Origin of the sequence: Pseudomonas helleri, from assembly GCF_001043025.1 — a bacterium.
In the GTDB taxonomy this organism is placed as follows: Bacteria; Pseudomonadota; Gammaproteobacteria; order Pseudomonadales; family Pseudomonadaceae; genus Aquipseudomonas; species Aquipseudomonas helleri.
Map to the genome: position 1 here is coordinate 57,672 of NZ_JYLD01000002.1, position 461,373 is coordinate 519,044.

Consider the following 461,373-nt stretch of genomic DNA (forward strand, 5'->3'; position numbering starts at 1 on the left):
ACCCGGCGACGTTAAAATCGTGACGCGTTACGTAGTCTTCCTGATACAGGCTGTCTTTGCGCGACAAGGCGTAGCTGTACTTCAGACCGCCGATCAATACGTCCTCGATGCCCGCGCCGGTAGCGCTCTGGTTCCAGTAGTAGAAGTCGGAAATATGAATGTCGTTACGCTTGTAGTAACGCCGCCCGGCCCACACCGAGCCGCCATTGAGGCTCGGCAGGTTGGACCACTGCGCGTACAACTGCGGCAAGCGCGCCGAACCGTTATCGCCCTGGAACGTCAGCTGGCGGTTGTATTGGTTGTACAGCGAGGCCATACCGTCAACGCTGAGGACCGAACCGTCATCAAAGTTATAGACGTCCTGGCGCAACTCCAACTCAGCATACTGCTCGCATTCATTGCCCAACCGATACTTGGCCTCGGCGCCAGGCAGCTTGAAGCACGACTGCTTGCCGCCTTCCAGCGAATTGCCGATGCCGCTGCGCAAGTACCCGGCGAACTCCAGGGCGTTGGCCGAAAGCGGCGCCAGCAGGCACACGCAAGCGGTGAAAATACTGCGATTGAGGGTTGTGTTCATGAGTGGCCTTTTTATTTTTATTGTGATGAAACCGATAAAGCCTCTGTAGGAGCGAGCTTGCCTCGCGATCTTTTAAAAGATCAAAAGATCGCGAGACAAGCTCGCTCCTACAGGGTTATTGCGTTGTCAGATGCACGGCAAACGACTCGTAGGGGCGCAAGGTGATGCGCTGCGTGCGCGTCGACTGGTCGTCGTAGTTGCTGATCAACAGGCGTTGGGCCATGTCTTGGCTGATCACGCCGTCAGGCAAATCCACCACGCAATCGGTGCCGTAGAAGTTGTTGAGCACCAGCACGCTTTCGCCCTCGCCCTGGCGCAGATACGCCCAGACCTGCGGGTGCTCGGCCAGCAACTGGCGGTATTCGCCGTGTGACAGCAGCGGCTCTTCGCGACGCAACGCAATCAGCCGACGGTAGTGATGCAGCACCGAGTCCGGGTCATTCAATTGCGCATCGACGTTGATCTGCGCGGCGTTCGCAGGGATCCCGATCCACGGCTCTGCCGTGCTGAAACCGGCATTGGCCTGCTGGTTCCATTGCATCGGCGTGCGGCTGTTGTCCCGCGACTTTTGCAGGATCGCTGCCATGCAGTCTTCGTGGGACACCCCGGCTTCGCGCTTGAGGCGATAGATGTTCAGGGTTTCGACGTCGCGGTATTGCTCGATGCGCTCGAAACCCGGGTTGGTCATGCCGATTTCTTCACCCTGATACACATACGGCGTGCCTTGCAGGCAATGCAGGGCGGTGGCGAGCATCTTCGCCGAGACCACACGGAACTCACCGTCATCACCAAAGCGCGACACCGCACGGGGTTGGTCGTGGTTACACCAGAACAACGCGTTCCAGCCGCCACCGGCCTGCATGCCCACTTGCCAGTCCGACAAAATGCCTTTGAGCGCAAGGAAGTCGAAGTCGGCACGCACCCACTTCTGCATGTTTGGGTAGTCCACTTTCAAGTGATGAAAGTTGAAGGTCATCGACAGCTCTTTGCTCTCTGGCCGCGAGTAGCGGATGCAGTGTTCAAGGCTGGTAGAAGACATTTCACCAACGCTGACCAGATCGTGCCCGGCGAACACTTCGCGGTGCATCTCTTGCAAGTATTCGTGCACGTTGGGGCCGTCGGTGTAAAAGCGCCGACCATCGCTGTTGTCTTCCGGGAAGTGCGCAGGTTTGGAGATCAGGTTGATCACGTCCAGGCGGAAACCGCCCACGCCCTTGTCACGCCAGAAGCCCATGAGTTTGTAGACTTCGGCGCGCACCTTGGGGTTGTCCCAGTTCAAGTCGGCCTGGGTGTGGTCAAACAGGTGCAGATAGTACTGACCGGTTTGCGCCTCGTATTCCCAGGCCGAACCGCCGAACTTGGACTCCCAGTTGTTCGGCTGGTCACGCCAGATGTAGAAGTCGCGATACGGGTTGTCGAGGCTGCTGCGCGCTTGCTGGAACCACTCGTGTTCGATGGAGGTGTGGTTCACCACGATGTCGAGCATCAGCTTGATCCCACGGGCCTTGGCCTCGCTGATTAACAGCTCGCAATCGGCCATGCTGCCGTAGCTCGGGTCGATGGCGTAGTAGTCGCTGATGTCATAGCCGTTGTCGCGCTGCGGCGAGCGCAGAAACGGCGTCAGCCACAGGTAATCCACGCCCAGCCATTGCAGGTAGTCGAGCTTGTCGACCACGCCCAACAAGTCACCGGTGGCGTTGCCCGCGTGGCTGTGAAAACTTTTTGGGTAGATCTGATAGATCACCGAACGCTGCCAGTCTTGCATGAGAGGCTCCTTGCATAATCTTTGTAAAAGGGGCCGCTTCGCAGCCCATCGCAGCCTTCGGCAGCGACTACAGACGAGGGTCAGGCCACGCGGTAGCCGGGGCGGATGATTTTCAGGCTGAGTGCGCACGTCAAAACAAACGGCACGATGATCGCGACCAACATGCCGATGACGAACATCGGGATGTACTGCGGAATGATCGAGATAAATCCCGGCAAGCCGCCGACGCCAATCGCCGAGGCCTGGACCTTGTTCAGCGACAGGAAAATGCTGCCCAGCGCCGAGCCGATCAGGGCCGCGTAGAACGGAAATTTGTAACGCAGGTTGACCCCGAACATCGCCGGTTCAGTGATGCCGAAATACGCGGACACCGCCGAGGTAGACGCCATGCTGCGCTCGCGCACGTTGCGGCTCATGTAGAACACGCCAAGCGCCGCGCTGCCCTGGGCCAGGTTGGACATCACGATCATCGGCCAGATAAATGTGCCGCCCTGGGTCGAGATCAATTGCAGGTCAACTGCGAGGAACATGTGGTGCATGCCGGTGATCACCAGCGGTGCGTACAACAGGCCAAAAATCATGCCGCCGAGCACTGGCGCCAGGTCAAACAGCATGACCACGCCTTCGGTGATCAGGATACCCAGGTGACGGGTCACCGGGCCGATGATCGCTAGCGCCAGCACGCCGGTAATAACGATGGTGGTGATGGGCACGACCAGCAATTGAATGGCATTGGGCACCCGTGCGCGCAGCCATTTCTCGATCACGCTCATCACGTACGCGGCCAGCAGGATCGGCAGGATTTGCCCCTGGTAGCCGACCTTCTCGATCTGGAACACACCCAGAATGTTGAAGTACGGCAGGCTTTGACCGTCCAGCCCGGCCACGGCCTTGCCGTAGTTCCAGGCGTTGAGCAGGTCGGGGTGTACCAGCATCAGGCCGAGCACGATGCCGAGGATTTCACTGCCGCCAAAGCGCTTGGCCGCCGACCAGCCCACCAACGCGGGCAAGAACACGAACGAGGTGTTGGCCATCAGGTTGATCAGGCTCCACACCCCGTCCAGCGACGGGTAGGCATCGAGCAGGGTTTTGTCGGCAATGAACATGCCTTTGGCGCCGAGCAGGTTGTTCACCCCCATCAGCAGGCCGGCAATGATCAGCGCGGGCAGAATCGGCATGAACACATCAGAGAACACCCGCACCAGACGCTGCATGGCGTTGGCCTTGTCGGCGCCTTTTTGCTTGACGTCGGCAATGGTCGACGCAGCCAGGCCGGTTTGCTCGCGCAGGGCGGCATAGACCTTTTCGACGTCGCCGGGGCCGATGACCACTTGGTACAGGCCACCGGTAAAGAAGGAACCTTTGACCAGGTCAATCTGATTGAGGGTTGCGCTATCGACCAGGCTGGGGTCTTTCAGCGCGAGGCGCAGACGGGTGACGCAGTGCGCGGCTTGCTCCAGGTTGTCGACGCCACCTAGGCATTGCAGCAACTCACCGGCAATCTTCGAATAATCGTGGCTCATGCGTTGTCTTCCGCTTGAAATTTTTATTATGGAGCGTCGTTTTGGCAGCACGCCGAAGCGAAAAATACTCGTCTGTACGAGTTAAAGCAACAACTGGTACAGACGAGTTTGAAAAATAAGCCGTGGCCTCTGCTTTACTGTGCAGTAGTTGGCAATCAGCACTATCAGCCACCTCTGAAGAATGCGCCTGAATGTTCCTAAAACAGAGCCTTTACCGCAGAGCTTGCGCTGCTCCCCCCCTGCCCTTATGGTTCGGGCCTTGAACACCTTCGGCATAGAGCCATCGTTATGACTAAATACAGCCAGATCTACACCGATCTGCTTGCAAACATCACCACTGAGCGCCTGGCGCGCGGTGCGCGCTTGCCGTCCGAAACAGAATTGATGACCCGCTACGACGCCAGCCGCGGCACCGTGCGCAAGGCGATTGAGCAGCTTCAGGAACGCGGCTTTGCGCAGAAGATCCATGGCAAAGGGACGTTTGTATTGTCTTCCAGCCCCATTGAGTTCCAGCTGGGCGGGATTGTCAGCTTCCAGGAAACCTACCCGAGCCTGGGCAATGACGTCAGCACTGAAGTGGTTGAGTTTGAGCACTTCCCGCTGGAGGGCGCGCTGACAGACAAGATCGACGCCGAGCCAGGCAGCCTGATCACTCGCGTCAAACGCGTGCGGCGCATAGATGGCAAACGGGTGATTCTGGACATCAACTGCTTCGTCAGCGAGCTGATTCCGGGGCTGACGCCAGAAATAGCGCAGCACTCGATCTACGCGTATATCGAGCAAACCCTGAACCTGCAGATCAGCTTTGCCCAGCGCACCATCGAAGCGGTGCCGCGCAGCAAGGATGATCAACTGCACCTGGATCTGGATGGGCAAAGCCACGTGATTGTGGTGAGCAACCAGACGTTCTTGCAGGACGGCAGGCAGTTTGAGTACACCGAGTCGCGGCATACCTTGGACAAGTTTTACTTTTCGGACATTGCCCGGCGCTAAACGTGTAGGAGCGAGCTTGCCTCGCGATCTTTGAAAAGGTCAAAAGATCGCGAGGCAAGCTCGCTCCTACAGTTAGCCGTGCGCAGTGTTTAGTGCTTGAACATCACATGCCGAATGGTGGTGTAGTCCTCAAGGCCGTACATCGACATGTCCTTGCCATAGCCTGAGAGCTTGGCGCCGCCGTGGGGCATTTCGCTGACCAGCATGAAGTGCGTGTTGACCCAGGTGCAGCCGTATTGCAGGCGGGCCGCCAACCGATGGGCGCGGCCGACATCGTGAGTCCACACCGAAGACGCCAGGCCATAGTCGGAGTCGTTGGCAAACTGCAAAGCCTGCGTTTCGTCGTCGAATTCGGTGACAGACACCACCGGCCCGAAGATCTCATGGCGCACCACTTCATCGTCCTGACGCGCACCCGCCAAAACGGTCGGTTCAAAGAAGAACCCCGGCCCTGCCACGCGCTTGCCGCCCGTTACCACTTCAATGTGCGACTGCTCACGGGCACGCTGGACAAAGCCTTCAACCCGCTCCAGATGCTGCAAGGTGATCAAGGGCCCAAGTTCTGTCTCAGGGTCGTCCTGCAACCCATGGCGAATACTGGACACAGCCTCACCGAGCTTTCTTACAAACTCGTGGTACACGCCCTTCTGTACATAAATACGGCAGGCAGCGGTGCAGTCCTGGCCGGCGTTGTAGAAGCCGAAGGTACGGATACCTTCAACCGCCGCGTCGATATCGGCATCGTCAAACACGATCACCGGGGCCTTGCCGCCCAACTCCATGTGCATGCGTTTAACGCTGTCGGCCGTTCCGGCGATGATCCGGCTGCCGGTCGCGACCGAACCGGTCAGCGACACCATGCGCACTTTGGGGTGGCTGGTCAGCGGTTTGCCGACACTTGGGCCGCGGCCAAAGACCACGTTAATGACGCCAGCCGGGAATATCTCTGCCATCAACTGCGCCAGTTTCAACGTGCTCAACGGGGTCTGCTCAGACGGCTTGATCACCACGGTATTACCGGCCGCCAGCGCCGGGGCGAGCTTCCAGGCGGCCATCATCAACGGGTAGTTCCAGGGCGCAATGGACGCCACCACGCCCACCGGATCACGGCGGATCATCGAAGTGTGCCCCGCCAGGTATTCCCCTGCTGCACTGCCTTGCAGGCAACGGCTGGCGCCCGCGAAAAAGCGGAACACATCGGCAACGCCGGGCAGTTCGTCGTTGAGCGCGGCGATGTAGGGTTTGCCGCAGTTATTGGACTCCAGGCGCGCCAGTTCCGGAGCGTGGGCGTCGATGGCGTCGGCCAGTTTCAGCAGCAATTGCGAGCGGTCCTTGGGCGTGGTCTGCGACCAGGCCTCGAACGCCGCGTCGGCTGCGCACACTGCTGCATCGACCTGCGCCAGGCTGGCCTCGGGGATTTCTACCAATGTGGCGCCCAACGACGGGTTGAGCACCGGGAGTTTTTCGCCTTCACCGGCGATGAGTTGACCATTGATCAGCAGGCAAATTTGCATGGTTTCTCCTGTGGGCGGCGTGGGCCACCCCATCAAAAAGGCGCAACCTCCCCGCATGCGCCGCAATCAAGGCGCACGTGGGTAGTTGCAAGGGCTAAGGGGTCGGGTGCGTCAGAGCGCGGGTTCAGGCACGGCGGTGCTGAACAGGCGGGTACGAAAGGCCAGGTACACCAGCCCCAGCACGACCCAGCATGAGCCGAGGATCAGCGCGTCGGCGTCCAGGCTGATGAGCATCCAGCCCGAGGTAATGGCCCCGATCAGCGGGAACAACACCCCGCGCAGCACACCGGCTTTGTCGCCCAGCGCACGGTCGAAGGTCAGTTTCAGCGCGCACAGGTTGACGGCGGTAAAGGCCAGGAATGCGCCGAAGTTAACCAAGGACGTGGCGGTGGCGATGGTCAGGCCAAAGCCGACAAAACCAAAGGCGCCGCACAGCACGATGTTGAACACCGGAGTCTTGTAGCGCGGGTTGAGCACGCCAAACAGCTTTTGCGGCAGTTGGTTGTCACGGCCCAGGGCATACAGCAAGCGCCCGACACTGGCCTGGAACGACAGGCCAGCAGCAAAGTGGGCAATGATGATGCCGGTCAGAACCACCGCAAAAAACAGGTCGCCGCCGATGGTCTTGGCGATTTCAAACGCCGCGCCGTCGATGTTCTCGAACACGCCCACCGGATGCGCCAGGTACATGAAGTACGAGGAGCCGACATACAGGCTGCCGCCGATCAAAGCCACCAGCAAAATGGCCCGCGGGATGGTGCGTTCCGGCTCAACGGTTTCTTCGCTCAAGGTCGACAGGGCGTCGAAGCCAAGGAACGAATAAGCAGCAATGGCAGCACCGGCCATGGTCGCCGAGAACGGTACATCGGCATTGAAGAACGGTTTGACCGACAACAACCCGCCCGGACCATTGATCGCGCTGACGTAGTGCCAACACAGGGCGATGAACACGGTGATGATGGTGAGCTGGATCAGCATCAAGATGATGTTGAAACGGTTAGCCACCTGGATCCCGAGGATGTTGAGCAACGAGGTGGACACGATAAATCCGGTGATCCAGACCCACTGCGGTACATCCGGGAACGCCAGGCTCAGGTAGCTCGCCCCCAACAGCCAGATCAGCATCGGGATAAAGAAGTAATCGAGCAGCGCCGCCCAGCCGACCATAAAGCCGATGTTGGGATTAAGCATTTTACGGGTGTAGGTATAAGCCGAACCTGCTGTCGGAAACACCCGCACCAGTCGCCCGTAGCTCAACGCGGTAAAAATGACGCCGATGGACGCCACCACATAAGACAACGCCACGGTGTTTTGGCTGGCCTGGGCGATCACGCCGTAGGTACCAAAGACAATCAGTGGCGCAATAAAGGCCAGACCGAACAGCAACACAGACACCGGACCCAAGGTACGGCGCAGATGCGGAGTCGAAATCGATGCGCTCATGACGATGCCCTCAAGCTGAGTAGTGGTAGGCGGCACGAATCACATCGAGGTAGCTCTCGACGGTCATGTCTTTGATGTTGCTGGCATCGGAAATATTGCTCTTGGACTTCTGCGCGATGGCCGTGAAGTCTTCTTCGCGCACCCCGGCTACATCGGCAAAACGCGGGATTCCCAGCTCCCGGTTCATGCGAAACAGTTGATCGACGCCCGCTTGGGCCGCATCGACGGCGCTCAGGTTGGGGTCGATCCCCAGGGCGTACGCCACATCGGCGTGGCGGCGCAGGTCGGCGTCGCGGTTATGGCTGAACACAAACGGCAGGAAAATCGCGTTGCCGATGCCGTGCGGGGTGTCGTACATGCCGCCGATAGCTTCGGAAATACAGTGCACGCTGGCAATGTCGGCATTACCGAAGGCCATGCCGGCAATCAGGCTGGCAATCAGCATCTGTTCGCGGGCTTCGCGGTTGTCCGGTTCTTGCACGGCGGGCTTGAGGTGTTGCGCGATCAAACGGATCGCGTGCAGCGCCAGGCCATCACTGATCGGGTTGGCGGGTTTGCCGGTATAGGCCTCGATGGCGTGGGTCAGCGCGTCCATACCGGTGGCGGCAGCAATGTGCGGCGGCAACGTGGCGGTGATGTCTGAGTCGAGCAGCGCCAGCACCGGGCCAATGCGGTAGTCGAGCAGGCTCATTTTGAACTGGCGACGGGTGTCGGTGATTACCGAGAAGAAGGTCACTTCACTGCCGGTGCCTGCGGTGGTCGGGATCGCCACAATCGGCAGTACTGCGTTCTTGAGGGCAAACGCGCCTTCGTAGTCTTCAACGATGCCGTCATGGGTCAGCAAAACGCTGATGGCCTTGGCGGCGTCCATTGCACTGCCGCCGCCGACCGCCAGTACGCCGTCGATGCCTTTGCCGCGATACAGCTGCGCGGCACGGTTAACGTCTTCGCTGCGCGGGTTGGGTTTGACGTCGGCGATTTCGTCGTAGCGAATGCCGGCCTGTTCAAGGCTAGCGTAGATGCTGTCGAGCAAACCGGCATTCTTCACGCCCGGGTCGGTGACCAACAGCACGTGGCTCAAGCCCAGGCCGAGCAAGTGTTCGCCGGTACGCTGGCGCAGGCCAGGTTCCATGACGATTTTGGTGGGTAATAGAAACTGGAATTGCATGGGGACGTTCCTCTCGCTCTGTGGCGCTTTGCAATGTTGTAGTTATGGCAGACGAGTCAGGGAGCCGCCGGGGCGGCCACTATCGGTTTTTATTGTTGAAGGTGCCGCATGGCGGTATGGGTCGAAACACTAAGACACAGGTAGCGGATCAACAAATACTTAAAACTCAAGGGAGCATTCGATTAAATCGAATGCTCTGCGATCACCTGTAGTCGTTGACGAGGTACGAGGCTACGATCGGCTGCGCAGCAGTCGTAAATCGGTGAACGCGATGTCAGGGTTTGCGATCGCAGCCTCGTTCCTCGACAGCGACTACAGAGGCTGGGCGTGGCGCATACCCCGTAGTCGTTGACGAGCACCGCGAGGCTACGATCGATTGCGAAGCGATCGTAAATCCTGAAAAGCAGGTGTGGTATCGAGGATTACAAATGCTGGCCGTGGCGGGCCATGATGTGGCGCACCACGCTGTAGTCCTGAAGCGAATCGCTGGACAGGTCTTTGCCATAGCCCGAGCGCTTCAGGCCGCCGTGGGGCATTTCGCTGACCAGCATGAAGTGGCTGTTGATCCAGGTGCAGCCGTACTGCAAGCGCGCTGCCACTTGCATGGCCTTGTCGAGGTTTTGCGTCCAGATCGACGATGCCAGACCGTATTCGGAGTCGTTGGCCCAGTCCACGACCTGCGCCAGTTCATCAAAACGGGTGACGGTCACCACCGGCCCAAACACTTCGCGCTGGACGATTTCATCGCTTTGTTTGCAACCGGCCAGCAGCGTCGGCTGGTAATAGAAGCCCGGCCCCGGATGCGCAGCGCCCCCCGTCACACATTCAATGTGCGGCTGGCCCAGCGCCCGCTCGACAAAACTGGACACGCGATCACGCTGACGGGTGCTGATCAGCGGACCGATCTCGTTGTCGGCATCGCGCTTGCCGGCAAAGCGGATACGGCTCACGGAATCACCCAGCGCCGCCACCAACTTGTCGTAAATACCGGCCTGCGCATACACCCGGCACGCCGAGGTGCAATCCTGGCCCGCGTTGTAATAGCCATACGTGCGCACCCCTTCGACCACGGCCTCAAGGTCGGCATCATCGCAGACGATCACCGGCGCTTTTCCGCCCAGTTCAAGGTGGGTGCGCTTGAGGGTTTTGGCCGCGGTGGAGAGGATTTTCTGCCCGGTGACGATGTCGCCGGTCAATGACACCATGCGCACTTTCGGGTGGCTGACCAAATGGCTGCCGACGTTTTCACCGCCGCCACAAATGATGTTGAGCACGCCGCGCGGCAGGATCTCGGCCAGCATCGGCGCCAGGGCCAAAATCGACAGCGGTGTGTGCTCGGAAGGCTTGAACACCAACGTGTTGCCCGCCGCCAACGCCGGGGCGATTTTCCAGGCGGCCATCATGATCGGGTAGTTCCACGGCGCAATCGAGGCCACCACGCCGATCGGGTCACGGCGCACCATGCTGGTATAGCCGGGCAGGTATTCGCCACTGAGCTGGCCGGTCTGGCAACGCACGGCGCCCGCAAAAAAGCGGAACACGTCCACCGTGGCACTCAAGTCGTCTTTGCGCGCCAGATGCAGCGGCTTGCCGCAGTTCAGCGCTTCGAGACGCGCGAGGTAGTCGGCGTTTTTTTCAATCGCACTGGCGATTTCCAGCAGCAGGTTAGAGCGTTGCTGCGGCGTGGTCCGTGCCCAGCCGTCGAAGGCCCGGTGCGCGGCAAGGATCGCGGCCTCGGTCTGCTCGGCGCTGGCCTCGGCGATCGACGTCAGCACTTCACCCGTGGTCGGGTTGAGGATGGGTTCGACAATGCCCTGCCCGGCGACTGATTCACCGTCGATCAACAGTGCGGTGAACAATGGTGTCTGCGCGGCGGGCATGGTAGGGCTCTCTTGTGGTGTGCGGTCGTGGTGCGCCCCGCTCTGTGGACTGGACCGTTTTATAGAGGCTGCAAGATTAGTCTTGGCGCAGCATCAACGACAAACACTAAATCCAGATTAAATCGCCAGCTTGCGCCCGCCATGGGGTTGCTCGCGGGCGACGGTCAAAAACGGATCGACCAACGGCGGCCGCGCGGTCCCCCGGCGCCAGGCCAGGCCGACGTCGAGTGTCTGGTTAAGGTCGGCAATGGGCCGGGCCTCGATGATGTCGCCTTCCAGCGACCAGGGCCGGTAGGTCATGTCCGGCTGGATCGAGATCCCCAGCCCCGCCGCGACAAGGCTGCGCACCGCTTCGGTCGATGCCGTGCGCAAGGTAATGCTCGGCTGCAACCCCGCCTGCGCCCACAAGCGCTGGGCATTGCTGTCCATCTCATCGACGTTCAACTGGATCAACGACTCTTTGGCCACGTCGGCCAGGTTGATGCTGTCCAGCTCCAGTAGTGGATGCTGGGCCGGCAGCCAGACACGGTGCGGCGAATGGGTCAGCACCTCGGACTGCAAGGCGTGGCGATCTTCCAGGTTGGAGAGGATCAGCACGCCGACATCAATCTCTCCACTGACCAGCAAATGCTCGATGTACGGACGTTCGTCTTCCATCACGCGGATTTCGACGTTGGGGTAGGCGCGCTGAAAACGGGTGAGCAAATCCGCAAGGTAGTAACCCGCCACCAGGCTGGTCACGCCGACGATCAACTGCCCGGCCACCTGGTCGGTACTCTGCTGCAAGCTGCGTTTGGCGTTGTCCACCGTGGCCAGGATCAAATGCGCCTGGCGCAAAAATTGATGGCCCTGGTGGGTCAGGGTCATGCCCTTGGCGTGGCGATTGAACAGGCTGACGCCGATTTCCTGCTCCAGTTGCTGGATCGCCAGGGTCAAGGTCGATTGAGAGATGTACACCGCTTGGGCGGCAGCCGAGATGGAGCCCGTCTCGGCCACGGCGATGAAGTGACGGATCTGACGCAAAGTCATCATGAAAACACCCCTCCAGCGGACTGATTTTTTGTGAGGGGCGAGTGTATATCTTTTTTATCGATAGCCCGGCACAAACCTCAGCGCTGCTTTACTGACCGTTACCCTTATTCACATTTGCTTACGACAGTCGCAGGCAGGGATCGCAGTATCATCCTGACACCTCACCACCAAGAGCTTTAGCTATGCCCACTGCTGCCTCCAAACGCTGGCTGATCCTGATCGCCGTGATGCTGGCCTTTGTGCCCATCGTGATTGATATGACCATTCTGCATATTGCTGTGCCGTCGCTGACGCTGGCGTTGGGCGCGTCAGGGGCGCAGGTCTTGTGGATCATCGATATTTACCCGCTGCTGATGGCCGGTTTGCTGGTGCCCATGGGCACCCTCGCCGACCGGGTCGGTCATCGGCGCATTCTGCTGTACGGCCTGAGTGTGTTCTGGGTGGCTTCGTTGCTTGCCGCGTTCGCGCCGACGCCGGCCATGCTCATCGGCGCGCGGGTGCTGCTGGCGCTGGGCGGCGCGATGATCATGCCGTGTGTGCTGGGTATTATTCGCCGCACCTTCGAGGACGAAAAGGAACGCGCTCTGGCCCTCGGCCTGTGGGGCACCGTGGGCGCGGCGGGCGCCGCGGTGGGCCCGCTGATCGGTGGCGCGCTGCTTGAGCACTTCTGGTGGGGGTCGGTGTTTTTGATCAACGTCCCGATCATGGCGGTGGTGATCCCGGTGGTGTTTGTGCTGTTGCCACGCGTCGAGCACACCACGCCCGGTAAATGGGCCGTCGGCCAGGCGCTGGTGCTCATCGCCGGGATCATCGGCGTGGTTTATGGCATCAAGGCCAGTATCGGGGCCACACAATCGCTGCTGTTCGCCATGCTGGTGATGGCGGCCGGGCTTGCGCTGCTGGTGCTGTTCGCTCGCCAGCAACTGCGCTCTGCCACGCCGATGCTGGACCTGTCGCTGTTCGCCCACCCGGCGCTGCTGGGCGGCATGATCATGGCGCTGGTGACCATCGGCGCGCTGGCAGGCGTGGAGCTGACCCTGGCCATGGAGCTGCAATACGTGCTGGACAAAACGCCGTTGCAGGCGGGGATCTTCCTGATCCCGATCATGGCCGCCGCAGCGCTGGGCGGCCCGGTTGCCGGGTATCTGTCCAACCGCTTTGGCTTGCGCGGGGTCGCCAGCCTGTCATTGGCCACATCCGCCGGGGCGTTGGGGTTTCTCGCCTTTGCCGATTTCAATGCCGCCGGCATTGCGGTGCCGGCCATGTTGGCGGTGTTGGGGTTGGCGCTGAGTATCGGCCTGACCGCCTCCTCGATTGCCATCATGGGTTCGGTAGACGCCAGCAAGGGCGGCGCCGCCGGTTCACTGGAAGCCACCGCTTACGAGCTGGGCACCGGCTTGGGCATCACCGTGTTCGGGGTGTTCATGTCCAAAGTGTTTGGCAGCACCCTGTCGCTGCCCGCTGAACTGGCGCCAGCGCAGGCCGAACGGGCCGCCAGATCCATTGGCGACAGTTACGTGGTGGCCGGTGAGTTGCCTGCCGCCCAGGGCAATGCCTTGATTGAAGCGGCCAAGCTGGCGTTTTCGAGTACCCACTCTGTCCTGCTCACCACATCGGCCGTGGTTATCGCGCTGCTGGCGGTGGTGGTGTTTGTACTTTTTGGGCGGCAACGCCAGCAGATTTAGGGGGCATGGGCCTGGGTGGTTACAAAAAGGTGCGTACTTGTGGGAATGTCGAGGCGCCCATAGATTGCGCGCCTCACCCCCTGGAGCCCGATACCATGCGCACCCTGATCATTCTTGCCCACCCTACCCTCGATAAATCGGTGATAAACCACGCCTGGTTGAAAGCCCTGGCGGCCAGTGATCTGGAGGTCACTGTGCACCGCCTGTATGACGCCTACCCGAATGGCGGCCCCCTCGATGTAGACGCCGAACAGGCGCTGGTCCGCGCCCATGACTCGATTGTCTGGCAGTTCCCGTTCTACTGGTTCAGTACTCCGCCTCTGCTCAAGCAATGGCAAGACGAAGTACTGACCCATGACTTCGCTTACGGCCACGCAGAAGGGCAACGGCAGTTGGCCGGCAAGCGCATCGCCATGGCGATTTCTGCGGGCATCAAGCAAGAGGATTATCTGGACAGCGGGCGCTACCGCTACAGCCTCGACGAACTGCTACGACCGCTCCAAGTCACCATTCGCTACATCGATGCGCTGGCCGTAAAACCGTGGGTGTTTTATGGCGCCGAGCACGACATTGACCTGCCGCAACTGGAAGAAAACGCCCAAGGGTACGTGAACTACCTGCGCCAACTGACCCAACCGGCCTGAGTCAGGCCTCAGTGACCTGCGCTGCAGATTCAGCGGGCAGCGGATTGCCCGCGTGCAGCGCGCCCCACTGACACATCGCATCGATAATCGGCTGCAAGGTGCGACCCAGCTCGGTCACCCGGTAAACCACCTTGGGCACCTTGCCCGGGAACGCTTCACGGTCGATCAGGTGGTCGCTCTGCAACTCCTTGAGTTGCTCGGAGAGCACTTTCGATGACAAGGGCTGCATAAGGCGCAGCAACTCGCCTGTGCGTTTGGGGCCTTCCATCAGGTGACAAAGAATCGCGCACTTCCAGCGCCCACCGATGGCCTGAATCGTTGCATCGATAGGAAAGTTGAACACCCTGTTGGTCATCGCCAGCGTCTCCGGATAAGGCTCACAGCCCGTAATTAGACACAGTGTGGCCCACATAAGCAAAACACCAACTGCAGGAGCTGCCGCCCTGTCTACGACGCCGCGCTGTCGCGCAGCAAACAGGACAGCGAGTATCTTCAGCATCCCCCAATCGGTTCCCTCTCCTTCGGGAGAGGGCTAGGGTGAGGGGCTCTTGGATCAAGATCAAAAGATCGCGAGCAAGCTCGCTCCTACAGGGCCTTTAGAATCAATCCGTTATTTTCTGTTTGATACGAGCGAGCTTGCCTCGCGATCTTTTAAACATCGCGTCCCGACCGGCAACTCCCGCCTATGCCCTTCTAAACCACCCCATCGCGCAAATAGTTATACAAATTAATTGACTTGTACAACACGCTCCCTATTCTCTAAAAACCTGTACAAGATATTTTCTTTGTACAAGAAAAGGAGGGAGTCAGATGCTCGATGCCATAGACACCGCCCCACTCGGGATCAGCCGCTTAGCCCGGCACGGCGACCTATCGGGTTGCGGGAGGCACTGTGTCTGACTTCCTGCACGATTTCGCCCGCCGTTTTGCCGCACTGGATGCCAGCAATTTGCATACGCTCCATGAGCTGTACAGCGACGATATTCACTTTCGGGATCCGCTGCATGAGATCCACGGCCTGGCAGCGCTGCAAGCCTATTTTGCGCAACTCTACGCCAACGTCAGCGAGCTGGGTTTCACCTTTCACGGTTATGACCCGGTGCAGGACGGTAGCGGGTATCTGCGCTGGACCTTGCACTATCGGCACCCGCGTCTGAGCCGTGGCCAACGCATAGACGTGGCTGGTTGTTCGCACCTGCTGTGGCACGAGAAGGTCTACCAGCACCGCGACTATTTCGATGCAGGCGCCCTGCTCTATGAGCATCTGCCGCTGATGGGCCCCGCGATTGGCTGGTTGAAAGGGAGGCTGGCATGAAGCGCATCTGGCTCACCGGCGCCAGCAGCGGCATTGGCGCGGCTCTGGCAGAGATCCTGTTGAATCAGGGCCATTTGCTGGCCGTGAGTGCGCGCAATGCCCAAGCTCTGGAGACATTGCACGCGGCGTTCCCGCAACAGGTCCTGGCGCTACCCGGCGACCTGACGGATCCGCTCCAGGTTCGAGCCATCGGCGAACAAATCGGGCAGGTCTGGGGCTATCTGGATCAGGTCATCTTGAATGCCGGCACCTGCGAGTATCTGGACGCGGGCCACTTCGAGGCCAACATGATTGAGCGCGTGATGCGCGCCAATGTGTTTTCCGCGGCCTATTGCGTAGAAGCCGCGCTGCCGCTGTTGCGCAAGGCCAAGCGGCCGCATCTGGTGGCCGTGTGCAGCTCGGTGACCTACTTGCCGCTGCCCCGCGCCGAAGCGTATGGCGCCTCCAAAGCGGCGATGCGCTATCTGTTTCAGTCGTTACGCATCGACGTGGCCCACGAGGGTATCGACGTCACGGTGGTCAGCCCGGGCTTCGTCGATACGCCGCTGACCCAACACAATGACTTCCCGATGCCAATGCGCTGGCCAGTGAATAAAGCGGCCACTTACATCGCTACCCGCCTCGACAAACGACCTTTGGAAATCGCCTTTCCCGGCCCCTTTATCGCTGTCCTTCGCTTACTGGCGGCTTTGCCTAAACGCCTGCAATTGTCCCTGGGCAAACGCATGGCGCGTCCTGACACAGAAGAATCTTCATGAAAATAGCCATCATCGGTAGCGGTATTTCCGGCCTGACCTGCGCCTATCTGCTCAACCGCAAGCACGACATTACTGTGTTTGAGGCCAGTGACTGGGTGGGCGGCCACAGCCATACGGTTGATGTTGAAGTGAAGGGCGAACGTTTTGCCATCGACACCGGTTTTATCGTGTTCAACGACTGGACCTACCCCAACTTCATCCGCCTGCTGGATCAACTGGGCGTGGCCTCACAACCCACCGAGATGAGCTTCTCGGTTCGCGATCCGAAGACGGGCACCGAGTACAACGGCAACAACCTCAACAGCCTGTTTGCCCAGCGGCGCAACCTGCTGTCGCCGGGCTTCTGGGGCATGTTGCGTGACATTTTGCGCTTCAACCGCGAAGCCCTGCGCGACCTGCACGAACAGCGCATCGCCGCTGACACCACCCTCGGTGACTACTTGCAACAGAAGGGCTACGGGCAGCGCTTTATCGATCACTACATCGTCCCGATGGGATCGGCGATCTGGTCGATGTCACTGGCCGACATGCAGGGTTTTCCGCTGCAGTTCTTTGTGCGCTTTTTTAAAAATCACGGGCTGCTGTCGGCAACCAACCGCCCGCAGTGGCAGGTGATCAGCGGCGGTTCGCGCAGTTATGTCACGGCGTTGAGCGCCAGCTTTGCCGAACGCATCCGCCTGAACTGCCCGGTGCACCGGGTTGAGCGCGACATTGGCGGGGTAACCCTGCACAGCGCCGCGGGCACTGAACGTTTTGACAGCGTGGTGTTCGCCTGCCACAGCGATCAGGCCCTGAGCCTGCTGGCGGCGCCCAGCCAGGCCGAACGCAAAATACTCGGGGCGCTGCACTACGCCGATAACGATGTGGTGCTGCACAGCGACACCCGTGTGTTGCCGAACCGCCGTCTGGCCTGGGCAAGCTGGAACTACCGCCTCGGCGGCTCCACCCGGCAACCCGCCGCGCTCACTTACAACATGAACATCCTGCAAGGACTGCAAAGCGACACGACCTTTTGCGTCAGCCTCAATCAGAACGAGGCGATTGACCCGAGCACCGTCCTTGGCCGCTACCGCTACGCCCACCCGCAATACACCTTGGCAGGCGTAGAGGCGCAGGCACGCTGGGCAGAACTGCAAGGGGTGAAACACAGCTACTTCTGCGGTGCCTACTGGGCCAACGGTTTCCATGAAGACGGCGTAGTCAGCGGCTTGCGCGTGGCCGCAGCCTTCGGAGAACAGCTATGAACAGCGCGCTCTACCGCGGCTGGGTCAGCCACCGTCGGTTGCTGCCGCGCGCCCACGCATTTCGCTATCGCATGGGCATGCTTTATCTGGACCTTGCCGAGCAAGCGCAAGTGCTGGGCCTGTCGTGGCTGGCCGGGCGTTCGCGCTGGGGCGCTTTTACCTTCCGCGAAACAGACTACTTGCCCCACGCCACGCGCCAGGGCGTAACGCTCAGTGATGCCGTGCGTTCGGTTGTTGAGCAGGCCTTGGGCCACGCCCCGCAAGGGCGCATCTGCCTGCTCACGCAGCCGCGCAGTTGGGGCTTGTCGTTCAACCCCATCAGCCTGTTTTACTGCTTCGAAGCCGATGGCAGCCTGGCCGCCATCCTCTGCGAAGTCAGCAACACGCCGTGGCGGGAACGCTACCACTACGTGCTGCCGACCCACGCCAGCGGCGAGTCACGCCATCGGGTGGCCAAGAGTTTTCATGTCTCGCCCTTTCTGCCTCGCGATCTGGAGTACCGCATGCGTTTCTCTGCGCCGGAGCAACAACTGAACGTGACCATGCAGGACTGGCAGGGCGAGCAAAAAGTCTTTGAGGCGGGCATGGGCCTGGAGCGCATCGAACTGACGCGCCACAGCCTGCATCGCCACTTGCTGGAGTTCCCCTGGATCACCGGCAAAACCGTACTCGCTATTTATTGGCAGGCTCTGCGCCTGCTGCTTAAACGCACGCCCGTGTTTTCCCATGAAGCCGCCGACGGTGAACAGCGCACCGCCCATTTGGAGTCTCGCCATGACAAACCCTAGTCTGAACCCCACCAGTACCGGTGATTCTGCGGCCAGTGGACTAGGCGCACGTCTGCTCAAAAAAGGCGTTTTGCGCAAGCTGGCCCAACTGCGCCATGGGCATTTGCTGGTCACGGTCGACGGTGAGCCCCTGAGCTTTGGCCAGCCAGATGCCGAGTTGCACGGCACACTCGAAGTGCATGACGCGGCCTTCTGGCCCATGGTGGCTTTGAATGGCTCCATCGGTGCGGGCGAGGCTTATATCCATGGGTATTGGAGCAGCCCCGACCTGACGGCGGTGATCCGCATTTTCGTGGCCAACCTTGACGTGCTGGATGACATGGAGCGCGGCCTGGCATTGCTACGCCGCCCGGTGGCAAAAGCCCTGCACTGGCTCAACCGCAACACGCGCCAAGGCTCGCAACGCAACATTTCAGCGCACTACGACTTGGGCAACGCGCTGTTCGAAAAACTGCTCGACCCGACCATGATGTATTCCGCAGCCATGTTCCGCTCCGCCAGCGACACCCTCGAACAGGCCCAACTGAACAAGCTGGCCTGCATCTGCGAAAAGCTCGACCTCAAACCCACCGACCACCTGCTGGAAATCGGCACAGGCTGGGGCAGCATGGCCCTGTATGCAGCCACCCACTACGGCTGCAAAGTCACCACCACGACCCTGTCCCATGAGCAGTTTGCGTATACCCACAAACGGATTGCCGAACTGGGCCTACAAGACCGCGTCACCCTGCTGTTGCAGGACTACCGTGACCTGACGGGCACCTACGACAAGCTGGTTTCTATCGAGATGATCGAGGCCGTCGGCCACCGTTTCCTGCCTACCTATTTCAAACAGTGCGCCCACCTGCTCAACGATGACGGGCTGATGCTGTTGCAAGCCATCACCATTCGGGACCAGCGCTACGAGCAGGCGAAAAAAACCGTCGACTTTATCCAGCGCTACATTTTCCCCGGCGGCGCACTGCCTTCGGTGACAGCCATGCTTAGCACCATCAGCCGCGACACCGACCTGAACCTGCACCACATGGAAGACTTCGGGCTGGATTACGCACGTACGCTGCGCCTGTGGCACGACAACCTGCGCAGCAACCAGCACAGCCTGGAAGCGCTGGGCTATGACCAGACGTTTTATCGCCTGTGGGAGTTTTACCTGTGCTACTGCGAAGGCGGCTTTCTGGAGCGCAGCATCGGCACCGCGCATCTGCTGCTCGCCAAACCTGGGGCCAGGCCGCAGCCCTATGGGCTAAAAGCCTGAACGGGCGTGGCCGGCTGTTTCTGAATGCCGGGCTTTTCCAACTGGGATGGTTCGCGTGTGTGTGGGGCGCGCATCGCCCCTGGCTGTTGCTGGTTGCCATCGCCTGCCTGGCGCTGCAACTAGGGTGGGTGGCAAAGGCGTTTAATGAATGGCGCGGCGTGCTGCGGGTGGCAGCCTGCGGCTGGGTGCTGGACAGCGCGCTGATGCACCTCGGGTTGTTCACCTTTTCGGGGAACACCGTGATGCTGCCGTTATGGCTGGCGCTGCTTTGGCTGCTTTTCGCCAGCACTTTGAACTACAGCCTCAACTGGACAAAACATCCTTGGTGGCTGGGCAGCCTGCTGGGCGCTGTCGCGGGGCCGCTCTCCTATTGGGGCGGCGCGACGTTGGCAGGTGTGGGCCTGCCGTTGGGTGTTTGGCCGAGCCTTCTAGTGCTCGCACTCATTTGGGCGATGCTGATGCCCGCGCTGCACTGGGTCGCCGGGCACCCGGCACGTTGATTCAGGGCTGCTTGCGGAAGAACAAGGTGATCTGCCCCACCTCTACCCCGAACTTAGTCATGTACGAGCGATTGATCAGGGTGTCTTTGTCCATCATGTACATCCAGTCGTCCAACTGAACCTCATACTCCTTGCCGTCCACCGGCAGGTTCAGCACATAGTTCCAGCGCAGCGTGTTGCCCGCCACTTCGCCACGGGCCTCGCCCACCACGTCACCGGCAGTTCCGCGCCATTGGCCGGGGCCCGCCGGGGTCAGCGTCCAAACCCGTTTTTGCTTTGTACCATCGCTGTAGGTAAACGACTCGTCGAGGATCAGCTTGTCGCCTTCTGAGTGGCCGTTGACCTGCACATGGAAGCGCTTGACGACCTCACCTGAACGCTTTTGAAACATCCCCCAGGCCTCAACCCGCCCCTCAAAGAACTGGCGCACCTCAAACGTTGGCTTCTCTTGGCTGTAAGTCTGCACATCGACCCTGCTGCAACTGACAAGGCCTACGCATAGCAACATTACCCATAGCTTCAACATGTGCATTTCCTCGGTAGCGAAGGGGTCATTTCAGGGTTTGGCCTCTCCCAGCAATTGGGCACGCAGCTGTGGGTTGCGGGTTCGCGGGTCCAACCAAATCGCGAAAAAGGCTTTGGCAAACGCATCATCTTTCACCACGTGCTGCAGCGTGTCGCCGACGTAAAAACGCACGCCCTCGCCTGGTCTGTAAACGCCGGTGATGCGGTCACCGGGGCGTACATCGACAAACGCTTGCTGCATCTCCCGCTCCCAGCGTGCCGCCAGCTCAGGGCTCAGAGGGCCGGGCGCCAGGCGGCGGATTTCCTTGAGGCTGGCCTCGACCAGATCGTCGCGACTGATCGCACGGCTGTAGGTCAGCTCCAGCGCAAAAGGCGTGTCAGCACGCAACGGTTGGCGTGGGCTCCAGAAGCTCGCGTTGTAAATCGAGAAACCGAACATGCGCATCTCCCCGCTACCCAGCAAGTGAGCATCGGGTAAAGCTTCACGCCAATCCGCCAACAGTTCTGCGCTCTGGAGCAGCAAAGCAAGGCAGATCACGCAGCGGGTCAAGCGGTCCATCGGCATAGCCATGGGAGACCTCCACAACACTCAATGGACGTCTTGAAAACTTATACGAAATTATCGATTTGTACAGGTTATGTATGAAAGGAGGATAAAAGATCGGGAGACCAGAAAGTAAAAACCCGCAATTACGCGGGCTTCGACGTGGTTGCATCACGACGCGATTACTTTGCGGCGGCATCTTTAGCGGGAGCGCCAACGTTTTTGCGCTCACCGGTTGTAGACACTTCATACACGCTCGTAACCCAAGTGTCGGCGATCACGGTTTCTACCACGTAATTCTTCTTGGCCTGTGGCGTGAATTGCTGCGCAACGGGCTGTTCTTTGTCGAACGGTGTCGGCATGGGGATACCGTTGAAGGTGAACTGCTTGGCCTTGACCTGCCCTTCTACGTACAAGGTTTTGTCAGCCTCGACCAGCTTGCTGATGCTGTCAGTGCCACCGGCCATTCGCTTCAGATACGCCGGTATGCGCTTGAAGTAAGCCGTGTCATAAACCCGGTCACCCGCGCTATCAATACCAATATTGGTATACCCGTACATGTAACTGACAGGGTGATCGCCCTCACCGCCGATGGTGCGGAACGTCACGCTGGCTTGATGATCATTCATGACCAGTGGCACCACCGGCGCTGACGTAAGATCACCCGCCTTGCGGCTACTGCAACCGGTCATCGCAACAGCGAGTGCGATGGCTAACGGAAAGGCCAGATAAGTTTTCATTCGATCCTTGAACACGTTAAGAGAAGGACCGTATTGAACCATTTGCTGAAGGAAAGTTCCCTGTACGCTGTGGGAGCTTCACACCTTATCCGAGCCAAACCCTAAAGGATTAGCGCCATGAGCACGAAGTACCTGTTGCTGAGTTTTTGCGCTGTGTTACTGGTCGGCTGCACAGGCAGAGGCTTTCAACCGCCACCCGGAGCCTACACACAGTGGTACAAAAAGGGCGTCACCCAAGCGGGCGTCGACAACGCCATGCGTGCTTGCGGGTACACCAATCTTGATGGCGTGGGCGACACCTCGCCAATTGATGTTGTGCTGACGCGGTTCAACTGCATGAAGGACGCAGGGTTCAAGCGCAGGGACAACCTGGACCTGTGCAAGCAAGGCCGCATTGGCGAGTCACCGGTGTGTGAAGGTCGGCGGTAGCGCAATGGCAAAAGAGACGGCACGTTCCTTTACGGCTCAGCCGTTTGCCAGCGAGGAAAAATCACAAGCGAAGCAATGATCGCTAAAAGTGCACCACCGGTGCTGTAGAGCATCCGTAAAAATACCAAATCGAGCTCCGATCCTCCTGACTGGCCAATCTGCGCGACCAGAATGAAATGGGGAGTGAGGAACATTAAATAGCTGATGTGGCTCACAGAGCGCCCAGCCAGGGTGCCAATAGAGACAGGCAGTATCAGTGCAGCCAACAAAACCGGATCATGGATTACGTAACCAAGAACGGCAGCAATGGCTCCCCCCAAGAAGGTGCCACCGACGCGTTCCAGAGACATCTTCAACGTTGAAGACATGTAGGGCTGCATGATCAGAAACACCGTGAGGGTCATCCAGTAGCCGTAATGCAACGACCACAATTGAACCATCCAGACTGACAGGGCTCCCGACAGCGCTACGCGAAGACCATGCAGAAAGAGGTTAGATTTGGGTGTGAAATTTTCTCTGAGGGCCGACCATAAAACTGGCGGCTTAACAGCATCAGAATGATCGTTCTGACACCATTGGAACAGGAATGCGGAGCCTGTAGCCCATAAGCTGCCGTAGAGAAAGTAACGTGCATAATCCAGTCCCTGGGCAAAGTCCTTTGCCGGGAATGCAGTGGATACCGCAAATGCCGTCGCTGTCAGCAAAGCAGGAATGCTGATGCGCGCGCCGCAAACCTGGGCGTAAGCACCCGCAAACGCGAAGAGGGCCGACAGCACTATCGCCAGCGGCGGCCATTCCATCGTCCAGGCACCTAGCCCTGACGCCACGGCGCCGGTCATGCCGAAAACCAGCCCGACAATACAATCTTTTGGGGACTTATTGCTCGGAATCGACAGATAGCTCCAGAATGCGGCAATCGCTGACCAACAGAACAAAGGGTTGTGCAAGCGAGCCGCGAGGAGCGCCGGCACAGTACAGACAATCCCACCACACACTACGTAGCCAATGGGCACATTGCGTACCGCTTGCAACATCTTAACGGTCAGTGATTGCGACATGATCGAACCTTCACTACTCAACTGAAACCAGTGCGGTTCGATCGATCTTGTCAATCGAGGTCACCCCCGTGAGCGTCATTGCCACGCGCATTTCTTTCGAGAAGATATCCAGCATATTCTCGACCCCGCGCTGTCCGTCGGCGGCCAGAGCGTAAACCGTCGAACGCCCCAGCAGGCACGCCTTGGCGCCTAACGCGAGCATACGCACAACATCCAGCCCGGAACGAATGCCGGAGTCCACCAGCACCGTCAGGTCATCGCCCACCACGTCGGCAATGGGAGGCAAAGCCTTGGCGGTGGACAGCACACCGTCCAATTGGCGACCGCCGTGATTGGAGACCACGATGCCATCAGCGCCAAAACTGACTGCGTCCTTGGCGTCCTGTGGATCAAGGATGCCCTTGATAATCATCGGGCCCTTCCAAAACTCGCGGATCCACTCCAAATCCTTCCAACTGATGGAGGGGTCGAAGTTATTGCCTAACCAGCCAACATAATCTTCCAGGGTGGTGGCTTTGCCCATGTACTTGGAGATGTTGCCCAAATCATGCGGGCGACCGAGGATACCGACATTCAACGCCCAATCCGGCCGAGTAGTGGCTTGCAGGATGCGCCGTGTAGCTGCGAATGGACCGGACATGCCCGAGTGGGCATCACGGTAACGAGCGCCTGGTGTCGGCATGTCTACGGTGAACACCAGCGTGGTAACGCCAGCTGCTTGAGCGCGCTCCAAGGCATTACGCATGAACCCGCGATCCTTGAGCACATAGAGTTGAAACCAGATCGATTGCGGACTCTGGGAAGCAACCTCTTCAATCGAGCAGACCGATACTGTGGACAGGCAAAAGGGGATGCCTTTCGTGGCCGCAGCCTTGGCCGCTTGCACTTCACCACGACGGGCGTACATACCGGTCAGTCCAACGGGGCTGAGGATGATCGGCAGACTCTGTTCCATCCCGAATAGCGTCGTCTTGAGACTCAGGCTGTCAACATTTCTCAAGATGCGTTGACGCAAGCTGATGCTGGCAAGGTCAGAGCTATTGGCCCGCAGTGTGTGTTCGGCATAGGCGCCGCCGTCGATGTAGTCGAATAGAAATCGCGGCAACTTGCGTCTGGCAGCTTCGCGATAGTCGGACGCCGATGAAATAATCATTCTCTACAACTCCTATGTGTCTAGAAAATTTCAGCGACGCAGGAGGTTGCTGAATGGATTTCACGATAAGGGTTTGTTGATCATGATAAAAACAACTTTTCCTACTCAAAATAAGTCGCTATTGGAATACACATGAATCTCAGAACGCTGCGAGTGTTTGTAGAAGTGGTGCGCCAGGGAGGGTTCTCACAAGCCGCTGAGGTGGTGTCTTTGACTCAGTCTTCAGTCAGCAAGGCGGTCAGGACGCTCGAAGATGAACTGGGAACACCACTCTTGAACCGTATCGGCCATAAAAGCGAGTTGACGGCCGCCGGTGAGATTGCCTTTCGACGCGCACTGGTTTTACTCGCAGAGCGCAACGATCTGATCGCAGAGATCAATGATCTGCGGGATCTGAAGGGCGGTACGCTGCGGATCGGCTTGCCGCCTGTAGGCTGTGGGGTGTTGTTCGCTCAGATGTTTGCCACTTATCGCAGCCGTTATCCGAGGGTGAATATAGAACTGATAGAGCATGGGAGTAAGAAACTGCGTGAGTGCCTGGAGGCCGGAGAGGTGGACCTGGCTGCACTACTGATTCCGATCGATGAAACGTTCGCTTATCAGCAAGTGCGTAACGAGCCCTTAGTGGCTGTACTGCCTGGCGCCCATTCGCTTTCGCAACGCAAGCGGATCAACTTCAGTGATCTGGCGGATTCGCCATTCATCCTCTTTGAGGAGGGGTTTGCACTTAACTCATTAATAATGGCCGCATGTGATCGAAGAGCGATTGTGCCCCGAGTGACAGCCCGCAGCGGGCAAATTGATTTCATCGCCGACCTGGTAGCCGCTGGTTTGGGTGTAGCATTTTTACCGCGAATGCTTGCGCAAAAACATAAACATGCTGGCATCGCTCTGGTACCTCTTGAAGAGCCAGATACGGATTGGAACATCGCACTGGCTTGGCGTGCCGGTGCGCATTTGCCTCCGGCTGCAATAGCCTGGTTAGAGCTGGCCAAAGAGCTGAGATAGTCCAACAAGATCCAATACCGAAAAGCGAACGACCGCGATGGGCTTTTAAGAGCGCCATTGCGAAGGGGTCGACGCAATTTAAATTTTTTGTAAAAGATTCCCATTGGCAATTCGTCTTCTCTCTATGGATCACATAATGACCACTAGACAGGAGCCAATGGATGTCCGCTTGTACCTCTTCCCCGCCTTTCAGTCTGCGCAGTGTCGCGCTGGCATTTAGCCTTTCCGGCTCGCTATTGGCCACTAGCGGCGCGTGGGCCGAACCCGTCAGTTACATGATTTCGGCAGGATCTCTCACCAATGCGATCAACACGTTTTCCGCTGCAAGCGGGGTGACAGTGAGCTTTAGCAGCGAAGAAACGGCTGGCTTGAGCACGGCGGGGTTGCAGGGGCATTACGAGCCGGAGCAGGGCCTTGCCCTACTGCTGCAAGGCAGCGGTCTGAAGTTCCAGCAAGTGGGAGACAAGCGCTACGTACTGGCGCGATCTAACGCGTCGGATTCAATGGAGCTGGCGGCAACGACCGTCTCCGGTACGGGGTTGGGCGTCACGACCGAAGGGACAGGCAGTTATGCCACGGGCTCGGCAAGCACCGCGACCGGTCTGCGCCTGTCCGCACGCGAGACGCCGCAATCGATCAGCGTGGTGACACGTCAGTTGATTGAAGACTTGAACTTGAACGATGTGACCCAGGTACTTGAGCAGACCCCAGGCGTGGTGGTCGAGAGCATGGGGCCCGCCGGTAGCGACTCTAATCACATTTATGTGCGGGGCTTTGAAATCAGCAACATTCAGGTTGACGGGGTTAATCGGCCTGACACATTCGGGTTCAGTGATGACCTTTCTGACACTGTCACCTATGACCGGATCGAAGTGGTACGCGGCGCGACGGGGCTGATGTCGGGGACCGGGGACCCGGGCGCCACCGTCAACTTGATTCGCAAAAAACCGACGCTTGAAACCAAGCGCACGCTCACGCTTAAGGCAGGTTCTTGGGATGACTACCGTGCTGAGCTGGACATTTCCGGCAAATTGTCCGAAAGCGGCAATGTACGTGGACGTTTCGTCGCGTCGAGCAGTGATAGCCGCAGTTACATTGACCGCCAGACCCTGGAACGGCAGGTGGCATATGGAGTGCTGGAATGGGACGTCACCGATGACACGATGCTGACAGTCGGTGCGGAATATCAGGACATGGACAACAAAGGAGCCGGCAATCACGGTTTTCCAATGTTTACCTCCGATGGCGGTCACTTCAGCCCGTCCCGCTCGTTCAACTCGGGCGCAGACTGGGGCTATCACAAGCGTAGGACCAAGACGCTGTTCACCACCCTGGATCACGAACTGGATAACGGCTGGCATCTCAAGTTCAACGCCGAACACAGTCGCCGCAGCTATGACGACGCCTTCGCCACGGCCGCAAGCGGCACTGTGAAGCCAGATGGCAGTGGTATCAGTACGTGGACTGGGCGTTGGTCTGGTGAGCCTCGCCAAACCACATTCGACGTGTCGGCGACCGGCCCTTTTGAGCTGTTCACTCGCGAGCACCAACTGTATCTGGGGGCCAGCCACTCCAAGTCGTATTACCGAAATGATGGCTACCCACTGTGGTCGTTTCAAGACATCGACAACATCTACACATGGGATGGCTCACTGGCTATACCCGATGCCGTCTACACCAAATCTTCACGTGATGCACTGGATGAAAAACAGGATGGTTTAGTCGCTTCGGTTCGCTGGAGCCTGGCAGACGATCTGTCGTTGATCACTGGGGCACGGGTGATTGACTGGAGACGCGATGAAGCCGCCACCACCCTGTCGACCGGCACTGTCAAACGAACTTCGCGCACTGAAAACGGGATCGTGACGCCTTACTTGGGTTTGGTGTATGACATCGACGATAACTGGTCGGCCTATGCCAGCTACACCACGATTTTCCAACCGCAGAACTACAAAGACGTCAATGGCAGCTATTTGGACCCTAAAGAAGGCGTGAACTACGAGTTGGGCATCAAGAGCGAGTTCTGGGACAAGCGTTTGACCGCGGCACTGAGCGTCTTTGAGGTACACCAAGACAACCTTGCGGTGGCTGATGGCAACCAATTGGCGCCGGACGGCAATCAAGCTTACCGCGCCGAGTCCGGCACCAAAACCCGCGGCTTTGAGATGGAAATGGCGGGTGAAATTCTGCCCGATTGGCAGGTCTTGGCCAGCTATACCTATGCCGAGGTAAAAGACTCGGATGATAAGCGCCTCTTGACTGAAGTGCCTCGCGACACGGTGAAGCTGTTTACCAGCTATCGCCTTGGCTCACTCCCGCAATTGAAAGTGGGCGGAGGTGTGCGCTGGCAAGGCACCGAATACTACAAAGGTGCCGGGCCTAACAATGAGACGTTCTCACAGGGCGCTTACAGTGTGGTCGATTTGATGGCGCAATACGCCGTCACCCCGCAAACCAGCGTTTCGCTAAACCTCAACAACGTGCTGGACAAGAGCTACTACACCGCGATTGGCTCTCGTGGCTGGTATGGCGCCCCACGTAGCGCAACGGCCACCTTGGTCTACGCCTTCTAAACGTCAGAAGCCCCCTGATCAGCGCCCCACATGTAAGCGTGAGCTTGCTCGCGAGTTATTGATGGTGAGGGCGTGCCGAGCCACAGCGAGGCACCGAGTGGTTGGGGCGAAAACCGCTTGGTTACTTTGCGCTTTCAAAGTGACGCGCCGTACCAAGCCACACCAACACGGTGCTTGGCGATGCACAGAGCTGCCAGAATTTGCCAGACCCAAAAAGCCGAAAGCCCGCAATTACGCGGGCTTAAGGGTGTTTCTTGCTAATTGGTGCCAGTCAGTGCCGGACGCCCAATCACTCCCACTCAATCGTTGCCGGTGGCTTGCTCGATACGTCGTAGGTGACGCGCGAGATGCCTTCGATTTCGTTGATGATGCGACCGCTCACGGTTTCGAGCAGTTCGTAAGGCAGGTGAGCCCAACGCGCGGTCATGAAGTCGATGGTTTCGACGGCACGCAGGGCAACTACCCAGGCGTAACGACGGCCATCGCCTACAACGCCAACCGATTTAACCGGCTGGAACACAACGAAGGCTTGGCTGACTTTGTGGTACCAGTCGGCTTTGCGTAGTTCTTCGATGAAGATGTGGTCAGCACGACGCAGCAGGTCGGCGTATTCCTTTTTCACTTCACCCAAGATACGCACGCCCAGGCCCGGGCCCGGGAATGGGTGGCGGTAGACCATGTCGTACGGCAGGCCGAGTTCCAGGCCAAGACGGCGGACTTCGTCTTTGAACAGCTCACGCAGGGGTTCTACCAGCTTGAGGTTCATTTCTTCCGGCAAGCCACCTACGTTGTGGTGCGACTTGATGACGTGGGCTTTGCCGCTTTTAGCGCCAGCCGACTCGATCACGTCCGGGTAGATGGTGCCCTGCGCCAGGTACTTGATGTTGTCCAGTTTGTTGGACTCGGCATCGAATACGTCGATGAAGGTGCGACCGATGATTTTGCGCTTTTTCTCCGGGTCGTTTTCGCCAGCCAGGTTGTTCAGGAACTGGTCGGCAGCGTTGGCACGGATCACTTTAACGCCCATGTTCTCTGCGAACATGGCCATCACCTGGTCACCTTCGTGCAGGCGCAGCAGGCCGTTGTCGACGAAGACGCAGGTCAGTTGGTCGCCGATAGCCTTGTGCAGCAACGCTGCTACTACCGAGGAGTCAACACCGCCGGACAAGCCCAGCAGGACGTTGTCGGTGCCAACCTGGGCACGGATGGTGGCGATGGCGTCTTCCGCGATTTTCGACGGCGTCCACAGCGCATCACAGCCGCAGATGTCGAGGATGAAGCGCGACAGGATGCGACCGCCCTGCTTGGTGTGGGTCACTTCCGGGTGGAACTGCACGCCGTAGTAAGCACGCTCGTCGTTGAACATGCCGGCAATCGGGCAGCTCGGGGTGCTGGCCAGAACGTGGAAGTCGGATGGCATTTTGGTGACCTTGTCACCGTGGCTCATCCACACGTCCAGACCGAACAGGCCGTCAGCGTCGATGTGGTCTTCGATGCCGTCGAGCAGGCGGCTTTTGCCGACCACGTCTACGCGGGCATAACCGAATTCACGCAGCTCGGAACCTTCAACCTTGCCACCCAGCTGTTCAGCCATGGTCTGCATGCCGTAGCAGATACCGAAAACCGGCACGCCGAGGTCAAATACCGCTTGCGGTGCACGCGGGCTGTTGGCTTCGTGTACAGACTCCGGGCCACCGGCCAGGATGATGCCTTTAGGGGCAAATTCGCGGATCGCTGCGTCGTCCATGTCGAACGGGTGCAGTTCGCAGTAAACACCGATTTCACGAACGCGACGGGCGATCAACTGGGTGTACTGAGAACCGAAGTCCAGAATCAGGATGCGGTGAGCGTGAATGTCGAGGGACATAGGAGAAACTCTAAAAAGCAGTTGCAAGCTTCAAGCTGCAAGCTGCAAGTAATCGGGGCTGCGCGGTAGCTGTCATAAAACAGTACCGCTTGCAGCTTATAACTTGGGGCTTCTAGCTAGCGGCTTCAGCCGACTCGATAGTTAGGTGCTTCTTTGGTGATCTGCACGTCGTGGACGTGGGATTCAGCCATGCCAGCGCCGGTGATGCGTACAAACTCAGGCTTGGTACGCATTTGCTCGATGTCGGCGCTGCCGGTGTAACCCATCGAGGAACGCAGACCGCCCATCAGTTGGTGAATGATCGCGGTGAGCGACCCTTTGTACGGAACACGACCTTCGATGCCTTCCGGCACCAGCTTCTCGGCACCCGCGGAGGAGTCCTGGAAGTAACGGTCGGAAGAACCTTGGGACTGCGACATCGCACCCAGCGAACCCATGCCGCGGTAAGCCTTGTACGAACGGCCCTGGAACAATTCGATTTCGCCCGGAGCTTCTTCAGTACCGGCAAACATCGAGCCCATCATGACGCAGGAAGCACCGGCCACGATGGCCTTGGACAGGTCACCCGAGAAACGGATGCCGCCGTCGGCGATCAACGGTACGCCCGAGCCTTCAAGGGCTGCGGCCACGTTGGCAATCGCGCTGATTTGCGGAACGCCAACACCGGCTACGATACGGGTGGTGCAGATCGAGCCTGGGCCGATACCGACTTTAACGGCGTCAGCGCCAGCTTCTGCCAGAGCCAAAGCCGCAGCGCCAGTGGCGATGTTGCCGCCAATGACCTGTACCTCAGGGAAGTTCTGCTTGACCCAACGCACGCGGTCGATCACGCCTTTGGAGTGACCGTGAGCGGTGTCGACTACCACCACGTCAACGCCAGCAGCCACCAGGGCTGTAACGCGATCTTCGGTGTCTTTGCCAGTACCTACAGCAGCGCCTACGCGCAGACGACCTTGGTCATCCTTGCTGGCCAGCGGGTATGCCTTGGCTTTTTCGATGTCGTTGACGGTCATCATGCCTTTGAGGGCGAAGCTGTCGTCGACGATCAGCACGCGCTCGATGCGGTGCTTGTGCAGCAGTTCACGGGCTTCGTCCTTATCGGCGCCTTCCTTGACCGTGACCAGACGCTCTTTAGGCGTCATCACTTCACGAACGGTGGCTTCCAGACGGCTTTCGAAGCGCACGTCACGGGAGGTCACGATGCCGACCAGGTCGCCATTGTGCAGTACCGGAACGCCGGAGATATTGTGCTGGCGGGTCAATTCGAACAGTTCACGCACCGTGGCGTCAGCTTCGATAGTGATGGGTTCTTTAACCACACCGGCTTCGTAGCGTTTGACCTTGCGCACTTCGTGAGCTTGCTGCTCGATGGTCATGTTCTTGTGGATGATGCCGATGCCGCCTTCCTGAGCCATGGCGATTGCCAGACGGGCTTCAGTGACGGTGTCCATTGCGGCGGAGACCAGCGGAATATTCAGTTCAATGCCACGGGTCAAACGAGTCTTTAGACTGACTTCGTTCGGAAGAACCTCGGAATAACCGGGAACGAGAAGGATGTCATCGAAGGTGAGTGCTTCTTGGCTGATACGCAGCATCGCTGGGGCTCCCGAGCGGGAAAATGGAAGCGCGCCATTGTACTCAAAACACCTGTGGCTCTCAACGGAAACCTTTAGAGAGTTTTGCGCTAAAAGCCATGATTTATTGACCCGCGAGGCAGAAAAAGCCCTTACAACTCGACTTTGACCCACGCCACCGGCTGATCCAGCCAGTCGGCAAACTCGTCGAGGAAGCTTTGCTTGAACCCCGCCTCGGCCCAGTTATTGAAAATAAACCCCAGGTTGGAGAAGCCGCACGGCTGCAAAAACAGGAAGCCGTTGATGTCGTCTTCATGGCCACACAGAGGGCAAACAAAGTTGTCCGTGTGCCCTGGCATCCATTCTTCGAGGCTATCGAACAGCGCCTCGCCGACTTCCTTGCGGCACTCGGCGCATCCTGCTTCTTCCAGAAAACCTTTGACCGGCGTGTAGATGCAACGCTTGGTGATGATCTCCAAACCGTTGATCGGGTGGCCGAACGGCAGCGCTTCAGGGTGCAACACCACGCTGGCGGCACCCGGCGCGATGGCGTAGGCCATGGCGCTGCCATTGCGCCCGCAGGTGCTGAGCTCTTCTTCAATGATGTTTTTACGCACCAGCCAGCGCACGATCGCGCGGGCACGCGGCTCGTGGACCGGCAAGGTGGAGATTTTAGGAACGATGATGCTTTGCGAATTCATGGGTACGGCACATATAAGAAAAAAGAAATCTATCACCCGTGGGAGCGGGCTTGCTCGCGATGGAATCTGCGCGGTGGGTCTGGCTAACCGAGTTGCCTACATCGCGAGCAAGCCCGCTCCCACAAGGTGTCGGAAAGGATAATTCTGTGGTCAAGCACTCAAATAGCGCGCAATCAGCGCAACGCCGCTGGCCAGCACCAGCCAGGTCACCAGCCGGACAAACGCCTCGCGGGACAATTTGATCGCCAGTTTACGCCCTATCCACAGCCCCAGCGCCATGGCCGGTAACAGAAAGGCGGCCAACCATAACAACTCGCCGTCGGTGTACACGCCCGCGATCACGAACAAGCTCAAACGCACCACGGTGCTGCAACTGATCAACGCACTTTGCGTGGCCCGCGCTGCGTCCTTGGTCAGCCGCGCGTTCAGGTACAGCGCGTATAAAAAACCGCCGCTGCCAAATAGCGCACCGAATAACCCGCCTATGACCCCGGTCGGCACCGCCCACCCCGCCGCCACTTGGCTGGGCCGCACTTTTACCGCCAGGCTGTACACCGCATAAGCGCTGACAAACACGCCCATCAACAGCAGCAACAGGTCGGATTGCAGGTTGAGCAAAAACACCACGCCGATGATGCAACCGACGGCCATGCACGGTAGCAAGCGCAGCAACTCCGGACGAGCCACGTCACGACGGGCGGGCAACCAGTTACCAAAGGCGGCGACAAAATCCAGCAGCACCAGCAGCGGGATAATCTTCGACAGCGGCAGGCACAGGATCAAAATGGGCCCGGCCACCAGTGCCGTACCAAACCCCGCCACACCAAACACGATGTAAGCCAGCGCCACAGCCAGCTCAATCAATACCCACTCACCGCCGGTAAAAGGCAAATCCATTGCTGCGCTTCCTTATTTTTGGAGCGCGGACTTTAACCAGCAGGTGCAGTCAAAACAATCCGCCCTTATGATGGCCGGCATGATTAAAGATCCTTTTGCACGACTCAATCTCGACCGGGAAGTCCTGACCGTCAGCCAGCTCAACGGCCGCGCGCGGGTCTTGCTCGAAGACGTGTTCAGCAATATCTGGGTCGAGGGCGAAATCTCCAACCTCGCCCGCCCGGCGTCTGGGCACATTTACTTCACCCTTAAAGACAGCGGTGCCCAAGTGCGCTGCGCGTTGTTTCGCAACAACGCCGCACGGGTGCGCCAGGCGCTGAAAGACGGCCTGGCGGTCAAAGTACGCGGCAAGGTCTCGCTGTTTGAAGGGCGCGGCGATTACCAGTTAATCCTCGATACCGTCGAGCCCGCCGGTGATGGCGCATTGCGTCTGGCCTTTGATGCCCTTAAAGAGAAACTCAGCGCCGAAGGCTTGTTCAGTGCCGAACGCAAAGTCCCGCTGCCGGCTCACCCGCAGCGCATTGGCATCATCAGTTCGCCAACCGGGGCGGTGATCCGCGACATCATCAGCGTGTTCCGCCGCCGCGCACCGCAAGTAGAACTGACCTTGATCCCCACTGCCGTGCAGGGCCGCGAAGCCACCGCGCAAATTGTCCGGGCTTTAAAACTGGCCGATGCGCGGGGCTTTGACGCCTTGATTCTGGCCCGGGGCGGCGGATCGCTCGAAGACCTGTGGTGCTTTAACGAAGAAGCCGTTGCACGGGCGGTGGACGCCTGTGTGACGCCGATCGTCAGTGCCATCGGGCACGAAACCGATGTGTCGATCAGTGACTTTGTTGCCGACGTGCGGGCGCCGACGCCGTCTGCTGCGGCCGAATTACTGGCGCCGGATGCCAGCGACCTGCAACGCCGGGTCGACAGCCTGCAGCGCCGACTTATCATGCGTATCCGCGACCGCCTGATGCGCGATCGCCTGCGCCTCGATGGGCTGGCCCGGCGCCTGCGCCATCCGGGTGAACGACTGCGCCAGCAGGCACAGCGCCTCGACGATCTGGACATGCGCATGCGCCGCGCGTTTGAGCGCAGCCTCAATACCCGCCGTGAGCGCTTGATACGTCTAGAAACACGCCTGTCAGCGCAACATCCGGGTCGTCAGCTAACCTTGCTCCGCCAGCGCCTGGACAGCCTTGCTGAGCGCCTGCCACGGGCGATGCGCGAAGGTCTCAAGGCCCGTCGTCTGACGCTGCACAGCCAGATGCAAACCCTGCACGTGGTCAGCCCGCTGGCCACCTTGGGTCGCGGCTACAGCATTTTGCTCGATGAGCGCGGCAATGCCATTCGAAGCGCCGAACAGACCCACAATGGCCAGCGCCTGAAGGCACGACTGGGCGAAGGCGAATTGCAGGTGCGGGTTGAAGACAACCACCTGACACCCGTGACCCTTTCTTTACTGGATTGAGCTGATGCCACGCTTTTTAACTGCTGCTTTATTGCTGTGCCTTGCTTTCAATGCCTCGGCCGCCGACAGCTACATCACCCGACTGCTCAACAAGCCGGTACCGGGCGGCGTGGCAGTGATCGACCTGGGCACCGGCGCGCAACGCCCAGAGGCCAAATACGATGGCAAACCGGTGTTGGTAGTCAAAGAGCAAGACACCTGGCGCGCCATTGTCGGCATCCCGCTGACCGTCAAGCCGGGTACGCAAACCCTGAACGCCAACGGCCGAAACCTGAACTTCAGCGTGGGCAACAAGAAGTACCCCGAGCAGCACATCACCCTGAAAAACCAGCGCCAGGTCAACCCCAACCCGGACGACCTCAAACGCATCGACAACGAGCTGGCGGTGCAGATCAAGGCGTACCGCACCTTCAGCCCGAACACGCCCAGCAACTTGCTGCTGGACAAGCCCGTCAACGGCCCGCTGTCGAGCAAGTTTGGCGTGCGCCGCTTCTTCAATGGCGAAGAGCGCAACCCGCATGCGGGCCTGGACTTTGCCGTGCCCGCAGGTACACCGATCAAAACCCCGGCCGCCGGCAAAGTCATCCTGATCGGCAACTACTTTTTTAATGGCAACACCGTGTTTGTCGATCACGGGCAGGGCTTTATCAGCATGTTCTGCCACATGTCGAAAATCGACGCCAAGCTCGGCCAGCAACTGGCGCGTGGCGATGTGGTCGGCAAAGTCGGCTCAACCGGTCGCGCCACCGGGCCACATATGCACTGGAACGTCAGCCTGAACGACGCCCGGGTAGACCCGGCGATCTTTATCGGGGCCTTTCAGCCTTAGCGAAAACGCCGGGGTTTGGTCACTGCTCGTGAGCAAACCTCCCCGCACTAGTTATGTATGTCAGGCGCAGTCAAGCCGGGGCAGATACTCCTCACAACTTTCTCTGTGAGGTGTAACCCATGAGTGATGTATTTCATTTATCCCAAGACTTGAGCGCCGACCTGATTGCGGTCAGCGCCCAGGACGAGCAAGACCGTGTCAAAAAATGGGTGCAAATCGACACTCAGATCCAGACCCTGCTGGCTGAGCAACCCACCCTCCACTCATTTATACACAGCGAGCTGAAGGCGACGTTTACCCACGCCACGCAGACGCTTGATCCTGAGCAATTGCTGATCAGTGAAGAGGGTGATACGCAGCTCTCCAGTGTGCTGGATATCCTGCTACAGGCGCTGTGTGACGGCCATGCGCCGGAATTCAACCTGCTGAAGGCCACGCTTAAGGTTGTGGATGATTCATCGCCCGTCACTGTGAAAGTGGGCGACTTGCAGAGCTTTATATCCCGCGCGCGACGTTTTTTTGCCAGTGACTGCAAGACCCACACAGCGCAGTTTTGGCAGGATAAAAGCAGCCAAACCGGCACTCAATCGCGCAAATCCTGGCTGCTCGACAAGCTCAAAGACGTGCTCAAGGCTGAAACCGAACTGCTGTCCCACGATGCCACGCTGACACCGGGCCAGGTGCAACTGATCAATAATGTGGTGCGTTACCCGTCGCTGAGCACCCGAGCTGCGCTCCCGGTCAGTTCGCGCCCGGCGGTTTATGCCCTGATACTTAAGGACCTGTCAAAAGAGCCACCGATTGCCTTCGCGGGTGCCTGGGTCATGACCGCGCGCGACGGCTCCGCAACCCTTGACGCATCAGGCATGACTCGCCTTTCTGACAAAACGACAGAAGTTGAGATCAACGCCAAAGCCAATGCCGGTGAGGCTGTGTTGTACACCCCTTCAGGTGGTTTGCAGGGCTTTGCTTCGCTGCAGACATTAGAGGTCGAACTTAACCGCCGTCACACGGAAATCGCTGAATTCGAATCATTACTGGAGCTCTTGTCCCCCACTGATCTGATGCGGGTTCAGGCGCTGTCTGAAAAGGCTGAAACTTCTCTTGAATTCACGTTTAAGGAGATTCACGGCTCAGTGTTTGAGTATTGGCTCAAGGTGCATGACGATCAGCGTCAAGCCAATCTGGAACACGCGCTGTCGTTAGCCAAAACGGTTTCGCCCGCCCAATTGAGTGAACACCTGGAGTATGTGCTGGACTACGCTCCACGCTTCAAACAGGCGAGCGCCCTCAATGCACGTATCGCCAAGTTTTTAGGAAAAAAGACCCGCCAATGGCTGCTTAAAGCCAACGATGCTGACCGTCAGGCCTGGTTTGAGGCGGCTGCGCATTACCGAACCCTCAGTTTCATTGCCAACGACAATGGCGAGCCCTCAGCCCATCAATATGGCGACAGAGCGTTTTTGCTGCGCTACGCCCACGATCAGTTGCAGAACTACATCCAGGCAGAATATGGCCTGATCGTTGACCCGGACACCGTCTTTATCACCACAACGGTGGCCGAGCGCGGTTCAGGCCCCATTATCCCGATCAGTGCCTATGCCTCCTCGTCCTACACGGCGGTGAACAGCCTGTCGCGTACCGGCCCGTCCATCAAGCTGGTCAGTACGTCCCGAACACTGTCGCAACTGGCCCTGGAGAACGTCGGTAGCCTGGACATTGACTACGCATTAACCGCCACCGTCTCAACGGGCAGCGCCGATGGACCACGAATGGACGCGTTGAGCGCTGCACAAATCAAGCACATCGTTCGCACGGTGAATATTGGCGATAGCTATGAGGCCTTCTTGCGGGACCGGTTCATCGAGTCCCCCCAAGCCCTCTCTCGTCGCGATACTGCCGCTCAATTGCTGATCGCCCAGATGCGCGTTGATGCACTTGAAGCGAAGATTTCCGGTGACTTCTCGCCAGATCGCCTGGACCGCGGTTATCGCTGGGTTGAGGCCGTTCTGAACGAGGTTGATGCCCCTGAAATTCCCGCCATGGTTGAAGGGCATCGCCTGAAGGTTCATCAATTGCTGATCAGTGAGGCCACAGTACGCGGGGTGCTGATTATCCTGGCACCGCCTTCAGGGGCTTATGCGCCTGACCCTTTGGAATTGAACCTCATCACACCGCAACCGCTGTCGTCCGTCAGCGCCATGGTTGTCTATACCCCTGAAGCACCTGACGGCAAGCGGTTTCGCGAGTTTGAAAATCGCGCGCACATGGCGAATAAATTCCTCAATGCCCCTGAAATGGCCGGCTATCTGATTGGACGCGTCAGCGAAGGCGCTCAAGCCCGAGTCCAGCAACGGGTGACTGAAGGGCTCAGAGCAGCCGATGTTCGGGACACCGCGATTACCGGCGACTTCATTGAGAAAACCTGTTTGGCCGAGATCGAGCATGCCTTGGCCAGCGCAGATGCCTTGAGCCTGTCGACCACAGAAAGCAACCGTCTGGCCGTGTGGAGCGGCATAGAAACAGCGGTGGACATCGTCACGATTATCCTGCCATTTAAGGTCACGGCCATGATTGCCCTGGGACGCAGTTTGATCGAGATGTGGCATGGCTTTGATGCGCTGAAACGCGGCAATCAGAGTGAAGCGATTGGGCATTTTGTCGGCATGATTGAGCGCTGGGTGGATGCCGGGGTGGACATCGGGACCGCTCTCGCCAAATTACCCGCGAAAGGAACGTTGGCCTTGCATCCGAAATTGGCCTACAAACAGGGCGTCGAAGGGCTGACAAAGCGCACAGACGGCGCCTATGCAGGCATCTATGAAAGGACGCCGAAACACGGCGGTTTCTCCCAATACTTTATCCAGCAGCAAAAGCATTGGTTTCAGGTGGTGTATGACGCGGACCGCCTGACTTGGCGAGTAATGGATATGCGTCGCCCGCGCGCTTGGTACCGCTCTGCGATTCGTCAGGGCACGGATGGTCTGTGGCGTATCGGCACACCGGAGTTGAGCGTGCTGGGGGGCGGGACATATTCGCTGGCCACTTTCAAGGTACGTGAGGCTTTCCCACGCTTTACCCTGGATGAGGCCAAAAAGCTGCTCGACCAATACAACTTTCCTGCACCTCGCCGAGACAAGATGGAACTTTATCTGGCCGAGTTCCTGGTCGAGCATAGAGAGCTGCCCCGGTGGGCCCAGCACTACCTCAAGCCAGGGCTAGATGGTGCCCCAGCACAAGCCCTCACCCCTGAGCCCGGCACTTCGAGCGCCGTCCCGTTAAGCAACAAGCGCAAGCGGCCCATTGTGGATGATGAGCCGGTACAACCTAAACCGACTCAACCGGTTCCCTCCAGCGGCACTAACGCACCAGGCACTGTCAGCAGTAACGAGTGGCAAAACTGGGCCCGAACCGTTCCCGGCGAAACTTATACCTCGGTCAGCCTGAATCCGCCCATTTCTGAAATAGGCAGCGGCTCTAATCTTCGAGTGATTAAAAAAGACAGCAAGTGGTTCGACATTTTGCCTCAGGGCAACCTGCCACTGGATATACAGGTGTACTTGAAAAAGCCTGGTCAGGTGATCTCGACCTATGAGCAACTGGAAAAGCTGATCTTGAAAAACAAGTACTTGCAACCGCGCCTGGCCGAATTTGAGGGAGGAGCGTGGGCGATCAAGGAGCCGCTGCTGCAAAAGCCGATCTGGCAATACGTCCTCAAGTCTCTGCCGGGCCTGACGCCAGACTCTGCACAGGTAGTGGCCAAGCGTCTATTTATGTTGTCCGACAGCACCACTTGGTTGCTCACACAAACCCGTATGCGCACGTTGACCGAAACGTTGTATGGCTGGTTTTCCGGCCATCTGCCACATGGCTCGGGAGCATTGCGTGATCCCTTGGCCCTCTTGACGCCAGCCTTGGGCATTCGCCCTAAAACGTTACTGGTTCGAACACGCGCTTCACCGACCTGGTTTGACCGGATCGACTTTTCATTGAAAGCCGGCGATTTATTAAAACTGAGCAATGCCGCTGGACTCAATGAAGTCATGCGTAGCCTGCTTCAGCGGCTCGGCTACACCATTTATGCGGACATCCCCGGGGTCAGTGAGTTGGTGTTCAAGCGAACAGGCGCGCAAACCATCAACTTCATGCAGTTGCACAGAGCGGTCGGAGCGGAGCTGGCGCTTGTCATCGAGCTGGAGGATGCGGTCACCCTTATGATCAATAAGAACCCGTTGTCCCCCTTGTCCCTGGCGCTCACCAATGCACGGGCCGAGGGCAAACTCATGACCTTTGTGGGAGGCGTCCAGAACACACCGCCCTACGGCCTCACACAGGGCTTTATTTGCAGGACGTAGGGCAGTAACCGGCCAGTTCGTTAGCTGGCCGGGTTTCGGTAATCAGCGAAATACTTTTGCAGCACAAGATGAATGCCATACGCCTTATATGAACAATTTTGTTCACTGTTAATCCTAGAAGACGCCATATAAATTCGATTTTTTGCTTTAAACGCGCAATTCTCCTAATGTTTTTCAGGCCGCTTGCCAACGTCTTTCGCAATGGTTAGGGTTGAGCCTATGAAAACACCTCATACCCTCATTCAATTACGCCAGCACCGAAGCCTCTGCCTCGTCAGTGCACGACTGCAAAGCTGAAACGCGCTGCCTCGTCCCCCCTGCTTTGTATTTCTTCAGCGAGCCACTTGTCTCTATACGGCCCGCACATTAAAGGATTGCCTGATGACCATGCTCAAAGACCCCTCTTCCAAATATCGCGCCTTTCCGGTCATTGATTTACCTGACCGTACCTGGCCATCGAAAACCATCACCCAAGCGCCGATCTGGTGCAGCTCTGACCTGCGCGACGGCAACCAGTCGCTGATCGAGCCGATGGATGCAGTGAAAAAACTGCGCTTTTGGAAGACCCTGGTCAGCGTTGGCGTTAAAGAAATTGAGGCGTCGTTCCCGGCTGCTTCGCAGACCGACTTTGACTTCGTGCGTACGTTGATCGAAGACGGCCACATCCCGGACGACACCACTATTCAGGTGTTGACCCAAGGCCGTGAAGACCTGATCGCACGGACATTCGAATCGCTGCGCGGCGCGAAAAAAGCCATCGTGCACTTGTACAACGCGACCTCGCCGTCGTTCCGCCGCATCGTGTTCAACCAGGACAAGGACGGCATCAAAGAAATCGCCGTCAGCGCGGCCAAGCTGTTCGTCAAATACGCCGCTCAACAGCCAGAAACCCAGTGGACTTTTGAATACTCCCCAGAGACCTTCAGCGCCACTGAGCTGGAGTTCGCCAAGGAAGTGTGTGACGCGGTGATCGAGGTCTGGAACCCGACGCCTGAGCACAAAGTGATCCTCAACTTGCCTGCCACCGTTGAGTGCGCCACCCCGAACATCTATGCCGACCAGATTGAATGGTTCGGTCGCCACATCAACCGCCGTGACAGCGTGATCATCAGCCTGCACACCCACAACGACCGTGGCACCGGTGTTGCCGCCACTGAGTTGGGCTTGATGGCCGGTGCAGACCGCGTCGAAGGCTGCCTGTTCGGTAACGGCGAGCGCACCGGCAACGTTGACCTGGTGACCGTAGCCCTGAACATGTACACCCAAGGCCTCGACCCGCAGCTGGACTTCTCTGACATTGACGGCGTGCGTAAAGTCGTTGAAGAGTGCAACCAGATCCCGGTTCACCCTCGCCATCCGTATGTGGGCGACTTGGTCCACACTGCGTTCTCGGGCTCGCACCAGGACGCCATCCGCAAAGGTTTCGCCCAGCAGAAGCCCGACGCCCTGTGGGAAGTCCCGTACTTGCCGATCGACCCGGCAGACATTGGCCGTAGCTATGAGGCCGTGATTCGGGTGAACAGCCAGTCCGGTAAAGGCGGGATTGCTTACCTGCTGGAGCAGGAATACGGCATCAGCTTGCCACGCCGCATGCAGATCGAGTTCAGCCAGGTGGTTCAGCGTGAGACCGACCGTCTTGGCCTTGAAATGACCGCGCAGCAGATCCACAGCTTGTTGCACAGCGAGTATCTGCAAGCCAACACCCCGTACGCGCTGGTTAGTCATCGCCTGCAGGAAGAAAACGGCCACAGCGCGGTTGAGGTTGAAGTGTCGGCCAAAGGCGCTGGTGAGACCAACCTGCGTTGGAACGGCAAAGGCAATGGCGCCCTGGAAGCCCTGGTTGCCGGCCTGCCGGTCAAAGCTGAAATCATGGACTACAACGAGCATGCCATCGGTGCTGGCACCAACGCCAAAGCCGCTGCTTACATCGAGCTGCGGGTGAATGGTGAGCGTGCTGTGCATGGTGTGGGCATCGATGAAAACATCACCACCGCCAGCTTCAAGGCCCTGTTCAGCGCCCTGAACCGCTCACTGAGCGAAGCCGACGCTAAAGCTGCCTAAACGTCTGCTGAAACGCAAAAAGGCCCTGAGGTGCGAACCTCAGGGCCTTTTTTGTTGACGCTTTTGTAGGAGCGAGCTTGCCTCGCGATCTTTTGATCTTTCGCAGCCTTCGTACCTCGTCAGCGACTACAGCCGGACGTAGCCTCGCAAAGCTCGTCAACTGCTACGGGGAATGTCTGCGATGCATGATCCCCTGTAGGAGCTGCCGCAGGCTGCGATCTTTTGATCTTTCGCAGCCTTCGTGCCTCGTCAGCGACTACAGCCGGACGTAGCCTCGCAAGGCTCGTCAACTGCTACGGGCGTACGCAGCTCGCGATCTTTTAAAAGATCGCGAGGTGTATCAGTACTTCAGGTCGAAGTTGTCAGCATCCATGTACGCCGGGAAGCGTTCACGGTAGGCACCCAATTCGCTTGCGCTCAGGCTGACCTGGAACACGCCGTCGGCCTCGCCCGCGCTGAGCAAGGTTTCGCCCTGGAAGTCGAGGATCTGGCTGTCGCCGCTGTAGACCAACCCTTTGCCATCGGTCCCAACGCGGTTTACCGCGCCGACGTAGCAGAGGTTTTCAATCGCTCGGGCCGGTAACAGGCGGTTCCAGTGCAAACGGCGCGCACCCGGCCAGTTGGCCGTGTAGAGCAGCAAGTCTGTGTCATGGGGGTCGCTGCTCCACACCGGGAAGCGCAAGTCGTAGCAAATCAACGGGCGGATACGCCAGCCTTTGACCTCAAACTGAACCTGCCGCTCGCCCGGCGTAAAGTGCTCGTGCTCACCAGCCATCCGGAACAAATGGCGTTTGTCGTAGTGCAGCACTTCACCATCAGGCCGCGCCCACAGCAGGCGATTGCGGTGGCTGCCGTCTGCCGCCTGGACGATGACACTGCCAGTCACCACCGCATTGAGTTTTGCCGCCTGGGCTCGTAACCACTTTGTGGCCGGCCCGCCCTCTGGCTCGGCGAGGGTCTCGGACTCCATGCTGAAACCGGTGGTGAACATTTCTGGCAACACCACCAGGTCTGCGCCACGGGCCTGTTCAAGCAACTCCTCGAAGTGCTCGAAATTAGCCTGACGGTCGTGCCACGCCAAGGTGGTTTGCACCAGCGCCAGGGTTAAATCGGGTAAACCTCTTAGATCACGCATAGTTTCTCTGCTGCTTCGCGCAGCGTCTCCTCGCGTTTGGCAAAACACAGACGGACCAGCCGCTGCCCTTCGGGCGGGGTCTGGTAGAACACCGACACCGGAATGGTCGCCACACCGTGTTCACGGGTCAGCCATACGGCCATGTCGACGTCATTGAGGTCCGGACGAATGTGAGCGTAGTCGACCAACTGGAAGTACGTACCTGCTACCGGCGTGAAGGTAAAACGCGATGGCTTTAACAGATCACAGAACAGATCACGCTTGGCCTGGTAAAACCCGGGCAGTTCTTCAACGTGCTCGGGGCTGGCCGCCATATAGTCGGCCAATGCGTACTGCAACGGCGTCACACCGCAAAAACTCACGTATTGGTGCACCTTGCGCAACTCGGCGGTCAACGCGGGCGGCGCCACCACATAACCGGTTTTCCAACCTGTCACGTGGTAGGTCTTGCCGAACGAGCTGACAACGAAAGCACGATGGTACAGCTCGGGGTGTGACAAAACACTGACGTGAGGCACGCCGTCGTACACCAGATGCTCGTACACCTCATCGCTGATCAGGTAGATGTCGCGATCGGCAATCAAGGCCGCCAACTGGTCCAGTTCTGCACGGCTGATCAACGCGCCGCTCGGGTTGTGCGGGGTGTTGAGGATGATCATGCGGGTGCGCGGCGTCAGCGCGTCGGTGAGTTTTTGCCAGTCGATAGAGAAGTCGTCGAGCCCCAACTGCACATGCACGCAACGACCGCCGGCCAACTCTACCGAAGGTTCATAGCTGTCGTAGCACGGGTCGAACACGATAACTTCGTCGCCGGCGTGAATCACCGCCTGGATGGCACAGAAGATGGCTTGGGTAGCGCCCGGAGTGATGGTCACCTCGGTATCGGCATCCACGTGCACGCCATAACTGCGGGCAATTTTGGCCGCCACTTGTGTACGCAAGGCAGGTAAGCCGGTCATGGGCGAATATTGGTTGTGACCACTGGCGATGTGTCGGCCGACGGCATCGCGCAACGCTTGCGGGCCATCAAAGTCAGGAAAACCCTGAGACAAGTTGAGCGCGCCGGTTTCAGCCGCGAGTTGCGACATGCGCGTGAAGATGGTGGTGCCGACATTCGGCAACTTGCTGATAATCATGGCCGTTCCCTGATGAGTTCCCGGCTCTGACTACGGCACAGGACCTAGCGAGAATAGCCCAAACGCCAGACACGAAAAAGGGCTCCTAAAGGTGTGATGCCCGTCAGTGCAGCCACCTGCAATCTGAACGGTAGCAGCGAGCTCGTCTCGCGATCTTTCAAACGTTCAAAAGATCGCGAGACAAGCTCGCTCCTACAAGCAGCATTCTCCCAAAGGAACCCTCTTCAGCGCGTTAGCGCTTGTCTCTACGCTTTTTGTCGGCTTTTTTGTGGTGCGACATCATGCGGCGCTTCTTGTTGACCTGGCGGTCGGTCAAGGAGTTCTTGTTGGCTTCGTACGGGTTCTCGCCACCTTTGAACTCGATGCGGATCGGTGTACCGACCAGCTTCAAGACACGACGGTAGGTGTTTTCGAGGTAACGCACGTAAGACTTCGGAACCTTCTCAACCTGGTTACCGTGGATCACGATGATCGGCGGGTTGGCACCACCCAAGTGGGCGTAACGCAGCTTGATCCGGCGGCTGTTAACCATCGGTGGCGCGTGCTCGCTGACCGCGTCTTCAAGGATCTGGGTCAGACGGTTGGTCGGCCAGCGCGTAACAGCCGACTTGAAGGAGTTCTGCACCGATTGGTACAAGTTACCCACGCCAGTGCCGTGCAGTGCCGAAATGAAGTGGATGTCGGCGAAGTCAACGAAGAACAGGCGACGGGTCAGTTCGACCTTCACGAACTCGCGTTCGCTTGGGGTCATGCCGTCCCACTTGTTGACTGCGATCACCAGTGCACGACCGGCTTCCAGGGCAAAGCCCAGCAGGTTCAGGTCGTGGTCTACCACGCCTTCACGGGCGTCCATCACAAAGATCACCACGTTGGCGTCTTTGATCGCTTGCAGGGTTTTGACCACGGAGAATTTTTCAACTTCTTCGTGGATCTTGCCGCGCTTGCGCACACCGGCGGTGTCGATCAGCGTGTACTTCTCGTCATTACGCTCAAACGGGATGTAGATACTGTCGCGAGTGGTGCCGGGCTGGTCATAAACGATAACGCGGTCTTCACCGAGCATGCGGTTAACCAGCGTCGATTTACCGACGTTAGGGCGACCGATGATTGCGATTTTGATACCGTCTTTTTCGCTTGGGCCAGGAATGCGCTTGGCTTCCTCACCTTCGAGAACGACTTCTTCTTCGCCTTCTTCTGGCTCTTCAGAGTCACGCGGGAAATCACCCAGGGCAATTTCCAGCAACTGCGAGATGCCACGACCATGTGCGCCAGCGATCGGGATCGCGTCGCCCATGCCCAAGGGTGCGAACTCGGCACGCGCCATGTCCGGGTCGATGTTGTCGACCTTGTTGGCGACGACATAAGAGCGCTTGTTACGTTTGCGAAGGTGCTCGCCGATCATCTGGTCAGCGGCAGTGAAACCCGCTTTGGCATCTACCAGGAACAGAACGACATCAGCTTCTTCGATGGCCAGCAGCGACTGCTCGGCCATTTTTTCGTCCATACCGTGCTCGTCACCGGAGATACCGCCGGTGTCGACCAAAATGTAGGAACGCCCTTGCCACTTGGCCTCACCGTATTGGCGATCACGGGTTAGACCGGACAAGTCGCCGACGATGGCGTCACGAGTCCTGGTCAGGCGGTTGAACAAGGTGGACTTGCCGACATTGGGTCGGCCCACCAGGGCGATTACGGGAACCATGCGGCTCTCCACTTCGTTATTTCAGAAAATACAAAAGCCGCTGCAAGGCAGCGGCCAGAGTTCGGAACAGCACAAATGTGCCGCAAACCTTGCAAGAGCAAGGCTGCTTGAGACTCTAGAGTCTCAAGCATAGACGCCTTAGCGAATGGTCAGGGCTTCCAGTTTGCCGCTGTTACCAAACACGTAAATCATGTCACCGACCACCAGCGGACGCGCCCGAAGACCGTCGCTGTCAATGCGGGTACGGCCAACAAAGCGGCCATCAACCTGGCTCAACAGGTGCAGATAGCCTTCGAAGTCACCAACGGCGACATAGCTGGAGAAGACTTCTGGTGCCGACAATTGACGGCGGGCCAGTGCATCGTTGCTCCACAGGACGGTGGTCGAACGTTCGTCAACGCCTTCTACGGTGCCGGAAGCCATGCTGATGTAGACGTTGCCAAAACCTTGGGCGACACCCGCGTAGCTGGAAGCATCACGCTGCCACAGCACACGGCCGCTTTCCAGTTCCAGTGCCGCCATGCGGCCCTGATAGCTGGCGACGTACAAGGTGCCACCGGACAACAGCAGACCACCGTCAATATCGACGATGCGCTCCAGTTCCGAACGGCCTTGTGGTACAGCCACACGGCTTTCCCATACCGGCACGCCGTTTTGGGTATCCAGAGCAACGACTTTACCGGTCGAAAGACCTGCAATTGCCAGATGATTGGTCACCAGCGGTGCGCCCGTACCACGCAGGGTCAGAACACCCGGCGTGCTGTCGTAGATCCAGCGCTGATTGCCGGTGGACGCATCCAGGCCAATCAGGTGGTCGTCCTGGGTCTGAACCACCACAACGTCACCGTTGTTGGCAGGCGGTGCAAGCACTTCGCTGTTAACGCGAGCGCGCCACTTTTCTTCGCCGGTGCTGGCGTCGAGGGCAATCACATCACCCTGCAGAGTGCCGAGCATGAGCAGGCCATAGCCAACACCCACTGCGCCGGAAACAGGCAGCTCGAGGTCTTTCTTCCACTGAACGTCGCCGTTCATGCGGTCGAGCGACATCACGATACCGTTCACGTCAGCGGCGTAGATGGTATTACCTTCAACCGCTGGCGTCAGCATGTTGTAGGTTTTACCCTGGCCGTCACCGATCGAACGGTCCCACTGCTTTTGCAGAACGACTTCTTCTTTGAAGTCCGTCAGCTCAGCTGGCGGAAGTTCTTTTTTGCTGTTGCTGCTGCAACCCGCGGCCAAAACGACCAGAGCCAGCAATGCCGCATGTTTCCAACGCATCACTTCACGCATCCCCTTTGGCCAGGTCATCGAGCTTGATTTGTAAGCCACCTACCGCTGCCTCATCAGACAGTGCAGCCTTGGCTTTTTCGTAGGCAGCGCGTGCGTCATCGGTACGGCCTTGCTGTACCAGCAGGTCGCCTTTGAGTTCTTCACGGCTGGCCAGGAATGCTTTGTCCGAGTCGCCGTCCAGCAGTTTCAAGGCCTCGTCTGCCTTGCCTTGTGCTGCCAACACCTGAGCCAGACGCTGACGCGCCACTTCAGCCAGGGTCGGGTTTGCCGGTTTGTCGACAATGGCCTTGAGTTCGGTGGCCGCGTCATCCAGCTTGCCGGTGTCTACGGCCACTTTGGCCACAAACAGACCGCCAAACTGTGCGTAGGCAGAACCGCCGTACTCGCTGTTCAACTTGTTGGCCAACTCGGCCACACGACCCGCATCTGGCTGCCCGGTAGGCGTCAGTGCGGTTTCAAGCAATTGTTGGTAGAGAATCGACGCACCCTGCGACTGGTTCGTCTGATATTTGTGCCAAGCCTGCCAGCCGAACACCACCACCAGCGCCAGCAAGCCGCCAGTGACCAGGGGTTTGCCGTTGCGCTGCCACCAGTCTTTCAACTCGCCCAGCTGATCATCATCGTTACTCGACACCCCAACACTCCTTATTCGATAAATCGGCTGTTAACCAGCTTCAACCCTGCACGATGCAGGTGGCCAAGTGCTCGGAAAGAGCATCCCAGGCAATAGTTTGTTGTTCGCCCTGGCCACGCAGGGGTTTGACACCTACCACCTGATGGGCCAATTCGTCTTCACCCAGAATCAGTGCAAACAGCGCACCGCTCTTGTCAGCCTTTTTGAACTGGCTCTTGAAGCTGCCAGCACCGGCATTGATTTGCAGGCGCAGGTTTGGCAACTGGTCACGAACGCGTTCGCTCAAGGCCAAGGCAGCCAGTTCAGCGGCCTCACCGAAAGCGCACAGGTAAACATCCACCTGACGCGCAATTTCTTCAGGGATTTGTTCCAGGGTTTCGAGCAGTAGAATCAGACGCTCGATACCCATGGCGAAGCCAACACCCGGTGTTGGCTTGCCACCCATTTGTTCAACCAGACCGTCATAGCGACCGCCGGCACACACCGTGCCCTGGGCACCGAGCTTGTCGGTGACCCACTCAAACACGGTTTTGCTGTAGTAATCGAGGCCACGCACAAGCTTGGGATTGATCACGTACGGAATACCGGCAGCATCCAGGCGAGCCTTGAGGCCCTCAAAGTGCACACGGGATTCTTCGTCGAGGTAATCGACCAGTTTCGGCGCGTCGACCAGCACCGCTTGGGTGTCGGCGTTTTTGGTGTCGAGCACCCGCAGCGGGTTGGTTTTCAGACGGCGCTGGCTGTCTTCGTCAAGCTCGCTCAGGCGCGAGGACAAGTAATCAACCAGTGCGGCACGGTAGCGCCCACGGGCTTCGCTGGTGCCCAGGCTGTTGAGCTCAAGCTTGACCGCATCACGGATCCCCAGCTCGCCCCACAGGCGCCAGGTCAGCACGATCAGCTCGGCGTCGATGTCTGGACCATCCAGGTTGAACACTTCAACCCCAATCTGATGGAACTGGCGATAACGGCCTTTTTGTGGACGCTCGTGGCGGAACATCGGGCCGATGTACCAGAGTTTTTGCACTTGACCGCCGCCGGTGATGCCGTGCTCAAGCACAGCACGTACGCAGGCAGCCGTCCCTTCGGGGCGCAAGGTCAGCGAATCGCCGTTGCGGTCTTCGAAGGTGTACATCTCTTTTTCGACGATGTCAGTGACTTCACCAATCGAGCGCTTGAACAGCTCGGTGAACTCGACGATCGGCATACGGATTTGCTTGTAACCGTAGTTATCCAGCAAACGCGCAACCGTGCCTTCGAAGTAGCGCCACAGCGGCGTCTGCTCGGGCAGGATGTCATTCATGCCACGAATGGCTTGCAGAGACTTGCTCACAAAAAATCCTTAATCCGTTTGGTTAGCCGCGCGCGATAACGGCTGCGTCAGCTTCGACCTTGTCGGCCGCCTTCTGCCGGATCAGCTTTTCAAGCTGGTCCACCAGGTTTTCATTCGTCAATTTTTGCGACGGCTTGCCGTCGATGTAAATCAGGTTGGGCGTACCGCCGGTCAACCCTACGTGAGCCTCTTTGGCTTCGCCGGGACCGTTGACCACACAACCGATCACCGCCACATCCAGCGGCACCAGCAAGTCTTCAAGCCGTACTTCCAGTTCGTTCATGGTTTTCACCACGTCGAAATTCTGCCGGGAACAGCTTGGGCACGCGATGAAATTTATGCCACGTGAACGTAAATGCAGGGACTTGAGGATGTCGTAGCCGACTTTTACTTCCTCGACCGGGTCTGCTGCCAACGAGATGCGAATAGTATCGCCAATCCCCTCGGCGAGCAGCATACCTAGGCCCACGGCAGATTTCACTGTGCCCGAGCGTAAACCACCGGCTTCGGTGATGCCCAAGTGCAGTGGCTGGACGATTTCTTTGGCCAGCAGGCGGTAGGCTTCAACGGCCATGAACACGTCGGAGGCCTTTACGCTGACCTTGAAGTCCTTGAAATTCAGGCGTTCCAGATGCTCTACGTGACGCAGGGCCGACTCAACCAATGCGGCCGGTGTCGGCTCGCCATATTTTTTTTGCAGGTCTTTTTCGAGCGAGCCGGCGTTAACGCCAATACGGATCGGAATACCACGATCGCGGGCGGCATCGACCACCGCACGCACGCGGTCTTCGCGACCGATGTTGCCCGGATTGATCCGCAGGCAATCCACGCCCAGCTCCGCCACGCGCAGTGCGATGCGATAGTCGAAGTGAATATCGGCGACCAACGGCACTTTGACCAACTGCTTGATACGGCCAAACGCTTCAGCGGCGTCCATGTCCGGCACAGAAACCCGGACGATATCGACGCCCGCAGCTTCCAGGCGGTTAATTTGCGCCACTGTTGCAGCCACATCATTGGTGTCGCTGTTGGTCATGCTCTGTACAGCAATAGGGGCATCGCCGCCTACCGGTACCGAGCCAACCCAGATTTTGCGCGATTCGCGACGTTTAATTGGTGATTCGCCGTGCATGACTTATTGACCTAACTTCAGGCGAGCGGTCTCGCCACTGGTGAAAGGAGCCACATCCACAACCTGACCGTTGTAGGTCACCTGCGCGCCGCGGGCATAGCCCAGGCGGACGCTGAAAGGCGGCTTGCCGGTCACATCAAGCGTGTCGCCCTTGCGTTTAAGACCACTGAACAGCACTTTGCCGTTGCCATCAGTGACTTGAGACCAGCAATCAGCGACATAGTTGATATTGACCTTACCGGCACCCGCAACGGGCGCGGTGCTGGCGGCTTGTGGGGTAGCGGGTACGGCAGCCGGAGCAACGGGCGTGGCAGCGGCTGGAGCCGCTGGCTGCACAGGGGCCACTGAAGTGGCTGGCGCTGCTGGCGTTGAAGCAGCCCCGGTAGCAGGCAATGGCAGGTCAGTGCTGGCAGCTTGCTCTGCCGACGGTTGCGGCGCGGCTTCGCCTTCTACATTGGCTTGTGCCACCGCCTGGTCTTCCGGCTCATCGAGCGGGTGGATCTGGGTGGTGCCATCGGCGCCTTCAACTTCTACGTGCTCGGGAGCCAGACCAATCAGGTCCTTGGCGCGCATGGACGTTTGATCCTGCCACCAGAAAAAACCACCGCCCAGGACGGCAATGAGCAGTAACAAACTAATGATGCGCAAAATGGTATGTGACACGCGCACGGGCTCTTCAATACGCCCCAGGCTGTGCACATTGCTGCCATTGGCATCGGTGCCGGTGTACACGTCGAACTCATGCACCAGGCTGGCCTGATCCATACCAAGCAATTTGGCATAGGCGCGGATGTAACCGCGGGCAAAGGTATGGCCCGGCAGTTTGTCGAACGCTCCCGTCTCAAGGTTGCTCAAGGAACTGGCCGTGAGATTGAGTTTCAGGGCGACTTCAGCCAGGGTCCATCCATTGTTTTCACGGGCCAGACGCAAGGTCTCACCGGGATTGACACGAGTCGCTGCTAGAACTTCGGGTTGCGCCGCTTTCATCATTGCTCCGACAGGTATTGCTGATATTCCGGCGTGCCGGGATAGAGTCGTTGTAGTTGCTGGCCATAGTTGGCTGTGGAGGTGCGCTCATCGAAAACACTCGCCAGTCGCGCACCGAGCAATAGACTACGTGCATTTTGCCCGCTAAGCAGGCTAAAACGATCGTAATAGTCACGTGCTGGCACATAATGCCTGTCTTCGTAAGACATCTCAGCCATTTCGAGCAGTGCACGGGGTTGCTGACGGTTCAGGCGCAAGGCTTTTTCAAGCTGCTGGCGCCCCACATCACGCTGCCCCAGCATGAGCGAAGTGACCCCAAGGTTCTCGTAAACACGCGAACGCTCAGGGTACAGGCTGTCTGCCGAGGCTTTTAGAAACTGGCTGTAAGCGTCCTGATAGCGCTGTTGCTCAAACAGGAAGCTGCCGTAGTTGTTGATGATTCGCGTGTCAGTCGGCCGTCCGCTTAACGCGGTCTGGAACGCTCGCTCTGCAAGCGCAGGCTCCATTTCGTACTGAAACACCAAGGCCAGTGCGGCGTTGGTGTCCGGGTCCGTCTTGTTGAGTTCGAGGGCTTTGCTGAGGGGGACTTTGGCTTGTTCGGCCATCCCCTGCTGGAGATAACCAAGCCCTAGCTGAACATAGGCCTGACGCGCTTCTTCACGCCCCTTGTCGCTACTCAACGGGTTTGAATCACCCGATGAGACACAGCCAGCCAAGAGGCCGACCATGAGGACAGGGAGCGCAGCGCGCAAGATCATAGGTTTCCTCTCTCAGGGCTGAGCCGCAGCGTTTTGCGCCAGATCAGTCTCAGCATTGAGTTCGCGAGCGGCGATCAGGCGCGAGCTACGGCGGGTGCGGTCATTGACCTGACCCACCAACTGCCCGCAAGCCGCATCGATATCTTCACCACGGGTGGTGCGCACGGTCACGTTGTAACCCGCTTGCTGGAGCAGTTCCTGGAAACGACGAATGGCGTTGTTGCTTGGACGCTCATAGCCCGAATGCGGGAACGGGTTAAACGGGATCAGGTTGATCTTGCACGGCGTGTCCTTGAGCAGTTCGATCATTTGCACCGCATGATCGACGTGGTCATTGACGCCTTTGAGCAGGGTGTATTCAACGGTCAGAACACGCTTTTCGCCCAGGCTCGACATGTAGTTGCGGCAGGACTCAAGCAGCATTTTGAGCGGGTATTTCTTGTTGATCGGCACCAACTGACTGCGCAGTTCGTCGTTTGGTGCGTGCAGCGACAACGCCAGGGACACGTCGATGTGCTTGGACAGCTCATCGATCATGGGCACCACGCCCGAGGTGGACAGGGTCACCCGGCGCTTGGAGATGCCATAGCCCAGGTCATCCATCATCAGATGCATGGCGGCGATCACGTTGTCGAAGTTCAGCAGCGGCTCACCCATGCCCATCATCACCACGTTGGTGATGGCACGGTCGATGGTTGCCGGGACGCTGCCAAAAGATTTGTTGGCAATCCACACCTGACCAATCACTTCGGCCACGGTGAGGTTGCTATTGAAACCTTGCTTGCCGGTGGAGCAGAAACTGCAATCCAGGGCACAGCCTGCCTGGGACGAAACGCACAACGTGCCGCGTTTGCCCTGGGGAATATAAACGGTCTCGACGCAGCTGCCGGACTCAACGCGCACCACCCACTTACGGGTGCCATCGCTGGAGATGTCCTCGCTGACGACTTCAGGTCCACGAACCTCAGCAATAGCCTTGAGCTTGTCGCGCAAGGCTTTGCTGACGTTAGTCATGGCGTCGAAATCATCGACGCCAAAGTGGTGAATCCACTTCATGACCTGACCGGCACGGAAACGCTTCTCCCCGATTGAGTCGAAGAATTTCTCCATTTCCGGCTGAGTCAGACCCAACAGGTTAGTTTTGCCAGTCGTTGCAATCATGTCTTCACCCTCACTCACAAGCCAATGCTTAGCGAGTGGTTACTTCAGTAGCTGCGAAAAAGTAAGCGATTTCGCGTGCAGCGGCTGCTTCCGAGTCGGAACCGTGAACAGCGTTAGCGTCGATGGATTCAGCGAAGTCAGCACGGATGGTGCCAGCAGCGGCTTCTTTAGGGTTGGTAGCGCCCATCAGCTCACGGTTCAGAGCGATAGCGTTTTCGCCTTCCAGAACCTGAACAACAACTGGACCGGAGATCATGAAAGCAACCAGGTCGGCGAAGAAGCCGCGCTCGCTGTGCTCAGCGTAGAAGCCTTCAGCTTCTGCTTTGGACAGTTGCTTCAGTTTGGAAGCTACAACCTTCAGGCCAGCGTCTTCGAAACGGGTAACGATCTTGCCGATAACGTTTTTAGCAACGGCGTCAGGCTTGATGATGGAGAAAGTACGTTGAACAGCCATGGTGTAACTCCAGAAACAGTGATTTAAGCGAAAAATTAAACCCGCGAATTATACGCGGGTTCTTGGGTATTGCATAATTACGAACGTTGCGGGCTTAGTCAGCCTCTTCGATCCACAAACCCTGAATGGCTTCGAGGACTTTCTCCCCGCCGCGATCCGGGATGTCGTCAAAGTCAGGCAACGCCATAACCAGGTTACGCAGCTTGACGAAGTTCACCGTCAGCGGATTAACATCCGGGTGAGCCTCAGCCAGCTGTATAGCAATTTCTTGTACATCAACCCATTTCAGACTCATGACAATTCCTTTAAGCAATTGGCGAGGCCATGTATCGGCGAGTTTCGCCCGATCGCAGCCTCGTGCCTCGTCAGCGACTACAGACGTGCAGCGCTATCAGTGCGGCGCTTCGGCAGCATGGTTGAGTGAGTATTTCGGGATTTCGACGGTCAGGTCTTCTTCACCGACAAGCGCCTGGCACGCCAGACGCGAGTGCGCTTCCAGACCCCAGGCTTTGTCCAGATAGTCTTCTTCGAGCTCATCGGCTTCTTCGAGCGAGTCGAAACCTTCGCGAATGATGCAATGACACGTGGTGCAGGCACAGACGCCGCCACAGGCGCTTTCCATCTCGATGTGGTGCTCATGCGCCAACTCAAGGATCGAAGTGCCGGGCTCAGCCTCTACAACCAGGCCATCCGGACAGAACTTCTCATGGGGCAGAAAAATGACCTGCGGCATTGTTATTCCTCAATCTCATTCAGGTTGCGCCCCGCCAGAGCGGCTTTGACGGTCAAATCCATACGGCGGGCAGCAAAAGCATCGGTCACTTGCGACAGACGCTTGGTCTGTTGCTCGATAGCATAGCCATCGGTGCCTTCTAATAATTCGGATAATTCCTGCATTTGCAGTTCGATGACCATGCGTTCTTCGGCATCCAGCAAACGCTCGCCGTCGACCTCAAGGGCAGCTTGCACGGCTTCGATCAGGCGCCGGGCATCGACTTGCTGCTCGCGCAGGACACGGGCGACCTTGTCGTCACCGGCGTACTGGAACGAATCTTTGAGCATTTTGGCGATTTCGCCATCGGTCAGCCCGTACGACGGCTTGACCTGAATGCTGGCCTCAACACCCGAGCCCAATTCACGGGCCGAGACACTGAGCAAGCCATCAGCGTCGACCTGGAAGGTCACGCGGATTTTCGCAGCACCCGCCACCATCGGCGGAATACCGCGCAGTTCAAAGCGCGCCAGTGAGCGGCAATCGCTGATCAGCTCGCGCTCGCCTTGCAGCACATGCACCATCATGGCCGTCTGGCCATCTTTGTAGGTAGTGAAGTCTTGCGCGCGGGCCACCGGGATCGTGGTGTTACGCGGAATGACTTTTTCCATCAGGCCGCCCATGGTCTCCAGACCCAGCGACAAGGGAATCACGTCAAGCAGCAGCAACTCGCCACCATCGCGTTTGTTGCCCGCCAGGGTATCTGCCTGAATCGCAGCACCAATGGCAACCACTTGGTCCGGATCGATGTCCGTCAGCGGCTCACGACCAAACATCTCAGCCACAGCCTCGCGAACACGCGGCACGCGGGTCGAACCCCCGACCATCACCACCGCCTGAACATCTTCAAGCTCAATATTGGCGTCACGCACGGCACGGCGGCAGGCTTTGAGGCTGCGCGCAACCATCGGCTCGATCAGCGCATTGAAGGCATCACGGGTCAGCACTGCCTGCCAATCGCCATAGCTGACAGGCACCGAGGACGCATCGGTCAGCGCCTCTTTGGCCGCACAGGCCATTTGCAACAACTGGCGCTGAGCCCCCGGATCAAGGTCCGCCGACAAACCGGCCTGCTCGACGATCCAGCTCGCAATGGCGTGGTCAAAGTCGTCGCCGCCCAGGGCGCTGTCGCCCCCCGTGGCCAAGACTTCAAAAACACCACCGGTCAAACGCAGGATCGAGATATCGAACGTACCGCCACCCAGGTCATAGATCGCAACAACGCCCTCTGCCTGCTGGTCCAGACCGTAAGCCACTGCCGCAGCCGTCGGCTCGTTGAGCAGGCGCAACACATTCAGCCCGGCCAGACGCGCAGCATCTTTGGTGGCCTGACGTTGAGCATCGTCAAAATAGGCAGGAACGGTAATCACCGCCCCGACCAATTCACCGCCCAAGGTCTTTTCAGCACGCTCGCGCAACACCTTCAAGATATCCGCAGACACCTCTACCGGGCTTTTCGGGCCTTGTACGGTGTCAATGAACGGCATGTGCGACTCACCGCCGACAAAGCGGTAAGGCAGCTGCTCGCCCAATTGCTTGACGTCGGACAGACCACGACCCATCAAACGCTTGACTGACAACACGGTGTTGTAAGGGTCACTGGAGGCCGCCAGGCGTGCGGATTCACCTACCTCGACGCGGTCTGCGTGATAACGCACCGCAGAAGGCAGGATGATTCGACCTTCGGCATCAGCCAGCGGCTCGGAAAGACCACTGCGCAATGCAGCGACCAGCGAATTGGTAGTACCCAAGTCGATACCCACAGCCAGGCGACGCTGGTGCGGTTGAGGACTTTGGCCGGGTTCGGCGATCTGCAGTAGGGCCATTGTGATCAGGACTTATCTGTATATCAGGCGTGCAACCGTGGCGGCACTGGGTTAATCGTCGAGGCGCTCTTCTAACTGGCGCACTTCGTAGGTGAGCTTGTCGAGGAACTGCATGCGGCGCATCAGGCGTTCAGCCTGTTCACGCTGTGCAGCATCATCCCAACAGGCAGCGAAGCTTTCGTTCAATTGGTTCTGAGCGGCTTTAAGACGACGCTTGAATGCGGCAACACCCGCTACATCGGCATCGTCTTGAAGGTCTTCAAGCTCTTCGCGCCATTGCATCTGCTGCATCAGAAACTCGGGGTCATGCACCGTGACTTCAAGGGGCATGTCGCCACCACTCATCGCGAGCAAGTAACGCGCACGTTTAGAGGGGCTTTTGAGTGTCTGATACGCCTCATTGAGGCTGGCGGATTGCTCCAGCGCCAGTCGCTGCTCACGCTCGGAAGCATCAGCAAAGCGGTCCGGGTGCACACCACGCGCCAACTCACGGTAACGCGTGGCCAACTGATCGAGGTCCAGATTGAAGCTCGGCTGCAGTTCAAACAAAGCAAAATGACAAGGAGTACCCACGACTGGCCTCAGATGTTGAAGCTCTCGCCGCAGCCACATTCGCCGCGCACGTTGGGGTTATTGAACTTGAAGCCTTCGTTGAGGCCTTCCTTGACGAAATCCAGCTCGGTGCCGTCAAGGTAGGTCAGGCTTTTAGGATCAATGATCACTTTTTCGCCATGGGTTTCGAAGACTTGATCGTCTGCGCCCACTTCATCGACAAACTCCAGCACATAGGCAAGACCGGAACAGCCCGTGGTGCGAACACCCAGACGAATCCCCTCACCTTTGCCGCGCCCATCAAGGGAGCGGCGAATATGCTTGGCCGCCGCCTCTGTCATGCTGATAGCCATCGTGACTCCTTACCTCTCGCCAGTATCATCACCGGCCCTTGCCCTTTCAGGCACAGGCCATTCGGGTCAGATCAAACCTTTCTTCTGCTTGTAGTCGCGAACGGCGGCCTTGATGGCGTCTTCAGCGAGTACCGAGCAGTGAATTTTTACAGGTGGCAAGGCCAGTTCTTCAGCCAGCTGAGTGTTCTTGATGGTCTCTGCTTCATCCAGAGTTTTGCCCTTCATCCACTCGGTTGCCAGGGAGCTGGAAGCAATTGCCGAACCGCAACCATAGGTCTTGAACTTGGCATCTTCAATGATGCCCTGCTCGTTCACCTTGATCTGCAGACGCATAACGTCGCCGCAGGCCGGTGCACCCACCATGCCGGTACCGACATCTGGGTCTTCCGCGTCCATCTTGCCGACGTTGCGCGGGTTTTCGTAGTGGTCAATGACCTTTTCGCTGTAAGCCATGGTACTAATCCTCACTCATCAGAGTCGCTCTTCAGACGCTGTAAAACTGCTATTCGCTGCGCTCTGCAGCGTCTGCTTGCGGCGACTTAAGTTATTAGTGCGCCGCCCATTCGATTTTCGAAATGTCGATGCCGTCTTTGTACATGTCCCACAGCGGCGACAGGGCGCGCAGCTTGGTAACAGCCTCGCAAACCTTCTGCGCGGCGTAGTCGATTTCTTCTTCAGTGGTGAAACGACCGAAGGTGAAACGGATCGAGCTGTGTGCCAGTTCGTCGTTGCGGCCCAGGGCACGCAATACATAGGACGGCTCAAGGGAAGCAGAGGTGCACGCCGAACCGGACGATACCGCCAGATCCTTGAGCGCCATGATCAGCGACTCGCCTTCAACGTAGTTGAAGCTCAGGTTCAGGTTGTGCGGTACGCGGGCGGTCATGCTGCCGTTAACGTACAGCTCTTCAAGGTGTTCAACCTGCTTGAAGAAACGGTCGCTCAAGGCTTTGATACGGACGTTTTCGGCGGCCATTTCTTCTTTGGCGATCTGGAACGCTTCACCCATGCCCACGATCTGGTGGGTGGCCAAGGTGCCCGAACGCATGCCGCGCTCGTGACCGCCGCCGTGCATGGCAGCTTCGATACGCACGCGAGGCTTGCGGCTTACGTACAGTGCGCCGATGCCTTTAGGGCCGTAGGTTTTGTGAGCCGAGAAGGACATCAGGTCCACTTTCAGCTTGGCCAGGTCGATTTCAACCTTGCCGGTCGACTGGGCAGCGTCCACATGGAACAACACGCCGCGCGAGCGAGTCAGCTCGCCAATGGCTGCGATGTCGTTGATGGTGCCGATTTCGTTGTTGACGTGCATGATCGACACCAGAATGGTGTCTTCACGCAGTGCGGCTTCAACCATGGCCGGGGTGACCAGACCATCTTCACCTGGCTCGATGTAAGTCACTTCAAAGCCTTCACGCTCCAGCTGACGCATGGTGTCGAGAACGGCTTTGTGTTCAATTTTGTCGGTGATCAGGTGCTTGCCCTTGGAGGCATAGAAGTGTGCTGCACCTTTGATTGCCAGGTTGTTCGCTTCGGTCGCACCGGAGGTCCAGACAATTTCACGCGGGTCTGCGTTAACCAGATCAGCAACCTGACGGCGAGCGTTTTCTACCGCTTCTTCAGCTTTCCAGCCAAAGACGTGAGAGCGCGAAGCCGGGTTACCGAAGTTCCCGTCAACCAGCAGGCAGTCGCTCATTTTTTGAGCAACGCGCGGATCAACCGGGGTGGTGGCTGAGTAATCAAGGTAAATCGGCAATTTCATGGACTATCTCCTAAATCAGGCTGGCTGGCGCACCGTCGTTTTTATGCAATCACTCGACGGCGGACGCTTCGATCTTATCCAGGTGCGGCGCTTTGCCATTACAGCGGCGCTGATCCTGACGCTGGGCTACTTCTTGTACCTCACGGCGAGTAACAAGATCAGCCAAGCTGATACCACTGAGAAATTCGTGGATTTGCAGGCTCAAATCGCACCACAGGTGGTGGGTCAGGCACGTGTCGCCGGCATGGCAATCGCCAAGGCCCTGGCAGCGCGTGGCGTCGACCGATTCGTTCACTGCATCAATCACCTGGGCAACCTGAATACCTTGCATATCGCGCGACAGCTGATAGCCGCCGCCAGGGCCACGAACGCTGGAGACCAGGCTGCTGCGGCGCAATTTGGCGAACAGTTGCTCAAGGTAGGAAAGAGAGATGCCCTGGCGCTCGGAAATATCAGCCAGGGACACCGGCCCGTGCTGTGCGTGCAACGCTAAATCGAGCATTGCAGTTACGGCGTAGCGGCCTTTTGTAGTCAGTCTCATGGACAGGTACCACGGAATTCGGAATGGAGGCGAGTATGCTATTCCCGACTGTTTAAGTCAACTATTAGACCTAGTACTTTAGTCGGGATTACCCGCAAAGAGCGGCGGCATTGTAGCAGGGTCTGCGGCGTAATGGCACATGAAGCAGATCCAACGGCCACACACAATCAATGTGGGAGCGGGCTTGCCCGCGATGGCTTCGACGCAGCACTTCAGGCAAACCGCGTAAAGGCTATCGCGAGCAAGCCCGCTCCCACCGGCCAATTACAGCGCTTTGCTTTCGTCCTTGCCCTGGACGCAGGCGAAGTCTTCTTCGCGCAGTTCTGGCAGTTCTTTGGCGCAATAAGGGCTGCCCAAGTCTTTCAAGGCCCCGCACATGCCGTCCAGCTTGCCGTCAACCGCCTGCAAGTGGTCCAGCAACTGGGCAATGGCGCGCGCCACAGGGTCTGGCATGTCTTCGCTTACGCCATAGGCATCAAAACCGATTTTCTCGGCCATGGCTTTGCGCTTCGCCTCGGCCTCATCATCACTTTTGACGATGATCCGACCCGGAATGCCGACCACGGTCGCGCCCGCAGGCACCGCCTTGGTCACCACCGCATTGGAGCCTACTTTAGCCCCCGCACCGACGGTAAACGGGCCCAGTACCTTGGCGCCCGCGCCTACCACGACACCGCTTTCCAGTGTCGGGTGGCGCTTGCCTTTGTTCCAACTGGTGCCGCCCAGGGTTACGCCCTGGTACAAGGTCACGTCATCACCGATTTCAGCGGTCTCACCGATCACAATGCCCATGCCGTGGTCGATAAAGAAACGACGACCAACCTTGGCACCCGGATGAATTTCAATCCCGGTCAGCCAGCGGCCAAAGTTCGACACCAGGCGCGCAAGCCACTTCCAGCCCGCGCCCCACAACATGCCCGAGAGGCGATGGATCCAGATCGCATGCATGCCCGGGTAGCACGTCAACACTTCGAAAGCATTGCGCGCCGCCGGGTCACGATGGAAAACGCTTTGAATATCTTCACGCAGACGCTCGAACATCATTAATCCTTGCGCTTTAGCAGCTCGCCACGGGCCGCTTTTTGGGTTTCGGTGAGAATGCCACGCAAAATGTTCATCTCTGCACGACTGACCGAGCTGCGCCCGTACAGTCTGCGCAGGCGCGCCATCAGATGACGCGGTTTTTCCGGGTCGAGAAATTCGATAGCCACCAACGTCTGCTCCAGGTGCTCGTAAAAGCGCTCCAGCTCATCCATGGTCGCCAGCTCCGTGCTTTTAGTGGAGGCGACTTCTTCTTTTTCAATCTTGCTCGGCTGACCTTGCGCGGCCAGCCAGGCCATGCGGATCTCGTAGCTCAACACCTGCACCGCTGCACCCAGGTTCAGGGAGCTGAACTCAGGGTCGGACGGGATGTGCACATGGTAATGACAACGCTGCAGCTCTTCGTTGGTCAGGCCGGAGTCCTCACGACCGAACACCAACGCGATTTCAGCGCCCTGCCCCGCCTCTTCGACGACTTTTTGCCCACATTCGCGTGGATCCAGCAGCGGCCAAGGGATACGGCGGTCACGAGCACTGGTGCCCAACACCAGATTGCAGCCCACCAGCGCATCTTCCAGCGAGGCGACGACTTGCGCATTTTCAAGAATATCGCCCGCGCCGGACGCCCGGGCATCGGCCTCGTGATGCGGAAAGACCCTTGGCTCGACCAGCACCAAACGCGACAACCCCATGTTTTTCATGGCTCGCGCAGCACCGCCGATGTTGCCGGGATGGCTGGTATTGACCAGAACGACACGAATATTAGACAGCAATGGGAGCGCTCACAGACCGGTAAAAGGGAGCAAATCTTACCTAAGCCCATCACCTTAAGCTACGTAAGCAAACGCAAACCTTCATCTGCCAAAATTTTCTGTTAGAATGTCCGGCTTTCTTTAACGACCTAGGTGAAACGTCCATGCAGCCCATGCTGAATATCGCGCTGCGCGCCGCCCGCAGCGCCAGTGAATTGATTTTCCGCTCCATCGAGCGCCTGGATACCATCAAGGTTGACGAAAAAGACGCCAAGGATTACGTCTCTGAAGTCGATCGTGCTGCTGAACAGAAAATCATCGACGCCTTGCGCAAGGCTTACCCGACGCACGGCATCCTCGGTGAAGAAACCGGCCTGCACGCAGGCAGCGGCGAAGGTGCAGACTACCTCTGGATCATCGACCCACTGGATGGCACCACCAACTTCCTGCGCGGCGTTCCTCATTTCGCTGTCAGCATCGCCTGCAAATACCGTGGCCGCCTTGAGCACGCCGTTGTTCTCGACCCGGTTCGCCAAGAAGAATTCACTGCCAGCCGTGGCCGTGGCGCCCAACTGAACGGTCGCCGTCTGCGCGTAAGCGGTCGCACCAGCCTTGAAGGCGCCCTGCTGGGTACCGGCTTCCCGTTCCGCGACAACCAAATGGACAACCTGGACAACTACCTGGGCATGTTCCGCAGCCTGGTCGGCCAAACTGCAGGCATCCGCCGCGCAGGCGCTGCCAGCCTGGACCTGGCCTACGTGGCCGCTGGTCGTTTTGACGCGTTCTGGGAGTCGGGCCTGTCCGAGTGGGACATGGCAGCAGGCGCACTGCTGATCCAGGAAGCTGGCGGCCTCGTCAGCGACTTCACCGGCAGCCACGATTTCCTTGAAAAAGGCCACATCGTTGCCGGCAACACCAAGTGCTTCAAAGCTGTGCTGACTGCAATCCAGCCACACCTGCCGGCTTCGCTGAAACGCTAAGCGAACCTCGCGCACAAAAAAAGCACCTTTCGAGGTGCTTTTTTTGGTCTGCTTTAACTGTAGGAGGGGCCGGTCGACGCTCGATTGCCTCGCGATCTGTTAAACGATCAAAAGATCGCGAGGCAAGCTCGCTCCTACAGTTTTCAGCGCATCAATTCAGAATCAAGTTGCCCTGCTTATCCACGGCAATTTCATTGCCCGGCTCGTGATCCATACGCACTTTGCCTTCCTTGCCATTGAGCGTGTATCGCACGTCATAACCGACCACCTTTTCACTGATGTCGTTGACGGTGTTACAGCGCGTCTGCGTCGTGGTGTACGTGTCACGCTCCTGCATTCCTTCCTGCACCCGGTTACCGGCGTAACCACCGCCCAAGGCACCCGCCACAGTGGCAATTTTCTTGCCGCTGCCGCCGCCGACCTGATTACCCAACAGGCCACCCGCCACCGCACCAATCACACTGCCGACGATTTGGTGCTCATCCTTGACCGGCGCACGGCGTGTGACAGTCACGTCTTTACACACCTCACGCGGGGTTTTAATTTGCTGCGAGACCGGCTGAACAGCCAACACCTGAGCAGACTCAGGGCCTTTAACCAAGCTGTAAGTGGCAAAAGCGCCACCGGCAGTGACACCGACAGCCCCCAACACCGCACCTACCAGCAAAGACTTGTTCACGTGAACCTCCAGACCATCACACGTGGGAATATTCCCACATCCATCACTCCCAGCCTTGGAGCATAAAAAAAGGCGCGAGTTCAATACTCGCGCCTTTTAGGTGACCACCGGGATTAACAGAACGTTATGGACGGTCGTCGATTTCCTTCTCGCTCGCCGCTGGAGGAATCAAATCCTCGGCGCTGAGCTTGAGCCAGATCAACACTACGTTGGCGATGTAGATCGACGAGTAAGTACCCGCCATCACACCCACGAACAGGGCAATCGAGAAGCCCCACAGGTTGTCGCCACCAAAGATCAACAGAGCGGCAATGGCCAGCAAGGTCGACACCGAGGTCGCCACGGTACGCAGCAGGGTTTGCGTGGTCGAAATGTTGATGTTCTCAACCAGCGTCGCCTTGCGCAGCACCCGGAAGTTCTCACGAACCCGGTCGAATACCACGATGGTGTCGTTGAGCGAGTAACCAATAATCGCCAGCACCGCCGCCAGCACCGTCAGGTCGAAGGTGATCTGGAAGAACGACAGCACGCCCATGGTCACGATCACGTCGTGCACCAGAGAAACGATTGCACCGACCGCGAACTTCCACTGAAAGCGGAAGGCCAGGTACAGCATGATGCCGCCCAGCGCCATCAGCATGCCGAGGCCGCCCTGGTCGCGCAGCTCTTCACCGACCTGCGGGCCGACGAACTCAACGCGCTTGATGACCGCAGGGTTGGCCGAGTCGGCCTCGCCCAGCGCCGCCGCTACCTTGTTGCCCAGCAGCGGGTCATCGCCCGGCATCCGCACCAGCAGGTCGGTTGTCGCACCAAAGCTCTGTACCACGGCGTCGTGGAAGCCGGCCGTAGCCAGCTCATCACGCACCTTGGTCAGATCAGCCGGCTTCTCGTAGGTCAGCTCGATGAGCGTACCGCCGGTGAAGTCCAGACCGTAGTTCATGCCCTTGTGGAACATGCTGAACAGCGCCAGCACGGTAAGCAGCACAGTGACGCCGAACGCAACGTTGCGCACGCCCATGAAGTTGATAGTACGTAACATGGCAGCCCCTTAAATCCACAACTTCTTGAAGTCCCGACCGCCGTAGATCAGGTTGACCAATGCTCGGGTCACCATAATGGCCGTGAACATAGAGGTGAAGATACCGAGCGACATGGTGACCGCAAAGCCTTTAACCGGCCCGGTACCCATGGCGAACAGAATCCCGCCGACCAACAGGGTTGTCAGGTTGGAGTCGACAATCGCCGTGAATGCACGATTGAAGCCCTCATTGATCGCCCGCTGCGGTGTCATGCCTGTGGCCAGTTCTTCACGAATACGCGAGAAGATCAGTACGTTGGCGTCGACCGCCATACCCATAGTCAGAACGATACCGGCAATACCCGGCAGGGTCAGGGTTGCACCCAGAATCGACATCAGGGCCAGCAGCAAGACCATGTTGCCCGCCAATGCCACCGTCGCGATCACACCGAAGAAACGGTAGATGGCGATGATGAAGATCGACACAAACAGCATGCCCCACAGCGAAGCATCAACACCTTTGGCGATGTTGTCCGCACCCAGGCTCGGGCCAATGGTGCGTTCTTCAGCGAAGTACATCGGTGCAGCCAGACCACCGGCACGCAACAGCAGTGCAAGTTCCGACGCCTCACCCTGACCATTCAGACCGGTGATCCGGAACTGACTGCCCAGCGGCGACTGAATGGTCGCCAGGCTGATGATCTTTTTGTCTTCTTTGAACGATTGAACCGGTACGTCCTTCTCAACACCGTCAACCACTTGCTTGGTGTACGTCGTCACCGGGCGTTGCTCGATGAAGATAACCGCCATGCTGCGACCGACGTTGCTGCGCGTCGAACGGCTCATCAGCTCGCCACCATGACCATCAAGCTTGATGTTCACCTGTGGACGGCCGTGCTCGTCAAAGCCCGCCTGAGCGTCAGTCACCTGGTCACCCGTGATGATCAAGCTGCGCTCGATCTGGGCGGCAGGACGATTGCCCTCGCGGAATTCGAAAGTCTCGGAAGTGGCTTTCGATGCGCCCGGCTCAGCGGCCAGACGGAACTCAAGGTTGGCCGTCTTGCCCAGAATACGCTTGGCTTCGGCGGTGTCTTGTACGCCCGGCAGTTCAACCACGATGCGGTTGGCACCCTGACGCTGAACCAGAGGCTCGGCAACACCCAACTCGTTAACCCGGTTACGGACGGTTGTCAGGTTTTGCTTGATGGAGTATTCACGGATTTCCGCCAGCTTGGCCGGGGTCATCGCCAGACGCAGAACCGGCTGGCCATTGAGGTCCGCTGCCGTTACGTCGAAGTCATTGAAGTTTTTGCGGATCAGGCCGCGCGCTTGCTCACGGGTTGCTTCATCGCTGAAACCCAGCTGAATGGCACCGTTGAGTTGCGGCAGGCTGCGGTAACGCACTTTCTCTTTACGCAGCAGGCTTTTGACATCGCCTTCGTACACTTTCATGCGCGCATCAACGGCTTTGTCCATGTCCACTTCCAGCAAGAAGTGCACACCACCCGACAAGTCCAGACCCAATTTCATTGGGTGAGCACCCAGGCTACGCAGCCACTGAGGCGTTGTCTGCGCCAGGTTGAGCGCAACGACGAAGTCGTCACCCAACGCTTTACGCACAACATCCTTGGCTGGCAACTGGTCGTCTTTCTTGGCCAGACGCAGCAAACCGGTTTTGCCGTTCTGAGCCAGGGAAGCACCTTTGACAACGATACCGTCGTCGGTCAGCGCCTTGCTTGCGCGGTCCAGATCAGCTTCAGTCACCTGCAATGCCGTGCTCGCACCCGACACCTGAATGGCCGGGTCATCCGGGTACAGATTGGGAGCGGAATAAATAAAACCGATCGCCAGCACTGCCAGGATCAGTATGTATTTCCACAGAGGGTATTTGTTCAGCATCAATCACGCCGCCCGCTTAAAACGCGGGGCGCCTTGCGCGCCCCGTCGATTGTTAAAAGTTGAAACTTAGATCGCTTTCAGCGTGCCTTTAGGCAGCGTGGCTGCAACCGAGCCCTTCTGAATTTTCAGCTCTACAGTGTCAGACACTTCGATGACAACAAAAGCGTCGGAAACTTTAGTGATTTTGCCGGCGATACCGCCAGTGGTCACAATCTCATCACCTTTTTGCAGGTTACCCAACAGGGCCTTCTGCTCTTTGGCGCGCTTGGCTTGTGGACGCCAGATCATCAGATAGAAGATGACCAGGAAGCCGACCAGGAAAATCCATTCAAAGCCGCCGCCCATTGGGGCAGCAGCGGCAGGTGCTGCACCGTCCGCGAAAGCGGAAGAGATGAAAAAGCTCATTAAGCACTCCAGTTGCAATGTTGGTTCTTAGAGGTACGAAACTTAGTCCAAAGGCGGCACAGGAAGCCCGCGCTTGGCATAGAAGGCATCGACAAAGGTGGCCAATGTACCCTGTTGAATAGCCTCGCGCAAACCAGCCATCAGCACCTGATAGTGCCGCAAATTGTGGATGGTATTGAGCATGCTACCCAGCATTTCGCCGCACTTGTCCAGATGATGCAGATAAGCGCGAGAGAAGTTCTGGCAGGTATAGCAATCGCAGGTCGGATCCAGCGGCGAATCATCATGGCGATGGAACGCATTGCGGATCTTCAAAACACCCGTGTCGATAAACAGATGCCCATTGCGGGCATTGCGGGTTGGCATCACGCAATCGAACATGTCCACACCGCGGCGCACACCCTCCACCAGATCTTCTGGCTTGCCAACCCCCATAAGGTAACGAGGTTTGTCAGCAGGCATCATTGCGGGCAGGTAATCCAGCACCTTGATCATTTCGTGCTTGGGCTCGCCCACCGACAGACCGCCGATGGCCAGGCCGTCAAAGCCGATTTTGTTCAGGCCTTCGAGCGAACGCTCACGCAGGTTCTGATGCATGCCGCCCTGAACGATGCCGAACAAAGCTGCGGTGTTGTCGCCATGGGCGATTTTCGAGCGCTGCGCCCAACGTAGCGACAGCTCCATGGACACACGAGCCACGTCTTCATCGGCGGGGTACGGGGTGCATTCGTCGAAAATCATCACTACGTCAGAGCCCAGGTCACGCTGAACCTGCATCGACTCTTCCGGCCCCATGAACACCTTGGCGCCGTCAACCGGGGACGCAAAGGTCACGCCCTCTTCTTTGATCTTGCGCATGGCGCCCAGGCTGAACACCTGGAAACCACCGGAGTCAGTCAGGATCGGCCCTTGCCACTTCATGAAATCGTGCAAGTCGCCGTGCTTTTTGATCACCTCAGTGCCCGGGCGCAGCCACAGGTGGAAGGTGTTACCCAGAATCATCTGCGCGCCGATGGCTTCAATATCACGCGGCAGCATGCCCTTGACCGTGCCATAGGTGCCCACAGGCATGAAAGCCGGGGTTTCAACCACACCACGGGGGAAGGTCAGGCGACCACGACGAGCTTTGCCATCAGTGGCCAGCAGCTCGAAGGACATACGACAGTTGCTCATGCTTGATCCTCTGGGGCCGGGGCTGGAGCCGTCGGCGCGGGATTGCGGGTGATGAACATCGCATCACCGTAACTAAAGAAGCGGTACCCATGCTCAACCGCAGCCTTATAGGCCGCCATGGTTTCGGGATAACCGGCGAACGCCGAAACCAGCATCAACAGCGTGGATTCCGGCAAATGGAAGTTGGTCACCAGGGCGTCGACCACATGAAACGGGCGGCCCGGGAAGATGAAAATGTCAGTGTCGCCACTGAACGGCTTAAGCACACCGTCACGCGCCGCGCTTTCCAGCGAGCGCACACTGGTGGTGCCCACCGCAATTACCCGCCCGCCACGCGCACGGCACGCCGCCACGGCGTCAACTACATCCTGGCCGACTTCGAGCCATTCAGTGTGCATGTGATGGTCTTCAAGGCGCTCGACGCGCACCGGCTGGAACGTACCCGCGCCCACGTGCAGCGTGACAAACGCCGTTTCAACGCCCTTGGCAGCGATGGCCTGCATCAGCGGCTCATCAAAGTGCAGCCCCGCGGTCGGCGCCGCCACAGCACCCAGGCGCTGAGCGTAGACCGTTTGATAACGCTCGCGGTCGGCACCTTCGTCCGGGCGGTCGATATACGGCGGCAACGGCATATGCCCGACGCGATCAAGCAGCGGCAACACCTCATCGGTAAAGCCCAACTCAAACAACGCATCGTGGCGGGCCAGCATCTCAGCTTCGCCGCCGCCATCAATGAGGATTTTTGAGCCTGGTTTTGGCGACTTGCTGGAGCGCACATGCGCCAGCACCCGATGACTGTCGAGCACCCGCTCAACCAGAATTTCCAGCTTGCCGCCCGACGCCTTTTGGCCGAACAAACGGGCTGGAATCACCCGGGTATTGTTAAACACCATCAAATCGCCTGGGCGCAAATGCTCAAGCAAATCAGTGAATTGACGATGTGCCAGTGCGCCACTCTCCCCATCCAGGGTCAGCAGACGACTGTTACGGCGCTCCGCCAAAGGATGGCGTGCGATGAGTGAATCAGGGAGCTCGAAAGTAAAGTCAGCAACGCGCATGATAGGTTTCGTCTAGCAGGGCCGGGGAGTTTAACGGACTTAGTAAAAATAGACCAATAAGTTGTTGACCGACCTAAATGTCATCTCTATACTTCGCCGCCATTGAGCCCTGATGGCGGAATTGGTAGACGCGGCGGATTCAAAATCCGTTTTCGCAAGAAGTGGGAGTTCGAGTCTCCCTCGGGGCACCATCTTAAGAAAGACCTTGATTATCAAGGTCTTTTTTTTCGCCTGTAGAAAAGATCAAAAGATCGCGAGCAAGCTCGCTCCTACAAATTGCGGGCACCCCTCCCCCTGTAGTCGTTGACGAGCACCGCGAGGCTACGTCCGGCTGCGAAGCAGTCGTAGTTATTTCGCAGCCACGCATCCTGTAGTCGCTGCCGAGGCACGAAGGCTGCGAGCGGCTCTCCAAGATCAAAAGCTCGCGAGGCAAGCTCGCTCCTACAGATGGCACGTGCCCCACGTTTGCCCTTTTCAACCGGGAGGGTTACTCTCGCTCCGTCGCTGCCCATTCAGCGACCGGACGTCGCGGTCCGAGCATATACAGGCGCACAGGCGCCACCATTTCAATAGCTGGCGCTTTTTTGTGCCCGCTAGTCTGTTATGGCGGCTGTGTGTGGGAGACCTTCGGGTCTGCCGGGGTTCCTGTATGCCCGGTCCGCGAACCCGCACATGGCTGCCACCCTTATTCGTTTCGCGGCGAACTGTGGCAGCTCCTCACATACAGGAGTTACGCCCAATGACACGCCCTGCTTCCCCTTTAATCCATACCACCGGCGCTGCCACGTTTGGCACGTGCAATGCTCAGAATCAACGCTTGTTCAGCGTCAACCCCGGTATTTCGGGCGTTGAGGCGATGGAGCATGCTTCTCTGCTGATGAACTGCGTCAACACACTCTCGTTTCTCGGCGCCATGGACGATGGCAACGAAGCCATGCGCTGGGCTTCGCACTATCTCAGCGAGATGGCCAAGGCGGTCATTGATGATCTGACGATAGGGCTTCAGCAAGCCCAAGCAGGGGATGAGTAAGTAAGCCCGTAAGGCAGGAAGGTTTAAGCCTGCAACTCGCTTGCAGGCTTAAATAACGAGAAGAATTCAACCTGAAACTCACTGCCGGGTTGGGTGTGCTGTACAGGCAACGATGACGTATAAACAACATTTGAAGTAAACAACCCGACACCCAGGCAGCGCGTGCATGCCTGGATTGCCGTGCACCTCCCTCTGCTCTTTACAGGCTGAACCCTTTTAAGGCTTCAAACGCAATATTGTCGTCCAGCTGACCTCCAGGCGCCCCGCCTACACCAATAGCCCCCACGATGGCGTCGTTATGTTTAATCAATACACCGCCGCGCAGAAAAATAATATTGTCCTGGCCATTACTTAGCGTCGAAAGTACAAACTTATTCATATAAGTTGGATCACCTTTATGAATAGTGGCGATAAGATCACTTGTGTTCTCTTTAGCAGCGAAAGCGGTAAAAGCTTTTTTAAAGGAGGTCTTGGGAGTGTGCGGTAACGCTTGGTCAGCACGCACGGTGGCCAAAATAACGCCGTTGGCATCGACTACTGTTACCGCCACGTTATAGCCCTGTTTCAAACCAATACTCACTGCACTTTGCGCCAAAGAGGTTGCCTGAGTCGACGTGATTGCCTTGTCAGCGGCAAAAGCCTGCCCAGACAACGTCAGAAACAAAAGAGTTGTAACTCCGATTTTCTTAAACATAGGTTTATATCTCTCTTGGGTAGTGTTGCGTTTAGAAAACAGGTCGGCAGAGAGAATTGCTATATTTACGAACCGTTAGCAAACCGGAAGTATTACAGAACTTATCATTACTTATTGACTTTGCGAAACCAACGATTCCAGCGATGGCAACCTGACTAATAAGTTGCGTATCAATCAACTACTTATAAAAAACATCCCATCAACAGCGATATAACATTTAGCCACAACTTCCCGACAATTCACGTTCAGTCAATACTTGCCTCTCCCGGCCCCATTGGAAAAACAGGCCGGGTTCTCTTATGATCGTCGCCGCCCTGGAACACTCAAACGCTGATCAAGGACCCCGCCCCATGGAACGCCCGCTGGAGACCGTCGCCCTTTTCTCGCTCAAACTCGCCTACGAAGCTGAGGGCCAAAGCCCGATTCTGCGCGACGACATGGTCATGGGTGACTATCAGCGCGACGTCTTTGCCTTTCTGGTGCGCAAGGGCGACCTGGAAGCAATCAAGGCCAAAATCGATGAGTGCATCGACCTGGCCATGGACGCCATCGGTGGTGCGGACTCGCCCATGGGTCGCGAATTGCAGAAGCTGGCGCTTGGGGTCCAACAGGCGCACAGCCTTGAGCAACTGAACGCGCCGCTGCTGACCCTCAAGGATTATTTGCAAGACATCCTGTGATTACTGGTCTTTGAAGGTTTCGATATAGGCCAGCAGGTTGGCGATTTTCTCCGGGTCGCTGATGCCCCAGAAAATCATGCGCGTGCCCTTCACCACTTTTTTCGGGGCTTCGATGTACGCCGCGAGTGTCTGGGGGGTCCAGACCACGCCTGAATTTTTCATCGCTTCCGAAAACTGGTAACCCGGCAAACTCCCGGCCTGGCGCCCGATCACACCATTTAAATGCGGCCCAAAACCGCTGCGGGCGTTTTCCCCGATGCTGTGGCACCCGCCGCAGGTCTTGGTGAATAACTTGCCACCCGCCTCTGCATCGCCCGCCGCCGCAGCCCCCAGGCTAAACAGTCCGGCATTCAGGGTCACAAGCAAGGTCAGCAAGGCTCGGTACGTCATCGATAACTCCACATCAGGTCGAGGTGTTCAGGCTGGCGCCACTATAGCCCAGGCCTAAAACCCGTCACGAGACCCAGATCATATGTTTCGCTCGGCGGTGATTGCAGTTGCCATCATATCGCCGCTAGACTTGAGAACGATTCGCACTCACCTTCTGGAAAACCGACCGGTGCAACCTCTCTCGACTCGCAAACTGGGCTTTTTTTTCAGCGATCATCACCGTTGGTTGCTGCAGCATATTCGTCGGCGCGTGCGTAACCCTGCGGATGCCGAAGACACGGCAGCCGACACGTTTTGCCAAATGCTCGCCGCACGGGTCGACCCGGACAGCATCGAGCAGCCGCGGGCTTATTTATCGACGATTGCGCGACGTTTGATTTTCGATCGGCACCGGCGCGGCAAACTGGAAAGTGCCTATCTGGAACGCCTGGCCTTGCTCCCGGAAACCGTGGTGCCCTCCCCCGAAGAACAGTTGCAGTTGATTGAGGCGCTGGTGGCCATCGACCGGGCCATCGATGGCTTACCGCTGGTGGTCAAGGCCACCTTTTTGTACAGCCAGCTGGACGGCCTGAGCTATGTGGCGATTGCGCAAAAACTCGGCTTGTCGGAACGCACCGTCAGCCGCTACATGAAACAGGCATTGCGCCAGTGTTATCTGTGCGAGGCAGCCCTATGAGCGAGTTACGCCTGGACCCGGTCAGCGAACAGAGCATTGACTGGATGGTGAAGCTGCGCGCTGACACTCCCGACGCCGCCCTGCTGGAGCGTTTCAACGCATGGCTAGCCGCAGACCCGGCACATGTGCACGCGTGGGACACCCTGCAAAAACGCCTCGGTGGCTCGTTCAATACCGTTCGCGCGCTGGACCGGCGCCTGCCCGGCCAGGCGGGTGAGGCACGGTTAGTGCTGCTGCAACCGAGCACCACTCGGCGGGACGCTTTGCGCACGCTGGCCGGTTTGGGCTTGCTCGGCGGTGGGTTGTGGTTGGGTGCCAGTAGCCCGTTGGGTGAGTCGTTGCTGGCCGACCTGTCGACCGGAGTGGGTGAGCGTAATGACTTTAACCTGGCCGATGGCAGCCGCCTTAGCCTCAATGCCAACAGCGCGGTTGACCTGCATTTCAACAGCCAGCAACGGCTGGTGATTTTACGCCGTGGCGAGTTAGTGATTCAGGTAGCGCCCGATGCGCGTCGTCCGCTTCGCGTGCGCACCGCCGAGGGCGAGATTCAGGCCTTGGGCACGCGTTTTCTGGTCTCGCAAGAATCAGCGGCCAGCCGCGTCGTGGTCCTTGAGCATGCGGTTGAAACCCGGTTGTTCAACGGCACCACCCTGGCCCTGCAAGAAGGTCAGTCTGCCCTGCTCTACCCCCGGCAGATCGTTCCGCAAGCGGGCGACCAGCATTACCGCGCCGAGTGGTTGAACGGTCGGCTGAACGTGCTGGATGACTCCCTGGCGCAGGTGGTCGATGCGCTGCGCCCTTACACCCGCGGGCTGGTGCGTGTCGCCCCTGAAGTGCGCGGCCTGCGTGTACAAGGCGTGTACCCGCTGAATGACCCCGACCGGGCCTACACCGCTTTGGCCGAAACCTTGCCCATTCGCGTGGACCGCTATAGCCCGTGGCTGACGTTGATCCGGCCGGCCTGAGCCACGGCGCAAAAAATATTTTTGATAATTGCTCGCATCCGTGTCCGGTTTTTAATTCTCAGCCCACCTATCTCCTGAGACTTCCACACGATCAGGAGAATGCTGTGCTCAACCCGTGGCCCCACACCCGTTACGCCGCTGTAGCCCTTGCCGCCCTGGCCAACCCTGCCTGGGTGCAAGCCCAAGAGGTCAATTTCAATGTGCCTGCCGGTCCGCTGGCCACGACGTTGAACGCCATCGCCAGCCAAAGCGGGCACATCGTTTCGCTGGAGCCGGGGCTGGTACAGGGCAAACAGGCACCTGCGGTGATCGGCCAGATGTCGCCAGAGCACGCCATGGAAGTAGCCCTGCGCGGCAGCGGCCTGCAATTGCGCATCACCGCGCAAGGCAGCTTCAGCGTCGAACCGGCACCACACGATGCGCAGGCATTGCAACTGGGCGTCACCAGCATTACCGAGCGCAGCCTGGATGCCACCACTGAAGGTTCAGGCTCCTACAGCGCGCGTGCCGTGACCATCGGCAAGGGCGCGCACAGCCTCAAGGAAACCCCGCAGTCCATCACCGTCATGACCCGCAAAATGCTCGATGACCAGAACCTCAACACTATCGAGCAGGTGATGGAAAAAACCCCGGGCATCACCGTGTACGACTCGCCCATGAGCGGCAAGTACTTCTACTCCCGTGGCTTTCGCATGACCGGCCAATACCAGTACGACGGCGTGCCGTTGGACATTGGCAGCAGCTACGTGCAGGCCGACAGCTTCAACAGCGACATGGCGATCTACGACCGGGTAGAAGTGCTGCGCGGCGCCGCCGGGATGATGAAAGGCGCGGGCGGCACCTCGGGCGGGGTGAACTTTGTGCGCAAGCGCGGCGAATACACCCCGCACACCCAACTGTCGCTGTCAGCCGGAACATGGGACAACTACCGCGGGCAGATCGACACGGGCGGCCCGCTGAACGACACCGGCAGCGTGCGCGGCCGGGCGGTGATCACCGAGCAAACGCGCCAGTACTTTTACGACGTCGGGCAGCGCAAAGACCAAATCTACTACGGTGCGCTGGATGTCGACCTGAGCCCCGACACCACGCTGGGCATCGGCCTGGCTTATGAAGACGTCGACGCCACCCCCTGCTGGGGCGGCTTGCCGCGCTATGCCGATGGCAGTGACCTGAAGCTCAAGCGCTCCACGTGCCTGAATCCGGCGTGGAACCATCAGCGCAGCAAACGCACCACCTGGTTTGGCGATTTAAAGCATCAACTCAATGACGATTGGGCCGTGAAGGTTGCCGGGGTCTACTCCAAAAACACCCAGGACATGGAATACGCCTTCCCCAGCGGCTCGGTACCGGTGGGTGCCACCCAATCGAACACACTGGTCATTGGCAGCACCTATGACTATGACCAGGTCGACTACGGTTTTGATGCCTACCTTAATGGCACCTTCGATGCCTTTGGCCAGCAGCACGAACTCACGGTCGGGGCCAATGCCAGTCGCTCCCGAAAGGATGACTTCTTCGCCGTGGCGGTGCTCCCGGATCGGCAAGATGTGTTCAACCCCAACCACCACCTACCGCAGCCCGACGACAGCTACTACCTGGCCAATGCCACCCGTGGCGGCCCGATGGACATGCGCATCAAGCAGTACGGCGCCTACTCCATCGCCCGCCTGAAACTGGCCGAACCGCTGACATTAGTATTGGGCAGCCGGGTGAGCTGGTATTCCTCCAACAGCGACTCCGTGTCGTACTGGCGCGGTGAAGGCACCCCGGTGCATACCCAAGCCAAAGAAACCGGGCAAGTCACCCCGTTTGCCGCCGTGTTGTTCGACCTCAATGACAACCTGACCGCCTACGCCAGCTACACCGACATTTTCACCCCGCAAGGCAACTACAGAACCCTGAGCGGCGCCACGCTCAAGCCACTGGTTGGCCAGAGTTACGAAGTGGGCATCAAGGGCGAATGGTTTGACGGGCGTCTGAACAGTGCCTTTAACCTGTTCCGTACGATTCAAAAAGATGCCGCCCAAGATGATCCGCTGTGCCCCGACAGCAGTTGCTCGCAAAACTCCGGCAAAGTGCGTGCTCAAGGCTTTGAAGCCGAAGTGAGCGGCGAAGTCATTGATCGCCTGCAACTGCTGGCCGGCTACACCTACACCCAGACCAAAGTGCTGGAGGACGCCGACGCTGCGCAAAATGGCGTGCCCTATAACTCTTACGTGCCGCGCCACTTGCTGCGGGTGTGGGCCGACTACGGCCTGAGCGGCGCGCTGGACCGCGTCAGCGTAGGCGCCGGGGTCAATGCCCAGAGCAGCAACTATCGCGTCTCGCCCATCAGCGGCAATGACATGACCCAGTCAGGCTACGCCGTGTGGAACGGCCGCGTGAGCTACCGCATCGACGACACCTGGTCGTTGGCACTGAACGGCAACAACCTGTTCGACAAGCGTTACTACGTGACTGTCGGCACCGAAGGCTTCGGCAACTTCTATGGCGAACCGCGCAATTTCGTCATGTCACTCAAAGCTGATTTCTGATCTCTGTAGGAGCGAGCTTGCCTCGCGATCTTTTGATCTTTCAAAAAGATCGCGAGACACGCGCACATCGCGTCAGCCAGCAAAACCACCCGCGGCGAGGAACGTGCGTTCCTCCTCGGTCGAGACACGCCCCAAGGCATCATTGCGATGGGGAAAACGCCCGAAGCGCTCAATGATATCGGCGTGTTCCTTGGCCCAACGGATGTATTGGGGGTTGAGTTTTTCATGCAGTTCCAATGACAGGCGCTGGTCATCGGCGTCTTCGGAATGCTCAAACGGCAAGTAACAGAACCCGCGCAACGCCGTTTCGATCTGTTGATCCAGCTGCGCCTCAATCACCTTGCGGGCATAAAAACGCGCCAGCGGGTCGGTGGCGAACATGTGCGCGGTGCCACGGAAGGCATTGCGCGGATATTGGTCCAGCAACAGCAGCAACGCCAGCGCGCCTTCTGGCTGTGCGGCCCAAGCCTCAAGCTCGCGCCTGGCGGCCTGAAAATGCGCGGTGTAGAAGGTCTCACGAAAGCGCTTGTCGAAGGCCTCGTCCTTGGCAAACCAATGCGTGGGGCCGGCCTGCTTCCAGAATTCAACCACCGCGTGCGGTGTGGTGTCAGTCGTCACGTTGCGTTCCTCCCTAAGGTTGTTGAAGGAGCTTAGACGCTTTTAATGCAGCACTTGCTCAGCCAGCAACACCACGGCAATCACGATCATGATCGCGCCCGACACCCGGCTGACGTTTTGCGCCGCGCTGGGGCGGGTCTGCAACACGGCTTTGGCACCGAAGCCGACCATCAGGTACACCACGCCACAGCTGAACGCGTGCAGTGCGCCCAAGGCGACAATTTGCGCCGGGATCGGCCACACGGACAGTGGGTCGGTGAATTGCGGCAACAACGCTAAAAACAGCAGAAACACCTTGGGGTTCAAGCCGCTGACACACAGCCCCTTCCAGGCCCAGCGCAACCCGGAATCAGCCACTTGCACGCTGCCTGACTCGGGCGTCGAGGGGTGACGAATCATGCTGATCCCCAACCAGAGCAGATACCCGGAACCGGCAATGGTCATGGCCCGCAAGATCATCGGGTGACTCGCCACCAACCCGCCAACCCCGGCCGCGACCACCACCGTCGCCAGCAAATGCCCCGAGAGCAAACCCGCCACCGCAGGGGTCACCAGACGCCCGCGCATACCCGCAGAAATCGCGTACGCCCAATCTGCGCCGGGGGTAATGATGAACAGAAAAGACACCGCCCAAAAAGCGGCCAATACGCTGAGAGTCACAGGGTTCTACCTTCTACAGTGAGCCGGAGGGGTGTGCACCACGCGGTTTTGAAGCGTGGGCAGCCCGTAGAAGAATAGGGAAATGCTGATAGGATTATCTTTCGTTTATCCCCCTAGAGCGCTATCAACCTAGAAGGTTCTTCCACGTGGATCGAATTGACCGCAAGATTCTCGCTGAGCTGCACGCCGATGGCCGCTTGTCCCTCACTGAACTCGCAGAACGCGTGGGCCTCAGCCTTTCGCCGTGCCATCGACGGGTGCGGGCGTTGGAGGAATCAGGGGTGATCCTGGGCTATCGCGCTCTGCTGGCGCCCAAGGAACTGGGCTTGAGCTTTTCTGCGATCGTGTTCGTGACCCTGCGCGAAGTCACTCGCCAGGCGATTGCCGACTTTGAGGCGGCGTTGCCACAGATCCCGCAGATCATCGAAGCGCAGCGCCTGTTTGGCGACCCGGACTACCTGCTGCAAGTCATCACCAAAGACTTGCCGGCCTTTCAACGCCTTTACGACGAGCACCTCACCTCGCTGCCCAACGTGCAGCGGCTGGTGTCGACGCTGGTGATGAAGAACGTCATCAATGACCGGGTGCTACCGCTGTAAGCCGGGCATCAAGCCCTGCGCCAGCGCATCCAGCAGCACCTTGATCTTGGGTAGCGCGTCACGGTTTTTGGGCCACACCAGATGTATCGCCAGCCCCTCGCTCGCCAAGTGCGGAAGCACTTCGACCAGGCTGCCCTCGGCCAGTTGTTGCTTGATCAGCCAGGTGGGCAACTGCGCGATCCCGCAACCGGCCATGACCGTGATGACCTGCGCCTCGCCATCACCGACGATGTACTGCGCTGACATCACCCGGCGCTCCATGGCGGCGCCCTGCTTGCCCACAAAGCGCCAAGGGCTGACGGTGCCGTCTGCGCGACCGTAAGCCACGCACACGTGATGCTCCAGATCGCGCTCGGTCACGGGCTCGCCGTGTTGTTTGAGGTAAGCAGGCGAAGCGCAGAACACATGCCGCTCGCTGCCCAGATAACGGTGCCCCCACGCCGCCGGCCAGATGTCCGGGCCGCCTACGCGCACGACCACGTCGACGTCTTCTTCCACCGGGTCAATAAACCGGTCAGAAAACGACAGGTGTGGCTGCAACTGCGGGTACTGCTGCACACACGCCAACACCACCGGCAACGCCTGCAAGCGCCCAAAAGCGGCGGGCAGGTCAATGCGAATACGCCCGCGCGGCTGCGCTGAGTCGGCGTGCAGCGTCAGTTCGGCTTCTTCCAGATCCGCCAGCACGGCCGTGCACGTGCGATAAAACGCCGTGCCCGCATCGGTCAGGGCCAGGCGCCGGGTGGTGCGATTGAACAGCCGCACCTGCAAGCGGCTTTCCAGCCGTGCGATGCCTTTGCTGACCGCAGACGCGGTGAGGTTCATGCGCTCGGCCGCCGCCTTGAAACTGCCCGAGTCAGTGACGCAGACAAACACATCGATACCCTTCAAGCGCTCGGAAGAAAACATGACGGCCTCTTATTGATGAACTCAGTTCACTTAATTCGGTAAAAGGTATCGTAAATACGTCCCCATTTCCCCAGTAAGCTCAGCGCCACGACTTTACTCACCCCACAGGCGCTTTTATGACCTCGCAAAAACCCACCATTTTAATCACCGGCGCCACGGGCCAGATCGGCGGTGACACGCTGCGCCTGTTGCAGGACGACGACAGCATCACCTTGGTCGCGGCAGTGCGCTCAACCGCCAAAGCCCAACCGTTCGAGGCGCAAGGCATCCGCAGCGTGATCATGGACTTCGATAAAGAAGAAACCCTGGCGCCCGCCTTACAGGGCATCGACCGGGTCTTGCTGGTGACCGGCTACACCGTCGACATGCTGCGCCAGAGCAAAGTGTTTGTGGACCAGGCGAAAAAAGCCGGGGTGCAGCACATCGTGCATTTGGGCGCCTGCGGCCGTGACGACGCCAGCATCGGGCATTGGGCCTGGCACCAGTTGGTGGAGCGGTACATTGAGTGGTCGGGCTGTTCGTTCACCCACTTGCGCCCTGAGTGCTTTATGCAAAACCTGCTGAGCTATGACGGGACTCAAGCGGTGAAATCCGGGGTGATTGAGCAGTACACCGGCGATACGCCGTTCAGTTGGGTCGATGGCGAAGACGTTGCCCGCGTGGCCGCACAAGCGCTGTTGCACCCGGACACACACGCTGGCCAAACCTATCGCTTGGGTTACGACGTGCAATCGTACGGTGACGTGGCCAACATCATGACGCGGGTATTGGGCCAGCCGTTTCGCTACGACGCTCAGCCACCCGAAGTGTTCCTGGAAAACATGCGCGCAGCCGGTGCCGAAATGGCGTACATGAGTTGCGTGTATGACAACTTTAAACGCATGGCCGCCAACAGCATCCCGGGTGCCCAGGACACGTTTGACAACTTCACGGCCATTACCGGCCGCCAGCCGGTGCGCTGGGAAGAATTTGTGCAAAAGCACCGCAGTGCTTTTGCGTATTGATCCTGTACGGCACAAAAACTGCTCAAGGGTGGGAGCGGGCTTGCTCGCGATGGGCTTCAGAACGCCCCGTCTGTTCGGCAAATACGCGTCATCGTTAACGACCATCGCGAGCAAGCCCGCTCCCACAGAGTGAACTGTATTGTGTGTAGGAGCAGGGTTATGTCAGCTCAGCTGTTGACGCATCGCCAGTTCAACACCGCGTATTTCCGCCAGCCCTTTGAGGCGGCCGATCAAGGAGTAACCGGGGTTGCTCTTGCGGTGCTGGTCGTCCAGTAGCTGGTGGCCGTGGTCCGGGCGCAGTGGCAGGCGCGGGCCGCCGTCGCGCTCACGGCGCAGTTCTTCTTCAACCAGCGCGCCGATCACGCCAACCATGTCGACGTCGCCGCCCAAATGGTGGGCTTCGTGGAAGCTGCGCGGGTCAGCCTCGCGGCGGGTTGAGCGCAGGTGGGTGAAGTAAATGAACGGCGCAAATTGCTTGGCCATGGCCACCAGGTCGTTGTCTTCGCGCACACCATAAGAGCCGGTGCAGAAGGTCAACCCATTGGCCGGGCTTGGCGCCGCGTCGAGCAACCATTGCGCGTCCTGGGCCGTCGAGAGAATGCGCGGCAAGCCGAGCAGCGCCCGCGGTGGATCGTCCGGGTGGATGGCCATGCGCACGCCCACTTCTTCAGCCACCGGGATCACTGCCCGCAAGAAGTGCCCCAAATGCTCGCGCAGTTTGGCTTCATCGATGTCGTCATAGGTGCGCAGCAACGCTCGAAAACTGTCCAGCGTGTAGTGCTCTTCTGCCCCCGGCAGCCCGGCGATCAGGGTGTTGACCAAGGCCTCGCTGCGCGCCGGTGTCAGCGCGTCGAAGTAGGCTTTGGCCTGTTGAATATCGTCGGCGCTGTACTCGGCCTGCGCGTCCGGACGCTGAAGAATGAACAGGTCGAAAGCGGCAAAGGCGGTCTGATCAAAACGCAGCGCCCAACCGCCGTCTTCCAGCTCCCAGGCCAGGTCTGTGCGGGTCCAGTCCAATACCGGCATAAAGTTGTAGCAGACGATATCGATGCCGCAGGCCGCCAGGTTGCGCACGCTTTGCTGGTAGTTGGCGATGTATTCGTCACGGCGCCCGCAACCGCGCTTGATGTCTTCGTGCACCGGAATGCTCTCGACCACCGACCAGGTTAAACCGGCGTCTTCGATCATTTTTTTACGCGCTGCAATGGCTTCCACCGGCCACACTTGGCCGTTAGGAATTTCATGCAGGGCGGTGACAATGCCGGTCGCACCGGTCTGTCGCACATCGGCCAGTGAGATAGGGTCTTTGGGGCCGAACCAACGCCATGTCTGTTCCATGTGTGTCTCCCTTGTTATTCGTTGTGTGCTGCAAAAGTTTTTAAATGGTTAGGCATACCGGTGTGTTCCAGGGCGTTGTAAGCCCGCTGTACGGTCTCGCGAAAAGCGCCTCGCGAAGACAGCTCGACCGGGAAGACTTGCTCCAGATCGAGAAAAGCATCGACCCGCGCCGCGCCGTCAAAACGCCCGGCCAGATCGGCGAACGTGGCGCTCAACGGGTCGTCAACACTGTGCATCACGCCGCCCGCCACAGGCTGCGTGCAGTAGTGAATCCAGGCCGCGACGCCGAGGGCGATGCAGTCGATGGGCTGCCCTGCATCGAGCAACTGCCGGGCGCCTTGCAACCACCGTTGCGGCAGCTTTTGCGAACCGTCCATGGCGATCTGCCGCAGGCGATGTTGCAGGCTGTCGTTGGCAAAGCGTGCGCACAAATCGCGGGCATAACCCGACACATCAATGCCGATGGGCATGTCCAGAGTCGGCGCCGCTTCTTCATTCATGTAACGGCGGATAAAGCGCAGCAGATCCGGGTCACTGATGGCCTCGAACACCGACTCATGCCCCGCCAGCAGCCCGATGTAAGCCATCAACGAATGGCTGCCGTTGAGCATGCGCAGCTTCATGGTTTCGAAAGGCCGCACGTCGGCCACCATTTGCACGCCCTCGACCTCCCAGTCCGGGCGCCCTTGGGGGAAGTGATCCTCGACCACCCACTGGCTGAAGCGTTCACACACCACTGCCGCCGGGTCATGGCAATCCAGTTCTTGCGCCAACCGGGTGAAGGCCTGGGCGTCCATGGCGGGCACGATGCGATCGACCATGCAGCCCGGAAACGCCACCTGCTGATCAATCCACTGCGCCAGCTCACGGTTGTGTGCAGCCGCCAGACCGCTCACGGCCTGGCGGGTGCGCTGGCCGTTGTCGGGCATGTTGTCGCAACACAATACGGTGAATGCCGGGACGCCTGCTTCGTACCGTCGGCGCAGGGCTTCGAGCACAATCCCCGGCGCAGTGCGCGGCGTTTGCGGATGTTCAAGGTCATGAATAATCGCAGGATTTTGCAACTGCAACTGCCCGCTGGCCGGGCTCAGGTAATAGCCCTTTTCGGTCACGGTGAGCGTGACGATCCGGGTGTTCGGATCGGCCATGCGCTGCAACAGTTGCTCCAGTTCCTGCCCGCCATCCCCGACAAACAGCGCCTCACGCACCACCGTGATGTCGCGCAAGGTCACCTGTTCGCGGTCTTGATACTCCGCCACCGCATAGCGGTTGTGCTGCTCGCTCAATTGTTCAACCAGCGCCCGGTTGGAACGCAGGTTGGCACTGCACACGCCCCAGTCGCTGTGACCGTGGCGATTGAGATGACGCTGCACATACACCGCCTGATGAGCGCGGTGAAACGCTCCCAGGCCCAAATGCACAATCCCGACTTCGGCCTCGGCCGCGACCGAAGGCACATGCTGAACAACAGGCATCGCGACTCTCCTCGGGGTTCAGGGCTGCGACAGCGCCGGGCGCGGCACAACCGTGTCTGTTGGCGGCGCGGCAGCGTCGGATACGGGCAGCGGGCGGACATAACGCGCCACACACACCGCACCGATGATGGTCAGCAGCCCCGCCAGCAAGAAGGCACTGGTGAACGAGCCAGTGAACTGCACCAGAAAGCCGGTCAGGGTCGGGCCGATGATGCCCGAGGTGTTGGCCAGAAAATGCATGAAGCCACTGACCCCGCCTACCCGTGCGGCGGGCACGGTGTCCTGGATGATCGCCCAGTAAATGGCGCCGGTGAGGTACAGGAAGAACACCGCCAGGGCCACCAGCGCGACCGCCGGGTACAAGGTTTTGACGATACCGGCGAAACCGATGCACACCGCACAGGCCAGCAGGCACGTGACCAGCACCACTTTGCGCGAGAACATCATGCGCCCGGTCTTTTTGAACACGAAGTCGGAGATAAACCCGCCCAGCGCCAGCCCGAGGAAGCCCAGCACCCAGGGAATGACCGTGGCGATGCTCATCTCTTTAACGTTGAGGCCGTGGGCCATCGTCAGGTAGCTGGGGAACCAGGTCAGGAAGAAAAACAGCGTGTAGTTGTACGAGAAGAACGCCAGCGAGGTGAACAGCACCGTCGGTTGCTTGAGGTAGTAACGCAGAGGATGCACCGGCAGCGCCGCCATGTCGCTCTGGCCTTCACCTTCAGCAATCTCTTGCGCAACCTTGCCGGTAGGTTTGTCCTTGACGAACTTGTACCAGACCGCCGCCCACACCAGGCCGATCAACATAATGATGATGAACGAGACCTTCCAGCCGTAGCTGATGGCAATAAAACCCACCACCGGCCCGGAAATCGCGCCCCCCAACGGGGTGCCCGACATGGAGGAACCCAGCGCCCGCGCCCGTTGCTTGGGCGTGTACCAGTTGTTGACCATTTTGCTGGTGGTCACGCTCAGCGGGCCTTCACCCATGCCGAACAGAATGCGGATAAACACCAGCGACATGAAGCCGACCGTGAGCACGGTCAAGCCGCTGAACAGCGACCACAGCACCATTGCCAGCAGCAGCGTGGTTTTGGCGCCATAGCGGTCGGCCGCCCAGCCGCCGATAAAGTTGAAGGCGGCATAGCCGACAAAAAAACTACTGAAAATCATGCCCATTTCACCCGTGGTCAGACCGTAGTCTTTTTGGATGAATGGGGCTGCCACGGACAATGCCGAGCGATCCAGGTAGTTAATGACGCCTGCCAGGAACAGCATGATGATGATTAACGTACGACCTTGACCAAACATTGGAACCTCCCGCTTTTTATGTTTATTCGGTGAGGGTGCCCAGCAGTGGGCACATGGAGCTAAGGTGTTCAGGAATGAGCGGTGTTGAGCTGCACCAGCACTTTGCGGGTCTGCTCGGGGTGGTTTTCGATCAGGGCGATCGCCTCGGGCATGTCATCAAAGCCGACGCGGTGGCTGATCATTTCCTGAACCTGCAACTTGCCGCTGGCGATCAGTTCGATCACCCGTGGGAACTTGCGGTTGTTGAGGCGCGAACCCACCAGGGTGAGTTCCTTTTTGATCATTTCCAGCTGCACCAGGTCGGTGGGCGTGGCGTTGAAACCCAGCAGGCCAATCCGCCCCGCCGGCGAAGCCAGGCGCACCATTTGCGGCATCAATGCCGGGATGCAGGCGGCATCGACAATCAGCGGCACGCCCTGGCCCTCGGTCAGTTCCCGCATGGTCGCTTCAACGTCGACATCCTTGCCGTTGAGGGTTCGGGTAGCACCCAGCGAGCGCGCGGTTTCAAGGCGCTCATCAATGACGTCGGTCACCGTAATGTCGGTCAGCCCCAACGCCCGGGCCATTTGCACCAAGGTCAGGCCGATCACTCCGGCGCCGTAAATCAGCAGGCTGTCGCCGGGGTGCGGCTGCATGCGGTCCAGCACGTTGAGGGCGATGGAGTAAGGTTCGACCAGGGCGGCGTGGCTGAGGGACATCGAGTCTGGCAGACGATGGACATTGCTCGCCGGCACGCTGACTTGCTCGCTGAAACCGCCGTCGCGGTGCACGCCGATCACTTGCAACTGGGTGCACACGTTGGGCCGGTTGATGCGGCACGGGTAGCAGGTGCCGCAACTGACGACCGGGTCGATGCACACGCGGTCACCGACCTTTATGTTCTCTACGCCGTCGCCCACTTCGCGCACCACGCCCGAAAACTCATGGCCGGTGACGCGGGGAAAGCGCACAAAGGCGTTCTGCCCGTGAATGATGTGCAGATCCGAACCGCAGATACCGGCGTAGGCCACATCGACCTTCACTTCATTACGGGCGACCTGCGGGACTTCAACCTGAGCCAGGCCAAACTCAAAAGGTGCTCTCACTTGAAACGCTTTCATCGGATAACTCCTGCCAAGGCATGACGCCCAATTTTTTATAGTTATTAAACAGTCGCGCAAAAAGCTTTAAACGGAGTGTTACCAGTGCCAGAGCGTGCCGTCTTCGAGGCGGTTAACCGGCAGGCTGGCCCGCTTGTAGGGATATTGGGCGGCCAGTGTTTCGTCGATATCCACGCCATGACCCGGGGTGTCGCCGGGGGTGAAATGGCCGTCTTCAAAGCGGTAGGCGTGGGGGAACACGGCCTCGGTCAGCGGGTCGTGGGGCATGTGTTCCTGGATGCCAAAGTTGGGCACCCACGTGTCGAAATGCAGCGCCGCGCCCATGGTGACCGGCGACAAATCAGTGGCGCCGTGGAACCCGGTGCGCACCTGGTAGAGCGCGGCAAAGTCCGCGATCCGCCGCACATGGCTGATGCCACCGGCATGCACCAGCGTGGCGCGAATGTAGTCGATCAACTGCTCTTGAATCAGCTCGCGGCAGTCGTGAATCGAGTTGAACACCTCGCCTACCGCCAACGGTGTGGTGGTGTGCTGACGGATCAGGCGGAACGCCTCCTGGTTCTCGGCCGGGGTGCAGTCCTCAAGCCAGAACAGGTTGAACGGCTCGACGGCCTTACCCAGACGCCCGGCTTCAATGGGCGTCAACCGATGATGGACGTCATGCAGAATGTGCAGGTCATCGCCAAAACGCTCGCGCACGGCGGCGAACAGCTTGGGCACATGATTGAGGTATTTGGCGGTGTCCCACACATGCTCGGCGGGCAGGTCGCTGTCGGCCGGTTCATAGCGCTCGCCGCTGCGCTTGGCCACGCCATACGTGGTGGCAATGCCCGGAATCCCGCACTGCACGCGCACGGCTTTGTAGCCCAGCTCAACATGGCGGGCGACCTCGGCCAGGCAGCCCTCGATGTCCTTGCCCGTGGCATGCCCATACACCATGACCCGCTCGCGGCTCTTGCCACCCAGCAACTGGTACAACGGCATGTTGGCGGCCTTGGCCTTGATGTCCCACAACGCCACGTCGACGGCGGCAATCGCAGTCATGGTCACCGGGCCACGGCGCCAGTAGGCCCCGCGATACAGGTACTGCCAGATGTCTTCGATACGCTGCGCATCGCGGCCGATCAAAGCAGGCAAAACGTGCTCTTCAAGGTATGCCACCACGGCCATTTCGCGGCCGTTCAAGGTCGCGTCGCCGATGCCATACAGGCCGGAGTCGGTGACAATTTTCAGGGTGATCAGGTTGCGCCCAGGGCAAGTGACGATCACCCGCGCTTCAACAATTTTCATACGCTCAAGCCTCAGCCACAGAAGACAATGCGGGCATGCTCAGTGTCGGCATGGCCGCGCGCGGGATCAGCGCCCCGGGGTGTTGCACCACTTGCGCGGCCAGCCGATGGCCCCAGCGCGCCGCCAGTGCGGGCTCGCCACCTTGCAAACGGCAAGCAAGGTACGCCGCGCTAAACGAGTCGCCCGCCGCGGTGGTGTCAACGATGTGCTGTACATGTTCGGCGGGCACTTCAAAGTGCCCCGCCGCGCACTGAATCAAGCACGAGGCCGCGCCACGTTTAAGCGCGACTTCGCCCACGCCGAAGGCTTTATAGGCGCGAAACAGTTCTGTGTGATCGGCATAACCGAACAGCGCAGCGTCGTCTTCCCAGGTGATCAGGGCCAGGTCAGTCAGGCGCAGCATGTCGCTGTAGGCCTGGCGTGCGGCGTGCACGTCGGGCCATAAATGGGGGCGGTAATTGTTGTCGAAGACGATGCGGGTTCCGGCCGCTCGGGCCAGGCTCAGGGCTTGCATCAAGCGTTCGCGGCCACCGGGCGTGAGGATCGCCAGGCTGATGCCGCTGACATACACATAGTCATAATCGGCCAACGCACTGAGCAAGGCATCGGCTTGCGGCCCGTCGAACACCCGGCGGGCGGCGGCTTCGCCACGCCAGTAGGCAAAACGGCGTTCGCCCTGGTCGTCGGTCTGGATAAAGTACAGCCCCGGCAGTGCATCGGGGATCACCCGAACGTGCTGGTCACCCACGCCTTCATCGCGCCACATCTGGCGCATGGCAACGCTGAAAGCGTCTGCACCGACAGCCGTTATGTAGTCGACGACCATCGCGCTGCCCTGGCTGACACGGGCCAGGTAGACCGCCGCATTCAGCGTGTCGCCGCCAAAGGTCTGGCTGAACGTCGCGCCCGGCTCACCGCGCATCTCAATCATGCACTCGCCAATCAACGCCACCTTGAGGGGGCGAGATCGTTCGGCCTGTGGGCAATGCCCGAGCATTACTGTCATCACTGCGCGCCTTGTGTTTTGCGTCAACGCAGACCCGTAAGGGAGGGTCTTGTGCAGCGCTATTATTGTTTTCGAAACGGCGTTTCATTTTTTAGCTTGTGGCCGATTCTAATCTTAATTCCGGCACCGTCAAGCAAAATGGAACAGCGTTTCGATTCGCCAGGGTATATCCTTGTTTTTTTTAATTGTGTTGGAGCCTCCATGGACAACAGCACCACCCAAAACAATGAACTGGTGTCGGCCGTAGGGCGGACCATGGCTGTGCTTGAAACCCTGGCCGAACACCCTGAAGAAAGCGGCGTGTCAGAAATCGCGCAAAAGCTGGACATGTCAAAAAGCACGGTTTACCGCTTTTTGCAGTCGCTCAAAGCCCGCGGCTATGTGGTCCAGGATGCCGAGGACCGCTACCGCCTCAGCGTTCGCCTGTTCGAACTGGGCGCTCAGGCCCTGCCCCACCTGGACATCGTGCGCGAAGCCGAACCGGGCATGCGGCGCATCAATGAGCTGACCGGCGAGACCGTGCACTTGGGCATCCTCGACGAGGGCAGCATCGTTTACGTGCACAAGATCGACTCCAAGTACAACCTGCGCATGTACTCGCGCATCGGCCGCCGCGCCCCGTTGTACTGCACCGGGATTGGCAAAGTGCTGATGGCCTGGCTGGAAGAAGACGAGTTGCTTGCGCACCTGCGCGAAGAAAGTTTTGAACGTCGAACCGCCAATACCCTCACCAGCATTGATGAGTACCTGCACGAACTGGCGTTGGTGCGCGAGCAAGGCTATGGCGAAGACCATGAGGAATTCGAAGACAACATGCGCTGCCTGGCGGCGCCGATCAGGGACCGCTTTGGCCATGTGATCGGTGGCATGAGCGTGTCCTTTCCGTGCTTTCGCTTTCGCGAAGAACTGAAACAGGACTACGTCAAACAACTGATGGAAGCCTCGCAACAAATCTCCAGCCAATTGGGCTGGCGCCCATAGAGGTGATGTGGGTGTCGCAGTCGACACCCACAACAAGTAATCCTGAAATTTAGGAAGCGTCCTACAGACCTTGATGCTAGTTACTGCTAGTTTTGCCGAGGTAATTAGATGACGCATTTTTAAATCACACGGGACTTAAACATGACCACGTTCAAGACATTAGTAACGATCCAACTTGCCTTGAACTTTGGTTATATCTCACTCGAAGTCCCTTGACGTTAATCCCTATATTCAGCCCCCATACAAACCCCATGCTTACTGTTGCAACGCCAACTTTATTAAGTGCCTCTGCGTGAGGCATTAACAGGTCAGAAGTGTTGGAGATAACGCCATGAGGCTCTCTTGCGTTCCGCCAGTTGCTGCATCACTGATTGCCACTACCGAAAACATCTTACATATCGCGCCGGTGTCCAGTGGCTGGAAAGCCGATGCGCCCAGTAATGTCATCTTTCTGCCCCCGACATTAACCAAACAAACACTGCTGATACAGATCGCACTGCTGCGCCCGTCAACCCTCGTTGTCGGGGATCAAAGCATTGATGCCGAGGTCATTGACCTGTGGCGAACGTGCCACCCATTCGGCGATCTTGTGCTGATTCGCAGAGGCTCGAGCCTGGATAAAGTGCGGCTGGACCTGTGCGCGCCCAACCATGTTCGGGTGATCAATACGCCGGGGGTCAACGCGCCGCATGTAGCGGCCTATATCGCCCATTGGCTGACATTTGCCGATGGAGGCACAGCACAGGCTGTTAGCGTGCTGGGCTACGGCAATGTCGGCAAAGCCCTGGTTAATCTGTTGCTTGAGCAAAACCCGGACATCCGGGTCAAGGTGTTAGTGCGCCCCGGCCAAACGCCAGCGCCGGTTAACCGGGTCTCATTTGTCGTTGACTGGCTTGAAGCACTGCAAGGGGCGCACGCTGTTGCGATCTGTTTGTCGCTGAATGAGGACTCCACCCAGCGCATTGACCGTGCCCTCATTGAGAGCCTGAACCCTCAGGCCCGGGTGGTCTGTGTCGCCAAACCGGAGGTGTTCAGCGATGCGGCGTTGCAGGCTCTGGCAAAGGCTCAAGGCATCCAGTTGATCGTCGACTACGGGCCCGCAACACTGGATGCCTTTCGTCTGCGCACCCTGGCGCTCGGTTGTAGCACCTCAACGTGGTGCAAGCCGGCGACGCTGACGACGCAGGCGGCAACCACTGAAGCCTGCCATCGCGACCTTGACTATGCCGTCTGCGTGCAACTGAGCCTCACCGCCTTGCGCGGCCTTGTCAGGCGTCAATGTGCCCACTCTCTGATGATCCCGACCAAGCCGGTAGAGGCCGGTGCGCCCAGCGTGTCGATTATTGGCAGAGGCATCAATGGTTTGCTCCAGGCGGTGATGTGCCGCTTGGCGAATTATCAGGTCACAGTCTACGGCGGGGATCAGGAGAGCGATGGCGCCAGTCACAAGAACGTCAATATGCGCCATCTGTCTGCAACGGAGACGGCGGCAAAGCCGCTGCATAACGACTACCTGCTCCCCGCCAACCAACACTTGGCCATTGCGTGCAACCGCGCAGGCATCGAGCTGTTTGAAAAGCTCCTGGCTGACAACCCGTCACTGCGCCCCTTCGCCAAGGCGGGGATTGTGCGCGCCTATCGGGAAGGTGACGAAGGCGTAGACGCGGCCATTGGCGAGCAACGCGCGATTGAACGCTCACCCTGGCCGAGTGGCAGGCCGGGTGGCGAGTTGCTGGAGATCAGCCAGCAGCAATTTGAGGCCAGGTATGCAATGCCCGGGATCAGTCGCGCCATTGAGGTATCGGGCTACGACCTGGCGTTTGTCGAGGTGATGGCCGAGTTGGTGACGCTTTTGCAGCGCGCCGGGGTTCAGTTCCGGCCCCAGCGTCTGAGCCGGGGGCAAATTACCGACCTGAGCAGAGAGCACTTCGTCATCACCGCCATGGGCGTTGAGCAACCAGACGTCTTACCGATCACTGGCTGGTTTTTCAAATTGATCGCTATCGGCAACGAAGGCGCCGATCTGCGCGGGGTCAAGTTGCACTACGCGTTGCCAATCGGCGTCATGAATTGCCGCCTGGACGCAGACCACATTCTTGTCTCCGGCGGCCAGGTACCACCCGATGCAAGCCCGGCGGATAAACAACAGATACTCGCCGCCTGCCTGGCCGCTGTTGCCCGGCACTTCCCAAACGCCTATGCCAAGGCGATCGAAAGTGACAACTTACAGATCATTGAATGCACACGGCCCGGTACTCAAGATGGCCTGTCGATTGTGCATTGGTGTGCATTTAATCGTGTTGCCGCCGGGGCAACTTATGCCGGAGGCACAACACAAGGTTTAGTGTGGGCCTCTTTGGTTCAAGAACTTATTCAAGCAAGGGCACTGACGCTCTCTGGCGTACCTGTGAATAAAAAACACTATTAAAGGCTGTTTATAAAAAACGCTCTTGGCTAGCCCATTTAAACCTTCATTGACTTAGTGCCGCACATTTAATGAGGCTGGCACTTACTTCGCTCAACACTTATTTGAACGCGAAGACACTCAAGCATCCGATAACAACAATGAAACATCACTTGAGGCATTGGAATGAATAGATTGAAACTTGCTGGGCTCACACTCGCCGCCACGTCCCTGATGGGTCTTGCCAGTGGCGCCTCGGCGGGCGCCACACTGGACGCCATCCAGAAGAAAGGGTTTATCCAATGCGGTGTCTCCGATGGTTTACCGGGCTTCTCGGTACCGGATGCCCACGGCAAGATCCTGGGGATCGACGCTGACGTCTGCCGCGCGGTGGCTGCCGCCGTGTTTGGTGACGCCAGCAAGGTCAAATTCAGCCAGTTAAATGCCAAGGAGCGTTTCACTGCCCTGCAATCGGGCGAAATCGACATCTTGTCGCGCAACACCACCATGACCAGCTCCCGCGATGCAGGAATGGGCATGAAATTCCCGGGGTTTATCGCCTACTACGACGGCGTTGGTTTTTTGGTCAACAAAAAGCTCGGTGTAAAAAGTGCCAAGGAGCTGGACGGAGCAACCCTGTGCATCCTCGCCGGGACCACTACCGAGCTGAACGTGTCCGACTACTTTCGCGCTAATAAGCTGAAGTACAGCCCGATCACCTTCGACACCTCCGATGAAAGCGCCAAGTCGCTGGAGTCCGGCCGCTGTGACGTACTGAGTTCCGACAAGTCCCAACTCTACGCACAGCGCAGCAAACTGGCCCACCCTGACGATTACGTCGTCCTGCCAGAAACCATTTCCAAAGAACCGCTGGGCCCTATCGTGCGCAACGGTGACGACGACTGGCTGGCCATCGTGCGCTGGGTGGGTTACGCCATGCTCAACGCTGAAGAAGCGGGCATTACGTCGAAGAACGTGGAAGCTCAAGCCAAGACCAGCAAGAACCCCGACGTAGCCCGCCTGCTGGGTGCCGACGGCGAATACGGCAAAGACCTGAAGTTGCGCAAGGACTGGGTGGTGCAGATCGTCAAACAAGTCGGCAACTACGGCGAAGTCTTTGAGAGAAACCTGGGCAAAGGCAGCCCTCTGCAAATTGACCGCGGGCTAAACGCACTGTGGAACAACGGCGGCATTCAATACGCACCGCCTGTGCGCTGATCGTTGAATGCGTTGTCGCCCGGCGGTTGATCGCCGGGCGACGTTCTGTTGCTTTTTTCCGGGGCATTACATGCAAAACCTAATCGACGCACCCAAGCAGAAGCTGCGCTTCAGCGATCCCAAAGTGCGTGAGTGGCTGTTTCAGATCATTACGATTGTGGCGGTCGTTTCACTGGGCTGGTACCTGTTCAATAACACCCAGACCAACCTGCAACACCGAGGGATCACCTCGGGTTTCGAGTTTCTTGAGCGCAGTGCCGGTTTCGGTATCGCGCAGCATTTAATCGATTACAAAGAATCGGACAGCTATGCCAGAGTCTTTGTCATCGGCTTGCTCAACACCTTGCTGGTGACGGTGATTGGCGTGGTGCTGGCCACCCTCCTCGGCTTCATCATCGGCGTGGCGCGTTTGTCCCCCAACTGGATGATCAACAAGCTGGCGACGGTGTATGTGGAAGTGTTCCGTAACATTCCGCCGCTGCTGCAAATCCTGTTCTGGTACTTCGCGGTGTTCCTGAGCATGCCAGGACCGCGCAATAGCCATAACTTCAATGACACCTTCTTTGTCAGCAGCCGGGGTCTGAACATGCCCGCGGCGCTGGCCGCTGACGGCTTTTGGCCATTTGCATGCAGCGTGCTGCTTGCCCTCGTTACTGTCGGCTTGATGGTGCGCCGGGCCAACCAACACTTTGAAGCCACCGGCCAACCGTTTCATAAGTTCTGGGCCGGGCTGGGCTTGCTGCTGGTGATTCCCGGGGCATGCGCGCTGATTTTTGGCGCGCCGCTGCAGTGGGAAATGCCCGAGCTCAAGGGTTTCAACTTTGTCGGTGGCTGGGTGCTGATCCCGGAGCTGCTGGCGCTTACCCTGGCCCTGACGGTGTACACCGCAGCGTTTATCGCCGAGATCGTGCGCTCGGGCATCACCTCGGTCAGCCACGGCCAGACCGAAGCCGCACGCTCCCTGGGCCTGCGCCCCGGGCCGACGCTGCGCAAGGTGATCATCCCGCAAGCCCTGCGGGTGATCATTCCGCCGCTGACCAGCCAATACCTCAACCTGGCAAAAAACTCGTCTTTGGCGGCCGGGATCGGCTATCCGGAAATGGTTTCGTTGTTTGCCGGAACGGTGCTCAACCAGACCGGCCAGGCCATTGAAGTCATTGCGATCACCATGAGCGTGTACCTGGCGATCAGCATCAGCATTTCTTTGCTGATGAACGTTTACAACAAACGCATCGCGCTGATCGAACGCTAAGGAGACGGCCATGACGACTCATCATTTCAAACCCGACCTGCCGCCCCCGAACAAGGTGTTCGGCCCCATCGCATGGATGCGTACCCACTTGTTCAGCGGTGCTTTCAACACCCTGCTGACGTTGCTGGCGTTCTACCTGCTGTACCTGACAGTGCCGCCGCTGGTGCAGTGGACGATCCTTGACGCGAACTGGACAGGCAGCACCCGCGCCGACTGCACCCGGTCAGGCGCCTGCTGGGTGTTCATTCAGCAGCGCTTCGGGCAGTTCATGTATGGCTACTACCCCGCTGACCTGCGCTGGCGCGTCGACCTGACCGTGTGGCTGGCCGTCATCGGCGCGGCGCCGTTGTTTATCTCTCGCTTTACGCACAAGGCCATTTACGGCGTGGGCTTTCTGGTGGTGTACCCGGTTCTGGCCTTCACCCTGCTGCATGGCGGTTATTGGGGCCTGACCAGCGTGTCGACCAGCCAGTGGGGCGGCCTGATGCTGACACTGGTGATCGCCACCGTCGGCATTGCAGGCGCGTTGCCTTTAGGCATCGTGCTGGCATTGGGGCGCCGTTCGAACATGCCGGCGATTCGCGTGGTGTGCGTGACCTTCATCGAGTTCTGGCGCGGCGTGCCATTGATCACGGTGCTGTTTATGTCGTCGGTGATGCTGCCGTTGTTCCTGCCCGAAGGCATGAACTTCGACAAGCTGCTGCGGGCGCTGATTGGCGTGATTCTGTTCCAGTCGGCCTACGTGGCTGAAGTGGTGCGCGGCGGTCTGCAAGCCATCCCCAAAGGCCAGTACGAAGCAGCCGCAGCGATGGGCCTGGGTTACTGGCGCAGCATGGGTCTGGTGATTTTGCCGCAAGCCTTGAAGCTGGTGATTCCGGGCATCGTGAACACCTTTATTGCGCTGTTCAAGGACACGAGCCTTGTGATCATCATCGGTCTGTTTGACCTGCTCAACAGCGTCAAGCAAGCCGCCGCCGACCCTAAATGGCTGGGCATGGCCACTGAAGGCTATGTGTTTGCCGCCCTGGTGTTCTGGATGTTCTGTTTTGGCATGTCGCGCTACTCCATGCATTTGGAACGCAAGCTCGACACCGGTCATAAGCGTTAGGAGTTCTGCGATGAATGAAGCAATCAAACACCCTGTCAGCCCTGCCGGGATTATCCAGATGCAGGACGTCAACAAGTGGTACAGCCAGTTCCACGTGTTGAAAGACATCAACCTGAACGTCAACCAGGGCGAGCGAATTGTGCTGTGCGGCCCGTCGGGTTCGGGTAAATCCACCACCATCCGCTGCCTTAATCGCCTTGAAGAGCACCAGCAAGGCCGCATCGTGGTCGATGGCGTGGAACTGACCAACGACCTCAAACAGATCGAAGCGATTCGCCGTGAAGTGGGCATGGTGTTCCAGCACTTCAACCTCTTCCCGCACCTGACCATTTTGCAAAACTGCACGCTGGCGCCGATGTGGGTACGCAAGATGCCCAAGCGCCAGGCCGAAGAAATCGCCATGCATTATCTGGAGCGCGTGCGTATTCCGGAGCAGGCCCACAAGTACCCCGGCCAGTTGTCTGGCGGCCAACAGCAGCGCGTGGCCATCGCCCGCGCCTTGTGCATGAAGCCCAAAATCATGCTGTTCGATGAGCCAACGTCAGCACTGGACCCGGAAATGGTCAAAGAGGTTCTGGACACCATGATTGGTTTGGCCGAAGACGGCATGACCATGCTCTGTGTGACCCATGAAATGGGCTTTGCCCGCACCGTGGCTGACCGGGTGATCTTCATGGACAAAGGTGGAATCGTCGAGCAGGCCGCGCCTGATGCCTTCTTCGATAACCCGCAAAATGAACGGACCCGGCTGTTCTTGAGCCAGATATTGCATTGATGCCATAGGTTGTATTCCCCTGTAGGAGCGAGCTTGTCTCGCGATCTTTTAAGATCAAAAGATCGCGAGACAAGCTCGCTCCTACAGACGTTTATGGGCTGAACAGCCGATAGCACAGTGCTACTTTTCGCATCACTGCCGCATAATCCTGCCCGATTTTGAGTCACGCCCTGATTTAAAAAATCGTGTCAGGGCGCAAAAAAGTGCGCCCGTTTATACAGGAGCGACAAAGGATTAATACAGTGCGCCAATCTGCCGTACACGCCCAATAGAGGGCGCACATCCTGCAACAGGATAAATCGCTAAACCTCTAATAACTCCAAGGAAGACGTTGTGATCAAACCCCTCGCACTCGCTGTCAGCGTTGCCGGCGCCCTGCTGTCAACTCAAGGCCATGCCTATAACTACGGCGAACATGCTGCAACTACCCTCGATAAGCTGATTAACGACTACCCCGGCCGCTACCGGGGCACGGCCAACTTTGCCGGTGCCGCCGACTGGATGCAAAGCCAGATGGGCGATGCGTACAGCATCAGCCGCCAGGATTTTTCCTGGGGGGCCGGTAACAGTCGCAGCTCGCAAAACGTAGTGGCCTACGCGGCGGGCACTAAACCGCAATACGTGGTGGTCGGTGCGCATTTCGACACGTACTTTGGCCGCCCGACCCTGCAAGGTCTGGATGACAACGGTTCTGGCGCCAGCGTGCTCACCGAAATCGCTCGTAACCTCAACGGCGTACCGCTCGAATACGGCCTGCAAGTGATTGGTTTTGGTGCTGAAGAAGAAGGCTTGCAAGGCTCCAAAGCCTTCGTCAACAGTTTGAGCGCCAGCCAGCGCGAGAACATGCTGGCCATGATTAACCTCGACAGCCTGATTACCGGCGACATGATGTACGCCCACTCGGGTAAAAACAGCGTCAGCAATCCGGGCCTGGCCTCATTGCGTGAGCACGCGTTCAAGCTCGCCAAAGAACTCAACATCAACCTGTTCAGCAACCCTGGCCTCGATGCCGCCTACCCGGCTGGCACCGGCTGCTGCAGTGATGGCGAATCGTTTGAAAAGCTGAATATCCCGGTGCTCTACGTCGAAGCCACCAACTGGGAACTGGGGGATCTGGACGGCTACACCCAGACCGATAACCCGGCCATTCCTGGCGGCTCGACCTGGCATGACCCGAAGAAAGATAACGAAGCCGTGCTCACCAACGCCTTCGGCCAGGAACGCATCGACCAGCGCCTGCGCGACTATTCGCGACTGCTCAGCCGACTGGTGCTGGAGTTGACCAACGCTGACTTGATGGCTTCCACCGCTTCGGGCGGCGCGGTCGCACGCGCTCAGCAAGACAACCTGCAACGCCAGCATCAGGCCCAGGTCAATCTGCTGGATCGCCGCTGGCTGACGCTGCAAGCGGCCAGCCGCGACGTCGGCAGTTTTGATGGCGAAATCGGTATCGATGGCCAGTACAGCGCAGACAGCGGGCCGTTCAACGAAGGTCGCCGTCTTGGTTTGCATGCGTTGGGCGACTACCAACTGACTTCCAGCCTGAGCGTAGGCGCCAGCCTGAGCTACCTGAACGGGCGCGACAAACTGGAACGCGGCGGCAAACTCGACAGCGAAAGCTGGCAGGCAGCGGTCTACGCCTTGCTCAACGATGGCGGCCCACTCTGGCTGGCCGGTGACTTGAGCGCTGGCACTACCCAGTTCGACAGCAAACGTAATCTGGTGATTCAGGCCAACGGCGGCCCTGTGCTGCTGAGCCAGAAACTGACCGGCAAGACGGACGCACTCAGCCTGGGTGCCCGCGTGATCGGCGGCTATGACTTTGATTTCGGCGCGCTCAAAAGCGGCCCGTTTGCAGGCCTGGATTACAGCCACTACCGCATCGACACGTTCCACGAGAAACAAGACCTGCGCACCGCCCTGAGCTACGAAGAGCAGAGCTTCGACTCTGTGCAAGCCAGCCTCGGTTGGCGTGCACGCGGCACGTTCGACCTGCCGGCCGGTATGAGCCTGCAACCTTACGGCGACATCGCCTGGGTCAAGGAAATGGGCGACGGGCGTCTGGATGACATCCTCCTCACCAGCCGCGCCGACGGCCAGGCACGCGGCGCGCACCTGGGCAGCGTCGACAAGAGCTATGCCCGCGCCCAGCTCGGCAGCCAACTCGCCATCACCCCGCAACTGGGCCTGTATGCCGAGATCAATGGCCGCCTGGGCAACGATGAAGGCAGCCAAACCGGCTACTCCATCGGCGCCCAATGGTTGTTCTGATCCATTGCGGTTAACCGGGGGCGCTCAGGCGCCTCCGGCTTGCAGGCCCGCGTTCGACCTCAAACGACGATGGCGCCACGCCCCAACAAATACGAATAGATCTCATGTGCATGAAGCATCCTGACTGCGATAGACTGCGGCCCGCTAAACGTCGACAAACACTCGACCGGGCCTGTCTCTCGCACAAGGATCGTCATGTTCAAACGCGCATTCCCCCTCACGCTTGCTGGCCTGCTGCTGGCGGGCTGCCAGTCCACTGCCACGGATACCAGCGCGACTACGCTCACTCCCACGCAGGAAAATGAACAGGCCCGGCAACGCGCACTGTACGAAGTGCTGATGACCAGGGTGCTGCGCCCTGCAGGCAATCTGGCCAATACCGAGGGCCGCACTGGCAGTTTTAATCTGAAAATCACCCTGGATGAACATAATCGGGTGATCGGTTGCGACACCCAGATCAACCGCAAATTCGACCCGAAACTCTACCCTTACAACGCAAAACTGGCCAAAGACCTGCTGCCAATCTGCTGGACGGCCGTACTCCCCGAGTTGCCATCGTCATTAATCAACCCAAAGAAGCGCACGGCAACAGTGGTTGCGCCGATAGCGGTTGGCCCACTGACCGGGATGAGCGACGAGCAACGCCTCAAACGCGACGAGGCCGTGCAAGCCAAGGCGCAAGACGATTTTCTGTACCGGCAACTGTTCGCACCGCTGCCTGTCGACAGCATCGGTGTTGCAACGCTGATCGTCATGACCGACAACAGTGGCCATGTACAGGAATGCGCGGCCAGCCTTGCCCCTCATGTACTGCGCCGGGCCGAGTTCAAACAGGACGATGTTTTACTCCGCGCACTGATCGCCCGCTGCAAACAGACCGACATGAGCGCCATGCCGGGCTTCAAGGCCACGGGTTTGACCAGCCTGGTGCGCCGAATTGAATACACGCCCTGGAAGGCGGGCTTGAAAGCTGACACAAACCCTGTCGCGCACTAACACGCTAAAGCCATGGTCAGTGGCGCGTAGTGAGTCATCCGCTGCTGAACACCGCAGTGTCGCCTCGGTGGCTCGTTACCAAGAGCCATAAGGCACCCCGTATTTTTCGATGTAGGCTTTTGTTTCTGGCTCTAACGGCAAGGCATATTTGCCATTAGTCTGGCCGCCTGAAGGCCCTTCCTTAACGACTTCGCCCTGAACCCTGGTCACTTCGATTGGGCTGACGCAAGGGCCTGAAATCCACACTTTGGCAATACCGCCGGGGGCCAATCCTACGGTCACGCCATTGCGGTAACCGGTGATCCATTTGGCATCGGCGGCACAAAAAGCTTTTTCAGGCTTGACCATGGCCTGCTGAATGGCTTCGGGGATCACGATATAAGCCTCGTAGGTTTGCGGCTCCACCAGTGATTGCCAGCGCACATAGATCAGGCGTGGTACCGCAGCTCCGTAAACATACTTACCTTTGCCCCAGCCCGGATAGCTGGGCCAGCCACGAGGATTACCATTGAGGTTTTTAGGTGTATTGATAGCGGCTATTCCGCTCATAGCTCGCCTGAATTCACGGTCCCGCACATCAACCGCATCTGCGGTTTCGATCCATACTTCCATGTAATCGGGGGCTCCCAGCCCTAAGCGCCATGCGTCATAGGGCAACCCATTGCTGCCCTTGGCACAGCCCACCATCAACCCAAACACACCCCATACCCATAGCAGCTTGAATGTAGTCATTGGGATGCTCCGCACGTGTGCGGCGGCCCTTTACCAAGAGCCATAAGGCACCCCGTATTTTTCGATGTAGGCTTTTGTTTCTGGCTCTAACGGCAAGGCATATTTGCCATTAGTCTGGCCGCCAGAAGGCCCTTCCTTAACGACTTCGCCCTGAACCCTGGCCACTTCGATTGGGCTGACGCAAGGGCCTGAAATCCACACTTTGGCAATACCGCCGGGGGCCAACCCTACCGTCACCCCTTTACGGTAACCGGTGATCCATTTGGCATCGGCGGCACAAAAAGCTTTTTCAGGCTTGACCATGGACTGCTGAATAGCTTCGGGGATCACGATATAAACCTCGTAGGTTTGTGGCTCCACCAATGATTGCCAGCGCACATAGATGAGGCGTGGTACCGCAGCCCCGTAAACATACTTGCCGGCCCCCCAACCGGGGTAGCTAGGCCAACCACGAGGATTACCTTTAAGGTTTTTAGGAGTCTGAATTGCGGCCACTCCGCTCATGGCACGCCTGAAGACACGGTCTCGCACATCCACCGCATCTGCGGTTTCGATCCACACTTCCATATAGTTGGGAGCAAACAGTCCAAGCCGCCAGCCATCATAGGGCAGCCCATGACTGCCCTTGGCACAGCCCACCATCAACCCAAACACAGCGCACACCCATAGCAGCTTGAATTTACTCATTGGGATGCACCGCCCGTTTACCGCCCGTAGCCGGCCGATTAATAAAGAGCACCTCAATGTCGCTGTTGTTCTTGCCGCTGGCAGCATTCCAATTGCCTGACAAGTGGATGTATTTGCGCTGTAGTAAAGCCACCTCTTCATGGGTCAGTCCGGGAAAGCTGTCGCCAACGGCGTACGCCTGAAGCTTTACAGCGATAGTGTGCAGGTCTGCCGGCAAGGCAAATGCCGGGGTCTCGGGAACGCCCTTGAAAGGAACCCCGTTTCGTATACCCAGCTCGCGCATGGCCCGCAAGTAAATCAGTGACAACTGCCCATGCACTTGCCGCTCACTGCGAAGGGCGGCATACACGCGCTTCTCGGCAAACATGTCACGGCGTTTGTTGTAAGGCAGAACCACCGCCCATGTGTCGATACTCCAGCGCTGCAGATAGGGCTCCATGTCCGGCAGCATTACCCCCATGAGCTGTCGGGCTCGGTCATAAGCGACCGTGGAGGTTTCTGGCATGTCGACAGGCACCTGACTGCTCTGGGGTTTACTCAGCAGCACTTTTTCGGTAGCCAGAGGCAAATAACCGCCACCAAGATCGGAGTGGACACCGGGCAGCTCGATGTCATTGTCGGTACGAACCAGTGAGAAGTTATGACGATATTCATGGCGCGCCACAAATTGCACCACATGGCGTGCAATGCCGGGCGCAAGGTACAGGTCAAGGCCCGGGTTACTGGCGTTGTGCGGGCTAAAGTCGCCGCTTAAAGGTGCAACCACCCCAGGTACCGTATCAAACAGGCCGATAAAGTTGAGGTTGAAATCTGTTCGGTGGCGCCATTTGAAGCTGGCCACTAGCAAGGGTGACCCGGCGGGCAAGGCTTTGGCCAACAAACTGTCAGCCCCCTTCACCAGATCATTGGCGCAATGCCGTGCGGCAGCAGCCCCGCGACTGAAGCCAAACAGGTCGATAACGATTCGCCAAATGGTCAGGCCGGGATTGTTGTCTTGCAGCCTTCGAATCTGCTCCAAAATCAGGGCAGGTGCTTGCTCAACTCGCGCCACAATACCAGTGCTGCCTTGACCGCTGGCCTGGCCATAGACCGAGTCAGCTTGCCCGGTGACTGTACCGATGCCTTCGAGGTAGACCTTTAAAAAAGCCTCTTCCGCTTCCTGCGGCAATTGCATATCCGCATGATCCGGATACAAGTCATAAAGCCGCGCCACATTGGTGACATCGTTGGTATAGCTGTTATCCGGCGAGTTTCCTTTACCGTCAAAGCCAAAGCTCGCGCAATGCTGACGTATATCCGCGCCTTCCTGTTCACCTATACCCAAGCTAATGGCCAGGCAACCTCGCGCCGCCTCGCTGTTGCCCTGGTTATTCCCGGTGCCATCGAAGAACAAGCCTACATGCAAGGTGATGCCGGATTCCAGTTCCTCTTCTTCGTCCTCTTCTTCCAGCTCGGGATTGGCACTGGCGGGGGCTGTTTTTTTAGGTGCCGGCGATTCGGGCCACTGAGCCAAATACTCCATGTAACTCTGCTGTGGCCCTCTGGCATCTCCCAGCACTTGGCCTCTGATGTATTGGTCAGGGATCAGTCGCGGCGCAGGGCGGCACAGGCACTGGCACAAATCCCCTTCCAGCGCGGCTTGCCGCCCTCCCAGCAATTCGTCATGGCGCGGACCACACAGTACGATAACGCCTGTGCTGCCACACACCGGGCACTCGATGCTGTCACCTTCGCGGGCCAGTATCTGGTCATTGATTGTCATCAGTTCCCAGCCGGTCACCACCACGCCACCCACCGTGGTCCTGGACCCGACGGTGATATTCATGCGCTTCATACGCAGGCACCGGGCAAGGCGTGAGCGTTGTTGTGTAATAGGGGCATGTCGGCATCCTGGTGGTGGAAGGTTGAGTGCCCGCTAACTGTCAAATTGCCAGTTAGCGGCGCCCAGCCAGTATGCCGAGGGGGTGCGGAACTACCCTGTCAGAAGGATCCGTTTGGTTTGTAGTACGCGTAGCTTTCCGAAGATTTCCCCCCAGCCATATGCCTGCATCCATGACTGATGGGTTTTCAACCGCCATAAAAAAACCCCGCGCTTCTTCCGAAGGCGGGGTTTTTTAAGCCTGGTGGCTTAGTGCGCGTAAGTCAGCAGCAACTCGGTCGGCACTTTGAAGTCCAGGGACATCATGACGCTCAGGGCGGTGATGGTGAAGATCGAGAACACGAACAGCTTGCGTGCCCAGACCTTGTCGTCGACGGCTTTGTAGCCGGTCCACGCCATGTACAGCCAGTACATGCCCATCGCGGCTGCCACGGCCATGTAGCTCATGCCGGCGTAACCGCCGAGGGTGAGCATCAGGGTCGCGATCAGGAACGCGAGGATATAAAGCAGGATGTGCTTCTTGGCCACTTTGATCCCGCGCTTCACTGGCAACACCGGAATCGATGCGGCCAGGTAATCATTGAAGCGGAAGATCGCGATAGCGTACGAATGCGGCATCTGCCACAGGCTGAACATCACCAGCAAAGTCAGTGCGGCCATGTCGAAGTGATTGCTCACGGCGACGTAACCAATAACCGGTGGCATTGCACCCGACAGGCTGCCGATAAGCGTGCCGTGTACCGACTTGCGCTTAAAGTACAGGCTGTACAAACCGACGTAGATCACGAAGCCAATCGCGGCGAACAAGGCCGCCAGCGGGTTGGCCACGCGATACAGCAGCACAAGCCCTGCAACCCCCAGCAAGGTGGCGTAAAGCAACGCCACCTTGGCCGAGATCAGGCCTTGCACCAGTACGCGGTTTTTGGTGCGGTCCATCTTGATGTCGATGTCACGGTCGATGCAGTTGTTAAACACGCAACCGGACGCCACCACCAAGGAGGTGCCAATCACCGCAGCCAGGAACAGGGCAAGATCAAAATGCCCCTTCGAGGCCAGGAAGAACCCACCTGCCACAGAAAGCACGTTACCGAAAATGATCCCCGGTTTGGTGATTTGGATAAAGTGCTTAAAGGACATCGGGTTTACCTCACTTCGCCATCATTTCAGCGTGGATGCTGAACATAATCCACAGGGACAAGCCCACCAGCAGAACAATAACCAGCGCCGAGAAGACCAGCGCTGCAACGCTGTTGCGTTGCTCCGGGGAACGGTCCATGTGCAGGAAGTACACCAGGTGAACAACAACCTGGATCACTGCGGTCAACAGAACGATCGCCAGAGTGGTCGATTTGGCGAGGATCGGGTTCATCACCAGCCAAAACGGAATTGCGGTCAGGATCACCGACAAGATGAAGCCAGTTGCGTAGGACTTCACGCTGCCGTGGTTCGCGCCGTCAGAATGTGCGTTAGCCATTTACAGAGTCCCCATCAGGTAAACAACGGTGAATACGCAGATCCACACCACGTCCAGGAAGTGCCAGAACAAGCTCAGGCAGCTCAGACGCGTTTTGTTGGTCGAAGTCAGGCCGTGTTGGTTGACCTGATACATCATGATCGCCATCCAGATCAGACCGCAGGTCACGTGCAGACCGTGGGTACCAACCAGGGTGAAGAACGCCGACAAGAAGCCGCTACGGTGCGGACCGTAACCTTCGGAGATCAACAGGTGGAATTCGTTGATTTCCATGCCGATGAAGCCGGCACCCAGCAGGAAGGTAATGGCCAACCAGCCCAGAACGCCGCCTTTGTTGCCTTTGTAGAACGCGAGCATGGCAAAGCCATACGTGATCGAACTGAACAACAGCAGTGCGGTTTCACCCAGCACGTACGGCAGTTCAAAGATGTCGTGGCCCGACGGGCCACCCGCTACGTTACCTACCAGTACTGCGTATACCGCGAAGAGCGATGCAAAGATGATGCAGTCGGTCATCAGGTAGAGCCAGAAACCGAATACGGTAGTCTCGCCCGCGTCGTGATGGTGGTCATCGTGCCCATGGTCATGGGCGTGTCCAGCATTGGTCGCTATGTTCGACATGGTTTATGCCTGCCCCAACTTGGTTTCAACACGGTCGGCCGGAATTACTTTGGCGGCCAACAGACGCTTGTGCTGCTCGGCTTCGATGCGCTCGATGGTTTCCACCGGCACCATGTAGCCTTGGTCATCACGGGCAGCGTGTATCACGAAGTACACAACGGTGCCAGCGAGGCTCGCGATAGCCAGCCACCAGATGTGCCAGATCATTGCGAAACCGAACACGGTCAGCAGTGCGCCCATTACCACACCGGTAGCGGTGTTGTTAGGCATGTGGATCGGCGAGTACTTGGCCGGAGCCTTGTAAGCAGTACCGTCTTCTTTGGCTTCGGTGAATGCGTCAATACCGTGAACGGTTGGCACAACAGCGAAGTTGTAGAACGGAGGTGGCGACGAAGTCGACCATTCCAGGGTGTGGCCATTCCATGGATCGCCGAATTCGCAGGCGTTCTCTGGTTTGTTACGGTCACGAACCGAGACGTACAGCTGGATCAACTGGCAAGCGATACCCACAGCAATCAGGGCAGCACCAACCGCAGCAACGTACAGGTAAGGCACCCACTCAGGGTTGGTCGTGGCGTTCAGACGACGGGTCATGCCCATGAAGCCCAGTGCATAGAGCGGCATGAAGGCGATGAAGAAGCCGATGATCCAGAACCAGAATGCAGCCTTGCCCCACTTCTCGTTCAGTTTGAAGCCGAACGCTTTAGGGAAGTAGAAGCTGAAACCAGCGATGTAGCCGAATACAGCGCCACCGATGATTACGTTGTGGAAGTGAGCAATTACAAACAGGCTGTTGTGCAGAACGAAGTCAGCACCCGGGATGGCCAGCAGTACGCCGGTCATACCACCGATAGCGAAGGTCACCATGAAGCCCAAGGTCCACATGACCTGGCTGGTGAACTGCAGACGGCCGCGGTAGATGGTGAATAGCCAGTTAAATAGCTTCACACCCGTCGGGATGGAAATCAGCATCGTCGCCAGACCGAAGAAGGCGTTGACGCTGGCACCCGAACCCATGGTGAAGAAGTGGTGCAGCCAAACCATGAAGCCCAGTACCGAGATCGCACCGGAGGCGTAAACCATCGAGTGGTGACCGAACAGACGCTTGCCAGTGAAGGTCGAGATGACTTCAGAGAAGATCCCGAACGCCGGCAGAATGAGGATGTATACCTCAGGGTGACCCCACGCCCAGAACAGGTTCACGTACATCATTGGATTGCCACCAAGTTCGTTGGTGAAAATGTGGAAATCCAGGTAACGGTCAAGCGTCAGCAGTGCCAGGGTAGCGGTCAGGATCGGGAACGAAGCCACGATCAGAACGTTTGCCCAGGTGCAGGTCCAGGTGAAGATCGGCATGTCCATCAGTTTCATGCCTGGAGCGCGCATTTTCAGCACGGTCGCCAGGAAGTTCACCCCGGTTAACGTCGTACCTAGCCCTGATAACTGTAGCGCCCAGATGTAGTAGTCCACACCCACGCCAGGGCTGTACTGCAGGCCCGACAGAGGCGGGTAAGCAACCCAACCGGTTTTGGCGAATTCGCCGACGCCCAGCGACAGGTTGACCAGTACCACACCGGATACCAGCAGCCAGAAGCTCAGGGAGTTCAGGAATGGGTAGGCAACGTCACGCGCGCCGATCTGCAGCGGCACTGCAAGGTTCATCAGGCCGGTGAAGAATGGCATCGCCATGAAGATGATCATGATCACACCGTGAGCGGTGAAGATCTGGTCATAGTGTTCAGGCGGCAAGTAGCCAGGTGAACCCTCGGTGGCCATGGCCAACTGGGTACGCATCATGACGGCGTCGGCAAAGCCGCGCAGAAGCATGATCATGGCAACGATGATGTACATCACGCCAATTTTCTTGTGGTCGACTGACGTTAGCCATTCAGACCACAGGTAGTTCCACTTTTTGAAATACGTGATTGCAGCGACGAGCGCCAATCCGCCGAGCAGAATCATAGCGACGGTAACCATCACTATCGGCTCGTGGAACGGTATGGCGTCCAGACTTAATTTACCAAACATCGTTTACTCCTCTGCCCCGGCAGCTGAATTCGAGGTGTTGTCCAAACCTTGGGTCCCGGACTCTTCTTTCTTCTCGTGCTTCACGAACTTGCCTGGGTTCATCCCTTCATACTTGTCGATGATGAGCTGGAACAGGTTCGGAGTAACGGTGGAGTAGAGCTCTACAGGGTTGTTCTCGCTTGGTTTTTCCAACGCCGCGTACTCAGCGTTATCAAGCTGTTTAGGTGATGCTTTGACTTCAGCTACCCAGGCGTTGAAATCTTCCTCGGAAGTCGCGATCGCCTTGAATTTCATGCCAGTGAAGCCAGCGCCGCTGTAGTTGGCCGAAATGCCATCCATCTCTGCGTTTTTGTTGGCAATCAAGTGCAGCTTAGTCGTCATACCCGCCATGGCGTAGATCTGACCACCCAGACCTGGAATGAAGAACGAGTTCATCACAGAGTCAGAGGTAATGCGGAAGTTAACAGGCGTGTTGGCTGGGAACACGATCTTGTTAACGGTAGCGATACCTTGCTCCGGGTAGATGAATACCCATTTCCAGTCCAGTGCTACCACTTCAATGGTGACCGGCTTGACGTCGGACTCAAGCGGACGGTAAGGGTCCAGCGCGTGGGTCGACTTATACGTAATCACGCCCAGGGCGATGATGATGAGAATTGGCACAGTCCAGATCACGACTTCGATCTTGGTGGAGTGCGACCATTTTGGAGCGTATGTGGCGTTTTTGTTCGACGCGCGATACTTCCACGCGAAGATCAGGGTCATCAAGATGACCGGGACCACGACCAGAAGCATCAGCAATGTTGCAGTGATGATCAGATTCCGCTCTTCGATCCCTACCTGCCCCACCGGATCGAGCAATGTCCAATTGCAGCCTCCCAGCAGCAACGTGCCGAAAAGTGGCAATAAGCCAAGGAGTCTGGGGTACCTTTTTTTAGTCATCTCACGACCTCTAAAACAGCTTGCACAATGCAGTTGGTTTTTTTCGCCAACACTTCACCCTACCAAGGGTTGGCTCTTTTCCGGGCTTGAATAAATGCCTGCTCATCACCTTCAGGTGAATACGCAATCCCGGGTTAGCAGTGATTTCTTATTCGATACGTGGTCAATCGCCTTACTACAGACAATTCCATTTGTGGCGGAACTTAGAAGGGTTGCCAGTACCTGGGAGTCGCATGTGACGCCTGTTGTGAACTGCCCAGACGACCGCCGACTACCCGCTTGGGCTCGGAGGTGAGCAGGCTGGACGTTCAGTGGAGGCGATTGTAGTTAGGAAGCTCTCTACAAACCATGTCTCATCCAGAAATAATTCTTCTCGACTCCAGTAACAATCCCTCACTATTGTTGCCCATTACACAGGCATATGCCTCCTTAAAATGCATGTAGCACGTCAAAAGCCCACAGCTGATATGCCCCTTTTTGGCGCACGCACAGGGCTGGTGAATCCCCCCAAACGCCCAAGTGAAGAGGCTTACAGCCGATTCCCATGGAGACGCCCAAGGGCAATTTCAATCATCTGATCCGCAAAAAAAACGATCAGGAGATAAATCGCCCTGAACGTAATTCGTGCTCACCTGTCCTACAGGAATCGCTCTCTGCGACACTTTTAGCGTGACAATATGTCGCACAAGTCAGCTATCACTTTAGTGTGCCGATTCACATCCTGTTGACATTTTTGCGCGGACAAAAAAACGCCCCGCATTCTCAGGAAAAGTGCGGGGCGGATCAATCCAAACGTGGCGTTTTAGCCGTGTTTTTTGCGGTTCCGGTAGATTCCCAACGGCACCAGCACGCTGGTCAGCACAAAGGCCACCAGCGCCCATTGCGCCAGCGACAGGCCGAACACCGGCGGGTATGGCGTAGAGCAGAAGCCCTCAACCTGAAAGCCCAGCGGGAACACCGTCGCCAGCGGCAGGCCGTCAACGATCGGTTGCAGCACGTCAATGCCGCAGCTCACCGCAGGGTTGGCCAGGATAAACACGTGCCGCCCGGCCGCGATCACCCCGCCTATGGCGCTGAGCACCACCAGCACTTCAAAAATGGTCAGGCTGCGCCGTGTCGGCATCGCCGCGCCGATAAAGGCAAAGATCGCGATCAACAGCAAAGCGTAGCGTTGCAGGATGCACAGAGGGCAAGGCGCCTCACCGAGCACGATTTGCATGTATAACGCGCCACCAATCAGCGCCAGACAGATAACCCCGAGCAAGACCAAAAAGCGCTTCTCGCGGCTCAGTCGTATCATTTCATCCGTCATCCTGCTTCCCTTTGCCAGGTTATTTTGGAGTTAAGCCGCAGCCACTAAGGCGCGCAGTTTACACCCAGAACATCGACCTGAATGTAGGAGAACTGTGTAGGCAAGGTGTCGCAGAAGGATTAATAGATGATTAAGTCGTCGTACACAAACCCGTAGTCGCTGCCGAAGGCTGCGAAGGGTTGCGGAGCAAGCCGTTATCTCAAAGACCCCGCAACCCTCTTTATCGCCGGCAACGATGTATTCAACCCCGTCGCTTACTCCAGCGCCGCAGCCGGCCCAAAGAACTCATAACGGCTTTGTTGCTCAGGTACGCCCAGCGCCTTCAAATGACGCTTAACGGCGCTCATAAAGCCTTTTGGGCCCAGGAAATACGCATCGACATCGCGCTCCTCGCCCAGCCATTCGCCCAGCACCTCTTTTGTCAGCAGCCCCACATGGTCAGCCAAAGGGTCTGCCTGCTCATAGCAATAGAAGCGCTGCAATTGCGGATGCTGCGCGGCCAGCTCTTCGATCCAGCCCCGGAAGGCATGCACCTGTGCATTTCGCGCACAGTGAATAAAGCGGATCGGCCGTTTAGTGGCCAGCGCCGCCTCCAGCATCGACAACGTAGGCGTGATACCCACCCCACCACTGATCAACACCAGCGGTTTTTCGCTGGCAGCCAAGGTGAACTCACCGGCAGGCGGAAACAGCTCAACGATGTCACCCACTTGCAGGCGGTCATGCAGGTAGTTCGACACCACACCGCCCGGCTCGCGCTTGACGCTGATCCGGTAGCGGCCCACTTTGGCCAATGCTGACAGCGAATAGTTGCGACGCACTTCCTGGCCGTCGATGTTGAGCTTGATGCCGATGTACTGGCCGGGCTCAAACTCAAGGATCGGCTGCTCATCCACCGGGCGGAAGTAAAACGAGGTGACTTCTGCGCTTTCTTCTAGCTTGGCGGCCAGCTTGAATGCCCGGCCACCGCGCCAGCCACCCGGTGCAGCGGCTTTTTCGTCGTAAATGGCCGCTTCTGCGCCAATCAAAATATCTGCCAACTGGTTGTAAGCTGCGCCCCAGGCGGCCAGCACCTGCGGGGTCGCAATGTCGCTGCCCAGCACTTCTTCAATGGCCCGCAGCAGGCAACTGCCGACAATCGGGTAGTGCTCCGGGAGGATTTGCAGCGCAACGTGTTTGTTGATGATTCGCGCCACCAAGTCGCCCAACTGATCCAGTTGGTCAATGTGCCGGGCGTACATCAAGACGCCATTGGCCAAAGCACGTGGCTGGTCGCCGCTGGCCTGATTAGCCTGATTGAACAGCGGACGCACTTGCGGGTATTCGGTGAGCATCATGTTATAGAAGTGTGTCATCAACGCCTCACCACCACTTTCGAGCAGCGGCACAGTGGACTTAACGATGGCACGGTCTTGAGCAGTAAGCATAAAGTTGACTCCTGAACACGTAGGGAAAAATGGATTACCGTTTAACAATCAGTTTTCGTGCCAACCTTTAAACCCTTTAAAATCAATAGGTTAAAAACAAAGTAGTCACTATGACACGCCTTGATCTATAGTCACTTCGACTACACGAGGTCAAAATGACTGCAAAATTGCTTCTCACTGCCCTGCTCCCGCTGGTAGCGGACTTGTCCCGCGACCTGCCCGAAAGCGAACGTTACCGGCGCTTACTGCAATCCATGCGCGCCGTACTGCCGTGCGATGCCGCGGCCCTGCTGCGCCTTGACGGCGAATGGCTGGTGCCGCTGGCGGTAGACGGCCTGAGCCTGGATACGCTGGGGCGGCGCTTTAAAATCAGCGAGCACCCGCGCTTTGAAATCCTGCTCAGCAGCCCCGGCCCCACGCGCTTTCCCAACAACTGCGAATTGCCCGACCCATATGACGGACTGGTCGACGGGCTGGCCGAGCACCTGGAAATTCACGACTGCATGGGCTGCCCGCTGTTCGTCGACGAGCGCCCCTGGGGCCTGCTGACCCTCGATGCGCTGGACCCAAAACGCTTCGAACCCATTGAACTGGATGCCCTGCAAGCCTTTGCCAGCCTGGCCGCCGCCACGGTCAATGTGGCCCAGCGTATCGAGCGCCTGGCCCTGAGGGTGGCCGCTGAGCAGCAAAAAGCCGAGCTGTATCGTCAGGCTCATCCTTTGCCCAATAAAGAGCTGATTGGCCAAAGCGCCGCCCATAAACACCTGCTCGAAGAAATTGCCTTGGTCGGCAACAGCGACCTGACGGTGTTGATCACCGGCGAAACCGGGGTCGGCAAAGAGCTGGTCGCCCAAGCCATTCATGCCGCCTCGCCGCGCGCCGACAAACCGATGATCAGCCTGAACTGCGCCGCCCTGCCCGACACCCTGGTCGAAAGCGAACTGTTCGGCCATGTGCGCGGCGCCTTTACCGGCGCCACCAGCGACCGTCGTGGCAAGTTTGAACTGGCCAATGGCGGCACGTTGTTTCTGGACGAAGTGGGCGAGCTGTCACTGACGGTGCAAGCCAAGCTGCTGCGCGTGCTGCAAAGCGGGCAATTGCAGCGCTTGGGCTCAGATCAGGAACACCGCGTCGATGTGCGCCTGATTGCCGCGACCAATCGCGACCTGGCAGAAGAAGTGCGCAGCGGTCGCTACCGCGCCGACTTCTATCACCGTTTGAGCGTCTACCCGCTCAACGTGCCCGCCCTGCGCGAGCGCGGGCGCGATGTGTTGCTACTGAGCGGCTTCTTTCTCGAGCAAAACCGCTCGCGCATGGGCCTGGGCAGCTTGCGCCTGAGCCCGGATGCCCAGGCCGCGCTGCTGCATTACTCATGGCCGGGCAATGTGCGCGAACTCGAACACTTGATCGGCCGCAGCACCCTCAAGGCATTGGGCAACTGCAAAACCCGGCCGCGCATCTTGACCCTGACCGCCGCAGACCTGGACTTGCCGACGCCGCAGGACGGCCCTGCAGTGGCAGAGCAAGAGCCGCTACCGCCGGTCATTGGTGACTTGCGCCAGGCCACGGAGAACTATCAGCGCCAGTTGATCAGCGCCTGTCTTGAGCGCCATCAGCACAACTGGGCCAGCGCCGCCCGCGAACTGTGCCTGGACCGGGCGAACCTGGGCCGAATGGCCAAGCGTTTGGGGTTGAAATAAAACCCCTGTAGCCGCTGCCCAGGTACGAGGCTGCGATGCGGGCCGCAGGACCGCCGCCTGGGGTCGCTGCGCAACCCATCGCAGCCTCGTGCTTCGACAACGGCTACAGGTTCACCGGCTCTTGTAGTCGCTGACGAGGGACGAGGCTGCGATGCGGGCCGCAGGACCGCCGCCTGGGGTCGCTGCGCAACCCATCGCAGCCTCGTGCTTCGACAACGGCTACAGGTTCACCGGCTCTTGTAGCCGCTGACGAGGGACGAGGCTGCGATGCGGGCCGCAGGACCGCCGCCTGGGGTCGCTACGCAACCCATCGCAGCCTCATGCTTCGACAGCGGCTACAGGTGGAGATCGCCTACAGGATTCGCCGCTCGGGTCGATAACCCGGTATTGCTGCTCTTTTCTCAGAAGGTATATATGTCATCCACCCACGCCCGCGCCGACTCGATGTCTTTGCTGCTGTTCACGTTGCGCAGCGGCAAGCTGATGGCGATTAATCTGTTGAAGGTCAGCGAAATCATTCCGTGCCCGCCGCTGACCAAAATGCCCGAGTCGCATCCCCATGTGAAAGGCATTGCGGTGCTGCGCGGGGCCTCGCTGTCGGTCATTGACCTGAGCCGCGCCATTGGCGAGCAACCGTTGCTCGATCCCGACGGCGGCTGCCTGATCGTGACCGATGTCAGTCGTTCCAAGCAGGGCTTGCACGTGCAGGCAGTGAGCAAAATCGTGCATTGCCTGAGCACCGATATCCGCCCGCCGCCCTACGGTTCAGGCAAGCGCTCGTACATCACCGGCGTCACGCAAGTGGACGGCGCGCTGGTGCAGGTGCTGGACATTGAGAAAGTGATTCATGGCATCACGCCCGCCCGGATTGAGCCGAACACTGAAGCCCTCAGCCGTGAAGACGCGCAATTGCTGGGCAAGGCGCGAATTCTGGTGGTTGATGACAGCCAGGTGGCGCTGCAACAGTCGGTGATCACCCTGCGCAACCTCGGCCTGCATTGCCACACGGCCCGCAGCGCGAAAGAAGCCATTGAGCGCTTGCTGGAACTGCACGGCACGCCTGAACAAATCAATGTGCTGGTGTCTGACATCGAAATGTCCGAGATGGACGGCTACGCCTTCACCCGCACCGTGCGCGAGACGCCAGATTTTGCGCATTTGTACGTGCTGCTGCACACCTCGCTCGACAGTGCGATGAACAGCGAAAAAGCCCGTCTGGCCGGGGCCAATGCGGTGCTGACCAAATTCTCCTCGCCGGAACTCACGCAATGTCTGATCCTTGCCGCCCGTACCGTGGCCGAGCAAGGCGTCTGAGTTCAATGAGTGACCACTGTTTGCTGCTGCGCAAAGACCTGCGCCAGCCTCTGACACCCGTGCCGTGGCCGCAGGGCATTGCGCTGAGCGCCCTCACCTCGGCGCTGCTGCCCCACGTGCACGCCCTGCTGGAACAAGGCTACAGCGCAGGTCAGGGTGATCTGCAACCGCTGGAGCGCTGGCAGCACGACCTGCTGCATGACGCTGAATACGACCCGCAGCTGTGTTTTGTCAGCCTGCTCGACGGCCAGGTGGTCGGCGTGGCCCTGGCCTGGACCAGCGCTTACCTCAAGGACCTGGTGGTACACCCGCGCCTGCAAGGGCGGGGCTTGGGCGGCGCACTGCTCAATCAGGTATTCAGTGCGTTCCAGCAGCGCGGTGAAGCCTGTGTCGACCTCAAGGTGATGGAACACAATCACCCCGCCCGCCAGCTTTACGCCAAATTCGGCATGCAACTCATCCGGCGCGAAGCGCTGTAAGCGCTAACGCCGGGTCTGCCAGAATTCTTGCGCCAATGAACGCAGGCTGACAGCCAGCTCGGCCACATCACCGGAGCTGCGATGGCTGTGCTGCCCGGCAAGCACAGTGACATCCCCGGCACTGCGAATACCCGCGATGTTGCGATTGATGTCTTCGCTGACCACGCTTTGCTCTTCCACCGCCAAGGCGATTTGTACGCTCATCTGGGTGATTTTTTTCACCTGTTGAGTGATCTCGTCCAGTGCACTGCTGGCCAACTGCGCCTGGCTGACACTGTTTTCAGCATGCTGGCTGCTTTGCTGCATCACCTGCACGGCGGCCCGAGCGCCGTCTTGCAAGGTGAGGATCATCTGCTGGATTTCGTTGGTTGAGTGCTGCGTGCGCTGCGCCAGGCTGCGCACTTCGTCGGCCACCACGGCAAAACCACGCCCCTGATCGCCCGCCCGGGCGGCTTCAATCGCCGCATTCAGCGCCAGCAGATTGGTTTGCTCAGCGATGCTGCGAATGACCTCAAGCACCGATGAGATGTCGCTGCTGTGGCCTTCCAGGTGGTGGATGACCTCGGTTGCCCGAACCAGCTCGCCTGCCAGGTGCTGCACCGAACTGCGGCTCTGCATCACCAACTCATGCCCTTCACGGGTTTCGTTTTCGACCCGGTCAGCCGCTTGCGAGGCTTGCTGGGCATTGTTCGCGACTTGCGCCACGCTGGCGCTCATTTCATGAATCGCCGTGGCCACCTGATCGGTTTCATGTTGCTGACTAAGGGTGCTGGAGTGGCTGCTTTCGAGGTGCTGGACCAGCTCACTGGCATGCCCGGCCAGGCGTTGCGACGCATCACCGATACGTCCCACCATTGCGCCGGTCTGCGCTTCGAGCATCTGCAGGGCAAATGCGATCTGCCCCATCTCATCTCGCCGCCCGGTATAGATGTGCTGGCTTAGCGGGTTATGGCCGACGTCTTGGGCGCGGCGGGTCAAGGCGTTAAGTGGGCGCAGCAGCCAGGCAATCGCCACCGAGCTCAACAGGCTGCCGGTCAACCAAATGACCACGCCGGCCTGCCAGTCGATAGACGGCAGCAAAACAGTGCCCAACGTCGTCGCCCCGGCAAACACGGCGCTGACAAACAGCGCCAGCTTGCCCGCCAGCCTGACCCGCGGCAGACGCTGCCATAGCGGCGTGCGCCCCGAGCGCAATTCGGCGTAATCGGCCTCAGCCAGTTGTACACACTCGGGGCTTGGGCAGGTACGCACCGATTGATACTCAACGATTTCGCCGTTTTTCATCACCGGCGTGACATAAGCGCTGACCCAATAATGGTCACCATTTTTGCAGCGGTTTTTCACCATGCCCATCCATGAGCGCCCGGCCTTGAGGGTCTGCCACATGTGACTGAAGGCTGCAGACGGCATATCGGGGTGGCGCAGCAGGCTATGCGGGTTGCCGAGCAACTCGCTCAGCGAATAACCGCTGACCTTGATGAAGTCATCGTTGGCGTAGGTGATGGCACTGTTCAGGTCAGTGGTAGAAAGGATGTTGGCGTCGGGTGCGAAATCAACAGCTCGGCCGGTAATCGGTAGATTGATTTTCATGACAGCACGCTCAGTTATTAGGGAGTAAGAGTCGGCGGGGCGTCGACTTTATGCTCCCCAATTAACCAAATACTGATCTAGCGCATATCAAAAGGCATTAATACGGCCTATCCGACCAATAGTGGCACAAAGCCACTTTTTGTATCATCAATCAGCGTTTGCCCATGGAGCGACGGGTACCGGGAGGGGCTGCGCCAGGGGTTTTGGTGTGGCCGTGGCCTTCACCTTTTTTGTAATGGGTCTGGCCTTTGGAATTGGCTTTGTTCTTGGCAAATTCAGCAGGCTTGAACGGAAACGTGAACGCAGGGATCACCGGCTTTTGCGCGGTATCCACAGTTGCTTCGTTTTCAGTGGGTTCGGCGCTCACGGCATCAGGAGCAGCCGGTTGTGCAGGAGTTGTCATGAAAGCTCCGGATTACGGGGGAGTGATCGGCCAGTTGGCGCAAGACGCGCAGTATACCTGCCCGATCAACCCGCCGAGCAGTCACCGGTAGGAAATAGTCAGCACGCCGCGCTTGCTGGCCGAGACGTTATCACTGGCTAGTGGCTCGTTTTTAAGCGCTTCAAAGGCCGTGGAAAAGAGCGGCTCAGTGCCATCGGCGCTACGGGCAGCCATGTTAACGGCGATGACAACACCGGGCTCGACCTCAATCAACTTTATGGATTTACTCACGCTAGCCGCGCTGGCCATGGAGAGCTCGTAGGTCGACTCCACGATAGAGCCCTCGAAGTGGATCACCCCGCTAGAGGTTGGCTGAGCATACCCCTCGTTAGAAATCAGGAAAATTGTGCAAGCAGTAAAGCCTAGCGCCAGATTCTTCATCATTCCGCCCCTCTAAATAGGCGCGCAGTGCGCACCCTCTAAAGGAGTATCGACGCTGTTGAATTTTTATTTAGGCTTATCACACTATTTTTATGTTCCTGTCCGTAATGTCAGTTTGCAGTCACTCTGCTGACCGGATTCAACCGCTATAACCCTGACTCTCCCCTTTCCACGCACACGGCCTGGCATGCGCATTCAAATTAAACAAATAGTCCTCGGCACGCTGGTGATTGTTCTGCTCGGCGTAGGCCTCTGGCTGCTCAAACGCCCGGCCTCGCACACCGCTGTCGCGGCTACCGCCGTGCCGGTGCGGGTCATTCAAGTAGTGCAGCAAGACGTGCCGCGCACGGTCAGCGGGATTGGCGCCGTGCTGTCGCTCCACAGTGTGGTCATTCGCCCACAGATTGACGGCATCCTCACCCAGTTGCTGGTCAAAGAAGGGCAAACGGTCCAGGCCGGTGATTTGCTCGCAACCCTGGATGACCGCTCAATCAAGGCCAGCCTGGACCAGGCCAAAGCCCAACTGCAGCAAAATCAGGCGCAGTTGCAAGGCGCGCTGATCGACCTCAAGCGCTACCAGTTGTTGAGCGTCGACAACGGCGTGTCCAAGCAAACCCTCGACCAGCAACAGGCGCTGGTCAATCAACTCAAAGCCACGGCAGTAGGCAATCAGGCGGCAATTGAAGCGGCGCAGGTGCAACTGTCGTACACGCAAATTCACTCGCCGGTCACTGGCCGTGTGGGGATCCGCGCCGTGGATCCGGGCAACTTCCTGCGGGTGAGCGATACCCAGGGGTTATTTTCCGTGACCCAACTTGATCCGATCGCCGTCGAGTTTTCCCTGCCCCAACAGTTATTGCCCACCTTGCATGAACTGCTCAACGCCAAGGATCCGGCCCTGGTCAAAGCCTTTATTGGCAACGCGGACCACAGCGGCACGCCGTTGGGCGAAGGCCGCTTGAGCCTGATCGACAATCAGGTGTCTGCCACCACCGGCACCATCAAGGTCAAGGCGCAGTTCGATAACCCCACCCATGCGCTCTGGCCGGGGCAACTGGTGAATGTCGAGATTCAAACCGGGCTTGATCAAAATGCCCTGGTCGTCCCCCCGCCCGTTGTGCAACGCGGGCTGGACACTTACTTCGTATACCGGGTCAACGGCGACCACGTCGAAACCGTGCCCGTGCAGGTCCTCTATCAGGACACGGAGTTGAACATCGTCAGCGGCGTCAAACCGGGCGATAAGCTGGTCAGCGACGGCCAGTCGCGGCTCAAACCCGGCTCAAAAATCGAAACCCTGAGCGAGCCCGCCCTGGCTAACACCGAACACGCCCAGCCGGTGCAACCATGACCCGCAGCCGCTCACTCTCGGCCTGGTGCGTCGATCACCCGATTGCCACGGTGCTGCTGACCTTTGCGTTAGTGCTGTTGGGCCTGATTGCCTTTCCACGCCTGCCCGTTGCGCCGCTGCCCGAGGCGGAGTTCCCGACCATACAAGTGTCGGCGCAACTGCCCGGTGCCAGCCCGGACACCATGGCCTCATCGGTCGCAACGCCCTTGGAGGTGCAGTTCAGCGCCATCCCCGGCGTCACCCAAATGACCTCCAGCAGTGCACTGGGGTCAACCACCCTGACCCTGCAATTTACCCTCGATAAAAGCATCGATACCGCCGCCCAGGAAGTCCAGGCGGCGATCAACACCGCGTCCGGGAAGTTGCCCAAAGACATGCCCACGCTGCCCACCTGGCGCAAGGTCAACCCGGCGGACAGCCCGGTGCTGATCCTCAGTATCAGTTCGTTGCAAATGCCCGGCACTGAACTCAGCGATTACGTCGAAACCCTGCTCGCCCGGCAAATCAGCCAGATCGACGGCGTGGGGCAGATCAATATCACCGGCCAACAACGCCCGGCGATCCGGGTCCAGGCCAGCGCTGACAAATTGGCCGCCATCGGCCTGACCCTCGCCGATATCCGTCTGGCGTTGCAGCAAACTAGCCTCAATCTGGCCAAGGGCGCGCTGTACGGCCCATCGAGCATCTCGACCCTGGCGACTAACGACCAACTGTTCGATGCCGACGAGTACGGCCAGTTGATCGTGTCATACAAAGACGGTGCCCCCGTGCAGTTGCGCGACGTGGCGCGTGTCATCAACGGCTCCGAGAATGACTATGTGCAAGCCTGGTCGGGCCACCGGCCGGGGGTCAACCTGGTGATTTCACGCCAGCCGGGGGCCAATATTGTGGAAACCGTCGACCGCATCCAGGCCGCCCTGCCCGGCCTGCAAGCCATGCTCCCGGCCTCGGTCGAGGTCACGGTGCTGAGCGACCGCACCCAGACCATCCGCGCCTCGTTGCATGAAGTGGAAATCACCCTGCTGATCGCGGTGCTGCTGGTGGTCGCCGTCATGGCGCTGTTCCTGCGCCAATGGTCTGCCACGTTGATTGTGTCTGCCGTGCTGGGGGTGTCGCTGATTGCCAGCTTTGCCTTGATGTACGTGCTCGGGTTCAGCCTGAATAACCTGACGCTGGTGGCGATTGTGGTGGCCGTAGGCTTTGTGGTCGACGATGCGATTGTGGTGGTGGAGAACATCCACCGCCATCTCGAACCAGGCGAAAGCATGCGCGATGCGGCGATCAAGGGCTCCAGCGAGATTGGTTTCACCGTGGTATCGATCAGCTTCTCTCTGGTGGCGGCGTTTATTCCGTTGCTGTTTATGGGCGGTGTAGTCGGGCGACTGTTTAAAGAGTTCGCCCTGACCGCCACCTCAACTATCGTTATTTCCGTGCTGGTGTCACTGACCCTCGCCCCCACCCTTGCCGCGCTGTTTATGCGCGCGCCGGTGCACCACGCCGACGCCAAACCCGGCTTTGGCGAGCGGTTGCTGGCCCTGTATGACGCCGGCCTGAAACGCGCACTGGCCCACCAGCGGCTGATGCTGGGCGTGTTTGGCGTGACGTTGGCGATGGCCATTGCCGGCTATGTGCTGATCCCCAAGGGCTTCTTCCCGGTGCAAGACACCGGCTTTGTGCTGGGCACCAGCGAAGCCGCCTCGGATATCTCGTTTTCGGACATGACCCAGAAGCATTTGGCGCTGGCCAGGATCGTCGGCGCCGACCCAGCGGTGCAGGCGTTTTCGCACTCAGTGGGCGTGACCGGCAGCAACCAGACCATCGCCAACGGGCGCTTCTGGATTGCCCTCAAAGACCGCGGCGAGCGCGATGTGTCGGCTAGCGAATTTATCGACCGTATCCGCCCGCAACTGGCCAAGGTGCCGGGCATCGTGTTGTACCTGCGCGCCGGGCAAGACATCAACCTCAGCTCCGGGCCTAGCCGCAGCCAGTACCAGTACGTGCTCAAAAGCAACGACGGGCCGACGCTCAATACCTGGACTCAGCGCCTGACCGAAAAACTGCGCACCCTCCCGGCTTTTCGCGACCTGTCCAATGATCTGCAACTGGGCGGCAGCATCACCCACATCAGCATCGACCGCAAAGCCGCCGCACGCTTCGGCCTCACCGCCACCGATGTCGACGAAGCCCTCTACGACGCGTTTGGTCAGCGCCAGATCAATGAGTTCCAGACTGAAACCAATCAGTACAACGTGATCCTGGAGGTCGACAGCAAGCAGCGTGGCAAGGCCGAAAGCCTCAACTACTTCTACCTGCGCTCGCCCTTGACCGGCGAAATGGTCCCGCTTTCGGCGGTGGCCAGGGTCGATGCACCCACCAGCGGCCCGCTGTCGATCAGCCATGACGGCATGTTCCCGGCCGCTAACCTGTCCTTTAACCTCGCCCCCGGCGTGGCCTTGGGTGACGCGGTGCTGATGCTCAATCAGGCGAAAAACGAGATTGGCATGCCAAGCACCATCAGCGGCAATTTCCAGGGTGCCGCGCAAGCCTTCCAAAGCTCGCTGGCCAGCCAGCCGTGGCTGATTCTCGCGGCGCTGGTGGCGGTGTACATCATTCTGGGGGTGCTGTACGAAAGCTTCGTGCACCCGCTGACGATCATCTCGACGCTGCCCTCGGCAGGGCTGGGCGCGCTGTTGATGCTGTGGATATGTGGCCAGGACTTTTCGATCATGGCGTTGATCGGGCTGGTGCTGCTGATCGGGATCGTCAAGAAAAACGGTATTCTGATGATCGACTTTGCCCTTGATGCCCAGCGCACCCGCGGGCTGAGCCCTGAAGAGGCAATCTACGAAGCCTGCCTGACGCGTTTCCGGCCAATCATCATGACCACCCTCGCCGCCCTGCTGGGGGCCTTGCCGCTGATGCTCGGCTACGGCACCGGTGCTGAATTGCGCCAGCCGCTGGGGATTGCCGTGGTCGGCGGCCTGCTGGTGAGTCAGGCGCTGACGTTGTTTACTACGCCCGTCATATACTTGTGGCTCGAACGGATGTTCCATCGATCCCAACCCGCCCGCTCACTGGCGACGGATCACTGAGGCAGGTTATGCGCGTTCTAATTATTGAAGACGAAGAAAAAACCGCTGACTACCTGCATCGCGGGCTGACAGAGCAAGGCTACACGGTGGATGTCGCACGCGATGGCGTCGAGGGTTTGCACCTGGCGCTGGAAAGCGATTACGCGGTGATTGTGCTCGACGTGATGCTCCCGGAACTCGACGGCTTTGGCGTGTTGCGCGCCTTACGTGCGCGCAAGCAAACACCGGTGATCATGCTGACCGCGCGCGAGCGGGTTGAAGACCGGGTGCGCGGCCTGCGCGAAGGCGCTGATGATTATCTGGGCAAACCGTTTTCGTTTCTGGAACTGGTCGCCCGGCTGCAAGCCTTGACCCGACGTAGCGGCGGCCATGAACCGGTGCAGGTGACGGTCGATGACTTGTGGATCGACCTGATCAGCCGCAAGGCAAGCCGCGCCGGAAGTCGACTGGACCTGACGGCCAAAGAATTTGCGCTGCTCAGCGTGCTGGCCCGGCGCCAGGGTGAAATCCTCTCTAAAACGGCGATTGCCGAGATGGTCTGGGACATCAACTTCGACAGCGACGCGAACGTCGTAGAAGTCGCAATCAAGCGCCTGCGGGCCAAGCTGGACGGGCCTTTCGAGCACAAGTTGCTGCACACCATTCGCGGCATGGGCTATGTACTGGAGCGTCGCGGTGTTTAACCGCCTGAACTCCATCGCGATGCGCCTGAGCGTATTGTTCACGCTCGTGGCCTTGCTGGTGTTTGTGTTGATCGGCGGGGCGCTGTATCAGCAAGTCGACAAGGGCATCAGCATGCTGCCCGAAGCCGAACTGGACGCACGGTTCAGCGTGTTGGAATCGTCGATCAATCGCTTCGGCAACCCCGATCACTGGGCCAAGATCACCTCCAAATTCACTTTGCTTAGTGAAGAAGACAAACGCATCCGCTTTTGGGCCATCAGCAATGACCCCCACTACGAATATGGCTCGCCTGACGCGCAAATACGCGCGTTCGCCCAAGGCCCGACGGGCGTGCGCGACCTGCAATTGCCCGGCGAGGCGTACCCGTTCAAGGTGTTGATCAGCCAGATCCCGGCCAAGGAACAACGCCCGGCGCTGCGGTTTCTGATCGGCATCGATACCGAGACCTTTCGCCAAACCCAGCACCACCTGCTGATGGCACTGATCAGCCTGGCGATCATAGGCGTTTTGCTGGCGTCTGCCTTGGGTTATTGGGTGGCGCGCATCGGGCTGAAACCGCTGATCACCCTGTCAGAAAAAGCCCAAAAACTTGAGCCGCCGCGTTTGTCCGGGCGCTTGCACCTGTCGCCGCTTCCACCTGAGCTGGATCACTTGGTCAATGGCTTCAACTCAACCCTGGACCGGGTTGAACAGGCGTATACCCGCCTTGAGTCGTTCAATGCCGACGTGGCGCATGAACTGCGTTCACCGCTGACCAACCTGATTGGCCAGACCCAGGTGGCGCTGACCCGCGGGCGGTCGGCGGAGCATTACTTTGAAGTGTTGCAATCCAACCTCGAAGAACTGGAGCGTCTGCGCAGCATCATCAATGACATGTTGTTTTTGGCCAGTGCCGACCAAGGCAGCAAAGCCAGCAAACTGACCCGCGCCTCGCTGGCAGATGAAGTGGCCACCACGCTGGACTATCTGGAGTTCATTCTCGAAGACGCCCACGTTGCAGTGCGGGTCAGCGGCGATGCCCAGGTCAACATCGAAAAAGCCCATCTGCGCCGGGCGCTGATCAACTTGCTGAGCAACGCCGTGCAACACACCGCACCAGGACTGCAGATTGATGTACAGATCGAGCAAACTGCGCATCAGGCAAGCATCAGCATCAGCAACCCGGGCGACCCCATTGCCGCCGAGCATTTGCCGCGCCTGTTCGAGCGCTTCTATCGCGTGGATGCTTCACGCCACAACAGCGTTGCCAACCACGGCCTGGGCCTGGCCATCGTCAAAGCCATTGCGCAGATGCATGGCGGCGAAGTGTTTGTGCGCACTGGCGAAGGGCGCAATACCTTTGGGCTGCATTTGCCAACATGATGAAACTTAAAATATGCGTTGTCCGGATGACTGAACGTTTCGGCACAGTCAAATAAGGAAGTTTTCCAGCGGCTCTTATTTATCAGCAGTAAAACAATGACTTAGATATTCACTTAACGTTTCCCATGCTTTTAGCGCGGGTGCCGCCGTATGAATTTACATTCAAAGCACACCTACTAACATCACGAAAACCAAACTACAAACATTACCAGATCGGAAAAAAGCTTCAATACCTAACAGAAGTACCAGTAGAAAAAACCTATTCCTGCCGATAGGCTTTTAATTCGCCCCACGCATTAAGAGCTATTATCATCATGAAAAAAACATTAAATGAAATACCTGATTATAATTTATCCACTTGGATGACTGATCTCGGCATCAAACTTGATAAATTAAAACCGCACCAACTCACCCTCCCCTCAACACATAATGCCGGGATGGATAAAAAAGGGATAGGAGGTCCTGTAGAGGGCTGGATAGCTTGTCAAAATGATACCTTTCCTTTCCAGATCGTGCAGGGTGCGCGCGTGTTCGATTTGCGTGTCAATGCAAGGGTCTATAACGGCACGTTATCTGGCTTTGATTTTTTTCACGGCCCCTTCTCATCTAACCGATCTGTACTGGGGCTCATTAAGGACTGCAATGCATTTTTCAAAAACGACTACAAATCAAAAAAACACGAACTCATTATTTTACAGTTCCAAGAATTTAAAAATTTTCGACCCAGCGACTATGAGCGTTTGCTTACACAACTGACTCAAGGGTTTTCAGGCACTGGCAGCTCAACAAAAATAGTGCCCAGGGCAGCCTCCGACTTAACGATTGGGGATATTCGCAGCCAGTACGCAGGCCACAACATTATCATCGCATCGGATAAATTCGGATCAAACTCCGACGTCTGGAATGACATTACGCACGAATGGATAGGCCATGACATTCCCTCAGAACAAGAACTTGATATCTTCATTGATCAGAAAACTCGGGAGACCAACCAATCCAAACTTTGGTCACTGCAAGTCGTCAGGTACAAAATACTCTATGGCGCCATGGATATCTCCGACTACATCGACAAAAAATTTGAACCTGATGCCCAAGCATTAATTAACAGCAATATTATTAATGTGGATTTTATTGAAAACTCTTCCATCGTCCCTTACTGCATTAGAGCCAGTCTGTATAAAGCTGGTCAACTGATCGATAAAGACCCCCCGTCTCAGCCCACCGTACATGATGAACTCTGGCATAGAGGGTGGAGCACCTATTTCATAACTTTCAATGCCTCCATTGACAACTTTGGTGTCGACCACTACCTCTATTCAATCAATGGTGGTGAGAAAATCAAAGTAAACAGTCAAAACACTCCGCGTCAACAGCTGGAGTTCGAGGTTCGTGAAGGACAAGAGTACGAATTAAAACTGTATGCCGTCGACGTGGCCGGTAACTGTTCAACACCGTTGGTCAAAGCCCTTAAAGGGATTGATCCACCAACAGGGAGTGATAAACCTTTACCCCCTGACATTGTTTATTCCAAGCGTGACGGCAAGTATGCGTGCTCAATGCTTATCAAGCATTCCATCTATAACGCCGACCACTATATTTTTGAGATTTATGCAGAGAAGGACATCGTAGACGGCAAGCCCGTAGGTGAGCCTATTCTATGGAATATTGCCTCTCGCTGGGCATTAGGCGTTATGTTTACCAACCTCCCCAGCTATGACGCCTACCTGATAACCGCGCATGCTGTAAACAGTTTCGGTCGGACTAGCGATTACGCCATCAAACGCATTGACGCCTATCGCCCCAGTGTGACGCCTCCTTCTCCGCCGTCCAATCTAAGCACCTCATACAATTCGGTCACCCAGCAATTAACGATTAATTTTGACGGTGGCGGTCTGAACCGCACCCACACACTGACCATTAAGACGGACACCGAAAAAACCTACGAATCTTTCTATAGCGGTAACGCTATATCCGTAAGCCTTTCGCTGGACTTTACCCTGACGCTGTTCGCCGTAAACCAAGATGGCAACCAGTCCACTTCAATCACCTATACCGGCAGTACAAAAGAAACCAGCAGCCACGCAGCAACACCTATCAATGGGCAAACAGTGCTTCGCCAGGAACTCACTACAGGCGTTACTACCTGGAAGGGTGGTCACAACATCGTCAAATACAAAATCCATCTTTACGACACCCAGGATGTTCAAGGGGGTGAAAGTGGTGTAGACGGCAAGATTATCGGACAACCGCTTCGAGAAGAGTTTTACTCAGGTAGCGATCTCACCTATACGTTTAACAACTTAATCCCTCTCAAAAATTACCATGTGTTCGTGTGGGGCATAAATGCCTACGGAACCGTGGGAGAAAGAGCCTACAATTCCAACTATACCTATCTGCATGGCGATCCTGCCTGGGATCAGGAATACCCAACCGTGCCTTCTAACCTGTTGGGCCGCTATCGCTACCGGGAAGGTGTACTCAACGTTTTTTGGAACGCCTCTTCGGACAATCGTGGAATATCACACTACGAAGTCACCATTAACAACCAACTCTACAAGGTACTGGATCCTCCCGTCCTGGGCGCTTTTCAATTAACTGTCTCACTGGCTAAAGATATCAACTATCAAGTACATGTTTATGCTGTTGATACCAGTGGCAACCGATCCAGAACAGCCGCGTACTACGGAGACACCTCCAACAAGGACACGCTTTCTTATAGCCCGACCAAAGAGTCAATTGGGTTTATCTACGCGCAACTCGGTATTGCAACGTTTACCTGGGAGTTCATACATACCTCAGAGATCATAAATTTAATCATTGGGGAGCCGGGCGCAACCACCAAGCAACATGTACGAGTGAGCGGCACAGCCACCAAAGCTTCGGTCCCGAATCTCGTGCCTCGCAAGGAGTACATCATCGAGCTATATGGCACAAACAGCTATGGTGTGGCGGGCGAATCCACCACCAAACAATTCTTTATGCCGACCACTTAACACCATGAAGTCTTGAGGCAGCCGGGTGTTGCCCGGCTGTCAATTCACGCCGGTTTGTTACTTAAATCGCAACAGTCCTTGTACGGAATGACGCTGTTTCAATCCCCGTCGGCACTATAGATTTAGCCCATCACACAACACTTGCTCTGCAAGAAGGTCCTGAAATGTCCACCAGTATGGGTATGGCTAGCGTTTTCGTTTTGTCTTCTATGATGTTGTCGCCTCTGGCCATGGCAGAAGAATCCCCTGCGTTCATCGCCAAAAACGAGGCCCGCGCAGCGGCCTTTGAACAGCGTCAAACCGAGCTCGCAGCCAGCCATCAAAATGATGTCAAATCCCAGCAAACACAGGTCAAAGTCAGCCCGGCAGATGAACCAAAAGACAGCTGATTTCACGTGCAAATATTTCCCGACCCAGTCAGTCTGATGACACGTATGTGACTGATTGTTTCAAAAGCCGCTATGATAGCGGCTTTTTTTTGTTTTAAAAAAAGGCGCATAGACCGTGAAGCGCCTACAAATAAGAACTGAATTTTCAAAGAAAATAAAAACTGCCGTCACTTTAAAGGAGCAACCGACTGATGAAACAAGCGCTAAAGCTCAGTCCTCTATTCATCGCACTGACTGCAACGATCCCTCTGATTGCACAGGCAGATGACGACACCTCAAAAGAGGGGTTCATCGACGGCTCGACCCTCGACTTGCATCTACGCAACTACTACATGAACCACGACATCCACAGCCCGGACACCCATGACGGCAAGGAGTGGGGCCAAGGCTTTATTGCCAAGTTTGCTTCAGGTTATACCCCTGGCGTGGTCGGTTTTGGTCTGGATGCGTACGCCATGCTCGGCCTCAAGCTCGATGGCGGTGGTGGTACCAGCGGCAGCAGTATCCTGCCGATTGGTGGCGGCAACGGTAATGCGCCCACCGACTTCTCGTCGGGCGGTGCAGCGCTGAAAATTCGTGCGTTTGATACCGAACTGAAAGCCGGTGACCTGTTCATCACCAACCCGGTGATCGCAGGCGGTGAAACCCGCATGTTGCCGCAGACGTTCCAGGGCATCAGCCTGACCAACCACAGCTTTGCGGGCTGGATGCTGGAAGGCGGTCAAGTCACATACGACAAGCCCTACAACCAGAGCGGCATGCGCCGCCTGACCACCACCTACGGCAATCTGAATGACCAGACCACCAAGCACCTGACTTGGGCTGGCGTAGCGTTCAGCGGCATCCCGGGAGTTACCAGTAACCTGTATGCCTCGCAGTTGCAAAACGTCTGGAACCAGTACTACTACGACCTGGACTACACCCATTCGCTGAGCAACGGCATCACCCTGAACCCTGGCTTCCACTACTACCACACGCAGGACACAGGCAACGCGCTGCTGGGTGCTATCAACAACAACACCTTCAGCCTGCACTTTGCAGTGGGGATGGACGGGCACAAAGTCACCGCGGTGTACCAACGCGTCAACGGCAACACGCCGTTTGACTACATCAACCAGGGCGACAGTATTTACCTGGATAACTCGCAGCAGTATTCGGACTTCAACGGCCCGAACGAACGCTCGTGGAAACTGCAATACGAGTATGACTTTGCTGGCCTCGGTATCCCTGGCCTGACCACCAGCGCCTCGTACTCACGTGGTGAAGTGGACCTGACCAAGGCTGATCCGAACAGCATCGGTTACAGCAACTGGTACAACCCCAATGGCAAAGACGCCTTCCACTGGGAGCGTGACCTGAGCGCCAAATACGTGGTTCAGGAAGGCAAGGCCAAAGACTTGGGCTTTACCCTACGCTGGGCAACCAACCGTGGCAACGCGGCCTATGAAACAGTCGATCACAATGTCGATGAATACCGCGTGATTGTTGACTATCCTCTGAACATCTTCTAAATCGTGACCTTAAGGCCAGCTTTTTAGCTGGCCTTAAACCTCAAGGGCTGTACCTTAGGAGCAGGCACGATTTATAGCCTTGAGGGTAAAGCCATTAAGTATTCCGCGCGCACTCCTGTCATTACCCGCCGCACACTGATCGGGGCAACGACATTTTCAGCCTTGGTCATTCTCGGTATCGTCAGCTATTTGCTGGTGCGCGAATATCGCAACACCGAAGCAGATGCTAGGCGTTCCGCCCTGAACATCGTGCAACTGATCAATCGAGATATTCGCAACACCTTCTCTATTTATGATTCAGCACTGATCAACCTCATTGACCTGCTGCACACCCAGGCCTTGGCGACGCTGCCAGCCCAGACCCGGCAATCCTTGCTCTTCGACAGAACCAACGAAGCGCCCTCTTCTTTCGGTTTTTTTGTACTGGATGCTCAGGGCAAACTGATTGCCCGCTCAAAACCAGTCGTCAGCGTACCCCCGAACGCCACCCAACAGCCGTGGTTCAGCGTGCAGCAAAACAGTACCCGCGATGAACTGTTCATCAGCCACCCCTATCTCGCCAGTTCAGACAGCCCCGAATGGATCATCTATCTCAGTCGCAGACTGGTGGCTGAGGACGGGACTTTTGCCGGTGTGGCTGTCGGAAAACTGAAAATATCGTATTTCCAAAACCTGTTCCGGGGCCTGGACATTGGCCCCAGCGGCAATATCAGCCTGCTCGACACGGATGGCACGCTGATGTTGCAGTACCCGCCGACCAGTAAAATCTCAATCGGCCAGGACCTCAGCCAGGCGCCCAACTTCCGGCGGTTCTTAAATGAGCGCTTTGGCAGTTTTATTGCCATGTCCGGCATTTATCACCACGAGCGCCTGTACACCTTCGCTCAGGTGCACGACCTGCCCATTATCGTGGTGGTGGCGATAGCGGCCTCGAGCATTTTCAGTAATTGGCAGCACACGGCATTAGTGATCGGCAGCGTCACGCTGCTGTTATGCCTGGGCCTGCTGTGGCTGACCTGGTTGCTGATTCGCGAATTGAATTTGCGCCTGCATGCCGAGCGTGATCTAGCCGCCTTGGCGTCAACCGACCCGCTGACCGGGCTGGCCAACCGCCGCACACTGGATCGGGCCCTGGATCTGGAATGGCGCCGGGCGCAACGCACGGGCTGCCCGCTGTCGCTGGTGATGATTGATATCGACCACTTCAAGGCTTTCAATGATCTCTACGGCCATCAGGCAGGTGATGAAGCCATCCGTCAGGTCGCCGCCGTGATCAAGACCCATGTTCGCCGCCCTTCGGACTTGGCAGCCCGTTACGGGGGCGAAGAGTTTGCGGTGGTACTGACCGAAACAGAGGCCGCCAATACGCGCCTGCTGTGCGAAAAAATCCGCCTCGCCGTCGAGCAAATGCCCCCGGTGTTGCCGGAGCATAAAAAGCTGACCATCAGCCTGGGCTCGTGCACCCGTTATGCCAAGCCGGGTGAAACCCAGGACGCGTTGTTGAGCGCCGCTGACAAGGCGCTGTATCAAGCCAAGAAAGCCGGGCGTAACCGGGTCGTGAACATCAATGAGACGGGGTTGAATGCGGTGAAGCCGCCGTTGGTATGACCTTTGTATACGGCAGTTGCGATCTTTAAGATCAAAAGATCGCGAGACAAGCTCGCTCCTACAGATGTGCACCGCCCGTAGCAGTTGACGAGCTTTGCGAGGCTACGTCCGGCTTGTAACCGCTGCCGAGGCACGAAGGCTGCGATGGGTGGCGAAGCTGTCCCACCCAAGATCAAAAGATCGCTCCTACAAATGTGCACCGCCCGTAGCAGTTGACGAGCTTTGCGAGGCTACGTCCGGCGTAGTCGCAGACGAGGCACGAAGGCTGCGATGGGTGGCGAAGCTGCCCCACCCAAGATCAAAAGATCGCGAGACAAGCTCGCTCCTACAAATGTGCACCGCCCGTAGCAGTTGACGAGCTTTGCGAGGCTACGTCCGGCGTAGTCGCTGCCGAGGCACGAAGGCTGCGATGGGTAGCGAAGCTGCCCCAGCCAAGATCAAAAGATCGCGAGCAAGCTCGCTCCTACAAATGTGCACCGCCCGTAGCAGTTGACGAGCTTTGCGAGGCTTCGTCCGGCGTAGTCGCTGCCGAGGCACGAAGGCTGCGATGGATGGCGAAGCTGCCCCAGCCAAGATCAAAAGATCGCGAGACAAGCTCGCTCCTACAAATGTGCACCGCCCTGCGAGGCTACGTCCGATTTGTAGTCGCTGCCGAGGCACGAAGGCTGCGATGGGTAGCGAAGCTGCCCCAGCCAAGATCAAAAGATCGCGAGCAAGCTCGCTCCTACAGATTTACGTTAAACATCGGGTAAAAAAAAAGACCACCCGAGGGTGGCCTTCAAAAACTAGAGAATGAAGTTTTACTTAAACTGCCGCAACCGGACGCATGTACGAGATCGGTGCAGTGCTGGCGTCTTCAAAGGTCACGACTTCCCATGCATCGGTCTGTTCAATCAGCTTGCGAAGCAGCTGGTTGTTCAGGGCATGGCCAGACTTGAAGCCCTTGAACTCACCAATCAGGCTATTGCCCAACAGGTAGAGATCGCCAATGGCGTCGAGGATTTTGTGCTTCACGAATTCGTCTTCGTAGCGAAGGCCGTCTTCGTTCAGTACACCATCGGAATCGACTACGATCGCGTTTTCCACGCTGCCGCCGAGTGCGAGGTTGTGCTTGCGCAGGTACTCGATGTCACTCATGAAACCAAAGGTACGCGCGCGGCTGACTTCTTTTACAAACGAAGTGCTTGAGAAATCCACGCTTGCACTTTGGGTGCGGTTACGGAAAACCGGGTGATCGAAATCGATCTCGAAGCTCACCTTGAAGCCTTCGAAAGGGACGAAAGTAGCGCGCTTGTCGCCATCTTCCACTGTCACTTCACGCAGGATACGGATGAACTTCTTCGGCGCGTCCTGTTCTTCCAGGCCGGCAGATTGAATCAAAAACACGAAAGGTCCGGCGCTACCGTCCATAATCGGGACTTCAGACGCGGAGAGTTCGACGTAGGCGTTATCGATCCCAAGGCCAGCCATGGCCGAGAGCAAATGCTCTACCGTGTCTACTTTTACATCGCCGTTGACCAACGTGGTCGACATCGTCGTCTCGCCGACGTTTTCCGCGCGAGCAGGAATCTGCACCACAGGGTCAAGGTCTGCACGACAAAACACGATGCCGGTGTCCACAGGCGCAGGCTTGAGGGTCAGGTAGACCTTCTCACCGGAGTGCAGGCCGACACCTGTGGCACGGATAATATTTTTCAGGGTGCGTTGTTTAATCATGGCATTGGCCGCTTCAGCGCAAATTGCGAACTGGTATCAACAAAGGCTGGCGATAATAGCAGACCGAGCCTTTGCTGAACACCAATCACCTGAATCCCCCTGATTGATTTCATTAATCAGCCTGACGACGCAGGAATGCCGGGATGTCCAGGTAGTCCAGATCATCTTGCGGATTCAGCTTGGCAGCGGCTGTTGCGCCGTGCTGAGCCTGATTACGCATCACGGTTGGGCGGTCTAGGTCACGGTAGTTAACCGCTGGCAGCTCCTGACGCTCGACACGCGGTTCTTGACGCGAAGGCGCTGGCTGGGCCGAAGCCGTTGCGTACGATGCCTGAACGGTGTTGTCGATAACCTTGACCGGCTTCTCGATTTTCGCGCCCAGACCGGTAGCAACCACGGTCACGTGCAGTTCGTCGCGCATGTCCGGATCGATAACAGTACCGACCTTGACCATTGCGTGCTCCGAAGCGAACGCTTCGATGATGCTGCCCACGTCGGAGTATTCACCCAGAGACAGGTCAGGACCGGCTGTGATGTTTACCAGGATGCCGCGAGCACCTTCCAGGTTCACGTCTTCGAGCAGCGGGTTGCGGATGGCCGCTTCGGTCGCTTCACGTGCACGGTTAGGACCGCTGGCGCAGCCAGTGCCCATCATTGCCATGCCCATTTCGCTCATCACGGTGCGCACGTCGGCAAAGTCGACGTTGATCATGCCCGGACGCTTGATGATGTCGGAGATACCGCGAACGGCACCGGCCAGTACGTCATCGGCCTTGGCGAAAGCCGACAGCAGGCTGGCGTCTTTACCGAGGATGGTCAGCAGTTTTTCGTTCGGAATCGTAATCAACGAGTCAACGCTTTCGGACAGCAGACGAATACCTTCGTCAGCGATCTGCATGCGCTTGCGACCTTCAAACGGGAACGGACGTGTCACCACCGCAACGGTGAGGATGCCCATTTCCTTGGCCACTTCGGCAATGATCGGCGCAGCACCGGTACCGGTACCACCGCCCATGCCCGTGGTGATGAACACCATGTTGGTGCCCTGCAACACTTCAGCGATGCGCTCGCGGTCTTCCAGAGCGGCCTGACGACCGACCTCAGGATTGGCGCCAGCACCCAGGCCTTTGGTCACACCGGTGCCCAATTGCAGGATGGTACGCGCGCCAATGTTCTTCAGCGCTTGTGCGTCAGTGTTGGCGCAGATGAATTCCACACCTTCGATGTTGCTCTTAACCATGTGGTTAACAGCATTGCCACCGCCACCACCAACACCGATAACTTTGATTACCGGGCTCTGCGGGATGTTGTCTACGAGTTCGAACATGGTCCCTCTCCTTACATTCTCTAGTTATTTCGCCTACTTCTACTGCTTTTGAATCTTTTACTGCTCAAGCTTTAAAAGTTGCCCTGAACCCAGCGCTTGAGGCGCTCGAACACAGGGGCTTTTTGTTCTTCACTGCTGTAGCTGTCGCGGTTGCTGATACCCGATATGGAAATACCGTCTGACTGCTTTTGCAGCCCGTACAGCAACAAGCCCACAGCGGTGGAGTAAATCGGGTTGCGCACAACGTCGGACAAGCCTTTGAAGCTGTGCGGTACGCCCAGACGAACCGGCATGTGGAAGATCTCCTCTGCCAGCTCGACAGCGCCTTCCATTTTCGAAGTGCCACCGGTCAGCACGATGCCGGCCGGGATCAGATCTTCGTAGCCGCTGCGACGCAGCTCCGCCTGGATCAATGTGAACAATTCGTCGTAACGCGGCTCAACCACTTCGGCCAGGGCCTGGCGGGACAGCTCGCGCGGAGGACGGTCGCCCACGCTCGGTACTTTGATGGTTTCACCCGCGCTGGCCAGTTTGGCCAGTGCGCAGGCGTAACGGATTTTGATTTCTTCGGCGTATTGTGTCGGGGTACGCAACGCCATCGCGATGTCGTTGGTGACCTGATCACCCGCAATCGGGATCACCGCGGTGTGACGAATGGCGCCTTCAGTGAAGATCGCGATATCCGTGGTGCCACCGCCGATGTCGACCAGGCATACGCCCAGCTCTTTCTCGTCATCGGTCAATACCGAGTAAGCCGACGCCAGTTGCTCGAGGATGATGTCATCCACCTCAAGGCCACAGCGACGCACGCATTTCTCAATGTTCTGCGCAGCATTTACCGCGCAAGTCACCACGTGCACTTTGGCTTCCAGACGTACGCCCGACATGCCCAGCGGCTCACGAACGCCCTCCTGGTTGTCGATCACGTAGTCCTGCGCCAGGGTGTGCAACACACGCTGGTCTGCCGGAATGGCCACTGCCTGGGCAGCGTCAAGCACGCGCTCAAGGTCAGCCGTGCTCACTTCACGATCACGGATGGCAACGATGCCGTGGGAGTTCAGGCTGCGGATATGGTTGCCCGCAACACCGACGAACGCCGAGTGGATCCGGCAACCGGCCATCAGCTGCGCTTCTTCAATCGCGCGCTGGATCGACTGCACGGTGGACTCGATGTTGACCACCACGCCCTTCTTCAGGCCCCGGGACGGATGCGTGCCAATACCGACGATTTCGATCGTGCCGTCTTCACCAACCTCGCCTACCAGCGCCACCACCTTGGAGGTACCGATATCGAGACCAACGATCATTTTGCCGCTTTGCACATTTGCCATGGGTCCTGCCTCTTCTTAATTCTTCGCGACAGCGGGTTGGGCTATCGTGGGTGCCACAGGTTCCCGCCAGCCGACGGCCAATCCGTTGGCATAACGCAAATCAATGCGCGCAATGTTTGTAATCTGTTCTTTCAGCGTTTTTTCATAGATGGCTATGAAGCGACGCATTTTTTCTACCAAGTGATCGCGCCCCAACAGCAGCTCGATCCCAGGCCCTGCACTGCCGGCTCCGGTGGTCAGGAACCAGCTACCGCGCTCACGCAATTCCAGCCGGGCAATGGAAAAGCCCATCGGACGCAGCATCTGGCTCAACACCTGATACTGCTGCATCACTTGCTGCTGGGCCCGTTGTGGGCCAAACAGCTGCGGCAAATGTTCGTAGTTGGCCAGCTCACGCGGGGTGAATGCCTGGCCCTGGTTGTTCAGCAGTGCTTCATCGCCCCAACGCGCAACCGGCAGTTGCTCTTCAAGGCGAATCACCACTTGGTCCGGCCACACCCGACGGACTTCGGCGTGAGCAATCCATGGCATTTGTTCCAGCTCAGTGCGCATGCCTTCCAGATCGACCGTAAAGAAACTCGCGGCCACATAAGGAGCAATACGCTGTTGCACGGCCTGCTGACTGATGTAGGTCAAGTCACCCTGCACATTGATGTTGGTGATCGGGCGGTCCGCGTACGGCATCAGGCGTTGTGCGCCTTCGTACGTACCGAACCCCAGGGCCACCAGCAACACAGGCCAAAACAGCACTTTCAAAAAGCCGAAATTGGCTTTTGGCACACGCACCGACATCGGCTCTTTAGCCACCATCCGGCTGGCACCCCGTGGCACCGGCTTGCGGCCGGGGACAGGTTGCTGATGACGAAGCGATGCGCCTGGCATGGTCTTAACCTCGTGGCTCAACACTGGCGGCCAGAATCGACAGCACCAGTTGTTGGAAATCCAGACCCGCCGCCTTGGCTGCCATCGGCACCAGGCTATGGTCCGTCATGCCCGGCGCGGTGTTGACCTCAAGCAACCAGAACTGACCATCGACGTCTTGCATCACGTCCAGACGGCCCCAACCGGCAATCCCGATGGCCTCACAGGCTTTGGCCGTGAGCTCCATCAGCTCTTGCTCTTTGTCGCTATCAAGGCCGCACGGAATCCGGTACTGAGTATCCTCAGACACGTATTTGGCGTCGTAGTCGTAGAACGTATGCGGCGTGCCCAGTGCGATAGGTGGCAACACTTGGTCACGCAGGGTGGCGATGGTGAACTCCGGACCGTGGATCCATTGCTCAACCAGCACTTGCGAGTCGTACTTACTGGCCTCGGTCCAGGCGACGATCAATTCGTCTGCACTGTTCACTTTGGCCATACCGATACTTGAACCTTCATGGGCCGGTTTGACGATCAAAGGGAAGCTCAGTTCCTTCGCCGCAGAAATACAATCGGCTTCGCTGCTCAACACGGCGTGACGCGGGGTTGGAATCCCCAGGCTGTGCCACACCTGCTTGGTGCGCAGCTTGTCCATGGCCAACGCCGACGCCAGAATGCCGCTGCCGGTGTAAGGGATGCCCAGGCATTCCAGCAGGCCTTGCATGCTGCCGTCTTCACCGCCACGGCCGTGGAGGATGATAAAGGCGCGGTCGATTTTTTCAGCGGTGATACGGCTGATGAAGTCATCGCCCACATCAATACCGAAGGCATTCACACCCGCGTCCAGCAGTGCCTTGAGAACGGCATTACCCGATTTCAGGGACACTTCACGTTCAGCACTTTTGCCGCCAAAGAGCACCGCCACCCGGCCGAAATCGGCAGGGGCGATGGTCGAAAACAGCGTGGCGTAGGCAGCAGTCATTTCAGTTTCCCCTCGTTGGCGGCGATCACAGCACCGGCGAACAACGGACTTTTAATCAGTTGCGGTGCCAGACGGCCGATATCGCCCGCCCCTTGGCACAGCAGAATGTCGCCTGCACGCAGCAGCGGCTTGACGATCGGCGCCAGCTCAACGCCGCGCTCGATGTAGATCGGGTCCAGCTGGCCGCGCTGACGGATGCTGTGGCACAGCTGACGGCTGTCCGCGCCCGGAATCGGCTCTTCGCCCGCCGGGTAGACTTCCATCAACAGCAACACGTTGGCGTCGGCCAGCACTTGCACGAAATCGTCGTACAGGTCGCGGGTACGGCTAAAGCGGTGCGGCTGGTAGACCATGACCAAGCGGCGCTCAGGCCAACCACCGCGCACGGCTTTAATCACTGCAGCAACTTCGGTCGGGTGGTGACCGTAGTCGTCCACCAGCATCACGCTGCCGCCGTCGACCGGCAGTTCGCCGTAGACCTGGAAGCGTCGACCCACGCCCTGGAAGCCCGATAGGCCCTGAACGATGGCTTCATCGCTGATGCCTTCATCGGAGGCGATGCAGATGGTGGCCAAGGCGTTCAGTACGTTGTGGTTGCCCGGCATGTTGACCGACACATCCAGCGGCTCGCGGTCTGGGCGCAGCACGGTAAAGAAGGTTTGCATGCCCTGCTGGCGCACATTGATTGCGCGCACGTCAGCGGCTTCGCTGAAGCCGTAGGTCACGGTCGGGCGTTTGACCAGCGGCAGGATTTCACGCACCACTGGATCGTCCAAGCACAACACAGCCAAGCCGTAGAACGGCAGGTTGTGGAGGAACTCGACGAAGGTTTTCTTCAGTTTGTTGAAGTCACCTTCGTAGGTCGCCATGTGGTCGGCGTCGATGTTGGTGACGACCGCAACCAGCGGTTGCAGGTGCAGGAAGCTGGCATCGCTCTCGTCAGCTTCAGCAATCAGGTAACGGCTGGTGCCTAGCTGGGCATTGGTGCCTGCTGCATTCAAACGGCCACCGATCACGAACGTCGGGTCCAGGCCACCGGCCGCGAACACCGAAGCCAACAGGCTGGTGGTGGTGGTTTTACCGTGCGTGCCGGCAACGGCGATGCCGTGGCGATAGCGCATCAATTCAGCCAGCATTTCAGCCCGTGGCACCACCGGAATGCGGCGCTCAAGCGCACTGGCAACTTCCGGGTTGGAGGTATTAACAGCGCTGGACACCACCAGTACATCGGCGTTGGCAGCGTTCTCGGCGCGGTGGCCGATAAAGATGTGCGCGCCAAACGACTCAAGGCGTTCGGTAACAGCCGATGCATTGAGGTCAGAGCCCGACACCTGATAGCCCAGGTTCAGCAATACCTCTGCGATCCCGCACATGCCCACGCCGCCGATACCGACGAAGTGGATACGACGGATGCGGCGCATTTCCGGTTGCGGCATGGCTTTTTGATTCTCAACCATTGGCCACCTCCAGGCAGATGTCGACAACGTTACGGGTGGCATCAGGTTTGGCCAGGCGACGCGCGTTGGCCGCCATGCTGTTGAGTCGTTCCGGTTGCATCAATACCTCTGTCAGGCGAGCCGCCAGTTCGGCCGCGCCAGTTGTCGCTTGCGGCATCAGGAAGGCCGCGCCCTCCCGTGCCAAAAAGTCAGCATTACGGCTCTGATGGTCGTCAATCGCGTGGGGCAACGGCACCAGCAGCGAGGGCAGACCGGCCGCAGCCAGTTCACTGACGGTCAGCGCGCCTGCGCGACAAACCACCAGGTCGGCCCAGCCATAGGCGTGGGCCATGTCTTTGATGAAGGGCTGAACATCTGCCTCGACACCGGCCGCGGTGTAACGCTGGGCGGTGATTTCATCGTGTTTTTTGCCCGCCTGATGAAACACTTCAGGGCGCAGCTCAGCCGCTACGTTGGCCAAGGCTTCAGGCAGTAATTTGTTCAGGGGCTCGGCGCCCAGGCTGCCGCCCAGCACCAGCAAGCGCGCCTTGCGCCCTTCGAGTGCAGCGCGGGGCGCCAGGGTGAACAGTTCAGGGCGCACCGGGTTGCCAGTGGTGCGCAGCTTGTCCGAAGCAGCAAACGTCTGCGGGAAGGCTTCACACACACGGCTCGTCATCGGCACCAACAAACGGTTGGCGGTACCGGCCACGGCGTTCTGCTCGTGAATGATCACCGGCACGCCGCAGGTTTTGGCCGCCAGACCGCCAGGCCCGGTCACATAGCCGCCAAACCCGAGCACGCACACGGGCTTGAGTTGGCGGATGATTGCGCGTGCCTGGAACAAGGCCTTAAGCAACACAAACGGCGCCTTGAGCAGCGACAGTTTGCCTTTGCCACGCAGGCCCGTGACGTTGATCCGGTGCAGGGTAAAGCCTGCCGGTTCAACCAGTTCGTTTTCGATGCCTCGCGGTGTTCCGAGCCAGTGCACGGTGTAGCCACGCGCTTCAAACTCACGCGCGCAAGCCAGCGCCGGGAACACATGCCCGCCGGTGCCGCCCGCCATGATCAGCACATTAGCGCCCATGGTTCGGCTCCTCTGCGAAGTCGCTTTCTTTGAAGTCGGTCTCTTCGCTGCCCAGGTGGGTTCGACTCTCCCACTCGATGCGCAGCAACAAACCCATACACACACAGCAAATCACCAACGAACTGCCGCCATAACTGAGGAATGGCAAGGTCAGACCTTTGGTAGGCAGCAAACCGACGTTTACCCCGATGTTGATCAGGAACTGGCCGATCCACAGGAACGACAATCCGTACGCCATGTAAGCCGAGAAGTATTGTTTGGCGCGCTCTGCCCACATGCCGATGTACATGCCGCGCACACAGACGAACACGAACAGCGCCACGGTCAGCAACGAACCGACCACACCGAGTTCTTCAGCCAATACCGAGAACACGAAGTCGGTGTGCGCTTCGGGCAGGTAGAACTGCTTTTGTACGCTGTTGCCCAAGCCCACCCCGAACCACTCGCCGCGACCGAACGCGATCAGTGCCTGGGTGAGTTGGTAGCCCGAACCAAACTGGTCGGACCATGGGTCGGTAAAGGTAATCAGACGCGCCATCCGGTACGGCTGTGCTTGAACCAGCACGAACACCGCACCCACCGCCAACGCCACCATCAGCGCGAAGCGGAACAGGCCCACACCGCCGAGGAACAACATGGCCGCCGCTGCGCCCATCATTACGACGGTGGCGCCGAAGTCAGGCTCCATCAGCAACAGACCGGCCATGGGCAGCAACACGATGAAGGGCTTGAAGAAGCCCATCCAGCTGTCGCGCACTTCCTTCTGCTGACGCACCAGGTAGCCGGCGAGGTAAATCACCACAAACACTTTGGCGATTTCCGAAGGCTGCACGTTAAAGAAGCTGAAACCGATCCAGCGCATCGAACCGTTGACCTCTCGGCCAATGCCCGGCAGCAACACCATGACCAGCAAGCCGAACGCACCGATCAGCAGCATGAAGCCCATACGCTGCCAGGTCGCAATCGGCACCATCATGGTCATCACGCACGCACCCAGACCGAGCACGATGTAAAACAGGTGCCGGATCATGTGGTACAGCGTGTTACCCGACTGCAATGCCGCCACTTCGGACGATGCCGAGGTGATCATCACCAGCCCCAGGCCCAGCAGCGCCAGGCAACCGGCCAGCAGCGGGAAGTCGAGGTCTATGCCACGGCCCGTGATCAAGGGCGAAGGATAAGGTTTGAGGAAGCCGAAGATCATGCCAATGCCTCCACTGCGCGAGCAAAGAGGTGGCCGCGTTCTTCGTAATTTTTGAACATGTCAAAGCTGGCGCACGCGGGCGACAGCAGTACCGCGTCACCTGGGCGAGCCTGTGCGCGGCTTTGCGCGATGGCGTCGTCCAGCGAAGTGGCCCGAATTTGCGGAACCGCATCACCCAGCGCATCGGCGATCAGACCACTATCGCGGCCCATCAACACCACGGCGCGGCAGTGTTTGGCGACGGAATCGCGCAGGCCGCTGAAATCAGCGCCCTTGCCATCACCGCCGGCGATCAGGATCAGCTTGCCGTCCATGTCCGAGCCCAAGCCTTCAATGGCGGCCAGGGCAGCACCGACGTTGGTGGCTTTGGAGTCGTTGTAATAGCTCACGCCGTCCAGTTCGCGGACCCATTGGCAGCGGTGCTCAAGACCGGCAAAGGTGCGCAGGCTCGACAGCATGGCGTCGAACGGCAAGCCCACGGCATGCCCCAGCGCCAGCGCAGCCAAAGCATTGGCCTGGTTGTGCGCGCCACGGATTTTTAGTTCACGCACGGGCACCAGGTTCTGGAATTCGAAGGCCAGGTATTTTTCGCCCTGCTCTTCGCGCAGACCGAACGCCTTGAAATCGGGAACGCTCAAGCCGAACGACCAGCACGGCAGGCCTTCGCCCATCAGCGGACGGGTCAGAGCGTCCTGACGGTTGAACACCACCTGGCGAGCGCCACGGAAAATCCGGTGCTTGGCCAAGTGGTACGCCGGCAGGCCGCTGTAGCGGTCCATGTGGTCTTCGCTGATGTTAAGCACGGTGGCGACTTCAGCACCGAGGTCGTTGGTGGTTTCGAGCTGGAAGCTCGAGAGCTCCATCACGTACAGCTCGATGTCATCGCTGAGCAGGTCCAGCGCCGGGGTGCCCAGGTTGCCACCCACGGCCACACGCTTGCCGGCCGCCGCGGCCATTTCACCCACCAGCGTGGTCACGGTGCTTTTCGCGTTGGAACCACTGATTGCCACGATGGGCGCTTTCGCGTTACGCGCGAACAGGTCGATGTCGCCCGACAGCTTCACCCCACGGGCAGCGGCCGCTTGCAGCGCAGGCGTCGCCAGGGCCAGGCCGGGGCTCACGTAGAGCTCATCGGCGCGGCACAGGAACTCGACGTCCAGCTCGCCACAACGCACGTCCACCTGCGGATAGTCACGGCGCAGCGTGGCCAGCTCCGGTGGATTTTCCCGCGTGTCCGCTACGGCAAACGACACACCCCGGCTCGCCAGAAAGCGCACCAGGGACATGCCGCTCTTGCCGAGGCCGACAACGATGCGGAAGTGGTCAGAAGCGATCAGAGACACAGGTTCTACCTCAGCTTCAGCGTGGCAAGGCCGATCAACACGAGGATCACGGTGATAATCCAGAAACGGACGATCACGCGTGGCTCAGGCCAGCCCTTGAGTTCAAAGTGGTGGTGGATCGGCGCCATGCGGAACACCCGCTTGCCGGTCAGCTTGAACGACGCGACCTGGATGACCACCGACAGGGTTTCCATCACGAACACACCGCCCATGATGAACAGCACGATTTCTTGGCGCACGATGACCGCGATGGTGCCCAGCGCAGCACCCAGTGCCAGTGCGCCGACGTCGCCCATGAACACTTGTGCCGGGTAGGTGTTGAACCACAAGAAACCAAGCCCCGCGCCAATCAGTGCGCCGCAGAATACAATCAGCTCACCGGCGCCCGGGACATACGGGATCAGCAGGTAGTCAGCGAATTTCAGGTTGCCCGACAGGTAGCAGAAGATACCCAGCGCGCCGCCGACCATCACGGTTGGCATGATCGCCAGGCCGTCGAGGCCGTCAGTCAGGTTGACCGCGTTGCTCGAACCGACGATCACAAAATAGGTCAGCACGACAAAGCCGATGCCCAGTGGAATGCTGGCATCTTTAAGAATTGGCAGGATCAAGGTGGTTTCGACGGCGCTTGGCGCGGTCACGTACAGGAAGATCGCCGCAGCCAGGCCGAACACCGATTGCCAGAAGTACTTCCAGCGGCTTGGCAGCCCGCGCGAGTTCTTTTCGATGACCTTGCGGTAGTCGTCAACCCAGCCAATGGCGCCAAACAGCAGGGTCACCAGCAACACGACCCACACATAACGGTTGCTCAGGTCTGCCCACAGCAAGGTGCTGATGGTAATGGCCGACAAGATCAACGCACCGCCCATGGTCGGGGTGCCGGATTTGGACAGGTGTGATTGCGGACCATCGTTACGCACCGATTGGCCGATCTGACGGTTTTGCAAGGTGCGGATCATCCACGGGCCCAGGCACAACGACAACGACAGCGCGGTCAGTACGCCCAGAATCCCGCGCAGGGACAGGTACTGGAAGACTGCGAAGCCCTTGTAGAACTGTTGTAGATACTCCGCTAGAAGCAGCAGCATTAATGTTTCTCCCCGCAGGAACCGCACAGTGCCGCAACGACGTTCTCCATCGCTGCGCTGCGCGAGCCCTTGATCAAAATAGTGGTGTTTTTTTCGTGCTCAGTGCGAAGTGCCGTGATCAGGTCAGCCTGATTGGCAAAGTGACGAGCCTGGTGTCCAAATGCAGCGACGGCATGAGCCATCAGCGGTCCCACCGCATAGAGCGCTGAAACCTTGTCGGCGGCATAAGCGCCTACTTCACGATGTCCTTGCTCCGCCCACTCACCCAACTCGCCTATATCTCCGAGCACCAGGACGGTACGACCGGAAAAGGCGGCGAGTATATCAACGGCAGCGCACATTGAGGTGGGGTTTGCGTTGTAAGTGTCATCAATAATTCGCAGGCCTGTGCTAGTCACTTGCGCGACCGCACGCCCTTTGACTGGCTGCACGGCCTCAAGGCCGGTTTTGATGCCGAACAACGACACACCCAGCGCATGGGCGGCAGCCGCGGCGGCCAAGGCATTGGCCACGTTATGCGTGCCCAGCAGGTTGATTTGAACCGGCTCGATACCTTGCGGGCTGTGCAGGGTAAAACGTGGGCAACCCCGCGCATCCAGGCTCATATCACTGGCGTAGAAATCTGCTTCAGGGTTTTTCAGCGAGAAGCTGAGCACCTGGCGACCGGCTGCGCGGGCGTGCCAGATGGCAAAAGCCTTGTCATCGAGGTTGAGCACGGCGATGCCGTCTGCCTCCAGGCCTTCAATAATTTCACCTTTGGCCTCGACGATTTTGTCAGGGCCGCCGAACTCACCCACGTGGGCGGTACCGGCGTTGTTCAGTACCGCAACGTGGGGCTTGGTCATGGCCACGGTGTAGGCGATTTCGCCGATGCGCGAAGCACCCAGTTCGATGACCGCCGAGGTGTGTTCCCGGGTCAGTTCGAGCAGGGTCAGCGGCACACCCAAGTCGTTATTCAAGTTGCCTTTGGTCGCCAGCACCGGGCCGCGCGTGCGCAGGATGCAGGCGAGCATTTCCTTGACCGTGGTTTTGCCGCTGGAGCCGGTGATGGCCGCAACCGGCTTGTCGTAGCCAGCACGGTTCAGCGCGCCCAATTGGCCCAACGCGACACGGGTATCCGCGACCACCAGTTGAGGCAAGGCCGACTCAGGCACTTCGCGCTCAACAAGGGCTGCGACGGCGCCTTTTGCAGCGACGTCATTCAAATAGTCATGGCCATCAAAGCGCGGGCCGGTCAGGGCAATAAACAACTGGCCCTGACCAATGGCGCGGCTGTCGATGCTGACACCGCTGAAAGACGCGTCTGCACCGACCACACGGCCGTTCAGGGTGGCTGCCACTTCGCTCAACAACAAAGGCTTAAGCATGCGCAGCCTCCCAGGCGTTGAGGGCTTTTTCAGCTTCGACCAGGTCAGAGAAATCGTGGCGTTCGCCGTTGATTTCCTGATAGTCCTCGTGGCCTTTACCGGCCAGCACGATGACGTCTTCGGCGTCGGCATTGGCGATGATCTGGGCAATGGCAGCACTGCGACCGGCGACAAAGGTCACCTTGTCAGCGCTGGCAAAGCCTGCACGGATATCGCTGAAGATCTGCGCCGGGTCTTCGCTGCGCGGGTTGTCGTCTGTCACCAGTACGGCGTCAGCCAACCGCTCGACCACTTCGGCCATGATCGGGCGCTTGCCGCGATCACGGTCGCCGCCGCAGCCGAACAGGCATTGCAACTGACCTTTGGCGTGAGGACGCAGGGCCGCCAGTACTTTTTCCAGCGCGTCCGGGGTGTGGGCATAATCGACCACGACCAGCGGCTTGCTGCCGCCGCCCAGGCGCTGCATGCGACCCACCGGGCCTTCCAGCGTGGGCAAGACCTTGAGAATTTCATCGAGTGCATAGTCGAGACCGAGCAGCGCACCCACCGCCGCCAGGACGTTGCTCAGGTTGAAGCGACCGAGCAAAGTGCTGCGCAACAGGTGCTCGCCTTGCGGGGTTACCAGCGTGGCGCGCACACCATCGTCATCGAACACCGCGTCACGGCAATACAGGTAAGCGCTGCTGTCTTCGAGGCTGTAACTGATCAGTTTCGAGGGGTGCTTTTCGCTCGCCAGTTGACGGCCGAACTCGTCATCCAGGTTCACTACCCGGCTGCTCAGATCAGGCCAGGCAAACAGCTTGGCCTTGGCGGCTGCATAAGCTTCCATGGTGCCGTGATAGTCCAGATGATCGCGGGACAAGTTGGTCATCACGGCCACGTCGAACGCCAACGCACTGACCCGACCTTGATCCAGCCCGTGGGACGACACTTCCATGGCAACGGCTTTGGCCCCGGCCTTTTTCAGGTCGGCCAACATGGCTTGCACGGCAATCGGGTCCGGCGTGGTGTTGCGCCCGCTTTGCAGCGCACCGTAAAAACCGGTACCCAGCGTGCCAATGATGCCGCAGTGTTGGCCCAGGTGATCAAGCGCTTGCGCGACCAGTTGCGTCACGCTGGTTTTGCCATTGGTGCCGGTCACGCCCACCAGGTTCAAGACGCGGCTTGGCTCACCGTAAAAGCGCCCGGCCAGGTCCGACAGTTGAGCGATCAAACCTTTGACAGGGATCAGCGGTACATCGGTAATCGGCAACACTGAAGCGCCTTCGACTTCATAGGCCACGGCGGCTGCGCCACGCTGCAAGGCATCGGCGATGTGTTCACGACCATCGAGCTTGGCGCCCGGTACCGCGAGAAACAAATCACCGGCACGCACACTGCGGCTGTCGAGGGTCAACTCACGGATCATCACGTCGTGACCCGCGTTAGGGAAAATCTTTATCAGGTTCAGGGACATTAGCCGCGCCCTCCTTTGGCTGCTGCAGCGGTCGCAGCTTGTTGCTCTGCTGCCGTCGGCAGGTTGTCCGGGGTCACGTTCATCAGGCGCAACGTTCCGGACATCACTTTGCTGAAGACCGGCGCCGAAACCAGACCACCGAAGTAGCCCGCTTTGCTCGGCTCATCGATCACGACCACGATCGCGTAGCGCGGATCGCTCATCGGGCCAAAACCGGCAAACAGGGAACGGTAAGAGTTGACCGCGTAGCCTTTAACGCCGCCGGACGAGGTTTTACGCGCCGTACCCGACTTGCCGCCGACGTGATACGCCGGCACCTTGGCACGCCAGACACCACGCGGGTTTTCGATCACTTCCTGGAGCATGCCCTGCAAGGTCTTGGCGACCTGCTCCGGCATGACTTGCGTGGCTTGTACGGGCTTGTCCTTGTCGGCCTTGAGCAAGGTCAGCGGTGCTAGCTTGCCGTTGTTGGCCAATGCCGAGAACGCGTGAACCAACTGGATGGCCGTCACGGAAACACCGTAGCCGTAAGACAGGGTCGCGGTTTCGGCTTTGCGCCACTCACGGTAGTTAGGCAGGTTACCCACACGCTCGCCGGGGAAGCCCAAGCCGGTGTCCTGGCCCAGGCCCATTTTCGCCATCTGACGGAAAATTGCTTCGCCACCGATATCGAAGGCGACCTTACTCATGCCCACGTTACTGGAGTTGATCAGGATGCCGGTCAGGTCCAGCACCGGGCCTTCAGTACGCGATACGTCACGAATGGTGTATTTGCCCAACTGCAAGGTACCCGGGTACACCTCAACCTTGTCGGTTGGTTTCCAGCGACCGGTTTCCAGCGCCGCACTCATCGAAATCGGCTTAACCGTTGAACCTGGCTCGAACACGTCGATCATGGCGCGGTTACGCATCATCGCCGGTTGCAGGTTGCGACGGTTGTTCGGGTTGTAAGTCGGTTGGTTGACCATGGCGAGGATTTCGCCGGTCTTTACGTCCATGATCACCAGGCTGCCCGCCTTGGCACCGTTTTCGACCAGCGCATTGCGCAGTTCGCGGTTGGCCAGGTATTGCAGGCGCAGGTCAATCGACAACGCCAAGGTCTTCCCTGCCTTGGCGTTTTTAGTGACTTGAATGTCTTTGATCAGACGACCGCGTCGGTCCTTGATGACCTGTCGCTTGCCCGGTACACCGGCCAGCCATTCGTCATAGGCCAGTTCGACACCCTCACGGCCTTTGTCGTCGATATCGGTAAAGCCCACCATGTGCGCGGTAACTTCACCGGCCGGGTAGAAGCGGCGGAACTCTTCAATGCCGTAAACGCCCGGAACCTTGAGGTCGAGCACGACTTGCCCCTGCTCGGGCGTCAGGCCACGAACGAGGTAAATGAATTCTTTGTTGGCTTGCTGCTCAAGGCGCGCGGTCAGCACTTTAGGGTCTTGCCCAAGCGCGCGCGCCAATGCCGGCCAGTGATCCTTACCCGCCTGCATTTCTTTTGGGTTGGCCCACAGCGTGGTCACGGGCGTACTGACCGCCAGAGGCTCGCCATTACGGTCGGTAATCAAGCCGCGGTGTGCCGGGATAGTGATGTGCCGCAAGCTGCGGGCATCACCCTGACCTTTCAAGAAATCGTGGTCGATCACTTGCAGGTAGATAATCTGGCAGGCGATCGCGCCTACCAGCAGCGCCAGTAAACCCAGCACCACGCGAAAACGCCACGGATAGAGCGCGCCTTCGAGTTTGATCATGGCGTCACCATCCGAACTTCTGCTGCACCGGGGATGTGCATCTTCAGTTGTTCGCTGGCCAGGGTTTCGATACGGCTATGGGCAGTCCAGGTGCTCTGCTCAAGGATCAAGCGGCCCCACTCTGCCTGGGCCTTGTCGCGCACGCTCAGCTCCCCGTACAGGGTGTTGAGCAATTGGCGGTTCCAGTGCGCGCTATAGGAAACGCCCACGGCTGAAACCAGCACGGCAACAAACAGCAGCAGCATGAAGAAGCTTCCGCCGGGGAGTGGTTTGGCGTAAAGCTTGTTCAACGAAGCTTCTCCGCAACGCGCATGACAGCGCTGCGCGAGCGCGGATTGGCTTTGAGTTCAGCTTCAGAAGCGAACTGCGCCTTGCCATGAATTTTGATCTTGGGCTCAAAGGCTTTGTGCTGGACAGGCAAGCCACGCGGCAGGTTGTCCGGTTCACCTTTGACCAAATCGCGCATGAACAGCTTGACGATGCGGTCCTCGAGGGAGTGGAAGCTGATAACAACCAGACGGCCGCCGACTTCCAGCGACTCCAGCGCCGCTTCAAGACCGGCTTTCAGGTCTCCGAGTTCGTTGTTAACGTGAATGCGCAGGCCCTGGAACGTACGGGTCGCAGGGTGCTTGCCCTTTTCCCAGGCCGGATTGGCAACTTTGAGTACTTCAGCCAGATCGCCAGTACGCTCGAACGGCGTAATTTCACGGCGCTCGACCACGGCACGGGCCATGCGACCGGCGTAGCGCTCTTCGCCGTATTCCTTGAACACACGGGTGATTTCTTCGTGGGAGGCGGTGTTGACGAACTCCGCCGCGCTGATGCCCGCATTCGGGTTCATGCGCATGTCCAGCGGGCCGTCATTCATGAAGCTGAAGCCACGCTCCGGGTCGTCAAGCTGTGGCGACGACACGCCCAGGTCGAGCAGAACGCCGCTGACCTTGCCCGCCAGGCCCCGCTCGGCCACTTCGGATCCCATTTCAGCAAAGCTGCGCTGCACAATGACAAAGCGGCCGTCTTCGGCCGCTAGCGCTTGCCCGGTCGCAATCGCTTGTGGATCTTTATCAAACCCGAGGAGACGCCCCTGGGGGCCAAGATGCTGGAGTATCAGGCGGCTATGTCCGCCGCGACCAAAGGTGCCATCCAGATAGCATCCATCAGGACGTACGGCGAGAGCCTCTACGGCTTCATCGAGCAGTACGGTGATGTGGTTGAAGTCGCTATCAATAGTCACAGAATTAAATCACGCAGTTCATCAGGCATCGCGCCCGGTTGTTGAATGGCTGCAAGGTCAGCGGCAGAAACGGCTTCCCAGGCATCCTCGTCCCACAGTTGAAACTTGTTCAACTGGCCCACCAACATCGCGCGCTTGTCCAACTTGGCATACTCACGCAAACGCGGCGGCACCAGAAAACGACCACTGCCGTCGAGCTCAAGATCGACGGCATTACCAATCAACAAGCGTTGTAAACGTCGGTTTTCTTCACGTAACGACGGCAACGCCCGCAGCTTGGTTTCAATCAATTCCCACTCATCGAGCGGGTACACACATAAGCAGGGATCCACCGCATCAATGGTCACGATCAGTTGCCCGGAGCTTCTCGAATTCAGCTCGTCACGGTACCGGCTCGGCATTGCGAGACGGCCCTTGGCATCGAGACTGATTGCGTTAGCTCCGCGAAACACGAGGCGGCACTCCAAATATTAGCGTTTTACGTCTGGAAAACCCACTTTATGCCACTTTTCGCCACTTGCGCACACTATAGGAATGCCCCTACCACACCGTCAAGGCGCGGCCCGAAGGAAAATCCTTACATTACGGAGATTTAGGTGGGTAAATAGACGTACAGCAATAAGCGAAAGGTTTTTTCGAGGAGCGATCCGCAGCTAATTCAATGCGCAGGACTTCAAACTTAAAGTGGTTTCTTAAGAGTGAGGTTTTTTTGACATTAAGATGAGCGGTTCTTCATGCAACTAAAGCGAGGGGGTGAAGCGAGCATTTCTACATGCCTATCTGCTTGCGAAACAAGCAGGGAGAAAAAGGTGGAGAGTCGATCTGTAAGCCGGGTTCTGTCTTGAACAGTCATTCGTCTACGATGGCCATCACTGGACATCTTTAGCAACCTACCCGGTCCCAGCGCGGGCCACGCCTTGGGACCCTATTTGGTCTTGCTCCAAGTGGGGTTTACCTAGCCACGAACTGTTGCCAGACGTGCGGTGCGCTCTTACCGCACCTTTTCACCCTTACCGGCGCCGAAGCGCTTAGGCGGTTATTTTCTGTGGCACTTTCCGTAGGCTCACGCCTCCCAGGCATTACCTGGCACTTCGCCCTATGGAGCCCGGACTTTCCTCCCCCCCCTAATTTTCATAGAGGGCAGCGACTGTCCAATCGACTCTCCGGCGCGAAGGTTAACTGTACGCAGCGTATAGAACAAGCTTTAAAGCGTGTAATCGCGCCCGGCAATCAAACTTCAGCGGCTCTATTTAAAGCCCGACTGTTAAATCAAGGCTAAATGCCACTACTCGTTACTCTGCTTTCTGCTTATCAAGCGCAACTTGGTACAACACGTTCTTGCGCTCACCGGTTATTTCAGCGGCCAATGCAGCAGCACGTTTGAGCGGCATCTCTTTAAGCAACAAATCAAGAATGCGCATAGCTTCACTGCTGACAACTTGATCTGTCTCGGGAGCTGTCCAACCAGCAACCAGCACCACGCATTCGCCACGCTGTTGATTGCTGTCCGCCTCAACAAAAGCGCGCAGCTCGGACAAAGGCAAACCCTTGAGAGTTTCAAAGGTCTTGGTCAGCTCCCGCGCCAACAATGCCGGGCGATCAGCACCAAACACCGACTCCATGTCTTGCAGGCACTCCAGAATACGGTGCGGCGCCTCATAGAAAATCAGCGTACGTGGTTCTTCCTTTACTGCCTCCAGACGCGAGCGACGGCCCACAGCCTTGGCCGGCAAGAAGCCTTCGAAGATAAAGCGGTCAGAGGGCAAGCCCGCGGCCGACAAAGCGGCAATCAAGGCGCACGCACCCGGCACCGGCACCACTTTGACCCCGGCCGCACGTGCCTGGCGCACCAGGTGGTAGCCCGGATCAGAGATCAGCGGGGTCCCCGCGTCGGAGATCAACGCCACGTCCTCACCGGCGAGCAAGCGCTGGATGAAGCGATTACCTTCATCCCGCTCGTTATGCTCGTGACAGGCACCCAGCGGCGTCGCGATACCAAAATGCTGCATCAGGCGCAGCGAGTGGCGCGTATCCTCGGCCGCGATCAGCGATACCTCGCGCAACACTTTGAGCGCTCGCGCACTGATGTCGTCCAGGTTACCGATGGGCGTGGCCACCACATAAAGTGAGCCAACAACGGAATTCAAAGCACCTGGAGCAGTCAAAACGCGCACCTCATGAGAGTTAAAGGCGCCATTGTAACGCGTAGAGCCTGGCTGGACGCACCCTTAAAGGAGCGACCAAAAGTCTCAACCGGCAAAACACTGCCCATCGCAGTGGCCAGAACTCATCTAAAGTGAAGCTTTATCACCAGTAAGATCGCGTCCCGGCCAGCGCTTGGGTACACTTCGCCACTCTTTTGTTCGAGTATCAGGAACACTACATGATCGCTTGCCTGCGGCTGTTCACTGCCCTCTGCCTCGCTGCCTTGCTGGCGGCCTGCGCCAGCTCGCCCTCGTCCAGCCTTGGCGAACTCCCACGTACGCCCGATGCCAGCCTTGAACAGCTGCTGCAAGAGGCCTCTGCGAGCAAGGACCCGGAAAAAGCAGCGCTGCTGCGCCTGTCCGCGACCGACCTTGCCATACGCCAACACAACAACCAGCGCGCTGCGCAAATTCTGGCGCAAGTGCCGCTGGATCAGCTCAAGCCTGCACAACAAGTGTTTGCCAGCACCCTGGCTGCTGAACTGGCGATGAGCCGCAATCAGCCCAAAGACGCGCTGGTCGCCCTGAACCACCCAAGCGTCTCGCGCCTCAACGAGATGCCGGCCGACCTGCAAATGCGCACCCACAAGGTTCGCGCCCAGGCACTGGAGGCTGACGGTCAAACCCTGGCCGCCGCGCGCGAGCGTGTTGCCATGAGCCAAAGCCTGACCGGCGAGGCCGCCAACAGCAACAACGAGGCCATCTGGGCACTGGTTGCCGCCTTGCCGGCTGACCAGTTGCGCACGCCCGAGCCTGGCGTACTGGGCGGCTGGATGTCTTTGGCGCTAGCGATCAAGAGCGCCAGCAGCCTGCAAGACCAGCAAAACGCCATCGATCAATGGCGCGCACAAAACCCGGCGCACCCGGCAGCCATTCAACTGCCAGCCACGCTGATCAAGCTCAAGGAACTGGCCAGCCAACCGCTGACCAAGATCGCCCTGCTGCTGCCTCAAGACGGCCAACTGGCCTCTGTCAGCAAGGCACTGCGCGACGGCTTCATGGCGGCCTACTATCAGGCACAGCAAGCCGGTCAAAACCCGCCGAGCGTTCAGTTCTATGACAGCTCGCGCCTGACCTCGCTGGATGACTTCTATCGCAAGGCCCAGGCCGATGGCGTGCAACTGGTGGTCGGCCCGCTGGAGAAATCCCTGGTCAAGCAACTGAACATGCACCAGCAACTGCCGATTACCACCCTGGCCCTGAACTACAGCGAAGGCGGCCAAGGCCCGGCGCAACTGTTCCAGTTTGGTCTGGCGGCTGAAGACGAAGCCCGTGAAGTGGCTCGCCGTGCCCATGCCGACGGCCTGACCCGCGCAGGGGCCATGGTGCCGCAAGGCGAATGGGGCGACCGCGTACTCAAAGCCTTCCGTCAGGAATGGGAAGCCAACGGCGGCACTATTGTCGGTGTCGAACACATCGACAAGCCGGTTGCCCTGGCACAACAGGTTGCCGACCTGGTGCAACTGCGTAACGCTGGCGGCTCTGGCCAGCCATCGCGCCGTCAGGACATGGAGTTCATCTTCCTGGCCGCAACACCGCAGCAAGCCCAACAGATCAAACCGACCCTGAACTACCAGTACGCCGGTGATATCCCGGTTTACGCCACCTCGCACGTCTTCAGTGCCAGCGGCGACCAGAACCAGTACAACGACATGAACGGCATCCGCTTTTGCGAAACCCCTTGGCTGCTCGACACCGCCAACCCACTGCGCCAGCAAGTAGCAGCGCAATGGCCACAAGCCGGTGGTAGCCTGGGCCGTCTGTATGCCATGGGCGTAGACGCTTTCGAACTGTCGTCGCGCCTGGGCCAGCTCAAGGCACTGCCTGAAAACCGTGTTGACGGCTTGTCCGGCAGCCTCAGCATGGACTCCAGCCAACACATTCAGCGTCAGTTGCCATGGGCCGAGTTCGCCAACGGGCAGATTCATCGCCTGCCTGACACACCCAACTGATGCCCGATCGCTCAAGCCAGCAAACAGGCAAAGATGCCGAGCGCACTGCGCTGCGGCATCTTGAGCGACACGGTTTACGCTTGCTGGCGCAAAATTGGCTATGCAAGCGCGGCGAGCTGGATCTGGTCATGCTTGACGGCGATACAGTAGTATTCGTCGAAGTTCGTTACCGACAACATGCGCAATGGGGTGGCGCACTCGCCAGCGTTGATGCTCGCAAGCGTCAGAAGCTGATTATGGCCGCCCAGTACTTCTTGCAACGCGAATCACGCTGGGCCAACTACCCGTGCCGATTCGACGTGGTAGCCATGGATAGCGCAACACCTCACTTGAACTGGCTACGGAACGCCTTTGACAGCTAAAACGCTGCAGGGCCGATTTCAGCACCCTTTTTAAAACGATTTTGCTTTGCTTTGCGGGCTGCACATTTTTGTGCCGGGAAGTCACTCAGGAACACCTGGATCACGCCCGACCAGCCGCCCTAATTAAGGTCACATAGATGGACATGCAATCCCGGATTCGCCAGCTTTTTCAGGCCAGTATCGACACCAAGCAGCAGGCGATGGCGGTACTTGCTCCGCACATCGAGCTTGCCAGCCAAGTGATGGTCAACGCCCTGCTCAACGAAGGCAAAATGCTCTCGTGCGGCAACGGCGGCTCAGCCGGTGACGCCCAGCACTTCTCGTCCGAGCTGCTCAACCGCTTTGAGCGCGAGCGCCCAAGCTTGCCTGCCATTGCATTGACCACTGACAGCTCGACGATTACCTCGATCGCCAACGACTACACCTTCAACGAGGTTTTTTCCAAGCAGATCCGCGCCCTCGGCCAACCCGGGGATGTGCTGCTGGCAATCTCCACGAGCGGCAACTCGGCCAACATCATTCAGGCCATTCAAGCGGCGCATGATCGCGAAATGATCGTGGTCGCCCTGACCGGTCGTGACGGCGGCGGCATGGCCTCGCTGTTGCTGCCTGAGGACGTGGAAATCCGCGTTCCATCCACTGTCACTGCACGTATTCAAGAAGTCCACCTGCTGGCGATCCACTGCCTGTGCGATTTGATCGACAGCCAACTGTTTGGGAGTGAAGAATGACTTTTAAGCGCCTTAGCCTCGTGGCATTGACGCTGTGCCTCGGCCTGACCGCAGGTTGCAGTTCAGTACTGACCGCTACCCGTGACACACCGATTGAAGACGACCGTGGCACCCGCACGTTCGGCAGCAAAATCGATGATTCGCTGATTGAAACCAAAGTGGCCGTCAACGTCGCCAAGGCCAACCCGGACCTGGATAACGGCTCGCACATCGTGGTCACCAGCTACAACGGTATCGTGCTGCTGGCCGGCCAGACCCCACGCGCCGACCTCAAGGCCCAGGCTGAACAAGCCGCTGCGGCTGTGCAGCGGGTCAAAAAGGTCAACAACGAACTGCAAGTCATGGCGCCCTCCTCGATCCTGGCGCGCAACAACGATGCCTGGTTGACCACCAAAATCAAAACCCAAATGCTGACTGACAACGCCATTCCGGGCTCGCGCATCAAAGTCGTGACCGAGAACGGCATTGTTTACATGCTCGGCCTGGTCACCCAGCAAGAAGCCGCTCGCGCTACCAACCTGGTGCAAGGCGTGTCCGGCGTGCAGAAGATCGTCAAACTCTTTGAGTACATCGACTGATTGGGTGTGTAGGAGCGAGCTTGCCTCGCGATCTTTTGATCCTGAAAGATCGCGAGGCGAGCTCGCTCCTACAGGATGGGACAGCGACCCATAAAAAAGGCGACCTCTGCAGGTCGCCTTTTTTGTTACTTCACCACTTTGAGGCTTGGCCGTCCGCTAGGGCGCGGCGGCTCGGGGTCTGGCGGCGAGCAGTCGTCGTCCGGCTCAATCTCGTCATCCTCGTCAAACGCCTCTTCAAGATCAAACATCATGCCCTGGCCGTTTTCCCGGGCGTAAATGCCCAGAATGGCAGCTGCCGGCACGTACAACGTGTGTGGCACACCTCCAAAACGCCCGTCAAAGCTGACCGCTTCGTTGTCCATGTGCAGGTTACGCACGGCGCTCGGGGATACGTTCAGGACAATCTGTCCGTCACTGGCAAAACCCTGCGGCACTTGCACCTTCGGGTAGTCCGATTTAACCAGCAAGTGCGGAGTGCAATCGTTGTCCACAATCCACTCATAGAGCGCACGCACCAGATAAGGTCGACTTGAATTCATCAAGGGCTCCTAAAGCCTTAGCGCATGTCGCGTTCGACACCAGACAAGCTTGCCTGGAAAGCCTCACGCGCAAACTGGCGCTCCATATAGTCAAGCAGCGGCTTGGCAGGCCGCGGCAACTCAATACCCAAAACAGGCAGGCGCCAGAGTATCGGTAATAGACAGCAGTCGACCAGACTTTGCTCGTCACTGAGGAAAAAAGGTTTGTCTGCAAATAATGCCGACACACCTGTCAGGCTCTCGCGCAATTCTTTGCGCGCCTGTACACGCGCCGGTTCTATGGTGCGCGAATCGAGGATCAAGTCGACCAGGTTGCACCAGTCACGCTGGATCCGGTGCATCAGCAGACGGCTGTTGGCCCGAGCTACCGGGTACACCGGCAACAACGGCGGATGCGGGTAACGCTCATCCAGGTATTCCATTACGACAGTCGATTCCCACAACGCCAGGTCGCGGTCGACCAGGGTTGGCAGGCTGCCATACGGGTTCACTTCGATCAGTTTTGGCGGATGACGACCCGCCACCACACTGATGATCTCGGCGCTGACACCTTTCTCGGCGAGCACAATGCGTACTCGGTGGGAATAGTGGTCGGCGGGGTCGGAGTAACAGGCCAACCGATTGGTCACGCCCATGGCGGTCCTCCTCGCTTGTTGAAATTATCAGAAGCGGAAAAACGAACGCGCCCAAGAGGTGCCTCCCATAACAGCAGAACCGCGAAAGCGGGCCATGGTGGCCCCGCTTTCGCCGTGTCCTGCACTGTTACCTTTTTAGAGACACCCTTGGGCGCGCACGATTAACAGCAATGCATGTAACGGTATCAGTGCACATCCTTCCAGTATTCGCGCTTGAGCAAATAAGCGAAGACGAAGAAGAAGGCCAGATAGAGCAGTACGTACGTACCGATGCGCTGATGCTCCAGCTTCACCGGGTTAGCCGAATAGGCCAGGAAGGTCACAAGGTTCTTGATCTTCTCGTCGAACTGCTCTTCAGTCAGCGTGCCGGTCTTGGGCAACACTGTCAGCTGGTCGCACGCTTCATGTGTCAAAGGCGTGCCGGTGAGCGGATCATACTGCTTCTTGCCGTCTTCGACGATCTGTACTTGCTTGCAACCGATAACTTGACGCCCTTGCAGCGGTGCAAGCACGTTCGGCATGCCCACATTCGGGAAGACCGTATTGTTCACACCCCAAGGGCGCGACGGGTCTTCATAGAACGAACGCAGGTAGCTGTAGAGCCAGTCTGTACCACGCACGCGAGCCACCAGGGTCAAGTCGGGCGGAGCCGCGCCAAACCACGCCTTGGCGTCTTCTGGCTGCATGCCGATGTTCATGTGGTCGCCAATTTTGGCACCGGTGAACACCAGATTCTTGAGCATGACATCGTGGGGGATCCCCAGATCGTCAGCCACCCGCTCGTAACGCTGAAACTTGGCGCTGTGACAGCCCATGCAATAGTTGGCAAAGGTACGCGCGCCATCTTGCAACGCGGCCTTGTCAGAAACATCGATGTCGACCTTGTCCAGCTGCACGCCCTGTTCGGACGCAAAGGACAGCACCGGCATCATCGCGAGCATTAATACGGCAAATAACTTTTTCATCAGCCAGTCACCCTTTCCGGAACCGGTTTGGTCTTCTCAAGCCGGGTGTAGAACGGCATCAAAATGAAGTAGGCGAAGTACAGGAACGTACACACCTGCGACAACAACGTGCGCTCCGGGGTCGGCGACAACACACCCAACACGCCCAGAATCACGAACGAGATGCAGAACACCCACAGCCAGATCTTGCTCATCCAGCCTTTGTAGCGCATGGATTTAACAGGGCTGCGGTCCAGCCAGGGCAACACAAACAGCACCGCAATCGCAGCGCCCATGGCGATCACGCCCATGAGCTTGTCCGGGATTGCCCGCAAGATCGCGTAGAACGGCGTGAAGTACCACACAGGGGCAATATGCTCCGGTGTCTTGAAGGCGTTAGCTTGCTCAAAGTTCGGTTTTTCGAGGAAGTAGCCGCCCATTTCAGGGAAGAAGAACACTATCGAACAGAAGATAAACAAGAACACCACAACGCCTACAATGTCTTTCACGGTGTAGTACGGATGGAATGGTATGCCGTCCAGCGGGATGCCGTTCTCGTCCTTGTACTTCTTGATATCAATGCCGTCAGGGTTGTTCGAACCCACTTCATGCAGCGCCAGAATGTGCAGCACCACCAGCCCCAAAATCACGATGGGCAGCGCGACAACGTGCAGCGCGAAGAAGCGGTTCAGGGTAATGCCGGAGATCAGGTAGTCACCGCGGATCCATTGCGTCAGGTCATTACCGATCACCGGGATCGCCCCAAACAGCGAGATGATCACCTGGGCGCCCCAGTAGGACATTTGCCCCCATGGCAGCAAATAGCCCATGAACGCTTCTGCCATCAGGGCCAGATAAATCATCATGCCGAACAGCCAGACCAGTTCGCGCGGCTTCTGATAAGAGCCGTAGAGCAAGCCACGGAACATGTGCAGATACACCACAATAAAGAACGCCGACGCACCGGTGGAGTGCAACAGGCGCAGAATCGAGCCGTATTCGACGTCACGCATGATGTATTCGACTGAGGCAAACGCGTCCTCTGCCGTTGGCGTGTAACTCATGGTCAGCCACACGCCCGTGACGATCTGGTTGACCAGCACCAGCAAGGCGAGGGAGCCAAAGAAGTAGAGGAAGTTGAAGTTCTTCGGTGCGTAGTACTTGCTGAGGTGGTCTTCCCACATTTTGGTGGCCGGGAAGCGAGCATCAATCCAATCCATGAACTTGCTCATTACGCGGTCTCCCCATCAAGGCCAACGACAATAATGTTGTCCGACTCATAGTAATAAGGCGGCACAGGCAGGTTTAGCGGGGCAGGCTGAGCCTTGTAGACGCGACCCGCCAGGTCATAGTGCGAACCGTGACACGGGCAGAAATACCCTCCCACCCAATCCTTGCCAAGGTCGGCAGGGGCCACTTCAGGACGGAAAGTAGGCGAGCAACCCAAGTGGGTGCAGATGCCGATCAGCAGCAGAATTTCGGGCTTGATCGAGCGTAATTCGGGGTTTACGTAGGTCGGTTGATCTGACTGTTTGGAGTCTGGATCCGCAAGCCGATCATCGATTTTCTTCAGATTGGCCAGGATTTCTTCTGTTCGGCGGACGATGAACACTGGCTGACCACGCCATTCTGCAACCATTTGCTGGCCCGGTTCGACCTTGGCGATATTGACCTTTACCGGCGCACCAGCGGCCTTGGCCTTGGCACTGGGGAACCACGACCCCACGAACGGGACCGCCGCCCCCACCGCTCCTGCAGCACCCACCACGGATGTGGCTGCCACGAGGAAGCGACGCCGACCGACATTAACGTCGACTTTGCTCATTCCGTCCTCTCCCATCAGCTTTGCGGCCTGTTAAATCAGGCATCTAGTAAGTAGCAAACTAATCTTTATAAAAATTTTGCCGAATGGTAATGAAAAGACCCCACTAAAACAAGGTAATTACCGGGAGCGACAGGCTGCAGCCCTTGCAGCGCAGGCAGTTGGCGGATGTGGCACGTTGTCACAGCAACTTTTTGGCGCCCATAAAAAAAGCCCAGCTCCGTGAGGAGGCTGGGCTTTTTTGAACGAAGCTGCGAATTAACGCTTCGAGTACTGCGGACGCTTACGCGCTTTACGCAGACCGACTTTCTTACGTTCAACTTCACGAGCATCGCGAGTTACGTAGCCTGCTTTACGCAGAGCGCTACGCAGAGTCTCGTCGTAGTCCATCAGAGCGCGAGTGATACCGTGGCGGATTGCGCCAGCTTGACCACTTACACCGCCACCGAGAACGGTAACGTAGATGTCGAATTTCTCAACAGTCTCGGTCAGTTCCAGCGGCTGACGAACTACCATGCGGGCAGTTTCGCGGCCGAAGAAGTTTTCCAGGGAGCGGTTGTTGATGGAGATGTTGCCAGTACCCGGACGCAGGAAAACGCGTGCGGTTGCAGTCTTACGACGGCCAGTGCCGTAGTTTTGAGTCGCCGACATAATGAACTATTCCGTTAAAACTTCAGTTCTTGGGGCTGCTGAGCAGTATGAGGGTGAGCAGCGCCCGCATAGACTTTCAGCTTACGGTACATGTCGCGACCCAGTGGGTTTTTAGGCAGCATGCCTTTAACCGCGGTCTCGATCACGCGCTCAGGAGCTTTGGCGATCAGCTTTTCGAAGTTGATCGACTTAATCCCGCCCGGGAAACCGGAGTGAGAGTAGTACATCTTGTCAGAGGTCTTAGCACCAGTAACACGAATCTGCTCGGCATTGATAACAACGATGTAGTCACCGGTGTCAACGTGCGGAGTGAATTCAGGCTTGTGCTTACCACGCAGACGGCTCGCGATCTCGGTGGCCAGACGACCCAGGGTCTGACCAGCAGCGTCGACGACAAACCAGTCGCGCTTTACTGTTTCTGGTTTAGCAGTAAAAGTTTTCATTCTTTATAGCCTCAGGGGCCGCCCTGTAAATTAGACGGCGGATCTTACTGAATAGTGCGTACTTTGACAAGTCAAAGGCAGCCGGGTACAGACGCTATCGGGGGCTCGGGTCAGCGCGTCCGTTCAACGGCAAGATTCTTCGGCAGGCGGCGCATCACTTCCACTGCAGAAAGAGGTCGACGATTATCCAGATTGCGCAAAAAATTACAACCTGCTTTTATGATTCTTTCCCCGAAGGAGTGACCGATGGACTACCGCCAGCTAGGCCGCAGCAACCTCAACGTGAGTGCCATTGCCCTCGGCACCATGACCTGGGGTGAGCAAAACACCCAAGATGAAGCCTTTGAGCAAATCGAGTACGCGAAAAACGCCGGCATCAACTTCCTCGACACCGCCGAGATGTACCCGGTCCCGCCCAAAGCCGAGACCTACGCCACCACCGAGCGCTACATCGGCAACTGGTTCAAGGCTCGTGGCGACCGTGCCGACTGGGTACTGGCCAGCAAAATTGCCGGGCCGGGCAACACCATCGACTACATCCGTGACGGCAACCTGAAACACAACCGCGCCCACATCGTGCAAGCGCTGGACGCCAGCCTCAAGCGCCTGCAAACCGACTGGATCGACCTGTACCAGTTGCACTGGCCAGAGCGCAGCACCAACTTCTTCGGCCAACTGGGCTACACGCACAAGGCCGACGAAGACTTCACCCCGCTAGAAGACACCCTCGAAGCCCTCGACGAACAAGTCAAAGCCGGCAAAATCCGTCATATCGGCCTGTCCAACGAAACCCCATGGGCGACCATGAAGTTTCTGCAATTGGCCGAGAGCCGTGGCTGGCCACGCGCGGTGTCGATCCAGAATCCCTACAACCTGCTCAACCGCAGCTTTGAAGTGGGCCTCGCGGAAATCGCCATCCGCGAACAGTGCGGGCTGCTCGCCTACTCGCCGCTGGCGTTTGGCATGCTGACCGGCAAGTACAACGGCGGCGCCCGCCCGGCAAAAGGCCGCCTGAGCCTTTACAGCCGCTTCTCGCGCTATTCCAACCCGCAATCGGTTGCCGCCAGCGAGCGCTACGTCGCACTGGCTCGCGAACACGGGCTGGATCCGGCACAAATGGCCTTGGCGTACGTCACCCAACAACCGTTCGTGACCAGCAACATCATTGGCGCCACCACCATGGAGCAACTGAAAAGCAACATTGCCAGCGCCGATCTGAAGCTCTCGGATGAAGTGCTCGCAGGCATTGAGGCCATTCACAAAGAGCAGCCAAACCCGGCGCCTTGACCCTACCCCCCTGTAGGAGCGAGCTTGTCTCGCGATCTTTTAAATGATCAAAAGATCGCGAGACAAGCTCGCTCCTACACAGCGGTTTAACTCCCCCTCCCCTAGACACACAGGAAAAAACATAAGACGATCCAGCCGTAAGTTGACCAATTTCACCTATAAGAATAATCAAACCATGTCTACTCAACTCTCCACGCCCTTGCGGCGCGTCAGCGTTTTGGCCACGGATCAGGTGTTCGCTTCTACCCTGATGCAAGCCAAGGATTTCTTTCACCTGGCCAGCCTGCGCCACGGCAAACAATTGGGCCAAGGCTTCAACGCCAGCTTCGAAACCCGTCTCGTCAGCCCAGACAGCCTGCCCGTAGGCAGTTTCAGCAATGTGTTGCTGCCCGTCGATGGCGGCCTGGATGACGCCGATATCATCATCCTCCCCGCCTTCTGGGGCGACTTTGACACCTTGTGCCAGCGCTACCCGCAGGTCATGCCATGGCTGCGCGAGCAACATGCACGCGGCGCCGTGTTGTGCGCAGCGGCCACCGGCGTATTCTGGCTGGCAGAAGCCGGCTTGCTCGACGGTAAAGAAGCCACGACGTACTGGCGTTTTTTCAACACCTTTGCCGAACGCTTCCCACAGGTGCACCTCAATCAGGACAAGCACCTCACCGACGCCGACAACCTGTATTGCGCGGGCGGCCCTACTTCGGCCTGTGACCTGTACATCTATTTGATTGAGCGTTTCTGCGGCGCAAATATCGCCCAGGCCGTGGCCCGCGACATTCTGTATGAAGTGCAACGCAACTACTCACCGGGGCGCATTGGCTTCGGCGGGCAAAAGCTGCATCAAGACGTGATTATTTTGCAGATTCAGCACTGGCTCGAAGAGCACTTTGCCGACAAGTTTCGTTTCGAAGACGTTGCCCGTGAACACGGCATGAGCATCCGCAATTTCATGCGCCGCTTCCAGATCGCAACGGGGGACAAACCCCTGCATTACCTGCAGCGTTTGCGCATCGAAACCGCCAAGGGTTTGCTGTCTGCCACCCGCAAAAGCATCAAGACCATCAGCTACGACGTGGGCTACGACGACGCCAGCTTCTTTGCGAGGCTGTTTCGCCAGCACACTGAACTGTCGCCCAACCAATACCGGCAGCAGTTTCAGCAAGCGGCGTAATTTGGGCAGACAATCTGTAGGAGCGAGCTTGCTCGCGATCTTTTGATTTTTTAAAAGACCAAAAGATCGCGAAACAGCGCTCGACTAAGGCTTGTGGGCGCGTGTCAGGTATTCGTGGGACTGCATCTCAAGCAAGCGGCTCAAGGTACGCTGGAACTCGAAGCTCAAACGACCACCGGTGTAGAGATCTTTTAGCTCGACTTCAGCCGAGATGATCAGCTTGACGCCACGGTCGTAGAACTCGTCGACCATGTTGATAAAACGACGCGCGATGTCGTCGGTTTTAACGTCCATTTGCTCAACACCGCTGAGGATCACGGCATTGAAGATCTTGCCCAGCTCAATGTAGTCGTTCTGGCTACGCGGGCCATCGCACAACTCGCGGAAATCAAACCAGGCCACATCATCACAGGTACGCAACGCACGAATGGTGCGGTTCTCGATGACCAGGTCATCATTCTCGACCGCCCGAGTTGAGTTGTGCGTCAACGCTTTGAAGCTATCGCGCAGGCACGCTTCTGAGGCGTCATTGAGCGGGAAGTGATACAGCTCGGCTTGCTCAAGATGGCGCAAGCGGTAATCGACACCGCTGTCGACGTTGACGATATCGGTGTTCTGTTTGATCAGCGCAATGGCCGGCAAGAAGCGGGCACGCTGCAGGCCGTCCTTGTACAGACCGTCCGGGACGATGTTGGAGGTCGCCACCAGGGTCACGCCGTTCTTGAACAGCTCTTCCATCAGGGTGCCGAGAATCATGGCGTCGGTAATGTCCGACACAAAGAACTCGTCGAAACAGATCACCCGCGCTTCATCGGCAAAGCGCTTGGCAATGATGGTCAGCGGGTTTTTCTCGCCATTGAGAGTGCGCATTTCTTCGTGCACACGCTTCATGAAGCGGTGAAAGTGCGTACGCACCTTCTGCTTGAACGGCAGGGCATCAAAGAACGTATCGACCAGGTAAGTCTTGCCCCGGCCCACACCGCCCCAAAAATACAGGCCTTTGACCGGCGTGATTTCTTTTTTGCCAAACAGCTTGCCCAGCAGGCCAGACTTGCTCTGCGAAGACGCGACCAAGTCGTCATAGAGACGCTGCAGGTGACGCACAGCGTTTTCCTGCGCGGCATCGTGGAAGAAGTCCGGGCGTTTCAGATCAGCTTGATATCGTTCTAGAGGCGTCATAATTCGCTAGCTGGGCAACAAAAACGGGCCGACACTTTAGCGACGGCCCGGGGGAATGGCAATCAAACCTGGGACGAAACGTCGCAGTTTGTCAGTCTTGCGCAGGCACCAAGGCCAAGCGCAACGCTTCGATTGCCGCATCACGTGCTGCGTCATCGGCAAATGCCGGGCTGTCAGCAACACTCGCACCGTCCAGCCAAACGCTGAAACTCAAACCGTCAGCGCGTACATCCAGCGCTTCACCCGATTGCAATTGCTTGGTCACCTGCCCCGCCGTTTTACCATCGGCGAAGCTGCGCGACAGCAGCAATTGCTCGCCATCAGCGCTCAACAGACGGAAACGGAAGCTGCCGTCTTCATCGCGGAAGCTGACAAAGCGCGGGCCTTTGGCGGCCTTCTTTTTGCTTGCCGCCGTGGTTTGCGCAGCGTTCTCAAACGAACGCAGGCCCACGGCTTCGCGCAGCTCATCCAAAAACGGCGTCGCGATGGCACGGGCTTTTTGCGCGCCGGTCTTAAGAATGTCTTCCATGTCTGCGGGGCGCGACATCAGGTCGTGATAACGCTCGCGTGCTTCGCCCAATTCAGCGTCCAGCAGCTTGAACAGACGGTCTTTCGCCTCACCCCAGCCCAAGCCCTGCAACAGCTCGCTACGGAACTCAGCCGACTGCTCAGGCGTCGAGAACGCCTGGTACAAGGTGAACAAGTGCGAGTTGTCCGGATCTTTGGCTTCGCCCGGCGCACGGGAGTCGGTCACGATCCGCGAGATCGCGCTTTTCATGTCTTTGGCGCTGGTGAACAACGGAATGGTGTTGTCGTAGCTTTTCGACATCTTGCGACCGTCAAGTCCAGGCAAGGTCGCCACGCTTTCTTCAATCAATGCCTCAGGCATGGCGAAGAACTCTTTGCCATTGCCGAACAAGTGGTTGAAGCGCTGACCGATATCACGGGCCATTTCAACGTGCTGGATCTGGTCACGACCCACCGGCACCTTGTGCGCGTTAAACATCAAGATGTCTGCGGCCATCAGAACCGGGTAGCTGTACAAGCCCATGGTGATGCCCGCATCCGGGTCTTCACCGTTTTCCAGGTTCTTGTCTACCGACGCCTTGTACGCATGCGCACGGTTGAGCAGGCCTTTGGCCGCCACGCAGGTCAGAAACCACGCCAGTTGCGGGATTTCCGGGATATCAGACTGGCGATAGAACGTCACACGCTCAACATCCAGACCGCCCGCCAGCCAGGTGGCTGCGATTTCCTGACGCGAACGCTGAATGCGCTGCGGGTCATCACATTTGATCAGGGCGTGATAGTCGGCCAAAAAGTAAAACGAGTCGGCGTTGCTGTCACGGCTGGCAAGGATTGCCGGGCGGATAGCACCGGCATAATTGCCCAGGTGCGGCGTGCCGGTGGTAGTGATACCGGTGAGGATACGAGTACGAGTGGTCATGGGTAATCGCTTATCAGGCTGTATCAATTCAAAAGGCGTGGCGCTACCAACTCTTTGAGTTCGGGCAGCTTGCCGTGAAAAAAGTGTCCGCATTCTGCCACTTTCAGCAGCTCATGGGGGCGTGAGAGGTCTTTTGACCAGTCATAAACCAGTTGCGGATCAATCACTTCGTCGGTTTCAGGCTGGATAACCGTGATCGGGCAGGTCTGTGGCAGCGCATCTTCATCACGCAAACGCATCACCGCAGGCGCGACCATAAACAGGCGTGCGAGCTTCACACCCTGCGCCTCCAGTCGTCCGCCCAGGCTGGCGGCGACAAAACCGCCGAATGAAAACCCCAGCAGGGTCAGCGGCAGATCCGGGTATTGAGCACGCAACCAACGGGCAGCCGCCAACGCATCGTCGACTTCGCCAGTGCCCATGTCGTGGCTGCCGCCACTGGCCCCTGTGCCACGGTAATTAAATCGCAACGTAACAAGACCCGCATCGCGCGCAGTGCGCTGCAGGGTCGAGACCACTTTATTCATCATCGTCCCACCCTGCACCGGGTTGGGATGGCACAGCAGCGCGAGGCCGCGCGGCTCAGCAGAATCGAGGTATAAAGCTTCCAATTGGCCAACCGGGCCATCAATCACTACGGGGGTTTCGCGGGTAAGCAAGAAGGAACTCCGTGACCTCAAAGTGGGTCGACACGTCTAGCTGATAGATTCTGTCTGGCATATTTGCGAGTGCATCGCGGTATACAGCGCAGGTCCGAGCCGTTAACGTAAAGCAAAGCCGTTTATAGAGGAAGGACTCGTGGAAAGCTCGCTCTTAATTTGGTTGTTGCCGACCCTGGCTCTGGTTGCCGGTGTCGTCATTGGTTTTCTGGTCGCTCGTCTGCTGCCGAACGCCGCGCCTAATCGCACGCAGCGTCAGCTGGACGATATCCAGGAACGTTTTGATAACTATCAGGGTGAGGTCGTTACCCACTTCAACACCACTGCCAATCTGGTGAAGAAACTCACCCAGAGCTACCAGGAAGTACAAGATCACCTCGCCGAGGGCGCCAACAGCTTGGCCCTGGACGAGCAAACACGCCAACGTCTGCTGGCTGCCCTGCACTCTGAAGCCCCACAACCGCACCGCGAGCGCCTCACCCCGCCGCACAGTTCCGAGCCGCCGAAGGACTACGCGCCAAAAAGCCCGAACGCCCCCGGCATGCTCGATGAGCACTACGGTCTGAAGAAGTAATTCACCCGGCCAGACGCTCAACAAAAAGCCCCGCGATCAGCAATGATCGCGGGGCTTTTTTAGTGGGCGCTGGAGTCACTACCCAGGGTTGTGACTCCACCTGCCACGTTACGGGTACTGTTGAACCTGACCCTGCTGCTGGTAGTTCATGCCCGGAATCGGCATCAGCGTAATTTGAACACGGCGGTTCTGAGCACGACCGTCCGGGGTGGCGTTGCTGGCAATCGGATCTGCCGGGCCTTTACCGATCACCGACAGGTACTGACCGCTCACGCCCTGCGACGTCAAATACGTTGCAACGCTTTGCGCACGCTGTTGCGACAACTGCTGGTTGAAAGCGTTGTTACCGGTGCTGTCGGTGTAGCCCACGATCTGGATCTGCTGCTGGTTGTTCAACTGCTTCAGCGAATTGGCGAGGCTGTTAAGCGGCTGATAGAAGCTTGGCGCAATGTTCGCAGAGCTGGTGGCAAACGTGATGTTGCCCGGCATCACCAGGGTAATGTTGTCGCCTTGGCGCTGCACTTCAACGCCGGTGTTGGCCATGCTGGCGCGCAGTGCGGCTTCTTGCTTGTCAGCGTAATAGCCGTAGCCCGCAGCCCCCAGGCCCGCGACCGCAGCGCCAATCAGCGCACCCTTGCCACGGTTGTTGTGGTCAATGGCAGCACCGGCAACAGCACCGGCCAAGGCACCCAGACCACCGTACTTGGCGGTATTGCTCATGCCCGACGAGGCCTGGCCCTGGTTGTCATAAGGGTTAGGAGAGGCGCAGCCGGCCAACAAGGCAATCGCACTTGCAGCAACAATCAAACGACGCGAAATAAACATGGTGAAGCTCCTACTTAATCTTTCTGGGTCAAAGGCCGCTGGCAGTAGACCTCTGTGGAACGTTGGAACACGACCAACGGTAAAAATTCCATTACATCTTGTTTAAGCGCGAACAAACGGGTTCTCACGCATTTCGTCGCCAAGGCGAGTATCCGGACCATGCCCGGTGACCACGGTGGCATCCTCATCCAGCGTATACAGCCGCTGCTTGATCGAACGCACGATAGTGGCCTGATCACCGCCCCATAAATCCGTGCGCCCGACGCCGCGACGAAACAGCGTATCGCCCGCGATCAACAGCTTAGACTCAGAAAACCAAAAACTCATGGACCCAGGCGTATGCCCCGGCGTGTGCAGCGCAACACCGCAGCCACAGGCCAGCTCTTCGTCATCGGCCAACCAGCGATCGGGGGGCGGCACCGGCGTATACGGCACGCCAAACAAACCGCATTGCATCTCCAGGTTGTCCCACAAAAACTGGTCTTCCTTGTGCAAATGCAGCGTCGCCCCGGTTTTCTCCTTGAGCTGACCCGACGCCAAAAAGTGATCCAGATGCGCATGCGTATGGATGATGCTCACCACCTGCAAACCCAGCTTCTCCAGCCGCGCCAGAATCAACTCATGGTCACCGCCCGGATCCACCACAATGGCTTTTTTAGTGACCGGATCACCGATGATCGTGCAGTTGCACTGCAACGGACCGACGGGGAAGGTTTCGCGGATGAGGGTGGGTTTTGCTGGATTCATCAGTGTTCCTGTAAAAGCTTGATCTAAAAATAGAGGTGATAAGAATTGCAAAATCGGGCATTTCTCGTGCGGATGCTCAAAATGCTTGAAGCACACGGCCACTGTTAACAAACCATTTCATATCGTAGCCGAACCAGATCAGCCAGCAGCTCTTTGCTAAGCCCCCAATCCAACTGCTTAAACCCTTGTAAAAAGGCAATCGCGTAATGGCTTACAACAGACCCTGGAAGTCCTTCTCAGATCAACTTCAGCAGTTGAAAGATCGCGGCATGGTTGTGACCGATGATGTCGCCGCACTCAACTACCTGGAGCGTATCGGATATTACCGCCTGACCGCTTACTGGTATTCCTTCAGGCAGTTTCAGGTGGCGCAAGACCCCGTCACTAAACAACTCAGCACGGTGCGTACCGATCAATTTGAAACCAAGACTCAGTTTGTAGATGCCGTGGAGCTGTACCTCTTCGATAAAAAACTGCGCCTTCTGGTAATGGACGCTCTGGAGCGCATTGAGATTGATCTTCGCGTCGATATCGCTTACCTGTTAGGTCAACGCAATACCTTCGCACACCTGGATGCGACAGCATTACACCCCACATTTGCCGGCAAGGTAGACAAACGCAGTGGCAAAACCACTTTCGACATCTGGCAGGATAAATACAAAGGGTTGCTGGATCGCTCCAAGGAAGATTTCGTCAAACATTACCGCGAAAAACACGGCCCACATTTACCTCTGTGGGTCGCCGTAGAGATATGGGACTTTGGCGCCATTTCACAGTTACTGGCCATGATGAAAGTCGCGGATCAGCAGCAGATTGCCAGCAAATATGGGGTCAACGATTGGAAGGTCTTCAAAAGCTGGGTTCGCTCTCTCAGCTACCTGCGCAACCTGTCCGCCCACCATAGCCGTTTGTGGAACCGCAACATGACGGATCAACCCCGCCTCCCAACCCACAAAGGAGACATTGACTGGTGCGATGACTTCATCGGTAAAGCTGACCTTATCGCCAGGCCTTTCTTGCTGCTCAGCATTGCCAGACACATGATCAAAGTGGTTTGTCCGCGTACTGAATGGCACCTGCGTGTGCAGCAACATTTACAGCAATTTCCGCTGCAACATTCAAATCGCAAGCTGTCCATTGCGGACATGGGGCCCCCGGCCGGGTGGGAAGGGTGGTGGATCAAATAGATCCAGGCCGAAAAATAAAAAACCCCCGCGTAAGCTCAATTAAGCGCAAAGAGGCGGGGGCCGTGTTGGGGCCAATACTAGAGGCCATGTTCGAATTGATCAAGCACTTGCTAAACCGCAGGCGCGCTCAAAACTTCAGCCCCACGCTCAACGCCACAAAATCGCGGTCGCTGAGGTTGTTGTAACGCCCGCCAAAGAAGTTGGTATACGACAGGCTGCTCAAGTAGGTGTTTTCGTATTCGGCATCGATGCCCAGGCTGATGGCCTTGCGGCCTTCGTTGAAGGTGTTGTCCGGCCCCGGCGAGTAGCCGCTGACGTCATGGGACCAGCCCAGGTTGGGTTTCAGGTCGAGGCCGGGCAAGACTTTGTTGTAGTCCCACACCGCACGGGCACGATAGCCCCAGGCATTGGCCGTGGTGAAGCCGTCATGGCCGTCAGAACCAAACACCGGGTCACGCCCGTAACGCGCCTGTGCGCTGTTTTCCAGCCCGGCGACGTGGATCACTCCGACCTCGCCGGTCAGCGTCAGTCGATCAGCGCCCATGGCGTTGTCGAAGATGTGCCGCAACGAGGTCTGGAACTGGGTGATTTCTTTGCGCCGATATCCCTGGTTATCAGCACCCGGCGTCACGCTCAGTGGGGACGCATCGGCAAGGCCGGGCAACAGGGTCACGTTGGCGTACAGCAGGTCGTTACTGTTGAGTTGTACCGGCGCGTTGGGGCGGTAGCTCAGCTCGCCTTTCCAGACCGTGCCTGTGGATAACGTGGTGTTGAAGCTCAATCCATACAGGCGAATGTCTTCGGGGTATTCAACGTAGTAGCTGGCGTTGCCGGCCACTATCATTGGCGCCAGGCCGCCCGTACCAGAGGCAGTGTTGTACACCGATTGCGACGCCGCACGACCACTGAGGATCGGGTCACGGCTGTGGTAGTTCATAAAGAACGCACCAAAATCGGTGTCCAGCGGCTCAAACACGTAGTGCAGGGCCAGGCCAAATTGCCCGCTGTTGCGCGCATCACGATCAGCCCCGCGACGCACCAGCACGCCCTCCTCGTTCACCTCGACTCCCGCCGAGGTCAGCGCGGCAAGGTCGGCGACATTCAGTGCAGAGCGCTTGCTCATCACCCGGTAATTGCCGCTGCAGCCATCGGCCATCACGTCAGATTGCGAGAAGAACGTCCCGCAGTTATCGGCTTCGGACTGTTCCCAGTCGAGCTGGTAAAAGGCTTGGGCAGACAGGTTGTCGGTCAGGTTTTGCGAAACGTAGAACAGGTTGACCGGGACCAGGCCATCTTTGAAAGCGCTGCCGGGGCGTCGATAAGCGGAAACGTCCGTGGGGTTAATCGCATTGATCCCACCGCCGATAAACTCACCTTCGCCCCAACTGACCACTTGTTTGCCTACACGCACCGACCCCGGCTGATCGCCAATCGCGTAGTTGTGATAGACGTAGGCATCCAGCAGTTGCGTGCCGGCCGACTGCGCCGACGCCCGGCGACCGCTGTCACTGATGGGTTTGAAGGGGCGACTGTCGTCTTGCAGCTCAAAGTCGTACCAGTACTTGCCGCGCACATAGAGGCCGCTGTCGCCGACCTTCAGTTCCAGGCCGTGAATGCCGGTGAAAATTTTCGAAAAGGTTTCGCCGCGTTTGAAATTGAGACGGCCATCGTCAGAGATTTCAGAGTGACCTTTACCGCCATTGTTGGCGCCGATGAATTTGCTGTCGGCCTTGGCGGTGGACCAACTGGCGCCGATGGACAGTTCGGAGTCCAACTGGCCTTCGACTTCGCCAATGTTAAAGCTCACGCCCCAAGCGGGCCCGGCGAGCACCGAGGCGAGGCTGACTGCCATGGGCAGTTTGGCTCGGCACCAGAACCGGCTGACTGAGGGCATTGATACTTCTCCGTGCGCACGCTGCAATAAGCCCGCAAGGATGAAGGAAAACCAGAATTTGACAAGATCATCTACCAACCAACCCTCTGTAGGAGCAGCCGGTCGACGCTCGATTGCCTCGCGATCTTTTGATAGCTGAAAAGATCGCGAGGCAAGCTCGCTCCTACAGACGGTGGTGCGGTCAATGCATCTCGGTGAAGGCCAGTTTCACGCCCAATGCGACCAGTACCGCGCCCATGGTGCGGTCAAACCAGTGGCCCATACGGGCAAAACCGGTACGCACGCGCTGATGGCTGAACAACATCGCCACCATGCAGAACCACACGCCCGTCGCCACCGCCAGGTACACGCCGTAACCGGCCTGGATCGCCAGCGGTGTGTGCGGGTTGATCACAACGGTGAACAGCGACAGAAAAAACAACGTCGCCTTGGGGTTCAGCCCGTTAGTCACAAAGCCCGAAGTAAAGGCGCCGCGCGCGGTGCGCTCGCCCACCGGCAATGCCGCAGCAACAGCGGCAGGGTCCGCAGGCTTGGCGCGCAGGGCCTTGAAGCCGATGTACAGCAAGTACGCTGCGGCCAACCACTTGAGCGCGTTAAACAGCACAATCGACTGCGACACAATGATCCCGATACCCAGCAACGAATACCCCACATGCAGGAAAATCGCCGAACCCACGCCCAGCGCGGTAAACATCCCCGCACGTCGACCGTGGGTCACGCTTTCACGCACGACCACAGCAAAATCCGGCCCCGGGCTGGCCACAGCCAACAAGTGAATCAAGGCGACAGTCAAAAATTCTGTCCAATACATGCACGGCTCCATTACAAATTGTTTCTTCTGTTAGGCTCGACACCTTACGCCTTCACTCGACAGCACAAAAGGTACAGTTGATGACGAATACTCACCGCGCAGTCTTCCTTGATCACCCGTCTCTTGACCTCGGCGATCTTGACCTTAGCCCCCTGCGCAATGCGTTCAGCGAGCTGCAGTTGTACACAGACACCACGCCAGACAACATCATCGAGCGCTTGCAGGGCGCCAGCGTCGTCATCAGCAATAAAATCCTGCTCAACGCCACCACCCTCGCCGCCTGCCCGGACCTCAAGCTGATTTTGGTCGCTGCCACCGGCACCAATAACGTAGATCTTGAAGCTGCGCGCGAGCACGGCATCACCGTTGCCAACTGCCAGGGCTACGGCACGCCATCGGTGGCGCAACACACCCTCGGCCTGCTGCTGGCGCTGGCCACACGGCTGGTCGATTACAACAAGGCCGTGGCCGACGGCAAATGGCAGCAGGCCAAGCAGTTCTGCCTGCTGGACTTTCCAATTGTTGAGCTGGAAGGCAAAACCCTTGGCCTGTTTGGCCATGGCGAGCTGGGCAGTGCAGTGGCCAAACTGGCCGAAGCTTTCGGCATGAACGTGCTGATCGGGCAGATTCCCGGCCGCCCGGCCCGCGCCGACCGCCTGACGGTGGACGAATTGCTGCCACAGGTCGACGCCCTGACCTTTCACTGCCCGCTCAACGAACACACGCGCCACTTTATCGGTGCCCGCGAACTGGCGCTGCTCAAGCCCGGCGCGTTTGTGGTGAACACCGCGCGTGGCGGCATGATTGATGAACAGGCGCTGGCTGATGCCCTGCGCAGCGGCCACTTGGGCGGCGCGGCCACCGACGTGTTGAGCGTCGAACCGCCACGCGACGGCAACCCGCTGCTGGCCGATGACATTCCGCGCCTGATCATTACCCCGCACAGCGCCTGGGGCAGCCGTGAGGCGCGGCAGAGAATCGTCAACCAACTCACGCAAAACGCCGAAGCCTTCTTCAGCGGTACAGCGCTACGCGTCGTCAGTTGATAAACTGCGCTCCTTTTTTGAGGAGCACAGTATGGATCCGCGCAGTGAAGTACTGCTTCGTCAGCCTGATTACTTTCAGGGTTCGGTACTGTTAGTCGGTTTACCGGCTGACGAATTGCTCAACGCGCTGCCCAACGCCCACGGCTGGTGCTGGCACGCGGGCGATCAGGCGGCACTCGATGCGCGCTTTGCCGGGCGCGTGCACTTTGGCGTCGAAGCCCCGGAGCGGGCCTTCGACACCGCTGTGGTGTTCTTGCCCAAGTCCAAGGAATTGAGCGATTACGTGCTCAAGGCCGTGGCCGCTCGCCTGCCCGGCGCCGATGTATTTTTGGTCGGCGAAAAGAAAGGCGGCATTGAGGGCGCGTCCAAGCAACTCATCCCTTTCGGCAAGCCGCGCAAGCTCGACAGCGCGCGGCATTGCCAACTCTGGCAAGTCACCGTCGACAACGCCCCGGCAGCGCCCGTGCTTGAGCAATTGGCACAGCATTACGAGCTGGAACTGGCCGAAGGCCCGTTGAAAGTCGTCAGCTTGCCGGGAGTTTTCAGCCATGGCCGCCTGGATCGCGGCAGCGCCTTGCTGCTTGAACACCTGGACAAACTGCCCAGCGGTCACTTGCTGGACTTTGGCTGCGGCGCGGGTGTGCTCGGTGCAGCGGTCAAGCGTCGTTATCCTCATAACAGCGTCACCCTGCTCGATGTCGACGCCTTCGCCACCGCCAGCAGCCGTCTGACATTGGCTGCCAATGGTCTGGAAGCTGAGGTTATTACCGGTGACGGAATCGACGCTGCGCCGATGGGTTTGAATGCCATTTTGAGCAACCCGCCGTTCCATGTCGGCGTACACACCGATTATCACGCGACCGAAAACTTGCTGAAAAAAGCGGTCAAACATCTGAAAACAGGTGGCGAACTCCGACTTGTGGCCAATAGCTTCCTGCGCTATCAACCGCTGATCGAAGAGCAATTCGGGCACTGCGCCGTCAAGGCTGAAGGGCAGGGTTTTCGGATCTACAGTGCAAAGCGTCGCTGACAGCTTTTGAAAATCAGGGCTTGCCGGATCGGATTTGCCTAGGCAGAATCCGCTCCGTCCTAGGGGAGTAGTCTCCCACGAGCAACACGCTCGTCCGGCATGCGTCAACATACTTGGTCAACAGACCATGGCGCATGCGACCCAGGCGTCCGCACAGACGGACCAGGGTTTGACAAGACCTATGACACGAACACCTTACCCGGGGCGGGAAGGCTGTACGTGTCATAGCCGTGTCGACCCGCCCCTGGAAAATTACCTGATGATGCTCGACTCCTTACTCATTCCAACTGCAATCGTTGCCTTGGCCGAAATTGGTGACAAGACGCAATTGCTCGCCCTCATTCTGGCCGCGCGCTTTCGCAAGCCCTGGCCCATCATCGCCGGCATCATCGTCGCAACCCTTGCCAACCATGCTGCAGCCGGTGCCGTTGGCGCCTGGTTCAGTACATTCTTCACCGATGTGATGCTGCACTGGATCCTCGCCGCAAGCTTTACCGCGACGGCACTGTGGACCCTGGTGCCCGACAAAATGGACGACGACGAAGCCAGCACCGCGCGCAAATACGGCCCGTTTGTCACGACGCTGATCACGTTCTTCATTGCCGAAATCGGCGACAAAACCCAGGTCGCAACCGTGATGCTGGCGGCGCAATACCCGGATTTGTGGCTGGTGATTATCGGCACCACCCTGGGCATGTTGATTGCCAACGTGCCGGTGGTCTTGGCCGGTAACTTTGCCGCCGACAAACTGCCCCTGACCCTGATCCGCCGACTGGCAGCGACCGCGTTCTTCGTGCTGGCTCTGGTGGCTGTGTACAAGGCAATGGTGACGAGCGGCTGGGTGTAGCCGGCCCCTGATTACCGTGGGAGCGGGCTTGCTCGCGATGGCATCACCGCGATCAATGACTCAGACCGCGCCTGCCGTATCGCGAGCAAGCCCGCTCCCACACAAGGCCTGCACGCCTCAGGTTTTCGGGGCCTGTTGATAAAGCGGCATCACCTTGGGAATCGCCGCTTCCAGCGAGGCGATCCGGCTGCTGGAGGCCGGGTGGGTACTCATGAATTCAGGCGGAGAGCTTTGCGAAGCCTGGCCCATTTTCTGCCACAGGGTAATCGCGGCGTTCGGGTTATAACCCGCACGCGCCGCGAGCTCCAGGCCAATCAGGTCTGCTTCGTTTTCATTGCTGCGACTGTTGGGCAACGTCAGGCTGTAATTGACCACGGTATCGGCCAATTGCATGCTGTCCTGACCCAAGCCGAGCAAGGCGCCCGCGCCCTGTTTGGCGATCTCGACGCCGTACGCCTTGGACATGGACTCACGCCCGTGTTCGCGCAAGGCGTGGGCAATTTCATGGCCCATGACCGCCGCAATTTCGTCGTCACTCAGGTTGAGCTGTTCGATGATCCCGCTGTAGAAAATGATCTTGCCGCCAGGGCCGCAGTTGGCGTTGAGTTCGTCGCTCTTGATCAGATTGACCTCCCAGTTCCATTGCGCGGCATCCGGGCGAAACACCGGCGCCTGGGCAATCAGCCGATTGGCAATGGCCTGCAGGCGTTTGGCGTTGGCACTGGTTTTGTCCAGCACCCCTTTGGCGTTGGCCGTGCTGACGGTTTCCTGGTACGACTGCGCGTACATTTGGTCAACTTGCTGGCTCGACAGCATGCTGAACATGTACTGCTTGCGCTCAACCCCCACCGCGCCGCCCTGGGTGGTATTCACCGCCTGGCAGCCACTGAGCAACACCCCTGCGCCCAGCGCGCACATTACCGCTAACTTACCCATCGAGGCTCTCCATAAAGACGGTCCATAAAGGTGGCGCGCATCGTATCTCAACCCGGCGTCAAGCACTCGGGCGCATTGAGTTTGGGGTCGTTGACCAGATTGGCCAAGGGCCGCTCGCGCAACGCGGCTTGCGGGCTGGCGAGCAGTGCTTGCAAGGCCGGCAGCGGCGTCTCGGGATCAAGCCAGGCTTGCTGCCCGGCTTCATCGAGGATCAAAGGACGACGCTGAGTAGCCGCCGCCTGGGTCACCACGGCCGTGCTCAGCCACACATGCCCTTCGACCGGATACGCTTCCCAAATCCCGGCAAAAAACAGCGAGGACCCCACGCCCGGCGTCAGCCAATAAGGCCGCTTGCGCGCAGTGCCACGCCATTCATAAAAGCCGTTGGCCGGAATCAGGCAGCGCCGCTGGCGAAAAGCCTCGCGAAACATCGGCTGTTCCGCCAGGGTTTCTGCACGGGCATGGGCAGGCGTACGCGACAGGTCGGTCATCCACGACGGCGTCAGCCCCCAACGCGCCCGCGCCAGCTCTCGCTGCCCGGGCTCCTGGCCTGCGCGCAGGATCAACACCGAGTCGTTGGGTGAAATGTTCCATTGGGCCTGCTGGTCCGCCGGGAACCCGGGCAAGGCTGCAAAGGCAGGGCTCCAACGAAACAAGGCAAAACGTCCACACATGGGGCTGCACAACTCTTCTATATAGATACAGTGAAAAAAGGCTGCTCAGCAGTCCAGTACACCCGCAAAGCTTTCAGGCTCATCACCCGCCAGCGGCGAGGCGCCATTGTACGCATCGATCAACTCGCGCGCCTGTAACGCTTGCTCATTGGCGACCGCCAACCCCAGCAAGCCCAAAGCTGGCAACTCGCCCGTACCGCCCACCAGATCACGCCCCTGCAAGCACGCAACGATGCCTTCACTGGCAAGCATGCCCAGTAAAAGTTCAGCTTCCATCAAATTTTCTGGCTCGTAGATTCGCTGCATATCACCTGCCTGCTACTCGTTTTCACTGTGTACATCGAGCATCCACTCCTGGCCGTCGGTCTGGAGCGTAAACACAATCGGCCGGCAACACACCGCGCAATCTTCGATGTACTGCTGATCGCCCCCCGTCAGATCAAGCACAGCTTCGCCTGGCTCGCCACAATACGGGCAATCATAGCTCTCAGTTTCAAGCATCGCGGTCTCCAGAGTGACTTGTGCGTATAATCGCCGGTCTATTAGCAGGGCCCTATTTTTGTCCTGCCCTGTGTATTAATCCTAGCCGCTTCCAACAAGAGAACATGATGGGCGAATTCGATACCATCCGACCTTACAGTGACACTGAAGTCCCGGCTGTTCTGGCGCGACTGCTCAGTGACAAGGCTTTTCTAGATATCCTCACCCACTTTCGCTTTCCACGCCTGGCGGGTGCATTCGGCTGGCTGTTAAAACCCCTTATAGCGCATCGCCTGCGCAAAGAGTTTGCGAACGTGACATCGGTCGCGAGCTTGCAAGACAAGGTCGAGGTGTACGTCGACCGCACCATCGAGCATGCCACAGACGGCGTGACCTATACCGGCGTCGAGCAATTGAAGTCGGGCACCGCCTACCTGTTTCTGGCCAACCACCGCGACATCGTGATGGACCCGGCCTTCGTCAACTACGCCGTATACCACGCAGGCTTGCCAACCCCGCGCATCGCGATTGGCGACAACCTGCTGCAAAAGCCTTTTGTCAGCGACCTGATGCGCCTGAACAAAAGCTTTATCGTGCACCGTTCAATCACCGGGCGCCGCGAAAAACTGGCGGCGTACCAATTACTGTCGGCGTACATCAACCACTCGATTCGCAACGACGGCCAGTCCATCTGGATCGCCCAGGCGGAAGGTCGCGCCAAAGACGGTGATGACCGCACCGACTCGGCGATCTTGAAGATGTTTCACATGAGCCGTAAAAACGAGCCTTTCGCCGAGGTCATTCAGTCACTGAACCTGACCCCGGTGTCGATCAGCTACGAATACGACCCGTGCGATCAGGCCAAGGCTCGCGAGTTGTACATCCGCGCAACCACGGGCACTTACAGCAAAGCCCCCGGCGAAGACGACACCAGCATTGCCAACGGCATCACCGGCTATAAAGGCCGTGTGCACGTAAACTTTGCGGCGCCGATCAGTGAAGCGTTCGAGGACAGCAAACTGCTGGCCACTGAAATGGACCGCCACATCCTCACCGGCTACCGCCTGTTCCCGGCACACTACCTGGCGTATGCCCAGTGGGCCGATGCAGACCCGCTATTGCAGGTGCCGAGCGCAGCCGAAGTCTTCCCGGAGCAAGAACTGGCCAAGGCCCAGCAAGAATGGCAACGCCGCCTGGACGCCTGCCCTGCCGAGCATCGCCCGTATCTGGTGCTGCAATACGCAATGCCGGTGCGTAACCAGTACCGCGTCAAAGCCGGCCTGCCACTGTAGGAGCGAGCTTGCCTCGCGATCTTTTGATCTTTAAAGGGTCGCCAGGCACGCCAGCCTCTGGCAAAACATGACAACCGGCCTAAATTGCCCTGTCACCGTATCGTCATGAAGAGAGGCCACTCTATGGCCCCTCGACACTGACACGGAGCTTGTCATGCTGCACGCTGAAAACCAGGACCGCCTCTATCTGATCGCCCCGAGTGATGAACAACAGGCATTGATCGAGAGCTTTTCCTTTAACGTCCAGGATCGTCACTGGCTGGTCTATTGCGCGCTCAGCGGTCACACCCATGCCGACCTGCCCGAGCTGGACCTGCTCACCGGCATCAGCCGCCTTGAGCCCTACGCCGAGGCCGCATGAACCTGGCAGACACAAAAAAGCCCGAACTCAAACCGTTCGGGCTTTTTTGTGGGTCGATGTTTACTCGCCGAGCAAACGACCGACCGACGGGTCTTCAAACACGCGCGTCAGGGCATCGCTCAACACGTCGCTGACCAGCTTGGTGTTGGTTTCCTGATTCGGCGCCATGCCGAAACGCTGATCCAGCGAGGCGCTGTAGCGACCACTGTACGAACGACCCCCATTGCGCACGTCAGAGCGGAAGGCCGCACCGATGGTCGCTTCAGTCACGTACATGGTGTCTTTAGGCGACTGATACTTGAGTTCAGACAAGGTAACGGTCAATTGCGGTGCGTTCCCGCCATTGGCTGTCGGGGTGTAACCCAGCAAGCGCACAGCGGCTTCAGCTTGAGCTTGCAGCTTGGGGATCACATCGGCGCTGCTGACGTTGATCGAGCTGGTTTCCGGGTACATGCCACCGCGAGTGCCCAGGGTTGGCGAAGGACGACCATCCACCACGCGCACGACCACAGGCTGACCACGGCCGACAGGCGCGATTTGCTTGGTCAGTTTAGGCTGCGGACTGAGTTGTTGCGGGCTGTGGGCGCAGCCGACCAGAGTCAAACTGGTCACAGTGATCAAACCGAACAACAGGCGTTGCAACATGCTCATCTCTCCAGGACTGGATAAAACCGGACGCCAGTATAGCGGTGCTGTACCTGCGGTCACCAGCCGCTTGCTGTCACCACCTTGTCATGGCCGATACATCGTCATGTCACGACCCACCGGTAATGTTTGACCTACTGACTCAACAGGTGCTCCCCATGAACAGGTCATGGTCGTTATTCTCGTTTCTGCAACCTCATCGCTGCTACGCACGGCTGGACTCGATGGGCCGCTGCCAGGCCTTTAAACAGTGCAAACAACCGCCGGTCGGCGACAATTGGGTCGAGATCGAAGAAATTCGCCTCAACTGGTTGCACCAGGTACTACCTGCCAGCGCCCGTATGCCTGCGCGAGCAACGCGTTCAGCGGTGCTACCCGCACTCGGCCTCTGACGGACGCACCAATAAAAGTCATTTAACAGGATCAATTGCCCACGTTTCTTCGCTACAATCTCCCCCCGATTATAAGGACGTCTCCTGATCGGGCCTCGCAGCATCGCTAATGTGCTTTTATTAGCTCCTTCGTACCGCCCACAGAGAGCCGCCCACACAGATCATGTGAAGCTGGCAGCTTGCTGTTTCCAACACCAATCTGCGCCTTTGCCCGATCTGCCAGAGCTGCCATGTTGCTCGGCCTGTGCATGCATACGCGCGCGCCAGTAGCGGTAGCCCTTTTTTGAGGTTCACGTCTTCAAGAGAGCGTGAAAAAAACGGGTTTTCACAACTTCACAAGAGTGTGGCGAGCAAATGAAAAGTTTTGCGTCTGAACAAGCACCATTAGCGTCTGCAACATCCTCACCCAGCAGGAACTTGATCGGCTCCAGAGCACGGGACTGAAAGCCTGTCCGCTTACGGATTTGGTTGCACAAACGGACGCTCTTGACCTTAAGTCGAATTGCCTCCCGAGCACTGAAATGCGTTCATATGAACCTTGAAGGCCCGGTTGGCGGCGTCCGCTGAAGCTGCAAGAAATTGCGATGAATCGGACATGGCGATCCTTGTCATGAGTGACCAGAGCCCCTATCTAAAAAAGGCCTTGGTACACCTGGCAGCTATGCCGTCAATTAGGTGCCGTAGATTTTGGAGACGCGTTAATGGCGCATAACGAAGCAGTCGACGTAGTACTGGTTGGAGCGGGCATCATGAGTGCCACCTTGGCCGTGCTGCTCAAAGAGCTCGACCCTGGTATTACGCTGGAAGTTGTTGAGCAGATGGATTCGGGTGCTGCAGAGAGTTCCAACCCGTGGAACAACGCAGGCACCGGCCACGCTGGCTTGTGCGAATTGAACTACACGCCGCAAGCGGCTGATGGCTCGATCGACATCAAAAAAGCGGTGCACATCAATGCCCAGTTCGAAGTGTCCAAGCAGTTTTGGGCCCACCTGGCCCAACAAGGGACCTTCGGTTCGTGCAAGTCCTTCATTAGCCCAGTGCCTCATCTGAGCTATGTCGAAGGCGAAAAAGGTGTGGCCTTTCTGAAAAAACGCTTTGATGTGCTGAGCAAGCACCATGCGTTTGCCGACATGGAATACACCGAAGACAAAGCCAAAATGGCTGAGTGGATGCCGCTGATGATGCCGGGCCGCCCTGCGGACCAAGTGATCTCGGCCACCCGCGTGCAGAACGGGACTGACGTTAACTTCGGCGCTTTGACCCAGCAATTGCTCAAGCACTTGGCCAGCGCTGAAGGCACGCAGATCAAGTACAGCAAAAGAGTCACTGGTCTCAAGCGCAACGGCAGCGGCTGGACTGTCAGCATCAAAGACATCAACAGCGGCAGCACTCGCCACGTCGATGCCAAGTTCGTGTTCTTGGGTGCAGGCGGCGCGGCCTTGCCATTGCTGCAAGCCTCGGGCATTGAAGAAAGCAAAGGTTACGGCGGCTTCCCGGTCAGCGGTCAGTGGCTGCGTTGCGACAACCCGGATGTGGTCAAACACCACCAGGCCAAGGTATACAGCCAGGCAGCCGTGGGTTCGCCACCGATGTCGGTTCCGCACCTGGACACCCGTGTGGTTGACGGCAAAAAATCGCTGCTGTTCGGCCCTTATGCCGGCTTCACCACCAAGTTCCTCAAGCACGGCTCGTTCCTTGACCTGCCAATGTCGATCCGCCTGGGTAACATCGGCCCGATGCTGGCCGTTGCCCGCGACAACATGGACCTGACCAAGTACTTGATCAGCGAAGTGCGCCAGTCGATGGAAGAACGCCTGGAATCCCTGCGTCGCTTCTATCCACAGGCCAAGGCTGAAGACTGGCGCCTGGAAGTGGCTGGCCAACGGGTTCAGATCATCAAGAAAGACCCGAAAAAAGGCGGCGTGTTGCAGTTCGGTACCGAACTGGTTGCCGCCAAAGACGGTTCGCTGGCCGCCCTGCTGGGTGCGTCCCCTGGCGCATCGGTGACCGTGTCGATCATGCTGGACCTGATTGAGCGCTGCTTTGCGCAAAAGGCCACCGGCGAGTGGGCTGCGCGCCTCAAGGAAATTTTCCCGGCACGGGAAAAGACTCTGGAGACCGACGCCGAGCTGTATCGCGAAATCAGTACCCGCAACTCCGAGTTGCTGGAACTGGTAGAGCCAAAAAAGGTTGATACTCAACTCGCGTAACCCAATGCTGGCGCATTGATTGGCCACCCAAAGCCCCTGCCCTTGCGGGTCAGGGGCTTTTTGTTGGCTTAAGGTCTAGCCCATCGTGAACAGCACCCGTGTGCCGCCATTGCGTATAAATTCGTCATCGTCCGGCACGGCAATAAGCTCAGCCGCACAGGTGGCTGCAACCGTCCCCGTTGATTTGGCCTGAGCCCAGCGATTGGGGTTTGCCTCACCCGGCGTGAGGTGACCAAAACCGAAGTGACAGGCCTGCTCGCCCTGGCGATAGGTAAATGCCTCTGCGCCTCTGGCGACGGGCAGGTAATACATCAGCTCCTGGCTGGACTTGGGGGCTACTACAAAGTCATGCCCGGCGTTGTCCGGGTCTTCCAGCCATGAAAAATCATTTCCTGGCGTGATGGCATGGCCGCTGGCATTAAACACCTCCACCTCCAGCACCTCATCGGCCGCCAGGGCAGCCGAGCCCAAAGCGATCAGTCCTACTCCAAAGACCAGTGTTTTTATCACATCGTTAAGGCGAGTCATGGTTCGATTCCCTTCAAGTTAAAAGACAGCCCAAAGTCCTTTTGGGCACCCTTGAGTATTGTTCGCCCACACAAAAACACCCCGTCGCAAAAAGCGCAGGTTGTGTAGGAAGGGTCTTTGTTGGTGCCTATATAACGGTGTAGGAGCGAGCTTGCCTCGCGATCTTTTGATCGTCTAAAAGATCGCGAGGCAAGCTCGCTCCTACAGCTGGATCAGCCGCGTGCCGCCTCGATGAGTTCGATGTACTCGGCAGCATTGCGCTGGTCTTTGATGAGGTCGACAAAGGTCTGGCCGTGCTCATCCTTGCCGTCCAGATCGTAGCCGGCCTCTTTGAAAAAGGTCAGGAAGCGTTCGAAGTCGTCGATACGCAGACCGCGATAACCTTTGATCAATTTGTGCAGTGAAGGGGACGTCGCGTCCACAGGTTCAAAGTCCAGGAACAACTTGATCTGCTCATCGCCAATCTCATCACCAATCAACTGCTTCTTATCTTTACGCATGTCCGACTCCAGCCTGCTGATACTTCACGAGGGCCGCAGTTTACCCAAGGCTCAACGCGCACGCACGCTGCCGGTGTGCAAGTCAGCCCAAATATGGCCATTGGCATAGGTCAAAAACTGGCAATAGACGATGTCGTTGCGCAACAAATCCATCACCACGCGGTATTGGGACAGCGGATAAGACAACGTCAGGGTTTTGCTCTCACTGTCAAAAGCCGGCTTTTTCAGGCTCTTGCTTTCACCGTCGAACGAAATCAGCACTTCGCGCACGGTCGCGCCCTGGCTCAACGGTTTGCCCTTCAAGCGCACCAACAACGACGCCGTGACCGGAATCGGCTGCTGATTGGAGGGGCGCTGGCTACCTACCACCACCGAATACGACGTCACCTGCATCAGTTGCTGTTGCTCAGGCTTCTCGCTGCGCAACTGCAAATCATCGGCGGGCAAAAACTGTGCATGGGCAGGCGAAGAAACCGCGGGCGCTGCGGCCAAGGGCAAGCTGACGGTCAACAAAAGAGGGGCAACACAGCGAAATAAGCGGTTCATGACCTGCTCCGAAAGGCGAGGCAGGCACTCTAGCACGCACACGTAACAAGCCATGACCGGTTATCACACCGCTCAGGCCGGTTACGCGCCTTCACTGCGTCGGCCCATTACTGGGCCATTAAATGGCCCGACTCAATCCGCACATGCCGTGGATGAAAACGCGCCAGGCTGCTGCGGTGCCCCACGCTGACAATGCTCAGGCCCGGCAGTTGATCGATAAGCGCCTGATACAACCGCGCCTCGTCCTCTTCATCCATCGCTGACGTCGCTTCGTCCATGTATAGCCATTGCGGGCGATACAACAGTGCCCGGGCAAACGCCAGTCGCTGCTGCTCACCGCCCGACAACACTCGCTGCCAGTGATTGGCCTCGTCAAGCTTGGGGATCAGATGCTCCAGGCGGCAGGTGCGCAGCACTTCTTCATAGCGCTCAGACGGGTATGTGTCGCCGCTCTGTGGATAACTCAGCGCCTCGCGCAAGGTGCCAATCGGCAGGTAAGGTTTTTGCGGCAGGAATAACGCCCGCTCATGGGGCATTCGAATCGCCCCGCCGCCTTGCGGCCAAAGCCCGCCCATGGCGCGCAGCAAGGTACTTTTACCGCTGCCGGAGCGACCGCTGAGCATTAACCGGTCACCGGGCGCAACGTTCAGGCTTGCCCCGTGCAACAAAGGTCGGCCATCGGCCAGGTCCAGGCTCAGGTCATTGACGCTTAATGCCCCACCCTGGGCCTGTACATCAATCGCCGGTTGGCGCTGTTCGTTGTCGGTCATGGCCTGACGGAAGCTCAGCAGACGATCACAGGTGGCGCGCCACGCCGCCAAGGTCACGTAGGCGTCGATAAACCAGCTGAAGTTCTCTTGCACATTGCCGAAAGCGGAGTTGATTTGCATCAGCTCACCCAACTCGATCTTGCCTGCGAAGTAGCGCGGCGCTGCCACGATAAAGGGGAAGATAATCGCAATTTGCGAATAACCGGCCGTGAAAAACGTCAGGCGCTTGGTCACCTTCATTTGCGTCCAGAAGTTGTGCCAGACCTTGCTGAAGCGGCTGCTCAGGCGCTCAAGCTCGTTGGGTTCGCCGTTGTACAAGGCGATGCTCTCGGCGTTTTCACGCACCCGCACCATCGAAAAACGCAGATCCGCTTCGTAGCGTTGTTGTTGGTTGCTCAGGCCAATCAGGCGACGACCGATCAAATGCGCCAGCCAACTGCCAACCAAGGCATATAACAGTGCGCACCAAAACATATAGCCGGGAATGGTGATACCGAAGACTTCGATGCTGCCCGACACGCCCCACAAAATAATCGAGAACGACACCAGACTGACCACATTGCGGATCAAGCCCAGGCCGAGGGAGAGCGTACTGTCGGTGAAGGAGTTGAGGTCTTCACTGATGCGCTGGTCAGGGTTATCGGTGTAACCGCCCTGCTCCAGCTGGTAATAGTTTTTGTGGGCGAGCCAGCGCGCGAAGTGCTGCTCGGTCAGCCAGCGCCGCCAGCGGATAGTCAGCATCTGCGTGAGATAAAGCCGGTACACCGCGCCCACAATACCGGCGGCGGCAATCAGCCCGAAGTAGCCGATCAGGTGCCAGAAGGCTGCGCTGTCTTTGTTTTCCAGCGCGTTATAGAAGTCTTTGTACCAATGGTTGATCCATACCGATATGCCGACGCTGACCAGTGACAAGGCAATCACCGCGATCAACAGCAGCCAGGCCCTGGCGCGCTCCTCACTGCGCCAGTAAGGCGTTATCAGCCCCCAGACGCGAGGAATAAAATCTCCACGCACAGCATCATTTACGACAGAAGGCTCAGCGTTCTGATTCATCGTTCGGGCTCGTTGGGAGTAAAGAGCAACCTGCGAGCCGATCAGGGCGACCGGCGCATTAGCACGTTGTAAAACAGACTAGGGCCGCTCGCAGTTTCGTTGCAAATTGAAACGAAACTGCGACAGCTTCTGTTCAGCGTCGGACCGGACGCTTCTGCAGTTTGCGCTGCAAGGTACGTCGATGCATGCCCAGCGCACGGGCAGTTGCCGAGATGTTGCCTTCATGTTCGCCCAATACGCGCTGAATGTGCTCCCATTGCAGGCGATCGACCGACATCGGGTTATCCGGCACCAGCGAGTCGAGGTCGGCATGCTGGCTTAGCAGGGCCGCCATCACATCATCCGCATCGGCCGGCTTGCACAGGTAGTTGCAGGCGCCGCGCTTGATCGCCTCCACCGCCGTGGCGATGCTCGAATAACCGGTCAGGATCACCACGCGCATTTCTGGATCAAGCTCCAGCAACTTGGGCAGCAGCACCAGGCCCGAATCACCTTCCATCTTCAGGTCCAGCGTGGCGAAATCAGGCACGTCCTGCTGAGCCAGGAGCAGCCCTTCTTCAGCGGAGCCTGCGGTGCTGACGCGAAATCCGCGTCGGGCCATGGCGCGGGCCATGACGCGGGTAAATGTCGCGTCGTCATCCACTAACAACAAATGTGGCAGCTCTTCGCCTTCGACCTGAATCTCTTCACTCATTTTCGTTTCCTCGGGAGACACGTGGCAGGCGTAGCTCGGTGAGCGTGCCGCCATCCTCATGACTGTAGAGTTTTACCGAGCCGCCAGCGCGTGTCACGCTGGCTTTGCTCAAGAATAGGCCCAGGCCGAAACCTTTGCCTTTGGTTGTAAAAAACGGTTTGCCGATTTGTTCGGCAATGGCCAACGGTACACCCGCACCGTGGTCACGAATACTGATGGTTAAATCAACGGCGTCCCAATCCACGGTCACTTCGAGCCCTTCCGGACAGGCGTCGGCGGCGTTGTTGAGCAAGTTGAGCAGCGCCTGGGTGAGGTCTGGCGGTGGCGCCAGGCGCGGCACCGGCGCGTGCCCCAGGCACTGAAAGCGATAGGTCGCTTCCGGGCGCATCAGGTGCCAGCGATTCAACGCCTCATCGAGCCACTCGGTAACGTCCTGAACCTCAATGGCCAGACGACGATTGGCTTCAGCGGCCCGAACCAGCTGCTGCAAGGTCTCTTTGCACAACTTGACCTGATCCTGCAGCACGCTTAAATCGTCCTGCAATTCAGGGTCCGGGTGATCGCGACGAATCTCCTTGAGCAGCACGCTCATGGTCGACAACGGCGTGCCCAATTCATGTGCCGCACCGGCAGCCTGGGTCGCAACCGCCAGCAATTGCTGGTCACGCAGACCTTCTTCACGGCGCAAGGCGCGCAGTTCTTCTTGGCGGCGCAGCTCTTCGCCCATTCGGGCGGCAAAAAAGGTAATCACCGCCGCCGACAGGGCAAAGCTGAGCCACATGCCGTAAATCTGCAGTTTCTCGCGGAAGAACGGCGCCGCTTCCACGGGGTAAAACTGCATCAGTAGCAACGTGTACAGCGCCAGCGCGATACCGGTCAAAATCAGCGAGTAGCGCCAGGGCAGCGTCACCGCCGCAATGGTCAGCGGCACCAGGTAATACGACACAAACGGGTTGGCCGAGCCTCCGGAGAAGTACAGCAAGGCGCTGTGGATAAACAGATCACAGGCCAGTTGCAGCGCGTACTCAAGCTCGGTAACCGGCCACGTGGTGCGCAGGCGAATCGCGGTAAACGCGCACAGCAACGCCGAAAAACCGAGGGTCAGACACAGCTGAAACCAGGGCAGCGGCAGCAGATGAAACCAGTAGGCGATGCCCACCGACCCCGCCTGTGCGACCAGCACCAGCATGCGGATAAACGTGAGACGCCAGAGGTTCTGGCGAGTTGCAGACAAAATTTGAACGGGGGCGAGCATGAGCTCTCCTGATGAGTGCTCCAGGCGACCGCACGGAGTATAACCAAGCTGGCGGCCTGACAGGCAAACGTGCGGCAATGGGCCACAGTGTATTTTTTGGAAAAACCGCTAATAGCCCCTGACTATCCTGTGGGAGCCGGGCGTGCCCGCGATTGGATCGACCCGATACAACAGACACCCAGGCGGTGCCTGCATCGCGAGCAAGCCCGCTCCCACAGATTTATGGCCCACCCATTTTTGCGCCCCCGCCCTTTTCTGAAGTTGTATCGAAAATGTAAGTAGGCGAACTGAATGCCGCCCACTACAGTCTTATAGGTCTTGCTGACCTCACCCAAGGAGCTTTTATGTTTACTGTTCAGCGCACTGCCGCCCTTTTGACCTTGAGCCTTGGCGCTTTCGCCAGCTTGCCGGCCCTGGCTGAAGGACTTAACTACAATCAGGTCTCGTTGCGTGCAGAAGCCAGTCAGGAAGTGCCGCGCGATCTGATGATCGTGACGCTGTACACCGAGGCGCAAAACACCGACTCAGCCAAGCTCGCCGCTGAAATCACCACCGCGATGAATAAAGCCATCGGCCAGGCCAAACAGGTCAAAGACGTGACCATGCGCCAGGGCAACCGCAACAGCTACCCGATCTATGACAACAAGACCCAAAAAATCACCGGCTGGCGTGAGCGCGCTGAACTGCGCCTGGAAAGCACCGATTTCGCCACCTTGTCCAAGTTGACCGGCGAATTGATGCAAACCCTGAAAATGGGCAACATGCAATTCACCGTGGCCAACGCCACGCGTAAAACCAGCGAAGATGCATTGCTCAAAGATGCGGTCAATGCCTTCAAGGCCCGCGCTCAACTGGCCACCGATGCCCTGGGCGGTAAGGGCTACAAAATCGTTAACCTGAACCTCAACAGCAACGGTTACCCGCAGCCCTACATGCGCAGCGCCATGATGATGAAAGCCGCTGGCGCAGCCATGGATTCGGCACCGACACCTGAAGTCGAAGCCGGCACCAGCGAAGTCAGCATGAGCGCCGACGGCGTGATTGAAGTTCAAATGCAATAAGCACTTTGCCACACCCCAAGCCCTTGCAGCCTTCACGCTGCAAGGGCTTTTTTGTGCCCGCAATATCAAATAGCCCACGCACAAAAAGGAGTTTTCCTACGAACAAACAAACATGCGCCGACATATTTTCCCGCCAAGAGCCTAGATAAGTAACACCCCATCTGGATCGAACGGCAGCTGCACGTGAACGGTCTATGGTTAACCCAGAGCCGCGATGCGTCTGTTGCACCGGCCAGGATGGGGTAAGTATCGAGAGGCTGACTCACCGGGTCGCCCTCACACTAAAAATGACAAAAAGAGGTCTCCATGTTCAAACACGCGGTCATTCCTTTATTAGTAGGTGCCAGCCTGCTGGCAAGCGCACCTTTCGTCCAGGCAGCCACCAACCTGGTGTATTGCTCTGAAGGCAGCCCGGCCGGCTTTGATCCCGGCCAATACACCACCGGCACAGACTTCGACGCCTCGGCCGAAACGATCTACAACCGCCTCAGCGAGTTCGAACGCGGCAGCACCAACGTCATTCCAGGGCTGGCCACGAGCTGGGACATTTCGCCGGACAACCTGACCTACACCTTCCATTTGCGGGACGGCGTCAAGTTCCACACCACGCCGTACTTCACCCCCACTCGCAACTTCAATGCCGACGACGTGCTCTTCACCTTCAACCGCATGCTCGATAAAGACATGCCGTTCCGTAAGGCCTATCCCACCGAATTCCCCTACTTCACCGACATGGGAATGGACAAAAACATCAAGACAGTCGAAAAAATCGACGACCACACCGTCAAGTTCACTCTGAACACAGTCGACGCTGCCTTTATCCAGAACATGGCCATGCACTTTGCCTCCATCGAATCGGCCGAGTACGCCGACAAGCTGCTCAAGGCCGGCAACCCGTCCGACATCAACCAGAAAGCTATCGGCACCGGCCCGTTCGTGTTCAAGAGCTACCAAAAAGACTCGAACATCCGTTACACCGGCAACAAAGACTACTGGAAGCCTGAAGACGTCAAAATCGACAACCTGATTTTCGCCATCACCACCGACCCGTCGGTGCGCATGCAAAAGCTGAAAAAGAACGAATGCCAGATCACCATTTACCCGCGCCCCGCAGACCTGCAGTCCCTTAAAGAAGACCCCAACCTGAAAATGCCCAGCCAGGCAGGCTTCAACACGGGTTACATCGCCTACAACGTGATGGACAAGATCAAAGGCAGCGACGAGCCCAACCCGATGGCCCAGCTCAAGGTTCGTCAGGCGCTGGACATGGCCGTAAACAAACAGCAAATCATTGATTCGGTGTATCAGGGCGCAGGCCAGTTGGCGACCAACGTCTTGCCGCCGACCCAATGGTCGTACGACGAGTCGATCAAAGACGCGCCTTACGACCCTGAAAAAGCCAAGCAACTGCTCAAGGAAGCAGGCATTAAGGAAGGCACCGAAATCACCTTGTGGGCCATGCCGGTTCAACGCCCGTACAACCCGAACGCCAAGCTGATGGCTGAGATGCTGCAATCGGACTGGGGCAAGATCGGCATCAAGGCCAAGATCATGACCTACGAATGGGGCGAGTACATCAAGCGCTCCAAAGGCGGTGAAAACGGCGCGATGCTGATTGGCTGGAGCGGCGACAACGGTGACCCGGACAACTGGCTCGGCACCCTGTTCGGCTGCGACGCGATCAATGGCAACAACTTCTCCAAGTGGTGCAACCCCGAGTTCGACAAACTGATCACGGCCGCCAAAAACACCACCGACAAAGAGGAACGCACCAAGCTCTACAAAGAGGCCCAACAGTTGCTCAAGGAACAAGTCCCGCTCACACCGATCGCCCACTCAACGGTGTATCAACCGATGCGCAAAAACGTTGAAGGTTTCAAGATCAGCCCCTTGGGCTTGATGTCCTTCTACGGCGTCAGCGTTGACAAATAAGTAACCCGTGAATGCGGCGACAACGCCGCATTCACTCGCTCTACAAGCAACTCAGAATTTCCCTTCATCTTTAAGCTACCCCGTACTACAGCAGAGGCTATAGGACTCACGGAAACGTCCTACAGCATTGTCAGCTCCTACGCATTTACTCACATACCTCGCGCCCTCTAACGTCTAGCCACAGCCGGCCCATAACGCCGGATGGCTGATGCGCTGAACCCATACGCCGCTCACAAGGCGCGTAGTCAGCGCTCATAAAACAACAAAAAGGATGGGGATCGTGATGCATAAACCTATGGTTTTGTCTGTATTGATCAGCGCCGGCGCAGTGGCCGGTAGCCCGCTCGCGTACGCGGCCAATAGCCTGGTGTTTTGTTCCGAAGGCAGCCCTGCCGGTTTTGATACCGCGCAATACACCACCGCCACCGATAACGATGCAGCCGAACCGCTGTACAACCGGCTGGCCGAGTTTGAAAGGGGCGGCACCGCCGCTGTCCCGGCCCTGGCAACTCACTGGGAGGTGTCTGAAGACGGCCTGACCTACACCTTCCATCTGCGCGACGGGGTCAAGTTTCATACCACGCCATGGTTTACCCCGACCCGAGACTTCAACGCTGATGATGTGCTGTTCACCTTCAATCGCATGATCCACCCAGACCATCCGTTTCGCCTCGCCTACTCCACCGAGTTCCCTTATTTCAGCGGCATGAGCCTTAACAAAAACATCGCCAGCGTCGAAAAAACCGGCCCGCTGACCGTGGTCATGACGCTCAACGCTGTAGACGCCGCCTTTATTCAAAACCTGGCCATGAGCTTTGCTTCGATTGTCTCGGCCGAATATGCCGAGCAACTGCTCGCCACCGGCAAACCTGGCGACATCAACCAAAAACCGGTCGGCACCGGGCCCTACATGTTCCAGCGCTATCAAAAAGACTCGAACATCCGCTATGCCGCCCACAAGGGCTATTGGGATCCCAGACAGGTCAAACTCGACAGCCTGATTTTCTCGATCAACGTCGACGCCTCGGCACGCATGCAAAAGCTGCGCAAAAACGAGTGCCAGATCTCGCTGAACCCACGCCCTGCCGACCTGACCGGTCTCAAGGCCGACCCGGCCTTGCAGGTTATTGAAAAGCCCGGTTTCAACCTCGGGTACATCACCTACAACGTCCAGCACAAACCGCTGGACCAACTGCCCGTGCGCCAGGCGCTGGACATGGCCATCAACAAGGACGCCATTCTCAAGGCGGTGTATCAAGGCGCGGGGCAAAAGGCCGTCAACGCCATGCCGCCCACGCAATGGTCCTATGACGACACCATCAAGGACGCGCCCTACAACCCGGAAAAAGCCAAAGCACTGCTCAAGGCCGCCGGGGTGAAAGAAGGCACAGAAATCACTTTGTGGGCCATGCCGGTGCAACGCCCCTACAACCCGAACGCCAAACTGATGGCGCAAATGCTGCAATCCGACTGGGCCAAAATCGGGCTCAAGATCAACATCGTCAGTTATGAGTGGGGCGAATACATCAAACGCACCAAACAAGGCGAGCATGACATCAGCCTCATTGGCTGGACCGGTGACAACGGCGACCCCGACAACTGGCTCGGCACCCTTTACAGCTGTGACGCCATAGGTGCCAACAACTACTCCAGGTGGTGCGACAGCACCTACGAAGCACTGATCAAAAAAGCCAGAACCCTCACTGACCGCGAACAACGAACCGTCTTGTACAAACAGGCCCAACAGTTGCTCAAGCAACAAGTCCCGATCACCCCGATTGCCCACTCAACGGTCAGTCAACCCTTGAGCGTCAAGGTCAAGGGTTTTGAGGTCAGCCCCTTTGGGCGCAATACCTTCTCGGGCGTCAGCCTCGACGACTGAATAACCCTTTAACCCACCCACGTTTGCGCAGGCCACCCCACGGTGGTCCGCCAAGGCTTTGCCCGAACAAATGTTCCAACGCTCTAAACGGAGCCACACAGCTGTAACGCATAACAAAAACGACAATAAAAAAGCACAGGAGCCTCAACCATGAAACTTACAAGTACCGCGCTGTTAGCCATGGCCATCAGCAGCCTCAGTACAACCGCTCACGCCGATGAATTTATCGGCACCCAGCTTAAATCCGAAGCCAGCGAGCAAAGTACAGCTGAGGGTTTTGTCGAAGGCAGCAGCCTGAGCGGCACCACGCGCAACTGGTATGCGAACGAGCTTAAACGTCGGGGTGGCCAGTTCACCTACAACGATCATGGCACCCGCAAAACCACGCCGCGCCGGATCAACTGGACCCAAGGCACCATCCTTGATTTCAGCTCGGGTTTCACCCAGGGCACCGTGGGTTTCAGCACCCAAGTAGCGGCGTACAACGCCATCGCCCTGGATCGCGACATCAATCACATCGCCGGCAATAACAACCGTACCCTCAGCCGCAGCGACGGCGATGCGGTTGGCCAGTGGAGCAAGCTGGGCCTGGCGAACATCAAGGCGCGTGTCTCCAACACCACACTGACCGTAGGCCGACAGAACTTCAGCAGCCCCACTATCGATGTGATCGGTAACCGTGCACTGCCTTCAAGCTTTCAAGGGGTGGGCTTGCGCAGCGAAGAGTTCAACAACCTGATTGTCGACGCGGGCTCCTTTGACCGCGTCTCGCCGCGTACTGAACAAAGCTTGAGCAAGTTCCGCAGTGAATATGGCGCCCTCGGGGTCGAAACAGATCGCGCCAGCGTCGCAGGCTTCAGCTATCAGCCGTTCAGCAGCTTGAAAACCTCGTTGTTTGCTACCCACGTCGAAGACTTCTGGAACCAGTACTACGTCGGTGCCGTGCATGACTGGGGCGACAATGCCGTGTTGGGCCTGAACACCAACTTCAACTATTACAAGACCCTCGACACCGGCAAAAAAGCCATGGGCGAGATCAATAACGACACTTACAGCCTGGCCTTCGGCCTGACCCATCAAGCCCACACCGTGAGCCTGTCGTACCAACAAGTGGTCGGCGACGAGTACTTCGACTACCTGCACGAAACCAACGGCATTTACCTGGCCAACTCGCTGCTGTCGGACTTCAACGGCCCGAACGAAAAGTCACTGCAACTGGCGTACAGCATCAACATGGCGCAGTACGGTATTCCCGGCCTGAAATTCAACGCCTACCACGCCCGCGGGTGGGACATCGACGGCACCCACTACAAGGGCACCGCCTATGATGTACGCAACATGGACGGTGAAAAGCATTCGGAGTACAGCGTTGGCACATCCTATGCAATTCAAAGCGGTCCATTGAAAGCTACGGCCATCCGCGCGACCTACACCACGCACCGTGCCAGTAAAAACCAGTCTGACGGCAGCATCAATGAGTTCCGCGTGGTCACGACCATACCGTTCAATATTCTGTAAACGTCTTATAGCGCTCGACAGAACAGCGGCGGGCTCAAACAGCCCGCGCCGTTCTTGGCAGGCTCAATTAATCAGGAGAGGGTTGCCATGAAAAAATACCTACTGCGCACCGCCCTTGCCGCCGCACTGCTCAGTGCCGCCGTGAGTGTTAACGCCAAAACCCTGGTGGTGTGCACCGAAGCCAGCCCCGAAGGGTTCGATGTCGTTCAATACAGCACGGCGGTGACCGCTGACGCCTCGGCAGAAACCATCCTTGACCGGCTGGTCGACTTCAAACCGGGCACTACCGATGTTGAGCCGGCCCTGGCAGAGCGCTGGGACATCAGCCCGGACGGGCTGGAATACACCTTTTACCTGCGCCCCGGGGTGAAGTTTCAAACCACCGACTACTTCACACCGACCCGCACCCTGAACGCCGACGACGTGATCTGGAGTTTTCAGCGCCAGCTCGACCCCAATCACCCATGGCACGCGCTGTCGCTGGTGGGCTACCCCTACTTCGAAAGCATGGGCTTTAAAGACCTGCTCAAAAGCGTCGAAAAAGTGGACGACATGACGGTCAAGATCACCCTCAACCATGCCGAGTCGCCGTTTCTGCGCGACGTGGCCATGCCGTTCACCTCGATCTATTCCGCCGAATACGCCGACCAATTGCTCAAGTCCGGTAAAACCGCAGACCTCAACAGCAAACCCGTCGGCACCGGGCCGTTTATCTTCGTGCGCTACAACAAAGACGCCCAAGTGCGCTTCAAGGCCAACCCGGACTACTTCCGTGGCAAGCCACCCAGCGACAACCTGATTTTCGCCGTGACCACCGACAGCAACGTGCGCCTGCAAAAGCTCAAGGCCAACGAATGCCAGATTGCGCTCTACCCCAAGCCCGACGAAGTTAAAAATATCCGCCAGGACCCTAACCTCAAGGTCGACGAACTGGCAGCGCTGATGACCAGCTACATCGCCATGAACACCAGCCACAAATACCTCAGCGATGTGCGGGTACGACAGGCCATCGACATGGCGTTCGACAAGCAAACCTACCTCAATAGCGTCCACGGTGCAGGCAACGCCCTGCTGGCCATCAACCCGTACCCGCCGACCATGCTGGGGTTCAACACCACCCTGCAAAGCCCGCCTCGCGACCTGGACAAAGCCCGCGCCCTGCTCAAGGAAGCCGGCGTACCTGAAGGCACCACCTTCACCCTGTTCACCCGCAATGGTGGCGGCCCGACCAACCCCAACCCGATGCTCGGCGCCCAGTTGCTGCAGTCAGACCTGGCCAAAGTCGGCATCAAACTCGACATCCGGGTCATGGAATGGGGCGAAATGCTCAAGCGTGCCAAAGCGGGCGAACACGACCTGGTTTCAACCGGCTGGGGCGGTGACAACGGCGACCCAGACAACTTCCTCACCCCGCTGCTGAGCTGTGAAGCCGCTAAAAATGGCGAAAACTACTCACGCTGGTGCAATAAAACCTTCGAGGACCTGATCACCAAAGCCCGCAACAGCAGTGAACCCGCAGAGCGGGCGGCACTCTATGAACAAGCACAGGTGGTATTTCATCAAGAACAACCCTGGATCAACGTCGCCCACCCTATGCTGTTTACAGCCATGCGTAAAAACGTCGAGGGCTACACTTTAAGCCCACTGACCCATAATAATTTCGCCACAACCCAGGTGAAGTAGAACAATAAAATACCCGCCAGCGTCCACCCCGACACTGGCGGAAATGCCTGACCGGCTGATGAGGAACACCACACGATGTTTAGTTTTATTGCCCGCCGAATAGGGCTGTTGATCCCTACGTTTTTCGGCGTCACCTTGCTCACCTTCGCCCTGATTCGCATGATCCCCGGCGATCCGGTTGAAGTCATGATGGGCGAGCGTCGCGTCGACCCCGAAATGCACGCTCAGGCCATGGAACGTCTGGGTCTGAACAAACCGCTCTATGAGCAATATTTTGATTACGTCGGCAAACTCGCCCACGGCGACCTCGGCGAATCCTTGCGCACCCGTGAAAGCGTGTGGACCGAATTCACCGCTCTGTTCCCCGCCACCCTTGAGCTGGCGGGTGCAGCGCTATTGTTCGCGGGCATTTTCGGTTTGCTGGCCGGTGTCATTGCGGCCCTCAAGCGCGGCTCACTGTTTGACCACGGGGTGATGGGCATTTCCCTCGCGGGGTATTCGATGCCGATCTTCTGGTGGGGCCTGATCCTGATCATGTTCTTCTCCGTGGGCCTGGGCTGGACCCCGGTTTCCGGGCGCATCGACCTGCTCTATGACATCGAGCCGAAAACCGGCTTCATGCTCATCGACACCTTGCTTAGCGACGAACCCGAAGCGTTCTGGGATGCGCTGCACCACATCATCCTGCCCGCCATCGTGCTGGGCACCATCCCCCTGGCGGTGATTGCGCGCATGACCCGTTCTTCGATGCTCGAAGTGCTGCGCGAAGACTACATCCGCACCGCCCGCGCCAAAGGCCTGTCGCCTGCCCGGGTGGTGTTCGTGCACGGCCTGCGCAACGCGCTGATCCCGGTGCTGACCGTGGTCGGCCTGCAAGTCGGCACCCTGCTGGCCGGTGCCGTGCTCACCGAAACCATTTTCTCGTGGCCCGGTATCGGTAAATGGCTGATCGAAGCCATTGGCGCCCGGGACTATCCCGTGGTGCAAAACGGCATTCTGCTAATCGCCTGCCTGGTGATTCTGGTCAACTTCGTGGTGGACATCCTCTACGGCTTTGCCAACCCACGCATCCGTCACCAGCGCTGAGATCCTGACCATGAGTACCTCGACCAATAGCACTGAAGTGGATCAAAGCCTGCTTTATCCCTCCCCGTACAAAGAGTTCTGGCACGCCTTCGCGAAAAATAAAGGCGCGGTGGCAGGCTTGATGTTCATGAGCCTCATCGTGTTCTGCGCGGTATTTGCCCCGTGGGTCGCCCCGCACAACCCGAGCGAGCAATACCGCGACTTCCTGCTCACCCCGCCGGTGTGGCTGGAAGGCGGCAACTGGCAATTTTTGCTGGGCACCGACGAACTGGGCCGGGACATGCTCTCGCGCCTGATCGCAGGTTCGCGCCTGTCCCTGTTGATCGGCTTGTCATCGGTGGTGATTTCGCTGATTCCGGGGGTGATCCTGGGCCTGTTCGCCGGGTTCTTCCCGCGCCTGCTGGGCCCCAGCATCATGCGTTTAATGGACATCATGCTGGCCTTGCCGTCGTTGCTGCTGGCAGTAGCGATTGTCGCCATCCTCGGCCCTGGCCTGATCAACACCGTGATCGCGATTGCCGTGGTCTCGCTGCCGTCCTACGTGCGCCTGACCCGCGCCGCCGTGATGGGCGAGCTGAACCGTGACTACGTCACCGCTGCACGCCTGGCCGGGGCCAGCTTGCCGCGCCTGATGTTTATCACCGTGCTGCCCAACTGCATGGCGCCGCTGATCGTACAGGCAACCTTGAGCTTCTCGTCGGCGATCCTCGACGCCGCGGCCCTGGGTTTTCTGGGGTTGGGTGTGCAACCGCCAACGCCTGAGTGGGGGACCATGCTCGCCTCGGCCCGTGACTACATCGAACGTGCCTGGTGGGTAGTAACTCTGCCCGGCCTGGCCATTTTGCTCAGCGTGCTGGCAATCAACTTGATGGGCGACGGTCTGCGCGATGCGCTGGACCCGAAACTCAAAAACGCCGCCTGAGGAGATTCCCATGTCACTGCTAGAAATCAAGAATCTCAACGTTCGTTTTGGCGACGCCAACGCCGTGCCGGTTGTCGATGGTTTGAGCCTGTCTGTGGATAAAGGCGAAGTACTGGCCATCGTCGGTGAATCAGGGTCGGGCAAGTCCGTGACCATGATGGCGCTGATGGGCCTGATCGACGCCCCCGGCATTGTCACCGCCGACGCCCTGACCTTCGACGGCAAAAACATGCTGACCCTCAGCCCGCGTCAACGCCGGCAAGTGGTCGGCAAAGACATGGCGATGGTCTTTCAAGACCCGATGACCGCCTTAAACCCCAGCTACACCGTGGGTTTCCAGATTGAAGAAGTGCTGCGCCTGCACCTCAAGATGTCGAAAAAAGACGCCCGTAAACGCGCCATCGAACTGCTCGAAAAAGTCGAAATCCCCGCAGCGGCCAGCCGCATGCAGGCTTATCCGCACCAGTTGTCGGGGGGCATGAGCCAGCGTGTTGCGATCGCCATGGCCATCGCCGCCGAACCCAAACTGCTGATCGCTGACGAACCGACCACCGCGCTCGACGTGACCATTCAGGCGCAGATCATGGACTTGCTGCTCAACCTGCAGCGCGAGCAAGACATGGCCCTGGTGCTGATTACCCACGACCTCGCCGTGGTCGCTGAAACCGCACAGCGCGTGTGCGTGATGTACGCAGGCCAAGCGGTCGAAGTCGGCAACGTGCCGGGGCTGTTTGACGTCCCGGCGCACCCGTACAGCGAAGCATTGCTGGCGGCCATCCCGGAACACAGCATGGGCGCTGCGCGGTTGGCGACCTTGCCCGGCATCGTCCCCGGCCGTTATGACCGCCCACAGGGCTGCCTGTTGTCACCACGCTGCCCGTACGTGCAAGACACCTGCCGCCAGCAACGCCCGGCCCTTGAACCCAAAGCTCACAGCCAGGTGCGCTGCTTCTTCCCCTTGAACCAGGAGGTGGCGTAATGACTGTTGTTCTGACTGCCCGTGATCTGACCCGCCATTACGAAGTGTCCCGCGGCCTGTTCAAAGGCCATGCCGTGGTCCGTGCACTCAACGGTGTGTCTTTTGAACTTGAAGCCGGAAAAACCCTGGCCGTGGTCGGTGAATCCGGCTGCGGCAAATCAACCCTCGCCCGCGCCCTGACCTTGATCGAAGAGCCCTCTTCGGGCTCATTGAAAATAGCCGGGCAAGAAGTGGCAGGCGCCAACAAGGCCGAACGCAAACAACTGCGCAAAGACGTGCAGATGGTCTTCCAAAGCCCCTATGCCTCACTCAACCCACGGCAAAAGGTCGGTGACCAACTGGCCGAGCCGCTGCTGATCAACACCGCCCTGAGCGCCAGTGAACGCCGCGAAAAAGTCCAGGCCATGATGAAACAGGTCGGCTTGCGCCCTGAGCATTACCACCGCTACCCGCACATGTTCTCGGGTGGCCAGCGCCAGCGCATCGCCCTGGCACGGGCGATGATGCTGCAACCCAAAGTGCTGGTGGCCGATGAGCCGACCTCGGCGCTCGACGTGTCGATTCAGGCCCAGGTGCTCAACCTGTTCATGGACTTGCAACAAGAGTTCAACACCGCTTACGTCTTCATCTCGCACAACCTGGCGGTGGTGCGGCATGTGGCCGATGAAGTGCTGGTGATGTACCTGGGCCGCCCGGTAGAAATGGGCCCCAAAGAAGAAATCTACACCCGGCCGCTGCACCCTTACACCCAGGCGCTATTGTCGGCGACCCCGACCATCCACCCGGACCCGCTCAAGCCGAAAATCAAAATCGCCGGAGAACTGCCCAACCCGCTCAACCCGCCCTCTGGTTGCGCCTTCCACAAGCGCTGCGCGTACGCGACCGAGTTTTGCAGCACTCATGAGCCGTCATTGCGTGTGCTGGATAACCGCCAAGTGGCTTGCCATCATGCGGAGCTGTTTTTGCAGGCGTAGCGCAAAACCCTGGCTGTAGGCGCCAATGCAATTCACTTAAAAAGGGTGGGAGCGGGCTTGCTCGCGATGGCCTTTAGAGCGCCTCATTTATTCGGCAAAACGCGTCATCGTTAACGACTATCGCGAGCAAGCCCGCTCCCACAGAGTTAAGTGACCAGTCAGGGTTTATGTCTGGCTGTCGCCATCGTCGGCATCGCTGCTGTCATCGCCAGAGCTGCCGTCCTGGCCGTCAGCAACACCAACACCACTTAAAGCGGGCGATAGACCTGTTTGGAATAGCCAGGCATAAAAAAAGCGAAGCCCGAAGGCTTCGCTTTTTTAACCCGTAAACGCCGGAGCGCTTAGTGGTGCTCACGCGTTGCGCGGAAGCTGATTTCTGGCCAACGCTCTTCCATCAACGCCAGGTTGACGCGGGTCGGGGCCAGGTAAGTCAGGTGTCCGCCGCCATCGACGGCCAGGTTTTCAACGGCCTTGTTGCTGAACTCTTCCATCTTCTTTTTATCGCTGCTGTCGATCCAGCGCGCGGAGTACACAGTGATTGGCTCGTAGGAGCATTCCACTTTGTATTCTTCTTTCAGGCGGCTCGCGACCACGTCGAACTGCAGCACACCGACGGCGCCCAGAATGATGTCGTTACTGCGCTCCGGGAAGAACACCTGGGTGGCGCCCTCTTCGGCCAGCTGCTGCAAGCCTTGGCGCAACTGCTTGGACTTGAGCGGATCGCGCAGACGCACGCGACGGAACAGTTCCGGGGCGAAGTGCGGGATACCGGTGAAGCTGAGGTTTTCACCCTCGGTGAAGGTGTCACCGATCTGGATGGTGCCGTGGTTGTGCAAACCGATGATGTCGCCCGCGTAGGCTTCTTCGAGCTGTTCACGCTCGGAGGAGAAGAACGTGAGTGCATCGCCGATGCGCACGTCTTTGCCAGTACGCGCGTGGCGCATCTTCATGCCCTTTTCGTACTTGCCCGAGCAAATGCGCATAAAGGCGATACGGTCGCGGTGTTTAGGGTCCATGTTCGCCTGGATCTTGAACACGAAGCCGCTGAATTTTTCTTCAACCGGCTCAACCACACGCTCGTTGGCCACACGGGCCAGCGGCATCGGAGCCCAGTCAACCACCGCGTCCAGCACGTGGTCGACACCGAAGTTGCCCAACGCCGTACCGAAGAACACCGGGGTCAATTGACCGTCTAGGAACTCCTGCTGGTTGAACTCGTGGCAGGCGCCCTGCACCAGCTCAAGCTGTTCGACAAAACGATCGTACTCGTCACCCAAATGGGCGCGGGCTTCGTCGGAGTCAAGCTTTTCGATGATCTTGGTTTCGGTACGTTCATGACCGTGCCCGGCGGTGTAGACGATGATGTAGTCGTCTGCCAGGTGGTAAACACCCTTGAAGTCGCGGTAGCAACCAATCGGCCAGGTGATCGGCGCTGCCTTGATTTTGAGGACGGCTTCGATCTCGTCGAGCAATTCGATCGGGTCACGAATGTCACGGTCGAGTTTATTGATAAAGCTGACGATCGGCGTGTCACGCAGGCGGCAAACGTCCATCAGGGCGATGGTCCGCGGCTCAACACCTTTACCGCCATCGAGCACCATCAGCGCCGAGTCGACCGCCGTCAATGTGCGGTAGGTGTCTTCCGAGAAGTCTTCGTGGCCCGGGGTGTCGAGCAGGTTGATCATGTGGTCGCGATACGGGAACTGCATGACCGACGTGGTAATCGAAATACCCCGTTGCTTTTCCATTTCCATCCAGTCGGAGGTGGCATGGCGGTCGGACTTTCGCGATTTCACCGTACCGGCGACCGCAATCGCCTTGCCCATCAGCAAGAGCTTCTCGGTGATGGTGGTTTTACCCGCATCGGGGTGGGAAATAATGGCGAAAGTGCGGCGTTTCGCGACTTCGGCGGCCTGATGGGTCATGGGAAATCGCCTGACGATTGATTCAAAAAAGGGCGCGGATTATAGCTCAAATCAGGGCCGTGCAGCCACCGTTCGCGCCCTTGCTCGTCGGACAAGGGTGGCAATGTGCCGTAAAAAATGTGAACCTTTTAAACAGTGGAGGCGTCCATTCCTTTGATACGACAACGTGTCAGGGGCTGAATTATCAGCAAGTTAGTCTGACGAGGCTGCGCTAATGACAGGCAATTGGGGTGTATTTCGCCCCACCTGTTGCTCTTCGCGAACGCATTGCCGGCAGCCATAAATGGCCTTGCCACACGGGAATGTGTCCGCCGACTGAAAAAAAAGGAGTCCGCCTATGGCTAATCGCTATGGTAAAGGGCTTATAGGATGCGCGGTTGTGATCGCGGTCCTGGCCCTGTTGGTCCACTGGATCGGCATAAGCACTATCGAACACTATCAAGATGATCTGTTGTTCTACCTGCAAGCCCACCTGTACCTCGTACTCGCTTCAATGTTTATCGCCCTCCTTGTAGGGATACCCGCTGGCATTGCGTTAAGCCGACCGAACATGGTCGGGCATGCCGAACGTTTCATGCAGGTCTTCAACATCGGTAACACCGTTCCACCGCTTGCAGTACTGGCCATTGCCCTGGGTTTTCTGGGGATCGGCAGTGGGCCTGCTATCTTCGCGCTGTTTCTCGCCTCGTTGCTGCCCATTGTGCGCAACACCTACGAAGGCCTGAAAAACGTTCCTGCCTCACTCAAAGAAGCCGCTGTCGGTATCGGCATGACCCCGCGCCAAGTGCTGTGGCGCGTCGAATTGCCCAATGCCGTGCCCATCATCATGGGCGGCGTGCGGGTTGCACTGGCGATTAACGTCGGTACTGCGCCGCTGGCCTTCCTGATTGGCGCCAACAGCCTGGGCAGTCTGATTTTCCCTGGCATTGCCCTCAACAATCAGCCGCAATTGATCCTTGGCGCAGCGTGTACCGCGCTGTTGGCATTGCTGCTCGACGGCCTGGTGATACTCATCAGCCGCCGCTGGTTGGAACGCGGTCTGCGACCTTCATAGGTCGGGCTGAGGAAAGGAATAATCATGAAGAAAATTAGCTTGATATTAGGCTGCATCCTGCTGTTCGCAGGAATTGTTCAGGCCGCAGAAAAACCCACCATCCGTATTGGTGCGCGGGTGTTTACCGAGCAAACCCTGCTCGCAGAAATCACCGCCCAGTACCTCAACAGCAAGGGCTATAACGCCCAGGTAACCGGCGGTCTGGGCAGCAGCCTGGCACGCAGCGCCCATGAAACCGGGCAACTGGACATGGTGTGGGAATACACCGGTGTGTCGCTGGTGGCCTACAACCACATCACCGAGAAGCTCGACAAAGATCACGCCTACGACCGCGTGAAAGAAGTCGATGCGAAAAAGGGCCTGATCTGGCTGCACCCGTCCAAGTTCAGCAACACCTATGCGCTGGCGTTGCCACAAAACGTGGCTGAAAAGTTCCCGGACATCAACACCATCAGCGATCTGGACAAAGCGCTGCGTGACCCGGAAAACAAAAACGCCCTGGTGGCACTTGATACCGAGTTCGCCAACCGCTCCGACGGTTTGCAAGGCATGGTCAAGCTGTACGACATGGACCTGACGCGCAAAAACATTCGCCAGATGGACGCAGGCCTGGTCTACACCGCCCTTAAAAACGGCCAGGTGTTTGCAGGGCTGGTGTACACCACTGACGGTCGCTTGAGCGCCTTCAACCTCAAGTTGCTCGACGACGACCTGCATTACTTCCCGGACTACACCGCCGCGCCGGTGGTGCGTAAAGCCTTCCTGGATGCGCACCCGGACCTCGAAGCGCAACTCAAGCCGCTGGCTGACCTGCTGGACGACGAAACCATGCGCCAGCTCAACGCCCGGGTCGACGTTGACCACGAAAGCCCGTCCAAAGTCGCCGCAGACTTTCTGCGCCAACATCCACTCAACTGAGGAGAAGACATGGAATTTCTAAACGCCTTTTCCCACATGGACTGGTCGCTGGTCGCACACCTGACATGGCAGCACATCACTCTGGTCGGTATTGCCGTCACCCTGGCCATTGTGGTCGGCGTGCCCTTGGGCGTGCTGATGACCCGCTTCCCGTCGCTGGCAGGCCCCATGCAAGCCAGCGCCACAGTGATGCTGACCATTCCGTCGATTGCGCTGTTTGGTCTGTTGCTGCCGTTTTACTCGAAGTTCGGCCAGGGCCTGGGCCCGATGCCCGCTATTACCGCCGTGTTCCTGTATTCGCTGCTGCCGATCATGCGCAACACCTACCTCGCCCTCACCGGCGTTGAGCCAGGTATTCGTGAAGCAGCACGCGGCATCGGCATGACCTTCGGCCAGCGCCTGCGCATGGTTGAACTGCCCATCGCTGTACCGGTGATTCTGGCCGGTGTGCGCACCGCCGTGGTGATGAACATCGGTGTCATGACCATCGCCGCCACCATCGGTGCTGGCGGTCTGGGTGTACTTATTCTGGCTGCAATCAGCCGCAGCGACATGTCGATGCTGATCGTCGGCGCGGTCCTGGTCAGTGTTCTGGCCATCGTCGCTGACCTGCTTCTGCAATGGCTGCAACGCTCGTTGACTCCAAAAGGATTACTGAAATGATCGAACTTCAAAACCTCAGCAAGACCTTCCAAAGCAACGGCAAAGACGTCAAGGCCGTGGACTCGGTAAGCCTGACCGTCAACGAAGGCGAAATCTGCGTATTCCTCGGCCCATCGGGTTGCGGCAAAAGCACCACGTTGAAAATGATCAACCGCCTGATCAAACCGACCTCCGGCAAGATTTTGATCAACGGCGAAGACACCACCGACCTCGACGCAGTGACGCTGCGCCGCAACATTGGTTACGTGATTCAGCAGATCGGTCTGTTCCCGAACATGACCATCGAAGAAAACATCACCGTGGTGCCGCGCCTGCTGGGCTGGGACAAACAAAAGTGCCATGACCGTGCCCGCGAACTGATGAGCATGATCAAGCTGGAACCCAAGCAGTACCTGCACCGCTACCCGCGTGAACTGTCGGGTGGTCAGCAACAGCGTATCGGCGTGATCCGCGCCCTCGCGGCCGACGCACCGCTGCTGTTGATGGACGAGCCGTTCGGTGCGGTCGACCCGATCAACCGCGAAATGATCCAGAACGAATTCTTCGAGATGCAGCGCGCGCTGAACAAGACCGTGATCATGGTCAGCCACGACATCGACGAAGCCATCAAGCTGGGCGACAAGATCGCCATCTTCCGAGGCGGCAAGCTGCTGCAGATGGACCACCCGGACACCCTGCTCGCGCACCCGGCCGACGACTTTGTCAGCAACTTTGTCGGCCAGGACAGCACGCTCAAGCGCTTGCTGCTGGTCAAGGCCGAAGATGCGGCTGACAACGCACCGTCGGTGAGCCCGGAAACGCCAGTGGCCGAAGCACTGGACCTGATGGACGAACTCGACCGCCGCTATGTCGTCGTCACCGACGCCGACAACAAGGCACTGGGTTATGTCCGTCGTCGCGACCTGCACCGTCAGACCGGCACCTGCGGCCAATTCCTGCGTGAATTCAACGCCACCGCGGCCTACGACGAACACTTGCGCATCCTGCTGTCGCGCATGTACGAGTTCAACCGCTCATGGTTGCCGGTGATGGATGCCGAGCGTGTGTTCCTCGGTGAAGTGACCCAGGAATCGATCGCCGCCTACCTGAGCTCGGGCCGTTCACGCGGGGCCAAAACCAGCATCGTTTCACCGGCTGAAATAGCCTCCGCTTAACCCCTGCCATTTGTCCCCCCTCACAGCGCTGCCACAGCACTGTGGGGGGCGGTCCTGCGACCCGCATCACAGCCTCGTTGCGCGTTAGCGGCTACAACCAGCTCGACGTTTCAGCGTTATTTGACATCGCCGCTATTAAAACTAAGCCGACCATAATAAATCAATATCAAAACTGTTATTTCTAACAGTAGTAATTATTTTAAAACCCTATTAACTCGAACGCGCACACAACAAGACCATCACATAAAAATAAACAATGCGTTGAGAGGGGCAAAACATCATGAGTATTTCATCTCTAATTAAAGCCGATAATTCTGGCGCTGCGGATACACACTTTGGCAAAGAAGGCATTGCCGTTATTAATTCCTCGCACCTGACAACCGGCACTTCAAGTTGCGTGGTGGCCACACCGGACAACAGGTTTCTGGCGACATGGGCAGCAAATACTCCAGACAACAGTACTGTCATGGGCATTGCGCGCCTGACAAACGATGGCGCGATGGATCGCACATTTGGTGTCGAAGGCCTGGTTGAGTGCGTGTTTAAGCAAGGCCACCGTAACGTAGCCTCCGGGCTCGCGTTGATGTCTGATAATCGCACGCTGTTATGGGGGCACTTTTTGATAAATTCCGTCAAACCAGTGCCTGCACTGATCTGTGTGAAGAAGGATGGTGCTGTTGACAAGACATTTGCTGAACAAGGGGTCTTTGCAGTACCTGAGCCGCTTGAAAATGAATCCTATATGTTCAACTCTGCCTGTGTTTCTCCAGACAAAAGTATCTTCATGGTGTATGGCAAAAGTTTAAATGGCCTCTGGACAACTTACATAACAAAGTTAATGCCTAACGGCACACTGGATGAGCGCTTTGCCGAACGCGGCGTGCGTAAATTTCAACATCATGGACAATCGACATCGCCCGGAGGCGTGCTGATGCTGAAGAACGGTCGCCTCGTTGTTTTCAGCAGCGTACTGAATAACGATGTGTTTATTGCCTGCTTTGATAGCCAGGGCGTTTTGGTGCCCGATTTTGCAGACCAAGGCGTTCTCACACTGGCGTATGAAGACAAAACGTACTTGCAGTTCAGTCTTGTCGAAACACCCACCGGCCTGGTCAGTATCGGTAGCACAAGCTTGAGGACTGACCCGAATATCAGTCACGGCATGATGGTCGGGATAACCTTCAAGGGGCAGCTGGATACAGCGTTCAATCAGGCAAAACCCGTGATTATCACTTTCCCGGCAATATCCCCTCTTCAGTGTCATCAGATCGTTTGCCAGCCCGATGCAAAGTTGGTCATCGCGGGCTATAGAGCCGCGTCAGATCCTGCGCCGCAGGGGATGATTGGCCGCTATCTGTCAGACGGTACCCCGGACAACAGCTTTGGCCAGAAGGGTCTGGCATCCACCGGTACGTTCGTCCATACCTCATCAAAGCAAGGTATGGCGCTCTCGCCCAAGAGGCGCATCGTATGTGCGGGTCGCCATGACAAGCACGGTGTCCTGGCAGGTTTTCTAGGCTGAGTACCGGGCCATTGAAGGTGCATGGCCCGTCCTGATGATGGCTCGCATGCCTTTCGCTGCGAGCCTGACCCATGACCCGGGCCATAAACTCACCGTTGGGTGTGCAGGCTCGGCGCTTGGTCTTCGGGAATAAATCGGAAAGTCGCTGGATCCGCGTCATTGGCCGGCAAGCTAATGAGAATGATCGGAACCAGAATGCCCGTCTCCTTCAAAAAATCCTGTTGGTCATATTGCGCGCCAGCCTTGCCTGAACTGTTCAGATAAAAGAACGCTTGAAGCGGTAATACATCACCTATGTCCTGATCCCACTTGGCGATTCTCAGTTCGTTGTAACTATCAATTAGAGGGTTGAATATCAAACGCTGAGCTTTGAGCCCTTCGGCAAATGCAATCGTTGCATTTTCACCTAATGCTTCACGCACATTAAACCCGCACATGTCGCCATAACTGCCATATTGATTGTAATGCTCGACCCATCGTTCAGCCGTATTAATACCTTGTTCCTGGCACTCCCGGCTGGTTGGCCGATTGGGGCTTTGACCGCATCCCTGATCCTCCCTTACAACCGTCGCTCCATCCCGAGGGAAGAAACACAAAATGGACACACTGACTTTACCTTCAGGTGCAAGCAGGCGCGGATAAAAGATAAAACCATTCTTATAAATATAGAAATCTGTAATTATTATGTCTTTGCGCAAATACGAGAACGATACCCCGGTACCGCTGGGGTTGGGGTTCCAGGCATGATATTGGGTCGAAGGCGACGTCCCCCTGATGATGACACCTGAACATTCAAATGCGGCGGAGGGATTATGCGGCCGACATGCACTGACCGGGTTGTTGTAACGTTCGGTCAATGCCACTGCGGTTTCTTCACCTAAACGATTCAAGTGTTGAGTTGTCGCAGCAAACGTCGACGTATTAACACCCTCATGGCTGGCGCACGCTGTCAATAAAACGGTTAAAACTACCAGCAATAGTCTTGTCATTATCAGCACCTTAAGGTAATTAAATGCAAACACGCTAAATTGCGCGAAGAACAACGTGCGACAGCTTGGCGGCTTTAACCAATACAAACACCTGTAAGAACTGACAGTTATTTATAATTAAAGTGAATATGATTTTAACTTATCTGCCTTTGCAGTTCTTTCAGCGATCCAGACGCCGCACTAAAGGGCGGTGAGGTAAAGCGCAAGTCGTTGGTTGAAGTGACACAAAAATCAATTAGCCCCTAGCCGTTTCAAAACAGCTCACGCGCCACAACAATTTTTTGCATCCAACACGAATCATGATCTGAGCCATCACTGCCTGGCCATTGATGGTGCACTGCCCGTCCTTATGATGGCTCGCATGCCTTTCGCTGCGAGCCTGCCCCATGACCCACGCCAAAACCCTCTATGACAAGCACATCGATGCGCACACCGTGTGCGCGCTCGATGACCAAGGGCATGTTTTGCTCTACATCGACCGTCAGGTCATTAACGAATACACCAGCCCGCAAGCCTTCAGCGGTTTGCGCGAGGCCGGGCGTGATGTGTGGCGCCCGCAAACCGCACTGGCGGTGGTTGACCATGTGAACCCGACCGCGCCGTTGCGCGTTGCCGCCATGGCCGATGCCGGCGGCGCGTTGCAGGTGTCGTACCTGCAACAGAACTGCGAAAAGTTCGCCATCGAGCTGTTTGATGTGCTCGACAAGCGCCAGGGCATCGAACACGTCATCGCCCCGGAACAAGGGTTTATCTTGCCCGGCATGGTGATCGCCGCCGGTGACAGCCACACCACCACCTACGGCGCATTGGGGGCGTTTGGATTCGGCATCGGCACCTCGGAAATCGAGCACCTGCTGGCCACCCAGACCCTGGTGTATAAACGCCTGAAAAGCATGCGTGTCACTGTTGAGGGCGAACTGGGTACAGGGCTGACCTCCAAAGACGTGATCATGGCCCTGATTGGCAAGATCGGTGCCTCCGGCGCCAGCGGTTATGCCATTGAGTTTGCCGGTTCGACCATTGAGGCGCTGAGCGTCGAAGCGCGCATGACCATCTGCAACATGGCCGTCGAAGCCGGTGCTCGCGGCGCCTTTATGGCCCCCGATGACAAAGTGTTCGCCTACCTGCAACTCAAGCCGCGTGCCCCGCAAGGCGAACAATGGGAACGCGCCGTGGCCCGCTGGCGCTTGCTGTACAGCGACCCCGGCGCACAGTTCGATCAAGAAGTGCACCTGGACGCCACTGAGTTGCAGCCCATGGTCACCTGGGGCACCAGCCCCGACCAGGCCGCCACCATTGGCAGCACCGTGCCTGACCCGCAGGGCGTCAGCGATCTGATTTTGCGCCAGGACATGCGTCGCGCCTTGAGCTACATGGGCCTGGAGCCCGGCATGGCGCTGAACGAGGTGGTCATCAGCCACGCCTTTATCGGTTCCTGCACCAACGCCCGGATTGAAGATTTACGCGACGCGGCCCACGTGGTGCGCGGCCACAAGGTCGCAGCCCATGTACGCGCCATGATTGTTCCTGGCTCCACCCAAGTACGCGATCAGGCAGAAGCGGAAGGCTTGGCGGCGATCTTTATCGAGGCTGGATTTGAGTGGCGCCAGTCCGGCTGCTCGATGTGCCTGGCGATGAATGATGACGTGCTCGCCCCCGGCGACCGCTGCGCCTCCAGCACCAACCGTAACTTCGAAGGCCGCCAGGGCGCCGGGGCACGCACCCACCTGATGAGCCCGGCCATGGTCGCGGCCGCCGCCATTACCGGCCACCTCACAGACGTTCGCCAACTTGCCGGGAGACTCTGAGCATGCAACCTTTCACCACCGTCAGCGGCAAGGCCGCGCCCCTGCTCGCCGCCAATATCGACACCGACGTGATCATGCCCAAGCAGTTTCTTAAAGGTATTGATCGCAACGGGCTGGATCGCGGCGTGTTTTTCGACCTGCGCTTTCTGCCCTCGGGCGCGCCAAACCCTGAGTTCATCCTCAACCAGCCCGCGTGGCAAGACGCGCGTTTTCTGGTCACCGGGCCGAACTTCGGCTGTGGTTCCAGCCGCGAGCATGCGGTCTGGGGCTTGAAACAGTTGGGTATCCGCGCACTGATTGGCAGCAGCTTCGCCGGGATTTTCTATGACAACTGCCAGCGCAACGGCGTGCTGGTGATCACCCTGGAAGACGTACTGGTGCAGGCGCTGGGCCGACTCATCAGCCAGCCCGAAACGGCTGAAATCACGATAGACCTGATCACGCAAAGCATCCGCCTGGCGGAGGGTTCAGTGATTGAATTCAAGATCGACGACCTGCGCAAAACCGCACTGTTAAAGGGGCTGGATGCGATAGGCAGCACCTTGCAGCGCAGTGCACAGATTCGTGAATTTGAGCAACGGCATTTGCAGGCTAATCCCTGGTTGCGCTGAAAAGCGCCCTCACCCCAGCCCCCTGTAGGAGCGAGCTTGTCTCGCGATCTTTTAAAGATCAAAAGATCGCGAGGCAAGCTCGCTCTTATCAAACATAAAATAAGTAATTGATTTTAAAGGCTTTGTAGGAGCGAGCTTGCTCGCGATCTTTTGATCTAGATCTTGCTTTTGATCTTGATCTAAAAGGCCCCATTAAACCACGCTGGCCGAACGCAGGTTTTGCGCAGTGGGTAACCCGGCAGGACGCCGGGTTAGCCGCGACACGGCCATGGATGGCCGATCGCGGCGGGCCTACGGAGCAAGGCCTGTGGTGAGGGCATGCCGAGCCAAAGCGAGGCACCGAGGGGTAGGGGCAAAAGCGTTTTGGTTACTTTGCCGCTTTTGCAAAGTGACGCGGCGTAAGGCCGGAACCCTAAGTGGCCGTTGCCGCAGCAACGGATATGTACTCAAGTCAAGAGCCCCCTCACCCTAGCCCTCTCCCGAAGGAGAGGGAACCGATTGGGGGATGCTGAAGATACTCGGCGGCCTGTTTGCTGCGCGACAGCGCGGCGTCGAAGACGGGGCGGCCCCTCCTACGAGGTGGAGAGTTGTCGCAGGTGCGCCTGCAAAAACTCCACACACACCCGCAACTTGCCGGAGTTGGCCAACCGCGTCGGGTACACCGCCCATACGTCGGCGCTTTGCCGGTAGTCGGCCAGCACTTGCACCAGACGCCCTTGGTCCAGCAGCGGCTTTACATCCCACATCGAGCGCAGCAACACACCGCGCCCGTCCAGCGCCCACTGCAATACGATTTCGCCGCTGTTGGAAGACAGCGGCCCGCTGACCCTCACGCTGGCTTCACCTTCCGGGCCTTGCAGTTGCCAGATACCAAATGCGTTGTCGCGCTCTTTAAGCACCAGGCAATCGTGCTGCTGCAAATCTTGCAGCGACTCAGGCACGCCCCGGCGCTTGAGGTAGTCGGGCGAGGCGCACAGTACGCGGTTGTTGGTGACCAGACGACGGCCGATGTGTTGACCGGCAATGTCATCGCCCACATGGATTTCCAGGTCGAACCCTTCATGCACAATGTCCACCACGCGATCAAACACATCGAGGCGGATTTCCAGTTCCGGGTATTGCTCGGCCAGTAACGAAATGGCCGGCGCGACATGGTTGCGGCCAAAGCCAAAGCTGCTGCACAGGTGCAGACGGCCACGGGGCTCTGTATGCGCTTCGGACAGTTCGTCCTGCAACTGCTGAACATCGTCGAGGATGCGCACCGCCCAGCGCTGCACCCGCTCACCATCGTCTGTCAGGGCGACACGTCGACTGGTGCGGTGCAGCAAGCGGCTGCCAAGGGTGGTTTCAAGGATCTGGATACGTTTGCTGACATAGGCCGGGGACAATCCCAGCTCTTCTGCCGCCGCGGCAAAGCCACCCTTGCGCACAACCGTAAGGAACACCCGCAGGTCTTCAGGCAACGGCGCAGTGTCTTTTTTGGGCGGCATGGTCATGAACGCGTGGCGACAAGAATGCAGAGAATAGCTCAGCGCAAAAAAGGCAGCACGTGCTCAAGCAGCAATTGGGGGACTTCCTCGCCAATGTAGTGCCCGCACGGTAACGCCTGGCCACGCACATCGGTTGCGACTTTCTGCCATTCGGCCAGCGGGTCGAAACAGCGTCCGACCGTCCCTTGCGCGCCCCACAGCACCAACACCGGCAGGTTCAGGTGCCGACCGGCGTCGATGTCTTCGCGGTCATGCTCAAGGTCAATGCTGGCGCTGGCGCGGTAGTCCTCGCAGATCCCCCGCGCCGTACCCGGCAATTGAATGCAGCGCACGTATTCGGCCAGCGCAGGCGCCGTAAACGGCTGCAAGCCGGCGCTGCGACTGCCCATCACGCTCAACAGGTATTGCTCGGGGTCGGCTTCGATCAGGCGCTCCGGCAGCGGTGCCGGGCGAATCAAAAAGAACCAGTGCCAGTAAGCCCGGGCAAAGGCTTCGTCGGTTTGCGCATACATTGCCAGCGTCGGCGCGATGTCGAGCATCACCAAACGGCTGACGGCCTGCGGGTGATCCAGCGCCAGACGATGGGCCACACGGGCACCGCGATCATGGGCCAGCACCGAGAACTGCTCGAACCCCAGGCTGTGCATCAACGCCAGCGAATCGCGGGCCATTTCACGCTTGCTGTAGTTGCTGTGATCGGCCACCGCTGCGGGCTTTTCGCTGTCGCCGTAACCGCGCAAGTCGGCCGCGACCACTGTGAAGTGCTCCGCCAATTGCTCAGCGACTTTGTGCCAGATGACATGCGTTTGCGGGTGACCATGGATCAACAACAACCCCGGCCCGCTGCCGCCGATACGGTAGGCAATGTGAACGCCGTTGACCTGGCGCTGAGCTGTTTGAAATCCCGCGAACATGAGGCTGCTCCTTCTAATGGTCAGCCCATGCTAGGGCCCTCAAATTTTGCTGCAAGGGCCAAACCGTGGCGGCTCGGTTCATGAAGTGTGAAACATCGCACCACCCCCTTACTAAGCGGGCAAGAACACACAGGCGCTCAAACCGCCACCTTCACGATTGCTCAGCGTCAGGCTGCCCTTATGGCTGACAGCAATGCGCTTGGCGATACTCAGGCCCAAACCAAAACCGCCGGACTGATCGTTGCGCGAGTGATCGGCGCGCACAAACGGGTCGGTGATCGACTGCAACACCGCTGGCGCGATGCCCGGCCCGCGATCGTTGATGCGCAACGTCACGCCGCTAGACGAGCGATCGACCTCAAGGGTGATGTCGCGGGCATAGGCTTGTGCGTTTACCAGCAAGTTCTGCAAGCAACGGTGCAACAGCACGCCGTTGGCGTAGATCATCCCGCCCCGGCCGCTGACCGGCAACGGCTCGGCGGGGGTCGACAACTCTGCGCACAGAGTGCGCAACACGCTGTCGACATCAATGAACTGGCACGTGTGCTGGTTGGCGCTCTGCAAATAGACGAGTACCTGGGTAATCATCTTGTCCATTTGGTAGATGTTCTGCTTCAAGCGCTCACGCTGATCAACATCGCTCAACCGCTCGATGCGCAAGCGCATGCGGGTCAATGGCGTGCGCAGGTCGTGGGACACCGCCGCGAGAAAAAAGCTCTGGTCATTGACCATCGCAACAATCTGTTTTTGCATGGCGTTAAAGGTCTGGGCGGCCTGGCGAACCTCCAGCGGCCCTTCAACCGCCAACGGCTTCTGATCCAGGTTATCGCCCAGCGCATTGGCGGCATCACTCAGCCGTTTAAGCGGGCGCAGGCACAGCCGCACCGCCAGCCAGCACATCCCGATCACGCCGATAATGCGCACCACATAGACCCGCAGAATGTAGTCGGCAATCAACGCCCACGCCGACTCGCCGCTCCAGCCCTGCAACTCGTGCCCCTCGATGCTCAACCAGTGACCGTCGGCCAGCGGCACCGCGAAGTCGATATGCGCCGTGGCCGTTTGCAGGCCAAACAGGCTGCGCCAGACCAGCGGTTGGCCCTCGGCATCGGTAAGGTCGACCTCGATCATTTCAACCGTGGGCTCATGCCCCAATTCATACGCCAGCGCCTGTTTCAACAGCAGCGCTGTGCGTCGGGCAGCACGGTCGTTCTCAGGTTGGCTATCGGGTTTCGCGGTCAGGCACCTGACCGTGTAATTGGCCGGGGCTGTCTGCGGCTGACCCGGCAAACAACCGGGCTGGTCTATCAGTGGTGCGGTGCGGCTGGCCATTAACCGGACCGGGGCTTCGAGCACCTGTGCATAACGCACGTCGAACCAGATGCTGCTCGACAACAATTGAATGGCCAGCGTGCCGCTGACCAGAATCAGCGTCAGTTGGCCAAACAAGGTTTTCGGCCACAGGCGCCTCAACCCCTTCAGCAGCAGGTCGCGCACCGGGCTAAACCGCCGCTTCAGGGCTGGAAACGCTCAACAGATAGCCTTCATTGCGCACGGTCACGATCTGCACGGGCCCGTCCTTGAAATGCTGGCGCAGGCGGCTGATGCACATGTCGATCGAGCGGTCATCGGGCGCGTATTCACGGCCCATTGCACTCAGTGTTAATTGATCGCGGGACAGCACCTGCTCACGGGCCTGGAGCAAATCACGCAACACCCTGAAATCGGAGCGCGGCAAGGTCAGGGTCTGGCCATCCGGGGTGTGCAGCAGGCGCTTTACATCATCGAGCCGATAACCGGCGAACTCGCGGTGGGTCGTGACCGGGCGATCCACAACGGGCTCGGCCCGTGTTTGGCGGCGCATCACCGCCTTGATTCTGGCCACCAACTCACGGGGCTCGAAAGGCTTGGTCAGGTAATCATCGGCGCCCACCTCCAGGCCAATGATGCGATCCAGCGCTGAGCCTTTGGCCGACAGCATGATGACGCTCAGGCCGGGCCGCGACTGCAACTGGCGGCACAGGCTGAGGCCGTCTTCGCCCGGCAGCATGACGTCCAGCACCACCAGGTCGACCGCCTGGCGCTCAAGGTGTGACCACATCTCCACGCCATCGGCGGCGGCCAGCACCTGATCGCCGTTCTCACTCAGGTAGTCGCAGAGCAACTCGCGGATTTCATCGTCGTCATCCACCACCAACAGCGTCTTGGCGGCCGCGAGGAATTTGGGGGTGGGCAAAACGTACTGCTCATTACATTCCATTACATACCCACACATATCCGTAATAGTGCCTGACGGCGCGATACCTAAAATGCTACCAAACATTATCTGCAAATACGAAGTATTACCAATGACAACGCAGGGCATGATGACGGATCTCTCAGCACGACCTTTGATGTTAAGCACCCCTTCTCGCCTTCCAGCTCCCCGCAGCCCTGTCGCAATCATGGTCGCCATGGGCCTCAGTGCAATGCTCGGCATGGCCAGCCAACAGGCTGGCGCCGCGCCGCTGGAACTCGACACTCTGAATGTTCAGGGCACGCAGCCCTCCGCCGATGAAAGCAGCGGCCAACTGGGTTACACCGTCAAGAGCACCACCAGCTCGACGGGCATGAAACTCACCCCGCGCCAGACGCCACAGTCGGTCACCACCATCACTCAGGAACAAATGGCCGACCGCCAGATCACCAATATCGAGCAAGCGCTGGACAGCGCACCCGGCATCACCATGAGCAAGTCGGAAGTGGGCGGGCGCACCGAGTACCGGGCACGCGGCTATCCGATCACCAACTGGAAAACCGACGGCCTGCAGTTCCCGGGCGGCTCGGACTTCAGCGGCGCTGGCAATTCGCTGAACATGGACATGTACGAACGTATCGACATCGTTCGCGGCGCCAATGGCCTGTTGGGCGGCACCGGCGACCCGTCGGCCACCGTCAACCTGATGCGCAAACGCCCCGGTTTCGAGTTTGGCGGCCGTGCTTACGCCACCTATGGTAGCTGGGATAAACGGCGCCTGGGCGCTGACCTCAACGTGCCCTTGTCAGAAGATGGCCGCTTGCGCTCGCGCCTGGTCATGACCCAAGAAGACTCCAACTCTTTCCGCGACCATCAGTCCGACCGTTCGCGGGCCGCGCTGGCCAACTTTGAATTTGACCTGACCGACGCCACAACCCTGGGCGCCGGCTATCAATACGAGTACTACAAGAACGTCGGCGGCGGTTGGGGCGCGAACATCCCGATCTGGTACGGCGATGGCAGTAAAACCCACTTACCGCGCAGCACCAACGTGGTGCCGAGCTGGAGTTTTGGCGAATACACCACGCGTACGGCGTTCGGCTCGCTGGAGCATCGTTTTGACAATGACTGGACGCTCAACGTCAAAGCCTCTCAAAGCACCACTGAAGCGTTGAACCACCGTGGGCTGGCCAAGGTCAACTCCAAAGGCGGCGGCGCATTCGGCGGCTACTGGAACCAGGATGGCACCGGCGCCGTACTCAACGGCCTACACAGCTCCACCGACACCACCCAGCAATCGGCACAAGTCGACGTGACCGGCCCATTCAGCCTGTTCGGCCGTACCCATCAAGCCATGTTCGGCTATAACGACAGCCGCACCGTCGCCTGGTCGCCTCAGTACCGTTGCAACATGGTCAGCGATGACCGCACCAGCGCCAGCGCGCTGGGGTGCCAGTTCCGCGCCAACAATGGCTTCCCGATTACCGACTGGCACAACGGGGTGGACAGCGACTACCGGATCAACGCCTACAAGACCGGCCTGCACACCAAAACCACCACCCGCCTGCAAGGCATGTATGCAGCCACCCGCCTGAGCATTACCGACCCGTTGTCGGTGATCCTCGGCGCGCGCATCAGCGACTACAGCAGCACCACGTTGTCGACCAACGGTGCACGTAGCAATCAACAGCAAAACGGTATCGTCACGCCTTACCTGGGCGCGGTGTATGACCTCAACGACACCTACTCGCTGTACGCCAGCTACACCGACATCTTCAGCCCGCAAAGCGAAGAGAACGCCAACGGCAACAAGATCGAGCCGATTCGCGGTCAGAGCTACGAAACCGGTATTAAAGGTGAATGGTTCGACGGCCAGGTCAATGCGCAAGCGGCCTACTTCCTGACCCGTCAGGAAAACAAGGCGGTGACCGATGGCGCCAATACCACGCCCGCCGGTAACCAGGCCTACACCACGGGCACCGGCGTAGAGACCGAAGGTATCGACCTCGAAGTCTCCGGTGCCTTGACGCCCAACTGGAATGTCTACGGTGGCTACACCTACCTGCACTTCCGCCGCCTCAACGCCGATGGCCAAAGTGACCCGTCGCACCTGTTCAAGGCCTCGACCACCTACCGCCTGTCGGGCGCTCTAGATCGCCTGACCGTGGGCACCGGCGTCACCGCGCAAACCAGCATTCGCGCCACATCCACCCCGGCGGGCATACCCACCAACGGTGTGAGCCGCGGCCCCACCGACGTGACGTGGGCGGGTTATGCCATCTGGAGCGCAATGGCCAAATACGACCTCACCGATGACACGGCCGTGACCCTGAATGCCAATAACCTGTTCGACAAAACCTATTACACCCGATACGGCTTCTATGCAGGCGCCATTTATGGTGATCCGCGCAGCCTGTCGTTGACCCTGAGTACTGCATTTTGAGGCCCGGCCCGATCCTTCCCCCCAGGTAAGCCACGCTTCAATGTGCAACTACCGAAGCCCGCCCTATGGCGGGCTTCGTCTATTGGGCAACGGGCAAAAAAGCCACGGTGGGAACATCACACCGTCATCAAGGTCGGTTACTTAAATAGCTCACTTTGGCGACCCGACGAAGGCTTATAAAAATGCGACATTTTTAGTTGATCTAAGCGCAGTCACGCCCTAAAGTTCGCGCCGAACATCCATGCTGGAAACGATCCATCCGGCTCAAGTACTGACGACGAGAGAGCAAGCTTTCGGCGGACATGCCTTGGGAAGTAGGCGAACCAAAGTGGGGATACGGAGGATGTTCATTTGCACCCATTGATTTATGACGTTTGCCACTAGGAGTCCCTACGTATGTCGATTCAGGTCGAAGAATATTTCGCGCGCGAAACCTTCCAAAAAATGAAGGCGTTCGCTGACACCCAAGAAACCCCGTTCGTGGTGATCGACACCGCCATGATCAGCCAGGCTTACGACGACCTGCGTGCAGGTTTCGAATTCGCCAAGGTGTACTACGCGGTCAAGGCCAACCCGGCCGTTGAAATCATCAACCTGTTGCGCGACAAAGGCTCGAGCTTCGACATCGCTTCGATTTACGAGCTGGACAAAGTGATGGCCCAGGGCGTGACCCCGGATCGCATCAGCTACGGCAATACCATCAAAAAATCCAAAGACATTCGCTACTTCTACGAAAAAGGCGTGCGCCTGTTTTCGACCGACTCCGAAGCCGACCTGCGCAACATTGCCAAGGCCGCACCGGGCTCCAAAGTCTACGTGCGCATCCTCACTGAAGGCTCGACCACGGCTGACTGGCCGCTGTCGCGCAAGTTCGGCTGCCAGACCGACATGGCCATGGACCTGCTGATCCTGGCCCGCGACCTGGGCCTGGTGCCTTACGGTATTTCGTTCCACGTGGGTTCGCAGCAGCGCGACATCAGCGTCTGGGACGCGGCCATCGCCAAAGTCAAAGTGATCTTCGAGCGCCTCAAAGAAGAAGACGGCATCGTGCTCAAACTGATCAACATGGGTGGCGGCTTCCCGGCCAACTACATCACCCGTACCAACAGCCTGGAAACTTACGCCGAAGAAATCATCCGCTTCCTGAAAGAAGACTTTGGTGACGACCTGCCAGAAATCATTCTGGAGCCGGGCCGTTCGTTGATCGCCAACGCCGGGATTCTGGTCAGTGAAGTGGTCCTGGTCGCCCGCAAGTCGCGCACCGCTGTTGAGCGTTGGGTATACACCGATGTCGGCAAATTCTCTGGTTTGATCGAAACCATGGACGAAGCCATCAAGTTCCCGATCTGGACTGAAAAGAAAGGCGAAATGGAAGAAGTGGTCATTGCCGGTCCTACCTGCGACAGCGCCGACATCATGTACGAAAACTACAAATACGGCCTGCCACTCAACCTGGCCATCGGTGATCGCCTGTACTGGTTGTCGACCGGCGCCTACACCACCAGTTACAGCGCTGTTGAGTTCAATGGCTTCCCGCCGCTGAAGTCGTTCTACCTGTAAGCCTTACAGAAAAACCTCCCCGGATTGGCCTCCGGGGAGATTTTTTATGGCCTGAAGGTGCCGCCGATGGGTGTCACACCGCCTGCTGCAAGGTGTTGATTCGCGCTTGATACACCTCACCCATCGCCCGAATGGCCGGCTCTTTGGCCTCAAGCAACGCGACGCGGCTGACCCGCAAAAACTTCAGGTTGCCGATGGCCTGGGCACGCTCCAGCCAGACCAGTGCACCCTCTACATCACCGCGCTCGGCCAGCACGGCGGCGTGGCTGAACTGCCCGCGAAAATCACCGGCATGGGCGGAGCGTTCATACCATTGGCGCGCGGCCTGCGGGTCTGCCGGGCAATAACGACCGTCTTCAAGGTAGCGCCCCAGCAAGTTCATCGACTTGGCGTGGCCCAAATGCGCGGCTTCGCGGTACAGCGCAAACGCTGCGTACTGGTCTTGCGCCACACCGCGCCCGGTCGCCAGCAAGTTGGCGTAGTTGTACAGCCCCCAATCAAGCCCGCCCTGAGCAGCCAGGCGGTAATGGCTGGCGGCCGCGCGCTCATCCAGCTCGCACCCCCAGCCATGTTCAAGGCAGCGCCCGAGCATGTTGCGCGCCATCAAGTGTCCGCCGTTGGCGGCAATGGCGAACCAGCGAAAGGCCAGCGGCACATCGCGCTCAATGCCCTGCCCTTCCAGCAGGATCTGGCCGAGCAGCGCTTGCCCTTCAAGGATGCCTTGCTTGGCAGCCATCAAAATGGCTTGTGCGGCACGGGCCGGGTTCTCAGCGAGCATGCTTTGCAGTTGCTCGCCGCTGAGCAGTTCTTCGCGGCGTAATTGAAAGCTCATGGCTTACACCTCAACCCAGCGGCGCAACAGGTTGTGGTAGGTGCCGGTGAGTTGAATCAGTGACGGGTGATCGGGCACATCGCGGGTCAATTGCTGAATGGCGTTGTCCATCTCGAACAGCAAGGTGCGCTGGCTGTCTTCACGGACCAGGCTTTGGGTCCAGAAAAACGAGGCAAAACGGGCGCCGCGGGTCACCGCGTTGACCTTGTGCAAACTGGTGCCGGGGTACAGCACCATATCCCCCGCCGGGAACTTGACCTGCTGCACACCGTAGGTGTCCTGGATCACCAGCTCCCCGCCGTCGTAGTCCTGCGGGTCACTGAAAAACAGGGTAGCCGACAGGTCCGTGCGCACCCGCTCCGGGCTGCCCTTGGGCTGGCGCACCGCGTTGTCGATATGAAAGTCGAAACTTCCGCCCCCGGTGTAGCAGTTGATCAGCGGCGGGAACACTTTGTGCGGCAAGGCCGCCGACATGAACAACGGGTTTTGCCACAAGCGCTCAATCATCGCCGCGCCGATTTCCTTGGCCAGCGGGTGACCTTCGGGCAATTGCAAGTTGTGCTTGGCTTTGGCGGACTGATACCCGGCGGTGATTTTGCCGTCGGCCCACTCTGTCGCTATCAACGCCTCACGGATGCGCTGGACTTCTTCACGGGAGAACAAGCCGGGAATGTGCAGCAGCATGGCGCGATACCTGAACAAGAGAAGGGTGCCAATGGTATTGATTCTTATTGATCGTGTAAAACTTTGTTAAAAAGTCGGGAGACGAATAGCCTTGCAAAACCCGTAACGGCAAATTGTAAAGAATGTAAATTTAGCGCGAATAGTAATCCCTCTCAATTGTTAGGAGGAATTGTTTGCACTATATTCCGCCCTCAAATTCCGGGGGGAGGGATCTTCACATGTCACGCCAACGTATAAAAATACCTGCCAATTCACCGCGTTTATTGGCTTCGGCCATTGGTGTAGCGCTCACGGCAACCTCTGCCAACCAGATGGCCCAGGCCGCTGAAAGCACCGAAAAGCCAGCGCAGGGCAACAGTATTTCTTTGGGTGCAACCACCGTTACCGGTGAGCAGACCCAGCAGTCGTACCAGACAGAAAAAGCCAGCTCCCAGAAGTACACCGCGCCGCTGGTCGACACGCCGCGCTCGGTCACCGTCATTCCGCAGCAAGTGCTGCAAGACACCGCCGCCACCTCGCTGCAAGACGCCCTGCGCACCGTACCGGGTGTGACATTTGGCGCCGGCGAAGGCGGCAACCCACAAGGCGACCGTCCTTTTATTCGTGGCTTTGACGCCCAGGGCGATACCTACCTGGATGGCGTGCGCGACGCAGGCGGGCAAACCCGCGAAATTTTTGACATCGAATCCATCGAAGTCAGCAAAGGCCCGAACTCGTCTTTCGGTGGCCGCGGCTCGGCGGGCGGTAGCTTGAACCTGGTGAGCAAGACCCCAAAACTGGGCGACTTCCTCAACGGTGGCTTCACCTACGGCTCAGACCAGACCCGCCGCTACACCGTCGACATCAACCGTCAGTTCCTCGACACCGCCGCGTTCCGTCTGAACCTGATGAGCCACGAGCAAAACGTCGCGGGCCGTGATTCGGTCAACTACGACCGCTGGGGCATCGCTCCCTCGCTGACCTTCGGCCTGGGCACCGACACCCGTCTGAACCTCAGCTACTACCACCTCAAAAGCGACGACCTGCCAGATTCGGGCATTCCTTACGGCTACGGCAGCGCGTCTAAAACCGCCGCGCACGTACACGACAAACCGGACGACGGCGGCAACAGCAATAACTTCTACGGCCTCAAAGACCGCGATTTCCGCAAGACCCGTGTCGACATCAGCACCATCACGTTCGAACACGACTTCAACGATTCGATGACCGTGAAGAACACCTTCCGTCACGGCAACACCGGCCAGGACTACATCCTGACCCAGCCGGACGACAGCCAGCACAACGTGAACCAGTACGGTACCGTTTGGCGTCGCGCCAACACCCGCGTGTCGACAACCCAGACCACCACCAACCAGACTGACCTGTACGGTAACTTCAACCTGGCGGGCTTCAAGAACACCTACTCCACCGGTGTTGAGTTCACTCGCGAAGAAACCCGCGCCAGCGGCTACACCGTGACGCCGAACAGCAACCCTAATTGCACCCCGGACAAAGTCGGCAACAGCGGCGGCCAGTGCACCTCGCTGTCCAACCCGAACCCGAGTGACGAGTGGACCGGCACCGAAGCGCGCAACTACTACGGCACCAACACCGTGGGCGTGACCAAAGCTGCCTACGTGTTTGACACCATCGAACTCGATCCGCAATGGCTGCTGAACGCTGGCCTGCGCTACGACCAGTTTGATACCACGGCGAACACCAACGCCGCGGCGGGCCGTACCAAAGCCAAAAACGACAGCAACTTCTTCAACTGGCAGACTGGTCTGGTCTGGAAACCACTGGATAACGGCAGCGTTTACCTGTCCTATGCCACGTCGGCCACACCGCCAGGCGGCATCGTCGGTGAAGGCGTCGAAGGTAATGGCCTGGTCACGCCGGGCAGCATCATCACCAGCGACCTGAAGCCTGAAGAAACCGTTAACTACGAACTGGGCACCAAGTGGGATGTGTTCCAGGACCGTCTGTCCCTGACCGCTGCGGTGTTCCGTACCGAGAAGAAAAACACCCGTGTTCTGACCGATTCGTACACGTATGAAAACGCCGGTAAATCCCGGGTAGACGGTATCGAACTGTCGGCCAGCGGCAAAATCACAGACAAGTGGCAAGTGTTTGCAGGCTACAGCTACCTGAAAAGCGAGCTGGTTGATCCAGGCATGAAAGCCAACCGTAACGGCAGCGTGAACACAGCGGCAGTGTCGGATAAAGGCAACGAAATGCCGAACACGCCGAAAAACAGCTTCAGCCTGTGGACCACCTATGAAGTCATGCCGAAGCTGACCATTGGCGGCGGTGCGTTCTATGTCGACGCGGTCTATGGCGACACGGCGAACACCGTTTATGTGCCGTCCTACACTCGCTACGATGCGATGGCCAGCTACAAGCTGACCAAAAACATCGACCTGCAACTGAACGTGCAAAACCTGACGGACAAAACGTACTACGACAAAGCGTATGCGGCACACTTCGCCAATCAGGCGGCAGGCCGTACAGCCTTGTTGACTACCAGCTTCCACTTCTAAGCGCGCAAGCCACTGTGGGCCAGCCCACAGCGATAACCAGTGCCCCGACCCAACCATGGCCGGGGCATTTGCGTGTAAACAACGCGGTCACGGCATAATGCGCGGTGACGCAATTCATTGAGCGAGCAAGGCGGCCGTCGTGTTTAAGAAAACCCTGTTCCAGTTGCACTGGTTTTTTGGAATAACCGCAGGGCTGGTCCTGGCCCTGATGGGCATCACAGGCGCGACCGTGTCGTTTCAGGACGAGATACTGGACTGGCTCAATCCGACCGTGCTCAAGGTCCAGAAGCTCGACGGCGGCGTGCTGCCGCCTGCCGAACTGGTCCGCAAAGTCGAGGCCACCGAAGGCAAACAAGTGGCCATGATTTGGGGCGGCATCGACACCGACAGCGCCGCGCGTATCTTTTTCACCCCGCCGCCGGGCGAACGCCGTGGCCAGGTGCGCTATGTCGACCCGTACACCGGCGACTACCAGGGCGACGTCTCGGGCCTGGGCTTTTTCAACCTGATGCTGCAACTGCACCGTTTTCTGGCCATCGGTGACACCGGCCGCCAGATCACCGGGGCCTGCACCTTGATGCTGCTGTTTTTCTGCCTGTCGGGCCTGTACCTGCGCTGGCCGCGCAAGGCATTGAACTGGCGTGCCTGGCTGACCCTGGACTGGGCGAAAAAAGGCCGCAGTTTCAATTGGGACCTGCACGCGGTGGCCGGCACCTGGTGCTTGATCTTTTACCTGTTGGCCGCCCTGACCGGTTTGTCCTGGTCCTACGAGTGGTACAACAAAGGCCTGCAAAAACTCTTCTCCGACAGCCCCAACAGCGAACAACGCAAAGGCGGGCGCGGTGGGCCGCCGAGTGCCGGTGGCGCGCCGTTGGTGGCTGACTATGACGCGATGTGGGCCAGTATCCAGAAAGCCGCCGGGCCTGACCTGAGCCAGTTCAACATCCGTATGCCCCCTGCTGGCGGCATGCCTGCGACAGTCTATTACCTGTTGAAAACCTCGCCCCATGAACGCGCCCTCAACCAGATCACCCTCGACCCGGCCACCGGCGTGGTGAAGCGCGTCGATCGCTATGACGATAAAAGCTACAAGGCGCAACTGCTGACCAGCATCTACGCCCTGCACACCGGCAGCTACTGGGGCATCACCGGGCGCGTGCTGGTCACCGTTGCGTCCCTGACCATGCCGCTGTTCTTTATTACCGGCTGGTTGCTGTACCTGGACCGTCGGCGCAAAAAGCGTCAGGTCAAACAGGCGCGACAGGGCTTTAGCGACACCCAGAGCGATGCGCCGTCCTGGCTGATCGGCTTTGCCAGCCAAAGCGGTTTTGCCGAGCAACTGGCCTGGCAAACTGCCGGGCAATTGCAGGCGGCGGGCTTGCCGGTGCGCGTCCAGCCATTGGCCGCCGTCAGCGAAAAAGACCTCCAGCAGGCCAGCAACGCCTTGTTTGTGGTCAGCACTTTTGGCGATGGCGAAGCCCCGGACAGCGCGCGCGGTTTTGAACGTAAAGTCCTCGGCCAACCGCTGGGCCTCAGCGCCCTCAAGTACTCGGTACTGGCCTTGGGTGATCGCCAGTACCCGCACTTCTGCGGCTTTGCCACCCGTATCCAGCAATGGCTGGCCGAGCGTGGTGCACAGTCGCTGTTCAGCCCGGTGCAGGTCGACAGTGGCGACCCCGAAGCCTTGCACCACTGGCAAGTGCACCTCAGCCAACTGACAGGCGCTGTGCCCGGCGCCAACTGGCAAGCGCCGAGCTACAACAACTGGACCCTTGAACAGCGGCAACTGCTTAACCCTGACAGCAGCGGTTCCGGGGTTTACCTGCTGGGCCTCAGCGCGCCTGACGCCAGCTTCACCTGGCAAGCAGGTGACCTGGTTGAAGTAATGCCAAGGCAATCGACCTGGGCGGTTGAACACCTGCTCGACGGGTTGGGCTTGTCGGCACACACACCGGTGCACCTGGACGGCCTGCAAGAAACCCTCGCTCAAGCGTTGGCCAGCCGCCAATTGCCAGAGAATCGCGGGCACTTGGTCGGCCTCCACGCCCAGGCGCTGGTCGACGCCCTGATCCCGTTGAACATGCGCGAATACTCGATTGCCTCCATTCCCCAGGACGGCGTGCTGCAACTGATCGTGCGCCAGGAGCGTCATCCCGATGGCAGCTTGGGCCTGGGTTCAGGCTGGCTGACCGAACACGCACCACTGGGCGCGGCGATCAGCCTGCGGCTGCGGCGCAACAGCGGCTTCCACCTGCCTGCCGAACCTTGCCCGCTGATTTTGCTGGGTAACGGCACCGGGCTTGCCGGGCTGCGCAGTTTGCTCAAGGCCCGAATCGCCCAGGGTCAGCAGCCAAACTGGTTAGTGTTTGGCGAACGCAATGCTGCGCACGACTTCTACTGCCGCGACGAACTGCAAGGATGGTTGGCCAGTGGCGAGTTGTCCCGACTGGACCTGGCCTTCTCACGGGACCAGGCGCACAAGGTGTATGTGCAAGACCGGCTGCGCGAGGCCGCCGATGAACTGGGTCGTTGGCTGGCGGACGGTGCGGCCATTTACATCTGCGGCAGCCTGAACGGCATGGCAGCGGGCGTGGATCAAACGCTGATCGACCTGCTCGGGGCTGATGCGGTGCAACAGCTGATCGAACAAGGGCGTTATCGCCGGGATGTGTATTAATCGATAAACACCGCCCTGATTAGTATCAGGACGGTGTTTGTGAACCGAATCCTTTTTATTTACTGCCTGATTTTTTTAAAGACAAACACTGCGGCCTGGAGCAACCGTTTGTGTTTTGACACGCCAGGGTACAACTGTAGCCAGGGAGTTGTTTATTGTTTGCATCAATCAAGATGCAAGTATCCGAAGTTCCTCCCTCAACTCTGCCATTGGCATTTTTATCCACACCGATAAACAGACACAACGCCGAGCCGCCGCCAATCGGTAACATGTCACACGTCACCCCGCCCAGCAGCGCCGGGCCGCCATTGCACAGCGCTGCGCCATACGCGGGGGCTACAGCGCCCAGCAGAATAAATAACGCGCCGACGATAGAGTTGATAGCAGATCTTTTTAAACTGCTTCTACCTGCATAACTACTCATAACTGGTTCCTTTAAGTAAAACAGGCATTAAAAAACGCCTGTTTTACAAGACTAGGCAAATAACCAATCAATGATGCAATCGAAGGATATTAAAGAAATTTCTTACGGAAAATACTGTTCATTCTGTAGGAGCGAGCTTGCCTCGCGATCTTTTGATCTTTTAAAAGATCGCGAGACAAGCTCGCTCCTACAGCGCTCGAATTGAACCTCTGCCTTAAGCCTTGGCCGTTTCCAGCGCCATGTCCACGGGCTCCGGGCGTTTGATCAGGGCGTAGACCACTGCGGTCACCAGGCTGCCGGCCACAATCGCCAGCAAGTACAGCAACGCGTGGTTGATGGCATTCGGGATCAACAGCACGAACAACCCGCCGTGCGGCGCCATCAGTTTGCAGCCGAAGTACATCGACAACGCCCCCGTCAGCGCACCGCCCACGACGCTGGCCGGGATCACCCGCAGCGGGTCTTTGGCCGCAAACGGGATCGCGCCTTCCGAGATAAAGCACAGCCCCAGCACCATCGCCGCCTTGCCCGCTTCGCGCTCGGTCTGGGCGAATTTGCGACGTGCAATCAGGGTCGCGATGCCCAACCCAATCGGTGGCACCATGCCCGCCGCCATGGTCGCAGCCATCGGTGCATAACTTTGCGAGGCCAGCAAACCGACCGAAAACGCATAAGCCGCCTTGTTGATCGGCCCGCCCAGGTCGACACACATCATGCCGCCCAGCAACACGCCCAACAGGATCGCGTTGGTGGTGCCCATGCTGTCGAGGAAATGCGTCAGACCTTCGAGCATGCCGGCCACCGGCTTGCCGACCACGTAGATCATCACCAGGCCGGTGAACAGGCTGGCAAACAACGGGATGATCAAAATCGGCTTCAGCGCTTCAAGGCTTTGCGGCAACCGCGCATAACGGCTGATCGCCTTGGCGCAGTAACCGGCAATAAAACCGGCAATGATCCCGCCAATAAAACCAGCCCCCAAGGTGCTCGCCAACAAGCCGCCAATCATCCCCGGCGCCAGGCCCGGACGGTCAGCAATCGAGTAGGCGATGTAACCCGCCAGCAACGGCACCATCAATTTGAAGGCCGCATCGCCACCGATTTGCATCAGCGCTGCAGCCAGGGTGCCCTGCTCTTTATAAGCGTTAATGCCGAACACAAAGGACAACGCGATCAGCAAGCCGCCCGCCACCACCATCGGCAGCATGAACGACACGCCAGTGAGCAGGTGTTTGTAGACGCCGGTTTTTTCTTGCTTAGCCGGTGCCGCACCGCCCGTTGCCGCGCTCTCTTGCCGACCTTCGGCCAGGGCTTTTTTCAGCGTGGCTTCGGCCTGTTTAAGCGCAATGCCGGTGCCGCAACGGTAGATTTTCTTGCCCGCAAAACGCTCAGTCGGGACTTCAATATCAGCCGCCAACAGCACCACATCCGCGTCGCTGATGGCTTGGGCACTCAACGGGTTGCGGGCGCCAACCGAGCCTTGGGTCTCGACCTGCAAGTCGTAGCCCAAACGCTTGGCTGCCTGCTGCAGTGCTTCTGCTGCCATAAAGGTGTGCGCAACGCCCGTCGGGCAGGCAGTCACGGCGACAATTTTAGGCGCGTGGGCCTGCTCGGTAACCTCAGCCTCAACGCTGGGGGCGGTGTACACCTGGGCTTCGTTGACGCCACGCAGCAACACGGCTTCAACATCTTGCAGAGCCTGGGCCGGGCTGCTCTGGAAAACCCGTTTGCCAATAAAACGCTGCATGTCCAACGGCGTGCTGCTGACCACCAGCACCCACTCGGCTTCGTCGATTGTCGCCTTGGACAACTGACGTTCCGGGTGCTTGGGGTCATGCACTTCTACGCTGGTGCTCCAGCCCTGACGCTGCGCGGCGGCATCGAGCAAGCGGGCACACAGCACGCTGGTCACCATGCCGTTGGGGCAGCCCGTCACAATGGCTAATTTCATGTGTATCCCTCTTATTCTTGTGCCAGGGCGCGGACGTTGACGCCGCTTTCGAGCGTCACTAACTGCAGCGCATCGCTGATTCCAAAACCGATCTGGGTGACCGCCATTGCCGCAATCGCGGTTGCGCTGCGCAGGGTCTGTTCCGGGCTGTGGCCGCTGATCAGGCCGTGCACCATGCCCGCCAGCAGCGAATCACCCGCACCGACCGTACTTGCCACACGCACTTTGGGTGGCAGCGCCTGCAAGGGTTGAGTCCCGCGGCTGAACCAGTTCACGCCGTCAGCCCCATGAGAAATCACCACATGGGAAATCCCCAAGGTCTGTAACTCGGTGGCAGCTGCGACTTGCGATGCCACGCTGCTGACCGGGTGGCCCAGCGCTTCACTGAGTTCTTCGGCATTCGGTTTGACCAGCCACGGGCCTGCACGCAAGCCTTCTTTCAAGGCTTCACCACTGGTGTCCAGAATCACTTTGCAGCCCAAGGCTTTGAGGCGCAGCACCAATTCGCGCAACCACTGCGCGCTGACGCCACGTGGCAAGCTGCCCGCCACCACCACCGCATCATGGCTGGCGGCAATGTGGTCGAGTTTGTCGAGCAAGGCGTGTTGCGCCAGATCGTTAACGTGCGGGCCGGGGCCATTGATGTCCGTGACGCGGCCATTGTCTTCGGCAAGCTTGATGTTGCTGCGGGTTTCGCCCGGCACGCGGATAAACGCGTCGGCAAAACCACGGCGCGCAAACAGCGCGTTGAAGGCTTGCTGATTGTCTTCACCCAGAAACCCGCTGACGGTCAGCGAGTGGCCAAGGTCGGCCAGCACTTGCGCTACGTTGAGGCCCTTGCCCGCCGCATGGCTGAGCAAGGCCTGGCTGCGATTGACTTCACCGGGCTCCAGGTGCGGCACGCGCACGGTCAAGTCCAGCGCCGGGTTAAGGGTGATGGTGAGAATTTTGGCCATTACAGGGCCTCTACCAATGCGCGGACTTCGTCCGGGCTGCCGACGCTCAGGGCCTGTTCGGCCAGTGTTTTAAGACGTTCCATGTTCAACTCACGTACTCGTGCTTTAACTTCAGGGATGCTGCGGGCCGAGACGCTGAGTTCATCCACACCCATGCCCACCAGCACTGGCACCGCCAATGGGTCGGCCGCCAATTCACCGCACACACCCACCCATTTGCCGTGGGCATGGGCGGCGCGAACGGTGATGTCGATCAGTTGCAGCACTGCCGGGTGCAAGCCGTCGGCTTGTGCCGACAAGGTCGGGTGACCACGGTCGATGGCTAGCGTGTATTGCGTCAGGTCGTTGGTGCCGACACTGAAAAAGTCGACTTCCTTGGCCAGCACCGGCGCCAGCAAGGCGGCAGAAGGCACTTCGACCATGATCCCCAACTGCAAGTCAGCCACCGGGATTTCCAGACGCAGACGCTCAGTCATGTCCCGCGCCGCACGCCATTCAGCCACGCTGCCGACCATCGGGAACATGATGCGCAGCGGGCGGTTGTCAGCCGAGCGCAACAGCGCGCGCAATTGGCTTTCCATAATCTGCGGGCGCTGCAACGTCAGACGAATGCCGCGCACCCCCAAAAACGGGTTTTCTTCTTTCTCGATAGGCCAGTATGGCAGGGGTTTGTCGCCACCCACGTCCAACGTGCGCACTACCAAAGGTCGCCCATGCAGGTCGTCCAGCACACGGCGGTACTCGGCTTCCTGGGTCGCTTCGTCCGGCGCCTGCGGGTGGGCCATAAAAATCAGCTCGGTGCGCAACAGGCCAATGCCTTCAGCGCCCTGCTCAACCGCGGTGGCCACACCTTTGCTCTCACCGATGTTGGCGAACACTTCAACTGCGTGCCCGTCCAGGGTGACGGCCGGTTGATGACGCAACTCCGAGGCGGCCAGCAAGCGCTGCTCACGGCTGTCACGCTCATCGAGGGCGCGTTGCAGGGCATCCGCATCGGGGGCCACGTGCAAGCGGCCACGCTGGCCGTCGATCAACAATTGCGTGCCCGGTGCCAGCAACAACACGGCGTCACCGGCCCCCACCAAGGCAGGAATGCCCAAGGCGCGCGCAACAATGGCGCTGTGTGCGGTCGCCCCGCCGCGAGCGGTCAAAATGCCCGCGACCCGCGCCGGGTCGAGACGCGCCACGTCAGAAGGCCCGACTTCGTCCATCACCAACACGTAGGGCTGATCGGGTTCGGCCAGAGTTTCGACACCACACAACTGCGCCAGTACGCGGCGACCAATGTCGCGCAAGTCCGCCGCACGCTCGGCCAGCAGCGCGTCCTGCAAGGACTCCTGCTGACGGGCCGCCGCTTCGATCACCGCCATCCAGGCGGCTTCGGCGCTTTCGCCCTGTTTGAGCCGCGAACCGACTTCATCAGTCAGTTCCGGGTCGTCGAGCATTTCCTGGTGGGTGATGAAAATCTCGCGAATGGCCTTGGACTGGCTGCGCTGGATCAACGTTTCGATGTCTTGGCGCACCGCACTGATAGCACTGTGCAGACGCTCACGCTCAACGGCGGACGACTCGCCACGCAGCGGGTAATCGAAGGTTTGCAGCACCTGAATATGTGCCGGGCCGATGGCAATGCCCGGCGACGCCGCCACGGCATGGATCACGCTGCCGGCAGCCGGGGCCAGCACCACCTCAGCAATCTCGGCCAAGGCTGGCGCGTGTTCCGCTTGCGGTGCCAGTGGCTCAACTTCTTCGCCAAGGCCCTCTTCAACCGCCGCCAAAATGGCTGGCAAGGCGTCATTGGCGATGGTCGGTTCTGCGATAAATTCCAGCACCTGGCCACGACGGGCGCCGAGGCTGAGCAGTTTGCTCAAGCTCTTGGCAGACACGGCGCTGCCCTCTTGGCCATCGAGGATGCGCACACGAATATCGCCCTCAAAGCCCTTGGCCAATTGCGCGAGCACTTTGGCCGGGCGCGCATGCAAACCGTGGGCATTGGCCAGGGTGATACGAGCACTCGGCCAATCAGCCGGCAGCTCGCCGCCTAGGGCTTCGAGCACCGCACGGCGACTGGTGGCGCGGCCCAACTCTTGACCTCGCCCTTCAATCAGCAAGGCACACAGGCGCTCAAGCAGGGCCTGATGCGCCTCGCCCAAACTGGCCAGGCAGAACAGGCCGCTGAGCGGCTGGCCAAGGTAGCGAATGGGTTTATCTGGGGTGACAAACGCCAGCCCCGGGCGTTTGACCGTTTGTTCGCTGTGCAGCCACCACAGGCCATCGCCCAGCGGCAGTGCTTCTGCTTGTTGCAGGACGGCGGCAAAACCATTGCTCACGCAATCGGCCTGGCGCAGTAAACGCGCACCGCGCCAAACCAGTTCTTCAAAGTCATCGGCAGACACGCCAAGGCCGATCATCTGAGCGTCCAGCGCCAGCTCTTGCGGTGCGCCCTGGAGCAACTTGAGCAGCGCCTCTGGTGTGCTGGCGCGGCGCAGGGCTTCGCCCAGATCGGTTTCACCCAGCGCCCGGGTCAGCAGTTGCAAGAGGCGCAGGTGTTCATCGGACTTGGCCGCAATCCCGATTGCCAAGTACACAATCTGCCCGTCGCCCCAGTCCACGCCCTGTGGAAACTGCAATAAACGCACGCCGGTGGTGTGCACCAAGTCGCGGGTTTCAGGGGTGCCATGGGGGATCGCAATACCTTGCCCCAAAAAGGTTGAGCCTTGAGCCTCACGCGCCTGCAAGCCATTCAGATAACCTTCGGCCACCAAACCATCGGCGACCAGTTTATCGGCGAGTAAGTGCAGCGCCGCAGACTTGTCCACAGCCGTTTGGCCCATGGAAATCTGCTCTATGGTGAGCTCGAGCATGCGTTCTCCTTTTCCGACGCTCAATGGCGCACGGTATTGTTTTGAATTATGTCAGCTTAGGTCGCTCTCCCCGGAGTGTGTCAGCAGATGTGTGGCAAGCACCCTGCTGTCGTAGGAAAACACCTTAAATCACGTAGGCTGAATCGTTTAATCAAGAAAGAACGGCACGTTACTGCATAATCGCTCGCGCTTGAAGCCCAACCTGTCGGTTTGATCGATGTCAACCGAGCGATGTTGCAAAAAAATACAGTGACCACAAGGCAGACGATGATCGACTGCCGTAATCGGTTAGGATTGACCACAATGTCGACACGTACTACAAAAAATAAGGAATTTTCGGCGTGAAGCTCAGTGATATTGCACACCTGGCAGGGGTTTCGGTGACTACCGCCAGCTATGTCATCAATGGCAAGGCCGAGCAGCAGCGCATCAGCAGCAGCACGGTCGAGCGCGTACGCGCAGTCGTCGAGGCGCATGGGTTTACCCCCAACCCGCAAGCCGCAGGCCTGCGCAGCCGACACACGCGCACACTGGGTTTTATTCTTCCGGACCTCGAAAACCCGAGTTATGCACGTATCGCCAAGCAACTGGAGCAAGGTGCCCGTGCGCGCGGCTATCAACTGCTGATCGCCAGCTCCGACGACGCCCCCGACAGCGAGCGGCAGTTGCTCAAGCTGTTTCGTGCCCGCCGTTGCGACGCCTTGTTTGTGGCCAGTTGCCTGCCACCTGAAGATGACAGCTACCGTCAACTGCAAGACCTCGGCATGCCGATCATTGCGATTGACCGGACCCTGGACCCGGCGCGCTTCTGCTCCGTGATCAGCGATGACTGCGAAGCCAGCCTGCAACTGACCCGTAGCCTGCTCAACCCCCTGCCGCAGCAAATCGCCCTGATCGGCGCACGCCCCGAACTGAGCATCAGCCAGGCGCGGGCGGCGGGCTTCAAACAGGCACTGGAAGGCTTTGAAGGTGAAATCCTGATCGAACACGGCGCAGCCTTCAGCCGCGACTGTGGCCGGCGCATCATCGATGAGCTGCTGGAGCGTTTGGGGCATTTTCCTGAAGCGCTGGTTACAACCTCCTACGTGCTGCTGCAAGGCATGTTCGATGCGTTGCTGGAGCACCCTGATCACACGCCGCCTCTGCGCCTGGCCACGTTTGGTGATACACAGTTGCTGGACTTCCTGCCGCTGCCGGTCAATGCCATGGGCCAACAGCACCCGCTGATCGCTGAGAAAGCCCTGGAACTGGCCTTGGCGGCCATTGAAGATCGGCGCTACGAGCCTGGCATCCGGGCCATTGCGCGCACCTTTAAACAGCGCATTCAGTAGGTTGGCTGCATGCACCTGATCGACACCCACACCCACCTCGATTTCCCGGACTTTGACCCCGACCGCGCGTGTTTACTGGCGCGCAGCCGGGCGCTGGGGGTCAGGCAAATGGTCGTGTTGGGGGTGTATCAGGACAATTGGCAGCGCCTGTGGGACGGGGTCCAAACCGACCCTCAGCTCTACGCCGCCTTTGGCTTGCATCCGGTGTACCTGGAACAGCACCGGCCCGAGCATGTTCGCGAGCTTGGGCAATGGCTGGAGCGTCTGGCCGGGCACCCGCAGTTGTGCGCGGTCGGTGAGATCGGTCTCGACTACTTTTTGCCGGAGCTGGATCGCGACGCACAGCAGGCGTTATTTGAAGCGCAGTTATCGTTGGCGGCAGGCGCCTCACTCCCGGCCTTGCTGCACGTGCGCCGCAGCCATGCGCCAGTGATTGCGACCTTGAAGCGTTTTAGGCTTAAGCGCGGCGGGATCATTCATGCGTTTGCAGGCAGCCGGGAAGAAGCCCGCGAATACATCAAGCTGGGGTTCAAGTTGGGCTTGGGTGGCGCCGCGACCTGGCCGCAGGCATTGCGCCTGCGCAAAGTCATCGCCGACTTGCCGCTGGAATCCATCGTGCTGGAAACCGACTCGCCGGACATGGCGCCGTTCATGTACCCCAACCAACGCAACAGCCCGGAGCACTTGCCGGCTATTTGCGAGGCGCTGGCGGGAGTCATGGGGATCAGTGCCGAGGTGTTGGCCGAGGCCAGCACGGCGAATGCGTGTGAGGTGTTTGGCTGGGAAGCTAACTAAAACTCTGTAGGAGCGAGCTTGCCTCGCGATCTTTTAAACCAGCAAAAGATCGCGAGGCAAGCTCGCTCCTACAGGCAGTTGGCTTAGAGCAACAACGTCCACACCGCAAAGCCGGTGTACCACAGCACCGCCGCCCGCAGTAGCAAGGCCCACAACGTATCGAGGCTGGCGACGCCTTCCGGGCCGACTTGCGGTGCCGGGATTTCAGCCGCGGCACAACCGGCTTTGTTGATCAGTTGTTCTGCGCTGATGTCCCAGCTCAGCAGTTCGTGCAACATCACCCGGGTGACCGCGGCAAAGTTGCCCACCAACGCAAAACTCGCCGCCAGCAAACGTACCGGCAACCAGTCAAAGGCATGCCGCAGTTGCCGGGCACGCTCAACCAGCTCAGGGTTTTTACTGTGCTCGGCCGCCAGCGCCAGCAAGCGATAGCTCAAGGCCGCCACCGGGCCCAGCAGGAAGTACCAAAAAATCACCGCAAAAAAGCTCTGATACGCCTGCCACAGCAAATGGCTCTGCACTTTCTCAAGCAACTGCTCGCCGCTGTCTGCACGCACGCCAATGTCGCGCTCGGCCACATGTGCACTGGCTTGCAGATCTCCGCGTCGCCAGGCATCGCGAACCGGCCCCAGCCCCGCGAGCAGGTCACCCCGGCCCAAGCTGTAAATGAGCACCAACAGGTGCACCGGCAGCACCAGCAAGCCATACGCCACCGGCTCCAGCACCCACAACAGCAGACCCAGGACCAGCACCGGGAACAGAATCAGAATGGCCAGCACCCACAACGGCCTGTTCACCAGTTTGGGGCTGGACTCCAGTTTGTGCAGTTCGCGCAACCAGCCGCTATCACACTGCAAACGCTGGCGCAGCGCCGAGAACTTCTCGACCAGAATCGCCAGCAGTAACACCACAAAACTCATTGCTTATCTCCTGTGTGGCGCAACGCGTCACGAAAGCGCATCCATTCAAAAGCCGGGCCCGGGTCCGTTTTGCGCCCCGGTGCGATGTCACTGTGACCGCATATGCGCTGCGCCGTGATCGCCGGGTAGGCGGCTTGCAATTGCCGGGTCAAGGCTAGCAGTGACTCGTACTGCGCGTCGGTGAATGGCAGGTCATCGGTGCCTTCCAGCTCGACGCCCAAAGAAAAATCATTGCAGCCCTCACGCCCGTCGAAACATGAAATACCCGCGTGCCAGGCGCGATCAAGACACGAGACAAACTGAGTGATTTTGCCGTCACGTTCAATCAGAAAATGCGCACTGACCGTGAGCTTCTGGATGCCTTCAAAGTAGGGATGTTCAGTGAAGTCGAGTTGATTCTGGAAAAACTCCTGCACTTTCCCCGTACCGAACTGACCCGGCGGCAAGCTGATGTTGTGGATAACCAGCAGGGAGATCTCGCCCTCAGGGCGCGCATTGAAGTTGGGTGACGGGCAATGGCGCACGCATTTGCACCAACCGCTTGCGGGGTCCAGCTGCATACAGGCTCCTCAACGACGCTAACGAAAGGCCCAGTATGCCGCGATGAACGCGGCGATGGGGAGCAATCTGCCTGCTGTGGATCAATGAGCGCTGTATTGCCCCAGGCTGCCAATCATCGATGCCAGGGCGCGGTCGAACAACGGGCGGTCATCCAGTAACGAAATCGTCCCGCTGCGCAGTTGGCCGATCAAGTCGCTGCGGCTCTTTTCCACCACTTTCACACCACTGCGATTGACAAAAATGTGCCGACCTTCGGGCTCCATAATCGCAATCAGTTTGCAGCGCTGGCGGCAGGTCGAGTTGGTTTGCAGCTCGATCCAGGTGCCAATACGTAACTGGCTGACCAGCAGCAAGCCCAGGTGATCCTGCTCATCCAGCGCCGACGGCAGGCCAGCCTCCAACGGGCGCAACCGGCGTGCCTGCAACTGCTCGTGGGCACGGGTACGATGCTCAAGCTGCTCGACCAGCCCGCGTTCGGCGTGAGTAAAGCGCAAAAAGTCATGCAACAACTCTTCCAGCAACTCGGGCGTGTCAACGCAGGGGCAACGCGCCAGTTGCTTCAACAGCTGTTCGATTTCGCGGTACAGCGGCTCGTTGCGCACGCCAACGCTGTCATCCCAGCCAACCGCCGCATCGGCCATCACGTTCAACAGGCTACGGGCCGGATGGCTGTCGCTGCTGAAGAAGTGCGGATCGAGCTGTGCGATCTTGAGCATGGGCTCTTGCAACTGGCCCATGAGCTTTTTCAACGGCGGCGCGAGGTTGCGGTCCCTGCTTATATAGTCAAACAGCTTGCCGACCAACTGGTTCACGTCTTCGCCCGCCACAACCGACTCGTGCTGGTGCCCGGCCTTGCTTGAGCTGCAGCAGGCGATCCCGGTCGAGATCTCGGGCAGCACGCCCGTGGCCACCAGCAATTGGTTGGCATCGGCGTACAGGCGTGAGGTCTGGCTGAGCAGGTACTTTTCGAAGAGCTGCAACATGATCAGTTTGACCTTGAGATCAACGCCCTGGTCGCGTTCAGCCTGCAAGAAGTACTCGCAGAGCATCGCTGGCCCCAACGGGTTGGTGTGCTCATTGAGCGTCACCCAGCTCAAGGTGTTGAGGCGCGTGGTCAAGTGGCACAGATCGAACTGATCCCGGGCCAGCACTTGAGTAACCATCGCATTGATCGCTTGATCACGCTCGCTATCGACAATGACCAATGAAAAGGCGCTCTGTGTCGGCACAGGGTCATGCAAGGCGCTTTCGCTGGTCTCTGGCTGGGTCAATTTGAGGAAGGCGAAAAACAGTCGTTCAAGAAAGCCGCGCTCGATGTTTTTACGCTTGAGCCGCACGTCGCGCATGGCTTCAAAATACAGGCTTTGCTCGGCGTCACTGCGGGCCTTGTCGGCCATTGCAAACAGGGTTTCGTCGGCATTGTCGAACAGCACTTGCAGCTCGTATCTCAGTTGCTGCGCGGCCTTGTCATGCACCTGCAACAGGATCACAGGCAGGCGGGTAAGCGGCGAATGCATCGCCAACTCCGTAGAGGTCCTGTAGCCAGGCCCCACTTTCCCGTCATTTTGCATCCTGCCCTCCAGTAATGGTTTCTACGCTGCCCCGTGAACTGCACGTGACTCATGGGTCACGCCTGACGCTCACAGACAGTTACCGGCAAGTGTTTGCACACTCGCCGGCAGGTCGAAATCAGAACATCACTTAGTGCGTCAAAGCTATGACGCCAAATAGAAGGCGGATTATCGGTAAAAGAACTCGCTTGTACCAGTCACACTCGGCATTTCAATGAGCGAGCGGGCAAATTAATCCTGAAACTGCCAAAAGCCGCACAGTTAGGCATGTTATTCCTGCGCTGCATGCGCCTTGGGTTCCGCAGCGGCATAGTCATATAATCGACGCACTTTGTTTGTGGAGCGCGTTATGCCGAATTTACATCTGGCCGACCTCACTGCCGAAATCGAAGCCAACGTGCGTCGTGCGTTAGCCGAAGACCTGGGCAGCGGCGACATCACTGCACGACTGATACCCGCCGAACGTCTGGCCAAAGCGACGATCATTACCCGCGAAGCAGCCGTGATCAGTGGCACCGCCTGGGTCGACACTGTGTTTCGCCAGCTTGACCCGCGCGTGGCCGTGCACTGGCAAGTGGTCGACGGCGAGCGCGTGAGCCCCAACCAAGTGTTGTTTCATCTCGAAGGCCCTGCCCGCTCGTTGCTCAGCGGTGAACGCAGCGCCCTGAACTTTCTGCAAATGTTGTCGGGCGTTGCGACCCACGCGCAGTCATTGGCCGATAAAGTCGCTGACACTCAAGTCAAGCTGCTCGACACCCGCAAAACCTTGCCGGGCCTGCGTCTGGCGCAAAAGTATGCAGTGACCTGTGGCGGCTGCCATAACCACCGCATTGGCTTGTACGACGCCTTCCTGATCAAGGAAAACCACATTGCGGCCTGTGGCGGCATTGCCGAAGCCATCAATGCCGCGCACAAAATCGCGCCTGGCAAGCCGGTGGAAATCGAAGTCGAAAGCTTGAGCGAACTCAAGGAAGCGCTGGCGGCGGGCGCCGACATCATCATGCTTGACGAACTGAGCCTGGACGACATGCGCGAAGCCGTGCGCATCAACGCGGGCCAGGCCAAGCTTGAAGCCAGCGGCGGGATCAACGACGCCACCTTGCGCCCGATTGCCGAAACCGGCGTGGACTACATCTCGATCGGCGCCATGACCAAAGATGTCAAAGCGGTGGACCTGTCGATGCGTTTGAGCATCTAACCACCCTCTCCTGTAGGAGCAAGCTTGTCTCGCGATCTTTTAAACATTCAAAAGATCGCGAGGCAAGCTCGCTCCTACAGTCATTACGCCAGCGAAAAACCCTGGCTGCGTTCTTCATGCTCAAGCAGCCATTGCTTGGCCGCCAACCCGCCGCCAAAGCCAGTCAGGGTGCCGTTGCTGCCGATCACCCGATGGCACGGGATGATGATCGGAATCGGGTTACGCCCATTGGCAGCACCCACCGCCCGTGAGGCTTTGGGTCGCTGGATCTGCCGGGAAATCTCCCCGTAGCTGGTGGTCTTGGCGTACGCAATGCTCGTCAAGGCTTGCCACACCGACTGCTGAAACGCCGTCCCCTGCGGTTTGAGGGGCAGGTCGAAGATCAACCGCTCACCCGCGAAATATTCGTCCAGTTGGCGGCGCACTTCGGCCAGTTTGTGCGGCGCGTGTTCCCAGCCGTCCAGCGGCGTGTGCGGGCGGCGGTCCAGTTCAAAGCGGACTTCGCGAAGGCCGTCATCGTCCGCCACCAAAAACAGCGGGCCAATCGGTGAAGGCATTTGGTCGTAATACACCTGGGTCATGTTGGCTCCTTGCGCGCCGCAGCCGAATCGGTGGCTGCACGCCATAAATACATCACTGAGTAGGCACGCCATGGGCGCCAGCTTTCGGCCAGGGTTTGCAACGCTTTGGTGCTCACCGGCTCGCCCAGCGGGTTGGCCTCACGGCGCAGGATCAAGTCCGCGGCCGGGAACGCATCGGGGTGTTTAAGCACGCGCATGGCGATGTAGTGCGCGGTCCATTCGCCAATGCCCGGTAGCTGCACCCAGCGGTTGATAAAGTGCTGCAACGGTTGTTCGAGGGCAAAATCGACTCGCCCGTCAAGCAAGGCGCGGGCAATGCCTTGAATGGTATTGATACGGGCCTGGGTAATGCCCATTTGGCCCATGTCGGCGTCCGCCAATTGCTCGGGGCCGGGGAACAGCCGGTTCAAATCAGCCCCTGCAACCGGCTCAATCGCAATGCCGTAGCGCTGCACGATGCGACTGGCGAGTGTGCGCGCCGCATCCACGCTGACCTGCTGCCCCAACACAGCGCGTACCGCCACCTCAAAACCGTCCCAACCACCCGGCAAACGCAAGCCGGGGTAGCGCTCAATGACCGGCGCCAGCAGCGGGCTGGCACTCAAGGTTCGGGCGATAGCCAGCGGGTCGGCATCGAGATCAAACATGCGGCGAATCCGCGTGACCACGCTGAGCATCTGGCTCGGCGGCACATTCAGTAGCTCCAGTTGCAACGCATGCTGTTCGCCGGGCCAGGCGCTGACCCGCAGCCAGCCAGGCGCCGCCGGATCGCCCACTACTCGCTGATAACTCTGTGCATCCACCTGCTCGATGCCCGGCAAAGCCCGGGTCTGCAAAAAGCCCAGCAACGCTTGAAAATCGTACGGCGGGCGAAAGCCCAGGCGCAGCACCAAGGCCTTGTCAGCACGGGGTTTAGGGCTGCGCCTGAACGCCCTTGGCTCGGCATGGTTGGCTTCGGCAAACGCCGAATTGAAACGGCGCAGGCTGCGAAAACCCGATGCCATGGCCACTTCGGTAATGGACAGGTCGGTCTCGGTCAGCAGTTGCTTGGCGAACAGCAACCGCTGGGTGGCATGCACCGCCATCGGCGGCGCGCCCAAATGCTGGACGAACAAACGGCGCAATTGCCGGGCGCCAATGTGCATGCGCTCGGCCAGCGTCTCCAGCGAGTGGTCGGCCAGATAGCCTTCATTAATGAGCTTGAGTGCCCGCGCCACCAAATGCTCGCCGTGCAGCCACAACTGGTTACCCGGCGCCAGCTCCGGCCGACAGCGCAAGCACGGGCGAAAACCTTGGGCCTGGGCAGCGGCAGCGCTGGGGTAATACACCACATTCTCGGCCTTGGGCGGCCGCGCCGGGCACACCGGGCGGCAATAGATGCGCGTGCTGAGAACCGCAGTAAAAAATACCCCGTCAAACCGCGCATCGCGGCTTAAACGGGCAATTTCACAGACGGCGGTGCTGGGTGCGGGAAGGCTGTCTTGTGTGTTCATGAACCGCAGAATAGCACCGGGTTTTTAGCGGTTCTCGCCATTTTCGGACGTCAATGTCCGGGCTGCCCCACAGAATTACCCGCTACTTGCACGCTCCCTTCTCCAGGCATGTACCGCTTTGGCTCCACACCAGTGTGCCACCCGAGCTGCTCAGCGATGGGGTCATGACGCTGGTCCAGCCACCCGCTGCTTCGGTGCCGGTCATGGTGATCACGCCGTCAATCACGGTCATGCCAGCTGCCAGGTTGTCCGTCGGATCGGCCGGGCCTGGAATGCCATGGCTGCCCGCGTCGCAAACGCTCAAGTCATTGCTCTCGCTGTAGCACAGGGCAACTGCCGTCTTGTACGTATTGCTGATGGCGTTCAGTTCAGCGAAGCGGGCCTTCATGGTGTGCTCGTGGTAAGCCGGTAACGCGAACGAGGCGATCAAGCCGATGATCGCAACCACGATCATCATTTCGATCAGGGTGATGCCGAGTTGTTGTTGTTTCACAAAAAATCTCCAAACGTGGGACGCGGCCCAGCGGCCAAACGCCATAACCGTGCCAGCCTGCAAAAAAGTGCGCACAGGCTATCAAGGTTAGCGGGCGGATGCTCCCTCACTGCATGGCAGACACCTTTGGACACGCTCCAGTGAGTTGCTCAGCGCCCGGCGCATCTAGCCTTCAGACTCACAGCCCAACAGGGCGAGCCACTCTTCAAGGATCAACGCATGGCAACACAGCCAGTTAAAACCGGGGTGTACCGCTGGGAAGGCACCGACCTCAAGGGCACCCCTGTGAGCGGCGAAACCAGCGCCCAAAGCCTGGCCATGATCCGCGTTCAGCTACGCCGCCAAGGTATTACCGCAGGTAAAATCCGCCGTCACAACGACCGCGAGCCGCGCAGGGGCAAATCGATCACCGCACTGGAAATCTCATTGTTTACCCGCCAACTGGCCACGCTGATCAAAGCGGGCATCCCGCTGCTGCAAGCCCTTGAGGTCATCGCCAAAGGCTTCGAGCACATGACCATGCGCCAATTGGTCGGCGAGCTGAAGCAGGACATCAGCGCGGGCATCAACCTGGCCACGGCGCTGCGCAAAAAACCGGCGCATTTCGATGCGCTGTTTTGCAATCTTGTCGACGCAGGCGAGCAGGCCGGTGCTCTGGATGTCGTGCTGCAACGGGTGGCGGCCTACAAAGAAAAAACCGAAGCCCTGAAAAAGAAGATCAAAAAGGCCATGACCTACCCCATCGCCGTGGTGCTGGTGGCACTGGTGGTCAGTGCCATTTTGTTGATAAAGGTGGTACCGCAGTTTCAAGGCGTGTTCAGTTCTTTTGATGCCCAATTGCCCGCCTTCACCCTGGCGGTGATCGCTGTGTCCGAGATGCTGACGCAACACGGCGCTTGGCTGTTTGGCGGTGGCTGCCTGATTTTTTTCGCGCTTGGCCATCGCTATAAACGCTCTGAGGCCCTGCGCCAGCGGGTTGATCGATGGCTGCTGAAACTGCCGGTTATCGGCAGCTTGCTGCGGTTGTCAGCCATCGCCCGCTTTGCCCGCACCTTGGCCACCACCCTGGCGGCCGGTGTTCCGCTGCTCGAGGCGTTGCGCGCCGTCGCTGGTGCAACGGGCAACCACGTGTACAAAGAGGCGGTGCTCAGGCTCCAGCAGCACGTGGCAACCGGTAGCCAAATTCATGTGGCCATGGGCGCGACGGGCGTGTTTCCGGGCATGGCGATTCAGATGACAGCAATTGGCGAAGAATCCGGCACATTGGATGACATGCTTAATCACGTCGCCACCTATTATGAGAGCGAGGTCGACAGTGTGGTCGACAACCTGACAACGTTGATGGAACCGCTGATCATGACGGTTCTCGGCGTTTTGGTGGGCGGGCTGGTGATCGCCATGTATTTACCGATTTTCAAACTGGGCCATGTCATTTGAGCACGATCGATGTTTTCACCCTGTCTCCCGGCGCCTTTATCGCCTGCGCCCTGGTGCTTGGCCTGCTGGTGGGCAGCTTTATCAATGTGCTGGCGTGGCGATTGCCCAAAATGCTTGAGCAGGACTGGCAGACGCAGGCCCGCGAACTGCTTGGCCTGCCCGCCCCGGCCAAAGGCCCTGTGTATAACTTGATGCTGCCGCGCTCGCATTGCCCGCACTGCCAGCACCCTTTGCGCGCCTTGGAGAACATTCCGCTGCTGAGTTACCTGGTGCTGCGCGGCAAATGCTCGCAGTGCAAAACCGCCATCAGCCTGCGTTACCCACTCACCGAGCTGACCTGCGCGGTCTTGTCGGGCGTGGTCGCATGGCACTTCGGAGTAAGCCCGCAGGCTGGTTGGATGCTGCTATTGACCTGGGGCCTGCTGGGTATTTGCCTGATCGATCTCAAGCATCAAATTGTCCCGGACGTGCTGGTGTTGCCCCTGATGTGGCTGGGTTTGCTACTTAACACCTTCGAGACCTTTACCGGCCTGACCCAAGCCGTTTGGGGCGCAGCGCTGGGGTATCTGAGCCTGTGGTCGATTTTTTGGCTGTTCAAGCTGCTCACCGGCAAGGACGGCATGGGCTATGGCGACTTCAAGTTGCTGGCGCTGTTCGGGGCTTGGGGCGGCATGGCGATTGTGCCGTTGACGATTGTGCTGTCATCGCTGCTGGGCGCGATGGTGGGGCTGACGCTGCTGGCTTTGCGCCGGGCGCAGGCCTCAACGCCCATCCCGTTTGCACCGTATCTGGCAATTGCCGGCTGGATTGCATTGCTCTGGGGTGGTCAAATGGCCGACTTCTATTGGCAGATTTCGGTTTGAAATGAATACCCCCTCTTCCAAACCCTGGATTCTCGGCCTCACCGGCGGCATCGGCAGCGGCAAAAGTGCCGCCGCCGAGCACTTTGCCTCGTTGGGCGTGCACGTAGTCGACGCCGATCATGCGGCGCGCTGGGTGGTCGAACCCGGACGCCCGGCACTGGCGCAAATCGCCAAGCACTTTGGCGATGACGTGCTGCAGGCCGACGGACAGCTCAATCGCAGCGCGCTGCGTAGCCTGATTTTCAGCGACCCGCAGGAGCGCCAGTGGCTCGAAGCCCTGCTGCACCCGCTGGTGCGTGAAGAGATCGCGCAAAACCTGGCCCAGGCTCAATCGCCCTACGCCATTTTGGTGTCGCCACTGTTGATTGAGGCCGGGCAACACAAGACCACCCAACGCGTACTGGTGATCGACACCCCGCAAGCCCTGCAAATTCAGCGCACGTTGTTGCGCGACAACACCAGTGAAGAGCAAGTGCAGGCTATCCTCAAGGCCCAAGCCAGCCGCGAAGAGCGCCTGCGCCATGCTGATGACGTGTTGGTCAACGACACTGACCTCAACGCGCTCAAGTCCGAAGTTGAGCGCTTGCATCACTTTTATTTAACTCTGCATGGAGGCCAACCATGACCAAACCCCCAATGACCGTAGACTGCCCGACGTGTGGCGTCGCAGTGCAATGGACAACCACCAATGCCTTCCGGCCGTTCTGTTCGGACCGTTGCAAACTCATCGACCTGGGCGCCTGGGCCAGCGAAGAACACAAGATCCCGGTAGCCCCGGACGCTGAAGACGAGTTGTTTTCAGAAGACTTGCCAACACGTCTGCATTAATCGTGAAGCCTGTGGGGGTGCAATTGAACGTTCCACCCCCACACTTTCAGTTACACCTGTTTCAAGGCTAAGCTGCGTGCATGGACGACTCTGATTACTTGCGCCTGCTTACGAGTCAGGCCGAACAAGCCAATGCCTTTTTATCCAATGCCCGCAAATGGGAGCGTGAGCGTTGGGTATGCCAACGGCTGCTTCAGGGCTTGAATATTGCCTACCACACCGAGGACTTCACTCAAGCCAGCCAGGAACCGCCCGACGTATTGTTTGGTGAGGCGCGTTTTGAGGTGTTCTTTGTGCTCGATGAAGGCCGTCGTCTCAACGATGAATGGCGCGAAGAACTCCAGCGCCGTCGCAGCGCTTACTCCTTGAGCCAACTGGTGCGCCGCGAAGCGCGGCCCAAGCGGATCCCGGCCAGCAAGCTGTTGCAACGTCTGGGCCCCACGCTGCACAAAAAAGCCAAGAACTACCAAGAGCGCGACATCGACTTGGGCCAATTGGATATCGTCGCTTTTTCCAGCCTCAAACGTGAGGTGCTGGACCTGAACAGTCATTTCCCGCCGCCCACCGAGTATTTGCGCCAGGGCTGGCGCTCGCTTTCACTGGTGGGACCGACCTTTGCCCGAGTATTGTTCGCCCAACCGGATGCGCCAGATTTTCTGCGCAACAATCTGGGCCGCAGCATTATTTTCGATGTCGGGATCAGTTTGTGAGCCCAAAGCGGTTAATTGAAAACACCCTCGTTCGTCTACACGACAAACTGAGAGTCGAGCCGTTGAGCTGCAACCGTTATGCTGGCTTTGATCCTGATGGCGCTAATGCTGTAGCTTTGTCACACCCTGCAACGTCTATCTGACGGGGCACTCTTTATGCCTGGTCCCATAACCCAGATGACCCGTTGCACACCGAATTCCAGGTTGTCCCGCGCTTTGAGCTGCTTTGCGCTCGCCCGGATAACCCGCGCACCGATTTTTTTAAGCCTTGTGAGTGATACCTATGACCCATCGTATTGTTATCGTCGGCGGCGGCGCTGGCGGTCTGGAGTTGGCGACCCGCCTGGGCAAGAGCCTGGGCAAGCGCGGCAAAGCCAGCGTCACGCTGGTGGACGCCAACCTGACCCATATCTGGAAACCGCTGCTGCATGAAGTCGCTGCTGGCTCGCTGAACTCATCAGAAGACGAACTCAACTATGTGGCCCAAGCCAAATGGAATCACTTCGAATTCCAGCTGGGGCGCATGAGCGGGTTGGACCGTGAGCTGAAAAAGATCTCATTGTCGGCGACCCTCGACGAAAACGGGCAAGAACTGGTGCCTGCGCGCGAGTTGAGCTACGACACGCTGGTGATTGCCGTGGGCAGTACCACCAACGATTTCGGCACCAAGGGCGCGGCTGAACATTGCTTGTTTCTGGATACCCGCAAGCAGGCCGAGCGCTTCCATCAGCAATTGCTCAACCACTATCTGCGCGCCCATGCCGGACAAACAGATGCGGTCGAAACCATCAGCGTGGCCATTGTCGGTGCCGGTGCGACCGGGGTCGAACTGGCCGCCGAACTGCATAACGCGGCGCACGAACTGGCGGCATACGGCCTGGACCGCATCAAACCTGAAAACATGCACATCACCCTGATCGAAGCCGGGCCACGGGTGTTGCCTGCATTGCCTGAGCGCATTGGCGGACCTGTGCATAAAACCCTGGAAAAACTTGGGGTTAAAGTGCTGACCAACTCGGCCGTCAGCGAAGTGACCGCAGACAGTCTGGTGACCGCCGATGGGCAAGTGATTCCCGCGAGCCTGAAAGTCTGGGCAGCCGGTATTCGTGCGCCGGGCTTTCTCAAGGATTTGGCGGGGCTTGAGACCAACCGCATCAACCAATTGGTGGTGCTGCCGACCCTGCAAACCACTCGCGACGAGAACATTTTCGCCTTTGGTGATTGCGCGGCCTGCCCGCAACCGGGCAGCGACAAGATGGTGCCACCGCGCGCGCAAGCGGCTCACCAACAGGCTTCATTGCTGGCCAAATCGTTGAAGCTGCGCCTGGAAGGTAAAACGCAATTGCCGGACTACCACTACCGCGATTACGGCTCGTTGATCTCGCTGTCGAGTTTTTCGGCAGTGGGTAACTTGATGGGCAGCCTGATGGGCACGGTGATGCTGGAGGGCTGGTTGGCGCGGATGTTCTACATTTCGCTGTACCGCATGCACCAGATGGCGCTGTATGGCACGTTCCGTACGTTGATGCTGATGCTGGGCAGCAGAATCGGACGCGGCACCGAACCGCGCCTGAAACTGCATTAACCGCAGCCGCTGTCCAAGCACGAGGCGCGGCCTCATGCCTGGACAGCGACCACAGGTTTCAACGCCCTGCGTGGTTCCCTGCTTCCGCCTCACGGCCTTTAAAGCCGTGGGGTTTGTGGTCTTCAAAAAACTTCACGTTGCGCGCAAAGTCTTCCAGCAGCAGCTTGGCCATGTCGATCGACAGGCCTTGTCTGACCAGAATCCGCTGCACCACGACGTCTTCAACATTCGCCGGTAGGCTGTACGCGGGCACCAGCCAGCCACGAATACGCAACCGGTCAGCCAGGTCATACAGGGTGTAATTGGTGTCGGCGCCCGGCTTCAAACGCCAGGTCAGTGCCGGGATCCCGAGCTTGGGGTCGCCACTGAAGAGCATTTCAAACGGCCCGATCTTGACCAGTTCACGTGCCAGGTACTGCGCCGTGGCATAGCATTCCGAGTGAATACGCTCGTAGCCCTCACGCCCCAGACGCAAGAAGTTGTAGTACTGGGAAATAATCTGCCCGGCCGGGCGCGAGAAGTTCAGGGCGAAAGTCGGCATGTCGCCGCCCAGGTAGTTCACGTGGAAGATCAACCCTTCTGGCAGGTCCTGCGCATCGCGCCAGACCACCCAGCCCGCCCCCAATGGCGCCAGGCCGAATTTGTGGCCGGAGGTGCTGATGGATTTGACCCGGGCAACACGGAAATCCCACAGCACTTCAGGCGCACAGAACGGGGCCAAGAATGCACCGCTGGCGCCGTCGACGTGAATATCCACGCTCAGGCCGGTGCGTTTTTCCAGCTCATCGAGGGCATCTGACAGCGGCTGGACCGTCTCGTACAAGCCGGTAAAGGTTTGGCCAAACGTCGGCACCACTACGATGGTGTTCTCATCGACCCGGCCGTCGAGGTCTTCCGGGGTCATGAACCAGTGGCCTTCGGACATCGGCACTTCGCGGATTTCTACGTCCCAATAACGGGCGAACTTATGCCAGCACACCTGCACCGGCCCGCAGACCATGTTCGGGGTGGCAGTCGATTTGCCAGCGGCTTTACGTGCAGCACGCCAGCGCCACAGCGCAGCCAGACCGCCGAGCATGCAAGCTTCGCTGGAACCCACGGTGGAGGTGCCCAAGGTGCTCGCCGCATCAGGGGAATGCCATAAGTCGGCCAGCATATGGATGCAACGGCTCTCAAGCTCCGCCGATTGCGGGTACTCGTCTTTGTCGATCATGTTTTTGTCGATCGACAAGTCCATCAGCCGGTGCACTTCATCTTCTGCCCAGGTTTGGCAGAAAGTGGCGAGGTTCTGTCGGGAGTTACCGTCCAGATACAACTCGTCGTGGACCAACTGGAAAACCTCGCTTGCGACCTGCTCCGACTCCGGGAAGCGCTTGATCGCGGCGGCATGATCCAGAGTCGATGAACCAAAAATAGGGTCAGTCGCAGAGTGACGCTTGACGCGGTGCAGTGCCATGAAAACTCTCCTTGAGTAATAAGCAACACAACTGAACCTACCGCTTGCCACCGGCTCAGCATCGACCCATGCAGCTTAGCCAAGCATTTGAAGTTTGCTGTTCGATTTACGATCAACGCTTTTTTTCCGATCTATAGTCTTCGTTCCTGTACTGAACTCACGGAGCGAGCGTAATGAAGCGAAAAGTCACGACTGCCGACGCCACCGTTACACAGGCCCTGGAGGAAGCCTTGAAACGCTTCGCCAGCAATCACCACGGTAAAAACGCCAGTTACATTCCCTATCTGGCGTCTGTCCCTTCGCAGTTGTTCGGCATCAGCATCATGTTCTGCGACGGCACCCACGCCGAGGTCGGAGACACCGATTACGAGTTCGCCATCGAGTCGATTTCCAAAGTCTTCACCCTCGCCCATGTGCTCGACGAATACAGCCCGCAAACGTTGCGCAGCAAGATTGGCTGTGACCCGACCGGCGAGCCTTTCAACTCGGTGGTCGCCCTGGAATTGCACAAAGGCCGACCGCTCAACCCGTTTGTAAACGCCGGCGCCATGGCCACCGTCAGCTTGATCAAGGCCGAAAACCCGCAAGTGCGCTGGGAGAAAATCCAGGCCACTTACAACGCCTTTGCCGGGCGCGAATTAAGCGTCAACGAAGAGGTGTACAAGTCCGAAGCTGCCAGCAATCAGCACAATCGCGGCATTGCCTGGTTGCTGCAAAGTTATGGCTACATGTACGCAGACCCGATGGAAGTTTGCGCCGTGTATACCCGCCAATGTTCGGTGTCGATCACCTGCCAGGACCTGGTCACGATGGGCGTGACCCTGGCCAACGGCGGGGTCAATCCGCTCACCGGAAAACGCGTGGTAGAGGCCAAAAACGTAGCGCCGATACTGTCCGAAATGACCTTGAATGGCCTTTATGACACCACCGGTGACTGGTACTACAAAGTCGGTTTACCCGGCAAAAGCGGTGTTGGCGGCGGGATTCTGGCCGTTGTACCCGGGGTGTGCGCCATCGCCGCCTTTGCCCCGCCACTGGATGTAGCAGGCAACAGCGTTCGCGGCCAATTGGCCGCTGAATATCTCAGCCGCACGCTCAATCTGAGCTTGCTGCACTGATCAGGAAGATTAAGGGAGGCGCAAATGGCTACGACCAGCAAAGCAAAAACTTACATGTCATGGCTCACCATCTGTTTCATGATGGTGGCCGCTGTTGCCAGTATCCGTTCACTACCGACCATGGCCGTTTATGGCCTGGGCTCTATTTTTCTATATGTGATTCCAGCCCTATTGTTCTTCATCCCCGTGTCACTGGTGGCCTCTGAACTGGGCACCGGCTGGAATGGCGGGATTTACGGCTGGGTGAGGCAGGCGTACGGCGACCGTCCGGGCTTTTTTATCATGTGGTTCATGTGGGTACAGGTGGTGGTGTGGTACCCCATCGTGCTCGGATTTGCGGCCAGTACCATGGCCTACTTGATCAACCCGGACCTGGCCAAAAGCGGGGTGTTCACGGCGGCGGTGATCATCGTGTTGTATTGGTTATCAACGTTTGTCGCGCTTAACGGCCTGGGTGCGCTGTCCAAGCTGACGTCCTGGTTCATGTTGCTGGGCACGGCCCTGCCTGCTGCCGTGCTGGTATTGCTGGGCGTGGCCTGGCTGGTACTGGGGCACAAGTCTGCGGCGCCATTAACCCTGGACGCGCTGATCCCGGCCATTTTCGACACTTCCACCACGGTTAAGGCAGGCCCGCACAACCTGCACTCGGACTTGTGGCGCGAATTCACCGGGGTGATTACCGGCCTGGTGTTGATTGTGAGTAACTTTTTGGCGTTTGCCGGTATCGAAATGAACGCCATCCACGCCCGCGAATTGCGCAATCCGCAAAAAGAAATGCCGCGTGCGATTCTTTTGGCGTTCTTTATGATCCTGCTGGTGTTCATCCCGCCGACCGTGGCGATTTCGCTGGTGGTACCGGCTGACTCAACCAGCCTCACAGCCGGTGTGATTCAGGCCTATGCCGCCTTCTTTGCAGGTTTCGACATGCCGTGGGCAACGCCGATCATGGCAATTTTGCTGATTATCGGGGCGTTGGGCGGGGTATTGGCCTGGACGGCGGGGCCTTCGACGGGTCTGTTGTTTGTGGGCAAGGCCGGGATGCTCCCGCCTGTGCTGCAAGAAGTGAATAAAAAAGGCGTGCAGAAAAATATTTTGTACCTGCAGGCCGTGATCGTCACGTTGCTCTCAACGATTTACATCTTTATCGACAACGTGTCCGATGCGTTCTGGATGATCAGTGCGATGGCGGCGCTGATGTACCTGATTATTTATGTGTTTATGTTCCTCTCCGCCATGAAGCTGCGTAAAACACAGCCCAACGTTAAACGCGGCTATGTCCTTAAAGGACTGCATGGCTGGTGCTACCTGGGGCTGTTCTCGACGTGCGTGGCGTTGGTGTTCGGTTTTATTCCGCCGAATAACTTCAGCAGCATGCCGTTTTTCGAGTACGCAGGGGTCTTGTTGATCGGGTTGGTGATTGCTGGCGTGCCGCCGTTCATCTTCTATGCGGTGCGCAAACCGTCATGGCAGATGGTGCCAAAAGCCGAAGCCGATCAATATTCAGCGGCATTGCAAGATCTGCAGGACGCCGACGCCAAGGCTGCGAAGGCTTGATGGGCCTGTAGTCGCTGCCGAAGGCTGCGATGGACCGCATCGCGGTCCTGCTTAAAACCGAAGGCCCTTCGGGCCTTATCGCAGCCTGCGGCAGCGACTACAAGGTCGCGGGGAACCGGGTTTTCTACAGGCATAAAAAAAGCGTCCCGAAGGACGCTTTTTTTATGGCCTCTGATGCGATTGGCATCAGTGCCTGATTTTTCACACCCATTACTGCCGGGCAGAAAATGGTCGGGGTAAGGGGATTCGAACTCCTGACATCCTGCTCCCAAAGCAGGCGCGCTACCGGACTGCGCTATACCCCGGTAAAAAAAAGGCACCTTCAAGAGGCGCCTTCTGCGATCAGCGCTTTTGGCCTCTGATCTTAAGATCTAGCTCCAGCGAACTGGAGCCAAAAATGGTGGGTCGTGTGGGATTCGAACCTACGACCAATTGGTTAAAAGCCAACTGCTCTACCAACTGAGCTAACGACCCAAAAATGGTCGGGGTAAGGGGATTCGAACTCCTGACATCCTGCTCCCAAAGCAGGCGCGCTACCGGACTGCGCTATACCCCGGCTTGAAACTGGCTCCACGACCTGGACTCGAACCAGGGACCCAATGATTAACAGTCATTTGCTCTACCAACTGAGCTATCGCGGAACTATTTGTTTCAACTTACAACGTTACTGCTTTACATCTTTGCAGCTCTCTTTGACTTCATCGCATCGCTGCGTTGGCGTCTCTGAGGCGGGCCATTTTACAACCTTTCAAACCCTTGTCAACCCTTTTTTTTCCTTAGAAGACAATGATTTAGGTCTTCTAATGGGCTTCTTGGTTTGGGCCAAGTTGCCGTTGCGGGTGACTTACTGCGGGGCGCATCTTACAAGCGTTTTCCTTACAGATCAACACCCTAAGTAAAAAAAGGCCTCACTGAGTGAGGCCTTCCTTAAAACACGGGTCTTGAGCCTTATGCGAAGACGATTTCGTCGTCTTTCACACTGGCCACTACCGTGGTGCCTGGCAAGAACTGACCCGAAAGAATCAGTTGTGCCAGAGGGTTTTCGATCCAGCGTTGAATCGCACGTTTGAGTGGCCGTGCGCCATACACCGGGTCGTAACCCACAGCGATCAACTTGTCCAACGCATCCTGGTTCAGTTCCAGCGTCAGGTCACGCTCAGCCAGACGGCTGCGCAGACGACCCAGCTGGATCTCGGCAATGCCTGCGATCTGATCACGTGCCAGAGGCTCGAAGATCACCACTTCGTCGATCCGGTTCACAAACTCCGGACGGAAGTGCGTACTCACCGCATCCATCACCGCAGCGCGTTGTGCTTCACGATCACCGACCAGTTCCTGGATCTGTGCAGAGCCCAGGTTGGAGGTCATCACGATCACCGTGTTGCGGAAATCCACCGTACGGCCATGGCTGTCAGTCAGGCGACCGTCTTCAAGCACTTGCAGCAGCACGTTGAACACATCCGGGTGCGCCTTCTCGACTTCGTCCAGCAGCACCACCGAGTAAGGCTTGCGCCGTACTGCTTCGGTCAGGTAACCGCCTTCTTCGTAACCCACATACCCTGGTGGCGCACCGATCAGTCGAGCCACGGAATGTTTCTCCATGAACTCGGACATGTCGATCCGTACCATTGCCTCTTCAGTATCAAAGAGGAACTCGGCCAGCGCCTTGCACAACTCGGTTTTACCGACACCGGTTGGGCCCAGGAACATGAACGAGCCGCTTGGACGGTTCGGGTCACTCAAGCCAGCCCGCGAACGACGTACCGCGTTCGCCACGGCCACCACGGCCTCGTCCTGACCAATCACGCGCTCATGCAACAGGTTTTCCATGTTCATGAGTTTTTCGCGTTCGCCTTCGAGCATTTTCGACACGGGGATACCGGTCCACTTCGAGACGACTTCAGCGATTTCTTCTTCGGTCACTTTGCTGCGCAACAACTGGTTCTCAGTCTGGTTGCTGTGCTCGTCGACCATCTGCAGGCTGCGCTCCAGGTCGGGAATGACCCCGTACTGCAACTCGGCCATGCGGTTAAGGTTGCCACCGCGGCGTGCCACTTCCAGCTCTTGGCGAGCCTGCTCGATTTTCTGCTGGATCTGGGCAGAACCCTGCACTTCGGCTTTTTCCGAGGTCCAGATTTCTTCCAGGTCAGAATACTCACGCTCATGGCGCTCGATTTCTTCCTGCAGTTTCTCGAGACGTTTTTTCGCCGCCTCATCTTCTTCTTTCTTCAGCGCCTGGGCTTCAACCTTCAGTTGAATCAAGCGGCGCTCAAGACGGTCCAGCACTTCAGGCTTGGAGTCGATCTCCATGCGGATGCGGCTGGCCGCTTCGTCCATCAGGTCGATTGCCTTGTCAGGCAACTGCCGGTCAGTGATGTAGCGATGGCTGAGTTTGACCGCCGCAATGATCGCACCGTCGGTGATCGCCACCTTGTGGTGCACTTCATAGCGCTCTTTCAGCCCCCGCAGAATCGCGATGGTGTCTTCTTCACTTGGCTCATCGACCAATACTTTCTGGAAGCGACGCTCAAGCGCTGCGTCCTTCTCTATATATTGGCGGTACTCGTTGAGCGTGGTCGCACCGACGCAATGCAGCTCGCCCCGGGCCAACGCTGGCTTGAGCATGTTGCCCGCATCCATGGCGCCCTCGCCTTTACCGGCACCGACCATGACGTGCAGTTCGTCGATAAACAGGATGACTTGCCCTTCCTGTTTAGACAGCTCGTTGAGCACTGCTTTCAGACGCTCTTCGAATTCGCCACGGAACTTGGCACCGGCAATCAGTGCGCCGATGTCCAGCGACAGCAGGCGCTTGCCTTTAAGACCATCCGGCACTTCGCCATTGATGATCCGCTGCGCCAAACCTTCAGCAATCGCGGTTTTACCCACGCCAGGCTCACCGATCAGTACCGGGTTGTTTTTGGTCCGGCGTTGCAAGACCTGAATGGTGCGACGAATCTCATCGTCACGGCCAATCACCGGGTCGAGCTTGCCGTCTTCGGCACGCTTGGTCAGGTCGATGGTGTATTTATCCAGCGCCTGACGCGACTCTTCAGCGTTTGGATCGTTGACCGCTTCGCCGCCACGCAGGTTGTTAATGGCGTTTTCCAGGGCTTTTTTGGTTACGCCCTGGCTCAACAACAATTTACCCAACTTGTTGTTGTCGTCCATCGCGGCCAGCACGACCAGCTCGCTGGTGATGTACTGATCGCCTTTTTGCTGCGCCAGACGATCTGCCTGATTCAACAGACGCGCCAAGTCCTGCGACATATTCACGTCGCCGGTTGGATTCTGAATTTTTGGCAGTTGGTCGAGCTCTTTGGTCAGCTCTTTGCGCAGGCTGTTTACATCAAAACCGACTTGCATCAGCAGCGGCTTGATCGAACCGCCCTGCTGTTCCAACAATGCTTGCATCAAGTGCACAGGCTCAATAGCCGGATGGTCATGACCAACGGCCAATGACTGGGCATCGGACAACGCCAATTGCAACTTGCTGGTTAATCTATCTATACGCATTCGTCACCTTCCTTATGAGCAGGCCGGAGGGATGGAAACTCCTGAATGAAGAAACCTGCCAGATACCTTAGTAGATGCGGGCGGTTTCGAGAGTTTCAAGCGTATAGAAAATGATGTACGTCAACTGGCAGGCGTTTCGATCCAGACCAGCGAGGCGAAACGACCGGTGCGAGGGCTGCGCCGGTAGGAGAAAAAACGCGGGTCGGTGACGGTGCAAAAACCGCCGCCATACACCGCCGTAATGCCGCAGCGGGCCAGACGCAGGCGCGCCAGCTCATAGATGTCGGCCATGTAGCGGCCTTCATTGACGCTCGGAACAAAAGCCGCAGCGGCGTCGGGCAGGTCTTTTATAAAGACATCACGCACTTCGCCGCCGACTTCAAAGGCCTTGGGGCCGATGGCCGGGCCGAGCCAGACCAGTATGTCTTGTGGCTCAACATTGAGGCTTTGCGCTGTCGCTTCAAGCACACCGGCCGCCAGCCCGCGCCAACCGGCATGGGCCGCAGCGACGCGCGTGCCCGCGCGATCACAGAACAAGGCAGGCAAACAGTCAGCCGTCATTACCGTACAGGCAATGCCGGGGGTGGCTGTCCAGCTGGCATCGGCCTCTGCGATCTGGCCGGGGGTGGCAGGCGCAACGACAACCCCGTGAACCTGGCTAAGCCAGGCGGGCTGTACGTCAAAAATATGGGTCAAGCGTTGGCGGTTATGGGTAACGGCGACGGGGTCGTCGCCCACATGGTCGCCCAGATTGAAGCTGTCGAACGGCGCCACACTGACGCCGCCCGCACGGGTGGTCACACAGGCCCTGACGCCTGCCGGCGCGGGCCAGTCAGGAATCAGGAAGGTGTTCATCCGATAAAAGCCTCACGGTCTTGCTTAAGCAGGGTCAGCAACCAGGTAAAGTCGTCCGGCAATGGCGATTCCCAGCTCATGCGTACACCGCTCGTCGGATGATCCAACTCGAGGAAACGCGCATGCAGGGCTTGGCGCGGGAAGTTTTTAAGCGATTCGACCATGTTCACATTCGCTGCCGGCGGGATACGGAAGCGACCGCCGTAGGCAGGGTCTCCGACCAACGGGAAGTTAATGTGTGCCATGTGGACGCGGATCTGGTGCGTGCGACCGGTTTCGAGCTTGACCCGAACATGGGTGTGGGAACGGAAACGCTCAAGCACACGGTAATGACTCACCGCCTGCTTGCCGCCTTCCATGACCGCCATGCGCTGGCGTTGCTGGCCGTGACGACCGATGGGCGCGTTGATCTTGCCCCCGGCGGTGACGACACCGATCACGATGCACTCATAAATACGGCTGACACTGCGGCTCTGCAACTGTGCAACCAGTTGTGTCTGCGCCTGGATGGTCTTGGCGACCACCATCAGACCGGTGGTGTCTTTGTCGAGGCGATGCACGATCCCCGCACGCGGCACATTCACAATGTCCGGCACGTGGTGCAGCAAGGCGTTGAGCAACGTACCGTCGGCGTGACCGGCAGCCGGGTGCACCACCAGGCCCGCAGGCTTGTTGATCACCAGAATGTCATCGTCTTCGTAAACGATATCCAGAGGGATGTCTTGGGCGACCCATTCACCCTGTGCTTCCTGCTCGGCAGTCAGCTCCAGGATGGCACCCCCGTGGACGATATCACGAGGGCGTATGACGGCTCCGTCCACTGTAAGGCGGCCGTCTTTGATCCAGGCGGAAAGGCGCGAGCGCGAGTGCTCAGCGAATAATTGTGCGGCGACTTGATCGAGGCGTTGGCCACCCAGTTCGGACGGCACCTCTTCGCGAAGTTGAATTTTCTCGGACATGCTCATCAGGACCGCGCCAAGCCTTTGGTTTCGGCTGCGCGCTTGTGGTTAAATACGGCGTCTTTTGCCCCGAGGCTTTTCACGGGGCGCTCATCATAACAGGACGGACCCGCCCAAGACAGCGGCCGTCATAGGGACGCAAGCCGCCATGCAAGTGAAACACCTGCTGCTGATCGCCATCCTCGCACTGACCGCCGCTTGCTCGTCGACAAAAGAAGTCGTTGACGAAAACTTGAGCGAAGTCGAGTTGTACCAGCAGGCGCAGGCCGACCTGGACAACAACAGCTATACCAGTGCCACCGCCAAGCTGAAGGCTTTAGAGTCGCGCTACCCGTTCGGCCGTTATGCCGACCAGGCACAGCTCGAACTGATCTACGCCTACTATAAAAACTCCGAACCGGAAGCGGCCAAGTCCGCCGCCGAGCGTTTTATTCGCCTGCATCCGCAGCATCCAAACGTCGACTATGCCTACTACCTCAAGGGCCTGACCTCGTTTGACCAGGACGTTGGCCTGCTGGCGCGCTTCCTGCCGCTGGACATGACCAAGCGTGACCCGGGCGCTGCACGCGACTCCTACAACGAGTTCGCCCAGCTCACCAGCCGTTTCCCGAACAGCCGTTATGCTCCTGACGCCAAGCAACGCATGATTTACCTGCGTAACCTGCTGGCGGCATACGAAATCCACGTGGCCGACTACTACCTGACCCGTCAGGCTTATGTCGCAGCTGCCAACCGTGGCCGCTATGTGGTTGAGAACTTCCAGGAAACCCCTTCGGTCGGTGACGGCCTGGCGGTGATGGTTGAGTCTTATCAGCGCATGCACCTCGACCAACTGGCTGCCACCAGCCTTGAAGTGCTCAAGGACAACTACCCGAACCACCCAAGCCTGGTGAACGGTGAGTTTGTGCCGCAGGTTTCCGAGTCTGACAACCGTTCGTGGCTGAGCAAGGCCACCTTGGGCCTGATCGAGTCGTCGACACCGCTGCCACCGGGTGAAACCCGCGCCAACCTCGACATCCAGAAGCAATACCAGGATGCCAAGGACGCCATTCCGTCGGAGCTCAAAGCCAAAGACGCTGATGGCAACATCATCGAAGACCCGGAAGACACCAGCAAAAGCCGCTCGTGGTTCAGCTACATGACCTTTGGTCTGTTCGACTGATTGTTCGGCAATTAAAAAAGAGCTCTTCGGGGCTCTTTTTTTGGTCTGTGATTTGCTGCTGTGCGCCCGCCAAGTCCTTGGCTAAACTGGCTGACCTTTTCTCGAATAGCGGATAACCATGCTTCGTTTACTGATCTGGGCTGCTCTGATTGCGGCTGGCGTGTGGTTCTGGCGCAAATACAAAGCCAGCCTCCAGGCGCCTAAAAAACCGGCCGACCCTGGCGCACAACCGATGGTGCGTTGCGCCCACTGCGGCGTGCACCTGCCACGCGATCGCGCCCTGAGCAAGCAGCAGCAATGGTTCTGCTCACAAGAGCACCTGCAGCAAGGCCCACAAGCCCCCCGCTAAAGCCAAAAGCTCGCTCCAACACTGGTCACGCCTTGTAGGAGCGAGCTTGCCTCGCGATCTTTTGATCTTGCTTTTACGACTGCTGCGCAGCCGAACGTAGCCTCGCAAGGCTCGTCAACGGCTACGGGTTGGTGTGCTTTAAATCCGCCCGGTCGGCGCATACGGCGTCGGGTCGATAATCGGCTCACGGCCCAGCAACAGGTCGGCAAACAACTGACACGACGCTGGCGCCAGCACCAGGCCGTTACGGTAGTGCCCGCAGTTAAGCCACAACCCGTCAAACCCAGACATCCGGCCAATGTACGGGATGCCCTCAGGCGAGCCCGGTCGCAGGCCAGCCCAATGCCCCACCAGTTCGGCATCCGCCAGCGCAGGGATCAACTCAACGGCCGAAGCCTTAAGGCTTTCAAGCGCTACGTCGGTCGGCGTTTTATCAAAGCCTTCGTGCTCCAGCGTACTGCCGATCAGGATATGCCCATCCCGGCGCGGGATCGCATAACGGCCTTTTGCCAAGACCATGCTCGACAGCAGATCAGGCGCGCACTTGTACAAGATCATCTGCCCTTTTACCGGCTCCACTGGCAGCTCCAGGCCCAAAAGGCCCAGCAACTCGCCGCTCCAGGCACCCGCCGACAACACCACCTGATCGCCGCGAATCTCACCCTGCGCGGTGTTCACACCGGCAATGGTGCTGCCCTCACGGATAAACCCCTGCACTTCACAGTGTTCATGGACCGTCACATTCGCCATGGCGTGCAGCGCCGCTTTCAGTGATTTAACCAGCCGCGGGTTACGCACGTTTGCCACATCCGCCATGTAAATCGCCCGCGAGTAGCCACCACCCAGCACCGGTACGGCCTGTTCTACTGCCGGGATCTCAACGGCACTTAAAGGGCGACCTTCACGCTGCGCCCACGCCAGCGCTTGCTCTTGGTCTTCAAGGTCCATCCAGTACAGGCCGGTGGTGTGGACTTCTGGATCAACACCGGTGGTGGTGAACAGACGGTCGGCCAGTTGTGGGTAAAAGTCCTGGGACCAATGCGCCAACGCCGTGACGGCCGGGTTGTAGCGCCAAGGGTACAGGGGCGAGACAATCCCGCCGCCCGCCCATGAAGACTCTTGCCCGACGCCACTGCGATCCAGCAAAACCACGTGTTCAACCTCCGCCGCCAGGTTAAACGCCGTCAGAAGCCCGATCACGCCACCGCCTACAATCACCACTCGTTGCTGCTTAGCCATCTATCCACTCAGCTCAAAAAATGCACATTAATCGTCAGCGCCCCCAACACTGTTGCCTTGTCAGGTCCGGGGCGGCGTTTGTATTGGCTGCCAGGCCCACGTGGTTCAACGTGTAGTCACCACAGGCGTCTCCCGCCATGGGCGAGTCTGCTCGACGTGTCGCCGTCAACAGGTAGGTGTGATCGGCGAGCTCATAGGTCATCAGGTAGTGCTGATTACCCGGGCTGACATTTTCCGCCCCACTGTATAAACCTTTTTTCGTATAAAAACGCTCAAGACTTTGGGATTGCTCTGACAACAGCAATACAAGTTGAGCGCGATAGCCGCGCTTCACTGAGTCGCTGTAAAGCGGATACGCGAACGCGCCAAGGATGCCGATGATCGCCACCACGATCATCAACTCCATCAACGTGAACCCTGCTCCATACCTTTTCATACCGTTGCCCTTACTGGATTTGCCGCCACATGATGCGTCGAAACTGCTGACGTACGGGTTCGCCCGCCTCGCTGTCTGTTGGCTGATAACGCGCATAAACGCTCTCCAGCACCGTACGTGAAGGGCCGCGCGCCCCAACGGCGGTCACACGGTAAAAGTGCGCTGAAGCAATACCCGGCAAGTGTGCAGGCGTTACGCCCACACCCAGGCTTTGAATACCGAACACGCCATCAGGCGCCTTAAGCCACAGCACACCGGACTGCGGGTCCAGGCCGGGCAAGACCTGCGTGCGGGCCGACAAAGGCGGCACGCATTGAGCCGGCGCGCTGCATACCAGCAGCTCACGCCACTGCGTCTGCACCTGCGCCTCGCCCATGCGCAGCCCCGTTTCCGCGGCCTGCAACGAGTGATTGGCAAACCACACACTGCCCGCCATTTTTTCTTGCTGCACGGCGCTCTGTAAGGAGGTAAGCCCCAGCACACTGAGCAACAGCAACAATGTGAGGCAAACCAACAGGACCATGCCCGACTGTTTACGCGGGTAATCACGCATAACTCCCCCTAACCCAGCCGATTACGCAGGGCCACCACCAGGTGGTAGGTCTGATCCTTTACCCGTGCCTTGGGATCGCGCAGTGTCAGGGCTATTTTCAGGCTGCGGATACTGGCCAAACTACTTGGGCTTTGTTCATAGCGCTGAACCGATGCCCCCGCTGCCGAACTGGCGACACCAAACGTCACCTCAAACGCCGCCACGTTATCCAGCAGCACCGCTTTACCCGGGCCAGTCTTGAGCTGCCCGTTCTCAAACCAGTAAACAACGTTACGTAATGCAAAGGCGGTTTCACCGGGTTCAAGCGGCCCAGGCTGCCCGGCATAGGCCTGTGCATAACGTTTACAGTCCGACACCACCGTCCAGTCCGGCCGGGTGCCTTGCAGGCCGACATCACCACTGACGAACCGCCACGACCTGGAACCCGCTGCGCCCTGCCATGAAACAGGCGTCTGGAACACGGCAGGCGCATTGATGATGCTGTCGGCCGACAGGCAGCCGAACATGCCAATCATGCGAATTTCCTGCGCGATTTTGCTCAGGACAAAACGGGCGTCTTCTTGGGCGATGGCGGCGGCATACTGCGCTAGGTAAGTCTCACGGGCACTCAAAAATACCTGGGTGGCACCCGACATCAGCAGCACGCCCAGCCCTAGGGCGATCAGCAGCTCTATCAGGCCAAACCCGGCATTGCGACGTGTCATGAGGCGCCCATCGCAAACCCGGATGCGATCTGGCTGGTCAGGCTGAATGTTTGCCACTGGCCCCCGGCACGCGTGTCGTCCCATTGCAGAGTGATGGCCACCTGACGCTCGTTGATCGCAATGCTGCCCTTGGCACTTGCCCCGCCGAATTGGCGAACATTGCGCTTGAAGTCACTCAAATCCTGGCCCAGCACACTGTGCAACCCCGCTCCGGCAGTCGCCCCGGCGTAATCAGCCGCAGGGTTGGCGCGAATACGATCCAGCATGTCGTAGGCAATAAAACTGGCTTGGGTAGTCATTAACGCGCTGTCGGTGTGTTTCAGCGCATTCAGCTGTACGGCGGCCGCCCCCAGCAACCCGCCCGCCAAAATAACTGTCGCCACCAGCACCTCAATCAAGGTGACCCCGCTTTGCCGGCGTTTATCCGATCGATTCATGTGCGCCACCCTGGCCATCACTCGCCGACACGTCCTGTGTCGACCTGCCAAAAGCCTAGCCCTGTACACAGGCCATGTTTGTAGGATCTGGCTGGTAAAGCGCCGGGACTAATCGTCCATTCAGGTAAGCTACCTAACGCTGATAACGCTTTAAACATGCTGAAATCGTTGCGTGAGCGGCACACGTCATGGCTGAGCTATACCGATACAAGCGCAAGGAAGCGCGAGGGCATGTCCAGGGAGGACAACGTGTATCAACACGGCATGAGCATGATCCAACTGTTGTTCACGCTGGCGATTGTCGCGATTACCGCGCAATTCGCCGGCCCGGCCTACGGCGTTCTGGTTGAACAGCAACGCCGTCAGGTCGCGGCCGAACAATTGGCCAGCGGTTTGCGTAACGCGCGCACCGAGGCGCTGGTTCGCCACCACTATGTAGTGGTGCACGCACTGCAAGACGATTGGAGCAAAGGCTGGAGGATTATTCTGGATCAGAGCGGCCGGGGGCATCTGGATGAGAGCAACCCGGTCCTTGCGTACAAGCAAGGCAACGCGCAAATACCGATTGCCGGCAATACGCCGGTCAAACATTACGTGCGGTTCAACCCGCTGGGCGAACCGTTATTAAGTGGCGGGGCATTTCAGGCGGGGACGTTACATATCTGTCAGGCCGACACCGCTCTGAGCCACTACCAAGTGGTACTCGCCAAGAGCGGTCGGATCAGCCTGCGCAGCGATCAAGCAACGCAGGCATTGTGTGCCACGGCTTAAATCAGGGAGCGAACGCGCAGTTCTTTAGGCATCGAGAAGGTGATGTTCTCTTCGCGGCCAGCCAGTTCGTCTGCCCCCGTTGCGCCCCAGGCATGCAACTGCTGAATCACACCGCGCACCAGCACCTCAGGCGCCGACGCCCCTGCGGTAATACCAATGCGCTGCACACCTTCAAACCAGCTTTGTTGCAGGTCTTCGGCACCATCAATCAGGTAAGCCGGGGTGGCCATGCGTTCAGCCAGTTCGCGCAAACGGTTGGAGTTTGAGCTGTTCGGGCTGCCCACCACCAAGACCACGTCGCACTCGTCGGCCAGTTGCTTGACCGCATCCTGACGGTTTTGCGTGGCGTAGCAGATGTCGTCCTTGCGCGGGCCGCCAATGGCCGGGAAGCGCGAACGCAGCGCGTCGATCACACGGCTGGTGTCGTCCATCGACAAGGTGGTCTGGGTCACAAACGCGAGTTTTTCGGGGTTGTTGACGTGCAGGTTGGCGACATCTTTTTCGTCTTCAACCAGATAAATCGCGCCGCCATTGCTCGCGTCGTACTGCCCCATGGTGCCTTCGACTTCCGGGTGCCCGGCGTGGCCGATCAGGATGCACTCACGGCCATCGCGGCTGTAGCGTGCCACTTCGATATGCACCTTGGTCACCAGCGGGCAGGTGGCATCGAACACTTTGAGGCCACGGCCTGCCGCTTCGGTACGCACGGCCTGGGAAACGCCGTGGGCACTGAAAATCACGATGACGTCATCCGGCACCTGGTCCAGCTCTTCAACAAAGATCGCGCCACGGGAGCGCAGGTCTTCGACCACAAATTTGTTGTGCACCACTTCGTGGCGAACATAAATAGGCGGACCGAAAACTTCGAGAGCGCGATTGACGATTTCAATCGCTCGGTCCACCCCAGCGCAGAAGCCACGGGGGTTGGCGAGTTTGATGTGCATGCTGAGCCTCGTGGGTCGCGCAGAAAAATAATGCCAATCAGGCCCGGCACACGCCGGGCTCTGAATTACAGCGCTTTAACGTCTTTGATTTCCACGTCGAAGGTCAGGGTTTTGCCTGACAACGGGTGGTTGAAATCAATGGTCACTTGCTCGTCGTCAAAGGCTTTGACCACACCCGGCAGCTCGGTGTTGGCCGCGTCATTGAAGATCACCAGCAAACCTTCAGACAGGTCCATGTCCTTGAACTGCGAACGTGGAATGATCTGTACGTTTTGCGGGTTAGGCTGGCCGAACGCGTTTTCCGGGAGGATTTGCAGGGTGCGTTTGTCGCCCGCCTTGAAACCGAACAAGGCGGCTTCAAAACCTGGCAACAGGCTGCCATCACCCACCTTGAAGGTCGCAGGGGACTTGTCGAATGTACTGTCGACGGTGTCGCCATTCTCCAGGCGCAATGCGAAATGCAGCGTGACTTCCGTGTTCTGGCCAATACGTTGCTCAGTCATGAGCCGGTTCTCCAGACTTTTTACTTTTGAACATATCCAGTGCCAGCATCACCGCGCCCACGCAAATCGCACTGTCGGCGAAGTTGAAGGCCGGGAAATACCAGCGGTTTTGCCAATGCACCAGAATGAAATCGACCACATGACCGTACACAATCCGGTCATACAGGTTGCCCAGCGCGCCGCCCAAAATCAGCGCCAGCGCAATCGCCAACCAGGTGTCATTGCGCCCAAGGCGCTTGAGCCAGACGATCAGCACGGCGCTGACCACAATGGCGATCAGGGCAAACAGCCAACGCTGCCAGCCAGCACTGTCAGCCAAAAAGCTGAAGGCTGCGCCGGTGTTGTAGGCCAGCGTCCAGCTGAACAGGTCCGGGATGACCACGATTTGCTGGTACATCTGCAAGGCGTTGTCGAAATAGACCTTGCTGGTCAGGTCAATGACCAGGACCAGCACAGTCAACCAGAGCCAGCCCAGGCGCCCGAAGCGCCCGGCAGTGCTGGTGTTAGGCATAGTGACGTACCTCGCCGGTGCCGCTGATGTTGTCAACGCAACGGCCGCAGATTTCCGGATGCTCCGGGTTCACGCCCACGTCTTCACGGCAATGCCAGCAGCGCGCGCACTTGGCGTGTGCCGACTTGACCACTTTGAGCTTGAGGCCCGGTACTTCGGTGACCACAGCGTCAGCCGGTGCCAGCGCAAAAGGCGCAACACTGGCGGTGGAGGTGATCAGCACGAAGCGCAGTTCGTTGCTCAGCTTGGACAGGTCAGCGGCCAGTTCAGCTTCGGCGAACAAGGTCACTTCTGCCTGCAAGTTGCCGCCAATGGCCTTGGCTGCGCGCAGGTTTTCCATTTCCTTGTTGACCGCAACCTTGACCGCCATGATCCGCTCCCAGTAGTCGCGGTCCAGCTCGGTGCCTTCCGGCAGTTCGCTCAGGCCGTCATACCAAGTGTTGAGCATGACCGATTCGTTGCGCTCGCCCGGCAGGTATTGCCACAGTTCGTCGGCGGTGAAAGCCAGGATCGGAGCGATCCAGCGCACCAGCGCTTCAGAGATGTGGAACAGCGCGGTCTGGCACGAACGACGGGCCTTGCTGTTGGCGCCCGTGGTGTACTGGCGGTCCTTGATGATGTCGAGGTAGAAACCACCGAGTTCCTGGACGCAGAAGTTGTGCACTTTGGAGTACACGTTCCAGAAACGGTATTCGCCGTAGTGCAGCTCCAGCTCACGTTGCAGCAACAGGGCGCGGTCTACTGCCCAACGGTCCAGCGCGAGCATTTCTTCAGCAGGCAGCAGGTCGGTGGCCGGGTTGAAGCCGGTCAGGTTGGAAAGCAGGAAGCGCGCGGTGTTACGGATACGCCGGTAGGCGTCCGCACTGCGCTGCAGGATCTGGTCAGACACTGCGATTTCGCCCGAGTAGTCGGTCGAGGCCACCCACAGACGCATGATGTCAGCGCCCAAGGTATCGTTGACCTTCTGCGGTGCAATCACGTTGCCCAGCGACTTGGACATCTTGCGGCCCGCTTCGTCCACGGTGAAACCGTGAGTCAGCAGTTCGCGGTACGGCGCGTGGTTGTCGATGGCGCAGCCGGTCAGCAACGACGAATGGAACCAGCCACGGTGCTGGTCGGAACCCTCAAGGTACAGATCGGCACGCGGGCCGGTCTCGTGGCCCATCGGGTGCGAACCGCGCAGCACGTGCCAATGGGTAGTACCCGAATCGAACCATACGTCCAGGGTATCGCTGATTTTGTCGTACAGCGGCGCTTCGTCGCCCAACAGCTCGGCCGGGTCCAGCTTGAACCAGGCTTCGATGCCTTCGACTTCAACGCGCTTGGCCACTTCTTCCATCATTTCGACGGTGCGTGGGTGCAGTTCACCGCTTTCCTTGTTCAGGAAGAACGGGATCGGCACGCCCCAGTTGCGTTGACGCGAGATGCACCAGTCTGGACGGTTGGCGATCATCGAATGCAGGCGCGCCTGGCCCCAGGCCGGTACGAACTGGGTGTCTTCGATGGCTTGCAGTGCGCGGGTACGCAGGGTCTCGCCCGCTACTGGCTCTTTGTCCATACCGATAAACCACTGCGCGGTTGCGCGGTAGATCAGCGGGGTTTTGTGACGCCAGCAGTGCATGTAGCTGTGGCTGATGGTTTCGGTGAACATCAACGCGTCGACTTCGGTCAGCTTGTCGATGATGTTCTGGTTGGCTTTCCAGATGAACTGGCCACCGAAGAACTCCAGCGACGGCACGTACACGCCATTGCTTTGAACCGGGTTGATGATGTCGTCGTTGACCATGCCATAGGCTTTGCAGGTCACGAAGTCGTCTACGCCGTAAGCCGGTGCGGAGTGAACCACGCCGGTGCCAGCGCCCAGTTCAACGTACTCAGCCAGGTAAACCGGCGACAGGCGGTCGTAGAACGGGTGACGGAAGTTGATCAGTTCCAGTGCCGAACCGGTGGTGGTGGCGATCACAGACCCTTGCAGGTTGTAACGCACCAGGCTCGATTCAACCAGTTCTTCAGCGAGCACCAACAGTTTGTCGCCCACGTCGACCAGCGCGTAGGTGAACTCCGGGTGCACGTTCAGCGCCTGGTTGGCCGGGATGGTCCACGGGGTGGTGGTCCAGATCACGATCGCCGCCGGCTTGCTCAAGGTTGCCAGGCCAAAGGCCTCGGCTAGCTTGGCGTCATCGGCAACCGGGAAGGCAACGTCGATGGCCGACGACTTTTTGTCCTGGTATTCGACTTCTGCTTCAGCCAGGGCCGAGCCGCAATCGAAGCACCAGTTCACTGGCTTCAGACCTTTGAAGACGAAACCGCCTTTGACGATTTCGGCCAAGGCACGGATTTCACCGGCCTCGTTTTTGAAGTCCATGGTTTTGTACGGGTTGGCGAAGTCACCCAGCACACCCAGACGGATGAACTCGGACTTTTGGCCTTCGATCTGCTCGGTCGCGTAGGCACGGCACAGTTCGCGAGTTTTATCCGCGGACAGGTTTTTACCGTGAGTCACTTCGACCTTGTGCTCAATAGGCAGACCGTGACAGTCCCAGCCCGGTACGTACGGCGCATCGAAACCGGCGAGGGTTTTCGAACGCACGATCATGTCTTTCAGAATCTTGTTCAGCGCATGACCGATGTGAATCGTACCGTTGGCGTACGGAGGACCGTCATGAAGTACGAACTTCGGACGATCCTTACTAATCTCGCGCAACTTCCCGTACAGGCCAATGCTGTCCCAGCGCTGCAAAATTTGCGGTTCGCGCTGTGGCAGGCCGGCCTTCATTGGGAAGGCTGTGTCCGGAAGGTTTAACGTGGATTTGTAGTCGGTCATTTCAGGCTCTTTTTAAGCGGTTGACCCAGCCAAAAGGCTCGGGCGGCGGCGACGTCCGCATTGATCGCCGTCTTGAGCGCCTCCAGGGAGGCAAAACGCTGCTCATCACGCAGCTTGTGGTGGAATGCCACGGTCAATCGCTGGCCATACAAATCGCCAGCGAAATCCAATAGATGTACTTCAAGATGGGCGTTGCCATCCCCTGCTACGGTAGGTCTGACGCCGATATTAGCGACGCCGGGCCAGGTTTTACCGTCGATCTCGACGCTCACCAGATACACCCCGGTCAACGGAACACGACGACGCTTGAGCTGGATATTGGCGGTTGGCGTGCCCAATTGGCGCGCCAGCTTTTGCCCGTGCAACACCGTGCCGGCAATCTGGAACGGGCGGCCCAGCAAGCGCTCTGCCTGGGCGAAATCGCTCTTGGCCAGCGCATCACGCACTTGGGTGCTGCTGATGCGCACGCCGTCCAGCTCAACGGTTTGCGCGGCTTCGACGGTAAAGTTCTGCATGACGCCTGCTTGTTGCAGGAAGTCAAAATCACCGATCCGGTCGCAGCCAAAGCGGAAGTCGTCACCGACCTCAAGGTGCTGCACACCCAGGCCATCGACCAGGATCGTGTCGACAAACTCGGCAGCGCTGAGCTTGCACAGGCGTTGATTGAACGCCAGGCACAGCACCCGATCAACCCCGGCGTCAGCCAACAGCTGCAATTTGTCGCGCAGGCGGGCCAGACGCGCCGGAGCGGTTTCAGGGGCAAAGAATTCGCGCGGCTGGGGCTCAAAAATCACCACGCAGCTGGGCACGCCCAACTCCAGTGCACGTTCACGCAGCCGCTCCAGGATAGCCTGGTGACCACGGTGTACACCGTCAAAGTTGCCAATAGTGGCGACACAGCCCCGATCTTGGGGCCGCAGATTGTGAAGGCCTCGAACCAGCTGCATAACGCGCTTCTTGCTCATAAAGTGGCCGATTATAACCACACCCGGCCCGTGACGACAGGCGACAGCGCAAGGCAAATCAGGTCAAACCGACAAAATAGACGTTTGACCGTAATTTTCCTTACATCAGAGACTTGCGGGCGAAATCCTTCAAACGCAAGCCCAACAGCAACAACATACCGAAATAAGCCAGTATGCCCGCAGCCACCAAGCCGCCAAGGCGCATAAAGCGCTCGAGCATATGGCCTTGATCCCAGGCGGGCATAACGTGCATCAAGCCCATCAGCACAGCCGACATCACCGCTACCGCCAGCACCAGCTTGAACAGGTACAACGACCAGCCCGGCTGGGCGATAAACAGCTTTTGCTTGCGCAACTGCCAGAACAACAGCCCGGCGTTGATGCACGCGCCCACGCTAATGGCCAAGGCAAGCCCGGCGTGCTGCAGCGGCACGATAAACACCAGGTTGAGCAATTGCGTGACCACCAAGGTGAACACGGCAATTTTTACCGGGGTGCGGATGTTTTGTTGCGCATAGAAGCCGGGCGCCAGCACTTTGATCAGAATCAGCCCGAGTAGACCGACCGAATACGCCATCAGGGCGCGCTGGGTCATGGCCGCATCCAGGGCACTGAACTCACCGTACTGAAACAGCGAGACGGTCAGCGGTTCCGCCAGGATCGCCAAGGCCAGTGCACACGGCAACACCAGCAAAAAGCACAGACGCAGCCCCCAATCGAGAATTCGCGAGTACTCCTGACGGTCTTTATTGGCGTAGGTCTTGGACAGCGTTGGCAGCAGGATTGTGCCCAATGCCACCCCGAGCACACCGGACGGCAATTCCATCAAGCGGTCTGCGTAGTACATCCAGGACACCGACCCGGCCACCAGAAAGGAGGCAAAAATCGTGTTGATGATCAGCGAAATCTGACTGACCGACACCCCCAGAATGGCCGGCACCATCTGTTTCATCACACGCCATACACCGGTATCGCGCAAATTGAGGCGCGGCAGCACCAGCATGCCGATTTTTTTCAGGTGCGGGAGCTGGAACAGCAACTGCGCAAGGCCACCGGCCAGCACCGCCCAGCCCAGCGCCATCACCGGCGGGTCAAAGTACGGGGTCAGGAACAGGGCAAAGATGATCATGCTGACATTGAGCAGCGTCGGCACAAACGCCGGCACCGAGAAGCGGTTCCAGGTATTGAGGATCGCCCCGGCCAGCGATGACAACGAGATCAGCAATATATAAGGAAAGGTCACCCGCAACATGTTGGAGGTGAGTTCAAACTTCTCGGGCGTGCTGGCAAACCCTGGCGCCGTGGCCCAGATCACCCAGGGCGCAGCCAGTATGCCCAGCAAGGTGACGATGGCCAGCACCAGCGTCAGCAGCCCGGCGACATAGGCCACAAAGGTGCGCGCGGCCTCCTCGCCCTGCTGATTTTTGTATTCGGCCAAAATCGGCACAAACGCTTGCGAAAAAGCGCCTTCGGCGAAAATCCGGCGCAGCAGATTGGGCAGCTTAAAGGCAATAAAGAACGCATCTGTTGCCATACCCGCGCCAAACATGCGCGCCACGATGGTGTCCCGGACAAAGCCCAGAACCCTTGAAATCATGGTGATGGAGCTAACAGCAGCCAACGACTTGAGCAAATTCATTGAAAGAGTTTTTGCCTTTAGAGAAAGAGCAGGCGAACAAAGCGTTCACTTATGCGATACTGCGCGCCGCAACAGCACAGAGCCAAGCTCGCGAGTTTACAGGTCAAGCGCCGGAAATAAATCTCCCGTCTCCCTCGATCAACCACTCAGCGGCTCGAATCAATCGCCCTTGACAAGAGTTGTCGTCATCGGCATGATTCGCGGCCTATTTTGTTTGTTAATTCCAAAAGTCTTTCGAGGAGCTCGACGGTGGCCAACACACCTTCCGCCAAAAAACGTGCAAAACAGGCTGAGAAGCGTCGCAGCCACAACGCCAGCCTGCGTTCCATGGTTCGTACCTACATCAAGAATGTAGTTAAAGCCATCGACGCAAAAGACGCTGTTAAAGCGCAAGCTGCTTATGTTCTGGCTGTCCCTGTTATCGACCGTATGGCCGATAAAGGCATCATCCACAAGAACAAAGCTGCTCGCCATAAGAGCCGCCTGAATGGCCACGTCAAGGCGTTGAACCTTGCGACTGCTGCTTAAGCGATAAGCTTTTAAAAAAACCGACCCTAGGGTCGGTTTTTTATTGCCTGCGATTTAGCAAACCCTTGTAGGAGCGAGCTTGCCTCGCGATCTTTTGAGGTTAAAAGATCAAAAGATCGCAGCCTTCGGCAGCTCCTACACAGTCACTTAGCGCTTTTATTACCGCTGCGGCCACGGCAAGATCGGGATCGCAGTCACCGCGTTCTGCGGGCTGCCTTCGATCAGGCGGTCGCTGTACACCAGATACACCAGCGTGTTGCGCTTCTTGTCGAGAAAGCGCACCACTTGCATGGTCTTGAAGACCAGCGAAGTGCGCTCTTTGAACACCTCTTCGCCATCTTTCAAATCACCCTTAAAGCTGATCGGACCGGTCTGACGACAGGCCAATGACGCTTCAGCGCGATCTTCCGCCAGGCCCAGACCACCTTTCATGCCGCCAGTCTTGGCCCGCGACAGGTAGCAGGTCACGCCATCCACCTTCGGGTCATCGAATGCCTCGACCACAATGCGGTCGTTCGGCCCAACAAATTTGAACACGGTCGACACCGTGCCAATTTCCTCAGCCGATGCCAACAAAGGCACCGCCAAGATCAAACCCAACAGACCGCTAAGCAAGCGCATTCAACACCTCAATTCACACCAGGATCAGGTTATCGCGGTGAACCAACTCTGGTTCAGCCATGTAACCCAACAAGCTGACAATCGCCTCAGACGACTGCCCAATAATTTTTTGCGCTTCAGCCGCACTGTAGTTGGCCAGGCCACGGGCAATTTCTCGTCCATCAGGCGCCACACACACAACCATTTCGCCACGACGGAACCCGCCCTGCACGGCTTTGACGCCCACCGGCAGCAAGCTTTTATGCCCTTCGGACAATGCCGCCACAGCACCGGCATCCAGCACCAGGGTGCCGCGCGTTTGCAGATGCCCGGCCAGCCACTGCTTGCGCGCCGCCAGCATGCCACGCTCAGGCGACAACAATGTACCCAGGCGCTCGCCTGCCTTCAGACGGTCCAGCACACGCTCCAGGCGACCACCCACAATGATGGTATGCGCCCCGGAACGCGCCGCCAGACGCGCCGCACGCAGCTTGGTCTGCATGCCGCCGCGCCCCAGCGCACCGCCGGTGCCGCCCGCCACTGCATCCAGCGCAGGATCATCGGCACGCGCCTCATAGATGAGATTGGCGTCCGGATTGTTACGCGGATCGGCATCGAACATGCCGTCACGGTCGGTCAGGATCACCAGCAGGTCAGCCTCGACCAGGTTGGCCACCAGCGCCGCCAAGGTGTCGTTGTCACCAAAACGGATTTCGTCCGTGACTACGGTGTCGTTTTCGTTGATCACCGGGATCACACCCAACTCAACCAGGGCGCGCAAGGTGCTGCGGGCGTTCAGGTAGCGCTTGCGATCAGACAGATCGTCATGGGTCAGCAGAATTTGCGCAGTGTGCCGCGAATGCTCGGCAAAGCTCGACTCCCACGCCTGCACCAAGCCCATCTGGCCAATCGCGGCGGCCGCCTGCAGCTCGTGCATTGCACTGGGTCGGACCGTCCAGCCCAAGCGGCTCATGCCGGCCGCCACCGCGCCCGAAGACACCAGCACCAACTCTACGCCCGCCTCATGCAAGGCCACCATCTGCTCGACCCACACGCCCATCGCGGCGCGATCCAGGCCCTTGCCATCTGCTGTCAGCAATGCGCTGCCGATTTTCACGACCCAACGCTGCGCACCTGTCACCTTGCTCCGCATCATCATCCAACCTATGCCTGAGAGCAGCGCGACCGAGCGCCACCCATGGATTTATTCTTGATTACAGTTTCACAGATACCAAAACGCCGCTCAATTGAGCGGCGCTGTAGTTTACTGCAACGAATCAGTCGCGGACGTAAATGATTTCTGGACCATCTTCGTCATCAACATCTTCTTCGTCCCAGTCATCATCACCCATGTCATGGACGCTCTTCACGCCGCTGCGACGCAGGGCACGCTTGTCATCCAGGGCTTGAAGCTGCGCACGCGCTTCGTCTTCGATGCGCTGATCAAGATCGGCCAGCTCTTCCTTGTACACCGGATCATTGGCCAGACGGTCAGCACGGTCTTCAAGATAGCGCATGATGTCGTGGCACAGCTTGTCGGTACCGATTTTGGCAATCGCCGAAATCACGTACACAGGACCGGTCCACTCCAGGCGATCAACCACTTCTTTAACGCGCGCATCGTGCTCGTCTTCCGGCAGCGAGTCGCACTTGTTCAGCACCAACCAACGGTCACGCTCAGCCAGCGACGGGCTGAACTTGATCAGCTCGTTAACGATCACTTCAGCGGTATCAGCCGCGCTGTCAGTGCCTTCAACCGGTGCCATGTCGACGAGGTGCAACAACAGACGGGTACGCGCCAAGTGCTTGAGGAAGCGAATCCCCAGGCCCGCGCCATCCGAAGCACCTTCGATCAAGCCCGGAATGTCGGCAATCACGAAGCTCTTCCAGCGATCAACGCTCACTACACCCAGGTTTGGCACCAGAGTGGTGAACGGGTAATCAGCCACTTTAGGCTTGGCCGCAGACACCGAACGAATAAAGGTACTTTTGCCCGCATTCGGCAAGCCCAGCAGACCGACGTCAGCCAGTACTTTCAATTCCAGCTTGAGGTCACGCTGCTCACCCGGCTTACCCGGTGTGGTTTGGCGTGGCGCACGGTTGGTACTGGATTTGAAACGGGTGTTGCCCAGGCCGTGCCAGCCGCCGTGTACAACCAGCAAACGCTGACCCGCAACCGTCAGGTCACCAATGATTTCCTGAGTACCAGCGTCAATCACGGTAGTGCCCACCGGCACACGCAGTACCAGGTCTTCGCCCTTGCGGCCGGTGCAATCGGTGCTGCCACCGTTAGAGCCACGCTGCGCGTCAAAGTGACGGGTGTAGCGGTAGTCAACCAGGGTGTTCAGGTTCTCGTCAGCGACCATGTAGATCGAGCCGCCGTCACCACCATCACCACCGTTAGGACCACCGTTTTCGATGAACTTCTCACGACGGAAACTCATGCAACCGTTACCACCGTCGCCTGCTTTTACTTTGATCGATACTTCATCTACAAACTTCATAACAAAACACGCCTCTCGTCATCAGGACGAGCCGATAAAAACCAAGACATAAGACTCTTGCAAAAATGAGCGCAGCGACCCAATCAACAGCCGTTAAATCCAGCGCCTAAGCCCATACAAACAGTTTTGCAAGAGACTCACCCCACAAACGAAAAAGCCCCGTCGCAAGACAGGGCTCTTCCAGCTACCAAGCTATTACGCTGCGACGACTTCAGTCTTCGGAACGATGCTTACGTAGCGGCGACCGAAGGCGCCTTTAACCTGGAACTTGATCACGCCTTCCACTTTCGCGAACAGAGTGTGATCTTTGCCCATACCAACGCCGTAGCCAGCGTGGAATTGGGTGCCGCGCTGACGCACGATGATGTTGCCCGGAACGATAGCCTGGCCGCCATACATCTTCACGCCAAGGCGTTTGGCTTCTGAGTCGCGACCGTTACGGGTACTACCACCAGCTTTTTTGTGTGCCATGAGTCAATTCTCCTAGTGAGGAATTAGGCTGAAATTAAGCCTGAATACCGGTGATTTTGATCTCGGTGTACCACTGGCGGTGGCCCATACGCTTCATGTGGTGCTTACGACGACGGAACTTGATGATGCGTACTTTATCGTGACGACCTTGGGAGATCACTTCAGCAACAACAGTGGCGCCAGCAACAACTGGAGCGCCGATATTTACGTCGTCGCCATTGGCGACCAACAGAACGCGATCAAAAGTGACGGATTCGCCAGTAGCGACTTCCAGTTTCTCGATCTTCAGGTATTCACCCGGTGCTACTTTGTATTGCTTGCCACCAGTAACGATTACTGCGTACGACATGGTATTTCTCCGATAATCCTGCTCACCCAGCGCTTTATAGGTAAAGGTATTGGCTGGCATGGCTGCATGGGGCTGGAACGGCCCAAGTGCAATTGCGTAAGGCAGGTGCTGCCCAGGAAGTTCAGGGTGCGCGATTGTACGCAAGGCACGCGGGTGTTGCAAGGGGCCGTCCATCGCGCCTTGACAGGCCCAGCCCCCCGACCTAGCATGCCGCGCAACCCTTCTGGAGCACCTGTCGCTGATGCAACCCCAAGCTTTCTACCGCGCGGTGGCGGACGATTTTAGCGCCGTCGACGGCATCATCAAGAAGCAGCTGACTTCACGCGTACCGCTGGTCTCAAAAATTGGCGACTACATCACTTCGGCCGGCGGCAAACGCCTTCGTCCTTTATTAGTGTTGTTGTGCGGCAAGGCCCTGGGCCGTGAAGGCGATGACCTGCGCTTGCTGGCTGCCACCATTGAGTTCCTGCACACCGCGACCCTGCTGCATGACGACGTGGTCGACATGTCCGGCATGCGCCGTGGCCGCAAGACCGCCAACGCCACCTGGGGCAACGCCCCGAGCGTGCTGGTGGGCGACTTCCTGTACTCGCGCTCCTTCGAAATGATGGTCGAGCTGGGCTCGATGCCGGTGATGAAGATTCTTTCACAAGCCACCCGCATCATTGCCGAAGGCGAAGTGTTGCAGCTGTCCAAGGTCCGCGACGCCAGCACCACCGAAGAAACCTACATGGAAGTCATCCGCGGCAAGACCGCCATGCTCTTTGAAGCATCGACCCACAGCGCCGCCGCGCTGGCCGGTGCAACCCCTGAGCAACGCGAAGCCTTGCGCACGTTTGGTGACCACCTGGGCGTGGCTTTCCAACTGGTCGACGATCTGCTCGACTACCGTGGTGACGCCGAAACCCTGGGCAAGAACGTCGGTGATGACCTGGCAGAAGGCAAACCAACCTTGCCGCTGATTTACACCATGCGTGAAGGCACACCCGAGCAGGCTGCTCTGGTGCGTACGGCCATTCAAAAAGGCGGTATTGAAGACCTCGAAAGCATTCGTGCTGCCGTGCAAGCTTCGGGCTCGCTGGAATACACCGCACAATTGGCTCGCGACTTCGTTGCCCGCGCCATTGCCTGCCTTGAAGCCCTGCCGCCAAGCGAATACCGCGATGCGCTGGTTGAGCTGAGTGAGTTCGCGGTAGCCCGCACGCACTGATGGCGATCAAAGCAGCACTACGCGCAGGCGTGGTGCTGCTGCTTTTTCAACGACCCAAGATCAAAAGATCGCGAGACAAGCTCGCTCCTACCGCCCCATCGGCACGTACCACCCCTTGTAGCAGTTGACGAGCCTGCGAGGCTACGTCCGGCTGCGCAGCAGTCGTAAAACCATCCAACCAAGATCAAAAGATCGCGAGACAAGCTCGCTCCTACCGGTAAAAAACCTGTAGCCCCCCATCGGCACAAAAACCCTATATAATGCGCGCCTTTTAGCCATCCTGACTTTTAAGGAGCTTTAGTGAGCACGTTGCCACCCTGCCCAAAATGCAATTCCGAATACACCTACGAAGACGGCGCACAGCTGATCTGCCCGGAATGCGCCCATGAGTGGTCCGCCAACGGCGATGCTGACGAAGCCAGCGATGTAAAAGTCTACAAAGACTCCGCAGGCACAGTGCTGAACGACGGCGACACCATCACCGTGATCAAGGACCTGAAAATCAAGGGCACGTCCCTGGTGGTCAAAGTGGGCACCAAGGTTAAAAACATCCGCCTGTGCGATGGCGACCACGATATCGACTGCAAAATCGACGGCATCGGCCCGATGAAGCTCAAGTCCGAGTTCGTGCGCAAAGTCTGATCCTGTGGCTGACCTTCCTGCGCCTGCGCAGGAAGGGGTCATTCCCCGCAACACTCTCCCCGCCCTACCCTAAAGCCAGCTACGTTGACCCACGGCAGTTTTTACAAAGAAAAAAAAGAAATCCGCCAATAGGCACTTGCTATTAACTGAATAAGAATTATTCTCATTGTCATTCATCTAGGAGATGACAACGATGACTTATTTAATTGATGCATGGCTGGACCGCCCACACCCTTACCTGCGAATCCTGCACCGGGAAACCGGCGAAGTCTGCGCGGTACTGGAAGAAGAAGCGCTGAATGAACTGCAAGACCAGGGTGACCTGGACTTCAACGGCCTCAACTCAAGCGAGCCGCTGGTGCTCAAAGAGCTGGTGCGTAACCTGTTCCTGTTTTGCTATGCCCGGGCATTGCGCCCCATCGGCACCGCAGTCCATCACGAACACCACGCCAAAATAGAAATATGACTATGACCGCACAATGCTAAACGGCCCTGTAGGAGCGAGCTTGTCTCGCGATCTTTTTAAAAGATCACAAACTCGCTCCTACAGCTAGCTATAGCACTGTGTTCTTACAGAACGTCCAGCAGCTCAACGTCGAATACCAGGACGCTGTGCGGAGCAATGCTGCCAACGCCTTGCGCGCCGTAAGCCAGTTCGCTCGGCACGTAGATGCGCCATTTGCTGCCGGCGTTCATCAGTTGCAGGGCTTCGGTCCAGCCAGCGATCACGCCGCCAACCGGGAACTCAGCAGGCTGGCCGCGCTCGTAAGAGCTGTCGAACACAGTGCCGTCGATCAGGGTGCCGTGGTAGTGAACACGTACGGTGTCTTCGCGGGTTGGCTTGGCGCCTTCGCCAGCGGTCACAACTTCAAATTGCAGACCGGAAGCCAGCGTGGTGATGCCGTCTTTCTTGGCGTTTTCAGCCAGGAAAGCCTTGCCTTCGCCTGCTGCCGCTTCTGCCTTGGCAGCCGCTTCAGCTTGCATGATCTCGCGGATCACTTTGAAGCTGGCCGACATTTCTTCCTGGCCAACACGGCTTTCTTTGCCCGCGAAAGCGTCGGTCAGGCCCGCCAGGATGGCGTCCAGGCTAACGCCCGGTGGCGGGTTGTCGCGCAGTTGGTCACCCAACTGACGGCCAATGCCGTAGCTAACGCGCGTTTCGTCGGTCGACAGATTTACTTCGGACATAACACTGCTCCGCTATAGAGCGACTCAAAAAAGCCGTTTTTCAACCGCTTTCTCCCAGCCGCCCAAAACCAAAAAAGGGCGAGCAGACTACCACAGCCCCCAAAGCCTTCGCAGCCCGGGTTCGTGTGCTGCCCGTCACGACAACCGCATCAGTGCTTGGTCAGCTTGTCGAGGTAGCCCATGGCGAACGCCGACACCACAAACGTCATGTGGATAATCACGTACCACATCAGGTATTGGGTTTCGATGTTGCGCGCATCCATGAACACCCGCAGCAGGTGGATCGAGGAGATGGCCACAATCGACGCTGCGACTTTCATCTTCAGCGAGGTAGAGTCCATCGTGCCTAGCCAGCTAAGCTTCTCTTTGTTGGTGTCGATGTCCAGTTGCGAGACGAAGTTCTCGTAGCCCGAGATCATCACCATCACCAACAGGCCGCCCACCAGCGCCATGTCGATCAGCGACAGAATGACCAGGATCAAGTCCGATTCAGTTAGCGCGAACACGTTTGGGATAACGTGAAACACTTCCTGGAAGAATTTCAACGCCAACGCCAGTAAACCCAGGGATAACCCGAAGTAAATCGGCGCCAAAATCCAGCGTGAGGCGTACATTGCATTTTCGATAAAGCGTTCCATTGAATCTCGCAGGCTGTAAAAAAAATGGGCGCGAGTATATCAGCCACAAATGGGCAGAGATAAAGCGGTAGACACAGTCAGTAAAAACATTTTCTGCTAGTGTCGACCTCATCAGCATCGTTTACGGACAGGAAAACTGAACAATGTATCTGCGATTCCCCTTGGTCTGTCTCGGGCTTTCCACCGCTTTGCTCATGACGGGCGGCTGCTCGCCTGGCGATAAACACCCGCAGGCCAGCCTGGAAGAAAGAACCGCAGCGTTCGAAAAGAGCCTCGATGCCATCAAGGACCCGCAGCTTAAAGACGCCGTGGCCGACCTCGGCGGCTCATTGCTGCTGCTGGAACGCGCCCGCATCAAGCTGGACGGCAAACCGGTCGAAACCGAATATGGCACCGATGAACTCGCGCAACTCAAGCACTACCCCAACAGCCAGGCCCTGAGCGACACCTACATCAACGGCATGTTTGTGGTGCGCAAAAACTCCAGTTCCGACTACCTGACCGACCTGGAGCCGATCTTCCCGTTCAGCCAGAACAACGAATCCGATTTCCCGTTCCCGCATGCGCTGGAATGGCAGTCCGTGACGCTGAGCAACAAGCAAGTGGTGCCGTTCCAGGCGGAATGGTCAGAAACCGATTCAGGGATCCAGCTCAGCCCCTCCAGCGCCAACCTGAGCAACCCTGACGACCTGACCATCACCTACCCCTACATCGACGGCGTCGAAACCTCGAACATCCAGCAGCCTCAGCCCGTCACACTGCATGGCGAAGCCGAAGTCATCGCCCCCGGTAAAGTGGTCAACCTCACACTCACCAGCAAAGACGTGGGTAAAACCCGCACTGAGGGCAACATCAGCGTCACCCTGCTGGCACTGGGTAAAAACTTTGCGGAAGTCGACATCAACAACAGCGCCCCGCTCGCCGAAGCCGTACGCGATACCGAACTCAACCCGCTGATCATCCAGGCCCGCGACGCGACCGGGCAGTACCTGGCCCGCGCTGGCTCCATCGACGAAAACGCCGAACAACTGGCGTTCTATCAACAGCAACTGGCCGAAATGATCAAGCAAACGGCCTGGAGCGATGAGTTCAGCAAAAAGCTTGACGACGAACAAAAAGCCTTTGATAGCCAACACCCGCATCACTACAGCAAGGTGTATTTCAACGGTCCGATTGAAAACGTCGACATCAGCGTGCTCGACTTCTCGACCGCCAACGTCACCCGCAAAACCCTCGACCTGCCGGTGGTGCGGCTCGACAAAAACGTTGTAGGTAAAGACATCCAGACGCTGCCGCTGTCGGTGGTGGTGTATGACGATCAAGCCGTCAACTACCTCAAGGACGCCACCCTGGACCCTGAGCACCTGAAAAAAAGCGTGGTTATCAGTCAGTCGGTAGATGACGCCAGCGCCGCCACCCTGGAGTTCAGCCACCCGCCGACCTTCAATGACGAACTGCTGGGCGAACTGCCTGACTCGGCCGACACCCCGGTAACCTTCTTTGCTGAAGACCAGAACGGTAAACGCGGTGAACCGCTGGAACTGCCGGCTGAAGCCTTCGACGCAGACCCAAAAACCGGTGTCATCACCTACGACCTCAACCTGTTCCCGGAAACCCCGGCCTACGCCATCGGCTCAATGCCGCTGTATGTGGCCGATATTGCCAAACACACCCTGGACGTCGCCCACCTGCCCAAAGGGCTGGAGCTAAAAGGCAACGCGCTGGTGGTCGATCAGGCGCTGTTCCCGTCCGATGCCTGGCGCTTTTACGCCAAGGACGATACCGGCAACTATCTCAAGGAAGTCCTGGCTGTTAGCCACAGCGAAGAACCCAATGGCCCGACCATCTTCGACGTGCACTACTTCTATGGCCACCCGACCCAGATCGAGAGCTACGCACGCACCGCTCTGGAGCCCGTGGAGTACGGCTTCGAGGCCAAGCTGGAGAAAGTCCCCGAGGTCACGCCACCGCGCTGACAGACGCCTCAGCGCGAAGCCGGGCGGCGCTCACCATTGATCTGACGCAACTGGGCCTGCACATGCAGGCACCAGATTTGCGGCGTATCGGCTAACCGATAGCCGTGCAGCGTCAGGCTTTCAACAATGGATTGCAGAATGGTTTCGGCCACAAACGGGCCGCGAAACGGGCCCTGAGATTTGATCGTGGTTGGCTGCTCGCCCGACAAACCTGCCGCGAACAGCAAGGCCCACAGGCCGGTATTGCCTGCCAAAGGGCGAATACTGCACTCAATGCGGGTTTCCAGCCCCAGACATTGGCGGGTAAGGCAAAGGTTGCGCGACATGGCGGCGCCCCTCGTAGAGCCTGCTTCAGACGACACTTACCTGAGCATAGAAGCAAAACCCCGCCCGCAGAGGGCGCCAAGACCAACGGCTTAACACCTGCCCGCAACGGCTCTTTTAGCCGCTGACGAGGAACGAAGGCTGCGATGCGGGCCGCAGGACCGCCGTCTGACGGTCGTTTGGCACATCTCGCAGCCTCATGCTTCGGCAGCGACTACAGACCCAGGGATCAAGCCGGCTTTTTCGCCGCCAGGGCTTCGGCCAGCAGTTCTTTCTCGGCTTCCTTGAGGTCGTCGTCGTTGACCATTTCGGCAATCACCCGCAAACGCTCAACCACCCGGGCGTTGACGCTGCCTTCCGGGAACTGGCCTTCTTCATCCGGCTCACCGGCAGGCTCGCCCACCAGCAGGCTCAAGGCTTCGTCCGCCTGACGCACGGCGTACACGTGGAACTTGCCTTCACGCACGGCCTTGAGCACCTTCTCATCAAGCATCAAAGTCGCAACGTTAGCTTGCGGAATAATGGCCCCCTGCTCCCCGGTCAGGCCGCGGGCTTCGCAAAGCCGGAAGAAGCCTTCGATCTTCTCGTTCACCCCGCCAACCGCCTGCACTTCACCAAACTGGTTGATCGAGCCGGTAATCGCAAAGCACTGCTTGAGCGGCGTTTTGGAGAGTGCCGAAATCAACGTGCAGGCTTCACCCAACGAAGCACTGTCGCCATCGACGTAGCCGTACGACTGTTCCAGGGCAATGCTCGCCGAAATCGCCAGCGGGAACTCCTGGGCATAGCGGCTACCCAGGTAGCCGGTCAAAATCATCACCCCTTTGGAGTGAATCGGCTGCCCGAGGTTAACCTCGCGCTCAATGTCGACAATGCCGCTGCCCCCCGGATACACCGTGGCCGAAATACGCGCCGGCACACCGAATGCCGAGTCACCGACTTCCAGCACGGTCAGCCCGTTGCACTTGCCGACCGCCGCACCGTCGGTGTCGATCAGAATGATCCCCGCCAGCATGTCGTCCAGAATGCGCGCCGACACGCGTCCGGTACGGGTCGCTTTGGCTTTGAGCGCACGCTCGATGTGGCCCGCATCGGTCATTTCATCGTTGGCCAGATGGCGGATAAAGTCCGCTTCGCTGACCAGTTGGAACAGGTCACCAATGCGCGCCGACAAGCGCCCCTGATGCTCGGCCAGACGCGCGCTGTAGGTCGCCAGACGCGCCACCGCACCTGCCGTCAGCGGCGCCATGCCTTCTTCTGACGTGCGGGTGGTGAGCAACTGGGCGAACTGCTCCAGGCTTTCATCGACCATCGGGATGTCTTCGTCGAAGTCCACCAGCACCCGGAACATCTCCTGGAAGTCCGGGTCCAGGTCTTGCAGCGTGTAGTACAGCTGGCGGGCACCGATGATGATGACCTTGACCTGCAGCGGGATCACCTGCGGGCTCAGGGTCACGGTGGCCATGCGCCCCAGTTCGCCCAGCGGCGATTCCATTTTCAATTTGCGCGATTGCAACGCACGCTTCAGCGCATCCCAGACAAACGGCTCGCTGAGCATCTTCTCGGCTTCAAGGATCAAAAAGCCGCCGTTGGCACGGTGCAAGGCACCCGGGCGCAATTGCCGGTAGGTGGTGTACAGCGCGCCTTGGTCGGTGCTGTATTCGATGCGGCCAAAGAGGTTGTCGTAGGTCGGGTGCGGCTCGAACACCACCGGCGCGCCGCCGCTCATCGGCTGGCCCACCACCAGGCTCGGCAGGTACTGCTCTTCCAGCAACTTGCGCGCCTGGGCGTCAGTTTTGCTGTCGTCGACCAGTTGCTCCACCACCGTTTTGAGCAGGTACACCTGCATGGCCTGCAAGTAACCGCACACCGCGCCATTTTCGGCGTACTTCTGCGATAACGGCGACAACAGGGGCTGCAAGGCCAGGGTGATGGTTTCTTCGTTCAGTTGGCGCAGCTGGTTGTTCGACTCACGTTTCCACTGCGGCAGGCTCGCCAGTTCTTCGTTGAGGCGCTCTTCAAGCCCGGAAATGTCCTCGTGAAAACGCTCACGTTCTTCTTCGGGCAACTGCGAAAACTCGGCCTCGTCCAGCGCCTTGCCGTCACTCATCGGGGTGAAGGCCACGTTGCTGCTGTCGCGGTACAGGGCCACGCCCTTTTCCAGCGCCAGGCGCTCGATCACATCCAGCGCACGGTCGTAGCGCTGGTTGAAACCACGGTCGATGGCGCTTTTGCGCTGCTGGTAGGTCGGGTGTTCAAACACCGCCGGGAACGTCGCCAGCAGGTTGTCGATCAGCCCGTTAACGTCCGCGATAAAAGCACCCGCCGTGCTCGCGGGTAGCTCCAGCGCGCGCGGCTCACGGGGCTCATCAAAGTTATTGACGTACACCCAGTCGCTGGGCGACTTGAGGCGTTTGCCTTCTGCCTTGAGGTAGCGCTTCACAAACGAGAAGCGCCCCGTACCCGGCTCGCCCATCACAAATACGTTGTAACCCGGACGCGGCATGGCCACGCCAAACTGCAAGGCTTCGACCGCGCGCTCCTGGCCGAGAATGCCGCGAAAGGGTTCTAAATCATTGGTGGTCGAGAAGCTGAACTGTTCAGCGGAAAAAGGACGGGTTAGCGCGTCAGGCGCTAGACGCAGGCTGGCAGCAACAGAATCAGGCATCGGGCTTCCTTACATCAGGCAGGGCAGATGGCAGCATTCTGGCGCTGGCTGTACGCCACTGGCAAGGCGCGTTACACCTGAATTATCGGGGCCCAATGTTTGCGGGCGAAAAAACCTCCCGCCCAACGATTGTTTTACAAAAAACCACGGAACCTGCTGATCGTGCCTAGACTCCTAAGTGTTGCGAGGCTGGATTGATAACCGGCCCGTTCTGGCTAATGACGGCCAGATACCCTTGTCCATTGGTTGCACGCATAGAGAACAATGATATGAAACGGATTCTTCTCGGCACTCTCTTTACAGTGGTTTCCCTCAACGCCATGGCGCAAGCACCCGGCGGCCCGAACTGCGGTTGGGGCAACATGCTGTTTGAAGGTCAGCGCGGCACCCCCGCCCACTTCCTGGCCTCCACCACCAACGGCACCTCCGGTAACGCGACCTTCGGCATGACCTCAGGTACCAACGGCTGTACCACCAAAGACGCCCTGACTTACGGCGGCAAATCGTGGATTGCCATGAATGGCATGATGAACGAGCTGTCCGAAGACATGGCCAAAGGCAACGGCGAAGCACTGACCACCTACGCGGTGGTACTGGGTGTGGCCCCTGAAGACCGCGAGCATTTTGCCGCAGTCACCCACGAGCACTTCCAGCAAATCTTCAGCAAGGCTGACGTGACCGCTGACGATGTGCATAACAACACACTGGCTGTTCTCAAAGGCGATGCCCGCCTGTCCAAGTACGCAACCGTTGCGTCGTAACTGAGACTTGCCCGCTCCTTCGGGAGCGGGTACTTCTGTTTCAATTCCATTCGCCTGACAACAGTTGCTCACCATGCTCAAACGCCTTGCCTATCTGGCGCTCTGTGCCTGCGCCCCGCTGTACGCCGCGCCTCAAATCGACAATCAACGTTTGCAGCAACTCGCCAACGACCCGTTCTGGATTTCTTTAGGCCATTACGAAGCCCGCAAACTGGGCGGCTGGCGCAGCTATGTCAGCGACGACAAATTCTTTCTGGCCGCCGACGGCGCCCACCACCCCGACGCCGAACTGCGCGCCACCGTAGAGGCGTTGTATGCCCCGGTGAGCCTGGGCGACAAACACCCGCAATGCGTATACCCGGCCCGTACCCGCTGGCTCAAGGCGCAACTGAACCTCAACGACCTGCCCAAGGTTGAATGCGCAGAGTTCACCCAGTGGTTCACCGACGTCGCGCCGCACAGCACGGTGATGATCTTCCCGGCGGCGTACCTCAACAGCCCGTCGTCCATGTTCGGCCACACCTTGCTGCGCATTGACCAGGCCGATGTACAAAGCAACAAAACCGCGCTGCTCAGCTACGCGATCAACTTTGGCGCCTACATCGAAGGCTCCGACAACAGCATTCTGTATGCCTGGAAAGGCTTGGCCGGTGGTTACCCCGGCCTGTTTGCCCTGGTCCCCTACCAGGAAAAACTCTCGGAATACCGCAGCCTGGAAAACCGCGACCTGTGGGAATACCGGCTCAACCTGACCCCCGAAGAAACCCAACGCATGGTTGAACATGTGTGGGAACTGAAGCAAATCCAGTTCGATTACTTTTTCTTCGATGAAAACTGCTCCTACCGCCTGCTTGAACTGCTGCAAGTGGCACGCCCCGGCTTGCAATTGACCACCCAGTTCCCGCTGACAGCGATTCCCACCGACACGGTTAAAGCGGTCAAGGAAGCCGGCCTGGTAGAAAGCATCGAATACCGCCCGTCCCGCGAACGCGAGCTGCTGGACCGGGCCAAAGTGCTCGACCCCGAAGAACAGCAATGGGTGCTGCAGGTCAGCGCCGATCAGACGCAATTGCAGAACCCGACCTTCATGGCGTTGCCCAAAGCGCGTCAGGCGCTGATTATCGACGCGGCCTATCGTCTTGAACGCTACCGGGCCAATGGCCTTGAGCGCGACACCGGGCGCTCGCAACGTAGCTATGAACTGCTGCGCGCCATCAACCAGAACCCGGCGCCAGAGCTGCAAGTCGAGCGCCCCGAGCTTCCCGAAAACGGCCACGAATCACGTACCTGGCAACTGGGCGCGGGCAGCCGCGATGACAAAGCGTTCGCCGAATACGGCCTGCGCATGGCCTACCACGACCTGAACGACAACGCACCGGGCTTCCCGCTGGGCGCGCAGATTGAAATCCTCCAGCTCAAGCTGCGCCAATACGAGGGCAATAAATGGCAAGTCCAGCAGCTGGACCTGGCCAACATTCGCTCCCTGACCCCGCGCAACGCCCTGCTGCAACCCTGGTCATGGCAAGTCGGCGGCGGCCTTGAGAGGGTGCTCGGCAAACATGGCAGTGAACGTTTGGTCACCCACGTCAACGGCGGTGCAGGCGGTACCTGGCAGTTAAGCGACAACCTGCTTGGCTTTGCCCTGGGCACCGTGCGGGTCGAGCACAACAACGACTTCGCCGCGTTTGTTTCACCGGCGGCGGGCTACAACACCGGCGTGTTGTGGCGTAACCCGGTGGGCAACCTGAGCCTGGAAACCAAGGCCGATTACTTCACCAACGGCGAAGTGCGCCGTAGCCTGAGCCTGAATCAGCAATGGGAAATCTCCCGAAATCTCGGCCTGCGGTTGACCGCACAGCGTGAGTTCAGCCACCTTGCCTCACCGGTCAACGAAGTGATGCTCGAACTCAAGTGGTATCACTACTGATGCCACCCACACTGCAGGGCTAACTGTTAACAAAGGGACTGCCATTATGAGCCGTGCATTTGTAAACGAAGACAGCGCCGCCAATCAGGCCGATACGCCGGTTGAGCGTCAGGTCAGCGAACAGCCGAACTACGTTACCGCTCAAGGCCTTGAGCAATTGCAAGCCAAGGTCGCCGAGTTGCAACGCCTGCACAGCCAGGAGGCCGCCCGCAAAGACTTGCCCGATAAACAGCACCTGGCCGACATGGAACGCGACCTGCGCTACTTCAATCAACGCCTGCACAGCGCACACGTGGTCGCCCCGGCGACGTCAACGCACAAGGTGCAGATTGGCAGCTGGGTGACGTACGTCGATGAACACGGCACGCAAAAGCGCGTGCAACTGGTCGGGGAAGATCAGGCCGATGCAGCGCAGGGCCTGATTAACTGGGGCTCACCGCTGGGCCGGGCGCTGTTGGGCGCGCGGCTGGGTGATGAAGTGCTGTGGATCCGGCCTGCAGGCGATCTGCAGGTCGAGATCCTCGCGATCGAACCGGCTTACACCACGCCCTGAGCCAGCATGGCGTCAGCCACTTTGACGAAGCCCGCGATGTTCGCGCCTTTGACGTAGTTGATACGGCCGTTTTCTTCGCCGTAGTGTACGCATGCATGGTGGATGGACTGCATGATGTTGTGCAGCTTGTTGTCCACTTCACCGGCCGTCCACAACAGGCGCATGGCGTTTTGCGACATTTCCAGCCCGCTCACGGCCACGCCGCCTGCGTTTGAGGCTTTGCCCGGCGCAAACAGAATGCCCGCCTCGATAAACAGATCAACCGCCTCAAGGGTGGTCGGCATGTTCGCGCCTTCGGCCACGCACAGGCAGCCATTGCTCAGCAGCGTACGGGCCGCGTCGGCGTCCAGCTCGTTTTGCGTGGCGCATGGCAGGGCGATATCGCACGCCAGGTTCCACGGGTGCTGACCGGCCAGGAACTCCAGGCCAAACTGGCTGGCCAACTCGCTGATGCGGCCACGCTTGACGTTTTTGAGGTCCATCAGCGCGTCCCACTGCTCATCGTTCAGACCCGCTTCGCAGTACAGGGTGCCTTCGGAGTCCGACAGCGAAATCACTTTGCCGCCCAGGTCCATGACCTTGCGTGCCGCGTACTGCGCCACGTTGCCGGAACCGGAGATCGCCACGCGCTTGCCATCAATGCGCTGACCGCTGCGCTTGAGCATTTCCTGGGCGAAGTACACGCAACCAAAACCAGTGGCTTCCGGGCGAATCAGGCTGCCGCCGTAGCTCATGCCCTTGCCGGTCAGTACCGAGGTGAACTGGTTGCTCAGGCGTTTGTATTGACCAAACATAAAGCCGATTTCCCGCGCCCCCACGCCGATATCGCCCGCCGGTACGTCAACGTCAGAACCAATGTGGCGGTACAACTCGCTCATAAAGGCCTGGCAGAAACGCATCACTTCAGCGTCGCTCTTGCCCTTGGGGTTGAAGTCCGAACCGCCTTTACCGCCGCCCATAGGCAACGAAGTCAGGGAGTTTTTGAAGGTCTGTTCAAACGCCAGGAACTTCAGCACGCCAAGGTTCACCGACGGGTGGAAGCGCAAGCCGCCCTTGTACGGGCCAATCGCGCTGTTCATCTGGATGCGGAAACCACGGTTAACGCGGACTTTGCCTTCGTCGTCGACCCATGACACGCGAAACACAATGGCACGCTCTGGTTCGCAGATGCGTTCAAGAATGCCTGAAGTCAGATAATGCGGATTGGCTTCAAGAAACGGCCACAGACTGCGCAGGACTTCTTCCACTGCCTGGTGGAATTCTGGCTGGTCCGGGTCACGTTTTTTCAGACGGGAAAGGAAGTGGTCGACGGATTCGATCATGGGAAAAGTCTCGGCAAATTTGTTGTCGTTAAACGGAGATTGGCCAGAACTTTAACAAGTCATGCCGCACCGCGACAGCGCAAAATGTCGCAGTTATGAATTTAAATGGTGCTTTTATATAAATAGCCCAGGTTTTATGCGGTTTTTGCGCACCAAAAAAGTGATTTATGTACCCAGTTTTGCACCAATAAAAACACGCAATTCTGTAGGAGCGAGCTTGCCTCGCGATCTTTTTAAACGATCAAAAGATCGCGAGGCAAGCTCGCTCCTACAGGATCCCCCAAAAAAAACGGAGCCCCGAGGGGCTCCGTTTTTCTTGCAAACCGGCCTTACTGGGCCAGTTTTTTGTGACGCACGCGGTGCGGCTGGGCAGCCGCTTCGCCGAGGCGCTTTTTACGGTCTGCTTCGTACTCGGTGTAGTTGCCTTCAAAGAAGACCGCTTGCGAGTCGTCTTCGTACGCCAGGATGTGAGTCGCGACGCGGTCAAGGAACCACCGATCGTGAGAGATCACAATGGCAGCGCCCGGGAAGTCCAGCAGCGCTTCTTCGAGCGAACGCAAGGTCTCAACGTCAAGGTCGTTGGACGGTTCGTCGAGCAGCAGCACGTTGGCGCCCTCTTTCAAGGTCAGGGCCAGGTGCAAGCGACCACGCTCACCACCGGACAGGTCCTTGACGAACTTCTGCTGATCGCCACCTTTAAAGTTGAAACGGCCCACGTAGGTACGCGACGGGATTTCGTAGTTGCCGATGCGGATCACATCGGAACCATCCGAAATCGCCTGGAACACCGACTTGCTGCCATCCAGGTCGTCACGGCTCTGGTCAACACAGGCCAGTTGCACGGTTTCGCCCACTTCGATGCTGCCCGAATCCGGCTGCTCTTTGCCCATCAGCATGCGGAACAGGGTCGACTTACCGGCACCGTTACCACCGATCACGCCGACAATGGCGCCTTTAGGCATCACGAACGACAGGTTGTCGATCAACACGCGATCGCCGTAACCCTTGGACACGTTCTTGAACTCGATCACCTTGTCACCCAGGCGCGGACCGGCCGGGATGTAGATTTCGTTGGTTTCGCTGCGCTTCTGGAATTCCTGCGATTGCAGTTCTTCGAAGCGTTGCAGACGCGCCTTGGACTTGGACTGACGCGCCTTGGCGCCTTTACGGACCCATTCCAGCTCGTCTTTCATGGCCTTTTCATGGGCCGACTGCTGCTTGGATTCCTGGGCCAGACGGTCGGACTTGGCTTCAAGCCAACCCGAGTAGTTGCCCTCGTAAGGAATACCGGCGCCGCGGTCGAGTTCCAGAATCCAGCCGGCGACGTTGTCCAGGAAGTAACGGTCGTGCGTAATCGCAACCACGGTACCCGGGAAGTCGTGCAGGAAGTGCTCAAGCCAGGCCACCGAGTCGGCGTCCAGGTGGTTGGTTGGTTCGTCGAGCAGCAGCATGTCCGGGGCCGACAGCAGCAGGCGGCACAGGGCCACACGGCGCTTCTCACCACCCGACAGGTGTTCAATTTTGGCGTCCCAGGCGGGCAGGCGCAGGGCATCGGCTGCCACTTCGAGCTGGCGCTCAAGGTTGTGGCCGTCACCGGCTTGCAGGATCGCTTCGAGCTTGGCCTGTTCAGCGGCCAGCTTGTCGAAGTCGGCATCCGGCTCGGCGTATTCAGCGTAAACCTGATCCAGGCGCGCTTGCGCATCCTTGATCACGCTCACTGCTTCTTCGACCACTTCACGCACGGTTTTGCTGGCGTCCAGTTGCGGCTCTTGCGGCAGGTAGCCGACATTGAGCTCTGGCATTGGACGGGCTTCACCGTCGAACTCGGTGTCGACGCCAGCCATGATTTTCAACAGAGTAGATTTACCCGAACCGTTCAGGCCCAGTACGCCGATTTTGGCGCCAGGGAAGAACGACAAGGAGATGTTTTTCAGGATTTCCCGCTTCGGCGGAACAACCTTACTCAGCCGATGCATGGTGAAAACGTATTGAGCCATGGATAACCTAGCGTCAGTGACTGATGAATAAGGCGCGAGCGATGCCCTGATCAGGCCATAGCACAAAGACAGAAATTGAACGGATCAATGCCTGCTCGCAGAAAAAGCCTGAGTGTAGGAGCTAAAATGCCCTCGCGTAACCGGCAAAGCTACCTGAATGCGCGGGACAGGGCAAACCAGCGCGAGCCACGGCACTGGCACTTTGCCACGACCCAAGGCATGCTAGCCGTCCCGTACGCGTCCAGCTAATAATACGTGTTGCACCTTAGTCGCCAAACCGCAGGATCGCAGCTTGCCTAATGTAGCTCCGCCAACACTCACCCATGTGCCAGGCCAAACCCTTGGCCCACCCGTGCGCGGGACGTTAAAGGGTGCCTTGGCAGCGCTGGTGCTGTTTTTGCTGGGGATCCTGATTTGGTTATTAATTGAACAGTTCCAGGAAACCCTCGAACAAGAGCACTTGGCCAGCGTCCATTACAGCGCAGACCTGGCTGACCACATCAGTTTGAGCCTGGCGCTCAAGGCCGAAACCGCCCTCAACCAGCTCCCGCTCTACGAACTCCCCCGCACCCCAAGCCAGCAGCAAGCTGTGGTCAACCAACTGCGTGCAGTGGTGCCGAATGTGCAAAGCCTGGCCTTGCTCAGCCCAACTGGCGATATTGTGCTCGACAGCAGTAGCGCCAGCCCTGACGCGGCTTTTTTGAAAGAGTGGGTACGCAGTAACCCGCCGCAAGGCCGGGGCGACGTTTATTACTACGGCAATAACCATGATGCCAGCGTCATTTACCTGCGCTTGCGCCCGCCTAACGACACCTTCAACGGGTATTGGCTGCTGCGCCTGAGCACCGGCATGCTGCACTCGCTGACGCGCCGAACCGCCGAGAACAACCGCCCGCAATGGCTGATCGAAAACGGCCAGACCGACACCGTGCTCAGCCGTATGGCAACCGCCTCCAGCGCCAGCACTGTCACCCCGGGCGACGAAGCCTCGACGGTGCTGCTGGTGCCTTTGAGCCACAGCGACTGGGAACTGCGCGGCCTGTTCGATCGCAGCGAGGCCAAGGCGCATCTGCTGCCCGGCCTGATCGGCAAATGCCTGCTGGGCCTGATGTTCTCGTCGTTGCCGCTGCTGGCGCTGCTCAACATGCGCCGGCGCCAGCGGCAACTGCATGAAGGTCGACGACGCTACCACGACATTTTCGAAGGCACCGGCGTGGCCTTGTGCGTGCTGGATCTGGCCGGTTTGCCGGGCCTGCTGGAGCGCGAAAAACTCCACGACCGCGAGGCGCTCAAGCAATGGCTGCAAGACAACCCCGAACGGCGGCGCCTGTTATTTGAGCAACTGCGCATCACTGAAGTGAACCAGGTGGCGTTGCAACTGCTGGGCATCAGCTCGGGCCATGAAGCCTGGATAAAACTGATCAACGGCTGCCCGGCCAACCCCTCAGCCATTGGTTATCAGTTGGCTGAAGCGGTGCTTGAACAGCAGCACCAGCTTGAACTGGAAATAACCCTCACCGATGCCCAAGGCCATGACCAGCATTTATGGCTGGTGCTGCGCCTGCCCGAAGACCGACAGGACTACCACGCGGTCATCTTAAGCATCAGTGACATCACCAGCCGCAAGCTGATTGAGCTGTCGCTGCAAGAGCGGGAAAGCTTCTGGTCGGACGTAGTGCGCACCGTGCCTGACCACCTGTACGTGCAGAACGTGATCAGCCAGCGAATGATCTTCAGCAACCACCATTTGGGCCAAACCCTGGGCTACAGCAGCGTTGAGTTGCAACAAATGGGGCCGTACTTCTGGGAGTTGTTGCTGCACCCCGAAGACGCCGAGCATTACAGCCAGCTGCGCCAGCAACAACGCGACGGCGGCTATGCCCAGCAACTCGATTGCCAACTGCGCTTTCGCCATCACAGCGGGGTGTGGCGCCGCTTTGATATTCGCGAGCAAGCCCTGGCCCGCGGCACAGGCGACCAAGTGACACGCATTGTCGGGGTCGCCAAAGACATTACCGACCAAATCGAAGCCAGCGAATCGTTGCGCGACAGCGAGCATCGTTACCGGATGCTGGCCGAGAGCATCAGCGACGTGATTTTCTCTACCAACAACAGTCTGCAACTCAACTACGTCAGCCCCTCGATAGAAACCGTATTGGGCCATGACGCCGACTGGGTGCTCAAGCACGGCTGGCAAGCCACCATCGCCAAACCACAGCAACTGACAGGGCTGTACAGCCTGATCGAACGGATCAAGAGCGCGCTCGACAAACCGGCGCAACTGGCGGCCCTGCGCACCCAACTACAGACCCAACTGTTCCTGCTCGACTGTGTGCGTGCTGACGGGCGCAAAATACCGGTGGAACTGCGTCTGATTCTGGTGTGGGATGAGCACGACAAGTTCGAAGGCCTGCTCGGCGTTGCCCGTGATATCAGCCAGCAGCGCAGCGCCGAAAAAGACCTGCGCATGGCTGCCACGGTCTTTGAGCATTCCACCTCGGCCATCCTGATCACCGACCCGGCGGGCTACATCGTGCAAGCCAACGAAGCCTTTAGCCGGGTGAGCGGCTACTCCGTTGAGCAGGTACTCGACCAACTGCCGAACCTGCTGACCGTTGATGAACAGCAGCAAGCGCACTTGCAGTACGTGATCAAACAACTGAACCAGCACAACACCTGGGAAGGCGAAGTGTGGCTCAAGCGGCGCAATGGCGAACATTACCCGGCGTGGGTCGGGATAACGGCGGTTTTCGACGACGAAGGCGACCTGGCCAGCTATGTGTGCTTCTTCAGCGACATCAGCGAGCGCAAGGCCAGCGAACAACGCATCCACCGGCTGGCCTACTACGACGCCCTGACCCACCTGCCCAACCGCACGCTGTTCCAGGACCGCCTGCACACCGCCTTGCAGCAGGCCGAACGGAACAAGTCGTGGGTGGTGTTGATGTTCCTCGACCTCGACCGCTTCAAACCGATCAACGACTCACTGGGCCACGCCGCGGGCGACCGCATGCTCAAAGACATGGCCACGCGCCTGTTGGCCTGCGTGGATGACGACGACACCGTTGCGCGCATGGGCGGCGATGAGTTCACCCTGCTCTTGCAACCCCGCGCCACCCGCGTCATGGCGCTCAACCGGGCGGTCGGGGTGGCTGAGCAAATCCTCGCCAGCCTGGTGCAACCGTTCGTTCTTGAGAGCCGCGAATTTTTCGTCACCGCCAGTATCGGCATCGCCTTAAGCCCGCAGGACGGCAACGAACTCAGCCAGTTGATGAAAAACGCCGACACCGCGATGTATCACGCCAAAGAGCGCGGCAAGAACAACTTCCAGTTCTACCAGGCCGACATGAACGCCAGCGCCCTGGAACGCCTGGAGCTGGAAAGCGACCTGCGCCATGCGCTGGAACAGCAAGAATTTATCCTCTATTACCAGCCGCAATTCAGTGGCGACGGCAAGCGCCTGACCGGGGTTGAGGCGCTGCTGCGCTGGAACCACCCACGGCGTGGCCTGGTGCCGCCGGGCGACTTTATCCCGGTGCTGGAAGAGTTGGGGCTGGTGGTGGATGTCGGTGACTGGGTGCTGGCCGAATCGTGCCGCCAGCTTAAGCGCTGGCACCAGGAGAAAGTGCGCGTGCCTAAAGTCTCGGTCAACATCTCGGCACGGCAATTCTCGGACGGCCAGCTTGGCACGCGGATCGCCAGCATACTCAAGGAAACCGGGCTCTCCCCGGCGTGCCTTGAGCTGGAACTGACCGAAAGCATCTTGATGCGCGAAGTCAGCGAAGCGCTGCAAATTCTCGCCAGCCTGAAAAACCTCGGCCTGAGCATTGCCGTTGACGACTTCGGCACGGGTTATTCGTCGCTCAACTACCTCAAACAGTTCCCGATCGACGTGCTCAAGATCGACCGCACGTTCGTCGACGGCCTGCCGTCAGGCGAGCAGGATGCGCAAATTGTCCGCGCCATTATTGCGATGGCCCACAGCCTCAACCTGGCGGTGATCGCCGAAGGCGTCGAGACCCACGAGCAGCTCGAGTTCCTGCGCGAGCACGGTTGCGACGAAATTCAGGGCTACCTGTTTGGCCGCCCCATGCCCGCGCACCTGCTGGTCAAGCAATTGCAGGCCTATGGTTTCAAGCTTGCAACGTGATCACGCACGCCGTGAATCGCTTTCATATGCCAGTTAATACCCATTGGGTTAGAATGCCCTCCTTTTCTGCCCCCCGATCCTTGAGGACCGCCATGTTCAGCCGTGATTTGACACTTGCCAAGTTCGACGCCGACCTTTTTGCCGCCATGGAGCAAGAAGCTCAGCGCCAGGAAGAACACATCGAGCTGATCGCTTCGGAAAACTACACCAGCCCAGCGGTGATGGAAGCTCAAGGCTCGGTCTTGACCAACAAATACGCGGAAGGCTACCCAGGCAAGCGTTACTACGGCGGCTGCGAATACGTCGACGTGGTTGAGCAACTGGCCATCGACCGTGCAAAAGAACTGTTCGGCGCCGATTACGCCAACGTTCAGCCGCACGCTGGCTCCCAGGCCAACAGCGCTGTTTACCTGGCCCTGCTGTCGGCCGGTGACACCATCCTGGGCATGAGCCTGGCTCACGGTGGTCACCTGACCCACGGCGCCAGCGTTTCGTCCTCGGGCAAGCTGTACAACGCTGTTCAATACGGCATCGACGCCAACGGCCTGATCGACTACGACGAAGTTGAGCGCCTGGCGGTTGAGCACAAGCCAAAAATGATCGTGGCCGGTTTCTCTGCCTACTCGCAGATCCTGGACTTCCCGCGTTTCCGTGCGATCGCTGACAAAGTTGGCGCGTACCTGTTCGTTGACATGGCTCACGTAGCCGGTCTGGTGGCTGCTGGCGTTTACCCGAACCCGGTTCCATTTGCTGACGTCGTAACCACCACCACGCACAAAACCCTGCGCGGCCCACGTGGCGGCCTGATCCTGGCCAAAGCTAACCCTGAAATCGAGAAAAAGCTGAACTCGGCTGTATTCCCGGGCGGTCAAGGTGGCCCACTGGAGCACGTTATCGCCGGTAAGGCCGTGTGCTTCAAAGAAGCTCTGCAGCCTGAGTTCAAGGTGTACCAACAACAAGTGGTGAAAAACGCCCAGGCCATGGCCTCGGTGTTCATCGAGCGCGGCTACGACATCGTGTCGGGCGGTACTGAAAACCACCTGTTCCTGCTGTCGCTGATCAAGCAAGACATCTCCGGTAAAGACGCTGACGCCGCGTTGGGCAAAGCTTTCATCACCGTGAACAAAAACTCCGTGCCTAACGACCCACGCTCCCCGTTCGTCACCTCGGGCCTACGTTTCGGTACCCCGGCTGTGACCACTCGCGGCTTCAAAGTTGAAGAGTGTAAAGAGCTGGCGGGCTGGATCTGCGACATCCTGGACGACATCAACAACGAAGCCGTGATTGATGCAGTTCGCGAAAAAGTAAAAGCTATCTGCAAAAAGCTGCCTGTTTACGGCAACTGAGTGTAATTAGCTGAAAAAAAAGCCCGGCTCTTGAGCCGGGCTTTTTTGTGCCCGCCCTGTAGAAGCGAGCTTGCCTCGCGATCTTTTAAAGATCAAAAGATCGCGAGGCAAGCTCGCTCCTACAGTAAAACGACAGCCGGAGTTCTCTGGAGTGCGAAGCCGTGTAGACTTGCCATCTGTCTCCGCACGGATACACTCATAACAATGAATTACATCATCCAGCAAACGAAATCCTTTGCGTTATGGCATTCAACACTGCGCGATATGCGCGCAAAAATCGCTATTGCACGCCGCATTGAGAGAGCCTCGGCGGGCAACCTTGGCGATGCCAAAACAGTCGGTGGCGGCGTGTCTGAGATGCGCGTGGATGTCGGAGCCGGGTATCGGCTTTATTTCACACTGCGCGAAGGTGTGATGATTGTCTTGCTGGTGGGCGGTGACAAATCTACACAGGCTGCTGACATCAAGCAGGCAAAAATGATGGCTAAGGAGGTCTGAGATGCCTAACACCCCTATTGCGTTCGACATGGCGGCGCTGCTCGATAGTGATGAAGCCATCAGCGAGTACCTCTCCCAGGTACTTGCCGACGGCGATACCGATGAACTGATTCGTGCCGTTGGTTACGTGGCCAAAGCCCGAGGTATGGCGCAAATCGCCAAAGACTCAGGCCTCGGTCGTGCCAGCTTGTACAAGGCCTTCGCCCCTGGGGCCAAGCCTCGCTTCGACACCGTGGTGAAAGTCATGCGTGCAATGGGCGTGGAGCTTCACGCGCAGCCAGCACACCCATAAGTGGCCGGGTCAGGTCGGCTGTAAGCGCCAGCCCAAGACGTTGAGCAGGTCGCAGCCGTCGCGCAGCAAGATCATGGCGGTGGTGGCGAGTTGTTTGAGGTCGATGGCGTCGGCGTCCTGGACGTCGCGGCTAGAGAAGGTTTCCATCAGTTGGGTCACCGCCAGTACGCGGGCGGTGACGTTGGCGTGCAAGACGTCAAGCGGGGCGTTACGGTCGATCAGCAAGGCGGGGATGGTGCAGTCGATGGCAGTCAGCGGGATGTACGGTGAATTAGTCATGGATGAATCTCATAAAGGTCGGCTGTAAACCACCCACTTCGTCGCCAAACGAAACTGGGTGGCCGCTGTACGCGGGTTGGCGAACCGGTCGACCTCAACTCCGGCAGATCCGAAGATCTCCCACGCACAGCTGCCATAAAGCACAGCGAGCAAAAATACACGCTCGGCCATATATAGCAATTACGCATTTCATTGAGAACGTTCCAGGTCGCCAAACCCGGTCACCCATTTGGGCGAGCGCTGACTATAGGCGCCGTCCTGCTGCCTCAGCAATTGGCAAAGCTGTGCGAAACATCCCGCAATTTCGTGGGCGTACACACCCTCTGTAGGAGCGAGCTTGTCTCGCGATCTTTTGATCTTAAAAGCTCGCGAGGCAAGCTCGCTCCTACAGAGATTCGCGGTGAATCAGGCGCTCAAATCACGCACATCATCCCCCCCAATTCAACATCCCGCAGAGGCTTTAGCTCGCTGAGCCTCACTCAACCGGTAAGACCGGTCAGCCAATTTTATTAAAATTCACTTGATTATCCCGAAATGCGACTCCTACACTGCTCGCGAACTGGACATACCGGTAAGACCACAATAATTAAGTTCTGAAGCCCATTCGCTCAGCGACCTGCTGTCAGGACACTACCAGGACTCCTCCCATGATCAGATGGTGCTCGCGTTCAATTTTCTTTCAAGTCGTTCTTGGTCTCCTCCTCGGTGCCGCTTGCGGCCTTGTTTTGCCCGAATACTCTTCCCACCTCAAACCCTTGGGCGACGCTTTTATCAAGCTGATCAAGATGCTGATCGGCCTGATTGTGTTCTGCGTAGTGGTCAGTGGCATCAGCGGTGCGGGCGACTTGAAGAAGGTCGGAAGGATCGGCCTGAAGTCGGTTATTTATTTTGAAATTCTGACCACGGTTGCACTGGTTGTGGGCTTGGCGTTTGCCTTCAGCACGGGGATCGGCACAGGGGCGAATATCCATCTGGATCAATTGGCCAGCGCCGGGGCAAGTGACATCACCCAGCGCAGTGAGCATATGCAAACCACGGCGCAGTTCTTGATGGACCTTATCCCCACCTCGGTGGTGGGCGCTTTCGCTGATAACAACATTCTGCAAGTGCTGCTGTTTTCCGTCCTGTTCGGCAGCGCGCTCAATCTGGTCGGTGAGGCGGCGTCGGGGATATCGCGACTGATTAACGAGCTAAGCCATATCATCTTCCGCATCATGGGCATGATTGTTCGTTTGGCGCCCATCGGCGTGTTTGGCGCCATAGCCTTTACCACCAGCACGTATGGCCTGGATTCGCTGCAACACTTGGGTAGCCTGGTCGGTTTGTTTTATCTGACCTGTGCCGCGTTTGTTTCTGTAATTCTTGGCGTGGTGATGCGGGCTTCTGGCCTGCGTCTTTGGCCTCTGCTCAAGTACCTGCGCGAAGAGCTGACGATTGTACTGGGCACCGCGTCGTCCGATGCCGTGCTGCCACAAATCATGCGCAAGCTGGAGCACTTGGGCATTGGTACCTCGACGGTAGGGCTGGTTATTCCAACCGGATACTCCTTTAATCTGGATGGTTTCTCGATTTACCTGACGCTGGCCATCGTGTTTATCGCCAACGCCACCGGCACGCCCTTGGCCATGACCGACTTGCTGACCATTTTGCTGGTCTCGTTGATCACGTCAAAAGGGGCTCACGGCATTCCCGGTTCGGCATTAGTCATTCTTGCTGCTACCTTGACCGCGATCCCGGCCATACCGGTGGCAGGTCTGGTATTGGTGTTGGCGGTAGACTGGTTTATGGGTATTGGCCGCGCCCTGACTAACCTGATCGGTAACTGTGTGGCGACTGTCGCGATTGCCCAGTGGGAAAAAGACATCGACGTGCAACGTGCCAACAAAGTACTCGCCGGGCAACCGGGCTACACCTTTCGCCCGCTCAAACCTGAAGTCGCTGTCGGCCCGCAGGATTTTTAAAATCTTCTAACCCCTTTTGTTGCTCATGGAGCGAAAAGTGATCACCTCGTCAACGGTTGTAAATTCGGTAGTAGCCAAACTCAGGGCGGCCTTGGCCAGCGGGGAATGGCGCAGCGGAGAGATGCTGCCCGGGCAACGGGAGTTGGCTGAAAAGCTCGGCATCAGCCGCCCCAGCCTGAGGGAAGCCATCATCGTGCTGGAGACACTGGGGCTAGTCCGTACCCTGCCGAGCAAAGGCGTGGTGGTGCTGCAAGCCAACGCCAGCGAATCTCCCCAGCAGGAGAACGCGGTGGCGCAAGCCAGCATGGAAGATGTACTGCAACTGCGTTACACCCTTGAGCCGTTTATCGTCGGGCTGGTCGCGCAGTCCATTCGCAGCAAAGAGGTCGGCCAGTTACGGCTAACGCTAATGGACATGCGCGAAGCCCTGGAAGCCAACGACAGCGAGGCCGGGGTCAATGCGTACATCGCCTTTCATGAAGAGCTGTTTAACCTGACGTCTAATCCCATCTTCCAGAGCGTTGTTCAACAAACCAGCAACGCCCTCAAACAAAGTGCACAAGTGCTGCGCAACTCACCTGAGCACATGGCAGAAAGACTGGAAGAAAATGAGGCCGTGGTGCGCGCCATTCGTGCCAAAAACAGTGCGTTGGCGGGCGCCGAAATGCGTCGCCATATTCTGCGCGAAGGTCAGCGCGTGGGCATTGAACTGAACATACCTGACGAAAACCCCGGCAGTTAACACGTTTCAGACAGGAGTCTGGCCATGAGTGCTTATGCTTTGTTGCCGTCCAATGCGTCACTACCCGATTCACGCCCCTTGCAGTCAGCGCCGTGTACCGATGACGTGTACGCCCGTGTGCTGGACGCCATTGTTGACCAACGTCTACCCCCCGACAGCCGGTTGAATGAAGAGCGGTTGGGCCGGGAGTTCGGCGTGAGCCGCTTGCAGATTCGTCATGCCCTTTCGCTACTGACGTATCAGCACGTCATTACGTTGCAGGCTAAAGTGGGCGCACGTATCGCCTCACCGTCTGACGAGCAGATCTGCCAAGCCCTGCATGCCCGGCGTTTGACTGAAACGGCCTTGATACCCATGGCCTGTCAACGGGCACAAAGGCCCGACATCGATCATTTGCATCATTTGATCGAGCGCCAGCGCCAGGCCTGCGCGGACAATCAGCGGGGCCGGGCCATACGCTTGGCGGGTGCATTTCATCTGCATTTGGGACACATGGCCGGGAACGCACCCTTGGCGTACTTCCTGGCCAACTTGATACCCATGACATCACTGGCCATTGCGCGCCGTTCAGACGGGCCCGAGGCTTGGCAGCAGCAGATCGCAATGGCCAACGCGGTGGAAAACAAAGATGAAGCCACCGCGTTGGCATTGTTGAATCATTATCTGGGTGAGCTGGTTCCAGGGTGATCGCAGGGGCCGAGCTAAAGGGTCAGTTGCGCAAACCCTTCGCGAATCTTGGCTTCGGGCAGGTCATCTGCAATAAACACCATCACGCTTTCACGGGCCTCGCCTTCGGCCCATTCGGTGTCCCAGTCAAAGCCGTAGAGCTTGAGCACGCCCTGGAACACCAGCCGGCGCTCTTCGCCTGCGATGTTGAGCACGCCTTTGTAGCGCAGTAATTGTTTACCGTGGCTTTCGAGCAGGTCGTTCATAAACGTGCTGAGGCTGTCGATATCCAGCGGTGTGTCGGTACGCAGTACCAGGCTGGAGATACGGTCAACCGAGGCCGCCGGCTGCACCGGGCGCAAGCTCAAGCCGCCGCCCAGGTCGGCGTTCAAGTTAAACCCGCGCACATCGAGCAGTTCTGCCAGGTCGATTTTGCCGTGCTCAACCACGCGAATCGGGGCACGCCGGTTGATCCGCGTCAGGCGCTCGCACAGCCCATCAAACGTGGCGTCGTCAACCAGGTCGCGCTTGCTCACCAGCAAACGGTCGGCAAAGCCGATCTGTGCCTGGGCGATGGTTTGGCTCAGGTGCACGTCGGCATGGGCGGCATCGACCAAGGTAATGATGCCGTCGAGCAAGTAGCGCTCACGCAGCTCTTCATCAATGAAGAAGGTTTGCGCCACCGGGGCCGGGTCGGCCAGGCCGGTGCATTCAATCACTAAACGGTCAAAGGCAATTTCGCCGCTGTCCAGCCGCTCGAGCAGCAGGTAGAGGGCTTTGGTCAGGTCGGTGTGGATGGTGCAACACACGCAACCATTGGCCAGGGTCATGACTTGCACCGGCTCGTCGCCCAGCAATTGGGTGTCGATACCGGCATCGCTGAATTCGTTTTCGATCACGGCAATTTTCAGCCCGTGTTCGGCTTTAAGCAGGTAACGCAACAACGTGGTTTTACCGGCACCCAGAAACCCGCTAAGGATGGTGACGGGGATGGGAGATGACATGCTCAGGTCTCCTTGAAAGAGGGAGCGCAAAAACAACTGTAGGAGCGAGCTCGCCTCGCGATCTTTTCAAGGTTCAAAAGATCGCGAGACAAGCTCGCTGCTACAGAGGTCTAGCTATTTAACAGCACTTGGGCCCGCTCTTGCCGCCGTAACGGGCTTCCTGGCGCTCGCGGAAGAACGCCTCGTAGCTCATCACCGGCTTGTCCGGGTGATTGGTTTGCATATGCTCGACGTAGTTGTCGTAGTCGGGCATGCCGACCATCAGGCGCGCGGCCTGACCGAGGTATTTACCGAGGCGACTCAGGTCATTGAACATGGCTGCATTCCTCTATCGTGCATCGGGCATCGCCTTGAAGGGCGTTTCTTTGTCCGTCCGCTCTTTGTTGCCCCAAGCGGCAACGCCGACTTTGAGCGCGTAGAACAGGATGCTGAACACCACGAACAGGAACAGGACGGTCAGCCCCGCGTTGGTGTACGCGTTGATGATGACGTGCTGCATCTGGTCGATGTTTTTCGCCGGGGCAATCACTTGGCCTGCGTCCAGCGCCGTGCTGTATTTTTTCGCCAGCGACAAGAAGCCGACCGCCGGGTTAGCGTCGAACAGCTTGATGAAGCCTGCGGTGGTGGTGCAGATCAGCAGCCAGACCGCTGGCAGCATGGTGACCCAGATGTAGCGTTGACGCTTCATTTTGATCAGCACAACCGTCGCCAGCATCAGCGCGATACCCGCCAGCATCTGGTTAGAGATACCGAACAGCGGCCACAAGGTGTTGATGCCGCCCAGCGGGTCGATCACGCCTTGGTAAAGCAAGTACCCCCACATCGCCACGCAGCCTGCGGTCGCAATGAGGTTGGCCGGCCAGGATTCGGTGCGCTTGAGCGCTGGCACGAAGCTGCCCAACAGGTCTTGCAGCATGAAGCGACCGGCACGGGTACCGGCGTCGACAGCGGTCAAAATAAACAAGGCTTCAAACAGAATGGCGAAGTGGTACCAGAACGCCATGGTGTTTTCGCCCGGCAACACATGGTGCAGGATCTGCGCGATACCCACGGCCAGTGTCGGAGCGCCGCCCGCACGGGCCAGTACGGTGGTTTCACCGATGTCTTTGGCCAGGGCAGTCAACGCATCCGGGGTAATGGCAAAGCCCCAGCTGGTCACGGTTTGCGCCACAGTCACCACGTCACCGCCCACAATGGCAGGCGGGCTGTTCATGGCGAAGTACACACCCGGCTCGATCACCGAAGCGGCAACCATTGCCATGATGGCCACGAAGGACTCCATCAGCATGCCGCCGTAGCCGATGTAACGGGCGTTGGCTTCGTTATCCAGCAGTTTAGGGGTAGTACCCGAGGAGATCAGTGCGTGGAAACCCGACACCGCGCCGCAGGCAATGGTGATGAACAGGAACGGGAACAGACCGCCTTTCCAGACCGGGCCATTGCCGTCGATGAACTGAGTCACGGCCGGCATTTTCAGCTCGGGCATGGTGATCAGAATGCCGATGGCCAGCGCGATGATGGTGCCGATTTTGAGGAAGGTCGACAGGTAGTCACGCGGTGCCAGTACCAGCCACACCGGCAATACCGCAGCCACAAAGCCATAACCGATCAGCATCCAGGTGATTTGCACACCGGTGAAGGTGAACACGTGGGCCCACTCCGGGCTCGCGGCAATTTGCCCGCCCAGCCAGATCGAACCGAGCAACAGCAGCACACCGATGATCGAGATTTCACCGATGCGACCCGGGCGTATGTAGCGCATGTACACGCCCATAAACATCGCAATCGGGATGGTTGCCATCACCGTGAACATGCCCCATGGGCTCTCGGCCAAGGCTTTAACCACGATCAGCGCCAGCACCGCGAGGATGATGATCATGATCAGGAAGCAGCCAAACAGCGCGATGGTGCCAGGCACCTTGCCCATTTCTTCGCGCACCATGTCACCCAAAGAGCGACCGTTGCGACGTGTGGACATGAACAAGACCATGAAGTCTTGAACCGCGCCCGCCAGTACCACACCGGCAATCAGCCACAGTGTGCCGGGCAGGTAGCCCATTTGCGCAGCCAGTACGGGGCCGACCAAGGGGCCAGCGCCGGCGATGGCGGCAAAGTGGTGTCCGAAAAGGATGTGTTTGTTGGTCGGCACGTAGTCCAGACCATCGTTATTGAGCACCGCAGGCGTTGCCCGGTTGGGATCCAGTTGCATCACGCGAGTGGCAATGAACAGACTGTAATAACGGTACGCGACCAGGTAGATAGCCACCGCTGCAACTACAATCCACAGCGCGTTGATCGCCTCTCCCCGGCGTAATGCCACCACGCCAAGGGCGCAGGCTCCTACAATTGCCAGCACCAGCCACGGGATGTGGCGTAGCAGGCTATTTTTATTATTCATTTTTATATTCCGGCCAGTTGGACAAGAAGTACCGCTCTCGGAGTGTAGCGCTCCTGACTCTAAAGACCACCCCCTTACCTTGGTCTAGAGCCTTCTTTTGCAGATTTATGCTGGGCGTACGCTTAAATAAAGCGTCGATGCAGATCAGGGAAAACCAGTTGCGCGAACCACACTGGAAATCCTGGATAGATCAGCCGTGATTTTGGCGACGGGCTGTCTACCACGCCCAACTGCACAAGCTTCTTTAATTGATTGATCGCGGTTCGCTCACCCAGCCCCATGAACACTTTGAAGTCATTACGCGCTACAGCCCCCTGAGTTATCAGGATATGCAAGGCGCGGGCAATTTCCGGCTTGATCTCTGCGGCCATAAATCGCTCATCGAAAGCGACCGCCCGTTCAAGTCGCGCGCGTAATGCATCACGGTCCAGCGCCTCCAGCATGTAACTCATCTGGTCGATACAGGTGCGCAGCATAAAACGCACGAAAGCCTGTAAGGCTTTTAAAGACAATTGCCCTCGCCCGTCCAGATCGCCCTGGCGATGCTGATCCGCCTGGGCCAGGTGCTGGTAATACGCTTCGTGCTCGCGGGCCAGCCCACGGGACAGCGACCACAAGGGTGAGGCCAGCCCCAACTTCAAGAGCTGTAAATGCGTGACCATGCGCACCACCCGACCATTGCCATCGGGGAAGGGATGCACCCACGCCAGGCGGTGGTGATAAGCCAATGTGGCAATCAACCGATAGCGGGGATCGGCCAACCGCCCATACACAACCTGCATGCGCTCAAGCATCGGGCGCACCGCCTGATAAGCCGGCGCCTCATGCTGACCGACGGACACATTGAGCCCGGCCATGTCTCGGAGTTGTCCGGGCACCATCGGCGCCTTTAACCCATCAATGTGCAGTTCTTGCTCACTGGCATCACGAAACAGGCCGCGATGGATGAGGGAGACAAAACTCACGGCAAAAAGATCTGCCCAGCCAGTCCCTACATCCCGATCAATGATGCGTTCAAATGCGCGTTGAACGTGAACGTGTGACGTCGCGATTTCAGTTAACTGCTTGGCCGAGCGTTTGATCTGCGCTTTTTGCTCGATCACCTTGGGCTCGGTGTACTGCCCTTCAATCAGGTTTGAATAAAAGCTGTTGGTCAGTTGCAAAAGCCGACCAATACGCTCACGGGTCTCTGCCGGGTAAAGCCCTTCGAGCCGTCCTTTAAGGGTCAGCATTTGATCTGCCATCTCAACCATATCCACGGGGACAGGTTCGAACAGCAACGGCTCAAGCCAGCTAATGGAGGTGTACAGGTCGGTCATGGCCGGTCTCTTTTGCAGATTTTTTTGCACATATTATTTATAGACTACAGCCTATAAATACGGGCTAAAACCGACGTTAACAGACAAACCACAACGCGCCTATTGCAGATTTTTTTACACATTTAAAACGCTATTCAAACAACGCATCCAGCGCTTGTTCCAGGCGGGTCACCGCAATGATAGTGAGACCCGGCGGGGATTCTTTGGGGGCGTTGCCTTTGGGCACGATGGCGCGTTTAAAGCCGTGTTTGGCGGCTTCTTTCAAACGCTCTTGGCCGCTCGGCACCGGGCGTACTTCACCTGACAGGCCGACTTCGCCAAACACCAGCAAGTCGTGGGGCAGCGGGCGGTTGCGCAAACTGGACATGACGGCGGCCATCAAGGCCAGGTCTGACGCGGTTTCCAGCACTTTGACCCCGCCCACCACGTTGAGGAACACGTCCTGGTCGTGGGTCGGGATGCCGCCATGGCGGTGCAGCACCGCCAGCAACATGGCCAGCCGGTTTTGATCGAGGCCCAAGGTCACGCGGCGCGGGTTGGACATGTGGCTGTCGTCCACCAGCGCTTGTACTTCAACCAGCATCGGCCGTGTCCCTTCCCACGTGGCCATTACCACGCTGCCCGGGACTTCTTCTTGTGCCCGTGTCAGGAAGATCGCAGACGGGTTGGAGACTTCTTTCAGGCCTTTGTCGGTCATGCCGAACACGCCCAGTTCGTTGACCGCGCCGAAACGGTTTTTAACCGCCCGCAACAGACGTAACCGCCCGTCGGATTCACCTTCGAAATACAACACGGTGTCGACCATGTGCTCCAGCACGCGGGGGCCAGCGAGGGCGCCCTCTTTGGTCACGTGACCGACCAGAAAGATCGCCGTGCCGCTGGATTTGGCGTACCGCACCAGCAACGCCGCGCTCTCGCGCACTTGCGACACGCCGCCCGGTGCAGATTGCAGTTGCTCAGTGAAGATGGTCTGGATCGAGTCGATCACCATGACCTTGGGCTTTTCGAGCTTGGCCGTGGCGATGATGTTTTCGATGCAGGTTTCGGTCATGACCTTGAGCTGGTCCTGCGGCAAGCCCAGACGCCGGGCGCGCATGGCCACTTGCTGCTGGGATTCTTCGCCGGTGACGTACAGCGCGGGCATGCGCGTGGCCATCTGACACAAGGTTTGCAGGAGGATGGTTGACTTGCCGATGCCGGGATCACCGCCGATCAGCACCACAGAGCCGTCGACCAGACCGCCACCGAGCACCCGGTCGAGCTCGCCGGAGGCGGTCGAAAAGCGCGGGATTTCTTCGATGCTGACTTCGGCCAGGGTTTTGATTTGCGCCTGTTGCCCGGTCCAGCCGGTGCGGCCACTGGGAGGCGCAGCAGCGCCGCTTTCAACAACGGTTTCTACCAGGGTGTTCCAGACGCCGCATTCTGCGCACTGCCCGGCCCACTTGGGGAAAGTTGCACCGCACTCGGTACAGCCGTAAATGCGCTTAGGCTTGGCCATCGGAACTCCGCACAAAAACCGCGATGATAGCCCACAAGGCGGCGATCAGTGCGACTCGGGCATGCGGATTTCACCCTTGATCAGCTGAGCGGCGGTATTGCCCTGGGCATCCTTGGCATTCAGGTCGGCGCCTTTTTGCGATAAATCGTTGAGCAGTTCGACGCGCTTGAACAACCCGGCAAACATGGCCGCGGTCTGCCCAGCACCGTTGCGCTGGTCGGGGTTGCAGTCGGTGTTCATCAGCCGCCGGGCGATTTTGAATTCGCCTTTGAAAATGGCGCCCATCAGCGCGGTGTTGCCGCGCAGGTCTTGCGCACAGGCATTGGCGCCCGCCTTGAGCAAGTGCTCGACCGCCTCGTCATGGCCGTTATAGGCCGCAAGAATCAAGGCGGTGTAGCCTTTGCTGTCCTGGGCATCGAGGTCAAAGTGCGAGTCGATGAAAGTGTCGAGCATGACCACGTCGCCACGCCGGGCGGCGTCGAAATAGTAGCCCTTGAGTTGGGTCTGGGTGTCGGGCTGGTCGGCAACTGCCCACCCACTCAACAGCAGCATCGTAGCTAAAGCAAAAATTCGCATGTGTACGCTACCTATAAAGGTCACAGATCCATGTAGGAGCGAGCTTGCTCGCGATCTTTTGATCGTTTTCAAGATCGCGAGGCGAGCTCGCTCCTACAACGACCGGCGAAGGTTAATCCACCAGCTTGGCCGCCAGTGCCTTGACCCGTGCCAGGTCGCCTTTGGCCACTTTGGTCACGCCGGTGCCGTACTCCGGGTCTGCCTTATAAAGGAACGACAGGATGATGTGCTTGCTGACGTCATCGGTGGTGGCCAACGAGCCGCCGAAGTTTTCAATCAGATCCTGACGCTCTTTCTTGCTGTATGAACGGTAAAGATCGCCTGCCTGTTTGAAGTTCTGCTCACGCTGGATCTTCGCCTGCTGGGTCGTGCCCGACAGCGGCATTTGGCTGTAACGCGCGGTTTGCGGCTCTTCACGCGGCTCCAGTCGGCTTGGCTGGTAGTTCACGCCCGAGGTGCTATGACCGGTGTTCATCGCGCCGTCCTGATTGCCGTTGTTGACCGTCACCCGTGGGGCGTTGATCGGCAATTGCAGGGCGTTGGCGCCCAAACGGTACATCTGCGTGTCGGCGTAGGAGAACACCCGACCTTGCAGCAAACGGTCTTCAGACGGTTCGATGCCTGGCACCAGGTTGGCCGGCGCCATGGCCACTTGCTCGGTCTCCTGGAAGACGTTGGCCGGGTTACGGTTCAGTACCATCTGGCCGACTTTGCGCTCTGGCACGTTCGGCCAGATTTTGGTCGCATCCAGCGGGTCAAAGTCGAACGACTTCAAGTCTTCAGGCGTGAGCACTTGCACGTACAGATCCCACTTGGGGAAGTCGCCCTGGTTGATGTGCGTGACCAGGTCGTGGGTCATGTGGCTGTAGTCACGGCCCTGCACCTGGGTGACTTCTTTAGGGTCGAGGTTGTGAATGCCTTGCAGGCTCTTCCAGTGGAACTTCACGTAGTGCACTTCGCCCTTGGCATTCACCAGTTTGTAGGCGTGCACACCATTGCCGTCCATTTCGCGGTAGCTGGCCGGGGTGCCCGAGTCGGAGTACAGCTCGGTCAGGGTGCGCGTGGCTTCAGGCACATGAGAGAAGAAATCAAAGCGCCGCGAGTCATCGTCAAGGTTAGTGCGCGGGTCGGGCTTAAACGCGTGCACCATGTCCGGGAACTTGATCGCATCACGAATAAAGAACGTCGGGAAGTTGTTGCCCACCAGGTCCCAGTTGCCGTCTGCGGTATAGAACTTGGTGGCAAAGCCACGCGGGTCACGCAGGGTTTCCGGAGAGTGGTTGCCATGAACCACCGCCGAGAAGCGCACAAACACAGGCGTGGTTTCGCCGGCCGCAAACACCCGGGCTTTGGTCAGGTCACTGAGGTCGTTGGTCACGGTGAAGCTGCCGTGGGCGCCGGTGCCGCGGGCATGCACCACGCGCTCGGGAATACGCTCGCGGTCAAAGCGCTGCAGCTTTTGCAGCAGTTGTACGTCTTGCAGCAACACGGGGCCATTGGCGCCGGCCGTTTGTGAGTTTTGGTTATCACCGACCGCCGCGCCGTTATCGCGGGTCAAGGTAGCGGCGTGAACGGAAACCGATAGCAGGCTGATGCTCAACGCACTAAGCAGGCGTCGTTGGGTACGGGGCCCAAGGCCGAAAGGGGTGGTCATGCACGTGTCCTCTGGTTATTAGCTACGTAGTCACTACGTTGCGCAAAGGTTAGAGGCGCGGGTGGGGTTCTCTAAATTGAAAGGTCTGAACCGCCCCATTAAGAAAAAAGGCTGGCTTGAAGACGCTAAAGGCGTTAAGCGCTGAAACGTTTAAACTTATACGCCGCTTGCGGGTCAACCCATGAGATTGCAAGTGGCCTGGCAGGCGAGATGCGCAAGGCTGATTTACACTGCATCTACCAACCTCATCTGTAACAAGGAATAACCAATGAGCGTCTTAAGTGAGTTCAAGGCCTTCGCGGTCAAAGGGAACGTGGTCGATATGGCCGTGGGCATCATCATCGGCGCTGCGTTCGGCAAAATCGTTTCATCCTTCGTCGGCGATGTGGTCATGCCGCCTTTGGGGCTGTTGATTGGCGGCGTGGACTTCTCGGACCTGGCCATTACGCTCAAAGCGGCGGCCGGTGACGCCCCTGCGGTGGTATTGGCTTATGGCAAGTTCATTCAGACCGTCATCGACTTTGTGATTGTGGCGTTTGCCATCTTTTTGGGTGTTAAGGCGATCAACCGCCTGCGCCGTCAAGAAGAAGTCGCCCCAAGCACCCCGCCACTGCCTTCTAAAGAAGAAGAACTGCTGGGTGAGATCCGCGACCTGCTCAAAGAACAAAAGAACCGGCCATAGAGGCCCGGGCTTAAACAACGGCGCTTAGAGGCGCCGTTGTTTATTAAAGACCTTGTTTAGTTGACCTACCAATAGTTCTCTACCGCAACTTGCCCGGGACGACGCGAAAGGCTTAGTTGCAGATTGCGTGCTTTCAACAAGTTGCGCGTATCATCAATCATTTGTGGATTACCGCACAACATGACCCGCGAGTGCTCGGGTGTTAGTTCAATGCCCGCCGCACGCTCAAGCTCACCGTTTTCAATCAGCGTTGTTATACGCCCGTTTAACGCACCCGCCGTTTGTTCACGGGTCACTATCGGTATATAGGTCAGTTTGTGTGCGTATTCGACGAGATAATCACGCTTTCCCAGTTCAGCGATTAAATCCTGATACGCCAGTTCACGTGCTTCCCGCGCGCTGTAAACCAATACGATGCGTTCAAATTTTTCCCATACTTCAAAGTCTTGCAGGATCGAGATGAACGGTGCGATGCCGGTTCCTGTTGCCAACAACCACAGGTCCCGCCCGTCGACAAAACGGTCCAGAGTCAGGTAACCAAAGGCCTGGCGCTCTACCAGCAAGGTATCGCCCACCTGTAAGCGGCTCAGCTCACTGGTGAACTCCCCCCCCGGCACCACGATTGAAAAGAAATCCAAAAACTCGTCATACGGGGAAGACACCATGGAATAGGCGCGCCACACCGTACTGCCGTCGGCCTTGGTCACGCCCAGCCTTGCAAACTGCCCTGCGCGAAAGCGAAACCCTTGGTCGCGGGTGGTGCGCAAGGTAAACAGGTTGGGGGTCAGGGGTTTAACATCGAGCAGCGTCTGGCGGGTGAATTTTTCTGCGCTGGCGGTCATGGTGCGCTCCATTGGGCTGATGGCCCTAGTGTCGCGCAAACACGCAGGGAGGAACACCGACGGTTTGTGATGGCTTTGAATTCATAGGAGAAACAGGGAGGGCTTCGCACTCGTACAGAAATGTGTAACGAGTTGTTAATTATGTTTAGCGCCATCAACTTTAAACATTGCTTTCAACACTAAGCCTCAACCAAAAAATGGCGCCAAAAAAACAAATCGATAACAAGCGTGAAAAAAACGTTAAATCCTCAGAGACTTAAAACACTAGAGCAATTACTCTTAAAACAGATCGAGAAAATTCCTACATATTCTTGAGAATTATGAACTACTATTAAATTCCACATTGGATCCACCTTCTGGGAGCCCCACGCATTATGGGCACTGCCAATCGTTTTTATACAAAACAAGAACTTACCCAAAAGGGTGAATCCACTTTACTCACTTATGCACGCAATCGAATTGAACTATGCGGATTTGATAGCTTTTTGTTCAGAATGGCCCCACAACAAAGAAGCCTTCAAATAGATAGAAAAATACTGACTAATCACCCAACCGAATTTATAGATACTTTTGACGCGTGCTGTATTACCCATAAAAACCCAATTGAAAACCATTTCAAAAAGTCCATTGATCCACTGGTATGGGACCAGCAGTTATTCAGTGAAACACCTGAACTCAAGGACGTATCGCAGTCATATGGGCTCAATTATGGTTGGTCGCTGTCGGCTCACGACGCCAAAGGGACGGTGAGCATCCTGAGCCTGACCCGACGGCACTCGCCTGTTTCAACCCAGGAGTTCGATGAAAAAGTGGGCGACTTGCTATGGCTATGCCACCAGTTGCACACCGCGATGTACGAAAAATTCTTTCTGAACATGCGCCTAAATGATCCCGGCAATCATCTGTCTACGCGTGAGTCAGAGATCCTGAAATGGACCGCCCAAGGCAAAACGGCGTCTGACATTGCCATGATCCTGAATCTGACGCCGCGAACCGTAAATTTTCACATCAGCAGCGCGATGCGAAAAATGGGCGCCACCAACAAGACGTCTGCCGTGGTGATCGCGGCCAAATGCGGTCTTCTTTGATGCACCGTCACACCTGAGCAACCGGCACCCCGACCAAAAGCGTCGGGCAATCTCCGGTAAAAAAACGTAAAATCGCCAGCACCTGAAAATGCCACGGCCTCCATGGCTGCTTGAATGCCTTTGAGCTCAATTCAAGCCGTTGTCGATGCCCCAGAGTTTGTATAGATGCCTGCGCTCGAAAGTCCTTTCGCCCAACTCCACTTGATCCGTCAGCCTGAACAACAGAATGAGCCACTTCAGGCCTTCGATGCTGCGGATGAGTATTTGCTCAACCACGTGGCCGAATTGGCGATGCCGGCCAACAGCCGGATATTGGTGCTCAACGACAGTTTTGGGGCCTTGGCCGTCAGCCTGGTCAGTACGATGCACGTCACCAGCAGCAGTGACTCGTTCCTGGCCATTCAAGGCCTGGAAAAGAATCTGGTGCGCAACGGCCATGCATTTGATGCGGCTTCGATTATTCCCGCCAGCCAGCCACTGGCAGGCCCATTCGACTGCGTACTGGTGCGGGTGCCAAAAACCCTGGCGTTGCTGGAAGAGCAACTGATTCGCCTGCAAGGGCAATTGGCTCCGGGCGCACAGGTGATTGCCGGTGCGATGATCAAACACTTGCCACGTGCGGCAGGGGATCTGCTGGAGCGCTATATCGGCCCGGTGCAAGCCTCGCTGGCGGTCAAAAAAGCCCGCTTGCTGGTGGCGACGGCACAGGGCCTTGGGCCGTTTACCTCGCCCTACCCTTCACGTTACGCGCTGGACAAGCCTGCTATCGAGCTGCTCAACCACGCCAACGTGTTCTGCCGTGAAGGGCTGGATATCGGCACGCGGGCGTTTTTGCCACACCTGCCGACCAACCTGGGCTCGGCCCGCGTGGCCGACTTGGGCTGCGGGAATGGTGTACTGGCCATCGCCAGCGCCCTGAACAACCCACAGGCGCACTACACGCTGGTCGATGAATCGTTTATGGCGGTGCAATCGGCACAGGAGAACTGGCAGGCCGCGCTGGGCGATCGCGACGTGACGGTACGTGCAGGCGATGGCCTGGCGGGGCAGGCGCCGAACTCATTGGACGTGGTGTTGTGCAATCCGCCGTTTCACCAGCAACAAGTGGTGGGCGACTTTTTGGCCTGGCGCATGTTCCAGCAAGCCCGTGAAGCGCTGGTGGTCGGCGGCGCGCTGTACATCGTGGGCAATCGCCACTTGGGCTATCACAGCAAGCTGGCCAAGTTGTTTCGAGGGGTTGAGCAAGTGGCTGCCACGCCTAAATTCGTCATCCTCAAGGCGCGCAAATAACTGTAAAAACCCTGTAGGAGCGAGCTTGCCTCGCGATCTTTTAACCACTCAAAAGATCGCGAGGCAAGCTCGCTCCTACCGTAGTTGTTTAGTGGCTTTTCATGCCCGCTGCGGTCATGAACAGGCGGATCAACATGGCAAATACGGCCAAGCTGGCCACGCTGGCGGTCCAGATCAACACCAACCAACCAATGCGTTGCCACAGCGGCTTTTTCTCACACGCTTGCACGTCGTTTAAATAATCTTTGCCAGCCATGTTCAGGCACTCCTCTGAGAAAAGGCTGCGCCCGGTGGGGCGCAGCGGCACTTGCAACTAGTGGTAACCGTCTTCGTGGGTGACTTTGCCGCGGAACACGTAGTAGCTCCAGTAGGTGTAACCCAGGATAAACGGCAGGATGAACAAGGTGCCCACCAGCATAAAGCCCTGGCTTTGTGGCGGTGCAGCGGCCTCCCAGATCGAAATCGACGGCGGGATGATGTTCGGCCACAAGCTGATGCCCAAACCGCTGTAACCCAGAAAAATCAGCAGCAGGGTCAGCAGGAACGGCGTGTAGTGGGCATTGCGCGCAATCGCCTTGAACAGCCCGTACATGGTCACCAGCACCAGAATCGGCACCGGCAGGAACCAGAACAGGTTCGGCAAGGTGAACCAGCGTGCGGCAATGTCTGTGTGCGCCAGCGGCGTCCACAAGCTGACAACGCCCATCACCACCAGCAGGGCAATTGCCAATGGCCGCCCCAGGTTGTGCATGCGCTCTTGCAGCGGGCCTTCGGTTTTCATGATCAACCAGGTGCAACCGAGCAAGGCGTAGGCCACGATCAAGCCGAGGCCGCAGAACAGGCTGAACGGTGACAACCAGTCCAGCCCGCCACCGGCGTATTCACGGTTGACCACCGGTATCCCTTCAATAAAGGCCCCCAGCGCCACGCCCTGAAAGAAAGTGGCGATGATCGAACCCCAAATGAACGCTTTGTCCCAGATGTGACGCTTGTCGGCCTTGGCCTTGAAGCGAAACTCAAAGGCCACACCGCGGAAGATCAAGCCGACCAGCATCAGGATCAGCGGCAGGTACAGCGCCGACAGCACAACCGAGTAAGCCAGCGGGAAGGCGCCAAACAGCGCCGCACCGCCCAGTACCAGCCAGGTTTCGTTACCGTCCCAGACGGGGGCAACGGTGTTCATCATCACATCGCGGTCTTTCTCGCCTTTGATGAAGGGGAAGAGGATGCCGATCCCGAGATCGAAGCCATCCATGACCACGTACATCATGACGCCAAAGATGATGATGATTGCCCAGATAAGTGGCAGATCAATACCCATGACTCAGTTCCCCTTCTTCAGGCTGTCGCTGTAACCTTCTTCGGTGCCTTCAACGGCAGCCGACAAAGGACGGGCAGGCGTGCGTTGCTGACCTGGGCCACCTGAAGGCTGACCATCACCCTCGTGGGCAATCGGGCCTTTACGCACCAGACGCATCATGTAGCCAATACCGACGCCGAACAGCGAGAAGTACACCAGCACAAACATGATCAGGGTGATGCTCATTTGCGTCACGCTGTGGTTGGACGACGCATCGGCGGTGCGCATCAACCCGTAGACCACCCACGGCTGACGGCCGACTTCGGTGGTGAACCAACCTGCCAGGATGGCGATCAGACCCGACGGCCCCATCCACAGCACCAGCTTCAAGAACCAGCGGTTTTCATACAGCGTGCCGCGTTTGCGCAGCCACACGCTCCACAGGCCGATGACGATCATCAGCATGCCCAGCGCCACCATGATGCGGAACGTGAAGAACACGATGGTGGAGTTAGGACGGTCCGCCGCCGGGTAGTCCTTCATCGCCGGGATCTGTTTGTCCAGGCTGTGGGTCAGGATCAAACTGCCCAGGTACGGCACTTCGATCTTGTAGTCGGTGGTTTCGGTTTTCATGTTCGGGATGCCGAACAGGATCAACGGGGTAGGCTCACCGGGCTTGTTTTCCCAGTGCCCTTCGATCGCAGCGATTTTTACCGGCTGATATTTCAGCGTGTTCAACCCGTGGGCATCACCGATAAACGCCTGAATGGGGGCAACCACCAGGGCCATCCACATCGCCATCGAGAACATGCGGCGAATGGCCGGCGTATTACGCCCACGCAACAGATGCCAGGCAGCCGAAGCGCCGACAAAGAAGGCGGTGGCCACAAAGGCGGCCGTGGCCATGTGCGCCAGGCGGTAAGGGAACGACGGGTTGAAGATCACCGCCAGCCAATCCACCGGGATCACCCGGCCATCAATGATTTCGAAACCCTGCGGGGTTTGCATCCAGCTGTTGGAGGCCAGGATCCAGAAGGTCGAAATCAGCGTGCCGACCGCCACCATGATGGTGGAGAAGAAGTGCATGCCGCGACCCACGCGGTTCCAGCCAAACAGCATGACGCCCAGAAAACCGGCCTCAAGGAAGAAGGCGGTGAGCACTTCATAGGTCAGCAAAGGCCCGGTGACAGCCCCTGCGAAGTCCGAGAACCGCGACCAGTTGGTCCCGAACTGGTACGCCATGACCAGGCCAGACACTACGCCCATGCCAAAGTTGACTGCAAAAATCTTCGACCAAAAGTGGTACAGGTCGCGGTACGTATCGTCACGGGTTTTCAGCCACATGCCTTCGAGCACCATGAGATAACTGGCGAGACCGATGGTGATGGCGGGAAATAGAATGTGGAACGATACGGTGAACGCGAACTGAATTCGGGCGAGATCGAGAGCCTCCAAACCGAACATAAGTCTTCCTCTATCAGGTATCAGGTTGTCAGGGCACCGACAGGACGCCGGTGTCCAACAGCCCCACGAGCAATGGCCTTTGCGAATCTGCGCTCGCACTGCTGGCCACCACGCAAGGGAATCAGGCCGTCTGGCCACTCCAGTAAAACCCTTGCGGGCTTTGACCTGGATCAAACATTGCTGAAAGAGTAGTCCATTCTTGGCGTGTGGCTAATGTGGCTGGTTGTCGCGTGACAGGTTGTCCCAGGCCCTGAAATAGACAGTTGCAGGAAGTGCGTGTAATAGCCGCACGCGATTTTTCGCACGACCGTTGGGCGGTTTTCTCAATGCATCAGCGCGAGTCATTATTTGTTACAGAAAAATGATAATCTCGACGTCCCCTGCCCTTTGCCACGACCCTTCAATGACCAGCCAGCCGCTTCTGTTACGTCATCATCGGCCTTTTGTGGCCTTTTGGTTTGCCCGCATCTTCACCGCCAGCGCCTTCCAGATGCTGACGGTGGCCATTGGCTGGAACCTCTACCAGTTGACCGGCAACGTGATGGACCTGGGCTGGGTGGGGCTGATCGAGTTCGCGCCTCGCGTGCTGTTTATGTTGCACACCGGGCATGTGGCCGACCGCTATGACCGCCGCCGGGTGGCCGCGCTGTGCCAGTCGCTGCAAGCGATGATTGCCCTGACCCTGGCGATCAGCAGCCTGAGCGGCAGCATCACCCGTGAAATGATCTTTATCCTGGCGTTTTTACTCGGCGCCGCCCGCTCATTTGAACTGCCCACCACCCAGGCTTTGCTGCCCTCCATTGTGCCTGTGGCGTTGTTCCCCCGCGCCGTGGCCGCAGCGCAGGCCGCCCAGCAGTCGGCGACCATCGTGGCCCCGGCGTTTGGTGGCTTGCTCTATGCGTTCGGCAGCGTGTGGGTGTATGGCCCCAGCGTGGTGCTGTACCTGATTGCCGCACTGTTAATGAGCAACCTGCCGGCCCGCCAGGTGGCGCTAAACAAAGGCAAGGCGACGATGGACTCGCTGCTGGCCGGGATTCGCTTTATCCGTAGCCGCCCGGACATCCTCGGGGCCATCTCGCTGGACCTGTTCGCCGTGTTGCTGGGCGGTGCGACTGCGCTGTTGCCGGTGTTTGCCAAAGACATTCTGCTGACAGGCCCGTGGGGCCTGGGCATGCTGCGTTCGGCCCCGGCGGTGGGCGCGTTGTTAATGTCATTGTGGCTGGCGCGCTTCCCGTTTGAGCGCAAGGTAGGGCGCACGATGTTCACCGCCGTGGGGGTATTCGGGGTTGCGACCATCGCTTTCGGGCTGTCGACCTCGTTCTGGTTCTCGATGGCGGTGCTGGTGGTACTGGGCGCGGCCGACATGATCAGCATGGTTATCCGTGCCTCGTTTGTGCAACTGGAAACCCCGGATGAAATGCGTGGCCGGGTCAGCGCGGTCAACGGCCTGTTTATTGGCGCGTCCAACCAGCTTGGCGAGTTTGAGTCCGGCGCCACCGCCCACTGGCTGGGCACCGTGCCGGCCGTGGTGCTGGGCGGCGTGGGCACGCTGTTTATCGCCGGGCTGTGGATAAAACTGTTCCCGGGCTTGGCCAAGCGTGACCGGTTGGTTGAGGATTAAAGCGGATACACCGCAAAACCAGTGCGTAGCAGTTGACGAGCTCCGCGAGGCTACGTCCGATTGCGAAGCGATCGTAAGCGCTAACAACCCAAGCGCCTGACTTTACGGCGGCTATGCCTGCGGACGTAGCCTCGTACTACTCGTCAACTGCTACGGGGGCTTGGGTTAGCGAATATACAGCTGCGTTTGCAGGCGCTTGAACGGCGCCACCAGCGACGTGTTACTGAACTGGAACCAGCCGCCCTGGTTGTTACTCAAATCGAAGGTGTAGACGTAACCCACGGTGGTGCCCGCACCGTCGCAGGTCACCAAACCCTCGCCTTTATTGCACACCGGGGTGCGCACGCCATCGATAATCTGGCCGTCAAACGTCACCGTGGGCTGGCCGCCGTAGCCGCGTTCCAGCACATACACTTTGATGTGCGGCCCACGGTGCTGCATTTTGGTCTGCTCGCGACCATCCGACACATCCTCCACAGCCCCCGAATTAGACGCCACCTTGAGAATTTCGACGGTACTCAACGGCATCGCCGGTGCCGCGCTCGCTCCGGCGCTGATAAACAGGCATAAACCGGCAATTAAAGCGTTGATGGTGTGCTTCATGGATCCCCCCGATAACTGGCACGCAGTATGCCTGTGCACTCGACGTTACAAAACATCGCGCCGTTGAGTCAGCAAAGCAGCCAGACGCCTGTGCTGCTGGTATGATGCGCGGCTTTTTCCGACAGACAGAAAAACCTCAGGCCTCAGGCGTCTGTGCTTTGCTGTTGAAAACGATTTAATCACGGCGCCGGTGGCGCCACGGGGACTGGCATGCTGGAAAGGCTGTTTCAACTCAAAGCACACAACACCACTGTGCGAACCGAGATTCTTGCGGGTATCACCACCTTCCTGGCGATGGCCTACATCCTCTTCGTGAACCCGAGCATCCTCGGCGAAACCGGGATGGACAAAGGCGCGGTGTTTGTCGCGACCTGCCTGGCAGCCGCCATCGGCTCGGCAATCATGGGCATCATCGCCAACTACCCGATCGCCCTGGCGCCGGGCATGGGCCTGAATGCCTTCTTCACTTACACCGTGGTCTTGCACATGGGCCACACCTGGCAAGTGGCGCTGGGCGCGGTGTTTATTTCAGCGGTGCTGTTCTTCCTGCTGTCGATCTTCCGCATCCGCGAATGGATCATCAACAGCATCCCGCTGCCGCTGCGCTCGGCCATTGCCGCCGGTATCGGCCTGTTCCTGGCGCTGATCGCCCTGGGTAACGCCGGTATCGTGGTTGCCAACAAGGCCACCTTGGTCGGCATGGGCGACCTGTCTCAGCCAAAAGTGATCCTGGCCTCCCTGGGCTTTGCCCTGATCGTGGCTCTGGAAGCCCTGCGCGTACGCGGTGCGGTGCTGATCGGCATTCTGGCGGTGACCGTTGCGTCCATCGCCCTGGGCGTGACCGACTTCGGTGGCGTGATGTCGATGCCGCCGTCGCTGGCCCCGACCTTCCTGCAACTGGACATTAAAGGCGCACTGGACATCGGTCTGGTCAGCGTGATTTTCGCCTTCCTGTTCGTTGACCTGTTCGACAACTCCGGCACCCTGATCGGTGTGGCCAAGCGCGCTGGCCTGATGGGCAAAGACGGCCACATGCCGAAAATGGGCCGCGCCCTGATCGCTGACAGCACCGCGGCCATGGCCGGTTCGTTGCTGGGTACCTCAACCACCACCAGCTACATCGAGTCGGCAGCGGGCGTGAGCGCCGGTGGCCGTACCGGCCTGACCGCCATCGTGGTCGGCATCATGTTCTTGCTGGCGTTGTTCTTCTCGCCACTGGCGGCCAGCGTTCCGGCGTTCGCCACCGCGCCTGCGCTGATGTTCGTGGCCGTGCTGATGATGAGCGGCCTGGCCGAAATCGACTGGGAAGACGTGACCGTTGCTGCACCGGTGGTGATCACCGCGCTGGCAATGCCGTTTACCTACTCCATCGCCAGCGGCATCGCCTTCGGCTTTATTTCCTGGACCGTGATCAAGCTGCTGTCGGGTCGCGCCCGCGAGCTGAATGCGCCGCTGATCATTCTGTCGATTCTGTTTGTGGTCAAGCTGGGTTGGTTTAACGCATGAGTGCTTTGCCGTTTGATTCTGCTACCTACGCCCTGGAACTTGAGGCCAAGGCCCAACGGCTGCGCGATTTGCTGGCGCCGTTCGACGCGCCTGAGCCGCAGGTGTTTGACTCGCCGTTGAAGCACTTTCGCCTGCGCGCCGAGTTCCGCCTGTGGCGCGAAGGTGGCGAGCGCCATTACGCGATGTTCGCCCAGGATGACAAGCGCACGCCGATCCTGATCGAAGACTTCCCGATTGCCAGCCTGCGCATCAACCAGTTGATGCCGCAGCTCAAGGCCGCGTGGCAAGCCAGCTCGGCGCTGAGCCACAAGCTGTTCCAGGTGGAGTTCCAGACCACCTTGGCCGGTGATGCCATGGTTACCTTGTGCTATCACCGCCCGCTGGACGAGCACTGGCAAAACGCTGCCGAGCAGTTGGCCAAAGACCTCGACATCAGCGTGATTGGCCGCTCCAAGGGCAAGCGCGTCGTGATTGGGCGTGATTACGTGGTCGAGAAACTCGACATTGCGGGCCGCACCTTCACTTATCAACAACCCGAAGGCGCGTTCACCCAGCCAAACGGCACGGTTAACCAGAAAATGCTCAATTGGGCATACGAAGCGTTGGGCGAGCGTTCCGACGACCTGCTCGAACTGTACTGCGGCAACGGCAACTTCACCCTGCCGCTGGCGACCCGCGTACGCAACGTGCTGGCCACTGAGATCAGCAAGACCTCGGTCAACGCCGCCTTGAACAACCTCAGCGACAACGCTGTGGATAACGTCAAGCTGGTGCGTTTGTCGGCAGAAGAATTGACCGAAGCCCTGAATGAAGTCCGCCCGTTCCGCCGCTTGCAGGGCATTGACCTGAAAAGCTACGAATTCGGCAGCGTCTTCGTCGACCCGCCGCGCGCGGGCATGGACCCGGACACCTGCGAACTGACCCGCCGCTTCGACAACATCCTGTACATCTCGTGCAACCCGCTGACATTGGCCGAGAACATCGCCCAACTGCACGACACGCACCGTATCGAGCGTTGCGCCGTGTTTGACCAGTTCCCGTGGACTCACCACATGGAATCGGGCGTGTTGCTGGTTCGTCGCTAAAGCCTGATCGCGAGCAAGCCCGCTCCCACAAGTTGAACCCCTGTGGGAGCGGGCTTGCCCGCGATGGGCGCGCTACGGTTTCTGAACGTGAAAATACCCCGCCACCTGTAACAAATCCGCGTCATTCAATAAGCCCGCGTAGTACTTGAGTTGCACCCGCGCCAGTAAATACGCGTACTTAGCCTCGGCCAAATCCCGCTTGGCGCTATACAGTTGCTGCTCGGCATCCAGTACATCCAGATTGACCCGCTCCCCGCCACTCACGCTTTTGCGCGTTGCATCGACCAACGCACTGGCTGACTGCACGGCCATTTCGTAGGCCCGCACCTTGGCCGCCGCACTGCTGTTGAGGTTGTACTGCTTGCGCAAGTCCACCAACGTCGCGGCTGTTTGCGCGTCCAGTTCGTACTGCGCCTGCGACAGTTGCCGCGCCGCCTGGCGTGTCGATGCCGACACCGAGCCCCCGGCAAACAACGGCACGCTGAGCTGGATGCCGACGCTGTTGGTGTCGTACTTCTGGTGGTAGGTGCTTTCAGAGTCCGAACTGGTTTGCCGACTGCTCGCGTACACACTGAGCTTGGGCAAATGCCCGGCCCGCTTGCGTTCCACTTCGTACTCGGCCGACGTCAGGGCGTGCTGTTGCGACGCCAGGTCCGGGTTATTGGCCAGGGCCAGTTCGCGCCAGCTTTCAAAGCGCTGCGGCTCCAGCGGCTGAATGCTGAAATGCGGCAATAACGGGTCAAGCTGCTCCACCTGCAACGGTTCACCGAGCATGGCCTCCAGCTCGTGCAAGGCGGCATCCAGCGTGTCTTGGGCTTCGATTTCCTGGGCGACCGCCAGGCTCAGGCGCGCCTGGGTTTCAAGCACATCGGTTCGAGTGCCCTCTCCGCCTTTTAACAGCCGTTGATTGAGTTGCAGGCGTTCGCTGTACGCCCGTTTCTGTGCCCGGCTCAGCTCAATCCGCTCCTGCGCCAACAAGGCCTGGCTATAGGCACTTAAAACCCGCACCGCCAAATACTGGCTTTTACTGCGAAAACGCTCGTCGGCCAGCAAGGCCTGCGCCGCGCCTTGTTTAAAGCGTGCATAGGCCTCGTAGTCCAATAGCGGTTGCTGCAGGGTCAACGTCGCCGCATAGCTGCGGTAATCGCGGTCGGTCTTTGTGTGCGATTGCGTGACTTCAGACTCATTGCGCGAGTTGCTGTAATTCCAGGCCAGCGTCGGCAACAGGGCTGAACGCCCGAGCGCTCGGTTTTCCTGGCCCGCAGCGCGCTCTTCTATCGCCGCCTGAAAGGTCGGATCGTTGCGCACCGCCAAGTCATAGGCTTCAAGCAAACCCAATGCCTGTACCGGGCTGGCCAACACCGCGCCCAGCATCAACACCCCGCGGCACAATCGACGCACACTCATTCCTCCACCAACGCCATGTGCGTGCGGTCCAGTAAGGGTTTAAACAGGTAATTAAGCATCGAGCGCTCGCCGGTGCGCACAAAGGCCTCGACCGGCATGCCGGGGCGAATCTGCAAACCGGCCAGTTGCGCCATGCCCTCGGCGCTGACCTGCGCCCGCAGCGTGTAATAGGGCTCATCGGTGCGTTCATCGACCTGACGGTCTGCCGACACCAGCGTCACCTCGCCCGCCACCCGTGGCGTGGTGCTTTGGCTAAAGGCCGAGAACATCAGTTGCACCGGCAACCCGGCGTGAACCTTGTCGGCCAATTCCACCGGCACCCGCGCCTCGACCAGTAACGGCTCGCCCTGCGGGACGATTTCCATCAGGGCCTGGCCAGGCCGGATCACCCCGCCTTCGGTAAACACATCGAGCCCGACCACAATCCCCGCCACCGGCGCGCGTAACTGGCTGTTGGCCAGTTCAAACTCCGCTGACGCCAATCGGTTGCGTAAGTCTTCGCTGCGTATGCGGGTGTCCGCCAATTGCGTACGGACTTCTTTCTGATACTCCTCGCTCAGTTGACGAATTTTCAGGCGCATCTCCTGCACCTGACGCTGCAATTGCCCGATACGACCATAGTCTTCGCTGATCGAGCCCAGCACTTGGGCGTACACACGCTCGCTGTCCAGCAGGCGATTACGCGGGATGTAGCCCTCGCGGGCCAATTCGCGCAGGCCTTGCAGTTGCTCGTCCAATGCCGTGCGTTGCAGCACTTTATTGGCTTGCGAGTCACGCACCCCGCGCAATTGTGCCTCGGCTCCGGCGATGCTTTCGCCGATGCCTTGCTGATCGAGCAGCAACGCCTGACGCCGGCTGGCGAACAACTGACGTTGCAACGCCAGGTTCGACGCCACTTCAGGCTCGTGATGCAGCGCCATCAGCTCAGCAGGAAAACTCACACTCGCAGCGCCCTCAACCTCGGCATTGAGCCGGGCCTCGCTGGCCAACGAGCCATAAAACTGGCTGCGCAGTGACTGCGCCTGGCCCAGCAATGGCGTTTCCTTGAGCCGGATCAGTACTTGCCCCGCTTGCACACGGTCGCCATCACGCACGTCGATGCGCTCAACAATCCCGCCACTGGGATGCTGCACCACTTTGCGATTGCCTGACACCATGACCTTGCCCGACACCGCGACGCCTTTGTCCAGCGGCGCCAAAGCAGCCCAGGCGAGAAACCCGAGAAACCCGCCGAGCATCAACAGCCAACCCAGACGCGCATGGCGACGGTCGTCCAGTTGCAGCACGTTACCCTCATAGGGCGGTTTGGCGTTTGCGGCATTCATGCTTTGTTCGCCTCTACGGTGCCCAGTCGGTAGCTCACATTCATGGCCGGTTTGGCCGCCGCGGGCTTGGGCGCGGCGAGCACCTTGGCGGTGGGGCCAAAGGCTTGTAACTGACCTTCGCGCAGGATCAACAGCTGATCCGTGAGGGTCAGTACGTTGGGTTTGTGGGTGATCAGGATCAGCGTGCGCTTGAGCTGTTTGAGTTGGGCAATGGCCTGTAGCAAGGCTTGCTCCCCGGCTTCATCAAGGTTGGCGTTGGGCTCATCGAGCACGATCAGCGCGGGCAAGCCGTACAAAGCACGGGCCAGGCCGATGCGCTGCTTCTGCCCGCCCGACAACCCGGCGCCGCCGTCGCCCAGGCGGGTGTCGTAGCCTTCGGGCATTTGCAAAATCAGTGAATGCACACCTGCCATCTGCGCCGCCGCCAACACCTTGTCGGCATCAACTTGAGCAAAGCGGGCGATGTTTTGCGCGATGGTCCCGGCAAACAACTGAATGTCCTGAGGCAAATACCCCAGATGCGGGCCGAGTTGCTGTTTGTCCCATTGCGACAGTTGCGCGCCATCCAGCCGAACCTTGCCAGCCAGCGGCTGCCAAACCCCAATCAGCAAGCGGGCCAAGGTCGACTTGCCGCAGCCTGACGGCCCGATCACACCGAGCACCTGCCCGGCAGGCAGGGTAAAACTCAGGTTGCTCAACGTGGCACGCCGCGTTCCGGGTGCGCTGGCGCTGAGTTGCTCAACCGCCAGTTCGCCCCGTGGAACGGGCAGCGCCATGCGCGGCGGACGGGCCGGATGCGCCTGCAAGAGTGATTCGAGGCGTTGATAGGCCAGCCGCGCTGAAGTCCATTGCTTCCACACGCCAATCAACTGATCGATAGGGCTCAGCACCCGGCCCATCAAAATGGACCCGGCGATCATCATCCCGGCGGTGATTTGCCCTTGCACCGCCAGCAATGCGCCCAGCCCCAGCACCAGTGATTGCAGGGCCAGACGTACGCCTTTGGACCAGGCACCGACACTGGCGGTTTTTTCACTGGCCAGGTTCTGCTGCGCCAAAAATGCCGTGTGCTGCGCCAGCCAATGGCCGCGCAAGGTCGCGAGCATGCCCATCGCCTCAATCGCTTCGGCATTGCGCAAATGCGCGCTGGCCTGCTGGGTGGCTTCAACCGATAACTCGCTGGCAGCCTTAAGCGGCCCCTGCGACACCCGCTGATTGAGCCACGCCAGCAGCATCAGCAGCACCGCCCCACCGAGAGCCAACAGCCCCAACCACGGGCTGAACATAAAGATCACCCACAGGTACACGGGAAACCACGGCGCATCGAAAAACGCGAACAACGCATTGCCAGTCGCGAACTGGCGCAGGCTGGTCAGGTCATTCAGCGCCTGCCCGGCCGCCGGGCTGCCGGTGCTTAATTGCGCCTCAAAGGCAGCGTCATAGACCCGCTGATTCAAGCGCATGTCCATTTGCGTGCCGAGGCGGATCACCACCTGGCTGCGCACCCATTCCAACGCGCCCATCAGGCCAAACAGGCCGAGGATCATCAGCGTCAGCATCAACAGGGTCATTTCATTGCCCGAGGCCAACACCCGGTCGTACACCTGCAACATGTACAGCGCGGGGGCCAGCATCAGTAAATTGATCACGGCCGAGAACAGGCCAATGTTGAAAAAAGCACGTTTGTAGGCCGTCAAGGCAGCCAGCATCTCGTTGGCGACGTGGGCTTTGGGCCGGGTCATGAAGAGGGTTCCGTGGAAAAATCACCGATCAAACTGCGGGAGCTGACTCGCCAGCGAGGTCATCGCGAGCAAGCCCGCTCCCACAGGATTGGGTTCAAGGCTGAGAGAGCGTGTTAAGCCGCCAGCGCCCAGTCTTGGGCAGCGTCTTGCACACCGACCAGGCCGATATCAGCCGCAAACGCGGTGTCGGCGTGCGCCAGACCGGCAGCCGCCAGTTGGTCGAAGGTCGAATCGGTGCTCAGATTGAACTCGCTCAGCAGGGTGTTGAGCACGCCTTCCAGGCCCGCCACATTGCCGCGCATCAGGCCGTAGATCACGTCCTGAACAGCGTTGCCTGCACGGCCAGCATCGCTGGCGGCGGACAGGTCGAGGCCGTTGAAGGAGACAAAGTAATCATCAAGTATGAATGGGCTACCACTGCCGCCGTTCAAATCCGTGCCCAGTTGTACGCTGTCCAACTCACCCCACAGGTAGTGATTCATGTTGTCACCCGGTGAAACAAGCGGGTTATACACATAATGCAAGCCATCAGTCGTATCGCTTCCGGCGATGTAGGCATACTGAGATCCATTGGCACCGTGGGTCGCATATTGCTCGCCATCATACTGACCCGTGCCCGTGTTAAATCCACCTGTATTGCCCGTGCCATGGCCGGCCGTTTTGAAACCAGTGGACCAGACGCTGAGCACGTCCTGAATGGAAATATCACCAAATGCAGAGTTGTAGGTAATTGAAATAGCCATCTCTTAACCTTTTCCTTGGACAGTTTTAGTGAGCGCACACGAACGTGTGCATTTACCCGACATGGGCAAATTCTTTAATAAGGAATACGTTTTCTACTTAAAACTTATATTCGAGCATACCGCTCAGTGTCCGCCCGCGCGCCAGACTCAAGTTATTAACATCACCCATAGCAACAAAGTAGGCTTCGTCCGTAGCGTTTTCCATCACCAACGAAATATTAAAATCGTCAGTCATCCAGTAACTGGCATACAGATCATAGACACTGTATTTAGGCCACATGGCCTGTTCGATGGACTTATAGTTATGCGCATTAAGATCTCTGCCGTTGCCAGGGCTGTAGCGCAGGCGAACGCCTGTATCCAAACGCCGCTCCAGGAAGCGCGCACCAATGGTTAATGAGCCTCGATCCGCAGGCATGTACGTCGCATTGCCCATTATCCCGCCACAATCAACCGCGTTATTTTTCACATCATCATCCAGCCACTCTTTTTCGCTGACAGGACGAATGCCTATTTTTCCATCCGGACGTACATAGCGCTCTATATAACTTTTGAGTGTTTTCCCTGTTGTTTTCGCTCCACCCATGTAATAGCGCTTGGAACAAAAGTCATTACTGCCGATCATATGGGTATAACTCAAGTTTGTATAAGCCCGCCCCATGTCGTAATTAAGTTGATATTCAACACCTCGAAAACGTGTATCACTCAGATTATTAACGTACGCCAAGTCACCAAAATTACTCGTCGCGGCCTCCGGCAGGCTAATACCGTACTGCATAAACGAGAAATTCTTGATTCGGTTATCGAAGTACGACACCTTCATCCCGAGCCGGTCATTATCGAAGAACAGCGACTCTTTGAAGATATTGAAACCCACCTCCCAGTCTTTCGACTCTTCAGCCTTGAGGAAAGGATTTGGGAATACCCGCTCAGGTGCTTCGCCCGCATGGGGGCGCCCTGTCATGAACACCTCCGTCACAGCCGGTGGGCGCCAGCCTTTACCGACATGAGAATACAGTTGCAGCCAGTCCACACCGGGCTTGATGGCGATGCCAAAGGTCGGCGAAAAATGACCGCTCTCATTGTCCACGTCGTACATCTTTTCGACGCGCTTACCTGGGTCGAGATTGACCACCGGCACACCATTTTCATAACGAATGATTTGTCGTTCGAAAAGCGTCATGCCTGTTTTACCTTCCAGGCGATAGCGGTCATAGCGCAAACCACCGCTCAGGTTCAACCAACCGTTGTAGTCATACTCCAGATTACTGAACAGACTGGCCATGGTGCGCTTGCCAGAGGGGTTCGCGCCTTCTACATAAGGCAGCGACTGTTCGTTGACGGCGGCCACTTTGTTGGTGCGCGGCGTGAATGTGTCCTGATACATCTCCAGGCCGTAATTCACACTCAACTGACCATAGGTGTCGAAGTTGAACAGCGAGGTGTTTTGAACCTGTGCCCCCCACGTCTCGGTCTGGAAACGGTCTTTATAAGCACCAAAGGCGTTGTCAGCCGTGGCGTTATGCCGGGCATTGGCACGCTCCAGTTGCGTATCGACGTAATACAGCTTGGCCTTCAGATCGATCAGTTCGTTGTCCGGGTTCCAGCTGTAGTCAATGGCGTAGTTGGCGGTGCTCAGGTTGTTTTTGCTGTGCCGGACATAGTCATAACCCGACTGATCAGCCTTGAGGTAGGTCCAGGCATCATTGCTGTCGCTGTCGGTGTTCAGGTAACTCAACTGCACACGCTGGTCGTTCGGCAGGTTGAGACCGAACTTGGCCATTTGCGAGCGGGTCACGCTGCCTGCGTCACCGACTTCACTTTTCAGCCAGCTTTTCCAGGCTTCGGGGCGTACATCCTTGAGCCGCATTTGAGACCCTAAATTGCCCGCATGCTGCCGTCCGCTGCGGTAGTTGCCGAAGTGCCGCTCGCTCACGGCAAACAAGGCATCACCGATATCGTTGCCAAACGCGAACACCCCGCCACCGTTGAAATAGGTGCCGTTGCCCATGTTGCCGATACCGCTGCCCGCACGAATGCGCCCGCCGTATTCTTTGCCGTCTTTCAGGAAGTCACTGGCTTCGAGGGTTCTGAATGTGGCGATCCCCCCGATAACGCCGGCACCGCCCAGGGTGGACTGCGAGCCTTTGTCGATTTCGATGCTGGAGACCATTTCCGGGTCGATCAGCATCACGCCATTGCGGTGCTGGTGGCCGTTGACGTTGAAGTTCTGGCGCATGCCGTCAACGTTCATGTTGACCCGGCCATAGTCCTGAACCCCACGAATATTGATCGACAAACCTGGGTCACGCTGGTCGACAGCCGTGTACACGCCGGGGGTTTCTTCGAGCATGTCGGCGGCATGGCGCGGGGCACGCTTGTTGATTTGCTCGCGGGTTATCACTGACACCGCTTGGGGCGTTTGGTACACCCAGTCTGCGCCGTTGCCGTTCTCACTGGCGGTCACCGAGGTGGTGCCCAGCGCCAGCGCACCTTTGGCCTCACCGCTCACACGGGTCAAGGTCACTTGGCGTTCACCCGTAAAGCGGTATTCCACCGGGTTGCTGCCCAGCAGGCGCGCCAGGCCTTCCTGCACACCGAAGTCACCGTTAAGGGGCTGCGAAGTCAGGCCACGCAGCATCTGGCTGTCGAACAGCACCTGCAAACCGGCTTGCTCGGCAAACACCAGCACCGCTTTGTCCAGCGGCTGCGCCGGGATGTGGAAGGCGATGAATTCTTGCGCAATGGCGCTGCTGACTTTTTCAACGGCGTGCACCGGTGCATGGGCCGCCAATACGGCCAATATTCCCACATGTACAGCAAAGGCCAACCGGCTTGCGGGCTGCTTCCCTTTGCGCTGACTAACGACCATTTTTTGTTATCCCCAGGCTTACGTGTTTTGTCATGAGAATGAATCTCAATAGCAAGACGAACGGGCGGGGAAAAGTCAGTAAAGGTTTTTGCGAATAATTTTCAGAAGCCGGATTTGGTTGATGAAACCCGCGTAGGAACGAGCTTGCCTCGCGATCTTTTGACCTTCAAAGATCGCGAGGCAAGCTCGTTCCTACAGGGATCGGTTTAATAAATCAGGCTGACGCCTGCCAGTTCCACACGTTTGACGTGCAATTCCTGAGTGAGGGTGTGCAAGGCGCTGTCGAGCATTTCGAGGCGGAAGACGCCGCTGACTTGCCGATCGGCCAAGGCACGGTTGGCCAGAACGATTTGCCCGGGGCGGTAACGGTTGAGTTGCTCGATCACGTGGGCCAACGGCTGGCGATCAAAAATCAGCACGCCGCGCCGCCAACTGGTGGCCGCACTCAGGTCATAACCGGGTAAGGGTTGCACGCCATTGCGCGCGCTGTACCGCGCACTTTGCCCCTCTTGCAGGGTTTGTCGGACCGCGCCTTGAACCGGCCGGCTTTGCAGGCTCACAGCGACGCTGTGTTGCAACACCCCAACCCAGGCCTGGTCGCTACTCTGTCGCCCGACAACAAATTGTGTGCCCAGGGCTTTGGTTTGCCCGCCTGCGCTTTGCACCACAAAGGGCCGTACTTCTGCCTCGCCCATCGGCGCCACGTCAAACACTGCCGAGCCCGCCAGCAGGCTGATTCGCCGTTCGTAGGTGTCGTAGTCGATGCGGATGGCACTCGACGCATCCAGCTCTACCGAGCTGCCGTCATCGAGCTGCACGGTACGGATTTCTCCTGCACCGGTGCGGTAGTCGGACTGCATATTGATCAGCACCGTCGGGCCGCTGATCCAGCCCACTGCCAAGACCAAGGACAGTACCGCAGCACGCCCGATCCAACGCAGCGGGCGCCTGCGCCGAGTCACCGGCGCAGGGCGCGGCGCTTCCGGGCGCTGACGGCGTGGGGTTGGCCTGGCCATTTCCGGGTCCTGCGCCAAGGCCCCCAAGGCCGCCCAGGTTTGCTTGGCAAACTGCAAGGCAGGCGCGTGGCGCTCATCAGCGGCCAACCATTGTTCGAGTTGCGCCTGCGCCGCCGCGTCCAGGTCACCCGCGTGCAGGCGCACCGCCCACTCGGCGGCCGTCTCAGTGATGATCTGTTGTTCGCGGCCTTGGCTATTCACGTGTGAATCTCAATTTCTCGTTATGTATAAGCAGTGACGTCTGGCCTGCCGATATTCAGTAAGCCGTTTATCGAAACTCAGGTAGGTTATTTCTCAGCTGCTTGTAGGCGTTGCATGACATACGCCAGCGCTTTGGACAGATGCTTTTGCACGGAGCTGTCAGAAATATCAAGTTGGCGCGCCACTTCTGCATGGGTCATGCCTTCGATGCGGTTGAGGCGGAAGATTTCCTGGGTGCGCTCGGGCAGCTCTGACAGTGCCTGCTTGAGCGCCATGCGCTGTTGTTCAGCCATTGCCTGAGCCTCCAGCTCTGCCATTTCGTCCTCAATGTCAGCCAAGGCCTCGTGCGTCACCGAGTCGGTCTTACGGCGGATTTCCTGGCGGATGTGATCGACCAGCAGGTTGCCCGCCACGCGGTAGAGGTAACCGGGGGAGTTGTCGATCTGTTCCTTGCGCCCGCGCTCGGCCAGGCGCAGGAAGCTCTCCTGCACCAGATCGGCGGCCAACTGTGGATCTCGCACCTTGCGCGCCAGGTACCCGCGCAGGGTACTGGCATGCTTGAGGAACAAGCCCTTGAGGTCCATATCCGACAAACCGACTCCCTGACGCATGAGGAAAAGGGGCGGCTATCTTACTTTTTGTCGAGAATGATTTTCAATTGATATTAGCGGGACTCGCGCATTGTTCGATAAACGCCCACTTAATGGCACAAAGCGGCGTCGGCATTTATCACCCAATTGACCTTATTAACCGGCTGGTACAATTTAAGCCAACCGCTTGAGCAGCGCTCAGGCGACCCTATAAAAACAAAGTAGAGTTGGCTTGCTATGTCCCCTATCGTCCTGGTGCTTAACGGCCCCAACCTGAACTTGCTTGGCACCCGCGAACCCGGTATTTACGGCCACGAAACGCTGGCAGACATTGCCAATTTGTGCGGCCAGACGGCCCGCGAAGAAGGCTTGAACGTTGAGTTTCGCCAAACCAACCACGAAGGCGAACTGCTCGACTGGATCCATGGCGCTCGCCAGCGCTGCGCCGCGATTGTGATCAACCCGGCCGCCTGGACCCACACCTCGGTGGCCATTCGCGATGCCTTGGTCGCCAGTGAACTGCCGGTGATCGAAGTGCACCTGTCCAACGTCCATACCCGCGAAGCCTTCCGCCATCACTCCTTCGTCTCGGGCATTGCCCAAGCCGTGTTGTGCGGGTTTGGCAGCAACGGTTATCGCTTGGCCTTGCAACACCTCAGCCGCCAACTGAAGGGCTAAGCGCATGTCGACCCACACACCCAAGTCAGTGCTGGCCGGGCTGATCGGCGCCGGTATCCAGGCCTCCCGCACACCGGCAATGCACGAGCGCGAAGGCGAGGCGCAAGGGCTGCGTTACGTGTACCAGTTGATCGATCTGGACGTGTTGCAGCTCGATAACAACGCCCTGCCCGACCTGCTGACCGCCGCTGAGCGTATGGGCTTCAGCGGCTTGAACATTACTTACCCGTGCAAGCAGGCGATTATGCCGTGGCTGGACGAGTTATCTGATCAAGCCCGCGGTATTGGAGCCGTAAACACGGTGATTTTCCGGGACGGCAAACGCATAGGGCACAACACCGACTGTTCGGGGTTTGCCGAAGGTTTTCGTCGCGGCTTGAGCGGCGTTGCCGTGCACCACGTGGTGCAAATGGGCGCGGGTGGCGCGGGCTCAGCGGTGGCCTACGCACTGCTCAGCGAAGGCGTACAACGGCTGGATATTTTTGACGTCGACCAAGCCCGCGCACAGAGCCTGGCAGACAACTTGAATCAGCACTTTGCCGGGTCGCGGGCCAAGGCCGGCACTGACCTTGAGGCCTCGCTGAGCAGGGCCAACGGGCTGGTCAACACCACGCCCATGGGCATGGCCAAGCTGCCGGGCATGCCCGTTCCCGCACAGTGGCTGCGCTCAGAGTTGTGGGTGGCCGAGATTGTGTACTTCCCGCTGCAAACCGAGTTGCTGCGCCATGCCCGCGCGCTGGGTTGCCGCACGCTGGATGGCGGCAACATGGCAGTGTTCCAGGCGGTCAAGGCGTTTGAACTGATCAGCGGCGCCAGCGCTGACGCCTCACGCCTGCTCGCGCATTTTCAGGAAATGAACAGCCAGGAAATGAATGGCCAGGAAATGAACGGCTAAGGCGTGGTCTCACTCATACCTGTAAATAACGCAGCACCGAGTCGCAGATCATCTCGCGCTGACGCTGTTTAACCTGCGGGTCGGACAAGTCGATCTGAAAAATCTCACCGACTGTGTAGCGGTTGGACACGCGGTAAAAACAGAACGAACTGACCAGCAGGTGCACGTCCAACGGATTTAAACCGGGGCGGAACACCTGCTGCTCAACGCCTCGGCGCAGGATCTCTTCGAGGGCATGAACAATCGTGTCGTTCATGGCCTTGATGCCTTCCGAACGCTTGATGTACTCGCCCTTGTGGATATTTTCAACGCTGACCATGCGCACGAAATCGGCGTTCAGGTCGTGGTGATCAAAGGTGAACTCAACCAGCTTTTTAATCGCCTGCCGGGGTTCCATTTCATCCAGATGCAGCAGGTTTTCGGTGCTGCGGATCTCGCCGTAGAGCTTCTCCAGCACTTCGACGTAGAGCTGCTCTTTGCTGGTGAAGTAGTAATAGATCATGCGTTTGGACGTGCGGGTACGCTCCGCGATGGCATCCACGCGTGCGCCCGCCAGCCCTTGTTCGACGAACTCGGCCAGGGCTTCCTGAAGGATGTTTTCGCGGGTCTTTTCCGGGTTGTTTTTCCGGCTCTTGCGCGGTTCGACTGCGGGCGCCGTGGCGTCGGTGTCGACTTCTGTTATCTGGGTCATTACAGGCTCACGGCCATCGGAAGATGGCCGCGATTATGGCCCGAGTAGTTCATCGAAGGAAGTCGACAAACGTATTCGCGTGGCGCCCTACAGCTTGGCCTGACGCACCGCCCCGGTGCGCGACTTGGCCATCGCCGCCAAACGTACCGCCACGTTGGCCGCACCATAGCCGGCATAGCCGTTTTTGCGCTGCAACAACTCAAAGAAGAAGCGCCCGGCAAACGGCTCGGTGTACACATGAAACAGCTCACCGCCCTGAGCGTCGCGGTCATACAAGACGTTGAAGTAGGCCAGTTCGCTCAAAAACTCATCGTCAAAATCAAAGCGCGCCGCCAGGTCGTCGTAGTAGTTCAACGGGATATCCAGCAGCGGTACGCCTGCGGCTTTGGCGCGGCTGACTTCAGCAAACAGGTCGTCGCACTCAAACGCAATGTGATGCACACCGGAGCCGCGATAACTCGACAACGCATGTGAGATGGCGGTGTTTTTGTTCTCGGAAATGTTCAGCGGCAAACGAATCGTGCTGCAACGGCTACGCAATGCGCGGCTTTTGACCAACCCGTACGGGTCGGGCAACACCACTTCGTCATCCGCTTCAAAGTCCAGCAGGCTCTTGTAGAACAGCACCCAGCTGTCGAGGCTGTCGGCTGGCAGCGCCATGGCCATGTGGTCAATGCGCTTGAGCCCGCCTTGCCCGGTGTGGGCGGTCGCAAGGTTGAAGTCCGATTCGTACAACGGGTTACCCGCTTCGTCCTGATCGACCAGATAAATCAGGCTGCCATCCGGCGCACGAACCGCCGCCAGTTCCAGCTCATTGGGGCCGACCAGGCCTCGATAGGGCTGGCCTTTATAGGCCACGGCACGGGCCAGCGCGCTGGCGCTGTCTTGCACGCGAATGGCGGTGGCGCACAGCGACGGGCCGTGCGCCTCAAAAAAGTTATGCCCAAACGAATAAGGCTCGGCGTTGAGCACCAGGTTGATATCGCCCTGACGCAGCAAGCTGACATTTTTGGAGCGGTGCTGACCGGCCTTGCTGAAGCCCAATCGCTCAAGCCAGTGGGTCAGTTGCGCGCCCTGATTGTCATCGACGGCGAACTCCAGAAACTCGATACCCTTGTAGTCACTGGCCTTGGGCGGCGCGAACAACGGCTCAAGGCTGGCGGCAGGCGCGGCCTCCTGGTCCAGCCGCTCGCGGGTTTTCTCTTCGAGGTACAGCAATGAACGCAGGCCATCTGCCGCATTGGCGCGGGAAGGCGCTGCGCGGAAGCCGTCATTAAAGATCTCCAGCGACAAAGGCCCGGTGTAGCCGCTCTGAATGATCGGCGCCAGAAAGCCCGGCAAGTCGAACTCGCCCTGCCCCGGGAAGCAACGGAAGTGGCGGCTCCACTCCAGCACGTCCATCGCCAAAATGGGCGCGTCGGCCATTTGCACAAAGAAGATCTTGTCGCCGGGAATCTGCGCAATGCCGCTCGGGTCGCCTTTGAGCGACAAGGTGTGGAAGCTGTCGAGCAGCACGCCAAGGCTCGGATGGTCGATCTCGCGCACCAGGTCCCAGACCTGTTGCCAGGTGTTGACGTGCCGCCCCCAGGCCAGGGCTTCGTAGCCGATGCGCAGGTTCCGCGCCCCGGCGCGCTCGGCCAGCAGGCTCAAGTCGTCCAGCAGGATTTGCCGGTCACCCACCGAGTCGGCGGCGGCATTGCTGCACACCAATACCAGGTCGGTACCGAGTTCCTGCATCAAGTCGAATTTGCGCTCGGCGCGGTCGAGGTTGCGCGCCAGACGGTCGCGGCGGCAGCCTTCAAAGTCACGGAACGGTTGGAACAGGCTGATTTCCAGGCCGAGGTCTGCGCAGATCTGGCGCACTTCGCGAGGGCTGCCGTCGTAGTACAGCAGGTCATTTTCAAAGATCTCAACCCCGTCAAAACCCGCTGCGGCAATGGCGTCGAGCTTTTCCGGCAAGGTGCCGCTCAAGGAAACAGTGGCGATTGAACGCTTCATTTAACACTCCCATGATTGCCACCGCCTGCAACCGACGGCATTTCTAATAGCCTGATTATTAAGGGCACCCTATCATTGAGCAACCAGTCTGTACCAACCGGTTAGTTTTGCGTGCGATTATCGAACACTATGCCCTTTGTTGAATTGACGACTTTTTGTCCAATCGCCACCATCCAACCCGTACCTTTTGCAATAAATGCTGCACAACACCACATAACAATTCCAAAAAAAACGGGTAACCACTCATGCTTGCTCTTATTGATATGACGCTCTGCTTTGCTCTGCCGCCGGCGTGGTACCCGACCTTTCAACGGACGGGTAAATAGCCATGACCCCTTCTCAATCGACACACGTCAACTCTGCCCAAAGCACCCCGCACGCCGGTATTGGCGACAAGATCCGCGGCGCCATGGCCATTGGTAAAACCCGCTGGGGCATGCTCGCCCTGGTGTTTTTCGCGACCACGCTGAACTACATCGACCGCGCCGCACTGGGCGTGATGCAACCGATTCTGGCCAAGGAAATGAGCTGGACGGCGATGGACTACGCCAACATCAACTTCTGGTTTCAGGTGGGCTACGCCATTGGCTTCGTCCTGCAAGGTCGCCTGATCGACCGGATCGGGGTCAAACGCGTGTTCTTCTGCGCCGTGTTGCTGTGGAGCCTGGCGACCGGCGCCCACGGCCTGGCCACCTCGGCCGTCGGCTTTATGATGTGCCGCTTTATTCTCGGCCTGACCGAAGCCGCCAACTACCCTGCCTGCGTGAAAACCACGCGCCTGTGGTTCCCCGCCGGTGAGCGCGCAGTGGCCAGCGGTATCTTCAACGCCGGGACCAACGTCGGCGCCATGTTCACCCCGATGCTGTTGCCTCTGGTGCTGCATGTGTGGGGCTGGCAAGCCGCGTTTCTGTGCATGGCGGCGTTGGGCGGTATCTGGCTGATCTTCTGGGGGCTGAAGTACTACAACCCTGAAGAGCACCCAACGGTGAGCAAACAGGAACTGGACTACATCCAGAGCGAAAAAGAACCGGAGCAACAGAAAGTCAGTTTCGGCACGATCCTGAAAATGCGCGGGACTTGGGCCTTTGCGTTGTCTTACTCGCTGACCGCACCGGTGTTCTGGTTCTACCTGTACTGGCTGCCGCCGTTCTTGAACCAGCAATACAACCTGGGCATCAACGTCACGCAGATGGGCATCCCGTTGATCATCATCTACATCACGGCCGACTTCGGCAGCGTCGGTGGCGGGATTTTGTCTTCGATGCTGATCAGTCGCGGCATGGCGGCGGTCAAGGCACGGCTGGTGTCGATGTTCCTGTGTGCGATATGCATCATCGGCGTGGTCATGGCCGCTGGCTCCAGCCAACTGTGGGTTGCCGTGGGCGCCATCGCATTGGCCCTGGGCGCGCACCAGGCCTGGACCGCCAACGTGTGGAGCATGGTGATGGACTACACGCCTAAACACATGATGGGCACGGTGTTCGGCTTTGGCGGCATGTGCGCGGCCATCGGCGGCATGTTCATGACGCAAATCGTGGGTTATGTACTGACTGTCACCAACAACAACTACACCGTGTTGTTCACCATGATTCCGGCGATGTACTTCATTGCGCTGACGTGGATGTACTTCATGGCCCCGCGAAAAATCCCGCAGGTTTGAGTTCGATCCGAAGCGTTCAAACAGCCCTTCTCCTTCGGGAGAGGGGTTTTTTTTCAGGTCAAAAGATCGCGAGGCAAGCTCGCTCCTACAGCAATGCTGTTCACTTAAGAGCAACACGACTCAAGTGGGAGCGGGCTTGCTCGCGATGGTCTTCAGAGCGCCTCATTTAACAGGCCACTACGCATCATCGTTAACGACCATCGTGAGCAAGCCCGCTCCCACAGAGGCAGAAATGTGTTGAGGGTTAAACCGCCCTTTTCTTGCGCTGTTGCCAAGCCGCCGCCAACCCGCTGATGCAGACAATCGCGATGCCAATCCGTGAGGTCAGGTCCGGCGTGTGGTTGAACAGCAGCCAGCCCAGCAACCCGGAAAACACAATCTGACAGTAACTGAAAGGCGCCAGCAATGCCGGGGCGGCGAGGCGGAACGACTGCGTCAGGAGCAAATGCGCAGTCATGCCCAACGAACCAAGCGCGAGCATTTCCAGGCCATGCACCAGGGTCGGCGTCTGCCAAAAGAACGGCACCAGCGCACTCAGCACCAGCGCGTTAAACAACCCGGCAAAAAAGTTACTGGTGGTCGGTGTGTCGTACAGGCTGAGTTTGCGCGTGAGGATCTGGTAGCAACTGAAACACAGCGCTGCCGACATCGGCAGTAGCACCGCCGGGGTGAACAAGTCGCCCCCCGGATGGATGATCACCACCACGCCGATAAACCCGCAGCTCACTGCAATCCATTGCCCCCGGGTGACTTTTTCGCCCAGCAACGGCCCGGACAGGGCCGCCACCAATAACGGCGCCAAAAAGTTAACCGCGGTGTTTTCCGCCAACGGGATGTACAGCAGCCCAAAGGTGAAGAACAGCCCGGAGCCCAGCAAGCAGATCGCCCGGTACACCTGCAGCAACGGGCGCTTGCTGCGCAGCACCCGTAGCCCCGACTGCGGCAAGAAGTAACTGGCCATCAGCAAGGTGTGCACCATATAGCGCGCCCACACCACCATCACTACGGGGTACAAACCGCTCAAGTACTTGGAGAGCGCGTCGTGACTGGAGAACAACGCCGTCGCGATCACGATCAGCAGAATGCCCTTGAGTGGCTGGTTAACGCCTGAGAGTGGCGTAGGCAATGTCATCGAACACCTCAATGTGGAGCAATGGACTCACAGCACTCAGCCACCCGCATCCGGGCGCTACGCACTACAGCTGTTGCAAAAGCACCCGGGTTTTATCAATCGCCCATTGCGCCCGTTGTTCGGCGCTGACGCCTTGTGCCTGAAGTTCTACGCAGGGAATTTCAAGACTCAGCGGTATGTCTTTGGGCAGTAATCTCAGCAAGCCGAGCAAATCGCAGTCACCGTCGCCAGGAAAACGCCGCTCATTACGCGCCTGGCGCAAAATTTCCTGCATGTCATCGGGCGTTGGCCCCGCCACGTCGCACAACTGCATATAGCGCATGCGCGACGGCTCTACCCGGCTCAGGTCTTCAAGGCTTGAGCCAGAGCGGTTGAAATGGAAGGCATCGACCAATACGCAGCCATTGACGCGGCCCGCCTGCTCAACCACCCGCACCGCCTGCTGCAGGTTCTTGGCATCGGTCCACGGCATGAACTCAAGATGAGGATAGATCCCGTAAGGGCGACTCAAGTCACACAATTGCGCAAAGTTATCGGTCATGCGTTGTTCATCGGGGTCATTGCCGGCGACCAGCAACTCGGTGGCGCCGAATTCAGCGCCCACAGACAGGATCTTGTCGAAATCTGACACGCAGGTCTGCGGCTTCAAGCGAAGAATCTCGATATCGAGCACTTTGATGCCGGTGTCGTGCAGGCGCTTGAGGGTTTGCCTGCGTAAAGCCGGGTCATTGACCAGCGGGAAGTGATACTCCTCTGGCGTGGCAGGTTCGAGGCGCAGACCGACATGGCTGTAGCCGGTGCGGGCGGCAATGTCGATCATGTCGACCGGCGAGACTTCCAGCACGGTCAGGGCAGCAAGGGACAAAGGACGAGAATTCATAGTGGGCTCTTTCAGGCGTCGATAGGGGCTGGGGCGCAGGCCCGGCCAGTGGCAGCGGCTTCACGAATGGCTTCAATCAGCGCCAGGGTGCGGGCGGCATCCGCCGCACTCACCAACGGCGCAACCTCGCGTCGAATCACCCGAACAAAATGTTCCAGTTGCAAACGCAGGGCTTCATCGGGCTTGAAGGCTTCTTGCTCGACCAGCAACGGCTGGTGCCAGCCCGCGCCGTCCTCGGCGTAATGCCAGCGTTTGAGCTGCGGAATGCTCAACGCCCCGCCGGTGCCTGCCAGCAAATAGCAGGGTTGATCGCTCTGGCGCGGATACACCGGGTTTTCACCCGAGTCCAGTTCCCAGCTCCAGGGTGCGGCCACGGCATCAGAGCCGGTCAACGTACCGAGAGCACCGTTTTCAAATTGCAGCAAGACCGCCGCACAGTCCTCATTGCCATAGCCGCGCACGGCATTGCTGGTGATGGCCTGCACCTGTCGCACTTCGCCACACAAATGGCGCAGCAGATCCAGGTCGTGGATCAGGTTGGTCAGCAGCATCCCCGCACCGGCCTCACGCCGCCACGGGATATCGAAATAGCTCTCGGGCTTTTGCAGTTGCCACAACGCGGTCACCGTACTCAAACGCCCCAGCGCCCCGCTATGCACCAGCTCATACGCCCGCACAATCAGCGGGTTGTGGCGCCGATGATGGCCCACCAACACCGGCACGCCGCTGTCCCGCGACGCCGCCACCAGCGTACGCACTTCTGCCAGATCCACGCCTACGGGTTTCTCCAGCAGCACCGGCACACCCGCTGCCAGGCAGGTCAGCGCCGTGCTCACGTGTAAGGTGTTGGGGTTTGCGATGATCACGCCATCGGGCTTTGCAGCCGCCAACATCTGCGCCGTGTCAGCAAACCATTCGACCCCGCATTGCGCCGCAAACCCGGCCGACTGCGGCGCAGGGTCTGCGACCGCGCAGAGCACAGCGCTGTCGAGGCCTTTTAGATGATGAAGGTGCTGGCGGCCCATGATGCCGGCGCCCACCAAAGCGATACGCATTGGAGCGTTCAAAATGCTGATCCTCTTGTAAGAATTATGGAATCACAGAATTCCGATTAATTTAGAATCTGGTTCCACTTTCTTGCAAGATAAATTAACCACTCCGTTCAATTTAGCCGTCAGGCATCGAAGAGTTCAGATGCCTGACAGGCCACTGACAACTCCTCGGTGAACTGCAGCAGCAATGGCGCCAGCTCGTGCAAGCGGGCCTGAGGCAGGCGTGCGCTGGGGCCTGCCACACTCAACACGCCGACCACATGCTTGCCCAGCGGGCTGCGCACCACAGCAGCAATGGCGCTGGTGCCTATCGCCGAGCTTTCTTCTACGCAGGCATAACCCTGCTCACGGGCGATACGCAGACGCTCGAGCAACTCCACATTGGAGTGCGGCGCATTCGGTCCCACACCTTCGGGGGGCGTAATACCCTGGCGTTCAACCTGTGCCAAAGCCATGGCATCGCTCATGCTGGCCAGCCAGGCATGCCCGGACGCGGTGTAATACAGCGGCGCATCGCGGCCCATATCCGGGTCATAGCGTAGGCCAGAGCGGGCGCCCTGGGACTTGGCGATCCAGGTCAGGCGCTCACCGTCCACCACCCCTAAACGCACCAGTTCGCCGGTTTCCTGGGCGAGCCGATCAAGGATCGGCTGCACAATGTCGGCCCCACTGCTGGCCAGGTATTGAAAGCCCATGGCGACCAGCTTGGTCGACAAATGGTAACGGCTGTTCTCGCTGTTTTGCCGCACATAGCCCAACCGCACCAACTCGGTAAGCAAGCGATGGGTCGCACTTTTAGGGATGCCCAATTGCTCGGCGAGCGTCTGCATCGGCACGCCGCGAGGCTCCTGCGTGAGACTCTCAAGCACACTGAACACCCGTTCGATCTGACTGCCAGCCATACAAAGCCCTCGCAAATGAAAGGATTCTAAAAGGTAAACCCGCAAACGCAAAAGCTGGAACTGAACAAACACACTCGGGGTTGTTGTTTTTAGAGCAAATCTTTATATTTTGGAACTCAATTCCAAAAACGATTCAATCCGGAGCCCCACCATGACCGCAGCCCCTCAACCTGACGTTATCGACTGTGATGTGCTGATTGTCGGCTCCGGTGCGGCCGGTTTGTCCGCAGCCGTCACGGCCGCCTGGCACGGGCAAAAAGTTATCGTGGTCGAAAAGGATGCGGTCTTCGGTGGCGCCACGGCCTGGTCCGGCGGTTGGGCCTGGGTGCCGTGCAACCCGCTGGCTAAACGCGCCGGGATCATTGAAGACGTGGAATTGCCGCGCACCTACCTCAAGCATGAATTGGGCGAGCGTTACGACCCGGCCATGATTGACGCGTTTCTGGAAGCCGGGCCGCGAATGGTGGCGTTCTTCGAGCGGCACACCCGCTTGCAGTTTGCCGATGGCAACGCCATTGCCGACATCCACGGCGACACCCCAGGCGCCGGGACTGGCGGGCGCTCGGTGATCGCCGCGCCGTATAACGGCCGCGAGGTCGGCAAGCTGCTCAAGCGGCTGCGCAAAACCATGCGCGAAACCAGTTTTATGGGCATGCCGATCATGGCCGGACCAGACCTTGCGGCCTTTCTCAACCTGACACGCTCACTGCCGGCCGCCTGGCACGTGACCAAGCGCTTTGGCCGCCACCTGATTGACCTCGCCCTGCATGGCCGCGCCTTGCAATTGGTCAATGGCGTGGCGCTGGTGGCGCGACTGGCCAAGTCGGCAGAAGACTTGGGTGTGTTGCTGTGGGAATCCGCACCGGTCACATCACTCACTCAGGACGAGGCAGGCGTTACTGGCGCGGTGGTCAAGACAGCACGCGGGGACATCCGCATTCGCGCCCGCAAGGCGGTGGTGCTGGCAGCCGGGGGCTTTGCCAATGATATTGAGCGGCGCAAGGCGCTGTTTCCGCGCACACCGACCGGCCACGAACACTTGGCCCTGCCGCCGCTGGGCGTCAATGGCGATGGTCTGACCCTCGGTGAAAGCGCTGGCGGGCAGATCAACAGCGACCTGCACTCCACGGTCGCCTGGGCCCCGGTGTCCCGCGTCACGCACAGCGACGGCAGCATCGGGCACTTTCCGCACATCATTGAACGCGCCAAGCCGGGAATCATTGGCGTATTGAGCAACGGTCAGCGCTTCGTCAACGAAGCCAATGGCTACTACGATTACGTCACCGCCATGGTGGAACAAGCACCAGCCGGTGAACCGGTCGCTTCGTGGCTGATCTGCACCCATGACTTCCAGCGCCGTTACGGGCTCGGCATCTCGCGGCCGTTTCCCATCCCCGTGGGGCCGTTTATCCAGTCCGGCTACCTGAAAAGCGCCTACACCCTGGAAGGCCTGGCCCGCGTGTGTGGCATTGACGCCAAGGGCTTGCAAACCACCGTGGACAACTACAACCGCCACGCGCAAACAGGCCAGGACCCACAATTTGGGCGCGGCTCAACCCCGTACAACCGCAAGCAAGGCGACCCGCTGCATCAGCCCAACCCTTGCGTGGCACCGATCAGCAAAGGACCGTTTTACGCGGTCAAGGTCGAACCCGGCTGCTTTGGCACCTTTGCCGGGCTCAAAACCAACGAACACGCCCAAGTGCTGAACGCAGACGGTCAGGCGATAAAAGGCTTGTATGCGGCAGGCACGGACATGGCCAGCATCATGGGCGGGTACTACCCGGCAGGTGGGATAAATCTTGGGCCGGCCCTGACGTTTGGCTACATCGCCGGGCGGCATATGGCGGGGGTGACGCAGTACGAGTGAGTCATTGAGGTGGGAGTCAGGCGGGTTAGCCTGCTCCCACATGCAGCCCTTAAAAATCGAAGAACACCGTTTCGTTCGGGCCTTGAATATAGATATCAAAACGGTACGCCGGTTTGCCGTTCACTTCGCAGCGATGGGCAATCAGGGTTTCACGGCGTTGCGGTTGCTCGATCAGGTTGAGCACCGGGCATTTGCCGTTGGCCTCCGGCTCGTCGCTGAAGTACAGGCGGGTCTGCAAATGGATGTTGATCCCGCGGGCAAACAGCGACACGTTGATGTGCGGCGCCATCGGCACACCGGCAGCATTTTTGACCACACCCGGCTTGATCGTGTTGAGCGTCCATTCCCCGGCATCAAAGGTTGTGGCGGTACGGCCGAAGCTGTTGAAAGGCTTCTCGGCGTCGAAGTGTTCGTCGTAAACGCCTTCGTGGTTGGCTTGCCAGAACTCCAGGAAGGAGTCGCGGACCAAATGGCCATTGCCGTCATGGACGTTGCCGACCAGCACAATGTGCTCGCCCGGCGCGTCAGGCTTGGCCATGTCGTTCCAGATTTCTTCCGGGCGGGACGGGTTACCGGCGGCGGCCAGCGCCAGGCCGATATGCACGTAAGGGCCAGCCGTTTGCGATGGCGTTTCGGGTAGCAGTTCGATAGGCATGACGAGGCTCCTCAGCAGTTTTCGAAGTGAGTCTTGCGCTGACCGCGCAGCACGATGTCAAAGCGATAGGCCAGGCAATCCATCGGATTGGCGGCGCCCATGTCCAGGCGCGCAATCAGGCTTTGCACCGCCTCAGGGTTGGCAATCGACTTGACGATCGGGCACATAGGGATCAGCGGATCGCCTTCGAAATACAACTGGGTAATCAAGCGCGTGGCAATCGACGGGCCACTGATCGACACGTGAATATGCGCCGGGCGCCAGTCATTGGGGCCGTTGCGCCACGGGTAAGGGCCGGGCTTGACGGTACGGAAGCTGTAATAGCCCTGGCTGTCCGTGAGCGTGCGGCCCACGCCACCAAAGTTGGGGTCCAGCGGGGCCAGATAGCGGTCGTTTTTGTGACGATAACGGCCACCGGCGTTGGCTTGCCAGATCTCTACCAAGGTGTGTGGGATCGGCTTGCCGTATTGGTCGCAGACACGACCCGAGAGCAAAATCCGCTCACCGACCGGCAAACCGCCATTGTTGAAGTTCAACAACAGGTCGTTGTCGAACTTGCCGAATTTGAGGTGGGAAAAATCAGGGCCACTGGTTTCGCTCACCGATTGCGGGATGCTCACCAGCGCTTGGCGCGGGGAACGGGCAATCGAGGTTTTGTAGTCAGGGGTCAGGGCTTTGGGGTGCCAGTTGCGATCACGGATGATAAAGCGCCGGCTGTCTGCATCAGACATGTCGATCTCCTGTTGTTTTTATAAAGGCCAGGCGCCAGTTTTAAACAACAGAGGTTCAAGCACTATTGAAAAGGCCAACCCTTAACATAACCAAATGGTTATGGATAAACGCCTTCGGCATAGGCATGCCCCAGCTCACGCAGCACCTCGACACAACCTTGGGCCGCCACCGACATGGGCACATGGGCGTTACTGCAAATGCCGATCGAACCGCCCGGCTCACGCTGCCCGAGGTCAATTTCATGCAGTTCGCCGCTGGCCAGATCCAGACGCACAGCATCCAGCGGGGCGATCCACACCGCATCGTTACGCAGCACGTAGCGGCGGCTCACCGTGACTGACAGGGTTTCCAGACGCTGGCGCGACTGGCTGATGCCGCACTGCACAAACAGGCTGTCAGCAAAGGTACGGATGGTGGTGTTGGCCAGCGGCAACACCAGCGGGTAGCGCTCCAGTTGGCTACGGTCCAGCGGGCCTTGCAGCAACGGATGGCCCGGCCGCACCACCAGGGTCATCGATTCGCTGTACAGGTGTTCAAAGTTCATACCCTGAATTTCCGGGCTGTCGGTCATACGCCCAATCACCAAATCGACATCACCGACACGCAACTGCGACAAAAGATACGCACTCGGCCCGGTCACGATACTCACCACCAGCGCCGAATGGCGGGCGTGCAGGCGGCTGACCAACTCGGGTACCAGCAGGCTCTCAACGGTGGACAACACCCCCAGCCGCACCGTCCCCCCGGAGTATTCGCCCCCGCGCAAGGCGTTCACCCCTTCGCGCAAAGCCTGCACCGACGGCGTCGCATAACGCAGGAAAGCCACCCCGGCCTCGGTCAGACGGATACCGCTTTTGCTGCGCACAAACAGACTCACCGTCAGTAGCTCTTCAAGCTCCTTGAGGGTTTTGGACATGGCCGGCTGGCTCACCGCCAACACATCCGCCGCCCGCGCCAAACTGCCTTGGCGTGCCATCTCCAGAAAGCACACCAGATGACGGTATTTGATGCGGGTATCGATGTTCACAGGGGTAAAAACTCCGAGCAGGGCTGGACGCGGTCACGCATCGTCGACAGGAACGTTTTGCAGATAAAACTCATGGAGCTTGGCTTGCAACAGCCTCTTGTCCGGCAAATGCGTCTGATATTCGGCGATCAATGCCGGGGACAATGAGCGGTTCAGCGCGTATTCAACCACTTCATCCTCTTTACTGGCACACAATAAAACCCCAATCGCCGGATTCTCGTGCGGCTTGCGATGATCCCGGTCCAGGGCTTCAAGGTAGAAATTGAGTTTGCCGAGATGCTCGGGTTCGAAGCGTCCGACCTTTAATTCAATCGCGACCAGACAATTCAAACCTCGGTGAAACAGCACCAGATCTACCACAAAGTCACGAGCGCCAACCTGCAATGGGTACTGCGAACCAACAAAACAGAAGTCATGCCCCAACTCGGTCAGAAATGCTTTTAGATGCCCAAGCAAACCCTGATGCAAACCTGACTCACTGTGCCCCTTGGGTAATTGGAGAAACTCCAGAACATAAGCGTCTTTAAAAATGCTCGTAACGTCCTCTATACGCTCTTTTAAGGCAGGCGAAAGCTTTGCAGGCTGAATGATCGTTCTCTCGAATAATGCGCTTTGCAGTTGGCGCCCCAACTCACGACTCGACCACTTTTGAGCGATTGCCGTACGCATATAGAACGCTCGCTGCTGTGCCATTGAGCATTGGCTCAGCAGCATTAAATGATGCGTCCAGGGCATTTGTGTCAGCAGCGCTGACACTAAATGTTCCTCTGCCTTGTACGCTTCATAAAATTGACGCATGCGAAATAAATTTCGACGGGTAAAGCCTCTAAGGCCAGGCTGAGTGTGGGCAATATGGGCCGCCAGTTGCTCGACAACAGAATCGCCCCATTCAGCGTGTTCAAGTTTTTGACTGATAAAAGCACCGACTTGCCAATAAAGCTCAATCAGATGCGCATTCACAGCCATGGCGGCGCTTTGCTGAGCACTTTTGATCATTTTCACCACGTGCGCAAAGCCATTCGTCTCGGCCGGCCCTGGAAAATCGTGATTATTCTTTTGCATGGGAACCTCGGGCATGACGAAAAATGTCACGCCCACCCTACGTTCCGCCCTCCCTTTAGTCAGTCAGCCCAAACCTACAAGCAGTCGACTCGGCATGTAGCCCAACTCTGTGAGGTCATCCGACCAACGTCCATACTTATCCACCGCTCAACAAACGTCTGACAGCCGGGCTGGCGCTGTGCCTGCCGAGCAGCAACACTCAATAAACAGATTTATCAGAGGATTCCTCCATGCAATGGAAAAAAGGCCGCCGTAGCGACAACGTTGAAGACGTGCGCGATCAACGTACCGGTGGCGGTGGAGGAATGCGCATCGGCGGCGGTAAAGGCTTGAGCCTGATGGCGGTGGTGGTGATTGTCGGGATTGGCCTGCTCACCGGTCAGGACCCTTTGCAGATCCTCGGCCAGCTCAGCGGCCAACTGACGGAGCAGTCGTCACCTCAGGTGACGCAGCAAGCAGGCCATGCGCCGCCTGCCAATGATCAGCAAGCAGACTTTGTGCGGGCGATTCTGGGCGACACCGAAGACACCTGGCGCCAGGTGTTTCAGCAGTCAGGTCGCACTTACAAAGACCCGACGCTGGTGCTCTTTCGCGGCCAGGTCAGTTCGGCCTGCGGCTTTGCCACGGCGGCCAGCGGGCCTTTTTATTGCCCGGCTGACCAGAAGGTTTATCTGGACATGAGTTTCTTCCAGGAGATGGCCCAACGCTTCAAGGCCGCCGGGGATTTTGCCCAGGCGTATGTGATCGCCCATGAAGTGGGGCATCACGTGCAAACGCTGTTGGGGGTTTCGTCAAAAATGCAGATGGCCCGCCAGCAAGGCAAACGCATGGAGGGTGACGGCGGTTTACTGGTACGTCAGGAACTGCAAGCTGACTGCCTGGCCGGGGTGTGGGCCAACCTTGCGCAAAAACGTCACGACTGGCTGGAACCCGGCGACATCGAGTCCGCTCTCAATGCTGCCACCGCCATTGGTGATGACCGTTTACAACAGCAGTCACAAGGGCGCGTAATGCCCGACTCATTCACCCATGGCACTTCTGCGCAACGCGTGAGGTGGTTCAAGACCGGTTTTGCCAACGGTGATATTAATCAGTGCGACACCTTTTCGGCAGCGAGGCTTTAAATGGCAAAACGGTTGATGGCAGTCGTCGGTCTGGTGCTCGCGTGTTCTTCGGCAATAGCCGCAGAACACGGGGTCAAAGTGTTAAGCCCCGATCAGATGAAGATCGGCACGAGCGAGCTGAATATCGGGCTCAGTCAAAACTGGAATCAACCGTTGCCCGCTGTGCAGCGGGCGCTGATTGTGATCCATGGTCGCTTGCGCAATGCGCAAACCTATCTGGAGAGTGGCGAAAAAGCCGCGACGCAAGCCGGGCAGTTATCCACAACCCTAGTGATTGCGCCGCAGTTTCTCAATGAAAGTGATGGCACCCGCCACACGTTGCCCAACGATGTACTGCGCTGGCACGCCAATGACTGGATGGCCGGTGAGCCCGCGATCAGCCCAACACCCTTGAGTTCGTACGCGGCCATAGACCAGATCCTGCAACGCCTGGGCGACCGCAAGTTGTTCCCCCATTTGCGCGAAGTGGTCATTGCCGGGCATTCGGGCGGAGCACAAGTGGCGCAGCGCTATGCCCTGACCACCCAGGCGGACAAAGCCCTGGAGGCCGAAGGCATCAAGGTGCGTTACGTGATTGCCAACCCGTCGTCCTACGCCTATTTCGACAAACAGCGCCCGGTGTCCAACTTTGATCCGGCCACCTGCCCCGGTTTCAATACCTGGAAATACGGGCTGAAAGACTTGCCCGCCTATGTGGCCGGGCAAAAGCACCACACGCTTGAGCAAAACTATGTGAGCCGCGACATTACCTATTTGCTCGGGGCCAAAGACACCGACCCCAACCATCCGGCGCTGGATAAAAGCTGCGAAGCCGAAGCCCAGGGCGCGTATCGCTTGATACGTGGGCACAACTACTTTGACTACCTGACCCAGCGCCATCCGCAGGGGCTCAACCAACGCTTGGTTGAAGTGCCGGGGGTTGGCCACAACGGCGATGAAATGTTCACCTCGCCAGAAGGGCAAAAGGCGCTGTTCGCAAGGTAAGTTCGCCCTGCTCTTTGTAGGAGCGAGCTTGCCTCGCGATCTTTTGATCGATTAAAAGATCGCGAGGCAAGCTCGCTCCTACAGAGGTGGGGAGTCAATTCAGCAGTTGGTGGAGTTCGGCGCAGTCTTTGGCGTGCCAGTCGGTCAGTTCGGGCCACGGATTGTCCGGGACGTTGACCAATACCGTTTTGCTCCCGGCCGCACGGCCGCATGCCAGGTCAAAACGGTAGTCGCCCACCATCACCATGTCCGACGGCGCAACAGCCCAGGCTTGCGCCAACTGCAGTAGGCCATCGGGGTCGGGTTTGTGCGCGGCGTTCTCGCGCCCCAATACGTCCTGCGGCGCAAAGCACTGATCCAGACCAATCGCCTTGAGGGTGATGTGCGCCAGCTCTTGAGCGTTACGCGTCAACACGCCCAGGCGGTAACCACGGGCAGCCAGGTCGCGCACCAGCTCGATTGCGCCCGGCGCTGGCGTGGAAGCCAATGCCAGTTCGCGCTCATGCTCCAGCAACCAGGCATGCTTGGCGGCCGCTTCGTCAGCGGGCAAGCCGTTGAGGTGGGTCAGGATGTCGTCTTCGGACGGGATGCCCAATGCCTGACGAATCGCCGCAAAGTCATGCACGGCGAGGGTCAGGGTGCCGTCCATGTCGAACACCCAATGCTTGATGTCCTTGAGTGTCATGCCCAGTCCTTGCGGTGGCGGATCAGGCCTTCCTGCGTCACCGAGGCGACCAGTTTACCCGCGCGGTTGTAGACACTGCCGCTCGAGAACCCGCGCGAGTTACCGGCCCACGGGCTGTCCATGGCGTAGAGCAACCAGTCATCCATGCGCAGCTCGCCGTGGAACCACAGCGCGTGGTCGAGGCTGGCCACTTGCATGTCGCGTTGCCACACGCCTTTGCCATGGGGCAGCAGCGAGGTGGTCAGCAAGCCGAAGTCCGAGGCGTAGGCCAGCAGGTATTTATGCAGAGCCAGGTTGTCGGGCAAGGTGCCGTCGGCGCGAAACCACACGTATTTGATCGGGTCGCTGACCTGGGGGTTGAACGGGTCTTCACCGACCACCGGGCGGAACTCGATGGGCTTGGCACACAGCAGTTTTTCACGCATTGATTCAGGGATCAGGTCCGCGCGCTGGCGAATCATCTCAAGCTCGGATGGCAGGTTTTCAGGCCCCACCACGTCGGGCATCGGGTTTTGATGTTCAAAGCCGTTCTCATCGTATTGAAACGACGCGCTGCTGGTGAAAATCGGTTGGCCCTTCTGGATGGCAGTCACCCGGCGGGTGCTGAAACTGCCACCATCACGCACCCGGTCAACCTGGTACACCACCGGCAAGCTGGCATCGCCGGGGCGCAAAAAATAACCGTGCAATGAGTGCACGTGCCGAGCGTCTTCTACAGTCTGGCTCATGGCCGACAACGATTGTCCCAGCACCTGACCGCCGAACAGCTGGCGAAAGCCCAAGTCCTGGCTGCTACCGCGAAAGAGGTTCTCTTCAATCGGTTCCAGGGTCAACAAGTTGACCAGATCATCCAATACTTGGCTCATTCAGACTCTCCTCACACAGAGCAATACCGTCGTAATCTTCGCTACGTCGGCCAACAAAAAATTTCGGCTCAGGCCTCAGCCCGTTTAACCGTGCAACGTTTCCAGCCACTGTGCCCGTGAAATGCGATACAGCACATGCGGCCTTAGTGGATGACCTTCAACCAGCTTGGGATGTTCAAAGTCGCCATCCAGGTCACGCTGCATGCCGATGGCCTGCATGACCTTTTGCGATGGCAAGTTGGGCTCGCTGGTGAACGACACCACTTGATCCAGCGCCAGCCGATCAAAGGCGCAGCGCAACACCGCCCAGGCCGCCTCACTGGCGTAGCCCAACCCCCAATGTTCAGGCGCCAGTCGCCAGCCTATTTCAACGGCCGGGGTGAATGCAGCGGCAAAACTGACATTTAACAGCCCGGTACAGCCAATAAAGGCGCCGGTGTCTTTACGCTCCAATGCCCACATACCGTAGCCGTATTCGGCAAAGTGACCGCGAAAACGGCCAATCAGGGCTGCGCTTTCGAGGCGACTCAGGGCCGCCGGGAAGTACCGCATCACCTGCGGGTCAGCGCACAGGGCAGCGAACTCTGGCAAGTCAGTGTCACGCCAGGGGCGCAGGCGCAAACGCGGACTTTCCAGCTCTTTGATCTGCTCCATCAGGCCTCTCCAGTGGTTACCGGGCTTTGCACATGCCCAGCAGTGTACAGCGCTGTTAATATCCAGCGCTCGTTCCGACGTGAAATCCTTATGCCCGTACCGCTGATCTACCACGAAGACTACAGCCCCCAGTTCCCTGCGGAGCATCGCTTCCCGATGGACAAGTTCCGCCTGCTGCACGATCACCTGATCGACACCGGGCTGACCCGCGATGCCGATTTGCTGCGCCCCGAGCTGTGCCCTGTGGATATCCTCGCGCTGGCCCATGACCGCGCCTATATCGAGCGCTACATGGCCGGCGAACTGGCCCGCGAAGATCAACGCCGCCTGGGCTTGCCCTGGAGCGAAGCCCTGGCGCGGCGGACCATTCGCGCCGTGGGCGGCTCACTGCTGGCCGCCGAACAGGCCCTTGAGCACGGGCTAGCCTGCCATTTGGCCGGAGGCACTCACCACGCCCATTACGATCACCCGGCGGGCTTTTGCATCTTCAATGACCTGGCGGTGATCAGCCATTACTTGCTGGAAAGCGGCCGGGTGAACCGCGTGCTGATCTTCGACTGTGACGTGCATCAGGGCGATGGTACGGCGCGGATTCTTGAACATACGCCAGAGGCCATTACCGTTTCCCTGCACTGTGAAAAGAATTTTCCGGCTCGCAAGGCGCAAAGCGACTGGGACATAGGCCTACCGATGGGCATGGGCGACACCGAGTATTTGCAGGTGGTCGACGAGGCGCTCAATTACCTGTTGCCGCTCTATCAACCGGACCTGGTGCTCTACGACGCAGGCGTGGATGTGCATAAAGACGATGCCCTGGGCTATTTGAAGCTGACCGATGAAGGCGTGGCGGCACGGGATGAAAGCGTGATGCGCCATTGCCTGGGCCGGGATATCCCGGTGGTGGGCGTGATTGGCGGCGGTTACAGCAAAGACCGCAAGGCGCTGGCGCGGCGCCACGGGATCTTGCACCACAGCGCGCAGAAGGTCTGGTTGTCATCAGGCGGTCATTAAGCTGTGAGTCTTTTACCCACAATGCCTGTGGAACTGCCTGTGGATAACCTGAGTGAAAGCCCTTGCAGGCCACGGTGCGTATGGCCTGCAGAAAGCTGTACGTTTTTCGTACAGCCCTTGCCTGTGTAGGAGCGAGCTTGCCTCGCGATCTTTAAAAAGATCAAAAGATCGCGAGGCAAGCTCGCTCCTACACAGGGTATTGGGTGTTCCTCAGGTAGAATGCCCGGCTTATTTCGCCGATTTGCAGCCTTGCCATGACTGAACACACGTCCTCCCCTTCCCCGCACGTCGCCATTATAGGCGGTGGCCCCGCCGGTTTGATGGCTGCCGAAGTGTTGAGCCAGGCGGGCGTGCAGGTGGATCTGTTTGACGGCATGCCGTCGGTCGGCCGCAAGTTTTTGCTCGCCGGTGTCGGCGGCATGAACATCACCCACTCCGAACCTTACCCGGCGTTTTTGTCACGTTATGCCGAGCGGGCGCCGCACATGGCGCCGTTGCTGCGGGCGTTTGATGCCGATGCCCTGTGCCAGTGGATCCACGACCTGGGCATCGAAACCTTTGTAGGCAGTTCGGGCCGGGTGTTCCCCACCGACATGAAAGCCGCGCCGCTGCTGCGCGCCTGGCTCAAGCGCCTGCGCGAATCCGGCGTAGTTATCCACACCCGCCACCGCTGGTTGGGCTGGCAAGCAGATGGCCAGTTGCGCATCGACAGCCCTGAGGGCGAAAAACTGCTCAAGCCGGATGCCGTGGTGCTCGCCTTGGGCGGTGGCAGTTGGGCACGGCTGGGCTCTGATGGCGCATGGATGCCGTTACTGGCAGAGCGCGGCGTCGAGCTGGCGGCCTTGCAGCCGAGCAATTGCGGGTTTGATGTGGCGGGCTGGAGCGAGGTGTTGCGCAGCAAGTTCGCCGGGGCGCCCTTGAAGAACATCGCCATTGCCCTGGAGCACAGCGCACCGCGCTTGGGCGAATGCGTGATCACCGCCAGCGGTATTGAAGGCAGTTTGATTTATGCCTGGTCTGCGCCGATTCGTGAGGCCATCAACCAGCATGGCGCTGCAACGATTCTGATCGATCTGTTGCCCAACAAGCCTGTGGATAAAATCGCTGCGGCCTTGGCCAAGCCACGAGGCTCACGCTCGATGAGCAAGCATTTGCACAGTCAGTTGGGTCTGGACGGGGTGAAAGCGGCGCTGTTGCGCGAGCTGGCCCCGGCCGATGACTTCAACCACCCGGCGCAGTTGGCCAAAGCGATTAAAGCCCTGCCCCTGACACTGATCAAGGCACGCCCGCTGGACGAGGCCATCAGCAGCGCCGGCGGCGTGCGCTTTGAGGCACTGGATCACAACCTGATGCTCAACGCAGTACCGGGTGTGTTCTGCGCAGGCGAGATGCTGGACTGGGAAGCCCCCACCGGCGGCTACTTGCTCACCGGCTGCTTTGCCAGCGGGCGCGCCGCAGGGTTGGGGGTTTTAAGCTGGTTGCAAGCACAACGCTGATCACCTGGGTGGGAGCGGGCTTGCTCGCGATGGCATCGACGCGCTAATCAGATTGACCGAGGCGCCTGAATCGCGAGCAAGCCCGCTCCCACATATTGAAGGGCGGGTTATGGCTTGCGCTTGCGCGGGCCGGTGTTGAACACCGGGACTTTGCGCACAGGCTTGACCGAAGGCTCGGCAGGGGCCACGTCGCCGCTGTCCACCCATTTGCCCAGGTTGCGCTTGCCGCCACCGCCTGCTGTTTTAGGCTTTTTCGGTTTCTTCGGCTTTTTGACCACCTGGCCCGTCGCATCGGTTTGCGGCACGCGGTGCTCTGGCTCGAAGTCGGGTTCTTCGTGGCGGGTCAATGTCTGACGGGTCAACATCTCGATTGCCGACAACATGTTCACTTCGTCCGCACAGACCAGCGAGATCGCCTCGCCTTTCAGGCCCGCTCGGCCGGTACGACCAATGCGGTGAATGTAGTCTTCGGCCACGATCGGCAAGTCGAAGTTGACCACCAGCGGCAGGTCGTCGATGTCCAGGCCGCGCGCGGCGACGTCAGTGGCGACCAGAATCTGCACTTCGCTGGCCTTGAAGCGATCCAGCGCACGTTGACGGGTAGCCTGTGGCTTATCGCCATGGATGCCGTCCGCGTTGATCCCCAGGCCTTGCAGCTTGCCCACCAGCTCATCGACACCGTTACGGGTCTTGGCGAACACCAGCACTTGCTTCCAGCGCTGGGTACGCAGCAAGTGCAGAAACAACTCTGACTTGCGCTTTTTATCAACCGGGATCACCCACTGCTTGACGCTGCTGGCCGCCACGTTGCGCGGGCTGACTTCGATGCTCAGCGGGTTGTCGAGCATTTGTTCGGCCAACAGGCGGATCGCGTCCGAGAACGTCGCCGAAAACAGCAAGGTCTGGCGTTTTTTCGGCAAGGCACGGTAAATGTCGCGCAGTTCTTCGGAGAAACCGAGGTCGAGCATGCGGTCGGCTTCGTCCAGAATCAGGGTTTGCAACTGGTTGAACTTGATCGCGTTCTGGCGATACAGGTCGAGCAAGCGGCCCGGGGTCGCCACCAGCACGTCAACGCCTTTGCGCAGCTTCATCATTTGCGGGTTGATGCTGACTCCGCCGTACACCGCATAGGTGCTCAACGGCAGGTGCTCGGCGTACTGGCGAATGTTCTCGTGAACCTGTTCGGCCAGTTCGCGGGTCGGTACCAGCACCAGCGCGCGGATCGAGTTGCTGGTGACCTTTGGCCCTTCCATGGTCAGCAATTGCAGCAATGGCAAGGCAAAGCCGCCTGTTTTGCCGGTGCCCGTCTGGGCGGCGGCCATCAGGTCACGGCCTGCCAGCACTGCGGGAATCGCTTGGGCCTGAACCGGGGTGGGGGTCTTGTAGCCGAGCGCCTCAAGGGCGCGCAGCAAGGGCTCGATCAGGCCAAGGGTGGCGAATGTCATGGGAATACCGTCGAAAAAGGTCTGCGCAGGGGTGCATAAAGTGCAATGGCGCGCAGTTTACCCTAATTCAGACGGTTTTCTGCTTGCGCCACTGCGGCAACCCGATCAACACCACGGCGCTGATGATCACCGCCATCGCCAGGCACTCTTCGACGCCAATGCTCTCGCCCGCAAACACGATGCCCAGCATCACCGCTACGGCCGGGTTGACGTAGGCATAGCTGGTAGCCGCCGCCGGACGCACGTTTTTCAGCAGGTACATGTAGGCGCTGAAGGCGATGATCGAGCCGAAGAACACCAGATACAGCAACGCGCCCCAGCCTGCGGCAGTTGGCAGATGGGTCATGCGTTCGCCGCTGAGCAGGCTGCCGGCCAGCAGCACCGCACCTGCGGTGATCATTTCGGCGGCGCTGGCCATGGCGCCTGCGGGCAGCGGCAAATGACGACTCCACACCGAGCCGAACGCCCAGGCGGCAGCGGCAAAGAGGATCATCGCCGCGCCCAGCGGGCTGGCTTGCAGGTTGGAGCCGAGGTTAAGCATGCCGATGCCGATCAGCCCCAGCGCGATACCCGCCCATTCCAGGCGAGTGTTGCGTGCGCCCCAAAAGTAGCCGAACAACAACGTAAACAGTGGCACCGTCGCCACAGCCAGGGCCGCGACACCAGAGGCCACGCCCGAGTGCTCGGCCAGGGTCACGCCACCATTGCCGCAGGCCAGCAACAGAAAACCGATCATGGCTGCCGAGCGCCACTGCACAAACGTCGGTGCAGGCGCCCCGCGCCAGCGCATAAAGCCATACATCAAAAAGCCCGCCACCAGAAAGCGCACCCCGGCCATCATCAACGGCGGCCAGGACTCAATCCCGATGCGAATCACCAGATAGGTCGAACCCCAAATGACGTACAACGCAAAAAAAGCACCGATCAGTTGTAACGGGAAACGACGTGCGGCAGGCATGGGGGCAGCTCGGAAGGCAAAGGCAGGGGACTAGGGATTCTAGACAAAGGGCTGCGAAATAATAAGTAACAGAACGCACCAAAAGTGACCCGTACACTTTGGGGGCAGTTCATCGTGTAGGAGCGAGCTTGCCTCGCGATCTTTTAAACGATCAAAAGATCGCGAGGCAAGCTCGCTCCTACACGGGAATAAACGTTTTAGAAACCGCGATAACGCTTCAGGTGTTCGTTGATCTTCGCTGCCGGGACTTTCTGCAACTTGCACAGCAGGTCGTGATCCAGCGCTTTCAGCCCGTGCTGCTGGCGCAGTTGCTCGGCCAGGTAGGCCGTCAGGTTGGCGGCCATTTCAGCATCAGCCATGGCCCGGTGAGCCTGCCCGGTATGGGGCAAGTCGGCAAAGGCGGTCAGGGTGCCCAGCTTGTGGTTGGGCGCGGCCGGCATCAGCCGCCGGGCCAGCAACAGCGAGCAGGCAAAGTTCTGCAAACGGGTGCGCTTGATGCGGCCCATTTCAAAGTCCCAGAACTTTTGGTCAAACGCTGCGTTGTGCGCCACCAGCGGGGTAATCCCCACGAACTCGTTGACCTCATTCATTACCCGCTCGGCAGGCGGCGCGGTTCGCAGCATGGCGTTGCTGATGCCAGTCAGTTGCTCGATAAATCCCGGCACCCGCACGCCGGTGTTCATCAGGCTTTGGTAACGCTCGACGATGCGCCCCTGTTCAAGTATCACCACGGCAATTTCAGTGGCCCGGCACGAGCTGCTCGGCGAAAGGCCGGTGGTTTCAAAGTCGATGACCGCAATGCGTTCCAAACCTGATCAATCCTGTCAAAAATGAGCGTTATTTAAGCAGCAAGTTGCCTTCAATCGGCACGTAGCGAGTGGCCGCGCGGATCAATGAGTTGGCGGTCAGGCCGGGCACGCCATAGGCCACGGTCTGGACCCCGTGCTTGTTGGCAATGCGCTCAAGCAACAGGTCAAAGTCGCCGTCACCCGAGGCCAGCACCACTTCGTCGACATTGGCTGCCGAGTCCATGATGTCGATGGTAATGCCCACGTCCCAGTCGCCCTTGGCCGAGCCATCGCTGCGCTGAATATAAGGTTTGAGTTTTACCGTGAAGCCCAGGTTGCGCAAAATTTGCTGGAACTGCTGCTGTTTGCTGTCACCCCGATCAATGGCGTAGGCGTAGGCCTCGACAATTTCACCGTGCTGGCTGATATCGGCCCACAACGCCGCGTAATTGAAATGGCAGCCATAGGCCTGGCGAACCGTGTAATAGAGGTTCTGCACATCCGCGAAGACCGCAATTTTTTTCACCGGCAAACCTCTTGAGGCCCAGGCAGCGGGCAGGTAGGTAAAACACAAGGCAGCAGTATGCCAGCCTGCCGAGGGTTTGCGCGGATAAACCGCCCAGCGAGCCATCAGCCGCCGGGCGTTGGGGGATCAGACGAAGGAATCGTCGTCGGAATAGAAGCTGTCATCGTCGTTGAAACCGCCGCCATCAAAGCCGGACCGGTCGTTGTTGGCGAACTGCTGGTTGTCGTTGCCCCAGCCATTGCCGCCCGCCGATGTCGGCTCTTCGATGATTTCTTCAATCACTTGCGGCTGCTGATGATGGCTGAACAAGCTGCTGATGCCCTGGGCGAGCATCACGCCGCCGGCCACACCGGCTGCTGTTTTCAAGGCGCCACCGAGAAACCCGCTACCTGCTGCGGGCGCTGCAGCCGCCGGTGGCGGCGCGTAGGCCGGCGCTGATGCAGGCGGTGCTGAAGACGGGCCGTCGCGCCAGCCGCCGGAGCTTGGCGGGGCACTGAATGACTGGCTCGGTGCGGGTGCCGGAGCTGGCTCACGGCTGCCGCCACCAAACAGGCTGGACAGAAAACTGCCGCCCGTAGCGGCCGGCGCAGGTGCAGCCGCCGCAGCGCGGGCTTGCTGCAACTCGGCTTGCAGTTGTTTGTTCTGTTGGTCGAGCTGCTTGATCGCCGCCTCTTGCACCAGAATTGCTTGGGTCATGAAATACGTCGCCAACGGCTGGCGTGCAATGTGATCGTTGATCAGCGACTGCGCTTGCGCGTCTCGCGGGGCCGCCTCTCGTTCAGCCTGTTGCAACCGGGTAAATAGCCCGTCAATCAGGGTTTGCTCTTCGCTGTTCATGACGACCTCGTTCGATTGTCGAAAAATCTGCTAACCGCCCACCACAGTAGGCACTCAAAAGTTATGGGGACGTTACGAGAAGTTTCAATGAACCTTTACCCAGCTTTACATTTGCTAACCGTCGCGTGTCATCGGTTAAAGTGGCGGACTGTTTCCAGACTGCTGAAACCTGACAATGAATCCGCTTACCGTTCTTCGTGACTCTCTGTACTTCATCCAGCGCAACCTCGGCCAAGTCATCACCCTGTGCTTGCCCTTGGTGATTCTTGAAGCCGTGCTGCAATACGTTGTGGACGACGCGGTAGGCCCGAATGCGTCACAGGGCTACGCGCTCATCGTCGGCCTGCTGGTGTACCCGCTGTACACCGGGGCGCTGATTGTGTTCCTCGATGCCCGCAGCCGCGGCGAAAGCCCGAGCAACCGCGACGTGCTGGCCCGGGCGCTCAGCCTGTGGCCCAAGTTCACCCTGTTGGCCGCCATCAGCACGCTGTTGATTGTGCTGGGGCTGTCGATGTTCTTTATTCCTGGCATCTACCTCACCGTGGTTCTGGCGTTTTCCGAGTACAACCTGGTGCTGCGCGGTCAGCCACCGCTGACGGCCATCAAGTCGAGCCTGATCATGAGCCGCGGCCATTTCTGGCGGATCTTCGTCTGCATTCTGGCAGTCATGGGGCCTTTGCTTCTGCTCAAGCAACTGAGCTTTTCGCTGGTCCCTGAAGACACCAACGCGGTGGTGACGGTGGCACTGGAAAGCTTCAACAGCTTTTTGCAGTTGTTCCTCTCGGTGGTTCTGTTCCGGCTCTTTATGCTGATAAGCGAAAAGTCCGACGCATAACCAAGAAAATTTCCTATACCCAGAGCCTTGGGGGGCCGCGCTGCCGTCAGGTATGCTCGGCACCTCCTTCGCCCCTCATAAGCAGAGCCCATGCCACGTATACTGCGCCCCACTGTATTAGGTTTAGTGCTGAGCTCCGCGGTTGTGGCTGGCCTGATTTACAGCGTTACGTGGCGCCCGGACGCTAAAGAGGTGATGGCAGTCAGTTGCCCTGTCGCCGCCCCCACGCTGGTGGCCGGGCAAGCGATCAAGATCATGACCTGGAACGTCCAGTACCTGGCCGGCAAGCGCTATGTGTTCTGGTACAACCTGATCGACGGCAGCGGCCCGGATGACCGCCCTACCCGTGAAGACATGGCCTTCAGCCTGGATGAAGTGGCGCGGGTGATTCGTGATGAGCAGCCCGACCTGATCCTGCTGCAAGACCTCGATGAAGAAGCCAAGGCCAGCGACTATCAAAACCAGCTCGCCCTGTTGCAGGAACGTCTGGTCGACCTCTACCCGTGCAGCACCCAGGCCTTTACCTGGAAAGCCGACTTTGTTCCCGACCGGCATATTTTCGGCAGCGTCGGCCGCAAGATCGTCACCCTCAGCCGTTACCAGATCGAACACGCCGAGCGTCTGCAATTGCCGGTGGCCGAGAGCAACCTGATCAGCCGTCAATTCCAGCCCAAGCCCGCCATGCTGGTCAGCTACCTGCCGCTCAATGACGGTGGGCAACTGGTGGCCATCAACACCCAGCTCGATGCTGCCACCCTCAACAACAGCAACCTCAAGCGCCAAATGCAAGCGGCGGCAGCGCTGGTCGACAAATATGAAAGCCAGGGCACGCCGTGGGTGATTGGCGGCAACTTCAACCTGCTGCCCATCGGCCAGTTCCTGCGCCTGCCCGCTGAACAGCGTCTGGGCTACTCGCCTGACAGCGAGCTGCATCTATTGTGGGAAAAGTACCCGATGCTCCCCAGCAATCCGGAAGCCACCGGCATCGACCGCGAGCAATGGCTGACCTTCTTCCCCAACAACCCCGCCGTCGGCGAGCCTGACCGCACCCTCGACTACCTGTTCTACAGCCCCAAACTGCAACGCGTTGAAGGCTATGTGCGCCAAGAAGACACCCAGGCCGTGTCAGATCACCTGCCAGTAGTCGGGCGGTTCTTGCTGCCGGCTGACTGAGCAGGCACAACGAAAAAGGGGGGCGACCGTTACCGGTCACCCCCCTTTTTTATTGCTCGCAAATGATCAGTTGCGGGCTGCCAGTGCGCCATTCACTGGCTGGTCTTTCTTCGCTTTGCCACTGTCCGAAATGAAGATCACGGTGATCAGGATGCCAAACAGTGCAAGCCCGGCCAACAGGTACAGACCGCTTTCGTAAGTGCCTGTCATTTCCTTAAGCGCGCCAATGATGCCAGGGCCAAAGAAACCACCCAGGTTGCCGACCGAGTTGATCAGGGCAATACCTGCCGCGGCACTGCTGCCACTCAGGTACAGCGCCGGCAGCGGCCAGAAAGGTCCTTTGGCGCCCATGATGCCAACCGTTGCGACACACATCGCGATGATGGCCATGTTACTGCCGGTCAGCCAACCCGCCGTGCCCAGGCCACCCGCGATAAACAACAGGGAAATGATGACGAAGGCGGTGCGCTTCTGGAAACGGTCCGACAGGAAGCCGATGGTCACCATGCCGATGCATCCGACGACGTAAGGGATAGCGGTGATCCAGCCGATGTCCATACCGCTGAAGCCTTGCTGCTTGATGATCTGTGGCAAGAACATCGACAGGCCAATGTTGGCCGCCGTCGCACAGAAGTAAATCATGCACAAGGCAAGGATCGACGGGTTGCAGAACACTTTCCACAAAGACGACTTTTCGTCCAGCGCGACAGGGTGCGCCTTGGCATCTTTATCCAGTTCGGACATCAACCACTGACGCTCTTCATCGCTCAGCCAGGACGCCTGCTTTGGCGAATCCGGCAGGTATTTGAGGACCACGCCGAACAGCAGCACGCCCGGGATCCCTTCAATCAGGAAGAGCCACTGCCAGCCTTTGAGGCCCAGCGCGCCATCCAGTTGCAACAGCGCCGTCGAGACCGGAGCACCAATGGCCAACGAGATCGGGATGGAGAGCATGAAAATCGAGATGATGCGTGCGCGGTAACGCACCGGGAACCAGTAGGTGAGGTACAGAATGACCGCAGGGAAGAAGCCCGCTTCAGCCACACCCAGCAGGAAGCGCATGATCAGGAAGCTTTTTGGGCCCTGAACCAATGCCATGCAGGTGGCGATCAGCCCCCAAGTGAAGAGGATCCGGGCAATCCAGCGGCGCGCACCGACTTTCGCCATGAGCAGGTTGCTGGGTACTTCGAACAGGCAGTAACCGATGAAGAACAAACCCGCGCCCCAGCCATAAACGGCAGCGCTCAGGCCAATGTCAGCGTTCATCGTCAGGGCGGCAAAGCCCACGTTGACCCGATCCAGATAGGAAATGATGTACAGGCAGATCAGTAGCGGCAAGAGCCTCAGAAAGATCTTGCGTGTCACCTGCTTTTCAATGGCAGTGCTCATAGTTAAGAACTCTTATTTTTTTAGGCTTAATGGATATCGCGGTAAACCACTGTCTAACTAATCTGGCAAAACACCTCATCTGAATGAATCGTTCATGCGCCGGTTAGCTAGCAAACCGACGAGGCCTTTGACGCCATGCGCGATTGCAGTAAGGCGCGAAGATTGCCACAGCAAGGCCCACATCCAAACCGAGAAAAAATGCCTCTATACATGCAGAAAACACATGAATGAGATGAGCGGTAATTTTGCCTACAGGTGCACGAGCGCCCCTTAAAAGCCTCTAAAACTGCGGTTTCAGACCATAAAACCATGATTTAAAGGGCCGAGTATTTGACCGTGCGGCTGTTCGCGCTGTGCTGATCAAGCAAATGTCGTATGCTGGCCCTTTGATTTAAAGCGCTGCTTTCCCACCCCGACCATCGATTTATTCACGCAGAGTCAGCATGAATCCTCGGACACTTAACCCCTCAATCTCTTCCTTGCTGGCGTTCGAAGCGTCTGCCCGACATGGCAGCTTCACGCGCGCGGCCGAAGAACTAAGCCTGTCTCAAAGTGCAGTTAGCCGACAAGTTCAGTCATTGGAAGAACTGCTGGGGGTTTTGCTCTTCGACAGAATTGGCAGGCACATTACGCTGACGGAAGTGGGTCGCATTTATTCCGTGGAAGTTGCCGGAGCGCTGGCACGAATTCGTGATGCAACCATGCAGGCCCTTGCCTACCGAAGTGGCGGCGGGTCTTTGCATTTGGGCGTATTGCCGACGTTCGGCACCAAGTGGTTGTTGCCGCGCATGAGTGATTTTTATGCCAAACACCCCGAGATCCTTGTGCATATCCACTCGCGTGCGAGCACCGTCGACTTCACCACCACCGGGCTGGATGCCGCCATTTGTGTCGGTGAAGGGGTCTGGCACCATGTGGTCTCACACAAGCTTTTCGATGAGGAACTGGTCCCGCTGGTGGGCAGCAGCAATGCCGAGGCTGAGCGCTACACCTGCGCTGAAGACCTTCGCTCTGCCCAGTTGCTGCAGGTCGCCCCGCGCCCGCACCTCTGGCTTGAGTGGTTCAAAATGCAGAACTGCCAACCTGGCCGGTTGAGGCTGGGCCCGCAATTCGAACTCACCACCCACCTGATCCAGGCGGTGTCATCGGGCATCGGGGTCGGGCTGTTGCCGCGTTTTCTGGTCAAGGACGAGCTGGCCAACAACACCCTGCGCATCCCGTTCGACTCCATTTCACCGACCGGTACGGCCTACTACCTGCTCATCCCGCCGCACAAGGCCAATCACCGGCCCATCGCGGTGTTCAAGGACTGGCTGATGGGTCAGCTGTAAGCCGGCAAACCCTGCTGCCGCGGGCTCGGCAGCGCATCATGAGCATCACTAACGATTTGCTGAAATCAATTCATTATCTATCGCTGAACTTCTCGTCCAGAATGCCCCTTAATTAGAAACATCATCAAGATTATCAAGAGATAAACCAGAAAGCCCTGTTCTGGTTTATCTCTTCTATTAAGGCGTCAGATCATAATGAGCAGAGAATTCACATTTTCTATCAAGAGCATTCGCTTTGATGAAAACTATCAGCCTTCAAACACGACGCGCATTACGACTAACTTTGCCAACTTGGCGCGCGGCGAACATCGCCAAGAGAACTTGCGCAACACCTTGAAAATGATTAACAACCACTTCAATACGCTGGCGCATTGGGACAACCCAAAGGGCGACCGTTATGCGGTGGAACTTGAAATCATTTCGGTCGCCATGAACCTTGATGCTGAGCGCAGTGACAACGCCCTGCCACTGATTGAAATATTGAAAACCCATATTATCGATCAGCACACCCACGAGCGCATTGAAGGCATTGTGGGCAATAACTTTTCTTCTTATGTACGCGATTATGACTTTAGCGTGCTGTTGCTGGACCACAATAAAGGCCAATCAACGTTCAGCACACCGGCCAACTTTGGTGAGTTGCACGGCCAACTGTTCAAGTGCTTTGTTAATTCAAACACCTACAAAGAACACTTCAACAAACCGCCAGTGATCTGCCTGAGCGTGTCGAGCAGCCGGACCTACCTGCGCACGGAAAACCAGCACCCGGTGCTGGGCGTTGAATACCAGCAGGATGAATACTCCCTGACCGATGATTACTTCCGCAAAATGGGCTTGAAGGTGCGCTATTTCATGCCGCCGAACAGCGTGGCACCGCTGGCTTTTTACTTTGCCGGTGACTTGTTGGGTGATTACACCAACCTTGAACTGATCAGCACCATCAGCACGATGGATTCCTTCCAGAAGATCTATCGCCCTGAGATTTACAACGCCAACTCTGCCGCCGGCAAAGCCTATCAGCCGAGTTTGAAACATCAGGATTACTCACTGACGCGAATTGTTTACGACCGAGAAGAACGCAGCCGGTTGGCGATTGAACAAGGCACCTTTGTTGAAGAGCACTTTATCAAGCCGCACCACGCCATTCTTGAGCAGTGGTCCGCCCATTACGCTCTTTAACGACTTATTAAGACAAGGTTATCCACCATGAAAAAATTACTCCCTACTTCAACGGCCGGCAGTTTGCCGAAACCGTCCTGGCTAGCACAACCCGAAACACTGTGGTCGCCCTGGAAGTTGCAAGGTGAAGAACTTATTGAAGGCAAACAAGATGCCTTGTTACTGGCCCTGCAAGAACAACAGCACGCCGGTATTGATATCGTCAGTGATGGCGAACAAACACGCCAACACTTTGTCACCACGTTTATTGAACACCTCAGCGGCGTTGATTTTGAAAAGCGCGAAACTGTCAGGATTCGTGACCGTTATGACGCCAGCGTCCCTACCGTAGTAGGGGCTGTTGCGCGGCAAAAGCCGGTGTTTGTGGAAGACGCCAAGTTCTTGCGTCAACAGACCACGCAACCCATTAAATGGGCGCTGCCAGGTCCTATGACCATGATCGATACGCTGTACGACAACCACTATAAAAGCCGCGAAAAACTCGCCTGGGAATTCGCCAAAATCCTTAACCAGGAAGCCCTGGAACTGGAAGCGGCGGGCGTCGATATTATTCAGTTTGATGAACCCGCTTTTAACGTGTTCTTTGACGAAGTGAATGACTGGGGCGTGGCGACCCTGGAACGAGCCATTGAAGGCCTCAAGTGCGAAACGGCTGTGCATATCTGCTACGGCTATGGCATCAAGGCCAACACCGACTGGAAAAAAACCTTGGGTTCAGAGTGGCGCCAATATGAAGAGGCGTTCCCCAAGCTGCAACAATCGAGCATCGACATCATTTCGCTGGAATGCCACAACTCCCACGTCCCCATGGACCTGCTGGAACTGATTCGCGGCAAAAAAGTGATGGTCGGCGCCATTGATGTGGCCTCGCACACCATCGAAACACCCGAGGAAGTGGCCAATACCCTGCGCAAGGCGCTGCAGTTTGTAGACGCCGACAAACTGTACCCGTGCACCAACTGCGGCATGGCCCCGCTGCCACGTCACGTTGCACGCGGCAAGTTGCAAGCGTTGACGGCTGGCGCCGAGATCATCCGCAGAGAACTGTCGAAGTAAGCACTGCCTGCGGGCTTTAAACACGAGTAACGCCTGAAGTCAGCCCATTTAAGCGGGCGACTTCAGGCTTATCCCTATTCAGGACCCACCATGGCACTTCCTCGTACGGCGATCGAACCCTTGAGCTTTCGCGAAGCCCTAGGGCACTACGCATCCGGCATCACAGTGATCACCTCACACGTGGATGACGAGCCGATTGGCTTCACCTGCCAGTCGTTCTATAGCGTGTCGATGAGCCCACCGCTGGTGTCTTTCAGCGTTATGGCCAGTTCAGCCAGCTACCCGAGAATTCGTCAGGCGGGTCGGTTCGCGGTCAATATCCTGTCGGGCGAGCAGGTTGCAATTTCCAACCAGTTCGCGCGCAAAGGCACCGACAAATGGCACGGCGTCGACTGGCAGCCATCGCCGCTGGGCAACCCGGTTATCGCGGGCAGCCTGCATTGGCTTGATTGCGAAATACACGCCGAACACGTTGCCGGTGATCACCTGATCGTGATCGGCGAAGTCAAAGCGTTAAACCTGCAAGAAGCGGCGGCGACGCAGCCACTGCTGTACTTCAAAGGCCAATACTGCAACCTCGCCGCCCTTGGCGCCGCGTGAAGGTTTAGGGCCTCAGCTCTTTCTCGGCTTGGCCCGGGCCGTCGCTTCGGCCACCAACGGGTCATCGGGCCAGTAGTGTTTGGGGTAACGCCCTTTCAGGTCTTTTTTCACCTCGGCATAGGTGCTGCGCCAGAAGTTGGCCAAGTCTTGGGTGACTTGCACCGGGCGCCGGGCGGGTGACAGCAGGTGCAGTTTGACCACCTGCCGCCCGCCCGCGATGCGCGGGGTGTCTGCCAGGCCAAAGAGTTCTTGCAGGCGCACCGCAAGAAACGGCGGGTGCTCGCTGTAGTCCAGACGCACCGACGAACCCGACGGCACTTTGATGTGTTGCGGCGCCAGTTCGTCAAGACGCTGGGGCAGCGGCCATTTGAGCAAGTTATGCACAATGCTCGACAGGTCGAGGTTGGCAAAATGGCTCAGCCGCGACACCCGCCCCAGGTACGGCCCCAGCCAGTCTTCAAGCCCGGCCAGTAACGCCGCATCGCTCACGTCCGGCCATTCGCTTTGGCCCTGGCTGCTCACATCGAGCTGACGCAGCAACGCCACCCGCGCTTGCCACTGCCGCAGTTCAGGCGTCCAGGGGAGTAATTCCAGGCCTTTGCGCCGCACCAGATTGACCAGTGCCTGAGTCCGTGACGCCTCATCGAGGCCAGTCAGGGGTTCACGGCTTAATACCAGTTCGCCGACTTTTCGCTGACGTTCGGCGCGCAATACCCCTTCGCGCTCGTCCCAGTCCAACTGATCCGCAACGCTGACTTGCTCACTGAGCACACCGTCCAACAGCGCCGGATCAAACTCGGCGGCCAGATAAATGCGCTCTTCACGCTGGCCCTGACGACTGCCCAAATCGGCAACCACCAGCCACGGCTGTTTCATCAAGCCGTCGACTTCGCTGAACAACGCCGCCCGGCCATTGGCCAGCCGGTATTCGGCGCCGCCGGGCTTGCGCTGTTGCGCGATGCGATCGGGATAGGCCAGCGCCAGCAAGGCGCCCAGCCAACGCGAATGATCGGGGTCGGCCACCGGCTGGGCAGGCTTGCCGCGCAAGTAGCCCTGATATTGCCGGGCCAGTTGCCTGGCGCGCTGCACGCCGCCCTGCCCGCCCCGCGCCGCCCGGTTTTCACCGGACAACAAGGCTAGACGGCTGTGCACATCGGCCCCGGCACCGCGCAAAATATCGCGTTCACCCAATAACGCGGCCACGTCACAGGCCATCGACGCCAACCCCAGATCGTGCCCGCGCAGCAACAAATGCGCGATACGCGGGTGCGCCGGCAGTTCGGCCATCGCTTCGCCGTGGGCCGTCAGTTTTGGCCCATGCAGGGCGCCCAAGCGCTCCAGCAGTTGCCGGGCCTGTGCATAACTCGCGGCAGGCGGAACATCGAGCCACATCAGTTGCTCAGGGGTGACGCCCCAACGCGCCAGTTGCAGGGCCAACCCGGCCAGGTCGGCCTGAAGAATTTCAGCGCTGCCATAGGCCGCCAACTGTGCGTGTTGGTCTTCGGACCACAGCCGATAACACACCCCCGGCTCCAGTCGCCCGGCCCGGCCGGCCCGCTGGGTGGCGCTGGCGCGGGAGATGCGCTGCGTGTCGAGGCGGGTCATGCCGCTGCCGGGATCAAAACGCGGCACCCGCGCCAGCCCGGCGTCGATCACCACCCGCACGCCGTCGATGGTCAGGCTGGTTTCCGCGATGTTGGTGGCCAGCACCACTTTGCGTGTGCCGCTGGGCGCCGGTTCGATGGCGGCGCGCTGCGCGGCCAGATCCAGTTCGCCATGCAAAGGGCACAACGCGATGTCGCTGCGTTGGCCCAACGCATCGGCCAATTGTTGAGTGACGCGACGGATCTCGGCCTGGCCGGGCAAAAACACCAGCACGCTGCCGGTCTCGTCATGGATAGCGTCCAGCACGGTCTGCACCACTCGCGGCTCGATAAACTCGCCCGGCACAAAAGGCCGTCCCCAGCGCATCGCCACCGGGTACATGCGCCCTTCGCTGCGCAACACCGGGGCATCGTCTAGCAGGCTGGCCAACCGCTCGCCTTCGAGGGTGGCCGACATCAGCAGAATTTTCAGCGGCTGCTCATCGCGAAACAGCTCACGGCCATTGAGGCTCAAGGCCAACGCCAGATCGGCATCCAGACTACGCTCGATGACTTGACCGATTGCACTACCATGTCAAAATCTACTGAAGCACCCACCCACGAAGCCTTCAGGCTAACGAAAAGACCATAATTTAATTGACAATAATCAAAAACACCTCTGCTCTGCCCAACTACCCGTACAAGGCTCTTGCGCCCGACGTGGTCGATCTGCTGGAACGTACTGCGACTAGGGTCGGAAGCATTTCTATCAGCACAACGCTGAAACTCTTCGAGTGCTATTGCGACTTGCAGGGCGTCGAGGTCACCTACCTGACTCTGTCCAGCCCAAGGTATCTGAATCTGGTTAAGGGGTTCATGGGCGCCCTTAGCGGCAACTGCTTCATTGACCACGAACCGGCATCGCGCAGCTCCTTCGTTCGCCTGACGAGTCTTGTCCACGAAGCTCTGCGCATCGAAATTCCTGCGATGGGGCAGGTTGGATACGACAAACAAAACATGCGCAGCAACGAAGGCATCTGGCTTGAACATCGCTCGAAGCTAGACCTGGAGCGGGTTCAGTATTGGAATGGGTGGGCGGTTGAGAGCTTAAAGGGAAAGGAGTTCTACCTCGCCCTTGCATGTGTCTGGACGAGCCATGGCCAAGACTTCACTGAGGACTTCTACCAAGAATGGAGGCAGTTCTATAAGAGGCAGGCCCGCCCAGCATACAGCCAGGTAAATAAGCTGGCGGAATTCTTGTCAGCCAATAGTCAAGACTGGCCCGCTGTGACGTTCCAGCATCCGCAGATGCTCAAGGCATTTTTTCTAGCTTTCATGAAGGATTTCTTCTTGGATGCCCACCATCGCGGGTTGAACCTCAATACCCAGATCAAGGCATGGAACAGCTTCATGTCGAACTGCGAAGAAATTTTTATCGAGACTGGCAAATGGGCTACACCGTACCAAGGCGGGTTGCCTAGGCCGAAAGAAAAGCCTGACCTAGGGCACAGCAGCAGGAAGAAAATTCAGGACGACGGCGTAGTTGTACATGAGAAATTGATCACGCCTGTTCCCCTTTACCTTACTGATGAAGAAGCTATTGAAATTCTATTTAGCAGAGTTCTCACTGATATTTCGATTGTAAAATCTTGGGCCATTGACCAATGCCAGAGCCTAATGACTAGAGTGCGGGAGCGTAAATCTCTGGCAGCTACCGGCACGCCGGTCACAACAGGACAATCGCGAAAAAGCGCTGCTGAGATCGGCCCAGAAAACATCTGCGCCACGTTTGAAAGGGATGGCTTCATACCGGCCAAGAAATATCTTATGCAACACTTCGGCAGCGATAGCAAGGCAAAGATAGCCGAACTCCTCGGACTCCCCACTTCAGAGAAACTGTATCCCTACCAGTGCCTTCTGGTATGCGAACATCCAGAAATCACTGCTGGCTTTCTGAGTAAGCTGCAGTTGCACAATGATAATGGAGACTATATTGGCTACATAAAGACGGAGGGTGGAGCAAGGCTCATTGGTTACAAGGATCGCAGGGGTAAAAAATTCAGCGAACAAGTGATTAATCTCACACCCAGTTCACAAAAGTGGATTGAAGAGATCATTGAAGTGACTACGCCGCTCAGGGAGGCACTGCGAAAACAGGGCAACCCCATCTGGAAAGAGCTTTTTATTACCTGCGGCCTGGGGTTTGCACGCCCTATTAGTGCTATTCCTCAAATGTGGAATCGTTCAAAATTTAAATTAACAGAATCACTACTCGATACATTGACTCAGCAGTTTGCTCCCTACGAGCAACTTATGCCTTGCGAAATGCAGACTTTCTTAGAGCGAGTATCCCTTTCATCACTGAGATCCTCATGCGGCGTGGAAGTTTATCTTCGAACGAAAAGCGTGGCGGAAATGGCCGAGGCCTTGGGTCATGCAAGCTATGACACGAAATTGCTCCGTCGATATCTCCCAGAAGCGATCCTCAGCTTCTTCCAAACCAGATGGATACGTATTTTCCAACGTAGCTTTATATGCGAGGCGATGAAAGACAGTCCTTACCTGCTTGACGCCACGAGTTTCGAAAACATGGACGAGTTACATGTCTTCCTGAAAAACCATGCTCTCAAGGACATACCTCATCACTTGAGAAACCCTGATAATAAGCCCAGCGCTGAACAGGTCGCCGCTCAAAACAGCCAAGTGTACATTTCTATTGATGTAGGCATTATGACGGCACTTCTCTCCTTGCAGGCGGCAGTTCAAGCTTCTGAGAGAGCAGAACAGGTCTGTGGTCGAGCCAGGTATTGGGCCGAAGTCTCGAAGGCGGTAAGCGAAGAGATCGAGCGCGGGCATGACAGCCTGCTCAAAGAACATCTCAACGTCGCTAGAAATCATTGCAACCCAAACCGTATGAACAAGGTCATCCATGCTACTGCCGCCTGAGCTCGACTTCCTGAATCCGTTCTTCGTCTCTCCATCTACAGCTTTGAGGAAGGTTGACTGGTTGCTCAGTGACTTTGATGAAAACACCTGGAAATATAGTTTTGGATTTAAAACTCCTAAGGCTATTGATTGGGACGTTATGCTCAATGATGGAAGCAGTCTCATCGATCCAAAAAACAAAGATTTACTGGACGGCTTCAAGTATTTCATTACCAGCTCCACGAATCCCCAGGCTCAATCTGTGACCAACTCGAGTGGTACAAGAGCGAATGAGCTGGCCCGGGCCTTACACATTGTTGATTTTATTCTCCTAAACGCAGATCGCTTTCAACTTGCAGAATACGGACTGGCTGGTTTGGGGAGGGACTCGCTCAAGCTAATCTTGTCAGAAATCGCCACCAGCAATGACTCTGCCGAATCTGTATATGGCTGGTCGAAGCGAGCATCTCTTTATTGTCTCAACCTTGCCCTGAAAACCAACCCAACCGATATCAAACTAGCCCTTCAAAAATGGCATGAACTTGCTGAAATCACGCCAGATCAAATTGACAACAACACGCTCGACATCCCCCTAGAGATGATCCCCCACGTGCGCGCAGCGCTCTATCTGAACGACGTTTACAGATATGCCAGGGGTAAGGGTTACGTCGCTAACTCTGTAACCATCTCTCAGCGAATCTATCGAAATACATTGAAGGGACGATTTGAAGACAAGCCAGTAATTGACATGCTGGTTGTTAAGCATGACGATGCTTTTGTTCGTGAGTTCTTACCTATCATTGTTACTACCGCGAAACGTGAAAGAATGGGGGAAGCAAATTTCAACGAATACAAAAAAATCCTTTACGGCTTGGGTAACCTCCATGAAGTTGGCTTACCTGCGCCGTCTGCTGCAGATCTCGTAAGCGCAAAGAGCTTTATCTTGGAAACTGACGTTGCTGGAAGGTTCAGAACTCTTCCCTCTCGCATCGTATTTTCCGCCGTTCGAAACGCAATCGAAATGCACATCAAGCATGGAAAAATGATCATTGATGGTTGGTGCAGGATTGCCCTTCACTGCAAGCTTAAAGGTATTTCTTCTAGTGAACTGACAGACAGGGAACTGCATCGAGTTGTCGGAAATGACCTTCGGAAATTTGGAGTTAAAGGTCTTGGCTTATCCCGTCGGGGAGTGGGCACTATCTACGCCGAACGCACGAAAGGGCCGAGTGCTGAGTATTTCCAAGACCTCCGGGCGAATAAAGGTTTACTTGAACTGATCAAGGTTTATGTGGGTGGAGCCCAAATCGTGATCGGTGCGTTGATGGCCAGGAGGGTTGGAGAGCTCAAAGAGCTACATGCAGCAAAGTGCTTGGACACTAATGAGCAATGGCTCATCTTTGAGAATCGGAAAAGCACCTACAAACTTTTTGGTACTCGCCAAATCGAGGCAAGACCAATCGAGCCGATTGCGGTTCAGATGATTAAAAGTCTTATCCGGTTGCAGAAAATCCTGAAGCGTCTCGGTTATAGCAATGAATTGAAAGAAGTTTTTTGCTCACCTTCGATCCATGGTGGGTTATCACTCGCCAATGTCAGCTCGCACTCATACAACCAAAATCTCGACTTTTTCTGCGACTATTTTGAGACCGAAACAAATGAAGAAGGTAAGCGCTATTACATCAGACAGCACCAATTAAGGCGCTTTTTCGCCATGCTATTTTTCTATTCCAGCAGTTTTGGCGGACTGGAGACATTGCAATGGATGCTGGGGCACACTGACGTAAAACATGTCTGGCACTATATTACCGAGTCCCTGGACGGTGCGACTCTGAAGGGTGCCAAGACCCAATATGTCGCGGAAGCCCTGAACAGTGGAGATATTCAAAGCTTCGAGAGTCTTGCAGCCCTCATGAAGTCACGCTACGGCACAGAAGACTTCACGATTGTCGATACCGACGAACTTGAGGACTACCTTTCTGACCTCATGGAAGAAGGAGCAATTAGCATTGAACCTGAGTTTTTTGAAGACGACGAGGGTCAGAAGTTCAAAATAATTGCGAAGGTAATCGGAGTGGCAGCATGAAAAAAATTGATTCCCGTGTCGAGCGTAACACCCTTGCATTGAATGTACTTGTGGAATGCCTACATCAAATCCATAGGTCGCCAGAGAGCTTCCAAAACAACAAAGAACTTATTAAAGCTCTGAAAAACCAGGCGTCGACTGCCGCGCTGAATCTCAACTTCAAGGTGGTGGAAGAGGAAAAAACGACGTCACCCATGAGCCTGAATACGCTCAAGACCTATGCTGAGAAGATCCTGCCCACTGGCTTCGATGGGCTCAATAGGCTCAGAGTAGCGGCCTTGGATGCGCTGGAGTCTGCCGAACGCAGAACACAGCGTTCAAACAAGCGAACAAAGGTAGGCCTCTCTCTGCGGGTGGAGGAACTTGAATACAAACTCGCCACCTCGCAGAGGACGAACATGGTATTGCTGCAAGCTCTCAATCGCGCCCTTGATGACATCAAAAGTGTACGTGACGCCCCTAGCAATGGCGTCAGGGCGCTTCGAGCGTCAGAGGCGCTCAAGGCCCTATCGGCAATTACTTCGCTGAATGCTCCGCCATTCCACAAGCTTACTCCATCGGATGAAAATACTGTTGTGAGTCTGGATGAGTATAGGAAATGACTAAAAAAACCTCTCATCAACTCTATTCACTTGTAGAAGCACTCACGCTTTTTTCACACATGGCGCTGGACAAGATTGAGACTTATGAATTCGCCAACATCCCCTTCATGATTTGGCCAGATGGATCACCTTGCATCCAGGCCAACTTATACATTTTATCTCTGCTTGAGCGTGCAGGCCGTGGCGGAAATCGTGGTTTGTCAACTAGGGGTTCAAAAGGTGGCACGCTCGGAGAGTATGCCTCTAAAATAGGGCAATTAATCCGGTACTGCTATTATTTAAACATCGATCTTATACATCTAACGGACTCAACCTTTACTGCATTTATAGATTCACTAAGGGACGAAAACTCCCCAATTTATCCAACATCAAAGAAAAAGACAGAACCTACCATTCTCGCGATTGGCCGAGCATGCTTGACTTTCCTTGAGTTTATTGGCCGACTTAATGAGAATCCTGGCTTTGTGGAAAAAGGCGGGACAATTCGGATCACCTACGAGTCTTACACGATTACATATCGTAATGGCCGCACAATTAAGAAGACCTACATCCATCATCACTCCCTGAGCCTAGGCGGACGAACTCGAACAGTTTTTCCAATATCTGAGGCCAATATCAAAAAGCTCACCGAAGCTGTTGAATCGCTGCCCACCTCTCGATTTATTTATTCAAGACGGAAAATTATGCTCCTTCTCCTAGAGTACACCGGTGCTCGACGGGGAGAAATTTCAAGAATCAAAGTCGAGGATATTCTCAATGCCTTCTATTCGGATGAACCGATGCTGCGATTGGAAACCTGGAAACAGGGTGCATCGAGCGAACGGAAAATACCGATTCATAAAATGATTCTCAAGGAAATCAAGACGCATATAGATTTTCACCGAAGAAAGGTAGCCAAAAAATTCAAAGTAAAAAACGATGAAGGTTTCCTGTTTATAGGCGAAACAACAGGTAGAGGCCTTTCACCCGATACAATTACTTCTGAAATATCCACCCTTAAAGCTGAAGCCGGGATCAAGGAAAGAATCTCTCCCCATATGTTCAGGCACGCGTTCATCACTAAACGTTTCGTGATGCTGATAAAAGAACATGAGATTCAAAATTCTGAACAATTCCGACAGACCCTCCTTGATGTCCAAAGTTTCATTGCCGAAGTCATGATGTGGACTGGACACAAGTCGCCCGAGTCAGTAGAGCGCTACATTCACCTGGCCTTCGAGGAGATTGCAGGTTATTCCAAAACGGTTACTTCGGTACATCTCACAAGTGCCATGGAGCTGTTTGATCGTAAACAGGAGCATCTTGTACAGCGGTTAAAAACTGATTTGACCGTTGAGGAATATGAAGCTGAGCTGCTGGAGCTGAAGCGCTTAAGAGATGAGGACTTTGAGATTGCACGCAAGCTCACTCCAGCCTCCTTACACAGCGACCCACCTACTGCCCCCGGCTGGGTACATTAAGGGGCAAAAATGGCCTCAATGTCCCGAATCGGGATCATTACGCCGTACGTTTTGGGCTTACCCCCTCCGGGGGACGGCTCTCGTGAACCAAACCCCGGCTGCGCCCGGTTTTGGCCCTGCGGGCGTCCATCCTCAAGCCTCTGGCCCTTCGTGGGCCGGCGCGCTCCGCTTGCGGTCGTTCCTGATACCCGAGCCCCCCTCCAAGACACTCCACGCGAAACCAACCTGGTGCGCCCTTCCTGCAGACTATTGCAGAGTGAATTTGGCTGACCTATGATCAGGCCAGGCGGTGATGGTCGCCTGGCGCCTGTTTCGCGAAGCAATAGCCCATCGTAGATACACCCTTTCGTTTTACATCGGCATGTCCCTAACCAGGCGCTGCCCGGTGAACAGGCAATCGGTAACCAAAGCGTCGAATGGTTTTGGAGACTTTGCTATGTCCGATTTTTCCCCTATCAGCATCATCAAATCGCAAGCGAAGCAGCATGCTCGTGAACACGACATGAAGCTTTCTGCTGCCCAAGAAGCGCTTGCGCGTCAGGCAGGGTTCGAGAAGTACCACGAGCTCGTTGTCGTCGCCCAGCGGAACCCATCGGATCCTCGCTTGATGCTCGCCGCCTTTGGCGTGCGTGACTTCAAGGACGCGATCCACGAGGACGACGTGTTCTCCGAACTGGATCAGGAGCTTGAGCACATGCTGTCCGGCGCGATGGCCGAGACCAACGCCAGTGAGTTTGCTATCGGTGAATACGAGGTGGAGTCTGCCGCGTATGAAGTTGCTACTGGGGTGCTCAAGCTGGGTATGTCCATCACCTACGAAGGCCAGCAGGATCCTGACCGGGTGTACTACGGCAGGGCTTTCTTCCTCAAGGCGGATGTTGATCTGATTCGCCGCGACGGCAACTGGTCGCTCGGTGAGGACGGTGTTTCCATCACCAGTAGCGAAACGGATGCAGACCGTGATCGCAGGACTGAATGGGAGTACATGGAGCACAAACAGGCCGCTGAAAGCGAGGAGCACCGTCCCAGCATTAGCATGGCGCAAGCTCTGGCCAGTGAGCTGAAGATATCCCTGGAGCATGCGGAGCTTCTGGCAGACGCGGAAGTAACGGCGAACACCTCGGATGACGGAATGATTTACAGCTATTGGGTAGACGTTGAGCCGTATGCCGAGGGAGCTCTGCGGGCTGACCTGCTGGCCCGGTTCGGCACCCTGGAGTTCGAGCTGGACGTCAATTTCTTCGACGACATCCATCCTGACATGTAACTGAACTGGGGGTGGCTGGCTGCGGATGCTGGCCACCTTCAACTCCGTCCACACGTTCTGCGATAGGGATGACTTCAGCATGCAGATGATCAGTGCGACCCAGGCAATGCGGCGTTTCCGTAGGCTTATGAAGCTCCTGCAGGAGCTGCCTGAAGCCCCGACTCAACTTCGCCCAGAGTAGTCCTCTTAACCGCCACCGCTTCCCGCCACGTCGACGTTGGACGAGACAAATCAAATCCGCAAAAAAATCCGAAAAATTCGAACCGATACCCCGCTGCAAGCCAAGCATGGCAGAAGCTTCAGGGCTTATTTGACTCTGAGAAACTGATGCTCAAGCTTGCATCATTGATCAGTGAAGCGGCTAATGGCTCGCCCCTACGGGGACAGCTGTCGTGAACCGCACCCCGGCTTCGCCAGGTTCCGGCCCTGCGGGCTTCCATCTGCTCGCATCTGGCCCAGATTGGGCCGGCGCGCTCCGCTTGCAGTTTTGCCCACAAACGCTAATCACTGATCGCTCCGTTGAGTCACCGCCTGCTGCTCATTAGTTACGTCCATTTCCTGCGCATCAGCCGCTGAGCTACCATCGAGATACACCTGATCAGCCAGGTTCCGGGGAGGACACACATGCCGAACGTTTGGTCGAAGCTGCCAGAGATCATTGGCGCCTGGATTGGCCTGGCAATCGGACTGTTCCTGATGCCCCTCTTCTTCCTCCCCGCCTTCCTGTTCGGCTGGATTATGTGGGACTGGGCTTCGCCGGCAGCCATCTATTCGTTCCTCTACGACAAGACCTTCATGACCATCATCGGGGTAGCCTTGCTGCTGCTCCTGATTTGGACGGAGGGGTTTAAGGCATCGCTGGATGAGGCGCCCTTCCTGGCTAACCTTAAGGCAACCGGCACGGCTCCCGGCTGGCTCTGGAGGGTATTTCTCTACCGGAACAGCAAGCTCGCTCAGGCGTATAGGAACATCGACGACTTCGAGTAATACCTTTTGCAAGTTGACCCAGACCTCTACAGGCATCATACCCAGGCACTGTCCTTCTTCCCCGCCTGGCTCGAGGAATATGTGAGTGGCCACACCCGGCGCGGACATATTCGCTACACACGAAATGGGCCAGTGAACGTCAGGTCGCACTATGTCAGTGGCCACACCAGGGCGAGACGTCGCTGACGTGGCGGGTGAATGGAAAAAATTAGATGCAGGTGAGCAGCGCAACTCAGGCAATACGGCGGGTGTTGCAGGACGGTCACTCGTCGTGATCACTAAAACGGTAGGCCGACCGGCAAGCTAGTGATCCTATCTCCTCGCAGCTAAATTTTCTCAAGTTGCTTCCGTGCCGCCGCCCTCAAACCATCATCAACCATTGTGCTGAGTATTTGCGCTATTGCTATTTGCTCGAAGGCTGATTGAGCATTCTGTAACGCCGTACCCAAGGCCACAACCTTCGCGCCAATGTTCAAATCGACAACTTCGTAATCTGCAAACCCATAAACGAATCGAAGCAGGCCGCACATCTCGATAAGTGTTTGACCTTTTTTCGTTCTAGGCAAATACAGTACCGCCTCTCCTATTACGCGGATATGCTCGGAGTAAACGTCAAAGTGAGGATGGCAGATAGTGTAATCCTTGGATTTATTAGGAAATGTACGGCGCAACTTATTAACTAGCACATGCTTGTTGGATTTAGCCCCATTGCAATCCTTGCAACTGAGGCATAGATTCTCCGGAACAAACATGAAGCTAGGATATATATCTTTTGGAGCGATATGCTCAGTATCCCAAGCCCCATTATGCTCTACAACTATCTTTTGCCTGCAGTATGCACACGTATAACTCTGCGCCTTGAGGTAATGCCTTTTGATCTCGCGCTTAACCTCTGTAAGCAGCGGATCATTCTCGTTATCCCAGTCATTTCCTAACTTAGAGGATAGCTGTTTAGCCTCGTAGATCTTCACAAATTGCGCAGATGCTTCAGAGTAGACAACCGACCTAATCGAATTCGCTATATCCTTAGACACCTTGAGCCCCTTTAACTTTCAAGGCCTCAACCACCATATTGATCAGATGGAGCACCGGATCATCAGAACTAAACGCACCCTTGAGAGCTTTAGCACCCCCTATAAAATCTGTTTGTTTACGACTAAGATCTTGACCCGAAGAAAGCGTCCCCACAATACTAAGTAGCTCACGCATCATATATTCATTCTTGAAGCCTGGAGCATTGAACACTTGAGCCAACTGAAAATCAACCGATCTATTATTAAACACTTTCGCTGGCTGCAAAGAATTATTTTGCAGATCTAGTACGTAGCAATTTTCGCTACCAAGGCGCGACACGATCTGAGGGGAGTGGGTGGCTACGATAAATTGGCACGAATTAAAGCCTTGGAAAGTAGACATCAAAAGTTTAATGTAACGCTCCTGCCACTCTGGATGGAGACAAATCTCAGGTTCGTCAATGCAAATCAAAGACCCGTCTTTAATTCTCGCAGCGATACCTAACATTGTCAGAACGACACACTGCTCACCAGAACTTGCATCATTTATACGTAGAGCCTTCCGGATGCCAGTCTTATGCAATGACAAATGCTTAAGCTTCAAAACCCCGTACTCCATAAGAACTACGAGTCGTTCGTCTAGCTGCCCAACCATCTCTGCGCTATTGATGGATAACGCGAACTCTAACGGCTTACCATTACTAACAAATAGGTAATATTTAAGTGCTTCAATAATTTCCGAAGTCCGCTCTTCCGGCTCTTGGGTGAGCCTAGCAATCAAACGCTTGGCTTCAACACCTATACCCCGAATTTTATCCTTATACTTATCAAAACCGCCATCTTCGGCGAGCCGCTCGAGTGTTGAACGAGAGATTGCGCTACTCAGCTTAACATTCATCTCCTTTTCGAAGCCCAAGTAGGCTAAGACGTCCATAATAGCACTAAGTCTTTCAGCATTATTCATGAGCGCCCTGAAGACGGCAGCAATAATCCTGACCATGAAAGACATGCTCAAGTTAGGACTGAACAACCCTCGCAAACCCTGATAAAAATAATATCCTTGCGCTTCGTCCACATAAGTATCTCCACTCCGAAGACTAGAAAACGAACCTATGGGAAATCTATCAAATGGACTGGTAGACGCAGCTATCACGTTTCCTGGCAAAGCCCCCAATAGTGTCGATTGCTCAGAAGTCACCTTTGCACGCATGCATTCATGGGTAAGTTGGCGGAGAAACCTGCTTTTCCCAGACCCATTCTTGCCAACTATTATCGTAAAAGAGTTCTTCGAAATATTGAGATCATTGTCATGCAGACTAATCACTCGACCTTCAAACTCCATTCCTTTTATCAAAATAAAATCCTTTAACTTAGTGAACTCAAAAATCAGGTGTTGCTTTCAGTCGCGACAGCGTGCCATCACAGACTCGAAATAATCTCTCAAGTGAGAAAATAAAGATAGGTGCGGAAGGCCCTGAGGTGAGGAAACGCAGGGCTAGGCATACGAGTAGTATTCGTTTAGTGCTAGGCGATCAACCTGCGTCTAACAGAGCAGAAGCAGTCACCGCCTCGTACTTATGATCCGCTTACAACAGCGAAATGCCTCGAGCACTGGACAAGGCTCAGTAACCAACCAGGTTTCCCACGCCTTCTTTCTCTAACGCGATTCAAGGCCCTTGGTGGATGTGGATCGGAGTGATTACTGGAGCCGGCTCGCATATTTCCGCCCCACGCGCGCGACCATTAACGATGCTGATTGAGAACAAAGCTATCTCGTTCTCAAAAAATATCCGCATCAGGCTCAAGGTTTTCCGAAACTAACCGTTTGTCATAGGTAAGTACCCTTTGAGCAACGGCTTTGACCCCTCCCACAGATGACTTTACACATCGCCTGACCGGCGCCATTTCGTTTCCCAGCACGATCTTAGGCAATCGCCAACGACGTACATGGGAGCGGCTGATCAGCACCATCAAATCGTCCGAAACCCTTTCAGCATTTGATAAAGCAGCGGCCTACGCCGAAGGCTATGCACACGCCCTGGTCGATAGCAGTCAGATCGGCATATCCATCGAACGAGACCTTTTGATCATCGAAACAGTGGACGCGTGGAGACAAACCCGTACTGCCCCGAATACTTCAGCCCACCTGAGCTACCCAGGAAAACCATGACTTCCTTTTTTCAACGCTACGCCGACGTCGGAACATCAGACATGCACATCCAGATGCCGCAGCGGTTTCTGCCCACTACCGTCAGTCATTATCCACTCGATGTCTTAGTGGGCCACTGGGAAAAGTATCTTGTAGACCCCTCCTCCGCTCGTGAATGCTTTCCTTGGGCAGTGCGATTCGTTATGGGCATGCCCGTCACAACTTGGGCGCGTGGGCTGGAGTGGAACGTCGGTCAGCAGTCGCGCTTCATCTCCGCAGTGTGGTCAGGCGGGGATCTGGGTAGCTATCTCACTAATGACTGGTACGAGCCGCTGAGCGTTGGCAGGGCTTTGGCCGAAAACAGTGAAATTTTGATTGATGGCCAGCAACGTCTGCACAGCCTAGAGGAGTATCTCCTCGACCGGTTGGCGGTTCCTGATGCACAAGGGCAGCCCAGGATCTGGTCTGAACTCGGCAATGGCGAGCGGAGGCGGTTTTTGTCGACGATCTTCACCCATGCGAGGGTGTCATCTGGCGACGAGGTGGCATTGCACAGGACATACGATCTTTGCGCGCTGGGCGTAGTGCCTCGGTCATTCGATCAACGAGCTGTTCGGTAATCTTTGCATTTCCAATAGTCGGGCGTACCCCTCCGGGGGCGGCTGTCGTAAACCGAGCCCCGCTACGCTGGGTCTCGGCCCTTCGGGCTTCCATCCTTACGCTCTTCGGCCATCCTGGCCCGCGCGCTCCGCTTGCACACTAGCCGAGGTCACTTCCTTGCTTGGACATTACCTCCAGCTTCCAAATACTGCTGGCATCCGATCAAAGACGAGGCCGGGCAAATGGGTTGGCTATTTTGGAAAGACAAGCGCCCCGAGTGGGTTCAGGCGGAAGAACGGGAATTCATCAAGGCTGCGAACAGCCTAAGGACGCTTCAGACAACGCCTCGCGGTGGCAAGCGCATTGACCCAGAGGAGATCAGGAATCAGATCCTTGAGGCCCGAGAGTTATACAAAGACCTGGTTCAAAAATAACGGTAGCGTGCAGGCAACCTGTTGTAGCCACAGCCCTATAGCATGGTTTCAGAACTACAAAACAAAGGCGTCCGCAGAAGCTCGACTTACTGGCACCCCAGGCCCCAACTCGGTGGATTCTCAATGATATCGATGGAGGTTCTGAGCTTATCCAGCATGAGCTCTAAGACACTATCTAGAGTCAAGCAGGATTTGACTCACTGAATGCATTCACCAATTGCAGCAGCTCCCGGCCCTGGGCCAAGGGCAATTGAATGTCGCAGTGTAGTTATCTGTTGCACGTATATCCTCGGTTAAGAGTGGCCGACGTAGCGCAATGGCGACCAAAGTTTGGAAAAATTCGATTCAAGGCACGACAAAGACGTCAAATGTGCTATCACCATGCCACTTTAGTGATAGATACTGATCTCTCAGGAGGAGCAGGGAGAAGGACGATGCCAAAGCGTCCCAAGGATCTCGCAACGCCTGATCTGATGGGTGACCCAGATTTTCACCACCTATCTCGACGCCATTCTTAATAGGGAATATTAATGGTCAACCGAGCAGCCAATGCCACCATCAAAGGTTATTTTTATCAATTCGACTTCGCAATTCTTCAACTATTACTAGCACCAAATGAGCATGCTACTGTAACAGTAGAGGGCATTGAGGACGTCGACATCGATGACGTTTCCAGCGAACAGTATATTCAGTGTAAATACTATGCGGCCACGGCTTATAACCATTCCGTAATCAAACCTGCCATAGCAGCGATGATTATTCATTTCAAAGAAGTAGGCTCTAAGAAAACCCCGTTACCGAAGTACAAGCTTTATGGCCATTACAATGAAGGCCAAGAAAAACTACCTAAAAAAAGCGAAATATCTGTAGACTTCATTAAAACGCACTTCCTCACAACCCAGAAGAAAGATGCCCCAGCCGAACTTATTCACAGCGACCATAACATCACCGACGCTGAAATACTCCAGTTTGCAAAACTGTTGGAAATCGACGTATATGCTGCAAGCTATGACGAGCAATTCGAGAGCATCTCTAAACTATTGCTTTCAACTATATCAGGCGCCACGAGGGAAGACGTCGAAAACCTTTTCTATCCAGCCTCAATAAATAATATACGAACCCTAGCAATCGAGAAGAACCTGATTGATCGACAGACCACGAAAAGCCGGTTCATCAAAGAAATAAATAACAAGAGCCAACTATTCAACAGTTGGCTCAAACACTACCAAGGGGCCAAAAAATATGCCACTTTGGTACGCGACAAACATTTCAAGCAAAGCACTTCCACGTCAATTGAGAACAAGGCCAGGTTTTTCATCATAAATCTTCCCGCCGACAAATTTGACGCGGCAAATGCACTCGACTTAGCGTTAAAAATTAGCAAGAAATTTTCAAACCGCCCAAGCGCGAGAGTTTTAGATACTGACCGATTCTGCCCATACCTTCATCTAGCGAACACAGATGAAGCCCGACACAGAGACTTGAAACTGGCTCTACGGGATGCTTCGATTCCCTTCCTAGATGGGCATGATTTCAAAGGATCTGGTTTTCACACAGATTCCGTCGTCAAAGGCCCGACTTCATTTATGGATACGCGATTAAAGCTGATCGACGAATTATGTGACCTAGAAAGCACATTAAATGTCTCGCATCGCCGCCCCATTCAGATATTCGAGTTTTATCACGACACGCCCACCACCGGTTTAAATATACCGCCAGCAGCACTTTACGCTGCAATCAAGGTTGATACGCTAGACGACATCAAGGAGATGATTAAATGACAGAAAAATCGAAAGCAGAGGTCATAGCAGTATACCCAAACAAAGTGCGAATCTGCGTAGACGACCTAGGCAGCTTCACTGATGGCCATCCATTATTGCGCGTCGGTTCCTACCTGAGGGTAACCGATCATGAGGACTGCGTTCTAATTGCGATCATTGAAAGTTTCGTGATCGAAGTTGACGACAGGGCAAATCGCCGACATGTGATCGAAGCCCTACCGCTTGGCGTTATTAAGGATGGTAAATTTATCCGGGGAGGTGATGCGTTGACCATTCCTCCCACAGGGGTGGAACCCGCCACCCTCCAAGATATTAAAAAGATCTTCGAAGACTCCGTTCCTGACCAAAAGAAATTTGAATTTTCTTCACTGCTCGCCGACCCAGAAATCAGAGTACCAGTTGACGGAAACAAATTTTTTAACAAACACATTGCGGTAGTCGGGTCTACAGGCGCAGGCAAATCCAACACTGTTACCAGAATCATACAAACCTCGACGACCAAAACCGCCTCGGGAACTCAAAATAACTCGCACGCCATTATCTTCGACATTCATTCCGAATATAAAGCGGCTTTCCCTGACGCCAACCATATTGACATCAATAGCTTAAACCTACCGTACTGGCTGTTAAATAGTGAAGAGTTGGAAGAAGTATTACTGGACACTGGGGAGCGCGACAACTACAACCAGTCATCGGTCTTTAGGTACCTTGTCACGGAAAACAAAAAGAAGCACAACAAAGACTACACCAAAATATTTTACGACAGTCCCGTTTTTTTTGACATCCACGAGGTATTGAACGCCCTTTACAACATAAAAACCGAGACGGTGAATTCGAAAAATTCAAACATCTACATGATCAACGACGGGACTTACGATCTGCTGAAGGAGGGCAAAACGGATCCTACCACCGGGCTGCTATTAGACGACCAAGAACGGATTCATAGGTACTTCGAAAGCAAGCTGGAATTTCATCCTACCAAGCGTGAGAGTATTAGCAACGGCGGGTATGCCGATGGCTCCTTGGACAAATTTTTTACCCGTTTTGAGTCCAAAGTCGCCCAAGAACGGCTGGGTTTTCTCTTTGGATCCGGTGCTAAGGAAATCTCTCTCGAGAATACTCTTCGAAATCTTATAGGTTATCATCCAAGCAAGAGTTCCAACGTCACTGTCCTTGACCTTAGCGGCATTCCGTTTGAAGTTTTGAGCATCACGGTATCTCTCATTTCTCGCCTAATTTTCGAGCACGGTTACCACTATAAGGTTTTTAGAACTAAGCAAGGTGAGTCAATCAACAATGATGCTCCAATTTTGCTTGTCTATGAAGAGGCTCACAAATATGTACCTACCAGTGAGCTCGCCAAATATCGAGCTGCCAAACAGTCGATTGAGCGGATTGCAAAGGAAGGTCGAAAATATGGTGTAACCCTGCTTCTCTCCAGCCAACGCCCATCAGAAATTTCTGAGACTATTTTCTCTCAGTGCAACAACTTTGTTGCAATGCGACTGACCAACCCAAGCGATCAGAACTATGTCCGCAGGTTGCTCCCCGATACGCTGGGTAAGCTGATTGAGAAGATGCCAAACCTAGGCGCCGGTGAGGCGCTCTTGATCGGGGACTCACTGGTGATGCCGTCGCTTGTAAAAATCGACGTCTGCGATCCGGCTCCGTCATCCGCCGACATTCCATACTGGGAGCTATGGAAAGAAGAGTGGAAGGATCTGAGCTTCGACCAAATCACCAAAGAATGGCTGAAATAACGTTACTGATCGCCATTCCTGGATAGCAACAATGCGAGCGGCCCGACAACCCGCCAGTACAGCGGATATCGTCGGGCCGGGCGAAAACGAATGGATCACACCTTCGGATACAGTGATAGTAGGATCGGCCTGGCTCTGCGTGATCTAGAGCCAGTCCTCCTCATATGCTGTTATGAGCTACCTCCAGAGATTGGTTTCGTTTCACCACAGCAGTTTATGCAGGCTAATCGCCCACCAGCCCAAAGCTTGACGGGCACTCGCTCAGTTAAGGACGACAAATGTTTCCACCGATGGCAAACCCCAGTCTCGAAATCTCAGCTGCCGAATTTGAGCGGTTGGTCAGGGACTGGATCCTCAAACAGGGTGGTGAACTGACATCGCTGGAGGTGAAGCACAACGTGAAGGTCGAGGCCTACGACTCAACCTACCAGATCGACGTGCTGGCGAAATTCCAAGCGTTTGCGGGCGCCGAATTCATCGTTCTGATTGAGTGCAAAAAATACCGTAACGCAGTCGAGCGGGAGCTGGTTCAGGTACTTCACGACAAAGTGAGATCGCTGGGCGCTCATAAAGGCATGTTGTTCACCACGACAGGATTTCAATCCGGCGCGATAAAATACGCAAAAGCGCACGGCATAGCGCTGGTGTCGATCATTGAAGGCGCAGCTACCTACGAAACTCGCTCCGCGTATCCAGTCGCGGCGCACCCCCCAGCCTGGCACAACCTACCGAAATTTGCGCTCTGGCACGTCGGGGAGAATGACGCTGGAAGCATCTCGATGAAATCTCTAGGTCGTGCCGACACGGAGATCAAGGAGATGTTGGGTTATTAGTGCAAACGAGGGACTCTAGCTACTGATGACCAGGAATGTGTGGGATGTCGGCTCTATTGTTCGAGGAGCGCCTTTCTGGCACCAAGCCCGCCACGTGGGTGGATTTTCAATGATATCAATGGAGAAACTAAGCTCGTGCTGCATGTGCTCAAAGACTTTTCCGAGACGTGGATGAGCTTTCGATTATCGCAACGCGTTCACTAGATCCAGCAGCTCTCTTCCTTGGGCCAATGGCATCTGAATGTCGCAATACACAGTGTCATCGTCGTCTTTTACCATGCCCGTCACTCACTCAATCTGTTCCTCGTTTGTATCTCGCAGCTCTATGCTGCTCCAGGTGCCGCATCTCAGCTTCCCATCTAGCCAGGAATTTATCCCAGTCCGTTGCGTAAGGCCCGTCAACTATCCTGGTAGATCCGATGCTCGCCTGCAGGAAACGCTCTCTCCATGGCTGAGGAATGGTTATTTCCAAGACGATATCGATGCCGCAGTTGTGATGCTGCACCGGGACAGAGGCACGAACTTCATTGAGTTCGAGTGACTCACCCATTGAGGGCGTGCCGCTTCGCTCTTGGTCGTCTAGGTCATCAAGGATGGCTAAGGCGTCAGCTGCCTTTGGGTCACTTGGAAGGAATCTGGCAATCTCCCAAAGTGCCCTCCGCCTGGTGCTTTCAAGCTTTCGGAGTTCATCGTGGGTCATTTCAGCCTCTTTCAGAATGGTTGAAGCTGAGCTGCGGTAGTGGCGTGCCGCCGCTGGCGGAGGGCTGTCGTGAACCTAGCCGTAGCAAGCCACGTCTAGGCCCTTCGGGCTGACATCCTGCACGCCTGCGCGCTCCGCTTGCCTGGTGCTCGGAGGCCAGGGTATCTGGCGCAGTAAACCTGGATTCTAAATGCTATTCCTAGTGGGTGCGGCAAGCGTTGAATTCAGCTTGCAGGAGCCCACTTTAGCTACAACCAGATGAGTTAGATCCAGTCTTCTTCACGTAAGTGACACATGTCGTCTCTCCATTGAACGTCGTAGTTGCCACTAACCTAGCGCAAATTTCCGTCCCCATCCAGACCTGAAAGGCCTGCCAATGCCATGGGCTACGAAGTGTCGTCTGACGGACACGGTTGGGTTTGCATTGGGTGCGCGGTTGCGATTCCCCCGATGTAAGCGTCCAGCCAACACACCTTGCTGACCTCTACATACCTAGACCCAGAAATGCACATCCTTACCCTGATGATCGCTTCGCGTCACACACCCGAGGCAGGAGCCGTATGCGGTAGTTCCGCACGTACGGATCTCTGTGCGGGGGGGCGGCAGTTAACTGCCGTCCCTACCGCGCCCCCCGATGGCTGCCTGATTCAGCTAAATGCTGCCGTCATGGTTCGAGCACAGCGTATTTACCGTGAATATGGCCCGGGCATATATGGCTGGGGGTTCGAGAATCAACCTGGTGTGGGATGTTACAGCTAAGAGCATCGGCCACATCTTGAAGGCGACCGATGCTCTAACCGACCTAGAAGGGCGATTCCTCTCCAAAGAGAATCTTGATCGCATCGGTATGACCTGGAAGAGCCAGCCTGATGTTGCGTCGAAGCTTCTCGTCCACCTCTTTGTGAAGCCGGATTTTACCAATGGCCAGTGCAGTGATGAACTCCATGGAAGCATCACCCCGCTCGAAACCGTGGCCCTGAACAACGCGCAAGATGATGTCAGCCATAGACGCGCTGTGCGTTTCATGGGCGCTGTAATCAAGCTCAGTGGGCAGCGCAGCTCTGAGGAACGCCCCTTGAATGATCCCGTCGTCATAGCGAGAAAATATCTCGGGGGAGAGCAGTACCTGTTGAAGTTCACCCGACTCCAGTCGCTTCGATTGATCGATTTTGGCGCCTTTCCGGGCGTTCTGCAGGATCCACACAATCGTCAGGAAAATATCAGTACACGCGGCCACGGTGACATCGTTAGCTCCGCTGACAAACGCGAAGCCTTTTGTAAGCTTCATCTGACCCGGTTGGTAGCTGCTCGGCCAGAACGCAGCCTCGGAAAGCCCATCAGTAGTAGCCTTATCGAAAGCCTCGATACGCGCTTTTACAACATCAGATACGCCTTCTTCTCCAAATGAAAGCAAACGGTTGAGCAGCTTCTGTTCCTGGTGCCAGTGATTGTTGCAAGCGAGGCTGGCGGCTGGGATTTCGATGAAGGATTTGAAGACATACTTCCGACTCCCTTTCGGCGGCTGCGTGAGGTTCGAAGCAAGCTCATCCATCAGCTCATGCGAGCGGCCCAGAAGGGCACCTACGAGGTAAACGCGAGTGCCAGCCTCTTGGGCAGACCTGAGGCGGCGACTGATGCTCAGGAGCAATGTGCCTCGTTCTGCTGCAGCGGCAACGATGATCACCGACCCTTTGAATTTGATCTTAGGGTCGAAGGCTGAGGCGCTTACCACATCACAGTTAAGGCCCCTTGCCTCGAGGAACGCCAGGGCGTCAATGGCCATCTTCTTACTGGCACTGTCGTCGTCATGGATGATGAGTGACGTTGAGGCAGGAGACTCCTCCATAAGCATTTTCTCGAACCATTTTTCGAAATCCCCAGTGCGCACAAGCTTGTCCTTGTCTACCTGCACGGTTCTATAGCGTTCTCTTTGGGGGATTTGGCTGAAGCACGTGAACAAACCTTTGCCCATGAACGAGAAAAACTTGGTCTGAAGTCCTTCTGGTAGGTGACCCATGCCAATGTTGAGCACCCGAGTTTCGGTGTGCTGTGCAACAAATCGTTCGCCATGGATGCGAATGAGCTTACGACCTTCGGTTGACTCACTCTCGGCTACAGATTCGAAGTCCTCGGGCTTCTCAATGGCATGCAGCACGGTGCACGAATCAGATTGGCTGACGAAAGACAGGAAGGTCGCGACTCGGGTGGGTGGAGCGCCGTTGACCTTAACCCACTCCTTGGCGAGTCCACAGTTGGTGGAGGCCGAGATCAGGCATAGTGATGCGGCCGCATCGACCAGGCTGCCATCGCTCAAACCGTCGTGTGAGTGAAACGACTTGATGCTGGAGATCGTTTGGTTGCCGAATTTCGTTTGGAACAGCTGGATCGAGAGCGCTACTGGCAGGAACGCCATGGTGTCCAGGTAAATTGTCTCAGGCTCACTCATGCCGTCGCTGGAGGCATTTTTGATCACTTTGAGGCAGCAGAAAGCCAAGAAGTGCGAGTGCAGCGTTTCAGTAAGCAGGTTCTCAGCGCGGATGAAATAGTTGGACGCGCGTGAGGAGGGCTTCGAGAACAAAAAACCAGCAGGCGCCTTGGTCAGCACGGATGTGCATTTGACGAGCTTCCGCATTCCAGAATGGACAAAATTCTCGGTGGCTCGGGTGATGAGCTTGCCGATACCTTTGTCGGCGCCGGCGACTTTTACATACTTCGAGATTTCTCCGTGCTCGTTGAAAAAAGAGAATCCATAAGATGGTGTCCCGCCGTTGGAGCGTCGCTCCAGAGCAATCGCAATGGCTGACGACTTGTCAGCACACTGATCCTTGATCCATGCACGATGACAATCGGGTACTAAAAAGGTGACATGATCCGGCAGAATGTAATCGTTTAGCCGATTCTGCAGGGCTTCGGTGATATGAGCGTCTGTGATTCGCTCTGGGCCGTTGAAAAAAACCACCACGTGCGCTGGTTCAGCGGTAGGGGAAGGGGTCAGGGTTACTTCAAAATCGAACAAGTCAGGCATCTCAATTCACCGGAATGCAGATGGTGAATACAGTGCCTTCAGCTGCCACCAGCTCACGGTCACCGCTCCAATTTTTGGGGTTAAACTCTACGACTTGGTCTTGGCCTTGGAATGCCTGATACAAGCAAACCCTGCCAGTGCGGAGACGTACGTAGGCCTTCAGCTTGTTGAGCGCCTGGACTGCGTTGTGCAGGCCCATACCAGAGGTCACTGAATCTTTGGTCGTGACATGTTTTTTGAAGCATTCCAGGGTTGCCTCAAGCTCCACTGCTAAGGGGAGATCGTTGAGAACTTCGACGGGAGCGCCTTGTTTCGCCGAGAGCCAGCGTCGTGCTAAGCCGGGGCCGCTGTCGATGACTGAAATCTCAATGAATTCGAGATAATCCGCGTCCTTAAGCATGTTTCGCATCACGAACAAGGCGAACTGCGGCTCCTTGTCCGAAACTATGTGGATGTCTTCCTTCTTGATCTTCCCGGATTTCACTGAAGTGCCTCTGAGACCCTTCTTGTACTTCACCCCATGTACATCCGTGACTGAGTGCTGATCTGCGTTGGCGATCAACTCGGCAAGCACGCTGCCCAGGGCAGGTAGACCGCCCCTGTGAAGTGATTTCTTGTCCTGCTTGCTATGCATCAGCGCGGATGACATTTCCAAGAGGCTTGCGAAGGAGGAGTGGGAGTGGATCTGAGGGCTCGTCCCTCCGTAGTAGAAGGGCTTGATGAACTCCATCTTCGCGAAGTTAATGCTGAAGAGGTTAATGGCGGTAGGGCGCGCTCCTCGTTCGCTCGAGGTATTACGAAGATCGCCGTCGTACATCGCTTCGATCAAGGGCTTGATCACAGTAAGTGCGGCGCGCTTTTCTATCGTTTCATGCGCCTCGGTCTCGATGCGAGAAGACATAATCAGAGCCGCGAGGCCAGCTGCAGTCTGGCCGAGTTGCAGAATCCGATCTGGAGCGTTTTCAGCACCCGCATACAGATGTAGGACACTTTGCTCATGTGTGCGGGCCCAACTAATCACCAACTGTGCAAGCGCCGCATCGACCCCAAATAAGCCACCGTGACTCATGGTTTTTGGGAGACGCAGGGACGCATCCTCCTGGCAAAGCGGGTATAGGTCTTCGATTTCGTATGTGTTCAGAGTCTTGGCGATTTTCATCAGCACCTCAAACAGTCCATCGTTCCGAGTGCTGAACCAGATTTCTGGACACACCCAGTCAAATCATATCGCCAGCCGTCATTGGCGCGATAGGTGGTTTAGGCTTTCGATGCCAAAGCATAGGCCGGGGATGTCTACCTTTCCGGGGGCAGTCCACTCACATCTGAGAGCAATTGAGCTTCGTACGCTCACGCCTGGCTTCCACGTGAAACATGGCTGTGGAGACGGGAATGCCGGACGGTTATGGGAAGGACATCTGGATGAAGTTCACGCTTCTTACCTTCCTTCGTCATAGACTGAATGTCTGACGTCCGGATCAGGCGCCCATCCGAGTACCTTGAATATGGCCCAGCGCAAAGGTGACCAAACACGACGCCAACGGCGCTGCAGGCGTGAATATCCGCCATGCCTGAGATCCTAAATCAAACTGCCGAAGCGAAATGGCTTTTGGGCCTAAAGGGTACGACCACCCCTGCGACCATTGAAAAGGAATGCCTGTACACCGGTCAACATGACCGGGAACGGATGGCGAAAACTGCCGGCATAGTCGCGACTGCAAGCGCTAAAGACACGAGGCCGGAAAATGCTGTCCGAGGATTGATCGACAATACGATCACACGCCTTTAAAAACATCTGGAGAACCAAACCCCTGCTACGCGGGTTTTGGCCCTCCGGGCGTCCATCCTCAAGCCTTTGGCCCAGTGGGCCGGCGCGCTCCGCTTGCAGTGCATACACAAGTGGGTGATGCGCCGGAATGCAGGACGCCTTGAGGTACACTGGTCTTTTCTTCACTTGTGGAATCAGGATGACAACGGAATGGCGAGCATCCGCTTGGGGGCGGTTGTTGACAAAAACTGAGCGATGGCGTCTACATGTCGAGGACGACCAGCTTTTTTTGAGAGTTGGCGACGATGTTGTCGAGGTTCAGCCTGAGAATCTTCCTACTGTAGAGATCAACCGTGGGGTGCTGTGGACGGACATTACCCTCCGCCAAGGCCGCACATTCCACGTCGATGGATTACCAAACTCGAAGGAGTCTTTGTTTCGTGAAGAAATAGGCCGACTCCTCACAATCACTCGCCGGCAGCGCTTTCAAGAGTGCTACTCGTCCATTCGAACCTGGTTAAACGCTGTCGCCGAGTCTTTACAAACGGCTGATTCGAAATGTTTGTGGCTGACTCATGAGATGCAGCAGGAGCTGCTAGCAGCTAAGCCGACTCTGAACCTTGACGATCAAGCATTACACAAGCTCTTCCAGACCTCAGAAGTTCAGTCTTCCTTGCCAGATGCCGACACGAGCGTTGAGCGGGATCTCGAGAACTGGATGTGCGACTGGCCTGCGGCTTGGGCGCAGCGAAACGACAATCACATGCTTCGGGAGCTTGAGGCATGTAAGGCTCTGTTGGCAGGGGTGGAAAGCAAGCCTCTCACTGACGAACAATCGCGGGCGGTGATCTGCTTTGATAACCGAGTTCAGGTCATCGCCTCTGCAGGTTCGGGAAAAACCTCGACGATGGTGGCCAAGGCAGTTTATGCCCTGCACCGAAAATTGGTCTTCCCCAGCTCTATCGTGATGTTGGCTTTCAACAAATCTGCTGCCGAAGAGCTTCAGGCGCGAGTTGCACTATCGCTTGAGCGTGTTGCTATCGAAGATGTAAAGATCGAGACCAAGACCTTTCACTCCCTAGGGCTATCAATCATTGCCGAGGCTACCGGGCGCAAGCCTCATGTTCCTGAGTGGGCGGTGGAGAATATCCTAGGCTTTCAGAAGCTCGTTACCATCGTCGATGACCTCAAGGATCAATCAGAAGATTTCAGAGCGGAGTGGGATCTGTTCAGACTGGTACTGGGGCGAGACATCCCTGCAGCCGGTGAGGATCAATTATTTGAGGCCTGGGACAAAGAAGGACAAGGTCGCCTTGTTTCGCTGAACGGTGACCATGTGGCGAGCCAAGAGGAGCGTGTCATCGCGAACTGGCTTTTCTACAACGGTGTCGAGTATCAGTACGAACGCTCTTACGAGTATGACACCGCCACCGTCGTGCACCGTCAATATTTTCCAGACTTCTTCTACCCTGAAATCAACCTCTACCACGAGCACTTCGCCCTGGACGCATCGGGTCAGGCACCAGAGCATTTCAAGGGCTATGTTGAGGGTGTGAAATGGAAGCGTGAGACCCATCAAAAAATGGGTACAGCTCTCATGGAGACGACCTCACATCAGCTGCACAGCGGCGAGATATTCAAGCACCTGTCCAATGAGCTTACCGCTCGAGGCTTGGTTCTTGATCCAAATCCAGACCGTCCTATCCCTGCCAAGGGGATGGTGCCGATGGAGCACGCCGACCTGGTAAAATTGATCCGAACGTTTATCACTCATTTCAAGAGTAATAGCCTAACCGTCGATTCCCTTTATGAGCGACTCCAAGACCTGCCGACAGATGCCTTCAGATATAGATTTGAGGCTTTTCTGAAGCTAGCAATTCCGGTACTTAACGGCTGGAACATGGCCCTGTCCTTAGAGAAAGGAATCGACTTTGAGGACATGATCAACATGGCTGCTGAGGTGTTAGAGCGAGGTCATCCTTCTCCCTACAGCCTGGTAATGGCGGACGAATATCAGGATGCATCGAGAGCTCGTGCGCGTCTGTGTCGGGCTTTAGTAGCCGAGCCAGGCCGGCATCTTTTTGCTGTTGGTGATGACTGGCAGTCTATCAACCGCTTTGCAGGTGCAGACATATCTGTCATGACCGGCTTCCGGGAGTGGTTTGGGCACGGTCAGATTTATCGACTCGAGACAACCTTCCGATGCCCTCAAGAGATCTGTGACGTGTCGAGCCGGTTCGTCTCCAAAAATCCGTCGCAGCTTGCCAAACGAGTCACGTCGGTGACTCCCGCTTTGGATGTTCCGATTCAGGCGTTTCAAGTCCCAAGCAGGAACGAGATTCAAGGGGCCATTCATCACTACCTTTCAGACCTACATGCTCGCTTGACTGAATGTACGGTGCCTTTAGGTAGGAACGGAAAAGTTACTGTCTTCATCCTAGGTCGCTACAGAAACGACCGGCAGTACATTCCTGAAAACTGGCAATACGATTTCGGAGATCTCCTGGACGTCAGATTTAAGACCATCCACACCTCCAAAGGTGATGAGGCTGAATACGTTATCCTACCTGGCATGGTCTCCCGAGGCTTTCCCAGCATCAAGAGCGATGACTCTCTGCTTGAGCTTGTCATGCCAGCTGGGGACACCTACCAGCACAGTGAGGAGCGGCGGCTGTTTTACGTAGCTCTAACCCGCGCTCGTCGTTCCGTAGCAATGTTCACCGTCATGGGAAAAAACTCACCTTTTCTCGATGAAATGGTCAAGGAAGGCGCTATTAAAGTTACAAGCATCCGGGGTGAGCCGATAAAGGAAGATCGGTGCCCAGTCTGCAAAACGGGCGTCATTGTTCCGCGCCAAGGGCCATATGGGGAGTTCCGCTCATGCTCAACTTACCCCATGTGCGGTCACAAGCCTAAGCAACAGCGGAACTCTAATACGATGCCGTCGAAATCAGCGCGTGGCCCCTGGTAATCTGCTCGGCTCATCCTGGCTTGGGCCGGCTGCAAGGTAGACGTATATTCAATCCGCTTTGAGCTTAACCCCTTCGGGATAAAGCTTTCGTGGGCCGGCGCGCTCCACTTGTGCTTGAGGGGCGTGTCAAAGATGGGCGATAGCAACGTCATGGCGAGCCCAGCGCAACGTACCTTTCGACATGAATTGCCTGATGGCCAGGGCTCCCCATTCAATTCTGTCTTTCGAACCTGGCAAGATCAATGTAGCCACCACCTCTGCACGGCCCCCAAGTCGATTTCTAGACCCCCCTCCAGGCTCGCGAAAGCCGTTCTTTCGGTATTAAGGTAATGAGCCCATCAGCGACCCAATACCCTTCTAGCTGCAGATGCAGGGGCTGAGAACAGCTGAGGGTAGCGCTCTCGAAATTCGTCAATGTCGATCTCGGGCAGAGCTTGAGTGTGCTGATTAATGGTGTCCAAGGTTCGTCAGGGGCAGAGCCCACGGCTTCAGGCTCGCAACACAGATGGCAAGCAGAGTGTGCCGGCCCACGACAGGCCAGAGGCTTGAGGATGGAAGCCCGTCAGGGCCAAAACCCGGCGTGTCCGGGGTTTGGTTTACGACAGCCGTCCCGCGAAGCGGGGCACGCCCAAACAACCACGATGCAGCGGCTACTGGAAGCGGCGAGGCGTTCGGAAATACCGGTCGCCCGCTATACGTATGAACTCACGCAAGCTTCGCCGTCCTGCATCACGTCGGAACGTCGCAATGACGTACTTGGAGTTCACCGTTGTGATCACCCAGAACCGCCCTTCCTTTTTCACCGATTGGATGTCCGATGTCCGAATCAGCCGACCGTCCGCAAATCGCTGATAGGGCCCAGGGCAAATGTGACTGAACACAACGCCCACGGCACTGCACGCATGGATATGCACATTCACGAGGTAAGCAGTGATCAAGCCTTCGTAATCTTGACTGACAGCCTTAGCGATACGAAGAAGGTCGAAGTCCGAATAGCGCTTCACGTGTAAATCGACTGCAACGGTATTGATGTCGGCCATCGCTACACAGGCTCCGCAGTTGAAGCTACACCGGTAGTTGCAGCGCTGCGTCGGTAGAATTCCTTCACCTCGGTAAGGGAGTCAACATCAAGATCACGCTGATGCGTATTGAGGTACACCTCACCGCTTTCAACCTCCAATACGCAGATCGGCACACCTACTTGGTTGAACCCCATGGACAGGGAGATCAGCTTTTCCATTTTCCAGCTCGAGCGTTTGTTCATCCATGCCGGGGTGACGACCTGAACTTCCTGCACCACAAGGCTCTCATCCTGTGCTACGAGCAGTTCCACAAGGCGTGGCTCGTCATTCATCATCTCCTCGTAGGCTACGAATCGATCCTCATGCCGACGCTTGACGCTCACGTGATACCAGTGCGTGGCCAGAGATCGCGACATGGCGTGAAAGTGAGCAAGGTCATCCCCAAACATTCCCACCGGGCCAGCTTGGTCTTGCATGCTAATCCTGAACATCGTGTTTCTCGAGTGAAGCAGGCCCGACCGGCGTACCTGCGATTAACATAAGCCGAATATTGTCTTCAGCGAGGCCTTCATCTCGCGTCCCTGACCCACCAGCACATAGATCGTGTTTCGCGTCTCGAACAGGCAAACGCCATCGAATGATTTGCATAGGGTCGAGCGCACCCACCCTCCAGGTGGGAACCGTCCGTGCCCGTCGTAGATGACGCAATGCGAGTACATGAACATCGGCTCAAGGCCTGTTGCACGAACTCGGGCAAGCGACTCAGCAGGTTCGTCCACGTGGAAGATGAGCCAATCTTCGACTGTGCAGTACGCCTTGCGGGGAAAGCGCTCAGCCACTAATGCCTCTATCTCGGAAGGCGACAGCAACGTGCCAGCTGAGGAAGCCTGGCCATCCTGCAGCAGTTCGTGCTCAGGATAATTTCCCATAAATTGATGATCCTCATGGCGATAAGAAGAATTCAGAGCGAGTCACGGGGGGTAGCCACCCCATGGCAAATCGAGAATTCCCACGGCAATGACTATATACATTTGAGTGGGAACGATCAAACCCGGCATACCGTCTTCTTTTTGAAGAGGACTGCCTGGATGTCTTTGCGCAAGGCATACGCAGCAACGTTGCAGTGGCTAAGAATTAGGCGGGGCTTATCGCAAGCAGACCTCCAAACCCAAACCGATCAGGGTCACATCAGCCGCTTGGAGGCATCGACGGTGTCAGCCAGCGTCGACCTTAGCGCCGATCTAGCTCAGGCACTGGGTGTAGCACCACTGTCGTTTCTCACGCTTGTGGCTGCCGCCCATGATGGCAAGACTGCACGCGCGGCCTTGAAGGACACGCTCGCAGAATTGGAAAAGCTGGGTGTTTTAGACGAGGTGCTTCCTGGCGAACCTCAAAAGCTCACTCCACCCAGAAAGATTACTGCGGAAGAAAAGCTCAAGGCGATTCGCGAGCTGAGAGCGGCGGGGCTTAGCCAAATGGAGGTTTCCCGGAAGCTGGGGTTGCCGACAAGCACCGTTGGGCGACTGTGGCACGTAGATGGTTAGCCACAAGATTACCGCCTGCTACGTGGCTTAGGCTGAGGGTATTTACGCTCGGCTTGGTCACATCGGAAACAGGTCGATGGCTGAGATACTGGTCAAAGCCCGGTGAGGATGATACTGCTCTCTCGGCGTCAGCTTCTTCGATGTGTGCGCTTGAAGATGGGCTTCAACGACACCGTTGACCGACAGGAAAAATAGCTCTAGAGCGCTGATCGCAGTTCCTTGCTGATCCTGGTAGAAATACGACATGTACCCTGCGCCGTCCCTATCGTGAATGACGTATTCCTTCCTCAGTTGGTACGAGGAGTCAAGACCGATGATTTCATCCGGCAACACCTGATAAGTGTCATGGTCGAATTCTTTGTGATGTCCTGGATGCGGATAGGAATGGAACCATGCGTTGATCCTACCCAATGTAGGCGCGTTGAACATGAAAAGGTAGGTGCGAAACTTCCAGCTGACAGCCTCGAATGATTGGAAATATCTGATCACATCGTTAAACCCTTTCTTGTTGATTGAGGTTTTCACCTCGATCACCGCAAGCACGGCCTCAGTGGGGACGACGACCAACTGGCCCGCTCGGTAAAAAGGCGCGAATCGGTGCGAATCGTAAATGATGATGTCGCACTGCTTTGACAGCCAACCATCGGGGCTGATGATGAAGCCCTCCTCAACACTTACCCCGCGAGGTAGGTGCTCCTGGAGGAATTCTCGCAGCACCGCTTCAGCCAAGGCGCCGGTCGTGGGGTTGTGTTTGGTGATGTAGACCTTTGCTTGCTGAATCTTGCTGTGGAGCTGCTGGGTCAAATGATCGAAGTATTTGCTCAAAACGGAAAACATCCTGTGGTCGCGCTGGAAGCGTCTGGAATACCAATCATGAAACGACACTCCGGCGCGGCTCAGTACGTCCTGAAACTTGCTCAGGGGGCAATCCGAAGCAGGAATATCGATGTGCCTTGCGTCTATATGCGATCCCGCCTCGGCTAACCTATCCGAATGCAGCACCAACAGGGCACCGGGAAAGATCACGAGCAAAGAAATAGTCTGTACTGGCTTCAATAGCAGCTTCGTTGATCCACGCCACCTCCCCAATGGACAGCAGCTCAACGGCGGCAACAGGCTTAGTAGGCCCGTACCACAGGCATGCCGTAGGACTGAGGGGCAACATTGACATACGCTTAGCATTGTCCGGCACGATGAACTCCCCTTCCATGGCATGCAGGATATTCCAGTTTGAGTCTCCCATAGCCTTCGCTGCTTGGGCTACCTGCAGCCTGATACTCGGACTAGCCAGGAATCTGCCGGCTATCTTGAAGTCTCCTCGGACGGTGCTGATGCCTTCTTTTTCCAGCTGCTCTTGCTCATCCTTGGTGTACACACGTGACAGTCCAAGCAAATTCTCCATGTAAATGGACTGGTCTTTAACCCTGTCCTGCCTGTGAATTGCGCGAATATTCCACAGACAATAGAACTCATTGATGGCTGTTAAGTCGGCTTTTTTGAACGACACCAGGTCATCATCAAGAATCCGACCAGCAAGAGCTTGGAAGTCGTCTTCGATCTTTTTCATGAAACCCGATTCCGCCTGCTGATCCCAAGCCCTTTCAGCACAGAAAATCTCATTAGACGGCTTCGCCTGGATTACCTTGTTTACCGATTTGAGGAGCAGCTCAACGTTGCCTTTCTGCCCAGCGAAACGGGCAACGCTTGTTTTGGGGAATGTGTGCTGCTTGACAGTAAGGCGATGAGGATTGCCCTTCTGAGTAGGTTCATAGGTCACGACGTCATCCTCAAGTCTTTATGCAGGCTTTAGCCGCGAGCACTCATGGCGGGGCATTATGACAACGGTATGAAGTAAACTCCCAGATAAAACCCGATCAGCGGCATCTCCAATCACTTGGAATCAGCTGTCTCCCAGACTACACCGGTTTCGATGACAGTTAGGTCGTGAGCAGGACGAAGCCGCTCGCGCTTGGACGCTCGAGCTGGCCCTCGGCAGGATTGCCGCGTACGGATTCATAGCTAATACCTAGCTATCTGCAACGAAACCTATAGTAACGAGATGGCCTCGCCTACCGGTTTTTATGTCTCCAAGGCGCCTGCGAAATTGTAATCCCACGGCAAGACGTCATCAGATGATCGCTCAAACGCCGTAGCGCTTGTTTCCACCTGAGGTAATGCAGTACCTACCGCCCCTTGGCCCTATGCAAACGGTTCCGGAGGAACAGGGGCACGAGGAACCATAAGCTGGAGTCTATTGGCGAGCAGGCTGTACTGGCTGAGTCACTGGTTTAGGTTTCGACACGACGTAGCAGCTTGATCCACTGCACAGACTTTTGGACGACAGCCACTTCCCTGGTTGACCATCAATGCTGATGCGCGCCCATTCACTCCTCGTCTCGAAGACCTGAACCTTTTCCCCGCGCTTCAGTTTGGAGATGACCTTTCCGCCCGGTTGATCCCTGACATTGAGACTATCAGCGCTCACAAAGTGCTCAGAGGCAGAGGTCGGTGCTGACGGTGGAGTCGGAGAAATTGATGCTAGCGTACTCGGCTGACTCAGAGTGCTTGGCTTTACCGGGGCAGGAGGCGTGTCTTTCTTCCCCATTGCCCACAGAACGGCAAAAAGAATCAGAAGTGGGACAAACCATGACTGGGACTTCTTGCGCATATCCATTGCTCTCATTCAACCCGAACTACAACGGCTGTCTTCCTGACCAACCTGACGTCATCACCTATTGCGAGCTTAGCCAAGCTTCCACTTTTTGCAGCCTATACAGCTCCGAAAGCTTGGGCTTCGCCAGATCCAACACCCCAAGCAGTCGCAGCTTCAAAACGCAGTGGTACTTGGCTATAGGGGACACCGCACTACCATGTCTCTAACCGTAGGACGCTTGGCGAGGCGACGTCCCAAGGCGTATCGGAAAAATGCTGCTCGCTAACTTTGGGCGCCGTTATCTGGCATGGCAGATCGCTAGGGCGGCTAACGGCCAGATCATGCGTTGACACAAGCCGTAATACCGTAATACCGTAGTACCCAAGCGCTGCCCCGAAGGCACAATAAATCCAACAACGCTATGAAAGGAGTTCCCATGTCCCAGCAATCCCTCCGTACCGGAACCAAAACCCACCGCATCGCCGTCATCGACGGGCCGAACATGTCGAACCTCGGCGCCCGTAACAAGCGGGTCTACGGGAAAATCAATTCCCTCTCGGATCTGCAAGCCTACGTTGTTGATTCCGGCAAGAAGCTTGGTGTTGAGGTGGAAGTCTTTGCCTCCAACTACGAAGGCGCCATCCTTGAGTTCATTCACGAGTCTGCCAACCGCGTAGATGGCTACATCATCAATCCAGCCGGCTTGACTGTTGTGGGCGAAGCCACCCGACATGCACTGGAAGAGACGCAAAAGCCCGTAGTCGAGGTGCATTTTGCTAATATCGTGTGCCCGCCTACTGCCGCCCGTGGTCTGCCAGGTGGCCCTTGGGAATCCAAATTCAGTCGGTCTGCCACTGGTGTAGCCATGGGATTGCGTCAATACAGCTACATTGCTGCATTGACCGGCCTGACCCTGGCGCTGGACGATGAGACTTTCCTCGGGGCGCCCGCAGTGGCTTAAATTTCGGATACCCAGGATCTCAACATGACAAGCAACCCGCTACTCCAACTGGCTGCCCCTCTAAGGCAGCAAACCGCCGACTTGCTTAGGGCGGCGATTGTGGCAATGGAGTTCAAGCCTGGGGAGCGTCTGATCGAGACCCGGTTGTGCGAAAGATTCGACGTCAGCCGGACAGTTGTCCGGGAAGTTCTTCGGCATCTTGAGGCCGAAGGTATCGTAGAGATGATTCCACGACGCGGCCCACGAGTGGCCATCCTCACCGAGAAGGACATTCGTGATCTCTACGAGCTTCGAGGCGTTCTTGAGGGATTGATTGGTCAGCTCTTCGCAGTTCGAGCAACACCTGCGCAATGTGACCAGTTACTGGAATTGACTGAGAAGATCAACAACTCCCTTGAGAACCTTGCTGTCGGCGAGCGTACTCAACTTAAAGATAGTTATTATCATGTTCTCCTCACCGGAGCAGATAATGAAGCCGTTAACCGCGCCCTGCGTGGTATCCATAGTCGGACTGAGTTGTTACGTGCTTACACCCTTAATCTGCCAGGTCGAGCTATTCAGAGCGTTTCTGAAATCAAGGTCATAACCGATGCAGCAGCGGTCAAGCGAGACCCTCTAGCGGCCCGAGAGGCATGTGAAAAGCATGTCCAAGCCGCTTATAACGCTGCGAAGGGTAGTTTTCACGTCATTAACCAGCTGCACGAGGAATAACGGTTACAAGCGCACAGGTGCATGTAATGTCCGAGATACTTAACGTCGGCTGGGTTAATGAGTGGGTGGAGACTGTTGCCCAGGATAAAGAACTTTCACATATCGGCAAATTTTCGAATTTTGCAGTAGAGCTTGTTTGTGAAGGGAAAGAGCTCAAGCTTTTTTTTAATAAGGGCAAGCTTGAACTCGCAGGTGAGCATCGCTCCCAGCATGACCTCATCGCATTTCACGGCGACCACCCTGCGTTCGTGAAATGGTTTGGGGTAAATCCTGAGCCTCTGCTTAACGACTTCCTAGCTCTGGAAAAAAACCAACCAGGGTTTTCCATTCCCTCTGAGCGTATTTGTTTACTCCGCAATCTGCGGGTACTGCAAAGGCTGTTCGCAATCGCACCTCGGAGGGGATGATCATGGCTTTTCTTGAAAGTGTAATCGGGCGCTACATGCACCTGAACATTGCAGGCGTCGATCAGCGGATCTTTTTTGAAGAAGCCGGGCAAGGGACGCCACTGCTCTGCCTCCACACGGCAGGCGCTGATTCGCGCCAATATCGGCAGCTACTGAATGATCCGGAAATCACCCAGTCGTTCCGCGTCATCGCCTTCGATTTGCCGTGGCACGGTCGCTCGCTTCCACCGGATAGGTGGTGGGAGCAAGAATACCTTCTCACCGCTGATGTTTACGCTGAGACGGTTGAGCGTTTTTCCGAAGCACTGGGTCTTGATCGCCCCATCGTAATGGGATGCTCAATGGCTGGATCCCTGATACTGGAGCTCGTGCGCCGAGATCCGACCAAGTGGCGTTGCGCGATTGGTCTATCGGGCGCGTCCAATGTGAAGGGCCGTTTCCAGGACTGGTCGTTGGCACCAGATATCAACGCTCAGCAGAGCGTAGCCTCATGGACATCAAGCTTGATGGCTCCGATGAGCCCTGAATCTTCGAAACGGGAAGTTTGGTGGATTTACAGCCAAGGTGGCCCGGGCATCTATCGTGGCGACACGTATTTCTACAGCGTTGACCTGGATCTGCGCGGGCGCGAAGGCGAAATTGATACCTCGCGGTGTCCTGTATACCTGTTAACCGGCGAATACGATCATGCCTGCACAGTGACCGATACCCAAGCGACCATTGATGCCATACCGGGTGCTAGGGGCGGACGCATGACTGGCATCGGCCACTTCCCCGTATCGGAAAACTATCCGCTCTTCAAAACGTATCTACAGCCAATATTGGCGGAGTTTGCGGGTTGATTTAATTGTCTGGCTCGGATTAGAGCCAGACTTTAACGCTGACGGCTTTTAAATCCACGTTGCATTCGCAAAGAATGACGGCGCGCCTTCGTTCATAAATACAAAAGGTGTTGGTCATGATTGATGAAAATATTATAGCGGCTGCCCATTCTTCAGTTAAGCCTCAGCCTGCTAAAAGCGAACCAGCTCAGGAAGATATTGAGCAAGACAGGGTTTTCTCTAAAGTAAAACGCCATATCATTCCAATTGCGATTCTTGGATTGTTTGTAGCTTTTATTGACAGGACGAACCTTAGTGTTGCGGGTCACTCGATGAGTGACAGTTTGGCTCTGAGTCCTACCGCTTTTGGACTGGCGGCAGGGTTGTTCTATTTGGGCTATATCCTGACCGAAGTGCCTAGCAATATCGCGTTGCGCCGCTATGGCGCTCGGCGATGGATTGCACGCATCATGATCAGCTGGGGCGCCGTGACTGTCCTCACCATGTTCGTGAATACGGCTGAGTCTTTGTACCTGGCGCGGTTTCTCCTGGGTATTGCTGAAGCTGGCTTCTATCCAGGGATTCTGTTCTGGATGAGCTTCTGGTTGCCCTCACGTGCACTGACCCGTGCTTATTCATTGTTTCAATTAGGCATCCCAATTTCGCTCGCACTCGGTTCTCTGTTTACCGCGCAACTGCTGCGTCTCGACGGCCTCGCGGGCCTGCATGGCTGGCAGTGGGTTTTCCTCATCGAGGGCGGCGCTGCGGTGTTAATGGGTTTGTTCACGCTCAAATTCATGGCTGACAAACCTGAAGATGCGAAATGGTTGTCTGCAGAAGAGAAGCTCGTTATCGCCAGCGCTCTGGATAAAGAGGCTGTGGCAGAGCCTGAATCGGATCGTGGGCACACTCAAGCACTACGCGAAGTGTTCATGAGTGGTGCCGCATGGGCCTACTCCGCGTGCTTCCTCTTCATGATGATCGGGTTTTGGACTGTGACCTATTGGTTGCCTCAAATCTTACAAGAGCGCCTGCAAGTGGGCTCTGTCGAGGCAGGGGTCTTGTCAGCGGTTCCTTGGGTGATTTCGGGCCTGTCCCTGCTGATTGTCTCCAAGCGCGTTGAGAAAGGTGGCTCCCTCACAGGTGCGCTGATCGGCGTACTGGTTTTCTGCGCAATCGGTTTTGCGATTTCGAGCTTGGCCACTTCGGGCTTGGCAGCATTTGCAGGGCTTTGCATGGCTGCGTGCATCCAAGCGGCAGTACCACTGCTCTTCAGCTTTCCAACCCGACATTTCAATGGCGCCCGCGCTGCAGTTGCCCTGGCGATGGTGAACTCCGTGGGCAGCCTTGGCGGTTTCATAGGCCCAGTTCTATTGGGTTGGATGAAAGGAGCCACCGGCAGCAACCAGGCAGGACTAATGGCTATGGCGGGAGCGTTTGTGATCGCTGCCCTCCTGGCGGCAATTCTCCCCTCTGTCCTTCGTTCTGCCAAAACCGCCGTTTAACAACCTTTACTTAAAACAATAGCTACATCTCACACTAAAGGAAATTCTCCATGAACCAAGAACTATTCGATATTGGCCTGCAGACTCGTCGTGAAGTGCTCGGATCTGAATACGTAGATGCATCCCTCAATAGCGCCGACGATTTCAACCGTCGTATGCAGGAGCACGTTACTCAATACTGCTGGGGTGATGTGTGGAACCGACCAGGTCTCGACCGTCGCACACGCAGCTTCTTGAACTTGGCCATGCTGACCGCGCTGAATCGCCCGCATGAGATAAAGCTCCATGTTCGTGGTGCTATCAACAACGGCTTGAGCAAGGATGAAATCGCAGAGGTATTCCTTCAGTCAGCAATCTACTGTGGTGTACCAGCAGCTATCGATAGCTTTAAGATTGCCAAAGAAGTTTTTCAGGAAATGAACCTGTAAGGCTAATTACTTAGGCCTGCCTGCCAACATTGCTGGCAGGCCCTTGCAGTTCAGCTGATTAGTTGAAACTATTGTTGCTGGTTTTTTAGTGATGATTCCATCTGTGCCAGATAGTTATACAATTTACTGGCTTCGGGAGACAATTCGGTTTCGCTGGCCACTCCGACAAAAAGCGTGCGGTTGGCCCAGTCATCCGTGAGCGTTATCGCCTCTAGGCTAACACCCAGCAACTCCTCGCGAACTGAGGCGCGTGGTAATACACCTACTCCCAAGCCGGCTTCAATCATACGACAAATCCCATCGAAACTACTGACCTGTATTCGGACTTTGAGCATTTTACCGTTAGCGGCTGCTGCGTCCGTAAGCCTTCTTAGCAATGAACTGCCTTGGTTTAATGCAATGAAATCGTTATCCAGTGCTTCACTGAGTGAGAGCTTTTTGCGCTCGGACAGTGAGTGTTTTGCGGGAACCAGCAAAACAAGCTGGTCGCGCCTGTAGACTCGCTTAATGATCTGATCCGAAGCAACATTGTCAGCAAAAATGCCTATATCTGCACGTCCACTAAGTAGAGCTTCGACAATTTGATCGCTGAGAGCCTCCTCTGTACCAATGCGCACGAAAGGATTGTCAGCAAGATAAGTTGCAAGGTCGTGCGGCAAAAACTGAATAACCGCCGAAGTGTTTGCAGTTAGTTTGACATGACCTCGGACACCTACCGAGTAATCGTTCGCATCGCATGCCATGCGATTCACGCACTCAAGGATATGTCTAGCGTGATCAGCAATGCCTTTACCTGCTGCTGTCAACTCTATGCCCCGTGGTAAGCGTAAAAATAAAGCGCAATCGGTGACTCTCTCAAGCTCAGACAGGCGCTTGCTGGCTGTGGATACAGTCATATTGGCTTTAATTGCAGCCTGAGTCAGATTGAGTGTCTCGGCAGCAAGGACTAGGAGATTAAGGGAGGCAAGATCGACATGAAGGAGATTCATCGGGGCCTCTAGTTTTTCGTTTTTGGAAAGTATAGTTGAAAATTTTGAAATTTTCATCTTTCATGTTCAGCGGGATTATCAATTTCCTGGCTGAACAATGCGAGCGTCTTCATTTAGGGCTTCAGTTGAACGGCTAGGGATCAAATCAGATGCAGGTTAAGTTTGTAGTTCGTTCGCCGTGATTCCGAGGTGCTCGATCTTGATGGTTATACCCATCTATCTTTCATTCTGGCCCGCTGGAAACGGTTACTTATCATCCTGCATTTCGGCTCTGAACCAAAATAGAAGACCAATAATGAAAAAAACAAAAATGATTGCGCCGATTTTTAAGTTTCTCTCGTTCCCAACCACAGCAATCACTGTGGCTACTCTGTTACAGGTGTGTCCACCTTCAGCTTTCGCCGCTACGACTGTGGACGTTCCGACCCAAGCGATGATCGACCATGTCGATCATATCGTAATTACAGCCACTGATCCTAAAGCCTCTATTCATTTTTATACCAAAGTTATGGGTATGAAATTGGAACGATTCGGCGAGGGGCGTATAGCCTTCAAGTTTGGCGAGCAAAAAATTAACATGCATATCCGGGGGCATGAGATTGAACCAAAGGCACATCTACCTGTACCAGGATCACTCGATCTTTGCTTCATATCGAAGATTCCATTAGATAAGTTTATCGCTCACCTTAAAGAAGTGGACTGGCCAATTGTAGAAGGCCCAGTACCTCGTACCGGGGCTAATGGGCCGATACGCTCTGTTTATTTGAGAGATCCTGATTTGAACTTAGTTGAAGTCTCAGAGTACGTGAATTAGCCCCTAAATAATCCTGCTTTTCGTCGGACTTAAAACTGTAAGAACTGTAGGAAAGTGGTTTTTTGGTGGTCTGCGTTTGTAAAGCAGAAATGGTTTTTCAGACGCAGATTACCATAGCACTTGTGAGTCAGGCTTTCCGTTTTGGAAAGGGCTCTGGAGAATTTTGCAATTTTCACTAGCGCTGAGAAGGGCGATTATTCGGCCACAACAATCAACAAGAGCGGATTACGCCATGACCCTACCATTGCAAGGCATCAAAGTAATCGAAATGGGTCAGCTGATCGCTGGCCCTTTTGCCGCCAAAATGCTTGGCGAGTTTGGTGCTGATGTCATCAAAATCGAACCTCCTGTTACAGGTGATCCACTTCGTAAGTGGCGCATGCTGCACGACGGCACCTCCGTATGGTGGGCTGCACAATCCCGCAACAAGCGTTCCGTGACGCTTGACCTACGCCAGGAGGAAGCTCAAGACGTAATCAAGCGCCTTGTTCAAGACGCTGACATTTTGATCGAGAACTTTCGTCCGGGAACACTTGAGAAGTGGGGGCTCGGCTGGGATGTACTGCGGGAAATCAATCCTGGTCTGGTGATGCTTCGTGTCTCTGGTTACGGTCAGACGGGGCCATATCGTGACCTTCCTGGCTTCGGTGTAATCGGTGAAGCGATGGGTGGTTTACGGCACCTCTCGGGAGAGCCAGGACGCACACCTGTACGCGTAGGGGTATCCATCGGCGATTCGCTGTCTGCCTTGCACGGCGTAATTGGTGTACTCCTCGCGCTTCGACACCGTGAACAGAACAACGGCGAGGGGCAGCAGGTCGACGTAGCTTTGTACGAGTCGGTCTTCAACATGATGGAGAGCCTGATCCCTGAGTATTCAGTGTTCGACACCGTGCGCCAACCAGCAGGAAGTAGCTTACCTGGTATTGCCCCAACTAACGCTTACCGCTGCAACGATGGAAAATATGCGCTAATCGCTGGGAACGGGGACAGCATCTACCGCCGCTTGATGGAGAAGATTGATCGTCTCGACCTTGCTAACGATCCAGAACTTGAACAAAACGATGGCCGGGTTCGTCACGTGGCGCGGATTGATGCAGCGATCTCTGCCTGGACAGCGGAACGTTCACTTGAGGAGGTTCTCTCTGCCCTCAATGACGCCCGTATTCCCGCCGGCAAGATTTATGACGCTGCAGATATCGCCGTTGACCCTCATTACAAAGCTCGCGACATGCTGTTGCCTAGCACACTGGAAGACGGCACCCCCGTCACGTTGCCCGGCATTGTGCCCAAGTTACTGTCTACTCCTGGTCAAGCGCGCACCAAGGCGCCGCGCTTGGGCGAGCACACTGAAGAGGTGCTCGCCGCTTATGGTTTCGATGAGCAGACCCGTATCGATTGGCGCGCACGCGGCATCATTTGAGTAGGAATACACTGATGAAACGTCTCTACATGCAAGAAGTCGCCACACGTGACGGCTTTCAGAACGAATCCACCTTCATCGAAACCGCCGACAAGATCGCTGTTATTGATGCTCTCAGCAAGTGCGGCTATTCCAAGATCGAAGTCACATCATTCACGTCCCCAAAGGCTATTCCGTCGCTGCGTGATGCAGAAGCTGTCATGCAGGGTATTACTCGTCAGCCTGGCGTCGAATACACCGTCCTTGTGCCGAATTTACGAGGCGCTGAGCGTGCCTTGAGTTGTGGTGTGGACGAAGCCAATTTAGTCATGTCTGTGAGCGAGCCGCACAACCGTTCGAACTTGCGGATGACGCGAGAGCAATCATTTGCCCAGCTCAGCGAAGTCATTTCCGTGATTGGCCAAGGGCCTGTGGCGATCAACGTTTCACTCTCGACTGTCTTCGGGTGCCCGATGCAGGGTGACGTTCATGCCGAGGAAGTGCTCAAGTGGGTTGATCGCTTCACAAAACTTGGCGTCCGTGGTGTCACGCTGTGCGACACAACCGGGATGGCCTTTCCACCGCAAGTGCGGTCGTTGTCAGCGCAGGTAATTGAGCGGTTTCCGGAACTCCAGGTCACCCTGCATTTCCACAATACTCGTGGGATGGCATTAGCAAATACGCTTGGCGCCCTGGAAGCGGGGATTGACAGGTTTGACTCCTCATTGGGCGGTCTCGGTGGCTGTCCGTATGCGCCGGGCGCGAGTGGTAACGTTTGCACCGAAGACCTTGTGCACATGCTCCAGCTGATGGAGTACGACACTGGCGTCGATTTGGACAAGATCCTCGCTATCTCAGCGCAGCTTCCAGGTTTGATCGGCCACTCCACGCCAAGTCAGATTCTGAAGGCTGGTAAGCGGCTGGATCTACACCCCATTCCAGAGCACGTTCACACCCTTGCCAAGCAAGTGGTGTCAGCAGTGACAGGGGTAACAGAATGATTGCCCACCTGGATCACCTAGTGCTCACCACCATTGACGCAGAGGCGTGTAAGGATTTCTACGTTCGCGTGATGGGGATGAGGCTTGAGACATTCGGTGCCGGGCGGATTGCATTCCGCTTCGGTGACCAGAAGATCAATGTGCACGTGCGCGGCCATGAGTTCGAGCCCAAGGCCCACTTGCCCGTCCCTGGTGGTTTGGATCTGTGCTTTATCGCTAGCAAGAATCTGGAACAGGTTATTGGTCACATTGAGTCTGAAGGATGGCCGATTGTTGAAGGCCCCGTACAGCGTACCGGCGCCACTGGCCCAATAAGGTCTATCTACCTACGCGATCCAGACCTGAATCTGATCGAGATTTCCGAGCAGTTGGGTTCAACCGCCGAGCATAGTCAATAAGGAGGTAGAGGATGAACATCGTATTTCTTGACGGTGCGAGCCTGCCTTCGCCGTTAGAACAGCCAGCTCTGGCTCAGCGTTGGACAGACCGTAAAAGCACCAAGATGGAAGAGGTAGTGCCGGCCTTGAAGGGCGCGCAAGTTGCCATCACGAACAAAGTGAAATTGAGTCGAGTTCAGTTGGAACAACTTCCTGAACTCAAATTGATCTGCGTAGCCGCCACTGGCTACGATTGTATCGATCTAGCGGCTTGCCGCGATCTCGGGATCACGGTGTGCAACGTACCCGCATACTCAGCAGTCAGCGTGGCAGAGGCAGTTATTGGCTCATTGTTCGCGCTGCGCCGGCACTTATTTGAGTACCAATCAGCGTCAGCGAATAAGTGGGCCAGCTCTGATCATTTCTGTGTGCACGGTTCTCCCATCCTTGATGTTCAGGGCTCGACGCTCGGCATCGTGGGGCGGGGAGATATCGGCAAACGTGTCGCCCACCTCGCGGCGGCACTCGATATAAATGTGATCTATGCCGAGCACCGAGGCGCTCCTTCCGTGCGAGAGGGCTACGTCTCTTTCGAGGCCGCGCTGAAGCAATCTGATGCGATCACCTTACATTGTCCGCTCACCCCGCAAACTCGGCATCTGATCGGCACTGAGCAGCTTGCGATGATGAAGCGTGGCGCGCTGTTGATTAACACGGCACGTGGCCCTTTGATCAATGAGAGCGCTGTTATCAAATCATTGGTTGACGGTCATCTGGGAGGCGCGGCACTAGACGTTTTGGACGTTGAGCCGCCGACAGCCGATCACCCCTTACTTTTGAGCAGTCTGCCCAACCTCATCGTAACTCCGCATGTTGGCTGGGCTAGCCAAAGCAGCGTAGCTCGTTTGAAGCGAACCTTGACTTCAAACATTGAAGCATTCGCGGCTGGGAAGCCAATCAACGTGGTCTCGTGACCACCATTTCACTCTAATAAATAATAAAGGTAGAGCGCCATGACAAAAACAATCAGCTCATCGTCCGACTTGCCTGACATCCCGGTTGTAAAACGCAAGCCGTTTTACCATCACCTCTACGTCCAGGTAATCGGAGCGATCCTGCTCGGCATCTTGCTTGGTCACCTAAGCCCTGGCCTAGGCGAACAGATGAAGCCCTTGGGCGACACTTTCATCAAGCTCATCAAAATGCTGATCGCACCTATCATTTTTTGCACTGTCGTGAGCGGTATCGCAGGCATGCAGAACCTGAAGCAGATCGGTCGCATTGGGTTCAAGTCGTTGGTGTATTTCGAAGTGCTGACGACGCTGGCTCTCATCATTGGTCTTATAGGTGTAAACCTTTTCAAGCCTGGTGTCGGGATGCACATCGACCCCGCAACCTTGGACGGTTCTGCAATCGCCGGTTATACCAAGGCCGCGCACGACCAGAGTGTTGTAGGGTTCCTCACCAATATCATTCCGACCACCGTATTCGGTGCATTTTCAGAGGGGAATATCCTTCAGGTTCTCTTCATTTCGGTGTTGTTTGCTTTCGGCCTTCAATTGCTTGGGCCGCTGGGCAAGCCTCTGCTGGATACCATCGACCTGGTAGCTCATGCGTTCTTCCGTATGCTGAAGATCGTCATGTACGTCGCCCCTCTGGGTGCTTTCGGGGGCATGGCATTTACCGTCGGGAAATATGGCATCGGGTCATTGGTTTCCTACGGCAACTTGCTGCTCTGCTACTACGTGACCGGCTTCTTCTTCGTCTTCGTAGTCCTGAACCTTGCTGCACGGCTTGCCGGATTTAGCCTGTGGAAGTTTCTCAAATACATCCGCGAGGAGCTGGTGTTGGTGCTGGGCACGTCGTCCTCCGAGTCGGCCTTGCCGCGATTGATGGGTAAGTTGGAAAAGCTGGGTTGTGAAAAGTCGACTGTCGGCTTGGTGGTTCCGTCTGGATACTGCTTCAACCTCGACGGCAGCTGCATCAACATGACCGTGTTGGCGATCTTTATCGCCCAAGCGCTCGACATTGACGTCTCGTTGTACCACCAGGTGACCCTGCTTCTGATCCTTCTGCTGACCTCAAAAGGTGCGGCCAGCGTGACGGGTGGTGCATTCATCACGCTCGCCGCAACGCTTGGCTCCATTGATGTTATTCCTGCCGCAGGACTCGTCCTGGTGCTAGGTGTTTACCGATTCATTTCGGAGGGAGGCGCATTGATCAACGTGATCGGGAACGGCGTTGCTGCACTGTTCGTCGCCCGGTGGGAAGGCGTTCTGGATAAAGAGCAACTCAAACGCGAGTTGGGCTAGGTTCACGGTCTGGCCCACCTGTCCTCTGCCACGCACAGGGGAGAGGTGAGCCGGAGCGTAACGATTACTTGAAGTGAGGGCGCTATGTCTTATCCCTTTTTAACGGACGTCAGCATCATTGAAAGCTCGGCGTTCGTCCCAGCGCCTTTGGCGGGCATGGCTCTAGCACAATTTGGTGCGGACGTTATCCGCGTTGACGCTATCGGCGGTGGGATTGACTACCGCCGCGCCCCACTCGCCAATGGACATGGACGCAGTCTTTTCTGGACGTCTCTGAACGCAGGTAAGCGATCACTCGCGCTTGATTTCCGAAAACCTGAAGCTCGCGAGCTTCTTCAGGAACTGGTGATCCGCACGGGTAATTTGCTAACGAACCGAGCTTCGTCCTGGCTGAGTCATGACTCGCTGGTTGAACGACGGAAGGATTTGATCTCGTGCACAATCGAGGGGAACCCTGATGGATCCTCAGCCATGGAGTGCACCATACAAAGCGCTACAGGGCTACCCATGCTCGCCCGAAAGAGTTTGGATGATCGCCCCGTCAACACGCCGTTCCCAGCTTGGGACGTGATCACGGCCTACCAGGCTGCATTTTCTTTCGTCGGAGCTATCAACCGTCGTCTGGTCACTGGGGAAGGATCTTCGATCAAACTGGCCATGTCGGACGTAGCGTTCTCGACGATGTCGCATCTTGGCTTGCTAACTGAGGCACAACTCTATGGCACTGATAGAGGGGCGATAGGTAATGACGTCTACGGTGCTTTCGGTCGCGATTTTGTTACGGCTGATGGCGCTTATGTAATGGTCGTTGCAATAACCCAACCCCAGTGGCGTGCCTTGGTTGGCTGTTGCCAGGCGCAGGGCGATATTGCCATAGCAGAGAAGTCATTAGGGCTGAATTTCCAGGATGAGCTTCAAAGGTACGAAGGGCGCGAAGTGATTGCTAACATTCTTGCACCTTGGTTTGCCGCGCGAAAATTCACAGAGGTCGAAAACTCGCTCAACGAGTTCCAGGTCAGCTGGGGTAAGTACGCGACCATCAAACAGCTTCTGGACGATGACTCTCGAATAGGCGTAAAGAACCCTGTCTTTGAGCAGCGAGCAACGCCCGGAGTCGGTGAGCATCTAGGGGCACACCTGGCTGCTCGGTTCGAGGGCCTTGTCAGAACGCCATGTGCTGGAGCTCCATTGTTGGGAGCTCATACCGATGAAATTCTGCATACGGTGCTTGGGTTGAGTGGATCAGAAATTGCAAGTTTGCACGACGCAAAAATAGTCGCAGGCCCTGAGTCTGATCCGACCGCGCTGTGATTAATTGCGTCTATCCGCAGGACGCTGTGAGCGAATGGTATTTACCCGCACTCCTTTCAGGAAACTGCTATTGCGACAAATGAGATATGAATAGATGTCTTGCGCGCAGCGCTGAGAATTCTGAGTGCAGGATGCGTCACGATATATGCTTCCCAAGACGTAAACACCTAGCAAGCGGAGCGCGCAGGTGTGAGGGATGCGAGCCCACAGGGTCGAGACACGCCTTGGCGGGGCTCGATTCACGGCAGCCTGACGCCGTAGACGGCACGCCATCAATGCCACCTCGCTCAAGCAAGAGGTAACTTCAATGCCCGACGATGAACTCCGCGAGCTGGAAGCAAAGAGGCGAAAGGCATTGTGGATGCTTGCGAAAATATCTCCAGGCAATTCCAAGGCGTTCGATGCCTTATCTATCCTTGACGACCTTGACCTTCAAGAGCGAAAGACTCCGCTCATACTGACAAGGCACTTGAGCTCAACAGGGTTCGGGATTGTGTCACGGTGCAGCATCACCACTCCGGAATCGACATCATCCTGGAGCAGACTATTCCGCAACCCTGGAGGGAGCGCTTCAATCAGGCGAGTATCGGGTCGACCAGATTGTTAGATGGGCCTTACGCTGCGGACTGGTATAAATTCCTGGCTTGCTGGGAAACAGAGATGCAGCACCTAGAGGAACACAGGGCTGCCCGCAGCAAGCCCAAGCTGGATTGATGCGGAAGGAGAATAGACGTGGAACGAGACAGCGATGACACCGTGTATTGCGATATCCAAATGCCAGTGGCTCAAGGGCGGGAGCTATTGGCGTTAGTGAATGCCCTGCGAGAGTCGAAAGCTCATCCAAGTCTCGACAGAGTTTTTGAACACATGCAGTACGAGCTCAGCACGTCCATCGATATCGTGGATAACCCGCCAACATGGGGGCCTTGGTGTCGCTGAAGACGCCTAGTGGAGGCATTAAAGCTCTGCATCCCATGCATCCATAGCCTCGCTCACAGCCGAGTACCACTGGAGATCACCAAGCTCTAGAGCATTCGCGATTTGCCTGTTGGTATTGCCGTCGACCCAAGTCGGTAGACTCTTTATGGCTTCTGTGAACAGACTGGCTGTAGCGACAGCGAATCGCCCCGTACTTGTACACTGGAGGCACGCGTAGCGCACAGTAGCGCCACTCTGCAACCGACGCCAAGCCACCACCTCGATACAGTCCATGGCGCTCACCGGCGCCTCTACGGTGGAACTCACTAACGGTTCCACCTGGGAATCTTCCGCTGCTCTGAATGATCGGCTAGGCGCTTCTGGCCTGTGGACAAGATGCTTAAACTGCTCACGTGAGGCGATTATCTGTTCGCGAAACTCTTCGGGATCGATGGACATGCCCCCTTCCGGTGTCACCCTTAGGGTCTTGAGGCTGTTCGCTGCCTCAATGAACGCACGTTCGCGCTTAACCTCATGCGGAGGGCGGCGGTCAGGGCTGATGAGGTTCCAAAAGCAGTCTAGAAGCTTCAAGGTTTTTCCTACCACGGACGAATGCTGATCCTTCTAGAATACAGGCCCGCAGCAAACAATCATCTTCTCAGGTTCGGATAGAGCGTTCTCGTCAAAAAGGAACGATCTACGGTGCCCAAACTAATCCAGCGAGTTTCATTAGCTCGTAGAAACTGAGCCATCTCATCCACATCCAGGTCTTGAGGTGGTTCGATGAGCGTATTGAGCCTCTGAAGCGTCTGAACAGGCACACCCATCTCCTCTAAGCCTGCAAGGCCTGGGGCGAGATGGTAATGCTCAAAGATGCCACGTAGCCTGGAGTAATCGATCTTGACGTTAATATGCCGTTTTTTGGCATACAACTTCACCACATCTTCAAGGACACCCAGAAGCTTGGGCACAGTATGGCCAAAAATATTTATTACCACTTTGAGGTCATCGTTAATGCAAGTAGATAGGTCTTCGACCTCACCTTTCTCCAAACGCCCCTTCGCCTGATCAATCTGGGACTTAAAGTATTCCGCATACTCAGAAGTGTACAAATAATTCGTAAGCTTTGCATGAATCACAGAGCTATTTTTGGTTGGAATACGTACTCTGCGGAGGGCTCCTGCTTGAAACCTGGTCAGCGCTACGGCCAAAACATCCAGAAACGCACCTGATGGCATCCAATGAAAAATTGCGGACTGCAGATCGGTTTCCGAAAGCATTTCCACAAAGGAATATATTTCCCTGAACGCTTCTAAACTGAAGGAGCTATGCCGCTTGAGCAGATCTACGCCAAACTCATCAACATTCTCGTCCCGTTCGAACCTGGATTGAGAATAATCACTAAGATGTTCAGGCTGAACGCCCACCAGGAGGTTCATTGGAGTCGTATCATCTTGGATGCCAAGCGGGATATCTACTCCCTGATTGAACGAGTCTTGGGGAATCGATTCAAGGCAATATACCCTGCCTACGAAATGAACACCCATTCGGCCAGCACGACCTTTGATATTCCCGTGCGTGAATTTATCGATACTAAAAATGCCATCTCTATTGTCGTATATGACGACGTTCTTAGCAATTGTATTAACGCCCTCGATTATCGTCGAGGTGCAGATGAGGTAATTGATCTCGCCTCTATTGAAAAGATCAATAGTGTATTGCTGCAATGCACGTGGCAATCCGCCAAAATGGAGCCCAATACCATTGCGCAATGCTACACAGTAATCCCAGTCCGAATCATACTCTTGAGCCACCCAGTCTAGATGAGGACTGTTGAATTCAGTGCCAAATCCATTCTGAGCTAAAGACCTGGCAACCCCGCCAGCAATAGCCGAGGACTTGCAATAAATTATCGTGGCTTCACCACGGCACTGACCCGCGATTGCAAGGACGGCCCTTTCTTTACCTACATCATCATTAGGGGATAAGTCGAAGGACTCAATGTCTAACGCTACCGTATTGAAGTCAGAGGAAATGAAAGTGTACTCTAGGCCGAGACTAGCCAAACCAGTAACACTATTGATGAAGGGGCCAGTCATGTAAAACTGCTTAGAGGCCTTAAGAAGTTTGCTTAACGCGATATTGAGTTCAATTACACGTTCATTTTCGTAGTCGATCTTGCCACTGGCTCGCTGCTGAAACGCAAGCTTGTAGAACTCATCAACAACAAAGAAATCAATGTCTACAATGTCTTTCCGCTCATTGACTCTCTCTTGTGTAAGCACATAGATCACCTTTCCACCACTAGCCTCCTGCGAGCTGTGATGAATGATCTGGTAAGACTGGCCAAATCGCTCTTGAAGACGTCGGCGGGTCTCATCGGCCAAAGCAATGGTAGGCACGACCAGCACCACCCTACGCACTAATCCCAACCCAATTATCGAGTCTACAATCGCACTTTTACCCATGCTGGTTGGTGCGCTCAAAACAACATTACGCCCAGACCGAAGCAACTCGAACACCTGAAACTGCATCGAATGGAAGACAAATTCGTCAGAGAAAGGTGTTTGATATATACCTAAAGCCGCTCTTTCACTGGCTGAGATATCCTGAAACTCTTTCTTCAGGTACGGATACAATCCGGCCTTGCGTACAAGGTTTCTCAGTAGCGGTGTGTAGCTTGAGAATCTCGGCCTAGCATCCAAGGCACGGATAACTAAATCCCTACCCATGTGCAATGAAACTGGATTTGACAAAAGCTTGTCAGCGGCTCGAAGATAGGTAAACGCTGAGGAGTCATTCGTATCAAGCAGAAGTCGAGCGCTGTCGTAGATCCTGTTCATTTGTCATCTCGCATTTTCTTTGCCAGCAAATCACACAAGTCATCGAAGCTTGGAGCGGGGTAGATATACAGCTCGATATTCAACTGAGCATAAACGGGATTTTTTTTTAGGTCAGAAATAAACTCCACAAATAGCTCATAAGCTTCTTCATACAGACTAGATTCATGACCTTTCGTCTCCGGGATGGTCAACAAGCTGGACTCATAGCCAAAGAAGACAACAAACCTGAAGCGTTCCAGATGATCTTCAAACGAATTGCTCGTATCCAGAATCTCATCGACGTCGTGATTCAGGAGGTAGGAATCTTCTTTTACATCGAGAACCTTCTCCCTGACTCCATCCAGGCCATTGACTATGTCATCATACAGGGCATCCCTCAGCGCATTTAAAACTTGGGATACGGTTCTCGCCTTTGTTAACTTACTGACTCCGAGCCACAACTCATCGCCGCCCTTGTTTCGCTGAACGATATGGACGTTTTCAAAAACCTTCAAGTCATCTTTTGAATCGAGATAAAGCGTGGCCGGTATAGGTTGACTTTCATGCCTCAATCTCATTACTGAGTGCAGCAATGCATTCCCGAGAAACTGCTCTAAATCATTAGCGCTATCAGTAAGTCGCGCCCTTAAAACCCTGTACTTTTCCGTGGCACTGGAGCTGATAAAATCAGCAATCTCGCTTGGTCTTAGCAGGAGCTCGTCAAACCAATGACAGATATTCTTAGCGATATGCTCATAGCGATACTCACCCATTTGGTAGCGCTGGTGCAGCGCTAGCCCATTCCTAGTCAAAACTGGGCTTTCAAAAGGCGCCTGAAGTTGCACCAATACGCTTGGCAGCTTCCGATGTACATATACTTTGGAGTGAGAGTTGCTGCGATCATAAAATAATACTTCAGCCTTGAACCACGCGAGAAAATGGTCTCTATGATAGGTTTTATCATCCTCCGTATAAACCCGCCTATCTAACGCACTCTTCTTAGTCATCGTGATTAAGATATTGGCCCAGATGCTTTCAACAACCGATTCCGCGCTAAGGATGACGCCATGAAGGCTCAGCGCGGCGTTTCTTATATTGTTAAGGGCCGTAAGCTCTATTTCCCTCAGGCTAGGTATTACACTCCACCAGCAGGAGTCCACCCAATCAGACACAGTGTTACCTGCCGGCGCAACATAGTTTTTAAGCTTACTGGAAAGCTCATCAATTAAAACTTGTCGACCCGACTTACCATCTCGCTTTGAAATTTCTATTTCTAGAAAATCTAGAGGATCCTTGCAATCCCGTGGAGACAATATTCGAAACTTGCACTTATCAAGAGGGGCCGATGCACATTGCATGGACTTGTGGACAATGGAGCTATCAGCAATAAGGTTATTGCTTGCACCGCGAGCACGGGTTGTAACTGTGCTAATAGACCAGCGCGGTTTATCTGAAGTCTTAACCTGGACGAACTCGGTGTGCGTGCTATAGAGAATATCGATGTCATCAGTGACTTCACACCTGACGGCCTCTATCCTCTTGTCGAGCAGCATCTGGGTTACGAAAAGCGCCGCAGCACAGTCCTGATACAAAAATCCAAGCTTGGCTGCTACGCCGCCCGCGTTGCTCGAGTCCATCACCTACTTCCATGGCTTTTGGCGCACAAGGCTATGTGAAAACCCCAGTGGCGTCCATGCCCAATAGCATTACGCCACCAACCCTACGACGGGAGGCCAAAAGTAGCCCGTAAATTCCATTGCAGCAGCCCGCCATTCAGGACTTTCTGGGCTTGGCTCTGGCGGTCGCCTCGGCCACTAATGGATCTTCAGGCCAATAGTGTTTTGGGTATCTTCCCTTAAGATCTTTCTTTACTTCTCCGTAAGTGCTGCGCCAGAAATTAGCGAGATCCTGGGTCACCTGTACGGGCCTCCGGGCCGGCGACAAGAGATGCAGAACCAGCGGTTGTTTTCCCTGAGCTATGCGAGGTGTTTCGGCCAGGCCAAAAAGCTCCTGCAGCCGCACAGCGAGGATTGGTGGATGCTGCGAGTAGTCGATACGAATACTCGAGCCGGAAGGCACCTGGATCGTCTGAGGAGCCTGAGCCTCCAGTTCTTGCGGAAGCGGCCAAGGCAGGAGATTTCTGACTATCGAAGACAGATCCAACTGGCTGAAGTGGCTGAGCCTGGTGACTTTGCCCAGGTACGGGGTGAGCCACTCTTCAAGTGTATCCAGGAGGTTGACATCGCTGAGGTCGGGCCACTTGCTTTCCGCCTGGCCATTTTGGATATCAAGCTGACGCAGCAAATCGACCCGCGCTTGCCACTGCCGCAGCTCTGGATTCCAGGGCAGAAGCTCGATTCCCTTGCGCCTCACTAGGTTGACCAAGGCCAACGAACGGGTTTGCTCATCAAGACTCGGCAGGGCTGTCGTCGACAAGATGAGTTGCCCAACCTTCAACTGCCGCTCAGCCTTCAGCACCCCTTCCCTTTCATCCCAATCGACCTCATCGACAGACCTCACAAGGTCAGCCAGCTCGTCATCGAACAGAGCCGGATCGAGGTCACTCGCCAGGTAGATCCGCTCCTCACGCTGGCCTTGCCGGCTACCCAGGTCGGCCACCACCAGCCACTCGTGCTTGGTAAGAGCATCAGGCTCTGAGAACACGGCAGCCCGACCGTTGGAGAGACGGTACTCGGATGCACTTGCACGCCTCTGCAGGCCGATTCGGTCAGGGTAGGCGAACGCCAGTAGGCACCCTACCCATCGTGGGTGAACGGGCTCGCTGACGGGGCTAGAGGCCTTTCCACGTAGGAGGGATCGGAACTGCCGAGCAGACTGCTTCACCCGCTGGAGGGAGCCACCACTACGACGTGAATGTTGTTCGCCTGACAAGGCACTCAGTCTGGTGTGAAGGTCGCCACCTGCACCACGCAGGATGTCCTTCTCACCCAACAGCGCCGCGATGTTGCACCCAAGGTCATCCAGGCCCATTTCGTTGCCTTTGATGAGCATGTGAGCGATCCGTGGATGCGCTGGGAGCACACTCATGGCCGATCCGTGCGGTGTGATCAGTCCAGCATCGTCAAGTGCGCCCAGGCGCTTTAGCAGATCCCTGGCCTGGCCGAAAGGAGCGGATGGAGGTTGGTCGAGCCAAGTCATCTCTTCCGGCTTCATTCCCCACCGGGCCAACTGGAGTGCCAAGGCTGCGAGATCTGCCTGCAGGATCTCTGGGATGCTGTAGCCGGCCATTTGCTCGTGCTGCGATTCCGACCATAGGCGATAGCAGACACCTGGCTCCAGTCGTCCTGCCCTCCCAGCTCGCTGAGTAGCGCTGGCCTTCGAGATACGCTGTGTGTCGAGTCGGGTCATCCCACTGCGAGGATCGAACTTCGGCACTCGCTCAAGACCACTGTCTACCACCACCCTGACGCCTTCGATGGTCAAGCTGGTCTCAGCGATGTTCGTGGCCAGTACGATCTTCCGGGAGCCCTTTGGTGCCGGGTCTATCGCAGCACGCTGTGCGTTCAGGTCGAGGTCACCGTACAGCGGGCATACGATCACCTCTGGACGGCTGCTCAACTGCTCCTTGAGGTCTTCTGCCACCCGCCGAATCTCTGCCTGCCCAGGAAGGAAAACCAGGACGCTTCCAGACTGCTCGTTGATGGCGGCCAAGCATATGTCCGTAACTCGCGCATCGATTCGCTCGCCCGGCTGATAGGGGGTACCCCAAACCGTTGAGACTGGATACATCCGCCCTTGACTGGTGACCACAGGCGCATCATTCAACACCTTTGAAAGGCGAGCACCTTCCAGTGTTGCGGACATGAGGAGCAGCTTGAGCGGGGGCTCATCGCGCAGCAGTTCGCGGGCACTCAGGCACAGAGCCAGCGCAAGGTCGGAGTCAAGGTTTCGCAGATGGTATTCATCGAAGATGACCACACCCACTCCAGCGAGCGCAGGATCATCTTGTAGCCGGCGAGCCAGGATACCTTCGGTGACGACTTCAATCTGGGTTCGCGGGCCTACCTTGCTTTCAAGGCGAATGCGGTAGCCGACTGTTTCACCAACCTTCTCTCCCAGCTCACTCGCCAAACGCTCAGCCGCCGCCCTAGCAGCCAACCTGCGAGGCTCGAGCATGATGATCTTCTGCTCAGCGAGCCAAGGTTCATTCAGCAGCGCCAGTGGCACTCGGGTGGTCTTGCCCGCACCAGGTGGCGCTTCGAGAATTATTTCGTGGCGGTTGGCCAGGGCCTCTCGTAGGTCTGGCAATACGAGGTCAATAGGTAGAGAAATCATCGAGGCTCCCAAATCAGGGAGGCAGTATACGACGGGCTATATAGAGACGTGATTCAACCCAAAGACTGTAAAGAGTGGAGCCGGTTTTTTTTGACAAGAAATCGACGATTTATGTGCATTCAGCAAAACATGGAACTCATCAAAAATCAGCAGCCCGATGCCTTCCAGCGCCGGGTCCTCTTGCAGGCGGCGGGTCAGAATGCCTTCGGTCACCACTTCGATGCGCGTGGTGGGGCCGACTTTGCTGTCCAGACGGATGCGATAGCCCACGGTTTCGCCGACCTTCTCACCCAGTTCGCTGGCCAATCGCTCGGCGGCAGCCCGTGCTGCCAGGCGCCGCGGCTCCAGCATCACGATGCGCTGACCGGCCATCCACGGCTCATTCAACAGGGCCAGCGGCACACGGGTAGTTTTACCGGCGCCGGGCGGTGCTTCGAGCACCGCTTCGTGGCGCTCACGCAAGGCTTGACGCAGTGCAGGTAAAACTTCATCAATCGGCAAAGAAATCATGGTGGCTCCAGAACAGAGCGGCGAGTATAACGGCGAACGGTTATGCGTTAAGCGTGGTCTTAATTCTTCAGCGTGTTAGAGGTTTTCCTATGCGTACATTTTCCCGCGTCATTGGCGGTGTCGTGGTTGCGACGCTGCTCACTCAACTGACCGCCTGCGGCAGTATTTTCTTTCCAGATCGTCGTGGTCAGATTGATGGCAAGATCGACCCGGTGGTGGTGGTGCTCGATGGCATCGGGCTGTTGTTTTATGTGATTCCGGGCCTGATTGCGTTTGGCGTCGACTTCGCCACCGGCGCTATTTATTTGCCGCCGGGCAAGACCGCACAAATCGCCCCGGAAAAACTTCAGGAAGCCATTGGTGCTGACAGCAAAGTGGACAACAGCAAGCTGCAGGCCATTCTGGAAAGCGAGCTGGGCCGCAGCTTCCCGCTGAACGATCCACGCCTGATCCAGCACAAGGGCAGCACCCAGCAATTAGCGATGTATGGCTTGATCCCCACAGCCTGATAAAGGAAGGCCAATGACCAGCAGCCCGGAACACGCACGCCTGTTACGCCTGGCCACCCGCGCCTCGGTGGCGGTGGCCAGTATTTTGATCATCACCAAAGCCATCGCCTGGTGGCTCAGTGGTTCGGTCAGCATGCTCGCCGGTCTGACAGACTCATTGCTCGATGGCGTGACCTCGTTCCTCAACCTGCTGGCGGTGCATTACGCGCTGCGCCCGGCCGATGACGATCACCGCTATGGGCACGGCAAGGCGGAATCGTTGGCGGGCATGGCGCAAGCGCTGTTTATTGGCGTGAGTGCGGTGCTTATTGCCTTTCAGGCGTTCGACCGATTGAAACACCCCGAGCCGGTCAACGCGCCGTGGATCAGCATTGCCGTAATTGTGTTCTCGCTGGTGATGACCGTGGGCCTGCTGATCCTGCAACACCGCGTAATCAAAGCCACGGGCTCCAATGCGGTGCGGGCAGATTCGCTGCATTACCGTTCGGACCTGATGCTCAACGGCAGCATTCTGGTTGCGCTGGTCTTCGCCGCCGTGGGCTTCTCGCAGCTGGATGCGTGGTTTGGTCTGGGGATTGCGGTGTACATCCTCTGGAGCGCCTTCCAGATTGCACGCGAGAGTTTTTCGGTACTGATGGACGAAGAGTTACCCACCGATGTCAGCGAAAACATGCTGGCTTTGGCCTGCGCTGTGCCGGGTGTTTTGGGCGCGCACGATTTACGCACCCGGATCTCGGGCAACATCTGGTTTGTGCAACTGCACCTTGAGCTACCGGGCCAACTCAGCTTGCTGGACGCTCACACCCTGAGTGACCAAGTGGCGGCAGCCATCGAAAACACCTACCCACGGGCCGAAGTGCTGGTGCATGCGGACCCGCAGGAGGTCGTTAAACCCAAGGCAGCGCCGTAGTCGCTGCCAAAGGCTGCGAAGGGTTGCTGAGCAACCCGGCAGTTTCAATACGTCACCTGATACCCACGACTATTCAAGCAATTGCCCTCAGCCTGCCGGTAGGTCTGCACCACGGCCGGCGCGGGGGCGTAGGCGATGTGGGCCGGGTCGAAATGGCTCTGGTCAACCGCCCAGCGGTAGCAGTCGTAACGGTCCTGATCAATTTGCGCCGGGGTCTGGCCATTGGCCGGATACGCCACCACGTCATAGCCGTTACTCACCGGTTGCGGCGCTGGCTGCACAATCGTCGCCGGTGGCTCGACCACAATGTAGTCCTGGGTTGCCGGCTGGTACGCGTAATAAGACCCGGCCGCGAGGAAGAACAGCGAACTGCCTACCCACACCTCACGCGCATAACTGGGGATGATGCTGACGCGAATCCCGTAGGGCGGCTGCACCACGATGTAGCGCGGACCTTCGGGGCGATACCAGTAGCCCCCTGAAAAGAAGAAATTCTGCCCGCGATACGGCACTTGGCGATATTGGCCCGGGAAACGGTCAATGGCGTAACCGGGGCGGTATTGCGGGCCTGGGCCCCAGCCATTGCCATGCCCGTCCGGGCGACCGGCCCAGCGCACATCATTGGGGTGAACGTTATTGCCACCGGGCCTGAAATTTTGGCCACCGGTTTGCCAGTTCTGGTTACCGCCACGGTAGGGCATCTGAGTCTGCTGCACAGCATTTGGGCGCGGCTGAATCGGCAGGTTACTCACAGGCGGCCCAGGATGCTGCTGCCCTGGGCGCACCTCAAAATGCTGTTGAGGGCCAGGATTGCCGGGCTGTGGATGAAACTCCGGGCGAGGCTGATTAGCCTGCGGCGGGCGATTTTCAGGGCGTGGCTGATTGCCTTGCTGTGGCCGGTTCTCTGGGCGCTGCGCATTGCCCTGCCAACCCTCCGGTCGGCCCTGGCGCTGCTCACCGCGCGGCTGATTACCTTCTTGCCAATGCTGACCACCGTTGGGCCGTGCTTCTTGAGAGTTTCCATCCCCTCGCTCATCAGCCAGTACTTGGCCGGTGACACTCACACAGAGCAAGCCAACCGTGGCCAAACGCCAGATGCGCGATTTCATGATGTTCCTCACTCGGGTTAGGGGACGCGTAATCATAAGACTGGAAAACCGTAAAGCGGTTCTGCTCAAGGCTAGGGGTTGCGTACTTTATTTTTGGGACGGCTAGCACCTGCCAGGCAGAACGGGCCTCAGTGTCAATCACATGTAAAGCAACTCTCCGTCTTCTTCAAGAATGCTTCCGGGCCTCAGCAATAAAGAACCTCTTCAACGAAATGCAGACTTTAGCCACCGCTAACTGTGGCTGGACAGGGTTTAATTACACAGTTTTAAAACCAGGCTTGCCATTGGCTGCTCGCCATTCCTTAACTTTTTTCATAACGGCCTCAGGTGTTGCATCTTCATTAGAATCAGCATAGTAAATCAAGTCGGATCCATCGGGATGCTCAGTCACTCGCTCAAATTCTAAAACCGCAGCAATTTGCTCCTCCTCGCTCTGATAGCCAGCATCACAGACACTCTTAAGAAACAATAAAAAATCCGTCTCTGTATAATCCTCTAGCCTTTTAACTCCCATTTAACTCTCCATCCATATGTATTTGCGCATGACGCCTAGGCGAAATAATCAGCATATTGTCAAAATCGAATTTTAGCCCATCATTAGAAATATATGTAACGTGACGAATCTCAAACTTAACCTGCCCACCAACTCAATCTCTCTTTCGAACAAAAGGAGCGCGACCGTTTTTCATCTCAGAAAAATTATTATCAATAAAATTCCTAGACAGCTCAGCATCATTAGCCACCGCCGTCCAAAACGCCTCTCTAAACGCCCCGAAGTTCCTGAACTCCCGACCACGAAGCTGGTCGGCAATCTGCAATAGGATCGGGGCCCCTTCGCCTTGCGATGCTGCGCCTAACCAGATCCCCGTTACTATCGGCCCTGCTCACAAGCATCAAATAAGATAGAGACAAACAATTCTCCGTTGGCCACAATACAAGCTAAATTAAAATCTCAGTCACCATTAGCGGTGACTGAGCATGATTTAATTACACAACCTTAAAACCTGGCTTGCCATTAGCTGCTCGCCACTCCTTAACTTCTTTCACAATCCCCTCTGGCGTATCAGCGCGATCGTCTTTTGGATAAAAAATCAAATCCGACCCATCAGGATGCTCCGTCAATCGCTCAAACTCAAGAACCATTTTAATATCTTCTTCCTCAGTACGTTTGCTGCTATCACATAGAGACATCACAAAATCTAAAAATTCTTCTTCCGTGTAATCATTAATTTTTTTCATGATCTTACTCCTCTACCCTGTGTATTTCTTTATGGCGCCTTGGCGTGACTACAGCAATATTATCAACATCATAAACAGCCCCACCCTTCGAAACATAAACCTTGTGATGGAGTTCAAACTTGATAGCAGCTCCCGCTCGATCAGAGGTCTTTACGTATGGAGCTTTTCCATTAACAACTGCTGATAAATTTTGCCTTTTTAATTGCTTTACTAGTTCAGCATCATTAGCCACCGCCTTCCAAAACGCCTCTCGAAACGCCCTGAAGTTCCTAAACTCCCGACCACGAAGCTGGTCGGCAATCTGCGATGGAATCGGGGCCCCTTCGCCTTGCGATGCTGCGCCTAACCAGATCCCCGTGACCGCCTGACCTGCTCCTGTTGCAACCCCCGGATCCTCACGACGGTCCTTGAACATGACATACAGCGCAGGTAAACCAGAATCCGCCGGAAACACGGTAATGAAGTCGTCAAACCCGGCTTCAGCAAGCCCCGGGAAAGTGTCAATTCTTCCTTCAACAGGCGTTACCGTTACACCCGTGTAGACCGGTGGCGCAGTGGGTTCAGCAGGTAAGGTGGTCGAGCTATTGCCTGGGTTGACGATGGGTGTCCATGTCAACGTTCGGGGCGGCACGTCCTCAGTGGTTACGCTGTAAACATTCTGCTCAGCGTTAAAAGTAGCAGCTACTACCTTTACGTTCGACGGTACGACCCTCCCGTCGGCCTTGGCGACGAAAACTTCAGACTGCCCGTCAGCTGCTGTTTTGGAGCTGATGCGTACGGGCAAGTCAACAGAGCCACCCGAGGCGGCAATAGTCCATAAGTTCTGCCCATCGTGCGAAATCAGATCCGATAGCGGCGTACTGAAAGCATAACGTTCAGGCAATTCGCCATTGGCCAGCTTGGACGAGTAGACCAGAGCAGACACACCGACAAAAAACCCCGACACCGTACCCGCCGCCAAGCCAGTTATCGCTGCAATTGAAGAGCGAATAGCCGCTTGCAAAGTCACTGCCGCCGCATCAATAACCGCAGCGGTGCCTGCGGGGGTTAGAAACAGCGAACTTGACGCTGATGCAGGGCCGGGAGCTTTAAACGTATTGGCTACGCGGATAGCCTCTTTAGCACGCGCTTGTTCGTCTGCTACACGCTTGGCCTCTGCCTCGGCTGCGAGGCGGGCCTGTTCGGCAGCTTCAGCAGCAAGCCGTTGCGTTTCCAAGGCCTGCTCAACCTGATTCGCTCGCTCGGCCAGAGCGCCAAGTGCTTTCGCGGTGGCAGTAAGGTGCCTGGCAGACTCAACCTTGAGCAACGCATCGTGGTAGCTCTGCCATTTAGTCCCTATCTCCGTGTGGCCTTGTAAGTAAACCAGCTCGTGGAGCGCTTCCAGTTCAGGTTTGCTTAAGGGGGCTTTTATGTTCGGGTTCTCCACCGGGAAGTGGAATGTAACGCCGCCACTACTAAAAGAAGGGGGCGCGTAAGCAGGGTTAACCGCAGCCAATTTAGACGCGGCCATATGTTCCAATGTCGACCGGTAATGACCCAAGGCTTGAGCGGGCGACATGCCGTCCATCACGCCCGCTGCCGCAATAAACTCGGAATAGAGGTTTTCCGGCAATTGCTGGGCGTGGATATCTCGTTCCTGAGTAATGATTTCTAATTGCTGAGACGGTGCGAGTTTGGTCTCAGCAGTTTGAGCCTGCTCTATTTTTTGCGCCTGCTCTGCAAGTTTCCCTGCAAGGTCCGCTGTTGAAAGCGACAGCACTTTAAGCTCCATGGCCGACTTATAGACCGTGTCAAACAGTGCGTATAAGTCCATCAAACTTTCGGGGGTGGTGTTTCCCGAATTCAGAAGCTCGCTCATTTTCTGACGCGGTAGCACTTCCATCAAAAAATAAGGGCTCAAGCTATAGAGCCCATAGATAGCAGGCGCAATAGTGGCGTAACGAGATATTTTTGAAGCGATCAGGTCTAATGTGGCCTTTTGTTCACGTACAAGAGCCTCAGCAGGCGTCAAAACTTGATTCTCTTTAGCCGCCTGTTTTGCTGCCTCCCATTCTCGCTGGGTATCTGCTAATAAAAGGTTGAGTCGTGCACTGTATTCGTGATCAATCGCTTTTAGGCTGTGGATTTGCTCATTCATGAACTCAGTCATGACGTGCGGTGTGGCTACATTACGAATGCTGCTCTCGCCACCTAACCCTCTGTGCGGGCCATCATTTATCCCCCAAGCTATTTGGCCACCTCCGATTAGAACTTGAGGCTGATTACTCACCCTGATTGATACGGGTCCTATCGCGTAGGAGCTAGGGCCTAGCACCCTATGTGCGCCTAAATACTTAGTTATTTCATCCTCCATATAAATCCCCTGCTGTCATTCTAACTGTTTAAGGAACCTCCCAAGACACTCGTAAAATAGTAATACTAATTTAGATAACTTATACGTATCTAACGCATTTTCAGAAATGAACCATGACGTTAAAGGTTTTATACTTAAAAAGAGAAAGACACTTCCGAAAACAGTGAACGAATAGTCCTATGCAACTGCAACAACTTAAACACCACTCAATAACCATCTAATAAATAAAGCTTTAGAGCTCTTCTAATTAATGACTTTACTTTCTTATATGCTCAGTTCAATTGCGCAGAAGGCCTTGGGTCTCCAAGCGCTACGAGCGTTAAAGTGTTATGCACGCCAAGTTGGGCGCGCGCGCAATAAAAAAGGGCGACCCGTCGGTCGCCCTTTGAATTTTTCCGTCCTGGCTCAACACTTGTGATGTTGGCTCACCTCGCCCCGTCTTCTGGACAGTGCGTAGCCCGGGGGCCGGGGCAACCCTGTTGGGTTGGCGGCCGCGGCAGGCCTGATTCGGCGGCCGCAGTGGACTCTATGTCCGGGCAGTGATTCTGGTAATAAGAATAGGCCTGGGGAGCCGGCAGAGGATTGCGAAGATTGCTGAATAAAATAGCACTTGCGCAATTTTTGCCTTCAGATGGATACTTTGCCGCAATAGTTATTACAAAGGGTGTCTACGTGAGCAAACTGGACCGGTACGACCTAAGCATTTTGGCGGAATTACAGCGTGATGCGCGCATCTCTAACCAGGAATTGGCCGAACGTATCGGGCTGTCGCCTTCGCCTTGCTCACGTCGGGTCAAGCAACTGGAAGACGACGGCTATATCTCGCGTCAGGTCGCGTTGCTGGACCGCAAGCTGCTCGGGTTGAGCCTCACGGCCTACGTGCTGATCGGCATGGACCGCCATACCCCTGAGCGTTTTGAGAACTTTGAAGCGGCGATTCGTACGCTGCCGCAAGTGCTGGAGTGCAGCCTGGTGACGGGCATAGACGCCGATTACCAGTTGAAGGTGGTCGTGCCGGACATGGACCATTATCAAAAGCTGCTGCTGGGCCACTTGACCCGGATTGATGGCGTGACCAGCGTACGTTCCAGTTTTGTGCTGAACCAGGTGCTCAACAGCACTGAGTTGCCGTTGACGCATTTGCGTACGTGATTAACACCCTGTAGTCGCTGCCGAAGGCTGCGATGGGTTGCGTAGCAACCCCGGCTCAGCACGCACAAACGAAGGTCCTTCGGCCCTTATCGCAGCCTGCGGCAGCGGCTACAGGATTGCGAGCGCCCCAACACGCGATCGATGGAGACCCCAATGGATCCTGCCGTATTTGAAGAATGGATGATGACGATACTGGTCAGCGTGCTGATCCTGTTTATGGGCTTTATCGTCTGGGATCTGGCGAAAAAGTCCAAGGCCGGGCGCTTTGGTTCGATGATTCTGTTTTTTGTGCTCGGGCTTGGGGTCGCCGCGTTTGTGATCAAAAGCGTGGTGATCGGCCTGATCGAGTCGGGCGCGTTATAACCGCGCCGGCACTTCTTTGTAGTGGCCTTGCTCCAGCCCCTCAATCGTCCAGTCGCCGATGCGCACCCGCACCAGACGCAGCGTCGGCAACCCCACCGCCGCCGTCATGCGCCGCACCTGGCGGTTACGCCCCTCGCGAATCACCAGCTCCAGCCACGACGTCGGGACGCTTTTGCGAAACCGCACCGGCGGGTTACGTGGCCACAATTCAGGTTCTTCCAGCGCTCGCGCCTCGGCGGGCAGGGTTTTGCCGTCATTCAATTGCACGCCGTCACGCAGTTGCTGCAACTGCTCTGCTGTCGGCTCGCCCTCCACCTGCACCCAATAGGTTTTTGGCAGTTTGTGCTTGGGATCGGCGATTTTGGCCTGTAGCTGGCCGTCATTGGTCAGCAGCAGCAAGCCTTCGCTGTCACGGTCCAGGCGCCCGGCCGGGTAAATCCCCGGGATCGGGATAAAGTCTTTGAGGGTCGCCCGCCCGCCTTCGTCGCTGAACTGGGTCAGGACGTCGAACGGTTTGTTGAACAGAAACAATTTGGGCTCAGCTGGCGGTGCCTTGGCCACACGGCGATTGGCAGCAGTGGGGCTGGTGCTTTTGGGCGCCGGACGGCGTGGGGCGGGACGAGCAGGACGGGACATGACAAAAAGAACATCTAGCGATCAGGGCTGGTCATGCTAGTGCCCTGATCGCTAAATGACCACTTGAATCAACGGAATGGCGGTTCGTCGAAGCTGCGCAGTTTGCGCGAGTGAAGCGAGTTGAGCTGGCCGCGCATCAAGTCGACGGCAGCGATGCCGATTTTCAAGTGCTGGCTCACGGCCCGTTCATAGAACGCGTTGGCCGAGCCCGGTAGTTTGATTTCGCTGTGCAGGGGTTTGTCCGAGACACACAGCAACGTGCCGTACGGCACCCGCAAACGGTAGCCCTGGGCCGCGATGGTGCCGCTTTCCATGTCCACCGCCACCGCACGGGACAGGTTGATCAGCGGACGCTCCTGCGCCCAGCGTAATTCCCAGTTACGGTCGTCGTAGGTCAGCACGGTGCCGGTACGCAGGCGTTTTTTCAGCTCATCGCCACGCTCGCCAGTGACCTGAGCGGCTGCTTCCTGTAACGCCAGTTGCACTTCGGCCAGTGCCGGGATCGGGATGTTCGGCGGTACGACGCGGTCCAAAATTCCGTCGCGACGCATGTAGGCGTGAGCCAGCACGTAGTCACCGATGGTCTGCGATTGTCGCAGCCCGCCGCAGTGGCCGATCATCAACCAGCAATGCGGGCGCAGCACGGCCAGGTGGTCGGTGATGTTTTTCGCGTTGGAAGGGCCAACACCGATGTTCACCAGGGTGATGCCGTGGCCGTCGCTGGCCTGCAAGTGATACGCCGGCATTTGATAGCGATGCCAGACCACACCGGCAGCAATTGCCTGGGCTTCGCCGTAGTCCATGGACTTTTCGATGATCACGTTACCGGGCATGACCATGCGCACAAAGCGCGGGTCATCACGCAGTTGCTCAAGGCCATGGAGGATGAACTGGTCCACGTAGCGGTGGTAGTTAGTCAGCAGGATCCACGGCTGCACATGGCGCCAGTCGCTGCCGGTGTAGTGCACCAGGCGGCGCAGCGAGAAGTCGACGCGAGCCGCATCAAACAGCGCCAGAGGCAGCGGATCGGTGTTTTCCCAGTCGTACAGGCCATCGGCGATGCCATCGGTGGCGGCCGACAGGTCGGTACTCGGGAACACCCGCGCCAGCGCGGCGGCCGTTACGCCGGAGCCCGCGAGCTCGTCGCCCTGCTCAACCACGTACGGGTACGGAATGTCTTGCTGGCTGACACCGACTTCGACCACCACGGTGAAATCACGCATCAACGGCACCAACTGCTCCAGCAGGTAGTGACGGAACGCGGCGGGATGGGTGACGGTGACGCTGTAGGTGCCAGGCAGTTGCACCTTGGCATAAGCACGGGTGGTGGTCGGGACTTCGCCATGGATGCGGTAGGTCAGACGCAGTTCCGGGTAACGAAACAGGGCACGTTCTTCCGGGGTCGGTTCGATCCGGTCTTTCAGGTAGCGCTTGAGTGCCTGGCTTAACGCCGTGGTTGCGCGTTCATGCAGGGCCGCAAGGCGGTCGACAGCCTCGGCAGCGGTTGAAACGACAATAAAAGCTTCGGTCACGATAAGCATCCTGTCTTCTGAACTGGCAGGGCTTTATCTTGCCTGTATCAATCGTTAAAGCATACCGGGCACACCACAAAACCCTGTAGCCGTACGATCGGTGGGAGCGGGCTTGCTCGCGATTGGATTGACTCGGTGCCACAGACAGACCGAGTTGTCTTTATCGCGAGCAAGCCCGCTCCCACAGTGCATGGGTGGGTGAGGGTTAAAGGATGTGCGGGGTTGAGCGCTCAACGATGGCGGCGACGTTCAGGCCGCGTGGCAGGTTGCCGTAAGCGCGACCGCTACCGTGTAGCCGACTGGCAATAAAGGCGTCGCTGACGTCGCTGTTACCGGCTTCCAAAAGCAGTTTGGCCTGTAGGCCCAAGGCAATGTCTTCGGTCAGTTGTCGGGCGCGGTATTGAATGTCATCGGTGTCTTTAAAGGCCTGCTGCAACTGGCCAATGTGCTGCGCCAAACGCGCATCGCCATGGCCGTCGCCCAACTCGGCAAACAACGCGTCCAGCACGCCCGGTTCTTTGGACAAGGCGCGTAACACGTCGAGGCATTGCACGTTACCGGAGCCTTCCCACGTTGAGTTGACCGGCGCCTCGCGGTACAGACGCGGCAAGATGCTGTCTTCAACATACCCCGCGCCGCCCATGCATTCCGCCGCTTCGTTGATCATGGCCGGGGCGCGCTTGCAGATCCAGTACTTGCCCACGGCGGTCACCAACCGGGAGAAACGGGCCTCGTGGGAGTCATCCAGATGGTCCAGCGCGCGGCCCATGCGCAGGCTCAAGGCCAGCGCGGCTTCGCTTTCCAGCGCCAGATCTGCCAGCACGTTTTGCATCAAGGGTTGTTCAGCCAACACCCGGCCGCCCACCAAGCGGTGCGCACAGTGATGGCTGGCCTGGGTCAGCGCCTGCCTCATCAGCGCGCTGGAGCCCACCATGCAGTCGAAGCGGGTCATGGCGACCATTTCAATGATCGTCGGCACGCCGCGCCCTTCTTCGCCGATCATCCACGCCAGCGCCCCACGGAACTCGACTTCGCTGGAGGCATTTGAGCTGTTGCCCAGTTTGTTTTTCAGGCGCTGGATGTAGAACTCATTGCGGCTGCCATCCGGGCGGTGGCGCGGCAACAGGAAACAGCTCAGGCCTTTATCGGTTTGCGCCAAGGTCAAAAAACCATCGCACATTGGCGCCGAGCAAAACCATTTGTGCCCGAGCAGTTCATACGCCTGCCCCGGCCCGGCAGCGCCCACAGGGTAGGCGCGGGTGGTGTTGGCGCGCACATCGGTGCCGCCCTGTTTTTCGGTCATTGCCATGCCCAGGGTGACCCCGGCTTTTTGGCTGATGTCGACGTTACGCGGGTCGTATTCCGTGGCCAGCACTTTGGGCAGCCACACGCGGGCAATGTCCGGTTGCAAGCGCAAAGCCGGAACGCTGGCGAAGGTCATGGTCAACGGGCAGCCACTGCCGGCTTCGGCCTGGCTGTGCAGGTAGGTCATGGACGCCCGGGCCACATGGGCGCCGGGCTGCGGGTCGGTCCAGGGCAAGGACGGCAGGCCGTGCTCAATCGCGGTACGCATCAGTTCGTGGTACGCGGGGTGAAAATCCACCAGATCGATCCGATGGCCAAAGCGGTCATGGCTGACGAATACCGGTTTGTGTTCATTGGCCAAAAAGCCCGCTGCCATCAACGGCCCACCGGCCAGCGCACCGTACTGGTCAATCCGCCCTTGCGCCCAACCCGCACCGAAGTGCTGGCTCCAGTGCTGCAACGGCAGGTCGATACGGTACAGATTGACGCCGTCCAAAGACGGCGGCTGATTGGTCACCTGATGGGTTTCGGCGTATTGATGCAGGTTCATGGTGCGGGCTCCTCGGATCAATCCAATGACCCAGTGAAGCACGCACAGCCACCATCACAAGTGGCATATGCGCCTAAGACCCGGCGCTTTTGCCCTCACCGACCACCAACAGGCGCTGTGCAAGGGCTTGCTGCACGTCATCGATACCCAGCGGTTTGATCAAGGCATCGGTGATCGCATCGACCTGCCCACGCGCCGCTTGGGCCTCGGCGGCAGACTCAAACACCGCCAGCATCGGCAGTTGCAAACACACCGCCAGGGTCAGCAGTTGAGCGTCTTTTGACGTGGCGGTAATCCGCGCCAGCGGGCAACCGAGCAACACTGCATCGACGCGCTCGCGGCGCAGCAGGTCGATGGCTGCTTGCCCGCTGTCGGCGCAATGCACGCGATAGCCCAATGCGAGCAGCATGCCGTACAGGTCCGGAGCACCGACGTCGTGGTCTTCAACCAGCAACACGGCGCACTCCATCGGGCTTTTTTTCAGGCTCAGGACAGTGCTCTGGGTAGCCGGGGCCAAAGCCTCAAGCTCCAGCGAGACCTGGAACTGCGAGCCCTGACGCGGCTGCGAATGGTGAGTCAACTGGCCGCCCATCAGCTCTACCAAGCGCCGGCAGATAGCCAGACCAATCCCCAGGCCGCCGTAGTTGCGAGTCATGGAACCATCGACCTGGAAGAAGTGCTGGTACAGCTCGGCCCGTTCCTGATGAACAAAGCCGATGCCGCTGTCGATCACATTAAAAGCCAACGACCAGCGCGCCTCGTCGATAGCTTTGCCGGTCACGCGTAAAATTACCCCGCCTTCGCAGGTGAACTTGATGGCGTTATCCAGCAAGCATTCGAGGCACTGGCGAATTTTCGCTTCGTCCCCAACCCAGTGATCAGGCAAACCGTGGGCAATGTCATACGAAAAAGACAGCCCTTTGCTACGCGCCTGCGGGGCGAATTCAGCACTCAGGCCTTTGAGCAGTTCGCCAAGGCTAAAGGGCTGCAACTCGGCTGTGAGACGACCGGCCTGCAACTCGGTCAAGGACAGAATGCCATTGACCATGCCCATCATTTGCCGCGCCGAGCCTTCGGCGGTCTGGGTGTAAAACTCGAGTTCAGAGCCCATGTCCAGGGTTTTGATCAGCTCCAACGAACCGATTACCCCGTTCATGGGCGTGCGCAGTTCGTGGGTGACCGTGGACAGGAACTCGTCTTTGAGCTGGTTGGTGCGGGCCAGTTGCTGGTTCATCGCTGCCAGTTTTTGCCCGGTTTCTTGCAAGGTGCGCGCATGCAGGTCGCGCATGGCGTTGATCCGGTCGGCCAGCGCCAGCGACAGCAGGCAGCCTTCGACCGCCGAGCCGATCTGGCTGGCGTACATGGTCAGGAAGACGTTCGGCAAGTAGCCCAGGACCATCAGCGTGTTGACCAGACCACCGAGCAAAAAGGCTGACCAGGCAATTACAAAGTAACGCGCCACCCGCAAACCACGGGCCCAGGCCACCACGCCCGCAACAAAGATGACCACGATAAACGCCAGCGCCAGCGCCGTAGCCAGCCGCAGGGCCACGGCATAACTGGTGACCAGCGACAGCAGCATGACCAGCGCACCCAGGCCCATCAGCAGGATCAGCGCACGGTCCAACCAGCGGCTTTGCGAGCCGATCTGCAAAAAGGAGCGCGCAAACTGGCAGCCAAAGAGCGCAGCCGAGCCGATCAAAAACGGCACCGACGCGTTGGCCCACCACGGGTTGTTGGGCCAGAAGTACTGCACCGCTGCGCCGTTGACCGCGAGCTGGTACAGGCCAAACGAGGCCATATAGACGATGTAATACAGGTAGCTGGTGTCACGCACGCTGATGTAGATGAACAGGTTGTACACCAGCATCCCCAGCAGAACCCCGTAAATCAGGCCCAGCACATAAATGCGCTGGGGCTGTTCTTCGAGGTAGGCCTGCGCGGACCACAAGGTGAGCGGTGCTTGAATCGAGCCTTCGCTGGCCAGGCGCAGGTAGGCGGTCTGGCTTTGTCCAGGGCTGAAATTGAGTTCGAAGAGGTAGTTGTTTTCTTTGATCTGCCGACTATCGAAAGGCAATGCATCACCGGTGCGCTCAGCCAGGTAGTAGTTGCCTGCTGCATCGGCCAGGTACAGGTCGATGTTGTCCAGCGGCGGATACGCCAGCTCCATCAACCAGGTGCGGTGTGCCGTGGGGTCTTTGGGCAAGTATTGCAGATCAATTTTTAGCCAGAAGGCCGAGCGCGAGTACCCTGCATTCAGCGTGTCTTTGGTGTGGAGCTTGAACAGACCCGGGTTGGCGATCACATCGCTCAACGTCGCCTGGCCCCCCACATCTTCGAAGACCTGCATCACTCGGCCCAAGGGCAGGCTCTGGGTGGTTTCGTCGAACTCGACTGCGCCGGCCAGCATCGGTAGCCAGCCCAGCATCATAATCAGCAAATAGCGCATACAGCCCCAGCGTGGTCCGCCCGGTTACGTGCAGAATCTCCTGTTCCGTTTGAGACCGCGTCGACCGTCTTACCTGTTAGTAATGTGGGGCTCACTTTAGCATAGCCATCCCGATGGAGCCGCATGGCCATCATACAAATCAGCGGACCAAACAGCCGCAAAAAAGCGTTTGGTGGTAAGCTCGCGCACCATGAATATCTACAGCTCTCGCCCCGTTGTCCTCTGTCTCTCCGGCCATGACCCCAGTGGGGGTGCCGGCTTGCAGGCAGATATCGAAGCCCTGCTGGCTCAAGGTTGTCACGCGGCCCCCGTGGTCACCGCCTTGACTGTGCAGAACACCGTGAATGTCAGCGACTTCCGCGTGCTGGATCGAGAGTGGGTGCTGGCGCAAGCCAACGCCGTGCTCAGCGACTCCACGGTTGCGGCCGTCAAGCTGGGCATGCTCGGCTCACTGGAAATGGTCGACACCGTGGTCGAGCTGCTTCAAGCCCACCCGCATTTGCCGATGGTCTGCGACCCGGTACTGCGCGCGGGCGGCGGCGGTCGCCTGGGTAAAGACGAAGTGGGCTACGCCATGCGCGAGCGCTTGCTGCCCCTGGCCGTGATCGCCACGCCCAACCTGCCTGAAGCCCGCATTCTGGCCGAACTGCCTGAGGGCAGCGCCGATGAATGCGCCGAAAAACTCCTGCCTTTCTGCAAACACCTGCTCATCACCGGCGGACACGGCGATGAACACGAAGTCCATAACCGCCTGTACAGCCGCGACGGCAGCCGTCACACCTTCACCTGCTATCGTCTGCCGGGCAGCTATCACGGCTCGGGCTGCACCTTGGCCAGCACTCTGGCCGGGCGTTTGGCCATTGGCGAAAACCTGGTCAGCGCGGTCGAGACGGCGCTCAACTACACGTGGCGCACCCTGCGTGATGCCGAGCAACTGGGCCAGGGCCAATTTGTGCCCCGGCGCTTACCGCTGGACTTCTGTTCGTAACGAATGAGGCTCGACCCATGAAGCTGCGTGGTCTTTACGCAATCACCGATAGCCAACTGCTGGCCGGCAAATGCCTTAAGTATGTCGAGGCGGCGCTGGATGGCGGCCTGACACTGTTGCAGTACCGCGACAAAAGCACCGATGAGGCCCGCCGCTTGCGCGAGGCCGAGGCGCTGATGCACTTGTGCGATCGTTACAAGGCGCACTTGCTGATCAACGATGACGCCGAACTGGCCGCGCGCCTGGGCGTGGGTGTTCACCTGGGCCAGACCGACGGCCCGCTGACACCTGCGCGGGCATTGCTCGGCCCGAAGGCCATTATTGGCTCAACGTGCCACGACCAAATCGAACTGGCCGAGCAAGCGGTGAAGGAAGGCGCAACCTATGTGGCCTTTGGGCGCTTTTTCACCTCCAGCACCAAGCCCGGTGCAGCCCCGGCGGCACTCGACGTCATCAACCAGGCGCGCGCCAGGCTTGTTAACGTGCCGATCTGTGTGATTGGCGGCATTACCCTGGACAACGCCGCCCCGCTGGTCGAGCGCGGGGCTGATTTGCTGGCCGTGGTGCACGGCCTGTTTGGCGCCGACAGCACCCAGGAAGTGACCCGACGCGCCCGCGCGTTCAACGCCTTGCTGTCTATTTAAATACCGAATTCTGATTCAGAGAGAGCCCACCATGTCTCGTTCCGAAACGCTGTTTGCCAACGCCCAAAAACACATCCCCGGCGGCGTGAACTCGCCTGTTCGTGCCTTCAAGAGCGTGGGCGGCACGCCTTTGTTCTTCAAACACGCCGAAGGTGCCTACGTGACTGACGAAGACGACAAGCGTTATGTCGACTACGTGGGTTCGTGGGGCCCGATGATTTTGGGCCACAGTCACCCGGACGTGCTGGACGCGGTGCGTGCGCAACTGCAACACGGCTTGTCCTACGGCGCCCCGACCGCCATGGAAACCGAGATGGCCGACCTGGTGTGCTCGATTGTGCCGTCCATGGAAATGGTCCGCATGGTGAGTTCCGGCACAGAAGCCACCATGAGCGCCATCCGTCTGGCGCGCGGCTTTACCGGGCGTGACAACATCCTCAAGTTTGAAGGCTGCTACCACGGCCACTCCGACAGCCTGCTGGTAAAAGCCGGCTCCGGCGCGCTGACCCAAGGCGTTCCAAGCTCGGGCGGCGTCCCGGCCGACTTCGCCAAACACACCCTGACCACCACCTTCAACGACATCGACGCCGTTGAGCAGTTGCTGGCAGAAGTAGGCGACACCGTGGCATGCATCATTGTTGAGCCGGTGGCGGGCAACATGAACTGCGTGCCGCCCGCTCCGGGCTTCCTGCAAGGCCTGCGCAGCCTGTGCGACCAGCACGGCATCGTGCTGATTTTTGACGAAGTGATGACCGGTTTTCGTGTAGCCCTGGGCGGCGCCCAAGCCCACTACGGCGTCATACCCGACCTGAGCACCTTCGGCAAAATCATTGGCGGCGGCATGCCGGTAGGCTGCTTTGGCGGCAAGCGCGAGATCATGCAGCACATCGCCCCGCTGGGCCCGGTGTATCAGGCGGGCACGCTGTCCGGTAACCCGTTGGCGATGGCCGCTGGCCTGACCACCCTGCGCCTGATCAGCCGTCCGGGCTTCCATGACGAACTGACCGACTACACCACGCGCCTGCTTGCAGGCCTGCAAGAACGCGCAGACGCTGCCGGCATTCCTTTTGTGACCACCCAGGCGGGTGCCATGTTTGGCCTGTACTTCAGCGAAGCCGATGACATCGTGACCTTCGACGACGTCATGGCCAGCGATGCCGACCGCTTCAAGCGGTTCTTCCACCTGATGCTGGACGGCGGCGTGTACCTGGCGCCAAGTGCGTTTGAAGCCGGCTTCACTTCGATTGCCCACGGCGACGCCGAACTGAAACTGACTCTGGATGCTGCCGAGCGCGCTTTTGCTGCGTTGAAATAACCTGAACCCTGTGTAGGAGCGAGCTTGTCTCGCGATCTTTTAAAGATCAAAAGATCGCGAGGCAAGCTCGCTCCTACAGGGGTTTATGTTCTTTTTATGCGCGTGAGGGGCTAATCATTTATGCCACCTGTCCAAAATCGTCTTAAATCAATCGATATGGCGGTCACGCAGCAGAAAAACGAGTAAAGACTTTGTAAGGTGGCCTCCGCTTATTTCATAATGCGCGCCTACTCATCCCTTGGTCGGGTATGCCCGCCTTTCAGAGGTACGTCGATTCCCATGAACCGCACCGGCCGCGCCCTTGCACTGGGCTGCCTGTTGCTCCTTCAACCGTTGCTTGCTCAGGCAGGTGGCAACTCGCTGTTGATTCCAGCGATGGGTCGTTGCACCCTCAATACGCAGCCAGAAGACCTCAAAGAAGCTCTGGCAGCCTGCGTTGAGGCGGCAAAAACCGGGGATGCAGAAGCTCAATACGAGCTGGGTGAGTTCTATTACGACGGTAAAAACGCCCCGCAAGACCTCAATCAGGCCCTGAGCTACTTCGAACAAGCGTCGCTGCAAGGCCACGCCATGGCGCAGTTTCAGCTGGGCACCATGTTCTTCAAGGGTGAAGGCGTTCCGGCCAATAACATTCAGGCGTACATCGTGCTGAAAATGGCTGCGGTCAACGGCGCCGAAGACGCGCTCGACACCGCCGACCTGGTCGCCGAGCAAATGCCCCGCGAACAACTCGAGACTGCCACCCAGATCCTGGGACAGATCTTCCGCAAGTACCTGCTTGAGCTGCAATCGGCCGACGGTCGCTCGCCGTTTTCACCGCTGCCTTAAGGTAAAAGTGCCGAACTACTTGTCCGGCATCGGAAACGGAAACGGCATCACGTTGCTCATGCCATTGGCTTCGCTGATTTTCGGCGTCCCCAGACGTTCAACTTCATCAATTCGCACAATCGAGTGCATCGGCACAAAGCTGCGTACCACGCCTTCAAATTGAGCCTTGAGCTTTTCTTCGCTCGGATCAACGACGATTTGCGTGCGCTCCCCGAAGACAAATTCCTCAACTTCCAGAAAGCCCCACAGATCACTTTGATAGATCTGCTTGGCGTACATTTCGAACACCTGGCCCTGATTGAGGAAAATCACCTTGTAGATTGGAGCTTCACGTTTGGTCATGGTGGGCGGGTAGACATCTGAGGATATAAAAGAGGGCGCGAACTATAGCATAGCCATCGGACGCGCAACGCTAGGAACCCGCGACCATGCCCCCTATAATGCGCGGTTCTTTGAACCACTTGATGAACACCCATGGCCAAGAAGCTTTACATCGAAACCCACGGTTGCCAGATGAATGAGTACGACAGCTCACGCATGGTCGATCTGCTGGGTGAACATCAGGCCCTGGAAGTCACAGCGCGCGCCGAAGACGCTGATGTCATCCTGCTGAATACCTGTTCGATCCGTGAACGCGCCCAAGACCGCGTGTACTCGCAACTGGGCCGCTGGCGCGAGCTGAAACTGGCCAACCCCGAGATGGTCATTGCCGTCGGCGGCTGCGTTGCCAGCCAGGAAGGCGCCGCCATCCGCGACCGCGCCCCTTACGTGGACGTAGTCTTCGGTCCGCAAACCCTGCACCGCCTGCCCGAGATGATTGACGCTGCGCGCATCACCAAGTTGCCGCAGGTTGACGTGTCGTTCCCCGAGATCGAGAAATTCGACCACCTGCCTGAACCCCGCATCGACGGCCCAAGTGCCTATGTGTCGGTCATGGAAGGTTGCAGCAAGTACTGCACGTTCTGCGTGGTGCCTTACACCCGCGGCGAAGAAGTCAGCCGCCCGTTCGACGACGTGCTCAGCGAAGTGATCCACCTGGCTGAAAACGGCGTGCGTGAAGTGACCTTGCTGGGCCAGAACGTCAACGGCTATCGCGGCCTGACCGAGGACGGTCGCCTGGCGGACCTCGCCGAACTGATTCGCGTGGTGGCAGCCATCGACGGGATCGAGCGCATTCGCTACACCACCTCGCACCCGCTGGAGTTCTCGGACAGCCTGATCCAGGCCCACGCCGACGTGCCGGAGCTGGTAAAACACCTGCACTTGCCGGTGCAATCGGGCTCGGACCGCATTCTCTCGGCGATGAAGCGCAACCATACGGCGCTGGAGTACAAGTCCAAGCTGCGCAAACTGCGCGCGGCGGTGCCGGGCATTTGCATCAGCTCTGACTTTATCGTCGGCTTCCCCGGTGAAACCGAGAAGGATTTCGAGCAAACCATGAAGCTGATCGAGGACGTCGGTTTCGACTTCTCGTATTCCTTTGTGTACAGCCAGCGCCCGGGCACGCCTGCGGCCGACCTGGTTGACGACACGCCAGAAGAGCGCAAAAAAGAGCGCCTCAACGCGCTGCAACACCGCCTGAACCAACAAGGTTTTGAGATCAGCCGGCAAATGGTCGGCTCCACTCAGCGGATTCTGGTGACCGATTACTCGAAAAAAGACCCTGGTGAACTGCAAGGGCGCACCGAAAACAACCGCATTGTTAACTTCCGCTGCGACAACCCGCAGTTGATCGGACAATTCGCCGACGTGCACATCGATGCCGCCCAGCCGCACTCCCTGCGGGGTTCGCTGCTGAACTAACGCAGGCTTCTGTAGGAGCGAGCTCGTCTCGCGATCTTTTGATCGTCTAAAAGATCGCGAGACGAGCTCGCCCCTGCAGAAGGTTAATCATTTATCACGGCCCTTTCGCGCGTGACCTGCTAGCGTTATCCTTCATCTCACCTCAATTGCCTTAGGGCGGCTAAAAACGACCTTGAACGCACCCATCGAACCACATCGTTTTCTCCTCGAGCCTTTTGAGGCTCGCCGCTTCGCCAATCTGTGCGGACAATTCGACGAGCATTTGCGCTTGGTCGAACAACGTCTGGGCATCGAAATCCGCAATCGCGGTAACCAGTTCGAAATGATCGGCGACCCCAAACTGACTGTTTCTGCAGAACACCTGCTGCGCCGTCTGTACCGCGAAACCAAAGCCACTGAGCTTTCGCCGGACCTGGTGCACCTGTTCCTGCAAGAGTCTGCTGCCACCGATGACCTGGCCAATACGCCTGTGGCCGAGGCCAGCGTGTCGCTGCGCACCAAAAAGGGCATGATCCGCCCGCGCGGCACCAACCAGCAGCGCTACGTCAAAGAAATCCTCGGCAACGACATCAACTTCGGCATTGGCCCAGCTGGTACGGGTAAGACCTACCTGGCCGTGGCCTGCGCAGTTGACGCCCTGGAGCGCGAGCAAATCCGCCGCATCCTGCTGGTGCGCCCGGCGGTTGAAGCGGGCGAAAAACTCGGCTTCCTGCCGGGCGACCTGTCGCAAAAGATCGACCCGTACCTGCGCCCGCTGTATGACGCGCTGTACGAGATGCTCGGCTTTGAATACGTGGCCAAGCTGATCGAGCGGCAAATCATTGAAGTGGCACCGCTGGCCTACATGCGCGGTCGCACGCTGAATAACAGCTTCATCATTCTCGACGAAAGTCAGAACACCACCGTTGAGCAAATGAAGATGTTCCTGACCCGTATCGGCTTCGGCTCCACGGCCGTAATCACCGGTGACATCACCCAGATCGACCTGCCAAAAGGCACCAAGTCGGGGCTGACCCACGTGATTGACGTGCTCAAGGACGTGCCGGGTATCAGCTTTACGCACTTTTTGTCCAAAGACGTTGTGCGCCACCCGCTGGTACAACGCATCGTTGAGGCCTACGGGCGCTACGAACAGGAAGCCGCTGACAAGCTGGCCGCCCTGCCCGCCGCCAAGGATTACCGCAACGATGCTTGAGCTTGACCTGCAACTGGCCACCGAAGCCGCTGCGCCTAGCGAAGCCCAGTTCCGCCAATGGTGCGAACTGGCGCTGCGCCAGCGCACCGCCGACTCGGAAATGACCATTCGTCTGGTGGACGAAGCCGAAGGCCGTGAGCTTAATCACACTTGGCGACATAAAGACTACGCGACCAACGTGCTGTCTTTTCCGGCAGAAGTGCCGGACGAATTCCTTGATATCCCGCTTCTGGGTGACCTGGTCATCTGTGTGGCCGTGGTCGAGCGTGAAGCCGCCGAACAAGGCAAGGCACTTGACGCTCACTGGGCTCACTTGGTGATTCACGGCTGCTTGCATCTTCTGGGTTACGACCATATAGAAGACGAAGAAGCCGAAGAGATGGAAGCGCTGGAACGAACGTTGCTTGCAGAACTGGGTCATCCAGATCCGTATGCAGACGACGAAACTGATTAACAACCCACTGAAACGACCAAGGGATACGAGTAAATCGCTATGAGCGAAGACCGATCGAGCAACGGGCAAAAGTCATGGTTGGGTAAGCTGACCCAGGCCTTTGCCCATGAGCCGAAAAACCGCCAGGAGCTGCTGGAGCTGCTGCGCGAAGCACATCAGAACAAACTGTTGGACAGCGAAGCGCTGGCCATCGTCGAAGGCGCCATCCAGGTGGCTGACCTGCAAGTACGGGACATCATGGTTCCGCGTTCGCAGATGATCAGCATCAAGGCGACCCAGACACCCCGCGAATTCCTCCCGGCGATCATCGACGCAGCGCACTCGCGTTATCCCGTGATCGGCGAAAGCCACGATGACGTCCTCGGCGTCCTGCTGGCCAAAGACCTGCTGCCGCTGATCCTTCAAGAGAACGGCGACAAATTCAACATCAAGGATCTGCTCCGTCCAGCGACCTTTGTCCCTGAATCCAAGCGCCTGAACGTGTTGTTGCGTGAGTTCCGTGCCAACCATAACCACATGGCCATCGTCATTGACGAATACGGCGGCGTGGCCGGTCTGGTGACGATTGAAGACGTTCTGGAACAGATCGTCGGCGACATCGAAGACGAACACGATGTCGAAGAAGACAGCTACATCAAGCCGCTGCCCAGCGGTGACTTCCTGATCAAGGCCCTGACGCCTATCGAGAACTTCAACGAGTTCTTTGACAGCGACTTCTCCGACGATGAGTTCGACACCGTTGGCGGCTTGGTCATGAGTGCGTTCGGGCACTTGCCAAAACGCAACGAAATCACTGAAATCGGCCCTTACCGCTTCCGCATCCTCAATGCCGACAGCCGCCGGATTCACCTGATTCGCTTAACGCCCATTGCCCGCTAAACCCTGACGCTAAGGATTGAAATGCGCTGGATAACCGCCCCCGGCTGGCCCGGTAACTTGCTGGCTGTGGTGGCCGGCGCACTGACAACCCTGGCGTTGGCACCTTTCGATATCTGGCCGCTGGCACTGGTTGCCCTGGCCATGTTCTATCTGGGCTTGCGCGACCTGTCGCCCAAGCAGGCACTGGGCCGTGGCTGGTGCTTCGGCTTTGGCCTGTTTGGCGCGGGCACCAGCTGGATCTACTACAGCATTCACCACTTCGGCGGGGCTTCGGTGCTACTGGCCGGCTTCCTGATGCTGCTGTTTACCGCCGCCATTGCCTGGTTCTTTGCCCTGCCCGCCTGGCTGTGGGCGCGCTGGATCCGCCGCAATGAAGCGCCGCTGGCCGACACCCTGGCCTTTGCTGCGCTGTGGACGGCCCAAGAGGCTTTCCGTGGCTGGTTCCTCACAGGATTCCCTTGGCTGTACTCGGGTTACAGCCAGCTCGACGGCCCCCTGGCCGGGCTCGCGCCGCTGGGCGGCATGTGGCTGATTTCGTTCACCCTGGCGCTGACCGCAGCGTTGCTGTGCAACCTGCCCCGCCTGATCAAAGCCAGGCGCAAAGCCTTTATCGGCGCTGCCGTGGTGTTGCTGGTCGGTCCTTGGTGCATCGGCATTGCGCTCAAGCATCACGCCTGGACCAGCCCGTCGGGTGACCCGCTGAGCGTGGCGGCGATGCAGGGCAACGTTGCACAAAGCATGAAATGGGACCCGGCTGAGCTTAATGCGCAGTTGGCGCTGTACCGCGACATGACCTTCAGCTCCAAGCGTGTCGACTTGATTGTGTGGCCTGAAACGGCCATTCCGGTGCTCAAAGAGAACGCCGAAGGCTATTTGACGATGATGAGCCGGTTCGCCGCCGAGCGAAATTCCGCGTTGATTACCGGCGTGCCGATCCGCGAAGAAGTGCGCCACGAATCGCGCTTCTTCAACGGCATCACGGCCGTGGGTGAAGGCGATGGCGTGTACCTGAAACAAAAACTCGTACCGTTTGGCGAGTACGTCCCGTTGCAGGACGTACTGCGCGGCCTGATCGCGTTTTTTGACCTGCCGATGTCAGACTTTGCCCGCGGGCCTGCCGACCAACCCATGCTGCAAGCCAAGGGTTACCAGATCGCCCCGCTGATTTGCTACGAAGTGGTGTACCCGGACTTTGTCGCCGGGCTGGCCGCGCAGAGCGATATTTTGCTGACCATCAGCAACGACACCTGGTTCGGCACCTCGATCGGCCCCCTGCAACATTTGCAGATGGCCCAGATGCGCGCCCTTGAAGCGGGCCGCTGGATGATCCGGGCGACCAACAACGGTGTCACCGCGCTGATCAACCCGTTTGGGCAGATCACCACGCAGATCCCGCAGTTCGAGCAAGGGATCCTGTACGGCGACGTGGTGCCCATGCACAACCTGACGCCTTACCTGCAATGGCGCTCGTGGCCGCTGGCAATCCTGTGTGCGCTGTTGATCGGCTGGGCGCTGATCACCAGCCGCATCGCCAAAACGGTGTAAACCCGAAAAGCCAACCCCCTGTAGGAGCGAGCTTGCCTCGCGATCTTTTAAAGATCAAAAGATCGCGAGGCAAGCTCGCTCCCACAAGGCGCACTTAGCGGTAAAACAACGGGTAGGCGATCTGCCCGACGGCTTCGTTGAGCAACAGCCCGGACTGCCAGACAGACTTGTACTCCGGCATCCAGCCGCCCAGCGGCCTGGCGTTGTCGACGCTTAAAAAGCCGACCGGCGCCGGCACGACCTCAAACCCCGCCTTTTCAAAGCTCCACACCGAACGCGGCATGTGCCACGCCTGGGTGACCACCACCACGCGCTTGATGCCCTGCGGCAACAGAATCTCTGCACTCATTTGCGCGTTTTCCCACGTAGTGCGACTGCGTTCTTCTTTCCAGCGAACCTCTACCCCCGAATCTTCGCGCAACGAGTCGGCCATTATCTGCGCCTCGCTCGGCGGGGTGCCGTAGTGCAAGCCGCCCGTGACCAGCACCGGCAACCCCGAAGCCTTGGCCAGTTGCGCCGCATAGCGCTGGCGTTCCAGGCCGATCCCGGTGGGCTGATCACTGCCCCACGCCGGGTCACCGCGCTCTCGCCCGGAGCCCAGCAGCACAATGGCATCGGCCCGTTCAGATAAGCTCGACCACTCATTGGGGGCTAACGCAGGTTCGCGCTCAATGGCGCGGGCGCTCCATTCCACCATCACCGGCAAGCTCATCAACCATAAGCCGCCAAGGCCCACGGCAAACAGCGCACCGGCCAGACGCGGACGCGAATGGCGCAGCCACCAGGCCGCCAGCAGGAACAAAAGAAGGATGCCCGGAGGCAATAGAAGTTGTTTAACAAAGTAGCGAAAAGGCATCGAGCATCTCCATAGATGCCCGAAGCCTAAGGGGGTTGAAGGGAGGCATCAACAGGGCTGGCCAAAACTCAATCACAACCCGTGTTACCTCAACCCTGAGGAAATGCCGCTCTTCACGTGGGCCCGACCTGAATCGTCGCGCCGGCCTACTTACCCTTAACCCTGTCTTTGAGCCAGATGACCTTGGCTGTCTGAGGGGCTTTTTGCTCAGTACTGCTGCCTTGCAGGCGTTCATCAGCCTCACGCCCGATCCGGTTTAAATAAACGTTGATCAACTCCAACTCGGCACGACTCAAACCACGCAATTCCAATTCGGCAGGACGTTCGTTTCTCAGTCGCACTGCCGTCTTTGCTGAATCAAGAGCCACACTCAAACGATCAATCAGCCGCTCGAACACCTCCGAATTTATAGCCTTGTATTGCGACTCAACCATCCGTCCACCTCATTAAGGAAGTTTCTTCCCCCCACCAACAGCGTAGCTGCGCTGCTAAAACCAGCGCGCCGTAGCGACCAACGGAACGATGAGGCAATCAGGGTTTCCCTCGATAGAGTGGGGTCATGTATGCTACGGGACTTCCTGTAACCCCTGCTCCAACCTGACCGGGCAACAAAAATGTCCGCGTGAGTTGAAGAGGATTAGGCCACCCTTCATTAGTACAAGTAGCCATGCACGAACAATATCAACCCCTTGAAATAGAAGCCGCCGCCCAATCATTCTGGGACAACCAAAAGTCCTTCGAAGTCAGCGAAGATCTAGGCAAGGAAACCTACTACTGCCTATCGATGTTCCCGTACCCAAGCGGCAAGCTACACATGGGGCACGTGCGCAACTACACCATCGGTGACGTGATCTCGCGCTACCAGCGCATGCTCGGTAAAAACGTTCTGCAACCCATGGGTTGGGACGCTTTCGGCATGCCGGCTGAAAACGCGGCGATGAAAAATAAAGTCGCCCCGGCCAAGTGGACCTACGACAACATCGCTTACATGAAAACCCAGCTGTGCAGCCTGGGTCTGGCGGTGGACTGGTCCCGCGAGATCACCACCTGCAAGCCTGATTACTACCGCTGGGAACAGTGGCTGTTCACCCGCCTGTTCGAAAAAGGCGTGATCTACCGTAAAAACGGCACCGTGAACTGGGACCCGGTCGACCAGACCGTTCTGGCCAACGAACAAGTGATCGACGGCCGCGGCTGGCGTTCGGGCGCGTTGATCGAAAAACGCGAAATCCCGATGTACTACTTCAAGATCACCGCTTACGCGGATGAGCTGCTTGAAAGCCTCGACGACATGCCCGGCTGGCCGGAGCAAGTCAAAACCATGCAACGCAACTGGATTGGCAAATCCCGTGGCATGGAAGTGCAGTTCCCCTACGACCAGGCTTCCATCGGCGAAGCGGGCGCACTCAAAGTCTTCACCACCCGTCCAGACACCCTGATGGGCGCCACTTACGTGGCCGTGGCCGCAGAACACCCGCTGGCCACCCTGGCAGCGCAAAACAACCCTGAACTGCAAGCGTTTATCGCTGAATGCAAAGGCGGCAGCGTTGCCGAAGCCGACGTGGCGACCCAAGAGAAAAAGGGCCTGCCGACCTCGCTGTTCGTGGAACACCCACTGACCGGTGAAAAGCTCCCGGTTTGGGTCGCCAACTACGTACTGATGCATTACGGCGATGGCGCTGTAATGGCAGTGCCGGCGCACGACGAGCGTGATTTCGAATTCGCCACCAAGTACAACCTGCCGATCAAGGCCGTTGTCCGCACCAGCGCAGGCGATGAGTCGCCAGCACCGTGGCAGGCCGCTTACGGCGAACACGGCCCGCTGATCAACTCCGGCGAATTCGACGGGCTGGACTTCCAGGCTGCATTCGATGCCATCGAAGCCGCCCTGACCGCCAAGCACCTGGGCCAGTCGCGCACCCAGTTCCGTCTGCGTGACTGGGGCATCAGCCGCCAGCGCTACTGGGGCTGCCCGATCCCGATCGTACACTGCGACACCTGCGGTGATGTGCCGGTCCCGGAAGACCAACTGCCGGTCGTATTGCCAGAAGACGTCGTACCCGATGGCGCCGGTTCGCCATTGGCGCGCATGCCTGAGTTCTACGAGTGCAGCTGCCCTAAATGTGGCGCACCGGCCAAACGCGAAACCGACACGATGGACACCTTCGTCGAGTCGTCGTGGTACTACGCACGCTATGCTTCGCCGCACTTCGACGGTGGCTTGGTAGAGCGCAAGGCGGCCGACCACTGGTTGCCGGTCGATCAGTACATCGGCGGTATCGAACACGCGATCTTGCACCTGCTGTACGCGCGCTTCTTCCACAAACTGATGCGCGACGAAGGTCTGGTCAGCTCCAACGAGCCGTTCAAGAACCTGCTGACCCAGGGCATGGTTATCGCTGACACCTATTTCCGTACCCTGGACAACGGTGGCAAGGACTACTTCAACCCGGACGACGTAGAAGTCGAGCGCGACGCCAAGGCCAAGATCATCGGCGCCACGCTGAAGTCTGACGGCCTGCCGGTTGAAATCGGCGGTTCGCAAAAAATGTCCAAGTCGTTGAACAACGGCGTCGACCCTCAGTCCATGATCGAGCAATACGGCGCAGACACCTGCCGTCTGTTCATGATGTTCGCCTCGCCACCTGACGCCAGCCTGGAATGGTCGGATGCAGGTGTTGAGGGTGCGCACCGCTTCCTCAAGCGCGTATGGCGCCTGGCCCACGCTCACGTAGGCCAGGGCCTGCCGGGCGCGCTGGATGTTGCCGGCCTGAATGACGAGCAAAAGGTCATTCGCCGTGCCATTCACCAGGCTATCAAGCAAGCCAGCCAGGACGTCGGCCAGCATCACAAATTCAACACCGCCGTTGCCCAGGTAATGACCGTGATGAACGTGCTCGAAAAAGCACCGCAAGCCACCGAACAGGACCGCGCCCTGCTACAGGAAGGTCTTGAGACGGTTGCCTTGATTCTCGCGCCGATCACGCCGCACATCAGTCACGTACTGTGGGGCCAGTTGGGTCACGCCACGGCAATCATTGACGCCGCCTGGCCAACCCTGGATGAAAGCGCACTGGTGCAAGACACCCTGCAGCTGGTTATTCAGGTGAACGGCAAACTGCGCGGTCACATCGAAATGCCTGCGGCTGCCAGCCGTGAAGAGGTTGAGGCGGCTGCCCGCACCAACGAAAACGTGCTGCGCTTTACCGAAGGCCTGACGATCCGCAAAGTGATCGTGGTACCGGGTAAATTGGTCAACATCGTCGCCAGCTAATTGGAACAGGCGCCCGGCCTTTGAGCCGGGCGCCCATTAAAACCTTTCGGGTCGCAATGCCGACCTACCTGGTTTCAAGGGGAGCTACACATGATCAAACGCAACTTGCTGGTGATGGGTCTCGCTGTTCTGTTGAGTGCCTGCGGCTTCCAGCTGCGCGGTACCGGCACCAACCAACTGACCATTACCGAGCTGGGCCTCAGCGCCCGTGATGCTTACGGCCAAACCGTTCGCGACCTGCGCCTGGCGCTGGAAGGCAGCGGCGTTAAAATCACCGACGCGGCACCGTACAAGCTCGTATTGAACAATGAGCAAGAAAACCAGCGCGCTGCCAGCTACACCGGCACCGGCTCGACCGCTGAGTACGAACTGACCAAGGTCTTGAACTACCAGATCAAAGGCGACAACAACCTGGTGTTGCTCGAGAACAAAGTTGAAGCCCGCAAGTTCTTCATGCAAGACAGTGGCAACATCGCGGGTAGCACTCAGGAAGCTTCGATGGTCCGCAAGGAACTCGACCGCGATCTGGTTCAGCAAGTCCTGCTGCGCCTTGAACAACTGACGCCAGCACGTCTGGCCGAACTGCAAACACTGGCCGACGAAAAGGCCCGTGCAGAAGCGGCAGCCCTGGAAGCCCAGCAAAAAGCTGAAGCCGAAACCCCTCAGCAGTCGCCACTCGAACTGCCATAAGTAAGGGATACGGGGCGCTCAAGCGCCCCGTCATCTATCTAGCCCCTATGAAACTCGCCCCCGCTCAACTCACCAAACACCTGCAAGGCAGCCTGTCGCCGGTCTACATCATCAGCGGCGATGACCCGCTGTTGTGCCAGGAAGCTGCCGACGCCATCCGCACGGCTGCCCGCCAGCAGGGCTTTGATGAGCGCCAGGTGTTTAGCGCCGACGCCAGCTTTGACTGGGGCACGCTGCTGCAAGCGGGCGCCAGCATGTCGCTGTTTGCCGAACGGCGCCTGCTGGAATTGCGCCTGCCCTCCGGCAAACCCGGCGACAAAGGCGCTGCGGCCCTGATCGAATATTGCTCGCGCCCGGCCGAAGACACCTTGCTGCTGATCAGCCTGCCCAAGCTCGACGGCAGTGCGCAAAAGACCAAGTGGGGCAAAGCCCTGATTGAAGGCCCGCAGACCCAGTTCTTGCAGATCTGGCCGGTGGACGCCAACCAGTTGCCGCAATGGATTCGTCAGCGCCTGTCACAAGCCGGGCTGGCCGCCAGCCAGGACGCTGTCGAACTCATCGCCGCTCGGGTTGAAGGCAACCTGCTGGCGGCAGCCCAGGAAGTCGAAAAGCTCAAGCTGATGGCCGAAGATGGCCAGATCACCGTCGAAACCGTGCAGGCAGCGGTGGCTGACAGCGCCCGCTTTGATGTGTTCGGCTTGGTCGATGCGGTGCTCAACGGCGAAGCGGCGCATGCCCTGCGCATGCTCGAAGGCCTGCGCGGCGAAGGCGTCGAGCCACCCGTCATTTTGTGGGCGTTGGCCCGTGAGCTACGGGTACTGGCCAACATCGCACTGCAATACAGCCAGGGCATCCCGCTGGACAAAGCCTTCAGCCAGGCCCGCCCACCGGTCTGGGACAAGCGCAAACCACTCATGAGCAAAGCGTTGCAACGCTATTCGGCACAACGCTGGGCCCAGTTGTTGATGGATGCGCAACGCATTGATGCCCAGATCAAAGGCCAGGCCGCCGGGTCAGCCTGGAGCAGCCTGAGCCGATTAACGCTGCTGATGTGTGGGCAACGTCTGAATTTGCCAGCGGAGTAATCCTCAACGCGGGGGCGCACTGGACAACTCAAAAAAACTGGCCGATGATTTGCGCTCGTTCACATTGAGCCTTTTCTAACCCAGCGAGAGTAAAGCCATGAGCAAGCGCCCCAACAAGGCCAAGTCCATTGTTGCCCAACCCCTGTTCCGCAGCCGCCAGGAACGCCCCGCCAAAGGCAAAGGCAGCTACCGCCGCGAAGCCTTCCAGTCGAGAGACCGGGAGGCTTTTTACTTTCTGGCTGCCTGACAGCGGGGATGATAAGGTCTGCATCTGATTTGCATTTCGTGGACCTGCGCATGTCTTTAAGTTCTTCACACCGTTGGCCGATGCGCCAACTGATTGCTTTTTCCAGCGTCATCTTGTTAGTCGCCTGCGCAGAAAAACCCACCGCAGCCGATGCCCAGCCTTTGCCTGTCCCTCCTGCCGCGCCGGTGGTCACCACCAACGCCGCCAGCACTGACATGCCCGACATTCAGCCCGCTCAAAGCTTTGAGCAATGGTTGGCCAACTTCCGCGTGCAAGCCCTGAACGCCGGGATCTCGCCGACTATTTTCGATAACGCGTTCAACGGCGTTACGCCCGACATGAGCGTGATCAAGGCCGACCGCAGCCAACCTGAATTCAGCCGCCCGGTCTGGGAATACCTTGACGGTGCCCTGTCGCCTTTGCGCGTGCGCAATGGCCAACGCCTGCTGGAGCAAAACGCCGAACTGCTGGGCCGCATCGAGCAACGCTACGGTGTTGATCGCCGGGCGCTGGTGTCGGTGTGGGGCATGGAAAGCAACTTTGGCACCTTCCAGGGCAACAAGTCGGTGATTCGCTCACTGGCCACCCTCGCCTACGAAGGCCGTCGCCCGGAGTTCGCCCAAAGCCAACTGATTGCCGCGCTCAAGATCATTCAGGAAGGCGATGTCACGCCGGACAAGATGCTCGGCTCCTGGGCGGGCGCCATGGGCCAGACCCAGTTCATCCCGACCACCTATGAAACCCACGCTGTGGATTTCGACGGCGATGGCCGTCGCGACATCTGGAACAGCTCAGCCGACGCCCTGGCCTCGACCGCCCACTACCTGCAAAGCTCTGGCTGGAAGCAAGGCCAGCCGTGGGGCTTTGAGGTTCAGTTGCCTGCCGGGTTCGATTACGCGCTGGCCGATGGTGCGGTGCGCAAGAGCGTCAGTGAATGGCGCAAGCTCGGCGTAACCCTGCCGGCTGGCACCCAGGCACCTGCCGGGGCCGAAGAACTCAGCGCCACATTGTTGTTGCCGGCTGGCTACCGTGGCCCGGCGTTTTTGGTGCTGGATAACTTCCGCGCCATTTTGCGTTACAACAATTCGTCATCGTATGCCTTGGCGGTGGGCTTGCTGTCGCAACGCTTCAATGGCGGCGGGGTGATAGTGGGCGACTGGCCAAAAGACGACCTGCCCCTGAGCCGCACCGAGCGCATGGAGTTGCAGACCCTGCTGAGCCAGCGCAACTTCGATGCGGGCAACCCTGACGGCATTATTGGCGCCAATACCCGTAAAGCGATTCGCAGTGCGCAACAAGCTTTTGGCTGGCCCGCCGATGGCTACCCGACGCATAAACTGCTCGAGCGTTTGCGCAGCCAATAACCCATTACCTGTGGAGCTGCCGCCCCGTCTACGACGCCGCGCTGTCGCGCAGCAAACAGGACAGCGAGTATCTTCAACATCCCCCAATCGGTTCCCTCTCCTTCGGGAGAGGGCTCTTAGATCAAGATCAAAAGATCGCGAGGCAAGCTCGCTCCTACAGGGCCTTTAGAATCAATAAGTTATTTTGTGTTTGATAGGAGCTGCCGGAGGCTGCGATCTGTTGATCTTTAACGTCAAAAGATCGAAGCATGCGGGGTTAACAACAAAAAACCTGTAGGAGCGAGCTTGCCTCGCGATCTTTTGATCTTTTAAAAAGTCGCGAGGGACAAAGTCAGGTTTGAGCCGTTACCACGGCCTGTTCGAGCACCAGTTGCTGCTTGTCGGCATCCAGACGCACGTGCGCGCCCATCGGCAAGGTGATGTTCGGGTCGCAATGGCCGCTGCGCCAGCCGGCCAGCACGGGGATATTCAGCGGCCCCAGTTCTTGCTTGAGCAACAGCTCCAACCGCGAAACATCGACCCCGGCAAAATCCCCCACCAACACTCCGCGCACCCGCCCAAGCTTGCTCGCGTGGCGCAGATGGGTGAGCAGACGGTCGACCCGATATAACGGTTCGTTGACGTCTTCGATAAACAAGATGACGCCCTGATCGTCCAGCTCAAACGCCGTGCCGATGGTGGCGCAGATCATCGACAAGTTGCCGCCCAGCAAGCGACCACTGGCACTGCCCGGCGCAAGGGTGGTTAACGGGTACGCCGCAGGGTGCTCCAGCAACGCCGGTTGTTGCCCGCTGAGCATGCGCAGCAAAGAAGATTCTGTTGGCGGCTGTTTGTTGCCGAGCAGGTCCGCATTCAGCATGGCCCCGTGAAAGGTCACAAAGCCCGCGTAACGAGTGATCGCCAAATGCAGCGCGGTGATGTCGCTGTAGCCCACAAACGGCTTGGGATGGCGTCTGAGCAGCTCAAAATCGATGTGTTCGAGAAAGCGCGTGCAGCCATAGCCACCGCGCATGCACAGGATGGCATCCACAGTGTCGTCGGCAAAAGCATCATGCAGGTCACGCAAGCGCACAGCATCGGAACCGGCCAGGTAGCCGTCTTTCTCCCAGACGCCCGGAAACACCTTGAGCTGATAGCCACGGGTTTCCATCCATCGGGTTGCACTGTACAGATCGAATTCGGAGGGGCCAGCCGGGGCGATCACACCGATCACCCCGCCAGCAGGCAGCGCGGGCACTGCGCTGTGAGTAGTAAACGACACAGGCGCAGCGAACCGGCTATTCATGGTTTCAGGAGCCTACCAACATGTCTTTAACCAGTTTGGCTTGCTCGTCTGCGTGGTACGAAGAACGCACCAGCGGACCCGAGGCGACGTTTTTGAAGCCCATTTTGTAACCTTCTTCGGCGAACCAGGCGAAGGTGTCCGGGTGCACAAAACGCTGCACTGGCAAGTGGCTGCGCGACGGTTGCAGGTACTGGCCCAGAGTCAGCATGTCGATGTCGTGTTCGCGCATGCGCTGCATCACTTCAATGACTTCGTCATCGGTTTCACCCAGGCCCAGCATCAAGCCGGACTTGGTGGGAATGTGCGGCATCATTTGCTTAAAGCGTTGCAGCAGGGTCAGCGACCACTGGTAGTCAGAACCCGGGCGCGCAGCCTTGTACAGGCGAGGCACGGTTTCGAGGTTGTGGTTGAACACATCCGGCGGCTCGGCTGCGGTGATTTCCAGCGCGATGTCCATGCGGCCACGGTAGTCCGGAACCAGGGTTTCGAGCACGACGTTCGGCGACAGGCGACGGATTTCACGGATGCAGTCAGCAAAGTGCTGAGCACCGCCGTCACGCAGGTCATCACGGTCTACCGAAGTGATCACCACGTACTTCAGGCGCAAGTCGGCAATGGCAACGGCCAGGTTATCCGGCTCGTTGGTGTCCAGTGGTTTTGGACGGCCATGGCCTACGTCGCAGAACGGGCAACGACGGGTGCAGATGTCACCCATGATCATGAACGTTGCAGTACCGCCCGAGAAACACTCGCCCAGGTTCGGGCAGGAGGCTTCTTCGCACACACTGTGCAGCTTGTGTTTACGCAGCAACGCCTTGATGCGGTCGACTTCAGGCGACACCGGAATGCGCACGCGAATCCAGTCTGGCTTCTTCGGCAGCTCGGTGGTCGGAATGATTTTTACCGGGATGCGCGCAACCTTTTCGGCACCGCGCAATTTAACGCCAGTCTCAACCTTGGAACGGGCCTCTTGCGCACGGGCCACACGTTCGGAGATATCCAGCGTCGGGATCAGGGTTTGAACAGCGTCTTGCGCAGTAGTCATATCAGTCGATTCCGCCCGTTAGGGTCGTCTGCTCAGCATAGTCGAGGTGTTTGACGAGCTGCGTACGCAGCTGGACACCTACCTCGGCAAAATCAATCGGCCCTGCATGGTCACGCAACTGGGTCATTGCCAGTCCCGCATAACCACAGGGGTTAATCCGTCGAAACGGTTCCAGGTCCATGTCCACATTCAGGGCCAGACCGTGGAAAGAGCAACCGTTGCGAATGCGCAGGCCCAGGGATGCGATTTTCGCACCGTCGACATACACGCCGGGCGCATCGGGCTTGGCCGCCGCAGTCACGCCATAGGTGGCCAGCAACTCGATCAGGCAAAGCTCCATGCGGCTGACCAGCTCACGCACGCCAAAACCGAGACGGCGCACATCCAGCAACAGGTAAGCGACCAACTGGCCGGGCCCGTGATAGGTCACTTGCCCGCCGCGGTCCGATTTAACCACCGGGATATCCCCCGGCAACAACAGATGTTCGGCCTTGCCCGCCTGACCTTGGGTGAACACCGGCGGATGCTGCACCAGCCAGACCTCGTCTTGCGTGTCCGGCGTGTGCTTGCGTTGGTCGGTGAAACGTTGCATCGCCAGCCAGGTGCGCTCGTAATCGAGCACACCCAAATCGCGAATACCCAAGATCTGCGGCATCACAGCACCATGTGCACGAAGCCGGTGGCTCGCAGCTCGCTGTTGATGTTGTACAGCTGGTCTTGATCGGTCGCAACGATGTGCAACTGAATCGTGGTGTATTTGCCGTTGGTGCTTTGACGCTCGTCGATGCGCTCGTCATTGATCTTTGCGTGTTTCAGAACGATGGCAATGATCTTGTCTTTGTTGCCCACACCCGTGTCACTGATCACCTTAACCGGATAGTCAGTTTGAGGAAATTCGATCTTTGGCGCCTTTACTTCGGTATCGGTCATGGCGTATTGGCCTCGGGAACTACAGAGCGGCCCCCTGCACACTCAGCAAGGGGCCACGCAGGGTGGGTTAAATCAGTTGAACAGCCCAAAGAAGAATAGACGGATGCTATCCCACACACGGCGGAAAATGCCACCTTCCTCAACCGGCTCAAGCGCGATCAAGTCAGCGCTGTGGATAACTTTGTCGTCCAGTTTGACTTCAACCTTGCCGATTACATCACCTTTAGCGATAGGGGCCATCAGCTGCGGGTTCATGGTCATGCTCGCCGCCAGCTTTTTCAATTGGCCTTTCGGCAGGGTCAGGCTCAGGTCATCGGCCAGGCCAGCTTTAACCTGGTGAGTGGTACCTTTCCAGACGGGCGCTTGAGCCAGCTCCGTGCCCTTCTGGTAGAAGGTCTGGGTTTCGAAGAAACGGAAGCCGTAGGTCAGCAGTTTCTGGGTTTCAGCAGCACGTGCTGCTTCGCTGTTGGTGCCGAATACCACGGCGATCAGGCGCATGCCGTCACGTACAGCCGAAGACACCATGCAGTAGCCCGCTTCGTCGGTGTGACCGGTTTTCAGACCATCAACGGTCTTGTCACGCCACAGCAACAAGTTACGGTTAGGCTGCTTGATACCGTTCCAGAAGAACTCTTTCTGCGAGTAGATCGCGTAGTGAGTCGGGTCTTCGTGAATGATGGCGCGAGCCAGCAACGACATGTCGTGAGCCGACGAGTAGTGCTCCGGGTTCGGCAGGCCGGTCGGGTTCATGAAGTGGCTGTTGGACATGCCCAGGTCGCCAGCGGTTTTGTTCATCATGTCAGCGAAGGCGTCTTCGCTGCCGGCGATGTGCTCGGACAGCGCAACGCTGGCGTCGTTACCCGACTGAATGATGATGCCGTGCAACAGGTCGCTGACCGATACCTGGCTGCCGACCTTGATGAACATACGCGAACCGCCGGTGCGCCAGGCGTTTTCGCTGACGGTTACCGGGTCGTTCTCGCCGATCTGGCCACGACGGATTTCCAGGGTCGCGATGTAAGCGGTCATCAGCTTGGTCAAGCTGGCCGGAGGCAGACGCTGATCACCGTTGTTCTCCACCAACACGTTACCGCTGTTGGCATCCATCAGAACGTAGGATTTGGCGGCCAGCTGTGGCGGCGACGGCATCATCTCGGCTGCCCAGGCGGCAGGAGTGACGATCAGCGGTACAAGCAGGCACAGGCGTTTGGCAAAGGTGGTGATGTTCATCCGTCTCTCGAGTTTGCTAATGGAACCTTACCCTCGCGGGCAAAACTTTTTGACAGCCGTTTGACGGGCTGCCACGTGTTCAGTGTTACTGATCGGTCACAACGCTCGGCTGGCCCAAATTGGCCAGACGCACGCTGTTTTGCGTTTGTTGCACTTCACCGGCCGAGGCAATCGGCCCCATGCGTACACGATGAAGGGTTTGCTGATTGCGCACAATCGAGCTGATAAACACAGGGGCGCTGACCATGCCACTGAGTTTGGAACGAAGCAACTCGGCCGCATCAGGATTGGCGAATGCGCCTACTTGCAAATAGGTGCCCTGGCCCTTGTGCACCGCTACAGGCGGTATGACATCAGACGCGTGCTGTTGCGGTGGCGGCGTCCATTGTTCGACCTTGCCTGTTGAAACCGTCGGCGCGGCAGCAGCTTGCGCCACTTGCGGTTCGTTGAGCATCAAAGGTGCCGGACGGCCTCGCGCAGCCCACCAGGCTTGCGGGTCAATGCCTTCTACCTTGACGCGGGCCGTACCGGTTTCGGCATAGCCGAGCTTTTTGGCGGCTGCGTAAGACAAGTCAATGATGCGGTCCGAATAGAACGGCCCACGGTCGTTAACCCGCAATACAACAGCCTTGCCGTTGTCCAGGTTGGTCACTTTAACGTAACTGGGCAGTGGCAGTGTTTTGTGCGCCGCGCTCATGCCGTACAGGTCATACACTTCGCCGTTGGCGGTGTTCTGCCCGTGGAACTTGGTGCCGTACCAGGACGCCGTGCCTGTGGCCACGTAGTTCTTGGACTCCTGGATCGGGAAATACGACTTGCCCAGCACGGTATACGGGTTGGCCTTGTACGGCCCGGTGTGCAAGGTTGGCGTTGCATCCGGAATACGCGAAACGTCGACATCCCACCACGGCGCGCCGTCTTTGTGCGCGCGGTTGATGTCCAGGCCAGGCTTGGCGCTGATGGTCCCCGCGGTTTGCGGCGTGCTGGTGCGGCTGCTCGAGCAGCTCACCATCAGCAGTGCGATAGCCGTGCAGGCCGCGATTTTCAGAGGTGTGCGAATGGCTAAAAACGGCATTACTTGTTGCCCCGTGCTTGAACCAGCAGGTCGGACAGTTGATGCACTGCCATGGCATACATCACGCTACGGTTGTACCGCGTGATTGCATAAAAATTCTTCAGGCCCATCCAGTATTCAGGGCCATTTTCGCCTTCGAGACGGAACGCCGTGACCGGCATGTCGTCGCGCAGCGCATCATGACTCGACCAGCCCAACGCTCGCAACTCCCCAACGGTTTTGACCGGTTCAATCCCTTGGGTCAAGCCTTCATCAACGCGGTCACCCTGCACGTCGGCACGCGCCACTACCGGCTCGCCCGCCACCCAGCCATGACGCTTGAAGTAGCTGGCAACACTGCCGATGGCATCGTCCGGGTTGCTCCAGATATTGATGTGGCCATCATTGTCGAAGTCCACGGCATAGGCGCGAAAGCTGCTCGGCATAAACTGCGGCAAGCCCATGGCGCCTGCGTAAGAGCCTTTAAGGCCCAGCGGGTCGACTTGTTCTTCACGGGCCAGCAACAGGAACTCACGCAGCTCCTTGCGGAAAAACTCGGCGCGCGGCGGGTAATCAAAGCCCAGGGTCGAAAGCGCATCAATCACCCGGTAATTGCCGGTATTGCGCCCGTAAAAGGTTTCGACGCCGATGATCGACACGATCACCTGGGCCGGCACACCGTATTCCTTCTCGGCACGAGCCAGCACGGCTTCGTGTTCACGCCAGAAGTCGACACCGCGGGCTACGCGGGCGTCGGTCAGGAACATCGGGCGATATTCTTTCCACTGCTTGACGCGCTCGGCCGGGCGCGAAATAGCATCCAGAATGCTCTGTTTGCGCTCAGCCTCACGAAAAACATCCATCAGCTGTTCACCGGCAAACCCGTAGTCGCGGGTCATCTCACCGACAAATTCAGCCACTTGGGGCGAGCCATCGTAGTCGCCGGCCACCGCGCCTTGCGCTGCCCCGAACAGGCCCAAAAAGCCCATCCACGACGCGTATCGAGCGGCCCAGCCACGCATTGCTTGCATTGAATTCTTCACCTTAATCAAACTTGTGCAATCCATTTGCGATGCGTATGGATTGACATCAAAACCCCAAACGCTGACAGCAGCGTCACGAGCGAAGTTCCGCCGTAACTAATAAACGGCAATGGCACGCCCACCACCGGCAACAGCCCACTGACCATACCGATGTTGACGAAAACATAAACAAAAAAGGTCATGGTCAAGCTGCCAGCCAGCAATTTGCCGAACAGGGTTTGCGCCTGGGCGGTAATCACCAGACCGCGACCAATCAACAACAGATAGATCAACAACAGCGCACAAATGCCCACCAGGCCGAACTCTTCGCCCATCACCGCAATAATGAAATCGGTGTGGCTCTCGGGCAAAAAGTCCAGGTGCGACTGGGTGCCCAGCAGCCAGCCCTTACCGAAGACGCCGCCCGAACCGATGGCTGCCTTGGACTGGATAATGTTCCAGCCGGTGCCCAGAGGATCGCTCTCAGGGTCGAGGAAGGTCAGGATTCGCTGCTTCTGGTAGTCGTGCATGATGAAAAACCACATGCCAATCGCCACCGGGATCGCAGCCGCCAGCACGCTGATGATCCAGCGCCAGCGCAAACCACCCATAAACAGCACGAACGCGCCCCCGGCCAGCACCAGCAAGGCGGTGCCGAGGTCGGGCTGACGCACGATCAGGCCGAAGGGTATGCCGATCAGCAACAAACTGACCGCCACGTGCTTGAGCTGCGGCGGCAAGGTGCGCTTGGACAGATACCAGGCGATGGTCGCGGGCATCAGGATTTTCATGAACTCAGAGGGCTGGAAACGAATCACCCCCGGAATGTTGATCCAGCGCGTGGCGCCCATGGCGTTGTGGCCCATGACGTCCACCACTACCAGCAACATCACGCCGAGCAAATAGCAGACCGGCACCCAGCGCGCCATAAAGCGCGGTTCAAGCTGGGCGATGACAAACATCGACACCAGACCGATACCGAACGAGGTGGCCTGCTTGCTCAGCAGATCCCAGCTTTTACCACTGGCCGAATACAGCACAAACAAACTGCCTGCGGCGAGTGTCAGCAACAAAATCAGCAAAGGGCCGTCGATGTGCAGACGCTGCAACAGCGTGGCACGGCGACGCATCACATCCTCACTGGAGAGGATGCGGTCAAAATTACTCATCATTGGCCGTAGCCTCCGCCTTTGAAACACTGGCGTATTCAGGTTTGAGTTTGCCGTCTTCACCGAGCAACCAGGCATCCATGACCGAACGCACCACCGGCGACGCCACACGGCTGCCGGCCTCGCCGTTTTCAATCATGACCGAGACCGCAATCTGCGGGTTATTCGCCGGGGCAAAGCCCACGAACAACGCGTGGTCACGGTGACGCTCCTGAACCTTGGACCGGTCGTACTTTTCACCTTGTTTGATCGCCACTACCTGGGCCGTACCGCTCTTGCCCGCAATCAGGTACTGCGCGCCGACACCGGCGACTCGCGCCGTACCGCGAGCGCCGTGCACCACCTGCTGCATGGCGTGGTTGACCTTGCCCCAGTTGGACGGGTCGCGCAGCACGATGTCGGGCATGGGGTTTGGGTCTACCGGCGGCACGCCCTCGATGGTCTTGGCCAGGTGCGGACGGTTCCATTTGCCTTTGCTGGCAATCAGCGCCGTGGCCTGGGCCAACTGCAAAGGGGTGGACTGCATATAGCCCTGGCCGATCCCCAAAATCAGGGTTTCACCCGGGAACCAGGCCTGGCGACGGGTTGCACGCTTCCACTCGCGGGACGGCATCAACCCGGCCGACTCTTCGAACATGTCGAGGGAGACTTTTTGACCAATGCCGAACTGATTCATGTAGGTCGACAAACGGTCGATGCCCAGCTTGTGGGCCAGGTCATAGAAGTAGGTGTCGTTGGAGCGCATGATCGCGCTGTCCAGATCGACAAAGCCATCACCGCTGCGGTTCCAGTTACGGTACTTGTGATCGTAATTGGGCAGTTGGTAATAACCGGGGTCAAACACCCGCGTACTGGCCGTCACCACACCGCTGTCCAGCCCGGCAATCGCCACGGCGGGTTTGATGGTCGAACCCGGCGGGTACAAGCCACGCAAAATGCGGTTGAACAGCGGACGGTCAATGGAATCACGCAGCTCGGCGTAAGCCTTGAAACCAATACCGGTCACAAACAGGTTGGGGTCGAAGCTCGGCTGGCTGACCATGGCCAGCACTTCGCCAGTCAACGGGTTCAGAGCAACCACCGCCCCGCGCCGACCGGCTAAGGCTTCTTCAGCCGCCTCTTGCAACTTGATGTCCAGGCTCAGAACGATGTCTTTGCCCGGGATCGGATCAGTGCGCTTGAGCACCCGCAGCACACGGCCGCGAGCGTTGGTCTCGACCTCTTCGTAGCCGACCTGGCCATGCAGCTCGGCTTCGTAGAAGCGCTCTATACCGGTTTTGCCGATGTGATGGGTGCCGCTGTAGTTAACCTTATCGAGGGTTTTAATCTCTTTCTCGTTGATCCGCCCCACATAACCGACCGAGTGCGCAAAATGCGCCCCTTGCGGGTAGTGGCGGACCAATTGCGCAACCACCTCAACCCCAGGCAAGCGGAACTGGTTAACCGCGATCCGGGCAATTTGTTCTTCATTGAGCTCAAACAGAATCGGCACCGGCTCAAACGGCCGCCGCCCCTGCTTTGTGCGCTTTTCGAACAACGTGCGGTCTTCAGGGGTGAGCTGCAACACCTCAACGATGGTGTCGAGCACCTGATGCCAGTCACCCGCTCGCTCGCGGGTCATGGTCAGGCTGAAGCTGGGACGGTTGTCGGCGATCACCACGCCATTGCGGTCATAAATCAGGCCGCGGGTCGGGGGGATCGGCTGCACATGCACCCGGTTGTTTTCTGACAGCGTGGAGTGATAGTCGTACTGCACCACTTGCAGGTAGTACAAACGCACAATCAGCACGCAAATCAGGGCCAACACCAGCATTGCGCCGACCACGACACGGCTGCGCACCAGACGTGCGTCTTTTTCGTGGTCCTTAAGGCGAATTGGCTGGGTCATTGCGGGGGCGCTGAGCTATTTGTGATAAGGGTGCCCGGACAATACCGTCCAGGCGCGATACAACTGCTCACCGATCAGAATCCTTACCAACGGGTGCGGCAACGTCAACGGCGACAGCGACCAGCGCTGATCGGCGCGGGCGCAGACTTCTGGCGCCAACCCTTCCGGGCCGCCGACCATAAAGTTCACCGTACGCGAGTCGAGACGCCAGCGGTCAAGTTCAACCGCCAGTTGCTCAGTACTCCAGGGCTTGCCATGCACTTCGAGGGTGACGATCCGCTCCCCCGGGCCGACTTTGGCCAGCATGGCCTCGCCTTCCTGACGGATGAACCGGGCCACGTCGGCATTCTTGCCACGGGTATTGAGCGGTATTTCTACCAGTTCGAGCGCCAGTTCGGATGGCAGACGCTTGGCATACTCGTGCCAACCTTCTTCCACCCACTTGGGCATACGCGAACCGACAGCGATCAAACGCAAGCGCACAGCGAACCCTTATTCCTGGTCTTTGTTGAGCTTGGCGAAATGCTCATGGGTGTTTTCCGGGCTGTGGTGCGCAGCGCTTTCAGCACGGCTTTGTGCAGCACCGGCCCACAGACGCTCCAGGTCGTAGAACTGACGGGCGCTGGCGGTCATCATGTGCACGATCACGTCGTCCATATCCAGCAGTACCCAGTCGCTGTCGCCCTTGCCTTCTTCGCCCAGCGGCTTGACGCCCTGTGCTTTAACGGCTTCACGGACCTTGTCGAGCATCGCGCCGATCTGACGGTTCGAAGTACCGGTGGCGATGATCATGAAGTCAGTGATGCTGTGCTTGTCACGCACGTCGATAACCTGGATGTCTTGTGCCTTGACGTCTTCCAGGGCCGCTACAGCCACTTTAACCAGTGCTTCGCCAGCCAGTACTTCACCTGTGTGGGCGGCAACTGGCAACGGGGCGCTTTTGAAGGTGCCTTTGCGCTTTACTTTGCTTACATCTTTATCAGTCATATAAAACTCGTTTTTGCTCGTATGTTCGGCTGTTTCAATACACGTCAAATCGCGCCTTGAAACACGCCTTTTTTAGTTCGACGCACGGTAAAGCCCGTGCGCATCGATGTAGGCCAGGACCGCGTCGGGCACCAGATAACGTACCGACTTACCGCTGGCCAGCAGTTGACGGATCTGGGTGGCGGAAACCGCGAGCGGTGTCTGCCAGACGAATGCAATCTGTCCGCTCGGCCCCTTCAGGGCCAGCGGGTCGCTTACCGAGCGCGCTGCCAGCAGGTTGCGCAAGGCATCCGGCGGTTCGCTGTCGGCATCCGGGCGCTGTAGCACCAGAATGTGGCAATGCTGGAGCAACTCTTCCCAGCGGTGCCACATGGGCAGGCCGCAAAACGCGTCCCAGCCCAGCAATAAAAACAACTGGTCATCCGCGGCCAGCTCGGCCCGCATCAGCTCCAGGGTATCAATGGTGTAGGACGGTTTGTCCCGTTGCAGCTCCCGTGGGTCCACTACCAGCGTAGCGACTCCTGCGACGGCGCACTCAACCATCGCCAAACGGTCGAGCGCCGACACCTGCGGGGTGTCACGGTGCGGTGGCCGGGCATTGGGGGTCAGGCGCAGCTCATCGAGCGCCATCATTTCCGCTACCTCTAGCGCACCGCGCAAATGCCCGATGTGCACCGGATCAAACGTGCCCCCCAGCACACCAATGCGCCGGGGTAACACGTCGCTGACCTGCACGTTCCCTGAAGGGCTAAGTTCGCCCAAGTCAGCTCGGCTCCTGGCCGCGCAACTGGCCATCACCGACCACAATGTACTTCTCGCAGGTCAGACCTTCGAGACCCACCGGGCCGCGGGCGTGCAGCTTATCAGTAGAAATGCCAATTTCAGCACCCAATCCGTATTCAAATCCATCTGCGAAGCAGGTTGGGGCGTTGAGCATCACCGAACTGGAGTCCACTTCGGCGATAAAACGCCGGCATTCGCCCTGATGTTCGCTCACGATCGAGTCGGTGTGGTGGGAGCCATAGTGATTGATGTGCTCAATCGCCTGGTCCAGGCCATCAACGATACGGATCGACAAAATCGCCGCCAGGTACTCGGTGTGCCAATCTTCTTCGCTCGCCGGGGCCACGTCGATCAGCGCCTGGGTGCGTTCGCAGCCGCGCAGTTCGACGCCCTTGGCGCGAAATTGTTCAGCCATGGCCGGCAAAAATTGCGCCGCCACGGCCTGGTCGACCAGCAGGGTTTCCATCGCGCCGCAGATGCCATAACGGTAGGTTTTGGCATTGAAGGCAATCCGCTGAGCCTTTGGCAGGTCGGCATGGGCACTGACGTAGACGTGGCAGATACCGTCCAGGTGCTTGATGACCGGCACACGGGCGTCACGGCTGACACGCTCGATCAAGCCTTTGCCGCCACGCGGTACGATCACGTCGACGTACTCGGGCATGGTGATCAACGCGCCCACGGCCGCACGGTCGGTGACTTCAACCACTTGCACCACGGCCGGCGGCAGCCCGGCCTCGGCCAGACCTCGCTGGATGCAGATCGCAATGGCGCGGTTGGAGTGAATCGCCTCGGAGCCGCCGCGCAAGATGGTCGCGTTACCGGACTTCAAGCACAAGCTGGCCGCATCGATGGTCACGTTCGGACGCGACTCGTAGATGATCCCGACTACACCCAGAGGAACGCGCATCTTGCCAACCTGGATACCCGATGGACGGTAGCTCATATCCCGGATGGCACCGATGGGGTCCGGCAGACTGGCCACTTGGCGCAAGCCGACAATCATGCTGTCGATGCGTGCCGGGGTCAGCGCCAGGCGCTCCAGCATCGCGGGCTCGAGGCCGTTGGCCCGGCCGGCGGCCAGGTCCAGTTCGTTGGCGGCAGTCAGCTCCTCGCGGGCAGCGTCCAGTGCGGACGCAGCGCCTTGCAAGGCACGGTTTTTCTGCGCAGTGCTGGCCCTGCCGATCACTCGGGAGGCTTCGCGGGCAGCGCGACCCAGGCGGGTCATGTAGTCAAGAACGGACTCAGTCATGGTCTCAATGGTCTTGGCAGAGGGGAAAGCGGCCGATTATAGCGGTCCCGCCGTCTCACGCACAGCGGTGACAGGCGGATGGTCGAAATGGACCGCAAATTGTCTCTGTTCAGCCCCGATTAAGCACGAGTTGCTATGATCTGTAACTTTTCTGCCATCTATGACCCCGCTGACGATGCCAACGATGCTCCCTGACGCCTTTTTCGACCGCGACGCCCAGCTTGTCGCGCGCGAACTGCTGGGCAAAGTCATCCGCCATCGGGTCAACGGCCTGTGGCTGAGCGCCCGGATTATCGAAACCGAAGCGTATTACTGCGCCGAAAAAGGCAGCCATGCCTCACTCGGCTACACAGAAAAACGTAAGGCTTTGTTTCTGGATGGCGGGCACATCTACATGTACTACGCCCGCGGCGGCGACTCGCTGAACTTCAGCGCCCAGGGCCCCGGCAACGCCGTGCTGATCAAATCGGCCTACCCGTGGGTCGACGCGCTGTCTGGCCCGGACAGCCTGGCGCAGATGCAACTCAATAATCCTGACGCACAGGGCCAGCCGCGCCCGGCGCAAAAGCTGTGCGCCGGGCAAACCCTGCTGTGCAAAGCATTGGGCCTGAAAGTGCGCGAATGGGATGCCAAACGTTTCGACCGCGAACGATTGTGGGTTGATGACGTCAGAGAGCGACCGTCACGCATCCTGCAAACCACCCGCCTGGGCATCCCGCACGGTCGTGACGAACATTTGCTGTACCGGTTTGTCGACGCCGACTACGCGGCGTACTGCACCCGCAACCCGCTGCGCCGTGGCCAGGTTGAGGGGCAGGATTACCTCGTTTTAGAAAACACCGCCCTCTTGTAGGAGCGAGCTTGCCTCGCGATCTTTTTTTAAAGATCAAAAGATCGCGAGGCAAGCTCGCTTCTACAGATAACAAAATCTCTACATGCACGGAATAAGGAAGTTTGAACATGGGCCCATGGCTCGATAGCGTTACCAGTTGGCTCACCACCAACCCGCAATGGCTGGGCCTGGCCGTTTTTATCGTGGCGTGCGTGGAATGCCTGGCCATTGCCGGGATCATCGTGCCGGGCACGGTGCTGTTGTTTGCAATCGCAGTGCTGGCCGGTAGCGGCGCCCTGTCGCTGGGCCAGACTCTGCTGCTGGGCTTCCTCGGCGGCTTGCTGGGCGACATGTTGTCTTACGCGCTGGGCAGACGCTTCCATCAAAATATCCGGCGCTTGCCTTTGCTGCGCACCCACCCGGAATGGATGACCGGCGCCGAAAACTACTTTCAGCGCTACGGCATCGTCAGCCTGATCGTTGGCCGTTTCATTGGTCCGCTGCGACCCATGCTGCCGATGGTAGCCGGGATGTGCGACATGCCGCTGCCGCGCTTCATTCTGGTCAGTTTGCTGGCCGGCGCTGGCTGGTCGGTCGCTTACCTGCTGCCAGGCTGGGCGACCGGGGCGGCGATCCGCTTGCCGCTGCCTGAAAACTTCTGGCCACAAGCTGCCATCGTTGCCGTCAGCATCGCCGCCCTGCTGGGCCTGAGCATCCACGCCAACGTCCGCCGCCAACCCAAAGCGACGCTACTGATCGGCACCCTGAGCCTGGCGCTGCTGGTGGCGGTGTTCTTCGGCTACACGCACATGGCCGCGTTCGATCAGGGCATCAGCGCCCTGGTGCAAGAACATCGCAGCAGCACCATGGACATGCTGGCCGTGCTGGTGACGCAGATCGGTAACTTCCGCACGCAACTGCTGGCCGCCGCTCTGGTGTGTGCGCTGCTGTTCTTCAACAAACAATGGCGCGCCTTGATCTTCTTTGGCGGGGTCACGCTGTTTACCGCCATTGCCAACACCGCCACCAAGCACTTCTTCGCGCGCATGCGCCCTGACGTGCTGCTCGACCCGCTGACCAGCTACAGCATGCCCAGCGGCCACAGCTCTGGCTCGTTTGCGTTCTTCTTGGCCCTGGCGATTCTGGCGGGCCGTGAAAAACCGCAACGCATGCGCATTACTTGCGTGCTGATCGGCTGCATGCTGGCCATGACCGTGGCCATGTCACGGATTTACCTGGGCGCCCATTGGCCAACTGACATCATGGCGGGCGCGTTCCTGGCCATCACTGTCAACGCCTTCGCCCTGGCCTTGACCCAGCGCTACATGACGCTTACGCCGGTGCCGGTTAAAGTCTGGTGGATGATCTTGCCGTCGTGCGCAGCGCTGTATGGCTTTTTCATGCTCAGCCATTTGTCCAAGGAACTGCTGCGCTACGCCTATTAAGCGAGGCCTTAAAAAATCGCAGCCTTCGTGCCTCGGCAGCTCCTACAAGAGAGGTGGGCTCAATTAAGCATCTCGCCCTGCATCTCTTCGAGCAGGGCCTGGATTCCGTCGAGGCGCTGCTGCGGGTCGTCCACTTGCAGCAGATCGACCTTGTCTTCTTCGGCAAAGGGCAGCAGGTAGGCCAACTGGTTGGCCAATGATTGTTGCCCGCTGACCTCGGTGTTCATGTTCAACGCGGCAACCATCGGGTGTTCAGCCAGGGCTTTGAGCAACGCCAGCAGGTCCTGGTCCTCTTCCTGCAACGGTTGTTCCGGGATCTCGTCCAGCCATTGCACGTCGGCCACCAGCAGGTTGTCACGCTGCAACTCGGTGTTCAGCACCTCAAAACGCCGACCACCCTCGACGCGGATCCCCAGCAGACCGTTATCCTGCTTCTGGAAATCACTCACCCGCGCTTCACAACCAATCCCGGCGATATCGGGCTCGATGTCGCCGGTTTCGCTGCCCTCCAGAATGCACACCACGCCAAAACCGCTGCCTTGCTTCATGCAGCGGGCAATCATGTCCAGGTAACGGGCTTCAAACACCTGTAGATCCAGCACGCAGCCCGGGAAAAGGACGGTGCTCAAGGGGAACAATGGCAGCTTCATACAACCCTCCTTACACCACGAGGGTCACGGCCAGCGGCAGAAAGACCGCCGTGCCTACGCCCATTAGACTCATTGCCAACGCCGCAAAAGCACCCGCCTCTTCGCCTTCGTGCAACGCCACTGAAGTGCCCACCGCATGGGCCGTCATGCCCAGCGCCATGCCACGGGCTTCAGGGCTGTGCACCTTGAGCAGGTTCAACAGGGGCGGGCCGAAAATAGCCCCGATCACCCCGGTAATCAACACAAACACCGCCGCCAGCGCCGCCACACCGCCAATCTGTTCGGCTACCAGCATGGCAATCGGCGAGGTCACGGATTTAGGCGCCAGGGTCATCAGCACCATGTGCTCGGCGCCAAACCACCACGCCAACAGCACCACCAACCCGGTTGCAAACACACCGCCTATGACCAGCGTAGTAAAAATAGGCCAGAACAGCTGGCGGATTCGCCGCAGGTTCAGGAACAGCGGCACCGCCAGCGCGACCGTGGCCGGGCCCAGCAAGATGGTGAGGATGTCGGTGCTTTTACGGTATTCGTCATAGGTCAGCCCGCAACTGACCAGCACCCCGATCACCAGCAGCATGCTGGCCAGCACCGGTTGCAGAAAGATCCAGCGGGTTTTCTCGTACCCGGCGAGGACCAGTTGATAAGCCCCCAGGGTTATGCCGATGCCAAACAACGGGTGATGGATCACCGACTGCAAGGCACTCTGCCATTCAACACTCATGGTCGCTCCTCACGGTTGGCGTGAGGCTTGAGCAAGCGCTGCATCAGCACGCCGACGAACGCCATGGAGATCAACAACGACAACACCAGCGCCCCGGCAATGGCCCAAAAATCAGCGGCAATATCGGCGGCATAGACCATCACGCCCACCGCAGGCGGCACCAACAGTAAGGGCAAGTAACGCAAAAGACCTTTGGCCGCTTCGTTCAGGGGCTCGCTGACCTGGCCGCACACCAGCAAATACACCAGTAGCAGCAACAGACCGATAATCGGGCCGGGCAGTACCGGAATGAACAAGTGGTTGAGGGCGGTGCCCAGCAATTGAAACAGCACCAGCCACGTCAGGCCGCGTAACAACATGTCATCTCTCCAGCGTTCTTTTTTCGCGCAGCATTATAAGCACGTCCCGACACAGCTCACCGAAGCGGATCACTTTCTGCTACCAGCTGTACTGAAAAACACAATATCTGCGCATGTTTCATCTGCCCCTATAGACAGCTTTTTTTGCTTCGGCATACTCGGCAGCCTAACTATCCGGATCCCGCTATGCGCCCACTTGCCCCCCTTGCTTTGACCCTGCTATTGACGGCCTGCGGCGATGGCGAATCGCTATTGCCGCCTGACGCAC

413 protein-coding genes, 5 tRNA genes, 1 other RNA gene, 6 pseudogenes and 1 riboswitch (2 of these 426 running past the window's edge) are annotated in these 461,373 nt (G+C 57.7%); of the genes and pseudogenes, 178 read left to right on the top strand and 247 right to left on the bottom strand.

Features of this window, described 5'->3' with window-relative positions:
• From TU84_RS02945 to treP, 3 genes are all read right to left on the bottom strand, one after another.
• Window positions 1–577, bottom strand: the 5' end (the start) of a protein-coding gene (locus tag TU84_RS02945) for a maltoporin (protein ID WP_048367031.1). It extends 647 nt beyond the left edge of the window; the window shows 577 of its 1,224 coding nt (coding positions 1–577); its start codon is at window positions 575–577; its stop codon lies beyond the left edge, outside the window.
• Between the two features lie 115 nt (window positions 578–692).
• On the bottom strand, window positions 693–2,342 hold the full coding sequence (gene treC, locus TU84_RS02950; RefSeq protein ID WP_048367032.1) for an alpha,alpha-phosphotrehalase: 1,650 nt from the start codon (window positions 2,340–2,342) through the stop codon (window positions 693–695).
• 80 nt (window positions 2,343–2,422) lie between these two features.
• Window positions 2,423–3,865 carry a PTS system trehalose-specific EIIBC component gene (treP, locus tag TU84_RS02955; protein ID WP_048367033.1) on the bottom strand — a complete coding sequence of 481 codons (1,443 nt, stop codon included), beginning with the start codon at window positions 3,863–3,865 and terminating at the stop codon, window positions 2,423–2,425.
• Window positions 3,866–4,153: 288 nt separating this feature from the next.
• On the opposite strand from treP, the gene treR reads away from it, so the two are divergent.
• Window positions 4,154–4,858, top strand: a complete 705-nt coding sequence (gene treR, locus TU84_RS02965; RefSeq protein WP_048367036.1) for a trehalose operon repressor — start codon at window positions 4,154–4,156, stop codon at window positions 4,856–4,858.
• Window positions 4,859–4,947: 89 nt separating this feature from the next.
• Here the strand turns inward: treR and TU84_RS02970 are convergent, their stop codons facing one another.
• The 5 genes from TU84_RS02970 to TU84_RS02990 all read right to left on the bottom strand — a co-directional run bounded on the left by TU84_RS02970 (window position 4,948) and on the right by TU84_RS02990 (window position 11,895).
• Entirely contained in the window at window positions 4,948–6,372 is a 1,425-nt protein-coding gene (locus tag TU84_RS02970) for a gamma-aminobutyraldehyde dehydrogenase (RefSeq protein WP_048367038.1), read from the bottom strand.
• A gap of 111 nt (window positions 6,373–6,483) precedes the next feature.
• On the bottom strand, window positions 6,484–7,815 hold the full coding sequence (locus tag TU84_RS02975) for an APC family permease (protein WP_048367040.1): 1,332 nt from the start codon (window positions 7,813–7,815) through the stop codon (window positions 6,484–6,486).
• Between the two features lie 10 nt (window positions 7,816–7,825).
• Entirely contained in the window at window positions 7,826–8,983 is a 1,158-nt protein-coding gene (locus TU84_RS02980) for an iron-containing alcohol dehydrogenase (RefSeq protein WP_048367041.1), read from the bottom strand.
• A 422-nt stretch (window positions 8,984–9,405) separates the two neighbouring features.
• Window positions 9,406–10,863 carry a gamma-aminobutyraldehyde dehydrogenase gene (locus tag TU84_RS02985; RefSeq protein ID WP_048367042.1) on the bottom strand — a complete coding sequence of 486 codons (1,458 nt, stop codon included), beginning with the start codon at window positions 10,861–10,863 and terminating at the stop codon, window positions 9,406–9,408.
• A gap of 117 nt (window positions 10,864–10,980) precedes the next feature.
• The gene (locus tag TU84_RS02990; RefSeq protein WP_048367043.1) at window positions 10,981–11,895 is read right to left on the bottom strand and encodes a LysR family transcriptional regulator; all 915 of its coding nucleotides are present in this window, start codon (window positions 11,893–11,895) and stop codon (window positions 10,981–10,983) included.
• 182 nt (window positions 11,896–12,077) lie between these two features.
• Here TU84_RS02990 and TU84_RS02995 point away from each other — a divergent pair, with 182 nt between their 5' ends.
• Window positions 12,078–13,580 (top strand): MFS transporter, encoded by a 1,503-nt coding sequence (locus TU84_RS02995; RefSeq protein WP_048367044.1) that lies wholly within the window; start codon window positions 12,078–12,080, stop codon window positions 13,578–13,580.
• A gap of 95 nt (window positions 13,581–13,675) precedes the next feature.
• The gene (locus TU84_RS03000) at window positions 13,676–14,224 is read left to right on the top strand and encodes an NAD(P)H-dependent oxidoreductase (RefSeq protein WP_048367045.1); all 549 of its coding nucleotides are present in this window, start codon (window positions 13,676–13,678) and stop codon (window positions 14,222–14,224) included.
• Window position 14,225: 1 nt separating this feature from the next.
• Here the strand turns inward: TU84_RS03000 and TU84_RS03005 are convergent, their stop codons facing one another.
• Entirely contained in the window at window positions 14,226–14,579 is a 354-nt protein-coding gene (locus TU84_RS03005) for a winged helix-turn-helix transcriptional regulator (protein ID WP_048367046.1), read from the bottom strand.
• A gap of 537 nt (window positions 14,580–15,116) precedes the next feature.
• Here TU84_RS03005 and TU84_RS03010 point away from each other — a divergent pair.
• The 6 genes from TU84_RS03010 to TU84_RS03035 are packed head-to-tail and all read left to right on the top strand — an operon-like array spanning window position 15,117 to window position 20,084.
• Window positions 15,117–15,539: a nuclear transport factor 2 family protein gene (locus tag TU84_RS03010; protein ID WP_048367048.1), complete on the top strand. Its 423-nt coding sequence runs from the start codon at window positions 15,117–15,119 to the stop codon at window positions 15,537–15,539.
• Complete coding sequence (locus tag TU84_RS03015; RefSeq protein WP_048367049.1) at window positions 15,536–16,297, top strand: SDR family NAD(P)-dependent oxidoreductase; 762 nt, start codon at window positions 15,536–15,538, stop codon at window positions 16,295–16,297. The genes TU84_RS03010 and TU84_RS03015 overlap by 4 nt, the downstream gene beginning before the upstream one ends.
• Window positions 16,294–17,541, top strand: coding sequence for an NAD(P)/FAD-dependent oxidoreductase (locus TU84_RS03020; RefSeq protein ID WP_048367050.1), 1,248 nt, complete (start codon window positions 16,294–16,296; stop codon window positions 17,539–17,541). Before TU84_RS03015 ends, TU84_RS03020 begins: the two co-directional genes overlap by 4 nt.
• Window positions 17,538–18,329 (top strand): DUF1365 domain-containing protein, encoded by a 792-nt coding sequence (locus TU84_RS03025; protein WP_048367052.1) that lies wholly within the window; start codon window positions 17,538–17,540, stop codon window positions 18,327–18,329. Before TU84_RS03020 ends, TU84_RS03025 begins: the two co-directional genes overlap by 4 nt.
• On the top strand, window positions 18,316–19,584 hold the full coding sequence (locus tag TU84_RS03030) for an SAM-dependent methyltransferase (RefSeq protein WP_048367054.1): 1,269 nt from the start codon (window positions 18,316–18,318) through the stop codon (window positions 19,582–19,584). Before TU84_RS03025 ends, TU84_RS03030 begins: the two co-directional genes overlap by 14 nt.
• Window positions 19,581–20,084, top strand: coding sequence for a DUF2878 domain-containing protein (locus TU84_RS03035; RefSeq protein WP_048367782.1), 504 nt, complete (start codon window positions 19,581–19,583; stop codon window positions 20,082–20,084). The genes TU84_RS03030 and TU84_RS03035 overlap by 4 nt, the downstream gene beginning before the upstream one ends.
• Window position 20,085: 1 nt before the next feature.
• On the opposite strand, the gene TU84_RS03040 is transcribed toward TU84_RS03035, so the two are convergent.
• The 3 genes from TU84_RS03040 to TU84_RS03050 form a co-directional block, all read right to left on the bottom strand.
• Window positions 20,086–20,610, bottom strand: a complete 525-nt coding sequence (locus TU84_RS03040) for a DUF3833 domain-containing protein (protein ID WP_048367055.1) — start codon at window positions 20,608–20,610, stop codon at window positions 20,086–20,088.
• A gap of 30 nt (window positions 20,611–20,640) precedes the next feature.
• Entirely contained in the window at window positions 20,641–21,180 is a 540-nt protein-coding gene (locus TU84_RS03045) for a chalcone isomerase family protein (RefSeq protein WP_371928999.1), read from the bottom strand.
• 155 nt (window positions 21,181–21,335) lie between these two features.
• Window positions 21,336–21,893, bottom strand: a complete 558-nt coding sequence (locus tag TU84_RS03050) for a putative periplasmic lipoprotein (protein WP_048367057.1) — start codon at window positions 21,891–21,893, stop codon at window positions 21,336–21,338.
• 117 nt (window positions 21,894–22,010) lie between these two features.
• On the opposite strand from TU84_RS03050, the gene TU84_RS03055 reads away from it, so the two are divergent.
• Window positions 22,011–22,322: a hypothetical protein gene (locus TU84_RS03055; protein ID WP_048367058.1), complete on the top strand. Its 312-nt coding sequence runs from the start codon at window positions 22,011–22,013 to the stop codon at window positions 22,320–22,322.
• A gap of 29 nt (window positions 22,323–22,351) precedes the next feature.
• Here the strand turns inward: TU84_RS03055 and TU84_RS03060 are convergent, their stop codons facing one another.
• Entirely contained in the window at window positions 22,352–23,380 is a 1,029-nt protein-coding gene (locus tag TU84_RS03060; protein WP_048367059.1) for an FUSC family protein, read from the bottom strand.
• Between the two features lie 13 nt (window positions 23,381–23,393).
• Window positions 23,394–24,533 (bottom strand): FMN-dependent L-lactate dehydrogenase LldD, encoded by a 1,140-nt coding sequence (gene lldD / locus TU84_RS03065; protein WP_048367060.1) that lies wholly within the window; start codon window positions 24,531–24,533, stop codon window positions 23,394–23,396.
• A 132-nt stretch (window positions 24,534–24,665) separates the two neighbouring features.
• On the opposite strand from lldD, the gene TU84_RS03070 reads away from it, so the two are divergent.
• Both TU84_RS03070 and TU84_RS03075 read left to right on the top strand, forming a co-directional pair.
• A complete protein-coding gene (locus TU84_RS03070; protein WP_048367061.1) occupies window positions 24,666–25,541 on the top strand; it encodes a LysR family transcriptional regulator in 876 nt (291 codons plus the stop codon).
• A gap of 161 nt (window positions 25,542–25,702) precedes the next feature.
• Complete coding sequence (locus TU84_RS03075) at window positions 25,703–28,114, top strand: TonB-dependent siderophore receptor (RefSeq protein ID WP_048367062.1); 2,412 nt, start codon at window positions 25,703–25,705, stop codon at window positions 28,112–28,114.
• Window positions 28,115–28,403: 289 nt separating this feature from the next.
• Here TU84_RS03075 and guaA read toward each other — a convergent pair whose 3' ends face one another.
• The 4 genes from guaA to TU84_RS03095 form a co-directional block, all read right to left on the bottom strand.
• A complete protein-coding gene (gene guaA, locus TU84_RS03080) occupies window positions 28,404–29,981 on the bottom strand; it encodes a glutamine-hydrolyzing GMP synthase (RefSeq protein ID WP_048367063.1) in 1,578 nt (525 codons plus the stop codon).
• 125 nt (window positions 29,982–30,106) lie between these two features.
• Window positions 30,107–31,576: an IMP dehydrogenase gene (gene guaB, locus TU84_RS03085; protein ID WP_048367064.1), complete on the bottom strand. Its 1,470-nt coding sequence runs from the start codon at window positions 31,574–31,576 to the stop codon at window positions 30,107–30,109.
• Window positions 31,577–31,707: 131 nt separating this feature from the next.
• Window positions 31,708–32,256: a hypothetical protein gene (locus TU84_RS03090; RefSeq protein ID WP_048367066.1), complete on the bottom strand. Its 549-nt coding sequence runs from the start codon at window positions 32,254–32,256 to the stop codon at window positions 31,708–31,710.
• A gap of 150 nt (window positions 32,257–32,406) precedes the next feature.
• Window positions 32,407–33,153 carry a sulfite exporter TauE/SafE family protein gene (locus tag TU84_RS03095; RefSeq protein WP_048367068.1) on the bottom strand — a complete coding sequence of 249 codons (747 nt, stop codon included), beginning with the start codon at window positions 33,151–33,153 and terminating at the stop codon, window positions 32,407–32,409.
• A gap of 79 nt (window positions 33,154–33,232) precedes the next feature.
• On the opposite strand from TU84_RS03095, the gene xseA reads away from it, so the two are divergent.
• From xseA to leuA, 4 genes are all read left to right on the top strand, one after another.
• Complete coding sequence (gene xseA, locus TU84_RS03100; RefSeq protein WP_048367785.1) at window positions 33,233–34,612, top strand: exodeoxyribonuclease VII large subunit; 1,380 nt, start codon at window positions 33,233–33,235, stop codon at window positions 34,610–34,612.
• Window positions 34,613–34,616: 4 nt separating this feature from the next.
• On the top strand, window positions 34,617–35,441 hold the full coding sequence (locus TU84_RS03105) for a peptidoglycan DD-metalloendopeptidase family protein (protein ID WP_048367070.1): 825 nt from the start codon (window positions 34,617–34,619) through the stop codon (window positions 35,439–35,441).
• Window positions 35,442–35,560: 119 nt separating this feature from the next.
• Entirely contained in the window at window positions 35,561–39,796 is a 4,236-nt protein-coding gene (locus tag TU84_RS03110) for a dermonecrotic toxin domain-containing protein (protein ID WP_048367072.1), read from the top strand.
• Between the two features lie 381 nt (window positions 39,797–40,177).
• Window positions 40,178–41,857, top strand: coding sequence for a 2-isopropylmalate synthase (gene leuA / locus TU84_RS03115; RefSeq protein WP_048367074.1), 1,680 nt, complete (start codon window positions 40,178–40,180; stop codon window positions 41,855–41,857).
• Window positions 41,858–42,197: 340 nt separating this feature from the next.
• On the opposite strand, the gene TU84_RS03120 is transcribed toward leuA, so the two are convergent.
• The 21 genes from TU84_RS03120 to trmJ form a co-directional block, all read right to left on the bottom strand.
• Entirely contained in the window at window positions 42,198–42,992 is a 795-nt protein-coding gene (locus tag TU84_RS03120) for an amidohydrolase (RefSeq protein WP_048367075.1), read from the bottom strand.
• Complete coding sequence (locus TU84_RS03125; protein WP_048367077.1) at window positions 42,980–44,128, bottom strand: pyridoxal phosphate-dependent aminotransferase; 1,149 nt, start codon at window positions 44,126–44,128, stop codon at window positions 42,980–42,982. The genes TU84_RS03120 and TU84_RS03125 overlap by 13 nt, the downstream gene beginning before the upstream one ends.
• Window positions 44,129–44,360: 232 nt before the next feature.
• On the bottom strand, window positions 44,361–45,830 hold the full coding sequence (gene der / locus TU84_RS03130; protein WP_048367078.1) for a ribosome biogenesis GTPase Der: 1,470 nt from the start codon (window positions 45,828–45,830) through the stop codon (window positions 44,361–44,363).
• A 138-nt stretch (window positions 45,831–45,968) separates the two neighbouring features.
• The gene (gene bamB / locus TU84_RS03135) at window positions 45,969–47,120 is read right to left on the bottom strand and encodes an outer membrane protein assembly factor BamB (protein ID WP_048367080.1); all 1,152 of its coding nucleotides are present in this window, start codon (window positions 47,118–47,120) and stop codon (window positions 45,969–45,971) included.
• On the bottom strand, window positions 47,113–47,754 hold the full coding sequence (locus TU84_RS03140; RefSeq protein ID WP_048367082.1) for a tetratricopeptide repeat protein: 642 nt from the start codon (window positions 47,752–47,754) through the stop codon (window positions 47,113–47,115). Before TU84_RS03140 ends, bamB begins: the two co-directional genes overlap by 8 nt.
• A 40-nt stretch (window positions 47,755–47,794) precedes the next feature.
• Window positions 47,795–49,084 (bottom strand): histidine--tRNA ligase, encoded by a 1,290-nt coding sequence (hisS, locus tag TU84_RS03145; RefSeq protein ID WP_048367083.1) that lies wholly within the window; start codon window positions 49,082–49,084, stop codon window positions 47,795–47,797.
• A 22-nt stretch (window positions 49,085–49,106) separates the two neighbouring features.
• Window positions 49,107–50,216 carry a flavodoxin-dependent (E)-4-hydroxy-3-methylbut-2-enyl-diphosphate synthase gene (ispG, locus tag TU84_RS03150; protein WP_019408672.1) on the bottom strand — a complete coding sequence of 370 codons (1,110 nt, stop codon included), beginning with the start codon at window positions 50,214–50,216 and terminating at the stop codon, window positions 49,107–49,109.
• 3 nt (window positions 50,217–50,219) lie between these two features.
• Window positions 50,220–51,203 (bottom strand): RodZ domain-containing protein, encoded by a 984-nt coding sequence (locus TU84_RS03155; protein WP_048367084.1) that lies wholly within the window; start codon window positions 51,201–51,203, stop codon window positions 50,220–50,222.
• Window positions 51,203–51,961, bottom strand: a complete 759-nt coding sequence (gene pilW / locus TU84_RS03160; protein WP_048367085.1) for a type IV pilus biogenesis/stability protein PilW — start codon at window positions 51,959–51,961, stop codon at window positions 51,203–51,205. Before pilW ends, TU84_RS03155 begins: the two co-directional genes overlap by 1 nt.
• A 12-nt stretch (window positions 51,962–51,973) precedes the next feature.
• A complete protein-coding gene (gene rlmN, locus TU84_RS03165; RefSeq protein ID WP_048367086.1) occupies window positions 51,974–53,122 on the bottom strand; it encodes a 23S rRNA (adenine(2503)-C(2))-methyltransferase RlmN in 1,149 nt (382 codons plus the stop codon).
• Window positions 53,123–53,150: 28 nt separating this feature from the next.
• On the bottom strand, window positions 53,151–53,576 hold the full coding sequence (gene ndk, locus TU84_RS03170) for a nucleoside-diphosphate kinase (protein WP_048367087.1): 426 nt from the start codon (window positions 53,574–53,576) through the stop codon (window positions 53,151–53,153).
• Between the two features lie 94 nt (window positions 53,577–53,670).
• On the bottom strand, window positions 53,671–53,871 hold the full coding sequence (gene iscX / locus TU84_RS03175) for a Fe-S cluster assembly protein IscX (RefSeq protein ID WP_048367088.1): 201 nt from the start codon (window positions 53,869–53,871) through the stop codon (window positions 53,671–53,673).
• Window positions 53,872–53,967: 96 nt separating this feature from the next.
• A complete protein-coding gene (fdx, locus tag TU84_RS03180; protein WP_048367090.1) occupies window positions 53,968–54,309 on the bottom strand; it encodes an ISC system 2Fe-2S type ferredoxin in 342 nt (113 codons plus the stop codon).
• Window positions 54,310–54,311: 2 nt separating this feature from the next.
• Window positions 54,312–56,174, bottom strand: a complete 1,863-nt coding sequence (gene hscA, locus TU84_RS03185) for a Fe-S protein assembly chaperone HscA (RefSeq protein ID WP_048367091.1) — start codon at window positions 56,172–56,174, stop codon at window positions 54,312–54,314.
• A 51-nt stretch (window positions 56,175–56,225) separates the two neighbouring features.
• The gene (gene hscB, locus TU84_RS03190) at window positions 56,226–56,747 is read right to left on the bottom strand and encodes a co-chaperone HscB (protein ID WP_048367092.1); all 522 of its coding nucleotides are present in this window, start codon (window positions 56,745–56,747) and stop codon (window positions 56,226–56,228) included.
• Between the two features lie 8 nt (window positions 56,748–56,755).
• A complete protein-coding gene (gene iscA / locus TU84_RS03195) occupies window positions 56,756–57,079 on the bottom strand; it encodes an iron-sulfur cluster assembly protein IscA (RefSeq protein ID WP_048367093.1) in 324 nt (107 codons plus the stop codon).
• A 66-nt stretch (window positions 57,080–57,145) separates the two neighbouring features.
• Complete coding sequence (gene iscU, locus TU84_RS03200; protein WP_003443374.1) at window positions 57,146–57,532, bottom strand: Fe-S cluster assembly scaffold IscU; 387 nt, start codon at window positions 57,530–57,532, stop codon at window positions 57,146–57,148.
• 94 nt (window positions 57,533–57,626) lie between these two features.
• Window positions 57,627–58,841: an IscS subfamily cysteine desulfurase gene (locus tag TU84_RS03205; protein ID WP_048367095.1), complete on the bottom strand. Its 1,215-nt coding sequence runs from the start codon at window positions 58,839–58,841 to the stop codon at window positions 57,627–57,629.
• Window positions 58,842–58,890: 49 nt separating this feature from the next.
• On the bottom strand, window positions 58,891–59,382 hold the full coding sequence (gene iscR / locus TU84_RS03210) for a Fe-S cluster assembly transcriptional regulator IscR (protein WP_047273839.1): 492 nt from the start codon (window positions 59,380–59,382) through the stop codon (window positions 58,891–58,893).
• A 264-nt stretch (window positions 59,383–59,646) separates the two neighbouring features.
• A complete protein-coding gene (gene cysE / locus TU84_RS03215) occupies window positions 59,647–60,423 on the bottom strand; it encodes a serine O-acetyltransferase (protein WP_048367097.1) in 777 nt (258 codons plus the stop codon).
• Window positions 60,424–60,425: 2 nt separating this feature from the next.
• Window positions 60,426–61,196, bottom strand: coding sequence for a tRNA (cytosine(32)/uridine(32)-2'-O)-methyltransferase TrmJ (gene trmJ, locus TU84_RS03220; protein WP_048367099.1), 771 nt, complete (start codon window positions 61,194–61,196; stop codon window positions 60,426–60,428).
• A gap of 143 nt (window positions 61,197–61,339) precedes the next feature.
• Here trmJ and suhB point away from each other — a divergent pair, with 143 nt between their 5' ends.
• A complete protein-coding gene (suhB, locus tag TU84_RS03225) occupies window positions 61,340–62,155 on the top strand; it encodes a type III secretion system regulator SuhB (protein WP_047273836.1) in 816 nt (271 codons plus the stop codon).
• Between the two features lie 151 nt (window positions 62,156–62,306).
• On the opposite strand, the gene TU84_RS03230 is transcribed toward suhB, so the two are convergent.
• The 6 genes from TU84_RS03230 to queA form a co-directional block, all read right to left on the bottom strand.
• Complete coding sequence (locus TU84_RS03230; protein ID WP_048367100.1) at window positions 62,307–62,834, bottom strand: glycine zipper 2TM domain-containing protein; 528 nt, start codon at window positions 62,832–62,834, stop codon at window positions 62,307–62,309.
• 124 nt (window positions 62,835–62,958) lie between these two features.
• Window positions 62,959–63,873, bottom strand: coding sequence for a protein translocase subunit SecF (gene secF, locus TU84_RS03235; protein ID WP_048367102.1), 915 nt, complete (start codon window positions 63,871–63,873; stop codon window positions 62,959–62,961).
• A gap of 9 nt (window positions 63,874–63,882) precedes the next feature.
• On the bottom strand, window positions 63,883–65,751 hold the full coding sequence (secD, locus tag TU84_RS03240; protein ID WP_048367103.1) for a protein translocase subunit SecD: 1,869 nt from the start codon (window positions 65,749–65,751) through the stop codon (window positions 63,883–63,885).
• 66 nt (window positions 65,752–65,817) lie between these two features.
• Window positions 65,818–66,156, bottom strand: a complete 339-nt coding sequence (gene yajC / locus TU84_RS03245) for a preprotein translocase subunit YajC (RefSeq protein ID WP_048367104.1) — start codon at window positions 66,154–66,156, stop codon at window positions 65,818–65,820.
• Between the two features lie 42 nt (window positions 66,157–66,198).
• Window positions 66,199–67,314, bottom strand: coding sequence for a tRNA guanosine(34) transglycosylase Tgt (tgt, locus tag TU84_RS03250; protein ID WP_082148614.1), 1,116 nt, complete (start codon window positions 67,312–67,314; stop codon window positions 66,199–66,201).
• Between the two features lie 11 nt (window positions 67,315–67,325).
• Window positions 67,326–68,387: a tRNA preQ1(34) S-adenosylmethionine ribosyltransferase-isomerase QueA gene (gene queA, locus TU84_RS03255; protein ID WP_048367107.1), complete on the bottom strand. Its 1,062-nt coding sequence runs from the start codon at window positions 68,385–68,387 to the stop codon at window positions 67,326–67,328.
• A gap of 106 nt (window positions 68,388–68,493) precedes the next feature.
• On the opposite strand from queA, the gene TU84_RS03260 reads away from it, so the two are divergent.
• Together TU84_RS03260 and TU84_RS03265 are read left to right on the top strand one after the other, a co-directional pair.
• A tRNA-Leu gene (locus TU84_RS03260) sits at window positions 68,494–68,578 on the top strand.
• 548 nt (window positions 68,579–69,126) lie between these two features.
• The gene (locus TU84_RS03265) at window positions 69,127–69,417 is read left to right on the top strand and encodes a DUF3077 domain-containing protein (protein WP_048367108.1); all 291 of its coding nucleotides are present in this window, start codon (window positions 69,127–69,129) and stop codon (window positions 69,415–69,417) included.
• 199 nt (window positions 69,418–69,616) lie between these two features.
• Here TU84_RS03265 and TU84_RS03270 read toward each other — a convergent pair whose 3' ends face one another.
• Window positions 69,617–70,111, bottom strand: a complete 495-nt coding sequence (locus tag TU84_RS03270; RefSeq protein ID WP_048367110.1) for a GlcG/HbpS family heme-binding protein — start codon at window positions 70,109–70,111, stop codon at window positions 69,617–69,619.
• Between the two features lie 350 nt (window positions 70,112–70,461).
• Here TU84_RS03270 and TU84_RS03275 point away from each other — a divergent pair, with 350 nt between their 5' ends.
• On the top strand, window positions 70,462–70,791 hold the full coding sequence (locus TU84_RS03275; protein WP_048367111.1) for a hypothetical protein: 330 nt from the start codon (window positions 70,462–70,464) through the stop codon (window positions 70,789–70,791).
• Here the strand turns inward: TU84_RS03275 and TU84_RS03280 are convergent, their stop codons facing one another.
• Window positions 70,792–71,181, bottom strand: coding sequence for a c-type cytochrome (locus TU84_RS03280; RefSeq protein ID WP_048367113.1), 390 nt, complete (start codon window positions 71,179–71,181; stop codon window positions 70,792–70,794).
• Between the two features lie 169 nt (window positions 71,182–71,350).
• Here TU84_RS03280 and TU84_RS03285 point away from each other — a divergent pair, with 169 nt between their 5' ends.
• The 3 genes from TU84_RS03285 (at window position 71,351) to TU84_RS03295 (ending at window position 75,359) form a co-directional block, all read left to right on the top strand.
• Window positions 71,351–71,857, top strand: a complete 507-nt coding sequence (locus TU84_RS03285) for a sigma-70 family RNA polymerase sigma factor (protein ID WP_048367786.1) — start codon at window positions 71,351–71,353, stop codon at window positions 71,855–71,857.
• A complete protein-coding gene (locus TU84_RS03290; RefSeq protein WP_048367114.1) occupies window positions 71,854–72,822 on the top strand; it encodes a FecR family protein in 969 nt (322 codons plus the stop codon). Before TU84_RS03285 ends, TU84_RS03290 begins: the two co-directional genes overlap by 4 nt.
• Before the next feature lie 104 nt (window positions 72,823–72,926).
• Window positions 72,927–75,359 (top strand): TonB-dependent siderophore receptor, encoded by a 2,433-nt coding sequence (locus tag TU84_RS03295; RefSeq protein WP_048367115.1) that lies wholly within the window; start codon window positions 72,927–72,929, stop codon window positions 75,357–75,359.
• Between the two features lie 72 nt (window positions 75,360–75,431).
• Here the strand turns inward: TU84_RS03295 and TU84_RS03300 are convergent, their stop codons facing one another.
• A complete protein-coding gene (locus tag TU84_RS03300; protein WP_048367117.1) occupies window positions 75,432–75,977 on the bottom strand; it encodes a DUF924 family protein in 546 nt (181 codons plus the stop codon).
• A gap of 42 nt (window positions 75,978–76,019) precedes the next feature.
• Window positions 76,020–76,637 carry a LysE family translocator gene (locus tag TU84_RS03305; RefSeq protein ID WP_048367118.1) on the bottom strand — a complete coding sequence of 206 codons (618 nt, stop codon included), beginning with the start codon at window positions 76,635–76,637 and terminating at the stop codon, window positions 76,020–76,022.
• Window positions 76,638–76,783: 146 nt separating this feature from the next.
• Between TU84_RS03305 and TU84_RS03310 the strand changes: the two genes are divergently transcribed.
• Window positions 76,784–77,236, top strand: a complete 453-nt coding sequence (locus TU84_RS03310) for an Lrp/AsnC family transcriptional regulator (RefSeq protein ID WP_048367120.1) — start codon at window positions 76,784–76,786, stop codon at window positions 77,234–77,236.
• On the opposite strand, the gene TU84_RS03315 is transcribed toward TU84_RS03310, so the two are convergent.
• Complete coding sequence (locus TU84_RS03315; RefSeq protein WP_048367122.1) at window positions 77,225–78,145, bottom strand: LysR family transcriptional regulator; 921 nt, start codon at window positions 78,143–78,145, stop codon at window positions 77,225–77,227. The genes TU84_RS03310 and TU84_RS03315 overlap by 12 nt on opposite strands.
• A gap of 116 nt (window positions 78,146–78,261) precedes the next feature.
• On the opposite strand from TU84_RS03315, the gene TU84_RS03320 reads away from it, so the two are divergent.
• Window positions 78,262–79,149, top strand: coding sequence for an SDR family oxidoreductase (locus TU84_RS03320; protein WP_048367123.1), 888 nt, complete (start codon window positions 78,262–78,264; stop codon window positions 79,147–79,149).
• A gap of 162 nt (window positions 79,150–79,311) precedes the next feature.
• On the opposite strand, the gene uxuA is transcribed toward TU84_RS03320, so the two are convergent.
• The 6 genes from uxuA to TU84_RS03350 form a co-directional block, all read right to left on the bottom strand.
• Window positions 79,312–80,487 carry a mannonate dehydratase gene (gene uxuA, locus TU84_RS03325; protein ID WP_048367124.1) on the bottom strand — a complete coding sequence of 392 codons (1,176 nt, stop codon included), beginning with the start codon at window positions 80,485–80,487 and terminating at the stop codon, window positions 79,312–79,314.
• Window positions 80,488–80,501: 14 nt separating this feature from the next.
• Window positions 80,502–81,962 (bottom strand): mannitol dehydrogenase family protein, encoded by a 1,461-nt coding sequence (locus tag TU84_RS03330; RefSeq protein ID WP_048367125.1) that lies wholly within the window; start codon window positions 81,960–81,962, stop codon window positions 80,502–80,504.
• 18 nt (window positions 81,963–81,980) lie between these two features.
• A complete protein-coding gene (locus TU84_RS03335) occupies window positions 81,981–83,273 on the bottom strand; it encodes an MFS transporter (RefSeq protein ID WP_048367127.1) in 1,293 nt (430 codons plus the stop codon).
• A 68-nt stretch (window positions 83,274–83,341) separates the two neighbouring features.
• Window positions 83,342–84,373, bottom strand: coding sequence for a Zn-dependent oxidoreductase (locus TU84_RS03340; protein WP_048367128.1), 1,032 nt, complete (start codon window positions 84,371–84,373; stop codon window positions 83,342–83,344).
• 78 nt (window positions 84,374–84,451) lie between these two features.
• Window positions 84,452–85,663 (bottom strand): D-mannonate dehydratase ManD, encoded by a 1,212-nt coding sequence (manD, locus tag TU84_RS03345; RefSeq protein ID WP_048367130.1) that lies wholly within the window; start codon window positions 85,661–85,663, stop codon window positions 84,452–84,454.
• 4 nt (window positions 85,664–85,667) lie between these two features.
• On the bottom strand, window positions 85,668–86,669 hold the full coding sequence (locus TU84_RS03350) for a sugar kinase (RefSeq protein WP_048367131.1): 1,002 nt from the start codon (window positions 86,667–86,669) through the stop codon (window positions 85,668–85,670).
• 201 nt (window positions 86,670–86,870) lie between these two features.
• Between TU84_RS03350 and kdgR the strand changes: the two genes are divergently transcribed.
• The 8 genes from kdgR to TU84_RS03390 all read left to right on the top strand — a co-directional run bounded on the left by kdgR (window position 86,871) and on the right by TU84_RS03390 (window position 97,674).
• Complete coding sequence (gene kdgR, locus TU84_RS03355; RefSeq protein WP_048367132.1) at window positions 86,871–87,650, top strand: DNA-binding transcriptional regulator KdgR; 780 nt, start codon at window positions 86,871–86,873, stop codon at window positions 87,648–87,650.
• A gap of 331 nt (window positions 87,651–87,981) precedes the next feature.
• The gene (locus tag TU84_RS03360; RefSeq protein WP_048367133.1) at window positions 87,982–90,078 is read left to right on the top strand and encodes an FAD-dependent oxidoreductase; all 2,097 of its coding nucleotides are present in this window, start codon (window positions 87,982–87,984) and stop codon (window positions 90,076–90,078) included.
• A 210-nt stretch (window positions 90,079–90,288) separates the two neighbouring features.
• A complete protein-coding gene (locus tag TU84_RS03365; RefSeq protein ID WP_241486382.1) occupies window positions 90,289–91,272 on the top strand; it encodes an amino acid ABC transporter substrate-binding protein in 984 nt (327 codons plus the stop codon).
• Window positions 91,273–91,342: 70 nt separating this feature from the next.
• Window positions 91,343–92,524 carry an amino acid ABC transporter permease gene (locus TU84_RS03370; RefSeq protein ID WP_048367135.1) on the top strand — a complete coding sequence of 394 codons (1,182 nt, stop codon included), beginning with the start codon at window positions 91,343–91,345 and terminating at the stop codon, window positions 92,522–92,524.
• A 10-nt stretch (window positions 92,525–92,534) separates the two neighbouring features.
• A complete protein-coding gene (locus TU84_RS03375) occupies window positions 92,535–93,632 on the top strand; it encodes an amino acid ABC transporter permease (RefSeq protein ID WP_048367136.1) in 1,098 nt (365 codons plus the stop codon).
• 10 nt (window positions 93,633–93,642) lie between these two features.
• Window positions 93,643–94,407: an amino acid ABC transporter ATP-binding protein gene (locus tag TU84_RS03380; RefSeq protein WP_048367138.1), complete on the top strand. Its 765-nt coding sequence runs from the start codon at window positions 93,643–93,645 to the stop codon at window positions 94,405–94,407.
• 333 nt (window positions 94,408–94,740) lie between these two features.
• Entirely contained in the window at window positions 94,741–96,678 is a 1,938-nt protein-coding gene (locus TU84_RS03385; protein ID WP_048367139.1) for an autotransporter domain-containing protein, read from the top strand.
• Window positions 96,679–96,873: 195 nt separating this feature from the next.
• On the top strand, window positions 96,874–97,674 hold the full coding sequence (locus tag TU84_RS03390) for a hypothetical protein (protein ID WP_048367141.1): 801 nt from the start codon (window positions 96,874–96,876) through the stop codon (window positions 97,672–97,674).
• A 75-nt stretch (window positions 97,675–97,749) separates the two neighbouring features.
• Here the strand turns inward: TU84_RS03390 and TU84_RS03395 are convergent, their stop codons facing one another.
• From TU84_RS03395 to hmpA, 10 genes are all read right to left on the bottom strand, one after another.
• A complete protein-coding gene (locus TU84_RS03395) occupies window positions 97,750–98,406 on the bottom strand; it encodes a DUF2931 family protein (RefSeq protein ID WP_048367142.1) in 657 nt (218 codons plus the stop codon).
• A 30-nt stretch (window positions 98,407–98,436) separates the two neighbouring features.
• Window positions 98,437–99,093, bottom strand: a complete 657-nt coding sequence (locus TU84_RS03400) for a DUF2931 family protein (RefSeq protein WP_048367143.1) — start codon at window positions 99,091–99,093, stop codon at window positions 98,437–98,439.
• On the bottom strand, window positions 99,086–100,927 hold the full coding sequence (locus TU84_RS03405) for a phospholipase effector Tle1 domain-containing protein (protein ID WP_048367144.1): 1,842 nt from the start codon (window positions 100,925–100,927) through the stop codon (window positions 99,086–99,088). The genes TU84_RS03400 and TU84_RS03405 overlap by 8 nt, the downstream gene beginning before the upstream one ends.
• A gap of 294 nt (window positions 100,928–101,221) precedes the next feature.
• Window positions 101,222–102,109 carry a heme o synthase gene (gene cyoE, locus TU84_RS03410; RefSeq protein ID WP_048367145.1) on the bottom strand — a complete coding sequence of 296 codons (888 nt, stop codon included), beginning with the start codon at window positions 102,107–102,109 and terminating at the stop codon, window positions 101,222–101,224.
• Between the two features lie 10 nt (window positions 102,110–102,119).
• Window positions 102,120–102,446: a cytochrome o ubiquinol oxidase subunit IV gene (gene cyoD, locus TU84_RS03415; protein ID WP_019408632.1), complete on the bottom strand. Its 327-nt coding sequence runs from the start codon at window positions 102,444–102,446 to the stop codon at window positions 102,120–102,122.
• Window positions 102,447–103,067: a cytochrome o ubiquinol oxidase subunit III gene (locus TU84_RS03420; protein WP_048367147.1), complete on the bottom strand. Its 621-nt coding sequence runs from the start codon at window positions 103,065–103,067 to the stop codon at window positions 102,447–102,449.
• A 3-nt stretch (window positions 103,068–103,070) separates the two neighbouring features.
• Window positions 103,071–105,095: a cytochrome o ubiquinol oxidase subunit I gene (cyoB, locus tag TU84_RS03425; protein WP_048367148.1), complete on the bottom strand. Its 2,025-nt coding sequence runs from the start codon at window positions 105,093–105,095 to the stop codon at window positions 103,071–103,073.
• A 3-nt stretch (window positions 105,096–105,098) separates the two neighbouring features.
• Complete coding sequence (gene cyoA / locus TU84_RS03430; protein WP_048367149.1) at window positions 105,099–106,037, bottom strand: ubiquinol oxidase subunit II; 939 nt, start codon at window positions 106,035–106,037, stop codon at window positions 105,099–105,101.
• An 802-nt stretch (window positions 106,038–106,839) separates the two neighbouring features.
• Window positions 106,840–107,349, bottom strand: coding sequence for a disulfide bond formation protein B (locus TU84_RS03435; protein ID WP_048367150.1), 510 nt, complete (start codon window positions 107,347–107,349; stop codon window positions 106,840–106,842).
• A gap of 254 nt (window positions 107,350–107,603) precedes the next feature.
• On the bottom strand, window positions 107,604–108,776 hold the full coding sequence (gene hmpA / locus TU84_RS03440) for an NO-inducible flavohemoprotein (RefSeq protein WP_048367152.1): 1,173 nt from the start codon (window positions 108,774–108,776) through the stop codon (window positions 107,604–107,606).
• A 155-nt stretch (window positions 108,777–108,931) separates the two neighbouring features.
• Here hmpA and norR point away from each other — a divergent pair, with 155 nt between their 5' ends.
• The 3 genes from norR (at window position 108,932) to TU84_RS03455 (ending at window position 112,269) form a co-directional block, all read left to right on the top strand.
• Window positions 108,932–110,476 (top strand): nitric oxide reductase transcriptional regulator NorR, encoded by a 1,545-nt coding sequence (gene norR, locus TU84_RS03445; RefSeq protein ID WP_048367153.1) that lies wholly within the window; start codon window positions 108,932–108,934, stop codon window positions 110,474–110,476.
• 414 nt (window positions 110,477–110,890) lie between these two features.
• Complete coding sequence (locus TU84_RS03450; protein ID WP_048367155.1) at window positions 110,891–111,790, top strand: chemotaxis protein; 900 nt, start codon at window positions 110,891–110,893, stop codon at window positions 111,788–111,790.
• A gap of 5 nt (window positions 111,791–111,795) precedes the next feature.
• Window positions 111,796–112,269, top strand: a complete 474-nt coding sequence (locus TU84_RS03455) for a GNAT family N-acetyltransferase (RefSeq protein ID WP_048367157.1) — start codon at window positions 111,796–111,798, stop codon at window positions 112,267–112,269.
• Between the two features lie 3 nt (window positions 112,270–112,272).
• On the opposite strand, the pseudogene TU84_RS26715 reads toward TU84_RS03455, so the two are convergent.
• The 4 genes and pseudogenes from TU84_RS26715 to TU84_RS03470 all read right to left on the bottom strand — a co-directional run.
• Window positions 112,273–113,268: pseudogene (locus TU84_RS26715) on the bottom strand (methyl-accepting chemotaxis protein); the annotation flags it as partial.
• A 309-nt stretch (window positions 113,269–113,577) separates the two neighbouring features.
• Window positions 113,578–113,859, bottom strand: a pseudogene (locus tag TU84_RS26720) (PAS domain-containing protein); the annotation flags it as partial.
• 151 nt (window positions 113,860–114,010) lie between these two features.
• Window positions 114,011–114,262, bottom strand: coding sequence for a hypothetical protein (locus TU84_RS03465; RefSeq protein WP_048367159.1), 252 nt, complete (start codon window positions 114,260–114,262; stop codon window positions 114,011–114,013).
• An 81-nt stretch (window positions 114,263–114,343) separates the two neighbouring features.
• Window positions 114,344–114,685: a hypothetical protein gene (locus TU84_RS03470; RefSeq protein ID WP_174479312.1), complete on the bottom strand. Its 342-nt coding sequence runs from the start codon at window positions 114,683–114,685 to the stop codon at window positions 114,344–114,346.
• A gap of 184 nt (window positions 114,686–114,869) precedes the next feature.
• On the opposite strand from TU84_RS03470, the gene TU84_RS03475 reads away from it, so the two are divergent.
• The 8 genes from TU84_RS03475 (at window position 114,870) to TU84_RS03510 (ending at window position 127,672) form a co-directional block, all read left to right on the top strand.
• Window positions 114,870–116,033, top strand: a complete 1,164-nt coding sequence (locus TU84_RS03475) for an efflux RND transporter periplasmic adaptor subunit (protein WP_048367160.1) — start codon at window positions 114,870–114,872, stop codon at window positions 116,031–116,033.
• Window positions 116,030–119,125 (top strand): multidrug efflux RND transporter permease subunit, encoded by a 3,096-nt coding sequence (locus TU84_RS03480; protein WP_048367162.1) that lies wholly within the window; start codon window positions 116,030–116,032, stop codon window positions 119,123–119,125. Before TU84_RS03475 ends, TU84_RS03480 begins: the two co-directional genes overlap by 4 nt.
• A gap of 8 nt (window positions 119,126–119,133) precedes the next feature.
• Complete coding sequence (locus TU84_RS03485) at window positions 119,134–119,808, top strand: heavy metal response regulator transcription factor (protein WP_048367163.1); 675 nt, start codon at window positions 119,134–119,136, stop codon at window positions 119,806–119,808.
• The gene (locus tag TU84_RS03490) at window positions 119,783–121,171 is read left to right on the top strand and encodes a heavy metal sensor histidine kinase (RefSeq protein ID WP_048367164.1); all 1,389 of its coding nucleotides are present in this window, start codon (window positions 119,783–119,785) and stop codon (window positions 121,169–121,171) included. The genes TU84_RS03485 and TU84_RS03490 overlap by 26 nt, the downstream gene beginning before the upstream one ends.
• A gap of 314 nt (window positions 121,172–121,485) precedes the next feature.
• On the top strand, window positions 121,486–124,164 hold the full coding sequence (locus TU84_RS03495) for a PI-PLC domain-containing protein (RefSeq protein ID WP_157403784.1): 2,679 nt from the start codon (window positions 121,486–121,488) through the stop codon (window positions 124,162–124,164).
• A 164-nt stretch (window positions 124,165–124,328) separates the two neighbouring features.
• Window positions 124,329–124,553 (top strand): hypothetical protein, encoded by a 225-nt coding sequence (locus TU84_RS03500; protein WP_048367167.1) that lies wholly within the window; start codon window positions 124,329–124,331, stop codon window positions 124,551–124,553.
• A 191-nt stretch (window positions 124,554–124,744) separates the two neighbouring features.
• Window positions 124,745–126,064 (top strand): OprD family porin, encoded by a 1,320-nt coding sequence (locus TU84_RS03505; RefSeq protein ID WP_048367169.1) that lies wholly within the window; start codon window positions 124,745–124,747, stop codon window positions 126,062–126,064.
• A gap of 162 nt (window positions 126,065–126,226) precedes the next feature.
• A complete protein-coding gene (locus TU84_RS03510; RefSeq protein ID WP_228394219.1) occupies window positions 126,227–127,672 on the top strand; it encodes a sensor domain-containing diguanylate cyclase in 1,446 nt (481 codons plus the stop codon).
• 804 nt (window positions 127,673–128,476) lie between these two features.
• Here TU84_RS03510 and lpxC read toward each other — a convergent pair.
• The 18 genes from lpxC to rsmI form a co-directional block, all read right to left on the bottom strand.
• Window positions 128,477–129,388 carry a UDP-3-O-acyl-N-acetylglucosamine deacetylase gene (lpxC, locus tag TU84_RS03515; RefSeq protein ID WP_048367172.1) on the bottom strand — a complete coding sequence of 304 codons (912 nt, stop codon included), beginning with the start codon at window positions 129,386–129,388 and terminating at the stop codon, window positions 128,477–128,479.
• Between the two features lie 112 nt (window positions 129,389–129,500).
• Window positions 129,501–130,715, bottom strand: coding sequence for a cell division protein FtsZ (gene ftsZ, locus TU84_RS03520; RefSeq protein WP_048367173.1), 1,215 nt, complete (start codon window positions 130,713–130,715; stop codon window positions 129,501–129,503).
• Window positions 130,716–130,786: 71 nt separating this feature from the next.
• Window positions 130,787–132,046, bottom strand: a complete 1,260-nt coding sequence (gene ftsA, locus TU84_RS03525) for a cell division protein FtsA (RefSeq protein ID WP_048367176.1) — start codon at window positions 132,044–132,046, stop codon at window positions 130,787–130,789.
• Window positions 132,047–132,061: 15 nt separating this feature from the next.
• Complete coding sequence (locus TU84_RS03530; protein WP_048367179.1) at window positions 132,062–132,928, bottom strand: cell division protein FtsQ/DivIB; 867 nt, start codon at window positions 132,926–132,928, stop codon at window positions 132,062–132,064.
• A gap of 4 nt (window positions 132,929–132,932) precedes the next feature.
• Window positions 132,933–133,889, bottom strand: coding sequence for a D-alanine--D-alanine ligase (locus TU84_RS03535; protein WP_048367180.1), 957 nt, complete (start codon window positions 133,887–133,889; stop codon window positions 132,933–132,935).
• The gene (gene murC / locus TU84_RS03540; RefSeq protein ID WP_048367183.1) at window positions 133,886–135,346 is read right to left on the bottom strand and encodes a UDP-N-acetylmuramate--L-alanine ligase; all 1,461 of its coding nucleotides are present in this window, start codon (window positions 135,344–135,346) and stop codon (window positions 133,886–133,888) included. The genes TU84_RS03535 and murC overlap by 4 nt, the downstream gene beginning before the upstream one ends.
• A complete protein-coding gene (gene murG / locus TU84_RS03545) occupies window positions 135,339–136,409 on the bottom strand; it encodes an undecaprenyldiphospho-muramoylpentapeptide beta-N-acetylglucosaminyltransferase (protein WP_048367184.1) in 1,071 nt (356 codons plus the stop codon). The genes murC and murG overlap by 8 nt, the downstream gene beginning before the upstream one ends.
• Window positions 136,399–137,613, bottom strand: coding sequence for a putative lipid II flippase FtsW (gene ftsW / locus TU84_RS03550; RefSeq protein WP_048367186.1), 1,215 nt, complete (start codon window positions 137,611–137,613; stop codon window positions 136,399–136,401). Before ftsW ends, murG begins: the two co-directional genes overlap by 11 nt.
• The gene (murD, locus tag TU84_RS03555) at window positions 137,610–138,956 is read right to left on the bottom strand and encodes a UDP-N-acetylmuramoyl-L-alanine--D-glutamate ligase (RefSeq protein ID WP_048367187.1); all 1,347 of its coding nucleotides are present in this window, start codon (window positions 138,954–138,956) and stop codon (window positions 137,610–137,612) included. Before murD ends, ftsW begins: the two co-directional genes overlap by 4 nt.
• 5 nt (window positions 138,957–138,961) lie before the next feature.
• On the bottom strand, window positions 138,962–140,044 hold the full coding sequence (mraY, locus tag TU84_RS03560) for a phospho-N-acetylmuramoyl-pentapeptide-transferase (protein WP_048367188.1): 1,083 nt from the start codon (window positions 140,042–140,044) through the stop codon (window positions 138,962–138,964).
• Window positions 140,044–141,411: a UDP-N-acetylmuramoyl-tripeptide--D-alanyl-D-alanine ligase gene (locus TU84_RS03565; RefSeq protein WP_048367189.1), complete on the bottom strand. Its 1,368-nt coding sequence runs from the start codon at window positions 141,409–141,411 to the stop codon at window positions 140,044–140,046. Before TU84_RS03565 ends, mraY begins: the two co-directional genes overlap by 1 nt.
• Window positions 141,404–142,867: a UDP-N-acetylmuramoyl-L-alanyl-D-glutamate--2,6-diaminopimelate ligase gene (gene murE, locus TU84_RS03570; protein WP_048367190.1), complete on the bottom strand. Its 1,464-nt coding sequence runs from the start codon at window positions 142,865–142,867 to the stop codon at window positions 141,404–141,406. The genes TU84_RS03565 and murE overlap by 8 nt, the downstream gene beginning before the upstream one ends.
• Window positions 142,867–144,612: a peptidoglycan D,D-transpeptidase FtsI family protein gene (locus TU84_RS03575; protein ID WP_048367191.1), complete on the bottom strand. Its 1,746-nt coding sequence runs from the start codon at window positions 144,610–144,612 to the stop codon at window positions 142,867–142,869. The genes murE and TU84_RS03575 overlap by 1 nt, the downstream gene beginning before the upstream one ends.
• A complete protein-coding gene (gene ftsL / locus TU84_RS03580; protein WP_048367192.1) occupies window positions 144,609–144,902 on the bottom strand; it encodes a cell division protein FtsL in 294 nt (97 codons plus the stop codon). Before ftsL ends, TU84_RS03575 begins: the two co-directional genes overlap by 4 nt.
• Window positions 144,899–145,846, bottom strand: a complete 948-nt coding sequence (gene rsmH, locus TU84_RS03585) for a 16S rRNA (cytosine(1402)-N(4))-methyltransferase RsmH (protein WP_048367194.1) — start codon at window positions 145,844–145,846, stop codon at window positions 144,899–144,901. The genes ftsL and rsmH overlap by 4 nt, the downstream gene beginning before the upstream one ends.
• Window positions 145,843–146,298: a division/cell wall cluster transcriptional repressor MraZ gene (gene mraZ, locus TU84_RS03590; protein ID WP_048367195.1), complete on the bottom strand. Its 456-nt coding sequence runs from the start codon at window positions 146,296–146,298 to the stop codon at window positions 145,843–145,845. The genes rsmH and mraZ overlap by 4 nt, the downstream gene beginning before the upstream one ends.
• Before the next feature lie 357 nt (window positions 146,299–146,655).
• An RNA gene (gene rnpB, locus TU84_RS25215) (RNase P RNA component class A) lies at window positions 146,656–147,009 on the bottom strand.
• Between the two features lie 129 nt (window positions 147,010–147,138).
• Window positions 147,139–147,993: a 16S rRNA (cytidine(1402)-2'-O)-methyltransferase gene (rsmI, locus tag TU84_RS03595; protein WP_048367196.1), complete on the bottom strand. Its 855-nt coding sequence runs from the start codon at window positions 147,991–147,993 to the stop codon at window positions 147,139–147,141.
• A 236-nt stretch (window positions 147,994–148,229) separates the two neighbouring features.
• On the opposite strand from rsmI, the gene TU84_RS03600 reads away from it, so the two are divergent.
• The 4 genes from TU84_RS03600 (at window position 148,230) to TU84_RS03615 (ending at window position 151,673) form a co-directional block, all read left to right on the top strand.
• Window positions 148,230–150,002 (top strand): penicillin-binding protein activator, encoded by a 1,773-nt coding sequence (locus TU84_RS03600; protein WP_048367198.1) that lies wholly within the window; start codon window positions 148,230–148,232, stop codon window positions 150,000–150,002.
• Entirely contained in the window at window positions 150,002–150,364 is a 363-nt protein-coding gene (locus TU84_RS03605; protein WP_048367199.1) for a YraN family protein, read from the top strand. Before TU84_RS03600 ends, TU84_RS03605 begins: the two co-directional genes overlap by 1 nt.
• 137 nt (window positions 150,365–150,501) lie before the next feature.
• Window positions 150,502–151,095, top strand: coding sequence for a phosphoheptose isomerase (locus TU84_RS03610; protein WP_048367201.1), 594 nt, complete (start codon window positions 150,502–150,504; stop codon window positions 151,093–151,095).
• Window positions 151,092–151,673, top strand: coding sequence for a BON domain-containing protein (locus TU84_RS03615; protein WP_048367202.1), 582 nt, complete (start codon window positions 151,092–151,094; stop codon window positions 151,671–151,673). The genes TU84_RS03610 and TU84_RS03615 overlap by 4 nt, the downstream gene beginning before the upstream one ends.
• 125 nt (window positions 151,674–151,798) lie before the next feature.
• Here TU84_RS03615 and TU84_RS03620 read toward each other — a convergent pair whose 3' ends face one another.
• From TU84_RS03620 to rplM, 7 genes are all read right to left on the bottom strand, one after another.
• Entirely contained in the window at window positions 151,799–152,212 is a 414-nt protein-coding gene (locus tag TU84_RS03620) for a ClpXP protease specificity-enhancing factor (RefSeq protein WP_048367203.1), read from the bottom strand.
• A 17-nt stretch (window positions 152,213–152,229) separates the two neighbouring features.
• Window positions 152,230–152,847, bottom strand: a complete 618-nt coding sequence (locus TU84_RS03625) for a glutathione S-transferase N-terminal domain-containing protein (protein WP_048367204.1) — start codon at window positions 152,845–152,847, stop codon at window positions 152,230–152,232.
• Between the two features lie 185 nt (window positions 152,848–153,032).
• Window positions 153,033–153,812, bottom strand: coding sequence for a cytochrome c1 (locus tag TU84_RS03630; protein ID WP_048367205.1), 780 nt, complete (start codon window positions 153,810–153,812; stop codon window positions 153,033–153,035).
• Window positions 153,812–155,023: a cytochrome b gene (locus TU84_RS03635; RefSeq protein ID WP_048367207.1), complete on the bottom strand. Its 1,212-nt coding sequence runs from the start codon at window positions 155,021–155,023 to the stop codon at window positions 153,812–153,814. Before TU84_RS03635 ends, TU84_RS03630 begins: the two co-directional genes overlap by 1 nt.
• Window positions 155,023–155,616: a ubiquinol-cytochrome c reductase iron-sulfur subunit gene (gene petA, locus TU84_RS03640; protein WP_048367208.1), complete on the bottom strand. Its 594-nt coding sequence runs from the start codon at window positions 155,614–155,616 to the stop codon at window positions 155,023–155,025. The genes TU84_RS03635 and petA overlap by 1 nt, the downstream gene beginning before the upstream one ends.
• A gap of 255 nt (window positions 155,617–155,871) precedes the next feature.
• The gene (rpsI, locus tag TU84_RS03645; protein WP_048367211.1) at window positions 155,872–156,264 is read right to left on the bottom strand and encodes a 30S ribosomal protein S9; all 393 of its coding nucleotides are present in this window, start codon (window positions 156,262–156,264) and stop codon (window positions 155,872–155,874) included.
• Window positions 156,265–156,278: 14 nt separating this feature from the next.
• Entirely contained in the window at window positions 156,279–156,707 is a 429-nt protein-coding gene (rplM, locus tag TU84_RS03650) for a 50S ribosomal protein L13 (RefSeq protein WP_019408582.1), read from the bottom strand.
• 246 nt (window positions 156,708–156,953) lie between these two features.
• On the opposite strand from rplM, the gene TU84_RS03655 reads away from it, so the two are divergent.
• Window positions 156,954–157,994: an NADP(H)-dependent aldo-keto reductase gene (locus TU84_RS03655; RefSeq protein ID WP_048367213.1), complete on the top strand. Its 1,041-nt coding sequence runs from the start codon at window positions 156,954–156,956 to the stop codon at window positions 157,992–157,994.
• Window positions 157,995–158,268: 274 nt separating this feature from the next.
• Window positions 158,269–159,165 (top strand): GlxA family transcriptional regulator, encoded by an 897-nt coding sequence (locus TU84_RS03660; RefSeq protein ID WP_173430618.1) that lies wholly within the window; start codon window positions 158,269–158,271, stop codon window positions 159,163–159,165.
• Between the two features lie 84 nt (window positions 159,166–159,249).
• On the opposite strand, the gene zapE is transcribed toward TU84_RS03660, so the two are convergent.
• The 3 genes from zapE to TU84_RS03675 form a co-directional block, all read right to left on the bottom strand.
• On the bottom strand, window positions 159,250–160,344 hold the full coding sequence (zapE, locus tag TU84_RS03665; protein ID WP_048367215.1) for a cell division protein ZapE: 1,095 nt from the start codon (window positions 160,342–160,344) through the stop codon (window positions 159,250–159,252).
• A gap of 91 nt (window positions 160,345–160,435) precedes the next feature.
• Window positions 160,436–161,791: a tryptophan--tRNA ligase gene (locus TU84_RS03670; RefSeq protein WP_048367217.1), complete on the bottom strand. Its 1,356-nt coding sequence runs from the start codon at window positions 161,789–161,791 to the stop codon at window positions 160,436–160,438.
• A gap of 23 nt (window positions 161,792–161,814) precedes the next feature.
• Complete coding sequence (locus tag TU84_RS03675) at window positions 161,815–162,450, bottom strand: alpha/beta hydrolase (protein ID WP_048367219.1); 636 nt, start codon at window positions 162,448–162,450, stop codon at window positions 161,815–161,817.
• A 139-nt stretch (window positions 162,451–162,589) separates the two neighbouring features.
• Between TU84_RS03675 and TU84_RS03680 the strand changes: the two genes are divergently transcribed.
• Entirely contained in the window at window positions 162,590–163,024 is a 435-nt protein-coding gene (locus TU84_RS03680; protein ID WP_048367220.1) for a Z-ring associated ZapG family protein, read from the top strand.
• Window positions 163,025–163,132: 108 nt separating this feature from the next.
• Here TU84_RS03680 and TU84_RS03685 read toward each other — a convergent pair whose 3' ends face one another.
• Together TU84_RS03685 and TU84_RS03690 are read right to left on the bottom strand one after the other, a co-directional pair.
• On the bottom strand, window positions 163,133–163,849 hold the full coding sequence (locus tag TU84_RS03685; protein WP_048367221.1) for an OmpA family protein: 717 nt from the start codon (window positions 163,847–163,849) through the stop codon (window positions 163,133–163,135).
• Window positions 163,850–163,951: 102 nt separating this feature from the next.
• Window positions 163,952–164,596, bottom strand: a complete 645-nt coding sequence (locus TU84_RS03690) for an MBL fold metallo-hydrolase (RefSeq protein WP_048367223.1) — start codon at window positions 164,594–164,596, stop codon at window positions 163,952–163,954.
• A gap of 206 nt (window positions 164,597–164,802) precedes the next feature.
• Here TU84_RS03690 and TU84_RS03695 point away from each other — a divergent pair, with 206 nt between their 5' ends.
• Entirely contained in the window at window positions 164,803–165,783 is a 981-nt protein-coding gene (locus TU84_RS03695; RefSeq protein ID WP_048367224.1) for an Abi family protein, read from the top strand.
• A gap of 127 nt (window positions 165,784–165,910) precedes the next feature.
• Here the strand turns inward: TU84_RS03695 and TU84_RS03700 are convergent, their stop codons facing one another.
• Both TU84_RS03700 and TU84_RS03705 read right to left on the bottom strand, forming a co-directional pair.
• Complete coding sequence (locus tag TU84_RS03700; RefSeq protein WP_048367226.1) at window positions 165,911–167,677, bottom strand: DUF1302 domain-containing protein; 1,767 nt, start codon at window positions 167,675–167,677, stop codon at window positions 165,911–165,913.
• 181 nt (window positions 167,678–167,858) lie between these two features.
• The gene (locus TU84_RS03705) at window positions 167,859–168,488 is read right to left on the bottom strand and encodes a LysE family translocator (RefSeq protein WP_048367227.1); all 630 of its coding nucleotides are present in this window, start codon (window positions 168,486–168,488) and stop codon (window positions 167,859–167,861) included.
• Window positions 168,489–168,568: 80 nt separating this feature from the next.
• Between TU84_RS03705 and TU84_RS03710 the strand changes: the two genes are divergently transcribed.
• The 3 genes from TU84_RS03710 (at window position 168,569) to TU84_RS03720 (ending at window position 171,411) form a co-directional block, all read left to right on the top strand.
• Window positions 168,569–169,534, top strand: coding sequence for a 2-hydroxyacid dehydrogenase (locus TU84_RS03710; RefSeq protein WP_048367229.1), 966 nt, complete (start codon window positions 168,569–168,571; stop codon window positions 169,532–169,534).
• A gap of 31 nt (window positions 169,535–169,565) precedes the next feature.
• Window positions 169,566–170,564: a class I SAM-dependent methyltransferase gene (locus tag TU84_RS03715; protein ID WP_048367231.1), complete on the top strand. Its 999-nt coding sequence runs from the start codon at window positions 169,566–169,568 to the stop codon at window positions 170,562–170,564.
• A 49-nt stretch (window positions 170,565–170,613) separates the two neighbouring features.
• Window positions 170,614–170,735, top strand: a riboswitch (yybP-ykoY riboswitch).
• A gap of 91 nt (window positions 170,736–170,826) precedes the next feature.
• On the top strand, window positions 170,827–171,411 hold the full coding sequence (locus TU84_RS03720) for a TMEM165/GDT1 family protein (protein WP_048367790.1): 585 nt from the start codon (window positions 170,827–170,829) through the stop codon (window positions 171,409–171,411).
• Between the two features lie 117 nt (window positions 171,412–171,528).
• On the opposite strand, the gene TU84_RS03725 is transcribed toward TU84_RS03720, so the two are convergent.
• From TU84_RS03725 to TU84_RS03740, 4 genes are read right to left on the bottom strand one after another with little or no spacing between them, the layout of a single operon-like run.
• Window positions 171,529–172,347 carry a M48 family metallopeptidase gene (locus tag TU84_RS03725; RefSeq protein WP_048367232.1) on the bottom strand — a complete coding sequence of 273 codons (819 nt, stop codon included), beginning with the start codon at window positions 172,345–172,347 and terminating at the stop codon, window positions 171,529–171,531.
• A gap of 47 nt (window positions 172,348–172,394) precedes the next feature.
• Entirely contained in the window at window positions 172,395–173,021 is a 627-nt protein-coding gene (locus TU84_RS03730; protein ID WP_048367233.1) for an SOS response-associated peptidase, read from the bottom strand.
• A 45-nt stretch (window positions 173,022–173,066) separates the two neighbouring features.
• On the bottom strand, window positions 173,067–173,327 hold the full coding sequence (locus TU84_RS03735; protein ID WP_048367234.1) for a putative signal transducing protein: 261 nt from the start codon (window positions 173,325–173,327) through the stop codon (window positions 173,067–173,069).
• A gap of 12 nt (window positions 173,328–173,339) precedes the next feature.
• The gene (locus tag TU84_RS03740; RefSeq protein WP_048367235.1) at window positions 173,340–173,522 is read right to left on the bottom strand and encodes a CPXCG motif-containing cysteine-rich protein; all 183 of its coding nucleotides are present in this window, start codon (window positions 173,520–173,522) and stop codon (window positions 173,340–173,342) included.
• A gap of 107 nt (window positions 173,523–173,629) precedes the next feature.
• On the opposite strand from TU84_RS03740, the gene TU84_RS03745 reads away from it, so the two are divergent.
• Both TU84_RS03745 and TU84_RS03750 read left to right on the top strand, forming a co-directional pair.
• Window positions 173,630–174,793, top strand: a complete 1,164-nt coding sequence (locus tag TU84_RS03745) for a 1-acyl-sn-glycerol-3-phosphate acyltransferase (RefSeq protein ID WP_082148616.1) — start codon at window positions 173,630–173,632, stop codon at window positions 174,791–174,793.
• Between the two features lie 154 nt (window positions 174,794–174,947).
• Window positions 174,948–175,154 carry a hypothetical protein gene (locus TU84_RS03750; protein ID WP_048367237.1) on the top strand — a complete coding sequence of 69 codons (207 nt, stop codon included), beginning with the start codon at window positions 174,948–174,950 and terminating at the stop codon, window positions 175,152–175,154.
• Window positions 175,155–175,214: 60 nt separating this feature from the next.
• On the opposite strand, the gene TU84_RS03755 is transcribed toward TU84_RS03750, so the two are convergent.
• Window positions 175,215–175,799 carry a YajG family lipoprotein gene (locus TU84_RS03755; protein WP_048367238.1) on the bottom strand — a complete coding sequence of 195 codons (585 nt, stop codon included), beginning with the start codon at window positions 175,797–175,799 and terminating at the stop codon, window positions 175,215–175,217.
• A 158-nt stretch (window positions 175,800–175,957) separates the two neighbouring features.
• Between TU84_RS03755 and TU84_RS03760 the strand changes: the two genes are divergently transcribed.
• Both TU84_RS03760 and mqo read left to right on the top strand, forming a co-directional pair.
• Window positions 175,958–176,191, top strand: a complete 234-nt coding sequence (locus TU84_RS03760; protein ID WP_048367239.1) for a hypothetical protein — start codon at window positions 175,958–175,960, stop codon at window positions 176,189–176,191.
• Window positions 176,192–176,892: 701 nt separating this feature from the next.
• A complete protein-coding gene (gene mqo, locus TU84_RS03765) occupies window positions 176,893–178,401 on the top strand; it encodes a malate dehydrogenase (quinone) (RefSeq protein ID WP_048367240.1) in 1,509 nt (502 codons plus the stop codon).
• A 75-nt stretch (window positions 178,402–178,476) separates the two neighbouring features.
• On the opposite strand, the gene TU84_RS03770 is transcribed toward mqo, so the two are convergent.
• The 6 genes from TU84_RS03770 to TU84_RS03795 form a co-directional block, all read right to left on the bottom strand.
• Window positions 178,477–178,929, bottom strand: coding sequence for a hypothetical protein (locus TU84_RS03770; protein ID WP_053225183.1), 453 nt, complete (start codon window positions 178,927–178,929; stop codon window positions 178,477–178,479).
• A gap of 212 nt (window positions 178,930–179,141) precedes the next feature.
• Entirely contained in the window at window positions 179,142–179,429 is a 288-nt protein-coding gene (locus TU84_RS03775; protein WP_048367241.1) for a PA4642 family protein, read from the bottom strand.
• A 51-nt stretch (window positions 179,430–179,480) separates the two neighbouring features.
• Window positions 179,481–179,975 carry a hypothetical protein gene (locus TU84_RS03780; RefSeq protein ID WP_048367243.1) on the bottom strand — a complete coding sequence of 165 codons (495 nt, stop codon included), beginning with the start codon at window positions 179,973–179,975 and terminating at the stop codon, window positions 179,481–179,483.
• A gap of 107 nt (window positions 179,976–180,082) precedes the next feature.
• Window positions 180,083–181,798: an ABC transporter ATP-binding protein/permease gene (locus TU84_RS03785; RefSeq protein ID WP_048367244.1), complete on the bottom strand. Its 1,716-nt coding sequence runs from the start codon at window positions 181,796–181,798 to the stop codon at window positions 180,083–180,085.
• Between the two features lie 133 nt (window positions 181,799–181,931).
• A complete protein-coding gene (locus tag TU84_RS03790) occupies window positions 181,932–182,492 on the bottom strand; it encodes a response regulator transcription factor (protein ID WP_048367246.1) in 561 nt (186 codons plus the stop codon).
• Complete coding sequence (locus tag TU84_RS03795) at window positions 182,485–183,747, bottom strand: ATP-binding protein (RefSeq protein WP_048367247.1); 1,263 nt, start codon at window positions 183,745–183,747, stop codon at window positions 182,485–182,487. Before TU84_RS03795 ends, TU84_RS03790 begins: the two co-directional genes overlap by 8 nt.
• Before the next feature lie 344 nt (window positions 183,748–184,091).
• On the opposite strand from TU84_RS03795, the gene TU84_RS03800 reads away from it, so the two are divergent.
• From TU84_RS03800 to TU84_RS03840, 9 genes are all read left to right on the top strand, one after another.
• Window positions 184,092–184,808 carry an SIMPL domain-containing protein gene (locus TU84_RS03800; RefSeq protein ID WP_048367248.1) on the top strand — a complete coding sequence of 239 codons (717 nt, stop codon included), beginning with the start codon at window positions 184,092–184,094 and terminating at the stop codon, window positions 184,806–184,808.
• A gap of 306 nt (window positions 184,809–185,114) precedes the next feature.
• Complete coding sequence (locus TU84_RS03805) at window positions 185,115–186,740, top strand: ABC transporter substrate-binding protein (protein WP_048367250.1); 1,626 nt, start codon at window positions 185,115–185,117, stop codon at window positions 186,738–186,740.
• Between the two features lie 283 nt (window positions 186,741–187,023).
• A complete protein-coding gene (locus TU84_RS03810; protein ID WP_048367795.1) occupies window positions 187,024–188,622 on the top strand; it encodes an ABC transporter substrate-binding protein in 1,599 nt (532 codons plus the stop codon).
• A 150-nt stretch (window positions 188,623–188,772) separates the two neighbouring features.
• Entirely contained in the window at window positions 188,773–190,140 is a 1,368-nt protein-coding gene (locus TU84_RS03815; protein ID WP_048367252.1) for an OprD family porin, read from the top strand.
• A gap of 87 nt (window positions 190,141–190,227) precedes the next feature.
• Entirely contained in the window at window positions 190,228–191,823 is a 1,596-nt protein-coding gene (locus tag TU84_RS03820; RefSeq protein ID WP_048367254.1) for an ABC transporter substrate-binding protein, read from the top strand.
• A 75-nt stretch (window positions 191,824–191,898) separates the two neighbouring features.
• Window positions 191,899–192,909, top strand: a complete 1,011-nt coding sequence (locus TU84_RS03825; RefSeq protein WP_048367255.1) for an ABC transporter permease subunit — start codon at window positions 191,899–191,901, stop codon at window positions 192,907–192,909.
• Window positions 192,910–192,919: 10 nt separating this feature from the next.
• A complete protein-coding gene (locus TU84_RS03830; protein WP_048367257.1) occupies window positions 192,920–193,831 on the top strand; it encodes an ABC transporter permease subunit in 912 nt (303 codons plus the stop codon).
• 10 nt (window positions 193,832–193,841) lie between these two features.
• On the top strand, window positions 193,842–194,810 hold the full coding sequence (locus TU84_RS03835) for an ABC transporter ATP-binding protein (protein ID WP_048367258.1): 969 nt from the start codon (window positions 193,842–193,844) through the stop codon (window positions 194,808–194,810).
• A complete protein-coding gene (locus TU84_RS03840) occupies window positions 194,810–195,784 on the top strand; it encodes a peptide ABC transporter ATP-binding protein (RefSeq protein ID WP_048367259.1) in 975 nt (324 codons plus the stop codon). Before TU84_RS03835 ends, TU84_RS03840 begins: the two co-directional genes overlap by 1 nt.
• Window positions 195,785–196,125: 341 nt before the next feature.
• On the opposite strand, the gene TU84_RS03845 is transcribed toward TU84_RS03840, so the two are convergent.
• Entirely contained in the window at window positions 196,126–197,709 is a 1,584-nt protein-coding gene (locus TU84_RS03845) for a peptide chain release factor 3 (protein WP_048367260.1), read from the bottom strand.
• A 337-nt stretch (window positions 197,710–198,046) separates the two neighbouring features.
• On the opposite strand from TU84_RS03845, the gene TU84_RS03850 reads away from it, so the two are divergent.
• The 5 genes from TU84_RS03850 (at window position 198,047) to TU84_RS03870 (ending at window position 203,020) form a co-directional block, all read left to right on the top strand.
• Entirely contained in the window at window positions 198,047–198,763 is a 717-nt protein-coding gene (locus TU84_RS03850) for an ABC transporter permease (protein WP_048367262.1), read from the top strand.
• A gap of 24 nt (window positions 198,764–198,787) precedes the next feature.
• Window positions 198,788–199,681, top strand: coding sequence for a glycine betaine ABC transporter substrate-binding protein (locus tag TU84_RS03855; protein ID WP_048367264.1), 894 nt, complete (start codon window positions 198,788–198,790; stop codon window positions 199,679–199,681).
• 9 nt (window positions 199,682–199,690) lie between these two features.
• A complete protein-coding gene (locus TU84_RS03860) occupies window positions 199,691–200,344 on the top strand; it encodes an ABC transporter permease (protein WP_048367265.1) in 654 nt (217 codons plus the stop codon).
• A complete protein-coding gene (locus TU84_RS03865) occupies window positions 200,341–201,498 on the top strand; it encodes an osmoprotectant ABC transporter ATP-binding protein OsmV (RefSeq protein WP_048367267.1) in 1,158 nt (385 codons plus the stop codon). The genes TU84_RS03860 and TU84_RS03865 overlap by 4 nt, the downstream gene beginning before the upstream one ends.
• A 280-nt stretch (window positions 201,499–201,778) precedes the next feature.
• On the top strand, window positions 201,779–203,020 hold the full coding sequence (locus TU84_RS03870) for an NHL repeat-containing protein (RefSeq protein ID WP_082148617.1): 1,242 nt from the start codon (window positions 201,779–201,781) through the stop codon (window positions 203,018–203,020).
• 89 nt (window positions 203,021–203,109) lie between these two features.
• Here TU84_RS03870 and TU84_RS25995 read toward each other — a convergent pair whose 3' ends face one another.
• Window positions 203,110–204,009 (bottom strand): hypothetical protein, encoded by a 900-nt coding sequence (locus tag TU84_RS25995; protein ID WP_048367271.1) that lies wholly within the window; start codon window positions 204,007–204,009, stop codon window positions 203,110–203,112.
• Between the two features lie 386 nt (window positions 204,010–204,395).
• Here TU84_RS25995 and leuC point away from each other — a divergent pair, with 386 nt between their 5' ends.
• A complete protein-coding gene (gene leuC / locus TU84_RS03880; protein WP_048367276.1) occupies window positions 204,396–205,817 on the top strand; it encodes a 3-isopropylmalate dehydratase large subunit in 1,422 nt (473 codons plus the stop codon).
• The gene (gene leuD, locus TU84_RS03885; RefSeq protein WP_048367277.1) at window positions 205,814–206,428 is read left to right on the top strand and encodes a 3-isopropylmalate dehydratase small subunit; all 615 of its coding nucleotides are present in this window, start codon (window positions 205,814–205,816) and stop codon (window positions 206,426–206,428) included. Before leuC ends, leuD begins: the two co-directional genes overlap by 4 nt.
• A 572-nt stretch (window positions 206,429–207,000) precedes the next feature.
• Here the strand turns inward: leuD and TU84_RS03890 are convergent.
• From TU84_RS03890 to TU84_RS03905, 4 genes are all read right to left on the bottom strand, one after another.
• A complete protein-coding gene (locus TU84_RS03890; RefSeq protein ID WP_048367797.1) occupies window positions 207,001–207,918 on the bottom strand; it encodes a LysR substrate-binding domain-containing protein in 918 nt (305 codons plus the stop codon).
• 38 nt (window positions 207,919–207,956) lie between these two features.
• The gene (locus TU84_RS03895; protein ID WP_048367278.1) at window positions 207,957–208,832 is read right to left on the bottom strand and encodes an alpha/beta fold hydrolase; all 876 of its coding nucleotides are present in this window, start codon (window positions 208,830–208,832) and stop codon (window positions 207,957–207,959) included.
• A gap of 111 nt (window positions 208,833–208,943) precedes the next feature.
• Window positions 208,944–210,314, bottom strand: coding sequence for an ATP-binding protein (locus TU84_RS03900; protein ID WP_048367799.1), 1,371 nt, complete (start codon window positions 210,312–210,314; stop codon window positions 208,944–208,946).
• A 19-nt stretch (window positions 210,315–210,333) separates the two neighbouring features.
• Window positions 210,334–211,092, bottom strand: coding sequence for a response regulator (locus TU84_RS03905; protein WP_048367280.1), 759 nt, complete (start codon window positions 211,090–211,092; stop codon window positions 210,334–210,336).
• A 184-nt stretch (window positions 211,093–211,276) separates the two neighbouring features.
• Here TU84_RS03905 and TU84_RS03910 point away from each other — a divergent pair, with 184 nt between their 5' ends.
• Together TU84_RS03910 and TU84_RS03915 are read left to right on the top strand one after the other, a co-directional pair.
• Window positions 211,277–213,511: a TonB-dependent siderophore receptor gene (locus tag TU84_RS03910; RefSeq protein WP_088500366.1), complete on the top strand. Its 2,235-nt coding sequence runs from the start codon at window positions 211,277–211,279 to the stop codon at window positions 213,509–213,511.
• A gap of 396 nt (window positions 213,512–213,907) precedes the next feature.
• Window positions 213,908–215,071, top strand: coding sequence for a type III PLP-dependent enzyme (locus TU84_RS03915; RefSeq protein WP_048367284.1), 1,164 nt, complete (start codon window positions 213,908–213,910; stop codon window positions 215,069–215,071).
• 73 nt (window positions 215,072–215,144) lie between these two features.
• On the opposite strand, the gene TU84_RS03920 is transcribed toward TU84_RS03915, so the two are convergent.
• Together TU84_RS03920 and TU84_RS03925 are read right to left on the bottom strand one after the other, a co-directional pair.
• Window positions 215,145–215,903, bottom strand: coding sequence for a tetratricopeptide repeat protein (locus tag TU84_RS03920; RefSeq protein WP_048367289.1), 759 nt, complete (start codon window positions 215,901–215,903; stop codon window positions 215,145–215,147).
• A gap of 3 nt (window positions 215,904–215,906) precedes the next feature.
• On the bottom strand, window positions 215,907–216,587 hold the full coding sequence (locus TU84_RS03925; RefSeq protein ID WP_048367292.1) for a Fe2+-dependent dioxygenase: 681 nt from the start codon (window positions 216,585–216,587) through the stop codon (window positions 215,907–215,909).
• A 218-nt stretch (window positions 216,588–216,805) separates the two neighbouring features.
• On the opposite strand from TU84_RS03925, the gene TU84_RS03930 reads away from it, so the two are divergent.
• Both TU84_RS03930 and TU84_RS03935 read left to right on the top strand, forming a co-directional pair.
• Window positions 216,806–219,106, top strand: coding sequence for a TonB-dependent receptor (locus tag TU84_RS03930; protein WP_048367294.1), 2,301 nt, complete (start codon window positions 216,806–216,808; stop codon window positions 219,104–219,106).
• Window positions 219,107–219,245: 139 nt separating this feature from the next.
• Window positions 219,246–221,783 carry a PepSY domain-containing protein gene (locus TU84_RS03935; protein ID WP_048367297.1) on the top strand — a complete coding sequence of 846 codons (2,538 nt, stop codon included), beginning with the start codon at window positions 219,246–219,248 and terminating at the stop codon, window positions 221,781–221,783.
• A gap of 55 nt (window positions 221,784–221,838) precedes the next feature.
• Here TU84_RS03935 and TU84_RS26000 read toward each other — a convergent pair whose 3' ends face one another.
• From TU84_RS26000 to ptsP, 4 genes are all read right to left on the bottom strand, one after another.
• Window positions 221,839–222,207 carry a hypothetical protein gene (locus TU84_RS26000; RefSeq protein WP_157403785.1) on the bottom strand — a complete coding sequence of 123 codons (369 nt, stop codon included), beginning with the start codon at window positions 222,205–222,207 and terminating at the stop codon, window positions 221,839–221,841.
• A gap of 214 nt (window positions 222,208–222,421) precedes the next feature.
• Window positions 222,422–224,158 carry a PTS fructose-like transporter subunit IIB gene (locus TU84_RS03940; protein WP_048367299.1) on the bottom strand — a complete coding sequence of 579 codons (1,737 nt, stop codon included), beginning with the start codon at window positions 224,156–224,158 and terminating at the stop codon, window positions 222,422–222,424.
• Window positions 224,159–224,169: 11 nt separating this feature from the next.
• On the bottom strand, window positions 224,170–225,114 hold the full coding sequence (gene pfkB, locus TU84_RS03945; protein WP_048367301.1) for a 1-phosphofructokinase: 945 nt from the start codon (window positions 225,112–225,114) through the stop codon (window positions 224,170–224,172).
• Window positions 225,114–227,978, bottom strand: coding sequence for a phosphoenolpyruvate--protein phosphotransferase (ptsP, locus tag TU84_RS03950; RefSeq protein WP_048367304.1), 2,865 nt, complete (start codon window positions 227,976–227,978; stop codon window positions 225,114–225,116). The genes pfkB and ptsP overlap by 1 nt, the downstream gene beginning before the upstream one ends.
• A 341-nt stretch (window positions 227,979–228,319) precedes the next feature.
• Between ptsP and cra the strand changes: the two genes are divergently transcribed.
• Together cra and TU84_RS03960 are read left to right on the top strand one after the other, a co-directional pair.
• Entirely contained in the window at window positions 228,320–229,309 is a 990-nt protein-coding gene (gene cra / locus TU84_RS03955; protein ID WP_048367306.1) for a catabolite repressor/activator, read from the top strand.
• A 9-nt stretch (window positions 229,310–229,318) separates the two neighbouring features.
• Window positions 229,319–230,104, top strand: a complete 786-nt coding sequence (locus TU84_RS03960) for a TatD family hydrolase (protein ID WP_048367308.1) — start codon at window positions 229,319–229,321, stop codon at window positions 230,102–230,104.
• 83 nt (window positions 230,105–230,187) lie between these two features.
• Here the strand turns inward: TU84_RS03960 and ampE are convergent, their stop codons facing one another.
• From ampE to TU84_RS03975, 4 genes and pseudogenes are all read right to left on the bottom strand, one after another.
• The gene (gene ampE / locus TU84_RS03965) at window positions 230,188–231,024 is read right to left on the bottom strand and encodes a regulatory signaling modulator protein AmpE (protein WP_048367311.1); all 837 of its coding nucleotides are present in this window, start codon (window positions 231,022–231,024) and stop codon (window positions 230,188–230,190) included.
• Window positions 231,021–231,584: a 1,6-anhydro-N-acetylmuramyl-L-alanine amidase AmpD gene (gene ampD, locus TU84_RS03970; RefSeq protein ID WP_048367313.1), complete on the bottom strand. Its 564-nt coding sequence runs from the start codon at window positions 231,582–231,584 to the stop codon at window positions 231,021–231,023. Before ampD ends, ampE begins: the two co-directional genes overlap by 4 nt.
• Window positions 231,585–231,665: 81 nt before the next feature.
• The gene (locus tag TU84_RS26815) at window positions 231,666–232,010 is read right to left on the bottom strand and encodes a DUF1631 family protein (protein ID WP_457852318.1); all 345 of its coding nucleotides are present in this window, start codon (window positions 232,008–232,010) and stop codon (window positions 231,666–231,668) included.
• A pseudogene (locus TU84_RS03975) lies at window positions 232,008–233,156 on the bottom strand (DUF1631 family protein); the annotation flags it as partial. The pseudogene TU84_RS03975 and the gene TU84_RS26815, both read right to left, overlap by 3 nt.
• A gap of 349 nt (window positions 233,157–233,505) precedes the next feature.
• Here TU84_RS03975 and nadC point away from each other — a divergent pair.
• Complete coding sequence (gene nadC / locus TU84_RS03980) at window positions 233,506–234,354, top strand: carboxylating nicotinate-nucleotide diphosphorylase (RefSeq protein WP_048367315.1); 849 nt, start codon at window positions 233,506–233,508, stop codon at window positions 234,352–234,354.
• An 83-nt stretch (window positions 234,355–234,437) separates the two neighbouring features.
• Here the strand turns inward: nadC and TU84_RS03985 are convergent, their stop codons facing one another.
• The 3 genes from TU84_RS03985 to TU84_RS03995 all read right to left on the bottom strand — a co-directional run bounded on the left by TU84_RS03985 (window position 234,438) and on the right by TU84_RS03995 (window position 236,921).
• On the bottom strand, window positions 234,438–234,935 hold the full coding sequence (locus TU84_RS03985; protein ID WP_048367316.1) for a methylated-DNA--[protein]-cysteine S-methyltransferase: 498 nt from the start codon (window positions 234,933–234,935) through the stop codon (window positions 234,438–234,440).
• Window positions 234,932–236,428 (bottom strand): DNA-3-methyladenine glycosylase 2, encoded by a 1,497-nt coding sequence (locus TU84_RS03990; RefSeq protein ID WP_048367319.1) that lies wholly within the window; start codon window positions 236,426–236,428, stop codon window positions 234,932–234,934. The genes TU84_RS03985 and TU84_RS03990 overlap by 4 nt, the downstream gene beginning before the upstream one ends.
• A gap of 82 nt (window positions 236,429–236,510) precedes the next feature.
• Window positions 236,511–236,921, bottom strand: a complete 411-nt coding sequence (locus tag TU84_RS03995) for a pilin (protein WP_241486374.1) — start codon at window positions 236,919–236,921, stop codon at window positions 236,511–236,513.
• A gap of 219 nt (window positions 236,922–237,140) precedes the next feature.
• Between TU84_RS03995 and TU84_RS04000 the strand changes: the two genes are divergently transcribed.
• The 6 genes from TU84_RS04000 to TU84_RS04025 all read left to right on the top strand — a co-directional run bounded on the left by TU84_RS04000 (window position 237,141) and on the right by TU84_RS04025 (window position 242,344).
• A complete protein-coding gene (locus TU84_RS04000; RefSeq protein WP_048367323.1) occupies window positions 237,141–238,358 on the top strand; it encodes a type II secretion system F family protein in 1,218 nt (405 codons plus the stop codon).
• A complete protein-coding gene (locus TU84_RS04005; protein ID WP_048367325.1) occupies window positions 238,355–239,221 on the top strand; it encodes a prepilin peptidase in 867 nt (288 codons plus the stop codon). Before TU84_RS04000 ends, TU84_RS04005 begins: the two co-directional genes overlap by 4 nt.
• Window position 239,222: 1 nt before the next feature.
• Window positions 239,223–239,846, top strand: coding sequence for a dephospho-CoA kinase (gene coaE, locus TU84_RS04010; RefSeq protein WP_048367327.1), 624 nt, complete (start codon window positions 239,223–239,225; stop codon window positions 239,844–239,846).
• Complete coding sequence (yacG, locus tag TU84_RS04015; RefSeq protein ID WP_048367331.1) at window positions 239,843–240,049, top strand: DNA gyrase inhibitor YacG; 207 nt, start codon at window positions 239,843–239,845, stop codon at window positions 240,047–240,049. The genes coaE and yacG overlap by 4 nt, the downstream gene beginning before the upstream one ends.
• Window positions 240,050–240,129: 80 nt before the next feature.
• On the top strand, window positions 240,130–240,759 hold the full coding sequence (locus TU84_RS04020) for a DUF1780 domain-containing protein (RefSeq protein WP_048367338.1): 630 nt from the start codon (window positions 240,130–240,132) through the stop codon (window positions 240,757–240,759).
• 283 nt (window positions 240,760–241,042) lie between these two features.
• On the top strand, window positions 241,043–242,344 hold the full coding sequence (locus TU84_RS04025) for an NAD(P)/FAD-dependent oxidoreductase (RefSeq protein WP_048367341.1): 1,302 nt from the start codon (window positions 241,043–241,045) through the stop codon (window positions 242,342–242,344).
• 58 nt (window positions 242,345–242,402) lie between these two features.
• On the opposite strand, the gene TU84_RS04030 is transcribed toward TU84_RS04025, so the two are convergent.
• A complete protein-coding gene (locus tag TU84_RS04030) occupies window positions 242,403–243,800 on the bottom strand; it encodes a glutamate decarboxylase (RefSeq protein WP_048367344.1) in 1,398 nt (465 codons plus the stop codon).
• 173 nt (window positions 243,801–243,973) lie between these two features.
• On the opposite strand from TU84_RS04030, the gene glsA reads away from it, so the two are divergent.
• Genes glsA through TU84_RS26005 form a run of 3 tightly spaced genes read left to right on the top strand, consistent with a single transcriptional unit; the run spans window position 243,974 to window position 246,669 of the window.
• On the top strand, window positions 243,974–244,918 hold the full coding sequence (gene glsA / locus TU84_RS04035; protein ID WP_048367346.1) for a glutaminase A: 945 nt from the start codon (window positions 243,974–243,976) through the stop codon (window positions 244,916–244,918).
• A 24-nt stretch (window positions 244,919–244,942) separates the two neighbouring features.
• Entirely contained in the window at window positions 244,943–246,472 is a 1,530-nt protein-coding gene (locus TU84_RS04040; RefSeq protein ID WP_048367347.1) for an amino acid permease, read from the top strand.
• Between the two features lie 29 nt (window positions 246,473–246,501).
• Entirely contained in the window at window positions 246,502–246,669 is a 168-nt protein-coding gene (locus TU84_RS26005) for a hypothetical protein (RefSeq protein WP_157403786.1), read from the top strand.
• A gap of 31 nt (window positions 246,670–246,700) precedes the next feature.
• On the opposite strand, the gene TU84_RS04045 is transcribed toward TU84_RS26005, so the two are convergent.
• The 7 genes from TU84_RS04045 to rluD all read right to left on the bottom strand — a co-directional run bounded on the left by TU84_RS04045 (window position 246,701) and on the right by rluD (window position 251,802).
• A tRNA-Pro gene (locus TU84_RS04045) sits at window positions 246,701–246,777 on the bottom strand.
• A 93-nt stretch (window positions 246,778–246,870) separates the two neighbouring features.
• A tRNA-Lys gene (locus TU84_RS04050) sits at window positions 246,871–246,946 on the bottom strand.
• Between the two features lie 5 nt (window positions 246,947–246,951).
• A tRNA-Pro gene (locus TU84_RS04055) sits at window positions 246,952–247,028 on the bottom strand.
• 9 nt (window positions 247,029–247,037) lie between these two features.
• Window positions 247,038–247,113: transfer RNA gene (locus TU84_RS04060), tRNA-Asn, on the bottom strand.
• 307 nt (window positions 247,114–247,420) lie between these two features.
• Window positions 247,421–249,988 carry an ATP-dependent chaperone ClpB gene (gene clpB, locus TU84_RS04065; RefSeq protein ID WP_048367348.1) on the bottom strand — a complete coding sequence of 856 codons (2,568 nt, stop codon included), beginning with the start codon at window positions 249,986–249,988 and terminating at the stop codon, window positions 247,421–247,423.
• Window positions 249,989–250,108: 120 nt separating this feature from the next.
• Complete coding sequence (pgeF, locus tag TU84_RS04070; protein WP_048367349.1) at window positions 250,109–250,843, bottom strand: peptidoglycan editing factor PgeF; 735 nt, start codon at window positions 250,841–250,843, stop codon at window positions 250,109–250,111.
• Window positions 250,840–251,802 (bottom strand): 23S rRNA pseudouridine(1911/1915/1917) synthase RluD, encoded by a 963-nt coding sequence (rluD, locus tag TU84_RS04075; protein ID WP_048367800.1) that lies wholly within the window; start codon window positions 251,800–251,802, stop codon window positions 250,840–250,842. Before rluD ends, pgeF begins: the two co-directional genes overlap by 4 nt.
• A gap of 148 nt (window positions 251,803–251,950) precedes the next feature.
• Between rluD and TU84_RS04080 the strand changes: the two genes are divergently transcribed.
• Together TU84_RS04080 and TU84_RS04085 are read left to right on the top strand one after the other, a co-directional pair.
• Window positions 251,951–252,964, top strand: coding sequence for an outer membrane protein assembly factor BamD (locus TU84_RS04080; RefSeq protein WP_048367350.1), 1,014 nt, complete (start codon window positions 251,951–251,953; stop codon window positions 252,962–252,964).
• A 118-nt stretch (window positions 252,965–253,082) separates the two neighbouring features.
• Entirely contained in the window at window positions 253,083–253,313 is a 231-nt protein-coding gene (locus TU84_RS04085) for a PP0621 family protein (RefSeq protein ID WP_048367351.1), read from the top strand.
• 138 nt (window positions 253,314–253,451) lie between these two features.
• On the opposite strand, the gene thiO is transcribed toward TU84_RS04085, so the two are convergent.
• Genes thiO through pilV form a run of 5 tightly spaced genes read right to left on the bottom strand, consistent with a single transcriptional unit; the run spans window position 253,452 to window position 256,682 of the window.
• Complete coding sequence (gene thiO / locus TU84_RS04090; RefSeq protein WP_048367352.1) at window positions 253,452–254,552, bottom strand: glycine oxidase ThiO; 1,101 nt, start codon at window positions 254,550–254,552, stop codon at window positions 253,452–253,454.
• 34 nt (window positions 254,553–254,586) lie between these two features.
• Window positions 254,587–254,988, bottom strand: coding sequence for a type IV pilin protein (locus tag TU84_RS04095; protein ID WP_048367354.1), 402 nt, complete (start codon window positions 254,986–254,988; stop codon window positions 254,587–254,589).
• 10 nt (window positions 254,989–254,998) lie between these two features.
• On the bottom strand, window positions 254,999–255,541 hold the full coding sequence (locus TU84_RS04100) for a pilus assembly PilX family protein (protein ID WP_048367358.1): 543 nt from the start codon (window positions 255,539–255,541) through the stop codon (window positions 254,999–255,001).
• Between the two features lie 8 nt (window positions 255,542–255,549).
• Window positions 255,550–256,245 (bottom strand): PilW family protein, encoded by a 696-nt coding sequence (locus TU84_RS04105; protein WP_048367361.1) that lies wholly within the window; start codon window positions 256,243–256,245, stop codon window positions 255,550–255,552.
• The gene (gene pilV, locus TU84_RS04110) at window positions 256,242–256,682 is read right to left on the bottom strand and encodes a type IV pilus modification protein PilV (protein ID WP_228392647.1); all 441 of its coding nucleotides are present in this window, start codon (window positions 256,680–256,682) and stop codon (window positions 256,242–256,244) included. Before pilV ends, TU84_RS04105 begins: the two co-directional genes overlap by 4 nt.
• A gap of 231 nt (window positions 256,683–256,913) precedes the next feature.
• Between pilV and TU84_RS04115 the strand changes: the two genes are divergently transcribed.
• Window positions 256,914–257,453, top strand: coding sequence for a GspH/FimT family pseudopilin (locus TU84_RS04115; RefSeq protein WP_048367363.1), 540 nt, complete (start codon window positions 256,914–256,916; stop codon window positions 257,451–257,453).
• Here TU84_RS04115 and ispH read toward each other — a convergent pair.
• From ispH to murJ, 6 genes are all read right to left on the bottom strand, one after another.
• Entirely contained in the window at window positions 257,450–258,397 is a 948-nt protein-coding gene (ispH, locus tag TU84_RS04120; RefSeq protein WP_048367366.1) for a 4-hydroxy-3-methylbut-2-enyl diphosphate reductase, read from the bottom strand. The genes TU84_RS04115 and ispH overlap by 4 nt on opposite strands.
• A 65-nt stretch (window positions 258,398–258,462) precedes the next feature.
• Window positions 258,463–258,900, bottom strand: coding sequence for an FKBP-type peptidyl-prolyl cis-trans isomerase (gene fkpB / locus TU84_RS04125; RefSeq protein WP_048367368.1), 438 nt, complete (start codon window positions 258,898–258,900; stop codon window positions 258,463–258,465).
• Window positions 258,893–259,411 (bottom strand): signal peptidase II, encoded by a 519-nt coding sequence (lspA, locus tag TU84_RS04130; RefSeq protein WP_048367375.1) that lies wholly within the window; start codon window positions 259,409–259,411, stop codon window positions 258,893–258,895. The genes fkpB and lspA overlap by 8 nt, the downstream gene beginning before the upstream one ends.
• Entirely contained in the window at window positions 259,404–262,235 is a 2,832-nt protein-coding gene (gene ileS / locus TU84_RS04135; RefSeq protein WP_048367381.1) for an isoleucine--tRNA ligase, read from the bottom strand. The genes lspA and ileS overlap by 8 nt, the downstream gene beginning before the upstream one ends.
• Entirely contained in the window at window positions 262,232–263,182 is a 951-nt protein-coding gene (gene ribF / locus TU84_RS04140) for a bifunctional riboflavin kinase/FAD synthetase (RefSeq protein ID WP_048367383.1), read from the bottom strand. The genes ileS and ribF overlap by 4 nt, the downstream gene beginning before the upstream one ends.
• A 118-nt stretch (window positions 263,183–263,300) precedes the next feature.
• Entirely contained in the window at window positions 263,301–264,839 is a 1,539-nt protein-coding gene (gene murJ / locus TU84_RS04145) for a murein biosynthesis integral membrane protein MurJ (RefSeq protein ID WP_048367385.1), read from the bottom strand.
• Window positions 264,840–265,088: 249 nt separating this feature from the next.
• Between murJ and rpsT the strand changes: the two genes are divergently transcribed.
• Window positions 265,089–265,367: a 30S ribosomal protein S20 gene (rpsT, locus tag TU84_RS04150; RefSeq protein ID WP_048367387.1), complete on the top strand. Its 279-nt coding sequence runs from the start codon at window positions 265,089–265,091 to the stop codon at window positions 265,365–265,367.
• A gap of 159 nt (window positions 265,368–265,526) precedes the next feature.
• Here the strand turns inward: rpsT and TU84_RS04155 are convergent, their stop codons facing one another.
• From TU84_RS04155 to rplU, 5 genes are all read right to left on the bottom strand, one after another.
• A complete protein-coding gene (locus tag TU84_RS04155; RefSeq protein ID WP_048367388.1) occupies window positions 265,527–265,988 on the bottom strand; it encodes a CreA family protein in 462 nt (153 codons plus the stop codon).
• Between the two features lie 13 nt (window positions 265,989–266,001).
• Window positions 266,002–267,120, bottom strand: a complete 1,119-nt coding sequence (gene proB, locus TU84_RS04160) for a glutamate 5-kinase (RefSeq protein WP_048367803.1) — start codon at window positions 267,118–267,120, stop codon at window positions 266,002–266,004.
• Window positions 267,121–267,244: 124 nt separating this feature from the next.
• The gene (gene cgtA, locus TU84_RS04165) at window positions 267,245–268,471 is read right to left on the bottom strand and encodes an Obg family GTPase CgtA (protein WP_048367390.1); all 1,227 of its coding nucleotides are present in this window, start codon (window positions 268,469–268,471) and stop codon (window positions 267,245–267,247) included.
• A gap of 195 nt (window positions 268,472–268,666) precedes the next feature.
• Window positions 268,667–268,942, bottom strand: a complete 276-nt coding sequence (gene rpmA, locus TU84_RS04170; protein WP_047273595.1) for a 50S ribosomal protein L27 — start codon at window positions 268,940–268,942, stop codon at window positions 268,667–268,669.
• Between the two features lie 34 nt (window positions 268,943–268,976).
• Window positions 268,977–269,291, bottom strand: a complete 315-nt coding sequence (rplU, locus tag TU84_RS04175; protein WP_007950961.1) for a 50S ribosomal protein L21 — start codon at window positions 269,289–269,291, stop codon at window positions 268,977–268,979.
• 241 nt (window positions 269,292–269,532) lie between these two features.
• Here rplU and TU84_RS04180 point away from each other — a divergent pair, with 241 nt between their 5' ends.
• The 3 genes from TU84_RS04180 to TU84_RS04190 all read left to right on the top strand — a co-directional run bounded on the left by TU84_RS04180 (window position 269,533) and on the right by TU84_RS04190 (window position 271,609).
• Window positions 269,533–270,501 carry a polyprenyl synthetase family protein gene (locus tag TU84_RS04180; protein WP_048367394.1) on the top strand — a complete coding sequence of 323 codons (969 nt, stop codon included), beginning with the start codon at window positions 269,533–269,535 and terminating at the stop codon, window positions 270,499–270,501.
• Between the two features lie 300 nt (window positions 270,502–270,801).
• Window positions 270,802–271,143 (top strand): zinc ribbon domain-containing protein YjdM, encoded by a 342-nt coding sequence (locus TU84_RS04185; RefSeq protein WP_048367396.1) that lies wholly within the window; start codon window positions 270,802–270,804, stop codon window positions 271,141–271,143.
• 193 nt (window positions 271,144–271,336) lie between these two features.
• Window positions 271,337–271,609, top strand: coding sequence for a PA4570 family protein (locus TU84_RS04190; protein WP_048367398.1), 273 nt, complete (start codon window positions 271,337–271,339; stop codon window positions 271,607–271,609).
• 104 nt (window positions 271,610–271,713) lie between these two features.
• On the opposite strand, the gene TU84_RS04195 is transcribed toward TU84_RS04190, so the two are convergent.
• Window positions 271,714–272,331: an FKBP-type peptidyl-prolyl cis-trans isomerase gene (locus TU84_RS04195; protein WP_048367400.1), complete on the bottom strand. Its 618-nt coding sequence runs from the start codon at window positions 272,329–272,331 to the stop codon at window positions 271,714–271,716.
• A gap of 149 nt (window positions 272,332–272,480) precedes the next feature.
• Window positions 272,481–272,969 carry a TIGR00645 family protein gene (locus TU84_RS04200; protein ID WP_048367403.1) on the bottom strand — a complete coding sequence of 163 codons (489 nt, stop codon included), beginning with the start codon at window positions 272,967–272,969 and terminating at the stop codon, window positions 272,481–272,483.
• Between the two features lie 143 nt (window positions 272,970–273,112).
• On the opposite strand from TU84_RS04200, the gene TU84_RS04205 reads away from it, so the two are divergent.
• A complete protein-coding gene (locus tag TU84_RS04205) occupies window positions 273,113–274,945 on the top strand; it encodes a hypothetical protein (protein WP_048367405.1) in 1,833 nt (610 codons plus the stop codon).
• A gap of 8 nt (window positions 274,946–274,953) precedes the next feature.
• Here the strand turns inward: TU84_RS04205 and TU84_RS04210 are convergent, their stop codons facing one another.
• A complete protein-coding gene (locus TU84_RS04210) occupies window positions 274,954–275,271 on the bottom strand; it encodes a PA4575 family protein (protein WP_048367407.1) in 318 nt (105 codons plus the stop codon).
• A gap of 227 nt (window positions 275,272–275,498) precedes the next feature.
• On the bottom strand, window positions 275,499–277,937 hold the full coding sequence (locus TU84_RS04215; RefSeq protein ID WP_048367409.1) for a Lon protease family protein: 2,439 nt from the start codon (window positions 277,935–277,937) through the stop codon (window positions 275,499–275,501).
• A gap of 269 nt (window positions 277,938–278,206) precedes the next feature.
• On the opposite strand from TU84_RS04215, the gene TU84_RS04220 reads away from it, so the two are divergent.
• The 3 genes from TU84_RS04220 to TU84_RS04230 all read left to right on the top strand — a co-directional run bounded on the left by TU84_RS04220 (window position 278,207) and on the right by TU84_RS04230 (window position 281,178).
• The gene (locus TU84_RS04220; protein WP_048367410.1) at window positions 278,207–278,698 is read left to right on the top strand and encodes a DUF3015 domain-containing protein; all 492 of its coding nucleotides are present in this window, start codon (window positions 278,207–278,209) and stop codon (window positions 278,696–278,698) included.
• A 73-nt stretch (window positions 278,699–278,771) separates the two neighbouring features.
• Entirely contained in the window at window positions 278,772–280,625 is a 1,854-nt protein-coding gene (locus tag TU84_RS04225) for an Lnb N-terminal periplasmic domain-containing protein (protein ID WP_048367411.1), read from the top strand.
• A 46-nt stretch (window positions 280,626–280,671) separates the two neighbouring features.
• Window positions 280,672–281,178: a GreA/GreB family elongation factor gene (locus tag TU84_RS04230; RefSeq protein WP_048367413.1), complete on the top strand. Its 507-nt coding sequence runs from the start codon at window positions 280,672–280,674 to the stop codon at window positions 281,176–281,178.
• On the opposite strand, the gene gdhA is transcribed toward TU84_RS04230, so the two are convergent.
• The gene (gene gdhA / locus TU84_RS04235) at window positions 281,163–282,500 is read right to left on the bottom strand and encodes an NADP-specific glutamate dehydrogenase (RefSeq protein ID WP_048367414.1); all 1,338 of its coding nucleotides are present in this window, start codon (window positions 282,498–282,500) and stop codon (window positions 281,163–281,165) included. The genes TU84_RS04230 and gdhA overlap by 16 nt on opposite strands.
• 329 nt (window positions 282,501–282,829) lie before the next feature.
• Window positions 282,830–284,497 carry an energy-dependent translational throttle protein EttA gene (gene ettA / locus TU84_RS04240; protein ID WP_048367416.1) on the bottom strand — a complete coding sequence of 556 codons (1,668 nt, stop codon included), beginning with the start codon at window positions 284,495–284,497 and terminating at the stop codon, window positions 282,830–282,832.
• A gap of 126 nt (window positions 284,498–284,623) precedes the next feature.
• Between ettA and TU84_RS26575 the strand changes: the two genes are divergently transcribed.
• From TU84_RS26575 to TU84_RS04260, 5 genes are all read left to right on the top strand, one after another.
• On the top strand, window positions 284,624–284,746 hold the full coding sequence (locus TU84_RS26575) for a hypothetical protein (protein WP_256677192.1): 123 nt from the start codon (window positions 284,624–284,626) through the stop codon (window positions 284,744–284,746).
• A gap of 43 nt (window positions 284,747–284,789) precedes the next feature.
• Entirely contained in the window at window positions 284,790–288,647 is a 3,858-nt protein-coding gene (locus tag TU84_RS04245) for a sensor domain-containing protein (protein ID WP_048367417.1), read from the top strand.
• 92 nt (window positions 288,648–288,739) lie between these two features.
• The gene (gene glyA / locus TU84_RS04250; protein ID WP_048367420.1) at window positions 288,740–289,993 is read left to right on the top strand and encodes a serine hydroxymethyltransferase; all 1,254 of its coding nucleotides are present in this window, start codon (window positions 288,740–288,742) and stop codon (window positions 289,991–289,993) included.
• 204 nt (window positions 289,994–290,197) lie between these two features.
• Entirely contained in the window at window positions 290,198–290,491 is a 294-nt protein-coding gene (locus tag TU84_RS04255) for a type II toxin-antitoxin system RelE/ParE family toxin (protein WP_048367422.1), read from the top strand.
• A 1-nt stretch (window position 290,492) separates the two neighbouring features.
• Window positions 290,493–290,783, top strand: coding sequence for an addiction module antidote protein (locus tag TU84_RS04260; protein WP_048367424.1), 291 nt, complete (start codon window positions 290,493–290,495; stop codon window positions 290,781–290,783).
• Window positions 290,784–290,792: 9 nt separating this feature from the next.
• Here TU84_RS04260 and TU84_RS04265 read toward each other — a convergent pair whose 3' ends face one another.
• Window positions 290,793–291,062, bottom strand: a complete 270-nt coding sequence (locus TU84_RS04265; protein WP_048367426.1) for a hypothetical protein — start codon at window positions 291,060–291,062, stop codon at window positions 290,793–290,795.
• 647 nt (window positions 291,063–291,709) lie between these two features.
• Here TU84_RS04265 and TU84_RS04270 point away from each other — a divergent pair.
• From TU84_RS04270 to TU84_RS04280, 3 genes are read left to right on the top strand one after another with little or no spacing between them, the layout of a single operon-like run.
• Window positions 291,710–293,023 carry a C4-dicarboxylate transporter DctA gene (locus TU84_RS04270; protein ID WP_048367427.1) on the top strand — a complete coding sequence of 438 codons (1,314 nt, stop codon included), beginning with the start codon at window positions 291,710–291,712 and terminating at the stop codon, window positions 293,021–293,023.
• A 37-nt stretch (window positions 293,024–293,060) separates the two neighbouring features.
• On the top strand, window positions 293,061–293,765 hold the full coding sequence (locus TU84_RS04275; protein ID WP_048367805.1) for a FadR/GntR family transcriptional regulator: 705 nt from the start codon (window positions 293,061–293,063) through the stop codon (window positions 293,763–293,765).
• Between the two features lie 24 nt (window positions 293,766–293,789).
• Window positions 293,790–294,452: a GntR family transcriptional regulator gene (locus TU84_RS04280; RefSeq protein ID WP_048367429.1), complete on the top strand. Its 663-nt coding sequence runs from the start codon at window positions 293,790–293,792 to the stop codon at window positions 294,450–294,452.
• A gap of 14 nt (window positions 294,453–294,466) precedes the next feature.
• Here the strand turns inward: TU84_RS04280 and yjiA are convergent, their stop codons facing one another.
• The 7 genes from yjiA to katB form a co-directional block, all read right to left on the bottom strand.
• Window positions 294,467–295,435 carry a GTPase gene (gene yjiA, locus TU84_RS04285; RefSeq protein ID WP_048367430.1) on the bottom strand — a complete coding sequence of 323 codons (969 nt, stop codon included), beginning with the start codon at window positions 295,433–295,435 and terminating at the stop codon, window positions 294,467–294,469.
• A 118-nt stretch (window positions 295,436–295,553) separates the two neighbouring features.
• Window positions 295,554–295,751 (bottom strand): YbdD/YjiX family protein, encoded by a 198-nt coding sequence (locus tag TU84_RS04290; protein ID WP_048367431.1) that lies wholly within the window; start codon window positions 295,749–295,751, stop codon window positions 295,554–295,556.
• Between the two features lie 12 nt (window positions 295,752–295,763).
• Window positions 295,764–297,833, bottom strand: a complete 2,070-nt coding sequence (locus tag TU84_RS04295; RefSeq protein ID WP_048367433.1) for a carbon starvation CstA family protein — start codon at window positions 297,831–297,833, stop codon at window positions 295,764–295,766.
• Between the two features lie 122 nt (window positions 297,834–297,955).
• Complete coding sequence (locus TU84_RS04300) at window positions 297,956–299,152, bottom strand: Fic family protein (protein ID WP_241486375.1); 1,197 nt, start codon at window positions 299,150–299,152, stop codon at window positions 297,956–297,958.
• A gap of 130 nt (window positions 299,153–299,282) precedes the next feature.
• On the bottom strand, window positions 299,283–300,650 hold the full coding sequence (gene radA / locus TU84_RS04305) for a DNA repair protein RadA (RefSeq protein WP_048367434.1): 1,368 nt from the start codon (window positions 300,648–300,650) through the stop codon (window positions 299,283–299,285).
• 45 nt (window positions 300,651–300,695) lie between these two features.
• Window positions 300,696–301,226 (bottom strand): ankyrin repeat domain-containing protein, encoded by a 531-nt coding sequence (locus TU84_RS04310; RefSeq protein WP_048367435.1) that lies wholly within the window; start codon window positions 301,224–301,226, stop codon window positions 300,696–300,698.
• Between the two features lie 112 nt (window positions 301,227–301,338).
• Window positions 301,339–302,880, bottom strand: coding sequence for a catalase KatB (gene katB, locus TU84_RS04315; RefSeq protein WP_048367436.1), 1,542 nt, complete (start codon window positions 302,878–302,880; stop codon window positions 301,339–301,341).
• A gap of 268 nt (window positions 302,881–303,148) precedes the next feature.
• Between katB and mscL the strand changes: the two genes are divergently transcribed.
• The gene (gene mscL / locus TU84_RS04320) at window positions 303,149–303,562 is read left to right on the top strand and encodes a large-conductance mechanosensitive channel protein MscL (protein WP_048367438.1); all 414 of its coding nucleotides are present in this window, start codon (window positions 303,149–303,151) and stop codon (window positions 303,560–303,562) included.
• A gap of 65 nt (window positions 303,563–303,627) precedes the next feature.
• On the opposite strand, the gene TU84_RS04325 is transcribed toward mscL, so the two are convergent.
• Window positions 303,628–304,404 (bottom strand): ferredoxin--NADP reductase, encoded by a 777-nt coding sequence (locus TU84_RS04325; RefSeq protein ID WP_048367439.1) that lies wholly within the window; start codon window positions 304,402–304,404, stop codon window positions 303,628–303,630.
• A gap of 374 nt (window positions 304,405–304,778) precedes the next feature.
• On the opposite strand from TU84_RS04325, the gene TU84_RS04330 reads away from it, so the two are divergent.
• Both TU84_RS04330 and TU84_RS04335 read left to right on the top strand, forming a co-directional pair.
• A complete protein-coding gene (locus TU84_RS04330; RefSeq protein WP_082148618.1) occupies window positions 304,779–305,492 on the top strand; it encodes a LuxR C-terminal-related transcriptional regulator in 714 nt (237 codons plus the stop codon).
• A 165-nt stretch (window positions 305,493–305,657) separates the two neighbouring features.
• On the top strand, window positions 305,658–306,782 hold the full coding sequence (locus TU84_RS04335) for a methyltransferase (RefSeq protein ID WP_048367440.1): 1,125 nt from the start codon (window positions 305,658–305,660) through the stop codon (window positions 306,780–306,782).
• A gap of 88 nt (window positions 306,783–306,870) precedes the next feature.
• On the opposite strand, the gene TU84_RS04340 is transcribed toward TU84_RS04335, so the two are convergent.
• Genes TU84_RS04340 through TU84_RS04350 form a run of 3 tightly spaced genes read right to left on the bottom strand, consistent with a single transcriptional unit; the run spans window position 306,871 to window position 309,546 of the window.
• Window positions 306,871–307,038 (bottom strand): DUF2474 domain-containing protein, encoded by a 168-nt coding sequence (locus TU84_RS04340; RefSeq protein WP_048367442.1) that lies wholly within the window; start codon window positions 307,036–307,038, stop codon window positions 306,871–306,873.
• 57 nt (window positions 307,039–307,095) lie between these two features.
• Window positions 307,096–308,103: a cytochrome d ubiquinol oxidase subunit II gene (gene cydB / locus TU84_RS04345; protein ID WP_048367444.1), complete on the bottom strand. Its 1,008-nt coding sequence runs from the start codon at window positions 308,101–308,103 to the stop codon at window positions 307,096–307,098.
• A gap of 3 nt (window positions 308,104–308,106) precedes the next feature.
• Window positions 308,107–309,546, bottom strand: coding sequence for a cytochrome ubiquinol oxidase subunit I (locus TU84_RS04350; protein WP_048367446.1), 1,440 nt, complete (start codon window positions 309,544–309,546; stop codon window positions 308,107–308,109).
• A gap of 403 nt (window positions 309,547–309,949) precedes the next feature.
• Between TU84_RS04350 and TU84_RS04355 the strand changes: the two genes are divergently transcribed.
• Complete coding sequence (locus tag TU84_RS04355; RefSeq protein WP_048367447.1) at window positions 309,950–311,167, top strand: MFS transporter; 1,218 nt, start codon at window positions 309,950–309,952, stop codon at window positions 311,165–311,167.
• Between the two features lie 165 nt (window positions 311,168–311,332).
• Here TU84_RS04355 and TU84_RS04360 read toward each other — a convergent pair whose 3' ends face one another.
• Window positions 311,333–311,770 (bottom strand): DUF4879 domain-containing protein, encoded by a 438-nt coding sequence (locus TU84_RS04360; protein ID WP_048367448.1) that lies wholly within the window; start codon window positions 311,768–311,770, stop codon window positions 311,333–311,335.
• Window positions 311,771–311,980: 210 nt separating this feature from the next.
• On the opposite strand from TU84_RS04360, the gene TU84_RS04365 reads away from it, so the two are divergent.
• Both TU84_RS04365 and trmA read left to right on the top strand, forming a co-directional pair.
• Complete coding sequence (locus tag TU84_RS04365) at window positions 311,981–313,276, top strand: NCS2 family permease (RefSeq protein WP_048367449.1); 1,296 nt, start codon at window positions 311,981–311,983, stop codon at window positions 313,274–313,276.
• The gene (gene trmA / locus TU84_RS04370; RefSeq protein WP_048367450.1) at window positions 313,273–314,361 is read left to right on the top strand and encodes a tRNA (uridine(54)-C5)-methyltransferase TrmA; all 1,089 of its coding nucleotides are present in this window, start codon (window positions 313,273–313,275) and stop codon (window positions 314,359–314,361) included. The genes TU84_RS04365 and trmA overlap by 4 nt, the downstream gene beginning before the upstream one ends.
• A gap of 72 nt (window positions 314,362–314,433) precedes the next feature.
• On the opposite strand, the gene TU84_RS04375 is transcribed toward trmA, so the two are convergent.
• The 7 genes from TU84_RS04375 to TU84_RS04405 form a co-directional block, all read right to left on the bottom strand.
• The gene (locus TU84_RS04375) at window positions 314,434–315,768 is read right to left on the bottom strand and encodes a TolC family outer membrane protein (protein ID WP_048367451.1); all 1,335 of its coding nucleotides are present in this window, start codon (window positions 315,766–315,768) and stop codon (window positions 314,434–314,436) included.
• On the bottom strand, window positions 315,765–317,093 hold the full coding sequence (locus tag TU84_RS04380) for an HlyD family type I secretion periplasmic adaptor subunit (RefSeq protein WP_048367452.1): 1,329 nt from the start codon (window positions 317,091–317,093) through the stop codon (window positions 315,765–315,767). Before TU84_RS04380 ends, TU84_RS04375 begins: the two co-directional genes overlap by 4 nt.
• Entirely contained in the window at window positions 317,090–318,835 is a 1,746-nt protein-coding gene (locus tag TU84_RS04385; RefSeq protein WP_048367454.1) for a type I secretion system permease/ATPase, read from the bottom strand. The genes TU84_RS04380 and TU84_RS04385 overlap by 4 nt, the downstream gene beginning before the upstream one ends.
• A gap of 113 nt (window positions 318,836–318,948) precedes the next feature.
• Entirely contained in the window at window positions 318,949–319,578 is a 630-nt protein-coding gene (locus TU84_RS04390) for a heme acquisition protein HasA (protein ID WP_048367456.1), read from the bottom strand.
• A 97-nt stretch (window positions 319,579–319,675) separates the two neighbouring features.
• On the bottom strand, window positions 319,676–322,450 hold the full coding sequence (locus tag TU84_RS04395) for a TonB-dependent receptor (protein ID WP_048367458.1): 2,775 nt from the start codon (window positions 322,448–322,450) through the stop codon (window positions 319,676–319,678).
• 206 nt (window positions 322,451–322,656) lie between these two features.
• On the bottom strand, window positions 322,657–323,667 hold the full coding sequence (locus TU84_RS04400; protein WP_048367459.1) for a FecR family protein: 1,011 nt from the start codon (window positions 323,665–323,667) through the stop codon (window positions 322,657–322,659).
• Window positions 323,668–323,753: 86 nt separating this feature from the next.
• Complete coding sequence (locus TU84_RS04405; protein WP_048367461.1) at window positions 323,754–324,260, bottom strand: RNA polymerase sigma factor; 507 nt, start codon at window positions 324,258–324,260, stop codon at window positions 323,754–323,756.
• Window positions 324,261–324,494: 234 nt separating this feature from the next.
• Between TU84_RS04405 and aroQ the strand changes: the two genes are divergently transcribed.
• A complete protein-coding gene (gene aroQ / locus TU84_RS04410) occupies window positions 324,495–324,935 on the top strand; it encodes a type II 3-dehydroquinate dehydratase (protein WP_048367462.1) in 441 nt (146 codons plus the stop codon).
• 4 nt (window positions 324,936–324,939) lie between these two features.
• Entirely contained in the window at window positions 324,940–325,830 is an 891-nt protein-coding gene (locus TU84_RS04415) for a shikimate dehydrogenase (protein ID WP_048367464.1), read from the top strand.
• Between the two features lie 13 nt (window positions 325,831–325,843).
• Here TU84_RS04415 and TU84_RS04420 read toward each other — a convergent pair whose 3' ends face one another.
• The gene (locus tag TU84_RS04420; RefSeq protein WP_048367465.1) at window positions 325,844–326,521 is read right to left on the bottom strand and encodes a TetR/AcrR family transcriptional regulator; all 678 of its coding nucleotides are present in this window, start codon (window positions 326,519–326,521) and stop codon (window positions 325,844–325,846) included.
• An 87-nt stretch (window positions 326,522–326,608) separates the two neighbouring features.
• On the bottom strand, window positions 326,609–328,519 hold the full coding sequence (quiC, locus tag TU84_RS04425; protein ID WP_048367466.1) for a 3-dehydroshikimate dehydratase QuiC: 1,911 nt from the start codon (window positions 328,517–328,519) through the stop codon (window positions 326,609–326,611).
• Window positions 328,520–328,847: 328 nt separating this feature from the next.
• Here quiC and TU84_RS04430 point away from each other — a divergent pair, with 328 nt between their 5' ends.
• The gene (locus tag TU84_RS04430; protein ID WP_048367467.1) at window positions 328,848–330,179 is read left to right on the top strand and encodes an MFS transporter; all 1,332 of its coding nucleotides are present in this window, start codon (window positions 328,848–328,850) and stop codon (window positions 330,177–330,179) included.
• A gap of 244 nt (window positions 330,180–330,423) precedes the next feature.
• Here TU84_RS04430 and TU84_RS04435 read toward each other — a convergent pair whose 3' ends face one another.
• The 4 genes from TU84_RS04435 to TU84_RS04450 all read right to left on the bottom strand — a co-directional run bounded on the left by TU84_RS04435 (window position 330,424) and on the right by TU84_RS04450 (window position 334,145).
• On the bottom strand, window positions 330,424–331,311 hold the full coding sequence (locus tag TU84_RS04435; RefSeq protein ID WP_048367469.1) for a DMT family transporter: 888 nt from the start codon (window positions 331,309–331,311) through the stop codon (window positions 330,424–330,426).
• A gap of 64 nt (window positions 331,312–331,375) precedes the next feature.
• Complete coding sequence (locus tag TU84_RS04440) at window positions 331,376–332,191, bottom strand: sugar phosphate isomerase/epimerase family protein (RefSeq protein WP_048367471.1); 816 nt, start codon at window positions 332,189–332,191, stop codon at window positions 331,376–331,378.
• An 11-nt stretch (window positions 332,192–332,202) separates the two neighbouring features.
• Window positions 332,203–333,258: a Gfo/Idh/MocA family protein gene (locus TU84_RS04445; RefSeq protein ID WP_048367473.1), complete on the bottom strand. Its 1,056-nt coding sequence runs from the start codon at window positions 333,256–333,258 to the stop codon at window positions 332,203–332,205.
• Window positions 333,259–333,365: 107 nt separating this feature from the next.
• Window positions 333,366–334,145: an IclR family transcriptional regulator gene (locus TU84_RS04450; protein ID WP_048367474.1), complete on the bottom strand. Its 780-nt coding sequence runs from the start codon at window positions 334,143–334,145 to the stop codon at window positions 333,366–333,368.
• A 151-nt stretch (window positions 334,146–334,296) separates the two neighbouring features.
• On the opposite strand from TU84_RS04450, the gene TU84_RS04455 reads away from it, so the two are divergent.
• Window positions 334,297–336,015 carry an FAD-dependent oxidoreductase gene (locus TU84_RS04455; RefSeq protein WP_048367475.1) on the top strand — a complete coding sequence of 573 codons (1,719 nt, stop codon included), beginning with the start codon at window positions 334,297–334,299 and terminating at the stop codon, window positions 336,013–336,015.
• Between the two features lie 49 nt (window positions 336,016–336,064).
• On the opposite strand, the gene pcaG is transcribed toward TU84_RS04455, so the two are convergent.
• From pcaG to TU84_RS04475, 4 genes are all read right to left on the bottom strand, one after another.
• Complete coding sequence (gene pcaG, locus TU84_RS04460; protein WP_048367476.1) at window positions 336,065–336,670, bottom strand: protocatechuate 3,4-dioxygenase subunit alpha; 606 nt, start codon at window positions 336,668–336,670, stop codon at window positions 336,065–336,067.
• Window positions 336,671–336,681: 11 nt separating this feature from the next.
• Complete coding sequence (pcaH, locus tag TU84_RS04465; RefSeq protein ID WP_048367478.1) at window positions 336,682–337,401, bottom strand: protocatechuate 3,4-dioxygenase subunit beta; 720 nt, start codon at window positions 337,399–337,401, stop codon at window positions 336,682–336,684.
• Between the two features lie 98 nt (window positions 337,402–337,499).
• Window positions 337,500–338,429: a pca operon transcription factor PcaQ gene (gene pcaQ / locus TU84_RS04470; protein WP_048367480.1), complete on the bottom strand. Its 930-nt coding sequence runs from the start codon at window positions 338,427–338,429 to the stop codon at window positions 337,500–337,502.
• A 33-nt stretch (window positions 338,430–338,462) separates the two neighbouring features.
• A complete protein-coding gene (locus tag TU84_RS04475; protein ID WP_048367810.1) occupies window positions 338,463–339,491 on the bottom strand; it encodes a PDDEXK nuclease domain-containing protein in 1,029 nt (342 codons plus the stop codon).
• Between the two features lie 230 nt (window positions 339,492–339,721).
• Between TU84_RS04475 and ypfJ the strand changes: the two genes are divergently transcribed.
• Window positions 339,722–340,615 carry a KPN_02809 family neutral zinc metallopeptidase gene (ypfJ, locus tag TU84_RS04480; protein WP_048367481.1) on the top strand — a complete coding sequence of 298 codons (894 nt, stop codon included), beginning with the start codon at window positions 339,722–339,724 and terminating at the stop codon, window positions 340,613–340,615.
• Window positions 340,616–341,599: an alpha/beta fold hydrolase gene (locus TU84_RS04485; RefSeq protein WP_048367483.1), complete on the top strand. Its 984-nt coding sequence runs from the start codon at window positions 340,616–340,618 to the stop codon at window positions 341,597–341,599.
• Between the two features lie 94 nt (window positions 341,600–341,693).
• Here TU84_RS04485 and TU84_RS04490 read toward each other — a convergent pair whose 3' ends face one another.
• From TU84_RS04490 to TU84_RS04500, 3 genes are all read right to left on the bottom strand, one after another.
• The gene (locus tag TU84_RS04490) at window positions 341,694–342,284 is read right to left on the bottom strand and encodes an HAD family hydrolase (protein ID WP_048367485.1); all 591 of its coding nucleotides are present in this window, start codon (window positions 342,282–342,284) and stop codon (window positions 341,694–341,696) included.
• A complete protein-coding gene (gene tesB, locus TU84_RS04495; protein WP_048367487.1) occupies window positions 342,281–343,150 on the bottom strand; it encodes an acyl-CoA thioesterase II in 870 nt (289 codons plus the stop codon). The genes TU84_RS04490 and tesB overlap by 4 nt, the downstream gene beginning before the upstream one ends.
• 84 nt (window positions 343,151–343,234) lie before the next feature.
• Complete coding sequence (locus TU84_RS04500) at window positions 343,235–343,804, bottom strand: GNAT family N-acetyltransferase (RefSeq protein WP_048367488.1); 570 nt, start codon at window positions 343,802–343,804, stop codon at window positions 343,235–343,237.
• Window positions 343,805–343,894: 90 nt separating this feature from the next.
• Between TU84_RS04500 and TU84_RS04505 the strand changes: the two genes are divergently transcribed.
• Together TU84_RS04505 and TU84_RS04510 are read left to right on the top strand one after the other, a co-directional pair.
• Window positions 343,895–344,815 carry a histone deacetylase family protein gene (locus TU84_RS04505; RefSeq protein WP_048367490.1) on the top strand — a complete coding sequence of 307 codons (921 nt, stop codon included), beginning with the start codon at window positions 343,895–343,897 and terminating at the stop codon, window positions 344,813–344,815.
• A gap of 254 nt (window positions 344,816–345,069) precedes the next feature.
• Complete coding sequence (locus tag TU84_RS04510) at window positions 345,070–346,311, top strand: TIGR03862 family flavoprotein (RefSeq protein ID WP_048367492.1); 1,242 nt, start codon at window positions 345,070–345,072, stop codon at window positions 346,309–346,311.
• A gap of 107 nt (window positions 346,312–346,418) precedes the next feature.
• Here the strand turns inward: TU84_RS04510 and TU84_RS04515 are convergent, their stop codons facing one another.
• The 5 genes from TU84_RS04515 to TU84_RS04535 form a co-directional block, all read right to left on the bottom strand.
• Complete coding sequence (locus tag TU84_RS04515) at window positions 346,419–347,756, bottom strand: DEAD/DEAH box helicase (protein ID WP_048367494.1); 1,338 nt, start codon at window positions 347,754–347,756, stop codon at window positions 346,419–346,421.
• 67 nt (window positions 347,757–347,823) lie between these two features.
• Entirely contained in the window at window positions 347,824–348,714 is an 891-nt protein-coding gene (yedA, locus tag TU84_RS04520) for a drug/metabolite exporter YedA (protein WP_048367496.1), read from the bottom strand.
• A 197-nt stretch (window positions 348,715–348,911) separates the two neighbouring features.
• A complete protein-coding gene (locus tag TU84_RS04525; protein ID WP_048367498.1) occupies window positions 348,912–349,523 on the bottom strand; it encodes a 3'-5' exonuclease in 612 nt (203 codons plus the stop codon).
• Window positions 349,524–349,551: 28 nt separating this feature from the next.
• Window positions 349,552–350,028, bottom strand: a complete 477-nt coding sequence (locus tag TU84_RS04530) for an NYN domain-containing protein (RefSeq protein WP_048367811.1) — start codon at window positions 350,026–350,028, stop codon at window positions 349,552–349,554.
• Between the two features lie 126 nt (window positions 350,029–350,154).
• Window positions 350,155–350,865 (bottom strand): DUF2076 domain-containing protein, encoded by a 711-nt coding sequence (locus tag TU84_RS04535; protein WP_048367500.1) that lies wholly within the window; start codon window positions 350,863–350,865, stop codon window positions 350,155–350,157.
• A 175-nt stretch (window positions 350,866–351,040) separates the two neighbouring features.
• Between TU84_RS04535 and TU84_RS04540 the strand changes: the two genes are divergently transcribed.
• Together TU84_RS04540 and TU84_RS04545 are read left to right on the top strand one after the other, a co-directional pair.
• Window positions 351,041–351,700 (top strand): YciC family protein, encoded by a 660-nt coding sequence (locus TU84_RS04540; protein ID WP_048367501.1) that lies wholly within the window; start codon window positions 351,041–351,043, stop codon window positions 351,698–351,700.
• A 90-nt stretch (window positions 351,701–351,790) separates the two neighbouring features.
• Window positions 351,791–352,873, top strand: a complete 1,083-nt coding sequence (locus TU84_RS04545; protein ID WP_048367503.1) for an endonuclease/exonuclease/phosphatase family protein — start codon at window positions 351,791–351,793, stop codon at window positions 352,871–352,873.
• A 66-nt stretch (window positions 352,874–352,939) separates the two neighbouring features.
• Here TU84_RS04545 and TU84_RS04550 read toward each other — a convergent pair whose 3' ends face one another.
• Window positions 352,940–354,262, bottom strand: coding sequence for an MFS transporter (locus TU84_RS04550; protein WP_048367504.1), 1,323 nt, complete (start codon window positions 354,260–354,262; stop codon window positions 352,940–352,942).
• Window positions 354,263–354,705: 443 nt separating this feature from the next.
• Here TU84_RS04550 and TU84_RS04555 point away from each other — a divergent pair, with 443 nt between their 5' ends.
• From TU84_RS04555 to TU84_RS04570, 4 genes are all read left to right on the top strand, one after another.
• Window positions 354,706–355,593: a LysR substrate-binding domain-containing protein gene (locus TU84_RS04555; protein ID WP_048367506.1), complete on the top strand. Its 888-nt coding sequence runs from the start codon at window positions 354,706–354,708 to the stop codon at window positions 355,591–355,593.
• 195 nt (window positions 355,594–355,788) lie between these two features.
• The gene (locus TU84_RS04560) at window positions 355,789–356,772 is read left to right on the top strand and encodes a DUF1852 domain-containing protein (RefSeq protein WP_048367508.1); all 984 of its coding nucleotides are present in this window, start codon (window positions 355,789–355,791) and stop codon (window positions 356,770–356,772) included.
• Between the two features lie 27 nt (window positions 356,773–356,799).
• Entirely contained in the window at window positions 356,800–357,828 is a 1,029-nt protein-coding gene (locus TU84_RS04565; RefSeq protein ID WP_048367510.1) for a methionine synthase, read from the top strand.
• A 90-nt stretch (window positions 357,829–357,918) separates the two neighbouring features.
• The gene (locus TU84_RS04570; RefSeq protein WP_048367512.1) at window positions 357,919–358,428 is read left to right on the top strand and encodes a flavin reductase family protein; all 510 of its coding nucleotides are present in this window, start codon (window positions 357,919–357,921) and stop codon (window positions 358,426–358,428) included.
• A gap of 12 nt (window positions 358,429–358,440) precedes the next feature.
• Here TU84_RS04570 and hrpB (TU84_RS04575) read toward each other — a convergent pair.
• A pseudogene (hrpB, locus tag TU84_RS04575) lies at window positions 358,441–360,579 on the bottom strand (ATP-dependent helicase HrpB); the annotation flags it as partial.
• 89 nt (window positions 360,580–360,668) lie between these two features.
• On the opposite strand from hrpB (TU84_RS04575), the gene TU84_RS04580 reads away from it, so the two are divergent.
• The 6 genes from TU84_RS04580 to TU84_RS04605 all read left to right on the top strand — a co-directional run bounded on the left by TU84_RS04580 (window position 360,669) and on the right by TU84_RS04605 (window position 369,338).
• Window positions 360,669–362,957: a hypothetical protein gene (locus TU84_RS04580; RefSeq protein WP_048367516.1), complete on the top strand. Its 2,289-nt coding sequence runs from the start codon at window positions 360,669–360,671 to the stop codon at window positions 362,955–362,957.
• Window positions 362,941–365,022: a site-specific integrase gene (locus TU84_RS04585; RefSeq protein WP_048367518.1), complete on the top strand. Its 2,082-nt coding sequence runs from the start codon at window positions 362,941–362,943 to the stop codon at window positions 365,020–365,022. The genes TU84_RS04580 and TU84_RS04585 overlap by 17 nt, the downstream gene beginning before the upstream one ends.
• Window positions 365,019–365,624 (top strand): hypothetical protein, encoded by a 606-nt coding sequence (locus tag TU84_RS04590; protein WP_053225184.1) that lies wholly within the window; start codon window positions 365,019–365,021, stop codon window positions 365,622–365,624. Before TU84_RS04585 ends, TU84_RS04590 begins: the two co-directional genes overlap by 4 nt.
• Window positions 365,621–367,084, top strand: coding sequence for a tyrosine-type recombinase/integrase (locus TU84_RS26410; RefSeq protein WP_048367520.1), 1,464 nt, complete (start codon window positions 365,621–365,623; stop codon window positions 367,082–367,084). Before TU84_RS04590 ends, TU84_RS26410 begins: the two co-directional genes overlap by 4 nt.
• Before the next feature lie 436 nt (window positions 367,085–367,520).
• Entirely contained in the window at window positions 367,521–368,351 is an 831-nt protein-coding gene (locus TU84_RS04600) for a hypothetical protein (protein ID WP_048367522.1), read from the top strand.
• Between the two features lie 624 nt (window positions 368,352–368,975).
• Window positions 368,976–369,338: a hypothetical protein gene (locus TU84_RS04605; protein WP_241486376.1), complete on the top strand. Its 363-nt coding sequence runs from the start codon at window positions 368,976–368,978 to the stop codon at window positions 369,336–369,338.
• Between the two features lie 326 nt (window positions 369,339–369,664).
• Here TU84_RS04605 and TU84_RS04610 read toward each other — a convergent pair whose 3' ends face one another.
• A complete protein-coding gene (locus TU84_RS04610) occupies window positions 369,665–370,372 on the bottom strand; it encodes an HNH endonuclease (protein WP_053225185.1) in 708 nt (235 codons plus the stop codon).
• Window positions 370,365–371,426 carry an AAA family ATPase gene (locus TU84_RS25210; RefSeq protein WP_053225186.1) on the bottom strand — a complete coding sequence of 354 codons (1,062 nt, stop codon included), beginning with the start codon at window positions 371,424–371,426 and terminating at the stop codon, window positions 370,365–370,367. The genes TU84_RS04610 and TU84_RS25210 overlap by 8 nt, the downstream gene beginning before the upstream one ends.
• Window positions 371,427–372,209: 783 nt before the next feature.
• On the opposite strand from TU84_RS25210, the gene TU84_RS25420 reads away from it, so the two are divergent.
• The 5 genes from TU84_RS25420 to TU84_RS04640 all read left to right on the top strand — a co-directional run bounded on the left by TU84_RS25420 (window position 372,210) and on the right by TU84_RS04640 (window position 377,908).
• A complete protein-coding gene (locus TU84_RS25420; protein ID WP_082148621.1) occupies window positions 372,210–372,521 on the top strand; it encodes a hypothetical protein in 312 nt (103 codons plus the stop codon).
• Window positions 372,518–373,120 (top strand): hypothetical protein, encoded by a 603-nt coding sequence (locus tag TU84_RS04620; RefSeq protein ID WP_048367524.1) that lies wholly within the window; start codon window positions 372,518–372,520, stop codon window positions 373,118–373,120. Before TU84_RS25420 ends, TU84_RS04620 begins: the two co-directional genes overlap by 4 nt.
• A gap of 944 nt (window positions 373,121–374,064) precedes the next feature.
• The gene (locus tag TU84_RS04630) at window positions 374,065–375,315 is read left to right on the top strand and encodes a DUF4297 family anti-phage-associated protein (RefSeq protein ID WP_048367528.1); all 1,251 of its coding nucleotides are present in this window, start codon (window positions 374,065–374,067) and stop codon (window positions 375,313–375,315) included.
• Window positions 375,312–377,075, top strand: coding sequence for an anti-phage-associated helicase HerA (herA, locus tag TU84_RS04635; RefSeq protein ID WP_048367530.1), 1,764 nt, complete (start codon window positions 375,312–375,314; stop codon window positions 377,073–377,075). The genes TU84_RS04630 and herA overlap by 4 nt, the downstream gene beginning before the upstream one ends.
• Before the next feature lie 278 nt (window positions 377,076–377,353).
• The gene (locus tag TU84_RS04640) at window positions 377,354–377,908 is read left to right on the top strand and encodes a restriction endonuclease (RefSeq protein WP_048367532.1); all 555 of its coding nucleotides are present in this window, start codon (window positions 377,354–377,356) and stop codon (window positions 377,906–377,908) included.
• A gap of 15 nt (window positions 377,909–377,923) precedes the next feature.
• Here the strand turns inward: TU84_RS04640 and TU84_RS26415 are convergent.
• From TU84_RS26415 to TU84_RS04660, 4 genes and pseudogenes are all read right to left on the bottom strand, one after another.
• Window positions 377,924–378,187, bottom strand: a pseudogene (locus TU84_RS26415) (hypothetical protein).
• 13 nt (window positions 378,188–378,200) lie between these two features.
• Window positions 378,201–378,608, bottom strand: a complete 408-nt coding sequence (locus TU84_RS04650) for a hypothetical protein (RefSeq protein ID WP_048367535.1) — start codon at window positions 378,606–378,608, stop codon at window positions 378,201–378,203.
• 802 nt (window positions 378,609–379,410) lie between these two features.
• Complete coding sequence (locus TU84_RS04655) at window positions 379,411–381,633, bottom strand: hypothetical protein (protein WP_048367536.1); 2,223 nt, start codon at window positions 381,631–381,633, stop codon at window positions 379,411–379,413.
• Between the two features lies 1 nt (window position 381,634).
• The gene (locus tag TU84_RS04660) at window positions 381,635–382,792 is read right to left on the bottom strand and encodes an ATP-binding protein (protein WP_048367538.1); all 1,158 of its coding nucleotides are present in this window, start codon (window positions 382,790–382,792) and stop codon (window positions 381,635–381,637) included.
• Window positions 382,793–383,597: 805 nt separating this feature from the next.
• On the opposite strand from TU84_RS04660, the gene TU84_RS04670 reads away from it, so the two are divergent.
• The gene (locus tag TU84_RS04670) at window positions 383,598–386,369 is read left to right on the top strand and encodes a UvrD-helicase domain-containing protein (RefSeq protein ID WP_048367817.1); all 2,772 of its coding nucleotides are present in this window, start codon (window positions 383,598–383,600) and stop codon (window positions 386,367–386,369) included.
• A 650-nt stretch (window positions 386,370–387,019) separates the two neighbouring features.
• On the opposite strand, the gene TU84_RS04675 is transcribed toward TU84_RS04670, so the two are convergent.
• Genes TU84_RS04675 through TU84_RS04685 form a run of 3 tightly spaced genes read right to left on the bottom strand, consistent with a single transcriptional unit; the run spans window position 387,020 to window position 388,320 of the window.
• Window positions 387,020–387,409 (bottom strand): hypothetical protein, encoded by a 390-nt coding sequence (locus TU84_RS04675; RefSeq protein WP_048367542.1) that lies wholly within the window; start codon window positions 387,407–387,409, stop codon window positions 387,020–387,022.
• A gap of 2 nt (window positions 387,410–387,411) precedes the next feature.
• The gene (locus TU84_RS04680) at window positions 387,412–387,882 is read right to left on the bottom strand and encodes a hypothetical protein (protein ID WP_048367545.1); all 471 of its coding nucleotides are present in this window, start codon (window positions 387,880–387,882) and stop codon (window positions 387,412–387,414) included.
• Window positions 387,883–387,924: 42 nt separating this feature from the next.
• Window positions 387,925–388,320: a DUF6957 family protein gene (locus TU84_RS04685; protein ID WP_048367547.1), complete on the bottom strand. Its 396-nt coding sequence runs from the start codon at window positions 388,318–388,320 to the stop codon at window positions 387,925–387,927.
• A gap of 159 nt (window positions 388,321–388,479) precedes the next feature.
• On the opposite strand from TU84_RS04685, the gene TU84_RS04690 reads away from it, so the two are divergent.
• Entirely contained in the window at window positions 388,480–388,935 is a 456-nt protein-coding gene (locus TU84_RS04690; protein WP_048367819.1) for a helix-turn-helix domain-containing protein, read from the top strand.
• Between the two features lie 57 nt (window positions 388,936–388,992).
• On the opposite strand, the gene TU84_RS26345 is transcribed toward TU84_RS04690, so the two are convergent.
• From TU84_RS26345 to TU84_RS25425, 3 genes are all read right to left on the bottom strand, one after another.
• The gene (locus TU84_RS26345; RefSeq protein ID WP_174479313.1) at window positions 388,993–389,991 is read right to left on the bottom strand and encodes a DUF6602 domain-containing protein; all 999 of its coding nucleotides are present in this window, start codon (window positions 389,989–389,991) and stop codon (window positions 388,993–388,995) included.
• On the bottom strand, window positions 389,921–390,712 hold the full coding sequence (locus tag TU84_RS04700; protein WP_048367549.1) for a hypothetical protein: 792 nt from the start codon (window positions 390,710–390,712) through the stop codon (window positions 389,921–389,923). The genes TU84_RS26345 and TU84_RS04700 overlap by 71 nt, the downstream gene beginning before the upstream one ends.
• A gap of 474 nt (window positions 390,713–391,186) precedes the next feature.
• On the bottom strand, window positions 391,187–391,618 hold the full coding sequence (locus tag TU84_RS25425; protein ID WP_338152545.1) for an SH3 domain-containing protein: 432 nt from the start codon (window positions 391,616–391,618) through the stop codon (window positions 391,187–391,189).
• Window positions 391,619–392,024: 406 nt separating this feature from the next.
• Between TU84_RS25425 and TU84_RS04705 the strand changes: the two genes are divergently transcribed.
• The 6 genes from TU84_RS04705 (at window position 392,025) to TU84_RS04730 (ending at window position 396,421) form a co-directional block, all read left to right on the top strand.
• Entirely contained in the window at window positions 392,025–392,549 is a 525-nt protein-coding gene (locus TU84_RS04705) for a type II 3-dehydroquinate dehydratase (RefSeq protein WP_048367551.1), read from the top strand.
• Window positions 392,550–392,573: 24 nt separating this feature from the next.
• On the top strand, window positions 392,574–393,260 hold the full coding sequence (locus tag TU84_RS04710; protein ID WP_048367553.1) for a GntR family transcriptional regulator: 687 nt from the start codon (window positions 392,574–392,576) through the stop codon (window positions 393,258–393,260).
• 26 nt (window positions 393,261–393,286) lie between these two features.
• The gene (locus TU84_RS04715) at window positions 393,287–393,667 is read left to right on the top strand and encodes a hypothetical protein (protein ID WP_048367556.1); all 381 of its coding nucleotides are present in this window, start codon (window positions 393,287–393,289) and stop codon (window positions 393,665–393,667) included.
• 2 nt (window positions 393,668–393,669) lie between these two features.
• Window positions 393,670–394,509 (top strand): alpha/beta fold hydrolase, encoded by an 840-nt coding sequence (locus tag TU84_RS04720; protein ID WP_048367558.1) that lies wholly within the window; start codon window positions 393,670–393,672, stop codon window positions 394,507–394,509.
• Between the two features lie 116 nt (window positions 394,510–394,625).
• Window positions 394,626–395,993 carry an MFS transporter gene (locus TU84_RS04725; protein WP_053225187.1) on the top strand — a complete coding sequence of 456 codons (1,368 nt, stop codon included), beginning with the start codon at window positions 394,626–394,628 and terminating at the stop codon, window positions 395,991–395,993.
• Between the two features lie 50 nt (window positions 395,994–396,043).
• Complete coding sequence (locus TU84_RS04730) at window positions 396,044–396,421, top strand: carboxymuconolactone decarboxylase family protein (RefSeq protein WP_048367560.1); 378 nt, start codon at window positions 396,044–396,046, stop codon at window positions 396,419–396,421.
• Between the two features lie 68 nt (window positions 396,422–396,489).
• On the opposite strand, the gene TU84_RS04735 is transcribed toward TU84_RS04730, so the two are convergent.
• Window positions 396,490–397,467: a LysR family transcriptional regulator gene (locus tag TU84_RS04735; RefSeq protein WP_241486378.1), complete on the bottom strand. Its 978-nt coding sequence runs from the start codon at window positions 397,465–397,467 to the stop codon at window positions 396,490–396,492.
• A 376-nt stretch (window positions 397,468–397,843) separates the two neighbouring features.
• On the opposite strand from TU84_RS04735, the gene TU84_RS04740 reads away from it, so the two are divergent.
• From TU84_RS04740 to TU84_RS26425, 8 genes are all read left to right on the top strand, one after another.
• Window positions 397,844–398,224: a VOC family protein gene (locus TU84_RS04740; RefSeq protein WP_048367826.1), complete on the top strand. Its 381-nt coding sequence runs from the start codon at window positions 397,844–397,846 to the stop codon at window positions 398,222–398,224.
• 232 nt (window positions 398,225–398,456) lie between these two features.
• Window positions 398,457–399,647, top strand: a complete 1,191-nt coding sequence (locus TU84_RS04745; protein WP_048367562.1) for a CaiB/BaiF CoA transferase family protein — start codon at window positions 398,457–398,459, stop codon at window positions 399,645–399,647.
• A 14-nt stretch (window positions 399,648–399,661) separates the two neighbouring features.
• The gene (locus tag TU84_RS04750) at window positions 399,662–400,627 is read left to right on the top strand and encodes a hydroxymethylglutaryl-CoA lyase (RefSeq protein ID WP_048367564.1); all 966 of its coding nucleotides are present in this window, start codon (window positions 399,662–399,664) and stop codon (window positions 400,625–400,627) included.
• Window positions 400,624–401,025 carry a VOC family protein gene (locus TU84_RS04755; RefSeq protein WP_048367566.1) on the top strand — a complete coding sequence of 134 codons (402 nt, stop codon included), beginning with the start codon at window positions 400,624–400,626 and terminating at the stop codon, window positions 401,023–401,025. The genes TU84_RS04750 and TU84_RS04755 overlap by 4 nt, the downstream gene beginning before the upstream one ends.
• An 11-nt stretch (window positions 401,026–401,036) precedes the next feature.
• Window positions 401,037–401,978, top strand: a complete 942-nt coding sequence (locus TU84_RS04760) for a D-2-hydroxyacid dehydrogenase (RefSeq protein WP_048367568.1) — start codon at window positions 401,037–401,039, stop codon at window positions 401,976–401,978.
• Window positions 401,979–402,017: 39 nt separating this feature from the next.
• Entirely contained in the window at window positions 402,018–403,316 is a 1,299-nt protein-coding gene (gene dctA / locus TU84_RS04765; protein WP_048367570.1) for a C4-dicarboxylate transporter DctA, read from the top strand.
• An 84-nt stretch (window positions 403,317–403,400) separates the two neighbouring features.
• Window positions 403,401–404,627 (top strand): CoA transferase, encoded by a 1,227-nt coding sequence (locus tag TU84_RS04770; protein WP_048367572.1) that lies wholly within the window; start codon window positions 403,401–403,403, stop codon window positions 404,625–404,627.
• Between the two features lie 732 nt (window positions 404,628–405,359).
• The gene (locus TU84_RS26425) at window positions 405,360–405,566 is read left to right on the top strand and encodes a hypothetical protein (protein ID WP_048367574.1); all 207 of its coding nucleotides are present in this window, start codon (window positions 405,360–405,362) and stop codon (window positions 405,564–405,566) included.
• A gap of 629 nt (window positions 405,567–406,195) precedes the next feature.
• Here the strand turns inward: TU84_RS26425 and TU84_RS04790 are convergent.
• The 4 genes from TU84_RS04790 to TU84_RS04805 form a co-directional block, all read right to left on the bottom strand.
• Window positions 406,196–408,388, bottom strand: coding sequence for a DEAD/DEAH box helicase (locus tag TU84_RS04790; RefSeq protein WP_048367578.1), 2,193 nt, complete (start codon window positions 408,386–408,388; stop codon window positions 406,196–406,198).
• Window positions 408,385–410,004 carry a dsDNA nuclease domain-containing protein gene (locus TU84_RS04795; protein WP_048367580.1) on the bottom strand — a complete coding sequence of 540 codons (1,620 nt, stop codon included), beginning with the start codon at window positions 410,002–410,004 and terminating at the stop codon, window positions 408,385–408,387. The genes TU84_RS04790 and TU84_RS04795 overlap by 4 nt, the downstream gene beginning before the upstream one ends.
• Window positions 410,005–410,140: 136 nt before the next feature.
• Window positions 410,141–412,663, bottom strand: a complete 2,523-nt coding sequence (hrpB, locus tag TU84_RS04800) for an ATP-dependent helicase HrpB (protein ID WP_048367582.1) — start codon at window positions 412,661–412,663, stop codon at window positions 410,141–410,143.
• Window positions 412,664–412,699: 36 nt separating this feature from the next.
• A complete protein-coding gene (locus tag TU84_RS04805; protein ID WP_048367583.1) occupies window positions 412,700–413,173 on the bottom strand; it encodes a DEAD/DEAH box helicase in 474 nt (157 codons plus the stop codon).
• Window positions 413,174–413,262: 89 nt separating this feature from the next.
• Between TU84_RS04805 and TU84_RS04810 the strand changes: the two genes are divergently transcribed.
• Both TU84_RS04810 and TU84_RS04815 read left to right on the top strand, forming a co-directional pair.
• On the top strand, window positions 413,263–413,682 hold the full coding sequence (locus tag TU84_RS04810; RefSeq protein ID WP_048367586.1) for a hypothetical protein: 420 nt from the start codon (window positions 413,263–413,265) through the stop codon (window positions 413,680–413,682).
• Window positions 413,683–413,695: 13 nt separating this feature from the next.
• On the top strand, window positions 413,696–414,592 hold the full coding sequence (locus TU84_RS04815; RefSeq protein ID WP_048367588.1) for a cation diffusion facilitator family transporter: 897 nt from the start codon (window positions 413,696–413,698) through the stop codon (window positions 414,590–414,592).
• A 44-nt stretch (window positions 414,593–414,636) separates the two neighbouring features.
• Here TU84_RS04815 and TU84_RS04820 read toward each other — a convergent pair whose 3' ends face one another.
• The 5 genes and pseudogenes from TU84_RS04820 to TU84_RS04835 all read right to left on the bottom strand — a co-directional run bounded on the left by TU84_RS04820 (window position 414,637) and on the right by TU84_RS04835 (window position 419,077).
• Window positions 414,637–415,701, bottom strand: coding sequence for a DUF6515 family protein (locus TU84_RS04820; RefSeq protein WP_048367590.1), 1,065 nt, complete (start codon window positions 415,699–415,701; stop codon window positions 414,637–414,639).
• A gap of 256 nt (window positions 415,702–415,957) precedes the next feature.
• Window positions 415,958–416,215 (bottom strand): bacteriocin immunity protein, encoded by a 258-nt coding sequence (locus TU84_RS04825; RefSeq protein ID WP_048367591.1) that lies wholly within the window; start codon window positions 416,213–416,215, stop codon window positions 415,958–415,960.
• Window positions 416,205–416,576: pseudogene (locus TU84_RS26650) on the bottom strand (hypothetical protein). The gene TU84_RS04825 and the pseudogene TU84_RS26650 overlap by 11 nt, the downstream one beginning before the upstream one ends.
• A gap of 112 nt (window positions 416,577–416,688) precedes the next feature.
• The gene (locus TU84_RS04830) at window positions 416,689–416,940 is read right to left on the bottom strand and encodes a bacteriocin immunity protein (RefSeq protein ID WP_048367593.1); all 252 of its coding nucleotides are present in this window, start codon (window positions 416,938–416,940) and stop codon (window positions 416,689–416,691) included.
• Between the two features lie 4 nt (window positions 416,941–416,944).
• Window positions 416,945–419,077, bottom strand: a complete 2,133-nt coding sequence (locus TU84_RS04835) for an S-type pyocin domain-containing protein (protein WP_241486379.1) — start codon at window positions 419,075–419,077, stop codon at window positions 416,945–416,947.
• 888 nt (window positions 419,078–419,965) lie between these two features.
• Here TU84_RS04835 and TU84_RS04840 point away from each other — a divergent pair.
• Both TU84_RS04840 and TU84_RS04845 read left to right on the top strand, forming a co-directional pair.
• The gene (locus TU84_RS04840; protein WP_048367596.1) at window positions 419,966–420,445 is read left to right on the top strand and encodes an Lrp/AsnC family transcriptional regulator; all 480 of its coding nucleotides are present in this window, start codon (window positions 419,966–419,968) and stop codon (window positions 420,443–420,445) included.
• 153 nt (window positions 420,446–420,598) lie between these two features.
• Window positions 420,599–420,808, top strand: coding sequence for a DUF2788 domain-containing protein (locus tag TU84_RS04845; RefSeq protein ID WP_048367598.1), 210 nt, complete (start codon window positions 420,599–420,601; stop codon window positions 420,806–420,808).
• Here the strand turns inward: TU84_RS04845 and TU84_RS04850 are convergent.
• The 4 genes from TU84_RS04850 to TU84_RS04865 form a co-directional block, all read right to left on the bottom strand.
• Complete coding sequence (locus TU84_RS04850) at window positions 420,803–421,369, bottom strand: pseudouridine synthase (protein ID WP_162207676.1); 567 nt, start codon at window positions 421,367–421,369, stop codon at window positions 420,803–420,805. The genes TU84_RS04845 and TU84_RS04850 overlap by 6 nt on opposite strands.
• A gap of 143 nt (window positions 421,370–421,512) precedes the next feature.
• Window positions 421,513–422,985: an AMP nucleosidase gene (gene amn, locus TU84_RS04855; protein WP_153335827.1), complete on the bottom strand. Its 1,473-nt coding sequence runs from the start codon at window positions 422,983–422,985 to the stop codon at window positions 421,513–421,515.
• Window positions 422,986–423,181: 196 nt separating this feature from the next.
• Entirely contained in the window at window positions 423,182–424,831 is a 1,650-nt protein-coding gene (locus TU84_RS04860; protein WP_048367601.1) for an acyl-CoA dehydrogenase family protein, read from the bottom strand.
• 73 nt (window positions 424,832–424,904) lie between these two features.
• Window positions 424,905–427,280 carry a hybrid sensor histidine kinase/response regulator gene (locus TU84_RS04865; protein WP_048367603.1) on the bottom strand — a complete coding sequence of 792 codons (2,376 nt, stop codon included), beginning with the start codon at window positions 427,278–427,280 and terminating at the stop codon, window positions 424,905–424,907.
• Between the two features lie 190 nt (window positions 427,281–427,470).
• Here TU84_RS04865 and TU84_RS04870 point away from each other — a divergent pair, with 190 nt between their 5' ends.
• From TU84_RS04870 to TU84_RS04885, 4 genes are all read left to right on the top strand, one after another.
• A complete protein-coding gene (locus tag TU84_RS04870) occupies window positions 427,471–428,268 on the top strand; it encodes a hydroxymethylpyrimidine/phosphomethylpyrimidine kinase (RefSeq protein ID WP_026014362.1) in 798 nt (265 codons plus the stop codon).
• A gap of 17 nt (window positions 428,269–428,285) precedes the next feature.
• Window positions 428,286–428,912 carry a thiamine phosphate synthase gene (gene thiE, locus TU84_RS04875; protein WP_048367607.1) on the top strand — a complete coding sequence of 209 codons (627 nt, stop codon included), beginning with the start codon at window positions 428,286–428,288 and terminating at the stop codon, window positions 428,910–428,912.
• Window positions 428,913–428,943: 31 nt separating this feature from the next.
• A complete protein-coding gene (gene hemL, locus TU84_RS04880; RefSeq protein WP_048367609.1) occupies window positions 428,944–430,227 on the top strand; it encodes a glutamate-1-semialdehyde 2,1-aminomutase in 1,284 nt (427 codons plus the stop codon).
• Between the two features lie 279 nt (window positions 430,228–430,506).
• Entirely contained in the window at window positions 430,507–431,055 is a 549-nt protein-coding gene (locus TU84_RS04885; RefSeq protein WP_048367611.1) for a tetratricopeptide repeat protein, read from the top strand.
• A 15-nt stretch (window positions 431,056–431,070) separates the two neighbouring features.
• Here TU84_RS04885 and TU84_RS04890 read toward each other — a convergent pair whose 3' ends face one another.
• Window positions 431,071–431,397 carry a DUF1820 family protein gene (locus TU84_RS04890; RefSeq protein WP_048367613.1) on the bottom strand — a complete coding sequence of 109 codons (327 nt, stop codon included), beginning with the start codon at window positions 431,395–431,397 and terminating at the stop codon, window positions 431,071–431,073.
• A 132-nt stretch (window positions 431,398–431,529) separates the two neighbouring features.
• Here TU84_RS04890 and miaB point away from each other — a divergent pair, with 132 nt between their 5' ends.
• From miaB to lnt, 5 genes are all read left to right on the top strand, one after another.
• Entirely contained in the window at window positions 431,530–432,858 is a 1,329-nt protein-coding gene (miaB, locus tag TU84_RS04895) for a tRNA (N6-isopentenyl adenosine(37)-C2)-methylthiotransferase MiaB (RefSeq protein ID WP_048367615.1), read from the top strand.
• Between the two features lie 172 nt (window positions 432,859–433,030).
• Window positions 433,031–434,053 (top strand): PhoH family protein, encoded by a 1,023-nt coding sequence (locus TU84_RS04900; RefSeq protein WP_048367617.1) that lies wholly within the window; start codon window positions 433,031–433,033, stop codon window positions 434,051–434,053.
• Entirely contained in the window at window positions 434,046–434,507 is a 462-nt protein-coding gene (gene ybeY / locus TU84_RS04905) for an rRNA maturation RNase YbeY (protein WP_048367619.1), read from the top strand. The genes TU84_RS04900 and ybeY overlap by 8 nt, the downstream gene beginning before the upstream one ends.
• 39 nt (window positions 434,508–434,546) lie before the next feature.
• Complete coding sequence (locus TU84_RS04910; RefSeq protein ID WP_048367621.1) at window positions 434,547–435,386, top strand: HlyC/CorC family transporter; 840 nt, start codon at window positions 434,547–434,549, stop codon at window positions 435,384–435,386.
• Window positions 435,387–435,407: 21 nt separating this feature from the next.
• On the top strand, window positions 435,408–436,931 hold the full coding sequence (gene lnt, locus TU84_RS04915) for an apolipoprotein N-acyltransferase (protein ID WP_048367623.1): 1,524 nt from the start codon (window positions 435,408–435,410) through the stop codon (window positions 436,929–436,931).
• 94 nt (window positions 436,932–437,025) lie between these two features.
• On the opposite strand, the gene TU84_RS04920 is transcribed toward lnt, so the two are convergent.
• The gene (locus tag TU84_RS04920; RefSeq protein WP_048367625.1) at window positions 437,026–437,787 is read right to left on the bottom strand and encodes a YdcF family protein; all 762 of its coding nucleotides are present in this window, start codon (window positions 437,785–437,787) and stop codon (window positions 437,026–437,028) included.
• Between the two features lie 146 nt (window positions 437,788–437,933).
• On the bottom strand, window positions 437,934–438,221 hold the full coding sequence (locus tag TU84_RS04925; RefSeq protein ID WP_048367627.1) for a hypothetical protein: 288 nt from the start codon (window positions 438,219–438,221) through the stop codon (window positions 437,934–437,936).
• 233 nt (window positions 438,222–438,454) lie between these two features.
• Between TU84_RS04925 and leuS the strand changes: the two genes are divergently transcribed.
• The 5 genes from leuS (at window position 438,455) to TU84_RS04950 (ending at window position 444,447) form a co-directional block, all read left to right on the top strand.
• On the top strand, window positions 438,455–441,061 hold the full coding sequence (leuS, locus tag TU84_RS04930) for a leucine--tRNA ligase (RefSeq protein WP_048367628.1): 2,607 nt from the start codon (window positions 438,455–438,457) through the stop codon (window positions 441,059–441,061).
• Between the two features lie 90 nt (window positions 441,062–441,151).
• Complete coding sequence (locus tag TU84_RS04935; RefSeq protein WP_048367630.1) at window positions 441,152–441,751, top strand: LPS-assembly lipoprotein LptE; 600 nt, start codon at window positions 441,152–441,154, stop codon at window positions 441,749–441,751.
• Between the two features lie 47 nt (window positions 441,752–441,798).
• A complete protein-coding gene (gene holA, locus TU84_RS04940) occupies window positions 441,799–442,836 on the top strand; it encodes a DNA polymerase III subunit delta (RefSeq protein ID WP_048367632.1) in 1,038 nt (345 codons plus the stop codon).
• A 97-nt stretch (window positions 442,837–442,933) separates the two neighbouring features.
• Complete coding sequence (arfA, locus tag TU84_RS04945; protein ID WP_003444166.1) at window positions 442,934–443,083, top strand: alternative ribosome rescue factor ArfA; 150 nt, start codon at window positions 442,934–442,936, stop codon at window positions 443,081–443,083.
• 50 nt (window positions 443,084–443,133) lie between these two features.
• Complete coding sequence (locus tag TU84_RS04950; RefSeq protein WP_048367633.1) at window positions 443,134–444,447, top strand: lytic murein transglycosylase; 1,314 nt, start codon at window positions 443,134–443,136, stop codon at window positions 444,445–444,447.
• Window positions 444,448–444,778: 331 nt separating this feature from the next.
• Here TU84_RS04950 and TU84_RS04955 read toward each other — a convergent pair whose 3' ends face one another.
• The 13 genes from TU84_RS04955 to TU84_RS05015 form a co-directional block, all read right to left on the bottom strand.
• Window positions 444,779–445,732 carry a S66 peptidase family protein gene (locus TU84_RS04955; protein ID WP_048367634.1) on the bottom strand — a complete coding sequence of 318 codons (954 nt, stop codon included), beginning with the start codon at window positions 445,730–445,732 and terminating at the stop codon, window positions 444,779–444,781.
• 4 nt (window positions 445,733–445,736) lie between these two features.
• Window positions 445,737–446,777 (bottom strand): lipoyl synthase, encoded by a 1,041-nt coding sequence (gene lipA / locus TU84_RS04960; protein WP_048367635.1) that lies wholly within the window; start codon window positions 446,775–446,777, stop codon window positions 445,737–445,739.
• 1 nt (window position 446,778) lies between these two features.
• Window positions 446,779–447,432, bottom strand: coding sequence for a lipoyl(octanoyl) transferase LipB (gene lipB, locus TU84_RS04965; protein WP_048367636.1), 654 nt, complete (start codon window positions 447,430–447,432; stop codon window positions 446,779–446,781).
• Window positions 447,432–447,707 (bottom strand): DUF493 domain-containing protein, encoded by a 276-nt coding sequence (locus TU84_RS04970; protein WP_048367639.1) that lies wholly within the window; start codon window positions 447,705–447,707, stop codon window positions 447,432–447,434. Before TU84_RS04970 ends, lipB begins: the two co-directional genes overlap by 1 nt.
• Before the next feature lie 72 nt (window positions 447,708–447,779).
• Window positions 447,780–448,937, bottom strand: coding sequence for a D-alanyl-D-alanine carboxypeptidase family protein (locus tag TU84_RS04975; RefSeq protein ID WP_048367641.1), 1,158 nt, complete (start codon window positions 448,935–448,937; stop codon window positions 447,780–447,782).
• An 85-nt stretch (window positions 448,938–449,022) separates the two neighbouring features.
• A complete protein-coding gene (locus tag TU84_RS04980) occupies window positions 449,023–450,012 on the bottom strand; it encodes a septal ring lytic transglycosylase RlpA family protein (RefSeq protein ID WP_048367643.1) in 990 nt (329 codons plus the stop codon).
• Window positions 450,012–451,022 (bottom strand): lytic murein transglycosylase B, encoded by a 1,011-nt coding sequence (gene mltB, locus TU84_RS04985; protein WP_048367644.1) that lies wholly within the window; start codon window positions 451,020–451,022, stop codon window positions 450,012–450,014. Before mltB ends, TU84_RS04980 begins: the two co-directional genes overlap by 1 nt.
• Window positions 451,023–451,039: 17 nt before the next feature.
• Window positions 451,040–452,143 carry a rod shape-determining protein RodA gene (gene rodA / locus TU84_RS04990; protein ID WP_162207677.1) on the bottom strand — a complete coding sequence of 368 codons (1,104 nt, stop codon included), beginning with the start codon at window positions 452,141–452,143 and terminating at the stop codon, window positions 451,040–451,042.
• Between the two features lie 31 nt (window positions 452,144–452,174).
• Entirely contained in the window at window positions 452,175–454,070 is a 1,896-nt protein-coding gene (gene mrdA / locus TU84_RS04995) for a penicillin-binding protein 2 (protein WP_048367647.1), read from the bottom strand.
• Window positions 454,071–454,085: 15 nt separating this feature from the next.
• A complete protein-coding gene (rlmH, locus tag TU84_RS05000; RefSeq protein WP_003444191.1) occupies window positions 454,086–454,553 on the bottom strand; it encodes a 23S rRNA (pseudouridine(1915)-N(3))-methyltransferase RlmH in 468 nt (155 codons plus the stop codon).
• A 9-nt stretch (window positions 454,554–454,562) separates the two neighbouring features.
• The gene (rsfS, locus tag TU84_RS05005) at window positions 454,563–455,057 is read right to left on the bottom strand and encodes a ribosome silencing factor (protein ID WP_048367650.1); all 495 of its coding nucleotides are present in this window, start codon (window positions 455,055–455,057) and stop codon (window positions 454,563–454,565) included.
• Between the two features lie 72 nt (window positions 455,058–455,129).
• Window positions 455,130–455,852: a nicotinate-nucleotide adenylyltransferase gene (nadD, locus tag TU84_RS05010; protein ID WP_048367651.1), complete on the bottom strand. Its 723-nt coding sequence runs from the start codon at window positions 455,850–455,852 to the stop codon at window positions 455,130–455,132.
• Window positions 455,821–457,092: a glutamate-5-semialdehyde dehydrogenase gene (locus TU84_RS05015; protein WP_048367652.1), complete on the bottom strand. Its 1,272-nt coding sequence runs from the start codon at window positions 457,090–457,092 to the stop codon at window positions 455,821–455,823. Before TU84_RS05015 ends, nadD begins: the two co-directional genes overlap by 32 nt.
• A gap of 160 nt (window positions 457,093–457,252) precedes the next feature.
• Between TU84_RS05015 and TU84_RS05020 the strand changes: the two genes are divergently transcribed.
• Together TU84_RS05020 and TU84_RS05025 are read left to right on the top strand one after the other, a co-directional pair.
• Window positions 457,253–457,945: a DNA-3-methyladenine glycosylase gene (locus TU84_RS05020; protein WP_088500368.1), complete on the top strand. Its 693-nt coding sequence runs from the start codon at window positions 457,253–457,255 to the stop codon at window positions 457,943–457,945.
• A gap of 107 nt (window positions 457,946–458,052) precedes the next feature.
• Window positions 458,053–459,369: a bifunctional DedA family/phosphatase PAP2 family protein gene (locus TU84_RS05025; RefSeq protein ID WP_048367656.1), complete on the top strand. Its 1,317-nt coding sequence runs from the start codon at window positions 458,053–458,055 to the stop codon at window positions 459,367–459,369.
• Window positions 459,370–459,428: 59 nt separating this feature from the next.
• Here TU84_RS05025 and TU84_RS05030 read toward each other — a convergent pair whose 3' ends face one another.
• The 3 genes from TU84_RS05030 to TU84_RS05040 are packed head-to-tail and all read right to left on the bottom strand — an operon-like array spanning window position 459,429 to window position 461,105.
• Complete coding sequence (locus tag TU84_RS05030; protein ID WP_048367658.1) at window positions 459,429–460,019, bottom strand: LON peptidase substrate-binding domain-containing protein; 591 nt, start codon at window positions 460,017–460,019, stop codon at window positions 459,429–459,431.
• Between the two features lie 10 nt (window positions 460,020–460,029).
• Window positions 460,030–460,746 (bottom strand): LrgB family protein, encoded by a 717-nt coding sequence (locus tag TU84_RS05035; RefSeq protein ID WP_048367659.1) that lies wholly within the window; start codon window positions 460,744–460,746, stop codon window positions 460,030–460,032.
• Window positions 460,743–461,105, bottom strand: coding sequence for a CidA/LrgA family protein (locus tag TU84_RS05040; RefSeq protein WP_048367660.1), 363 nt, complete (start codon window positions 461,103–461,105; stop codon window positions 460,743–460,745). Before TU84_RS05040 ends, TU84_RS05035 begins: the two co-directional genes overlap by 4 nt.
• A 186-nt stretch (window positions 461,106–461,291) precedes the next feature.
• On the opposite strand from TU84_RS05040, the gene TU84_RS05045 reads away from it, so the two are divergent.
• Window positions 461,292–461,373, top strand: partial view of a C13 family peptidase gene (locus tag TU84_RS05045; RefSeq protein ID WP_048367661.1) — the start only. Its footprint extends 1,601 nt past the window's final position; 82 of the gene's 1,683 nt are visible here — the first part of the coding sequence; it begins with the start codon at window positions 461,292–461,294; its stop codon lies off the right edge, out of view.

Excerpts from the sequence above, each read along its gene's own strand:
- treC (WP_048367032.1), bottom strand. The coding sequence starts at position 2,342 with ATGCAAGACTGGCAGCGTTCGGTGATCTATCAGATCTACCCAAAAAGT.
- treP (WP_048367033.1), bottom strand. The coding sequence starts at position 3,865 with ATGAGCCACGATTATTCGAAGATTGCCGGTGAGTTGCTGCAATGCCTA.
- treR (WP_048367036.1), top strand. The coding sequence starts at position 4,154 with ATGACTAAATACAGCCAGATCTACACCGATCTGCTTGCAAACATCACC.
- TU84_RS02970 (WP_048367038.1), bottom strand. The coding sequence starts at position 6,372 with ATGCAAATTTGCCTGCTGATCAATGGTCAACTCATCGCCGGTGAAGGC.
- TU84_RS02975 (WP_048367040.1), bottom strand. The coding sequence starts at position 7,815 with ATGAGCGCATCGATTTCGACTCCGCATCTGCGCCGTACCTTGGGTCCG.
- TU84_RS02980 (WP_048367041.1), bottom strand. The coding sequence starts at position 8,983 with ATGCAATTCCAGTTTCTATTACCCACCAAAATCGTCATGGAACCTGGC.
- TU84_RS02985 (WP_048367042.1), bottom strand. The coding sequence starts at position 10,863 with ATGCCCGCCGCGCAGACACCATTGTTCACCGCACTGTTGATCGACGGT.
- TU84_RS02990 (WP_048367043.1), bottom strand. The coding sequence starts at position 11,895 with ATGATGACTTTGCGTCAGATCCGTCACTTCATCGCCGTGGCCGAGACG.
- TU84_RS02995 (WP_048367044.1), top strand. The coding sequence starts at position 12,078 with ATGCCCACTGCTGCCTCCAAACGCTGGCTGATCCTGATCGCCGTGATG.
- TU84_RS03000 (WP_048367045.1), top strand. The coding sequence starts at position 13,676 with ATGCGCACCCTGATCATTCTTGCCCACCCTACCCTCGATAAATCGGTG.
- TU84_RS03005 (WP_048367046.1), bottom strand. The coding sequence starts at position 14,579 with ATGACCAACAGGGTGTTCAACTTTCCTATCGATGCAACGATTCAGGCC.
- TU84_RS03015 (WP_048367049.1), top strand. The coding sequence starts at position 15,536 with ATGAAGCGCATCTGGCTCACCGGCGCCAGCAGCGGCATTGGCGCGGCT.
- TU84_RS03020 (WP_048367050.1), top strand. The coding sequence starts at position 16,294 with ATGAAAATAGCCATCATCGGTAGCGGTATTTCCGGCCTGACCTGCGCC.
- TU84_RS03025 (WP_048367052.1), top strand. The coding sequence starts at position 17,538 with ATGAACAGCGCGCTCTACCGCGGCTGGGTCAGCCACCGTCGGTTGCTG.
- TU84_RS03030 (WP_048367054.1), top strand. The coding sequence starts at position 18,316 with ATGACAAACCCTAGTCTGAACCCCACCAGTACCGGTGATTCTGCGGCC.
- TU84_RS03040 (WP_048367055.1), bottom strand. The coding sequence starts at position 20,610 with ATGTTGAAGCTATGGGTAATGTTGCTATGCGTAGGCCTTGTCAGTTGC.
- TU84_RS03045 (WP_371928999.1), bottom strand. The coding sequence starts at position 21,180 with ATGGCTATGCCGATGGACCGCTTGACCCGCTGCGTGATCTGCCTTGCT.
- TU84_RS03050 (WP_048367057.1), bottom strand. The coding sequence starts at position 21,893 with ATGAAAACTTATCTGGCCTTTCCGTTAGCCATCGCACTCGCTGTTGCG.
- TU84_RS03055 (WP_048367058.1), top strand. The coding sequence starts at position 22,011 with ATGAGCACGAAGTACCTGTTGCTGAGTTTTTGCGCTGTGTTACTGGTC.
- TU84_RS03060 (WP_048367059.1), bottom strand. The coding sequence starts at position 23,380 with ATGTCGCAATCACTGACCGTTAAGATGTTGCAAGCGGTACGCAATGTG.
- lldD (WP_048367060.1), bottom strand. The coding sequence starts at position 24,533 with ATGATTATTTCATCGGCGTCCGACTATCGCGAAGCTGCCAGACGCAAG.
- TU84_RS03070 (WP_048367061.1), top strand. The coding sequence starts at position 24,666 with ATGAATCTCAGAACGCTGCGAGTGTTTGTAGAAGTGGTGCGCCAGGGA.
- TU84_RS03075 (WP_048367062.1), top strand. The coding sequence starts at position 25,703 with ATGTCCGCTTGTACCTCTTCCCCGCCTTTCAGTCTGCGCAGTGTCGCG.
- guaA (WP_048367063.1), bottom strand. The coding sequence starts at position 29,981 with ATGTCCCTCGACATTCACGCTCACCGCATCCTGATTCTGGACTTCGGT.
- guaB (WP_048367064.1), bottom strand. The coding sequence starts at position 31,576 with ATGCTGCGTATCAGCCAAGAAGCACTCACCTTCGATGACATCCTTCTC.
- TU84_RS03090 (WP_048367066.1), bottom strand. The coding sequence starts at position 32,256 with ATGAATTCGCAAAGCATCATCGTTCCTAAAATCTCCACCTTGCCGGTC.
- TU84_RS03095 (WP_048367068.1), bottom strand. The coding sequence starts at position 33,153 with ATGGATTTGCCTTTTACCGGCGGTGAGTGGGTATTGATTGAGCTGGCT.
- xseA (WP_048367785.1), top strand. The coding sequence starts at position 33,233 with ATGATTAAAGATCCTTTTGCACGACTCAATCTCGACCGGGAAGTCCTG.
- TU84_RS03105 (WP_048367070.1), top strand. The coding sequence starts at position 34,617 with ATGCCACGCTTTTTAACTGCTGCTTTATTGCTGTGCCTTGCTTTCAAT.
- TU84_RS03110 (WP_048367072.1), top strand. The coding sequence starts at position 35,561 with ATGAGTGATGTATTTCATTTATCCCAAGACTTGAGCGCCGACCTGATT.
- leuA (WP_048367074.1), top strand. The coding sequence starts at position 40,178 with ATGACCATGCTCAAAGACCCCTCTTCCAAATATCGCGCCTTTCCGGTC.
- TU84_RS03120 (WP_048367075.1), bottom strand. The coding sequence starts at position 42,992 with ATGCGTGATCTAAGAGGTTTACCCGATTTAACCCTGGCGCTGGTGCAA.
- TU84_RS03125 (WP_048367077.1), bottom strand. The coding sequence starts at position 44,128 with ATGATTATCAGCAAGTTGCCGAATGTCGGCACCACCATCTTCACGCGC.
- der (WP_048367078.1), bottom strand. The coding sequence starts at position 45,830 with ATGGTTCCCGTAATCGCCCTGGTGGGCCGACCCAATGTCGGCAAGTCC.
- bamB (WP_048367080.1), bottom strand. The coding sequence starts at position 47,120 with ATGCGTGAAGTGATGCGTTGGAAACATGCGGCATTGCTGGCTCTGGTC.
- ispG (WP_019408672.1), bottom strand. The coding sequence starts at position 50,216 with ATGCACGGCGAATCACCAATTAAACGTCGCGAATCGCGCAAAATCTGG.
- TU84_RS03155 (WP_048367084.1), bottom strand. The coding sequence starts at position 51,203 with ATGAAAGCGGCGCAACCCGAAGTTCTAGCAGCGACTCGTGTCAATCCC.
- pilW (WP_048367085.1), bottom strand. The coding sequence starts at position 51,961 with ATGATCTTGCGCGCTGCGCTCCCTGTCCTCATGGTCGGCCTCTTGGCT.
- rlmN (WP_048367086.1), bottom strand. The coding sequence starts at position 53,122 with ATGATTGCAACGACTGGCAAAACTAACCTGTTGGGTCTGACTCAGCCG.
- ndk (WP_048367087.1), bottom strand. The coding sequence starts at position 53,576 with ATGGCTGTTCAACGTACTTTCTCCATCATCAAGCCTGACGCCGTTGCT.
- iscX (WP_048367088.1), bottom strand. The coding sequence starts at position 53,871 with ATGAGTCTGAAATGGGTTGATGTACAAGAAATTGCTATACAGCTGGCT.
- fdx (WP_048367090.1), bottom strand. The coding sequence starts at position 54,309 with ATGCCGCAGGTCATTTTTCTGCCCCATGAGAAGTTCTGTCCGGATGGC.
- hscA (WP_048367091.1), bottom strand. The coding sequence starts at position 56,174 with ATGGCCCTACTGCAGATCGCCGAACCCGGCCAAAGTCCTCAACCGCAC.
- iscA (WP_048367093.1), bottom strand. The coding sequence starts at position 57,079 with ATGGCTATCAGCATGACAGAGGCGGCGGCCAAGCATATTCGCCGCTCC.
- iscU (WP_003443374.1), bottom strand. The coding sequence starts at position 57,532 with ATGGCTTACAGCGAAAAGGTCATTGACCACTACGAAAACCCGCGCAAC.
- TU84_RS03205 (WP_048367095.1), bottom strand. The coding sequence starts at position 58,841 with ATGAAATTGCCGATTTACCTTGATTACTCAGCCACCACCCCGGTTGAT.
- iscR (WP_047273839.1), bottom strand. The coding sequence starts at position 59,382 with ATGAGACTGACTACAAAAGGCCGCTACGCCGTAACTGCAATGCTCGAT.
- cysE (WP_048367097.1), bottom strand. The coding sequence starts at position 60,423 with ATGTTCGAGCGTCTGCGTGAAGATATTCAAAGCGTTTTCCATCGTGAC.
- suhB (WP_047273836.1), top strand. The coding sequence starts at position 61,340 with ATGCAGCCCATGCTGAATATCGCGCTGCGCGCCGCCCGCAGCGCCAGT.
- secF (WP_048367102.1), bottom strand. The coding sequence starts at position 63,873 with ATGTTACGTACTATCAACTTCATGGGCGTGCGCAACGTTGCGTTCGGC.
- secD (WP_048367103.1), bottom strand. The coding sequence starts at position 65,751 with ATGCTGAACAAATACCCTCTGTGGAAATACATACTGATCCTGGCAGTG.
- yajC (WP_048367104.1), bottom strand. The coding sequence starts at position 66,156 with ATGAGCTTTTTCATCTCTTCCGCTTTCGCGGACGGTGCAGCACCTGCC.
- tgt (WP_082148614.1), bottom strand. The coding sequence starts at position 67,314 with ATGTCCTTCGAGCTGCTGGCCACTGATGGCAAAGCTCGTCGTGGTCGC.
- queA (WP_048367107.1), bottom strand. The coding sequence starts at position 68,387 with ATGCGCGTTGCTGACTTTACTTTCGAGCTCCCTGATTCACTCATCGCA.
- TU84_RS03265 (WP_048367108.1), top strand. The coding sequence starts at position 69,127 with ATGACACGCCCTGCTTCCCCTTTAATCCATACCACCGGCGCTGCCACG.
- TU84_RS03270 (WP_048367110.1), bottom strand. The coding sequence starts at position 70,111 with ATGTTTAAGAAAATCGGAGTTACAACTCTTTTGTTTCTGACGTTGTCT.
- TU84_RS03275 (WP_048367111.1), top strand. The coding sequence starts at position 70,462 with ATGGAACGCCCGCTGGAGACCGTCGCCCTTTTCTCGCTCAAACTCGCC.
- TU84_RS03280 (WP_048367113.1), bottom strand. The coding sequence starts at position 71,181 with ATGACGTACCGAGCCTTGCTGACCTTGCTTGTGACCCTGAATGCCGGA.
- TU84_RS03290 (WP_048367114.1), top strand. The coding sequence starts at position 71,854 with ATGAGCGAGTTACGCCTGGACCCGGTCAGCGAACAGAGCATTGACTGG.
- TU84_RS03315 (WP_048367122.1), bottom strand. The coding sequence starts at position 78,145 with ATGTTTTCTTCCGAGCGCTTGAAGGGTATCGATGTGTTTGTCTGCGTC.
- TU84_RS03320 (WP_048367123.1), top strand. The coding sequence starts at position 78,262 with ATGACCTCGCAAAAACCCACCATTTTAATCACCGGCGCCACGGGCCAG.
- uxuA (WP_048367124.1), bottom strand. The coding sequence starts at position 80,487 with ATGGAACAGACATGGCGTTGGTTCGGCCCCAAAGACCCTATCTCACTG.
- TU84_RS03330 (WP_048367125.1), bottom strand. The coding sequence starts at position 81,962 with ATGCCTGTTGTTCAGCATGTGCCTTCGGTCGCGGCCGAGGCCGAAGTC.
- TU84_RS03335 (WP_048367127.1), bottom strand. The coding sequence starts at position 83,273 with ATGTTTGGTCAAGGTCGTACGTTAATCATCATCATGCTGTTCCTGGCA.
- TU84_RS03340 (WP_048367128.1), bottom strand. The coding sequence starts at position 84,373 with ATGAAAGCGTTTCAAGTGAGAGCACCTTTTGAGTTTGGCCTGGCTCAG.
- manD (WP_048367130.1), bottom strand. The coding sequence starts at position 85,663 with ATGAAAATTGTTGAAGCGCGGGTGATCGTCACTTGCCCTGGGCGCAAC.
- TU84_RS03350 (WP_048367131.1), bottom strand. The coding sequence starts at position 86,669 with ATGACAGTAATGCTCGGGCATTGCCCACAGGCCGAACGATCTCGCCCC.
- kdgR (WP_048367132.1), top strand. The coding sequence starts at position 86,871 with ATGGACAACAGCACCACCCAAAACAATGAACTGGTGTCGGCCGTAGGG.
- TU84_RS03360 (WP_048367133.1), top strand. The coding sequence starts at position 87,982 with ATGAGGCTCTCTTGCGTTCCGCCAGTTGCTGCATCACTGATTGCCACT.
- TU84_RS03365 (WP_241486382.1), top strand. The coding sequence starts at position 90,289 with ATGGGTCTTGCCAGTGGCGCCTCGGCGGGCGCCACACTGGACGCCATC.
- TU84_RS03370 (WP_048367135.1), top strand. The coding sequence starts at position 91,343 with ATGCAAAACCTAATCGACGCACCCAAGCAGAAGCTGCGCTTCAGCGAT.
- TU84_RS03375 (WP_048367136.1), top strand. The coding sequence starts at position 92,535 with ATGACGACTCATCATTTCAAACCCGACCTGCCGCCCCCGAACAAGGTG.
- TU84_RS03380 (WP_048367138.1), top strand. The coding sequence starts at position 93,643 with ATGAATGAAGCAATCAAACACCCTGTCAGCCCTGCCGGGATTATCCAG.
- TU84_RS03390 (WP_048367141.1), top strand. The coding sequence starts at position 96,874 with ATGTTCAAACGCGCATTCCCCCTCACGCTTGCTGGCCTGCTGCTGGCG.
- TU84_RS03395 (WP_048367142.1), bottom strand. The coding sequence starts at position 98,406 with ATGACTACATTCAAGCTGCTATGGGTATGGGGTGTGTTTGGGTTGATG.
- TU84_RS03400 (WP_048367143.1), bottom strand. The coding sequence starts at position 99,093 with ATGAGTAAATTCAAGCTGCTATGGGTGTGCGCTGTGTTTGGGTTGATG.
- TU84_RS03405 (WP_048367144.1), bottom strand. The coding sequence starts at position 100,927 with ATGAAGCGCATGAATATCACCGTCGGGTCCAGGACCACGGTGGGTGGC.
- cyoE (WP_048367145.1), bottom strand. The coding sequence starts at position 102,109 with ATGTCCTTTAAGCACTTTATCCAAATCACCAAACCGGGGATCATTTTC.
- cyoD (WP_019408632.1), bottom strand. The coding sequence starts at position 102,446 with ATGGCTAACGCACATTCTGACGGCGCGAACCACGGCAGCGTGAAGTCC.
- TU84_RS03420 (WP_048367147.1), bottom strand. The coding sequence starts at position 103,067 with ATGTCGAACATAGCGACCAATGCTGGACACGCCCATGACCATGGGCAC.
- cyoB (WP_048367148.1), bottom strand. The coding sequence starts at position 105,095 with ATGTTTGGTAAATTAAGTCTGGACGCCATACCGTTCCACGAGCCGATA.
- cyoA (WP_048367149.1), bottom strand. The coding sequence starts at position 106,037 with ATGACTAAAAAAAGGTACCCCAGACTCCTTGGCTTATTGCCACTTTTC.
- TU84_RS03435 (WP_048367150.1), bottom strand. The coding sequence starts at position 107,349 with ATGACGGATGAAATGATACGACTGAGCCGCGAGAAGCGCTTTTTGGTC.
- hmpA (WP_048367152.1), bottom strand. The coding sequence starts at position 108,776 with ATGCTTACTGCTCAAGACCGTGCCATCGTTAAGTCCACTGTGCCGCTG.
- norR (WP_048367153.1), top strand. The coding sequence starts at position 108,932 with ATGACTGCAAAATTGCTTCTCACTGCCCTGCTCCCGCTGGTAGCGGAC.
- TU84_RS03450 (WP_048367155.1), top strand. The coding sequence starts at position 110,891 with ATGTCATCCACCCACGCCCGCGCCGACTCGATGTCTTTGCTGCTGTTC.
- TU84_RS03455 (WP_048367157.1), top strand. The coding sequence starts at position 111,796 with ATGAGTGACCACTGTTTGCTGCTGCGCAAAGACCTGCGCCAGCCTCTG.
- TU84_RS03465 (WP_048367159.1), bottom strand. The coding sequence starts at position 114,262 with ATGACAACTCCTGCACAACCGGCTGCTCCTGATGCCGTGAGCGCCGAA.
- TU84_RS03470 (WP_174479312.1), bottom strand. The coding sequence starts at position 114,685 with ATGATGAAGAATCTGGCGCTAGGCTTTACTGCTTGCACAATTTTCCTG.
- TU84_RS03475 (WP_048367160.1), top strand. The coding sequence starts at position 114,870 with ATGCGCATTCAAATTAAACAAATAGTCCTCGGCACGCTGGTGATTGTT.
- TU84_RS03480 (WP_048367162.1), top strand. The coding sequence starts at position 116,030 with ATGACCCGCAGCCGCTCACTCTCGGCCTGGTGCGTCGATCACCCGATT.
- TU84_RS03485 (WP_048367163.1), top strand. The coding sequence starts at position 119,134 with ATGCGCGTTCTAATTATTGAAGACGAAGAAAAAACCGCTGACTACCTG.
- TU84_RS03490 (WP_048367164.1), top strand. The coding sequence starts at position 119,783 with ATGTACTGGAGCGTCGCGGTGTTTAACCGCCTGAACTCCATCGCGATG.
- TU84_RS03495 (WP_157403784.1), top strand. The coding sequence starts at position 121,486 with ATGAAAAAAACATTAAATGAAATACCTGATTATAATTTATCCACTTGG.
- TU84_RS03500 (WP_048367167.1), top strand. The coding sequence starts at position 124,329 with ATGTCCACCAGTATGGGTATGGCTAGCGTTTTCGTTTTGTCTTCTATG.
- TU84_RS03505 (WP_048367169.1), top strand. The coding sequence starts at position 124,745 with ATGAAACAAGCGCTAAAGCTCAGTCCTCTATTCATCGCACTGACTGCA.
- lpxC (WP_048367172.1), bottom strand. The coding sequence starts at position 129,388 with ATGATTAAACAACGCACCCTGAAAAATATTATCCGTGCCACAGGTGTC.
- ftsZ (WP_048367173.1), bottom strand. The coding sequence starts at position 130,715 with ATGTTCGAACTCGTAGACAACATCCCGCAGAGCCCGGTAATCAAAGTT.
- ftsA (WP_048367176.1), bottom strand. The coding sequence starts at position 132,046 with ATGGCAAATGTGCAAAGCGGCAAAATGATCGTTGGTCTCGATATCGGT.
- TU84_RS03530 (WP_048367179.1), bottom strand. The coding sequence starts at position 132,928 with ATGCCAGGCGCATCGCTTCGTCATCAGCAACCTGTCCCCGGCCGCAAG.
- TU84_RS03535 (WP_048367180.1), bottom strand. The coding sequence starts at position 133,889 with ATGACTGCTGCCTACGCCACGCTGTTTTCGACCATCGCCCCTGCCGAT.
- murC (WP_048367183.1), bottom strand. The coding sequence starts at position 135,346 with ATGGTTGAGAATCAAAAAGCCATGCCGCAACCGGAAATGCGCCGCATC.
- murG (WP_048367184.1), bottom strand. The coding sequence starts at position 136,409 with ATGGGCGCTAATGTGCTGATCATGGCGGGCGGCACCGGCGGGCATGTG.
- ftsW (WP_048367186.1), bottom strand. The coding sequence starts at position 137,613 with ATGATCTTCGGCTTCCTCAAACCTTATCCTTCGCCCTTGATCACGGGC.
- mraY (WP_048367188.1), bottom strand. The coding sequence starts at position 140,044 with ATGCTGCTGCTTCTAGCGGAGTATCTACAACAGTTCTACAAGGGCTTC.
- TU84_RS03565 (WP_048367189.1), bottom strand. The coding sequence starts at position 141,411 with ATGCTTAAGCCTTTGTTGTTGAGCGAAGTGGCAGCCACCCTGAACGGC.
- murE (WP_048367190.1), bottom strand. The coding sequence starts at position 142,867 with ATGTCCCTGAACCTGATAAAGATTTTCCCTAACGCGGGTCACGACGTG.
- TU84_RS03575 (WP_048367191.1), bottom strand. The coding sequence starts at position 144,612 with ATGATCAAACTCGAAGGCGCGCTCTATCCGTGGCGTTTTCGCGTGGTG.
- TU84_RS03600 (WP_048367198.1), top strand. The coding sequence starts at position 148,230 with ATGATCGCTTGCCTGCGGCTGTTCACTGCCCTCTGCCTCGCTGCCTTG.
- TU84_RS03605 (WP_048367199.1), top strand. The coding sequence starts at position 150,002 with ATGCCCGATCGCTCAAGCCAGCAAACAGGCAAAGATGCCGAGCGCACT.
- TU84_RS03610 (WP_048367201.1), top strand. The coding sequence starts at position 150,502 with ATGGACATGCAATCCCGGATTCGCCAGCTTTTTCAGGCCAGTATCGAC.
- TU84_RS03615 (WP_048367202.1), top strand. The coding sequence starts at position 151,092 with ATGACTTTTAAGCGCCTTAGCCTCGTGGCATTGACGCTGTGCCTCGGC.
- TU84_RS03620 (WP_048367203.1), bottom strand. The coding sequence starts at position 152,212 with ATGAATTCAAGTCGACCTTATCTGGTGCGTGCGCTCTATGAGTGGATT.
- TU84_RS03625 (WP_048367204.1), bottom strand. The coding sequence starts at position 152,847 with ATGGGCGTGACCAATCGGTTGGCCTGTTACTCCGACCCCGCCGACCAC.
- TU84_RS03630 (WP_048367205.1), bottom strand. The coding sequence starts at position 153,812 with ATGAAAAAGTTATTTGCCGTATTAATGCTCGCGATGATGCCGGTGCTG.
- TU84_RS03635 (WP_048367207.1), bottom strand. The coding sequence starts at position 155,023 with ATGAGCAAGTTCATGGATTGGATTGATGCTCGCTTCCCGGCCACCAAA.
- petA (WP_048367208.1), bottom strand. The coding sequence starts at position 155,616 with ATGAGCAAAGTCGACGTTAATGTCGGTCGGCGTCGCTTCCTCGTGGCA.
- rpsI (WP_048367211.1), bottom strand. The coding sequence starts at position 156,264 with ATGTCGGCGACTCAAAACTACGGCACTGGCCGTCGTAAGACTGCAACC.
- rplM (WP_019408582.1), bottom strand. The coding sequence starts at position 156,707 with ATGAAAACTTTTACTGCTAAACCAGAAACAGTAAAGCGCGACTGGTTT.
- TU84_RS03655 (WP_048367213.1), top strand. The coding sequence starts at position 156,954 with ATGGACTACCGCCAGCTAGGCCGCAGCAACCTCAACGTGAGTGCCATT.
- zapE (WP_048367215.1), bottom strand. The coding sequence starts at position 160,344 with ATGACGCCTCTAGAACGATATCAAGCTGATCTGAAACGCCCGGACTTC.
- TU84_RS03670 (WP_048367217.1), bottom strand. The coding sequence starts at position 161,791 with ATGACCACTCGTACTCGTATCCTCACCGGTATCACTACCACCGGCACG.
- TU84_RS03685 (WP_048367221.1), bottom strand. The coding sequence starts at position 163,849 with ATGTTTATTTCGCGTCGTTTGATTGTTGCTGCAAGTGCGATTGCCTTG.
- TU84_RS03690 (WP_048367223.1), bottom strand. The coding sequence starts at position 164,596 with ATGAATCCAGCAAAACCCACCCTCATCCGCGAAACCTTCCCCGTCGGT.
- TU84_RS03695 (WP_048367224.1), top strand. The coding sequence starts at position 164,803 with ATGGCTTACAACAGACCCTGGAAGTCCTTCTCAGATCAACTTCAGCAG.
- TU84_RS03700 (WP_048367226.1), bottom strand. The coding sequence starts at position 167,677 with ATGCCCTCAGTCAGCCGGTTCTGGTGCCGAGCCAAACTGCCCATGGCA.
- TU84_RS03705 (WP_048367227.1), bottom strand. The coding sequence starts at position 168,488 with ATGTATTGGACAGAATTTTTGACTGTCGCCTTGATTCACTTGTTGGCT.
- TU84_RS03710 (WP_048367229.1), top strand. The coding sequence starts at position 168,569 with ATGACGAATACTCACCGCGCAGTCTTCCTTGATCACCCGTCTCTTGAC.
- TU84_RS03715 (WP_048367231.1), top strand. The coding sequence starts at position 169,566 with ATGGATCCGCGCAGTGAAGTACTGCTTCGTCAGCCTGATTACTTTCAG.
- TU84_RS03720 (WP_048367790.1), top strand. The coding sequence starts at position 170,827 with ATGCTCGACTCCTTACTCATTCCAACTGCAATCGTTGCCTTGGCCGAA.
- TU84_RS03725 (WP_048367232.1), bottom strand. The coding sequence starts at position 172,347 with ATGGGTAAGTTAGCGGTAATGTGCGCGCTGGGCGCAGGGGTGTTGCTC.
- TU84_RS03730 (WP_048367233.1), bottom strand. The coding sequence starts at position 173,021 with ATGTGTGGACGTTTTGCCTTGTTTCGTTGGAGCCCTGCCTTTGCAGCC.
- TU84_RS03735 (WP_048367234.1), bottom strand. The coding sequence starts at position 173,327 with ATGCAGCGAATCTACGAGCCAGAAAATTTGATGGAAGCTGAACTTTTA.
- TU84_RS03740 (WP_048367235.1), bottom strand. The coding sequence starts at position 173,522 with ATGCTTGAAACTGAGAGCTATGATTGCCCGTATTGTGGCGAGCCAGGC.
- TU84_RS03745 (WP_082148616.1), top strand. The coding sequence starts at position 173,630 with ATGGGCGAATTCGATACCATCCGACCTTACAGTGACACTGAAGTCCCG.
- TU84_RS03750 (WP_048367237.1), top strand. The coding sequence starts at position 174,948 with ATGCTGCACGCTGAAAACCAGGACCGCCTCTATCTGATCGCCCCGAGT.
- TU84_RS03755 (WP_048367238.1), bottom strand. The coding sequence starts at position 175,799 with ATGTTGCAACGCCTGTTGTTCGGTTTGATCACTGTGACCAGTTTGACT.
- TU84_RS03760 (WP_048367239.1), top strand. The coding sequence starts at position 175,958 with ATGAACAGGTCATGGTCGTTATTCTCGTTTCTGCAACCTCATCGCTGC.
- mqo (WP_048367240.1), top strand. The coding sequence starts at position 176,893 with ATGGCGCATAACGAAGCAGTCGACGTAGTACTGGTTGGAGCGGGCATC.
- TU84_RS03770 (WP_053225183.1), bottom strand. The coding sequence starts at position 178,929 with ATGACTCGCCTTAACGATGTGATAAAAACACTGGTCTTTGGAGTAGGA.
- TU84_RS03775 (WP_048367241.1), bottom strand. The coding sequence starts at position 179,429 with ATGCGTAAAGATAAGAAGCAGTTGATTGGTGATGAGATTGGCGATGAG.
- TU84_RS03780 (WP_048367243.1), bottom strand. The coding sequence starts at position 179,975 with ATGAACCGCTTATTTCGCTGTGTTGCCCCTCTTTTGTTGACCGTCAGC.
- TU84_RS03785 (WP_048367244.1), bottom strand. The coding sequence starts at position 181,798 with ATGAATCAGAACGCTGAGCCTTCTGTCGTAAATGATGCTGTGCGTGGA.
- TU84_RS03790 (WP_048367246.1), bottom strand. The coding sequence starts at position 182,492 with ATGAGTGAAGAGATTCAGGTCGAAGGCGAAGAGCTGCCACATTTGTTG.
- TU84_RS03795 (WP_048367247.1), bottom strand. The coding sequence starts at position 183,747 with ATGCTCGCCCCCGTTCAAATTTTGTCTGCAACTCGCCAGAACCTCTGG.
- TU84_RS03800 (WP_048367248.1), top strand. The coding sequence starts at position 184,092 with ATGTTTACTGTTCAGCGCACTGCCGCCCTTTTGACCTTGAGCCTTGGC.
- TU84_RS03805 (WP_048367250.1), top strand. The coding sequence starts at position 185,115 with ATGTTCAAACACGCGGTCATTCCTTTATTAGTAGGTGCCAGCCTGCTG.
- TU84_RS03810 (WP_048367795.1), top strand. The coding sequence starts at position 187,024 with ATGCATAAACCTATGGTTTTGTCTGTATTGATCAGCGCCGGCGCAGTG.
- TU84_RS03815 (WP_048367252.1), top strand. The coding sequence starts at position 188,773 with ATGAAACTTACAAGTACCGCGCTGTTAGCCATGGCCATCAGCAGCCTC.
- TU84_RS03820 (WP_048367254.1), top strand. The coding sequence starts at position 190,228 with ATGAAAAAATACCTACTGCGCACCGCCCTTGCCGCCGCACTGCTCAGT.
- TU84_RS03825 (WP_048367255.1), top strand. The coding sequence starts at position 191,899 with ATGTTTAGTTTTATTGCCCGCCGAATAGGGCTGTTGATCCCTACGTTT.
- TU84_RS03830 (WP_048367257.1), top strand. The coding sequence starts at position 192,920 with ATGAGTACCTCGACCAATAGCACTGAAGTGGATCAAAGCCTGCTTTAT.
- TU84_RS03835 (WP_048367258.1), top strand. The coding sequence starts at position 193,842 with ATGTCACTGCTAGAAATCAAGAATCTCAACGTTCGTTTTGGCGACGCC.
- TU84_RS03840 (WP_048367259.1), top strand. The coding sequence starts at position 194,810 with ATGACTGTTGTTCTGACTGCCCGTGATCTGACCCGCCATTACGAAGTG.
- TU84_RS03845 (WP_048367260.1), bottom strand. The coding sequence starts at position 197,709 with ATGACCCATCAGGCCGCCGAAGTCGCGAAACGCCGCACTTTCGCCATT.
- TU84_RS03850 (WP_048367262.1), top strand. The coding sequence starts at position 198,047 with ATGGCTAATCGCTATGGTAAAGGGCTTATAGGATGCGCGGTTGTGATC.
- TU84_RS03855 (WP_048367264.1), top strand. The coding sequence starts at position 198,788 with ATGAAGAAAATTAGCTTGATATTAGGCTGCATCCTGCTGTTCGCAGGA.
- TU84_RS03860 (WP_048367265.1), top strand. The coding sequence starts at position 199,691 with ATGGAATTTCTAAACGCCTTTTCCCACATGGACTGGTCGCTGGTCGCA.
- TU84_RS03865 (WP_048367267.1), top strand. The coding sequence starts at position 200,341 with ATGATCGAACTTCAAAACCTCAGCAAGACCTTCCAAAGCAACGGCAAA.
- TU84_RS03870 (WP_082148617.1), top strand. The coding sequence starts at position 201,779 with ATGAGTATTTCATCTCTAATTAAAGCCGATAATTCTGGCGCTGCGGAT.
- TU84_RS25995 (WP_048367271.1), bottom strand. The coding sequence starts at position 204,009 with ATGACAAGACTATTGCTGGTAGTTTTAACCGTTTTATTGACAGCGTGC.
- leuC (WP_048367276.1), top strand. The coding sequence starts at position 204,396 with ATGACCCACGCCAAAACCCTCTATGACAAGCACATCGATGCGCACACC.
- TU84_RS03890 (WP_048367797.1), bottom strand. The coding sequence starts at position 207,918 with ATGCCGCCCAAAAAAGACACTGCGCCGTTGCCTGAAGACCTGCGGGTG.
- TU84_RS03895 (WP_048367278.1), bottom strand. The coding sequence starts at position 208,832 with ATGTTCGCGGGATTTCAAACAGCTCAGCGCCAGGTCAACGGCGTTCAC.
- TU84_RS03905 (WP_048367280.1), bottom strand. The coding sequence starts at position 211,092 with ATGGAATGTAATGAGCAGTACGTTTTGCCCACCCCCAAATTCCTCGCG.
- TU84_RS03910 (WP_088500366.1), top strand. The coding sequence starts at position 211,277 with ATGGTCGCCATGGGCCTCAGTGCAATGCTCGGCATGGCCAGCCAACAG.
- TU84_RS03915 (WP_048367284.1), top strand. The coding sequence starts at position 213,908 with ATGTCGATTCAGGTCGAAGAATATTTCGCGCGCGAAACCTTCCAAAAA.
- TU84_RS03920 (WP_048367289.1), bottom strand. The coding sequence starts at position 215,903 with ATGAGCTTTCAATTACGCCGCGAAGAACTGCTCAGCGGCGAGCAACTG.
- TU84_RS03925 (WP_048367292.1), bottom strand. The coding sequence starts at position 216,587 with ATGCTGCTGCACATTCCCGGCTTGTTCTCCCGTGAAGAAGTCCAGCGC.
- TU84_RS03930 (WP_048367294.1), top strand. The coding sequence starts at position 216,806 with ATGTCACGCCAACGTATAAAAATACCTGCCAATTCACCGCGTTTATTG.
- TU84_RS26000 (WP_157403785.1), bottom strand. The coding sequence starts at position 222,207 with ATGAGTAGTTATGCAGGTAGAAGCAGTTTAAAAAGATCTGCTATCAAC.
- TU84_RS03940 (WP_048367299.1), bottom strand. The coding sequence starts at position 224,158 with ATGAAATTAGCCATTGTGACGGGCTGCCCCAACGGCATGGTGACCAGC.
- pfkB (WP_048367301.1), bottom strand. The coding sequence starts at position 225,114 with ATGGCCAAAATTCTCACCATCACCCTTAACCCGGCGCTGGACTTGACC.
- ptsP (WP_048367304.1), bottom strand. The coding sequence starts at position 227,978 with ATGCTCGAGCTCACCATAGAGCAGATTTCCATGGGCCAAACGGCTGTG.
- TU84_RS03960 (WP_048367308.1), top strand. The coding sequence starts at position 229,319 with ATGCACCTGATCGACACCCACACCCACCTCGATTTCCCGGACTTTGAC.
- ampE (WP_048367311.1), bottom strand. The coding sequence starts at position 231,024 with ATGAGTTTTGTGGTGTTACTGCTGGCGATTCTGGTCGAGAAGTTCTCG.
- ampD (WP_048367313.1), bottom strand. The coding sequence starts at position 231,584 with ATGCAGCTGGACCCCGCAAGCGGTTGGTGCAAATGCGTGCGCCATTGC.
- nadC (WP_048367315.1), top strand. The coding sequence starts at position 233,506 with ATGCCGAATTTACATCTGGCCGACCTCACTGCCGAAATCGAAGCCAAC.
- TU84_RS03985 (WP_048367316.1), bottom strand. The coding sequence starts at position 234,935 with ATGACCCAGGTGTATTACGACCAAATGCCTTCACCGATTGGCCCGCTG.
- TU84_RS03990 (WP_048367319.1), bottom strand. The coding sequence starts at position 236,428 with ATGAACACACAAGACAGCCTTCCCGCACCCAGCACCGCCGTCTGTGAA.
- TU84_RS04000 (WP_048367323.1), top strand. The coding sequence starts at position 237,141 with ATGGCAACACAGCCAGTTAAAACCGGGGTGTACCGCTGGGAAGGCACC.
- coaE (WP_048367327.1), top strand. The coding sequence starts at position 239,223 with ATGAATACCCCCTCTTCCAAACCCTGGATTCTCGGCCTCACCGGCGGC.
- yacG (WP_048367331.1), top strand. The coding sequence starts at position 239,843 with ATGACCAAACCCCCAATGACCGTAGACTGCCCGACGTGTGGCGTCGCA.
- TU84_RS04020 (WP_048367338.1), top strand. The coding sequence starts at position 240,130 with ATGGACGACTCTGATTACTTGCGCCTGCTTACGAGTCAGGCCGAACAA.
- TU84_RS04025 (WP_048367341.1), top strand. The coding sequence starts at position 241,043 with ATGACCCATCGTATTGTTATCGTCGGCGGCGGCGCTGGCGGTCTGGAG.
- TU84_RS04030 (WP_048367344.1), bottom strand. The coding sequence starts at position 243,800 with ATGGCACTGCACCGCGTCAAGCGTCACTCTGCGACTGACCCTATTTTT.
- glsA (WP_048367346.1), top strand. The coding sequence starts at position 243,974 with ATGAAGCGAAAAGTCACGACTGCCGACGCCACCGTTACACAGGCCCTG.
- TU84_RS04040 (WP_048367347.1), top strand. The coding sequence starts at position 244,943 with ATGGCTACGACCAGCAAAGCAAAAACTTACATGTCATGGCTCACCATC.
- TU84_RS26005 (WP_157403786.1), top strand. The coding sequence starts at position 246,502 with ATGGACCGCATCGCGGTCCTGCTTAAAACCGAAGGCCCTTCGGGCCTT.
- clpB (WP_048367348.1), bottom strand. The coding sequence starts at position 249,988 with ATGCGTATAGATAGATTAACCAGCAAGTTGCAATTGGCGTTGTCCGAT.
- pgeF (WP_048367349.1), bottom strand. The coding sequence starts at position 250,843 with ATGAACACCTTCCTGATTCCTGACTGGCCCGCGCCGGCAGGCGTCAGG.
- rluD (WP_048367800.1), bottom strand. The coding sequence starts at position 251,802 with ATGTCCGAGAAAATTCAACTTCGCGAAGAGGTGCCGTCCGAACTGGGT.
- TU84_RS04080 (WP_048367350.1), top strand. The coding sequence starts at position 251,951 with ATGCAAGTGAAACACCTGCTGCTGATCGCCATCCTCGCACTGACCGCC.
- TU84_RS04085 (WP_048367351.1), top strand. The coding sequence starts at position 253,083 with ATGCTTCGTTTACTGATCTGGGCTGCTCTGATTGCGGCTGGCGTGTGG.
- thiO (WP_048367352.1), bottom strand. The coding sequence starts at position 254,552 with ATGGCTAAGCAGCAACGAGTGGTGATTGTAGGCGGTGGCGTGATCGGG.
- TU84_RS04095 (WP_048367354.1), bottom strand. The coding sequence starts at position 254,988 with ATGAAAAGGTATGGAGCAGGGTTCACGTTGATGGAGTTGATGATCGTG.
- TU84_RS04100 (WP_048367358.1), bottom strand. The coding sequence starts at position 255,541 with ATGCGTGATTACCCGCGTAAACAGTCGGGCATGGTCCTGTTGGTTTGC.
- TU84_RS04105 (WP_048367361.1), bottom strand. The coding sequence starts at position 256,245 with ATGACACGTCGCAATGCCGGGTTTGGCCTGATAGAGCTGCTGATCGCC.
- pilV (WP_228392647.1), bottom strand. The coding sequence starts at position 256,682 with ATGAATCGATCGGATAAACGCCGGCAAAGCGGGGTCACCTTGATTGAG.
- TU84_RS04115 (WP_048367363.1), top strand. The coding sequence starts at position 256,914 with ATGTCCAGGGAGGACAACGTGTATCAACACGGCATGAGCATGATCCAA.
- ispH (WP_048367366.1), bottom strand. The coding sequence starts at position 258,397 with ATGCACATCAAACTCGCCAACCCCCGTGGCTTCTGCGCTGGGGTGGAC.
- fkpB (WP_048367368.1), bottom strand. The coding sequence starts at position 258,900 with ATGACTGAGCAACGTATTGGCCAGAACACGGAAGTCACGCTGCATTTC.
- lspA (WP_048367375.1), bottom strand. The coding sequence starts at position 259,411 with ATGCCTAACACCAGCACTGCCGGGCGCTTCGGGCGCCTGGGCTGGCTC.
- ileS (WP_048367381.1), bottom strand. The coding sequence starts at position 262,235 with ATGACCGACTACAAATCCACGTTAAACCTTCCGGACACAGCCTTCCCA.
- ribF (WP_048367383.1), bottom strand. The coding sequence starts at position 263,182 with ATGCAGCTGGTTCGAGGCCTTCACAATCTGCGGCCCCAAGATCGGGGC.
- murJ (WP_048367385.1), bottom strand. The coding sequence starts at position 264,839 with ATGAATTTGCTCAAGTCGTTGGCTGCTGTTAGCTCCATCACCATGATT.
- TU84_RS04155 (WP_048367388.1), bottom strand. The coding sequence starts at position 265,988 with ATGCGCTTGCTTAGCGGTCTGTTGGGTTTGATCTTGGCGGTGCCTTTG.
- proB (WP_048367803.1), bottom strand. The coding sequence starts at position 267,120 with ATGCGGAGCAAGGTGACAGGTGCGCAGCGTTGGGTCGTGAAAATCGGC.
- cgtA (WP_048367390.1), bottom strand. The coding sequence starts at position 268,471 with ATGAAGTTTGTAGATGAAGTATCGATCAAAGTAAAAGCAGGCGACGGT.
- rpmA (WP_047273595.1), bottom strand. The coding sequence starts at position 268,942 with ATGGCACACAAAAAAGCTGGTGGTAGTACCCGTAACGGTCGCGACTCA.
- rplU (WP_007950961.1), bottom strand. The coding sequence starts at position 269,291 with ATGTCGTACGCAGTAATCGTTACTGGTGGCAAGCAATACAAAGTAGCA.
- TU84_RS04180 (WP_048367394.1), top strand. The coding sequence starts at position 269,533 with ATGCAACCCCAAGCTTTCTACCGCGCGGTGGCGGACGATTTTAGCGCC.
- TU84_RS04190 (WP_048367398.1), top strand. The coding sequence starts at position 271,337 with ATGACTTATTTAATTGATGCATGGCTGGACCGCCCACACCCTTACCTG.
- TU84_RS04195 (WP_048367400.1), bottom strand. The coding sequence starts at position 272,331 with ATGTCCGAAGTAAATCTGTCGACCGACGAAACGCGCGTTAGCTACGGC.
- TU84_RS04200 (WP_048367403.1), bottom strand. The coding sequence starts at position 272,969 with ATGGAACGCTTTATCGAAAATGCAATGTACGCCTCACGCTGGATTTTG.
- TU84_RS04205 (WP_048367405.1), top strand. The coding sequence starts at position 273,113 with ATGTATCTGCGATTCCCCTTGGTCTGTCTCGGGCTTTCCACCGCTTTG.
- TU84_RS04210 (WP_048367407.1), bottom strand. The coding sequence starts at position 275,271 with ATGTCGCGCAACCTTTGCCTTACCCGCCAATGTCTGGGGCTGGAAACC.
- TU84_RS04215 (WP_048367409.1), bottom strand. The coding sequence starts at position 277,937 with ATGCCTGATTCTGTTGCTGCCAGCCTGCGTCTAGCGCCTGACGCGCTA.
- TU84_RS04220 (WP_048367410.1), top strand. The coding sequence starts at position 278,207 with ATGAAACGGATTCTTCTCGGCACTCTCTTTACAGTGGTTTCCCTCAAC.
- TU84_RS04225 (WP_048367411.1), top strand. The coding sequence starts at position 278,772 with ATGCTCAAACGCCTTGCCTATCTGGCGCTCTGTGCCTGCGCCCCGCTG.
- TU84_RS04230 (WP_048367413.1), top strand. The coding sequence starts at position 280,672 with ATGAGCCGTGCATTTGTAAACGAAGACAGCGCCGCCAATCAGGCCGAT.
- gdhA (WP_048367414.1), bottom strand. The coding sequence starts at position 282,500 with ATGATCGAATCCGTCGACCACTTCCTTTCCCGTCTGAAAAAACGTGAC.
- ettA (WP_048367416.1), bottom strand. The coding sequence starts at position 284,497 with ATGGCTCAATACGTTTTCACCATGCATCGGCTGAGTAAGGTTGTTCCG.
- TU84_RS26575 (WP_256677192.1), top strand. The coding sequence starts at position 284,624 with ATGCCCTCGCGTAACCGGCAAAGCTACCTGAATGCGCGGGACAGGGCA.
- glyA (WP_048367420.1), top strand. The coding sequence starts at position 288,740 with ATGTTCAGCCGTGATTTGACACTTGCCAAGTTCGACGCCGACCTTTTT.
- TU84_RS04255 (WP_048367422.1), top strand. The coding sequence starts at position 290,198 with ATGAATTACATCATCCAGCAAACGAAATCCTTTGCGTTATGGCATTCA.
- TU84_RS04260 (WP_048367424.1), top strand. The coding sequence starts at position 290,493 with ATGCCTAACACCCCTATTGCGTTCGACATGGCGGCGCTGCTCGATAGT.
- TU84_RS04265 (WP_048367426.1), bottom strand. The coding sequence starts at position 291,062 with ATGACTAATTCACCGTACATCCCGCTGACTGCCATCGACTGCACCATC.
- TU84_RS04270 (WP_048367427.1), top strand. The coding sequence starts at position 291,710 with ATGATCAGATGGTGCTCGCGTTCAATTTTCTTTCAAGTCGTTCTTGGT.
- TU84_RS04280 (WP_048367429.1), top strand. The coding sequence starts at position 293,790 with ATGAGTGCTTATGCTTTGTTGCCGTCCAATGCGTCACTACCCGATTCA.
- yjiA (WP_048367430.1), bottom strand. The coding sequence starts at position 295,435 with ATGTCATCTCCCATCCCCGTCACCATCCTTAGCGGGTTTCTGGGTGCC.
- TU84_RS04290 (WP_048367431.1), bottom strand. The coding sequence starts at position 295,751 with ATGTTCAATGACCTGAGTCGCCTCGGTAAATACCTCGGTCAGGCCGCG.
- TU84_RS04295 (WP_048367433.1), bottom strand. The coding sequence starts at position 297,833 with ATGAATAATAAAAATAGCCTGCTACGCCACATCCCGTGGCTGGTGCTG.
- TU84_RS04300 (WP_241486375.1), bottom strand. The coding sequence starts at position 299,152 with ATGACCGACCTGTACACCTCCATTAGCTGGCTTGAGCCGTTGCTGTTC.
- radA (WP_048367434.1), bottom strand. The coding sequence starts at position 300,650 with ATGGCCAAGCCTAAGCGCATTTACGGCTGTACCGAGTGCGGTGCAACT.
- TU84_RS04310 (WP_048367435.1), bottom strand. The coding sequence starts at position 301,226 with ATGCGAATTTTTGCTTTAGCTACGATGCTGCTGTTGAGTGGGTGGGCA.
- katB (WP_048367436.1), bottom strand. The coding sequence starts at position 302,880 with ATGACCACCCCTTTCGGCCTTGGGCCCCGTACCCAACGACGCCTGCTT.
- mscL (WP_048367438.1), top strand. The coding sequence starts at position 303,149 with ATGAGCGTCTTAAGTGAGTTCAAGGCCTTCGCGGTCAAAGGGAACGTG.
- TU84_RS04325 (WP_048367439.1), bottom strand. The coding sequence starts at position 304,404 with ATGACCGCCAGCGCAGAAAAATTCACCCGCCAGACGCTGCTCGATGTT.
- TU84_RS04330 (WP_082148618.1), top strand. The coding sequence starts at position 304,779 with ATGGGCACTGCCAATCGTTTTTATACAAAACAAGAACTTACCCAAAAG.
- TU84_RS04335 (WP_048367440.1), top strand. The coding sequence starts at position 305,658 with ATGCCTGCGCTCGAAAGTCCTTTCGCCCAACTCCACTTGATCCGTCAG.
- TU84_RS04340 (WP_048367442.1), bottom strand. The coding sequence starts at position 307,038 with ATGGCTGGCAAAGATTATTTAAACGACGTGCAAGCGTGTGAGAAAAAG.
- cydB (WP_048367444.1), bottom strand. The coding sequence starts at position 308,103 with ATGGGTATTGATCTGCCACTTATCTGGGCAATCATCATCATCTTTGGC.
- TU84_RS04350 (WP_048367446.1), bottom strand. The coding sequence starts at position 309,546 with ATGTTCGGTTTGGAGGCTCTCGATCTCGCCCGAATTCAGTTCGCGTTC.
- TU84_RS04355 (WP_048367447.1), top strand. The coding sequence starts at position 309,950 with ATGACCAGCCAGCCGCTTCTGTTACGTCATCATCGGCCTTTTGTGGCC.
- TU84_RS04360 (WP_048367448.1), bottom strand. The coding sequence starts at position 311,770 with ATGAAGCACACCATCAACGCTTTAATTGCCGGTTTATGCCTGTTTATC.
- TU84_RS04365 (WP_048367449.1), top strand. The coding sequence starts at position 311,981 with ATGCTGGAAAGGCTGTTTCAACTCAAAGCACACAACACCACTGTGCGA.
- trmA (WP_048367450.1), top strand. The coding sequence starts at position 313,273 with ATGAGTGCTTTGCCGTTTGATTCTGCTACCTACGCCCTGGAACTTGAG.
- TU84_RS04375 (WP_048367451.1), bottom strand. The coding sequence starts at position 315,768 with ATGAGTGTGCGTCGATTGTGCCGCGGGGTGTTGATGCTGGGCGCGGTG.
- TU84_RS04380 (WP_048367452.1), bottom strand. The coding sequence starts at position 317,093 with ATGAATGCCGCAAACGCCAAACCGCCCTATGAGGGTAACGTGCTGCAA.
- TU84_RS04385 (WP_048367454.1), bottom strand. The coding sequence starts at position 318,835 with ATGACCCGGCCCAAAGCCCACGTCGCCAACGAGATGCTGGCTGCCTTG.
- TU84_RS04390 (WP_048367456.1), bottom strand. The coding sequence starts at position 319,578 with ATGGCTATTTCAATTACCTACAACTCTGCATTTGGTGATATTTCCATT.
- TU84_RS04395 (WP_048367458.1), bottom strand. The coding sequence starts at position 322,450 with ATGGTCGTTAGTCAGCGCAAAGGGAAGCAGCCCGCAAGCCGGTTGGCC.
- aroQ (WP_048367462.1), top strand. The coding sequence starts at position 324,495 with ATGTCCCCTATCGTCCTGGTGCTTAACGGCCCCAACCTGAACTTGCTT.
- TU84_RS04415 (WP_048367464.1), top strand. The coding sequence starts at position 324,940 with ATGTCGACCCACACACCCAAGTCAGTGCTGGCCGGGCTGATCGGCGCC.
- TU84_RS04420 (WP_048367465.1), bottom strand. The coding sequence starts at position 326,521 with ATGACCCAGATAACAGAAGTCGACACCGACGCCACGGCGCCCGCAGTC.
- quiC (WP_048367466.1), bottom strand. The coding sequence starts at position 328,519 with ATGAAGCGTTCAATCGCCACTGTTTCCTTGAGCGGCACCTTGCCGGAA.
- TU84_RS04430 (WP_048367467.1), top strand. The coding sequence starts at position 328,848 with ATGACCCCTTCTCAATCGACACACGTCAACTCTGCCCAAAGCACCCCG.
- TU84_RS04435 (WP_048367469.1), bottom strand. The coding sequence starts at position 331,311 with ATGACATTGCCTACGCCACTCTCAGGCGTTAACCAGCCACTCAAGGGC.
- TU84_RS04440 (WP_048367471.1), bottom strand. The coding sequence starts at position 332,191 with ATGAATTCTCGTCCTTTGTCCCTTGCTGCCCTGACCGTGCTGGAAGTC.
- TU84_RS04450 (WP_048367474.1), bottom strand. The coding sequence starts at position 334,145 with ATGGCTGGCAGTCAGATCGAACGGGTGTTCAGTGTGCTTGAGAGTCTC.
- TU84_RS04455 (WP_048367475.1), top strand. The coding sequence starts at position 334,297 with ATGACCGCAGCCCCTCAACCTGACGTTATCGACTGTGATGTGCTGATT.
- pcaG (WP_048367476.1), bottom strand. The coding sequence starts at position 336,670 with ATGCCTATCGAACTGCTACCCGAAACGCCATCGCAAACGGCTGGCCCT.
- pcaH (WP_048367478.1), bottom strand. The coding sequence starts at position 337,401 with ATGTCTGATGCAGACAGCCGGCGCTTTATCATCCGTGATCGCAACTGG.
- TU84_RS04475 (WP_048367810.1), bottom strand. The coding sequence starts at position 339,491 with ATGCAAAAGAATAATCACGATTTTCCAGGGCCGGCCGAGACGAATGGC.
- ypfJ (WP_048367481.1), top strand. The coding sequence starts at position 339,722 with ATGCAATGGAAAAAAGGCCGCCGTAGCGACAACGTTGAAGACGTGCGC.
- TU84_RS04485 (WP_048367483.1), top strand. The coding sequence starts at position 340,616 with ATGGCAAAACGGTTGATGGCAGTCGTCGGTCTGGTGCTCGCGTGTTCT.
- TU84_RS04490 (WP_048367485.1), bottom strand. The coding sequence starts at position 342,284 with ATGACACTCAAGGACATCAAGCATTGGGTGTTCGACATGGACGGCACC.
- tesB (WP_048367487.1), bottom strand. The coding sequence starts at position 343,150 with ATGAGCCAAGTATTGGATGATCTGGTCAACTTGTTGACCCTGGAACCG.
- TU84_RS04500 (WP_048367488.1), bottom strand. The coding sequence starts at position 343,804 with ATGGAGCAGATCAAAGAGCTGGAAAGTCCGCGTTTGCGCCTGCGCCCC.
- TU84_RS04505 (WP_048367490.1), top strand. The coding sequence starts at position 343,895 with ATGCCCGTACCGCTGATCTACCACGAAGACTACAGCCCCCAGTTCCCT.
- TU84_RS04510 (WP_048367492.1), top strand. The coding sequence starts at position 345,070 with ATGACTGAACACACGTCCTCCCCTTCCCCGCACGTCGCCATTATAGGC.
- TU84_RS04515 (WP_048367494.1), bottom strand. The coding sequence starts at position 347,756 with ATGACATTCGCCACCCTTGGCCTGATCGAGCCCTTGCTGCGCGCCCTT.
- yedA (WP_048367496.1), bottom strand. The coding sequence starts at position 348,714 with ATGCCTGCCGCACGTCGTTTCCCGTTACAACTGATCGGTGCTTTTTTT.
- TU84_RS04535 (WP_048367500.1), bottom strand. The coding sequence starts at position 350,865 with ATGAACAGCGAAGAGCAAACCCTGATTGACGGGCTATTTACCCGGTTG.
- TU84_RS04540 (WP_048367501.1), top strand. The coding sequence starts at position 351,041 with ATGAATCCGCTTACCGTTCTTCGTGACTCTCTGTACTTCATCCAGCGC.
- TU84_RS04545 (WP_048367503.1), top strand. The coding sequence starts at position 351,791 with ATGCCACGTATACTGCGCCCCACTGTATTAGGTTTAGTGCTGAGCTCC.
- TU84_RS04550 (WP_048367504.1), bottom strand. The coding sequence starts at position 354,262 with ATGAGCACTGCCATTGAAAAGCAGGTGACACGCAAGATCTTTCTGAGG.
- TU84_RS04555 (WP_048367506.1), top strand. The coding sequence starts at position 354,706 with ATGAATCCTCGGACACTTAACCCCTCAATCTCTTCCTTGCTGGCGTTC.
- TU84_RS04560 (WP_048367508.1), top strand. The coding sequence starts at position 355,789 with ATGAGCAGAGAATTCACATTTTCTATCAAGAGCATTCGCTTTGATGAA.
- TU84_RS04565 (WP_048367510.1), top strand. The coding sequence starts at position 356,800 with ATGAAAAAATTACTCCCTACTTCAACGGCCGGCAGTTTGCCGAAACCG.
- TU84_RS04570 (WP_048367512.1), top strand. The coding sequence starts at position 357,919 with ATGGCACTTCCTCGTACGGCGATCGAACCCTTGAGCTTTCGCGAAGCC.
- TU84_RS04585 (WP_048367518.1), top strand. The coding sequence starts at position 362,941 with ATGCTACTGCCGCCTGAGCTCGACTTCCTGAATCCGTTCTTCGTCTCT.
- TU84_RS04590 (WP_053225184.1), top strand. The coding sequence starts at position 365,019 with ATGAAAAAAATTGATTCCCGTGTCGAGCGTAACACCCTTGCATTGAAT.
- TU84_RS26410 (WP_048367520.1), top strand. The coding sequence starts at position 365,621 with ATGACTAAAAAAACCTCTCATCAACTCTATTCACTTGTAGAAGCACTC.
- TU84_RS04600 (WP_048367522.1), top strand. The coding sequence starts at position 367,521 with ATGTCCGATTTTTCCCCTATCAGCATCATCAAATCGCAAGCGAAGCAG.
- TU84_RS04605 (WP_241486376.1), top strand. The coding sequence starts at position 368,976 with ATGCCGAACGTTTGGTCGAAGCTGCCAGAGATCATTGGCGCCTGGATT.
- TU84_RS04620 (WP_048367524.1), top strand. The coding sequence starts at position 372,518 with ATGACTTCCTTTTTTCAACGCTACGCCGACGTCGGAACATCAGACATG.
- TU84_RS04630 (WP_048367528.1), top strand. The coding sequence starts at position 374,065 with ATGGTCAACCGAGCAGCCAATGCCACCATCAAAGGTTATTTTTATCAA.
- herA (WP_048367530.1), top strand. The coding sequence starts at position 375,312 with ATGACAGAAAAATCGAAAGCAGAGGTCATAGCAGTATACCCAAACAAA.
- TU84_RS04640 (WP_048367532.1), top strand. The coding sequence starts at position 377,354 with ATGTTTCCACCGATGGCAAACCCCAGTCTCGAAATCTCAGCTGCCGAA.
- TU84_RS04650 (WP_048367535.1), bottom strand. The coding sequence starts at position 378,608 with ATGACCCACGATGAACTCCGAAAGCTTGAAAGCACCAGGCGGAGGGCA.
- TU84_RS04655 (WP_048367536.1), bottom strand. The coding sequence starts at position 381,633 with ATGCCTGACTTGTTCGATTTTGAAGTAACCCTGACCCCTTCCCCTACC.
- TU84_RS04660 (WP_048367538.1), bottom strand. The coding sequence starts at position 382,792 with ATGAAAATCGCCAAGACTCTGAACACATACGAAATCGAAGACCTATAC.
- TU84_RS04670 (WP_048367817.1), top strand. The coding sequence starts at position 383,598 with ATGACAACGGAATGGCGAGCATCCGCTTGGGGGCGGTTGTTGACAAAA.
- TU84_RS04675 (WP_048367542.1), bottom strand. The coding sequence starts at position 387,409 with ATGGCCGACATCAATACCGTTGCAGTCGATTTACACGTGAAGCGCTAT.
- TU84_RS04680 (WP_048367545.1), bottom strand. The coding sequence starts at position 387,882 with ATGTTCAGGATTAGCATGCAAGACCAAGCTGGCCCGGTGGGAATGTTT.
- TU84_RS04685 (WP_048367547.1), bottom strand. The coding sequence starts at position 388,320 with ATGGGAAATTATCCTGAGCACGAACTGCTGCAGGATGGCCAGGCTTCC.
- TU84_RS04690 (WP_048367819.1), top strand. The coding sequence starts at position 388,480 with ATGTCTTTGCGCAAGGCATACGCAGCAACGTTGCAGTGGCTAAGAATT.
- TU84_RS25425 (WP_338152545.1), bottom strand. The coding sequence starts at position 391,618 with ATGAGAGCAATGGATATGCGCAAGAAGTCCCAGTCATGGTTTGTCCCA.
- TU84_RS04705 (WP_048367551.1), top strand. The coding sequence starts at position 392,025 with ATGTCCCAGCAATCCCTCCGTACCGGAACCAAAACCCACCGCATCGCC.
- TU84_RS04710 (WP_048367553.1), top strand. The coding sequence starts at position 392,574 with ATGACAAGCAACCCGCTACTCCAACTGGCTGCCCCTCTAAGGCAGCAA.
- TU84_RS04715 (WP_048367556.1), top strand. The coding sequence starts at position 393,287 with ATGTCCGAGATACTTAACGTCGGCTGGGTTAATGAGTGGGTGGAGACT.
- TU84_RS04720 (WP_048367558.1), top strand. The coding sequence starts at position 393,670 with ATGGCTTTTCTTGAAAGTGTAATCGGGCGCTACATGCACCTGAACATT.
- TU84_RS04725 (WP_053225187.1), top strand. The coding sequence starts at position 394,626 with ATGATTGATGAAAATATTATAGCGGCTGCCCATTCTTCAGTTAAGCCT.
- TU84_RS04730 (WP_048367560.1), top strand. The coding sequence starts at position 396,044 with ATGAACCAAGAACTATTCGATATTGGCCTGCAGACTCGTCGTGAAGTG.
- TU84_RS04735 (WP_241486378.1), bottom strand. The coding sequence starts at position 397,467 with ATGAAAATTTCAAAATTTTCAACTATACTTTCCAAAAACGAAAAACTA.
- TU84_RS04740 (WP_048367826.1), top strand. The coding sequence starts at position 397,844 with ATGATCGACCATGTCGATCATATCGTAATTACAGCCACTGATCCTAAA.
- TU84_RS04745 (WP_048367562.1), top strand. The coding sequence starts at position 398,457 with ATGACCCTACCATTGCAAGGCATCAAAGTAATCGAAATGGGTCAGCTG.
- TU84_RS04750 (WP_048367564.1), top strand. The coding sequence starts at position 399,662 with ATGAAACGTCTCTACATGCAAGAAGTCGCCACACGTGACGGCTTTCAG.
- TU84_RS04755 (WP_048367566.1), top strand. The coding sequence starts at position 400,624 with ATGATTGCCCACCTGGATCACCTAGTGCTCACCACCATTGACGCAGAG.
- TU84_RS04760 (WP_048367568.1), top strand. The coding sequence starts at position 401,037 with ATGAACATCGTATTTCTTGACGGTGCGAGCCTGCCTTCGCCGTTAGAA.
- dctA (WP_048367570.1), top strand. The coding sequence starts at position 402,018 with ATGACAAAAACAATCAGCTCATCGTCCGACTTGCCTGACATCCCGGTT.
- TU84_RS04770 (WP_048367572.1), top strand. The coding sequence starts at position 403,401 with ATGTCTTATCCCTTTTTAACGGACGTCAGCATCATTGAAAGCTCGGCG.
- TU84_RS04790 (WP_048367578.1), bottom strand. The coding sequence starts at position 408,388 with ATGAACAGGATCTACGACAGCGCTCGACTTCTGCTTGATACGAATGAC.
- TU84_RS04795 (WP_048367580.1), bottom strand. The coding sequence starts at position 410,004 with ATGGACTCGAGCAACGCGGGCGGCGTAGCAGCCAAGCTTGGATTTTTG.
- hrpB (WP_048367582.1), bottom strand. The coding sequence starts at position 412,663 with ATGATTTCTCTACCTATTGACCTCGTATTGCCAGACCTACGAGAGGCC.
- TU84_RS04805 (WP_048367583.1), bottom strand. The coding sequence starts at position 413,173 with ATGATTTCTTTGCCGATTGATGAAGTTTTACCTGCACTGCGTCAAGCC.
- TU84_RS04810 (WP_048367586.1), top strand. The coding sequence starts at position 413,263 with ATGCGTACATTTTCCCGCGTCATTGGCGGTGTCGTGGTTGCGACGCTG.
- TU84_RS04815 (WP_048367588.1), top strand. The coding sequence starts at position 413,696 with ATGACCAGCAGCCCGGAACACGCACGCCTGTTACGCCTGGCCACCCGC.
- TU84_RS04820 (WP_048367590.1), bottom strand. The coding sequence starts at position 415,701 with ATGAAATCGCGCATCTGGCGTTTGGCCACGGTTGGCTTGCTCTGTGTG.
- TU84_RS04825 (WP_048367591.1), bottom strand. The coding sequence starts at position 416,215 with ATGGGAGTTAAAAGGCTAGAGGATTATACAGAGACGGATTTTTTATTG.
- TU84_RS04830 (WP_048367593.1), bottom strand. The coding sequence starts at position 416,940 with ATGAAAAAAATTAATGATTACACGGAAGAAGAATTTTTAGATTTTGTG.
- TU84_RS04835 (WP_241486379.1), bottom strand. The coding sequence starts at position 419,077 with ATGAATGAGCAAATCCACAGCCTAAAAGCGATTGATCACGAATACAGT.
- TU84_RS04845 (WP_048367598.1), top strand. The coding sequence starts at position 420,599 with ATGGATCCTGCCGTATTTGAAGAATGGATGATGACGATACTGGTCAGC.
- amn (WP_153335827.1), bottom strand. The coding sequence starts at position 422,985 with ATGCTTATCGTGACCGAAGCTTTTATTGTCGTTTCAACCGCTGCCGAG.
- TU84_RS04860 (WP_048367601.1), bottom strand. The coding sequence starts at position 424,831 with ATGAACCTGCATCAATACGCCGAAACCCATCAGGTGACCAATCAGCCG.
- TU84_RS04865 (WP_048367603.1), bottom strand. The coding sequence starts at position 427,280 with ATGCGCTATTTGCTGATTATGATGCTGGGCTGGCTACCGATGCTGGCC.
- TU84_RS04870 (WP_026014362.1), top strand. The coding sequence starts at position 427,471 with ATGAATATCTACAGCTCTCGCCCCGTTGTCCTCTGTCTCTCCGGCCAT.
- thiE (WP_048367607.1), top strand. The coding sequence starts at position 428,286 with ATGAAGCTGCGTGGTCTTTACGCAATCACCGATAGCCAACTGCTGGCC.
- hemL (WP_048367609.1), top strand. The coding sequence starts at position 428,944 with ATGTCTCGTTCCGAAACGCTGTTTGCCAACGCCCAAAAACACATCCCC.
- TU84_RS04885 (WP_048367611.1), top strand. The coding sequence starts at position 430,507 with ATGAACCGCACCGGCCGCGCCCTTGCACTGGGCTGCCTGTTGCTCCTT.
- TU84_RS04890 (WP_048367613.1), bottom strand. The coding sequence starts at position 431,397 with ATGACCAAACGTGAAGCTCCAATCTACAAGGTGATTTTCCTCAATCAG.
- miaB (WP_048367615.1), top strand. The coding sequence starts at position 431,530 with ATGGCCAAGAAGCTTTACATCGAAACCCACGGTTGCCAGATGAATGAG.
- ybeY (WP_048367619.1), top strand. The coding sequence starts at position 434,046 with ATGCTTGAGCTTGACCTGCAACTGGCCACCGAAGCCGCTGCGCCTAGC.
- TU84_RS04910 (WP_048367621.1), top strand. The coding sequence starts at position 434,547 with ATGAGCGAAGACCGATCGAGCAACGGGCAAAAGTCATGGTTGGGTAAG.
- lnt (WP_048367623.1), top strand. The coding sequence starts at position 435,408 with ATGCGCTGGATAACCGCCCCCGGCTGGCCCGGTAACTTGCTGGCTGTG.
- TU84_RS04920 (WP_048367625.1), bottom strand. The coding sequence starts at position 437,787 with ATGCCTTTTCGCTACTTTGTTAAACAACTTCTATTGCCTCCGGGCATC.
- TU84_RS04925 (WP_048367627.1), bottom strand. The coding sequence starts at position 438,221 with ATGGTTGAGTCGCAATACAAGGCTATAAATTCGGAGGTGTTCGAGCGG.
- leuS (WP_048367628.1), top strand. The coding sequence starts at position 438,455 with ATGCACGAACAATATCAACCCCTTGAAATAGAAGCCGCCGCCCAATCA.
- TU84_RS04935 (WP_048367630.1), top strand. The coding sequence starts at position 441,152 with ATGATCAAACGCAACTTGCTGGTGATGGGTCTCGCTGTTCTGTTGAGT.
- holA (WP_048367632.1), top strand. The coding sequence starts at position 441,799 with ATGAAACTCGCCCCCGCTCAACTCACCAAACACCTGCAAGGCAGCCTG.
- arfA (WP_003444166.1), top strand. The coding sequence starts at position 442,934 with ATGAGCAAGCGCCCCAACAAGGCCAAGTCCATTGTTGCCCAACCCCTG.
- TU84_RS04950 (WP_048367633.1), top strand. The coding sequence starts at position 443,134 with ATGTCTTTAAGTTCTTCACACCGTTGGCCGATGCGCCAACTGATTGCT.
- TU84_RS04955 (WP_048367634.1), bottom strand. The coding sequence starts at position 445,732 with ATGAATAGCCGGTTCGCTGCGCCTGTGTCGTTTACTACTCACAGCGCA.
- lipA (WP_048367635.1), bottom strand. The coding sequence starts at position 446,777 with ATGACTACTGCGCAAGACGCTGTTCAAACCCTGATCCCGACGCTGGAT.
- lipB (WP_048367636.1), bottom strand. The coding sequence starts at position 447,432 with ATGCCGCAGATCTTGGGTATTCGCGATTTGGGTGTGCTCGATTACGAG.
- TU84_RS04970 (WP_048367639.1), bottom strand. The coding sequence starts at position 447,707 with ATGACCGATACCGAAGTAAAGGCGCCAAAGATCGAATTTCCTCAAACT.
- TU84_RS04975 (WP_048367641.1), bottom strand. The coding sequence starts at position 448,937 with ATGAACATCACCACCTTTGCCAAACGCCTGTGCCTGCTTGTACCGCTG.
- TU84_RS04980 (WP_048367643.1), bottom strand. The coding sequence starts at position 450,012 with ATGCCGTTTTTAGCCATTCGCACACCTCTGAAAATCGCGGCCTGCACG.
- mltB (WP_048367644.1), bottom strand. The coding sequence starts at position 451,022 with ATGCAAGCAATGCGTGGCTGGGCCGCTCGATACGCGTCGTGGATGGGC.
- rodA (WP_162207677.1), bottom strand. The coding sequence starts at position 452,143 with ATGCGTCGCCGTGCCACGCTGTTGCAGCGTCTGCACATCGACGGCCCT.
- mrdA (WP_048367647.1), bottom strand. The coding sequence starts at position 454,070 with ATGACCCAGCCAATTCGCCTTAAGGACCACGAAAAAGACGCACGTCTG.
- rsfS (WP_048367650.1), bottom strand. The coding sequence starts at position 455,057 with ATGACTGATAAAGATGTAAGCAAAGTAAAGCGCAAAGGCACCTTCAAA.
- nadD (WP_048367651.1), bottom strand. The coding sequence starts at position 455,852 with ATGGCCAGTTGCGCGGCCAGGAGCCGAGCTGACTTGGGCGAACTTAGC.
- TU84_RS05015 (WP_048367652.1), bottom strand. The coding sequence starts at position 457,092 with ATGACTGAGTCCGTTCTTGACTACATGACCCGCCTGGGTCGCGCTGCC.
- TU84_RS05020 (WP_088500368.1), top strand. The coding sequence starts at position 457,253 with ATGACCCCGCTGACGATGCCAACGATGCTCCCTGACGCCTTTTTCGAC.
- TU84_RS05025 (WP_048367656.1), top strand. The coding sequence starts at position 458,053 with ATGGGCCCATGGCTCGATAGCGTTACCAGTTGGCTCACCACCAACCCG.
- TU84_RS05030 (WP_048367658.1), bottom strand. The coding sequence starts at position 460,019 with ATGAAGCTGCCATTGTTCCCCTTGAGCACCGTCCTTTTCCCGGGCTGC.
- TU84_RS05035 (WP_048367659.1), bottom strand. The coding sequence starts at position 460,746 with ATGAGTGTTGAATGGCAGAGTGCCTTGCAGTCGGTGATCCATCACCCG.
- TU84_RS05040 (WP_048367660.1), bottom strand. The coding sequence starts at position 461,105 with ATGTTGTTACGCGGCCTGACGTGGCTGGTGCTGTTTCAATTGCTGGGC.